Here is a 458,802-nt window from a genome sequence, read left to right as displayed (position 1 = left end):
GCACGCACTGTTTGAGTTCCACGCCGCGAAGGTCCTGTTGTTGTCAGCAACGCCCTACAAACCCTTCACACACGGCGACGACGACGAAGATCACTATCGCGACTTTCTCGCGACCGTGCGCTTTCTCGCCGGCCGGCGCGGCGGCGATGTCGACGAGGTGCAGATGGCGCTCGAGCGGTATCGGCATGCGATTACGCGCGGTGCGACTGGCACCGACGAAGCCGCGCGCATCCGCCAGTTGCTGTTGCCGCTCATGAGCCGCAGCGAGCGGCCGCGGTTGAGCAATAGCGACGACCTTGTGCGCGTCGTGCGACCGGATGTGCCGGTGCCGAGCACCGCCGAACTCCTCGACGCGGTGCAGTTGCACGAGCTCGCCGAGCTGTTGAAGTCGCCGCTGAGTCTCGAATACTGGAAGTCGATTCCGTACTTCGTGAACTTCATGGAGAACTATCGCATCGGAACCCGCCTGGCGGATGCGCGCGAGATGGATGCCGATGCCCTCGCTCGGTTGCTCTCGGCAACGCAATCGATCAGCTCGCATGATGTGCACGATCGGCGCGAGATCGGCTTTGGCAACGGAAAGCTCCACGCTCTGGCTGAGCGCACAATCGAGACAGGCATGTGGAAGCTGCTATGGATGCCGGCATCGATGCCCTACCTCAAACCAGGAGCCGTCTACTCGACGGTTGACGCTGGGCTGACAAAATGCGTGCTGTTTTCGTCGTGGAGTGCCACGCCGACGGCGGTGTCGTCGTTGCTGAGCCACGAGGCCGACCGCTTGGCGTACGCAAGCCATCACGCTGCGGCCGATGAGCGGGTGTCGTTGCGGCTCGCGTATCGCACGCTCGAAGATGGTCGGCCGGCCGCGATGTCGGTGCTGCCGTTGTTTTGGCCGCATGCCGAGCTCGCGAAGGTTGGGGATCACCGCGCGGTGCGGGCGCAGTCGGACCGCGCGCTCGACGCCGATGAACTGGTGTCTATCGTGGGTGAAGGGCTATTGGACGGCCGCCCCACGGAGCAGGCCTCGACCGCGTACTTCGCATACCCGGGCGTTCGACCGGGCGGCGTCAGCGATCGCGAGATGCGACGGGTGCAGCTGGGCGATGACGCGGATGCGCCGAGCGGTCTTGATGCGCATGCGCTCGAGGCCATGCGCATTGCCGATGCGCACCATGGCGACGTGTTGGCGCATCCAGAGCTGCCGCGGCTGGCGGCTTACGCGCCGGGCAACATAGCCTGGCGCGCGCTGCAAACGGTCAGCGGGGATGAGGTGGAGACGAGGGAGTTGTGGCTTGCCGCACGGCTCGTCGGCACGTCGATTCGAGCGCTGTTCAATCGTCCCGACACCATTGCACTGTTGTCGACGCTCTACGGCGAAGAGAAACCGTATTGGCAGCAGGTGCTCGACTACTGCGCTGACGGCAATCTGCAGGCCGTGCTCGACGAGTACGTATTTCAGCTCATGCTCGAATCGGGTGCCGGAGTACACGGGCGCCTTGACGGGGACGAGCTGCGCAAGGTCGCGGAGCGGATTGCTGATGCGCTGGGGCTCCGCGCTGCCAACTACGTGGCGCGCGACAACACGATTGACCGCGAGCAGATTCGTATGTCGGCGCGCTTCGCGGTTCGCTACGGCGCCGGTCGAGGTCAGAGTGCTGAGGATGCGGGAACGGCGCGAATGGCGTCGGTGCGCGCAGCGTTTAATAGCCCGTTTGCGCCGTTTGTACTCGCTTCGACGAGTGCGGGACAAGAAGGCATCGACTTTCACTGGTGGAGTCACGAGGTCGTGCACTGGGACTTGCCGTCGAATCCGGTCGACTTCGAGCAGCGCGAGGGGCGGGTGAACCGGTTCGCTGGTCATGCGATTCGCAAGAACATTGCCGCCACGCATGGCGAGTCCGTGTTGGGTGATGGGGATGCGCATCCCTGGTCGGCGGCGTTTGCCGCGGCCGAGCGCGACGACCACGGTCATGGCGAGTTTTCTCCGTGGTGGATTTATCCGGGGCCGGCTCGGGTGAACCGGGTATTGCTGTCGTATCCGTTCAGCGTGGATGCGGCGAAGTACGAGCGTTTGCGAGACGAGCTGACGCTGTATCGCTTGACGCTGGGGCAGCCGCGGCAGGGCGACATGGTGGAGATGCTCGCACGTCGCGGCGTTGATGGGGATGCGATTGCGGCGATTGATTTGCGGAGCCCGGTGCGGCGGGAGCAGTGATGTGCCTGCCGAGGCGTATCGACGAAATCGCAGGTAACAATCGCCCGATCAATCGACGCCCGTCCGTCGCCGCGCATCCTCTCCAGGCGTAGCCTGAGCCGCACATCGTCAGCACGCTAGAGGGGGAGCTACGTCATGATGAATAAGAAACACGCTCTGCCTACAGGTCTCGGACTCACCGTCGCGCTCGGGGTGACCGGCTGTCAGTCCGGCAGTGACAGTCAAATCGACGGTGAACCGGTTACCGATGCTGAAGCGACGCACGAAAACTGAGCCAACTGAGACGGGCGACTTGGGCAACACTGAAGAAACCGCCGCGCCATCAGCGACAACCGAACCAGGCGAGTCTGCTGACACCGGCGAGTTCGCGCCCGAGGACCTCAACGGCCGCTGGTGCGCTGCGCCCGATAGCCCGATAGCCCGATAGCCCGATAGCCCGATAGCCCGATAGCCCGATCGACGACGGCTGCATCACGGTGGAGTGGCCGAACCCGACCTTTCATTCAGGCGCGCAGGCGGTGACGCGCGAGGTCTTGAATGACAGCGCTGAAGGCTGTGTCGTGATCTCGCAGGGCGATGCGCCGTTCGGTGATTTCTGCGTGGCAGGAACCGAGCTGCCCGTGCCCGACGAAAACTTTACGGGCGCCGACTATCCCGATCAGGACCGCATTTGGAACTCGCAGACGGGGTGGATGTACGTGCGCGAGTGAATTGCGGTTGGATCATTGCTCGAAAAAGTCCTCGTCGACACGAACGATATTGACCGTGCTCTTCACCTGAACACCCACACCAAACCGGATCATGAGGCTTGTCAACCGCTGCCCGTCGATCAGGATGATTCGCGTGGGCACTGCGTCCGCATATTCCAACGCACCTCGGCTAAACCGGCCGGTAGTAATGAACACACCGCCGTCAGCTTTACCGCTCAGGGCGCCGACGAAGGCCTGGATCTCTGGCCGCTGAACCGAGTTGTCTGAGGAATAGCGTTTGGCCTGCACGTAAACACGGTTGAGTCCGAGGGTGTCTTGGTCGATGACCCCGTCGATGCCGCCGTCATTTGATTGACGTGTCACGGCAGCGCGCCCCTCGGTGCCGCCATAGCCCATGGCAACCAGAAGTTTTACCACCGCTTCCTCGAAGAAAGTGGGCGACTTGGACTGCAGGCGTGACAGCAAGTCAGCGGCAACTTCATCGCGGATTTGCTGGATACCTTGGTCGATAATCTCTTCTGGATCGACTGAGCTATCGAGCTCGGCATTTTCCGAAGCGTTCTTCGTCACGACGGTGGCCGAGGGAGTCCGACCGTTGTAGCCAGTTTCTTCGGTCACGATGTCTTTCGTTACGACCGCATGCTTGGCGAGAAGTGACCGGCCCAAATCAGTAATTTGATACCGCGCCCGTTGCGGACGTTCCAACGCGCCGGCGATAACCAAATGGGACATAGCCCAGCCGATTCGGTTCTCGAACATGGGCATCCCAGTTGCAAGTACGATGCTGCGGTCTTCCTGCGTCAGCCCCACAGAATCGGCTGCCTTCTCGACCAGCTCACGTCGGGTCAAAACTCCGCCATCGCGTAATACCCGAAGGATTGGGTCCAGGAATTCGTGCCACTTGCGCATCGTCATTGAAATGTTAGCCTTTCCGGCTTGTTGGAGCTGCGGCTAGATTAGCGAAGTTCAGGGTCTGGGCGCGTTCGACAGTCGTGAGCTTTAACCGCGGTCCACACATCACATGCCCACGAAACCCCCCACCTACCGTGTTTGATCGAAGTGGCAGACAACCTCTGCAACGACCACTCCTTGCTGGCCCCTCGCTTCCGAACCGTCCCACAACGACACTCTCGGTCACCCTTCTTGGACGATCGCGCATCCGGCCGTACCGCACTGGCGCGCGACCCTGGTTGTTGCTGCGTCAGCGCATCATACGCAGAAAGTACACCGACGTATGACGACAACGCCCGACCACCTCGCCGCCATCAGCGAGGCCGAGATCTCCCAGCTCCACGAGGGCGGCAAGCTCTCGGTTGAGCTGAAGCACCCGCTCGAGACGAAGCGCGATCTGTCGATCGCCGACACGCCCGGCGTCGCCCAGGTGAGCCGTGCCATCGCTGAAGACCCGGCAATCGCGAAGACGCACACATCGGCGTCGCGACTGGTTGCGGTCATCTCTGACGGCAGCTCCGTGCTGGGCCTCGGCAACATCGGCCCGAGCGACTCGCTGCCGGTCATGGAGGGCAAGAGCGCCCTGTTTAAGAACTTCGGCGGGCTCGACTCGATTCCGATCTTGCTCGACACCGGCGATGTTGACGAGATCGTCGACACTGTCGTGCGCATTGCCCCGAGCTTCGGCGCGGTCAACCTTGAGGACATCTCGGCGCCGCGATACTTCGAAATCGAGCAACGCCTCATTGAGGCGCTAGACATGTCGATCATGCACGATGACCAGCACGGCACGGCGGTCGTCGTACTCGCGGCGCTCATCAACGCCGTCAAGGTCGTGGGCAAACAGCTCGAGCAGCTCAAGGTCGTGATCTCGGGCGCGGCGGGCGTTGCCGTCACCGACATCCTGCATGCCGTGGGTGTGCGCGATGTCGTCGTGCTCGACTCGCGCGGCATCATCTCGACCGGGCGCGACAACCTCCCGCAGCACAAGGCGGAGCTCGCGATCCGCACCAACCCGCGCGGACTGCAGGGCGGCACGGCGGATGCGCTCGACGGCACCGATGCCCTCATCGGCCTCTCATCGGCCTCTCGTCGGGCAAGATCGAGCTCTAGATTGCCCGCACCATGACCGAGGGCGCGAGCGTCTTCGCCCTCTCGAACCCCGACCCCGGGATCACCCCGGTCGAGGCGAGTACCTTCGCCTCGACCGTCGCGACAGGGCGCAGCGACTACCGAACCAGATCAACAATGTGCTCGCGTTCCCTGGCATCTTCCGAGGTGACCTCGACTCGGGTGCGCGCCGCATCACCACTGAGATGAAGGTTGCGGCCGCCGAGGCAATCGCCGAGCTCGTGGGCGATGACCTCGCGGCTGACTACATCGTGCCGAGCCCACGGGATGCGCGGGTCGCGCCGGGCGTGGCGGATGCGGTCGCGCGGGTTGCGTCGCTCGTCGGCGTCGCGGACCAAAGCAAGACGCCAATCGCCGGTCACGGGCACTCGCTCGCGGCCGGCGATGCGCATCCGGTTGCCCGGGTACGTCAAGCCTGGCGCGACACAATGCCCGCATGACCACCCACTTCTACACGGCCACGAGTCTCGACGGTTTCATCGCGACGCCCGAGCACTCGCTCGACTGGTTGTTGAAGCAGGACTTCGACGAGCACGGGCCGATGACGTACCTCGAGTTCATCAAGGGCGTCGGTGCGATCGCGATGGGCTCCACGACCTACGAGTGGATGCTCGACCACGACGAAACGTGGTCGTACGAGCAGCCGACCTGGGTGTTCACGCACCGTGAGCTGCCGACGCCCGAGGGCGCCGACGTGCGCTTTACGCAGGCGAGCATCCCCGCCGTGCATGCCGAGATGACCGACACGGCGGGGCAACGCGACCTCTGGGTGGTCGGCGGCGGCGACCTTGCCGGGCAGTTCGCCGACGCGGGCCTGCTCGATGAGGTCTGGCTGCAATACGCGCCGGTAACCCTCGGCGCGGGCGCACCCGTGCTGCCGCGCGAGCTCGACCTCGAGCTGCTCGACTTCGCCCGCAACCGCGACTTTCTGTGCGGCCACTATCGGGTCATCAAGTAGGGACGACCCCGCATGGCGTGGAGCACGAAACAGCTCGCCGACCTCGCGGGCACCACCGTCAACACGGTGCGGCACTATCACCGGCTCGGCCTGCTCGCGGAGCCCGATCGGCTTGGTAATGGCTACAAGCAATACAACGTGCACCATCTCGTGCGGCTGCTGCGCATCCGCCGCCTCGCCGACCTCGGCGTGCCGCTCGGCGACGCGGCCGAGCTGCTCGAACAGGACGAGGCCTCGCCCGAGGCGCTCGAAGCTCTCGACCGCGAACTCGCGAAGCAGATCGAGCAACTCCAGCGCGCCCGCTCGGCGATCTCGGCGTTGCGGGCGGGCAACGCGCCGGCGCACATCCCCGAGGGATTCGAGTCGGTCGCGTCACGATTGTCAGAGGCCGATCGGTCGATCATTCAGATTTCGGCGCAGCTCTACGACGCCGAGGCGATGCGCGATCTCAGGGAGATGGTCGAGGCCGGTCGGGACAACGCCGAGTACGACGGGCTCGCCGAAGACGCCGACGAGGCGACCCGGCAGCGGCTCGCAGAAGAACTCGCGCCAGAGATGGCGGCGCAATTTACCGACTATCCGTGGCTCATCGATCAGGCGGCGCATCGGCCACGGGGAGAGCGCCTCACGCAAGAGACGTTCATTCGCGCCGCCCTCGCGCTCTACAACGACGCGCAGCGCGACGTGATCGGCCGGGCTGCCGTGATCGCGGTCGAACAGCTTGCGCGAGAAAAGGCCGAGCGAGACGGGGCTTGACTCTGTGCTAACAACATAGTTTCTACTCGTCTGCATGAACCCCGTCGCAGACCTCGTCGTCCGTTTCCAGGAGCTCGTCGCCCAGGTGCCCGAGCTCATCCAGCCGCTCATCGTCGCCGTTGCCGCGCTCGTGCCCTTCATCGAGGGCGAGGGCGCCGCCTCCATCGGCATCGTCGGCGGCATCCACCCCGCCTGGGCCGCGCTCGCCGGCATCATCGGCAACTTCGCGATCGTGACGCTCGTCGTGCTCATCACCTCGCGGGTGCGCGAGGGCGCGAAGGCCCGCAGCGCGCAGCGCCAGGCCGTTGCGGTCGGTGCGCCCGGCGTGCCGGCCACCGCGGCGGATGCGCCGGGCGGGTCCGCCGCCGAGCCCGAGTCGAAGGGGCGTCAGCGCTTCCGGATGTGGGTGAACCGCTTCGGCGTCCCCGGCGCGAGCCTGCTCGGACCGCTCGCGATTCCGACCCACTTCACCGCCGCGATGCTCGTCGGCATGGGCGCGAAGCGTGGCTGGGTGCTGCTCTGGCAGGGCATTGCGATCGTGCTCTGGACCGTCGCGCTCACGCTGCTCATTACCGGCGTCACGACCTTCGTGCTGCGGTAACGAGATTCAGCGCCCGCGCCGCCGAAGCTGCGAGAATGGCGGCATGACGCAGCAGCCTCAGAATGTTTCGACCCAGGCCCGTGGCGCGGCGGTGCTCGCGCACCTCTCGGCGCCGATCGCGGCGATCGTGTCGGCAGGTTGGCTCGCGATCGTCGGCCCGCTCGTCGTGTGGCTGTTCTCGCGCAACAACTCGCAGTTCGTGCGCATCGCCGCCGCCGGCGCGTTCAACTTTCAGATCTCGGCGTGGGTGATGTCGGTGCTCGGGTGGATCCTCTGCTTCACCGTGATCCTGCTGCCGATCGGCATCCTGCTCATCGTGCTCGGCAACCTGCTCACCTTCATCCTCGGCATCTGGGGCGCCGTACGCACCTCGGGCGGCTACCAGTACAAGTACCCCTGGCAGATCCCGATCCTGCACTAGACCTCGGCGCCGCCGGGTGGCCGCGCCTACTCGTGTAGCCCGCCGCCGAGCATCGAGACCGCCGCGGCCTGCGCGTCGCGGCCGCGATCGCCGCGGTGGGCGATGAGTTGATCGACGAGCTGCTCGGTGAGCAGCATGAGCGCGGCGCGCGAGGTGTGAATCAGTTCGTCTTGGAACGACTCGTTGATCGGCGGCACGACGAGCACGACGTCGGCCTCGTCGGCGAGCACCGAACGCGCGAACGAGGTGATCGCGAGCACCCGCGCGCCGCTCGCCTTCGCGGCCCGCATCGCCTCGAGCGTCGAGCGGTTCGCGCCCGAGCCCGAGAGTACGACGCAGACCGAGCCGGCGCCGAGGAGCCGCGCCGAGATCTGCTGCGACATCGAGTCCATGAGCATCTCGGCGGGGCGACCGGCCGAGTTGAGGCGCAGCACGAGGTCGAGGCCGAGCGACGACGAGAGCCCGTTCGCGATGACGAGCACGCGTTCGGCTTCGTCGAGCCCGCGCACGAACGCGCCCACCGACTCCTCGGTGAGCGCCGACACCGTGTGGCCGAGCCGCGCGCCGAAGCGCTGCACACCCGCGCGCACCGAGCCGACGAGCGTGCCGTCGCCAGCATCCTCACCCGCGGCGTCGCGCGCCGAGCCCTCGAGCGCGAGCTCCTGCGCAAGGGCGACGCGCAGCTGCGGATAGCCCTCGTAGCCGAGCGACTGCGCGGCGCGAATCACGGTCGTGCGGCCGACGCCCACCGCATCCGCGAGCTCCTGCGCGGTGCGCTCGACCGCGCCGCTGCGGTCGGCGACGATCGCCTCGGCGACCCGTCGCTCGCCAGGCTGCAGCGAGGGCGACAGCGACCCGATGCGCGCCGACGGCGGTGCGTCAGACGACCCTTGCCAGCTCACGTGACCGCGCTCCCTCCATGATGCGGCGGCGAATCGCGCCCGAGATCGCGTCGACGATCATCGTCGCGACAATCACGACGATCAGCAGCATGCCGACCGTGTCCCACTGCCGATAGTTCGTGTAATTCGAGAGCATACTGCCGATGCCGCCCGCGCCGACGAGGCCGAGCACGGCAGAGGTGCGGATGTTGATCTCGAAGCGGTAGAGCGCGAACGACATGAGCGCGGGGGCGACAGCGGGCCAGAGCGCCCAGCGGGTCACCTCGGCGGTCGAGCCGCCGGCCGCGCGCACCGCCTCGGATGCGCCCTCCTGCGCCGACTCGATCGTCTCGTAGACCCACTTGCCCTGCGTGCCGATGCCGGCGATGCCGAGCGCGAGCGCGCCGGTGAACGGCGTGAGGCCGGTGACGGTGAGCAGGATGATCGCGATGATCACCTCGGGCACGGCGCGGATGACGGCGAAGATCGCACGCAGCACGGCGCGCAGCCACGCCGGGCCGACGCCGCGCGCGGCGAGCATGCCAAGCGGCACCGACACGACGACGCAGAGGATCGCACCGAGCCAGGCCATCGAAATCGACCGCCACATTTCGGTGAGCGCGCGCGGCAGCTTCTCCCAGTTCGGCGACGAGAACATGAGCTGCAGGTAGTTCGCGACGCTCGCGGGGATCTCGGGCAGGTCGCTCCACTGAATCTGGAGGCCGGCCGCCGAAGCGAGGATGATGAGGCCAGCGACGATCGCGAACACCGTCGACCAGCGGCGCGGCGGGCGCTGGGGGAGCGCAAGCGCGGTCATGTGAGCCTCCTTCGCAGCGCGTTCGAGCAGAGCTCGATGAGCACGACGACAACAAGAATTTCGAGGATGATCACCGAGACGTCCTCATAGGCGTAGAAGCCGCGGCGCTCGTCGAGCAGGCGACCGATGCCGCCGGCGCCGACGATGCCGAGGATCGCCGAGATGCGCACGTTGAGCTCGAGCGTGTAGAGCCACTGGTTCGCGAACAGCGGCCAGGTCTGGGGCAGCGCCGTGACGCGGTTGATCTGCAGCTGGCTGCCCCCGGCGGCGCGGCCGGCCTCCATGTAGCCGTGGTCGGCCGAATCGATCGCCTCCGACACGAGCTTCACGACGATGCCGAGGTCGAACAGGAACAGTGTGAGCAGACCGGGCAGCGCGCCGACGCCGACCATCGCCACGAGCACGGTCGCGTAGACGAGGTCGGGCACCGAGCGCACGATGTTGATGATGGTGCGCACGACGCCGCGGCCGAACGAGTTCGGGTTCGTCGGCTTCGCGGCCCAGAGTGTGAGCGGCACCGAGACGATCGCGGCGACGAAGGCGCCGACGATCGCCATCTGCAGCGTTTCGAGCATCGGCTGCACCGTGCGCGGCAGGAACTCGAAGTTCGGCTGCAGCAGCTGCACAAGCTTGTCGGCGCCGTTGCGCCAGTTGCGCACGATCGCGCCGAGGTCGAGCTCGACGCCGCCGATGGCGGGGATGCACGTGGCGACAGTCATCGCGACGAGCGCGAGCACGATAAGCGCGGTGCGCACGCGGTTGCGCGGCCGCGGCGGCACCTGCAGCTCGCCCGAGCCGCCGCGCTCGGTCGCGCGCAGTGAGGTGTCGACGCTCATTCCGCCCGGCCCATCACGTCGCGAGCCTGAATCGGGCGTCCGTAGATCTCCTCGAAGTCGGCGTCGCTCGCGTCGCCGGCCGGGCCGTCATAGACGATCTCGCCCGCGCGCAGGCCGATCATGCGCGTCGTGTACTGGCGCGCGAGGTCCATGAGGTGGATGTTCACGAGCACGGTGAGGCCACGCTCGCGGTTGATGCGCCGCAGGTCACCCATGACCGCGTGCGCGGTGGGCGGGTCGAGGCTCGCGACCGGCTCGTCGGCGAGCATGACGCTCGGCTCTTGCGTGAGCGCCCGGGCGATCGCGACGCGCTGCTTCTGCCCGCCCGAGAGCGCGCCGCCGCGCGCCCAAACTTTTTCGAGCATCCCGACCGAGTCGAGCGCGCGCAGCGCGAGCTCGCGGTCCTCGGCCGAGGGGAGGCCGAGGAGGGTGCGCCAGCCCGGCGAGTGCGCGAAGCGGCCGACGAGCACGTTGTGGAATACGTCGGTGCGCTCGGCGAGGTTGAAGCCCTGGAAGATCATGCCGACATGGCCGCGCACCTCGCGCAGCGCGCGGCCGCGCAGGCCGGTCACGGTGTGCGGGCCGACCGTGACGGTGCCCGAGCTCGCTTCGACGAGCCCGTTGATCGTGCGGATCAGCGTCGACTTGCCCGAGCCCGAAAGCCCGACGATCGACACCATTTCGCCCGGCGCCACCCGCAGCGACACGTCGCGCAGCGCGCGGGTGCCGTTCGGGTAGGTGACCGAGACCTGGTCGAGTGCTACGTGCCACGACGTGGAGGCCGGGGCGAGCCCGGCCTCCACGCGGCCTGCATCAGTGTGCATGCGGATGTGCCCTAGGGGAGTTGGTGATTAGTTCTGGAACTTGGCGAGGATTTCGCCGTAGCGGTCGATCTGCTCCTGCTGCGTGTCAGCAGTCCAGTCCGACAGGCCCACGAGGTTGAACATGACGTCAGCAGCCTCGTCCGAGGAGTCGGCGTACTCGTCCATCGCGGTGGTGAGCTGGGCGACGAGGTCGTCGGGCAGCGACTGCGAGACGGCGACGCCGCCGTTCGGGATCTGCTCGGTGTAGCCGAAGGCGACGACCTTGTCCGAGACGTCCGGGGCCTCTTCGAGCACGGTCGAGCGAGCGTCCCAGAAACCGAAGCTCACCTCGGCGTCGTCGTTGTAGACCGCGAGTACCGCGTTGTTGTTGCCCTCGACCGGCACCTGCTGAATGCCGTTGTCGGTGTCGATGCCCGCATCCTGCATCGCGACGATCGGGTACTGGTAGCCGGCGGGCGAGGTCGCGGCCTGGAGCGCGACCTTCGTGCCGTCGTCGATCTTGCTCAGGGCGTCGAGGCCGAGCGGGCCCTGACCGGTCGCGTCGGCGCCGGCCTCCTCGATGCCGTTGCAGTACGACATTTCGACGTCGCTCGCGGCGTAGGTTGCCATGACGGGCTCGTCATCGCAGTACTTGTCGGGGTTGTTCGTGTAGGCGACCGACGAGTACGAGGTGGCGCCGAAGCGCACGTCGCGCAGGATGAGCTTCGCGTCGTACTGGTTGATCGCGTTGTAGAGCGAGCCGGCGTCGGTGATGACGACCTGGGCCTGGTCGGCGCCGAGTGCCTCGACGGTGGCGGCGTAGTCGGTGGCGACGACGCCGTTCACCTCGATGCCGAGCTCGTCCGAGAGGTACGTGGTGAGCGGGTCGAGCGCCTCGGCGAGGTCTTCACCCTCGGTCGAGGGCACGAGCGAGATGGTGATCGACTCGGGCCATTCGCTCGAGCCGGAGGTGGCCGAAGCGTCGGAGTCGCCGGCGGCACAGCCGGTGAGGGTAAGGGCGGCCACGGCGAGGAGGCTCGTGGCGGCAAGGGACTTGCGCATGCTCGGGGTTACCTTTCGATGCTGGTGGTGCGGTGGGGTGACGCGGGAGAGCTGGCCGCGGTTGCGGACCAGGCGAGAATGTCGGGCACGAGCTCGGCGAGCGTGCGGCCGCGCAGCGTGGGCTGCTCGGTCGAGCTCTCGGCCGTGGCGCCGACAAGAGCGGTGGTGGCGCCGAGGGCGGCGGCCGGGGCGAGGTCAAACTCGTAGATGTCGCCGATCGAGAGCACCGGGCCGGACTCGAGGGCGGCGCGGATGATCGGCTCGAGCCCGGTGGGCTTGCCGACCGTGAAGTGCCGCCCGGCGAACGACTCGGCGAGGCCCCAGGCTTCGAGCGCGCGGTCGATGCCATCGGCCGGCGCGTTGGTCGCGAGCACGAGGCGGATGCTCGGGTCGAGCCGCGCGACGAGCTCGGCGAGGCCGGGGGCCGGGGCGACGGGAGCCTCGTCGGTGCCGAGCTGGGTGCGGCTGTGCTGGTAGGCACGGCTCAGCGTGGCCTCGTCGACGCCGTCGGCGCGGGCGAGCGAGCCGACGACGTCGTAGCCGTCGCGGTACTCGGCGTTACCCGCGGCGTACTCGGTCAGGCCGGTCGCGACCCGGTCGAGGTAGGCATCACCAGCCGACTCCGCGGCCACGCGGGCGTAGGCCCACACGGGGCCGTCGCCGACGGCAACGGTGCCGTCGAAATCGAAGATGATGGTTGCGGTCACGGGCGCTCCTCGGTTGTGGACGTTGCGTCCAAGAGTGCGCCGCGTTGTGGACTAAAGGTCTACATCCAGGTGAACAGCGGGTGACGTTTTGGACGATTCGTCCGCGTTCCAGCGATATCGCGGATGCTCGACAAAGTCCGAGATCACCTCGCGAGGCTCGCCGGCGAGCGGAAACGCGGTGATCAGGCGGAGGCCGTCACCGTCGTCGATGCCGTAGATGAGGGCCGAGCTGGACGCTTCGTCGGCGCCCACGAGCACGACCCGCGCCGTCGCGTCGCCGAGCCGCACGTCGGCCGTGCCCCGCGCATCCGCCGGCGGGGCGAGCAGCTGCGGCCGGATGGCGTCGGTCACGCGCTCGAGCAAGGTGCGGTCACCGCCGAGGTGGAATGCGTCGGCGGGCAGGCCGAGTGCCTGCGCGAGGTGCCCGTCGGCCCAACGATCGCGCTTGAAGCCGTACGGGGTCGGCTCGTCCGAAAACCAATAGCCGTAGACGTGGAGCAGCCCGGCGTTACCGACGGGATAGTTCGCCTCGATGCCCGCCGCGTCGTGCAGGCGGGTGAACAGCTCGCGGTCGAGCACCGGCCCGCCCGTATTCTCGTCGATGATGGTCGAGTGGCCCCAGGCCGCGAACCGGCCGGCCGCGGCGTCCTCGCCAATGTCGGCGAGCACCCGCGGCAGCCACTCGGCGCGCTCGATCACGCGGCCTCCACGGCGACCGGGTCGCCGAGGTAGAGCAGCCGTGCGCGGTCGTCGCTCGCGAACTGCTGGCTCGGGCCGTGCTGCACCGTGACGAGGTCGCCGCCCTCGAGCCGAACGACGGTGCGGCGGTGCGCACCAAAGAAGCCGCTCGAGACGACCGTGACGGGCACGCCCTGCTCGGCCTCGCCGGCGTCGAGCCGCAACTGCTCGGGGCGAACGAACGCGTTCACCGCGTCGCCCTCCTGCGCATCCGAGCCCGGGAGCACCGGCAGCGAGGCGCCGGGCAGGCGTACCTCGCCGCCGAGGTACGTGCCGGGCAGGCGGTTCGAGTCGCCCACAAAGCTCGCGACGAACGGGGTAGCGGGGCGGCGGTAGAGCTCCTCGGGCGTGCCGAGCTGCTCGATGACGCCCGCGCGCATCACCGCGATGCGGTCGGCGACGGCGAGCGCCTCCTCCTGGTCGTGCGTCACGAAGATGGTCGTGATGCCGAGCTCGGTCTGGATCGCCTTGATCTCGTCGCGCAGGCGCACGCGCACCTTCGCATCGAGCGCCGAGAGCGGCTCGTCGAGCAACAGGGCGCGGGGCCGCGTGACGAGCGCGCGGGCGAGCGCGACGCGCTGCTGCTGGCCGCCCGAGAGCTGGTGGGCGAAGCGCTCCTTCGTCGCCGCGAGGCCGACGAGTTCGAGGGCTTCGTCGACGCGGCGCGCGCGCTCAGCCTTGCCGATCCGGCGCATCTCGAGGCCGAAGCTCACGTTCTGCGCGACGGTCATGTGGGGGAACAGCGAGTAGGCCTGGAACACGACCGACATGTCGCGGTGGTTCACGGGCACGGGTGCGACGTCGTCGCCGCCGACGAGGATGCTCCCGCCCGAGACCTGCTCGAGGCCGGCGAGGCAGCGCAGCATCGTCGTCTTGCCGCAGCCCGACGGGCCGAGCAGCGCCACAAACTCGCCGGGGCGAACGTCGAGGTCGATGCCGTGGAGCACGGTGGTGTCGCCGTACGCTTTCGTCACGCCGTCAAACACGATCGGCGTGCCGCGCTCGGTGGCAACGGTGGTGGCAGTGTCAGCCATTCGCGGCGACCTCCTTGTGCTTGCGCCGGCGTTCGCCGCGAGGGCGAATCGAGGCGAATACGAACAGTAGAACAAATACGACGATGAGGGAGCACAGCGAGGTGATCACGGCCGCCCACGGGTCGCTGCGCGAGACGTCGAGGAGCGCGACCTGCAGCGTCACGCGGTTGAGCAGCGACGAGACCGTGAACTCGCCGAGCACGACCGCGGCGGTGATGAGCGTCGCGCTCGTGAGCCCGCGGCGGATGCCCGGCACGATGATGCGCACGAGCACCGTGAACCAACTGGCGCCGAGGGTGCGCGCCGCCTCGGTGAGCGTCACCGCATCCATCCCCTGCAGCTCGGAGACGATGGCGCGGTAGGCGAATGGCAGCACGAGCACGCCGTAGGCCAGCGCGAGCGTCCAGATCTCGCCGCCGAGCACCTGCACGATGACGCGATAGAGCGGGGCGAGGCCGACGACGAGCACGATCGCGGGGATCGCGATGGGCATGATCGTGAGGAACTCGAAGGCGCGCGCCAGCCGCGGGAAGCGCAGGTGCACGAGCACGATCGTCGGCAAGAACAGCACCCAGACGATGATGATCGTGATGAGCGCGAGCAGCAGCGAGTTCGTGATGCCCTTCCAGAGGTTGCGGTACGAGCGCGCGTTCTCGGGGTCGAACAGGGCCTGCCAGTGCTCGAGGCTGTAGCCCGAGTCGCCGCGCAGCGTGAACTCGAGCATCGCGAGCAGCGGAATGACGAACAGGCCGCAGATGACGACGAGGATCGTGATGCGCAGCCAGGCTGGTGCGCGCCCCGACACGGTCGCGGCCGGCTGCCGCCGCTTCGTTGCGCCGCTCATCGCTGCCACCTCGCGGCTCGGCGCTGCAGCAGCGAGTAGGCGGCCATGACGACGACCATGACGATGATCATGCCGAGCGCGAGCGCGCCCGCGGTGTTCGCGCGCGAGGCCCCGGTCTCGGCGATGAGCGCGCCGCGAATCTGCAGCGGCACGATCTGCGCGCCCTGGCTGATGAGCGCGGCGGCGGTCGCGTACGACGAGAACGCGTTCGCGAAGAGCAGCAGCAGTGAGCCGAGGAACGACGGGGCGAGGATCGGCGCGGCGATGCGGCGCCAGTAGGTGAACGACGAGCCGCCGAGCGTCGCGGCGGCCTCCGCCCATTCGCGGCGCAGCCCCTCCATCGCGGGCAGGAAAACGATGACCATGAGCGGCACCTGGAAGTAGAGGTAGGGGAGGATCAGCCCGGGCAGCTGGTAGAGCCAGACGCCGTCGGCGTACAGGTCGATGTCGAGCGCATCGCGCAGCAGCACGGTCACGAGGCCCTGGATGCCGATGGTCGCGATGAACGCGAAGGCGAGCATGACACCGCCGAACTGCGCGAGCACGCTCGACGCGGCGTCGATGACGCGGCGCAGCACGCCGCCCGGCTTCGAGCCGGTGAGGGCGACGCAGAGCAGGGCGCCGAGCACCCCGCCGATGATCGCGGTGAGGCCGCTCACCCAGATCGAATTCCAGAACGAGCCGAGCACGACCGGGTCGCCGAGGTGCGCGACGTTCTCGAGCGTGAAGGTGCCGTCGGTGTCGACGAAACCGGTCGCGATTGCGAGCACGGTGGGCACGGCGAGAAACACGAGCACGTAGAGCGCGAACGGGGTGAGTCCGAGCCACTTCATGGCATCACCTCTGAGGGTCGAAAGCGGATGCGAAAGGGTCGCGCGGGGATGCGCGGGCATCGACGAAGCCGCAGGGTGCCTTTACGCGGGCACGCTGCGGCTTCGCCGACGGGGCAGAACTAACTGATGACCTTCGGCCACTCGGTCGCGAGCAGCTCGTTCGCGGCCTCGGTCTCCTCGGTCGTCGCGGTCACCTGCTCCTCGGGTAGGCCACCGGCGGCCTCGAGCGCGTCGGCGTCGACGGTGCCGGCCTCATCCATGGCCGCGAGGCGCACGGGGAAGGCGCCGGCCTCGAGGTAGAGGTTCTGCACCTCGTCCGAGAAGATCCACTCCATCCACAGGCGCGCGGCGGCGGGGTGCGGCGCATCCGCGTTGATCGCCTCGTTATAGTACGAGACGTAGGCGGTGCCGGGCAGAACCGCGTTCTCCCAGCTCGGGGTCTCGGCCTGCTGGCCGATGTTGTTGAACGACCAGTCGATCACGACCGGGGTCTCGCCCTGCGCGATGGTCGCGGGGGTCGGGTCGACGGTGAGGAAGTTGCCCGCGTCGTTGAGCTCCTGGAAGAAGTCGACGCCGGTCTGGAAGTCGTCGAGCGAGCCGCCCTGCTGCACGGTCGCCATGCCGACGCCCGCGAAGGCCGCGCCGGCCTCGGTCGGGTTGCCGTTGAGCGCCACCGAACCGGCGTACTCCGAGCCGAGGAGGTCATCGAGCGAGGTGGGCGCCTCGAATTTGTCCGAGTCGTAGCCGATCGACATGACGCCGGTGTAGTTGTTCACCCACAGGCCCGACTCTTCCTTGTTCTCGGCGGGAATGTCGTCCCACGTCTGCACCTGGTACGGCGCGAAGTAGTCGGTGCTCTCGAGCGCAACCGCGGTGCCGAGGTCGAAGACGTCGGGGGCGGTGTCCTGGCCCTTGAGGTTGTCGGCGGCCTGGATCTCCTCGGCGCTCGAGACGTCGGGCGAAGCCGAGTTGACGGTGATGCCGTATTTATCTTCGAAGCCCTGAATGATCGCGCCGTAGTTCGCCCAGGTCTCGGGCAGCGCGATGACGTTGAGCTCGCCCTCGGCCTGGGCCGCGGCGACGAGTTCGTCGAAGCTGCCGAAGTCGTCGGCGCTCGTGGCGGTGGCGGCGTCGACACCGTTCGCGGCGGTGCCCGCGGAATCACCGCCGCTGCATGCGGTCAGGCCGAACACGGCGACAAGGGCGGCAGCGGAGGCCGCGACGAGGGGGCGTCGTTTCACGATGTTTCCTTTGCATCTGCGGGAGGGAGCCGTGCCTCGCCGACCGACATCGGCCGTTGGCACCTGCGCGACCGTACGGCCGCTCTTCGACCGAACGGGCCCGATTCGGTGACGCCGAGTTGACCTGCCGGTGAACGCTCGGCGGTGCGACGCCGTTCGGTAACCCCCGCGTCGCCTGTACGCCACCGAGGCTGCGTAGCCTCGCGCGCATGTCACTTGAGCAGAACCTGCGCGACTCCGCGCCCGCGATCGCACCGCTCGGCGAGGAAGCCGAAAACTACTGGTTTCTCGCGGACCTCTACGACCGCATCCTCACCGGCGACCTGCTCGATCCCGAGGACGCGCAGGAGCTGCTCATCGAATACCTCGAGGACGAGGACGACGACGAACTGCCTGAGGAACTGGTCGCGGCGGTCGAGGCCGACGAGGACGCGATCACGCTCGAGCTCGTGCGCGTGATCTGGCAGTCGGCGGCCGAGGAGGCCGAGGGGTGGGTCGACGACCACACCGACACCGACCGCTTCTTCGACGCGCTCGACGAACTTGAGGATGAAGACATCGACGCGGGCGTCTTTACCGACCACGCATCGGTGCCGGCACGACCGGGGCAGCGTGGCGCGGTCGTGCTCTGGGTGAATTCCTGGGAGCAGTTCGACGCCGAGGAAGCGACCGACGCGCTACTCACCGTGACCGGTGCCGATGCGGGCATCGCCGACGAGGTGGCGGCCGCGCTGCGCAACGCCGGTCTCACCGTCGTTGACGTTGCCGCCGAGACCGTCACCGTCCGGCTGCAATGGCGTCATCACGTTGAGTCGTGGGACGACGCTTCCGGCGCGTCGGGCGCCCAGTAGCCCGCGCGCGCGGCCGGCGACGCCGACCGGCCTCGCGCCGGGTCGACTTTGGCAGCCCGTCGAGGCCGAGCATCCCGATCGCAAGCGCGATCGCGCCGTAGGTGAGCGCGTCGGCGAACGTGAGCGATTCGCCGAGCAGCGCGACTGAGACGACGACCAGCAGAACCGGCTCGAGGTAGCTGAGCATGCCGAACAGGCTCATGGGCAGCGCCCGCTGCGCGAGCGAGTAGGTCGCGAAACCGATCGCCGTGAGCACGCCGAGCAGCGCGACGCCGAGCCAGTTCGTCGGTGTTGCGGCCATCGCGGCGAGCGTGTGGGGCTGCACCACGAAGATCGCGGCGATCGGCAGCAGTGCCGTCATTTCGAGCGCGAGGGCGGCGGGCGAGTCGAGGTTGAAACGGCGGCGCAGCACGAAGTAGGCCGGGTAACCGAGGGCGACCGCGAATGTCGCCCACGAGATGCTCGCGCCGGTCGCGAGGGCGACGACGACGCCGGCGACGGCGAGGGCGACCGCGGCGATGCCGAAGCCACTCAGGCGCTCGCGGTAGAGCACGACGCCGAGCGCGACGAGCATGAGGGGCAGCAGGAAGTAGCCCATCGACACCGCGAGCGCGTTGCCGCTCGTCGGTGCCCACGCGAACAACCAGGTCTGCACGCCGAAGAGCAGGCCGTCGGTGACGAGCACGAGCGCGAGGGTCGGGCGCTGGCGGATGCGGCCGAGGATGCGCCGCATTTCGGGCCACTGTCGCAGCAGCGTGAGGATGAGCGCGAGGAACGGCAGCGCGGCGATGATGCGCCAGCCGAAGGCGGCGGAGGCGTCGAGGCCGTCGAGCAGGCTCGGGATGCCGAAGAGCGCGGCGAACGCGACCGAGGCGACGACCGAGGTGAGGATGCCTCGGGCATTCGCGGTGCGCGCGGGCGACGTCGCGGCCGGCTGGGCGGCGACGTCGGCGTTCGGGCGCTGGGGGAGCACCTGGATTGCGCCGGTGGTGGGCATGACGAGATCGTTCACGTCCACCACGCTAGGGCGGCGCACTGATAAGCAAAAGATGCAATACTTGCACGAATAGGTCTTGTTTTGCTTCACAATCGCTTGGAGGTGCCGCGTGAGCGAGATGAAGCGGTTGCGGATGCTGCTCGAGCTCGACCGGCTCGGCACGGTTTCGGCGGTGGCGAAGCTCCTCTCGTACAGCACGTCGGCGGTGTCGCAGCAGCTCGCGCAGCTCGAGCGCGACTTCGACGCGGCACTGCTCGAACCGGATGGGCGCCGGGTGCGGCTCACGGCGCAGGGCCAGGTGCTGCTCGGTCACGCGCGCCGAGTGCTGCGCGAATGGGAGGGCGCGCACTCGGCCGTGACGACCTCGCAGGATGAGGTGCGCGGGCACCTCTCGCTTGCCGCGTTCCAGAGCGCCTGCCTGACGATGGTGCCCGAGCTCGTGCGCGAGCTGCGGGAGCAGCATCCGTCGGCCGATGTCAGCGTGGTGCAGGCGGATGCCGACGTCTCGCGCGACCGGGTCGTGTCACGCGAGTTCGATCTCGCGATCGTCGAGCGCTACTCGGGGCAGACGTTCCCGCGCCGCGAAGACATTGTCGAGACGGTGCTGTTCGACGACCGCATGCTGCTCGTGGTGCCCGAGGGGCTCGAGCGCGACGTCGCGGGGCCTCGCGACGTCGCCGACCTCGACTGGGTCATGGAGCTGCCGGGCACGCCGACGCGTGACTGGGCGATGTCGCTGTGCCGGCGCGCGGGCTTCGAGCCGCGCATCCGCTTCGAGAGCTCCGACATGCTCGTGCACCAGAACCTCGCCCGCGAGGGTGTCGCGGTCGGGTTCCTGCCCGCGCTCATCCCGTCGCGGCTGCTCAGCGGCACGCGCTTCGTCGACCTCGGGCCGGCTGAGTCGCGCACGGTCTACACGGTGTCGCGGCGCAGCCTGCAGTCGACGCCGCTCATGATGGCCGTGCTCGGCCTGCTCGCGCGCCGCCCGGAGGCCGCCGTCAACGAACCGGCCGTGTAGCGGGCGCGTTGGCTACGCGAGCTTCACAACGGTGCGGCCGCGAACCTGACCCGCGAGGATCGCGTCGGCGACGTCGAAGGCACCCTCGAGGTTCGTTTCCTCGGTGAGCGAGTCGAGCAGCTCGAATGGCAGGTCGCTCGCGAGGCGGTCCCACGCCTGCTGCCGGAGGGTGCGCGACGCGGTGACCGAGTTGATGCCCGCGAGCGAGACGCCGCGGAGGATGAACGGCAGCACCGTTGTCGGCAGGTCGGTGCCCGCGGCGAGGCCGCAGGCCGTGACGGTGCCGTTGTCGAACGTCTGCGAGAGCATATTCGCGAGCATCGTCGAGCCGACGCAGTCGACGGCGCCGGCCCAGCGTCGCTTCTGCAGGGGCGCCCCGGACTCGACGAACTCGGCCCGGTCGAGCACCTCGGCCGCGCCGAGGGATGCGAGGAAGTCGCGCTGGGCGTCGGCGCGGCCGGTGATCGCGGTCACCTCGTAGCCGAGCTTCGCGAGGGTCGCGACGGCGACCGAGCCGACGCCGCCCGAGGCGCCGGTCACCGCGACGGGCCCCGAACTCGGGTCGAGGCCAGCGCGCTCGAGCGCGAGCACCGAGAGCATCGCGGTGAAGCCTGCCGTGCCGATCGCCGCCGCGCGCTTCGCGCTGAGCGACTCGGGTCGGCGCACGAGCGCCTCGCCGCTGACGCGGGCCCGCCCGCTCAAACCACCGTGCTTCGTCTCGCCGATGCCGTCGCCCGTGAGGATCACCTCGTCGCCCGGCTGGAACGCGAGATCGGCCGAGGAGACGACGCGGCCGACGAGGTCGATGCCGGGGATGAGCGGGGACGCCTTGACGATTCCGGGGCGGCCGGCGAGCGCCATGCCGTCCTTGTAATTGATGTCGGAGTACTCGACCTCGATGTCGATCGGCCGCTCACCGCCCGAGCCGGCGAGGAAGTCGTCGTCGAGCTCGCGCAGTGTGGCGGCGTGCTCGGTGATGCGACCCCGGTCGGTGGTCTGTTCGATAACGATGGCGCGAAAGCTCACGGGCAGCTCCTTTGGTGGCGGTGCGGTTCAGGATATGACGGGGCGTTGCGCGCCGACTGACCGCCGGGGAATAAAACCAAGCGACAGCCGTTGCCCTTGCCCGCGTGGAATTTCACGCCGAGGCGGGCCGGGCCCGCCGAACCAATCCTCGACTTTCAGGAGCACGATGACCCACAAGCTGTTCGAGCCACTCACGCTGCGCGGCGTGACCTTCCGCAACCGCATCTGGGTGCCGCCGATGTGTCAGTACGTTGTCGAGCAGCACGACGGCGTGCCCACCCCGTGGCACCTCGCGCACCTCGGCCAGTTCGCGATCGGTGGCGCTGGTGCAATCATCGTCGAGGCGACGGGCGTTGTGCCCGAGGGGCGCATCTCGCCGCGCGACCTCGGCCTGTGGAACGACGAACAGCGCGACGCGTTCGCCCCGATCGTTGACTTCGTGCACGCGCAGGGCGCCCAAATCGGCATTCAGCTCGCCCACGCGGGCCGCAAGGCGAGCACCTACGGCGAGTACGACGCCGAGGGCAAGACCGGCTCGCTCTCGCCGGAGGACGGCGCCTGGACGACGGTCGCCCCGTCGGCGGTCGCTTTCGACGGCCTTGCCACCCCCGAGGCACTCGACGAGGCCGGCCTCGCCGAGGTGAAGGCCGCGTTTGTCGCCGCGGCCCACCGCGCCCTCGATGCCGGCTTCGACTTCCTCGAACTCCACGCCGCCCACGGCTACCTGCTCCACTCGTTCATCTCGCCGCTGAGCAACCAGCGCACCGACGCCTACGGCGGCTCGCTCGAGAACCGCTCGCGCCTGCTGCTCGAAATCGTCGACGCCGTGCGCGCCGAGATCGCCGACACCGTGCCGCTGTTCGTGCGCCTCTCGGCCACCGACTGGACCGAGGGCGGCGTCACGATCGACGAGACCGTGCAGCTCGCGAGCTGGCTCAAGGAGCACGGCGTCGACCTCATCGACGTGTCGACCGGCGGCAACGTGCTCGCCGAGATCCCCGTCGGCCCCGGCTACCAGACGCCGTTCGCGAGCCGCGTGCGCGCCGAGGCGGGCATCCCGACCGGCGCGGTCGGAATCATCAACGACCCGCTGCAGGCCGAGCACGTGCTCGTCACTGGCCAGGCCGACGCCGTCCTCATCGGCCGCGAGCTGCTGCGCAACCCGCGCCTGCCCATTCAGGCGCAGGAGGCGCTGCGCTTCGACGCCGGGCTCGTGCCCGGGCCCTACCGACGCGCGCACCGCTAACGGAAAATCGCGGCATCGCCTCGGCTACGCTTGGCCACCACACCAGGCTAGGCGTGGCCGAGCGATACGCGCCGAGGGGGACGAACGCTCATGATCGAGTTTCGCCATGTCACGAAACGCTATGACGCGCAGGCGCCGGCGGTCGACGATTTCAGCCTGACGATCGACTCGCGCACGACGTGCGTGTTCGTCGGTTCCTCCGGCTGCGGCAAGACGACGCTGCTGCGAATGATCAACCGGATGGTCGAGCCGACCTCCGGCGAGGTCGAGATCGACGGCACGCCGGTGTCGCAGCTCGACCCGGTGAAGCTGCGCCGCAGCATCGGCTACGTCATGCAGAACTCCGGGCTCATGCCGCACTTCACGGTCGCCGACAACATCGCGACCGTGCCGCGGCTCGAGGGCGCGACGCGGCGGGCGGCGCGCAGCCGGGCGCTCGAACTCATGGACACGGTCGGGCTCGCCCCCGAACTCGCCGACCGGTACCCGAGCCAGCTCTCGGGCGGCCAGCAGCAGCGCGTCGGCGTGGCCCGCGGGCTCGCGGCCGACCCGAACATCCTGCTCATGGACGAACCGTTCGGCGCCGTCGACCCGATCGTGCGCGCCGAGCTGCAGCAGGAGCTCATTCGCCTCCAGCGTGAGCTCGACAAGACGGTCGTGTTCGTGACGCACGACATCGACGAGGCGTTCTTGCTCGGCGACCAGGTCGTCATGCTCCAGGCGGGCGCGCAGCAGCTCCAGGTCGGTAGCCCGAGCGAGATCATCGAGGCGCCGGCGAATGACTTCGTCGCCGCCATGATCGGCGCCGACCGCGGCAAGCGGGCCCTGCAGCTCAAGCAGACCCCGCGAGGCACGGTCGTGGTGGATGCGCAGGGGCGTACCCAGGGCGTGCTGCACGAGGAGTGACGTGAACTGGGTCGCGAACAACCTTGACCTCATCGGGCAGCTCACTTTCGTGCACGCACGACAAAGCCTCGTCGCGCTCGCGCTCGGATTCGTGCTGTCACTGCCCATCGGCTGGGCCGCGTGGCGCGTGAGGTGGCTGCGGGGCCTGCTCACGGGCGTCACCGGGCTGCTCTATACCGTGCCGTCGCTCGCGCTGCTCGTGATTCTGCCCGTCATCGCCGGCTATCCCGCGGCGAGCGAGGCGAACCTCGTCGTCGCGCTCACGCTCTACGCGCTCGCGATCCTCGTGCGCACGGTCGTTGACGCCCTCGACTCGGTCGACGGCGACGTGCGCCAGGCCGCGGATGCGCTCGGCTTCGGTGGCCTGCGGCGCTTCTTCGCGGTCGACCTGCGCCTCGCCGTGCCGGTGTTGCTCGCGGGCCTGCGCGTCACGGCCGTGAGCACGGTCGCGCTCGCGACGGTGGGCATCCTCGTCGGCGTCGAGAACCTCGGCTACCTGTTCACGAACGGCCTGCAGCGACGCATCATCGCCGAGGTGTTTGCCGGTGTGCTCGCCGTGGTGATCATCGCGCTCGTCATCGATCTCGCCCTGCAGCTGCTCGGGCGGGTGCTCACACCGTGGCTGCACGCGACGACCCGGCGCGCGCGGGTCGAGGGGAGGGCGGCATGAGCTATTTGCTGGATGCGCTCGCCTGGATCGTCGGCCCGGGCCAGTGGAGCGGCGACGCCACCCTGCTCGGGCTGCTCGGCGAGCATCTGCTCACCACCCTCGTGGCGGTGCTCGTCGGCGTCGCGATCGCGGTGCCACTGGGCTGGTGGATCGGCCACACCGGCCGCGGCCGCGAGATCGCCGTCGCCGTCACCGGCGCGGCCCGCGCGATTCCGTCGTTCGGTCTGCTCGTGCTGCTCGTGCTGCTGCTCGGCGTGACGCGTCGCCCCGAGGCAGCGCTCATCACCTTCGTCATCCTCGCGATTCCGTCGCTGCTCGCGGGCGCCTACTCTGGCATCGAGGCGATCGACCGGCGCGTCACCGACGCGGCCCGCGGCGTCGGCATGACCGAGTGGGAGGTATTCTGGCGCGTCGAGGTGCCCCTCGGCCTGCCGCTCCTGCTCGGCGGCCTGCGCACCGCGGTGCTCCAGGTCGTCGCCACCGTGACGATTGCCGCCTACCTCAACCTCGGCGGCCTCGGCCTGCCGATCATCACCGGCCTCAGCCTGCGTCGCTACGACGAGGTGCTCGGTGGGGCGCTGCTCGTCGTCGCGCTCGCCCTCGCGCTCGACCTGCTGCTCGGGCTGGCGCAGCGCGCATCCGTGCCGCGAGGAATACAACTTGCGGCGGCGCGCTAACTCGCGTGGCAGTGTCACGGGCTCCCGCTAGGCTTGGCGGGCAGGCTCACCGATGAGAGGACCACTCATGCAGCATCGTCGAATTCGCGCAGGAATCGGAGCCATCGCGGCGCTCGCGGTCGCGACCGCACTGGCCGGATGCGCGTCGGGAGACCCACTCGACACCCCGGCCGAGAGCGGCACGGCCGCCGCGGGCGACACGATCGTCGTCGGCTCGCAAACCTACTACTCGAACGAGATCATCGCCGAGATCTACGCGCAGGCGCTCGAGGCGAACGGCTTCACGGTCGACCGCAGCTTCAACTCGGGCCAGCGCGACGCCTACATGCCCGAGATCGAGAACGGCAACATCACGCTGTTCCCCGAGTACACCGGCAACCTGCTGCAGTACCTCGACCCCGAGGCGACCGAGCGCGAGAGCGAAGAGGTCTACACCGCGCTCGAGGCCGCGCTACCCGACGGGCTGCAGGTGCTCGACCAGGCCGAGGCCTCCGACCAGGACTCCTACACCGTCACGCAGGAGTTCGCGCAGGAGTACGAGCTCGAGTCGATCGCCGACCTCGCGGGTGTTGAAGAGCAGCTGACCCTCGGCGGCCCGCCCGAGCTGGCCGACCGCCCCTACGGACCCAAGGGCCTCGCCGAGACCTACGGCGTCGACGTCGAGTTCTCGGCGACCGGCGACACGACGGTCGAGGACCTCCTCGCCGGCACCGTCAACGTCGCGAACGTGTTCACCGCTGACCCGCGCATCGAAACTGACAGCCTCGTCGTGCTCGCCGACCCCGAGTCGCTGTTCCTCGCCTCGCAAGTCGTGCCAGTGGCGAGCGCTGAGCTCGACCCGGCGGCGGCCGACATCATCAACGAGGTGAGCGCGAAACTCACAGCCGAGGACCTCGTCGTGATGAACGTGCAGAGCACGGAAGACCAAGCCTCGACCCCTGACATCGCGAGCGAATGGCTCGAGCAGGCAGGTCTGAACGGTTAGCTCGATCTAACGCAGCTTCGAACGCGCCCGAGCGAATACTCGCCCGGGCGCGTCCGCGTTCATGGGTGCGACCCAACGAGGATGCGCGGTGGCCGTTGCGCCGCCGTCGAGCTGTTCTCGTATTCCGACCGCGAGGCGTCCATCCGCGCCCTCCACGGGGTGCAGACCTTGTTCATGGTGTCGGCCTCCGAGAGCGCCGATCGGCTCAACCAACACCGCGCGTTCATCAATGCCGCCGCCGAAGCCGGGGTCAACCACGTCGTCTACACATCGTTCGCGGCGGCCGCGCCCGACGCGACCTTCACTCTCGCGCGCGACCACTACGTCACCGAGGAGTACCTCAGGGCCTCGGGTATGGCGTGGACGATGCTGCGCGATAGCTTCTACCAAGACGTGATAGAACCGTTCTTCGGCGAGGACGGCGTCATTCGTGGACCGGCAGGAGACGGCTGGGTAGCCGTCGTCGCGCGCGGCGTATGGTGCACCCGAGTGGCAGGTCGACGCATGGGTGTCGACGTACACGGCGATTGCGAGCAACGTCATGGCCGAGGTGAGCGGCGACGTCGAGGCGATCACCGGCACGCCGCCAGGCTCGTTCGAAACTTATTTGCGCGAAACGACCTAGCTCGCCGCGCCGTCGCCCTCGGCCTGGGCGGCCCAGCCGAGGGCGACGAGCTCGCGCAGCACGTCGAGGTCGAGGTCTTTGAGCGAGTTGGCATAGACACAGCCAGCGCCGAGGGTGTGCTTGCCGAGCCGCTCGAGGGCCTCGGGTTGATGCGTGTAGCCCTGCAGTCCGTAGAACGTGAGCTTCGCCTTGCGCGGGCTGAAGCCGACCTTGAACCACGAGTTCGTGCCCATCGTGTTCGTGTAGTCGGTCTCGCCAAAGCCCACCATCGACGGGCCCCACATCACGGCGGGCTCGCCAGTGACGGCCTCGAACAGCTCGAGCAGCGTCGCGCCCTCATCTCGGCGGCGCGGCGTGGGCAGCGCCGCGATGAAGTCGCGCGGGTCAACGTCGGTCGGCTTCGTCTTGATCTCGCTCGCCATGACTCGGAGTCTACGGCCCCGCGTGGCGGCGCATAGCCGACACATAAGGGGCGCTTAATTGTCGGCAAACCGGGGCGCGAATGATGAGGTCATCGCAACCGACGAGAGGACGCCACCATGACCGGATTCCCCGATCCCGACGAGACACCCGAAGGCCCGAAGTACCAGGGCCGCAAGCTCGACCGCCCCGACGAGGAGGTCGTCGACCAGGGCGCCTCCTTCGACATCACGACGCTGCTGACGCGCCGTGGCGTGCTCGGAGTACTCGGCGTCGGTGCTGTCGGAACCTTCCTCGCCGCGTGCACCGCTGGCGCGACCGGCACGACGGCAACCCAGAGCGCCACCTCGAGCGCCTCCGCAAGTGCGTCCGCCACCGCTTCCGCGAGTGCCTCGGCGACCGCGACCGAAGCGTTGCCAGCGGGAGAGATTCCCGACGAGACCGCTGGCCCCTACCCGGGTGATGGGTCAAACGGCCCCGATGTGCTTGAGGAGTCGGGCATCGTGCGCAGCGACATTCGCTCAAGCATCGGTGCCGACGACCCGGTCGACGGCGTGCCGCTCGACTTCACGTTGCGCATCACCGACATGGCGAATGGCGACCGCGCGTTTGAGGGCGTCGCCGTCTACGCCTGGCACTGCAACGCCCTCGGCGAATACTCGCTCTACTCGAGCGGCGTCGAGGATGAGTCGTGGTTGCGCGGCGTGCAGGTCGCCGATGCGAACGGGCAGGTCACGTTCAAATCGATCGTGCCGGGCTGCTATTCGGGCCGTTGGCCGCACATCCACTTTGAGGTGTACCCCGACGTCTCGCAGATCAGCGACTCGACGAACGCGATCGCGACGTCGCAGATGGCCCTGCCGCAGTCGATGGTCGACCCGGTCTACGAGAGCAGCACGTACACGGGGTCGGCGAACAACCTCGCGCAGATCACGCTCGACAGCGACAACGTCTTCGGCGAAGACGGGGGCGCGCTCCAGCTCGCCACGGTCGCGGGCAACGAGACCGACGGTTACACCGCATCCCTCGTCGTGCGCGTCGACACGACGACCCAACCGACCGCGGGTGGCGGCGGTGGCGGGGGCGGCCGCCCGTAGCGTTTCGACAGACGCCTCGCGGGCGACGATACTTGGGTGATGGATCCGGATCTTGCCGTCGAACACGCAGCCCAGCTCTTCAAGGTGCTGGGGAGCACCTCCCGGCTGCGGCTCATGCGCGAGATCCGGCGCGATCCCGCCACGGTATCGGCGCTCGTCGAGGCGACTGGCATGTCGCAGCCGCTCGTCTCGCAGCACCTGCGGATGCTCCGCGAGGCCGAGCTCGTCAAGGCCGTACGGCACGGGCGCGAGATGTATTACGAGGTCGCCGACTCGCACGTCGTGCATTTGATTGAGGATGCGCTCGAGCACGTTGCCGAGGATGGTGCCGGTGACGCCGTAGGGTAGGTGCCGCAAGAAACCGGCTCAATCCGAAGGACCACCGTGGCGAGCATTAACTGGGGACGCATCGGCCGCATGGTCGTCGACACCGTCGTGAAGGCGGTCTCATCGACTTCGACGCAGGAGCGCACCTCGTCGCCCGCGAAGTCGAAGCGCCGCACCACGAGTGCGGGTACTCAGCAGGCCTCGTCGCCCAAGCCGAGTTCGAGCCGCGGCGGCGAACAACGCGGCTCCGACGACGAGTCGAGCCCCGGCCAGTACGGCCCGGGCCGCACCCGGGAGATCCGCGCGAACGAGGTGCGCGGCATCCAGACGAGCTATGCCCCCGACCGCGACGGCACGCCCGACCCGGGCGAGGTCGTGTGGACGTGGGTGCCCTACGTCGAGAACGACGGCCGCGGCAAGGACCGCCCCGTGCTCATCCTTGCGCGCATCGACGCGAACTCGGTGCTGGGCTGCTACCTCTCGACAAAGCAGCACAACGGCTACGTGTCGGTCGGCGCCGGCGACTGGGATTCGAGCGGGCGCGAGAGCTTCATGAACCCCGCGCGCCTGCTGCGCGTCACCGACGACGGGATGCGCCGCGAGGGCGCCGTCATGCCGCGCGGCTCGTTCGACCGTGCCATCGCCGAGCTTTCGGCCGAGTACGCCGAACTGTTCTAGGCCGAGGTGCGAGCGCGGGCGCGCCCGGCACGCCCGCGCCCGGAGCCTACGCGGCGTAGAGGCCGAGCAGGCGCTCGACCTCGGCGCGCACGACCTGGTTGCCCGCGGCAACGTATTTGCGCGGGTCGACGGCGTCGGGATTCGCGGTGAGGTACTCGCGCACGGCCGCGGTGAACTGCACGTTGAGGTGCGTCGAGACATTGATCTTCGTCATGCCCGCGCGGATCGCCGCGACCATGCCCGCATCCGAGACCCCCGAGGAGCCGTGGAGCACGAGCGGCACCGGCACCGTCGCGGCCATGCGCTCGATGAGCTCGAGGTCGAGGTCGGCGCTGCGCTCGGTCATCGCGTGCGACGAGCCCACCGCGACGGCGAGCAAGTCGACGCCGGTCTTCGCGACGAAGTCGGCCGCGTCGTCGGGGTCGGTACGTACGCCCGGCGCGTGCACGCCATCCTTGCCACCAACCTCGCCGAGTTCGGCCTCGACGGTGACGCCCGCGGCGTGGCAGAACTCGACGACCTCGATGGTCGTGGCGAGGTTCTGCTCGAACGGCAGGTGCGAGCCGTCGTACATGACCGAAGTGAAGCCGAGGTCGACGGCCTCGCGAATCAGCTCGACGTCGTCGGCGTGATCGAGGTGCACGATGGCCTCGATCTCTGCGGCCTTCGCAACCTCGATCGTCGCGCGGCCGATGGGGGCGAGGTGGCCGCCGTGGTATTTCACCGCGTTCTGGCTGACCTGCAGCACGACGGGGCGAGCGGCCGCGGCGGCGGCGTCGACGAGCACCTGCGCGGTCTCGAGCTGCACGACGTTGAAGGCACCGAGGCCTTTCCCTGCCTCGCGGCTCGCAGCGGCAACGGTGGTGAGATCGATGAGTGGCATGCGCCCTCCTCAGGTAGTTGGAATCGCAACTTTGAAAAGTGGTATCGCAAGTATCGCAGGTTGTGGCGCATTCAGGCAGAGCGAGTTTCCACGCGGCAGGCTAGAGACCCACCCAAGAACAGGAGCAACATGATTTTCATCGTGGTCAAGTACGACGTGCTGCCCGAGTACGCCGACACGTTTATCGAGCGCACGCGCGAATTCACCGAGGCGACGCGCGCCGAGCCGGGTAACAAGTGGTTCGAGTGGAGCCGCTCGATCGAGCGCGAGAACGAGTTCGTGCTCGTGGAAGCCTTCGACGACGACGCGGGTGCGGCCCACGTCGGCTCGGAGCACTTCGCGAAGGGCCTCGAGACGATGCGCCCGCTGCTCGCGTCGACGCCGCAGATCATCAGCCGCACGATCGACGGCGACGACTGGGATGCGATGGGCGAGCTGCAGATCGACTAGTTTCGCGACACCCGGATGCGTTCGCGCGATATCCAGCTCCCTCCGGCAGGGTTGCGCCATGGATATCCGCGAACGCATTCTCGCGTTGAACATTGCCGCGCGCATCGACAGGGACGTCGAGCCGCCACAACTGCGCATGAACTTCATGACCGACGGCGCTGACCCGCAGACGGTGTGGGGGTACGTCACCGAGCCCGAGTTGCTCGCGAGCTGGTCACCGAACGTGCCCGACCGGCCCCTCACCTCGGTCGGCCCGGCCGAGGCCCGCGAGAATCCCGAGGACGCCCCGTTCTCGGTCGAGGTGCTCGCCGTCGACCCCGGCAAGGAAGTGTCGCACCGCTGGGGCGACGACCTCATCACCTGGACCATCACGGGCGACCGCATCGACTGCGCGATGGTGCTCCACGACATCGACGCCGCGCCGATGTACGCCGCGGGCTGGCAGGTCTGCTTTGGCGTGCTCGCCGCCCTGCTCCAAGGCGAACAGCAGCCCCGCATCGTTGGTGAGGCAGCGTTCCGCTACGGCTGGCAGGAACTCAACGAGCGCTACGACGCCGAGTTCGCGCGCCCGTAGTATCGGAGCATGACCGCAGCCGCCCCGGCACCCACGCGCATCCTCGGCCTCGACTACGCTCGCGCGTTCGCGATCTTCGGGATGGTCGGCGCGCACCTCGGTAACGCGCCAGCGTTCGTGCTCACCGACCCGAGCACCTGGGACGGCATCATCCACGGCAACTCGTCGATCCTCTTCGGCCTGCTCGCCGGGGTGTCGATCGCGATCATGACCGGCGGCCCGCGCATCCCGCAGCCGCACGAGCTGCCGACGCTCCGGCTGGGCCTGCTCGGCCGCGGCGGCGTGATCTTCGCGATCGGCCTGCTGCTCGAGCTGCTCGGCACGTCGGTGGCGATCATCCTCACCTTCTACGGTCTGCTCTACCTGCTCGTGCTGCCCATGCTGCGGATGCGCCCAGCCGCGCTCGTCGCGCTCGCGGTCGGCATCGGCGTGGTCGGGCCGGCCGCGGTCTCGACGATCTACAGCCTCGGCTACCTCATCTACGCGCCCGGGTTCGACATGCTCTTCGGCGGCATGTATCCGCTCACCACCTGGTTCCCGTTGCTGCTGCTCGGCCTCGCGCTCGGGCGAGTCAACTTCACGAAGACGCTCAACGCCATCACAATGCTCGTGTTCGGCTTCGGCGTCTGGCTGCTCAGCCAGGGGCTCGGGATGCTCCTGACGCCGGTGATCGAGGACGTCGAGCTCACGACCGGCGGCACGACCGCGACGATGCTGCGCGCGCTCGCCGATATCACGCCGCACGGCGGCGGCACCCTCGAACTCGTCGGTTCGGGCGCGTTCGCGTTCGCGCTGCTCGGCTTCTGCCTGCTGATTCCGCGCGCCGCCGCGACCGTGCTGCGGCCGCTCTCGGCCGTCGGCGCGATGCCGCTCACAACCTACACCGGCCACCTCATCGCGCTTGCGCTCATCTGGCCGGGCGGCGAGCTGCCATACAGCAACGCCGTCTGGGGAATCACCGTCGTCACCATGCTCGTCGTGTGTCCGATCTGGCTGCGCTACGCGCGGCGCGGGCCGCTCGAGCAGGTCGCGGCGCATGTCGGGCTGCTCGCGGCCGGGCAGCGGCTCGTCGCGCGACCGGCGGTCGTGGCGGCCACGGAAACGCCAAGCGGCGGGGCGCCCTCCGAAGAGGATGCCCCGCCGCCAGTGCGGGAGTAGCCCGCGGGCTAGTAGCGCTTGCCGCCGCGCTTCTGGTTGCGGTCGCCGTAGCCGCCACGGTCGTCGCGGTCACGGTAGCCGCCACCGCGGCCGTTGCCGTTGTAGCCGCCACCACGACCGCCGCGGTACCAGCCGCGGTCATCGCCGTCGCGGTCGCCACGGTAGCCACCGCGGTCATCGCCGTCGCGGTTGCCACGGTAGCCACCGCGGCCCCCGCCACCGTAACCACCGCGACCGCCGCGGTCGTCGTCACGACGACGCTTTGCTGGGCCGTTGTCGGGGCGAATGTCGATGTTCTGACCGGCGACGCGGATGCCGCCGAGGCGGTTCAGGTCGTCGCGCGAGAGGTCGCGCGGCAGCTCGACGATGGTGAACGCCGGGTAGATGTTGATCGCGCCGATGTCGTCGCGGCCGATGCCGCCCTCGTTCGCGAGCGCGCCGACGATCTGGCGGGGCTCAACGCGATTGCGCTTGCCGACCTCGATGCGGTAGGCCTGCAGGTTGCCGTTCGACGCGCGGCGTTCGCGGCGGCCGCCGTCACGATTGTCGCGGCCGTTGTCGCGGCGGTCGCGCGAGAAGTCGGGCTGGTTTGCCATCGGGTCATTGTCGGGGTCGAGCAGCAGCGGGTCGTCGCCCTGGGCAACGACGGCGAGTGCGGCTGCGACGTCCGACTCCGGCACGTCGTGGTGACGCACGTAGTGGTCGATGATGTCGCGGAAGGCCTCGATGCGTGAGGTCTCCTCGAGTGCCGAAGTGATGGCCTCGTCGAAGCGGCTCAGGCGGGTCTCGTTGACGTCGGCGACCGAGGGCAGGCGCATCTGCTCCATCGGCTGGCGCGTGATGCGCTCGATGTGGTTGAGCAGGCGACGCTCGCGCGGGGTGACGAAGCTGATCGCGGCGCCGGTGCGGCCCGCGCGGCCGGTGCGGCCGATGCGGTGCACGTACGACTCGGGGTCGGTGGGAATGTCGAAGTTCACGACGTGTGTGATGCGCTCGACGTCGAGGCCGCGGGCGGCGACGTCGGTGGCGATGAGGATGTCGAGCTTGCCGGCCTTGAGGTCGCTCACGAGACGCTCGCGCTGGTTCTGCGCGATGTCGCCGTTGATGGCGCTGGCCGAGAGGCCTCGGGCGCGGAGCTTGTCGGCGAGCTGCTCGGTTTCGCTCTTCGTGCGCACGAAGATGATGAGGCCGTCGTACTCCTCGACCTCGAGGATGCGCGTGAGCGCGTCAACCTTCTGGTGGAAGGGCACGACGAGGTAGCGCTGCGAGATGTTCTTCGCGGTCGCGGTCTGCGACTTCACCGTGATCTCGGCGGCGTCGTTGAGGTACTGCTGCGAGATCCGGCGAATCTGCGGCGGCATGGTCGCCGAGAACAGGGCGACCTGCTTCTCCTTGGGCGTGTCGGCGAGGATCGTCTCGACGTCTTCCGCGAAGCCCATCTTCAGCATCTCGTCGGCCTCGTCGAGCACGAGGAACTTGATCTCGCTGAGGTCGAGGCTGCCGCGCTTGAGGTGGTCCATGATGCGGCCCGGGGTGCCGACGACGACGTCAACGCCGCGGCGCAGCGAGTTGAGCTGCGAACCGTAGGCGGCGCCACCGTAGATCGGCACCATGCGCACCTCGGGGAGCTTCGACGCGTAGCTCTCGAATGCCTCGGCCACCTGCAGCGCGAGCTCGCGGGTGGGGGAGAGCACGAGCGCCTGCGGCTTCTGCGCGCCGCCCTCGATGCGCGAGAGCACGGGCAGTGCGAACGCGGCGGTCTTACCCGTTCCGGTCTGGGCGAGGCCCACGACGTCGCGGCCCTCGAGCAACGTCGGGATGGTCGCGGCCTGGATCGGGCTCGGGGTCTCGTAGCCGATCTCAGTGACCGCCTCGAGCACCGGGGCGCTCAGGCCAAGCTCGGAAAAGCTCGGCGTGGTTGAGTTCGAGTCGTCGTCGGGGACGTCGGTCGTGGGGTGCGTCATAGTGGCGCCTTCCTTGGGTGCGTGCGCGTAGGGATGCGTAGAGACGAACACACAAGTGCAAGGGGGCAGTCGTCGAGTCGCATCCGGGCCTGATGGCCGGTCTGAGGAATGACCACCGGTGTGGTGATCGAACGGGTGACACCAGATCCGTGCGGCCGAGTTCCGGCGCAGCCTGGGCGTCAACCAGCCAAGCTTACCCCACGGGTGTGCGTGCGGTCGAGATGCAGCTTCCCGAGAAGAAATCCATGTCGCGGGAATAATCTCGCCGCGGACGAGTTCTACCTGGCATGCAAGTTCATGCAAATGCATGAGTCAATCGCGAATCCCAAGGAGTCACCATGCAGTTCGGCATCATGTCGGTCAGCGATGTCACCCGCAACCCCGTCACGGGCGAGACGCCGAGTGAGGCCGAGCGCATCAAGGGCATCATCGAGATCGCGAAGAAGACCGAGGAGGTCGGGCTCGACGTCTTCGCAGTGGGCGAGCACCACAACCCGCCCTTCTTCTCGTCGTCGCCCACGACGCTGCTTGCGGCCATCGCCGCCCAGACCGAGCGGCTCATCCTCACCACCTCGACGACGCTGATCACGACGAACGATCCCGTGCGCATCGCCGAGGAGTACGCGATGCTCCAGCACGTCGCCGACGGCCGCATGGACCTCATGCTCGGTCGCGGCAACACCGCGCCCGTCTACCCGTGGTTCGGGCAGGACATCCGCCAGGGCCTGCCGCTCGCCCTCGAGAACTACAACCTGCTCCACCGCCTCTGGCGCGAAGACGTCGTAAACTGGCAGGGCAAGTTCCGTACGCCCCTCAACGGCTTCACCTCGACGCCGCGCCCGCTCGACGACGTGCCGCCGTTCGTGTGGCACGGTTCGATCCGCACCCCCGAGATCGCCGAGCAGGCCGCGTTCTACGGCAACGGCTACTTCGCGAACTTCATCTTCTGGCCGCCGGAGCACTCGCTACGCCTCGCGAACTTCTACCGCGAGCGCTTTGAGCACTACGGCCACGGCACGAAGAAGGAAGCGATCGTCGGCCTCGGCGGCCAGGCGTACATCGCGAAGAAGTCGCAGGATGCCTACAGCGAGTTCCGCCCGTACTTCAACGAAGCGCCGGTGTATGGCAACGGCCCGTCGCTCGAGCAGTTCTCGCAGGCCACCCCGCTCGCGGTCGGCAGCGTGCAGGAGGTCATCGACAAGATCCTCGGCTTCCACGAGCTGTTCGGCGACTACCAGCGCCAACTGTTCCTGCAGGACCACGCGGGCCTGCCGCTAAACATGGTGCTCGACCAGATCGAGCTGCTCGGCACCGAGGTCGTGCCGGTCGTGCGCAAGGAACTCGAGGGTCGTCGCGACCCCGAGTCGGCGCCGGCCCCGACCCACGAGCTGCTCGTCGCGAAGAAGTACGGCGACGGCCCCGTGCGCCAACCCCGCCCCATGGCGAACCGCGGCGACAACGTCACGGGCGGCTCGCCCTACCTCGACACCGACGAGGTCACGGCGAAGCGCGAGGCGGAGGCGGCCGCAAAGTCGGGCGCCGAGGCCGGAGCCGACGCCTAGTTCGATGCCCGCGGAGAAATCCGGAATGCCGCAGCGCCGCCGCGCGTTGCATGAACCGAAGCACTTGGAGAGGAACGAGCACAGCGATGACTTCAGCATTCAGTGAGCCCACCGGCACAAACGAGGCGGAGGAGTTCCGCGTCGTCGTCGTGAACGCCGGCACCTCGAACCCGTCGTCGACGGCGATGCTCGCCGACCGCGTGGTTGAGGAACTCACGAACCGCGCCGACGCGAACGGCGCGAAGCTCACCGCAACGGTGATCGAGCTGCGCGACCTCGCGCAGGAGATCGCGAACGGGCTCGTCACCGGGCTCCGCGGCGAGGGCCTCGAGCGCGCGAGCCGACTCATCGTCGACGCCGATGCGCTCGTCGCCACGACCCCGGTCTACAAGGCCGAGGCCTCGGGCCTGTTCAGCGGCTTCTTCCAGGTGCTCGACCGCGACCTGCTCGTCGGCACGCCCGTCGTGCTCGGCGCGACCGCGGGCACGAGCCGCCACGCGCTCGTCATCGACGGCCAGATGCGCTCACAGTTCGCCTACCTGCGGTCGCTCGTCGCCCCGACGTCGCTGTTCGCGGCGACCGAGGACTGGAACGACCCGAACTTCGCGACGCGTATCCGCCGCGCCGCGGGGGAGCTGTGGCTCCTCATCGAGTCGCGGTTCGCGGCGCGCCTGCGCGCGACGAACTGGGACACCTACCAGCACGACTTCGGCAGCGCGAAGTCGTCGGGCGACAACGACGAGATCGACCTCTCGAGCGATCTCATGCGTCTGGCGACCGGCGGCAGCCTGGCCTAGGCCCCATCCCCACCACACACCGCGCCGTGTCACCGCCCCGAACGGGTGGTGCCACGGCGCGGTGGCGCGTTGAGTGGGTCTTCAGGCCACGGATGCTTCGGGTAGCGGCCGCGCATCTCTGCGCGCACCTGCGCGTACGGCCCCGACCAGAACGACGCGAGGTCGTCGGTGATCGCGAGCGGCCGTTGTGCGGGTGAGAGCAGGTGCAGCAGCACCGGCACGCGGCCGCCGACGAGACGCGGGGTGTCGAGCCAGCCGAAGCACTCCTGCAGTTTCACCGCGAGCACCGGCGGCCCGTCGGAGTCGTGCTCGGCGTACTGCACACGCACCATCGAACCGGTCGGTACTTCGACGCGCTCAGGCGCGAGCTCGGCGAGACGGGCGGCCTCTGGCCAGGGCAGCAGGCGCCGCAGCGGGTCGAGCAGGTCGATGGATGCGGCGGCCGAGCCGCGCGCGAGCAGGTCGAGTTCCGGCGCGAACCAGTCGTCGAGCCGGCCGAGCAGCGCGTCGTCGCGAACGTCCGGCCACGGCTCGCCGAGCGTGCGATGCAGCAGGGCAAGGCGACGGCGTAATTCGTCGGCGGCCGGCGACCAGCGCAGTAGCCCGAGCCCGACGCGTTCGAGCTCGCGCGCGACCGCATCCCTCGCCTCGTGCGGATTCGGCGTGTGCGGCGACGACGCGAGCAGAATCTCGCCGAGACGGGTCTCGCGGGTGGCCTTGACCCGACCATCCCGCCACTGCGTCACCGTTGTCGTGCGCACGAGCGGGCCGGCAAACTCGCGGGCCGACTCGGCATCGATCGGCACGGCGGCGCGGATCACGGCGCCCGAGGCGTCGGCCGTCGTCGCCCGGGCGGCCTCGGCGACCGCGAGCCAGTCGTGACCCGCGAGCGCGCTGCCACGCGGCAGTGCGGCGCCGGTACCTGAGGCGAGCTGGTAGCCGCCGCCGCGGGCACGGGCGAGCCGCTCGGGGTAGGCGAGGGCGATCACCTCGGCGAGCCCGGCGTCGTCGCCGACCGGCGCGGTGGCCGGGGCCTGCGGCACGAGCTCACGCAGACGGCGGGCGTCGTCGCGCCAGCGCTTCGCCGACGCATCCCGGCCATCCCGCAGCTGGCGCATGAGCGCCGCGAGGTCGCCGCCGGGCGCGCGTCGATCCGACTCGATGGCCGCGGCGTACTCGGCGGCTCGCGGCGCGCCGAGGCGGGGCGCCGCATCGAGCAGAGCCCGGGCGATCCGCGGATGTGCGGGGATGCTCGCGAGCTCGCGGCCGCGGGGCGTGAGCCCGGAGTCATCGAGCGCGCCGAGGTTGCGCAGCGTCGCCTGGGCTCGGCGCAGGGCCGCCTCGGGCGGTCGCTGCGGGAGGGGTAGCTGGCTCGCGTCGGGGTCGCCCCAGGCCGCGAGCGTGAGCGCGAACGGCGTGAGTTCGGCCGACGCGATCTCGGGCGTCGGCGCGGGCGCGAGCCGGGGCCAGTCGAGCTCGGCGTAGCAGCGCACGACGCGGCCTGGGCCGATGCGCGCGGCGCGGCCGGCGCGCTGCGTCGCGGCGGCCTGCGAGACTGACACCGTCACGAGCTGCGCCATGTCGCGGGCGAGGTCGATGCGTGGCTCGCGCGAGAGCCCGGCGTCGATGACGAGCCGAACGTCGGGTACCGTCAGCGAGGTTTCGGCGATCGCCGTCGCGACGATCGCGCGGCGCTCGCCGCTCGGGCGAAGCACGCGCTGCTGCTCCTCGAGCGAGAGCGATCCAGTGAGCGGCTCGGCGGTGACGCCGCGGGCGCGCAGGCCCTCGACGACCCGGTCGACCTCGCGCGCGCCGGGCAGAAACACGAGGGCGCTACCTTCGCCGGTCTCGGCGATCGCGTCGGCACTCACCCGCGTGACATGCGCCAGGAAGTCGCGCGTGACGCCGCGCTCGTCGAGGGCGCGCACGTCGCGTGGCGGCGGCGCCCAGCGCACCTCGAGCGGATGCGGTGCGACGTCGACCTCGCACGCGCGGGTGCCCGGCCCGAGCAGCTCCGTCCAGGCCGCGACGTCGAGCGTCGCCGACATCGCGACGAGCGTGAGGTCGTCGCGCAGCTGCCCGAGTTCACCGAGCATCCCGAGCGCGAGGTCGCTGTCGAGTGAGCGCTCGTGCACCTCGTCGAGGACGACGGCGTCGACGCCGGCGAGCTCAGGATCGGCGAGGAGCCGGCGCACGAGCAGGCCTGCCGTGACGAACTCGACGCGGGTATCGGCCGAAGTCCGCCGTTCGCCGCGCACCGAATAGCCCACCGCATCCCCGAGGCGCGTGCCGCTGAGCTGCGCGAGCCGACTCGCGGCGGCGCGGGTCGCGATGCGGCGCGGCTCGGTGACGATGACGCGGCCGCCGGCGAGTTCGGCGACCGCGGGTGGCACGACCGTCGTCTTGCCCGAGCCCGGTGGCGCGGCGACGACGGCCCGCGCGCCCGGCGCGGCGAGCGCATCGCGCAATTGGGGAAGCAGGGTGGCGGCGGGGAGGCCCCCGGCGATCCGCGTGAGGTCGAACATCCCTCCCAGTGTGCCGCATCGACCGACATCAATCTGCGGGGTGACGACGATACATCCTCTGCCCGTCGCCCGGCGAGCCGGTGGCGTGGGAGATTGGGAGCAACGATGCCCCTCCCCGGCAGCCGCATGCGCTGCCGCCTTTCGAAAGGACACCCGTGGACCTATTTACCGGAGCCCTCGGCCTGGTCATTCTGATCGTGGTGATCGTGATCGCGGTCATCGCGCTCATCGTGTTCATCATCATCTCGCGCACCTGGTACCGCACCGCCGCCGCCGACGAGGCCCTCGTCATCACCGGTAAGGCGAAGCGTGGCCAAGAGACCTCGAAGATCGAGGTGATCTCGGGTGGCGGCCTGTTCGTCAATCCGTTCACCCAGCGCTCCTCGAAGCTCTCGCTGCGCTCGCGCTCGATCGAAATCAAGCCGACGGCCCAGGCCGCGAACGGCGTCACCGTCGACGTTGAGGGCATCGCGCTCGTCAAGGTCGGCTCGGCGCCCGAGGCGATTCGTCGCGCCGCCGAGCGCTTCCTCTCGCAGGACCGCGCGATCGAGGCATTCACGACCGAGGTGCTTGAGGGTGCGCTGCGTGGCGTGGTCGCGACGCTCACCGTCGAGACGCTGATGAAGGACCGCAAGGCGCTCGCCGAGCAGATCGCCGAGGGCATCGAGGGTGACCTCGAGCGCCAGGGCCTCGTGCTCGACTCGTTCCAGATCCTCGGCATCACCGACCAGGGTGGCTACATCGAGGCGCTCGGTGCGCAGGAGCTTCGCCGCGTGCACCGCGAGGCCGAGACCGCGAAGATCGACGCCGAGCGCGCCGTCGCGAAGCGCCAGATCGAAACCGACACCGAAACGCTCTACGAGCGCACGGCGTTCCAGGAGTCGGAGGCGGCGTCGATGGCCAAGGTTGGCCGCGCGAACGCCGAGGCCGAGCAGGCCGAGGCGCTGCGCCGCGCCGAGCTGCAGCAGGCGGTGCTCGACCAGGAGGCTCAGAACAAGCAGTCGCAGCTCGACGCCGATGTGAAGAAGGTCGCCGACGCGAACCTCTACGACCAGGAGCGTCGCGCCGACGCGCAGGCCTACCAGCAGAACAAGGAGGCCGAGACGCGCAAGCTCGTGTCGGAGGCCGACGCCGCCGCCCGCACCACCGCCGCCCGCGGTGAGGCGACGGCCCGCACGACCGCGGCCGAGGCTGAGGCGACCGCTCGCCGCGCGAAGGCGGATGCGGATGCGCACGCGCGCCGCGTCGAGGCCGAGGCTGAGGCCGAGGCGATCCGCGCCGCCGGTGAGGCCGAGGCGGCCGCGCAGCTCGCGCTCGGTGAAGCGGTTGAGAAGCACGAGCAGGCGCTCGTCACGCAGCGACTCATCGACCAGCTCGTACCCATGGTGGCCGAGTTCGCGAAGGCGCAGCAGGCGATCGATGGCTACACCGTCATCACGACCGAGGGCGGCGCCGGTCACCAGGTCGCCGAGTCGGCGGCGACGATGCGCGCCCCGTTCGACGCGATCAAGAACGCGACCGGCATCGACCTCGGCGAGCTCATCCAATCGAGCGTGCAGGGCACGCGCACCGGCGCGGCGCTCGCCGACGGGATGCGCGGGACGGCTCCGGCGCAGGACGGCAACACCGCTGAGTAGTTCAACGAAGTGATAACGGCCCGCGCCAGATTCCCGCGCGGGCCGTTTTCTTCAGACAAGGCGCAAGCGGGCGGTGCTTGAATCGCGATATGACCACCTTGCACACCATTTCTCCCACGGGCCTCCGCGGTGGACCAACGCTGCTCCTCCTACACGGCTTCGGCGCGGATGAACGCGATCTGTTTGGACTCATCTCGCCGCTCGACGTGCCTCCGCATTGGGACATCCTGTCGATTCGAGCGCCACTGCCAGTGCCCGAAATGACCGGTGCGGCGTGGTTCCCGTTCGATCCGAAGACGAAGCGCGGCGGCGTCACCGAGGCCATCGATGCCCTCGACGACGAGGCGATCGAGAAATCGCTGCAGCTGCTGCTCAACACCCTCGATCAGAAGGTGCCGACGAGCAAGATCGTCCCGATCGGCTTCTCCCAGGGCGCCGTCATGGCAGCCGAACTGTTGCGGGCCCGCCCCGAGCGAGTGCCGGCGGCCGTGTTGCTGTCTGGCTTCGTGCTGCCGACCGAGAACAGTTCGGTCGAATCCGATGCGAAGCTCACCGAGCTCGAGCGCCAGGTGTTCTTTGCCTGGGGTGAGCAAGACGACTCGTCGATCTCGCGCGCCGCGTTCCAGCTCACCGAGGATTGGCTCAAGCGCCACACGAAGGCAGAGATTCACCGTTTCCCCGAGCTCGGTCACGAGATCTCGATGGACGAGCTGCGCGAGGTGCGCGACTTCCTCGAGCGGTTGCGCATCCGCTAGGCCGGTTCGATGATCAAGTCGGGACATGACTACGTGCGCGCAGCGCTTGCGCGCGGGCACGAGGCGCTGTGGTGGAAGTGCGCGGGGCTCGATGAGGCGGAGCTTCGTCGGCCGCGCACCGCGACGGGCACGAACCTGCTCGGCCTGGTGAAGCACGTCGCGATGATCGAGGGCGGCTACTTCGGCGCGGTGCTCGGCCGCGCCTGGCCGACGCCCGAAGAGCTCATCTCCGACGCTGACTGGGAGGTCGACCCGCAGGCCGACTGGTATGCCCGCGCGGACGAGTCGGCCGCGAGCATCCTCGATCTGTCGCATCGCGTCGCCGCCTTCGTCGATGCCGCCTTCGACGAACTCGAGCCGGATGCGCCGGGCGAGGTGCCGTGGTGGCCGCCCGAGCGCCGCGCGGTGACGTTCGAGGAGATCGCGCTGCACGTGCTCGTCGACCTCACCCGTCACGTTGGTCACGCGGACATCCTGCGCGAGGACGTCGACGGCGCCGTCGGTCTGCGCTCAAGCAACACCAACATCCCCGACGACTTCGACTGGGACGCCTACCGCGAAAAACTCGAACGCCTCGCAGAGGGCGCCGAGCGCACCTAGCCGCTCCGCGCCGCGACCGTGGCCGGCTTGCGCGGCCTCCGCGAACGCGCGAGTGCGTACACAAGATGCAGTTTTCTACGATCGCTGCAGTTACAACCGCATCCCTCGTAGAAAACCGCGTCGGGGGTGGGCGGATGCGTGGGGGCGGTGGGCCGGTGGGGCAGCTAGCTGGGGGAGTCGGCGTCGCGGAGGTCGAGGGTGCTGGAGCCGTCCTCGAGTTGGCGCACCTCGACGTGGGTGGGGATGCGCTCGTGCATTGAGGCGACGTGGCTGATGACGCCGACGGTGCGACCGGATGCCCGCAGATGGTCGAGCGTGCGCATCGCGACCTCGAGGGTATCGGCATCGAGCGAGCCGAAGCCCTCATCGATGAAGAGCGTGTCGAGCGCGATGCCGCCCGCCTGCGCCGAGACGACATCGGCGAGGCCGAGCGCGAGCGCGAGCGAGACGAGGAAGGTCTCGCCGCCCGACAGCGACTGCGGGCTGCGGTTGATCCCCGTGTAGATGTCGGCGACCTCGAGTCCGAGCCCCGATTGCGCGCCGCGGCGGGCGAGCGAGTCATCGCGCACGAGCGAGTACCGGTTCGAGGTGATCTCGCCGAGGCGCACGTTCGCCGCGATGATGATCTCTTCGAGGTGCGCCGCGAGGACATAGGCCTCGAGGTTGAGCTTGCGGTTGTTGTCGCCTCGCAGCTCACCCGCGAGCTGCTGACGCATGCGCGCCCGCGCGAGGGTGCGGTCGGCGCCGCGCAGGTGTGCGCGCCCCCGGGCAATGGCGGCGTCGATCGTCTGCCGCCGGGCCGTCGCCTCGCCGTGCGAACGCTGAGCCTCGCCGAGCGCGTCGGCCGCGCGCTGGGCCGCTTCGTTCGCTGGCGCAATATCGACCTGCTCGTCGGGAAGCCCCTGCAATTCGGGTTCGGCGAGCGTCGCGCGAGCGCCGTCGATGCCCGAGTCGTGGGCCCGCTTGCGCTCGGTTAGCTCGGCGCGGCGCGCGTCGCTGAGTGCCGCGGCCCGGGCGGCCGTCTCGTCGGCGAACTCGCTCGCCGAAAGCCGCTCAGCGGCACGCTCGGCCGCATCGCGTGCGGCCTCGCGGGCGGCCTCGGCGGAGCGCTGCGCCTCGATGACGGCGCCGAGCACGTCGGCCACGGACTCGACCATCTGCCGTCTGGCGCTCACCGTGTCGAACGTGCCGCGCAGTTCGCGCTGCTGTTCGGTGAGCGATGCGAGCTCGGTCGTCGCGGCGGTCGCCGCGGCGAGCTGCGTCTCGGCCAGCGTGGCGAGCTCGCGTTCGCGCTGCTCGTCTCGGGTATCGAGTGACCTGAGCTCCTCGGCAGCCTGACGGCTACGCGCGAGTTCGGTGGCCGCCGACTTGAGCTGCTTCGCGCGGGCGGTTGCGTCGCGGTGTCGCGTGGTGGCCTCATCAACGTCGAGGCCGGCCGCGGCTGCGGCGCGCTTGGCGAGCTCGGCCGCCACGGCGTCGTATGCGTCGCGCGCCTCGGCATCGGCCTGCTTCGCCGACTCGACGGCGGCCGAGGACGCCTCGAGGTCGGCGTCGGTGACCGGCTCGCCGGCCGCTTCGGCGGGGGAGGGATGCATCGTCGAGCCGCAGACCGCGCACGGTTCGCCCTCGACGAGTCGACCGGCGAGCTCGGCGGCGCTGCCCTCGAGGCGGCGGGTGATCAGTTCGCGGTCGGCGGCGGATGCGCGGGTCAGCGCATCGGCGGCCCGCTCGCGCCGCGCGAGGGCGGCGTCGCGGCGCGCGGCGAGGCCTGCGGCATCCTTCGCCGCGCGCAATTGCCCGGCGAGCGTCGCTACGAGCGCATTCGTCTCGTCGAGCTGCCCGGCCTTCGCGGTGAGCTCGGCGACGGTGCTGTCGAGTGCCCGAAGTTGCTCGGGTCGTTCGGCGCGGGCCCCGCGCAGCTGCTCAAGCTGTTCGCGCGTGGTAGCGAGCGCGGCGTCGGCGGCCCGCGCCACGCGCTCGGCTTGCGCGACCCGTTGGTCGACCGACTCACCCTCGCGGAGCGTGCCGAGGCGTTCCCGCAACTGCGAGAGCGCGGTCGTGCGCTCAGCGAGCTCGGTGCCGTCGATCAGGTCGCGCAGTTCGGCGGCGTCGGGCTGCGCGAGCCGGGCGTCGAGGGCGGCTGCGGCCGATTCGAGGGCGAGCGCGCTTGCATCGCGGGTGCGCTCGGCCCGCGCGCGGGCCTCGAGCACGGGCACGAGCGGCGAGGCGAGGCGGTCACGGCGTAGCGGTTCGGCGACCTCACGCGCGATGTCCTCGCGCTCGGCCTCGAGGCGTGCGAGCTGCGCTGCGGCGGACGCTCGCCGAAGTTGGCGCTCGTGTTGACGCTCGAGTTCGCGCAGACGCCGGGCTGCCTCGTCGTTCGCGCCGCGGGCCGACTCGAGGGTCGACGCGGCGGCGGTCACCGAGGCGGCGACCTCGGCGGCGAGCGAGGTCAGGGCCTCTTCGGTCACGGCGGTTTCGTCGTCGCCAAGGCCGAGCTCGCGCGCGACGCCCTGCAGATCGCGCTGCAGCCCCTGCCACTCCTGCGCGGCCTCGCGGGCACGCTCCTGCGCGAGCTCGCGGAGCTCTCGGTAGTGGTGGGTGCGGAAGAGCTTGCTCAGCAGCCGCTGGCGATCGCCCGAGTCGGCGTGCAGGAAGCGCTGGAAGTCGCTCTGCGCGAGCAGTACGACCTGAAAGAACTCGTCGCCGGTGAGCGGGAAGACCTGCGTGAGCTCGGCGGCCACCTCGCTCGCCTTCGTCGCGATGCCCTGCCAGTCGTCGGCTGCCGGGTCCCAGCGATCGAACTGCTGGGCCGCGCCCTGCACCGTGGTGCCCCCGGCGACGCGCTTCTTGCGGCGCTCGTACTCGGGCGAACGGGTGATGCGGTAGCGCTCGCCGCCGTGCTCGAACTCGAGTGTTACCTCGGTGGGGTCATCGAGCGAGGCGAAGGTGCTGCGCACCCGGCCCACCGAGCCGTCGTAGCGTGGCACGCTGCCATAGAGCGCGAACGCGATCGCGTCGAGCACGGTCGACTTCCCCGCGCCGGTCTTCCCGGTGATGAGAAACAGCCCGTCGGCGGCGAGGCTCGTGAAGTCGATCGCTTGCGCGTCGCGGTACGGGCCGAACCCGCGGAACTCGAGGTGGAGCATCCTCATCGCTGGGCCTCCTTCGCGCGTGCGGCGGCGAGCAACTCGTCGAGCTCGGTGAGCTCGGCCTCGGTCGCGGCCTCGCCGCGGATAAACTCGAAGAACGAGCGCAGGCGCTGCTCGTCGCTCGTCTGCTGCGCGAGCTGTTCGAGGTGCGACGGCGCGCCCTCGACCGGGGCGGGCGGGTCGTATTCGAGATGCACGGCGTGCGGGAAGCGGACGCGCAGGCGGCGCATCGCGTCGATCGGCCGGGCGACGTCGGTGAGCTGCGCCTGCACCCAGTCGCCGGTGACGCCGGCATGGGCATCGTCGGTGAGGAGCTCGTCGAGCTCGCCACGCAGCCGCGTCAGCGCGCGGGGCACGGGAAGCTCGAGCCACTGCGCGCCAGCGAAACCGTCGGCATCGAGGTCGACGAGCCACGCGCCGCGGGGTGCCCCGGCCTCGCTGAACGAGTAGTGCAGCGGTGCTCCCGAATAGCGGATGCGCTCGGTCACCTCGACGCGCGAGTGAATGTGCCCGAGGGCGACGTAGTCGAAGCCGTCGAACAGCGAGCTCGGTACGACGTCGATGCCACCGGCAGTGAGGTCGCGTTCGATGTCATCGCCCGGTGTGGTCTCGGGCACCCCCGACGCGAAACAGTGCGCGAGCACGAGGGTGCGCTTGCCCTCGTGTGCCGCCAGGTCGGCGCGCACGGCGTCGGTGGCCCAGCGCAGGGCATCTTCTTGCGTGCGCACCTCGTCGGCGCCGGGCAGATGCCGCACGAGCGCCGGTTCGAGGTAGGGAATGGGGTAGCAGCGCACTGGGCCGTGTTCGTCGCGCAGCTCAATGGGCGTGGCCGGCAGCGCGGGGTCGGCCGAAATGTGGATGTCGGCGAGCTTCGCCCAGGCCGACGGAAAGCGCAGGCGGGCTGCCGAGTCGTGGTTGCCGCTCGACACGACGACGGTCGCGCCAGCCGCGCGCAGGCGCTGCAGCGCCGCGGCCAAGAAATCAAAGGCGATCGCGGCCGGTGCCGCCGAGTCGAAGATGTCACCCGCGATGACGACCACGTCGACGCCGTGCTCGGGCACGAATTCGGTCAGCGCACCCAGCACCGCCTCGAGGTGGTCGAGGGTGGATTCGCCATGGAAGGTGCGGCCGATGTGCCAGTCAGACGTGTGCAGGATGCGCATGCACGCAGGCTAGCGCGAGCCTGCGACATCGATCTCGCGCACGCCAATGAGCCGCCGCGCCTGGGCAGTCACGAGCCAGACGAGCACGACGAACAGCACCGCATCCGTCGCAATATAGAAGTAGTGCGCGTACGAGCCGCCCTCGCCGCCGGCGAGCACCGCATCGGTGTGCGCCGCGAGCAGCGGGCGAATCACCGCGAACTTCAGCACGAGCAGCGCAAACGCGGCGCCGGCGAGGGTCCACGAGCGTAGTTCCGCGCGGCTGCGCCACAGGGCGACCGCGAGCACAAGCGCGAGGACGACCTCGGTGATGTTCATCGCGAGAAACACGAGCCGACCGATGCCGAGGCCGAGCGGAATCGTGATGCCGGGCGCCTGAAACTTCAGCGGCGCCTCGATGAGGTCAATAGCGATGATGAGGCCGAGCCAGACGGCCGGAAGAATGAGGCGCAGCGCCTGCCACACGCGAATCGACATGCCGTTAACTCTACGCTTTGTCGAGATCGTCCGGCCGCCGATCAGGTGCCCGGGGCCGTCACGAAGTCGATGAGTTCCTCGACCCGGCCGATCACCGACGGCTCGAGGTCGTTCCAGTTGCGCACCTGCCCGAGGATTCGCTGCCAGGCCCGCGCGATATCGGCCTGCTCCTCGTGTGGCCACCCGAGATGCGCGCAGATGCCGTGCTTCCATGACTGACCGCGGGGGATGTTCGGCCACTGCCGCATCCCGAGCCGCTCGGGGCGCACGGCCTGCCACACGTCGATATAGGGATGACCGATGACGAGCACCGAGTCGCGACCGAACTTCGCGGTGATGTCGGCCGCGATGCGCGACTCCTTCGAACGCTCGACGAGGTGGTCGAGCAGGATGCCCGCGCGGCGCGGTCCGCCCGGCGCGAACTCGCGCAGCACCTCCTCGAGATGGTCGGCGCCCTCGAGGTATTCGACCGTGACGCCCTCGATGCGCAGGTCGTGGCCCCACACCTTCTCGACGAGCTCGGCGTCGTGCCGACCCTCGACGAAGATGCGGCCGGCGCGGGCGACCCGGGCCCGGGCGCCCTCGACGTAAACCGAGCCGGAGGCGCTGCGGGTGGGCGTCTTCGGCGCGGCGGCGGCGAAGGTGAGCACCACCGCGCCGTCGTCGTCGAAGAACATTTCGTGCCGCGGAAACTTCTTGGTGGCGCCGTCGGCGTCGCGCAGCGTCACGGTCTCGCGATCGGCCGCGGCGAGCTGCCCGTAGAACTCTGTCACCGGATCCTCAAGCCACATGCCCTTGCGCGCGGTAACCTTACGGGGGCCTTTGGGCTTGCGCGATTCTCGTAGTTGCGCGATCGGATCGCTGTCATACCGCTCATCCATAGTGAGCGCGAGTTTACTGGGCCTGCGCCCATCATTCGTGATTTGGCGTGCGTTAAGCTAATTGCTCTCATCGAGCAGGAGGAATACATGTCGCAGAACGACGGGTGCGACCTGGAGCACCCCCGCGGTGACGACGCACCGCAAGGAGAGCAGTCGTCGACCATGTCGTTTACGGGTGACTTCAGCGCTCAGCTCGCCGCACTCATCGCCGGTGGTGTGAGCAAAGAGGAGATGGATTCGATCGGAGCCCTGCCTTCGGGCTCGGCGCTGCTGATCGTGCGCCGCGGCAGCAACGTTGGTGCCCGCTTCCTGCTCGACACCGACCTGCAGATCGCCGGCCGCCACCCGAATGCCGAGATCTTCCTCGACGACGTCACGGTGTCGCGCCGCCACGCGGAGTTCACGCGCACGGGCCGCACGTTCCAGGTGCGCGACCTCGGTTCGCTCAACGGCACCTATTACAACGGCGAGAGCATCAACCAGGCCCAGCTGACGAATGGTGGCGAGGTGCAGATCGGCAAGTACCGACTCACTTTCTACGCGTCGCCGCTCGACGTGCCGGGCACGCAGACGGCGCAGTAGTCGATGGCAGCGTCAACTGCGGCGGCCGCGTCGAGTGGCGCGACCCCGAAGCTGTCGATCGGGCAGGTATTGCAGCGCCTCGGCGCCGAGCACCCCGAACTCACCCCGTCGAAGATTCGATTCCTCGAAGAGCAGGGGCTCGTGCATCCTGCCCGCACCGAGAAGGGGTACCGCAAGTACTCCGACCAGGACGTGCAGCGAATCCGCGTCGTGCTCGCGCTGCAGCGCGACCACTATCTGCCGCTCAAGGTGATCGGCGAGTACCTCGACGCGGTCGACCGCGGCGAGAACCCGAAGGTGCCGGGCGCGACGTCGCCGGCACGAGCGAAGGGCGAGGCGGCCGCGTCGGCCGGCCTTGGCATCCTCGAAACCGGGCTCGAGCTGCGCCGGGATGAGCTCCTGCAGCGCTCCGGCGCGAGCCGCGACCTGCTCGAGGCCGCGCACACCGCCGGCCTCATCGCGCGGGCGATGCGCTACGGCGAAGACGAGCTCGTGTTGCTCACGACGCTCGTCGAACTCGACGGTTCGGGCATTCAGCCGCGCCACCTGCGTCCCTATCGTTCGGCGGCGCAGCACGACCTGGGCCTCGTCGAGCGTGCTATCACGCCGCTCAAGCGGGGCAAGGATGCGGAGGCCTCGGCCCGCGCGCAGGAAAAGGCCGACGAACTCGCGACCGCGCTCGAGCGGGTCCGCTCGGCGCTGCTGCGGCAGGGCCTGCGCGACCGTCGAGGCTAGCGCTGGGGCCGCGGGCCACGCCGCAGATTACGGTTTGGTCTCACCCTCAACTTGAAGTTGAGGGTTTCGGCGTGCCACTCCCGGTGACGTGGTTTTCTTTGACACGATCTCATCGTTGTAATTCGACCTCGATGAACGACGCCGGCTCGCCTACACTGAGGTGAGCCGACCTTCGAAATCGGATGCGTCGTGCGACGCTGCACCGGCGAGCCGCACCCACGAATCCGGTCCGAAGGACAAGACTGACTGCAACGCAACTGGGCGGAAAATCCGCACAAAGCAGACCGGCACGGTTCGGTTGGAAAGGGTAACGCCATGAGCGCACGCGAGGGTGCAGACGGACAGCCGCTGCACGGAGAGCTGCTGTTCACCGACGGTCTGCCCGACCTCGACCCGAACCTCGGGTACCGCGGCGCCGTCGCCGCGAAGGTGGCCGGCATCACCTACCGTCAGCTCGACTACTGGGCCCGCACGGAGCTCGTGCAGCCGACCATTCAGAACGCCGCCGGCTCGGGCTCGCAGCGTCTCTACTCGTTCCGCGACATCCTCGTGCTCAAGCTCGTGAAGCGCCTGCTCGAGACGGGCATCTCGCTGCAGCAGATTCGCATCGCCGTCGAGCAGCTGCACGACGCGGGCATCACCGACCTCGCCCAGACGACGCTCATGTCTGACGGTGCGAGCGTCTACCTCTGCACCTCGAACGACCAGGTCATCGACCTCGTCCAGCGCGGCCAGGGTGTCTTCGGCATCTTCGTCGGCCAGGTGCTGCGCGAGGTCGAGACGAACCTCGTCGACATCGAAACCGAGCGGGCCGAGCCCGAGGACGAGCTCGCCGCGCGCCGCAAGAAGCGCGTGAGCTAGCGTATCCAATTCACTGAGAAATCGCGGACTTGTACGAAAAGTTCGCGATTTTCTTGTTTGCTTGAACATATTCACGAAATGTTGTGTGTGGGCCGATCCGCACCTCCTGAGCACGCAAATTGCGCGCGTCGCCCGATAGTGTGAACACCACGACACAACAAAGTGCATAATCCACTTCCACACCCAAGGAAGAGTGAGGGTAAGCGTGTTCAAGAAAATTCTCGTCGCGAATCGCGGAGAAATCGCGATTCGTGGTTTCCGGGCCGCGGTCGAACTCGGGGCGAAAACCGTCGCCGTGTATCCGTTCGAAGACCGCAACTCGCTGCACCGGCTCAAGGCCGATGAAGCCTATGAGATTGGCTCGGAGGGCTCGCCCGTGCAGGCGTACCTCAATATCGACGAGATCATTCGGGTCGCGAAGCTTTCGGGTGCCGACGCCGTCTACCCGGGCTACGGCTTCCTCTCTGAGAACGCCGATTTCGCGAAGGCGTGCGCCGACAACGGCATCACCTTCATCGGTCCGCCGCAGACCGTGCTCGCCTCGGCGGGCAACAAGGTGCACGCGAAGCAGCAGGCGATCGGCGCCGGCGTGCCCGTGCTCCAGTCTTCCGAGCCGTCGACCGACGTCGACGCGCTCATCGCGGCCGCTGACGAGATCGGCTACCCGGTGTTTGCCAAGGCCGTCGCCGGCGGCGGCGGGCGAGGGATGCGTCGGGTCGAGCGACACGAAGACCTCCGCGGCGCGCTCGAGTCGGCCATGAACGAGGCGAAGAGCGCCTTCGGCGACGACACCATGTTCATCGAGCAGGCCGTGCTGCGTCCCCGGCACATCGAGGTGCAGATTCTCGCCGACTCGAGCGGCGATGCCGTCCACCTGTTCGAGCGCGACTGCTCGGTACAGCGTCGCCACCAGAAAGTCATCGAGATCGCGCCCGCGCCGAATCTCGACCAGTCGATCCGCGACGCGATCTACGCCGACGCGGTGAAGTTCGCGAAGTCGATCAACTATGTCAACGCGGGCACCGTCGAGTTCCTCATCGACACCGAGGGCGAGCGAGCCGGCCAGCATGTGTTCATTGAGATGAACCCGCGCATCCAGGTCGAGCACACGATCACCGAAGAGATCACCGACGTCGACCTCGTGCAGTCGCAGATGCGCATCGCGTCGGGGGAGTTGCTCGCGGACCTCGGCCTCGAGCAGGAAGCGATTGAACGCCGCGGCTACGCGATCCAGTGCCGCATCACGACGGAAGACCCGTCGCAGGACTTCCGCCCCGACTCGGGCACCATCACCGCCTACCGCTCGGCCGGCGGCTCGGGCATCCGCATCGACGGCGGCACCGTCGCGACCGGTGCCGAGGTGCTGCCTTACTTCGACTCGCTGCTGCTCAAGCTCATCGCTCACGGCAGCGACTTCCGCACCGCCGTGAGCCGGGCCCGGCGCGCGCTGAGCGAGTTCCGCATCCGCGGCATCGCGACGAACATTCCCTTTATTGAGGGTGTGCTCGGCGATGAGGCCTTCGTCGCCGGCGAAGTCTCGACCGATTTCATCGAGAAGCGACCCGAGCTGCTGCAGTACCGCAAGTCGGCGAACCGCGGCACGAAGATCCTCAACTGGCTCGCCGACGTCACGGTGAACAAGCCCAACGGCGAGCGGCCCGCGACGGTACAGCCGCGCCTCAAGCTGCCGGCCCTTGAACAGGCCGGCGAGCTCCGCGGCCAGCGCCAGCTGCTGCGCGAGCTTGGCCCGGCCGGATGGGCGGCGCAGCTGCGCGCCGACCCCCGCCTGCGCGTGACCGACACGACGTTCCGCGACGCGCACCAGTCGCTGCTCGCGACCCGCGTGCGCACGACCGACCTGCTCGAGGTCGCGCCGCACGTCGCGAACGAGTTGCCGGAGCTGCTCTCGATGGAAGCCTGGGGCGGCGCGACCTACGACGTCGCCCTCCGGTTCCTCGGGGAGGACCCGTGGGAGCGCCTCGCGCGCCTCAGCGCCGAACTGCCGAACATCCCGGTGCAGATGCTGCTGCGCGGCCGCAACACCGTCGGCTACACGCCCTACCCGACCGCGCTCACCGACGCGTTCGTGCGTGAGGCGACCGACACGGGCGTCGACATCTTCCGCATCTTCGACGCGCTCAACGACGTCGAGCAGATGCGCCCGGCGATCGACGCCGTGCTCGAGACCGGCAGCGCGGTCGCCGAGGTGGCCATGTGCTACACCGGCAATCTGCTTGACCCGGCCGAGGAGCTCTATACGCTCGACTACTACCTCGAGCTGGCCGAGCGCATCGTCGACGCGGGCGCGCACGTGCTCGCGATCAAGGACATGGCCGGGTTGCTGCGCCCCGCAGCGGCGACGAAGCTGGTCGCGGCGCTGCGCGAGCGCTTTGACCTGCCGGTGCACCTGCACACGCACGACACGGCTGGTGGCCAGCTCGCCACGCTCGTCGCCGCGAGCAACGCCGGGGTGGATGCGGTCGACGTCGCTGCCGCGCCGATGTCGGGCACGACGAGCCAGGTTTCGATGAGCGCGCTTGTCGCGGCGCTTGCGAACACCGAGCGCGACACCGGCTTCGACCTGCAGGCGGTCACCGACCTTGAGCCGTACTGGGAGGCCGTGCGCGCGATCTACCGCCCGTTCGAGTCCGGTCTGCCGTCGCCGACCGGTCGCGTCTACCGCCACGAGATTCCGGGCGGGCAGCTGTCGAACCTGCGCCAGCAGGCGATCGCGCTCGGCCTCGCGAACGACTTCGAGCGCATCGAAGACATGTACGCCGAGGCCGACCGAATCCTCGGCCGCCTGCCGAAGGTGACGCCGTCGTCGAAGGTCGTTGGTGACCTCGCGCTCCACCTCGTGGCCGTCAACGCCGACCCGAAGGACTTCGAGGAGCACCCCGAGAATTACGACATTCCCGCGTCGGTCACGGGCTTCCTTGCCGGCGAACTCGGCGACCTGCCGGGCGGCTGGCCCGAGCCCTTCCGCACGAAGGCACTGCGCGGTCAGCAGCCGAACATCGACGTGAAACCGCTCAGTGCGCAGGACGAGGCCGACCTCGCGGGCGACTCGGCAACTCGTCGGGCGACCCTGAACCGCCTGCTGTTCCCGCAGCCGACCGCGATCTTCGAAGACATCCGCGCGCTGTTCGGCGACCTGTCGAAGCTCGACACGCTTGACTACCTCTACGGGCTCGAGCCCGGCGAGGAGTACCGGGTGCCACTCGAGAAGGGCGTCGACCTATTCATCACGCTCGAGGCGATCGGTGAGCCGGACGAGTCGGGCACCCGCACCGTCATGGCCACGCTGAACGGCCAGCTGCGCCCCGTGCTCGTGCGCGACCGCAGCGTCAAGGTCGAGGAGATCGAGCGCGAGAAGGCCGACCCGAACAACGCGGGCCACGTCGCGGCGCCGTTCTCGGGCACCGTAACGGTGCGCGTCGAGGCGGGCCAGGAGGTCGCGCAGGGCGACCAGATCGCGACCATCGAGGCCATGAAGATGGAGGCGGCAATTACCGCGAGCGTCGCGGGTACGATTGAGCGGGTGGTGCTCCAGCAGGCATCGCAGTCGGTTGACAACGGCGATCTCGTTGCCGTCATCCGACCCGCAGACAGCAGCGGGCTGATCGGCGCCGAATAGCGCGCGCACGGCCATCCCCGCATGACGAAGGGATGGCCGTGCCCCAGACCGAGTACGAGGAGTTCGACCTCATCATCATCGGGGCCGGTTCGGGCAACACGATTCCCGGGCCGGACTTCGCTGATTGGCGCATCGCGATCGTCGACGACGGTCGCTGGTTCGGAGGCACGTGCCTCAACGCCGGCTGCATCCCGACGAAGATGTTCGTGCACCCGAGCGACGTCGCCCGCGAGGTGCGTCAGGGCGGCCACCTCGGCGTGCACGGCTCGGCCGAGCTCGACTGGGCCGCCGTGCGCGACCGCGTCTTCGGTCGCATCGACTCGATTTCGCAGGGCGGCGAGGCCTACCGCGATCACGGTGAGCCGAACATCTCGCTCGTGCGCGAGACCGTGCAGTTCACGGGGGAGCGTGAGCTCACAACAGTGAGCGGGCGACGCCTGCGCGGTGAGCGCATCGTCATCGCCGCCGGCTCGCGGCCGCGCGAGCTGCCTACCCTGCCGTTCGGCGACACCGTGATCTCGAGCGACGACGCGCTGCGGCTCGACGCGCTGCCCGCGAGCCTGGTTGTCATCGGCGGCGGTGCCGTCGCGTCGGAGTTCGCCGCGGTCTACTCGGCTTTTGGCGTCGAGGTCACACAACTCAACCGTTCGCCGCTGCTCCGCAGCGCCGACGCCGACGTCTCCGAGGCGTTCACCAAGCTCGCGGGCGAACAGTGGTCGGTGCGCACCGGCGTCACGGTCGCCGCAGCCGAGCACACCGAATCAGGCTGGCAACTCACGCTCGACGACGGGGGTGAGCTCACGGCAGAGCTCGTGCTCGTGGCCGCCGGGCGCATCGCGAACACCGACCGCCTCGGCGTCGACGTGGCCGGCTTCGACGTGCGCGACGACGGCACGCTCACGGTCGACCTACACCAGCGCGTGCTCCGCGGTGGCGGGCCCGTCGACGGCCTCTACGCCCTCGGCGACATCTCGTCGCCGCACCAGCTCAAGCACGTTGCGAACCAGGATGCGCGCATCGTCGCGGAAAACCTCCGCCGCGCGGCCCGCGGTGACGCACTCGCGGCAAACACGCTCGGCCCGGTGCCGTACGCGGTGTTCAGCGCCCCCGAGGTAGCCCACTTCGGGCTCACGCTCGCCGAAGCCAGCGAGCAGGGCATCGACGCGTTCGAGGTGCGCCACGACTACGGCTGGACCGCCTGGGGATGGGCGCTCGACGACGAGGTGAGTTTCCTCAAGATCGTCGTCGAACGCGTCACCGGCAAGCTGCTCGGCGCGCACATCATCGGCCCCGACGCGCCGATCCTCCTGCAGCCGCTGCTGCAGGCCGCGAGCTTCGACCAGAGCGTGCGCGGCCTCGCGCGCGGACAGTATTGGCCGCATCCGGCCGCCACTGAAATCATCGAGAACGCCCTACTGAAGGCGGAGGAGGAACTGCAAGCGTGACCATTCGCGACATCCGGTACTACGGCGACCCCGTGCTGCGCACGGAGGCCGACCCGATCACGAAGATCGACGACCGCATCCGCAGCCTCATCGCCGATCTCGTCGAGACGACCGATATGGATGGTCGCGCGGGCGTGGCCGCGCCACAGATCGGCGTGCCCCTGCGCGCGTTCAGTTACAACGTCGACGGCAAGGTCGGCTACGTCATCAACCCCGTGCTCGAAGAGGTGTCGGGCGAGCCGACCGAGATCGATGAGGGCTGCCTTTCGGTGCCCGGCCTCTGGTTCCCAACCAAGCGCTACCCGTACGCGCGCGTGCGCGGCATCGATCTCGAGGGCGAGGAAGTCGTGCTCGAAGGCACCGGCGTTATGGCGCAGATGCTGCAGCACGAGACCGATCACCTCAACGGCACCGTCTACGTCGACACGCTCGCGAAGGACCAGCGCAGGCTCGCCCTCCGGGAAATCCGCGAGAGCGACTGGTTCTAAGAACCAGCCGCTCTCGGCAGTGGGGCGCGGGCGCTAGAGCGTGGGCACCGACGAGGTCTTCGAGTAGATCTCGGCGATAACCGGCGCGATGCGTTCGAGCACGACGTTGCGCTTGATCGATAGCTTCGGCGTGAGCGTGCCGTCGTCGATGCTGAAGACATAGTCGAGGATGCGGAACTCGCGAATCGACTCGGCCCGCGACACGCGCGTGTTCGCGCGATCGATGACCGACTGCAAGTGCGCGCGCACCTTGTCGTTCTCGGCGGCCTCGGCGAGCGAGAGGTTCGGGTCGAGCCCCCGCGTTTCGAGCCACTTCGGCAGCATCTCGGGGTCGAGCGTTATCACGGCCGAGATGAACGGCTTCTGGTCACCCACGACGACGCACTCGCCGACGATCGTGTCGGCGCGGATCGGGTCTTCAAACGTCGCCGGCGCGACATTCTTGCCGCCCGCCGTCACGATGATGTCCTTCTTACGACCGGTGATCGTCAGGTAGCCGTCGGCGTCGAGGCGGCCGAGGTCGCCGGTGCGGAACCAGCCGTCCTCGGTGAAGGCATCGGCCGTTGCCTCGGGGTTGTTGAGGTACTCGCGGAACACGTCGACGCCCTTGACGAGAATCTCGTCGTCGTCATCGATGCGCACGCCGACGCCGGGCAGGGGCGGGCCGACGGTGCCGACCTTGAACGCGCCGGGCAGGTTCACCGACACGGGTGCCGTCGTCTCGGTGAGGCCATAGCCCTCAAGCACCTGCACGCCGAGCGCGCGGTAGAAGTGGCCGAGGAACAGGCCGAGCGGCGCCGAACCCGAGACGGCGTGCTCGACGCGGCCGCCGAGGGTCTCGCGCAGCTTCTTGAACACGAGCCGGTCGTAGATCATAAACTGCAGCTTGAGGCCGAGCGGCACCTTTTCTTCGTCGAGGGCCCGCGAGTATGCGACGCCGATCTTCACGGCGCGCTCGAAGATCTTGCGCTTGCCGCCCTCGGTCGCCTTCTGCAGGGCCGAGTTATAGACCTTCTCAAAAACGCGCGGCACCGCGAGCAGGAACGTCGGGCGGAACGAGCCGAGCGCCGGCACGAGCTGTGAGGTGTCGTGCTGGTGGCCCACCTTGACGCCCGTCGAGACGCAGAGAATCGAGATGAGCCGGGCGAACACGTGCGCGAGCGTGATAAACAGCAGGGTGGATGCGCCGGGCTTGCGCACGAGCGGCGACAGCGGCTCCTCGATGTTGCGCACGAGCTCGACGAAGTTCGCGTGCGTGAGCACGGTACCCTTCGGGCGGCCGGTCGAGCCGGAGGTGTAGATGATGGTCGCGACGTCGTCGGCCTTCGCCTGCGTGCGCGCCTGCTCGAGCTGCGCATCCGTGACCGATTTGCCGGCCTCGCGCAGCTGGTCGAGCGCGCCCTCGCTCATCGTCCAGCGCCACCGCACCTCGGGCCGGCCTTCGCCGATCTCGTCGTAGCGGCCGGCGAGCTTCTCGTCTTCGGCCAGAATGCCCTTGGCACCCGAGTCGGTGAGCATCCAGGCCACCTGCGAGGCCGAGCTTGTCTCGTAGACCGGCACCATCACCGCGCCGGCGGTCATGAGCGCGTAGTCGATGAGCGTCCACTCGTAGCTCGTGACGCAGAGGAAGGCGATGCGGTCGCCGGGCTGAACGCCAGCGGCGATGAACCCCTTGGCGATCGAGTTCACGTCGTCGACGAACTCGCGGGTGGAGATATCGCGCCAACCGTCACCCTTCGGTACTGAGAACAGTGCCGCATTGGGTCGCAGATCGAGCTGCTTGTGCAGCAGATCGGTGATGTTGAGATCGGGGTCAGCGGGCACGACCGGAGGAGTGATGCGTTCTCGCACCCCGCCTCCCTGTGCTCCCGACTTCGGGGTACCGGACATATGGGGTGGCTCCTCGTCGAGTTGTGGGTTGATTGCGCGTCATCTTTGGCGGTTGCTTCATTGCATCGGCCTCGTTGGGATCCTATGAGGATTCTCCGAGCGGGGCGCCCAGGTGGGTATGATTGCAGTCGCGCAATTGGAGGTATGGTCCCGCATGATTTATTGGCTGCTCAAGCACATTGTGGCTGGCCCCATCCTTCGGAGTCTTTTTGGACCGGAAGTTGTCGGGGCTGAACACCTCCCGCGGAAAAAGGGGGCAGTCATCTTTGCCTCGAATCACCTCTCGGTGATCGACTCCTTTTTGCTCCCGCTCGTACTGCGCCGCCGCATCTACTTTCTCGCCAAATCCGAGTACTTCACCGGCAAAGGCATCAAGGGCGCGTTCGTGCGCTGGTTCTTTAAGTCGACCGGCATGCTCTCGATCGACCGCTCGGGCGGCAAGGCCTCCGAAGCGTCGCTGCGCACGGGCCTCGAAGTGCTCAACCGCGGCGACTGGCTCGGCATCTACCCCGAGGGCACTCGCAGCCCCGACGCCCGCCTGTATCGCGGCCGCACCGGCATCGCGCGCATGATCCTCGAGTGCGAGCGCCCTGTGCAGGTGGTGCCCGTGGTGATGGTCGACGCCGAGAAGATCATGCCCCCTGGCGCCAAGCGCCCGCGGCCTGGCAAGGTCGGCATCCGCTTCGGCAAGCCCATCGAATTCTCGCGATATCAGGGTATGGAGCCGAACCGGTTTATCCTGCGCTCGATCACCGACGAAGTCATGAGCGAGATCGCCGCGCTGAGCGATCAGGAATATGTCGACGGCTATGCGTCGTCGTATAAGAACCGCGCAATCGCCGCCGCCTAGCCCTGGGGAATTCCGCCCGAACCCCACGCGTTGCCCGAGACAGACGGCATCTCCACACGTACCCGAGCCCCATTGAAGAAAGACACTTCCGCATGACCAACACGCCCACTCTGCAGCCGACCTCCTCGCCGTTGCCCGGACTTGAGGCGTGGCGCGAGCTGCCGATCAAGCAGCAGCCGACCTGGCCCGACCCCGCCGAGGCGACGCGCGTGTTCGACGACCTGTCGAAGCGTCCGCCGCTCGTGTTCGCGGGCGAGGTTGACCGCCTGCGCACCCGCCTCGCCGATGCCGCGGCCGGCAACGCCTTCGTGCTGCAGGGCGGCGACTGTGCCGAGACCTTCGTCGGCGCGACCGCCGACAAGATCCGCGCGCGCGTTTCGACGATCCTCCAGATGGCACTCGTGCTTACCTACGGCGCATCGATGCCGGTCGTGAAGATGGGCCGCATGGCCGGCCAGTTTGCGAAGCCGCGCTCGAGCGACACCGAGACGCGCGAGAATGTGACGCTGCCCGCCTACCGCGGCGACATCGTCAACGACTTCGCCTTCACCGAGGCGTCGCGCACGCCGAACCCGCAGCGCATGCTCGAGGGCTACCACGTCTCGTCGTCGACGCTCAATCTCATCCGCGCGTTCACCACCGGTGGCTTCGCCGACATGCGTGAGGTGCACGCGTGGAACCGCGGCTTCGCGCAGAACCCCGCGAACGCGAAGTACGACGCGATGGCCCGCGACATCGACCGCGCCCTGAAGTTCATGGCCGCCACCGGCACCGACTTCGAGACGATGAAGGAGGTCGAGTTCTACGTCGGCCACGAGGGCCTGCTGCTCGAGTACGAGCGCGCCCTCACCCGCATCGACTCGCGCACCGGCCTGCCGTACGACACCTCGGCGCATTTCATCTGGATCGGCGAGCGCACGCGCGACCTCGACGAGGCGCACATGGACTACTTCTCGCGGGTGCGCAACCCGATCGGCGTGAAGCTCGGCCCGTCGACGACGCCCGAGACGATGCACCGCATCATCGAGAAGCTCGACCCGAACCGCGAGCCCGGCCGCCTCACCTTCATCACCCGGATGGGCGCGGGCAAGATCCGCGACGTGCTGCCGGGCCTGCTCGAGGCCTCGAAGCAGGAGGAGTCGACTCCGCTGTGGATCACCGACCCGATGCACGGCAACGGCTTCACGAGTGAGCGCGGCTTCAAGACCCGCAACTTCGACGACATCGTCGACGAGGTCAAGGGCTTCTTCGAGTCGCACCAGCAGGCCGGCACGCACCCCGGCGGCATCCACGTTGAGCTCACCGGCGACGACGTGACCGAGTGCCTCGGCGGCTCGGAGCACATCGACGAGGACGCTCTGGCGACTCGCTACGAGTCGCTCTGCGACCCGCGCCTCAACCACATGCAGTCGCTCGAGCTCGCGTTCCTCGTGGCCGAGCTGCTGCAGCAGCGCTCGGTCTAACGACCGCAACGAACAAATCCCGCCCGAGGAACAACTCCGCGGGCGGGATTTCTCGTTGTGCTCTTGTTGCTCTTCCCCGTGACGTCGTGAACGGTGCGTGGCGAGTTCGCTGTCTCATCTGCTCAACGAGGCAAGGTGACCCAGCTGTCCCATAATTGGCGCAGAAGGGAGAGATACCCCCGTGCCAGATATGGGACAGCTGGGTCACGCGGCCATGCACGCGTCGTGAAGTGGCCGCGAACTTCGGTGCCAGTTGTCGCTGGCGGCGCCACTTCGTGCGATGAGGGTCCAAAGGAGCGGCGCAGGACGGGGTTCGTGGAACGGAGAAGCCCCCACCCGCCCCAGGCCTTCACAACGTGCCGGGGAAGTGCGCTAGAACTCGTAAGTGGCGGTGATCTTCACCGAGGAGCCGCGCTCGACTTCCTCGCCGCCGCCCGGCGTTTGCGACGACACCGTCGCGTCGTCGAGCAGCACCGAGGGGATGCTGTGGTCGACGGTGAAGCCCGCGCCCTCGAGCTCGGCAATCGCATCCTTCGCCGGCTTGCCAGTGACGTCGGGCACCTCGACGAGGTCGGGGCCGAGCGAGACGACGAGGTTTACCGTCGAGCCCGGCACCATCGGGTCGGCCGTGTTCTCCTGTGAGAGCACGACGCCCGCGGGCACCGTCGAGCTGTACTGCGAGTCGACCACGGCCGACGTGAGCCCCGCGTCGGCGAGCGCCTGTTCGGCCTCGCCCTGGCCCATGCCGGTCACCTCGGGCACCGAGCCGGCCGAGACGACGAGGCGAATGGTCTGCTGCTCTGCCATCTCCTGCGGCAGCGTCTCGCCGGTCTCGGTGGTGCCGCGGATGACGTGGTCGGCCTCGATCGAGCCGCTGAACTCGGTCACGTGCGTCTCGGCGTCGACGACGAAACCGGCGTCGGTGATCGCCTGCTCGGCGTCGGCGGTCGAGAGGCCCTCAAGGGCCGGAACGGTGAGGATGCGCGGCCCGGCCGAGACGACCAGGTCGATCGGGGAGTCGGGCGCGAGCTTGGTGTCGGGCTCGGGGCTCATGCTGATGACAGTGCCCTGGGGCACGTCGAGCGAGTTGTCCTCGGTGACCTCGCCAACGGTGAAGCCCGACGCGACGATGGTCGCCTCGGCGTCGGCCTGCGTCTTCGCCACGACATCGGGCGTCGAGCCGTACGAGCCGGGGCCGATGCCCTGGTACCAGCCAAGGCCCGCGGCGGCGAGCGCCATGAACAAGACGACAAAGAATGCGAGCACGCCAGCACGACGTTTCTGCCCATTGAGGCGCTGCAGGCGCCTGGCCGCGGGTGCACCACCCTCGACCGCCGGGGCCATCGCAGCGGCATCGACCGCCTCGACTGGTCCGGTTGGCTGCATGACCGAGTTCGGCATCGAGTCGTTGTCGGAGACAGCGAGCAGGTGGGCGTCATTCTCGGCAAAGTTCTGGATCGCCGTTTCGAGGGGCACGGTTGCCCCGCCGCCGGTCGCGATGTCGCGCTCGGCTTGCCGCAGCGCGGCGAGCATGGCGCCCGCATCGGCCGGGCGGTCCTCAGCGTCGCGCTCGGTGGCCCAGACGACGAGGTCGTCGAGCACTCCCGGCACGCTCGGCTGCGCCTCGCTCGGCGGCGGCACCGAGTCGTTCGCGTGGCGGTAGGCGATGTTCACCGGCTCGTCGCCGCGGTACGGCTGCTCGCCAACGAGCATCTCGTACATCATGATGCCGGCCGAGTAGATGTCGCTGCGCACGTCGGCGAGGCCCTTGGTGACGAGCTCGGGCGCGAGGTAGGCGATCGTGCCGAGCAGCACGGAACCCGACGCGGTGTTGTTCGTCACGGCCCGGGCGAGGCCGAAGTCCGAGAGCTTGATGCGGCCGTCGTCGGCGAGCAGCACGTTCTCGGGCTTGATGTCGCGGTGGATGATGCCCTGGCGGTGCGCGACCTGCAGGCCCGCGAGTACCGCATCCATAATGTCGATGGTCTGCTCGACCGTGAGTCGGTGGTGGTCGTGCAACAGGTCGCGCAGGGTGATGCCCGGCACGTACTCCATGACGATGTAGGCGAGGCCCTCGTCGTCGCCCTGGTCGTACACATTGACGAGGTTCGGATGCGCGAGGCGGGCCGCCGACTGCGCCTCGCGAATGAAGCGGTCGCGGAACGACTCGTCGGCCGCGAGGTGCTCGTGCATGATCTTGATCGCGACCCGGCGGTCGAGCCGGAGGTCGGTGGCGACGTACACCGTGGCCATGCCGCCCCGGGCGATGAGCGAGCGAACCTGATAGCGGCCGTCGACAAGACGGCCGATCACGGTGTCGGGATTCACAGGGCTCACGCTGGCAGGGTAGTCGGCCGCACCAAATTGCCGCGTGTGAAACTCCGCGGATGATGCATTTTGCCGCGCGGTGGCAGGGGAGTTGGAAAATCTGCAACCATGGAGGCGTGACCGATGTCAACACCGAATCCGTATACGCCGACCACGAGTGGATCTCGCTCAAAGACGCCGCCGGGCAGCTCGGAGTCTCCTCCGGCCGCCTCCACCGCCTGCTCGAGGAGCGCTACCTGCTGTCCGTGAAGTACAGCGGGGAAAAGCAACTGCCGCAGGCATTCATCCGGAACGGGGAGCCGCTCGCCGGCCTCCGCGGCACGCTCACGCTGCTGGCCGACCAGGGCATCGACGGTGACGAGGCCATGACCTGGCTGCTCAGCGAAGACGACAGCCTGGGCATGACGCCGGTAGCCGCGCTTGCCGAGGGCCGGAAGTCGTCGGTGCGCCGCTCGGTGCAGCTGTTCGCCGTCTAACGACTACGAGCTGCGCTTCGCCGTCTGCTGCGCGAGCTTGGTCAACGACGACTGAGTCTCGGGACTGAGCGGCGTCGCGTCGATGGCCGCGACCGCCTCGTCGAGCCAGGCCTGGATGCGCGCCTCGACGGCCTCGAGCGCGCCGCTCTCGGTGAGCGCCGCCTGCATCCGGGCAATCTCCTCGGCCGTGAGGTCGGGCTGCCCGAGACGGGCCGCGAAGAACTCGCGGGTCGTCGCGTCGCCGCGCGCCGCGACCTCGGCGATGAGCAGCGTGCGCTTGCCCTCACGCAGGTCGTCGCCCGCCGGCTTACCGGTCACGTCGGGATCGCCGAAGACGCCGAGCACGTCGTCGCGCACCTGGAACGCGAGTCCGAGCGGCAGGCCGATCGCGCTCGCCGAGGCGAGTTCGGCGACGGATGCGCCGGCAAAGCTCGCGCCGAGCCGGAGTGGCGACTCAACCGAGTACCGCGCGGACTTCGCCGTCGCGATCGCGATCGAGCGGTCGGCCCAGCGCTCGACCGGAACGACCGGCCACGCGAGCTCCTCGACGACATCGAGGTACTGGCCGGCGGTGACCTCGGTGCGCATCCGGCGGAACTCCGCGGCCGCGGTCTCGGCGCGATCGCGCCCCACGAGACCCCGGGCCAGGTCAAGCGCGTCGTTGCTCCACATGAGCAGCAGGTCGCCCGCGAGGATGGCAGCGGATGCGCCAAAGTGCTCGCGGTCGCCGGTCCAGCCCCGCTCTCGGTGCAGTGCCTCGAAGACTCGGTGGGTCGACGGGCGGCCGCGGCGAGTGTCGGAGCGGTCGAGCAAGTCGTCGTGCACGAGGGCCGCGGCGTGGAAGAGCTCGACGGCCACGCCGGCATGGACGAGGGCGTCGTCAGTGCTCGGCTCGGGGGAGGCCGCGGTGAGACCCGCGCCGGCCGCGACGAACTGGGCACGGGTGCGCTTGCCGCCGCTTGAAAACGTCTCGAGTTGGCCGAGCAGGGGAGCCAGGTCGTCGCTCAGCGCGACGAGGTCGGGGCGGTGCTGGGCGAAAACCGCGGCGAGTGCCTGATTGACGCGGTCCACGAAGAGCAAGCTTTCAGTCACTGTCTCATTCTATTCAGGGGGCGGCAGCGTAGAATGAAAGTTCAATCCGCCAGAAGGTGGGCGCCCGCCCAGGGACAGCGAGGGAATCATGGCACTCTCAGAACAAGAACAACGGTTGCTTGACGAGATGGAGCGCAGTCTCTATCAGCACGATGCAGATGTTGTGTCGACCGGTCGTCCCGCTGGCGCTGCCCTCACCGCACGTTCGATTACCATCTCGGTGCTCGCGCTCGCGGTCGGGCTCGCCGTCATCGTCGGCGCGATGGCGATCCAGCAGCCCTGGGCCGGCCTCATCGGCTTCGCAATCATGATCGGCGGCGTCTACTGGGCGTTTGCTTCGTCGGGTTCCTCGTCCACGGGCGAATCGACGAAGCTGCCTGGCACGCCGGGCCGACCGACTACCGACGCTGGCGTGAAGTCGCCCGACGGCCGCAGCTTCATGGATCGCATGGAGGACCGCTGGGACCGCCGACAGGACAACCAGGGCTAACCACTTCCCACCACCCCACTTCGCTCCCCGCGGGAGCTAAACGGGGCCAACCCACTCGGGTTGGCCCCGTTTTTCGTTTCCTCCGCTCCCGAGCGCTCCCAAAACAGGGCGAAAACGAGGGTTTTCCCTCCACCTCACTCCACTGGTCTACTCCCCAGTAGTTTCCACGGTTTTCTCAGGAATAAACGACGCAAATTGCCTCACTTTCCGTGACCCGTGGGGTGATGTGGAGTAAAGTGGTGCGAGATGGCATGAGGTGGTCTGAAGGTGGTGAACACCACCGCGAGCAGGAGGGGAGGGCGCACCGATGTTTCTCGGCACGTACTCACCGAAGCTCGACGAGAAGGGCCGCCTGATTCTGCCCGCGAAGTTTCGTGACCAGCTCTCCGAGGGGGTCGTGCTCACCCGTGGGCAGGAACGCTGCATCTATGTGTTCTCGAACGCTGAGTTCGAGGGCTTCCACGACCGCATCCGTCAGGCACCGGTGACGAGCAAGCAGGCGCGCGACTATCTGCGCCTCCTGCTCTCCGGCGCCCACGCCGAGACGCCCGACAAGCAGGGCCGCATCACGATCCCGCAGCAGCTTCGTCAGTACGCGGGCCTCGACCGCGAACTCGCCGTCATCGGCGCGGGCAGCCGCGCCGAAATCTGGGGTGCCGAGTCGTGGAACACCTACGTGGCCGCGAACGAAGCGGGATTCTCTGAGACCGCCGAGGAGGTGATCCCGGGCCTGTTCTAGCCCTGCCCCGTGGCCCCAGGTCGGTCACCCTGACGCACCTTCCCCGGCGTCAGGTTGAGTGACTCGGGACCCCGAGGCAGGGAGGAACCCTCCGGAACGATATGGACCGCGACCTCAGCTCCATTCACATCCCCGTCATGCGCGAACGGGTCGTCGAGATGGTCTCGCCCGCGCTCGCCGAGCCCGGCGCGATCTACGTCGACTGCACGCTCGGCATGGGCGGCCACGCCGAGGCGGTGCTACGGGCGAACCCGAACGCTCGCCTCGTCGGCATCGACCGCGACACGGCGGCCCTCGAAGTTGCGCGGACCCGCCTCGTCGAGTTTGCCGACCGCACGCACTTCGCGCACGCCGTCTACGACGAATTCGACGAGGTGCTCGACGATGCCGGCATCGACGAGGTCGACGCCGTGTTCTTCGACCTCGGCGTTTCTTCGCTGCAGCTCGACGAAGCCGAGCGCGGCTTCTCGTATATGCAGGACGCGGCGCTCGACATGCGCATGGACCAAACCCGCGGCGTCACGGCGGCTGACCTGATCGCCGAGCTCAGCGAGGCCGAGCTGCGTGAACTCTTCTACCGCTACGGCGACGAGAAGCTCGCACCCCGCTACGCCGGGGCAATCGTGCGTGCTCGTGCCGAGTCGCCGATTACGACCACGGGCCAGCTCGTCGACCTGCTTCAGCAGGCGACGCCGGCGGCGCGCAAGAACGCCGGGCACCCGGCAAAGCGCGTATTCCAGGCCCTGCGCGTCGAGGTAAACGGCGAACTTGACGCCCTCGAATCGGCGCTGCCGCAGGCGCTCGGGCGCGTGCGCATCGGCGGCCGAGTCGCCGTCGAGTCGTACCAGTCGCTCGAGGACCGCCTCGTGAAGCGACTATTCCAGCTGCGCAGCAAGACGGATGCGCCGCGCGGCCTGCCGATGACGCCCGAGCAGCTGCAGCCGGAGTTCCGGCTGCTCACCCGGGGCGCCGAACAAGCCCACGACGATGAAGCCCGCGAGAACCCGAGAGCCAAGCCGGTGCGCCTGCGCGCCGTTGAACGAATTCGGAGCCACACCGCATGACCGCAGCAACGTCACCCAGCAAACGGCCGCAGTCGACCCCGCGCCCGGCGCTTCGCCTGATCCCCGGTCTGCGCCGTCGCCCGAACATCTCGGGCCGAATGATCGTCATCGCGGTGATCGTGCTGCTCGCCGCCTTCGCGATTCAGCTCGCGCTGTCGATGGCGATCATCCAGGACGCCTACCGGGCCGACGACCTCGAAAGCCAGCAGCTCGAGCTCGAGCGCGAACACACGGCCGCGCTCGAGGCCTCCGACGCCGCATCCTCGCCTCAGCAGCTCGCGCAGCAGGCGACCGAACTCGGCATGGTGCCAAGCACGGGCAACTCGTACCTCGACCTCGCGTCGAACCAGATCGTTGACTCGGGCAGCGCGGCGCCGGCGCAGGCGAGCCCGATCGACCCCTCGCTCGTGCCGAACCAGGTGCTCGAGCCCGAGGAGTCGGCGAAGGATGCTGAGAACAGCGACGGCGCCGGAGCGTCAGACGCGAAGGCCGACGAACCTGCCGTACCTTCGGAGTTCGAACTCAGCTCGCCCTCGACGCACTAGCCAGTGCGGCCGCGGGCCGCTGGCCCACCGCGTGGAAGGAGCGTACGGATGGCCAAGACGCGTCGGCGTCGAACGGGCAGTCGTGCGACTCCCGTACTCGTAGTGATCGCGCTCGTCGTGATCGTGTTTGCGGGGCGGCTCGTGAGCCTGCAGGTCATCGACGCGAACGCGATCAACGCCGAGGCCGACGGTCGACGCGGGCAGACCTCGACGCTCTACGGCACGCGCGGCTCGATCACCGACGCGAACGGCACCATGCTCGCTTCGAGCGTCGACCGATTCGATATCACCCTGGCCCCCGTGAACATGCGCGACTTCAAGCGGCTCGACCCCGAAACGAACAAGTACGTCGACGTGACGGTGGAAGAGTCGCTCGAGAAGATCGCCGAGCTGACCGACCAGGACGCCTCCGACCTCGCGTCGTCCGTGGATGCCGTGCTCGCGGCGAACCCCGAAGCGGCCTTCGGCTACCTCGCGCAGGGGGTCACGCTCGAGCAGTACCAGGCGGTGCGCGACCTCGGCATTCCCTGGGTGTACTTCGAGCGGCACCCCGAGCGCACCTACCCGAACGGCGCGGTCGCCGGAAACCTCACGGGCTTCGTGGGCTCGGATGGCACACCGCTGGCCGGGCTCGAGTTGCAGTACGACCAGTGCCTGGCGGGGCAGAACGGCGAGGAGAGCTTCGAACGCTCGGCCGATGGCGTCGCGATTCCCGGCTCGGTTGTCACGCTGAGCGACCCCGTGCAGGGCGGCACGCTCAAGCTCAGCATCGACAGCGACACCCAGTGGCGCACGCAGCAGATCATCGCCGAGCAGGTCGAAAAGACCAACGCGCTCTACGGCACCATCACGGTCGTCAACGTGAAGACGGGCCAGCTCGTGGCGGCGGCCGAGTACCCGACGGTCGATCCCAATTCGCCGGGCGAGAGTGATACCGACGACCGCGGCGCGAGAACGTTCACGGCGCCGTACGAGCCGGGCTCGATCATGAAACCGATCACGGCCTCGATGCTCTACGACCAGGGCCTTGTCGACCCCGACGAGACGATCACGGTGCCTGACACGTGGGACCAAAAGGGTGCCGAGTTCGGTGACGATTCGCCGCACGATCCCGTCGAAATGAACATGAACGGGGTGCTCACCGAGTCGTCGAACGTCGGCACGGCCACGTTCGCCGACCGTCTGTCGCCGGAGGCCCGGCACGACTACCTGCTCAGCTACGGGCTCAACGAGCAGACCGGCGTGAACTTCCTCGGCGAGGAGTCGGGCATTGTGCGCCCCGCCGAGGAGTGGGACCCGCAAACGAACTACGCGACGACGTTCGGCCACGGCCTCACCGCGACGGTCGCCCAGATGGCGAGCGCCTACCAGGCCCTCGCGAATGGTGGCTCGCACATCCCGCTCCAGCTCGTGCTCGGCTGCACGCAGGAGGACGGCACGGTGACTGACCAGCCCGACACCATGCCGACGCAGGTCGTGTCGGCGGAGGCCGCGGAGCTCGCGCTCGAGGGCATGGAATCGGTGGCCCGCGAGGGCTGGCTCGCCGACCAGGTCGAGGTCCCCGGCTATCGCGTCGGCATCAAGACCGGTACCTCGGAACGTGTCGACGCCGACACCGGCACCTACATCGTGGGTTCGAACAACGTGTCGATGGCCGGGGTAGCCCCAATGGATGATCCGCAGTACGTGGTGCTGGTCACGCTGGCCGACCCGACTACCATCACTACCAGCGCTGCCACTGCGCCCGCATGGCAGTCGACCATGTCGTACGTGCTGTCGTCGAACAACGTCTCGCCGTCGCCGCAGCCGTACCCCGACATCAATATCGTCCACTAGCAGCAGGAAGACCTTGCCCACAGACAGTATTCGCCCCCACCATGCCGCGGCGCGCATTCTTTCCGAGATGTGCGCCGAGTTCGGGCTTAATGAACCCGAAGGATTCGATCTTGAGGCCATCGAGGTGACGGGCGTCAGCAGCGATCACCGCAGCGTTGAGGCGGGCGACGTCTTCGTCGCCATTCCGGGCGAGCGCACGCACGGCGCGGAGTTCCTCGACGAGGTGGTCGAGGCCGGAGTTGTGGCGGTGCTGACAGATCCGCTGGGCGCCGAACGGGCGGCCGAGCTCGACGTGCCCGTCATCGTCATCGACGAGCCGCGGCTCGCCCTCGGGCATGTCGCGAAGTGGGTGTACCGCACCGACCCCGAGGAGCCGCGGCTCTTTGGCGTCGCCGGCACGATCGGCAAGACGAGCGTGAGCTACCTGGTTGCCGACCTTTTCGGCCGCATCGGTGTCGCCAGCGGCCTGTCGACGTCGATCGCCCGCCGCGTCGACGAGCAGCGCGTCATCGCCACGCTCACGACCCCCGAGGCCGACGACCTGCATGCCCTCGTGGCGCGAATGCGCGAGGTCGCCGACCGCGTCGCCGCCATCGAGATCTCGGGTCACGCACTGAGCGGGCAGCGCCTCGCGGGCCTCGAGTTTGCCGTGGTTGGGCCCTTCACCTTTACCGGTACCGACGCGGAGGCCGCGGATTTCTTCGAGCTGCACCGACAGCTGCTCGACCCCGAGGTCGCCTCGACCGGGGTCATCAACGTCGACAGCCTGGTGGGCCGCGACCTCGTCGAGGCCGCGCGCATCCCGGTCGCAACGCTCAGCGCCGAGCCCGAATCAGGCGCCGACTGGCGGGTCGAGTGGCGCAGTGTCGACGGCGGCACCGAGTTCACGGTGCGCGGCCACGACGACCGCGTCGTCACGAGCCGCATCACTAAGCCCGGGCGCCTTGCGGCCGTCAACGCGGCCGCGGCCATCGTCATGATCGCCGAGGGTGGCTGGGCCACCGAGCAGATTCAGGACGCGCTCGACCGCACCGGCGGCTTCGACGTGCCAATTCCCGGCCGACTTGAGCGAGTGTGCGCCGGGGGAGACGGCCCAGAGGTGTTCGTCGACGTCGACGAGCGCCCCGAGGCGATTCGCGGCTCGCTCCAGGCCCTCAGCGAGGCGGGCGGCGACGCGCCGCACCTCGTCGTGCACCCGAGCGGCGCCGCCGCGATCGAGCGCTTCGCGCAGCTGCGTGAGCTCACCGCCAAGAAACCCATCGTCGTTACCGACGCGACGATCGACGGCGCGCCCGGGCTCCGGCTTGCGGCGGATGCGGCGGCCGCGCTCCAGCATGCGTCGCGTGACGCGGGCCGCGGCGGGCGCATCCTGTTCGTCGAGCCCCGCGCCGACGCGCTCCGCGAGCTCGACGAGGGCGAGGTGGTCGACCCGACCGTCGAGCTCGTGCGCGACGCGCTCGCCGACGCCGGCTGGTAGCCGAACTCCATCCATCCGCGCGCAACCGCGCGCATCCGACGACAAAGGCCCAAACCATGATTGCAATGACCCTCGCGGAAATCGCGGCCGCGACCTCCGGCACGCTGGTGCTGCGCGGCGACGCGACCGAGGCGACGACCGTGCGCGGCCTCAGTGACACCGATTCGCGCAAGATCACGCCCGGTGACATCTTCTTTGCGAAGCCGGGCGAGGTGACCGACGGCCACCTGTTTGCCCCCGCGGCCGTCGAGAACGGCGCGGCCCTGCTCATCGTCGAACGCGAGCTCGACCTCGACGTGCCGCAGGTCGTCGTGGCCGACACGGTGCTCGCGCTCGGGGCGCTGGCCACCGAGGTGGTCGCGCGAGTGCGCGCCCTCGGCCGCCTGCGCGTCGTCGCGGTCACGGGCTCGAATGGCAAGACGACGACGAAGAACCTATTGCGCGAGATCTTCGCGCGCCGCGGAAACGTGGTCGCGCCGATCGGCTCGTTCAACAACGAGGTCGGCGCGCCCACCACTTTCCTCCAGGTGACCGAAGAGACCGACTGGCTCGTCGCCGAGATGGGCGCGAGCGGCATCGGCCACATCAAACGGCTCGCGAAGATGGCACGGCCCGACGTGGGCATCGTGCTCATGGTGGGCCTCGCGCACGCGGGCGAATTTGGTGGCATCGACAACGTCGAACTGGCGAAGTCGGAGATGATCGAGGCGCTCGGCGCCGACGGGGTCGCCGTGCTCAACGCCGACGACCCGCGCGTCGCTCGCATGGCCGCGAAGGCGCCCGGCCGCGTGGTCTGGTTTGGCCGCGGCTCGAACGCCGAGGTGCACGCCGACGGCGTGAGCGTTGCCGGCGACGGCACCCGCTTCACGCTGCGCGCGCCGGGGGAGGAACCCGAGGAGATTCACTTCCCGGTCATCGGCGAACACCACGTCATGAACGCCCTCGCCGCGGCCGCCGCCGCGCACGTCGAGGGCGTGTCGGCCGCCGAAGTTGCCTCGGTGCTGCGCGAGGTGACGCGGGCCGAGCGCGGGCGCATGGAGGTGCTCACGCGCGAGCCGCTCACGGTGATCAACGACGCCTACAACGCGAACCCGAACTCGATGTCGGCCGCCTTGCGCACGCTCGCGCAAATCGCCGCCGAGGGGCAGCGCACCGTCGCGGTGCTCGGGCCGATGTCGGAGCTCGGCGAATACGCCGTGGCCGAGCACGACAAGCTCGGCGAACTCGCGGTGCGACTCAATATTGACCGAATCGTTGTAGTCGGGCGTGACGCCAGGCCGCTCTACCTCGCCGCGATCGCGCAGGGAAGCTGGAATAATGAGGCGTCGTTTACCGAAGATGCCGACGCCGCGTACGAACTACTGACGAGTGAATTGCGTGACGGCGACCTCGTGCTGGTGAAGTCATCCAATTCCGCAGGGCTCATGAAGCTCGCTGACCGACTCGGAGATTACGTGAAGGGACGTACCTCGTGATTGCAATCCTCATCGCCGGCGCGGTCGGGATGCTGTTCACGCTGACGCTGACGCCGGTGTTCATCCGGCTCTTCAACAAGCTTCGTTGGGGTCAGTACGTTCGCGAGGATGGTCCGAAGGAGCACTACGCGAAGCGCGGCACCCCGACTATGGGCGGCATCGTCTTCGTGCTCGCCACCGTAGTGGCGTACTTCTTCGCGGTGCTCGTCACCCAGACTCAGCCGACGGCCGCGGGCCTGCTCGTGCTGTTCATGATGGTCGGCCACGGGCTCGTCGGCTTCATCGACGACTTCCTCAAGGTGCGCAAGCACCAGTCGCTCGGCCTCGGTGGTTGGCAGAAGATCGCCGGTCAGGTCATCGTCGCGGCGCTGTTCGCCCTCATCGGCCTGCAGGTCACGAACGAACTTGGCGTGCCGCTCATCTCGAGCGAGGTGTCGGTGATTCGCGACACCGGCATCGACTTCATGGCGCTCGGCGTTGTCGCGGGCACGATCCTCGTCGTCATCTGGATCGTCGCGATCACGACCTCCGCCTCGAACGCCGTCAACGTCACCGACGGCCTCGACGGCCTCGCGACGGGGGCGTCGATCTGCGCGATCGGCACCTACGGCATCATCGGTTACTGGCAGTTCAACCAGCTCTGCGGCAGCGACCGCCTCTCGAACCAGGTCGCGGGCGCCTGTTACGAGGTCTACGCGCCGCTCGACATGACGATCGTCGCGGCAGCCATCGTCGGCGCCCTCATCGGCTTCCTCTGGTGGAACACCTCGCCAGCGAAGCTCTTCATGGGTGACACCGGCTCGCTCGCCCTTGGCGGCGCGCTCGCCGCATTCGCAATCATCACCCGCACCGAGCTCCTGCTCGTCATCATCGGCGGCCTCTTCGTCATCGACACCGGCTCGGTCATCGTGCAGCGCCTCTACTTCAAGGTCACTGGCGGCAAGCGCATCTTCCTCATGAGCCCCATCCATCACCACTACGAGCTCAAGGGCTGGGCCGAGCAGACCGTCGTCGTGCGGTTCTGGATCGTCGCGGGACTGTTCGCGGTCGCTGGTCTCGCGATCTTCTACGCCGAATGGTCCCTCGCGAGCGGGATGGTCGAATAGTGAGCGCACGCACTGACGCCCTGACCAGCTGGCACCACGACTGGAGCGGTCTCAAGGTCGCCGTGTTCGGCCTCGGTATGACCGGATTTGCCGTCGCCGACACGCTTGCCGAACTCGGCGCCGAGGTGCTCGTGATTGCGGGCAAACCCGACGAAGACCGCGAGCGCATCCTGCAGGTGCTGAACGTTCCCGTGGTGCTCGCGCCGCAGCAGGATGCGGTGCCGGCCGAACTCGTCGAGTTCGCGCCCGAGCTTGTGGTCACCTCGCCCGGCTATGCGCCGCACCACGCGCTGCTGCGCTGGGCCGAGGAACAGGGGCTGCCGGTGTGGGGCGACATCGAGCTCGCCTGGCGTCTGCGCGACAAGACCGGCACGCCCTCGCAGTGGTTGCTCGTGACTGGCACGAACGGGAAGACCACGACGACGCAGCTCACGGCGCACATGGTCGCCCGCGGCGGCGTGCGCGTCGCACCGGCCGGCAACATCGGCATTCCGGTGCTCGACGCGGTGCGCGACCCCGAAGGCTTCGAGGTGCTCGTCGTCGAAATCTCGAGCTACCAGCTGCATTACACGCACACGGTCTCGCCGTGGGCGGCCGTGGTGCTCAACATTGCTGAGGACCACCTCGACTGGCACGGCAGCTTCGACGCCTACCGCGCGGCCAAGGGACGCGCCTACGACCGTACGCAGCGGGCGTGCGTCTACAACCTCGCCGACCCCGAAACCGAGCGGCTCGTCGAGCAGGCCGACGTCGTCGACGGCGCCCGCGCGATCGGCTTCGGTGTCGACGTGCCCGCGCCGAGCAACTTCGGCGTGGTCGACGGGCTCCTCGTCGACCGAGCGTTCCTCGACGACCGTCGCAACTCGGCGCTCGAGCTCGCGACGCTCGACGACTTGCGCGCCCGCAACCTCGGCGCGCGTCACCTCGTCGAGGACGTGCTCGCGGCCGCCGCGCTCGCCCGGTCCTACGGCATCGAGCCCGCGGCGATTCGCGAGGCGATCACCACGTTCACCCCCGACCAGCACCGCAACGAACTCGTGCTCAACGAGGCGGGCGTCATGTGGGTCGACGACTCGAAGGCGACGAACACGCACGCGGCCGAGGCCTCGCTCTCGGCCTACCGCTCGGTGGTTTGGGTGGTCGGTGGCCTGCTGAAGGGCGTCGACATCTCGCCGCTCGTCGCCGCGCACGCTCCCCGCCTGCGCGCGGCCGTCATCATCGGCGTGGCCCGAGACGCGGTGCGCGAGGCGTTCGAGCAACACGCGCCCACCGTGCCGCTCATTGAGATCGACGTGCGCGAAACTAGTGAGGTCATGCCGGAGGTCGTTCGTCGCGCCGCCGAAGTGGCACAGGACGGCGACACCGTGCTCCTCGCACCGGCGGCCGCGTCAATGGATCAGTTCGACAGTTATGGCGACCGCGGCGACAAGTTCCGCGCGGCAGTAGAGCGCATCGCGCAGGGGGGAGCAGGCCAGGATGCCGCAACCCCAGGCGACGAAGCGTAACGCGACGGGGGCCGCGACGAGCGGTTCCGCCTATCGCATCAAGCTCTTCTCGAGCGAGCACCCCGCGAATCTCAACGCGACGCTGCTGTTCGGCATCGTCGCGGTGCTCGTCGCCTTCGGCCTCATCATGGTGCTGTCGAGCTCGGCCGTTGAGGAGTTCGCGGCCGGCAACACGTTCTCGACGAAGTTCCTCAAGCAACTCGTGTTCGCCGCGGTCGGCCTGCCGTTCATGTGGGTCGCTTCGCGCGTGCCGCTGCAGTTTTGGACGGGCTCGTTCGCGTGGCTTGCGCTCGGCTTCGCGGTCGTCATGCAGGCGCTCGTGTTCACCCCGCTCGGCACCGAAATCAACGGCAACCGCTCGTGGATCGACCTGGGCCCGACCACGGTGCAGCCAGCCGAGTTTGCCAAGGTGGCGCTTGTCATGTGGCTCGGCATGATCATCGCGCGCAAGGGCGACAAGCTCACCCAGCTGAAAGAGGTGGTCGTGCCGATCGGCCTGCCCGTCGGCGTCGTGATCCTGCTCGCGCTGCTCGGCAAAGACCTCGGCACCGTCATGGTGATCGGCGCGCTCGTGCTCGGCGCCCTCTGGTTCGGCGGCCTGCGCGCCCAATACATCGTCGGCGCAACGCTCATCGCCGTCGTGGGCGCCGTGACGATGGCCATCGTCTCGCCCAACCGCGTCGCCCGCATCACGAGCTTCTTCGACGGCTCGTGTGACTACGAGGGCCTGTGCTGGCAGACCTCGCACGGCTTCTTCGCGCTCGCGAGCGGCGGCATCTTCGGCGTCGGGCTCGGCAACTCGACGGCGAAGTGGTCGTGGCTGCCCGAAGCCGACAACGACTTCATCTTCGCGATCATCGGCGAGGAGTTCGGCCTCATCGGCGCCCTCGCGGTCATCATGCTGTTCGCGGCTCTCGCGGTCGTGCTCCTGCGCATCTGGCGCGAAACTGAGAACGTCGCGGGCCGCACGCTCGTCGGTGGCGTACTCGTGTGGTTCATCTTCCAGGCGTTCGTCAACATCGCAGTCGTGCTCGGGCTGCTGCCGGTGCTCGGCGTGCCCCTGCCGCTGCTGAGCTCCGGCGGCTCGGCGCTCATCACCTCGCTCTTCTCAGTCGGCCTCGTGTTGTCGGTCGCGAAGGACAACGCGAAGCGCCAGGCCGCGGCGAACCCCACTCCATCCTCCGGCTCCGCGAGCTCGCGGCCGTCGTCACGAAAGGCACCCAGGTCATGACCACGTACCTGCTTGCGGGCGGCGGCACCGCCGGCCACGTCAATCCGCTGCTCGCCACGGCCGACAGCATCCGCGCCGCGCATCCCGACGCGACCGTGCTCGTGCTCGGCACGAAAGAGGGTCTCGAGACGCGGCTCGTGCCCGAGCGCGGTTACGAGCTGCTCACGATCGACAAGGTACCGTTCCCACGCCGCATTAACGGGGCCGCGGTGAAGTTCCCGGCGCGATTCCAACGCGCCGTGCGCCAGGTGCGCGAGATCATCCGCACCCGCGGGGTGGATGTGGTGGTCGGTTTTGGCGGCTTCGCCTCGACGCCCGCATATGTCGCGGCCCGCAAACGCGTGCCAGTGATCGTGCACGAGGCGAATGCGATCCCCGGGCTTGCCAACCGCCTCGGGGCGAAGTGGGCGGCGGGCGTCGCGGTCGTGTTCCCGAACACCCCGCTCGTGGGCGCGAAGGCCCTCGGCATGCCGCTGCGGCACGAGATTGCCACGCTCGACCGCGAGGCGAGCCGCGACGAGGCGATCGACTACTTCGGCCTCGACGCTGGGCGGCGCACCCTCGTCGTGACGGGCGGTTCGCAGGGCGCGAAGCGCATCAACGAGACGATTCGCGAGCTCGGATCGAAGCTCGTGGGGGAGGCGCACGGCGACGAAAAGTGGCAGGTCGTGCACATTGTCGGCCGCCTCTCGCCGTTCGATGACCCGCAGCTGCCGCACTACCACGTGGTCGAGTACTGCGACCGCATGGAACTCGCCTTCGCAGCGGCCGACTTCATCGTCACCCGCGCCGGCTCCTCGACGGTCTCGGAGCTCTCGGCCGTGGGCCTGCCCGCGCTGTACGTGCCCTACGCGGTCGGCAACGGCGAACAGGCGAAAAACATCGCAACCCTGCTCGAGGCGAACGCCGCGATGGTGATCGCCGACGGCGAGTTTCTGCCGCCACGCGTGGAGGCCGAGCTGCTGCCCGTGTTGGCCGATGCGGCGCGGCGCACCGAGCTTGGACGGCGCGCCGGTGAGCTCGGCGCGCGCGATGCCGCCGAGCAGCTGCTCTCGATGATCGACGCCGCCGTCGCCGACGCGACGCGTGGCGCCCGGGCCTAATTCGGTCGAGCCGACTATCCTGAAACGCTGGCGGCGGCGCGATTCGAGCGTCGCCTTGAAGGAGAAGCACCGTGATTAGCCCCGACGCGAACGCCCAGATTCCCGAGGAGATTCGCCACGCCCACTTCATCGGCATCGGCGGCTCCGGTATGAGCGGCATCGCCAGGATGTTCCTGCAGCGCGGCGTCACCGTCTCGGGCTCCGACCGCTCGGCGAACGACTACACCGAGAAGCTCGCCCAGGCTGGCGCGACCGTGTCGATCGGGCACGACGCCGCGAACCTCGACGAATCGGTCGACACCGTCGTCGTCACCTCGGCGCTCTGGCCCGACAATCCGGAACTCGTGCTGGCACGCGAACGCGGCCTGAACATCCTGCACCGCTCGCAGGCCCTCGTCTGGCTGACGCGCGCGGCTCGCGTGGTCGCCGTCGCGGGTGCCCACGGCAAGACCACGTCGACCGGCATGATCGCGAGCGCCCTGCTCGAGCTCGGGGCCGACCCGAGCTTCGTCAACGGCGGCGTCATCAGCTCGCTCGGCACGAACGAGCACCCCGGCGCCGACCGAGAATTCATCGTCGAGGCCGACGAGTCCGACGGCTCGTTCCTCTTCTACGACACGTCGATCGCCCTCATCACCAACGTCGACAACGACCACCTCGACCACTACGGCACCGAGGAGGCCTTCGAGGCCGCGTTCGTGCAGTTCGCGAACCGCGCGAATGAGGCGGTCATCGTCTCGGGCGACGACCGGCTCGCCGTCGAGATCACCTCGATGCTCGACCACCCGCACGTCGTGCGCTTCGGCGAGGGCGAGGGCAACGACGTTCGCGTCACGAACATCACGACGGCCGACGGCGGGGTCGCATTCGACCTCACCGCCAACGAGATGATCGTGCCCGCGCAGCTCTCAGTGCCCGGTCGCCACAACGCGCTCAACGCCGCGGGCGCCGTTGCGGTGCTGCTGCACCTCGGCTTCACGCTCGAGGCGGCCGTCGCCTCACTGCGCGCCTTCGGCGGCACGAAGCGACGGTTCGACCTTCAGGGCGAGGTCGACGGCGTGCGCGTCTACGACGACTACGCGCACCACCCGGCCGAGGTCGAGGCGGCGCTCTCGGCCGCACGCACCGTCGTCGGCGAGGGCCGCATTATCGCGGTGCACCAGCCACACCTGTTCTCGCGGACGCAGGCCATGAGCGACGTCTTCGCCGAGGTGTACGAGCGACTCGCCGACCACACGATCGTGCTCGACGTCGACGGCGCCCGCGAAGACCCGGTGCCTGGCGTCACCGGCGCGCTCGTCTCCGAGGCGTTCACCGACGCGAGTCTCGTCGAGTACCAGCCCGACTGGGGCGACGCCGCGCAGGCCGTCGCCCGGGTCGCCGAGCCCGGCGACTATGTCATCACCCTCGGTTGCGGCAACGTGTACCGCATCGTGCCGCAGCTGCTCGACGCACTGCGCGAGCGCGACGCAGATGGAAGCGGGCGTGACTAGCGGAACGCCAGAAGAACGGCGCGGCGCGCGCCGTCGCGGGGGCATCGGCGCCGTGTGGCGCGCGAGCCTCGCGCGGCGGCGACACGACCGCGCCGAGGTGCGCCGCTTCACGCGCAAGCGTGCCGCTCGCCGCCGCGGCTGGATCATCGGCCTGGGCTCGTTCGCCCTGCTCATCGCGTTCGTGATCGTCGCCGTGTATACGCCACTCATGAGTGTGCGCACGATCGAGGTGGAGGGCACGTCGCGGCTCGACCCCGCCACGGTGCAGGAGGCGCTCGCACCCCTCGAGGGGCGGCCGCTCGCGCAGGTGTCGAACGCCGAAGTCGAGGCGCTGCTCGAGGAATTCGTGCTCGTGCAGAGCTACACCGTGCAGCGCACGCCGCCCTCGACGCTCGTGGTGCAGCTCGTCGAGCGCGAGCCGATCGGCCGGTACGAGCAGGATGCCGGTGAGGTCGTGGTCGACGCGGCTGGCGTCGTGCTCTGGCAGGTCGGCGGCGAGGACGCGCCCGAGGAAGAACTCACGCTGCCGGTGATGGATGCGGGCGCGCTCGGCTCCGAGGCCTTCCTCGCCGCTGGGCGCGTGTCGCTCGCGCTGCCGAGCGATTTTCGCGCGCAGGTCGCGAAGATCACCGCATCCTCGCCCGAAAACGTCGTACTGCACCTCACGAGCGGCGCGATCGTGACGTGGGGCAGCGCCGAGGACTCGCAGCGCAAGGCGCAGGTGCTCACGTCGTTGATCACGGCGACGCAGGACGTTGGCGTCTCGTCGTACGACGTTTCGAGCCCCGACACGCCGGTCACGCACTAGGCGGAAAGCTTCAACCCAGGGTTGAAGCGATTTGGGTCACCTCGGCAACACGCCCGGCACGCCTGGGGCGCGGGCGCAATCCTCGCTCCTAGGGTTGCTCTCGAAATCCCGCCCATCACGACCACGACAAAGGGGCCGCTCACGTGTCGAACACCAGTGCAGCAACGAACAACTACCTCGCCGTAATCAAGGTCGTCGGCGTTGGTGGCGGTGGCGTGAATGCCGTGAACCGAATGATCGACATCGGTCTGCGCGGCGTCGAGTTCATCGCAATCAACACTGACGCGCAGGCGCTGCTGATGTCGGACGCCGACGTCAAGCTCGACGTCGGCCGCGAACTTACGCGCGGTCTCGGCGCCGGCGCCGACCCCGAAATCGGCCGTCGCGCGGCCGAAGACCACGTTGAGGAGATCGAGGAGGCGCTCACCGGCGCCGACATGGTCTTCGTGACCGCGGGCGAGGGTGGCGGCACGGGCACCGGCGGTGCGCCCGTGGTCGCGCGCATCGCGAAGTCGCTCGGCGCGCTCACCATCGGTGTCGTCACGAAACCGTTCTCGTTCGAAGGCCGTCGCCGCGCAGACCAGGCCGAGCACGGCGTCGCTGCGCTCAAGGAGCAGGTCGACGCGCTCATCGTCGTGCCGAACGACCGCCTGCTCGCGATCAGCGACCGCGGCATCTCGATGCTCGAGGCGTTCGCCACGGCCGACCAGGTGCTCCTCGCCGGTGTGCAGGGCATCACCGACCTCATCACCAACCCGGGTGTGATTAACGTCGACTTCGCCGATGTGAAGTCGGTCATGCAGGGCGCCGGTTCGGCGCTCATGGGTATCGGCACCTCACGGGGCGCCGACCGCTCGGTGAAGGCCGCCGAACTCGCGGTCGCGTCGCCGCTGCTCGAGGCCTCGATTGAGGGCGCGCACGGCGTGCTGCTCTCGGTGCAGGGTGGTTCGAACCTCGGCATGTTCGAAGTCGCCGAGGCGGCGCAGCTCGTGCGTGACGCCGTGCACGAGGGTGCGAACATCATTCTCGGTACTGCGGTCGACGACACCCTCGGCGACGAGGTGCGCGTGACCGTCATTGCCGCGGGCTTCGACGGCGGTGAGCCCCGTCCGCTTGACGAGGCCGAGATCCCGAAGTCGGCGCCGAACCCGCTGCCCTCGCTCGAAGAGGCCACCGCGCGCAACCAGTCGGCGAAGCAGGAGGAGCCGCAGGCCCCGGCCTACGCCTCGACCAACACCTCGAACTCGGCCAACGCGGCAGGCTCGACCGAGCAGCCGGCCGAGCGCAAGCCCGCCGAAGAGGCGGCCCCGCGTCTCGGCGAGAGCCCCGCGTGGTCGACCGCTGAGGCGCCGACCATCTCGCCGCGCCAGACCGAGTCGCCCTATGCCGACGCCTCGTACGGCGAGGACGAGAACGACCTCGACATCCCCGACTTTCTGCGCTAGATCGTCGTGACCACTACGCCCGTTTCGCCCTCGTGGGGGAGCGACGCCGAACTCGCGCACCGTCTCGCGACGGTGCGCGAGCGCATTTCTGACGCCGCGTCGGCAGCCGGCCGCGCGGCCGAAGACATCACGCTCGTCGCCGTCACGAAGTTCCACGACCCCGAGATCGTGCGCGCCCTTGCCGAGCTCGGCGTGCGCGACTTCGGTGAGAACCGACACCCCGAGTCCCGGCTCAAGGCCGAGGTCGCCCACGAGGTGGCCGACGCCCGGCTGCACTTCATCGGCCAGCTGCAGCGCAACAAGGCCCGGCAGGTCGCGCGGTACGCCGACGTCATCGAATCGATCGACCGCGAAGACCTCGTTGATGCCCTCGCGAAGCTCGAAGACGTCACGGTTGACGTGACGATTCAACTGTCGATCGACGGTGACACGAGCCGCGGCGGCGTGCCGCTGCCCAACGCCGAGGCGCTCGCTGAGCGGATCCTCGCGACCCCGACGCTGCGGCTTCGCGGCGTGATGACGGTTGCTCCGATCGGCATGGAGCCCGAAGCCGCGTTCGCGCAGGCGCGCGAAATCTCCGAGCGCATCCGCACCCTCGCGCCCGACGCCGACTGGCTGTCGATGGGAATGTCCCACGACTTCCATTCAGCAATTTCACAGGGAGCAACACACCTGCGAATCGGCGAGGCAATCACCGGAAAACGGCCCGGCGCGCAATAACGTGGAGTAACACCAATCACAGGAGGCAACAATGGCTAACCCCCTTCGCAATGCCATGGTCTACCTCGGCCTCGCCGAGGAGCAGGAAGAGACCACCGCACCGACCGCATCCTCGCGTCCGGCACCGGCGCCGGCACCCGTGCAGACCGACCGCGTCGAGGCGGTGCAGGAGGAAGAGTTCTCGGCGCCCGTGACGCCGATCAAGCCGACGGTGACCCCCGCCCCGGCTCCGAAGCCCTCGACCACAGCAGTTGGAGAGATGAACGAAATCCTGACCGTCCACCCGAAGGCCTACGACAAGGACGCCCAGCTCATCGCCGAGAGCTTCCGCGATGGTGTGCCCGTCATCATGAACCTCTCGCAGATGACCGACGCCGACGCGCGTCGCATCATCGACTTCGCGTCGGGCCTGACGCAGGGGCTCAACGGTCGCATCGAACGCGTTACCAACCGCGTGTTCCTGCTCACCCCCGAGCACGTTAACGTGCACGGCGATGAGCAGCACGTGCGCAACGACGACCCGACCTTCTTCGCGTAGGCGGTCCGGCTTCGGCCTCCAGGTGTGATCACCTCGGCGGTGCACCGAATACGGTGCGCCGCCGATGGCTGTTTTCCGGGAGCCTGGCAGAATAACTAGGTGGTCGCTCGCTCGACCGATTGAATCTCAAAGAAAGCGCGCCCCCTTTGGCTCTCATTGGCACGATCCTGCTGATCGCCCTGCAGCTCTATAACTTCGTCATGTGGGCGCGGCTCATTCTCGATTGGGTCGTCGTGCTCGTGCCGAGTTTCCGACCGCGCGGCTTCGTGCTCTTGCTCGCCGAATTCGTGTACACGCTGACCGATCCGCCGCTGAAGTTCGTGCGCCGCTGGATCAAGCCGGTGCGTGTTGGCCCCGTCGCGCTCGACCTCGCGTGGATCGTCGTCATCATTGCGCTGAGCGTGCTGTCGATCGTCGTGCGGAGCATCTTCTTCTAAGACTCGCTCGCTATCGTGGACGGGTTCACCGCTATGGAATGTGACGAACGTGGCACAAGTACCGTAGTGTGATCGGTACCAAACTTCTTGTCGAAACGAAAGGGTCGGAAATGGCACTGACTCCGGAAGACGTGGTCAATAAGCGTTTTCAGCAGACGAAGTTCCGTGAGGGATACGACCAGGACGAAGTAGACGACTTCCTTGACGAGGTTGTCGTAGAACTGCGTCGCCTGATCGCCGAGAACGACGAACTCCGCACCGAAAACGAGCGACTGCAGTCGGAGGGTGCGTCCGCGCCCGCTGCGGCAGCGCAGACCCAGCCCGAAGCACCTGCCGAGCCCGAGGCCGAAGCGCCCGAGGCACCGGCCGAGCCCGAGGCACCCGCAGCCCCGGCGCCCGCAGCGCAGGTTGCGCCGGCCGCGACAGCTCCCGCCGCCGCAGTCGCGGGTGGCGAAGACGAAGCCGCCTCGAGCTCCTCGCTCCTCGCCCTCGCCCGTCGCCTGCACGACGAGCACGTTGCCGAAGGTACGCGCACCCGCGACCAGCTCATCAAGGAAGCCGAGACGAAGGCGTCGAAGCTCGTTGCCGACGCTGAGGCCGAGGCGCAGAAGCGCAAGAGCGACGCCGAGGCTGCCGCGAGCAAGCTCACGCAGGAGGCCGAGGCCGCCGCGACCAAGCGCACGCAGGAATCGCAGACCAACGCGAACCGCCTCGTGAGCGAGGCCGAGAACAAGGCGAAGACGCTGATCACGAACGCGGAGACCCGCGAGCGTGAGATCACGACGAACCTTGAGAACACGAAGACCCGACTCGAGGAGCGCATCGAAGAGCTGCGCGGCTTCGAGGCGAGCTACCGCACACAGCTGCGCAGCTACATCGAGGGTCAGCTCGAAGAGTTCACTGCTTCGAGCAACGAGTTCGACGGTGGCGAGGCGAAGAACTAACACCGCGTGAGCGACGCATCCCCCGAACGGCGAGTCCGGCCAGGAGTCCTTGCACTCCTGGCCGGCATCGCTGTTGTCTGGTTTTCCCTTGACCAATTCACGAAGCACCTCGTCGAAACGAATCTGACCGAGGGTGAAGTCGTGCCGGTGCTCGGCAACGTCTTGCAGTGGTACTTCGTGCGCAACCCCGGCGCGGCGTTCTCGATGATCGCCGACATGACCTGGATCCTCACGATCGTGGCCACCGCGGTGGTCGTCGTGATCGTGGTGCTGGCCCGGCGCATCCAGTCGAAGTGGTGGGCGCTCGTGTTCGGCCTCGTGCTCGGCGGCGCGCTCGGCAACCTGTTTGATCGCCTGTTTCGACCACCGTCGTTTGGCGAGGGGCACGTCGTCGACTTCATCTCGACGCCATGGATGATGCCGGCGATCTATAACGTCGCCGACATCGGCGTCGTCGTGGGCATGTGCCTGTTTGTGCTGCTCACGATTCTCGACGTCGGCCTCGACGGTCGCCGCCGCAAGCGGGGCGATGACGAGCCGGCCGATGACGCCGAGGCGACGCCCGACGAAAGCGCGCGGGCCTAGCCATGGAATCACGGATGCTGCCGGTACCCGACGGCCTCGACGGCGAGCGGGTGGATGCCGGAGTCTCGAAGCTCCTCGGCCTGAGCCGTTCGCGAGTGGCCGCGATCGCCGATGGGGGAACGGTTCGCCTTGACGGCCGCGTCGTCGGCAAGTCGGACCGCCTCCGGGCCGGCGCGATGCTCGACGTCGAGTGGGAGCCCGAGCGGCCCCTGGAGGTCGAGCCGATCGACGTGCCCGAGCTCGAGATCGTGCACGACGAGGCGAGCTTCGTCGTCGTCATGAAGCCGGTCGGCGTTGCCGCACATCCCTCGGTGGGGTGGACCGGCCCAACCGTGCTTGGCGCGCTCGCCGCTGCCGGCTTCCGCATTTCGACTTCGGGGCAGCCGGAGCGCCAGGGCATCGTGCACCGCCTCGACGTCGGCACGAGCGGCCTCATGGTCGTCGCGAAGACCGAGCGTGCCTACTCGGTGCTCAAGCAGGCTTTCCGCGATCGCACGGTCGACAAGACGTATCACGCGGTCGTGCAGGGTCTGCTCGACCCGCTCTCGGGCACGATTGACGCGCCGATCGGCCGGCATCCCGGCTCGAGCTGGAAGTTCGCGGTGGTCGCCGGCGGCAAGCCTTCGATCACCCACTACGAGACGCTCGAGGCGTTCCGTCGCGGCTCGCTCATCGAAGTGCACCTAGAGACCGGCCGCACCCACCAGATCCGCGTGCACATGTCGGCCCAGCACCACCCGTGCATGGGCGACCCGCTCTACGGCGGCGACCCGAAGCTCGCCGCGGCCCTCGGCCTCGAGCGGCAGTGGCTGCACGCCGTGAAGCTTGGTTTTGAGCATCCCGAGCGCGGCGGCTACGTTGAATTCAGCTCGGAGTATCCGGCCGATCTGCAACACGCCCTGGAACTCTTGCGGGCGGGTAAGCCCGAGTAGACTCGAGGCTTCGCGAGAGCTTGGAGGAACACACCGTGGCGGCAACAGACTCGTTCGTTCACCTGCACAATCACACCGAGTATTCGATGCTCGACGGTGCGGCGAAGATCGAGGACATGATCAAACGCGCGGCCGAACTCGGCATGCCGGCGATCGCGACCACTGACCACGGCAACATGTTCTCGGCGTACGAGTTCTTCCGTACCGCGAAGCGCTACGACATCAAGCCGATCATCGGCACCGAGGCGTACCTCACCCCGGGCACGCACCGCTCCGACCGCTCGCGCGTGCGCTGGGGCAACGGTGGCGGTGACGACGTCTCAGGTGGTGGCGCGTACACGCACATGACGATGCTGTCCGAGACCACCGAGGGCATGCACAACCTGTTCCGGCTCTCGTCCTACGCCTCCATCGAGGGGCAGTACTTCAAGCCGCGCATGGACCGCGAGCTGCTGCAGCGCTATGCGAAGGGCATCATTGCGACGACGGGCTGCCCTTCCGGCGAGGTGCAGACGCGCCTGCGGCTCGGGCAGTGGGATGCGGCGGTCGAGGCCGCGGGCGAGTTCCGCGACATCTTCGGCAAGGACAACTTCTTCCTCGAGTTCATGGACCACGGGGTTGGCGTTGAGCGCCGCGTGCGCGAGGACCTGCTGAAGCTGCGCGATCACCTGGGCCTGCCCATGGTGATCACGAACGACCTCCACTACACGCACAAGGAAGACGCCGTCGCGCACTCGGCGCTGCTCTGCGTGCAGTCGGGCGCGACGCTCGACGACCCGAATCGCTTCAAGTTTGATGGCGAGGGGTACTACCTCAAGACCGCCGAGGAGATGCGGCACCAGTTCCGCGAGTTCCCCGAGGGCTGCGACAACACCCTCCTCATCGCCGAGCGCTGCACCGCTGCGTTCGACGAAGAAGCGAACTACATGCCCGCCTTCCCGGTGCCCGAGGGGGAGACCGAGGCGACGTGGTTCGTGAAGGAGGTCGACCGTGGCCTGCACTACCGCTACGGCGACACGATCCCCGACGATGTGCGCAAGCAGGCCGACTACGAGATCGGCATCATCACCCAGATGGGCTTCCCCGGCTACTTCCTCGTCGTCGCCGACTACATCCAGTGGGCGAAGGAGAACGGCGTGCGCGTCGGCCCCGGTCGTGGTTCGGGCGCCGGCTCGATGTGCGCCTACGCGATGCGCATCACCGACCTCGACCCGCTGCAGCACGGCCTTATCTTCGAGCGCTTCCTCAACCCCGACCGCGTCTCGATGCCCGACTTCGATATCGACTTCGATGACCGCCGCCGCTCCGAGGTGATCCACTACGTCACCGAGAAGTACGGCGACGAGTACGTCGCGCAGATCGTCACGTACGGGACGATCAAGTCGAAGCAGGCGCTCAAGGACGCCTCGCGCGTGCTCGGCTACCCGTTCTCGGTGGGCGACCAGCTCACGAAGGCGATGCCCGAGGCGATCATGGGCAAGGACATCCCGCTCGCCGGTGTCTACGACACGGCGCACCCACGCTACAAGGAGGCGGGGGAGATGCGTGCCGTCATCGAATCGAACCCCGACTTCCAGAAGGCGTTCGAGACGGCGAAGGGCATTGAGGGCCTGAAGCGCCAGTGGGGCGTGCACGCGGCCGGCGTGATCATGTCCTCGCATCCGATCATCGACGTGATCCCGCTCATGAAGCGCGAGCAGGATGGCCAGATCGTCACGCAGTTCGACTACCCCTCGTGCGAGTCGCTCGGCCTGATCAAGATGGACTTCCTCGGACTGCGCAACCTCACGATCATCTCGGATGCGCTCGAGAACATCACGCAGAACCGCGGCGAGACGATCGACCTCGAGACGCTCGAGCTCACCGACAAGGCGACCTACGAGCTGCTGAGCCGCGGCGACACGCTCGGCGTGTTCCAGCTCGATGGCAACGGCCTGCGCTCGCTGCTGCGCCTCATGCGCCCCGACAACTTCGACGACGTCTCGGCGACGATCGCGCTCTACCGCCCCGGCCCCATGGGCGCGAATTCGCACACGAACTACGCGATGCGCAAGAACGGCCAGCAGCCGATCACGCCGATCCACCCCGAGCTCGAAGAGCCGCTCGCCGACATCCTCTCGGAGTCCTACGGCCTCATCATCTACCAGGAGCAGGTGATGGCGATCGCGCAGAAGGTCGCGGGCTACACCCTCGGCCAGGCCGACCTGCTGCGTCGCGCGATGGGTAAGAAGAAGAAGTCCGAGCTCGACAAGCAGTTCGCGATCTTCTCGGAGGGCATGAACAAGAGCGGCTTCTCGGACGCCGCCGTGCAGGCGCTCTGGGATATCCTGCTGCCGTTCTCGGACTACGCGTTCAACAAGGCCCACTCGGCCGCCTACGGCGTCATTTCGTACTGGACCGCATTTCTCAAGACCCACTACGCGCCCGAGTACATGGCCGGTCTGCTCACCTCGGTTGGCGACTCGCGCGACAAGCTCGCCGAGTACCTCAACGAGTGCCGCCGCATGCGCATCCAGGTGCTGCAGCCCGACGTGAACGAGTCGACCCTGCGCTTCCGCGCCGTCGGCCACGACATCCGCTTCGGCCTCGGCGCCGTGCGCAACGTGGGCGAGCAGGTCGTGGCCGAGATCATCAAGGCACGCGAGGAACAGGGCGACTTCACGTCGTTCCACGACTTCCTCAAGAAGGTGCCGATCTCGGTCGCGAACAAGCGCACCGTCGAGTCGCTCATCAAAGCCGGCGCGTTCGACACGATGGGCCCGACCCGCCGCGCGCTGCTCGAGATTCACGACGATGCGATCGACGCCGCCGTGAGCCGCAAGCGCAACGAGGCCCACGGTCAGGTCGACCTCTTCGCCGGGCTCATGGAGTTCGAGGAAGAGGAACAGGTGGTGCCCGAGCGCCCCGAGTTCACTCGCAAGGACAAGCTCGCCTTCGAGCGCGACATGCTCGGCCTCTACGTCTCCGACCACCCGCTCAAGGGCCTGGAGGTTGAGCTCTCGAAGCTCTCGGCCACGCCGATCCTCGACCTCGTCGGCGACACCGACGTGCGCGACGGCGAACAGGTGCAGATCGCCGGGCTCATCACGACGGTGCAGCACCGCGTGGCCCGCAATTCCGGTAACCCGTACGGGCTCGTATCGATCGAGGACTTCGGCGGCGAGATTACCATCATGTTCCTTGGCAAGACCTACCTCGAGTACCGCGATCAGCTCGAGAGCGACACGATCGCCGTGATTCGCGGCCGGGCGCAGCACCGCGACGATGGCATCAACATCACGGCGCAGGGCATCACGGTGCCGCACTTGTCGGTCGGCGACAACCCGCCGCTTACCCTGACGCTGCCCGACGTGCGCGCGACCGAGACGCTTGTGACCGAGCTCGACGAACTGCTGCGCCGTAATTCGGGCGAGTCCGAGGTGCGCCTGCACCTCGAGACCCAGCAATCGGTGCGCATGTTCGAGCTGCCGCACCGGGTGTCGCTCGGCTCGGCGATCTACTCGGAGCTCGCCGCGCTGCTCGGCCCCGGCTCGGTCAGCTAGTCGCGCAGTTCACTCGGTGCGGGGGACCCCGCGCGCGTCACTAGACTGGAGGTCACTATGATCCAGCTCATTGATCTGCGCGGTCGCGACCTTTCGGTCGCGCAGCTGCGCGCTGCCCTGCCCCGCCCCGAGGTCGACGTGAGCCGTGCGCTCGCCGGCGCGACCCAGCTCATCCAGGACGTGCGCGAGCATGGGGCGGATGCGCTGCGCGAGCAGGCCGAAAAGTTCGACGGGGTGCGCCCCGAGCACATCCGGGTGCCGCAGGCGGCGATCGACGAGGCCGTCGCGGGGCTGGATGCGCAGGTGCGGGCCGGACTCGACGAGATGATTCGCCGCGTGCGCCTCGGTTCGGCAGCCCAGGTGCCGCCGCCCGCCCGCACCGAACTCGCGAGCGGGGCGGTCGTCGAGCAGCGCTGGCAGCCGGTCGACCGCGTCGGGCTCTACGTGCCCGGCGGCAAGGCCGTGTACCCCTCGAGCGTCGTCATGAACGTCGTGCCCGCCCAGGCGGCCGGCGTGCCGTCGATTGCGCTCGCTTCGCCGGCGCAGGCCGAGTTCGGCGGACTGCCGCACCCGACCATCCTCGCGGCCGCGGGCATCCTCGGCGTCACCGAGGTCTACGCGATGGGTGGCGCGGGCGCGATCGGCGCGCTCGCCTACGGCGTTGCCGAGCTCGACCTTGAGCCGGTCAACGTCATCACCGGCCCGGGCAACGTCTGGGTCGCGGCCGCGAAGCGCGCCGTGAGCGCGCAAGTGGGCATCGATGCGGAGGCTGGCCCCACCGAGATCCTGATCATCGCCGACGAGACCGCGCGGCCGCAGCTCGTGGCCGCCGACCTGCTGAGCCAGGCCGAGCACGACGAGCTGGCTGCGGCCGTGCTCGTCACCGACAGCCAGGCTTTCGCCGACGCCGTCGCATCCGAACTCGAGGCGCTCGCGGCGGCGACCAGGCACGCCGAGCGCGTGCAGATCTCGCTTTCGGGCCAGCAGTCGGCGATCGTGCTCGTCGACGACATCGCCGCCGCCTGCGCCGTGTCGAACGTGTACGGCCCCGAGCACCTCGAGATCCACACCGCCGACGACGACGCGACGCTGCGTGGCATCACGAACGCCGGCGCGATCTTCCTCGGCCCTAACTCGCCCGTGCCGCTCGGCGACTACATCGCCGGATCGAATCACGTGCTGCCCACGGGTGGCCAGTCGGCACACTCGGCGGGGCTCGGCGCCTACACGTTCCTGCGCGCCCAGCAGATCATTCGCTACGACGCCGCGGCGCTCGCCGACGTGGCCGACCGCCTCAGCGCGGTGGCGCTCGCGGAGGATCTGCCGGCACACGCCGCGTCGGTCACCGCCCGCGCGACGACGGGGGAGTAGCGCCGTGCACTGTCCGTTCTGCCGCCACCCCGATTCGCGGGTCATCGACTCGCGCACAACCGACGACGGCTACGCGATCCGCCGGCGTCGTCAGTGCCCGAACTGCAATCGCCGCTTTTCGACGCTCGAGACCGCGAGCCTCAGCGTCATCAAGCGCTCCGGCGTGGCCGAGTCATTCTCGCGCGACAAGGTAATGTCGGGCGTGCGCAAGGCATGCCAGGGTCGACCCGTCACCGACGCCGACCTCGCGCAGCTTGCGCAGAAGGTCGAGGAGACGATTCGGCAGTCGGGCGCCTCGCAGGTCGAGGCGAACGAGATCGGCCTCGCGATCCTCCCGTTCCTGCGCGAGCTCGACGACATTGCCTACCTCCGCTTCGCGAGCGTCTATCAGGGCTTTGCCTCGCTGAGCGACTTCGAGCAGGCGATCGAACACCTCAAGCACGACGACATCGTGCCGAAGTACTCCGACGAGACCGTCGACGGCGAGCCGCTCGACCACTCCGAATAGCGAAGGAACCCCAGTGCTGCTGCAGCTCGCCCGGGCCGGTTACCGTGTCGTCTTCAATTGCGTGTTCCGGCGCATGGATGCCGAGAAGGCCCACCACGTCGGGGCCTCGGTGATTCGCTGGATCGGCTCGGTGCCGCCGCTCGCGGCCGTGCTCGGGCGCTTCACCCGGCCGGATGCGCGGCTGCGCACGAGCGCGCTCGGCCTCGAGTTTCCCTCGCCATTCGGCCTGGCCGCCGGTTTCGACAAGAACGCCGACATGGTCGACGGTCTCGCGGCGCTCGGCTTTGGCCACGTCGAGGTGGGCACCGTGACGCCGCTCGCGCAGCCGGGCAATCCGAAGCCGCGCATGTACCGGTTGCCGCGCGACCGCGGCCTCATCAACCGCATGGGTTTCAACAACGACGGCGCGGAGGGGGCCGCGGCCTCGCTGCGTGCGCGCCGCAACCGGAGTGCCATCGTCGGCGTGAACATTGGGAAGAACAAGCTGACGCGCGACGAGGATGCCGTCGCCGACTACGTTGCCGCGGCGAAGTCCGTGCGCGACGAGGCCGACTACCTCGTGATCAACGTGTCGTCGCCGAACACTCCTGGCCTGCGCGGCCTGCAGGAGCTCGATGCGCTCGAGCCGATCCTGCGCGAGACGCTGGACGCGGCCGAGGGGGTACCGCTGCTCGTGAAGATCGCGCCCGACCTCGAGAACGACGCGATTCAGCGCATCGGCGAACTCGTGCGCCGGGTCGGCCTTGCGGGCGTCGTCGCGACAAACACGACGATCTCGCGCGATGGGCTGCGGGCCTCGGCGCGCGTTGTCGAGGCGTACGGCGCTGGCGGACTCTCGGGCGCGCCGCTCGCGGGCCGCTCCCTCGAGGTGCTGCGGCTCGTGCGCGCGGCGCTCGGCGACGACCTCTGCGTCATCTCGGTCGGCGGCGTCACCGGCGCGGGCGACGTGCGCGCCCGGCTCGATGCCGGCGCCACGCTCGTGCAGGGGTACACGGCGTTCCTCTACGAGGGGCCGATGTGGGCCGCGGCGATTAACCGCGAGCTGACGCGCTAATGACTGTGCCGCCGCGTGGCCCCAACAGTTGTGGGCGGCGTGATGTGCGGTGCGGCATCCGCTGACTCGGTCGAGTGACCCTCGTTCACGTGGAGTGGCGCGCTCAGCGACAAGTGGCGCGATCCTGCTCGCGCCAGTTGTCGCTGAGCGCGCCATTGCCGTGGCTGCGGCGAGACGCAGGGCCTAGGTATTGGGGCGCTCGAACTGTGCGGCGTGCGCCGACCAGCCCGACTCGGTGGGCAGGGCTCGCAGCGCCGGGTTCTTTGCGGCGAGCAGCACAGAGGCCGCGCAGATGACCGTCGCGACGATGAGGGTGACGTCGCGGCCGACGAGCGACAGGCCGACCCCGGCGATGAGGGGCGCGAGGGGCATCGCACCCATGCCGAGTACGGCGGAGGCGCTGTTGGCGCGCCCGAGCATCGCGCTCGGGGTGGCCACCATGAAGTAGCCCATGAGGGCCGCGTTGACGGCGGGGATGCACACGACGGTGCCGGCCAGCACGAAGGCGAGCGCGAGCGGGTCGTGAACGGGGATCATGCCGAACACGCCGACTGCCGCCACGGCAAGGCCGCCGATGACCACGGTGCCGGCGCGCACGCGCGTGACGAGCAGTGGGGCGAGCATGGCACCGCCGAGCATCGCGAGGCCGGCGCCGGTCGTGAGGAAGCCGATCGTCACGGGTGAGTGGCCCTGCTGCTGCAGCGCGTACGTCACGGTGGTGAGGGCGCTGCTGAAGCCAAGATTGATGATCGTCGCGGCGAAGAGTGCCCCGCGCAGATCGGGCCGGGCGAACAGCCAGCGGAACCCCTCGGCGATCTCGCGGGCGGCGTTCGGCGCGGCGCCGGACTTCGTCTCGGTGGTCTCGGATGCTTCGGATGCTCCGGGCGCCTCGGCGGCCCGGGCCGCCCAGGCGAATTCGTCCGCAGCGCCGGTTGACGCCGTGGTGCGTCGATGCAGCAGCCAGGCGGTGGCCGCGGCCACGAGATGACACAGAGCCATTACCGCCCCGACCAGCCAGGCGCCGGCCGCGAGCAGGATGCCACCGAGGGGTCCGCCGGCGAGTTGCAGCACCGCATCCCGGCCCTGATTCGCCGCCTGCGCGCGGCCCATCGCGTCGTCGGGCACGAGCTCCTTGAGCGCGCTCTCGCCGGCAACATCGAAGAGGCCAGCACGCGCCGCGAGCAGGGTCTGCACGCCGAGTAGCGTGGCGAAGCTGAGGGCATCGGTGAGCGCGAGCGCGGTGAGGGCCACCGCCAGCACCACCCCGACGAGCGAGCCGGTGACCATGAGGGCGATGCGGGGGTGCCGGTCGGCGAGGACGCCGCCGAACACGGTCGTGACCGTGCGCACCGCCATGCCGACGGCGCCGATGACGCCGGCCTGGGCGGGGTCGTTGGTGACGAAGAGCGCAATGAGAGGTAGCGCGAACGCAAACAGTGCGCTCGCGAGTCCCTTGGCCGTATCGCTGACGAGCCACGCCGCGTACTGGCGGTTGCGAAGCAGGCTGTGCCGCGTCGTTGAGGTGCTCATGCCGTCGATGCTAGTTCCGCAAGAAATATTGCGCAATAGAAATTGCGCAATATTTGGTGTGGATAGAATCGGCCCATGGCAGACGAGCAGCAACGGTCAGCGCATCCGGGGGAGCGGCCCGCGACGACGGCAATGCTGAAGGCGTACGCGCATCCGCTGCGGCGCCGCATCGCGAGGGCCGTCGCGGCGCGAGGGTACGCGCGAGCGGCCGATCTGGCCGCCGACCTCGGGGTGCCCGCGAACAGTGTGAGCTTCCACCTGCGGGTACTCGCGAACGCGGGCATGCTCGAGGAGGACTCGGAACACGCGCGCGACAAGCGTGACCGCGTGTGGAAGACCGTCGACGGGGCGTGGACCGTCGGCTCGCCCGAGCATCCGGTCGATGACGAAGTGCTCGCGATGTCGGTCATGGGCGAGCTCGCCGAAGACCACCTCGCGCTGCTGAGGCGCGTCGTGGCGTGGGCGGGCGACTATGTCTCGGGCCGCGACGCCGCGCAGCACGGAACGTTTTCGCAGAGCAGTCTTCGGCTCAGCGAGGCGGAATTCCGCAGGCTCGAGGCGAGGATCCAGGAAGTCATCACCGAGGCCACGCACGCCCACGACCCGGCTGACCCCGACACTCGCTTCTGGAATCTCGACATCATCGGCGCTGACGACACGATCTGAGTCTTCGGCGCGCCAAAAAAACCGGGCCGCGCGGTGGCGACCCGGTCTCACGGAGGCGGCCCTAGCGGCCGGTGAACTCAATCTTGTCGAAGCGCTTCACCTGGGGCTTCGGCATGCGCAGCATGCGGATCTGCATGCTGCGGCCCATGGCCTGGAAGAGGAAGCCCTTCTCGGTCTTGTCGTCGCCGACGACCTCGCGCACCTTGCGGCGGATCATCGCACCGTAGAGCAGGCCCTCGGCGACACAGAGCGCGAGGTAAATCCAGATGAACATCATTGCCCACACGGCGGCGTTCGTCTGCGGAATGAACGTGGCGAAGATCACGAGGAACATGAGGGGAAGCAGCCACTCGCCGAGCGTGATGCGCGCGTCGATGAAGTCGCGCAGGTAGCGCTTCTGCGGGCCGCGCTCGTTCGGGCGCAAGTAGCGGTCGTCGCCGCGGGCCATGCCCTCGCGCGCCTTCTGCTGCTCGACCTGCATCTTGGCCCGCGACTGGCGCTTGGCCTCTTTGCGGTCTTCGGGCACGAGCGGGCGGAAGTTCGCCGCCTCGGCGTCCCTGCGGCGGGGCGTTGGTCCCTTCTTGCCCGAGGTCAGGCCGGCCTCGTCGCTCGACTCGGGGACGTTCTGCTCGCTCGCCGAATTCTTCGCCATGGTGTCCTTCTACGTTGACTGCGGTATCCGGCAATTCTAAGCGACGCGGATGCGGCGGGCGCAGGTCGCGCTCGATTCGCCCGCAACGTTCGCAGATAGCAAAGGGTGAGGTTGCGCGGCAACGGCAAATCGCGACTGTGACGGGGAATGACGACACGTGACGAATCGTGACGACGTTGATCGTGACGCTGCAAGACATTGGCTCACCGTTCACTAAGTTCGTGGGGGCTTTGGTGAACGCGCATACGTTTCCGAGGCAACCGATTCAACCCGCTCAAGGAGCTCTATGGCCTCGCGCATCCGCATCATTCCGATGCTCGCCGCTGCTGTGCTCGCGCTCACCGGCTGCGCGGCCAACACCACGACCACGGATACCGGCGATGCCACCACACCACAGGCGGGCGGCACACTGGTGTACGGGCTGCCCGACGACCTGGGCTGCATCGACCCGCAGCAGGTCTCGTCGAACGACGCGATCGTCATGAGCAAGCCGCTCGTGGCCTCACTCACGTGGCAGAACCCCGACACTGGCGAGATCGAGCCGTGGCTCGCGAGCTCGTGGGAAATCAACGACGAGTCGACCGAGTTCACGTTCCACCTCGCCGAGGGCGCGAGCTACTCGGATGGCACGCCGGTCGACGCGGCCTCGGTCAAGGCGAACTTCGACAGCATCACCGAAATGGGTGCCGTCGCGGTGCTCGGCGCGCGGTACACGGCCGGGCTCGAATCGGTCGAAACGCCCGACGACATGACGGTGCAGCTCACCTTCGCGTCGCCGCGCGGCGACTTCCTGCAGGCCTCGGCATCGCAGGGGCTCGGGATGATCTCGACCGAGTCGACGAAGAAGTCGCAAGCCGATCGCTGCGCCGGCGACTTCGCGGGCTCCGGCCCGTTCACCCTCGATCGCTACGAGCCCGACACGATTGCCGTGCTCAAGGGCCGCGAGGACTACGCCTGGGCGCCGCCGAGCGTCGAGAACCAGGGCGCGCCCTACCTCGACGAGCTCCGCTTCGCCGTGATTCCCGAGTCGTCGACGCTGACGGGCACGCTGCTGAGCAATCAGATTCAGGCGTCGAACAACATCTCGGCGCTCGACCAGGAGATCTTTGCCGAGCGCGGCTTCGAGCTCAACAACCGCGCGAACCCGGGCGAGGTCTACGGCTTCCTCGTGAACTTCGACAGCACCGTGGGCAAAGACCCGGCCGTGCGGCAGGCGCTCATGCACGCGATCGACCGCGACGCCGTGAACTCGCTGCTCACGCCGAACGACCGCCCTGCCACCTCGGTGCTCAGCGACACGACGCCGCTGTACACCGATGTCTCCGACGAGTTCGCGTACGACGTCGACCTCGCGAACCAGTTGCTCGACGAGGCCGGCTGGGAGCTCGGCTCCGACGGCGTGCGCGAGAAGGACGGCGAGCGCCTCAGCTTCACCCTTGATTACTGGCAGCCGACGAGCGACGCGCTCCAGCTGATTCAACAGCAGTTCAAGGACATCGGCGTCGACATGCAGCTCAAGCAGACCACCGTCGCGCAGCAGACCGGCACGATCGGTGACGGTTCGCGCTCCCTGTGGTGGGTCAACTCGACCCGGGCCGACCCGAGCGCGATGAGCAGCCTGATCGGCCCGAACGCGCTCTTCAACCAGAACCTCCCCGACACGAGCATCCACGAGGCGCTCCAGCGCATCGACGAGATCTCCGACCCCGAGCAGCGGCAGGAGGCCGTCGACGAGGCCGTCGCGCTCATCCTCGAGCAGGGCGCCGTGATTCCCGTCATGCAGCTCTCAACCACGATCGTGTCGTCGCCGACCACGCACGGCATCACGTTCGATGCCTCGAGCCGCGTCGACTTCGCAAGCGCCTGGACGGAGCAGTAACGATGGCGACCTACCTTCTTCGCCGCATCGGCTTCGGCGTGCTGATCATCTGGGCCGCGTTCACCGCCGCCTGGCTCATCCTCTTCTTCCTCCCCGGCGACGCGGTCGCGGCCGCGGGCGTGGATGCATCTGACCCGGCCGCGCTCGAAGCCCGCCGCGAGGCGCTCGGCCTGAATCGGCCCTGGTACGTGCAGTACTTCGCGGCGCTAATCGGCGCCGTGCGCGGCGACTTCGGCGTCACCGTGGGAACCGGCGAGCCGGTGTCGCAGATCATTGCGCGCGCCTTGCCGAATACCCTCGAGCTCGTCGGCGTCGCGCTCGTGTTCGCCCTCATCATCGGCCTCGTCGTCGGCATCGCCTCGGTGTACCCCCGCGCCGCCTGGCTGCGCGGGCTGCTCTCGGCGCTGCCGCCCATCGCGATCTCGCTGCCGTCGTTCTGGCTTGGCCTCCTGCTGCTGCAGGCGTTCTCGTTCGGGCTCGGCTGGTTCCCCGCCTACAACACCGGCACGTTCGCCTCGATCGTGTTGCCAGCGCTCGCGCTCGCGATCACGACCGGCGCGTACCTCGCGCAGGTGCTTGCGTCGAGCCTGCGCGTCGAAATGGCGAGCGCCTACGCCGAGCAGGTGCGGGCAAAGGGCGCCACGCGCCCCCGCATCGTTTTCGGCCACGCCCTGCGCGGCGCCGCGCTGCCATCGCTCAACATGGTCGGCATCCTCGTCGCGGGCATGCTCGGCGGCACGGTCGTGACCGAGACCGTGTTCTCGCGCAACGGCCTCGGCCGCGAGCTCATCGGCGCGGTCGAGAGCAGCGAGATCTCGGTCGTGCTCGCGATCGTCACGATCGCCGCCCTCGTCTTCGTCGTGATCAACCTCATCGTCGACCTGGTGACCCCGCTCATCGATCGCCGAATCGCCCTGACCGGAAAGGCGGCCGCATAGTGACCTCGCTCACCCAAGTCACCGGTGCCACCGGCTCGCGCCGCAAGGCCGGCCTCGCCGGCAACATCGGGCTCGGCGTCGCCGTGCTCGTCGTGCTCGTCGTCATCGCGTGGGCCATCTGGCCCGGCCTGTTCACCGCGACCGACCCGGCCGCGGTCGACACCGCCGACCGCCTCCAGTCGCCGTCCGGCGAGCACCCCTTCGGCACGAACCAGCTCGGACAGGACGTCTACGCGCGCACCGTCTACGCCGCGTCGGTCACGCTCTCGGCGGCGGCGCTCGCGGTGGGCCTCGGCTTCGTGGTCGGCTCGGTGCTCGGCCTGCTCGCGGGCTACCTGCGCGGTTGGGTCGACGAGGTCATCATGCGCATCGTCGACGTGTTCCTGTCGATTCCCGCGATCCTGCTGTCGATCGCGATCGTGGCCTCGCTCGGCTTCGGCATCGTCGAGATCGGTGTGGCTGTCGGAATCACTTCGATGGCGACATTCGCCCGCGTCATGCGCTCCTCGGTGCTGCAGAACGCGCAGGCGGTCTACGTCGAGGCGGCCCTCATGAGCGGTGCGCGCTGGTACACCGTGCTGTGGCGGCACATCCTGCCGAACTCGATCACGCCAGTGATCTCGCTCATCGCCCTCGAATTCGGCGTCGCGCTGCTCGCCATCTCGTCGCTGAGCTTCCTCGGCTTCGGCGCGCCGCCGGACGTGCCCGAATGGGGCGCCCTGATCTCGGCCGGCCGCGACTACATGGCGACCGCCTGGTGGCTGACGGTGCTGCCCGGCCTCGTGATCGCGATCGTTGTGCTCGCGACCTCCTATATCTCCAATCGAATCGCACGGGCAGGTAAGTGATGACGACCGAAGCACCCCAGCCGCTGCTGCGCGTACGCCAGCTCCACGTCGACTACCAGACTGACGGCGGCGACGTCGCCGGCGTGGCCGGCATCGACCTCGAGGTCAACCGCGGCGAGATCGTCGCGATCGTCGGCGAGTCGGGCTCGGGCAAGTCGACGCTCGCTCGCGCCGTGCTGCACCTGCTCGCGAGCAACGCCACGTCGCGTGCCGACGAACTCGCGTTCAACGGCCTCGACCTCACCGGTCTGAGCCGCAACGAGTGGCACCGCGTGCGCGGCGCCCAGCTCGCGCTCGTGCCGCAGGACCCGACGCTCTCGCTCGACCCGCTGTTGCCCGTCGGCCGACAGGTGGCCGAGACGCTGCGCATCCACGGCCTCGCCTCGCGGCGGGCTGCGCCGAAGCGTGCGATCGAGCTGCTGGCCGAGGCCGGCGTCGACCAGCCTGAGGTGCGCGCGAAGCAGCTGCCGTCGCAGCTCAGCGGCGGCCTGCGCCAGCGCGCGCTCATCGCGGCGGCGCTCGCGGGTGACCCCGAACTCCTCGTCGCTGACGAACCGACCTCGGCCCTCGACGTGACCGTGCAGCGGCAGATCCTCGACCGCCTCGAGCAGCTGCGCAGCGAGCGCGGCCTCGCGGTGTTACTGATCACTCACGACCTTGGCGTGGCCGCCGACCGTGCCGACCGCATTATCGTGATGCAGCGCGGCCAGGTCGTCGAGACCGGCAGCGCCGCCGAGGTGCTGCGCGCGCCGAAACACGAGTACACGAAGTCACTCGTTGCGGCGGCTCCGGGCCTCGGCCGCACGGTCGTGCGCGAACGGCACTTCGTCGACGCGAATGACGCGCCGCTGCTTGAGCTCCACGACGTACGCAAGACTTACCGCATCCGCCGCGGTGAGACCCTCGACGCGGTCAGCGGCGTGAACCTGCACATCCACAAGGGCGAGACGTACGCCCTCGTGGGCGAGTCGGGCTCGGGCAAGACGACGACGGCGCGAGTGGCCCTGCAGCTTGAGCCGGCGACCTCGGGCCGCGTCACGTTTGGGGGAGCGGACGTCACCGGTGCCCGCGGTGAGGCGGCCCGCGAGCTGCACCGCCGTTTCCAGCTCGTGCACCAGAGCCCCTTCGCCTCGCTCAACCCCTTGCGCACGATCGGCCAGACCATCGCCGAGCCGCTGCGCGAGTTCTCGGTCGTCGCGCCGAACCAGCGCGATGCGCGGGTCGCCGAGCTACTCGAGTCCGTCGCCCTGCCGCCGGAGTTCGCCTCGCGCCGACCCGAGCAGCTTTCGGGCGGCCAGCGCCAGCGCGTCGCGATCGCCCGTGCGCTTGCCTCCGAGCCAGAGTGCATCGTGCTCGACGAGGCGGTCTCGGCGCTCGACGTTTCGGTGCAGGCGCAGGTGCTCGACCTGCTCGCGCGCCTCCAGCGCGAGACCGGCGTCGCCTACCTGTTTATTACGCACGATTTAGGTGTCGTACGCGAACTCGCCGACCGAGTGGGAGTATTACGACAGGGCCAGATGGTCGAAACCGGGTACACCACCGAGGTGCTCGACCACCCGACCGAGGCGTACACGCGGGCACTCGTGCAGGCGATTCCGGGCAGCAATCTCAGCGTTGCCGGGGCCTCGCAGCCCGACGGCGCGAACGAATCGAACGACTAGGAGCATGACAGTGACGAGCAAGTTCTCGATCGGACTCGCGGCCAAGGGAGCCGGCTGGCATGCCGGCGCGGATGCGGTGGGCAGCTTCGCGCCGCAGGACCCGGCCGCCTGGGCCAAGCTCGCGCAGGCCGCCGACGAGGCCGGCATTGATGTGCTCACGATCGAAGATTCGCTGGCGCCGCTCGGCACCTCGGCGAGCTTCGACTCGTTCATGCTGACGAACTGGCTCGCCCCGCAGACGACGCGCATCGGTCTCGTGCCGACCGCCACGACGTCGCTGCTCGAACCGTTCCACACCGCGACCGCGGTCGCCACGCTCGACTACACCTCGGAGGGGCGCGCCGCAGTGCGCCTGCGCACCGGCGGTTTCGCCAGTGAGAGCGCCGCCGTGGGCCGCGAGGACACGCTCGGCAACATCCGCGAGGCCCGGGCCCTGCCCACCGAGGAGTTCGAACGACTCATCGCCGACCGCTTCGGCGAGGGTGTCGAGTTCGCGGAGGTCGTCCGCCTGCTGTGGGACTCGTGGGAGGACGACGCCGAGATCCGCGACCTCGCGACGAGCCGCTTCATCGACCGCGAGCGCATCCACAACCCCGAGTTCACGGGAAAGCACTTTTCGGTGTTCGGCGCCTCGATCACACCGCGCCCGCCGCAGGGGCAGCCGCCGGTGTTCTCGCTCGCGCACACCCACACGCCATACCGCTTCGCCGCGGTTACCGCCGACGTCGTGCTCATCACCCCCGAGACCGAGGGCACGCTCGAGGAGATTCGTGCGGCGCTCGCGGCCGGCGCGAGCGCCGTCGACCGCCAGGGCAGCCCCCTTAAGGTGTGGGTCGACTACAACATCCTCATCGCCGACGCCGACGACGCCGACGACGACGCCGCGGCGCGGCTCGCCGAACTCGACGCCGCGGGCGGCGAGTTCGTGAGCGACGCTGGGCTCATCGCCGGCACCGCCGAGCAGGTGGCTACGCGCATTCTCGAGCTGCGCGACACCGGCATCGACGGCATCCGCGTGCGCCCGCTGGTGACCGACCGCGACACCGAGGCCTTCATTTCGGAGGTGCTGCCGAAGCTGCGCGACGGCGGCGTCGAGGTTGCCGAGGGAGCGAACCTGCGCGAGCGGCTTGGGCTTGTCCCCGCCGCCAATCGTTTCGTTGCGACGCCGCCGTTCACCGCGAACGCCGCCTCCGTCACCGCTAGCACCGAGGAGATCTCCGCATGAGCGAGCAGCACCGTCAGATTCACTTCGCCGCGCACTTCCCGGGCGTCAACCAGCAGACCATCTGGAGCGACCCGAACGCGGGCAGCCAGATCGAGTTCGAGTCGTTCCGCCGCTTCGCGGAAATCGCCGAGCGCGGCGTCATGGACTACATCTTCCTCGCCGAGGGCCTGCGCCTGCGCGAGCGCAACGGCGAGATCCTCGACCTCGACGTGCTCGGCCGCCCCAACACGGTGTCGATCCTCTCGGCCCTCGCCGCGGTGACGAAGCACATCGGCCTCGTCGGCACGCTGACCACGACGTACAACGAGCCGGTCGACCTCGCGCGCCAGCTGCGCAGCCTCGACGTGCTCTCGAACGGGCGCGCGGGCTGGAACGTCGTCACGACGACGAACGCCTTCACCGGCGCAAACTTCCGCAAGGGCGACCACCTGCCGTACCCCGAGCGCTACCTGCGCGCGCAGGAAATGATCAGCGCGCTCGAGCAGCTCTGGGAGACCGAGCTCGGCGAGACCACGACGCTCGACAGCCGCTACTTCCAGGCGACCGCGACGCAGACGCTGCCCGCGAGCCCGCAGGGTCGACCGGTGCTCGTGCAGGCCGGCGCCTCGGGTGAGGGGCGCGACATCGCGGCCCGCAACGTCGACGTCGTGTTCTCGATGTTCGGCGAGTTCGCCGAGGGTCAGAAGTTCCGCACCGATCTCGACGAACGACTCGAGCACTTCGGCCGCAACGCCGAAGACCTCAAGATCCTGCCGGCGATCACGCTCGCGATCGGCGACACCGAGGCCGAGGCGCAGGAGCGCGCGCAGGCGATCCGTCACGCACAGGTGAGCGGCCCGAACGCGATCTACTTCATGGAGCAGATCTGGGGTCGCGAGCTGGGCGGTGTTGACCCCGACGGCCCGCTGCCCGACTTCGACCCCGTGCCGCCGACGCACGCGACCGGCCGTGTGCCGCACTACGGCGACGTCGAGGAGCGCACGGCGCTCGTGAACCAGTGGCGCGCTGAGTCGGAGGCCAAGGGGCTGAGCCTGCGTGACCTCGCGGTGCGCGAATATGGTCGCCCGAGCCTTGTCGGCACGCCCGAGCAGATCGCCGACGAGATCATTCGCCGGGTCGACGAGCGCGCCTGCGACGGCTTCACGCTCGTCGGTGACATCGTGCCCGATGGGCTCGCGGAGTTCGTTGACCGCGTCGTGCCGATCCTGCAGGAGCGGGGCGCCTACCGCACCGAATACCCTGAGAACGCAACGCTGCGCGAGCTGCTTGGCAGCGCGGCCGCACCCTCTGTGCCCCTGGAGACTCCGGAACGAGTATGAGCCGACACAATCGCGCGATCCGTCTCGTCGACCGAGACGCCCACCAGCCGACCCGCTGCATCACCTTCATCGGTGCCGGGCCGGCTGCGGCGGGCGTCGTCGAGCGCATCGCCGCGAACCAGGCCGAGATCGATGACCGGCCGCTGATCATCCACCTCGTCGACCCGTACCCGCCGGGGGCGGGGCGCATCTGGCGCGACCAGCAGTCGGGGCTGCTCAAGCTCAACTCGATGGCCGGCGACGTGACGATGTTCACCGACGACTCGAGCATTATCGACGGGCCGATCGATCCGGGCCCCGATCTCGCTACCTGGGCCGAGCTCGTGCGCACCCGCCGCATCACCGACGTCGAGATCGACATCGACCGTGACCCGGAGCTCGCGGCTGAGCTCGACGGGCTGCGGCCCGAGAGCTTCCCGACGCGTCGCCTGCACGAGCGCTACATGACGTGGTGCCTCGAGCGCAGCGCCGACCGCCTGCAGCCGGGCTCGAAGGTCATGTGGCACCGCGCAGGTGTCGTGAGCGTGAGCGACACCGAGAGCGGCGCGCAGGTCGTCGAGCTCGACTCGGGCGACGAGCTCACGACGGACCTCGTCATCTACAGCTTCGGCCACCTTGGCTCGCACGTGAGTGGCGAGGCGAAGTTCTTCACCGACTTCGCGCAGGCGAAAGAGGCTCGCTACTACGCGCCGGCGTTCACCGCCGACCTCGACTACAGCGACATCGCCCCCGGCGACGAGGTGCTCGTGCGCGGCCTCGGCCTCGCGGCGATCGACCTCGTGGTCATGCTCACCCTCGGCCGCGGCGGCGAGTTCGTGCGCGACCGCGGCGAGCTCCGATACGTGCCGAGCGGCCGCGAGCCGAAGCTGCTGCTCAGCTCGCGCCGTGGTGTGCCGTACCGTTCGAAGATCGCGGCCCCGCTTCGCGGCAGCCACTACGAACCGCGGTTCTTTACCCCCGAGATCGCGCAACAACTTGCCGACTCCGTCGCGGAACTGCACTTCTACCGCGACCTGTGGCCACACATCGAGCGCGAACTGCACTACGGGTACTACCTCGAGCTGTTCACCGGCTCACCCCGACGCGTCTCGCTGCCGTGGCCCGAGTTCCTCGAGGGCCTCGAGACGCTCGACCTCCACGGCGAGGCGTACCGGGCGCTCGTCGAGCGGGCGGTGCCGGATGCGGCCGACCACCTCGACGTGGATGCGCTCGACCGTCCCCTCGCCGGCGAGCGGTTCGAGAGCGCCGAGGAGCTGCAGGCGCGCGTGCGCGAACACATGCGCAACGACCTGCTGCGCCGTACCGACCACCGGTATTCCGAGAACACCGCCCTGTTCGTGGCGTTGTTCCGTGTCTACCTCGCGGTGGCCGAGCTCGCGACGGTGCGCAATTGGCAACCCGAGTCGTATCTCAATGACTTCCAGCGCCGGTGGTACAAGTTCTTTAGCTACATCGCGTCGGGCCCTCCCGGCGAGCGTATCGAACAGCTCATCGCGCTGAGCGCAGCCGGCGTCATCGAGTTCGCGGGTGCCGACGTGCACGTGCGCGCCGACGGCGAGACGGGGGAGTTTGTGGCGACGAGCCCGAGCGTGCCCGGCGAGCGTCGCAGTACCACGCTCATTGACGCCTGGCTGCCCGACCCGAGCATCCGGAACACCGACTCGGCCGTGCTGCGTGACCTCATCGACTCCGGCGCGGGCCGCGAGCAGGTCGTCGGCTCAACGCCGAGCGGTTACGTCGACGTGCGTCTGAGCGACGGCCGGCTCATCCGCGCCGGCGGCGGCGTGCATCCCCGCCGTTACGCCGTCGGGCCCGGCACGAGCACGCCGCAGGGCGGCGCATTTGCCCGACCCCACACGAACGCACTCTCGTTCCGCATCTGGGACAGGATCGCCCGGGCAATCCTCGGCGAGCTCGTCGAGATTCGGGGCGCGGGCGACCACTCGGCCGCGCACACCGGGGCATCTGACACCGAGCTCGAGCAGATCTTCGACGGGGCCGCGTACTTCCAGCCCGATACCGAGTCGACGCGCTAGCGCACGGCCTAGGCTGGGCGGCATGAGCAAATTCGATCCAGCCGAACTTGCCGAACAGCTGCGCGACCGCGTGCAGCTCGGCATGCCGAACACCATTGATCGCCTCGCGCGCCTCGTGCGCATCCCCTCGGTTTCGTGGGATGCGTTCGACCGCGAGCACGTGCAGGCGAGCGCCGAGCGCGTGCGCGAGCTCTTCGCGGGCACCGGCATGTTCGACGAGGTGGGCATCCACCAGTACGACATCGACGACGAGACGCCTGGACAGCCGGGCGTGATCGCGCGTCGCGAGGCGAGCGAGGGCTGGCCCACGGTGCTGCTCTATGCGCACCACGACGTGCAGCCCCCCGGTCGCGACAAGCTGTGGGACACCCCGGCGTACGAACCGACGCTCGTGGGGGAGCGGCTCTACGGTCGCGGGGCGAGCGACGACAAGGCGGGCGTGTTGCTGCACGTCGCCGCGCTCGAGACGCTGCACGACCTCTGGGAGGCCGCCGGCGAGCGTTTCCCGCTCGGCATCTCGGTATTTATCGAGGGTGAAGAAGAGAACGGTTCGGGCAGCTTCACGAAGTTTCTCGACGCCCACCGCGAGGCGCTCGGCGCCGACTACATCATCGTCGCTGACAGCGACAACGCGGCGATCGACGTGCCCGCCCTCACCGTGGCGCTGCGCGGTAACGTCACCTTCAACCTCACCGTGCGGACGCTCAGCCACGCCTCGCACTCGGGCATGTTCGGCGGCGCGGCACCGGATGCGATGCTCGCGGCCGTGCGCCTGCTCGACACACTCTGGAACGCCGACGGCTCGGTCGCGGTCGATGGCCTTGATAGCCACGACGCGGCTGTGCCCGATTTGCCGGCCTCGCAGCTCGTCGAGGAGGCTGGCGTGATCGGCGGCGAACTGCTCGGGAGCGGCCCCGTGCTCGCGCGCACCTGGTACCAGCCGTCGATCACGATCACCGGCATCGACGCCCCAGACGTCGCGAACGCCTCGAACACGCTGATTCCCGAGGTGCGCGTGCGCGTCTCGGCCCGAATTGCTCCGGGAACCGACGCCGAGGCGGCCGCCGAAGCGCTCCAGGCCCACTTGCGGGCCCACGCGCCGTTTGGCGCCGAGCTCGAGTTCGATTCGCTCAACACCGGTCGTCCGTTCCTCGTTGACATCGACGGAGACGGGGTCGAGCGGATGCGCGGGGCCATGGCCGAGTGCTGGGGCACCGAGGCGCAGCTGTCGGGCATCGGCGGTTCGATTCCGTTCATTGCCGACCTGGTCGACCGCTTTCCGGCGTCGCAGATTCTCGTGACGGGCGTCGAAGACCCGGCGACGCGCGCGCACTCGCCAAACGAGTCGCAGCACCTCGGCGTGCTCCACCGCGCGATCCTCACCGAGGCCTGGTTCCTTGCCGACCTCGCCGAGAATCCTCCGATTGGTGACGGATCGGCCGAGCGGGAATAGAATTTTTCGGAGCGACGTTCTGAACGTGAGAGCGCTGGCGCTGTGACGGCGCGGCGAGGGCAGGAGAAGACATGACACAGGTACTCGATGGCATCACCATCACCGAAAACACGCACGGCGTGACGCTGACGCAGGCCGCGGCCGACAAGGTGAAGTCGCTGCTCACGCAGGAGGGTCGCGATGACCTGCGCCTGCGCGTCGCGGTGCAGCCGGGCGGCTGTTCGGGCCTCATCTATCAGCTCTACTTTGACGAGCGCGAGATGGCGAACGACGCCTCGGTCGACTTCGACGGCGTCGAACTCATCGTCGATGAGATGAGCGCGCCCTACCTCGACGGCGCGTCGATCGACTTCGCCGACACGATCGAGAAGCAGGGGTTCTCGATCGACAACCCGAACGCGGGCGGCAGCTGTGCCTGCGGTGACTCGTTCCACTGAGTCTCCTGAGAACTGCATACGGCGGGTCCGCACCGATACCGGTGCGGACCCGCCGCTCGTTTCCCGGCAGACCCGTGTCTGGCCGCCCGCCCGTTGCGAAGGGTCTACACTGAGAGTTGTCTGTATGCATCTTCTCGAAAGGTCCAACGTGCGGAAGAACCACCGGAAAATCGCGGCATCACTGGCATTTGCTGCCCTCGCCTCGGTGACGCTGGCCGGATGTACTGCCCAGGAACTCAACGGCTATATGCCTGGCGAGCCGGGCACGAGCGACCTCGGCGACATGATCTCCACGTTCTGGGTGAACTCCTGGGTCGTGTTGCTCGCGTTGGGCATCTTCGTCTGGGGCCTCATCATCTGGGCGACTGTCGTCTACCGCCGTCGCAAGAACGAGACGGGCATGCCCCGCCAGATTCGCTACCACATGCCGATCGAAATGCTCTTTACGATCGTCCCGATCATCCTGGTGGCCGGCTTCTTCGCCTTCACCGCACGTGACCAGGCCATCGCCGAAGAGGTCTACACCGAGGGCGAAATGGACGTACACATTGAGGTGTACGGCAAGCAGTGGGCATGGGACTTCAACTACCTGCCTGTTGAGGGCTCGGAGTACGACGGCGACGTGTACTACCAAGGCGTCCAGGCCGAGGAGGTTCGCGATGAGAATGGCGACACGACCGGCGAGATCAACGAGGATGAGCTCCCCACGCTCTACCTGCCCGTTGGCGCGCAGGTGACGATTGACCTCAAGTCCCGCGACGTGGCGCACTCGTTCTGGGTGCCGGAGTTCCATTACAAGGAAGACACGATCCCGGGCAAGACCAACCACTTTTCGATGGTTGCCGAGCGCGAGGGTACCTACATCGGTAAGTGCGCCGAGCTGTGCGGTGAGTACCACTCGATGATGCTCTTCAAAGTCGAGGTTGTCTCACAGGCGGAGTACAACGAGTACATTCAGTCTCTGCGCGACGAGGGCAACACCGGCGCCGTCGGCGACGAGGCCAACCGCAATAACCAGAACCCTGGCACCAAGGTTCCGGTCATCGAGCACGACCAAGCTGAATAATTTCTAGGGCAGGGTGAAATGACTACTACGCAGAACAGACCCGCGGCCGCCCAGTCGCCGCGGGCCGCAGAGCCCGATCTGACCCCGAGCAAGGTGGGGAACAAGGGGAATGTCATCATCGACATTCTCACCACCACCGACCACAAGAAGATCGGGTACATGTACCTGGTCTCGTCCGTTGTGTGGTTCTGCATCGGTGGCGTGATGGCACTTCTCATCCGTGGGCAGCTGTTTGCCCCGGGCATGGAGATGATCGCCACGAAGGATCAGTACAACCAGCTGTTCACGATGCACGGCACGATCATGCTGCTGATGTTCGCAACCCCGCTGTTCTCGGGCTTTGCGAACGCGCTGCTCCCGCTACAGATCGGTACGGCCGATGTGGCGTTCCCGCGTCTCAACGCCTTCGCGTTCTGGCTGTACTCGTTCGGTGCGATTATCGCCGTGATGGGCTTCCTCACCCCGGGCGGTGCCGCCGCGTTCGGTTGGACGGCCTACACACCGCTCTCACTCACGACCTTCTCGCCGAGCGTCGGTGGCAGTCTCTGGCTTGCCGGCCTCGCGCTGACTGGCTACGGCACCATCTTCGGTGCGGTGAACTTCATCACGACGATTGTCACGATGCGTGCGCCGGGTATGACGATGTGGCGCATGCCGATCTTCACGTGGAACACCCTGATCACCTCGATCCTCGTGCTCTTCGCCTTCCCCGTGCTCACCGTCGCTTGGTTCGGTGTGCTGATGGACCGAGTATTTGGCACGCATATCTATGACGTCGATGCGGGAGGTGCGATCCTCTACCAGCATCTGTTCTGGTTCTTTGGCCACCCAGAGGTGTACGTCATCGCGCTGCCGTTCTTCGGCATCGTCTCGGAAATCTTCCCCGTGTTTAGCCGCAAGCCGATCTTCGGATACAAGACGCTTGTGCTTGCGACCATCTCGATCGCCGCGCTGTCGGCCTCGGTGTGGGCACACCACATGTACGTCACGGGCTCGGTGCTCCTACCGTTCTTCTCGCTGATGACCATGCTCATCGCGGTGCCGACCGGTGTGAAGATCTTCAACTGGCTCGGTACGATGTGGCGAGGTTCGATCACCTTCGAAACCCCGATGCTCTGGTCGCTCGGCTTCCTCGTCACGTTCCTCTTTGGCGGCCTCACCGGCGTGATCCTGGCGTCGCCCATGCTCGACTTCCACATCTCCGACACCTACTTTGTGGTCGCGCACTTCCACTACGTCATCTTCGGCACGGTCGTCTTCGCCATGTTTGCGGGCTTCTACTTCTGGTGGCCGAAGTGGACGGGCAAGATGCTCAATGAGGGTCTTGGCAAGGTGCATTTCTGGCTGCTGTTCATCGGCTTCCACCTCACGTTCCTCGTGCAGCACTGGCTCGGTGTCATCGGCATGCCCCGCCGCTACTACACGTACCAGGCAGAGGACAACTTCACGTGGGCCAACCAGGTCTCGACGATCGGCGCCATCGTGCTCGCGATCTCGATGATCCCGTTCTTCCTTAACGTGTACCTGACGCACCGCAATGGCAAGAAGGTCACGGTCAACGACCCATGGGGCTACGGTGGTTCGCTTGAGTGGGCGACCAGCTGCCCGCCGCCGCGTCACAACTTCACGGAGATCCCGCGCATCCGTTCGGAGCGTCCGGCGTTTGACCTCAACCACCCCGAGTACGCGGCGCCAGGCGCGCACCTGCCGTCCGACACCGTTGCGAGCGGAAAGGCGCACTAGTCCAAGATGAAAACCACACGCAATATCCTGTGGGGCCTGACTGCCTTCTACTTCGTCGTGTTCATCGGTTACACCGTGTGGACCGCGGTGATCGAGCAGGACGCCGAGTGGGTCGGTATCGTCGCGTTCGCGCTCATGGGTCTCTTCAGCGCGTTTATCGCGTGGTACCTGGGTCTCGAGAACAAGCCCTTCGCCCGTAACCTTCTGCCGGAGGACCGCGAAGAGGCCGAAATCAGCGAAGCCGACCCCGAACTGGGTGTGTTCGCGCCCCACTCGATTTGGCCAGTGATCCTCGCCGCGGCAATCGGGGCTGTGTTCGCGTCGATCTGCTTCGGCTGGTGGCCGGTATTCTGGTTCGCCCCCGTCGCGATTGTTGGTCTGCTCGGCTGGATGTTCGAGTTCTACCGCGGCAAGTACGCGCACTAGCGAGTTATTCAACGTGGCCCCGCAACTTCTAGTTGTGGGGCCACGTTTGTTTCAGCCGGATACTCGATAATCGGGTGATGGTCACCGCGAACGAGCTCGTCGAGCTGCGAATGATTGCCCAGGGCTTCGTCACGGCACCCTTCGAGACGCCGGCCGCCGCCGCGACCCACCTCTCGGCATCCCAGGGTCAGCACCTCGGCGGCGTCATTGCCTCCCTGGCGCTGCGCACGACGAGCGGGGCGCGCACCGATGTCGTCTCGGCCTTCGCTCGCGGCGAGATCGTGCGTGGATACCCGATGCGCGGAACGGTGTTTGCCGTTGCCGCGGACGACCTCGCGTGGCAGGTGGCGCTCACCGGACAGCGCCAACTCGCCTCCGCGAAGCGTCGGCGCATCGAGCACGGGCTCGACGAGCTGGTACCGCGGGCGGCCGAGATTGCACGGGCGACGATCGCGGCAGCGGACGAGGAGGCGATCAGTCGATCTGTGCTCGGCGAGGCCTGGGAGGCGGCCGGCATCCCGACCGATGCCGGCCGCCTCTATCACCTCGTCTTCACGCTGATGGCCCGGGGCGACGTCGCGTATGGGCCGCTGCAAGGCAGTGAGCACCTGCTCGTCGATGCGCACGAGTGGCTGCCCGCCGGCTCGACGCTCGGGGCGCGCTTCAACGGCGATGAGCGCGCCGCGCTCGAGCACTGGCTCCGCGCCTACCTGACCGGGCACGGCCCTGCCACGCTGCGGGACTTTGCGTGGTGGACGAAGCTGCCACTCGGGCGCATCCGGGCTGCCGCGGGGGAGGCGACCGCCGGGCTCGAAGCGTACGGCGAGCTCGAGGGCGAGACGCTCTGGGGTCGCGCGGGCCTGCGCGAGGAGCGCGAGCAGATCGGCGCCGAGGCCCTTGCTGTTGGCCGCCTACTGCCACCGTTCGACGAGTTAGTGCTCGGGTACCCCGACCGGCATTACATCGTGCCGGCGGAGCACCACGCGCGACTCGTGCCGGGCAACAACGGCGTGTTTCGACCGTCCGCGATCCGCCGCGGCGCAATTCTCGGCACCTGGAGCGCGAAGCCGCGCGCGGCCGGCCCGGAGTTCCTGCTGGAACCGTTCGCTGGGTCGGTGTCGAAGGCGGCGCAGGCCGAGTTTGTGCGCGCGTTCGCGAGCTATCCGCATCCAGAGAAGGATGCGGCGGGGGAGTAGCGCTCCGCCGCGCTAGTCGCCGTAGTGGTCGCGCACGATGTCGCCCGCAGCCACTGCGTCGCGGAAGCGGCGGATATTTCCGGGGTGAATCGCGACGAAGCTGAAGAGGATGCCGACGATGGCGGTCCACGCGAGGAGCGTCAGCACGTCGCCGGTCAGGGTCATGGGAATGAACCCGATGACGTATCCGCCGGCCATCGCGGCCGCGGCGTCGCCGGCCGACAGTCGGGTCACTCGGGCCTCGGTGAAGTCGTTCGTGCCGGGTACGAACGAGCGCATCACGACGTAGCCGAGCGCGTAGCCGATTGACACGAGCGCGCTGACAATGAGCCAGCTGCCAAAGAGCGCCGGAAAGCCACTCTCGGCGAGATTCTGCCGACCGGTCTCGGTGGCGTAACTAAAGAGGAAAAACGAAACACCCCAGGCGAGGAAGGTCGTGACTCCGATTGCAACCGCCGTCGGTCGCACCGGGCCGCGAATCGCCGAAGCAAACACGCGAACGTCGTCGTGCGCTGCGGCGCCCCCCGCCGGGGTGTTTCGCGGCATCGACTATTCGCCGAAGTTCGACTCGACGAGCGCGACGAGACCGTTCACAGCCGCCTCGGCCTCGGGGCCCTCGGCGACGAGCGAAAGCTCGGTGCCCTTGGTGGCGCCCATGGCCATGATGCCGAGCAGGCTCTTCGCGTCAACGCCGTTGACGGTGACCTTCGCATCGTGCTTCGAGGCCTCCTTGACGAATTCCGAGGCGGGGCGGGCGTGAAGGCCGGTTTCGTTGTTCAGGGTGACGCTGCGGCTGATCTGGTCAGACATGTTTACTCCTCGCGGTGATGCACTGGCGTGCGGCGGACGGCTTCTACCGTACTCAAACTTCGGTGTTGAACTTCTGGGACGCGGCCACGAAGCGGTCGAGCTGTTCGATGGCCTTACCGCTGTCGATCGCGGCGGCGGCGACCTCGATCTTCTCGACGAGGCGGTCACGAATCGGGCGTTCGATCGACTCGGGCGACTTCGCGAGGTCGAACGAGACGAGGCCGGCCGCCGAGTTGAGCAACACGATGTCGCGCACCGCGCCGCCGCGGTCGCCCCGCAGGGTCTCGCGGGCGATCTCGGCATTGAGTTCGGGCGTGCCGCCGAGCAGTTCCTCGAGGTCATAGGTGCCGAGGCCAACGTCGCGGGGGTGGAGGTCGTGCTCGGCGAGGTCGCCGCCCGACACCTCCCAGATGTGCGAGTAGCCGGTCACGGTGAGCTCGTCGAGGCCGTCGTCGCCCCGGAACACGAGCGCGGCTGCGCCGCGGGTGCGGAACACACCGACGATGACCGGGATCGACTCGCGGCGGGCAACACCGACGGCGGATGCTTCGGCGCGCGTCGGGTTTGAGAGCGGGCCGAGCGAATTGAACACGGTTGGCACGCCGAGTTCCTTGCGCACCTTGCCCGCGTAGCCGAAGCCAGGGTGGAACAGGGAAGCGTAGAGGAACGCCTGGCCGGTCTCCTCAAAGATCTGCTCGAGGGCCTCGGCGTCGGTGCTGTGCACCGCGCCGAGCGCCGTGAGCACGTCGGAGGCCCCCGACTTCGCTGAGGCAGCCCGGCCACCGTGCTTGAGCACGGGGGTGCCGGTGGCCGCGATCACGAACGACGACATCGTCGACACATTGACGGTGCCGATCATGTCGCCGCCGGTGCCAACGATGTCGACGCCCCAGGCTGGCAGTTTGGTCGGCACGGCCTTCGCGAGGATCGCATCCCGGAAGCCGATGACCTCTTCGACGGTCTCGCCCTTGGCACGCAGCGCGATGAGCCATGCGGCGAGTCGCGCGTCGGTCACGTTGCCAGCCATGACTTCCTCCATCGCCCAGGTGGCCTGGCGAACTGAGAGGTCCTCGCCGCGAAGCAGGGAATCAAGCATTTCGGGCCATGTTTGCAGCGATGTCATAACAAAAAGACTAGCGGTCGAAGAAATGTTGCCCCGCCTGTCAACTTTGCGAACCTGGGAAATCGGTCATAATGGTCATGTGACTTCTGCATCTCCCACTCCGACTGCACCGCGGGTCCATCGCCCCAATACTGTGGCGATTGGCACGATCGTCTGGCTTGGCTCTGAAGTAATGTTCTTCGCCGGCCTGTTCGCGATCTTCTTCACGCTTCAGGCTATGGCTCCGGCGCAGTTTGATGCCGGGCACGCCATGCTGAACATCCCCTTCGCCGTAGGCAACACCATCGTCCTCATCTCGAGCTCGTTCACCTGCCAGATCGGTGTTTCGCACGCCGAGGCGGGCCGTCGCAGCCGCAAGGACAACGGCGGTCGTTGGGCCACCATCGAGTGGTTCTACCTCAGCGCGATCCTCGGCTCGATCTTCATCGCGGGTCAGGTCTTCGAGTACGCCACGCTCGTCAGCGAGGGCTACGTGCTCAACCTGAACTCGTACACGAGCGCCTTCTTCATGGCGACGGGCTTCCACGGTCTGCACGTGACGGGCGGCATCTTCGCCTTCCTCATCGTGATCGTGCGCCTCTATGCCGTCCGCAAGATGGGCAAGCGCGAGATGCAGAGCGCCATGGCGATCTCCTACTACTGGCACTTCGTTGATGTCGTCTGGGTGGGTCTGTTCTTCGTCATCTACATCCTGCCGTTCATTCAGTAGCCGAGCCGAGGAGAAAGTTCGCTCATGTCTCTCACCACCACGAACCGCTCGGCTGCGAAGCGGAAGTCACGAGGGCGCGCACGTCGCAGCCCGCTCGCGACCGCGGCCCTGTTGGGAATCGGCCTGCTGCTGACGGGCGGCGCCTACGGTGCCATTGACACCGTCGTCGCCAACGCCGCTGAAGGCGGCAGCGAGGTCGACATGAACAGCGCGCAGACCATCGAGGCTGGCGAGACGCTGTTCAACTCGAACTGCGCCACCTGCCACGGTATGGATGCCGTCGGTACCACAGAGGGCCCGAGCCTCATCGGTGTCGGCGCCGCCTCAGTCGACTTCCAGGTCGGCACCGGTCGCATGCCGATGCAGAACAACGCGCCGCAGGCACCGGCCAAGCCCGTGCAGTTCACCGACGAAGAAACCGCGCAGCTCGCGGCCTACGTCGCGTCGCTCGCCCCCGGCCCCGCGATTCCCGACGAGCAGTACCTCCAGGGCGACGGTGACGCCGCCCACGGTGCCGAGCTCTTCCGGATCAACTGCGCCATGTGCCACAACGTCGCCGCTGGCGGCGGTGCGCTCACCGAGGGCAAGTTCGCGCCTGAGCTGCAGTCGGTTGCCCCCGAGCACATCTACGAGGCCATGGTTACCGGCCCGCAGAACATGCCGGTCTTCAGCGACACGAACCTCACCCCGCAGGACAAGGCCGACATCATCACGTCGATTCAATGGATGACGCAGAACACCTCGATGGTCGGCGGTTACAACCTCGGGTCGATCGGCCCCGTCGCGGAGGGTCTGTTCATCTGGATCTTCGGCCTCGGCGCTGCCACCGGCTTCGCCATCTGGATCACTTCGCGGCCTAACTAGTCGTTCGATTCGTCACGTTTTTACTCCTCCACACTCCAGAAAGGCATCACCATGGCTGAAGACGAACACGGCGGCGAGCTTCGCACCGCCAATTCGTCGGACCGTGAGGTCAGCTCTGGCACGCTCGTAGAGCCCGCCGAGCCGCTCGAGAATCCCGGTTTGCCGGCGCACCACCACAAGGTGACCGACACGGATTCCGCTAAGGAAAAGAACGCGGCGCGGGTCATCACGCTGCTGTTCTGGATCTCACTCGCGTTCACGATTTTTGCGGTGCTCGCCTACTTCATCTGGCCGATCGACCGTGAGGACATCACGAGCGTTCGCTGGAACAACATGTTCGTCGGCCTCGGCATTGCCTTCGGCATGCTCTCGATCGGCTTCGGCGCGGTCGCCTGGTCGAAGTACCTGATGAAGGACGAGGAGATGGCCGAGGCCCGTCACAAGACGGGGGGCTCGCCGGCGACCAACAAGCGCGTTGCCGAGATCTTCAAGCAGGCCGACGAGGAGTCGGGCTTCAGCCGTCGCAAGCTGCTGCGCAACTCACTCATTACCTCGGTTCTCGCACTGCCGCTGCCCGGCATCGTGATGCTGCGTGACTTCTACAACGCGAACAACCCGAAGCCCGTCGAGCTCATGCACGAGACGCTCTGGGACACGGGTGTGCGCCTCGTGCGCGACCCCACGGGCACGCCGATCAAGGCGTCCGAGGTCACCATCGGTTCGGCATTCCACGTCATCCCCGACGGCCTGCTCGAGGTCGAGCACGGCATGCTCAACGAGAAGGCGAAGGCGGTCGTGCTGCTCATGCGTTTGCCCGAGGAAAGCCTCAAGGAAGCCGAGGACCGCAAGGACTGGTCGTACCACGGCATCGTCGCGTACTCGAAGGTCTGCACCCACGTTGGTTGCCCGGTCGCGCTCTACGAGCAGCAGACCCACCACCTGCTGTGCCCCTGCCACCAGTCGCAGTTCGATGTGACTGACCACTGCCGCGTCATCTTCGGCCCGGCGGGCCGCCCGCTGCCGCAGCTGCCCATCACCGTTGACAGCGAGGGTTACCTGGTCGCCCAGAGTGACTTCCACGAGCCTGTCGGACCGACCTTCTGGGAGCGTCGCCATGACTACAACGTTTAAGGCACCTGCCGCCGAGACCGGCGCGGTCGCGAAGGCCGCCGTCTGGTTCGACGAGCGCACGAGCGTCTCGGGCGCCGTGAAGGAGCTCGGCCGCAAGATCTTCCCCGACCACTGGTCGTTCATGCTCGGTGAGGTCGCGCTCTACAGCTTTATCGCGATCCTCCTCTCGGGCACGTTCCTCACCTTCTTCTTCGACCCGTCGATGGCGCACGTCGAGTACGAAGGCTCGTACGTGCCACTGCAGGGCATGGGCATGTCGGCCGCCATGGCGTCGACGCTCGACATCTCCTTTGATGTCCGCGGTGGTCTGCTCATGCGCCAGGTGCACCACTGGGCGGCGCTGCTGTTCGTGGCGTCGATCATGCTGCACATGGCCCGCATCTACTTCACCGGTGCGTTCCGCAAGCCGCGTGAACTTAATTGGGTCATCGGCCTCGTGCTCTGGGTCATCGCAATGCTCGAGGGCTTCTCGGGCTACTCGCTGCCTGACGACCTGCTCTCGGGTAACGGTCTTCGCATCGTCGACGGCATGATTAAGGGCGTTCCAGTGCTCGGCACCTGGATCTCCTTCTGGCTGTTCGGCGGCGAGTTCCCTGGCGACGCGATCGTCGGCCGCCTCTACTCACTGCACATCATGCTGCTTCCCGCGGTGCTCATCGTGTTCCTCGTGCTGCACCTGCTGCTCATGGTCGTGAACAAGCACACGCAGTGGCCTGGCCCCGGTAAGACCGAGGGCAACGTCGTCGGCAATCCCGTGCTCCCGGTGTTCGCGGGCAAGGCCGTTGGCTTCATGTTCCTCGTGCTCGGCCTCATCTTCTTCATCGCGTCGACGTTCCAGATCAACCCGATTTGGAACTATGGCCCGTACGACCCGTCGCCGGTTTCGGCAGGTACGCAGCCTGACTGGTACATCGGCTTCGGTGACGGCATGCTGCGACTGATCCCGCCGGGCCTCGAGGTTCCGATCGGCACGAGCTACACGATCACGTTCGCGATCCTCATCCCGTTCGCGTTCATGGGTCTGTTCGTCATCGGCTTGTTCGTGTACCCGTTCATCGAGTCGTGGATCACGGGTGACAAGCGCGAGCACCACCTGCTCGACCGACCGCGCAACGTGCCTTTCCGCACGGCGCTCGGTGCCGCGTGGATCAGCTTCTACGCTACGATGTGGGCCGCGGCTTCGTCTGACCTCATCGCCACGCACTTCCACATGGCGATGGAACACGTCATCCACTTCCTGCAGTTCTGGTTGATCATCGGTACCTTCATCGTCTACTTCGTGGTGCATCGCGCGTGCATCGCGCTGCAGAAGGGCGACCGCAACCTCGCGCTGCACGGCCACGAGTCGGGCCGCGTCGTGCGCCTGCCGCACGGTGAATTCCAGGAAATCCACGTGCCGCTCACCGACGACGAGCAGTTCGAGATGCAGTACGACAACTTCGTGCCGGTGCAGCCCTACACGGATGCGAACGGCAAGAAGCAGGGCAAGCTGCGTGCGCGCCTGTCGCGCTGGTTCTTCGCCGACCGCATTGAGCCGGTCACGAAGGCCGAGATCGAGGCGAGCAAGCACCACCACGGCGAGCTGCACTAGCGCCGTTGAACGAGGGCGGGCCCGAAGCAATTGCTTCGGGCCCGCCCTCGTTTCCCAGGAGTTTCGACGCTCTCGAAATACTGCAGGGCATATACAGTAAAGTGAGTCGCAGAGTCCGCACGTGTGTGAACAAAGGAGTTGGCCAAGTGGCTGAGGCATACATCATTGATGGCGTCCGCACCCCGGTGGGGCGCTATGGCGGGGCGCTTGCCTCCGTGCGTCCCGACGACCTGGCGGCGCTGGTGATCGGCGAGGTCGTTCGCCGCAGCGGTATCGACGCCGGCTCAGTCGACGAGGTCGTGTTCGGCAACGCGAACGGCGCCGGCGAAGAGAACCGCAACGTCGCACGCATGGCTTGGTTGCTCGCCGGGTTGCCGCAGGAGGTGCCGGGGTTCACGATCAACCGGCTCTGCGCATCCGGCATGACCTCGATCGTCACCGCGTCGCAGATGGTGCGCTCGGGCGACGCCGACCTCGTCGTCGTGGGCGGCGTCGAGTCGATGACGCGTGCGCCCTGGGTTGTTGAGAAGCCGGGCAGCGCCTGGGCCAAGCCCGGGCAGAACTACGACACGTCGATCGGCTGGCGCTTCCCGAACCCCCGCTTCGTCGACGGCGAGCTCGCCCGCGACGGCAAGATGACCTTCTCCATGCCCGAGACCGGCGAAGAGGTCGCCGAGGTCTTCGGCATCAGCCGCGAGGATGCCGACGCCTTCGCCGTCCGCTCGCACGAGAACGCCTTCGCCGCGATCGAGGCCGGTCGCTTCGCCAACGAGATCGTGCCCGTCGAGGTGCGCGACCGCAAGGGCAACGTCACCGTCGTCGACACCGACGAGGGCCCCCGCGCCGGCACCACCATGGAGGTGCTCTCGCGCCTGCGCCCGGTTGTGAAGCCGGGCGGAGTGGTCACCGCCGGCAACTCCTCCTCGCTCAACGACGGCGCCTCGGCGCTGGTGATTGCCTCAGACCGCGCCATCGAGCGCTTCTGCCTGACGCCGCGGGCCCGCATCGCGGGTTCGGGCTCGGCGGGCGTGGCCCCCGAGATCATGGGCGTCGGCCCAGTGCCCGCGTCGCGCAAGGCGCTCGACCGCGCCGGCTGGGCCCTCGACTCGGTTGGTGCGATTGAGCTCAACGAGGCATTCGCGACGCAGTCGCTCGCGACCCTGCGCGAACTCGGCGCCGACCAGAACCTGGTGAACCGCAACGGCGGTGCGATCGCCCTCGGTCACCCGCTCGGGTCTTCCGGCGCCCGCATCACCGTGACCCTCATGAACCGCATGGAGCAGGAGGGGGTCGACCGGGGCCTCGCCACGATGTGCATTGGCGTTGGCCAGGGCACCGCCGTGCTGCTCGAGCGTCCGTAGCCGCCCGCCCCTCGCAGAACTGGAGCACCTCCATGACGACTCCCGACCTCGTCGCGCGCGCGGCAGGCTTCGAGCGCATCGGCGTCGCTGTCGCCGACGACCGCGTCACCGTCAGGCTTGACCACGCGTCGACCCGCAACGCAATCGACCAGCAGATGGTCGACGAACTTCACGTCGTGTGCGGCGAGCTTGAACGCGAGCCACGCATCCTCATCATCACCGGCGCGAACGGCATCTTCGCCTCGGGGGCCGACATCGCCCAGCTGCGCGAGCGCCGCCGCGACGACGCGCTCGCCGGCATTAACTCGACGATCTTCGACCGCATCGCCAGGCTGCCGATGCCGGTGATCGCCGCGATCGAGGGCTACGCGCTCGGTGGCGGGGCGGAGCTCGCCTACGCCGCCGACTTCCGCATCGCGACCCCGAACGTCAAGCTCGGCAACCCCGAGACGGCGCTCGGCATCATGGCCGCGGCCGGTGCCACCTGGCGGCTCAAGGAGCTGGTGGGGGAGCCGCTCGCCAAGGAGATCCTGCTCGCGGGTCGGCAACTCGGCGCGGACGAGGCGCTCGCGTGCCACCTCATCACCGAGGTGCACGAGGCCGAGGCCCTGCTCGACGGCGCGAACGCGCTGGCCGATCGCATCGCGAAGCAAGACCCGCTCGCGGTGCGCATCTCGAAGTCGGTCTTCCACCTGCCGCGCGAGGCGCACCCGGTCGTCGACACGCTCGCCCAGGGCATGCTGTTCGAGTCGCAGCAGAAGTTCGACCGCATGCAGGCCTTCCTTGACCGCCGCGAGGCGAAGCGCGCAGCCCGAGCCGCCGAGAACGAACGCCAGGAGAACAACTCATGACCACATCCGAACTTCCCGCCCGCGTCGGCGTGATCGGCGGGGGGCGCATGGGCGCCGGCATCGCCCACGCCTTCCTCATCAACGGCGCCGACGTCGTCGTGATCGAACGCGACGAGGCGGCCGCCGAAGCGGCGCACGGTCGCGTGACCGAGAGCGTCGCGAAGTCGATCCAGCGGGGCCTCGAGCTCGACGCCGACGCCGCGGCCGCCCGGCTGCGCACGACGGTCGACCACTCGGCCCTCGCTGACCGCGACCTCGTGGTCGAGGCGGTGTTTGAGGACTTCGCGGTGAAACGGGATGCGCTGCGCGCGGCCGAAGCGCAGCTGCGCCCCGACGCGACGCTCGCGTCGAACACCTCGTCGATCTCGCTCGACAGCCTCGCTGCCGAGCTCGAGCGCCCCGAGCAGTTCCTCGGCCTGCATTTCTTCAACCCGGTGCCCGCATCGACCCTGATCGAGGTCGTCATCGCGTCGGCCACGTCGGCGGCGCTGCGCGAGGCGGCGCCCGAGTGGGTGCGCGCGCTCGGCAAGGCGCCGGTGGTCGTGCAGGACTCGCCCGGTTTCGCCTCGTCGCGGCTCGGCGTCGCGATCGCGCTCGAGGCCATTCGCATGGTCGAGGAGGGCGTCGCGAGCGCCGAGGACATCGACGCCGCGATGGAGCTCGGGTACAAGCATCCGCAGGGGCCGCTCAAGACCACCGACATCGTCGGTCTCGACGTGCGCCTCGGCATCGCCGAGTACCTCGCCGAGCACCTCGGCGAGCGCTTCGAGCCGCCACAGTTGCTGCGCGACAAGGTCGCTCGCGGCGAACTTGGCCGCAAGAGCGGCCGCGGCTTTTACGACTGGAATTAGGCGCGCTGGCACCGTCGCCGACGCGGAGAGGACACTGCAACAATGACCCAGGTCAGCAATACGATCGACTTCGTGCCGAGTTTCGTGCGCGGCGAGTGGTGGACGCCGGCCGGCGACGCCGCCGGGCAGCTTGTGCGCGACGCGGCGACCGGCGACGTAATCGCCCAGGTGTCGACCGACGGCCTCGACCTCGCCGAGGTGGTGGACTACGCGCGCACGGTTGGGCGGGCCGAACTCGGCGCGCTCACGATCCACAAGCGCGCGATGATCCTCAAGCAGCTCGCGCTGTTGCTCACCGAGCGCAAGCCCGAGCTCTACGAGCTCTCGATGCGCAGCGGCTCGACCAAGGTCGACAACTTCATCGACATCGACGGCGGCATCGGCGTGCTCTTCACCATGAGCTCGAAGGCGCGCCGCGAGCTGCCGAACTCGAACGTCGTCATCGACGGGCAGCTCGAGCCGCTCTCGAAGGACGGCTCCTTCATCGGCGAGCACATCTACGCCCGCATGCCCGGCATCACCGCCGAGATCAACGCCTTCAACTTCCCCGTCTGGGGCATGCTCGAGAAGTTCGCCCCGGCGTTCATCGCGGGGGTGCCCTCGATCGTGAAGCCCGCAACGCCAACGGGGTACATCACTGAGGCGTGCGTGCGCATCATGGTCGAGTCGGGGCTGCTGCCCGATGGTGCGCTCCAGCTCGTGTCGGGCTCGGCCCGCGAGCTGCTTGACCACCTCGACTTCCGCGACTCGGTGGCGTTCACCGGCTCGAAGTCGACGGCCGACAAGCTGCGGCAGCACCCGAACGTCGCCGAGGGCGGCCTGCGCTTCAACGCCGAGGCCGACTCGCTCAACGCAGCGATCCTCGGCGACGATGCCACCGCCGACTCGCCCGAATTCGCGGCGTTTGTGCGGAGCGTCGTGACCGAGGTGCAGGCGAAGGCGGGGCAGAAGTGCACCGCGATCCGCCGCGTGATCGTGCCGAACGCGCTCGTCGAGCCGGTTATTGAGGCGATCGCGCAGCGCCTCGACGAGAAGGTGCGTGTGGGTGACCCGCGCGCCGAGGGCACGACGATGGGCGCGCTCGCATCGCTCGAGCAACTGCACGATGTGCGAGATGCCGTCGACCGGCTGATCACGGGCGGCGGCGAGGTGGTCTACGGCTCGAACGAGCGTGACGACGAGGCCACGACGGCCTTCATGTCTCCGGTCGTGCTGAAGTGGGACGACAACCGTGCGGAGGCGCTCCACGCCACCGAGGCCTTCGGGCCGGTGACCTCGGTCATGGGCTACGGCACGCTCGACGAGGCCGTCGAGCTCGCAGCGCTCGGCGCGGGCTCGCTCGTCGCGACGATCGCGACGAACGACCCCGATGTGGCGCGCACGCTCACGACCGGCATCGCCGGCTATCACGGTCGCGTGCACCTGCTCAACCGCACGACGGCGAAGACCTCGACCGGGCACGGCTCGCCGATGCCGCACCTCGTGCACGGTGGCCCCGGCCGCGCGGGCGGCGGCGAGGAGCTCGGCGGTGTGCGCTCGATCTTCCACTACATGCAGCGCAGCGCGATCCAGGGTTCCCCCGACCTGCTCACGGCGGTGACGGGCCAGTGGCACACCGGCGCGGCCCAGCAGCGCGTTGGCGCGGCGCGCTACGGTGGCACTCCCGAAGGCGAGAACGGCGCGGTGCACCCGTTCCGCAAGTCGGTCGAGACCCTCCGGCTCGGCGACGCGTTCGTGTCGGAGCTGCGTCAGGCCACGCTGCAGGAGATCACCGACTTCGCGAACACGACCGGCGACATCTTCTACGCGCACACGAACCCCGAGGCCGCCGAGGCGAATCCGTTCTTCCCCGGCATCGTCGCCCACGGCTACCTGCTCATCAGCTGGGCCGCCGGCCTCTTCGTCACGCCGGGCCGCAGCGCCGTCTACGCGAACTACGGCATGGAGCGCCTGCGCTTCATCACCCCGGTCGGCGTCGACGACTCGGTGCGCGTCGAGCTCACCGCGAAGCGCATCACCCCGCGCGAGACCGAGGATTACGCCGAAGTGGTGTGGGACGCGGTGCTGCGCAACCAAGACGACGAGCTCGTCGCGACCTACGACGTGCTCACGCTCGTCGCGAAGCGCGAGGAGCAGTCGCTCGGTTAGGCGGTCTTCACGAGGCCGTTAGCTTCGCGCGCGTAGGCCCTGGAAGACCAGTCGCACGACGAGGTCGCCCAGGGCCTGCCCGTCCAGGGGGCCGTCGGGGCGATACCACTCGGTGATCGAGTTGATCATGCCGAAGACGAGTCGCGTCGCCGCGCGCGGGTCGATGTCGGCGCGAATGTTTTCTTCGTCGGCGACGTCCTGCACGAGCTGGGCGACCGCGCGGTCGAAGTGGCGCCGGCGTTCGAGCACCCGCCGTTCGAGCTCGGTGTTGCCGCGCAGTCGCAGCAGCAGCGTCACCTCGGCAAGTTCGCCAGTCAGCACCGTGACGGTGCCGCGCATCACGTATTCGAGGCGGTCGACGACATCGCCGGTCGCGGCCTGCGGGTCATCGAGCACCGCCTCGAGCGCACCCATGGCGTGGTCGAGTGCGGCCGCGAGCAGCTCTTCTTTACTGCGTACGTGATGGTAGATCGCCGACTTCGAGACGCCGAGCTGGTCGGCGATCATGCCGATCGTGGTGGCCTCGTAGCCGTGCTCGTTGAACAGACGCACGGCCGCAGAGATGACGTCGTCGCGGTCGTTGCCGGGGCGGCCGCGGCGGGGCGCGTCGGGCTTGGTGCTGGGGATACTCATGTCTGGGGCAATCCTAGGCGGGGAACGAGGGCGGCGGGCAGATACGCAAACGGGACCCGCTGGTGTGGCGGGTCCCGGATGCGTCGGTCGCGCTAGCGCGTGAGCGGGCGGTAGTGGTCGGGCAGCTCCGACTGCGGTCGGTCGCGGTAATCGAAGATCCGCTTCGCCTTGCCCTCGGAACGGGCGACCGTGTTCGGGTCGACGACGTGGATGCGCACCGACGAGCCGATGCGGATCTTGATGTCGTGGCGCAGGTGCTCGCCGCAGGCCTGGGCCTCGGCCATCGTGTACTCGGGGCGGCGCTCGATCACGACCGTGAGCTCGTCCATCCGCTTCGGGCGCGTGAGCTCGAGGTGGTAGTAGGGGCTGAGCGCCTGCTGGCCGAGCGCGAGCTCCTCAATCTGCGACGGGAACATGTTCACGCCGCGCAGGATGATCATGTCGTCGGTGCGGGTCGCGACCTTCTTCATGCGGCGCATGTTCGGTCGGGCGTCGCCGGGCAGGAGCGTGGAGAGGTCCTTGGTGCGGTAGCGGATGATCGGCATGGCCTCCTTGGTGAGCGAGGTGAACACGAGCTCGCCGATCTCGCCGTCGGGCAGCACCTTCGTGAGGTCGTCCTTGTCGACGATCTCGGGGCGGAAGAGGTCCTCCCAGATCGTCGAGCCATCCTGGTGCTCGACCCACTCGCCCGCCATGCCGGGGCCCATGAGCTCAGACAGACCGTAGATGTCGATGGCCTTGAGGTCGAAGCCGCGCTCGATCTCGGCGCGCATCTGCTCGCTCCACGGCTCGGCGCCGAGGATCGCGATCTCGAGCGAGGTGTCGCGGGCGTCGAGGCCCTCCCTGTGCATCGCGTCGAGGATGGTGAGCAGGTACGAGGGCGTGCACATGATGATGCGCGGCTTGAAGTCCTGAATCATCTGGATCTGCCGGGAGGTCTGGCCGCCCGACATCGGCACGACCGTGAGGCCCGCCGCTTCGATGCCGGCGTGAGCCCCGAGGCCGCCGGTGAACAGGCCGTAGCCATAGGCGTTGTGGACGATGTCACCCTTGCGGGCACCGGCGAGCCGCATGACGCGGGCGACGGCGCGAGCCCAGCGGTCGAGGTCGCCCTCGGTGTAGCCGACCACGGTCGGGCGCCCGGTCGTGCCCGACGATGCGTGCACGCGGCGCACCTGCTCCATCGGCACGGCGAACGTGCCGAACGGGTAGTTCTCGCGGAGGTCTTCCTTCGTCGTGAAGGGGAACTTCGCGAGGTCGGCGAGCTCCTGCAGGTCGTCGGGCGTGACGCCAGCCTCGTCGAACTTCTTGCGGTACATCGGGACGTTCTCGTATGCGTGACGCACGGTCCACTTGAGGCGCTCAAGTTGCAGTGCTTCGAGCTCCTCACGGCTCAGCTGCTCTTCGGGGTCGAGCGTGTCGAGGTCAAATTTCTGGTCCACGGGAAATCGTTGCCTTCTCAGATCGATTGGTGGGGGAGTGGAGTCGCCGGCTACTCGGGCTTACGGATGGTCCGACAGCGGCCGCGGAAGAGGGCGATGCGTTGTGCCTCGGTGTCGTCGGGGCCCTGCGCGAAGATCTCGATATCGCAGATGCCGCTTCGGGCCTGGTGCTGCATCGCGGCGCGAGCGGTGAGGGTTTGCCCCTGCTTCGCCTGGCGGAGGAAGTTGATGTCGACTCCCTGCGCGACCGTGATGGTGCCGTCGTCCTCGGGTGGATTGCACGCAAGAGCGAACGCCGTGTCGGCGAACGCGAACACCATGCCGCCGTGGGCGATCCCAAAACCATTGAGCATCTCCTGGCGAAGCTCCATCGCGATTTCGACCCGGCCGGGCTCGTACGAGAGCACGCGAATGCCCATCCACTTGCTCGCAGAATCGTCCTGCAGGATGCGGTGGGAGGACGCGAGCTCGTCGAACGTCGGGGTGGATTCGACAGCGGAATTGCTGGTGGTCGGCGACGGTGCCTGGGACATGGGTTCACTCCTTCGTGAATTCCTGAACAGTCTTACAGAAAATTCGAAATGTCGCTGGGAGTCGGCTGCTTGACCTTTCGAGTGAAGGACATATACTGAACGCACGTTCTGTAATTGCTGACGTGTAGTCGCGTGCGCCCACGCGGCCACCGCCAAGTCGAAGGAGACAAACAGTGACGAACAATGTGACCGAGCTGCCCGGCCGCGATGACCTCGACCTCGAGCGGGCGCAGGCCTATTTTGACCAGCTCATCGCCGATGACTCGCGCGTCGAGCCGGCCGACTGGATGCCCGACGCCTATCGCAAGACCCTCACTCGCCAGATGGCGCAGCACGCGCACTCCGAGATCATCGGCATGCAGCCGGAGGCAAACTGGATCACCCGTGCCCCGTCGCTGAAGCGCAAGGCGATCCTCACCGCGAAGGTGCAGGACGAAGCTGGCCACGGTCTCTACCTCTACTCGGCGGCGGAAACGCTCGGCACCCCGCGCGATGTCATGACCGAACAGCTCATCTCGGGCAAAGCGAAGTATTCTTCGATCTTCAACTACCCGGCTCGCACCTGGGCGGACATGGGCGCGATCGGCTGGCTCGTTGACGGCGCCGCGATCTGCAACCAGGTGCCGCTGTGCCGCTGCTCGTACGGCCCGTACGGCCGGGCGATGGTGCGCATCTGCAAGGAAGAGTCGTTCCACCAGCGCCAGGGCTGGGAGATCCTCTACTCGCTCTCGAATGGCACGGCCGCGCAGAAGCAGATGGCGCAGGAGGCCGTGAACCGCCTCTATGGCCCCGCGCTGCAGATGTTCGGCCCGCCCGACGACCAGTCGCCGAACTCGCAGCAGTCAATGGACTGGAACATCAAGCGCTTCTCGAACGACGTACTGCGACAGCGTTTCGTTGACATGATCGTGCCGCAGGCCGAGGCGCTCGGCCTCACGCTGCCCGATCCCGACCTCAAGTGGAACGAAGAGCGCGGCCACTACGACTTCGGCGAGCTCGACTGGACCGAGTTCTTCGATGTCATCAAGGGTCACGGCCCGGCGAACGCGCAGCGCCTCGCCCGCCGCAAGGAGGCGCACGAGAACGGCGCCTGGGTGCGCGAGGCCGCCGCGGCCTACGCCGCGAAGCAGGCCGAAGCCGCCACCCGCGTGGCCTAGCCAGAATTTGTATCTCGTTGCGGTGCCGCACCGCAACGACTCGATGGAGAGTGTGAAATGTCCGAAACGACCGAATCCGTTCAGCCCGCGGGCCGCAACGAGTGGCCGCTGTGGGAAGTGTTCGTCCGTTCGTCGCGTGGCCTGAGCCACGTGCACGCCGGCTCGCTGCACGCGCCCGACGAACACATGGCCCTGCGCAACGCGCGCGACCTCTACACCCGCCGCAACGAGGGCGTTTCGCTCTGGGTGGTGCGCAGCACCGACATCACCGCGAGTGACCCCGACCACAAGGACTCCTACTTTGAGTCGTCGCAGGGCAAGAACTTTCGCCACGCGACCTACTACACAAAGTCCGAAGGGGTGAAGCACCTATGAGCGGCTCGGGCTTTGATTCCGCGACCCTCATCTCGGCCGGCTATGCGCTCACGAGCGAGGAGCTCATCCAGCGCGACGTCAAGGCGAGCGAAGATGTCGCGCAGTACGCGCTTCGCCTCGGCGACGATGCGCTGATCCTTGCGCAGCGCAACCTCTGGTGGGTCGCCCGCGCTCCCGAGCTCGAGGAGGACATCGCGCTGAGCAACATCGCGCTCGACCTGCTCGGTCACGCGCGCGTGCTGCTCACCTACGCCGGCAGTGCGTGGGGCAAGAGCGAGGATGATCTCGCCTACTTCCGCGAGGAAGAGGAGTTCCGCAGCCTCCACCTCGTCGAGCTCGAGAGCGAAGACTTCGGCCGCACGATCGCCCGCCAGCTGGTGTGGGCGCACTACGGCTTCGAACTGTTCACCCGCCTGTCGCAGTCGCAGGATGAGATTCTCGCGGCCATCGCGCAGAAGGCCGCGAAGGAGTACGACTACCACGTCGACCACGCCGAGCAGTGGACGCTGCGACTCGGCATCGGCACGGAGGAGGCGAACGCGCGCCTGCAGGCCGGGCTCGATCACATCGCGCCGTACCTCGACGAGCTGTTCGAAGACGAGGAGCTGCACGATCGCCTCGAGGGCATCGCGCCGCGACCGTCCGAGCTGCGCGAGCCCGTCATGTCGCGCGTGACCTCGGTTCTGGCCGAGGCCGGCCTGACGCTGCCCGAGGTGCCACAGGCACTCACCGGTGGCCGCCGCGGCGAGCACCGCGAGGCGCTCGGTTACCTCCTCGCCGAGATGCAGGTGCTTGCACGGAAGCACCCCGGCGCGAGCTGGTAGGTGCGGGCATGAACACTCAGGTGCATCCCCACACTTCGACGAGGCCGCTCGACGCGCGCGCGGGCGCCGTCTGGGACATCGCGGCGCAGGTCGCCGACCCCGAGATCCCGGTGCTCTCGATCGCCGATCTCGGGATCCTGCGCGACGCGCTCGTCGCCGACGACGGCACGGCCCAGGTCATCATCACGCCCACCTATTCGGGCTGCCCCGCGATGGGCACGATCAAGCAGGACCTCCTGCACGCGCTTGAGTCGGCGGGCTACGCCGACCCCGAGGTGGTGCTCGTGCTGGCGCCGGCCTGGAGCACTGACTGGATTACCGATGAAGGCAAGCGAAAGCTCGCCGAGTACGGCATCGCGCCGCCGTCGGGTCAGTCGGCCGTCGGCGCTCAGCGTGGCGCGACGCGGCTCTCGCTGTCGGTGCGCTGCCCTCGCTGCGGGTCGATCCAAACCAATGAACTCAGCCGCTTCGGCTCCACCTCCTGCAAGGCGCTCTACCAGTGCGCCGAATGCAAGGAGCCCTTCGATTACTTCAAGGTGCACTAATGACTGCTACGAATCTCAACAAATCCGACTCTTCGGCCGGCGAAGGCGCCGGCACGGGCAAGCGTCGCGCCAAGTTTCACCCGCTCGAGGTGTCGCAGGTTCGCAGGCTTACCGACAGCGCCGTCGAGGTGAGCTTCGCCGTGCCGGCCGAACTGCAGGCCGAGTACGACTACGTCGCGGGCCAGTACGTCGCCCTGCGCGCCGAGATCGACGGCACCGAGATCCGCCGCAGCTATTCGATCTGCGAGGCGCCCACGCCTGGCGTGCTCAAGGTGGGTATTAAGAAGGACCTCGGCGGCGTCTTCTCGACGTGGGCGAACGAGGAGCTCAAGGCGGGGGAGACGCTCGAGGTGATGAGCCCCCAGGGCGCCTTCATCTCGCAGCACCGCCTCACCGGTATGAACGATGCCGAGGCCGTTTCGGGCGAGGCGCTCGCGGCTGGGCGCACGCACTTCGTCGCGGCCGCGGCGGGCTCGGGCATCACACCGATCCTCGCGATTGCGAAGACGCTGCTCGCGCATCCCGAAACCACCCTCGACCTCATCTACGCGAACCGGGCGGCGAGCGAGGTGATGTTCCTCGAGGAACTCGCCGACCTGAAGGACCGCTACCCCTCGCGTCTCGCGATCCACCACGTCCTCTCGCGCGAGCAGCGCCAGGCGCCGATCTACTCGGGGCGTATCGACGCCGACCGACTCGAGCAGATCTTCACGCACCTCATCGACGTCGACAAAGTCGACGAGTGGTTCCTCTGCGGGCCGTTCGAGCTCGTGCAACTCATCCGGGATGAGCTCGAGGGTCGCAATGTGCCGGCCGCGAAGGTGCGCTTCGAGCTGTTCTCGACCGGTCAGCCGGGCGAGGGCGCGCAGGGCAGCGCCGGTCGACCGGTCGAGGTCGACCCCGAGGGCGAGAACTTCGAGATCAGCTTCCAGCTCGACGGCCTCACCGGCGACGTGAAGTCGCCGAAGTCGGCGCGCGAGACGGTGCTCAACGCGGCGCTGCGCGTGCGCGCCGACGTGCCCTTCGCCTGCGCCGGGGGCGTCTGTGGCACGTGCCGCGCCAAGGTCACCGAGGGCACCGTCGACATGGCCGAGAACTACGCGCTCGAGGCCGACGACGTCGAGCGCGGCTACGTGCTCACCTGCCAGTCGCGACCGACGAGCGATCGCGTCGCCGTGGACTTCGACGCCTAGGAGGCGAGCCGTGATTACGACCCTGACCACCGAGCGCGTGACCGAGATTGTCTTGGATGCGCCCGAGCGGCTCAATTCGCTCGGCTTCGGCGACCTCGTGGAGCTCGCGGCGGCGATCCGGACGGCGGCCTCGACCGTCGACTCGGGTGAGATCGGCGCGCTCGTGCTGCGCGGCGAGGGCCGCGCGTTCTGCGCCGGGCGCGACATCTCGGGCGTCGACCCGGCCGAAGACGACGTCATCGGCTACCTCGAGGGTGGCGTTGAGGCGGTCATGCGGGCGCTCAGCGAGTTTCCCGCCCCCACCTTCGCCGCGGTACAGGGTGCCTGCCTCGGCGTCGGGCTCGGGCTCGCGCTCGCGTGCGACGTCGTCTACGTCGCCGAGCGGGCGAAGCTCGGCTCGCCGTTCGCGAACCTCGGGGCGACGCTCGACTCGGGCGGGCATTGGCTGTTCACGGAGCGCCTAGGGCCGCACCGCACCCTCGACCTCATCTATACGGCCGAGTTCATGAGCGGTCGCGAGGCCGTCGAGCAGGGGCTGTTCAGTCGTTGGGTGGCCGACGACGAGCTGCTCGAGTTCACTCGGACGCGCGCCGCAAAGGCGGCGTCGGGGGCCCGGCTCGCGTTCAACGCATCGAAGGAGCTCGTGCAGCAGATCCGCGACCAGCGCGTCGGACTGTGGAAATCGATGTCGGCAGAAACCCACGCGCAGGCCGAGCTGTGCGCTACCGAGGACTACCGCGAGGGTTTCGCGTCGTTCCAGGAGAAACGCAGGCCCACCTTCACGGGCCGCTGACGAGCGCCGACTAGGCGGGCTCGCCCATCGCGCGGCCCACGTACGCAACCGTGCCCTCAAGCTTGGTGCCCGACGCATCCCGGCGGGCCACCGGTTCGGGGAGCTGGCGGATCGCGCCGTCCTTCGCGTTCGCGTGCGCGGGGCTGGGGCCGACCCAGCCGACCGCGAGGGCGGATTCGCCCCGCACGAAGCGCTGCGCGCGAACGCCGCCCGTGCCGCGGCCCTTTGCCGGGTATTCGGCGAGCGGCGTGAGCTTCGCGCTGCCCTCGACGTCGGCAAACAGCGCCTCGTCGCTCGGCGGCTCGGCGATGGTCACGACGACGGCATCGTCGCGCTGCGCCTCGGTCACGACCGAGAAACCAATGACGCGCGCGCCGTCGCTGAGGCGAACGCCGGCCATGCCGCCCGCGCCGATGCCCTGCGGGCGCACGTTCGAGGCCGCGAACCGCAGCAGCTGCGCATCCGAGGTGACGAACACGAGGTCGTCGGCGTCGTCGGCGCGCGCGGCGCCCACGACCTCGTCATCGCCCTTGAGCGCGATGGCCGAGAGCTCGTGCTGCTTGCCCCACTCCGCGGGGTTGACGCGCTTGACGACGCCGTTGCGGGTGCCGATCGCGAGCGGGGTCGACACGCTCAACGGCACGAGGCCCACGATGCGCTCGGTCTTGTCGGTGATGCCGAAGTAGTCACGGGCCACGACGCCGCCCGTGAGCAGCACCGAGCTGGCGGGCGCGGCGGGTAGCGACACGGCGGTCATGCGGTAGACAATGCCGCGGTTCGTCACGGCACCGATGTCGCTCAGCGTCGTGGTCGAGATCTCGGCGAGAATCGCGTCGTGCTTTGTGCGGCGTTTCGGGCGCACAAACGGCTCGTCCTCGGCCACGTTGACGCGCAGGATGCGTCCACTCGCTGAGAAGATGACTCGCGTCGGGTCGTCGCTCGACTGCAGCGACACCTCGCCTGACTTCGCGCTCTGCTTGGCCGCGCGAATCTCGGTGTCGTCGGCGATGAGCACGGTGCGGCGCGGGGTCGCAAACTGGTCGGACGTGTCGGCCAGCTCCTGGCTGACCGCCTGGCGCAGCAGCTGCTCGTCGGCGAGGAGCGCCTCGAGCTCGGCGATCTTGCGGCGCAGCTCGTCGGCCTCGGTCTCGAGTTCGATGCGGGAGAACTTCGTGAGGCGACGCAGGCGCAGCTCGAGGATGTACTCGGCCTGGCGCTCCGAGAGGTCAAAGACGAGCATGAGTCGGCTGCGCGCCGCCTCGGCATCGTCGGACGACCTGATGATCTCGATGACCTCGTCGATGTCGACGAGCGCGATGAGTAGGCCGTCGACGAGGTGCAGGCGGTCCTTGTGCTTGTTGAGGCGGAACTGGCTGCGGCGCCGCACGGCGCTGATGCGGTGCTTGAGATAGACGTCGAGCATCTCGCGCAGGCCGAGCGTCTTCGGCGCGGTGTCGACGATCGCGACGTTGTTGATGTGGAACGAGTCTTCGAGCGGCGTGTGCCGGTACAGCTGCTCGAGCACCGCCTCGGGCGCAAAGCCGGTCTTGAGCTCGATGACGAGCTTGAGGCCCGACTTGCGGTCGGTGAGGTCGGTCACCTGCGAGATGCCGGCGAGCTTCTTCGACTGCACGCCCTGCTTGATCTTCTCGATGACCTTCTCGGGGCCGACCAGGTAGGGCAGTTCGGTCACGACGATGCCGAGGCGGCGCGCCGTGACGTGCTCGATCGAGGCCGTCGCACGCATCGTGAACGAGCCGCGGCCGTTCGCGTAGGCGTCGCGCACGCCGTCGAGGCCGACGATGCGGGCGCCGCCCGGCAGGTCGGGGCCCGGCACATGCTCCATGAGTTCCTCGAGCGTGGCATCGGGATGCGCGAGCAGGTGCCGCGCGGCCGAGATCACCTCGCCGAGGTTGTGGGGCGCCATGTTCGTCGCCATGCCGACGGCGATGCCGGAGGCACCGTTGACGAGCAGGTTTGGCCACGCCGAGGGCAGCACCTCGGGCTGCTGCAGCGAGTTGTCGTAGTTCGGCACGAAGTCGACGACGTCTTCGTCGAGCGATTCGGTGAGGGCGAGTGCCGCGGCGGTGAGGCGGGCCTCCGTGTAACGGGGCGCCGCGGGGCCGTCATCGAGCGAGCCGAAGTTACCGTGGCCGTCGACGAGCGGCACTCGCTGCACGAAGGGCTGCGCGAGGCGCACGAGCGCGTCGTAGATCGCCGAGTCGCCGTGCGGGTGCAGCTTGCCCATGACGTCGCCGACGACGCGGGCCGACTTCACGTGCCCGCGGTCGGGCCGCAGGCCCATCTCGGTCATCTGGTAGAGGATGCGCCGCTGCACTGGCTTGAGGCCGTCGCGGGCGTCGGGCAGCGCGCGTGAGTAGATGACCGAGTAGGCGTACTCGAGGTACGATCCCTGCATCTCACTCGAGACGTCAACGTCTTCAATGCGTTCGCCGTTTGCGCCCGTCGCCATTAGTTGCATCCACCTGCCTTGTCGCACGCCAAAACGGCGTTCCGGCCGGGCATTGCGAGTGTGAAAAGATACTCAGATGCCGTTTACGTTAGTGGAATCACCGGGTGATCAGCCGCTCCTCGCCGACGTGTTGCCGGATTGCCTTGCCGCGATGGGCGCACCTTCGCCAGGCGCGAGCGGGCGGCTCGACTTGCCCGAGGTGCGTGGCGTCATCGTGATTCTCGTCGACGGGCTCGGCGCGCATCAGCTGCGCGCCCGCTCGGGACACGCGCGCACGATCACGCGCGCCTGGAACGACGGCACCGCCCAGAGCTTCCCCTCGACCACGGTCTCGGGCATCACGTCGCTCACGACCGCGAGCCGCGCCGGCGCGCACGGCATGGTCGCCTACTCGGTCTGGGACCGCGAGCAGCGAATGTACCTGAATCAGCTCTCGGGCTGGGGCGAACACATGCCGCCCGACACCTGGCAGCTGTGCGACACCATATTCGAGACGGTGCGTGGCGCCAGCCACGTGGTCGTCTCGGTCGAGGACTATCGCGACTCCGGGCTCACCCTCGCGAGCCTCCGCGGCGCCGACTACCTCGGGGCCGAGACCATGCTCGAGCGCAGCGAGGTCGCCGCACAGGCGGCGCGCGAGCTCGCGCATCCGCTCATTTACCTCTACCACGCCGAGCTCGACCAGACCGGCCATTCGCAGGGCTGGGAGTCGGATGCGTGGACGGCCCGACTCGAGGAGCTCGACGCCTCGATCGACCGCCTGCTCGAGCTCGTGCCGGACGACATCGGCATCCTGCTGCTCGCCGACCACGGCATGGTCGACATTCCCCGCGAACGACAGCGCGACATCGACGACGCCCTGCCGAGCGACGTGGTTGCCGTCGCGGGGGAGCCGCGGCTGCGGCACATCTACCTGCCCGATGACGCGACCGACCTCGATCGCGAGGTGCTCACGAGTCGCTTGCGTGCGGCCGAGGGCGACCTTGCCGTTGCGCTCACCCGCGACGAGGCCATCGCGCGTGGCTGGTACGGCGACGACGTCGACCCCGAGGTGTTCGACCGCATTGGTGACGTCGTGCTCGCTGCGGTCGGCGACGTCTCGTACTACGTGCGCCCCATGCCAGCCAGCATGCGTCAGATGATCGGCCAGCACGGCTCGATCACCCCGGAAGAGACGACGGTGCCGCTCGTGCGCCTCGGGGCGTTCGCGCGCTAGCGATCAACTCGAGCCGCGGCGATTAGTCGTCGGTGCGAGTGCCGAAGACGATTTCGTCCCACGTGGGCATCGCCGGGCGCGCGCCCGTGCGCTTGCGCGACTGCGACGGCGCCTGTTCGGCCTCGTCGACCGCGAGGTCGAGCTGGTTCGCGTCCTCCTCGGGGGCAACCGGATCGTGTTCGGGGTCGACCTCAGCCTCGGGCTTTGCCTGGGTCTCGTCGGGCTGCGCGCTCGCGGCCGCGAACGGCGTCACGCGTGCCTGTGGCTCGCTGGCGTCGGCCGGGCGGTCGATGACGAGCTCGTCGTCGTCCTGGTACTCGGCCATCTCGTCGTAGACGGTGTGCTGGCGCTCGCCGCGGCGGCGGCGCAGCTGCTCGAGCAGGTCGGCGGTCTCGTAGGTCGTGGCCGAGCTTGTGGCCTCGCTCGCCTCGGGTGCCGCGGGGGCATCCTTCTCGGCGACCGGAATCACGCCCTCGGGATGCTCGTGGGCGACGGCGCGCAGGTGCGGCCCGCGCATGCCCTGCACCTCGCCCTGCTGCGACAGCGTGACCGCCGCGGGGGAGTCGGGGCGCAGGGCGTGGCCCTTCGTGTCGAACTTCCACAGCGCGTGGCGCTCGACGTCGCCGGTGACGAAGTTGAGGCCGACGTGCCAGCCGGTCTCGGGGTCGCGCCAGGCATCCCAGCGCACCTGTCGGGCCTCGAGCTGCTCGAGGCGGGCGTCGATTGCGACGCCGAAGTTCGTGGCCTCGCTCGAGAGCGGGTCAACCTGCTGCTGCAGGCGCACCGGCACCCCTCGGGCCTGTTCGACGATGTAGCCGCGCTCTGCGATGATCGGCGCCTCGAAGCGCTCGACCGTCTCGCGGTCGGCGCCGGTCTCGGCGACGACCTCGTCGACCGTGTGGCCGGCGCGAATCAGCTGCTGGATCTCACGCGGCGGCACCTTCGGGCCGGCGCTGCGCACCTGGCGTTGCGGCCGGAGTGCGGCCTGCAGCGTGTCGTCGACACGAAGGCGGAATCGGTCACCGTTTTCGTTGGTGGCGAGAATCCAGCCGTCCTCGACGCTGACGAACCGCAGTTCCTGCATTTGAGCCTCCTCTATCGCCGAAAAGCTTCACAGATAAGCCCGAGAGAGTGCGGCAAATGGCGCGCGCGCCGCCGAAATATTCGCTCTCAGCGAGTTCCGCCCAAGGTCGCGTTGCGCGAGCGGCAAATGTCGTGCATAATTGCGCGCCAGCAGGGGTGTTTCCCTGCCACGTTCTTGAGCTATTGGATGGTAATGGCAACTGACTACGATGCCCCTCGTAAAACAGAAGAAGACACCGACTCGATCGAAGCGCTGAAGGAACGAGTTCCCGCCTCGGCTTCCGCGAATGTCGACATCGATCAGGGTGATGGTGTTCACGGGTTTGACCTGTCGGACAGCGATCTCAGCGACATTGAGCTCGAGACCGTCGTGATTCCGCCACAGGCCGACGAATTCACCTGCATGGAGTGTTTCCTTATCAAGCACCGCTCGCAGCTCTCGTCGCACTCGACGCAGGGCAACCCCGTCTGTAAGGACTGCGCCGGCTAACGCATCGCCCGCAGTTTCAGTGGCTCAGCTTCGCTTCGGCAGCTGAGCCACTGCCGTTTCCAGGGCCTTCGCGAGCTCCTGGGGGCGGCGGGTCGAGAACAGCCAGTAGGGGATCGGGTCGCGCTCGTCGGTGATCTCGACGCGCACGCTCGTGCGCACCCAGCCGCGCAGGCTCGTCCAGGCCCGCGCATCCAGCCCCGGCCCCGCCGCCTGACGGGCGGCCTGCACGGTTTCGTTCGCTGTGATCTGGCCGACATAGCGCAGCGGAATTTGGGCGGCGCCGACGCGCAGGGTCGAGTCGCTCACTTCGATGACGGGGGAGCCGCTCACGAGAAAGGCGACGTAGCCGCCGTAGAGGGCGACGCCGAGAATCACGCCAACGAGGGAGTTGATTGGCAGAAATACCACGATCATCGCCGGCACAATGAGTACCCCGGCGATGTACATCCAGAGGGACGGGGAGACTCGTTCGCGGTAATTCACTCTGCTATGCAATCACCGTCACCGCGTGGAATCCTGAGTTCTCGATGCTCGATTCATTAGAGCTTTCATCGGGTCGACTAGCCTACGTAGCGTGAGTGGCCACTACGACATCCCCTTTACCGGCACCCGGCCTTACCGGGCGAATCCGAACGACGCTGGCGCCGATCTGCTCTCCGCTGAGGAGCTCACGCTCCAGCCCGGTGAGCGAGCGCTGGTGGGCACCGGCACCGCGATTGCGCTGCCGAGCGGCACCGTCGGGCTCGTCGCGCCGCGCTCGGGTCTCGCCGCGAAGCACGGCATCACGATCGTGAATGCGCCGGGCGTGATTGACGCGGGATATCGTGGCGAGCTCAAGGTTTCGCTGCTGAACACGGATGCTCGCGAGCCGTACACGATCAACGTGGGCGACCGCATCGCCCAGCTATTGGTATTGCCGATTCCCGCCGTCGCGTTCTCGCAGGTGGATGCGTTGCCCGAGGGCGAGCGCGGGGAAGCAGGATTCGGCTCGAGCGGATACGCGCACGCCGCGACCGCGACGCACGCAGGAGAGGAGCCCGTGAATGGGTCTGTTTGACATGTTCCGCAAGCAGGAGGACGTGCCGAAGGCGGAGAAGCTCGTGGTCGAGGACGACGAGCTCGAGGTCGATGCCGAGGCCGACGAGGAGGAGCCCGAGGAGTTCGAGAAGGAGGCCCCGGCGGATCGTGCCGAGGAGGGACCCTTCGACGAGTCGGAGGCCGACGCCGCGACCAACCCGGGCGGCTACATCGACTTTGGTGCCCTGCGCATTCCTGCCCGCGAGGGGCTCGCGCTGCGCCTCGAATTTCTCGAGAAGACGCGCCGAGTCATCGCCGTCGCGCTCGACCTCAACGGCTCAACGCTGCAGGTGCAGGCGTTCGCTGCGCCGCGCTCGTCGGGCATCTGGGCGGATGTGCGCGGCAAGCTCAAGACGACGGTCGCGAAGCAGGGTGGCGAGGTGACCGAGGTTGAGTGCGAGCTCGGCACGGCGCTGCACACGTTCCTGCCTCAGGTGGCCAACCAGAAGGGCCAGGCGGTGCGCCGCGGCGCGTTCTTCTACGGTGTCGACGGGCCGCGGTGGTTCCTTCGCGGCGTCGTGAGCGGCGCCGCGACCCGCGACGACGAGAAGCTTGAGGAAATGCTCGCACTGTTCCGCGGCGTCATCGTGGTGCGCGGCGGTCGTGCCGCGCCGCCCCGCGACCTGCTTGAGCTCACGGTGCCGAAGGCGATGGCCGAACAGATGCAAAAACAGGCCGCCGCGCAGGCCGCGAAGCGCAAGCTGCAGGCGTAGCGAGGTTGTGACGAGATGAGCGACGAAGCGCGCGACGGCGACGCGACCGCCGAGGGTCCGGGCGGCGAAGAGCTCCAGCAGAAGCTTGGTGCGGCCGCGCGCAACTCGGCGCTTGGCCGCGTTGCTGAGACCGACTCGATGTCGGCGGCCCTGCTCACGGCGATGGGCGGATGGCGCGGGCTCGTCGAGGCGCTGCTGCCGGGCATCGCGTTCCTCGTGCTCTACGTGCTCACGAAGGACCTCTGGGTGTCGGTGGGCGTGCCCGCCGTGATCGGCCTCGCGTTCGTGATCGTGCGCCTCGTGCGGCGCGAGCCGGCCGCATCCGCCGTCGGTGGCCTACTCGGGCTCGTTGTCTCGGGCTTCCTCGCGCTGCGCAGCGGCGAGGGCACGCAGTACTTCGTCGTCGGCTTCTGGACCAACGGCGCCTACGCGGCCGGGCTCGTGCTGTCGATGCTCGTGCGCTGGCCCATCGTCGGCGTCATCTCGGGTTTCCTGTTTGGTGACGGCACGAAGTGGCGCTCCTCGAGGCGGCTCATGTGGTGGATGCAACTGGCCACCGGCGTCTGGGTCGCGTTCTTCCTCGCTCGCCTCGCGGTGCAGCTGCCGCTGTATTTTGCCGGCGCTGTCGAAGCCCTCGGTGTCGCCCGACTCGTCATGGGGGCACCCCTCTTTGCGCTCGTGATCGTGCTCACGGTGCTGTTCGTTCGCGCCGTATACCAAACGGCATCCGACCCCGCCAAGTCAGGCGAACCTAAGCAGAACCTGGCCGACGAATGAACTCGTCGCACCCCCAAATACGGTAAGATCTCTCTAAGTCGAGATATCTTCCGGCAAGTCAAAGATTAGGAGCATCGTGACTGCTATCAATAGTTTCGGCGCCAAAGACGTTCTGAACGTCGAGGGCACCGATTACGAGATTTTCCGCATCGACAAGGTTGCCGGCTACGAGAAGCTGCCCTTCAGCCTCAAGGTGCTGCTCGAGAACCTCCTTCGCACCGAAGATGGCGCGAACGTGACGGCGGAGCAGATCAAGGCCCTCGGCTCGTGGGATGCCTCGGCCGAGCCGAACACCGAGATCCAGTTCACCCCGGCCCGCGTGGTGATGCAGGACTTCACCGGCGTGCCCTGCATCGTCGACCTCGCCACCATGCGCGAGGCCGTGAAGGACCTCGGCGGCGACCCCGAAACGATCAACCCGCTCGCGCCCGCCGAGCTCGTGATCGACCATTCGGTCATCGCCGAGCTCTTCGGCAGCGACGACGCCTTCGAGCGCAACGTCGAGATCGAGTACCAGCGCAACGGCGAGCGCTACCAGTTCCTCCGCTGGGGCCAGGGCGCGTTCGACGACTTCATGGTCGTGCCTCCGGGGACCGGCATCGTGCACCAGGTGAACATCGAGTACCTGGCTCGCGTCGCCTTCGTGCGCGAGGTCAACGGCGTCAAGCAGGCCTACCCCGACACCCTCGTCGGCACCGACTCGCACACCACCATGGTGAACGGTCTCGGCGTGCTCGGCTGGGGCGTTGGCGGCATCGAGGCTGAGGCGGCCATGCTCGGCCAGCCCGTGTCGATGCTCATCCCCAAGGTCGTCGGCTTCAAGCTCAACGGCTCGATCCCCACCGGCGTGACCGCGACCGACGTCGTGCTCACGATCACCGACATGCTGCGCCAGCACGGCGTCGTTGGCAAGTTCGTCGAGTTCTACGGTGAGGGTGTCGGCCAGGTGCCGCTCGCGAACCGCGCCACCATCGGCAACATGTCGCCCGAGTTCGGTTCGACCGCCGCGGTCTTCCCGATCGACGACGAGACGCTGAACTACCTCCGCTTCACCGGCCGCTCGGAAGAGCAGGTCAAGCTCGTCGAGGCGTACGCCAAGGAGCAGACGCTCTGGCACGACGCCGCCAACGAGCCGAACTTCTCGGAGTACCTCGAGCTCGACCTCTCGACCGTCGTCGCGTCGATCGCCGGCCCCCGCCGCCCGCAGGACCGCATCGAGCTCGACAACGCGAAGACGCAGTTCGAAAGCGACCTAAACAACTACGCTTCGGAGGCTTCGAAGCCTGTCACCGTCACCAACAACGGCGCCGAGTTCGAGCTCGACCACGGCCACGTCGGCATCGCCGCGATCACCTCGTGCACGAACACCTCGAACCCCTCGGTCATGATGGCCGCGGGCATCCTCGCCCGCAACGCGGTCGAGAAGGGCCTGCAGTCGAAGCCGTGGGTGAAGACCACGCTCGCACCGGGTTCGAAGGTCGTCACGAACTACTACGACAAGTCGGGTCTCACGAAGTACCTCGACGACCTCGGGTTCTACCTCGTCGGCTATGGCTGCACCACCTGCATCGGTAACTCGGGCCCGCTCGACCAGCCGATCTCGGAGGCCATCAACGACAACGACCTCGCCATCACGGCAGTGCTGTCGGGTAACCGTAACTTCGAGGGTCGCATCAACCCCGACGTGAAGATGAACTACCTCGCGTCGCCGCCGCTCGTCGTGGCCTACGCCCTCGCCGGTTCGATGGACTTCGACTTCGAGAACCAGCCGCTCGGCCAGGACTCGGAGGGCAACGACGTCTTCCTCGCCGACATCTGGCCCGACGCGGCCGAGGTGCAGCAGGTCATCGACGAGTCGATCGACACCGACATGTACACGAACGAGTACGCCTCGGTCTTCGAGGGCGACGAGCGCTGGCGCTCGCTGCCGACCCCGGCCGGCTCGACGTTCGAGTGGGACTCGGAGTCGACCTACGTGCGCAAGCCGACCTACTTCGATGGCATGACCCTCGAGCTCACCCCGGTGGCCGACATCGCCGACGCCCGCGTGCTCGTCAAGCTCGGCGACTCGACCACGACCGACCACATCTCGCCCGCGGGTTCGATCCCGGCCGCGAGCCCGGCAGGTCAGTACCTTACCGAGCACGGTGTCGAGCGTCGTGACTTCAACTCGTACGGCTCGCGCCGCGGTAACCACGAGGTCATGATTCGCGGTACCTTCGCGAACATTCGCCTGAAGAACCAGCTCCTCGATGGCGTCGAGGGTGGCTACACCCGCGACTTCACGCAGGCCGACGGCCCGCAGTCGTTCATCTACGACGCGGCGCAGAACTACGCCGAGCAGGGCACCCCGCTCGTCGTGCTTGGCGGCAAGGAGTACGGCTCGGGCTCGTCGCGTGACTGGGCTGCCAAGGGCACGAGGCTGCTCGGCGTTCGCGCCGTCATCGTCGAGAGCTACGAGCGCATCCACCGCTCGAACCTCATCGGCATGGGCGTTGTGCCGCTGCAGTTCCCGGCTGGCGAGTCGGCCGCGTCGCTCGGCCTCGACGGCACCGAGTCGTTCTCGATCACGGGCCTCGAAGAGCTGAACAACGGCACCACCCCGAAGACGGTGCACGTCGTCGCGACCCCGACCGAGAACTCGGAGGCCGGTCGCGAGCCGGTCGAGTTCGACGCCGTCGTGCGCATCGACACGCCCGGTGAAGCCGACTACTACCGCAACGGCGGCATCCTGCAGTACGTGCTGCGCTCGCTCGTCGCGAACAAGTAGTTCTCCGCATACCGCGTCGGCGGGTAGCCTTAAGGGCTGCCCGCCGACGCGGTTTCCCACGCGCGGGCGGTAGAGTTACTGCTTACGTGAAGAAGGGAGTCCGAATGGCGGAGCAGCTCTTGCCATCGATCAAGGGGCCCCGAGATCTTGACCGTCTCTCGCAGGCGGAGCTCGAGCAACTGGCGGAAGAACTCCGCGCGTTCCTGATCGAGCACGTCAGTCGTACCGGCGGGCACCTTGGCCCGAACCTCGGCGTGGTCGAACTGACGCTCGCGATTCATCGCGTCTTCGACTCACCCAAGGATGCCGTGGTGTTCGACACGGGGCACCAGTCGTATGTGCACAAGCTGCTCACCGGGCGTCAGAACTTCGACGAGCTGCGTGAGCGCGGCGGCCTCGCCGGCTACCCGCAGCGCGCCGAGTCCGAGCACGACATCGTCGAGTCGTCGCACGCGTCGAGCTCGCTGAGCTGGGCCGACGGCATCTCCAGAGCCTGGCAGCTTACCGGTCAGGGCGAACGCGGGGTGGTCGCCGTCGTTGGCGACGGCGCGCTGACGGGCGGCATGACCTGGGAGGCGCTGAACAACATCAGCGACGACAACTCGCGCCGCCTCGTCATCGTCGTCAACGACAACGGCCGCTCCTACGCGCCAACGATCGGCGGCATGGCCCGCTTCCTCAACCGCGTGCGTACCGACCGCACCTACACGAGTCTCCAGAAGTCGTCCGACCGCGCCTTCTCGCGCTTCGGTGGGAAGTTCGGCCGCAGCGTCTACCGAGCGGTGCGCGGCGGCCTGCACGGCTTCCTCTCGCGCTTCACGAACAATGATTCGCTCTACTCGAACCTCGACATCAAGTACCTCGGCCCGATCGACGGCCACGACGAGCGCGCGGTCGAAGAAGCGCTGCGCCAGGCCCGCGACTACGGGCAGCCCGTGATCGTGCACGTCATCACTGAAAAGGGCCACGGCTTCAAGCCGGCTACCGACGACATGAACGATCAGTTCCATGCCGTCGGCCAAATCGACCCGATCACGGGCGAGCCGGTGGCCGAGTCAAGCGGGCAGTCGTGGACCGCGGTGTTCGGCGACGAACTGGTCAAGGTCGCCGACGAACGCGACGACGTCGTGGGCATCACCGCGGCAATGCTGCGCCCGGTCGGGCTCGAGCCGCTGGCGAAGAAGTACCCGAAGCGCGTGCACGACGTCGGCATTGCCGAGCAGCACGCAGTCACCTCGGCGGCCGGCATGGCGTTCGGCGGCCTGCACCCGGTCGTCGCGATCTACGCGACATTCATGAACCGGGCGTTTGATCAGGTGCTCATGGACGTTGGCCTGCACCACGCGCCGGTCACGTTCGTGCTCGATCGCGCTGGCGTCACCGGCCCGGACGGGCCGAGTCACCACGGCATGTGGGACTTGGCGTTGCTGCAGATCGTGCCGGGCATTCGGCTCGCCGCACCGCGCGACGCGACCCGACTGCGCGAGGAATTCCGCGAGGCGATCGCCATCGAAGACGGCCCGACCGTGCTGCGGTATTCGAAGGGCAAGGTGGGCGACGAGGTCGAGGCCGTGCGTCGGCTCGACGACGGCGTCGACGTGCTGCGCGTCGGCAGCCGGGCGGATGTGCTCATTGTCGCCGTCGGCCCGATGGCGAGCACCGCGATCGAGGTCGCGAAGCACGTCGAGGCGCAGGGCATCGGCGTCACCGTGGTCGACCCGCGCTGGGTCGTGCCCGTGCCCGAGAGCGTCATCGCACTCGCCGACGAGCACCGGCTCGTCATCACGCTCGAGGACGGCATTGTCGTCGGCGGCATCGGCACCCGCGTGCGCCAAGACCTCCGCGCGGCCGAGGTCGACACGACCGTGACCGAGCTGGGCCTGCCCGACGAGTTCCTCGACCACGCGAGCCGCGGTCAGATTCTCGAGGATGCGGGGCTCACACCCCAGCAGATTGCGCGCAACGTCGTGGCGCAGGTGCTCGGGTCACGCGTGCCGCACGCGCGACCCGAACGCGCCGGAACCGCCGCTACGCCGGAAAGTCTGCTTCCCCCTCGGCAAGCACCTCACCAGTAATCGTGAGCCGGGTGCCGACTGCGCGGATGCGCGCATCCGTGAGCTCGATGCCCGCGGGCAGCTGCTCGTTGATCGCGATGGTTTCGGGGATGCGCCCGTCGCGCAGCACGATGCGCTCGATGGCCTTGTAGGCGAGCGCGAGCACGGGGTTCTTGCTCGAGAACTTCACCTGCTTGATGTGCAGCACCATGTTGTCGTCGACGACCGCGTGGGCGTCAACGATGATGCTCGCGCGCACGATGCCGTAACCGCAGCGCATGGCGATGCGCACGTTCGCCTCGCGGTCGTTCGGGGTTTCGACTTCGGGCGTGAACTCGAGCAGCTTCACCTTCGCGTCGGCACGCTCGAGCACCTCGCGGGCGAGGGGTTCGAAGTCGCGCGTGTCGACCTCGAACTCGGCCGAGGCGTGGCCCGGCTTGCCGTCGGCCGACTTGAGGTGCTCGACCCAGAGGCCGCCCTTCGCGTCCTCGAGCCAGGCGTAGCGCACGTTTTCGGCCGAGCCGGTGGCCTTGAGCTCAAGCGGCCCGAGCTTGAGGGGCTGGGCCGAGAAGGATGCGGCATCGACCTGCACGACGGTGGGCACGAACGGCGTGGCGGGCTCGTCGGGCACCTCCTGCTCGCGCTCCTTCGCCTGCTCGGCGAGCTGGCGGGGGCTGAGCTGCGTGCCCGAGAGGTCGAGGGCGAGCCGCTCGATGTGCGTGCCCTCGTCGTGCACCTCGCTCGTCATGCCGATGGCGTCGACCTGCGCGCGGGTCAGCGCGCCATCCGCGGCGATGACGTCGCGCAGCAGGGCGTGCAGCGATTCCGAGTCGGTGGGGCGGCTGGCATCAATGAGGTATTCACGCATGCCTCGACGCTAGCCGACGGCGGTAGCCGCAAAACTGGGTCGGGAAACGAAGCGGGCCGACTCCCGCTGGGGGAGTCGGCCCGTTCTCGGATGCCGCTTAGCGCTCCGCCGCGCCGCGAATCGTCGGGGTGTGGAACGTGCCGCCGAACGCGCGCTCGCTGGCACCCACGCGGTCGAGGTACGGCGTGATGCCGCCATCGAGCAGCGGGAAGCCGGCGCCGAGGATGAGGCACAGGTCGATGTCTTCGGGGGCGGTGACGACGCCCTCGTCGAGCATGATCTTGATCTCCTCGGCGAGCCCGGTCTCGAGCCGCTCGCGCAGCTGCTCGGCGGTCATCGGAGTCTTGCCCTCGGTGCCGACGACCTTCTCAAACTCCTTCGTGTAGCCCTTCGCGCGGCCCTTGCCGTCGCGCTCGATGAGCTTCGCGCCCGAGTCGGCCAGCGCATCCAGGTTCTTCGACTCGAAGAAGCGGTCGGGGAACGGGGTGTGGTGCGAGGTGAGCACGTGCGCGCCGACCTTGAGGCCAACGAGCTCGAGCAGCTCGAACGGCGTCATCGGCAGACCGATGGGGTCGGAGGCGTGGTCGACAACCGCGATCGGGGTGCCGGTGTCGACGGCGTGCATGGCCTCGCCGAGCACCTTGGCGAGCACACGGTTCACCACGAAGCCCGGGCGGTCGGTGGTGATGACCGCGTTCTTCTTGAGGTTCTTCGCGACCTGCATCGCCGTCGCGAGGGTGGCCTCGTTCGTCTTCGCGGCGTTGACCACCTCGACGAGCGGCATGACCGCGACCGGGTTGAAGAAGTGGAAGCCGACGAGTCGCTCCGGGTGGCGGAGCTTCGAACCGATCTCGTCCACCGAGAGCGAGGAGGTGTTCGTCGCGAGAATCGCTTCTTCCGAGACGATGTTCTCGAGGTCGCCGAAGACCTCCTGCTTCACCGAAACCTCTTCGAACACGGCCTCGATCACCCAGTCGCAGTCGGCGAACTCGCTGCGGTCGGTCGTGCCCGTCACGAGGGCCGTGAGCCGGTTGAACTCATCGGAATCGAGCCGACCCTTGTCGCGCAGCTTCTCGAGCTCGGCATGCACGTTCGCGACGCCGCGGTCGACGCGCTCCTGGTCGAGGTCGGTCATGACGACGGGCACCTTGAGGCGGCGCACGAACAGCGTCGCAAACTGGCTGGCCATGAGGCCCGCGCCGACGATGCCGACCTTCGTGACCTTGCCGGCGAGTGCCTTGTCGGGGGCGCCCTCGGGGCGCTTCGCCCGGCGCTGCACAAGGTCGAAGCCATACATCGACGCCATGAACTGGTCGCCCGAGATGAGGTCGGCGAGGGCCTCGTTCTCGGCCTCGAAGCCGCGGGCGAGGTCGTTGTGCTTTGCGAGGGCGATGATGTCGAGGGCACGGTAGGGGGCCTTCGGCACGGTGCCGAGGCGCTCCTCAACCGACTTGCGCGCGATCTTCACCGCGATGTCCCACTTCGTGACGCGCTCGATCTTGCCGGGCTCGTTCGGGCACTTGACGGCCTCGCCGCCGAGCACCGCATCCGCGAACTTCAGCGAGTCTTCGAGGAAGTTGACCGGCGCGATGAGGCGGTCGACGAGGCCGAGCTCGAGGGCCTGCTTCGGCTTGAGCGTGCGGTTCATCTTGAGCGGGTTCTCGATGATGACCTTGAGGGCATTCTCGATGCCGATCAGGTTCGGCACGAGGGTGGCGCCACCCCAGCCGGGCACGAGGCCGAGGTAGACCTCGGGCAGGGCGATGGCCGGCGTGGAGGCGTCGATCGTGCGGTAGGTCGAGTGCAGCGCAACCTCGACGCCACCGCCGAGGGCGAGGCCGTTGACGAACGCAAAGCTCGGCACACCGAGGTCGCCGAGCAGGCCGAGCGCGTGGTGCCCGATCTCGCCCATGAGGCGCGCAACATCGCGGCTCGGGATGCGGTCGACGAGCGAGAGGTCGGCGCCGGCGGCGAAGCTGAAGCGCTTGCCGGTGATGGCGACGGCGTCGATCTCGCCGGCGGCGGCGCGGGCGCGCAGCGACTCAAGCGTCTCGCCGAGCGCGGCGAGCGTGTTCGGGCCGAGCGTGTTCGGGCGCTTGTAGTCCTTGTTGTTGTCGAGGGTGATGAGGGCGAGGGTGCGGCCGGATGCGAGGCGCACGTCGCGCACCTTCGCCTCGGTGATGACCTCGGCCTCGGCGGCCGGCTCGAGCAGCGCTGCGTACTTGCTGCGGTCAAACTTGGGGAACTTCACTTGTTCTGCCTACTTTCCTGCTCGCGCGTGCTTCTTGCCGTTCCAGGACGGGTTCTCCCAGATGATCGTGCCGCCCTGGCCGAGGCCGACGCAGAGCGCGGTGACGCCGTAACGCACCTCGGGGAACTGCTCGAACTGGTTCGCGAGCTGCATCATGAGGCGCACGCCGCTCGCCGCGAGCGGGTGGCCGAGGGCGATCGCGCCGCCGAATCGGTTGACCGCGGGGTCGTCGTCGGCGATGCCGAAGTGGTCGAGAAACGAGAGCACCTGCACTGCAAAGGCCTCGTTGAGCTCGAACAGGCCGATGTCGTCGATCTTGAGGCCGGCACGCTTGAGTGCCTTCTCGGTCGAGGGGATGGGGCCGAGGCCCATGACCTCGGGCTCGACGCCCGCGAACGCGAACGACACCATCTTCATGCGCGACTTGAGGCCGAACTCCTTGAGCGCGTCGTCCGACACGAGGATCGACGCGGTGGCGCCGTCGGTGAGGGGCGAGGCGTTACCGGCGGTGACGCGACCGTGCGGGCGGAACGGCGTCTTGAGGCCGGCGAGGCCCTCCATCGTCGTGTCGGGGCGGAGGTGCTCATCGCGGTCGGCGAGCCCCCAGCCGGACTCGCTCTCGATGGCGACGGGCACGAGGTCACGCGCAAAGTTGCCGTCCTGGTACGCCTTCGCGGCCTTCTGCTGCGAGGCGAGCGCGAAGCGGTCGGCGCGCTCCTTCGTGTACTGGGGGTAGCGGTCGTGCAGGCGCTCGGCCGTGTTACCCATGTTCAGCGCCTCGGCGTCGACGAGCTGCTCGGAGAGGAAGCGGGGGTTCGGGTCGACGCCCTGGCCCATCGGGTGGTGGCCCATGTGCTCGACGCCGCCGGCGATGACGACGTCGTTCTGGCCGAAGCCGATCGTCGAACCCATGAGGGCCGACGCGGTGAGGGCGCCCGCGCACATGCGCTCGATCGCGAGGCCGGGCACGTTGAGCGGCAGGCCCGCGAGAATCGCAGTGGTACGGCCGAGGGTGAGCCCCTGGTCGCCCTGCTGCGTCGTCGCCGCGATTGCGACGTCGTCATAGCGGTCGACCGGAATCTGCGGATTGCGGTCGATGAGGGCCTTCATCGCCTTCACCGCCAGATCGTCGGCACGAGTTCCCCAGTACATGCCCTTTTCGCCAGCGCGGCCAAACGGCGTGCGCGTGCCGTCAATGAAATGGACCTCTGATCCGGTCACTATTCCTCCTCGTGGTCCGCATCGTTACGGACCGTTGTGATCAGGGCGAGCCTACCGAGGAGAGATGTCGGAATCCGTAGCGTCTTGGGTGGCCTCGACAAACGACCTCGCGATAACGGGGGTCGTCATGTCGACCTGCCACTGTCGCGCGCCCAAATTTCTGAGTTCACTCCGAATTTCGGATTCGGTGTTGGCCGTGCCGTCCCAAGCGAGCTGCCGAAGCAGGGATGGGGTGAGCAGGTTCTCGGTCGGTAGATGGAGCTCTTCGGCGAGTTCCGCGACGGCGGGGCGCGCCGCGCTCACGCGGGCGAACGCCTCGGGGCGCTTCTGTTCCCACGCCTTGAGCGGGGGGAGCCGATTGGAATCCGGCGCGGCACGCTTCGGCGGCGCGGGATTCTCGCGGCCCGCCGCGACGGCGTCCCACCACCGATCGAGCTGCGAGCGGGACTGCTTGCCGGTGAAGTCGCTCATCGAGCCGAGCTGCCCCTTTGACCGGGGCTGGGCCTTCGCGACGGCGAGCACGGAGCGATCGGGAATGATGCGCCCGGGCGCCGTGTCGGTTTCGCGCGCGTAGGCGTCGCGGCTGAGCCAGAGCTCGCGGGCGATCGCGAGGGCGCGCGGCGAGCGCAGCTGGTGGACGCCCGAGAGCGAACGCCAGCGTTCCGGGTCGGCGTCGGGCTCGAGTGCGAGGTGCTTGACGGGGTTGAGCGGGCGCTGCAGTTCGTCCGCGAACTCCTCGCGCGCCCAATCATCCTTGCCCGCATCCGTCAGCCGCCTTGCCAGCTCATCCCGCACATCCACGAGGAGCTCGACGTCGAGCGCGGCGTACGCGAGCCACTCTTTCGGCAGCGGGCGCACCGACCAGTCATCGGCCGAGTGTGCCTTTGCGAGTTCGATGCCGAGCAGCTCTTGCACGACCGCGCCGAGCCCGACCCGGTCCATGCCGAGCAGCCGTGCGGCGAGCTCCGTGTCGAAGAGGTGGGTCGGGGTGAGGCCGATGTCGCGCATGCAGGGGAGATCCTGCGTCGCGGCGTGGAGGATCCACTCGTCGTCGGCGATGACCTCGGTCACCGACTTCAGCGAGCCGAACGGGATGGGGTCGATGAGCAGCGTGCCGGTGCCCCGGCGGAAGATCTGGATGAGGTAGGCGCGGTCAGAGTACCGGTAGCCCGAGGCGCGCTCGGTGTCGATCGCGATCGGTCCCGTGCCCTCCTCGAGCCGGCCGAGCGCGTCGCTCAGGGCGATGTGCGTGTCGATAACCTCGAGCCCGCCGCGCTCGAGGCGCTTGCCATCAACCGCGGCCATGTTCACGCGCCGCGTGCCGCAGGATCGCGACGTCCTGGGAATCGACCGGCGGCAGCCCCGCGAGCATGCACAGGAGCGTTGACCACGCCTCGACGTGCGCCGCGAGGTCGGAATTCTGCGGGGTCCACGAGGCGCGCATCTCGATTTGCGAGCCCTCGCCCTGCTCGGTGAGCTCGCCAAAGCCCTTCGAGTTCACCACCGTGACGGTGCCCGAGGGGAAGCGATAGTCGGCACCGTTCTCGTCGAGGGCGTCGACGAGCCACGACCAGGCGACCTCCGGCAGCATGGCGTCGCCGCCAATGTCGGTCTCGAGCGGGGCCTGCGCGAAGCACACGACGCGGAAGTCGCCGCGCCACGCATCCGGCTCGGAAGGGTCGTGCAGCAGGATGAAGCGGCCCGTGCCGAGCTGAGAGTCGCCCTCCAGGTTGCCGGGACTAACATCGGCTGCGAGCGCCAACGCGTGCGGTGCAAGACCCTCGGGTGATCGGATTTCCTGCACCCGTAAGTCGCTGCGAAACTCGACAGCTCGAATTGACTCGACTGCCATGTCGAACGCTACGGGCACCGGATGCAAGCTGACCACCACGCCTGAAGGTTAGGCCGGGTGGTGCGGCCTGTGAGCGGCGGCGCGCCGACTTGCCGCGAACGGAGGAAAATGACCGGACGACCCCTCAGGAACGCAACCGCGCTCGCGGCCGGTGCCACGGTGTTTTTCGGGTCGCTCGCCGCGACCGCCGCGACCATGCTCGCGCGCCAGGTGGTGAACCCGCCGCGGAGCACGCGTGGGCCGGTGCGGGTGATCAAGTGCGATCTGCACAACCCCGAGGCGACGGCGGGCACGATCACGCTTGAGCGCACCATCGAGTCGGAGACGGCGGGGGAGTACACCCTGCTGTGGGACTCGGCCCGGGGCCGAGCGCACCTCGGTGAGATCGTCACCGCCGACCTGCGCACCGTGACCCGGCGCTTCAGCGAGGCGATCGGCACGCCCATCGTGGGCATCCGCACGGTGCGGGTGGCGTCGGCACCGCAACGCGACATTCGCGACCTCGGCCTGCACTGGCGCGAGGTGGAGGTGCCGGGCGAGCTCGGCCCGATGCCCGCCTGGTTCGTGCCGGCCGACCGCGAGGGCAGCCACGACTGGGTGATTCACGTGCACGGGCGCGGCGCGGCGATGACCGAGCCGCTGCGCGCCGTGCCGCTCGTGCGGGCGCAGGGCTGGAACTCGCTCGTCGTGAGCTACCGCAACGACCTCGGCGTGCCTTCGCCGGCCGACGGCAAGTACGGGCTCGGTCTCACCGAATGGCACGACGTCGACGCCGCGCTCGAGTGGGCGAGCTCACGCGGCGCCGAGCGGATCGTGCTTACTGGTTGGTCGATGGGCGGCGGCATCGTCGGGCAGACCTACCTCAACTCGCGCTTCCGCAAACGCATCGTCGGCCTCATGCTCGAGTCGCCTGCCGTGAACTGGCACGACACGCTCGAGTACCAGGCGGCGCAGATGCGCGTGCCCGCGCCGGTCGCGAAGCTCGGCATGTGGCTGCTCAACTCCCCGCTGCACCGGGGTCTGCTCGGCACCGACGAGCCGATTGACCTCGCGCAGCTTGACCTCGTGGCGCGGGCTGACGAGTTCGAGGTGCCGATTTTGCTGTTGCACTCGACGGCCGACACCGTGGTGCCGGTCACCTCGAGCCAGCGTCTCGCGCAGGCGCGGCCCGACCTCGTCGATTACGTCGAGTTCACGCGGGCGCGGCACACGCGCCTCTGGAACGTCGACCGCGACAGTTGGGAGACCGCGGTGGACGAATGGTTCGCCGGGCTCAGCACGCAGCCCGGGGCCGACAGCCAGGCTCAGGCGTCGTCGCGCACCAGTCGCTGATAGAGGAAGCCGAACTCATCCTCGAGCAGCAGCTCGCGCCGAAAGGCCGAGTTGCGCGACGACGAGGGGAGCGCCGGCGAGGTGTCCGGGCCGAACACCGGCGCCTGCGTGAGGCACACCTCGTCGAGCAGCGCCGCGTCGAGGAACTGGCCGATCAGAGTCGTGCCGCCTTCGACGACAATCTGGCGCAGGCCGCGCCCGCGCAACTCCGCGAGCACCGCATCCAGCGGCACCCGGCCGCCCGAGGCGTCGAACTCGGCGAAGTTGGCCCCGGGCATGGTCTCGGCGGAGCGTTCACGCGCCGAGGCCGGCCCGCACACGAGCACCGAGGCCGCCGCATCCGCTTCGCTGATGCGGTGCCCGGTCAGATTGCCCGACTCCGAAATGATGCAGAGCCAGGTAGGGCGGGTCGCGGTGTGGCGCTCCTCGCGCACCGTGTTGGCGCCGACCACGACGACATCGCTCATCTCGCGGATGAGCCGCAGGATGCGCCGGTCGGCCCGGTTCGAGAGGCTGTCCGACGTGCCGTCTCCGCCGGTGATGCGGCCGTTGAGCGAGCCGAGCATGTTCATGCGCACCCAGTCGGGCCGCGGCGGCGCGTAATGCTCGCGCAGCCACGACTCGGCCGCGGCGATGCCGTCGCCGGTCAGGTCGAGCAGGTCGCCGGTGCCGCCGAGCTGGCGGAGCCAGCTCGGGTCGGGCATGCGGCTGAGATCAAACGGCTGCGAAGTGTCGGGCACGGCTTCCAAGCTACGCGCTCGCCGCCTCCCGCACCTGACGCTGCACGCGCCCGAGCATGCCGACCATGCCATTGAGGCGGAGCGGCGACACCTGCTTCGTGATGCCGAGCTCGAACGGGAAGTCGGCGGGGATGCCGAGCACCTCGTCGGTCGAGAGGCCGTCGATGCCCTGCACGAGCACCGAGGCGAAGCCGCGGGTCGTGGGCGCCTCAGCGGGGGCTTTTGCGAACAGGTGCACCGTGCCGTCGTCGACCTCGGTCGTGATGAAGACGGGCGACTGGCACTCGATGACGCGCTCGAACTCGACGTTCGCAAAGCGCTCGGGCACCTCGGGCAGCTCGTCGGAAAACTCGAGCAGCATCGTGAGGCGTTCGCGCTCGGGGATCGCGAGGAAGTCGTCGCGGATTTCCGCGAGCTGAGTAGGAATTGCAGACATGACGCCCCTAGCGAGTCGGCGCGGCGCCGGGCTCTTCGCCCACGACGATCGGGGCGCCGACGAGCGAGCCCCATTCGGTCCACGAGCCGTCGTAGTTGCGCACGGTGGGGAAGCCGAGGAGGTACTTCAGCACGAACCAGGTGTGGCTCGAGCGCTCGCCGATGCGGCAGTAGGCGATGACGTCGTCGCTGTCGCCGAGGCCGAGTTCGACGCGGTAGATCTGCTCGAGCTCCTCGCGCGACTTGAACGTCGCATCCTCGTTCGCGGCGCGTGCCCACGGCACCGAGTGGGCCGAGGGGATGTGCCCGCCGCGCAGCGCCGACTCCTGCGGGAAGTCGGGCATGTGTGTGCGCTCGCCCGTGTATTCGGGGAAGCTGCGGACGTCGATGAGCGGCTTGCCCTCGCCGAGATGGGCGACGACGTCGTCGCGGCGGGCGCGCAGGCCAGTCTCGTCGCGTTCGACGACGGGGTACGCGGCTGGCGTGCGCTCGGGCACCTCGCGGGTGAGCTCACGGCCTTCGGCCACCCACTTCTCGCGGCCGCCGTTGACGAGACGGATGTCCTCGTGGCCGAAGAGTTCGAACACCCACATGGCGTAGGCGGCCCACCAGTTTGAACGGTCGCCGTAGAGCACGATGGTCGTGTCGCGGGTGATACCGAGGCGGCCCATCAGCTCGGCGAAGCCCTCGCCGTCGACGTAGTCGCGCACGACGGGGTCGTTGAGGTCGGTGTGCCAGTCGACCTTGACCGCACCCGGAATGTGGCCGGTTTCGTAGAGCAGAACGTCTTCGTCAGATTCGACGACCACGAGGCCGTCGTCGTGGAGGTGCTCGGCCAACCACTCGGTCGAGACGAGACGGTGGGGCTGCGCGTACTGCGCGAATTCCTGGGATTCGTCGAAGACGACGGACATGACTACTCCTCGAATACTGCGGCGTTCGTACCTAGGTCAGCGTAGTCTTGACCCAGCTTATTCCTGCGCAAAAGGAGACCTCTGTGACCGTAGGCACCCTCGTACATCTCACCGAACAGGTTCCGCAGATGACGCCGGATGAGATGGTTCGGGCCCTGGTGCCGCCGCCGCAGTTCGCGCACGCGAGTTTCGACAACTATGTGCCCGACGAGTCGTACCCGTCGCAGATGCAGGCGGTCGAGATCGCGCGCGACTTCGCGAAGGCTGGGGGAAACCGCTCGAGCGGCCGCGGCTTCATGTCGAAGATGTTCAAGCGCGCGCCGAGTGTGAAGCCCGGCGTCTACCTCGATGGCGGCTTCGGCGTCGGCAAGACCCACCTGCTCGCCGCAACCTGGCACGCCTTTACCGGCCGCAAGTACTTCGGCACGTTCATTGAGTACACCTCGCTCGTCGGCGCGCTCGGCTATCAGAAGGCCGTCGAGGCCTTCACCGGGGCCAGCCTGCTCGCGATCGACGAGTTCGAGCTCGACGACCCGGGCGACACCATGGTCATGACCCGCTTCCTCGGCGCCCTCGTCGAAAAGGGCACCCATGTCATGGCGACCTCGAACACCCCGCCAAATGCGCTCGGCGAGGGGCGCTTCGCGGCACAGGACTTCCTTCGCGAGATCACGAAGCTGGCCGATGTCTTCAAGACGGTGCGCATCGACGGCGTCGACTACCGTCGTCGCGCCGTCGAGGGGCACGCGATCGTGAGTTCGCCGGCCGAGGTGCAGGATGCGGTGGATGCGCGCATCACCGCCGGCAAGACCGTCGCGCAGGACGACTTCCGCACCCTCATCGAGTTCCTCGCCACGGTGCATCCCTCGAAGTACGTGCGCCTCGTCGACGACATCAACCTGCTCGCCCTCACCGATGTGACCGAGCTCACCGACCAGTCCGAGGCGCTGCGCTTCGTGGCGTTCATCGACCGCGTCTACGACGCTGAGATCCCGATGGTCGCCTCCGGCGTGCCCCTCGACGCGATCTTTGGCGGCGGCATGGTCGATGGTGGGTACCGCAAGAAGTACCTCCGCTCGGTGTCGCGACTCATCGCATCCACCGGCGCCGCCAGCGCCTAGCGCGCCGCCGCACTCATTTCAGCCCGTAGCACCGGAAAATCCCCGGGTTACGGGCTGATTCTTTGCAATTTTGCGCAATCTTCAACAAGGTTGCACGCAAGTTAAAGTTTGTTGACAGTGCAAAGTTACTCAAAATATGCACGAGAAACGCCATTTATTTTTCGCGTTCGGTCTATTCTCAGGAACCACACACCAACGGTTTCGGGTCGAGCGGTTGACCAGCCGGGTGTGATTGAGAGGAGAACTTCAATGGATACAGGTGGTGCGGCCTGGCTCATTACTGCGACGGCGTTGGTGTTGTTCATGACACCGGGCCTCGCGCTGTTCTACGGTGGCCTCGTTCGCGAGAAGGGCGCCATCTCGATGATGATGATGTCCTTCGGCGCGCTCGCGCTGGTTGCTGTGCTCTGGGTGCTGTTCGGACACGCGATGATCTCGGTAGACGGCTCGTCCTTCTTCCAGTTCGCGGGGAACCCGTTCGCGGACTTCGGCATGGTGGCAGCCTCGGGCGATAACGAGACCATGATGGGCAGTGCCTACTCAGCAACATTCGCGATCATCACGGTGGCCCTCATCTCGGGCTCGATCGCGGATCGTGCACGCTTCGGCTCCTGGCTGCTGTTCGCGGGTATCTTCGCGACGCTCGTCTACTTCCCGGTTGCGGCCTGGGTGTGGGGCGGCGGCTGGATCTCGCAGCTCGGCACGGCCCTCGGCTTCGGCGACCTGGCGGTTATCGATTACGCCGGTGGCACCGCGGTGCACATCAACGCTGGTGCGGCTGCGCTTGCGTTGGCGCTCGTACTCGGACGCCGTCAGGGCTTCGGCAAGAGCCTCAACCAGCCCCACAACGTGCCCCTCGTGCTCGTCGGCACCGCAATCCTCTGGTTCGGCTGGTTCGGCTTCAACGTCGGTGCTGAAGGTACGGGCAACCTCGTTGACGGCATCCCCGGCCTGATCACGATCAACACGATCGTGGCTCCGGCTGCCGGTATCCTCGGCTGGCTCGCGATCGACCGACTTCGCGGCAAGAAGCCGACCGCGGTTGGCGCCGCCTCTGGTGTCATCGCTGGCCTCGTGGGTATCACCCCCGCGTGTGCCGACATTCTTCCCGGATGGGCTCTGCTCCTCGGCTTCGTGTGTGGTGTTGCCGCTGCGTACGCTTGCGACCTCAAGTGGGCCGCGAAGTACGATGACTCGCTTGACGTCGTGGGCATTCACCTGGTCGCGGGCCTCATCGGCTCGATCTGGCCCGGTCTGTTCGGAACTACCTCGGGACTGTTCATGGGCTTCGGTGTCCAGCAGCTGATCCTGCAGGTTGTCGCCTCTGTGGCGGTATTGATCTACTCGTTCGTGGTTGCGTATGTGGTGGGGATGGTCATTCAGAAGACCATCGGCTTCCGAATCACGAGCGAGGAGGAGCTCGCAGGTGTGGACGAAAGTGTCCACGGCGAACGCGCTTACCAGCGCACCGGCGAGCTCAACCAGGTTGGTGCGGCGTAGGCCACTGATCGTCCTACGACGAATGGATGGCGGTGCCGGAAGCACTCACTGCGGGCCAGCGTAATGCTGTGTGAGTGATCACGAAGCCGCCGACCACACCAACCACCAGGGCCCCGGAGTCATCGACTCCGGGGCCCTTATTAATTTCCCGCTGTGTGCGGTCTCTGAGCGGTCTCTACACGCGCTGTGGCCGCGCCCGGCCTCTCCTGCCGCGCGTGTAGTGGATGCCCGGTGGCCGTCCCTGCGTGCCCGTGCCGGCGCATCCGCCCTCGCGCCCGACTGCGCCCGGTTTGATGCAGTTTTCTACGTTCGCTGCAGTCGTAACTGCAGCGCCACTAGAAAACTGCATAAGAAAGAGGGCTGGCCACGCGAGCTTGTGCCACGTTCGATGCGGTTTTCTGCGTTCGATGCTGTTGCACCTGCAGCGCTGGTAGGAAACCGCATCTTTGCTCGCTGGCGTACGTATATCCGTGCTCCGACCCGTCCAGGATGCGCAGCGCGAGTCGGGGTTCGTGGCGCGAGTCGGGGTGTGATGCTCGCGTCGCGTGGGCTGGTCGAGTTGGATGCGCTGCTCGGGGCGGTCTTGAGACTCGGAAAGATAAGGAAGTCGGGGAAACGAATCAGGGCCTCCCGAGGGAGGCCCTGTGTGGTGGGTGATACTGGGATCGAACCAGTGACCCCTTCCGTGTGAAGGAAGTGCGCTACCGCTGCGCTAATCACCCGCAACGAGGGTCTATCTTGGCACATCCTGGCGACGCCGCGCAAACTCGATGGCCCGCGACACGCGGTTGAAAACAATTTTCCAGCCTCTGATCTGGTATTTTCTAATTCGTGGCAGTCTCGATTTGCATTGCGCGGAATGCTTGCATTAATGTAGTTCGAGTGCTGAGGCGCCGAAAGGAAGCCAAAGTCACGCGGATGTAGCGCAGTTGGTAGCGCATCACCTTGCCAAGGTGAGGGTCGCGAGTTCGAGTCTCGTCATCCGCTCGAGTGTGAACAAGACCACGTCTTGAGAGCACGGGCATAGACCCAGTACGGTGACGTGGCCGAGAGGCGAGGCAGCGGCCTGCAAAGCCGTTTACACGGGTTCGAATCCCGTCGTCACCTCGGTATCCTGTACAGGATGCGAAATGCGAGTCTCGCAAGAGATGAGCGCGATTGGCGCAGCGGTAGCGCGCTTCCCTGACACGGAAGAGGTCACTGGTTCGATCCCAGTATCGCGCACGAGATGAGGGCCCTACTTCGGTAGGGCCCTTTGTCGTTGGCCAGTGACCTCGCGCGATTTGGCGGAGCGGTGCTCCGCCTTTGAAAATCGCGCGCTGGTTCGATCCCGGTATCGCGCACGAGATGAGGGCCCTACTTCGGTAGGGCCCTTTGTCGTTGGGCTCGATAGGCTGCAGGCCGACGAAGAGGAGACCGGATGGCAGCGAAGCGAAGCGCGAAGATCACGGCGCCGATGATCGACGAACTGCGTCTGCCCGACCTTCTGGATGCGCGGAGCGGTGACGTCGTGGCCGGCGGTTTCTACGAGGCACGCCGTTATACCGAAGCCGACCTCGCGGGCCGGGATCTCTCGAGCGTGACGTTCAGCGAGTGCGAGTTTCTTGGACTCGACGCCCATGCGGCGCAGCTGCACGACGCGCGGATCGTCGAGACTCGACTCGAGCGAGTCAGCGCCCCCGAACTCAAGGCAACTGGCTCTGGCTGGCGTGATGTGCGCATCGAGAGCTCCCGGCTCGGCGCCGTCGATCTCTCCGAGGCTGACCTGCGCGCGGTGCAGCTCACCGCATCCAAAGTGTCGTTCGCGAACCTCCGTGCGGCGACCCTCCGCGACGTGCGGTTTGAGCACTGCGTCATTGAGGAGCTCGACCTGACCCAGGCGCGCGTGGATCGGGTTGCCTTCCTCGACTGCGCGGTGCGGACGCTGATCCTCGATCAGGCCAAACTGCAGCACCTTGACCTCCGCGGCGCAGAACTCGACAGAGTGCGCGGCCTTGCATCAATGCGTGGCGCGATCGTGACGTACCGCCAGGCGGCCGACCTCACCGAAACGTTTGCCGACCACCTCGGCATCACGATTGCCGACTGATCCAGCTAGCTAGCTGCGCGATGGCTGGGATGCGGTGGCGAGTGTCGCGAAGGCTTGGTCGAGAAGATCGCTGAGCGAGGCGCCCTCGTGCGCTGCCCAGGATGTCCAGCGGCGATCGAGCGCGGCGATCGTGGCGGCCGCGAGCACCTGTGCGGCAAAGTCGTCGTGCCCCGATGCAACCACTGCCGCAGCGAGCGATTCGATCTGCGGCGCGCGTGCGCGGCGCAGCTTCGCGCCGACGGCCGGCTGCGAGTGGATGAGCTGAAGCTGCGCACGCTGGCGCTCCGGCTGGTCTTCGGCAATTCGGAAAGCCGGCGTCACAGCCAACCGCAGCCGCGCCCACTCGGAGTCAGTGGCTGCGGTCTCAGCCTCGGCGTACGCGTCGGCAAACTGCGAGTCCGAGCCGGTCAGCGCGGTGACGATGATCTCGTCCTTCGAGGCGAGGTAGCGGAAGAACGTCGCGCGAGACACGCCAAGCGCCTTCGCCAGCGCATCCGTCGTGAACGCATCGTAGCCGTGCTCGCCTTTGCCGGCATGGGGGCCTCTTTCATGCAGACGATCCTCATGCCGATTCAGGGTGAGCTGCCTCGCCTGCTCAATGCGGACGCCTCGGAGACTGCCTGGGTGATCACCGTGACGCTGCTCGCCTCGTCGATCGCGGTGCCGATCGCGGGCCGGATGGGCGACATGTTCGGCAAGCGCAAGGTCGCGGCGGTGCTCATGGGCAGCCTCGTCGTCGGTTCGGTCGTGTGCGCGCTCTCGCCGACGCTGCCACCGATGATCGTGGGTCGCGCGCTGCAGGGCATGGGTGATGGGCTTCGCGCTGTTCTCGTCGTCGATCGCCTTCCCGCAGCTGCTTGAGACTCCGGTCGCGGCGGGCGGGCTCGGGCTCGACCTCTTGCCCGCGAGCCTCGTGCTCGTGCCGTCGGGTCTTGCGATGCTCGCGATGTCGCCGATCGCTGGCCGCATTGAGCGCTCCGTGGGCTCGAAGCCACTGCTCATTGCGGGCGCGATCGTGCTCACGGTGGCGTACCTCATTTGTGTGTTCGTACGGCTGCACGTCTGGACCATCGCGGTCGTGAACACCGTGATCGGTGTCGGCGTTGGTCTCGGCTACGCGTCGATGCCCGCGCTCATCATGGGTGCAGTGCCCCGCAACGAGACCGGCGCCGCCAACGGACTCAATACGCTCATGCGCTCGTTCGGCACCACCGTGGCCTCGGCCGTGGTGGGCGCGATCATCGCGGCCTCCGCCGGGGAAGACGTTACGAGCTCGTACTCACTCGTGTTCCTCCTCGGGCTCATCGCCGCGGCTGTGTGTGCGGCGATCGCGAGATTCATTCCCCGCCCGCGGGTCAACGACGAGGCCGCCGACGTGTTCGAGGCGGTGACGCCGACGTCGCAGGAGACGCTCGAGGACTCCCCGGCTCGATAGGATGGCCCGGTGAATCAGGTGAGTGGCAGCAGCATGCGTCGGGTCAAGGGAATCGCGCTCGCGGCGTCGGTCGGCGCGTTGCTGGCCGGATGCTCCGGCGGCGGCGAGTCGGCGCCCTCGGTGACCGGCGCCGCGACCGAATTCTCAACGGTCGAGGAACTGCGCGACGCGTACGTCGCCGCGGGCGGCACCTGCGAGGCCTGGGAGGAAATCGACCCGGGCGACTACGACGCCACGGCCGGCCGCTGCTCCGACAGCGTCGTCATGGCCGTCTACGCGAACCCTGACGAGCTCGCGGCCGCGGTCGACCGCTCGCAGAACCTCGCTGTGCAGACGCACCTGCTCGTCGGCGAGAACTGGCTCCTCAACGTCGACAACCCGCAGGACTTCGTCGAAGCTCTCGGCGGCACCACGGTCAGCTAGGGCATCCCGAACCGCCTAGAATCGTTCGATAGCCGACGCGTCGTGCGCCGGCAACCCAACCACCGCATCCGCGCAAGTAGGAGACGACGTGTCTGCACCAGACCTCAAGAACGCACCAGCACCCCTGCGACTCGAGGCCAGCACGACGACGACGGGCACTGAACTCTTCGCGGACGCCCCGAAGCAGCCCGCGATCGTCGCGATGCGCGTTGACGGCCAGCTGCTCGATCTCTTCCGCGAGGTCGAAGCAGGCCAGACCGCCGAGGCCGTGACCATCGACAGCGAAGATGGCCTGAACATCCTGCGCCACTCGGCCGCGCACGTCACCGCGCAGGCCGTGCAGAAGCTGCACCCTGATGCGAAGCTCGGCATCGGCCCGTTCATCACCGACGGCTACTACTACGACTTCGACGTCGAGGAGCCCTTCACCCCGGCTGACCTCAAGGCCGTCGAGAAGGAGATGCAGCGCATCGTCAAGCAGGGCCAGCGCTTCGCCCGCCGCGTCGTGAGCGACGAGGATGCGCGTGCCGAGCTCGCGAGCGAGCCCTACAAGCTCGAGCTCGTCGGCCTCAAGGGTGCCGCGGGCAGCGACGCCGGCGAGAACGTCGAGGTCGGCGCCGGCGAGCTCACGATCTACGACAACGTCGACCCGAAGTCGGGCGACACCGTCTGGTACGACCTCTGCCGCGGCCCGCACCTGCCGTCGACGAAGCTGATCGGCAATGGGTGGTCGCTCATGCGCAGCTCGGGTGCCTACTGGCGTGGCAGCGAGAAGAACCCGATGCTGCAGCGCATCTACGGCACCGCCTGGCCGACAAAAGACGAACTCGTCGCCTACAAGACTCGCATCGAAGAGGCGCAGAAGCGCGACCACCGCAAGCTCGGTGCCGAGCTCGACCTGTTCAGCTTCCCCGACGAAATCGGCTCGGGCCTCGCGGTGTTCCACCCGAAGGGCGGCATCATCCGCCACGAGATCGAGTCGTTCATGCGCGAGCAGCTGCTCAAGCATGAGTACGAACTCGTCAACTCGCCGCACATCACTAAGGGCGCGCTGTTCGAAACGAGCCAGCATCTCAACTGGTACAAGGACGGCATGTTCCCGGCGATGCACCTCGATGAGGTCACCGACGACGACGGCAACGTCACGAAGCAGGGCCAGGACTACTACCTGAAGCCCATGAATTGCCCCTTCCACAACCTCATCTTCCGTGCCCGCGCCCGCAGCTACCGCGAGCTGCCGCTGCGCCTCGCCGAGTTCGGTACGGTCTACCGCTACGAGAAGAGCGGCACGCTCTCGGGCCTGACCCGCGTGCGCGGCCTGACCCAGGACGACGCGCACATCTACGTGACGGATGAGCAGGTCAAGGGCGAGATTCAGCGCCAACTCGAGTTCGTGTTCGAGACCCTGCGCGCCTTCGGCCTCAACGACTTCTACCTCGAGCTCTCGACCCGCGACCCCGAAAAGTCGGTGGGCACCGACGAGCAGTGGGCCGTGGCCGAACAGACCCTGCGCGAGGTCGGCGAGGAGTCGGGCCTCGACCTCGTCGACGACCCGGCCGGCGCGGCGTTCTACGGCCCGAAGATCTCGGTGCAGGCGCGCGACGCGATCGGCCGCACCTGGCAGCTCTCGACGGTGCAACTCGACTTCAACCAGCCCGAGCTGTTCGAGCTCGAGTACGCAGCGGCCGACGGCACGCGCAAGCAGCCGGTGATGATTCACCGCGCCCTGCTCGGCTCGATCGAGCGCTTCTTCGCGATCATGCTCGAGCACTACGCCGGTGCCTTCCCGGTCTGGCTCGCGCCCGAGCAGGTCGTTGGTATTCCCGTCGCCGATGAGTACGCCGACTACCTCGGCGAGGTCATCTCGCGCCTGCGCCGCGAGGGCGTGCGCGCGCACCTCGACGACTCGGCCGACCGCATGCCGAAGAAGATCCGCACGCATACCAAGGCGAAGGTACCGTTCATGCTCATCGCGGGTGAGGACGACCGCCAGGCCGGCGCCGTCTCGTTCCGCTTCCGCGACGGCTCGCAGCGCAACGGCGTGCCCGTCGACGAGGCGATCGCGATCATCACCGGGGCCATCGGCGAGCACACGCTCGTGAACGCCGACACCGACCTGCAGGCGTAATGACGGGCGAGCGCGAACCCTACGAGCTGCAACCGGCCGACGATTTCGTCGGCGTGCCCGACGGCTTCGAGCGCACGTGGGTGCCGCACCGCATGGCGTACATCGACAACGGCGAGGAGCGGCGCAAGCCTGACCATGCCTGCGTCTTTTGCGCGGCGCCCGGCAAGAGCGACGAGGACGGGCTCATCGTCAAGCGGGGCGAGCTCTGCTACGTCGTGATGAACCTCTACCCGTACAACACGGGGCACCTGCTCATCTGCCCGTACCGCCACATCGCCACCTACGACCTCGCGACCGACGCCGAGGTGCTGGAGATGGCGCACCTCACGCAGCGGGCGATGAAGGTGCTGAAGTACCAGGGCGGTGTTGGCGGCTTCAACATCGGCATGAACCAGGGCGAGGTCGCCGGCGCCGGCATCGCGGGGCACCTGCACCAGCACATCGTGCCGCGCTGGCCGAACGACGCGAACTTCCTGCCGATCATCGGCCGCACGAAGCCGATGCCACGCCTGCTTGGCGAGCAACGAGCCGAGATCGCCGCGCTCTGGGACGCCGAATAATTCGACCACGGTCGCGCAGGTTGTTGTCTCCTGCGACGTTATGAGCGGCGTGGCGTCTGGTCGCACGTCCGTCTACGCATTACCGGGCGGGATTGAGGCGGCGCAGGAAGGTCGTGAGGAGAGTGGCAGCCTTCGCCGGCCCCAGACGTTCACAACGTCGCGCGGAACCTCAGCTAGAGCGCCGAGCGGAGGCGGGCGAGCCCCTCGGCGAGCTGCGCCTCCGAGAGGTGCGCGTAGCCGATGACGATGCTGCCCGAGGCGGATGCGCCGGGCACGTCGGTCGGCTCGCTCGCGTCGGGCGCGCTCGGCGCTCGCCAGTACTCCGCGCCGGGCGAGACACGCACGCCGGCTCGCTCGCAGGCCGCCATGAGCTCGGCCTCGTCGCGCTGCGTGTGGATCACGGCGTGAAGCCCACCGTCCATGGGGGAGACCTCCACCTGCGGCAGGTCGCCGAGGGCCGCGAGCACGGCGGCGCGGCGCTGCCGGTAGCTGCGGCGCATCCGGGCAGCGTGCCGGCCGAGCTCGCCCGAGGCGAGGTAGTCGGCGAGGGCAAGCTGGGTCACGGCCGACGCCGGGGTGCCGAGGTCGGCGCGGGTCGCGAGGAGGCGCTCGCGCAGCGGCGCCGGCGCGCAGAGCATGCCGATGCCGATCGTCGGGGCGACCGTCGACGAGAACGTGCCGAGGAGCGCGACGGTGCCGTCGTCGGTGCGGTCGAGCGCGGTGAGCGTCGGCAGCGGCTGGCCGACGTACCGCAGCTCAGAGTCGAAGTCGTCCTCGACGACGAGCACGCCCTCGGCGCGCGCCCATGCGAGCAGCTCGTGGCGTCGGGCGATCGGCAGCGAGCCACCGAACGGGTACTGGTGGCTCGGCGTGACGATCACGAGATCGGGCTTCGCGGCGCCGCGGGGGAGACGATCGGTGCGCAGGCCGTCGGGGTCGACCTCGAGCGGCACGAGCTCGCACCCGAGCCGCGCGAGCACGCGGCGCAGCGAGGGATAGCCGGGCGACTCGACGCCGACGCGCACCGGCGCGCTCGGCGCTCGCTCAGCGGCGAGGGTCTGCACGATGAGCGCGAGCCCCTCGCGGGCGCCGGCCGTGACGAGAAAGCTCGAGGCGTCGCGAGCGAGCCCGCGCATCCGCCGAAAGTGCTCGCTCACGGCGGCGAGGTACCGCGGGTCGCCCGCGAGCGGCAGCGTTGCGAGCTCGGCGTCGGCCGCGTTGCGCCACGCTCGACGCCAGGCCGGTGTGCGCAGGGCGCCGGTCGAGGGCTGACCGGGGAGGAGGTCGATGGGCGCGCGGCCCGGGTCGCTTGCGTGGCCAATCGCATCCGGAACGGAGGCTGCGCCTCCGGGGCGCTGGGTGGCCCCGCGGCGGTTCGGGTGCGTCTGCCCGAGCGCCGGATTCACGGTGGTGGCAGCGCCGGTCTGCGAGGTGAGGTAGCCCTCGGCTACGAGCTGCTCGAAGGCGGTCACGATCGTGCCGCGCGACACCCCGAGGCGCGCGGCCCACGCGCGCGACGAGGGCAGCGCATCCCCTGCGCGCAGCACCCCGCGGTCGATGAGCGCCCGCACCGAGCCCGCGAGCTGCTGCGGCAGTGGCAGCGGATGCGTGCGGTCGAGCGAGACGGAAAGCTCGGCGATTTCGGGGGAGCGCATGGCTCGAGTCTGCCGAAGTGGTCTAACAAAGTCCAGTGATAGTGGATCTTTCAATAGGCCAATCGATCTCGCAGGATGGAGGCCATGACCACTTCAGCAACCACCCCCACCATCGCCAGCCCGAGCACCGACCGCGTGAAGCGCGGCCTCGCCGAGATGCTCAAGGGCGGCGTGATCATGGACGTCGTGACGCCCGAGCAGGCCCGCATCGCTGAGGATGCCGGAGCCGTCGCCGTCATGGCCCTCGAGCGCGTTCCCGCCGACATTCGCGCGCAGGGCGGCGTCGCCCGCATGAGCGACCCCGACCTGATCGACGCGATCATCGCCGAGGTGTCGATCCCCGTCATGGCGAAGGCCCGCATCGGCCATTTCGTCGAGGCACAGGTGCTCCAGTCGCTCAAGGTCGACTACATCGACGAGTCGGAGGTGCTCTCGCCCGCCGACTACGTGAACCACATCGACAAGTGGCAGTTTGACGTGCCGTTCGTGTGTGGCGCGACGAACCTCGGCGAGGCCCTGCGCCGCATCAACGAGGGTGCCGCGATGATCCGCTCGAAGGGCGAGGCCGGCACCGGCGACGTCTCGGAGGCGATGAAGCACATCCGCAAGATCAGCTCCGAGATCCGCGCCCTCTCGTCGCTCTCGAAGGACGAACTCTACGTCGCCGCGAAGGAACTCCAGGCGCCGTACGCGCTCGTTGAGGAGGTCGCGTCGACCGGCAAGCTGCCCGTCGTGATGTTCGTCGCTGGCGGCGTCGCGACCCCCGCCGACGCGGCGATGATGATGCAGCTCGGCGCCGACGGCGTGTTTGTCGGCTCGGGCATCTTCAAGTCGGGCAACCCCGAGGCCCGCGCCGCGGCGATCGTCAAGGCGACGACGCTCTACGACAACGCCGACGTCATCGCCGATGTCTCGCGTGGCCTCGGCGAGGCGATGGTCGGCATCAACGTGGCCGACCTCGCGCAGCCGCACCGCCTCGCTGAGCGCGGCTGGTGAGCCCCGCGCCGATCATCGGCGTCCTCGCCCTTCAGGGTGACGTGCGCGAGCACGTGCGGATGCTCGAGCAGCTCGGCGCGCGGGTGCGGCTTGTGCGCACCCCGGCCGAGCTCGCCGAGGTCGACGCGCTCGTGCTGCCGGGCGGCGAGTCGAGTGCAATCGACAAGCTCTCGCGCATCTTCGAGGTGGCCGAGCCGATTCGCGCCCGCATCGCCGAGGGGATGCCCGTGCTCGGCACCTGCGCGGGCCTGATTCTGCTCGCCGACCGCATCACCGACGCGGCCCCCGGGCAGCAGACGTTCGGTGGCCTCGACGTCACCGTGCAGCGCAACGCCTTCGGCTCGCAGCTCGACTCGTTCGAGGCCGAAGTCGCGTCGCCGATCGAGGGTGAGGGGCCGGCGACGGTCGCCTTCATTCGCGCGCCGATCGTCGTCGAGGTCGGCGAGCGGGCCGAGGCACTTGCTAGCGTTACGGGCGATCGGGTCGTCGCGGTGCGGCAGGGCAATCTGCTTGGCATCTCGTTCCACCCGGAGGTGACCGGCGACACGAGCTGGCACCGCCACTTCCTCGAACTCGTCGAGGAGGCCCGCTAACCGAGCCCGAGGAGCCGCGCGTGACGCCGACGATTGACACCACGTTCACCCAGATTCGTGACCTCGTGAGCGCGTCGCCCACCGCGTTCCACGCCGCTGAGGAGGTGGCCCGGCAGCTCACGCTCGCCGGGTTCACCCGCCTCGAGGAGACGGACGAGTGGCACCTCGGTGCCGGCGGCTACGTGGTGGTGCGCGACGGTGCGGTCATCGCGTGGGTGCTCCCCGAGCACGGGGCGGCGGCCGCGCCCGTGCACCTCGTCGGCGCGCACACCGACTCGCCGGGCTTCCGGCTCAAGCCGACCCCCGCATCCGCACGCGAGGGCTGGCAGACCGTCGGGGTCGAGGTTTACGGCGGGCCGCTGCTCAACTCGTGGCTCGACCGCGACCTCCGCGTCGGCGCCCGGCTCGCGCTTGCCGACGGCAGCACCGCGCTCGCGCACACCGCCGACGCCGTGGCGCGCATCCCGCAGCTCGCCGTGCACCTTGACCGCGGCGTGAATGCCGACGGCGTGAAGCTCGACCGCCAGCAGCACACCCGGCCGATCGTCGGCCTCGAGACCGCCGGCCAGCTCGTCGACGCGCTCGCCGCCGCGGCGAAGGTCGATCCCGCCGACGTCGTCGCCCTCGACGGCTTCGTCGTCGATGCGCAGGCGCCCGCCCGCATCGGCCTCGAGGCGAACCTGCTCGCGTCGGGCCGGCTCGACAACCTCGTGAGCGTGCACGCCGGGCTGCGCGCGCTCATGTCGGCCACCAACCCACAGGGCGCGATTCCGATGCTCGCCGCGTTCGACCACGAAGAGGTCGGCTCGGCATCGCGCACGGGCGCGGCCGGGCCGTTCCTCGAGGACGTGCTCGCGCGCATCCGTGCCGGGCTCGGCGCCGAGCTCGAGACCGTGAAGCGCGCCAATGCCGCGAGCTGGAGCATCTCGAGCGACGTCGGTCATGCCGTGCACCCGAACTACCCGAGCCACCACGACGACGAGGTTCGGCCGCACGCCGGCCGCGGGCCGATCCTCAAGATCAACGCCGACCAGCGGTACACAACGGATGCGGCGGGCGAGGCGCTCTGGCACGGCCTCTCCCAGCGCGCCGGGGTGCCGGTGCAGCGTTTCGTCTCGCGCAACTCGATTCCCTCGGGCTCGACGATCGGCCCGATCTCGGCGACCCGGCTCGGCTTCCGCACCGTCGATGTCGGCATCCCGATCCTCTCGATGCACTCGGCCCGCGAGCTCGCCTCGCTCGAAGATGTGCTCGGCCTCGAGCGCGTGCTGCGCGAGTTCCTGGGTCAGTCGTAAGCGGAGGCCGGTCGCGGCCCGCTAAAATAAAGCGTTCAGCAAGCGCAATCGATTCAGGGGGAACCAATGTCGGGTCACTCCAAGTGGGCAACTACCAAGCACAAGAAGGCCGTTATCGACGCCAAGCGCGCGAAGGCCTTCGCCAAGTACATCAAGGTGATCGAGGTTGCCGCACGTGCTGGCGGCCCCGACCCTGACGGCAACCCGGCGCTCGCCGACGCGATCCAGCGAGCGAAGAAGATCTCGGTGCCGAACGACAACATCGACCGCGCCGTCAAGCGCGGCGGTGGCCTCACCGGCGAGGCGGTCTCGTACGACAGCATCATGTACGAGGCCTACGCCCAGGGTGGCGTCGCCATGCTCATCGAGTGTCTGACCGACAACCGCAACCGCGCGGCCGCTGAGACCCGCCTCGCGGTGACGCGTTCGGGCGGCACCATGGCCGACCCCGGCTCGGTCGCCTTCAACTTCGAGCGCAAGGGCGTCATCGAGGTCGCGCAGGCGTCGGGCGAGCCGAGCGAAGACGACATCCTCCTCGCCGGCCTTGATGCCGGTCTCGAAGAGGTTATTGACCACGGCGAGGCCTTCGAGCTGCGCACCGAGGCCACCGACCTCGTCGCCGTGCGCACTGCGCTGCAGGAGGCCGGCATCGACTACGAATCGGCCGAGGCCGAGTTCGTCGCGAACGTGCTCGTGCCGGTCGACCTCGAGACCGCCAAGAAGGTGCTCGGCGTGATCGACGCGGTGGAAGACCTCGACGACGTGCAGAACGTCTATACGAACATGGAGATTCCGGCCGACGTGCAGGAGCAGCTCGACGCCGAATAGCGGCGAGCGAACCCGCGTGACTCAGCGCATCCTCGGCATCGATCCCGGCCTCACTCGTTGTGGGGCCGGGATCGTCGACGTTGGCCAGGCGCGCCGGGTCGACCTCGTGCACGTCGAGGTCATTCGCACGCCCACTGATGCCGAGTTGCAGCCGCGGCTCGGGCTCATCGGCGTCGCCGTCGAGCGGCTGCTCGACGAATACCAGCCCGACGCGGTGTCGATCGAGCGCGTTTTCGCCGAGCAGCGCAACCTCAACACCGTCATGGGCGTGGCGCAGGTGACCGGCATCGTGATCCGCGAGGCGCACCGCCGCGGCATCGACGCCGAGCTGCACACCCCCTCCGAGGTCAAGGCCGCGGTGTCGGGCTACGGCAACGCCGACAAGGCGCAGGTGCAGCGCATGGTGCAGCGCATCCTTCGCCTCGACGCCCCGCCGAAGCCCGCCGACGCGGCGGACGCGCTCGCGCTCGCCATCTGCGCCGCCTGGCAGTCGCCGCTCGCTCGCGTGCGCCCCGAGCAGCGCACCCACGGCTCGGGGCTCGGCCAGGCGAAGCCAGTCAGTGGTTCGACGCCCGCGCAGGAAGCATGGCTCGCCGCCGAGCGTGCCGCGAATTCGGGCCGCCGCCGCCTACGCTGAATTAGTGATTTCTCAGCTCACCGGAACGGTGTCCTACGTCGGCGCCACGCGCGCCATCATTACGGTCAGCGGTGTCGGTTTCGATGTGCTCGTCACCGCGACGCACGCGCTTGAGCTGCGCGTCGGCGCCGAGATCACGCTGAGCTGCGCCCTCATTGTGCGGGAGGATTCGCTCACGCTCTACGGCTTCCGAGATGCGCGCGAGCGCGAGGTGTTCGGGCTGCTCACGTCGGTCACGGGCGTCGGCCCGAAGTCGGCGATGGGCGTGCTCGCCCAGCTGCGCCCCGACGAACTCGCGACGGCGGTCGAGAATGAAGACCTCGCGGCCTTCAAGAAGGTCTCGGGCGTTGGCCCGAAGACGGCGAAACTCATTACGGTGCAGCTCAAGGGCAAGCTTGCCGGCGCCACCGCGGCAGGGAACGCCGGGGGAGCGACGGTGTCTGGCTCGACCCGCGACGACGTGGTCGAGGCGCTCGTCGGTCTCGGCACACCGCAGAAGCAGGCGCAGGAGGCCGTCGAACGCGCCAGCGAGGGCGCCGCGGCCGGAGCTGACGTGCCCACGCTGCTGCGCGCGGCGTTGCAACAGCTCGGGGGTGCCCGATGACCCAGGGCCCACTCGACGCGCAGCGGAACGACGGCGAACTCGAGTTCGAGTCGACGCTGCGCCCGCGGCTGCTCGACGAATTCATCGGCCAGGAGAAGGTGCGCGAGCAACTGCACCTGCTGTTGCGGGCGGCCGAGCTGCAGCAGCGCACGCCCGACCACATCCTGCTCGCCGGCCCTCCCGGGCTCGGCAAGACCACCCTCGCGATGATCGTCGGTCAGGAGACCGGGCAGGCACTCCGGCTCACCTCGGGGCCCGCCCTGCAGAACGCGGGAGACCTCGCGGCTGTGCTCTCGAGCATGGTGCCGGGCGAGGTGCTGTTCATCGACGAGATTCACCGCATGGCCCGCACGGCCGAGGAAATGCTCTACCTCGCGATGGAGGACTTCCGCATCGACATCATGGTCGGCAAGGGGGCGGGCGCACAGTCGGTGCCGCTCGAACTCGCGCCGTTTACCGTCGTCGGTGCCACGACTCGCTCGGGCCTGCTGCCGGCGCCGCTGCGCGACCGTTTCGGCTTCACGGCCCACCTCGAGTTCTACGCCGACAACGAGCTCGAGCGCGTGCTGACCCGCACCGCACGCCTGCTCGACCTCGATGCACAACCCGGTGCGCTCGACGTGCTCGCGTCGCGCTCGAGGGGCACGCCCCGCATCGCGAACCGGCTGCTGCGGCGCGTGCGCGACTACGCGCTCGTGCATGACCGGCCGATCGACGACGTCGCCGTGGGCGAGGCGCTCGCCCTCTACGACGTCGACGACCTTGGTCTTGACCGGCTCGACCGCGCGGTGCTTGACACGCTCATCCGGCGCTTCGAGGGCGGGCCCGTTGGTGTGCGCACGCTCGCCGTCACGGTGGGCGAGGAGGCCGACACCGTCGAGGCAGTCGTCGAGCCATTCCTCGTGCGTACCGGGCTGATCGCGCGTACCCAGCGCGGCCGCATTGCAACACCTGCAGCCTACGAGCACCTTGGCGTACGGCCTGGTGCCCTATAATCGTCACGTTTATCGAGCTTTCGGCTCGCTGCGCGATCCCTCACCCCACACGAACACTTCTGGAGTCACTTTATGGATCTCATGCTCGTCCTTCCCCTGCTGCTGCTCGTCGTCATGATGGTCTTCATGTGGCGGAGCAACAAGAAGCGGCAGGCGCAGCAGCAGGAGATGCGTCAGCAGCTCGTGCCCGGCACCGAGGTCATGACCCAGGCCGGCATCTACGGCACCATCGTCGACATGGATGAAGCCAACAACGTCGTCACCATCGAGAGCGGCCCGGGCACCCAGCTGCGCGTGCACTCGGCGACCATTGTCAACGTCGTCACGCCGACCGTGCCGGATGACGCTTCGTCGCTCACCGGTGAGGAGTCGACCGACGACCTCAGCGAGCAGCTCGACGCCGAGACCGACTCGACCCTCGACACCGAGGTCGACACCACGCTCGAGGCCGACTCGCCGTACGACGCCGACGCCGACTCGACCGACGATGACGGCCGTTCGAAGCTCTAACCACGACATTCAGCGCCGCGTCCGCGGCGTGAAAGGCACGATTCTTGGCAACCTCGAAACGATCCTCGCAGGCGGTGCGGGGAGCGAAATCCACCCTGCTCTGGTTCGGCATCATTCTCATCGTGCTGGGAGGCCTCAACTGGGCCTCCGTCGCGTTCCAGAATGGGCAGTGGACCCCGAAGCTCGCCCTTGACCTTGAGGGTGGCACCCAGGTGGTGCTCGCGGCGCAGCTCCAGGAGGGTGCCGCCGCGCCCTCGGGCGACCAGATGGCGCAGGCCGCGTCGATCATTCGACAGCGCGTGGATGCCTCGGGCATCTCCGAGGCCGAGGTAACGACCCAGGGTGGCACGAACATCGTCGTGTCGGTTCCCGGTGAGCTCGACGCGGAGACGCAGAACCGCATCGAGTCGAGCGCCAAGCTCGAGTTCCGCCCCGTGCTCTACACGGACTCGGCGTCGAACGTGCAGGTCGTCAAGCCCGAAGACTTCGGTATGGAGAGCTTCAACGCGACCCCGACCGTCGAACCGACCGATGGCTCCGACGTCGCCCAGCTCACTGACCAGCTCTTCGCCGACTTCCTCGCGTTCGACTGCGCCGACGTCATGAGCGACCCCGAGGTCGCCGACCCCGAAGAACCGATGATCGCCTGTGACGAGAGCGGCACCGAGAAGTTCGTGCTCGGCCCCGTCGAGATCTCGGGCGAGCACATCAGCGACGCCACCTCGAGCATGGTCACGAACCAGCAGGGTGTCGCGACCGGCCAGTGGGGCGTCAACCTGCAGTTCGACGCCACCGGCACCGCCGAGTTCCGCGCCGTGACCGAGCGCCTGGTCGCGATCGGCGCGACCCCCGACCCGACCACGGGCATGGCCGACACCACCCGCTCTCGCTTCGCGGTCACGCTCGATGGCAACGTCATCGTCGCGCCGACCGCAAACGCCGTCATCACCGACGGCAAGGCGCAGATCACGGGTAGCTTCACCGAGCAGTCGTCGAAGGACCTCGCCGACCAGTTGAAGTTCGGTGCGCTGCCGTTCAGCTTCCAGACGCAGTCGACCCAGACCATCTCGGCGACGCTGGGTACCTGGCAGCTCCAGGCCGGCCTCATCGCCGGCGCGATCGGTCTGCTGCTCGTGCTGCTCTATTCGCTGCTGCAGTACCGCCTGCTCGGCCTCGTGACGATGGCCTCGCTCGCGTCGCTCGCGGTCGTGGCGTACCTCGTCGTGACACTGCTGTCGAACCAGGAGGGCTACCGCCTGTCGCTCGCCGGCGTCGCGGGCCTCATCATCGCGATCGGTATTACCGCCGACTCGTTCATCGTCTACTTCGAACGCATCAAGGATGAACTGCGCGAGGGCCGCTCGCTGCCCGCAGCGGTCGAGCGCGGCTGGTCGCGCGCGATCCGCACCATCCTCGCCTCGGATGCGGTGAACCTGCTCGTCGCGATCGTGCTGTTCTTCGTCGCGGTCGGCAACGTGCGCGGCTTCGCCATCACGCTCGGCATCACCACGCTCATCGACCTCTTCGTCGTGACTCTGTTCACGCATCCGCTCATGCGCCTGCTCGCGACCACGAAGTTCTTCGGTGGCGGACACCCGGCCTCGGGTCTCGACCCGCGCGCCCTGGGCGCCGTGTACCGCGGCCGCGGCGAGTTCCGCCGTTCGAGCCAGGCAAAGAAGACGAAGGTTCAGGCTTCCGCGAAGGAAGCCGAGCGCCGCCAGTCGCTGGCGGAGCGCAAGGCCGCCGAGGCCGCCGCGAAGGGGGAGAAGTAATGAAGCGCTTCACGCAGTGGGGTAACGACCTCTACACCGGCGAGACCTCGATCGGCTTCGTTCGTCGCCGCAACACCTGGTTCATCGTAGCGATCGTGCTGATCTGCCTTTCGGTGGCGGCGCCGTTCCTGCGGGGCGGCTTCAACTTCGGCATCGAGTTCACCGGCGGCTCCGAGTTCCAGGTGAGCGCCCCGACGAGCCAGGACCAAACGCTCGCGACCGACGATGCCGCCGCCTACAGCGAAACGCCCGCGCGCGTGCAGCAGCTCGGCGACGGCTCGATCCGCGTGCAGACCGACACCCTCACCCAGGAGCAGAACAACGCGCTCCGCGCCGACCTCGCCGAGTCGTACGGCACCACGATCGAGAACGTCGCCGTGTCGACGATCGGCCCGTCGTGGGGCGCCGACATCACGCGCCAGATGGTCATCGGCATCATCGTGTTCCTCGTGCTCGCATCGGCGCTCATGTCGTTCTACTTCCGCACCTGGAAGATGGCCGTGGCCGCGATTCTCGCGCTGTTCCACGACCTCATCGTGACGGCGGGTGTCTACGCGCTCACGGGTGTTGAGATCACGCCGGCGGCGGTCATCGGCTTCCTGACGATTCTCGGCTATTCGCTCTACGACACGGTCGTGGTGTTCGACAAGGTGCGCGAGAACACGGCGAACTACGGGCCGGGCAGCGCCCGCACGTTCGCAGAGTCGGTGAACCTCGCGATCAACCAGACCCTCGTGCGCTCGATCAACACCTCGGTCGTCGCGCTCCTGCCGGTCATGGCGATTCTGTTCATCGGGGCGTTCATCATGGGTGCCGGCACGCTTCGCGACATTTCGCTCGCGCTGTTCATCGGCATCTTCGTCGGGGCACTCTCGACGATCTTCCTCGCCGGCCCGCTCTACTCGGCTGTGCGTGCGCGCGAGCCGAAGATTCGCGAGACCGACGCCGAGATTCTGCGCCGCCGCGACGCGGGCATCGAGCCCGACGCGGAGCCCGAGGAGGACGGGGACGCCGACGGCGAACCGGCCCGCCCCGAGCGCGAGAACGACGGCGCGCAGGTATAAACTCGCAATTCTAGGTACCTCGCGGCTGCGGGGTGGTGAGGAAAGGCGGGCGGGATGAGCGAAGCGAGTTCGCTGTCGATGCGTCGGCTGGTGCCGAGGATCTTTACGAAGTCGGCGTCAGCGCCCGCGATTGAGCGGCTCGTGCGCCTCTTGCGGGGCCACGACTCGCGGGCCGACATCGGCCTCGTGCAGCGGGCCTACGAGGTCGCCGTGCGCTTCCACGAGGGCCAGTTCCGCCGCAGCGGCGAGCCGTACATCACCCACCCAATCGCCGTCGCCGAGATCCTCGCCGGGCTCGGCATTGGTCCCGTCACGATTGCCGCGGCGCTCCTGCACGACACCGTGGAGGACACGGACTACTCGCTCGACCAGCTCCGCGAGGAGTTCGGCGACGAGATCGCGATGCTTGTCGACGGTGTCACGAAGCTTGACAAGGTCACCTACGGCGACGCCGCGCAGGCCGAGACGGTGCGCAAGATGATCGTCGCGATGTCGAAGGACATCCGCGTGCTCGTCATCAAGCTCGCCGACCGGCTGCACAACGCCCGCACGTGGGGCTTCATGCCGCCCGAGAAGGCGCAGAAGAAGGCCACCGAGACTCTCGAGATCTACGCGCCGCTCGCGCATCGCATGGGTATTCAGGCGATGAAGAACGAGCTCGAGGAGCTCTCGTTCGCGGTGTTGCACCCGAAAATCTACTCCGAGATCGAACACCTCGTGAAAGACCGCCAGCCGCAGCGGCAGCGCTATCTCGATCGGGTGATGAAGGAAATCCGCGGCGACCTGCGCGACATGCGCGTGCGTGGCGAGGTGAACGGGCGCCCGAAGGAGCTCTACTCGATCTACCAGAAGATGGTGGTACGCGGTCGCGACTTCGACGAAATCTACGACCTCGTCGCGATCCGCATCATCGTCGACACGGTGCGCGACTGCTACGCAGTACTCGGCGCAATTCACGCCCGCTGGACGCCGATGCCCGGCCGGTTCAAGGACTACATCGCGACACCGAAGTTCAACCTGTACCAGTCGCTGCACACAACGGTGATCGGGCCGGACGGCAAGGCCGTCGAGATTCAGATTCGTACCCACGAGATGCACCAGCGCGCCGAGTTCGGTGTCGCGGCGCACTGGCTCTACAAGCAGAACATGCAGACTGGCCAGTCGACGCGCGGCTCGGGCGTGACGAGCGAGATGGCCTGGCTCGAGCGCATCAACGACTGGCAGCAAGAGACGAGCGACTCTGACGAGTTCCTCGACTCGCTCCGCTTCGAGATTGGCGCGAAAGAGGTCTACGTCTTCACGCCGCAGGGCAAGGTCATCGGCCTGCCGCAATCGGCGACCCCGGTCGACTTCGCGTACGCGATTCACACCGATGTTGGCCACCGCACTATGGGGGCCAAGGTGAACAGTCGCCTCGTGCCGCTCGAGACGAAGCTGCAAAACGGCGACACCGTCGAGATCTTCACCTCGAAGAACCCGGATGCGGGGCCCAAGCAGGACTGGCTCGGCTTCGTCGCGTCGCCCCGGGCCCGCAACAAGATTCGCCAGTGGTTCTCGAAGGAACGCCGCGACGAGGCGATCGAGCTCGGTAAAGAGCAGGTCGCCAAGGAGATGCGCAAGGTCAACATGCCGATGACCCGCGACATCGTGCAGGAGGCCTTTGAGACGGTCGCCTCGACCCTGCGGTACGTCGACGTCTCGGGGCTCTACGCCGCCGTCGGCGAGGGCCACGTGTCGGCGAAGTCGGTCATCGAGAAGATCCAGAACGAGCTCAGTGCCGATCAGGACGTCGACGAGGAGCTCGGCGACCGCCACATCACGGGCAGCCCGATCAGCCAGCCATCGGTGAGTGATTCTGGTGTGCTCGTGCGAGGCTCACCCGACATCCTCGTCAAGGTCGCGAAGTGTTGCACGCCCGTGCCCGGCGACGAGATCGTCGGCTTCATCACGCGTGGCCAGGGCGTTTCGGTGCACCGCACCGACTGCCGTAACGTCACCTCGCTCGAGCTGCAGCCAGAGCGCATGATCGACGTCGAATGGGCGGCGAGCTCGAAGGCCGTGTTCCTCGTGAACATTCAGGTCGAGGCACTCGACCGGGGCGGCCTGCTCAGCGACATCAGCCGCGTGCTCTCGGAGCACCACGTGAACATCCTGTCGGCGACGGTGCACACGTCACGCGACCGGTTGGCGATCTCGAAGTTCTCGTTCCAGATGGGTGACACGACGCATCTCGACCGTCTGCTCGGGGCCGTGCGACACATCGATGGCATCTACGACGTCTATCGCGTGCACAACGGGTAGCCCGGCGATCAGCTCGAGCGCTTCGGCGAACGCCCCGGCCTCGAGGGCGTCGAGGATTGTGCGCGCCGGGCTCGTGATCGTGAGCTCTGCGAGCCGGCGCACGTCGTGTGGCGAGTAGGCGCCGTAGCGGGGCGCGACGCCGGGGAGGTCGAGGGTCGAGCGCCAGCTGCGCCGTGTGACTTCGACCACGCCGGGCGCCTGGCCGCCGAGGTAGACCCAGCGCGCGGCGGCGCCGCTCACGACGCGGCCCTCGTGGCGCACCGGCCAGAGGCTGCGGGCGCGGTCACGGAGCGTCGGTGGCTCGTCGAGCGGCAGGTAGAACTCGAAGCCTGGGATGCCGTGGCGTGAGATTTCGCCCGCGCGCCACATGTGCTGCAGCTCGGTCGGCGTGAACTCGTCGAGTTCAGCGGGGGAGATCGTTTCCATGTCGGCATCCTGCCGGAAAACGGCGGTGCCGGGCTGCGTTATCCACAGCCCGGCACAGCGGCGTTGAGGGAGGAGCTTAACCCTCGATGGCGCGCAGCCACGCCTGGCGGGCGGCGAGCGCCTCCTCGGCTTCCTTGAGGCGCTTCGGGTTGCCCGACTCCTTCGCGGCAGCCACGTCGGCCTCGAGCTTCGCGATCGCGTCGTGGAGCTGCGAGGTCATGCCCGACTGGCGGGCCTGCTTTTCGGGGTTCGAGTTCGCCCAGTGGTCGTCATCAAGCTTGCGCACGTGCGCCTCGATGCGGCGCAGCTGTTCCTCGACGTCGCGGAAGCGGTCGCGCGGCACGCGGCCGACCGCATCCCAGCGGTCCTGCACGTGGTTGAGTCGCTCGCGCGCCTGGCGGCGGTCGGTGATGTCGAGAATCGGCTTTGCGTCGTCGAGGATCGCGAGCTTGAGCGTCAGGTTCTCCTGATACTCGGCGTCGTCCTGCGCATCGACCTCGGCCTTCGCCTGGTAGAGCACGTCGCCGGCAGCCTTGAACTTCGCCCAGAGGGCGTCATCGTGCTTGCGGCCGGCACGGCCCACGGTCTTCCACTCGTCGAGCAGGCGGCGGTACTCCGGCACGCCGTCGGCACCCTTCGGCGCGAGTGCCTCGGCGCGGGAGATGATGTCCTGCTTCGCGTCGCGCGCGGCACGGTGCTCGCTGTCGAGGTGCGCGAAGAACTTTCGGCGCTCGGTGTCGAGGGTGGTGCGGGCCACGCGGAAGCGCTTCCAGAGGGCGTTCGCGTCGGCCTTCGGCAGGCGCGGGCCGGTCTTCTGGTGGTCCTGCCACTTCGCGAACAGCTCCTCGACCTTCGCCGAGGTCTGCTTCCACTGAATCGAGCTCGGGTCTTGCGCGGCGAGCGTCTCGGCCTCGACGACGATCGACTCGCGGTAGGTCATCGCCTCGCTCACGGCCTCGCGGTGCTCTTCCTGCTGCTTCTCGCCGAGCTCGGCAACCTCGCCGCCGAGGGCGTCGAGGCGGGTGCGCAGCGCAGCGAAGTCGCCGACGGCGCTCGCGCCATCGAGTTGACCGCGCAGCGCCTTCACCGAGCGGGCGATGTCGTTCGGGTTCGCGCCGGCCTTCGAACGCTGCTCGAGCAGCGACACTTGGGCGGCGAGGTCGTCGAACTTGCGCACGAAGTAGTCGAGTGCTTCCTGCGGGGTGCCGTCGGGGTACTGACCCACCTGGCGTTCCTGTCCGTCCTCGGTTACGAAAACCGTCCCGTCGGCTTCTACTCGGCCAAATGGGTGCTCGGGCAGTCCAGTCATGTTGGGGAATTCCTTGATCGTCATCGATGGAATGGAGACTCAAAAGAGTCTTGGCGGTACGGCAATGCTATTGCATGGCGGTGGGCGGGCCTGACCCCGCGTTGTTGGCTATTCGACGGTGATGTCGGTGATGACGGCGGGCGCGAGGGGCGTGCCGTCGCCGGTCGAGCCGCTCGCGGGGTCGACGCCCTCGTCGACGATCTGCGCCTGCAGCTCGTCGAGGCCGCTCGTGACCTGGCCGATTACCGAATAGCCGGGGGCGGGCAGCTCGGTGTCTTCGTAGACGATAAAGAACTGCGAGCCCATCGAATCCTCGGCCTGGCCGCGGGCCATCGCGATGGTGCCGGCGGGGTAGACGCCGTCCTCAGGCACGTTCTCAAGCGGTCCGAACTGGTAGCCGGGGCCGCCGGTGCCGTCGCCGCTCGGGTCGCCGCACTGGAGCACGTAGAGGCCCTCGGTGGTGAGGCGGTGGCAGGCGGTCTCGTCGTAGAAGTCCTTCTGCACGAGGTCGACGAGGTTCGCGGTCGCCTGCGGTGCGTTGACACCGTCGAGGGTGATGCCGAGCTCGAAGGCGCCGTCGTTGAAGTCGATCGTGCCGGTCCACTCGCGGTCCTCGGCGATCGACGCGTCGGGCACCGCAGCTTCCGGCGCCGCGGTTTCGGCCGGCGCGGTCGTCTCGGCGGCCGGCGAGGCGGCGAATCCGCCGGTTGTGGTGAACGCGACCTGCCCACCGACGGCGACGAGGGCGGCGACGACCAGGGCGATGATGCCCTTGCGGTTGTCGGTGCGGCGACGGTCAGTCTGCACGTCATGCACGACAACTCGTGCCTCGTGCTCGCGCTGACGGCGACGCAATTCCTTCGCGTTCTCTGCCACGGTTCTCCTTCGGCTGGGCATTCGACCCATGCAGCTTACTAACATTACTGAGGATGACTGGTCAGGTGACGCTTGGAGGCGACGGTGTCGCGCCGCTTGCCGCGCGCATGCGGCCGCGCGATCTCGATGAGGTAGTGGGGCAGGAGCACCTGTTGCGGCCTGGATCCCCGCTGCGACGGCTCGCGAGCGCGGACGCGGCGGACAACGCCGGTACCTCGGTGATTCTGTGGGGCCCGCCCGGCACGGGCAAGACGACGATCGCGCAGGCGCTGGCGAACAGCGGCGGCCGGCGGTTCGTCCAGCTTTCGGCGATTTCGGCGGGGGTGAAGGACGTTCGGGCGGTGATGGACGAGGCCCTGCGCCAGCGTGACTTCTACGACGAGGGCACCGTGTTGTTTCTCGACGAGATTCACCGCTTTACGAAGGCGCAGCAGGATGCGCTGCTGCCGGGCGTCGAACAGGGTTGGGTCACGCTCGTGGCCGCGACCACCGAGAACCCCTCGTTTTCGGTCATCTCGCCCCTGCTCTCGCGCTCGCTGCTGCTCACCCTGCGTTCGCTCGACGACGCCGACCTCGCGGGGCTGCTCGATCGCGCCGTCAGCGACAAGCGCGGCCTCGACGGTGCCGTCGGCCTCGACGAGGATGCTCGCGCCGCGATTGTACGCATGGCGAGCGGCGATGCGCGCCGCGCGCTGACGACGCTGGAAGCCGCGGCCGCCGGCGCGCAAGCGGCCGAGCATCCCAGCATCACCGCCGAGGACGTCGAGAGCGCGAGCGACCAGGCGTTGCTGCGCTACGACAAACAGGGCGACGAGCACTACGACGTCATCTCGGCATTCATCAAGTCGATTCGCGGCTCTGACCCGGATGCGGCGCTGCACTACCTCGCGCGCATGATCGTCGCGGGGGAGGACCCGCGCTTTATTGCCCGGCGCCTCATGATCTCGGCCTCGGAGGACATCGGCATGGCCGACCCACAGGCGATGGTGGTGGCCGAGGCGGTGGCGAGCACGGTCGCGCTCATCGGCATGCCGGAGGGGCAGATTCCGCTTGCGAACGCGACCGTCTACCTCGCGACCGCGCCGAAGTCGAACGCCTCGTACACCGGCATCGGCGCCGCGATCGCCGACGTCAAGGCAGGCAACGCGGGCCGCGTGCCGATGCACCTGCGCGACGCGCACTACCCGGGCGCGAAGCGGCTCGGCCACGGCAAGGGCTATGCGTATCCGCACGACGACCCCATCGGTGTCGTCGAACAGCAATACCTGCCCGACACACTGCGCGACCGCGTCTACTACTCGCCGACCGAGCACGGGTGGGAGCGAGAAATCTCGCAGCGTCTTGAGAAGCTGCGGCGCATCACCCGCGGCGACGCCGGCTGAGCCCGTGCCGTGGTAAGCTAGTGCGGTTCATTTGACGCCTCGTCCACAGGGAGAGGCGGAGAGCACTATTTGTCTGCACGCTCACGCGTGTCATGCGAACATCAGAAAGGAAGACTTCGTGTCGAAGAAGTCGCGTACCCGTTCGAAGGTGCGTCTGTCGCGCGCCCTCGGCGTTGCACTTACCCCGAAGGCCGCCCGCCTCATGGAGAAGCGTCCCTACGCTCCCGGTGAGCACGGCCGCACCCGTCGCAAGACCGACAGCGACTACGCCGTCCGTCTGCGCGAGAAGCAGCGTCTGCGCGCCCAGTATGGCCTGCGCGAGAAGCAGCTGCAGATCGTCTTCTCGGAGGCCCGCCGCACCGCTGGCCTGACCGGTGAGAACCTTGTCGAGCTGCTCGAGCAGCGTCTCGACGCCCTCGTTGTGCGTGCCGGCTTCGCCCGCACCACCGCGCAGGCGCGTCAGCTCGTCGTGCACCGCCACATCCTCGTTGACGGCAAGATCGTCGACCGCCCCTCGTTCCGCGTGCAGCCGGGCCAGACCATTGGTGTCAAGTCGCGCTCGGAAGACCTTGAGATCTTCCAGGTTGCCGCCGCCGGTGGCCACGCCGAGGTGCTCCCGGCCGTTCCGGGTTACCTCGAGGTGCAGCTCGACAAGCTCCAGGCGAAGCTCGTGCGTCGCCCGAAGCGCGACGAGGTGCCCATCACCTGTGACGTCCAGCTCGTCGTTGAGTACTACTCGGGCCGCTAAGCGTCCCGAGCGGTCCTCGACCGCCCGCTAGCATAGAGAGCGGATCGCCCACCGGCGATCCGCTCTCGTCATTTCAGGTTCAGGAGAATTTCCCTATGTCAGGTGGTGACATCGCCGGGCTGATCGCTGCGGGCGCGTTCCTGCTGCTCGTGGTGCTGCTTGCAGTGCCGATCATCAAGCTCGGCCGAGTGCTCGACGAAGTTCGCCGCGGCGTCGGTGACTCGGTCGACAGCATCACCCCGACGCTGGTCGAGACGCAAGAGACCATGCGCGAGACGAACCGTCAGCTCGCGAAGGTCGACGCGATCACCGAACAGGTGCACGAGACCACCAGCAATGTGAACTCGCTTGTCGCGCTGACCGCCGCCACGGTCGGTGGCCCGCTGATCAAGCTCGCGGGCTTCTCCGCCGCCGCCGCGGCCGGGTTCCGCGCGCTGAAGCCGCAGCGCGGCTCGCGCAAGAAGTAGTCACTTTCCTCCGTCGTCCCTTCTAGGAGCTCATCGCACTATGCGTAACGTCGTTCGTTCCGTCGCACTCGTCGTCGGAGGCGTCGCCGCTGGCTTCGCCCTTGCCCACTTCATGAACTCGACGCCCCGTGGGCGGGCCGCGTTTGCCGCGGTGAACGAGTTCACCGCCGACTTCACCGAGGCGGTTAAGCAGGGCTACGAGGCCCGCACCGAAGCCATCTACGCCGCTATCGAAGCCAACGAAAAGTAAGAGTCCCGCACAGCCATGCTCACCGCCGAAATCAAGCGCCGCTTCCTCTCCTACTTCGAGGAGCGCGGCCACACCGTCGTTCCCTCCGCCTCGCTCGTGAGCGACGACCCGACGGTCATGTTCACGATCGCCGGCATGGTGCCGTTCATTCCGTACATGACTGGCATGGTGCCCGCGCCGTACCCGCGCGCGACGAGCGTGCAGAAGTGCATCCGCACGAACGACATCGAAGAGGTCGGCAAGACGCCGCGCCACGGCACCTTCTTCCAGATGGGTGGCAACTTCTCGTTCGGCGACTACTTCAAGCGTGAGGCGATCGAGTTCGCCTACACCCTCCTCACGAAGCCCCAGGACGAGGGCGGCTTCGGCTTCAACCACGAAGACCTCTGGGTCACCGTGTACAAGAAGGACGACGAGGCATACAACGCGTGGCTCGAGCTCTCGGAGATCCCGGCCGAACGCATCCAGCGCCTCGGCGAGGACACGAACTACTGGTCGGCCGGTAAGCCCGGCGGCCCCGCCGGCCCCGACTCGGAGATCTTCTTCGACCGCGGCCCGGCCTACGGCGTCGACGGCGGCCCCGCGACCGACGACGACCGCTACGTCGAGATCTGGAACCTCGTGTTCATGCAGTACGAGCGCGGCGCCGACAACGGCGACGGCACGTTCGAGCTGCTCGGCGACCTGCCGCAGCGCAACATCGACACCGGCATCGGCATCGAGCGCATCGCGTTCCTGCTGCAGGGCGTCGACAACATGTACGAGACCGACCAGGTGCGGCCCGTGCTCGACCGCGCGAGCGAACTCGCGGGCCGGGCCTACGGCGCGAACCACGAGGACGATGTGCGCCTGCGCGTCGTCGCCGACCACGTGCGTTCGTCGCTCATGCTCATCAGCGACGGCGTGCAGCCGAGCAACGAGGGTCGCGGGTACATCCTGCGCCGCCTGCTGCGCCGAGTCGTGCGCAACATGCGCCTCCTCGGCGTCGAAGGCGCCACCTTCCCCGAGCTGTTCCCGGTGTCGATGCGCGCCATGCGCGACGCCTACCCCGAGGTCGAGGCCGACTTCGACCGCATCAGCCGCATCGCCTACGGCGAAGAGGTCACGTTCCTGCGCACGCTCGCGCAGGGCAACACGATCTTCGACGAGGCCGTGGCCAAGGCGAGCGCGGCCGGTTCGTCGGTGCTCGACGGCGAGACCGCCTTCAAGCTGCACGACACGTTCGGCTTCCCGATCGACCTCACGCTCGAGATGGCCGAAGAGTCGGGCCTGCGCGTGAACCGCGACAAGTTCGACGAGCTCATGCGCGCGCAGGTTGAGCGCGCGAAGGCGGATGCGCGGGCCCGCCGCTCGGCGCTCGCCGACCTCAGCGTCTACAGCGACTTCCGCGCGCTCGGCGAGACCGCGTTTGTCGGCTACGACCAGCTCGAGACCGAATCCGAGGTACTCGGCATCATCGTCGACGGCGCGAGCGTGCAGGAGGCCGCCGCGGGCCAGACCGCTGAGCTCATCCTCGGCGAGACGACGCTCTACGCCGAGGCCGGTGGTCAGGACGCCGACCAGGGCTGGCTGCGCTCGCCCTCGGGCGGCTTCACCTCGCGGGTGCTCGACGTGCAGAAGCCCGTGCCGGGCCTCATCGCGCACACCGTTGAGGTCACGCAGGGCACGATCGGCGTCGGCGAGCGCGTCGAATCGGTCGTCGACGCGGTCTACCGCCGCCAGGCCTCCGAGGCGCACACCGCGACCCACCTCATCCACGCCGCCCTGCGCGACACGCTCGGTGGGGATGCGCACCAGACGGGCTCGTACAACAAGGCCGGCTACATGCGCCTCGACTTCGCGTGGAACGACGCGCTCTCGGGCGAGACCCGCAGCGAGATCGAAGAGATCGCGAACGGCGCCGTGCGCCGCGACTACGAGGTCATCACCCGCGAGATGGCCCTCGACGAGGCGAAGGAGCTCGGCGCCCGCGCCCTCTTCGGCGAGAAGTACGGCGCCCGCGTGCGCATGGTCGAGATCGGTGGCGCCTGGTCGCGCGAGCTCTGCGGTGGCACGCACGTCGACACCTCGGCCCAGGTGGGCATCGTCAACCTGATCGGCGAGTCGAGCGTTGGCGCGACGAACCGCCGCGTCGAGGCGCTCGTCGGCCGCAACGCCTTCGCCGAGTTCGCGACCGAGCGCGCGCTCGTTCGCGAGCTCTCGAGCGGCCTGCGCGTGCCGCGCGACCAGGTGACGAGCCGCGTCAACGACCTGCTCGCCGACCTCAAGCAGGCGCAGAAGCGCATTGCCGAGCTCGAGGCGCAGCAACTGCGCGCGCGCATCCCCGAACTGCTCGGTAGCGGCAGCCGCGTGGGCGACGTGACCTTCATCGGCGCCTGGATCGGCGCCGTGGGCAGCGCCGACGACGTGCGCACCCTCGCGCTGGAGCTGCGCGAGCGCGCCGGCAGCGAGGCTGCCGTGGTGGCGCTCGTCGGCCAGGCCGGCGAGAAGCCCTCGGTCGTCGTGGCCACGAACCAGGCCGCGCGCGACGCCGGCGCGAACGCGGGCGCGCTCGTCAAGGTCGCCTCGGGTGCGCTCGGCGGCGGCGGTGGCGGCAAGCCCGACGTCGCCCAGGGCGGCGGCCAGGACGCGTCGAAGCACGAGGACGCGCTCGCCGCGATCCGCACGGCGCTGCAGGCAAACTAGTGCGCCGCGGCGTTCGCTTCGCCGTCGACGTCGGCAAGGCCCGCATCGGGGTCGCTCGCAGCGACCCCGATGGGCTGCTTGCCGTGCCCGTCGAAACGGTCAAGCGCGACCTCGAGGGCGACACGCACATCCGCCGGCTCGCCGAACTCGTCGACGAGTATTCGGTGATGGAGGTCATCGTCGGCCACCCGCTCAACCTGCGAGGCGAGTCGACGCCCTCGACCGAGGACGCAATCGGCGTCGCGGGCGAGCTCGCCGCCGCGATTTCGGCACCCGTGCGGCTGCTCGACGAGCGACTCACGACGGTGTCGGCGGCGAAGCAATTCCGCGCGAGTGGCAAGCAGGCGTCGCGCTCACGTGACCAAATCGACCAGGCGGCGGCAGTAGTACTGTTGCAAGACGCACTTGACCGGGAGCGCTCGAGCGGCATGCCGCCCGGCGCCGCACTCGACTAATCCGCGAGGAGCCTCGTGACCAACGAAGATCACCAGCAGTCTGCAGATGATCAGCAGCCGATCACACGACGTGAGGCCCGTGAGCGCGAGCGCGAACGGCTCGCCCGCGAACTGAAGGCGCAAAATACCGGGCCGCTCGACGTCTCGGAGGTCGCAGCACCGGCGGCCGCGCCCGGCGAGCCCGCGGGCGAAGCCGCCGCTGCGGCGCCGCGCACGCGCTCCGAGGAGGCCGACCACGACCCGGTGGCAGAGATCTTCAGCGCGACGATCGACGAGAGCTCCTCGAAGCGGCGCGGCCGTGGCCGTCGCCGCCGGGGGCGCGGCTGGATCGCGATGCTCGTGGCGCTGCTCGTGCTCGTTGGCGGGGCGTTCTGGGGCTGGCAGCTCGTCGGCGACCGCATCCTCGGCATGTTTGGCATCTACAACGACGACTTCGAGGGCACGGGCAACGGCACCGAGGTCGACTTCAGTATTCTCGAGGGCGACACCGGCACGACGATCGCGACCCGGCTTGAAGAGCAGGGCGTGATCAAGGAGCCGAGCGCGTTCATCCGCGAGGTCACCTCGCAGGCCGAGGAACCGCAGTTCTACCCGGGCACCTACGCGCTCGAGGAGGAAATGAGCGCGGCCTCGGCACTCGAGGTGCTGACCGACGACACCGCGCGCATCGAGAACACCGTGACGATCCCCGAGGGCACGGTCGCGTCGGATGTCTACACCCTCGTTGAATCAAACGTGGGCATCTCGGTCGACGATCTTCAGGCCGCCGCCGCTGACCCCCAGTCGTTCGGCCTGCCCGACGAGGCCGAGAGCATGGAGGGGTTCCTGTTCCCCGCCACCTACACGTTCGAGCCCAGCGTCGACGCGACGACGGTGCTGCAGACGATGGTCGACCGCACCTACCAGTCGCTTGACGCGGCCGGCGTGCCCGACGATCAGGTGTGGGACATCATCCGCATGGCCTCGCTCGTTGAGAAGGAGGCGCGCATCACCGAGGACTTCTACAAGGTCGCGCGTGTCTTCTACAACCGCCTCGACATCGACATGCCGCTGCAGTCGGACGCGACGGTGACCTACGGCACCGGCGAGTACGACCGCGCCGCCACGACCGACGACGAGCGCAACGATGAGGACAACCCGTACAACACGTACGTGCACACCGGCATGATTCCGGGGCCGATCTCGAACCCCGGCGACACCGCGATCGACGCGGCGATGAACCCGGCTGACGGGCCCTGGCTCTACTTCGTCACGGTCAACCTCGAGACGGGCGAGACAGTGTTCTCGGAGACCTACGAGGAGCACCAGCAGGCGGTCGACCAGTGGCTCGCCTGGATGGAAGAGCACCCGGACTACGGATAGGCCGCAATGACGAACGAACGCTACCCCGAGGTTCCCGAGGGCTTTAGCGAGGGCGAGCCGCCTCGCGGCATCGGCTCGCAGCGGCTCGCGGTGCTCGGCGACCCCGTCGGCCACTCGCGCTCGCCGCAGCTGCAGCTCGCCGCCTACCGCGCGCTTGGTCGGCGCTGGGAGTACTCGCGCTGGCGCATCCCGGCCGGCGGGCTCGCCGCCGCGCTCGGCGCGCGCGGCCAGGGCTGGCGCGGCTTCTCGGTGACGGCGCCGCTCAAGGCCGAGGCGCTCGCGTTCGCGAGCGAGGTGAGCCCGGATGCGCGACGCAGCGGCGCGGTGAACACGCTCGTCTTTGACTCGCTCGAGCCGGGCGCCCCCGCGCGGGGCGAGAACACCGATATTCCGGGCATCGTCCGTGCCTTTGGCGAGCGGGGCCTCGAGCGGATCGAGGGCGTCGCGCAGGTGCTCGGGGCGGGGGAGACCGCGGCGAGCGTCGCGATTGCCGCCCAGCGACTCGGGGCCTCGCGGGTTGAGATCTTCGCTCGGCGCCCGGAGCGGGCCGAGGCCCTCGCGGAGCGCCTCGGCGATGGCGTAGCAGGCCTGTCGCTCGCCGACTGGCGGCCCGGCGACGACGTCGCATTTGTCGGCGACACCGTGCCGGGTGGCTATGTGCCAACGACCGACCCCGGCCGCGTGCCGGCGGGTGCCGCGCTGCTCTCGGCGGCCTACCATCCCTGGCCGACGCCGCTCGCCGAGCTGTGGCTGGGCGCCGAGGCACCCGTGGTCACCGGCCTCGATATGCTGCTCCACCAGGCGGTGCTGCAGGTGCGGCTGTTCGGCGGCAGCGCGATCGACGAGTCGCTGCCGAACGAGGCCGATGTCGTCGAGGCAATGCGCGCCGCGCTGTCGTGAGACAATGGCGGAATGCTTCGTTGGCTGACCGCGGGGGAGTCACACGGCCCCGAACTGCTCGCTGTTCTTGAGGGACTGCCCGCTGGCGTCCCCATTTCCAAGGCGGAGGTGCAGGCCGACCTCGCGCGCCGCAAACTCGGCTATGGCCGCGGCGGCCGCATGAAGTTTGAAGCCGACGAGCTCACCCTCTCGTCGGGCGTTCGCCATGGTGTGACGATCGGCTCGCCCCTCGGCATTCGCATTCAGAACACCGAGTGGCCGAAGTGGACCGAGGTCATGAGCCCCGAGCCGGTTGGGCCCGAGGTGTTCGAAACGGGCCGCGGCACGCGCCTCACGCGCCCGCGCCCGGGCCACGCCGACCTCGTCGGCATGCAGAAGTACGGCTTCGAGGAGTCGCGGCCCGCGCTTGAGCGCGCGAGCGCCCGCGAGACCGCGGCCCGCGTGGCGCTCGGCGCCGTCGCGAAGAAGTTCCTCGCAGAACTCGGCATCGGCACCGTCAGCCACACCGTCTCGATCGGCGAGGTTGCCCTGCCCGACGACGCCCCCCGACCGCTGCCCGACGACGTCGAGCGGCTCGATGCCGACCCGGTGCGCTGCATCGACGAGGCGACGAGCGCTGCGATGGTGGCGCGCATCGACGAGATTCGGCACACCGGCGACACCATCGGCGGCCTCACTGAGGTGCTCGTCTACGGCCTGCCGCCGGGGCTCGGGTCGTACGTGCACTGGGACCGCCGGCTCGACAGCCGCCTCGCCGGAGCGCTCATGAGCATCCAGGCGATCAAGTCGGTCGAGGTGGGCGACGGCATCGAGACGACTCGCCGGCCCGGCACCGCGGCCCACGACCCGCTCTACGCGGTCGCGGGTGAGATCCACCGCGCCTCCGACCGTGCCGGCGGCATCGAGGGCGGCATGACTACGGGCGGCGTGCTGCGCGTGCGCGTCGGCATGAAGCCGATCGCGACCGTGCCCCGCGCCCTGCACACGGTCGACGTCGCGACCGGCCAGAACGCGACCGCGCATCACCAGCGTTCCGACGTCACCGCGGTGCCGGCCTCGGGCGTCGTGGCGGAGGCGATGACGGCGCTCGTGCTCGCGAATGCCGTCGTCGAGAAGTTCGGCGGCGACTCGCTCGAGGAGGTACGCCGCAACCTCGGCAGCTACCTCGCCGCGATTCCCGAGCACCTGCACACGAACCCGGAGCTCGTCGACCCCGATTCGGTCGACAAGGAGGTCGACGAGACGCCGATGGGCGACTCGCGCAGCGAGTGGCGCGTATGAGCCTCGTGTTCATCGGGCCGCCTGCGGCCGGTAAGACCCGCGTCGGCAAGCGACTTTCCCGCAAGCTCGGGGCGACCTACGCCGACACCGACAAGCTGATCGCGCGCGAGCACGGCGCGATCGCCCAGTTCATTCCCAAGCACGGCGAGCAGGAGTTCCGCCGCATCGAGCGCAACACGGTGCACGCGGCACTCGCCGCCTACGAGGTTGTCTCCCTCGGCGGCGGAGCGATCCTCAACGAGGACACCCAGGCCCAGCTCGCGAGCGGCGATCACACCGTCGTGCTGCTCGTCGCCTCACCCGAGGCGATCAGCGAGCGCATCAGCGGCAAGACCAACCGGCCGCTGCTCAATGGCATCGACTCGTGGATCGAGACCTACGAGGCACGCCGCGAAATCTACGAGCGGCTCGCGCACCTCACGGTCGACACGAGTTTTCGCCCCATGTGGCAGGTGTCGAACGAGGTGCACCGCTACCTCAAGCGCATCGGCTCGCCGCTCGTGCGCTCTTCCAGCCCCGCACAAGCCGACAACTAGGAGAATTCGTGACCAACGACATCACCACGCTTGAGGTCGAAGGCCCGCACGGGCCGGTGCTCGTCGGGCGAGGACTGATCGCGAATCTTGACCAGCACCTGCCGAAGGTGCTCGGCGACAGCGCCGAACAGGTGTTCATCATTCACCAGCCGTCGCTCGGCGCGATCGCCGAACGCCTGCGGATGCAGCTCACCCCGCACTTCCGACGCGTGCTCATGGCCGAGATTCCGGATGCGGAGGACGCGAAGCGTGCGCAGGTCGCCGAATGGCTGTGGCAGCTGCTCGGCCAGAGCGACTTCACCCGCACCGACGCGATCATCGGCCTCGGCGGCGGCGCGACGACCGACCTCGCCGGCTGGGTCGCTGCGTCATGGCTGCGCGGCGTGCGTGTCGTGCAGGTCCCGACCACGGTGCTCGGCATGGTTGACGCCTCGATCGGCGGCAAGACCGGCATCAACACGAATGAGGGCAAGAACATGGTGGGCGCGTTCCACCCGCCGGCCGGTGTCGTCGCCGACCTCGACGTGCTCGAGCAACTGCCCCGCAACGAGCTCGTCACGGGCTTCACCGAGGCGGTCAAGGTGGGCTTCATCCACGCCCCCGAGATCCTCGACCTCATCGAGGCCGACCCCGAACGCGCGACCGACCCGACGAGCGACGAGTTCCGGCGCATCCTCGAACTGTCGATCCAGTACAAGCTCGAGGTAACCGCTGCCGATCTCCGCGAGAGCGGCGGCCGCGAGATGCTCAACTACGGCCACACCCTCGGCCACGCCATCGAGCACACCGAGCGCTACCAGTGGCGCCACGGCGCCGCCGTCGCGATCGGTATGCACTACGCGGCCGAGCTCGCCCGGCTGTCGGGTCGACTCAGCGACGCGGCCGCCGACCGGCACCTGCGCATCCTCAAATTGCTGGGGCTGCCGACCGGTTATCCGGCCGACCGCTGGGCGACGCTGCTCTCGGTCATGCACCGCGACAAGAAGGCGCGAGGCAAGCTGCTGCGCTTCGTCGTGCTCGATGACATCGGCCACCCCACGATCATGACCGCGCCCGACGAGAGCCTGCTCTTTGCGGCCTACCAGGAGATCGCCTCCTAAGCGCTCGGGGCGCATCCGGGCGGCGAACGGCCGCCGGTACGGGCGCGCTATGCTAGAGCGTCGAAAATTTGAAAGGAAACTCAGATGGCAACCACCGCTGATATCAAGAACGGCATCGTGCTGATCATCGACGGTCAGCTCTGGCAGGTAATCGAGTTCCAGCACGTCAAGCCCGGCAAGGGTGGCGCCTTCGTGCGCACGAAGCTGAAGAACATCGTCCAGGGCAAGACGGTCGACCGCACGTTCAACGCCGGCTCGAAGATCGAGACCGCGGTCGTCGACCGTCGCGACTTCCAGTACCTCTACCAGGACGGCGACGGCTTCGTCTTCATGGACCAGGCCGACTACGACCAGCTCACCGTCTCGTCGACGATCGTCGGCGACGGCGCGAAGTTCCTGCTCGAGCAGCAGGAAGTGCAGATCGCTATGTACCAGGGCGAGCCGCTCTACATCGAGATGCCGGCCTCGGTCGTGCTCGAGATCACCTACACCGAGCCCGGCCTGCAGGGCGACCGCTCGAACGCCGGCACGAAGCCCGCGACCGTCGAGACCGGCGCCGAGATCCAGGTGCCGCTGTTCGTGAACCAGGGCACTCGCGTCAAGGTTGACACCCGCACGGGTGACTACCTGGGCCGCGTGAACGACTAGTGAGCGCCCGCACCAAGGCCCGCAAGCGGGCCATGGACATGCTGTTCGTCGCCGATGTGATGGAGCGCGAGCTGCGCGACGTCCTCGCCGAGGAGCAGGCGAAGGCGCTGCACCAGCCCGAGCGCGAGGCGTCGTGGCGCTATGCGCGCGAGATCATCGCGGGCTATCTCGAGCACGAGCACGACATCGACACGCGCATCGAGGCGACGGCCAATGGCTGGACCCTCGAGCGCATGCCGAGTGTTGACGCGGCGATTCTGCGCATCGGTGTGTGGGAGATCGTCTACAACGCCGAGGTGCCGGCCGAGGTGGCCATTAACGAGGCGATCACCGCGGCAGGGGAATACTCGACCGACGATTCCTCGCGGTTCATTAGTGGCGTGCTCGGCACCATCGCCGACGGCAACGCGACCGCGTAGCCAGCGCATCCCATCGACGCGCCGTGCGTCCGAGTCTGACTCGGGGCACGGCGCGTTCGCATTCGGGGTAGGATGGTCGCCGGTAGATCGTCCTTTAATGAGCCGTCCAGAGAGGCGGAGAAGGGGGTCGAACGTGACGGAACGCGAAGTGCTCCAGTCCGACGACGTCGAACGTGTCCTGAAACGAATTTCACACGAGATCCTTGAAGCCAACGCTGGCGGCGAGGAAGTCATTCTCCTTGGCATTCCGACTCGCGGCGTCCCGCTCGCCCGCCGTCTCGGCGAGCTGATCGCGCGCATTGAGCACCGCGAGGGCTCGCTCGACGAGTTCGTCGGCGAACTTGACATCACGCCGTACCGCGACGACCTTCGCCGCCGCCCGCTCACCGAGTCGCACCCGACGCGCATCCCGCTCAGCGGCATCGACGGCAAGATCGTCGTGCTCGTCGATGACGTGCTGTTCTCTGGCCGCACCGTGCGCGCCGCGCTCGACGCTCTCAACGACCTCGGTCGCCCGCGGGTGGTGCAGCTCGCCGTGCTCGTCGACCGTGGCCACCGCGAGTTGCCGATTCGCGCCGACTTTGTCGGCCGCAACCTGCCGTCGTCGCGCAGCGAGCGTATCTCGGTCGAGCTGCGCGAAATCGACGGCGCCGACCGCGTCGTCATCACCGATGGGGGTCGCGCGTGAAGCACCTCATTTCGACCCGCGACCTGAGCCGCGACGATGCGCTGCTGCTGCTCGACACGGCCGCCGACATGGCCGCGACCCAGCGCCGCGAGGTGAAGAAGCTGCCGGCCCTGCGCGGCATCACCGTGGTCAATCTGTTCTATGAAGACTCGACGCGCACCCGCATCTCGTTCGAGGCGGCCGAGAAGCGACTCAGCGCCGACGTCATCAACTTCGCCGCGAAGGGCTCGAGCGTCTCGAAGGGTGAGTCGCTCAAGGACACCGCGCAGACGCTGCACGCGATCGGCGCCGACGCCGTCGTGATCCGCCACCCCTCCTCGGGCGCGCCGCAGTTGCTTGCCGACCGCGACTGGATCGACGCGCCCGTGCTCAACGCCGGCGACGGCATGCACGAGCACCCCACCCAGGCGCTGCTCGACGCCTACACGCTGCGCGAGCGCCTGCACGGCGACGCGGCGCGGGGGCATGACCTCGACGGCGTCCACGTCGTCATCGTCGGCGACATCCTGCACTCCCGCGTGGCGCGTTCGAACGTCTGGCTACTCACGACGCTTGGCGCCAAGGTCACGCTCGTCGCCCCGCCGACGCTGCTGCCTTCGGACACTTCGCACTGGCCGGCCGAGGTGAGCTACGACCTCGACGCCGTGCTCGCGACCCGCCCCGACGCGGTGATGCTGCTGCGCATCCAGGGCGAGCGGATGCGCGACGCCTACTTCCCGCACACGCGCGAGTACGCTCGGATGTGGGGCCTGAGCGCCGCCCGCTTCGAGCGTCTTGGCAGCGACACGCTGATCATGCACCCGGGCCCCATGAACCGCGGCCTCGAGATCTCGTCGGCCGCCGCGGATTCGCCGCAGTCGACGGTGCTCGCGCAGGTCGCGAACGGCGTGAGCGTGCGAATGGCCGCGCTGTACCTACTTTGCTCCGGAGTCCGAGAGGCTGGCGACAAATGATCCTTCTGCTGACGGGGGCGCAGCCCTATGGCGAGCAGGCCCGCGACGTGCTCATCGTCGACGGCGTGATCCGCGAGGTGGCCGAGCCCGGCACGATTTCTGCACCCGAAGGGGCCGAGACGATCGACCTCAGCGGCCAGGTGCTGCTGCCCGGCCTCGTCGACCTGCACGTGCACCTGCGCGAGCCCGGCTTCGAATCCTCTGAGACCGTCGCAACCGGCTCACGCGCCGCGGCGAAGGGCGGCTTCACGACGATCTTCGCGATGGCGAACACCGCGCCGGTGCAGGACACGGCGGGCGTCGTCGAGGCGGTCTGGGCGCTCGGCCGCGACGCCGGGCTTGCCGACGTGCGGCCCATCGGCGCGGTCACGGTCGGCCGCGCCGGCGAGCAACTCGCCGAGCTCGGCTCGATGGCGGCATCCCGCGCCGGCGTGCGCGTGTTCTCGGACGACGGCGACTGCGTTTTCGACCCGCTGATCATGCGCCGCGCGCTCGAGTACGTGCGCGCCTTCGACGGCGTCGTCGCGCAGCATGCGCAGGAGCCGAAGCTTACGGTCGGCGCGCAGATGAACGAGGGCGCGGTCTCGGCCGAGCTCGGTCTCGGCGGCTGGCCCGCCGTCGCCGAGTCGTCGATCATCGCGCGCGACGCCCTGCTCGCGGAGCAGACCGGTTCGCGCGTGCACGTCTGCCACGTCTCGACCGAGGCGGCGATCGAGGTCGTGCGGTGGGCGAAGGCTCGCGGCATCGACATCACCGCCGAGGTGACCCCGCACCACCTCATCCTTACGGAGGAGCGCGTGCGCGGCTTCGACGCCCGCTTCAAGGTGAACCCGCCGCTGCGCACCGACGCTGACGTTGAGGCGCTGCGCGCGGCGCTCGCCGACGGCACGATCGACGCCGTCGCGACCGACCACGCCCCGCATCCGCGCGATGCGAAGGAGCGCGAGTGGGACTTCGCGGCGATGGGTATGGTCGGCCTCGAGTCGGCCCTGCGCGTCGTGTACGCCACCATGGTCGAGCCCGGCAACATCTCGTGGCGCGACGTCGCGCGCATCATGAGCGAGGCGCCCGCCCGCATCGGCCGGGCCGACGACGCCGGCCGCCCGATCGCCGTCGGCGAGCCCGCGAACCTCACCGCGTTCGACCCGTCGGCCGGGGGAACGTTCACCGAGGCCGACCTCGCGGGCAAGTCCACCAACTCACCGTTCCTCGGCATGGAATTGCCGGGCGCGGTCACCACCACGATCTTCCGCGGCGTCCCCACGCTGCGCGAGGGCAACGTCGTTATTCCGGGGGAGGAGTCCTAATGCCCGGTCCGATCATCGCTACCCTGTGCATCCTTGCCGTCTGCGCCATCATCTTTGGCGCGATGGCGCTCGGTTGGCGACGACGTCAGCGATCGCAGGCGACGCTCGGCACCCCGGATGCGCTGCCCGAGGGCCTCGGCGAGCCCCGCTTCGCCGTTGACGACGCCCACTACGTTGCGACCTCGACGACTGGCAATGCGCTCGACCGCATCGCGGTGCGCCCGCTCGCATACCGCGGCCGCGCCACCGTCGAGGTGCACTCGGGCGGCCTCGCGGTCGGCATCGCCGGCGAGGACGCGTTCTTCATTCCCGTCGACAAGCTCGAGACCGTCGCGGTCGCGCAGGCGACGATCGACCGCGCCGTCGAGCGCGATGGCCTGATCGTCGTGCGCTGGCTGCTCGACCCGGAGCACTCGGTCGAGACGTACCTGCGCGTCGTCAACCCCGAGCACCGCGACGAACTCATCGCCCGTATCGGCGACCTCATTGAACCCGCACCCACCACCCAGGAGACCGCATGATCACCACCGAACCTGCCGTACTCGTTCTTGAAGACGGCGCCCGTTACGAGGGCCTGGCCTACGGTGCACGGGGCGCACGACTCGGCGAGCTCGTGTTTACGACCGGCATGACCGGTTACCAGGAGACCCTCACCGACCCGAGCTACGCGGGGCAGATCGTCGTGCAGACGGCGCCGCACATCGGCAACACCGGCGTGAACCCCACCGACATGGAGTCCGACCGCTACTGGGTAGAGGGCTACGTCGTGCGCGACCCGAGCCGCGTCGTCTCGAACTGGCGCGCGACGGGCGACCTCGAGGCCGCGCTCGACGAGCAGGGCATCGTTGGCATCGCCGAGGTCGACACGCGCGCTCTGACGCGACGCATCCGCAGCGAGGGCGCGATGCGCTCGGGCATCTTCTCGGGCGACGCCTACCACGACTCGGCGGAGGCACAACTCGAGCAGGTGCGCGCCCAGCCGTCGATGGCCGGCCAGTACCTCTCCGACAAGGTGACGACCGAGGCCGCCTACCTCAGCGCGCACACGAACGACGGCGATGCGCTCGGCACAGTCGCACTGCTCGACCTCGGCATCAAGCTCGCGACCATTCGCAACCTCAACGCCGCCGGCTTCGACGTGCACGTGCTGCCGGCGAACGTCACGGCCGACGACGTGCGCGCGCTCGGCGTCGACGCACTGTTCTACTCGAACGGCCCCGGCGACCCCGAGGCGAACCAGCAGCAGGTCGAGCTGCTCGCGGAGCTTCTGCGCGACGGCCTGCCCTTCATGGGCATCTGCTTCGGCAACCAGCTGCTCGGCCGCGCCCTCGGCTTCGGCACCTACAAGCTGCCGTTCGGCCACCGCGGCATCAACCAGCCGGTGCTCGACACCGAGACCGGCCGCGTCGAGATCACGGCGCAGAACCATGGCTTCGCGGTCGACATTCCGATCGGCGAGCCCGTCGAGTCACCCGCCGGCTTCGGCCGCGTCGAGGTGAGCCACATCGGCCTCAACGACCAGGTCGTCGAAGGCCTGCGCTGCCTCGACATCCCCGCCTTCTCGGTGCAGTTCCACCCCGAGGCCGCGAGCGGTCCGCACGACGCGGCCGCCCTCTTCCTCCGCTTCCGAGACCTCGTGCTCGGCAACACGACCCCCGCGACGAACAACTAGGAGCCGACGAATACATGCCAAAGCGCACCGACATTAATAGCGTCCTCGTCATCGGTTCCGGCCCGATCGTCATCGGCATCGCAGCGGAGTTCGACTACTCCGGCACCCAGGCCTGCCGCGTGCTGCGCGAGGACGGCATCCGCGTCATCCTCGTGAACTCGAACCCGGCGACGATCATGACCGACCCGGACTTCGCCGACGCGACGTACATCGAGCCGATCACCCCCGAGGCGATCGAGAAGATCATCATCAAGGAGCGTCCCGACGCGATCCTGCCGACGCTCGGCGGCCAGACGGCACTCAACGCGGCGATGCAACTCGACGAGCTCGGCATCCTCGCGAAGCACGGCGTCGAGCTCATCGGCGCGAAGGTCGACGCGATCCGTCGCGGCGAGGACCGCCAGATCTTCAAGGAACTCGTCATCGAGGCGGGCGCCGATGTTGCCCGCTCGCACATCGCACACACCATCGACGAGGCGAAGACGGCCGCGGCCGATCTCGGCTACCCGCTCGTGGTGCGCCCCTCGTTCACGATGGGCGGCCTCGGCTCGGGCTTCGCCCACACCGAGGAGGAGCTCGTGCGCATCGTCGGCGAGGGCCTGCTTGCCTCGCCGACCACCGAGGTGCTGCTCGAGGAGTCGATCCTCGGGTGGAAGGAGTATGAGCTCGAGCTCATGCGCGACAACTTCGACAACACCGTCGTCATCTGCTCGATCGAGAACTTCGACCCGGTCGGCGTGCACACTGGTGACTCGATCACGGTCGCGCCCGCGCTGACCCTCACCGACGTCGAGTTCCAGAACCTCCGCGACATCGGCATCGACATCATCCGTCGCGTCGGCGTCGACACCGGTGGCTGCAACATCCAGTTCGCGATCGACCCCGCGACCGGCCGCATCATCGTCATCGAGATGAACCCGCGAGTCTCGCGCTCGTCGGCGCTCGCCTCGAAGGCCACGGGCTTCCCGATCGCGAAAATCGCCGCGAAGCTCGCGATCGGCTACCGCCTCGACGAGATTCCGAACGACATCACCCGCGTCACGCCGGCGAGCTTCGAACCCACGCTCGACTACGTCGTCGTGAAGGTGCCGCGCTTCAACTTCGAGAAGTTCCCGGCCGCCGACCCGCTGCTCACGACGACCATGAAGTCGGTGGGCGAGGCGATGGCGATTGGCCGCAACTTCACGACGGCGCTGCAGAAGGCGCTGCGCTCGCTCGAGAAGCGCGACTCGTCGTTCACCTGGGCCGACGACCCGCGCAGCGTCGAGGAGCTGCTCGAGAGCATCGCGACGCCGACCGACGGCCGCATCGTCGACCTGCAGATCGCCATGGCGAAGGGCGCGACGCCGCAGCAGATCTTCGACGCGACGAAGATCGACCCCTGGTTCATCGACCAGATCGCGCTCATCAACGAGGTCGCCGACCACGTGCGGCAGGCCGAGGGCCTGGATTCGCCGACGCTCAAGCTCGCGAAGCGTCACGGCTTCTCGGATGCTCAGCTCGCGCAGCTGCGCGAGCTCGGCGAGGGCGAGGTGCGCGCGATCCGCCGCAACGCCGGCGTCGTACCCGTCTACAAGACGGTCGACACCTGCGCGGGCGAGTTCCCGGCGTTCACGCCGTACCACTACTCGAGCTATGACAGCGAGACCGAGGTTTCCTTGAGCGACCGCAAGAAGGTCATCATTCTCGGTTCTGGCCCGAACCGCATCGGTCAGGGCATTGAATTCGACTACTCGTGCGTGCACGCGAGCTTCGCGCTCTCGGACGCCGGGTACGAGACCATCATGGTGAACTGCAACCCCGAGACGGTCTCGACCGACTACGACACTTCCGACCGCCTCTACTTCGAGCCACTCACGCTTGAGGACGTGCTCGAGATCGTTGACGCCGAGCGCGCGAGCGGCGAGCTGCTCGGCGTGATCGTGCAGCTTGGCGGCCAGACGGCCCTCGGCCTGGCGAAGGGCCTCGAGGCCGCGGGCGTGCCGATCCTCGGCACCGACCCCTCGGCGATCGACCTCGCGGAAGAGCGCGGCCTGTTCTCGGAGATCCTCGACAACGCGGGGCTTGCGGCCCCCGCAAATGGCACCGCCGTCGACGCGGCCACCGCGCACGAGGTCGCCGAGTCGATCGGCTACCCGGTACTGCTTCGCCCGAGCTTCGTGCTCGGCGGCCGCGGCATGGAGATCATCTACGACTCGGCGCAGCTCGACGACTACTTCGTGCGCACCGCGAACCAGGTCATCATCTCGAAGTCGCACCCGTTGCTCGTCGACCGATTCCTCGACGACGCCACCGAGATCGACGTCGACGCGCTGTACGACGGCACCGAGCTCTACATCGGCGGCATCATGGAGCACATCGAAGAGGCCGGCATCCACTCGGGCGACTCGGCCTGCACGCTGCCCGCGATCACGCTGTCGAACCGCGTGCTCGAGGAGGTGCGCGACGCGACCCTGAAGATCGCCGAGGGCATCGGCGTCAAGGGCCTGCTCAACGTGCAGTTCGCGATCAGCGCCGGCCGCCTCTACGTCATCGAGGCGAACCCGCGCGCATCCCGCACCGTGCCGTTCGTGTCGAAAGCGCTCGGCGTGCAGCTCGCGAAGGCGGCAAGCCGCGTCATGGTGGGCGACTCGATCGCGCAGCTGCGCGGCGAGGGCATGCTCGCGGCTGAGGGCGACGGCACGATCCAGCCGATGGACGCGCCCGTCGCCGTCAAGGAGGCCGTGCTGCCGTTCAAGCGCTTCCGCACCCGCGACGGCAGCATCGTCGACGCGCTGCTCTCGCCCGAGATGCGCTCGACCGGTGAGGTCATGGGCATCGACAACGACTTCCCGCGCGCCTTTGCGAAAAGCCAGATCGCGGCGTACGGCGGTCTACCCGAATCGGGCAAGCTGTTCGTGTCGGTGAACGACCGCGACAAGCGGTCGATCGTCGCGCCGATCATGCGTCTCGTCGACCTCGGCTACGAGCTCTACGCCACCGAGGGCACGGCCCGCGTGCTCGCGCGTCACGGCGTGCACGCCGAGCTCGTCGGTAAGTTCACCGCCGACGAGCACTCGACGATGCCGACGGAGCGCCCGAACATCGTTGACATGATTCACGCTGGCGAGATCGATATGGTCATCAACACGCCTTCGGGGGGAGCCTCCCGGGGCGACGGTTACGAGATCCGGACCGCCGCGGTCTCGGCCGACCTGCCCATCTTCACCACGATGTCGGAGCTGCAAGCCGCGGTCGCGAGCTTCCAGGCGCTGCGTGACGGCTACGACGTGACCCCGCTGCAGGACTACAACGCACGTAGGAAGGCACTCTCGTGAGCGACACCACCCAGCCGGCCGTGCCGGCATCGACCGGCCCCTCGTTCGGCGAACGCCTCGCCGAGACGATGGATCGCTACGGTCGGCTCTGCGTCGGCATCGACCCGCACACGCACCTGTTGCAGAAGTGGGACCTGCCGGTGAGCGCGGTCGGCGCGCACGAGTTCGGCCTGCGCATCATCGAGAAGCTCGCGGGCCGCGTCGGCATCGTGAAGCCGCAGGTGGCGTTTTACGAGCGCTTCGGCGCGAGCGGCTATCGCGTGCTCGAGGACATCTTCGAGGCGGCGCGCCAGGCCGGCCTGATCGTGATCGCCGACGTGAAGCGCGGCGACGTGGGCACGACGCTCGAGGCATACTCGGAGGCCTGGCTCACGCCGGGCATGCCGCTCGAGGCCGACGCCATGACGATCAACCCGTACCAGGGTTTCGACACATTCCGGAAGCCACTCGAGATGACCGAGCAGTACGGCAAGGGCGTGTTCGTGCTGGCCGCGACATCGAACCCCGAGTCGGCCTCGGTGCAGACCGCCCGCCGCGTCCGCGGATCGCAGGAAGGCCGCTCGGTCGCGGGCGGCATCGCCGCGCGCGCGGCCCTCTGGAACCGCGAGCACTCGGCCGGGCGTTCCAAGGGCTCGGTCGGCGTCGTGCTCGGCGCGACCGTCGACATGCAACTGCTCGATATCGACGTTGACGACCTGGCGACCGAGCCGGACACCCCCATCCTCGCTCCGGGCTTCGGCGCCCAGGGTGCGGCGTTCGAAGACGTCACGAAGATTTTCGGGAAGTCGGCCAAGAATGTCATAGTTACTTCATCGCGCTCGATGCTCGACGGCGGCCTCGCCGGTCTGGATGACGCGATTACCTCGAAACTCGACACCCTGAAGAACGCCTTCGCCGTATGACTCTGACTCCGCCTCCCGTTGACCGCACCGCAGCCTCGAAAGCGGCGGTCGCCGCCCGGCGCGCCCGTGCCGAGGTCAAGAATCGCATCTCGTCGGGCGCCGCGCGCCCCATCGACGTGCTCGATGCCGCGGTCGATCGGGAGCATCCGGCGTCGACGCTGCGGATCACGCAGTTTCTGCGATCGATTCCGCACATCGGCGTGACGAAGACCGAGCGGATTCTCGGCGAGCTGCAGATTGCCCCGGTCAAGCGGCTCGGCGGCCTCGGTCGCAACCAGCGCGAGCGGCTGCGCGACTGGCTCGGCGAATGGGAGCGATCGAGCGGCGCGACCCCGCGCGTCGTCGTGCTCGCGGGGCCCACCGCGGTGGGCAAGGGCACGGTCTCGCGATATATCCGCGAGCACTATCCCGACGTGCACATCTCAGTGTCGGCCACGACCCGAAATCCGCGACCCGGCGAGGTCGAGGGGCGCGACTACTACTTCGTCGACGACGCCGAGTTCGACCGCATGATCGAATCGGGGGAGATGCTCGAGTACGCGACCGTGCACAACTCGTACCGCTACGGCACGCCGGCCGCGCCGATCCGCCGCGAGCTCGAGGCCGCGCATCCGGTCTTGCTGGAAATCGACCTTCAGGGCGCGCGACAGGTGAAAGCTGCGATGCCAGAGGCTAGACTGGTGTTTTTGTTGCCCCCGTCATGGGATGAGCTGGTTCGCCGACTCATCGGACGCGGCACGGAAACGCCCGAGGAGCAGCAGCGCCGGCTCGAGACCGCGAAGGTGGAACTGGCCGCGCAGCACGAGTTTGACGCCCGAGTCGTCAACGAAACCGTTCCGAGGGCCGCCGGCGAAGTCGTCCGTCTCATGGGATTCGACGTTCCCCGAGACGACGCAAGCTGACGCACGAAGCCGACTGAATACAAGGAAGCACCATGATTGACAAGCCCAAGGGCATCATCGACCCGCCGCTCGACGACCTGCTCGAGCGCGTCGACAACAAGTACCAGCTCGTGATCTTCGCCTCGAAGCGCGCTCGTCAGATCAACGACTACTACACCGACCTGCAGGACGGCGCGATCTACGAGAACGTCGGCCCGCTCGTCGACTCGGCCGTCGACGACAAGCCCCTGTCGATCGCCCTGCGCGAGATCAACCAGAACAAGCTCGTCATGCGCGAGCCCCAGGCAGCGCCCGAGATTGTGCTGCCCGGTGACGACGACATCATCGATTTCGGTGACGACGACGTCACCCCCGCCGAGACCGAATAGCCTCAGGCGCACCGCGACGATGACGACAGCGAACGAGCACGACGCCGCCAGCTGGCGCATCGTCGTTGGTGTTTCCGGCGGCATTGCCGCCTACAAGGCCGTTTCGGTCATTCGGCAGCTCGTGCTGCTCGGCCACCACGTCGAGGTGATCGCCACCCCGGCGGCACTCGAGTTTGTCGGCGCGCCGACGTTCGAGGCGATCAGCCGCAACCCCCTGCGCCGCGACGTGTTCGAGAACGTGCACGCGGTGCAGCACGTGGCGGTCGGCCAGCACGCCGACGTCGTGGCGGTCGTGCCCGCGACGGCGAACACGCTCGCGCGCATGGCTGCCGGCCTCGCCGACGACCTGCTGACGAACACGATCCTCGCGACGGGAGCACCCGTCGTCGTCGCGCCGGCGATGCACAGCGAGATGTGGCAGCATCCGGCCACGCAGGCGAACGTGCACCGCCTTGACGAACGCGGGGTCACCATCGTCGGCCCCGAGTCGGGGCGCCTCACCGGCACCGACGAGGGCCCAGGCCGACTCGCCGAGCCCGAAGACATCGTGGCGGCGATTCTCGCCGCTGCCCGCACCGCCGAGCGCGAGCGCGCTGCGGCCCAACAAGGGCGCGACCTCGCGGGCATCCGGATGCTCGTGACGGCCGGCGGCACCCGCGAGGCTATCGACCCGGTCAGGTATCTCGGCAACCGCTCCTCGGGCAAGCAGGGGGTCGCGCTCGCCGCCCGTGCCGCCGCGCGGGGCGCCGAAGTGACGCTCATCGCCGCGAACGTTGAGGTCGCCGTGCCGGACGACGTGCAGCTCGTGCGCATCTCGAGCGCCGAGCAGCTCGCCGCCGCGGCAACCGAGCTCGCGCCGAAGCAAGACGTCATCATCATGGCCGCAGCGGTCGCCGACTTCCGGCCCGATCGCGTCTCGAACGACAAGATCAAGAAGGAGTCGACGGACGACACCCTGACACTCACCTTCACGAAGAACCCAGACATTCTGCGCAACCTCGTCGAGGTACGACCCGAGGGGCAGCTCATCGTCGGCTTCGCCGCCGAGACCGAGGCCGACGACGTCGCCCGGCTCGAACTCGCGCGCGCCAAGGTGAAGCGCAAGGGCAGCGATCTGCTCGTGCTGAACAGGGTCGGCTGGGACCACACCTTCGGCCGCGAGGAGACCGAGATACAGGTGCTCAACCTCGCCGGTGACGTGCTTGCTGAGGACGTCGGCGACAAGCTGTCGGTGGCCGACACTATCCTGGACGTCGTCGTGGCCGAACGCAGCGACGACACCGCGAACTAGCGTTCGCACTTCACACAAGTCCTCCCACGCGGCGCCTGCCGCCGCGCACTCCTAGGGAAAGTGAGCCAATTATGTCCAATCTCCGCCTCTTCACCTCCGAATCGGTCACCGAGGGCCACCCCGACAAGATCTGCGACCAGATCTCCGACCGAATCCTCGACAACCTCCTCGCACAAGACCCCTCGGCGCGCGTCGCCGTCGAGACGCTCGTCACGACCGGTCAGGTGCACGTGGCCGGCGAGGTGCGCACCTCGGGCTACGCCGACATCGCGGGCATCGTGCGCAAGACCATCACCGAGATCGGCTTCACCTCGAGCGACTACGGCTTCGACGGCAACCTCTGCGGCGTCTCGGTGTCGATCGGCGAGCAGTCGATTGAGATCTCGAGCGGCGTCGAGCAGTCGCTCGAACACCGCGAGGGCTCGAGCGACGACGCGATCTCGCTGCTCGGCGCAGGCGACCAGGGCATCATGTTCGGCTACGCGAGCAACGAGACGCCCGACATGCTGCCGCTGCCGATCTGGCTCGCGCACCGCCTCGCAGAGCGACTCACCGAGGTACGCAAGAACGGCGTGCTCGGTCACCTGCGCCCCGACGGTAAGACTCAGGTCACGATCGGCTACGACGACGCGCACCAGCCCCGCAGCGTCGAGACCATCGTCATCTCGACCCAGCACGACGCCGACGTCACGCTCGAGCAGCTCAAGACCGACGTCGTGCGCGAGGTCGTCACGCCCGTGCTTGCGCGCGTGAGCGAACTCGACACCTCGCGCCTGCGCATCCTCATCAACCCTGCCGGCAACTTCGTGCTCGGCGGCCCGGCGGCCGACGCCGGCCTCACCGGCCGCAAGATCATCGTCGACACCTACGGCGGCATGGCCCGCCACGGTGGCGGCGCGTTCAGCGGCAAGGACCCCTCGAAGGTCGACCGCTCGGCCGCGTACGCCATGCGCTGGGTCGCGAAGAACGTCGTCGCGGCGGGCCTCGCCGACCGCGCCGAGTTCCAGGTCGCCTACGCGATCGGCACGGCCGAGCCGGTGGGCCTCTACTGCGAGACGTTCGGCACCGAGAAGGTCTCGAACGAGTCGATTCTCGAGGCCGTGCGCCGGGTCTTCGACCTCCGCCCCGCCGCGATCATCCGCGACCTTGAGCTGCACCGGCCCATCTACGCGAAGACGGCCGCCTACGGCCACTTCGGCCGCGACCTGCCCGAGTTCACGTGGGAGCACACCGACCGCGCCGAGGCGCTGCGCGAGGCCGCCGGCCTCGAATGAGCCACGCCGTCGCTCGGGTCGTGCTCGAGTCGCCGCTGCCGCAGCTCGACCGAGTCTTTGAGTATGAGATCCCGGCCGAGCTGGGCGGGCAGCTCGGCGAAGGGATGCGCGTCAAGGTGCCGCTGCGCACCGGCGGCCGCGTCGTGGGCGGCTACGTAGTCGAGCTCACCGACGAACCCGAGTACACGGGCCGGCTCGCCAAGGTCGACCAGCTCGTGTCGGGCGCGCGAGTGCTGCCACCCGAGCTCGCACGCCTCGCCCGGGCCGTCGCCGACCGGCAGGCCGGCACGATGTCTGATGTGCTGCGCCTCGCGATCCCGGCGCGGTCAGCGCGGCTCGAGGCGCGCTGGCTCGACGACGAAACGGGGGAGCGCGCCGCCCGTGCCGCCGAGGCCACGCCGCCGAGCCTGAGCGCTGCCACCTCGCTCGAAGCGAGCTACGGCCAAGACTTCCTCGACGCGCTGCGCGGCGAGACACCGGTGCGGTGGTCGCTCCGAGTCCCCGTCGGGGTTGCGGGCGTGACCCCGCGTGCGTTGCGCACACTCGTCGAGGCAGCGGCCGAACTCGTGGCGACGGGGCGCTCGGCGATCGTGCTCGTGCCCGACTACCGCGACCTCGACCTCGCGATTGCGGCGGCCGAGGAGCTGCTGCCGGCCGTCGCGGTGCGCCGCTTTGATTCGCGGCTCAAACCCATGCCGCGCTACGAACAGTTTCTGCGCGCGCTCGAGCCGGTGCCGCAGCTCATCATCGGCACCCGAGCGGCCGTGTACGCGCCCGCGCACCGCCTCGGCGGCATCCTCATGTGGGACGACGACGACGAATCGTTCCGCGAGCCGCACGCGCCGTACGCCCACGCCCGCGAGGTGGCGCTCATGCGCGCTCAGCAGCAGGGCTGCTCGGTGATCCTCGCCGGTCACGCACCCTCGCTCGAGGCGACGCGCCTGCTGGCGACCGGGTGGCTGCACGAGGCCCGACCTCTGCGCCCCCAGCGGCCGAAGATCATCCCGGCCGCCGCGACGCTCGGTGACGAGTCGGCGCAGCGCGAGGCGCGCATCCCCTCTTCGGCCTGGCGCGCCGCGCGCGACGGGCTCGACCACGGGCCGGTGCTCGTGCAGGTCGGCCGAGCCGGGTACCGCCCATATCTCGCGTGCGCGAGCTGCCGCACGCCGGCCTCGTGTACGTTCTGCGGCGGCCGGCTGCAGCAGCACGGCCCGGGCAGCGTGCCGTCGTGCGCCGTCTGCGGGCGGCCCCACGCTGACTGGCGGTGCCGCGAGTGCGGCGACGCAAAACTTCGCGCCGGCGGCATCGGCCATCAACGCACCGCGGAGGAGCTCGGCCGCGCGTTCCCCGGCGCCCGCGTCGTGCTCGCCGACGGCGAGGAACGCCTCGTCGCCGTCGACGCGGCGCCGCAGCTCGTCGTGGCGACGCGCGGAGCCGAGCCCGTGCCCGAGGGTGGCTACCAGGCCGTGCTCCTGCTCGACGTCGAGGGTGCGCTCGCCCGAGAGTCGCTCGGCGCGACCGAGGCGGCGATGCGCGCGTGGTCGAACGCGGCGGCGCTCGTCGCCGACGACGGTGCCGTGATTCTCGCCGGGCAGCCGTCGCCGCCGCTCATCGCCCTGCGCGACTGGCAGCAGGCACAGTGGGCGAGCGCCGAACTCGCCGAGCGTCGAGAGCTGCTCTTTCCTCCGGCGGTGCGGGTCGGGGTGATCACCGGCAGCGAGCTCGAGGTCGACGCCGCGGTGCGGCGCCTCACCGACCTCGACGGCATCGAGGTGCAGGTGCTCGGCCCGGTGCCCGACCCCGAACAGCACGACCGATCGCGGGCCGTCATTCGCTTCAGCTACCGCGACGGGGCGAACGTCGCGGCCGCGTTGAAGTCGGAGCTCGTTGCCCAGGCCTCGGCGGGTCGTCGCCGCGCCGGCGGGCGGGGCGCACACGCATCGACGCTGCGCGTGCAGCTCGATGCCCCCGACGTCTTCTAGTCAGTAGCATCGTTTCAGGAGGTTTCATGCGAATCGCATTTGCCGGAACACCGCAGGCCGCGGTGCCGACGCTCGAGGCGCTCGTCGCCGCCGGGCACGACGTCGTCGCCGTGCTCACCCGTGAGGATGCCCCGATCGGGCGCAAGCGCGTGCTCACGCCCTCGCCCGTCGCGGCCCGGGCCGAGGAACTCGGGCTGCACGTCGTGCGGGCGAACCGGGTGACCGACGAGGCCACCGCCGAGCTGCTTGACCGCGGCTTCGACCTCGGAGTGGTCGTGGCCTACGGCGGGATCCTGCGCAGCCCGCTGCTCGACACGCCCCGCCACGGCTGGATCAATCTGCACTTCTCGCAGCTGCCGCTCTGGCGCGGGGCCGCGCCCGTGCAGCGGGCGATCATGGCCGGCGACGCGGCGAGCGGCATCGCGGTGTTCCAGCTCGAGGCCGGCCTCGATACGGGGCCGACGTTCGTGAACCGCTCGGTCGAGATCGGTGCGCACGAAACCGCGGGTGAGTTGCTCGAGCGGCTCGCCGAGCTGGGGGCGCCCGACGTCGTGGCGACGGTCGCCGAGATCGGGGCGGGCACTGCTGAGGCGACACCCCAGAGCGGGCATGCGACCACGGCCGCCAAGCTCACGGTGCGCGACGGATTCGTTGACTGGCAGCGAAGCGCGGCCGAGATCGACGCCCTGGTGCGGGGCGTCACGCCCGAGCCGGGCGCGGCGAGCGAACGCGACGGGCAGCGCATCAAGCTGCTGCGCGGCGCCGTAGCCGAGACCACGCACGCGGCTGGCGCACCCGGCGAGGTGAGCGAGCGCGAGGGCCGCATCGTCGTCGCGGCGGGCGAGGGCAGCTACGAACTGCTTGAGGTGCAGCCCGCCGGCAAGAAGCCGATGTCGGCCGCCGACTGGTGGCGGGGCCAGCGCGGCGCCGCGGTGCGCCTCGGATGAGCCGTTCGCGAACCCCGCGCGAGGTCGCGCTCGACGTGCTCATCGCGGTGATGGAGGACGACGCCTACGCGAACCTGCTGCTGCCGAAGCGGCTCGAGTCGGCCGACCTCCACGGCACCGACGCCGCCTTCGCGACCCAGCTGACGCACGGCACGCTGCGCGCGCTCGGCTTCTACGACTGGATCATCGGCGAGGTGTCGGGCCGCCCGCTGCGCAAGATCGACGCCATCGCCCTCGCCTCCCTCCGACTCGGTGCCCACCAGCTGCTCGACACGCGCGTGGCGACCCACGCGGCGGTCAACGAGACCGTGAGCATCGTGCGTCGGCGCGCGGGCCGCGGCCCGGCGGGCTTCGTGAACGCGAACCTGCGCGGCATCGCCCGGCGCAACCGGGCGGAGTGGCTCGCCGAGATTGACGCGAAGGTGCAGGATGCGCGCGAGCGGCTCGCGATCACGCACGCACATCCGCGGTGGATTGTTGACGCCTTCGCCGCGGCGCTCGAGCGAGAGGGCCGGGCGAGCGAACTCACCGCGCTGCTCGAGGCCGACAACGCGGCGCCGCACGTGCAGCTCGCGGCCTTGCCTGGGCGCTCCGACAGGGCGACGCTCGTGGCTGCGTCCGAGCGGCTTCGCGAGCTACCGGCGGCACCCACGGCGCTCGAACTCGCAGCGGGCGACCCCTCGAGGCTCGATGCCGTGCGGGAGCACCGGGCGCGGGTGCAGGACGCCGGTTCGCAGCTCGTCGCGCTCGCGCTGACCCGGGCCGAGCCGCTCGCCGCGGGGGAGCGGCTGCTCGATCTCTGCGCCGGGCCGGGCGGAAAATCGGCGCTCATCGCGGCCGAGGCGCTCGTCGCCGGGGCCGAATTCTCGGCGAATGAGGTGACGCCGGCCCGCGCCGGGCTCGTGCGTCAGGCGCTCGAGCCGCTCGGGCAGTTCGAGGTCACCGAACTCGACGGCCGCGAGTTCGCCGAGCGAGCGGGTCGCTACGAGCGCATCCTCGTCGACGCGCCGTGCACCGGCCTCGGCGCCCTGCGCCGCCGGCCCGAGGCGCGCTGGCGCAAGGCCGAGCAGGATGTTCGCGACCTCGCCAAGTTGCAGGGCGAACTGCTCGCCGCGGCGCTGCGCGCGACCGTGCCCGACGGGCTGCTCGCGTACGTGACCTGCTCGCCGCATCCGGCCGAGACGACCGAGATCGTGTCGGCCGCAATCGCCTCCGGCGCCGCCACCGCGCTCGACACGCGCGCGATCTGCAGCGAGCTCGCGCCCGAGCTCGACCTCGCCGAGATCCGTGTGGGCGACGGCACAGCGGTGCAGCTCTGGCCACAACGCCACGGCACCGACGCGATGTTCCTCGCGCTGCTGCGCACCCCGAACGAAGAGGAGTCCCCTCGTGACTGACGTCCGCATTAACCCGTCGATCCTTGCCGCCGACTTCGCGAACTTCGCCGGCGAACTCGACCGCATCCGCACCGCCGACGCGGCGCACGTCGACATCATGGACAACCATTTCGTGCCGAACCTCACGTTCGGCCAGCCGATGGTGGAGCGTCTCCAGCAGATCTCGCCGATCCCGCTCGACCTGCACCTCATGATTGAAGACCCTGACCGCTGGGCGCCGCAGTTCGCCGAGCTCGGCGTGTTCTCGGTGACGTTCCATCTCGAGGCCGCGACCGCGCCCGTCACCCTCGCCCGGGCCATCCGTGCGCGGGGCGCGCGGGCCGGAGTCGCGCTGCGACCGGGCACGCCGCTGTCACAGATCGAGGAGCTGCTCGAGCACTTCGATCAGCTGCTGATTATGACGGTCGAGCCGGGCTTCGGCGGGCAGTCGTTCATGCCCGAGACCATGCCGAAGCTGCGCCAGGCTCGCGAGTGGGCCCGAGCCCATGACTCCGAAATCTGGCTGCAGGTCGACGGCGGCATCTCGGCCGACACGATCGAGCTCGCCGCCGAGGCGGGCGCCGACACTTTCGTGGCAGGCTCGGCGGTTTTCCGCGGCGAACCGGCCGACGAAATTGCCCGCCTGCGCGAGCTCGCGAGCGGGCACGTGCACGCCGCCGACACCACGACGCACTAGGGTGGAGCCGTGAAGAGCTTTGAAGACCTGTTTGCCGAATTGAGCGAAAAAGCCGCCACGCGTCCCGAGGGTTCGGGCACGGTTGCGGAGCTGGATCGCGGGGTCCATTTCATCGGCAAGAAGCTCGTCGAAGAGGCCGCCGAAACCTGGATGGCGGCCGAATACGAATCCGACGCCGAGTGCCAGGCGGAGATGTCCCAGCTCATCTATCACCTGCAGGTGATGATGATCGCCAAGGGCTACTCGCTCGAAGACATTTACCAGCACCTCTAGGAGACCCCCACACATGCTTCGCATTGCTGTGCCCAACAAGGGCATGCTCGCGGCAACCGCCAACGAGATGCTCATCGAGGCGGGCTACCGCGGCCGCCGTGGCGACCGCGAACTCGTCGCCTTTGACCCCGTCAACGAGGTCGAATTCTTCTACATCCGGCCGCGCGACATCGCGACCTACGTCGGCGAGGGCGTGCTTGACGCCGGCATCACCGGCCGCGACCTGCTGCTCGACTCCGAGTCGAAGGCGAGCGAGATTCGCGCGCTCGACTTCGGCGGTTCGACCTTCCGCTTCGCCGCGAAGCCCGGCGAGTTCTCGGAGCTCGCCGACCTCAACGGCAAGCGCGTCGCGACGAGCTTCGTCGGTCTGCTCGGCGCCTACTTCGCCAAGCACGGCGTCGACGCCGAGCTCGTGAAGCTCGACGGCGCCGTCGAATCCTCGATCCAGCTCGGCGTCGCCGATGCGGTCGCCGACGTCGTCTCCACGGGTACGACGCTGCGCCAGGCCGGGCTCGAGATCTTCGGCCCCGTCATTCTCGAATCGACGGCGGTGCTCATCTCGACGCCCGCCAAGGTCGAGCACACGCGCACGCTCATCAAGCGGCTCGAGGGCGTCCTCGTCGCGCGCCGGTACTCGATCATGGACTACGACATCCCCGCCGAGAAACTGCAGGCGGCCATGTCGATCACGCCGGGATTCCAGTCGCCGACGGTCTCGCCGCTGCACGACGAGACCTGGTTCGCGGTGCGCTCGCTCGTGCCGAACCGCGAGCTCAACCAGGTGATGGACGAGCTCTCCGACGTTGGCGCCCGCGCGATCCTCGTGACCGCGCTCCAGGCCGCACGGATGTAGCCATGACGAGTTCCATCACCGACTCGCTCGCGGTGCGGGTGATCCCGTGCCTTGACGTGGCCGACGGCCGCGTGGTCAAGGGCGTGAACTTCCGGGGCCTCCGCGACGCGGGCGACCCCGTTGAACTCGCCATTGCCTACGCGCAGCAGGGCGCCGACGAAATCACCTTCCTCGACGTCACCGCGACGAACGAGAACCGGGCGACCACGTTCGACCTCGTCACCCGCACGGCCGAGAACATCTTTATTCCCCTCACCGTCGGGGGCGGCGTGCGCAGCGTAGAGAATGTCACGCAGCTGCTCGCCTCGGGGGCCGACAAGGTCGGCGTGAACTCGGCCGCGATCGCGCGACCGGGCCTGATCGACGAGATCGCCGCGAAGTTTGGGGCGCAGGTGCTCGTGCTCTCGCTCGACATTCGCCGCAGCGACTCGACCGCCTCGGGCTTCGTCGTCACGACGCACGGGGGCCGCACCGACACCGGAATCGACGCGTTTGCCTGGGCGCGCGAGGCCTGCGAGCGCGGGGCTGGCGAGCTCCTCGTCAATTCGATGGACGCCGACGGTACCAAGGAGGGCTTCGACCTCGAGCTGATCGAGCGGATGCGCGAACTTGCGACCGTGCCGGTCATCGCCTCGGGTGGTGCGGGCAAGGTCGACGACTTCGCGCCGGCGGTCGCCGCGGGCGCCGACGCGGTGCTCGCGGCGAGCGTGTTCCACTATGGCGAGATCACGATCCCCGAGGTCAAGCGGGCCCTGCGCGACTCGGGTGCGGTGGTGCGCGATGCCTGAGCGGACCGACCTCACGCCCGAGCAGATCGAGCAGGTTATTGCCCAGGTGCAGTTTGCTGAGAACGGCCTCGTGCCCGCCATCGCCCAGCAGTGGGACACCGGCGAGGTGCTCATGATGGCGTGGATGAATGCGGAGTCGATTCGCCGCACCCTCACCGAGCGACGGGCTGTCTACTGGTCGCGCTCGCGCAACGAGCTCTGGCGCAAGGGCGACACCTCTGGTCACACGCAGGCCGTGAAGTCGTTCGCGGTCGACTGCGATGCCGACACCGTGCTGCTGCGCGTGCACCAGGAGGGGGCCGCCTGCCACCTCGGCACACGCACCTGCTGGGATTCCGACCCGAACGCGGTGCAGTTCTCGTGAGCCCCCGCCTGAGCAAACGGCTGAGCCTCCTCGGCCCAGTCGTGTTCGCGGCGCTCGCGATGATCGCGTGGACGCAGCCGTGGGCGCACCTCGTGCTCGATGTCGAGGGCACCGCGTCTGACATCACCGCCAGCGGCAGCGATGCCTCCCTGCCGGTTATGGCACTATCACTCGCAGCACTCGCCTGCACTGCCGCGATGGCGATGGCGCAGCGCAGCTGGCGCCTCATTCTCTCGATCCTGCTCGTCCTGCTCGGCGCCGGCATTGCGGTCACGGCGAGCCTCGCATACGGCGACCCCGCCGCGGGCCTGCTTGCGCCGGTCGGTGAGGCGACCGCGATCGGCGGCGAGAACGCGATTCGCCAGGTCATTGCGACCGGTGACGTGAGCGGAACGGCGTGGCCGCTCATCGCCGCGATCGGCGGCGTCGGGGTGGCCCTGGCCGGGGCCTTCGCGGCGATGACCTCGGGCACGTGGCCGAGCGGCGGGCGTCGATTCGACCGGGATGCGAGCAGCGAGCAGGAGGCCGACGAGGCGGTCGGTGACACGCGCGTGAGCCAGTGGGACGCGCTCTCGGCGGGTGACGACCCAACCGACGAGGAAACCTCCACTCGCCAGGTAGACTGATCAGGTATCTGGCAGCGACACAAGGAGTCAAGGGATGTCGAACGAGGACGTCGTTTTCTCGAAGTACCACGTCGAAGACGAAGGCAACTCGGTTGCGGGCTGGACGGGCTTCACCCTGATCTGCCTCGGGTTCCTCATTGGAACCGTCGGTCTCTTCCTCGACATCGACATCATTCTCTGGATCGGCGTTGCGCTGATCCCGATCGGTGCGCTCGCCTGGGTGATCATGCAGGCCGCAGGCCTCGGGCCCAAGGAACACCACTAAGCCATGATGCTCGACGACCTTCTTGCGGGGTCGCTCGAGGACGCCGCGCGCCGTCGCGCCGAAGTGCCAACTGCTGAGGTCGAGCGTCTTGCGCTCGCTCAGCCACCCGCGCTCGACGCGGTCGCTGCGCTGTCCCCGCGCGAGACCGTCAACATCATCGCCGAGGTGAAGCGCGCGAGCCCCTCGCGCGGCGCCCTGGCGGGCATCCCCGACCCCGCCGACCTCGCTCGTCGCTACGAGCGCGGGGGAGCCGCGGCCATCAGCGTGCTCACCGAGGAGCGCAAGTTCCTCGGCTCGCTCGAGGACCTCCGCGCCGTGCGCGCGGCCGTCGACATTCCGGTGCTCCGCAAGGAGTTCATCGGCGAGGAGTACCAGCTGCTCGAGGCCCGCGCGGCCGGCGCCGACCTCATCCTGCTTATCGTGGCGAGCCTCGACCAGCCCACGCTCGTGCGCCTCAAGACCTTTGCCGAAGACCTCGGCATGACGGCGCTCATCGAGGCTCACACCCGCGACGAGTTCGATCGCGGGCTCGAAGCCGACGCCAGGGTACTCGGGGTGAACGCGCGCGACCTCAAGACGTTCGAAATGCATCCCGAGCTCTTCGGCGAACTCGCCCCGAGCTACCCCGAGGGCGTCATCAAGGTCGCCGAATCGGCCGTCCTCCGGCCCGAGCACGTGCGCGCCTATCGCGACGCGGGGGCCGACGCCGTGCTCATCGGCGAAGCGCTCGTGACGGGTGACGATCCAGAAACCACTATCAAGGAATACCTACAGGCATAACGTGACTCAGTACCGGAACGCGCAGGGACCATACTTCGGCGAGTTCGGCGGACGCTTCGTCCCCGAAAGCCTCATCGCCGCGCTCGATGAGCTCGACCGTGAGTGGACGGCCGGCAAGAATGATCCAGAGTTCTGGGGCGAGTTTCAACGACTTCTCCGCGACTACGCCGGGCGGCCGTCGCTCCTGACCGAGGCGCCGACGTTCGCGAAGTCGGCGGGCGGGGCGCGCATCCTGCTCAAGCGCGAGGATCTCAACCACACCGGCTCGCACAAGATCAACAATGTGCTCGGCCAGGCCCTGCTGACGAAGCGCCTCGGCAAGACGCGCATCATCGCCGAGACCGGCGCGGGTCAGCACGGCGTGGCCACCGCGACGGCGGCGGCGCTGTTCGGCCTCGACTGCACCATTTACATGGGCAAGGTCGACACCGAGCGGCAGGCCCTCAACGTCGCGCGCATGCGCCTGCTCGGCGCCGAGGTGATCGCGGTGGCCTCGGGCTCGCAGACGCTCAAGGACGCGATCAACGAGGCCTTCCGCGACTGGGTTGCGAACGTCGAGACCACGAACTACATCTTCGGCACGGCGGCCGGGCCCCACCCGTTCCCCGCGCTCGTGCGTGACACACAGCAGGTGATCAGCATTGAGGCGCGCCAGCAGTGCCTCGACCAGACTGGCGCGCTGCCGGATGCCGTGGTCGCCTGCGTGGGCGGCGGCTCGAACGCGATCGGCATGTTCGAGGCCTTCCTCGACGACGAATCGGTCGCGCTGCACGGCATCGAGGCGGCCGGCGAGGGCGAAGACACACCGCGCACCGCTGCCACGATCGGCACCGGCCGCACGGGCGTGCTTCACGGCGCCAAGACGCTGCTCATGCAGGACGATGACGGCCAGACAATCGAGTCACACTCGATCTCGGCCGGCCTCGACTACCCGGGCGTGGGCCCCGCGCACTCGTGGCTCGCCAAGACGGGTCGCGTGACGTACTCGGGCGCAACCGACACCGAGGCGATGGAAGCGATGCGCCTGCTCTCGCGCACCGAGGGCATCATTCCGGCGATCGAGTCGGCGCACGCGCTCGCCGGCGCGATCAAGATCGGGCAGCAGCTTGGCCCGTCGGCGACGATCATCGTGTCGCTCTCTGGCCGCGGCGACAAAGACATGGAGACGGCAATGAACTACTTCGAGCTCAGCGACGCGAGCCGCGTGATCGGAGGCGACAAGTGAGCACGTCGCAGGTCGAGCGGGCCATTGACACCGCCCGCGCCGAGCGCCGCGGTGCCTTCATCGGTTACCTTCCCGCCGGCTTCTCGAACCTCGACGCTTCCGTCGACGCCGCCATCGCGCTGTCGCGCGCGGGCGCCGACGTCATCGAGTTCGGCGTTCCCTACTCCGACCCGGTGATGGACGGCCCCGTGATTCAGGCTGCCTGCCAGCAGGCCCTCGCCTCGGGCTTCCGCGTGAGCGACCTGTTCCGCGCAATCGAGCGCGTGCGCGCCGAGGTCGACACGCCCATCCTCGTGATGAGCTACATCAACCTCATGCTGCAGCACGGCATCGACGCGTTCGCGGCCGACCTCGCTTCGGCGGGCGGCGCGGGCGCGATCACCCCCGACCTGATTCCCGACGAGGCCGACGAGTGGCTCGCGGCGGCGAGCGCGCACGACCTCGACCGGGTGTTCCTCGCGGCGCCGACGTCGAGCGATGAGCGCCTCGAGAAGATCATCGCCTCGTCGCGCGGCTTCGTCTACACCGTCTCGACGATGGGCATCACCGGTGCCCGCGCCGACGTTGACAACGCGGCGCGTGTGCTCGCCGACCGGCTCCACCAGGCGGGCTGCGAGCGCGCCTGCGTCGGCATCGGCATCTCGACCGGCGAGCAGGTCCGCGACGTGCTCAGCTACGCCGAGGGTGCAATCGTCGGCTCGGCGCTCGTGCGCTCGCTCGGCGAGGGCCTCGACTCGCTCACCGAAACCGCACGCTCACTCGCCCAGGGAACGGAGCGCTAGTGCCCGCCCTGACCTCGATTCCATCGCCGCCCGCGCAGTGGGCGAGCTTCTCCATCGGCCCGTTCACGCTGCACGTCTACGCCCTCGTCATCGTGCTCGGCATCGTCTTTGCCGTGTGGTGGACGAACCGGCGCATGACCGCGCGCGGCGGCGAGCCGTGGATCATCATCGACATCGCGGTGCCCGCGGTGATCCTCGGCCTGCTCGGTGCCCGGCTCTACCACGTCGCCACGCACCCGGCCGACTACTTCTACGAGGGCGCCGACTGGTGGCGCGTGTTCGCCATCTGGGAGGGCGGCAACGCCATCATCGGTGGCCTCATCGGCGGCGCGATCGGCGCGTACATCGTCTGCCGCATGCGCGGCATCCGCTTCCTCAGCTTCGCGGATGCGGTGGCGCCGGCGCTACTCGCGGCGCAGGCCATCGGCCGCATCGGCAACTGGTTTAACCACGAGCTGTTTGGCTGGCCGACCGACCTGCCCTGGGGCCTCGAGATTCCGCAGCCGAACGCGGCGATCCCCGAAGGACTGCCCGCCGGTACGCTGTTCCACCCGACCTTCCTCTACGAGATGCTCTGGAACCTCGTCGGCATCGGCGTGATCCTCGTGCTTGAGCGGATGTTCCGGATGCGCTGGGGCAAGACGGTCGCGATCTACTTCATCTGGTACGGCGTTGGCCGCATGATGATCGAGTCGATCCGCGTCGACTACTCCGAGGTCATCCTCGGTCTGCGCTCGAACGTGTTCGGCGCGCTCGTACTCGCGTTGATCGGTGTCGTGCTCTTCATCGTGCAGACGCGCCGATACCGCACCGACGAGAAGTCGATCTACGTCGACGACCATGTCTGGAGCGAAGACGACGACGCCGAGACGCCCGCCGCCGAGGAATCTCCCGTGGCGGTCACGGCCGGCGTCAACGAAGCTGTAACCACCACCGACAAGAATGGCTCCGACGAGTCGAAGTAATCGACTCGTTCTCGCGAACTACGAAGAGGTCAACATGACACGACGCGCGAAAATTGTCGCGACGCTAGGCCCGGCGGTGTCCTCACCGGAGGGCATCCGAAGCCTGCTGACGGCCGGCGTCAACGTGACGCGATTCAACCTCAGCCACGGCGACCACGAGGTGCACACGACCAACTACGGCTACGTGCGCGACGCATCCGAAGAACTTGGCCTGCCGGCGGCGGTGCTCGTCGACCTGCAGGGCCCAAAGATCCGCCTCGGCAAGTTCGAGGCCGGCCCCTACCAGCTCGAAAAGGGCGACACGTTCAAGATCACGGTCGACGACATCGTCGGCAACCAGCAGATCGTCAGCACGACCTTCAAGGGCCTGACCGGCGACGTGCGCCCCGGTGACCCGATTCTCATCGATGACGGCCGCGTCGCACTGCGCGCGACCGAGGTGACCGACACGACCGTCACCGCGGTCGTCGAGGTTGGCGGCCCCGTCTCGAACAACAAGGGAATCAACCTGCCCGGCGTCGCGGTCAACGTGCCCGCGCTGAGTGAGAAAGACGAAGACGACCTCCGCTGGGGTCTGCGCATCGGCGCCGACATCATCGCGCTCTCGTTCGTTCGTGGCCCCGAGGACATCACTCGGGTGCACGAGATCATGGACGAGGAGGGCGTTCGCCTGCCCGTCATCGCGAAGGTCGAGAAGCCCCAGGCGGTCGACCGCCTCGCCGACATCGTCGACGCCTTCGACGGCATCATGGTGGCCCGCGGCGACCTCGGCGTCGAGCTGCCCCTCGAACAGGTACCGATCGTGCAGAAGCGCGCGATCGAGCTCGCCCGTCGACGCGCCAAACCGGTCATTGTCGCAACGCAGATGCTCGAGTCGATGATTTCAAGCCCGCGCCCGACGCGCGCCGAGGCTTCGGACTGCGCCAACGCGGTGCTCGATGGCGCCGACGCGCTCATGCTCTCGGGCGAGACGAGTGTCGGTGAGTACCCGATCATCACGGTGGAGACGATGGCGCGCATCATCGAATCGACCGAAGAGCACGGCCTGAGCATGATTCCGCCGCTCGGCACGCAGCCCTTCACCCAGGGCGGCGTCATCACGCTCGCGGCGACCGAGGTCGGCGAGTTCCTCGGCGCGAAGTACTACTGCGTGTTCACTGAGTCGGGCGACTCGGTGCGCCGCCTGTCGCGGCTGCGCCCGCAGATTCCGATGCTCGGCTTCACTCCGAGCGAGGCGATTCGTCGCCGCATGAACCTCTACTGGGGCGTCGACGGCATCATCGTCGAGCGCAAGAAGCACACCGATGAGCTGTTCCTGCAGGTCGACGAGTACCTCATCTCGACCGGCAAGGCGCAGCGCGGCGACAAGGTGATCGTCATCGCCGGTTCCCCTCCCGGAGTTCCCGGGTCGACGAACGACCTGCGCGTGCACCGCGTGGGCGACGCCCTCGACGCGGTGGCGCCGGCCTACGAGGGGCGCCACTCGCGCAAGGAGTAACTGTTCGCGCCTTCGAAGAGGGCCGCCACGATCTGCTGATCGTGGCGGCCCTTTTCGTGCGTGGGGGAACCGTTAGAGCACGCGGCGGCGCAGGATGGTCCAGAGGAACACCGTGCCGCCGACGAACTCAATGAGAATCGAGACAACGCCCTGCGCGTAGAACACGTGGTTCATGATGAAGTACGCGCTCGTGAGCACGAGGAACGCGAAGGTGATCGCGAGCGGGAACACGAAGCGGTGATCCGAGGTGTTCGCGAATTGGTAGGCGAGCGTCGCGACGAGGAAACCGAGGAAGGTCATGGGGCCGACGAGCGCCGTCGAAACCGCCATGAGCAGCGTCACGAGCGTCAGCGTCGTCATGAGCTCGCGGGTGTGGTTCAGGCCGAGGCCGGTGGCGATGTCCTTGCCGAGCGCCATGACGTTGAGTCGGCGCGAACGCAGGTAGAGCAGCGCCGCGACGACGATGACGATGGGAATCGCGACCGGTAGGTACTCCTCGCGTGCGTTGTTCACCGAGCCAAAGAGTCGAGCGGTGAGCAGGTCGAACTCGCTCGGGCTCAGCATGCGCTGCATGAAGCTCGAGACGCTGCCGAGGCCAGTGCCGATCACGATGCCCACGAGCAGCATGATCTGGAGGTTCGCGAAGCGGCCCGACAATAGCCAGCCGTAGAGGAGCGCCGCGAGGGCGACCATGACGACGACCTGCGCGAGGAACTGCCCGATGCCCGAGAACGCAGTGAGCCCGGCCGAGCCGAGAAAGAACATCACGCCGGTCTGGATCGCGACGTAGAGCGACTCGAAGCCCATGATGCCGGGGGTGATGATGCGGTTGTTCGTGATGGTCTGGAAGGCGACCGTCGCGGTCGCGTGACAGACGGCGATGATGAGCATGACGAGCACGCTGCTCGCGCGGCGCCGGGCGATCACCCAGAACGGGTCGGAGCCGAACGCGACGGGGATGTTGTAGGTGAGCAGGCCGATCGCGAACAGCACGGCGAGCGAGACGCAGATGCCGAGCGTGAGCCAGTAGCGGCGGCGCGCGCGGGGACTCTGAAAGGCGACGGAGCCGCTGCGCTGCCGGGGCAGGGTGGGGGATGCGGTGGTGCTAGCCATAGCGTCGCTTTCGCAGCAGCAGGAGCACGAACGCAATCGAGCCGAGCACGCCGAGGATCAGCGAGACGGGCACCTCGAACGGCATGATGATCGTGCGACTCACGATGTCGCAGAGCGTGACGGTCGCGATGCCGAGCAGGAACACCCACGGGAGGTTGCTGCGCAGGTTGTCACCGCGAAACATCGAGACGATGTTCGGCACGATCAGCCCGAGGAACGGCAGGTTACCGACCACGACCGTGACGACGCCGGTCGCGACCGCGACGAGCGAGGTGCCGATGAGCATCATCCGGTTGTAGTTGAGGCCGACGTTCGTCGCGATCTCCTCGCCAAGGCCCGCCACAGTGAGCCGGTCGGCGAGCACGAACACGGCGACGAGCACGATCGCGACGATCCAGAGCACCTCGTACTGCCCGCGCAGGATCGGCGCGAAGCTGCCCGCGAACCAGATGCCGAGCTGTTGCAGCATGTTTGTCTGCAGCGCGAAAAAGGTCGAGATCGAGCTCACGACCGCGCCGAGCATGATGCCGACGATGGGAACGATGAGGGATGAGCGCAGCGAGACGCGGCGCAGGAAGGCGAAGAAGATGGTCGTGCCGATGAACGCGGCGATGATCGCGCCGACCATGCGGCCGAGGAGGCTCGCGGTCGGGAAGAAGATCATCACGGCGAGCAGGCCGAGGCCGGCCCACTCGGTCGTGCCGGTCGTGGTCGGTTCGACGAAGCGGTTCTGCGTGAGCAGTTGCATCACGAGCCCGCAGATCGCCATGGCCGCGCCCGCGAGCACGAGCGCGAGGGTGCGCGGCACCCGCGTGATCCAAAACATGTCTGGCGACCCCTCGCCGTGGCCGTCCAGGGTGTACACGCCAGTAAACAGCGAGACGCCAAGGAGGGCGATCACGGCAAGTGTCGCCAGACACAGCTTCCAGTCAAGACGGTCGCGGCGCGCAGGAGCGGCCGCGACCGTCGAGGTCGAACTGGGGTTGGTCATGAAGGGAGGGAGTACCTTACGCCGCGGCGTCGAACGCGTCGGCGAGCTGGTTCAGGTACTCGGTGTACGTCTGAATGCCCTCGTTGGTGTAGGTGTCGGCCGGCATCACAACGATCTGGTCGTTCTGCACCGCGGGCACCTGCTGCAGGGCCTCGGATGCGGCGATGAGGTCGGCGCCGGGCTGGTAGCCCTCTTCGTCGGCGGCGACGGCCGCATCGCGGTCCATTACGAGAATCCAGTCGGGGTTCGATTCGGCGATGGCCTCGACCGAGACCTCGTCGCCCTCGTGGTCGTCGCTCGCGCCCTCGACGACGAGCGCCGGGGTGAAGTTGAACCAGTCGAACACGACGCCGAGGGTGCGGCCGACGTGCGGCGCGAGGTAGCCGATCTGGCCGCCTGAGGTGTTGACCGCCATGACGGTCGCGTCGGCCGGGGTCGCCTCAGCGACGCGGTCGTAGGCGGCGTCGAACTCGTCGTTCAGCGCGCTGGCCTCGTCCTGCTTGCCGAACAGCTCGCCGAGCACGGTGGTCTGGCGCTTGAGCTCTTCGGCGAAGTCCTCGCCCTCGCGGGGCTCGAGGTTGATGATCGTCGCGTCGGGCACGAGCTCCGCGATCTCGTCCTCGTAGTCGGTGAAGCGCTGGCCCATGATCACGAGGTCGGGCTCGACGGCGGCGATGGCCTCGAGGTTCGGCTCGCGGTGGTTACCAATGTTCACGATCGACTCGTCCGACTTGTAGTCGATGGTCTCGGGCATGAGGTCGAGCGGAGCCGCGGCGAGCTCGACGCCCCACGACTGCAGTGTCTCGAACGTGCGGTTGTCGAGGGCGACGATCGACTGCGCCGGCATCTCGACCGTCTGCGTGCCGTTGTTGTCTTCAACGGTGATGGTGCCTTCGGCACCCGCGGCTGAGGTCGCGTCGGTGTCGGCGGCGCCCGTGCTGCAGGCGGCGAGGGTGAGGGATGCGGCAATCGCGCTAACGAGGCCGAGCAAACGCAGTCGAGGGGTTCGCATAGGTACGAGCTTCTTTCGTATCGATGGCGCGAGGCAGGGGAGGCCCCGCGGGAGAAGTTCCGCAGGTTAGGCTAACCTAAAGACATGTTGTGCTCAACTTGTGAGTTGGGTGACAGCCGGCCGTGTTTACTCGATGCAACAACCCCGGAGGCCCCTGCGTGATCACCCTGGATTCCGTCGCGAAACGATATGGCGACCACGTGGTCGTCGACGACGTTTCTCTCACGATTCCCGCGGGTGGCATCACCTCGATCATTGGGCCGAACGGCGCCGGTAAGTCGACGTTACTCGGACTCATGAGCCGCATCGAACCGCTCGAGAGCGGCATCGTCACGGTCGACGGGCTCGACGTGAGCGCCACGAAATCCTCCGTGCTCGCGAAGCGACTCGCGATCCTGCGGCAGGAGAATCACCTCGTGGTGCGGCTCACGGTGCGCGAGCTGGTCGCGTTCGGTCGCTTCCCGCACTCGCAGGGTCGGCTCACCGCCGAGGATGAGCGGCACATCGACGCCGCGCTCGACTTTCTCGGGCTCGCCGATTTGCAGGCTCGCTTTATCGACGAGCTCTCGGGCGGCCAGCGGCAACGCGCCTACGTCGCGATGGTGATCTGCCAGGACACCGATTACGTGCTGCTCGACGAGCCGCTGAACAATCTCGACATGCGGCACAGCGTGAACATGATGCAGCACCTGAGCCGCATCGCGACCGAGCTCGGCAAGACGATCGTCATCGTGATTCACGACATCAACTTCGCCTCGGTGTACTCCGACAACATCGTCGGTATGCGCGACGGCGAGGTCATCGCGCAGGGTGCGCCCGAACTCATCATGAACTCGGGCATTCTGAGCCAGATCTATGACATGCACATTCCGATTCACGAGATCGGGCGGCACAAGCTGGCGACCTATTACTGGGCGTCCGAGACGGTCGCCTCGTAGTGTGCCGGCTGGGGGACTCGAACCCCCACGCCCTCTCGGACAGCGCATTTTGAGTGCGCCGCGTCTACCGTTCCGCCAAGCCGGCCTGCTTGCCTCGACCACAGTAGCGTAATCTGGGAATGTGACTGAGAACACAACCGCTTCCGCACCCCGCCGAGTCGTCGTCGCTGAAGACGAATCGCTCATCCGCCTCGACATCGTTGAAACGCTTCGCGATAACGGTTTTGACGTCGTCGGCGAGGCCGGCGACGGCGAGACCGCAGTTGCGCTTGCCAAAGAGCTCCGCCCCGATCTCGTCGTGATGGACGTGAAGATGCCGAAACTCGACGGCATCTCGGCCGCGGAGCAGCTTTCGGAAGACAACGTCGCGCCCGTCGTGCTCCTCACCGCGTTCAGCCAGAAGGAGCTCGTCGAGCGGGCCACCGAGGCCGGCGCGCTTGCCTACGTCGTGAAGCCGTTCAACCAGAACGACCTCCTGCCGGCCATCGAGATCGCGCTCGCCCGCCACCAGCAGATCGTCGCCCTCGAGCGCGAGGTCGCCGATCTCGCCGAGCGGTTCGAGACCCGCAAGCTGGTGGACCGCGCGAAGGGCCTCCTCACCGACAAGATGGGCCTCAGTGAGCCCGAGGCCTTCCGCTGGATCCAGAAGGCGTCGATGAACCGTCGCCTCACCATGCAGGAAGTCGCGCAGGCTGTCGTCGAGCAGCTCGCGCCGAAGAAGAAGTAGCCGCTATCGACGGGTGCGCAGCATGTTCGTGATGCGCACCGTCGAGCACCGGCGCCCGTTGGTGTCGGTGATGACGATCTCATGCACGGTCGTGCTGCCGCCGAGGTGAATCGCGCGGCATTCGCCCGTCACCCAGCCCGAGGTTGCCGAGCCCGTGTGCGTCGCGTTGATGTCGACGCCCACGGCATAGCGGCCCTCGCCCGCGTGCAGCGAGGCGGCGACCGAGCCGAGACTCTCGCCGAGCACGCAGTTCGCGCCGCCGTGCAGCAGACCGAACGGTTGCGTGTTCGGCGCCACCGGCATGACCGCGATCGAGTGCTCGGGCGAAAGCTGCACCATGAGCATTCCCATGGCCGCGCCGAGCGCGCCAACACCCCGACCGCCCGTCACGGTGAGCTGGTCAGGAATCTCGAAGCCGTTGATGACGGGCTCGGGTACCGGGGCGAGGTGCACAACTGGCTGAGACTCGGGCATCGCAATCTTTCGTCGACGTAGGCTGGTTGCGTGACTGCAACTCAGCCAAAGCCTACGCTCATGGTCATCGACGGCCACTCGCTCGCCTTCCGCGCCTTTTTCGCGCTGCCGGTCGAGAGTTTCGTCAACTCCGAGGGGCAGCACACGAATGCCGTCCACGGCTTCATCTCGATGCTGCTCTCGCTGCTGCGCGACCACAATCCGAGCCACATCGCCGTCGCCTTCGACGCGGGCTCGAAGTCGTTCCGCAACCGCGAGTATGAGGACTACAAGGGTGGCCGCGACGAGACGCCGCCCGAGTTCCGCGGCCAGATCGGTCTGCTCAAGGAGGCGCTCACGGCGATGGGCATCGACTGGCTCGAGAAGGACGACTTCGAGGCCGACGACATCCTCGCCACGCTCTCGCACCAGGGCGAGGAGCAGCAGTTCGACGTGCTCGTCGTGTCGGGCGACCGCGACGCGATTCAGCTCGTGAACGAGCGGACGACGCTGCTCTACCCCTCGGTGCAGGGTGTCTCGAAGCTCACCCATTACACGCCCGAGAAGGTGCTCGAGAAGTACGGCGTGCTGCCGCACCAGTACTCCGACCTCGCGGCCATGGTCGGTGAGAAGGCCGACAACCTGCCCGGCATCCCGAAGGTCGGCCCGAAGACGGCCGCGAAGTGGATCAACCAATTCGGCTCGCTCGAGGCGATTCTCGAGCACGACGACGAGCTCACCGGCAAGGTCGGCGAGTCGTTCCGCGAGCACCGCGAGAACGCGATCCGCAACCGCAAGCTCAACGAACTGCTGCGCGACGTCGAGCTCGACCTCAAGCCGGACGACCTCGACATTCACCCCATCGACGTGGATGCGGTGCGCGACGTCTTCACCCGACTCCAGTTCCGCACGCTGCAGGACCGCGTGTTGAAGCTCGCCGCCGAGCGCGACGGCGCGGTCGCGACGAACGACGACAGCACCGCGCTCGACGGCGTCGAGGTGCGCGAACAGCTCGCGGGCGAGGAACTTGCGGCGTGGCTCGGGGATGCGGGAGAGCAGCCCCTCGGGCTGGTGCTGCGCATCGGCGAGTCGGGCCAGGTCGATGCGGCGCTGGCGACCGAGAAGTCGGCCGTGTCGGTAAACGACGTCGCGGCGAACGAACCGCTCGCCGCCTGGCTCGCGAGCGACGCCGCGAAGTGGATGTTCGACGCCAAGCCGACGCTGAAGCACGCCCGCGCCGCCGGGGTCGAGCTCGTCGGGCCGATTCTCGACGGTCAGCTCGCGGCATTCCTCGTGAACCCACTGAGCCCGCCGAAGCGTCTGTCGGAGCTCGTACAGCAGTACCTCGGCGAGACAATGCCCGAGAGCGACCCGAATCAGCTCCTCGAGGTCGAGGACGAGCAAGGCACCGGCTTCGCGGCCGAGGCCTGGTACGCGCTGCGGGCCGGGCTCGCGGCGCAGGCCCGCCTGCCCGAGCCGACGGTGCCGGTCTTCACCGACATCGAGTCGCCGCTCGAACTCGTGCTCGCGAACATGGAGTTCACGGGCATCCACATTGATGTGCCGCTGCTCGAGCAGCTCTCGGCCGAGCAGGGCGAGAAGGTCGCGCAGTACGCGCAGGAGGCCTTCGCGGCGATCGACGGTGAAGAGATCAACCTCGGCTCGCCGAAGCAGCTGCAGACCGTGCTGTTCGAGAAGCTCGACATGCCGAAGACTCGCCGCACCAAGACTGGCTACTCGACCGACGCGCAGTCGCTCGAGGAGCTCGAGGCGAAGGCACCGCATCCGTTCCTCGGCGCGCTCCGGCACCACCGCGACGCGACGAAGCTCAAGCAGATCATCGACGGGCTCATCCGCGCGGTCGGCAACGACACGCGCATCCACACCACCTACCTGCAGACGGGCTCGTCCACGGGGCGCCTCGCCTCGACCGACCCGAACCTCCAGAACATCCCGATTCGCTCGGCCGAGGGCCAGCGCATCCGCGGCGCCTTCACCTGCGACGAGCGCTTCGAAGGGCTGCTCACCGCCGACTACTCGCAGATCGAGATGCGCATCATGGCGCACCTCTCGGGCGACGACGCGCTCATCGCCGCGTTCAACTCGGGCGAGGACACGCACCGCTTCGTCGGTTCGCAGGTGTTCGGCGTCGACCCGAGCGAGGTGACGCCGACCATGCGCAGCAAGGTCAAGGCGATGTCGTACGGCCTCGTCTACGGTCTCAGCGCGTTCGGCCTGTCGAAGCAGCTCGGCATCGAGGTCGCCGAGGCGCGCGAGCTCATGAACGGCTACTTCGAGCGGTTCGGTAAGGTGCGCGACTACCTGCGCGAGTCGGTCGAGCAGGCGCGCAGCACCGGCTACACCGAGACCATCTTCGGCCGCCGCCGACCGTTCCCCGACCTCAACTCGACGAACCGCCTCGCGCGGCAGAACGCCGAGCGGGCGGCGCTCAACGCGCCGATCCAGGGGTCGGCGGCCGACATCATCAAGCTCGCGATGCTGCGGGTGGACGCGCGGATGCGCGCCGAGCAGCTCGAGTCGCGTCTGCTGCTGCAGGTGCACGATGAGCTCGTGTTCGAGGTCGCGGCGGGCGAGGAGGCGGCGCTCGAGGCACTCGCGCGCGAGGAGATGGCGAGCGCCGCGACGCTGAGCGTGCCGCTCGACGTCTCAGTCGGTCGCGGCGGGAACTGGGAGACCGCGGGCCACTAGCGTGCGGGAGTTTGCGAGCGGCATCGGCCTCTTCTTTCGGGGCGTCGGGTTCTGGGCCCGGCGCCCGAAGCTCATGGCCATCGGCGCGGTGCCTGCCCTCATCACGACGGTGCTCTACGGAGTTGCGCTCGTGTGGCTGTTCAGCAGCGTCGACGAGTTCGCGGTGGGGCTCACGCCGTTCGCCGAGTCGTGGGTCGAGCCGTGGCAGACCATCGTGCGGGTCGCCGTCGCGGGCGCGCTGCTCGTCGCCGGCTTCGCGGCCACCGTGTTCACGTTCGCCGCGGTCACCCTGACGATCGCGGCGCCCTTCATCGACAACATCCAAGAGCGCGTCGACCGCGAGCTCGGCGGCGTCGACCCCATCGACGAGGGCTTTTGGCTCTCGGTGCGTCGGGGCATCGGCGACGGCCTGCGGCTGTTCGGTATGGGCCTGTTTGCCGCCCTGATCGTGTTCGTCTGCGGCCTGCTGCCGCTCGTGGGCTCGCTCATTGGCTGGCTGCTCGGTGCCTACTTCGCGGGGCGCGCGTTCGCCGTCGACCTCACCGGCACGCCCGGTGATGCCAGGGGCATTCCGCTCACGGCGCGGCGGCAGTTGCTCGCCTCGAATCGCGCGAAGTCGCTCGGCTTCGGGGTTGCGGTGTACCTCTCGTTTCTCATTCCGCTCGGCGCCGTCGTCGGCACGCCCGCGGCGGCGGTCGGCGGCACGCTGTTGCTGCGCGAACTCCACGGCGAGCCCACGGAGCCGCGTCGGTAGGGTAGCGGCATGACGCACCGCGAGCCCACCGAAATTGATGCCCTTGCCGAACGCTTCGTCGACGCGACGACCGCCCTCCAGCCGGAGTCGCGCGTGTACCGGGGGAGTGCGGGAGACAAGACCGAGTACCAGGACTACTCGCCGAACGGTGTCGCTGCCCTGGGCGAGCTCTACGCCGCGACGCGCCGCGAGCTCGCCGACCTCGAGGCGGTGGACGACGTCGACGTCGTTACGAAGCTCGACCTCGACCGCGTGCTCGAACTCGGCGACCAGCGCATCAACGCGGGCTGGTACCAGCGTGACCTCAACAATCTCGCGAGCCCGCTGCAGGAGATCCGCGACATCTTCGACCTGATGCCCACCGACAGCGACGACGACTGGCACGACATCGCCGGCCGCATGGCCAACGTCGGCGGTGCCGTCGACGGGTACATCGCCTCCCTTCGCGAGGGGCTACGGCGGGGCAACACGCCGGCGGCCCGCCAGGTGGAGATCGGCGCGCGCCAGCTCGACGAGTTCGTTGCCGGCGCCGGGTTCTTCCACGATCTCGCCGGCCGGGGCGCCGCGGCGTCGGGCGTTAACGCGGGCGCGCTCACCGCGGGTGCCGAGGCAGCTACGGAGTCGTTCGCGCGCCTGCGGGGCTTCCTCAGCGACGAGCTCGCGCCCGAGGCTCGCACCGACGACGCGGTCGGCCGCGACCTGTATGAGCTCGCGTCGCGTGAGTTCCTCGGCGCACGCATCGACCTTGACGAGTACTACGAGTGGGGCATCGAGGAGCTCGAGCGGATGCGCGTCGAGCAGGAGGCGATCGCCCGCGAGATTCTCCCTGGCGCCACTGTCGCCGAGGCGATCGCGCACCTCGAGGAGCGCGCCGAGCACCGCCTCAATGGCACCGACGAACTGCAGCGGTGGATGCAGCGCACCGCCGATGAGGCCGTCGCCGCGCTGAACGGCACCCACTTCGACATTCCCGAGCCGGTGCAGCGCATCGAGTGCGTGATCGCGCCGACCCAGACGGGTGGCATCTACTACACCGGCCCGAGCGACGATTTCTCGCGGGCGGGGCGGATGTGGTGGTCGGTGCCCGAGGGCGTCACCGAGTTCGACACCTGGCGCGAGCTCACGACCGTGTACCACGAGGGTGTGCCGGGCCACCACCTGCAGATCGGCCAGGCCGTGTACCTGCGCGACTCGCTCAACTCGTGGCGGCGCGAGGCCTGGACGAGCGGGCATGGCGAGGGCTGGGCGCTCTACGCCGAGCAGCTCATGGACCAGCTCGGCTACCTCACGACCCCGGCCGACCGGCTCGGCATGCTCGATGGCCAGCGGATGCGCGCGGCCCGCGTCGTGCTCGACATCGGCGTGCACCTCGGCAAGCAGATGCCCGGCGGCGGCGCCTGGACGTTCGAGTCGGCCCTGCAGTTCATGAGCACGAATGTGAACATGACCGCGCCGTTCGTGAAGTTCGAGGTCGAGCGTTACTTCGGCTGGCCCGGGCAGGCGCCCGCGTACAAGATCGGCCAGCGGGTCTGGGAGGACCTCCGCGACGAAATCGCGCAGCTCGAGGGCGACCGCTTCGACCTCAAGGAGTTCCACCGGCGGGCGCTCGGCATCGGCGGCTGTGGCCTCGACACGCTCCGTACCGCGGTGCGGCGGCTCTACACGGACGGTGCTTCGCGATGACGCTCGTCCCGCCGGCGCGTGACGCCAGCTTTCTCGCCGCGGCCGCCGCGTTCGTCGAGCTGGTCGATCGCGTGCCAGCGGGCATGCTCGCCGAGCCCGCGCTCGGCAGCTGGACCCTCCGCGACCTCATCGGCCACACAACACGAGCCCTCCGCACGGTTGCCATCTATCTCGGCCGCCCGGCCGATCGCATCGAGCGCGCTGACGCGATCGAGTACTTCGACGCGTGCCGCGACCCCGCGAACGCGCCGGTGGTCGCGGCGCGCGGCGTCGCCTCCGGCCGCGAGCTCGGCGACGACGTTCCGGCCGGCGTGCGACTCGCGTTCGACGACGCGGTCACCGCCCTTGGCCGCGTGCGCGACACCGACCCGGTCATCGAAACCGCCGCGGGCGGGATGCGATTGCATGCCTACCTGCCCACGCGCACCTTCGAACTCGTCGTGCACTCGAGCGACATCGCGCAGGCCGCCGGGGTGAGCTACGAGCCGCCCGCCGTGGCGCTCGCCGAGGCGACCGAGCTCGTCCGCGGACTCGCCCTCGCGCAGGGGCACGGGCTCGGGCTGGTTCGACGCCTCACTGGCCGAGAGTCCGGCGCCGAGCTGCCGGGCTCCGTGCTGTAGCCACCGCCGCGGCGAAGCCTCAGAACGACGCCAGGCGGCTGGCGTATGCTCGCAGCACCGTGACAAGGAGGTCAGGGTGAGTTTGCAACTGTCCTACATGGGCGAGGTCATCGCGGCGTCGCGAGACCGTTCGGTGCGTGCGCTCGGTTCGCCCGACAACGCGGTGCCGCGCGCGGCCATCGCGCTCGACGACGTGCGCGAATGGCGCGGCGAGACCCCGCTCGCGCGCTACCTGCCCATGGTTACCGAACTGCTCGGCGAACCCCTGCGCGAGAGCGGGCTCGTGGTGGCGCTCGGCGACGCGGCCGGCCGCCTGCTCTGGGTCGACGGCGATCCTCGGATGCGCGGCGCCGTCGCCGACATGGGTTTCGTTCCCGGCGCCGACTGGTCGGAGGACACCGTGGGCACGAGCGCGCCCGGCACGGCGCTCATCGCCAACCGCGCCGTGCTCGTGGCCGGCGACGAGCACTTCGCGCCGACCGTGCATCCGTTCAGCTGCACCGCCGTGCCCGTGCACAACCTCGCGACCGGCGAGGTGCTCGGCGTGCTCGACATCACGGGTGGTGCCGCCGCCGTGAGCTCGGCGAGCCTCGCCATGCTGCGGGCCACCGCGCGGGCGATCGAAACCGAAGAGCAGCTGCGCCACTTCCGCACCGGCATGCGCGTGGCACCCACGCAGACCGCGCCGTCCAGGCCGTGCCTGCGGCTGCTCGGGCGCGACGTTGCCCGCCTCGAGTCGCCCGAGACGGCGCCGGTCGAACTGAGCCGCCGCCATTCCGAGTTGCTTGCCCTGCTCGCTGCGCACCCCGAGGGCCTGCGCAGCGGCCAGCTGGCCGATCTCATGCACGAGCAGGGCATCCCCGCCGTCACGCTCCGTGCCGAACTCGTACGGTTGCGGCAGGTGCTCGGCACCGCGCTGCCGGGGGTTCAGCTTGAGTCTCGCCCCTACCGGCTTTCGGTGCCGCTCGCCACCGATGCGGGCCAGGTGCTCGACGCCGTCGACCGGGGCGCGCACCGCCAGGCCCTGCGCGACTACCGCGGCGCCGTGCTGCCAACTTCCGATGCGCCCGGCATCGTCGCGCTGCGCGAACGCACGCGCGCAATCCTGCGCGAAGCGCTGCTCGAATTCGCGAGCGCCGACGCGCTGCTCGCTTGGCTCGAGGTGCCCGGCAACGAGGACGACGCCGACGTTCAGCTCGAACTGCTGCGCCTGCTGCCGCCCCGATCGCCGAAGCGGGCCGCCCTCGTCGCGCAGCTCGGCACGCTCTAAGGGGCATGCAACTCGACTGCAACCTTCCCATAGCTACGGTCGAGAGACGTGCATCACAGATGTACGAATCGGAGATCCACGACAACGAAGTCAAGGAGCATCATGACCGTATATGCGAACCCCGGCACCCAAGGCGCCGTGATGGAGTACCGCAGCCGTTACGAGCACTACATCGGGGGTGAGTGGGTGGCCCCCGTCAAGGGGGAGTACTTCGAGAACGTCTCGCCCGTCACCGGCCAGGTGTTCTGCGAGGTCGGCCGCGGCACCGCGGAAGATATCGAGGCAGCCCTTGACGCCGCCCACGCCGCGAAGGAGGCCTGGGGCAAGACCTCGGTCGCCGAGCGCTCGCTCGTGCTCAACCGCATCGCCGATCGCATCGAGGAGAACCTCGAGAAGATCGCCGTCGCCGAGACTTGGGACAACGGCAAGCCGGTGCGCGAGACGCTCGCCGCCGACATCCCCCTCGCCGTCGATCACTTCCGCTACTTCGCCGGCGTGATTCGAGCGCAGGAGGGCACCCTCTCGCAGCTCGACGACAACACGACGGCCTACCATTTCCACGAGCCCCTCGGCGTCGTCGGCCAGATCATTCCCTGGAACTTCCCCCTGCTCATGGCGACCTGGAAGTTGGCGCCTGCGCTCGCGGCTGGTAACTGCGTCGTACTCAAGCCCGCCGAGCAGACGCCGGCCTCGATCCTTTACCTGTTCGAGCTCATCGGCGACCTGCTCCCCGCCGGCGTCGTGAACATCGTCAACGGCTTCGGCGTTGAGGCCGGCAAGCCGCTCGCGTCGAACCCCCGCATCTCGAAGATCGCCTTCACCGGCGAGACCACGACCGGTCGCCTGATCATGCAGTACGCATCGCAGAACATCATTCCGGTCACCCTCGAGCTCGGTGGCAAATCGCCGAACCTGTTCTTTGAAGACGTCATGCAGCAGGACGACGCGTACTTCGACAAGGCCCAGGAGGGCTTCACCCTCTTCGCACTGAACCAGGGTGAGGTCTGCACGTGCCCGTCGCGCGCGCTCATCCAGGAGTCGATCTACGACAACTTCCTCGATGTCGTCACCGAGCGCACGCGCAAGATCGTGCAGGGCAACCCGCTCGACACCGACACGCAGATCGGCGCGCAGGCATCGAACGACCAGCTCGAGAAGATCCTGAGCTACATCGACATCGGCAAGCAGGAGGGGGCCAAGGTTCGCATCGGTGGCGAGCGCGCCGACCTCGGCGGCGACCTCGCGGGCGGTTACTACGTCAACCCGACGATCTTCGAGGGCGACAACTCGATGCGCATCTTCCAGGAGGAGATCTTCGGCCCCGTCGTCGCGGTGACGAAGTTCTCCGACTTCGACGACGGCATCCGCATCGCCAACGACACGCTCTACGGTCTCGGCGCCGGCGTCTGGTCGCGCTACCAGAACACCGCCTACCGCGCCGGCCGCGCGATTCAGGCCGGTCGCGTCTGGGTGAACCAGTACCACGCGTACCCCGCTCACTCGGCATTCGGTGGCTACAAGTCCTCGGGCATTGGCCGCGAGAACCACCTGATGATGCTCGAGCACTACCAGAACACTAAGAACCTGCTCGTGAGCTATGACGAAAACAAGCTTGGTTTCTTCTAAGCCGACCGAACCCCTCGACCCGATCATTCGCTGACCGTTCAAAGGAGAACCTGTAGATGAGCACCCAGATTAAGGCCGCCGTTGTTACGGCGTTCCAGCAGCCCCTGTCCGTCGAGACCAACTACGAACTGCCCGAGCCCGGGCCGAACCAGGCACTCGTGAAGCTGGTCACCTCGGGCGTCTGTCATACCGACCTCCACGCCGCCGAGGGTGACTGGCCGGTGAAGCCGAGCCCGCCGTTCGTGCCGGGTCACGAGGGCGTCGGCGAGGTCGTCGCCGTCGGCCCGGGCGTCACCGACGTCAAGGTCGGCGACATCGTCGGTAACGCCTGGCTCTGGAGCGCATGCGGTGCCTGTGAGTACTGCGAGACGGGTTGGGAGACCCTGTGCGAGCAGCAGAGCAATGGTGGCTATTCAGTCGACGGCTCGTTCGGCGATCACATGATCGTTGACACGCGCTACGCCGCCCGCATCCCCGACGGCGCCGACCCGGTCGAGGTCGCGCCCGTGCTCTGCGCCGGTGTGACGGTGCTCAAGGCGCTTAAGCGTACTGAGGCCCGCCCCGGGCAGTGGGTGGCCATCACCGGTATCGGTGGCCTCGGCCACATCGCCATTCAGTACGCGAAGGCGCTCGGCCTGCGGGTCGCGGCCGTTGACATTGCGGACGAGAAGCTCGAGCTCGCGCGCAAGCACGGTGCCGAGATCACCGTGAACGCGAAGAACGAGGACCCGATCGAGGCAATCCAGAAGGCGACGGGCGGTGTGCATGGCGTGGTCGTGACCGCCGTGCATCCCGCGGCCTTCGGCCAGGCGATTGGCTTCGCGCGTCGCGGCGGCACGATCGTGTTCGTCGGTCTGCCCGCCGGTGACTTCCCGGCTCCGATCTTCGACGTCGTGCTCAAGGGGCTGACAATTCGCGGTTCGATCGTGGGCACGCGCCGCGACCTGAAGGAGGCCCTCGAGTTCTACGCGCGAGGGCTCATCCACCCGACGGTGGCCACCCGGCCGCTCGAGGAGATCAACGAGGTCTTTGACGAGATGCGTCAGGGCAAGATTGATGGCCGTGTGGTCATCGACTACCGCTAGATTGGTTTGAGAGCGGGCGGGGAGGCGGCCGTGGGTCGCCTCCCCGCCCCGTCACCAGTTCAGGGAGGACGAAATGTCCAAGATCAACGAAGAAGTTGTCATCAGCCCGTCTATCGAAGCTCGCCCGGTGATCGCGGGCGAGACCCGGTCGAGGGTCGGGCTTTCTCAGGCGGCCGTGGAGCTGCTGCAGGAGCTGGCCGAGCGTAACGGCCCGCTCATGTTCCACCAGTCCGGTGGTTGCTGCGATGGTTCAGCCCCGATGTGCTACCCAGCCGGCGACTTTCTCACCGGCGATGCCGACGTGCTGCTCGGGGTGTTTGAGCTCCCGAACCGCTCGGGCGATGGTGCCAGCGAGCTCGAATTCTGGATGTCGAAGGAACAGTTTGAATACTGGCGGCACACCCGCTTGCTCGTCGATGCGGTGCCCGGCCGCGGCGCCGGTTTTTCGCTCGAAGGGCCGACCGGAAAACGCTTCCTGATACGGTCGACCTTGCTCGACTCCTAGGTGATTTCGTAGTTCGTACCAAATTGGAATTCCGGCGAATTCTCAGGTAGGCTTGTAGAGCACTTTTGTGCGTCTACACCTATCCGTTTCCCATTCGGCACAGGACGGCGGCGCGAGCTGCCGGCGTCGAATTGGGCCGACACAATTATCCAGCTGGAGTACCAACTACATGACGAACACCACGACCGAATCGGCTAATTCGCAGATCGCCGTCAACGACATCGGCACTGCTGAGGACTTCCTCGCCGCGGTCGAAGAGACGATGAAGTACTTCAACGACGGTGACCTCATCACCGGTACCGTCGTTCGAATCGACCGCGACGAGGTACTCCTCGACGTTGGTTACAAGACCGAGGGCGTCATCCCCTCGCGTGAACTCTCGATCAAGCACGACGTCGACCCCAACGAGGTTGTTGAGCTCGGCGACGAGATCGAAGCACTTGTCATCCAGAAGGAAGACAAGGAAGGTCGCCTCCTTCTCTCGAAGAAGCGCGCGCAGTACGAGCGCGCCTGGGGCGATGTCGAGAAGATCAAGGAAGACGACGGCGTCGTCACCGGTACCGTCATCGAGGTCGTCAAGGGTGGCCTCATCGTCGACATCGGGCTCCGCGGCTTCCTCCCCGCTTCGCTCATCGAGCTGCGTCGCGTTCGCGACCTCACCCCGTACCTGGGCCAGGAAATCGAGGCGAAGATCCTCGAGCTCGACAAGAACCGCAACAACGTCGTGCTTTCGCGCCGTGCGCTGCTCGAGCAGACTCAGTCGGAGACCCGCGCCAACTTCCTCAACCAGCTCCAGAAGGGCCAGGTTCGCAAGGGTGTTGTCTCGTCGATCGTCAACTTCGGCGCGTTCGTCGACCTCGGCGGCGTTGACGGCCTCGTGCACGTCTCGGAGCTCAGCTGGAAGCACATCGACCACGCTTCGGAGGTCGTCGAGGTTGGCCAGGAAGTCACCGTCGAGGTGCTCGAGGTCGACATGGACCGCGAGCGCGTTTCGCTCTCGCTGAAGGCGACGCAGGAAGACCCGTGGCAGGTGCTCGCTCGCACCCACGCGATCGGTCAGATCGTGCTCGGCAAGGTCACCAAGCTCGTTCCGTTCGGTGCGTTCGTTCGCGTTGCCGACGGCATCGAGGGCCTCGTGCACATCTCGGAGCTGTCGAACCACCACATCGAGACAGCCGACCAGGTCGTCTCGGTTGGCAAGGAGCTCTTCGTCAAGATCATCGACATCGACCTCGAGCGTCGCCGCATCTCGCTGTCGCTCAAGCAGGCGAACGAGGGCGTTGACCCCGAGGGCACCGACTTCGACCCCGCCACCTACGGCATGCTCGCCGAGTACGACGAGCAGGGCAACTACAAGTACCCCGAAGGCTTCAACCCCGACACCAACGAGTGGATCGAGGGCTTCGAGGCACAGCGCGAGGCCTGGGAGCAGGAGTACGCGCTCGCTCAGTCGCGTTGGGAAGCGCACAAGGAGCAGGTCCGCGGCGCGATCGAGGCCGAGGCGAACGCCCCCGAGGCTGCCGAGCAGGGCGGTTCGTCCTTCTCGAGCGAGTCGGACGACGCGTTCGGCACCCTCGCCGACGACGCTTCGCTCGCAGCGCTTCGCGAGAAGCTCTCGGGTAACTAGTTCCCGGTAGCAAACGGCCCGGCTCGATTCGTTCGAGCCGGGCCGTTGCTCTTTGGATTGGAGGCGGGTGAATCCCGCCCGCGGGGGAGCACGGCGTCAGTCGGCAGCCTCGGCGGCGCGCGCCTTGCGTCGCGCGAGCATCCCGCGGAGCCGCCGGGTGAGCGCCGCCGCCATGATGAACAGGCCGGCGAGCAACACGAGTACGAGCACCGGGGCGAGCACGGCGCTGGCCACTAGGCCGAAGCTCATCGCATCCTCGCCGGTGCTCAGCAGCGGGGCGGCCGCGCCCACCGTGACGGCGTTGACCGCTGCCCGGGTCGAGGCCTTGGCGAGGTGCGTGACGAGGGCGATGATCGCCCCGAGCGAGATCGCCACCCACACGTGCGCCGAAAAGAACTGCGACGGCTCGTCGAGCGTCACGGTCTGGGCGGAGGTGCCGGCACCGAACACGATGCCGCCGGATGCGGGGCGAACCACCGTCTGGACGATGTCGTTCACCGTGTCGATCGCCGGAATCTTGTCGGCGACGATGTCGAGCACGGTGAGCACGCCGACCACGATGAGCGCAATATCGCTCGACAGCCAGTCCCATCCCGCGGGCAGGGCCACGAGGTCGGTGAAGCGATCGAGCAGCCCGATGATGAGCATCGGGAGGAAGGCCCCGAGCCCGGCCGCCGCGGCGAGCCCCGTTCCGGTGAGTAGTTCCAGCAATTGAACCTCCTGTGGCAGTAGTCTGACAGAACGGGAGTCACCGTTGATTCGAGGAGGTAGCGACATGACCACCATCGCGCTCACCGGCGGCATCGCCTCCGGCAAGACGACCATCTCCAATCGGCTGCGCGAGCTCGGCGCCGTCATCATCGACGCCGACGAGATCGCACGCGAGATCGTCGAGCCGGGTCAGCCCGTCCTCGCCGCGATCGCGAAGCAGTTCGGCGAAGGAGTCCTCGAAGCCGACGGCTCTCTGAACCGGGCCGCGCTCGCTGAAATCGTGTTCGCCGACGAGGACGCCCGCCGGGCACTCAACGACATCACGCATCCCGAGATTCGACGCATCACTGAGGAGCGCATCGAGACCGAGCGCGCGGCCGACCCCTCGACCATCTTCGTGCACGACATTCCGCTGCTCGCGGAGACGCGATCGAACTACGACTACGACGAGATCTGGGTGGCCGACGCACCCGCCGAAGTGCGCGTCAACCGACTTATCGCCGACCGCGGTATGACCCGCGAGGAGGCGCTCGCGCGTATCGACGCGCAGGCGAGCGACGAGGAACGGCGGCGGATCGCCGACGTGGTGCTCGACACGACGCGTCCCATCTCCGACACCATCGAGCTCGTCGACGAGCTGTATTCGCGACTGCGCATCACCGATCGCCTCGACGACGATGAGATCAGTTACGACGGCATGCCGGTGACGACGCCGCGCGAGGAGCGTGTCAGCGACGACTAACGTCGACCCAGCTCGGTTCGAGCTCGGTCGGCTCGGCCTCGCCCGAGGTGATCGAGGCGAGGCGAGTGAGGAACGGCTCACGCGCATCCGGCTGGTCGGGCACCGCGAGCCGGAGGGTCGCGCTGGCGGGCCCGTACTCGGTGCCGAGCACCTCGACTCCCGCGGCCCGCAGCTCGTTTTCCCAGCGGCCGACCTGCGCGATGGGCGCCTCGACGGCGTAACGCGCGAGGCGCTCACGCGTCAGAAACTTCGCCGCGGCGAGCGTCTGCGACACAGTGTCGGAGTAGGCGCGCACGAGGCCGCCGGCGCCGAGCAAGACGCCGCCGAAGTAGCGCACCACGACGACGATGATGTCGGAGAGATCGGGGCTCGCTGCGCCCGGACGCACAAACTTCGTCAGGGCGTCGAGCATGGGCACGCCCGCGGTGCCGCTCGGCTCGCCGTCGTCGTTCGACCGTTGGATGCGGCGCTCGGGTCCGAGCGTGAACGCCGTGCAGTGGTGTCGGGCGAGCCGGTGTTCGGCGCGAATGAGCTCGATGTAGTCGCGGGCCTCGGCCTCGCTCGTGACGCGCTCGGCATACCCGAGAAAACGAGACCGCTTGATCTCGAGTTCGTGCTCGGCACTTGACGCCAGCACACCGTATCGAGAGTCATCCGCCACGATTCGTAGTTTAATCGCTCGGATCAGGCCTTCAGCGGAGCCCCTGCGTGCCTGGACGCGCTCCGCGCCTCGTGTCGGTGGCTCGTCGTAGGGTTGAAGGCATGGAACCCACACGAAGCGTGCGCCCGTTCGAAGTGGTGAGCGAGTATCAGCCGGCCGGCGATCAGCCGCAGGCAATTTCCGAACTCGCGAGTCGCATCAACGCCGGCGAGACCGACGTCGTGCTGCTCGGCGCCACGGGTACCGGTAAGTCCGCCACCACGGCCTGGCTCATCGAACAGGTGCAGCGGCCGACACTCGTGATGGCGCACAACAAGACGCTGGCGGCGCAGCTCGCGAACGAATTTCGCCAGCTGCTGCCCAACAACGCGGTCGAGTACTTCGTCTCGTACTACGACTACTACCAGCCGGAGGCCTACGTACCGCAGACCGACACCTTCATTGAGAAGGACAGCTCGATCAACGACGAGGTCGAGCGCCTGCGCCACTCGGCAACGAACTCGCTACTGTCGCGGCGCGACGTCGTCGTGGTCTCGACCGTGTCGTGCATCTACGGCCTCGGCAAACCCGAGGAGTACTACAGCCAGATGGCGGCCGTGCACGTCGGCGACGTGATCGCGCGCGACGACCTCATCCGCCAATTCATCTCAATGCAGTACACGCGCAATGACGTGGCCTTCCAGCGCGGCACGTTCCGCGTGCGCGGCGACACGATCGAGATCATCCCGGTGTACGAAGAGCTCGCGGTGCGCATCGAGATGTTTGGTGACGAGGTCGACGCGATCTCGATGCTGAACCCACTGACCGGCAACGTCGTGCGGCAGACCGATTCGGTGAGCATCTTCCCGGGCTCGCACTATGCGGCGAGCGAGAACGTCATGCACCGGGCGATGGACGGCATTCGTGACGAGCTGAAGTGGCGCCTCGACGAGCTCAACTCGCAGAACAAACTGCTCGAGGCCCAGCGCCTTGAGATGCGCACATCGTTCGACCTCGAGATGATGGAGCAGATCGGCTTCACCTCGGGCATCGAGAACTATTCGATGCACATCGACGGCCGACAGCCGGGCGAGCCGCCGCACTGCCTGCTTGACTACTTCCCCGACGACTTCCTGCTCGTCATCGACGAGTCGCACGTCACGGTGCCACAGATCGGGGCCATGTATGAGGGCGATGCCTCGCGCAAGCGCACGCTCGTCGACTACGGTTTCCGCCTGCCCTCCGCGCTCGACAACCGGCCGCTGCGCTGGGACGAGTTCAAGGAGCGCGTCGGCCAGACGGTGTACCTCTCGGCCACGCCGGGTAAGTACGAGCTCGCGCAGGCTGACGGCGTCGTCGAGCAGATCATTCGCCCCACCGGCCTCCTCGACCCGAAGATCGTCGTGAAGCCGAGCGAGGGGCAGATCGACGACCTGCTCGAGACGATTCGGGAGCGCATCGAGCGCAACGAGCGCGTGCTCGTCACGACGCTGACGAAGCGCATGGCCGAAGAGCTCACCGACTTCCTCGGCGAGCACGGGGTGCGGGTGCGGTACCTCCACTCCGACGTCGACACCCTGAAGCGCGTCGAGTTGCTCAGCGAGCTGCGAGCGGGCGCGTACGACGTGCTCGTCGGCATCAACCTGCTGCGAGAGGGCCTCGACCTGCCCGAGGTGTCGCTCGTTGCGATCCTCGACGCCGACAAGGAGGGCTTCCTGCGCTCCGCGACTTCGCTCATCCAGACGATCGGCCGCGCGGCCCGCAACGTTTCGGGCGAGGTGCACATGTATGCCGACAAGGAGACCGAGGCGATGCGCTTCGCGATCGAAGAGACCGAGCGGCGGCGCGAGCGGCAGATCGCCTACAACACCGAGCACGGCATCGACCCGCAGCCGTTGCGCAAGAAGATCAACGACATCACCGCGGTGCTCATGCGCGAGGGGCAAGACACGCAGGAGCTCCTCGGCGACCGCGCGACCGACCCGCGACGCAAGGCGCCGCCGAACCTGCGGCACGAGGGCATCGCCGCCGAGGGAGCCGACCAACTCGAACAGATGATTGCCGACCTCAACGAGCAGATGCTCGCGGCCGCGGGCGAACTCAAGTTCGAGCTCGCGGCGCGGCTGCGCGACGAGCTGTCGGAGCTGAAGAAGGACCTCCGCAACATGGAGCGAGCGGGGCACGCGTAGTGCCGGCGCAGCACAGGTTCTTTCGCCAGTTCGACACCTCCGCGCTTGCCGGGCGCGGGGGATCCGTCCGCGAGGCCTTTCGATCGGCCAAGGCGACCGCCATCGTTGTCTTGGTGTTCGGCGTCATCATTGGCGCGATCACGCTCTTCGCGCTCATCAGCGGCATTACGCAGCTCATCACCGGCGTTGACCGAACCGGTGCCGCGACGCCGACCGCCGAGCGGCTCACCGCGGTGCCAAGCTTGATCTTCTCGCTCGTGTTGTTCGGTGCCGCGGTGTTCTTCATCGTCAGGTTCTTCCGCGATGCCTTCCGCAGGCAGCGGATGGCCGAGTTCGCCCGACATAACGGGCTCGAGTTCGTTGGTTACCGCTCCGGCGCGCACCTGCGCGGCGTTGGCTTCCAGGCACCCGGTGACGGTCGGTGGCATTCGCACGTGGTTCGCGGCGTCGCCCAGGGGCATGCGTTCGAGCTCGGCGACTTCGAGGTCGCCGAGGAAGAGCGTTCCGGCAAGGGGCGCAAGCGGACAGTGACGGTTGCTCGCTTCGCCTATCTCGCCGTTGGTATGCCATTGAGGGTGCCGCACACGTTCTTCGACGCGACGCAGAACGGCAAGTGGCGACGGTTCACCGGTGAGCTGGTGCGCTGGGATCTCGAAGGCCACTTCCCGACGCAGTTCCGCACGTTCACCGAGCGGGGTCGCGAGCGCGAGATGCTCGAGGTGATCTCGCCGGACATCATGCAGGTGTTCTCTGACCATGGGCTCGACCACGACATCGAGTTGAACGGCGCGCAGCTCGTGCTCATGCACCCGGGTACGAGCGTCGCGTCGCGGCCCGGGCTGGATGCGCTGCTGGCTCGGGGGAGCACGATCACCGCCGAGCTCGATTCGCGCATTCCTGCGTGGCATAGGGGATAATTGGCCAGATGAGCGAGCAGACGAGCAAACGACTTCGCGAGCGGCGAGCCGCCCGCCCGCAGGTTCGCCCCACCGCCGAAGGCTGGATTCAGCCCATGGGCGCCGACGGTCGACCCCAGCTGCAGTTCGCCGCCAAGCAGCGGCGCACGCAGCCGCCCGTGCACCTCGCCGATCTGACGATGGCCGAGCGGCAAGAGCGGCTCAAGGAACTCGGACACCCGGCGTTCCGCGCGAAACAGCTTTCGACGCACTACTTCCAGCACCACACGGCGAGCGCCGACGAGATGACCGACCTGCCCTCCGCATCCCGCGCGCAGCTCGTCGCCGAGACCATGCCGCCGCTGCTCACCGAGGTGCGGCGTCTGCGCACCGACAACGGCGACACCATCAAGTTCCTCTGGAAGTGCTTCGACGGCGTGCTCGTCGAGTCGGTGCTCATGCGCTACCCGGGGCGCATCACGCTCTGCGTCTCGTCGCAGGCGGGTTGCGGCATGAACTGCCCCTTCTGCGCGACCGGCCAGAATGGTCTGACGCGGAACCTTTCGACGGCCGAGATCGTTGACCAGATCGTGCAGGCGAACCGGGCGATCGCGGCTGGCGAGCTCGGCGGCACCCGACCCGACGGTGTGCCCGAGCGCGTGCACAACATCGTGTTTATGGGCATGGGTGAACCGCTCGCCAACTACAAGCGCCTCATGAACGCCGTGCACCGCATGGTCGACCCGGCGCCCGAGGGCCTCGGCATGTCGGCCCGAGGCATCACCGTTTCGACGGTCGGCCTCGTGCCGGCGATCCGCAAGCTCAGCGACGAGGAGCTGCCGCTCACCTTCGCGCTCTCGCTGCACGCGCCCGACGACGAGCTTCGCGACGACCTGATTCCGGTGAACAGCCGCTGGAAGGTCGACGAGGCGCTCGACGCCGCGCGCGAGTACTTCGACAAGACAGGCCGCCGCGTGTCGATCGAGTACGCGCTCATCAAGGACATGAACGACCACGCCTGGCGCGCCGACCTGCTCGCCGACAAACTCAACGAGCGCGGGCGTGGTTGGGTGCACGTCAATCCGATTCCGCTCAATCCGACGCCGGGGTCGATCTGGACTTCGTCGGAGCCCGACGTGGCCGCCGAATTCGTCGAGCGGCTGCGGGCAAAGGGCATCCCCACGACCATGCGCGACACCCGCGGCAAAGAGATCGACGGGGCCTGCGGGCAGCTCGCGGCGGCGAACGACTAACTACTGCGCCGCCAGCGAATCCAGCGAACCATGTCGCTGGCGGGACGTACTCTTGTCGGGTGCCGAAATTATCTGCGAAGACTAGTCAGCTCACCTCGCTGCGCGTGCAGCACGCACGCGTGCACAACCTCAAAAACGTCGATGTCGAGGTGCCGAGAGACAGCTTGGTCGTGTTTACCGGGCTCTCGGGCTCGGGCAAGTCGTCGCTCGCGTTCGACACCATCTTTGCCGAGGGCCAGCGCCGCTACGTCGAATCGCTGTCGTCGTACGCCCGCATGTTCCTCGGGCAGGTCGACCGCCCCGACGTCGACTTCATCGAGGGGCTGAGCCCTGCGGTCTCGATCGACCAGAAGTCGACGAACCGCAACCCCCGTTCGACCGTCGGCACGATCACCGAAATCTACGACTACATGCGCCTGCTGTGGGCGCGCATCGGCATCGCACACTGCCCCGAGTGTGGTGAGCGCATCCAGGCCTCGACGGTGCAGCAGATCGCCGACACGCTCATGGAGGTGCCCGCCGGCACGCGCTATCAGGTGCTCGCGCCCGTCGTGCAGCAGAAGAAGGGCGAGTTCGCCGACCTGCTGCAGTCGCTGTCGCAGCAGGGCTTCGTGCGTGCCATGGTCGACGGCGAGCGCGTGCAGCTCGCGAGCCCGCCGACGCTCAAGAAGTCGTACAAGCACGACATCTCGGTGATCGTCGACCGCCTCGTCGCGAGCGACGACCTGCTCGGCCGCCTCACCGACTCGCTCGAGACCGCGCTCCGCCTCGCGCAGGGTCGCGTGACGATCCAGTACGTCGACGCCGAGGGCGAGGATGCCGAGGAATCGTTCTCTGAGAACCTCGCGTGCCCGAACGGGCACGCCCTCGCGCTGTCGGAGATCGAGCCGCGCACCTTCTCGTTCAACGCGCCGTTCGGTGCGTGCCCCGCCTGCGACGGCCTCGGCATCCGCATGGCGGTCGACGAAGACTTGATGATCGGCGACCCCGACGCGTCGATCGCCGACGGGGCCATCCTCCCGTGGTCGTCGCAGGGCAAGTCGCTCTACCAGTACTACGAGCGCCTGCTCTTCGGTGTGGCCGAGGAGATCGGCTTCGACCTCAACACGCCCTGGCGCAAGCTGCCGAAGGACGTGCAGCAGACGCTGCTGCACGGCAAGGACTTCAAGGTGCGGGTGAAGTACCGCAACCGGTTTGGCCGCCAGGTCACGTATTCCTCTGGCTTCGAGGGCGTGATCCCGTACATCGAGCGGCAGTTCGCCGAGGCTGAGTCCGACGCGAAGCGCGACCGCTGGTCGCAGTATCTGCGCGAGGTGCCGTGCCCGGCCTGTGACGGCGCGCGACTTCGCCCCGAGGTGCTCGCGGTCACGGTCGCCGGCAAGTCCATCGCCGACGCGACGTTCATGTCGCTCGACAACGCCCTCGACTTCTTCACGAACCTCGATCTCACGGAGCGCGAGGCGAAGGTCGGGGCGCAGGTGCTGCGCGAACTCCGCTCGCGACTCGAGTTCCTCACCGAGGTGGGGCTCACCTACCTCAACCTTGCGCGCTCGGCGGGCAGCCTTTCGGGCGGCGAGGCCCAGCGCATCCGCCTCGCCACGCAGATCGGTGCCGGCCTCACCGGTGTGCTCTACGTGCTCGACGAGCCGTCGATCGGCCTGCACCAGCGTGACAACCGCCGCCTCATCGAGACGCTCGAGAAGCTGCGCGACCTCGGCAACACGCTCATCGTTGTCGAACACGACGAAGACACCATCCGCACGGCCGACTGGATTGTTGACATCGGGCCGGGCGCGGGGGAGTACGGCGGCGAGGTCGTGCACTCGGGCAGCTACGAGGGCCTCATCAAGAACCGCGAGTCGATCACGGGCGACTACCTCGCCGGCCGGCGCGAGATCACCACGCCGTCGAAGCGACGCAAACTCGACAAGAAGCGCAAGCTCACGGTCGTCGGTGCTCGGGCGAACAATCTGCAGAACGTCACGGTCGACTTCCCGCTCGGCGTGCTCACCGCCGTGACGGGCATCTCGGGCTCGGGCAAGTCCTCCTTGGTCAACGACGTGCTCGAGAAGGTGCTTGCGAACAAGCTCAACGGTGCCCGGCAGGTGCCCGGCAAGCACACTCGCGTCAACGGCGTCGACCAGCTCGACAAGGTCGTGCACGTCGACCAGGCGCCGATCGGCCGCACGCCGCGGTCGAACCCGGCCACCTACACGGGCGTGTTCGACCGCATCCGCAATCTCTTTGCCGAGACGCCCGAGGCGAAAGTGCGCGGCTACCAGGCGGGTCGGTTCTCGTTTAACGTCAAGGGCGGCCGCTGCGAGGCCTGCCACGGTGATGGCACGCTGAAGATCGAGATGAACTTCCTCCCCGACGTCTACGTGCAGTGCGAAACGTGCCACGGCAAGCGCTACAACCGCGAGACGCTGCAGGTGCTCTACAAGGGCAAGAACATCGCCGAGGTCCTCGAGATGCCCATCTCGGAGGCGGCGGAGTTCTTCGCGCCGATCAGCGCGATTCACCGCTACCTGCAGACGCTCGTCGACGTGGGGCTCGGCTACGTTCGCCTCGGCCAGGCCGCCACGACGCTCTCGGGCGGCGAGGCGCAGCGCGTCAAGCTCGCCACCGAGCTGCAGAAGCGCTCGAACGGCCGCACCGTCTACGTGCTCGACGAGCCGACCACCGGCCTCCACTTCGAGGACGTCCGCAAGCTGCTCATCGTGCTCCAGAGCTTGGTCGACAAGGGCAACACGGTGATCGTCATCGAGCACAACCTCGACGTCATCAAGAGCGCCGACTGGGTCATCGACATGGGCCCCGAGGGTGGCGCCGGCGGTGGCACGGTCGTGGCCGAGGGCACGCCTGAGAAGGTGGCGACGGTCGAGGCGAGCGCGACGGGTGAGTTCCTCGCCGACATCCTTGGCGTCGCGCGAAGCTCGTGAGCACCTACCTCGAGTGGCGCCCGAAGCCAGCGGACATCCCCGATAAACCGGGGGTGTACCGCTGGCTCGACGCGTCGGGCCGCATTCTTTACGTCGGCAAGGCGAAGCGACTGCGCCAGCGCCTCGCGAACTACTTTGCGGCGCTCGAGACGCTGCCGGAGCGCACGCGACGCATGGTCACGACCGCGGCGACGGTGCGCTGGACTGTCGTGCAGAACGAGATCGAGGCGCTGCAGCTCGAATACAACCTGATTCAGGAGTACTCGCCGCCGTTCAACGTGCGGTTGAAGGACGACAAGTCGTACCCGTTCATGGCAATCACGCTCGCCGACGAGGCGCCTCGTGTCATGGTGACGCGAAACCCCCACATCAGGGGCGCCCGCTATTTCGGCCCGTACCCGAAGGTCTGGGCGGTGAACGAGGCCATCGACCTCATGATTCGGGTGCTGCCGATCCGTACCTGCAACGACACGAACTACCGCCGGGCGATGCAAACGGGCAAGCCGTGCTTCGCGGGCCAGATCGGCCGCTGCGGCGGTCCATGCTCGCAGCGGGTGTCGGTCGAGGAGCACCGGGTTCGCGTCGACGAGTTCGTGCGCATCATGGAAACCTACGACCGGTCGATCCTCGACGACCTGACGGCCCAGATGCAGCTCGCGGCCACCGAGATGCGCTACGAGGATGCGGCCACGATTCGCGACCGCATCAGCGCGTTCGAGGCGGTGCTCGCGAAGTCGGCCGTCGTGCTGCCCGACAGCGCCGACGCTGACGTCTATGGCCTCGCGGAGGATGAGCTCGCCGCTTCGGTGCAGCTGTTCTCGGTGCGCCGGGGCCGCATCCGCGGTGTGCGCGGCTGGGTGCTCGACAAGGAGCTCGATGTCGACACCGCCACGCTCATGCAGCAGGTCCTGCAGGACGTCTACGGGGCGCAGGAGCAGCATCCGGCCCGCGAGGTGATCGTGCCCACGCTGCCCGACGACCACGTGGCGCTCGAGGAAGTGCTGACCAAGGTGCGCGGCGCGCGCGTGCAGCTGCGCACCGCCCAGCGCGGGGTGAAAGCCGAGCTGCTGAAGACCGCCCAGTTCAACGCCGCGGAAGCGCTGAAGCAGTACAAGCTCAAGCGCACCGCCGACTTTGTCTCGCGCACCGACGCGCTGAACGACCTGCGCGAGGCGCTCGGCATGGCCGAGGCGCCGCTGCGCATCGAGTGCTATGACGTCTCGCACCTGCAGGGCACGGGCGTCGTGGCGTCGATGGTCGTGTTCGAGGACGGCCTGCCGAAGAAGCGCGACTACCGGCGCTTCAACATCGCGAACACCACCGACGACACCGACTCGATCTATCAGGTGCTCACCCGCCGCTTGGCCTACCTCGACACCGACGAGGCGCCGAAAGAGGGAGACAAGTTTGCCTACCGGCCGCAACTGCTGCTCATCGACGGCGGCCAGCCCCAGGTCGCGGCGGCACAGCGGGCGCTTGACGATGCGGGGGTGGGGGAGATCACCATCACCGGCATCGCGAAGCGGCTTGAGGAGCTCTGGCTGCCCGACGACGACTTCCCGGTGATCCTTCCGCGCTCCTCCGAGGCGCTGTTTCTCGTGCAGCGACTCCGCGACGAGGCCCACCGTTTCGCCATCACGGCGCAGCGCAAGTCGCGCAGCCGCGACATCCGTTCGCAGCTGGCCGATGTGCCGGGACTCGGCCCCGCGCGCATCCGGGAGTTGCTCAAACACTTCGGTTCGGTGAAGCGACTGCGGGCGGCCGGCGAGGACGAATTGCTCGAGGTGTCGGGCATCGGCAAGGCAACCGCGGCGGCGATCCGCACTGCGCTGTCAGCCGGGAACTCAGGCGGGGGTCGCTAGGCTAGTTGCCGACGGGGGCGCCGTGGTAGCCGTCTTGCGAGCAAGGAGCACAGCGTGACTTTTGGTGGAGCTGAAGGAACTGGGATGACCGTGCCAGGCGCGCAGGAGCGCCAGGAGATCACCATCGTCACCGGCATGTCCGGGGCGGGGCGCTCGACCGCGCTCAAGGGCTTTGAAGACCTGGGCTGGTTCGCCGTCGATAACCTGCCGCCGCAGATGATTCGCCCCCTCATCGAGGTGGCCGCCAAGGCGCGCGACTCGCTGCCCAAGCTGACGGTCGCGGTCGACATTCGTGGTGGCCGGCTCATCGACGAGTTTGAGGACTTCGCGGCCGAGCTGCGCAAGACGCACGAGGTGCACGTGCTGTTCCTCGACGCGACCGACGACACGCTCGTGCGCCGCTACGAGTCGTCGCGCCGCCCGCACCCGCTGCAAGAAGACGGCGACACGATCCTCGATGCGATTCACCGCGAACGAACCCGCCTGCGCGAGATTCGCAGCATGTCGGACATCGTCATCGACACCTCCGAACTCAACGTGCACGAGCTCGCGCGCCGCATCAGCGAGCGCTTCGGGGCACCCGATCAAGACAAGATTCGCCTGACGGTGATGAGCTTCGGTTTCAAGTACGGGTTGCCGGTCGACGCCGACCTCGTGCTCGACATGCGCTTTCTGCCGAACCCGTTCTGGGTGGCCGAGCTGCGGCCCTACAACGGTCGCGACAAGCGGGTCTCGGAGTACGTGCTCGAGCAGCCGGGCGCGAAGGAGTTTGCTGAGAATTTCCTCGCCATGATCGACCCGGTGCTGTCGGGTTACGCTCGCGAAAACAAGCGCCACGCGATGATCGCGGTTGGCTGCACCGGCGGCAAGCACCGCTCGGTCGCGATGACCGAGTACCTTGCGTCGAAGCTGCGGGCGCGCCGCGACGTCGCGGTATCAGTGAAGCACCGCGACCTCGGTCGCGAGTGAGCCGAGGGGTAAGATTGGTTTTTTCGCAGTGAAAGGATTCCTACGTGACGTTGACCGAGAAAGTGAAGCGGGAACTCAACGGAGTTAACCCAGGATCGAACCTGGCACGAGCTGCCCAGATTTCGAGCATCCTTCGCTTTGCCGGTGCGCTGCAGATGATCTCTGGGCGCTATGTCATCGAGGCCGAACTCGACACCGAGACCCTCGCGAAGCGGCTCGCCCACGAGCTGGCTGCCATCTACGGCGTTCGCCCGCGCATCGCGCGCAGCGCTGGTGGGGCTGCGAACGACCCGCACACCTACCTGGTGCGCGTGCTCGACCAGGGCGAGACCCTCGCCCGGCAAACCGGCCTCATGGATGCCCGTGGCCGCATCGTGCGCGGGCTGCCGAATCGCCTCACGCTCGGTACCGCCGATGTACTGGCCGGAATCTGGCGAGGGGCGTTCATCGCCGCCGGATCGCTGACCGACCCGGGCCGCTCGGCGTCGCTCGAGATTGTCTGCGCCAACCGCGAGACCGCCATGGCGCTCGTCGGCGCGGCCGGCCGCCTCGGCATTGCCGCGAAGCAGCGCGAGGTGCGCGGGGTGAACCGCGTCGTGATTCGCGACGCCGAGGCGATCAATCAGACGCTCTCGGTCATGGGGGCAAAGCGCGTGCTGCAGGAGTGGGAGGCGCTCCGCCAGCGCCGCGAGACCCGCGCCACCGCGAACCGACTCGTGAACTTCGACGACGCGAACCTTCGCCGCTCGGCGCAGGCCGCGGTCGCCGCGTGCGCCCGCGTTGAACGGGCCTTCGAGATTCTCGGCGACCAGGTGCCCGATCACCTTCGCCAGGCCGGGGAGCTCCGGCTTGCGTTCCGCGAGGCCTCACTCGACGAGCTCGGGCAGCGCGCAGATCCGCCCATGACGAAGGATGCGGTGGCTGGCCGTGTTCGCCGGCTGCTTGCCCTGGCCGACCGCGAGGCGTCGCAGCAAGGCATTCCAGACACCTCGGCGAGCGTGCCCGAGGGCGAGCTGCTCGACTGACGCGCCACGGCGCCGATTCTGGGAGGCACGCTCACCCAAAATGGGTAACGTTGAGTCGATGGAATTCCGCAGATTTCCGTCTCCATCGCGCACCTATTGAAGGAGCAACCGTGACAAAGATCGCCATTAATGGTTTCGGCCGCATCGGACGCAGCTACGCTCGCGCCCTGCTGGACAACAGTCACCCAAATCTTGAGCTCGTCGCGATTAACGACCTCACCGACAATGCGACACTCGCACACCTGCTGAAGTACGACTCGACCTCGGGCGTGCTGAAGAACGACGTGACCCACGATGAGGGCAGCATCTCGGTCGACGGTCATAAGATCCACGCCCTCGCCGAGGCTGACCCCGCGAAGCTGCCCTGGGGGGAGCTGGGCGTCGAGCTCGTGCTGGAGTGCACGGGTCGCTTCAATGACCCGGCGAAGGCACACGCACACATCGATGCCGGCGCCAAGAAGGTATTGCTTTCTGCCCCGGCCAAGGGCGACGCTCCGACCTATGTGTTCGGCGTGAACCACACCGACTACAACCCTGAGACCGAGCACGTCATCTCGAACGCGTCGTGCACGACGAACTGCCTCGCACCGCTCGCAAAGGTGCTCAACGACAAGTTCGGCATCGTGTCGGGCCTCATGACCACGGTGCACGCTTACACGGCCGACCAGCGTCTGCAGGACTCGCCGCACTCTGACCTCCGCCGTGCCCGCGCCGCCGCGCTGAGCATTATCCCGACCTCGACCGGCGCAGCGAAGGCCATCGGTCTCGTCATGCCCGAGCTCAAGGGCAAGCTCGACGGTTTCGCCCTGCGCGTGCCCGTCGAGACCGGCTCGATCACCGACCTCACGGTGAAGCTCGACCGCGAGGTCACGGTCGACGAGGTCAACGCGGCGTTCAAGGAAGCAGCCGAGGGCGACTTCAAGGGCATCCTCAAGTACAACGAGGACCCGATCGTGTCGCGCGACATCATCGGCGAGAACCACTCGTCGATCTACGACGCGCCCCTCACCAAGGTGATCGGCGACCTCGTCAAGGTGTCGAGCTGGTACGACAACGAGTGGGGCTACACCGAGCGCCTCGTCGACTTCTCGTCGTACGTCGCCGAGCACCTGTAACCGCAGCATCCACCACGCACACTGAGGGAGACCACTATGCCTCTGCGCACACTCGAATCGCTCGGCGATCTCGCGGGCAAGCGCGTCCTCGTCCGTTGCGATCTCAACGTCCCACTGCGAGACGGCGAGATCACTGACGACGGTCGCGTCCGGGCGTCACTGCCCACGATCCAACGACTCACCGAGCAGGGCGCGAAGGTCATAGTGATCTCGCACCTCGGCCGCCCGAAGGGCGAGCCGGACCCGCAGTTCTCTCTCGCGCCGGCCGCGGCCCGCCTCGCGAAGCTCCTCGACCAGGATGTTCCGCTGGCCGCCGACACCGTGGGCGAGAGCGCCGCCGCGCTCGTCTCCGAGCTTGAGGATGGCGGCGTCGTCGTGCTCGAAAACCTCCGCTTCAACGAGGGCGAAACGAGCAAGGACGACGCTGTGCGACGGGCCTTCGCCGAGCAGCTTGCGGCGCTGGGCGACGCGTTCGTCTCCGACGGCTTCGGTGTCGTGCACCGCAAGCAGGCATCGGTCTACGAGCTGGCCGAGCTGCTGCCTTCGGCGGCCGGTCTGCTCGTCGAGAACGAGGTCGAGAAGCTCAGCCGCGTGATCAACGACCCTGAGCGCCCGTTCACCGTGGTGCTCGGCGGCTCAAAGGTCTCCGACAAGCTCGGCGTCATCGAGAACCTCCTGCCGCGCGTTGACCGCCTCGTCATCGGTGGCGGCATGCTGTTCACCTTCCTCGCGGCGCAGGGCCACTCGATCGGCAAGTCGCTGCTCGAGTCCGAGCAGGTCGACACCGTGCGCGGTTACCTCGAACAGGCCGCGGAGCGCGGCGTCGAACTGCTGCTGCCGAGCGACATCGTCGTGGCCGCGGCCTTCGCCGCCGACGCGGAACACGAGGTCGTTGCGGCGACTGAGATCGAATCTTCGAAGTTTGGCGGCGACGGAATCGGCCTCGACATCGGACCCGACTCGGCGCGCGCCTACGCCGAGGCGATCCGCACGTCGAAGACCGTGTTCTGGAACGGTCCGATGGGCGTGTTCGAGTTCCCGGCCTTCGCCGACGGCACGCAGCAGGTGGCCCAGGCACTGACCGAGGTCGATGGCCTCTCGGTGGTCGGCGGCGGCGACTCGGCGGCGGCGATCCGCACGCTGGGCTTCGCCGACGACGAGTTCGGTCACGTCTCGACGGGTGGCGGCGCGAGCCTCGAGCTCATCGAGGGCAAGCGTCTGCCCGGTCTGGAGGTGCTCGGGTGGTAGCCAATCGCACCCCCCTCATGGCGGGCAACTGGAAGATGAACATGACGCACCTCCAGGCGATCGCCTTCGTGCAGAAGCTCGCCTGGACGCTCAAGGACGCCGACCACGACTATGAGCAGGTCGAGGTCGCGGTCTTCCCACCGTTCACCGCCCTGCGCAGCGTGCAGACGCTCGTCGACACCGACAAGCTCAAGCTCGTCTACGGTGGCCAGGACCTCTCGCAACACGATTCGGGCGCCTACACGGGCGACATCTCAGGCGAGTTCCTCGCGGCCCTCGGTGCGAAGTACGCACTCGTCGGCCACTCCGAGCGCCGCACGATCCACGGTGAAGACGACGCCGTGTGTCAGGCGAAGGTGCAGGCCGCGCTGAAGCACGGCCTCGTGCCGGTGCTCTGCGTCGGCGAGACGCTCGAGCAGCGCGAGGCGACCGACACCCCGTGGGACGTCCCCGTTGCCCAGCTGCGCGCGGGCCTGGCTGAGCTGCCGAATGGCGCCGAGATCGTCCTCGCATACGAGCCCGTCTGGGCGATCGGCACCGGCAAGGTGGCGACCGCGGAACAGGCCCAGGAGGTCTGCGCCGCGCTGCGTGCGGCACTCGTCGAGGAGCTGGGCGAGGAACGCGCGGCGGCCACGCGCATCCTCTACGGCGGATCTGTGAAGCCGGACAACGTCGCGAGCATCATGCGCGAGCCCGACATCGATGGCGCCCTCGTCGGCGGCGCGAGCCTGAAGATCGACGACTTTGCGTCGATCGTGCGGTATCGCAACCACGTCGGCATCTAATCAGACGTCGTCGCCTATACTCGGACGGGGCCTTTATCGGCTCCGTCCGAGTTTTTATTGTTGTCGAGAGGACACCGTGGACATTCTGCTGGTCATTTTGCAGGTGGTGCTCGCGATCACGAGCGTGCTGCTCATCCTGTTCATCCTGCTGCACCGAGGCAAGGGTGGCGGACTCAGCGATATGTTTGGCGGCGGCGTGACCACGAGCGCTCAGTCCTCCGGTGTGGCCGAGAAGAACCTCAATCGCCTCACCGTTTGGACCATGGTGATCTGGGTCCTCGCGATTGTCGTGATCGGTATCTTGACGAAGTTCGTCACGCCTGTCGCGTAGCGGCGGCGTCGGCGTAAACGCGCACCTCGTGGCGCGCGCGTACGCGTGACACCGGCGACTCTTCGGCGCTTGCATTGCCCGTCCGGGCGAGTGCGAGCGCCGAGTGCTTTTCCGCACCGGTCGCAAACACCCAGCAGCGGGCCGCGGCGTCGAGCATCCGGTAGGTGAGCGTCACGCGCATAGGCGGCGGCTTGGGCGAGTCGTCGACGGCTACCGCGAGGGCCGACGTCTCGGCCGGGAGTCGGCCGGGGAAAAGGGACGCGGTGTGTCCGTCTGGCCCCATGCCGAGCAGCGCGAGGTCGAGGCTGGGCACGCCGTTCGACTCGCGAACGGGAACGTGGCGAATCAGTCGCTGTTCGTACTCGGCCGCCGCCTCGGTGAGCGACATGCCAAGGTCGCGGGCCGCCGCGATGTGGAGCTGGCTGGCCGGGAAGTCAATGGCGTGCCGCATTGCCGCGACCACCGGGGTCGCGTTGCGCTCGTCGGTGCCGCGGTCGACAAACCGCTCGTCGACGAACCAAACGTGCACGTGCGACCAGTCGAGGCCCCGCGCGTTGCCAAGTTCGACCATCGCCGGCACGACGACGGTGGCGAGCGAGCCGCCCGACACCGCGAGGTTCGCCGCGCCGTGCTCGGCGATCGCCCCCGCGAGCACGTCGATCACATCGCTCGCGAGGGTCTTCGTCAGCTCGGCGGCATCGGCGCCCACGATGAGCTCGGCGTCAGGCAACGAGGTGCTCATTGTTCCTGCTCCACGAGGTCTTGGTTCGACTCTGCGATCTCGGGTACGCCCTCAAGGAGAACGGCCGCGTAGATCGGATCGGCGGCGAAGGAACGAAGCTCCTCGTTGAGCACCGAGAAGCGGTTGCGGATCGCCAGTGGCACGATCTGGTCGGGCTGGTCGGGCTGGCTCAGGATCGAGGTGTCTTTTGCTGTGCGCCGTAGCTCGATTACCCCGTCGTGGCGGAAGAGCCGGACGCCGCGAAGGTTTCCAGCGAGCTCATCGTCGGAGAACTGCAGCGTGACCGGAACCTGGAGGAAGTGGCCCAGCCAGCCCGCCATGAGCAGCGTGCTCGTCGTGAGCTTGCGGTAGATCACCTCGGCGCCCGTGATCGGGTCGTAGGGCGGCTGGTCGAGCACGGAGGCGAGCTGGGCACGCCAGCGTGTGATGCGGGCCCAGGCGAGGTTCGTGTCGCCGCTCTCGTAGCCCTCGGCGAGCTGTTCGAGGGTGCCGAAGGGCTCCGACACGTTGAAACTGTCGACGATGCGCAGCTGCGCGAGTTCGCCGAGCGAGTTCTGGGCCGGATGCGTCTCGGAGCAGTCGGGCCACCACGTCACGACTGGCGTGTCGGGGAGCAGCAGGGGCTGGATGAGCGACGCCGGGTCCTCAGAAGCCGGGCCGGAGGCGTGGAGCACCACGACCTCGCTCGCGCCGGCGTCGGAGCCGACGCGGATCTCCGCGTCGAGCTGCGCACCGTCGCCGTCGGGGTAGGTGTGCACCACGATGACGCGCATCGGGTGTTCGCCGGAGGCCTCGTTGGCCGCCTCGATCGCGTCCTCGTTCACGTCCGACGTGGCGACGACGATGAGCGTGAGCACGCGGCCGAGGGCGATCGCGCCGCCCTCCTCGCGCATCCGGATGAGTTCGCGAGCGATCGCCGAGGAATTCGTGTCGTCGAGCGTGACGATCATGGGCGCCTCCAGGTTCGGTTGTCGCGCGCGAGCAGTTCGGTGGCGGATGCGGGGCCCCAGGAGCCGGGCGCGTAGAGCTCTGGCGCGCCGAGCGTCGACCAGTACTCCTCGACCGGGTCGAGGATCTGCCACGACAGCTCGACCTCCTCGTGGCGGGGGAAAAGCGGCGGGTCGCCGAGCAGGACGTCGAGGATGAGGCGCTCGTAAGCCTCGGGGCTCGACTCGGTGAACGCGTGACCGTAGCCCATGTCCATCGTGACGTCGCGCACGCGCAGGCCCGAGCCCGGCACCTTCGAGCCGAAGCGCATCGTGACACCCTCATCCGGCTGCACGCGGATCACGAGCGCGTTCGGGCCGAGCGAGACGCGGTCGGTGGGTGAGAACAGGTAGCCCGGCGCATCCTTGAACGTCACCGCGATTTCGGTGACGCGACGGCCGAGTCGCTTGCCGGTCCGCAGGTAGAACGGCACGCCGAGCCAGCGGCGGGTGTCGATCTTGAGGCGCAGCGCGGCAAAGGTCTCGGTCGTCGATTCGGCGTTCATGCCGTCCTCGTCGCGGAACGCCGGCACGTAGAGGCCACCCTGCCAACCGGCCGAGTACTGGCCGCGGGCGGTGCTCTTCGAGAGGTCGTGGCCGAGGTGTACGGCCGACAGCACCTTCTCTTTTTCGTTGCGCAGGTGGTTTGCCGCGAAGCTCAGCGGCTCTTCCATCGCGGTGAGGGCGAGCAACTGCAGCAGGTGGTTCTGAATCACGTCGCGCGCCGCACCAACGCCGTCGTAGTACCCGGCGCGGCCGGACACGCCGATGTCCTCGGCCATCGTGATCTGCACGTGGTCGACCCAGTTTGAGTTCCACAGCGGCTCGAACATCGTGTTCGCGAAGCGCAGCGCGAGGATGTTCTGCACCGTCTCCTTACCGAGGTAGTGGTCGATGCGGAAGATCGAGTCGCTCGGGAACACGCCCTCGACGATGCCGTTGAGCTCGCGAGCCGACTCGAGGTCGTGGCCGAACGGCTTCTCGATGATCACGCGGCGCCACGAACCGCGCGGCGCCTCGGTGAGTTCGGATGCGCGCAGCTGCCCGGTCACCTCGGCGAACGACCGCGGCGGGATCGAGAGATAGAACGCGTAGTTGCCGCGGGTGCCGCGCTCGAGGTCGAGCCTGGCGAGCGTGTCGCGCAGGCGCGTGAACGCCTCCGCGTCGTTGAACTCGCCGGTGACAAAGCGCAGGCCCTTCGCGAGCTGCAGCCAGACGTCCTCGTTCCACTCGGTGCGGGCGTGGTTCACGACGCTCTCGCGCATGAACTCGCGGAATTGGTCGTCGCTCCACTCGCGGCGGCCGAAGCCGACGATGCCGAACGAGGGCGAGAGCAGACCGCGGTTCGCGAGGTCGTACACCGCGGGCAGCAGCTTCTTGCGGCTCAGGTCACCCGTGACGCCGAAGAACACGAGGTTACTCGGACCGGAAATTCGGTCGAGTCGCCGTTCGCCGACTGGGCGCAGCGGATTTGCTGGTGCGGTGAAGGAGGTGGGCACGATCTAGATGTCTCCGAGGAGTCCGAGGAGTTGCTGCACGCCGCCACGAGCGTCGGTCAGATTGAGGCGCAGCACTGGCATACCGTGGTCCTCCAGCACCGACGCATCGCCTGCGGCCTGCGCGTGGATGAGTTCGCCGAAGCTAAACGGGCGGTCGGGGATCGCGAACTGCGTCGCCGAGTCGGTCGTGATCTGCAGGAACACGCCGACGCGCGGGCCGCCCTTGTGGAACTGGCCGGTCGAGTGGAGGAAGCGCGGGCCCCAGCCGAAAGTCACCGGGCGGCGAGCCCGGTGCGCCACGGCGTCGCGGATCTGCGCGAGGTCGGCGAGGCCGAGCCGGTCGGCATAGGCCTGGATCGCGACATAGCCGCACTCGGGCAGCTGCGCGAGCAGGGCCTCGATCGAGCCGAGCACGGTGGTCTGGCCATCGGTGAGATCGGCCGAGCCGCGCACCTCGATGACACCCTCCGAGAACGCGGGGTCGACCGGGGCGGGCGTGGCGTCGAGGAGCGCTCGGGCCGCGGCCTTCGCCGACTCGACGTCAGGCTGGTCGAACGGGTTGATGCCGAGGAGCTGACCGGCGACCGCGACCGCGACCTCCCAGAGGAGCATCTGCTCGGCGAGCGAACCCGAGACGTTAATCTCGTCGCCGAGCGCGGGCTCGGAAGCGGCATCCGCCACGAGGCGAACCACCTGCAGGTCGGGAATCGGCAGGCCAACCTCGGGGGCGCCCTGATGGAGCACGACGGGCAGCAGGCCCTTGCCCTCCTTACCGGTCGACTCGGCGATGAGCTGCTCGGCCCAGTCGCCGAAGCCGACGATGTCGGTGCCCTGCTCGACGACGCCGATGTAGGTCTTCACCGGCTCGGCACCGGCGAGGGCCGCGCCGAGCACGAGGCCCGGGTTCTGCGGCGAGTCGGTCTCGAGGTCGTCCTTCACGGTGGTGACGGGCGCGAGGAACGCGTCGAGGTCGAGCCCCGCCAGACCCGCGGGCACGAGGCCGAACGCGGTCATGGCCGAGAAGCGGCCGCCGACGGAGGGGTCGGCGAGGAAGACGCGGTAGCCGGCCTCCTTCGACGCGGCCTCGAGCGGCGAGCCCGGGTCGGTCACGATGAAGATGCGTTCGGTCGGGTCGATGCCCGCCGAGGTGAACGCCGTGACAAACGCCCGGCGCTGCGAGTCGGTCTCGAGCGTCGAACCCGACTTCGACGAGACGACGACAGCGGTGCGTTCGAGGTCGGTGTCGACCGACGCGGCCAGCTGCTCGGGGTCGGTCGAGTCGAGCACGACGAGCGGGATGCCCGCGGTGCGGGTCATGACCTCGGGCGCGAGCGAGGAGCCGCCCATGCCGCAGAGCACGATGCGGTCGACGCCCTTGCTGTTGAGTTCTTCGCGCAGCTGCACGATCTCGGGCACGAGCGGCGCCGAGACCTCGGCGGCCTCGACCCAGCCGAGGCGCTTCGACGACTCATCCTCGGCCGCGGCACCCCAGAGGGTGTGGTCCTTCGCGAACAGGCGACTCGCAAACTTCGAGTCGACGAGCGCCTCGAGGTGGCGCTGCACCGCTTCGGTGGCTGCGCCGGACGTAGATACCTTGATGCTCATGGGGTGCTCCTTCGCGGCGGGCTACTTGCTCTGTTCGAGCTGCTCGGTGACGGTGTCCTGGAGCTGCGACCAGGACACCTTGAACTTGTCGACGCCCTCGACCTCAAGCAGGTCAACGACCTCGGTGTAGGAGATGCCGAGGTCATCGATGGCGTCGAGCAGCGTGTTGGACTCGTGGTACGTGTCGGTGACCGTGTCGCCACGAATCTCGCCGTGGTCGGCGAGCGCGTCGAGGGTCGCCTCCGGCATGGTGTTGACCGTCTGGCCAGCGACGAGCTCGGTCACGTAGAGCGTGTCGGGCAGCGAGGGGTCCTTGACACCCGTCGATGCCCACAACGGACGCTGCGCATGTGCGCCCTCGTCGAGGAGCAGCTTGGCGCGCTCCGAGGCAAACGACTCCTCGAAGACCTGGTAGGCGAGGCGAGCGTTCGCGACGCCGGCCTTGCCCTTGAGGTCGGTGGCCTCGGGGGTGCCGAGGGCGTCGAGGCGCTTGTCGATCTCAACGTCGACGCGGCTCACGAAGAACGACGCGACCGAGCGGATGCTCGACAGGTCGATGCCGTTCGCCCGTGCCTGCTCGAGGCCGGTGAGGTACGCGTTGATGACCTCGCGGTAGCGGGGGAGAGAGAAGATCAGCGTGACGTTGACCGAGATGCCGTTCGCGATCGCCTCGGTGATGGCCGGGAGGCCCTCCTTGGTGGCGGGAATCTTGATCATCACGTTCTTGCGGTCGACGAGCTCCCAGAGCTGCTTCGCCTCGGCGATCGTGGCGTCGGTGTCGTTCGCGAGTAGCGGCGAAACCTCGATCGAGACGCGGCCGTCCTGCCCATCCGTCGCGTCGGCGAGCGGCGCGAAGAGGTCGCACGCGTTGCGCACATCGGTCGTTGTGATGACGGTGATCGCCTCGTCGGTGGTGGCGCCACGCTCGGCGAGCTCCTTCACCTGCGGGGCGTACGACTCGCCGTTCTTGAGTGCCGCAGCGAAGATCGAGGGGTTCGTGGTGACGCCGACGATGTTGCGCTCGTCGATGAGGCCCTGGAGCGAGCCCGACTCGAGGCGGTCGCGCGAGAGGTCGTCGAGCCAGATGCTGACGCCCTGGTCGGAGAGCTGCTGGGTGTTGGGGTTCTGCATGAGGTCCCTTTCAGAAGATCCGGAAGTTAGTTGGCCGCGAGCGAGTCGTGGGCGGCCTCGACGACGGCCTCGGTCGTGATGCCGTAGCGGCGAAGCAGCTCGCTGCCGTCGGCGGATGCACCGAAGGTTTCGACCGAAACCGAGCGACCGCGGGTGCCGAGGAAAGGCGCCCAGGTGAGGGCGAGGCCGGCCTCGACGCTGACGCGCGCGGTGACGTCGGCCGGGAGCACTGCGTTGCGGTACTCCTCGGGCTGTGCCTTGAACCACTCCTGCGACGGCATGGCGACCACGCGGGTCGGCGTGCCCTCGTCTTCGAGCACGGCACGAGCATCCAGCGCGAGCGAGACCTCCGAGCCGGTGGCGATGAGGATCAGCTCTGGGGCGCCGTTGCGGGCCTCGGCGAGGACGTACCCGCCCTTGGCGAGGTTGCTTGCCGCGGCGAGCGTGTCGCCGCTCGCGTCGCCGTCGCCGCGCTCGAGCACGGGGAGGTCTTGGCGCGAGAGCACGAGACCGATCGGGCCCTCGTGCTGCCGCAGCGTGGCGAGCCACGCCTGCGCGGTCTCGGCGCCGTCGCTCGGGCGGATGATGTTGAGGTTCGGGATCGCACGCAGTGCGGTGAGCGACTCGACCGGCTGGTGGGTCGGGCCGTCGCCGCCGAGGGCGATCGAGTCGTGCGTCCAGACATAGATCGCGGGGATGTTCATGAGTGCGGCGAGGCGCACCGAGGGGCGCATGTAGTCGCTGAACATGAGGAACGTGCCGCCGAAGGCCCGCGTCTTGCCGTGCAGCACGATGCCGTTGAGGATCGCCGCCATCGCGTGCTCGCGAATGCCGAAGTGGAGGACGCGCCCGAAGGGCTCGGCGGTCCAGCTCGACGTCGAGTGCTCGGCGGGTGCGAACGACTTCGCGCCGTCAATCGTCGTGTTGTTTGAGCCAGCGAGGTCGGCCGAGCCACCCCAGAGCTCCGGCAGCAGCGGCGCGAGGGCGTTGATCGTCTTGCCCGAAGCCTTGCGGGTCGAAACTTTGGCCGTGCCGGTGAAGTCGGGCAGCGCATCCTCGATGCCCTCGGGCAGCTCGCCGGCCTGGAGGCGGTCGAGCAGTGCCTTGCGCTCGGGCTCGCGCTCGGCCCAGGCGTCGAAGTCGGCCTGCCACGCGGCCCGCACCTCACGCATCCGCTCGCCGAGCTTGCGGGTGTGCGCGAGCACCTCGTCCTCGACCTGGAAGGTCGCGTCGGGGTCGAAGCCGAGGAGTTCCTTGGTCGCGCGGATCTCGTCGGCGCCGAGCGCCGAGCCGTGAGATGCGCCGGTGTTCTGCGCGTGCGGTGCGGGGAAGGCGATGTGGTTCTTCAGGATGATCAGGGTCGGGCGGCCGAGCTCGCCCTGCGCCGTCTCGATCGCGTCGGCGAGGTCGCCGATGTCTTCGGTGACCTTGCCGTCTTCGCCGAGCCAGTTCACCTCGAGCACCTGCCAGCCGTACGACTCGTAGCGCTCGGCGACGTCTTCGGTGAAGGCGATGTCGGTGTCGTCCTCGATCGAGATCTGGTTCGCGTCGTAGATGACGACGAGGCGTCCGAGCTCCTGGTGGCCCGCGAGCGACGATGCCTCAGAGGTGATGCCCTCCTGCAGGTCGCCGTCGCCGGCGATCACGTAGGTGAAGTGGTCGAAGGGGCTCGCGCCGTCCTCGGCCTCGGGGTCGAACAGGCCGCGCTCGTAGCGTTGCGCGTAGGCGAAGCCCACCGCGGTGGCGAGGCCCTGGCCGAGCGGACCGGTGGTCATCTCGACGTGCGCCAGGTGGCCGTATTCGGGGTGGCCCGCGAGCGGTGAGCCCCACTGGCGCAGGTGCTTGAAGTCGTCGAGCTCGACGCCGAAGCCGCCGAGGAAGAGCTGGGTGTATTGCGTGAGGCCAGCGTGGCCGTTCGACAGGATGAAGCGGTCGCGGCCAAGCCATTCCTGGTCAGCCGGGTCGTGCCGCATGATGTGCTGATAGAGGAGGGTCGCCACCGGAGCCAAGCTCATCGGGGTGCCGGGGTGGCCGCCACCCGCATTCTCGACGGCGTCAGCCGCCAAGAGTCGAGCGGTGTCCGCAGCACGCTGGTCGAGGTCGGTCCAATTGACGTTGGGCACAGGTGTCCTCCAGAAAGCAATAACGAGGTCAAGGCACGCCGAACGGCGATGTGTCCACACTAGCGCCGCGCGATCGCGCGAAACCTTAGTTGTGTCCTCGAAGTGTGGCGCCCAACGGGTAGACTTGCAGCTACTGAGCAAGTAAAGGGCAGGTATCTGTGACAACCGATCGATTGACAGGCATGTCAAGCGCAGTTTCAGCAGCCGGTGACGGCGCGTCGAAGGCCACATCGATTGGGTTCAAGCGCAAACTCGCCGCGTACGTCGCGCTCACGAAGCCGCGCATCATCGAGTTGCTGCTCATCACGACGCTGCCGACCATGCTGCTCGCGGCCCGGGGCATCCCTTCGGTCTGGCTGATGCTCGGCGTGCTTGTTGGTGGCGCGCTGTCCGCTGGCAGCGCAAACGCGTTCAACTGCTACTTCGATCGCGACATCGACCGCGTCATGAAGCGCACGGCGAAGCGTCCACTCGTCACGGGCGAGCTCTCCGATCGCGAGGCGCTCGTCTTCGCCTGGGTGCTCGGCGTCGTCTCGACTGCAGTGCTGTGGCTCGTCGCCAACCCGCTCACAGCCGGGCTTTCGGTCGGCGCCATCCTGCTCTATGTCGTGCTCTACACGCTCATCTTGAAGCGCCGCACCGACCAGAACATCGTCTGGGGCGGCGTTGCCGGCTGCATGCCGGTGCTCATCGGCTGGGCGTCGGTCACCAACTCGCTGAGCTGGGAGCCGCTGCTGCTGTTCCTGCTCATCTTCCTCTGGACTCCGGCGCACTACTGGCCGCTCTCGGTGAAGTACGCGGCCGATTACGACCGCGCCGACGTGCCGATGCTCTCGGTCACCGAGGGCGAGGGCTCGGTCGCGCTGCAGTCGGTCATCTACGCGTGGGCCACGGTCGTCGGCAGCCTGCTGCTCGTTCCCGTCGCGCCGATGGGTTGGATCTACACGATCGCCGCCCTCGCCGCCGGCGCCTGGTTCGTCGTTGAGGCGCACCGCGTCTACAGCCACGTCGTGCGCCAGACGGGGCTCGCGCAGCCGATGCGCGTGTTCCACCTGTCGATCCTCTACCTGACCGTGGTCTTCCTCGCGGTCGGCGTCGACGCCCTCGTTTACCTGCCGCTGGTTCCGTAGCCGCGCATCCGGCCACTTGGTCGTCTGGCCGTCCGGCCGTCTCGTGTGACCGTCGTCGCGGTTTTCTACGTTCGCCGCGGTTTTCTACGCGCGATGCAGTTTTCTAGATTCGCTGCACTTGCAGCCGCATCGATTGTAGAAATTCGCATCGATGCTAGAAAACTGCGTCGGGGCAGGGCGGATGCGCCCCTCGCTACTTCGCGCGGCGGGCGTTCACGAGGTTGATGGTGAGCACCGCGATGACGACGACCGCGAGGATCATGTGGGTGCCGACCGACCAGACCGGCAATCCAGCGCGCGACTGATAGACGCCGAAGGCGATCTGCACGAGTACGAGGATGAGCAGGGTCCAGCTCGACGCCTTGGTGCGCGCGAGCTTGCTGCGCAGCACGAACACCATCATCACGACGAGGGCCGCGGCGAGCGCGTAGGCCGGCCACGAGTGCACGTGCTGCATGACCACCGGGTCGAGGCCGTTACGGGCGGCGATCGAGTCACCGGCGTGCGGTCCGGCGCCAGTGGTGAGGACGCCAACAACTTCGGTGATCCACGTCAGCACCGTGACGACAATGATGCTGACCCACAGGCCGCGCGGGGCGCCGGGGGAATCCGCCGCGGGCACCGGCTCGGCGTAGCGAACTCGCTGCAGCAGCAGCGCGGCGATGGCGACGATGGCCGCCGAGAAGAGGAAGTGCACGCCGACGATGCGTGGGTCGAGGTGGAAGATAACGGTGATGCCGCCGATGATCGCCTGCACGATGATGAGCACGCCGATGAGCAAAGCCGGGATGCGCAGCCCGAGCTGCTTCGGGGCGTTCCGCACGGCAAGGTAGGTCAGCAGCGCGACAAACACGAGCACGCCGGTCAGCGTGCGGTTGCCGAACTCGATCACGCCATGAATGCCCATCTCCTGCGTCGGCACGAGCGACTCGGTCGTGCACAGCGGCCACGTCGGGCAGCCGAGGCCCGAGCCCGTCAGCCGAACGAGGCCGCCGGTGCCGACGATGAGGATGTTCACGACAAGGTTCGCCCAGGCGAGCCACCGAGTCCACGATGTAACCGAGTCCGGCAGCAGGAACGATAGAAACGAATCCGGCGGCAGGAATTTGGACCGTGGCACAGGGGCACCTCTCAGTTTGTGGCGAACACGCCCGAGAACCATGGGTGGTGGCTTAGACTCGAGGATGGTGTTCACTTCGCGCGATCTTGGCCTCCCGGAGAACCCACGGGAAGGAATCGGCGCTGGAATTTGTTTCATTCTATGCGGGTCCCCACGATCCAGGCGCGAATGTGAACCGATGACGACAAGAAAGAGGTAGGGATGTCTGATCTGCTCATCGACCGCCCCGAACTGAATGACCTTGGTCAGTATGAGTTTGGCTGGCACGACCCTGACGTAGCCGGGTCTTCAGCGAAACGTGGGCTGAGCGAAGACGTAGTGCGCGACATCTCGCGCATCAAGAACGAGCCAGAATGGATGCTCGAGCGTCGTCTCAAGGGCCTGCAAATGTTCGGCCGCAAGCCGATGCCGACGTGGGGTGCCGACCTCAGCGGAATCGACTTCGACAACATCAAGTACTTCGTGCGCGCGTCGGAGGCGCAGGCCCAGACGTGGGAAGACCTGCCCGAAGACATCCGCAACACGTACGAGCGTCTCGGCATCCCCGAGGCCGAGCGCCAGCGCCTCGTTGCGGGCGTCGCGGCACAGTACGAGTCTGAGGTGGTCTACCACCAGATCAACGAGGAACTCGAGCGCCAGGGTGTCATCTTCATGGACACCGACACCGCGCTGCGCGAGCACCCGGAGTTCTTCGAGGAGTACTTCGGCACGGTGATCCCCGCCGGCGACAACAAGTTCGGTGCGCTGAACACCGCCGTGTGGTCGGGTGGCTCGTTCGTGTACGTGCCGAAGGGCGTGCACGTCGAGATTCCGCTGCAGGCCTACTTCCGCATCAACACCGAGAACATGGGCCAGTTCGAGCGCACGCTGATCATCGCGGATGAGGGCAGCTACGTGCACTACATCGAGGGCTGCACAGCCCCGATCTACAAGAGCGACTCGCTGCACTCGGCCGTCGTCGAGATCATCGCGAAGAAGAACGCGCGCGTTCGCTACACGACGATCCAGAACTGGTCGAACAACGTGTACAACCTCGTGACCAAGCGCGCCGTCGCTGAAGAGGGCGCGACCATGGAATGGGTCGATGGCAACATCGGCTCCAAGGTCACCATGAAGTACCCGTCGATCTACCTGACGGGCGAGCACGCCAAGGGCGAGACCCTCTCGGTCGCGTTCGCGGGCCCCGGTCAGCACCAGGATGCGGGCGCCAAGATGATCCACATGGCGCCGCACACGCAGTCGTCGATCGTCTCCAAGTCGATCGCCCGCGGCGGTGGCCGTGCGGGCTACCGCGGCGAGGTTCGCATCGCCGAGAACGCGCACAACTCGGCCAACTCGGTCGTGTGTGACGCCCTGCTCGTCGACAACATCTCCCGCTCCGACACCTACCCCGCCATCGACATCCGCGTTGACGACGTGCAGCTCGGGCACGAGGCCACGGTCACGAAGGTGTCGGCGGAGCAGCTCTTCTACCTCATGAGCCGCGGCCTCGAAGAGACCGAGGCCATGGCCATGATCGTGCGCGGCTTTATCGAGCCGATCGCGCGCGAGCTGCCGATGGAGTACGCGCTCGAGCTGAACAAGCTCATCGAAATGAATATGGAAGGATCGGTCGGCTAACCACCATGACGATCACTGAGACTCCGCGCCTGCCCGAGAGCGCCGGAAAGTTCGTCCCTGTCCAGACGCGTTCGGAGCGACCCGCTTCGTTCGCGCCCGAGGACTTCCCCCAGCCGAACGGTCGCGAAGTTGACTGGAAGTACGCGCCGATCAAGAAGCTCGCGCCGCTGTTCGAGGATGCTGCTGGCGACCGCAGCGTCACGGTCGAAGTTTCCGGCCCGAGCGAGGTGCGCACCGGCACTCTCGCCCCCGGCGAGGCGCCCCGTGGCACCGGGTTCACGCCCGAGGGCCGCGCCGAGGCCATTGCGTCGAAGTATGCGACCGCGACGCACGTCGTGATCCCCGCCGACGCTTCCCTCGATGCGCCCGTCTACGTGCGCGTGACCGGCGCTGGCGCGCAGACCCGCGACCTCGTGCACCTCGTGCTCCAGGCCGAGCCGAACTCGACTGCCACGATCGTGGTCGAGCACACCGGTTCGGCGCTCGTGAGTGAGAACGTCGAGATCCTCGTCGAAGACGGCGCGAACCTCGACGTCATCGCCATCCACGAATGGGACGACGACGCCGTGCACACCGGCGCCCACCAGGCCGCCATCGGCAAGGATGCGTCGCTCAAGCACACGCTCGTCACCTTCGGTGGCGACGTCGTGCGCGTGAACCCGTCGCTGCACCTCAACGGAACCGGCGCCGAGGGCATCGCGAAGGGCCTCTACTTCTCGGATGCGGGACAGCACTTCGAGCACCAGGTCTACATCGACCACGCCGGCGAGCGCACCACGAGCGACGTGAACTACAAGGGCGCCCTGCAGGGCGACGGTGCTCGCGCCGTCTGGATCGGCGACGTGCTGATCCGCCCGACCGCGGTCGGCACCCAGAGCTACGAGCAGAACCGCAACCTCGTGCTTTCGAACGGCGCGCGCGCCGACTCGATCCCGAACCTTGAGATCGAGACGGGCGACATCGAGGGTGCAGGCCACGCGTCGGCGACCGGCCGCTTCGAGCAGGAACAGCTGTTCTACCTCATGGCCCGCGGCATCGACGAGCTCACCGCCCGTCGTCTCGTCGTGCACGGCTTCCTGAACGAGATCGTGCAGTCGATCAGCGTGCCCGAGGTGCAGGAGCGCATGCGCGAAACCCTCGAGCGTGAACTGGAGGCGAGCACCGAAGCGATGATGGCGGCGAGCGCCGTATGAGCTTCGAACGAGTCTGCGGCGTCGACGACGTCCAGGTCGACTCGCCGATGCGCGTCGAACTCGCCGACCAGGTGATCGCGCTCGTGCGCGACTCGGCCGGCGACGTCTTCGCAATTGGCGACCGCTGCACCCACGGCGACATCTCGCTCTCGGAGGGATTCGTCGAAGACGGCACCCTCGAGTGCTGGGCGCACGGCTCGCAATTCTCGCTCTGCACCGGGTGGCCGAAGTCGCTGCCCGCGTTTGAACCAGTCCCGGTCTTCGCCGTCAAGGTCGAAGACGACGCAATCTTCATTGACCCGACTCCGATCTACAAGGAGAACAACTAGCAATGTCCGTTCTTGAAATCAGCAACCTTCACGTCCAGGTCGAGACCGACCAGGGCCCCAAGGAGATCCTCAAGGGTGTCGACCTCACCCTGAGCTCCGACGAGATCCACGCCATTATGGGCCCCAACGGCTCGGGCAAGTCGACCCTCGCATCGTCGATCGCCGGCCACCCCGCCTACGAGGTGACCGAGGGCTCGGTCAAGCTCGACGGCGAAGAGGTGCTCGAGATGTCGGTCGACGAGCGCGCGAAGGCTGGCCTGTTCCTCGCGATGCAGTACCCGGTCGAGATCCCGGGCGTCACGCTCTCGAACTTCCTCCGCACCGCGAAGACCGCGATCGACGGCGAAGCGCCCGCGATCCGTGGCTGGCTCAAGGAGGTCCGCGGTTCGATGGACAACCTCCGCATGGGCAACGAGTTTCTTGAGCGCAACGTGAACGAGGGCTTCTCGGGTGGCGAGAAGAAGCGCGCCGAGATTCTCCAGCTTGAGCTGCTCAAGCCGAAGTTCGCCGTGCTCGACGAGACCGACTCGGGCCTCGACGTCGATGCGCTGCGCATCGTCTCGGAGGGCGTCAACCGCGTCAAGGGCGACACCGGCATGGGTGTCCTGCTCATCACGCATTACACGCGTATCCTTCGATACATCAAGCCCGACTTCGTGCACGTGTTCGTCGACGGTCGTGTGGCCGACGAGGGCGGCGCCGAGCTCGCTGAGAAGCTCGAGAACGAGGGTTACGACAGCTACCTGCAGGCCGCGCAGGCCTAACTACCTGGAGGAGGGCCACCATGGCACTCGTTTCACTCGAAGCCGCGCGCTACGACGAAATCGAAGAGGCGCTCAAGGAGGTCGTTGACCCCGAGCTCGGCGTCAACATCGTCGACCTCGGCCTGATCTACGGGCTCGACTGGGAAGACGAACTCGACGCCCTCGTGATCTCGATGACGCTCACCTCGGCCGGCTGCCCGCTGACCGACGTGATCGAAGACGAGACCGCGAAGGCACTCGACGGTCACGCCGAGCGGTTCAAGATCAACTGGGTCTGGATGCCGCCTTGGGGTCCGGAAAAGATTACCGACGACGGTCGCGAAATGATGCGGGCCCTCGGGTTCAACATCTAGCGAAACGCGATCGAGCGGGGCTCGGCACTTCGGTGCCGGGCCCCGCTTGCGTTAGTCGAGCCCGCGCGCGCGGAGCGCGTCGGTGAGCTCATCCGCGTGCTGCAGCGTGAGCACGAGCAGCGGGAAGAGGATGCGCACGGACGTGCCGCGGCGGCCGCGTGCGATGAGCGCCTCCCGCAGTTGCGTGGCGAGCGCGGCGATGAGCGGCACCGTCGAAATGGTGAGCGAGAGCAGGAGCGCGATGCGATCGGGCCGCACGCCGAGGGGCCGCAGGGGGCGAAGCGCGGCCTCGAGGGTGTCGAGCAGCTCGGTCATGCGGGTCGTGCTCGTAACGAGTCCCGCGAGGGCGACCACGATCACCACCCTCGAGGTATTCGTGAGGGCGAGCTGCCAGGGCAGGAAGATGAGCTGCGGCACGAGCATGATCACGAGGAGCCACCGCAGGCCCCACAATTGGCGCCACAGTTCGGCGACACCCACGCTCGCCAGGAAGGCGGCGATCGTGAGCGCGGCGGCCCCCGTAAGCACCGGCCACTCGCCGCCCCACACCGACAGCACGAGCGTTGCGAGCACGAGGCCGAGCAGCTTGCTCCAGGCCGGCGCGCGATGCAGCAGGCTCGTGCCGGGAACATAGAGCGAGATCACGCGACGCTCGCCCGGTAGCGCGCGACGATGTCGGCGGGCCGACCGACTGCCGTGACCCGCGCATCCTGCACCCACACGGCCACATCGCAGCGCTCGGCCAACTCGAGATCGTGCGTGACGAGCACGAGCTGATGGGGGAGCGCGCGGTCGAGCAGCAGCTCGGCGATGCGCGATCGATTGCGGAGGTCGAGCAGCGCCGTCGGCTCGTCGGCTATGACGAGCCCGGGTTCGACCGCGAGCACTGCGGCGACGGCGAGGAGCTGCTGCTGCCCGCTCGAGAGCGAGTGGGCGGGCACATCCGCGAGCGCGCTCAGCCCGACCGAGCCAAGCGTGGCCTCAACCTTGGCGGCGATCTCGGCGCGCGAAAGCTTGCGGCCGCGAAACGAGAAGGCGAGATCCTCGCGGACCGTCGGCATGATCACCTGCGCCGACGGGTTCGGGAAGACGAAGCCGGTTTGCGAGCGAACCTTCGCGCCCTCACGCGCCGGATTCCGGCCGTGCACCCGCACCTCTCCGCTTGTCGCGGTGACGAGCCCGTTGAGCAGTCGCGCGAGCGTCGACTTGCCCGAGCCGTTCTCGCCGACGACGGCGATTCGGTGCTCGTCGAGCGTCAGGGTGACATCGTCGAGCGCGACGCGGCCCTCTCGAACGACGCGAACTCGATCGAAGCTGAGCTCCCGATCGGTCACGCGTCGTCTCGCTGCGGCCACGCGAACGCACGCGGGTAGGCCCGCCAGAGGGCCATGGTGACGACGGTGGCGATCGCGACCTTGATGAGGTCGCCCGGTACGAAGATGAGGCTCGAGAGCACGGTCTCCCACAGCCCGAGGCCGGTGATGAGTGACTGCAGCGGAATACCGACGGCGTAGACGGCGAGCATGCCGCCGACGAGTGAGCCGAGCGCGACGCGCCACCACTGCGGCTTCGATGCGCCGGCCCGCACGATGACGCCGACGAGGAACGCGCCGACGACCCAACCGAGCAGGTAGCCAACCGACGGTGCCACGAACACCCCGAGACCTCCGCGGCCGCCCGCGAGCAGCGGCAGGCCGAGCGCGACGAGCGCAAGCACCGTCAGCACGCTCGCGGCGCCCCGCCATGACCCCAGCACGGCGCCGGCCAGCATGACGCCCAGGGTCTGCGCCGTGATCGGCACCGCCCCGCCGAGCATGATCGTGCCGGGCAAGCCGAGCACCGCGATGAGGGCCGCGACGACGGCAATCCTCGCGAGGTCGGCGGTGGTAGTGGCGGGCTGCCGCACTGCAACTTCGGTCATGTTGGTCCTTGTCGATCGCGTCCTGAACGGTGTTCAGGCTATACGATAGTGGGGATGAGCACGAACGCAACTTCTGAGTCGTCGCGCGCCCGAAACTCGCGCGACGACGTGGTGTCGACGGCGATGCGGATGCTCGCGAGCGGCGGCCTGCCCGCGTTCAGCATGCGCGCGCTCGCCCGCGAGCTCGAGGTGCAGCCGAGCGCGCTGTACTGGCACTTCGCCGACAAGCAGTCGCTGCTCGCGGCGATCGCCGACGAGATTGTCGCGTCGATGCCGGAGCGAGCCGCGGGGGAGACACTGGCGGAGTCGGCTGCGGCGCTCCGGGATGCGCTGCTCGCGCACATGGACGGCGCGGAAATCCTGCTCTCGTCGATCTCGCTCGGCCTCGCTGATGACGCGGCGCTCGTGCGCCTGCAGCTCGCGGGCGAGGATGCGGGTCTCGAACGGGCGCGCGCTCAGTCGCTCGCTGGGGCCACGCTGCACTTTGTGCTCGGCCACGTGTCGCACGAGCAGCAGCGCGCGCAGGCCCTGGCTGCAGGCGTCGAGGTGCGGGCGCATCCGCACGCCGCCGACGACGCGAGCTTCGAGGCTGGCCTCGCGCTGCTTGAGCCCGGAACGGAGCGATAGGCCGTGCGCACTGGATTACTCCTCCTGCTCGTATCGACGTTCTCGGTGCAGTTCGGCTCGGCCTTTGCCAGCATGCTCATCGAGTCGTCAGATCCCGCAACCGCCAACCTGTTTCGCGCCCTCATCGCGGCCGTCGCGATGGGCCTCATCGTCCGGCCCAAGCCGTGGCAATGGACCTGGGCGCAACTTCGCCCCGCGCTGCTGCTCGGCGCTGTGCTCTTTGGCATGACCTCGACGTTCTACCTCTCGATCGAGCGCCTGCCGATCGGCGTCGCGGTGTCCGTCGAGTTTCTCGGCCCGCTGCTGCTCTCGGCACTGCTGTCGCGGCGCGCGTGGGACTTTGTGTGGATCGGCGTTGCCCTCGGCGGCATTGCGATCATGGGCATCGAAGCCGCGCTGGCGGCCGACCACCTCGACCCATGGGGCATCGCACTCGCCGCGACGGCGGGCGTCTTTTGGGCGCTCTACATTCTCGCCGCGGCGCGCGTGGGCGAGGTCACTGATGGGCAGGGCGGCCTGGCGGTCGCGTTCGCGGTGACCGCGCTGCTCGCCCTGCCGTTTGGCGTCGGCAGCCTCGCGACCGTCGCGAGCAATGTGCAGCTGCTCGGGCTCGCGCTGCTGGTCGGCGTGCTCGCGGCGATCATTCCTTACACCTTCGAGTTCCTCGCCCTGAAACGGGTGCCGAAGCGCGTGTTCGGCGTGCTCATGAGCGTTGAGCCGGCGATCGCGACCTTCACCGGCTGGCTCATCCTCGACCAGACCGCGAGCGTCTGGCGGCTCTGCGCGATTGCGCTCGTGGTGATCGCGAGCGTGGGAATCACGATGGGGGCGCGTAAGATCGTTGAGGTTGACCTGCCGGCGAGCGATCTTCACACGGGAACGATCGAGCTTCCCATCGCCCCGGCGCAGGTCGACGAACAACACTTGCCGAAGCGAAATGAGGATGCCGAGTAGTGCTTGCCGTTCAGGATCTCGAGATCACCGTGGGGGCGCGGACGCTCATGAGCGACGTCAATTTCCGCGTGCAGCCGGGCGACAAGATCGGTCTCGTCGGGCGCAACGGTGCTGGCAAGACAACCCTCACGAAGGTGCTTGCGGGGTGGACGTTGCCGAGCGACGGCAAGGTTGACCGCTCCGGCGAGCTCGGCTATCTGCCGCAGGACCCGCGCGCGGGCGACCCGACTCAGCTGGCGCGCAATCGCATCCTGGATGCCCGCGGGCTCGGCTCGGTGCGCCAGCGCCTCGCCGAGGCCGCGACCGCGATGGCTGAGGCGGCGACCGACGCCGAGCGCGACAAGGCGATGCGTCGCTACTCACGCCTCGACGACGAATTCGTAACGCTCGGTGGCTACGCGGCCGAGAGCGAGGCTGCGGCGATCGCCTCGAATCTCAACCTGCCCGACCGCATCCTCGACCAGCAACTTGACACGCTTTCGGGTGGCCAGCGCCGACGCATCGAACTCGCGCGCATTCTCTTTTCTGACGCCGAGACGATGATTCTCGACGAGCCCACGAACCACCTCGACCTCGATTCGGTCGTCTGGCTGCGCGACTTCCTCAAGACCTACCGCGGCGGGCTCATCGTGATCTCGCACGACGTCGAGCTCGTCGGCGAGACGGTGAACCGCGTGTTCTACCTCGACGCGAACCGCCAGATGATCGACATCTACAACATGGGCTGGAAGCAATATCTACGCCAGCGCGAGGCCGACGAGGAGCGTCGTAAGAAGGAGCGCGCGAACATCGAGAAGAAGGCGTCCGTGCTGCAGCAGCAGGCCGCCCGCTTCGGTGCGAAGGCGACGAAGGCCGCCGCGGCGCACCAGATGCAGCGTCGCGCCGAACGGATGCTCGGCTCGCTCGAAGAGGTGCGCCAGGTCGATCGCGTGGCCAAGCTGCGCTTCCCGACGCCCGCGCCCGTCGGCAAGACGCCGATCAAGGCCGAGGGGCTCTCGAAGTCGTACGGCTCGCTCGAGATCTTCACCGGAGTGGACCTGGCGATCGACCGCGGCTCCCGCGTCGTCGTGCTCGGCCTCAACGGTGCCGGTAAGACGACGCTGCTGCGCATCCTCGCTGGCGTCGACCCGGCCGACACCGGCGAGATCATCGCCGGCCACGGCCTGCGGGTCGGCTACTACGCGCAGGAGCACGAGACGCTCGACGTCGAACGCTCGGTGCTGCAGAACATGGTGTCGGTGTCGCAGCACCTCACCGAAACCGAGGCGCGCAAGGTGCTCGGTTCGTTCCTGTTCTCGGGTGACGACGTGCACAAGCCCGCCGGCGTACTCTCGGGTGGTGAGAAGACCCGGCTTGCCCTTGCCATGCTCGTGGTCTCGAGTGCCAACGTGCTGCTGCTCGACGAGCCGACAAACAACCTCGACCCGGCCTCGCGCGAGCAGATTCTCGACGCGCTCGCGCACTACGAGGGCTCGGTCGTGCTCGTGTCGCACGATGAGGGCGCCGTCGAGGCGCTCAGCCCTGAGCGTGTGCTCATCATGCCGGAGGCGATCGAAGACCACTGGACCCCGGAGTACTTCGAGCTCATCGAGATGAACTAGGCGCTGCCGAGTCGTCGAGCAGTTCGTCCTCGATCTCGGCGTCGGTCTTTCGGCCGCGGTTGCGGCGCCGCTCCTCGGCGCGCGCACTGGCGGCGAGCACGCGGGGGTCGTCCTCATTGCGTTCCTTGAACTCCTCGCGCAGCCCGTAGATGAGGCCGACCGCGGCGATCACGGCGAAGATGATCCACTGGAACGCGTAGCTGAGGTGGTTGCCCTCGGTGAGTTCGGGCTTCGGTGTGAGCTCGCCCGTTTCCGCGTCGACCGACTCGCTGCGCAGCAGCCCGTAGGCACCGGTGTAGGTGCGATCGGTGCCGAGCTCCTCGGCGAAGGTGGGGAGATAGATGGTCGCGATCTGCCCGGCTGGCGCGGTGCGGCCGGGAATCTCGCGCTCCCCGGGCTTCAGCCGAGCCGTCACGGTGAGTTCGCCCGACGGCGCCTCGGGCACGGAATCGGGGGAGTCTTGCTCGTTGCCGGTGGGGATCCAACCACGATTAACGATGAAGACCTCGCCCGAAGTCGTTTCGAATGGCGTGAGGATCTCAAAGCCAGGCTGCCCGTCGAAGGGGCGGGCGCGGGCGAGCAGCTGGTCTTCGGTGAGGTAGTGCCCGGTCATTTCGACGACCGTCCACTCCTGATTCGGGTCGTAGGCGTCGAGCGTCGGCAGCACCTCGTCGAGGGGTTGGGGGTCGGCGTCGAAGTGCGCGGTGACGAGCTCGTTCTCGGCGACCTTCTCGTCGCGGCGTTCGAACTGCCAGTGCGAGAGGAAACCGCAGGCGATGGCGAACACGACGAGCAGAATGAAATAGCTGAGCCAGCGCCGGCTCAGCAAAAACTTCCATCCCTGCCGCGTGTTCGAATTCGAGGGTCGAGTGCCGGTTTGGGTCACTCGATGGGCTCCTCATTCACGGGGTCGTCGATGCGCGCGAGGCGCACGGGGAAGCGACGCGACTCGAGGAATCCGAGCAGGAAATCGAGGTGTTCGTCGCAGGCAAGCCAGATCTTCACGCGGTCGGCATCGTGAATGCGCGGGTTGCGCCACTCGATGCGGTGCACCGCCTGCGCCTCGCACTGAGCGCGGGAGCACTGGGGTCGTTCATCCTTCGACGCGAGGAAGCCACGAAGGCGGCTGCGCAGGTCAAACTCACCGCCGCTCATTCCGCCTCCTTTGCCGAACGGAGAATAATCGCCCCCGCATCAGGCGATTCTACCGCTCGCTGCCGCCGGGCGCGAACATGGTTCGCGAGCGCGACGGCGATCATTGGCAGGAAGATCGCGCCGAGCGCGAGCACCCAGAGCATCGGGCCCCGCACGACGATCATGAGTAAGAAGCAGGCCGTGCGAATCGCCATGGTGAGCATGTACTGGCGCAGGCGCGCCTTGCGCTCTTCTTCCTCACTCATCGTCATCGAGGTGACGTTGGTGACTTTGGCGTTCATGGTTCCCAAGATTCGTATCGCAGTGGCTGCTCCAAGCGTACCCCCGCGGCGAACGTAGGATGGGGCAACGGGGCGTGTCTGTGACGCCGATATTCCGAAACATTTCTGAGGAGCAAAATGACGACCCAGCGCACCGTTCTCGTGACCGGCGGAAACCGCGGCATCGGCCGTGCGATCGCCGAGGAGTTTCTTGCCGCCGGGCACAGGGTCGCCGTGACGTCGCGCTCCGGCGAGGGTGGGCCCGAGGGCGCGCTCACCGTGGCCGCCGACGTGACCGATGCGGCCTCGATTGACGAGGCCTTCACGAAGGTCGAGGCCGAGTACGGCCCCGTCGAGGTGCTCGTTGCCAACGCTGGCATCACCAAGGACACCCTGCTGCTGCGCATGAGCGAGGACGACTTCGCCGACGTCATCGACACGAACCTCACGGGTGCCTTCCGGGTCATCAAGCGCGCGACGAAGGGGCTGCTGCGTGCGAAGTGGGGGCGCGTCGTGCTCATCTCATCGGTCGTCGGCCTCTACGGCTCACCCGGCCAGATCAACTACGCGGCCTCGAAGTCGGGTCTCGTCGGCATCGCCCGATCGCTCACCCGCGAGCTTGGCAGCCGCGGCATCACCGCAAACGTCGTGGCCCCCGGCTTCATCGAGACCGAGATGACGGCGGTGCTGCCCGAGGCAACGCAGAAACAGTACCTCTCGACGATCCCCGCGGGCCGATTCGGCGAGGTGAGCGAAATCGCGAAGACCGTGCGGTGGCTCGCGGGCGACGACGCCGGTTACATTTCCGGCGCCGTGATTCCCGTCGACGGCGGTCTCGGTATGGGCCACTAGGCCCGGGCGCAGCTCAGCCGCGCAGGCCCAGCAGCGACAGCAGCTGGGTCATGTCGCGGCTGGGCAGCGACACCGCCGCCTCCTGGCGCACGATCGGCTTCGCGTCAAACGCGACCGAGAGGCCCGCGATCTCCATCATGCCGAGGTCGTTCGCACCGTCGCCGACGGTGATCACTCGGTCGATCGGCACGTCGAGCGACTGCGCCCAGCTGCGCACCGTGTGCTGTTTCGACTGGCGGCCGATGATCGTGCCCGACACCTCACCCGTGAGCTCGCCCTCCTCGGTGACCTCGAAGCGGTTTGCCCGCCATAGATCGAGGTCGAGCTCCTCGGCTAAGGGGTCGAGCACCTCGTGGAAGCCGCCCGAGACGGCGCCGACGCGACCGCCTGCCGCGTGGATGGCTGAGATGGTCTCGGGTACGCCCCGGGTGACCCGGATGCGCTCCCGCACCCGCGAGATCTGGTCGAGCGAGATGCCGCGCAGCAGGGCGACGCGTTCGCGCAGGCTGCCGTCGAAATCGAGCTCGCCGCGCATGGCGCGCTCGGTGACCTCGGCCACCTGCTCGCGCACCTGCGCGTAGTCGGCGATGAGTTCGATGACCTCATCCTCGATCAGCGTCGAATCCACGTCGAAGACGACGAGGAAGCGGGCGCCCGCGGTGACGCGGCCCGAGCCGTGGACGGGGGTGAGGGTGAGGTCGGAGATGCTCATCGTTCGACGATACCGTTCTTCGGCACGACGGTCAGGCCGGACTCGGTGACGGTGAATCCGCGGGCGCGGTCGTGTTCGCGGTCGATACCGATCGTTGCGCCGGCCCGCACGACCACGTTCTTGTCGAGGATCGCGGAGCGCACCTGCGCACCCGGCTCGATGGTGACGCGGTCGAAGGTGATCGAATCGACGACGAGCGCACCCGACTGCACCTTGGTCCAGGCGCCGAGCACCGAGCGCTCGACGTGCGCGCCCGAGATGACCGAGCCGAGCGAGATGATCGAGTCGATCATCGTGCCGGTTGAGCCCCGCGCATCCCGCACGAACTTCGCCGGCGGCGAGTTGAGCGTCTGGGAGATGATCGGCCATTCCTCGTTGTAGAGGTTGAAGACCGGCAGCGTCTGGATGAGATCCATGTGCGCGTCATAGAAGGAGTCGATGGTACCGACGTCGCGCCAGTAGTCGCGGTCGCGCGGGGTCGAGCCCGGCACGTCGTTCCGGATGAAGTCGTAGACGCCGCAATCGTTCTGCGCGACGAAGGCGGGGATGATGTCGCCGCCCATGTCGTGCTTCGAGGCGTCGAGGTTCGCGTCAGACATGACGGCCTCGACAAGCTTGTCGGCGTCGAACACGTAGTTGCCCATCGACGCGAGGATCTCCCCGGGGCTGTCGGGAAGGCCGTTCGTCGATTCCGGCTTCTCGAGGAACTCGCGGATGTGGGCGGGGTTGTCGGGGTCGACATCGATCACGCCGAAGGCGGAGGACATTTCGATGGGCTGGCGGATGGCGGCCACGGTGGCTCCGAGGCCCGACTCGATGTGCTGGTCGATCATCTGCGAGAAGTCCATGCGGTACACGTGGTCGGCGCCGACGACGACGACGATGTCGGGCTTCTCATCCTGGATCAGGTTGAGCGACTGATAAATGGCGTCGGCCGAGCCCGAGAACCAGTGCTTTCCTCGGCGCTGCTGCGCGGGAACACTCGAGACATACGAGCCGAGGATCGCGGGCAGGCGCCAGGTTTGCGACATGTGGCGGTCAAGCGAATGCGACTTGTACTGCGTCAGCACCACGATCTGTTGCAGCCCGGAATTCACCAGGTTGGAGATGGCGAAGTCGATGAGTCGATACTGTCCGGCGAACGGCACCGCTGGCTTGGCGCGGTCGGCCGTGAGCGGCATCAACCGCTTGCCTTCGCCACCAGCGAGCACAATTCCGAATACTTTTTTCTGCCCCTTTGCCATGTTTCACACTCTAGGGCGAACAGATTAATGAAGTTGTACCTTTCGCTATCTAATGTGTAACCATGCGCGTCGATGTCATCACTCGTGAATACCCACCGCACGTCTACGGCGGAGCGGGGGTGCACGTCACCGAGCTCGTCCGAGCCATGCGAACGGACGCCGATGTCCGCGTCCGCTGCTTCGGCGAGCCGGTCGAGGAGCCGGGCACGACCGGATACGAGGTACCCGTCGACCTCGCGAAGGCGAACGCCGCGCTCGGCTTCCTCGCGGGTGACCTGCGCATCGCGAACGACACCGAGGGCGCCGACGTCGTGCACTCGCACACCTGGTACGCGAACCAAGCTGGCAATATCGCGAAGCTGCTCCACGGCATCCCGCACGTCATCTCGGCACACTCGCTCGAGCCCCTTCGGCCGTGGAAGGCAGAACAGCTCGGTGGAGGCTACCGCCTCTCGAGTTGGATGGAGCGCGACGCGTATGCGAATGCCGACCGCATCATTGCGGTATCGAACGGGATGCGCGCGGACATTCTCCGCAGTTACCCGCAGCTCGACCCCGAAAAGGTCGTCACCATCTACAACGGCATCGACACGGAGCAGTGGCAGCCGGTTCACGATGAGGCGGTCGTGCGCGAGCTCGGCGTCGACCCCGACGCGCCAACGCTGATCTTTGTCGGCCGCATCACCCGGCAGAAGGGTCTGCCGTACCTGCTGCGGGCGATTCGCGAGCTGCCCGCCGAGGTGCAGGTGGTGCTCTGCGCCGGCGCACCCGACACGCCGGATATCGAGCGCGAAGTTCGTGACCTGGTAGGTGAGCTGCAGACTGAGCGCACGGGTGTCCACTGGATCGAAGAGCACCTGCCGCGCCCGAAGCTGCAGGCCCTGCTCACCTCGGCCGACGTGTTCGTGTGCCCCTCGATCTACGAGCCGCTCGGCATCGTCAATCTCGAGGCGATGGCCTGCGGCACCGCGGTCGTCGGCTCGGGTACCGGCGGCATCCCCGAGGTCGTCCAGCACGGCGTGACCGGCACGATCGTGCCGATCGATCAGGAGCAGGACGGCACCGGCACACCGAAGGACGCCGAAAAGTATGTCGCCGACCTCGCCGCGGCTCTCACCGAACTCCTCGGCAACCCCGAACTCGCCAAGCAGTATGGCGAAGCCGGCCGCGAGCGTGTCGAGCGCGAATTTACCTGGACGCAGATTGGTGCGCAGACACTCGAGCTGTACCGCAGCATCCTGGCTGACTGAGCCGATACGCTGAATGTCATGACCGACGTCGTGAAATTCGAGAACGTCCGCGTGCGCCGCGGTGGCCGCAACATCCTAGATATCGCCGAATGGCGCGTCGGTGAAACCGACCGATGGGTGGTGCTCGGCCCGAACGGCGCCGGCAAGTCGACGCTGCTCGGCCTCGCCTCGTCGAACCTGCACCCCACGACGGGCACCGTCGAGGTGCTGGGGGAGCGGCTTGGTCGCACCGACGTGTTCGAGCTGCGCCCGCGCATCGGCATTGCCGGCTCGGAGATGGCGAAGCGCATCCCCGACAACGAGACCGTGCGCAACGCGGTCATGACGGCCATCTACGCCGTGACCGGCCGCTGGAACGAGCAGTATGACGAGATCGACGACGCGCAGGCGAACGACGTGCTCGCGCAGTGGCAGCTCGAGGAGCTTGCCGACCGCGAGTTCGGCACGTTGTCGGATGGCGAGCGCAAGCGCACGCTGATTGCGCGCGCCGTCATGAGCGACCCTGAGCTGCTGCTGCTCGACGAGCCGAGCGCGGCGCTCGACCTCGGCGCGCGCGAGCGCCTGCTCGCCTCGCTCTCGGAGTATGCCCAGAGCGAGTTCGCGCCGGCGATCATCATGGTCACGCACCACGTCGAGGAGATCCCCACTGGCGTGACGCACGCGCTGCTGCTGCGCGACGGCGGCATCGTCGCGGCTGGGCCGATCGCCGAGACCCTGACCTCGGCGAATCTTGAAGCGACGTTCGGCCTCCCGCTCGAACTTGAGCAGCAACACGGCCGATTTAACGCGCGCGCCATCGCGTAATCTGCGAACTGCATGCTAGGCTTGCTGCTTGGCTTGCCCGCCCTGTCGGTTGCGGGCACTTAATCTTGCATATCCACTTGTCGAAGAAGGAAACGCGATGAAGACAGACATCCACCCGGACTACCACTACGTGGTGTTCAACGACCTCGCTTCGGGTGAGAAGTTCATCACCCGCTCGACGGTGACCAGCGAAAAGACCATCGAGTGGGAAGACGGCAACACCTACCCGGTCGTTGACGTCGAAATCTCGAGCGCCTCGCACCCGTTCTACACCGGTAAGCAGCGCATCATGGACTCGGCCGGTCGCGTCGAGAAGTTCAAGAGCCGCTACGCCAAGTTCGGCAAGAAGGCCTAAGGCCCGACGCCAACTGGCAACGAGGCGGATGCTCCTTTCGGAGCATCCGCCTCGTTCGCGTTTCCGTTTCGCGTTATGCCCGCACGGGCCAGCCGCGATCGGCCGTGAAGTTCGGGTCGCGCTGGCGGCGCATGTACGACTCGAAGTCGGCAGCCTGTTCGTCGTGCCAGCGCACCTGCGCGTCGAAGAGTTCGGCCAGGGGCACATCCACCTCCTGCGGGAACTTGCGGGCGATCGCGATCGCGACCCGGCCCGCGGCCACCGCGTCGGCCGACGCGTCGTGCGCGTCGAACAGCTCGACGCCATAAGCTTCAGCGGTGGTGCCGAGCTTGCGACCGCCCTTGCGGTAGCGATCGACCTGCTTGTCGATAATGAGGGGGTCGACGACGACCTTGCCGAGGTCGGGCATCGCGAGCTGATGGCGGGCGCACTCGGCGGCGAGCAGTGAGAGGTCGTACGGCGCGTTGTAGACGACGAGTGGGATGTTGTTGCGCACGATCCACTCGAGCGACGCGATGATCTTCTGCAGCACCTCGGGCGCCGGCTCGCCTTCGGCCTGCGCCATCTCGGTCGTGATGCCGTGCACGGCCACCGCTGGCTCCGGAATCTCGACGCCGGGGTTCGCGAGCCAGTCGGTGCCCCGCTCGAGCTCGCCCTCGGCGTCGAGCATGCCAACGAAGGCGGTCACGATTCGCGCCTCGAGTGGGTTCGTTCCGGTGGTCTCGGTATCGAACACGGCGACGCGATTCGTCCAGCTCATGGTGCCTCGGCTTCAGATCGGAGGGATGTGGGTCGCCTACACTCTTCCACGATGCGGCCGAATAACCCCCTGGAATACAAGCTTGAGCAGATCCGAACTCGCCGGATCGATGTCGATGTTGCGGGCACCCGCACCGCCGTCTGGTTGTACGGACCCCCCGACGCCGACGACACGGTCGTGCTCGTGCACGGCTTTCGCGGCACCCACCACGGCTTGCTCAACCTCGTGGCGCTGCTGCCGGACGTGCGGTTCATCGCGCCCGATCTTCCGGGGTTTGGCGAATCGAGGGAGTTCGAGGGCGAGCACACGCTCGACGCCTACGCGGCGTGGCTCGCCGAGTTCCTCGAGGTCGTCGACGCCGAGTCACGCGCCGTGATGCTCGGGCACTCGTTTGGCTCGATGGTCGTCGCCCGTGACGTGGCCGGGCTCGGCGACCGTCGCATCGTGCTCGTGAACCCGATCTCGGAAAACGCGCTCTCGGGGCCCGAGCGCATCCCCACCGCCGTCGCCGTGGGCTACTACCGACTCGGCGCCGCGTTGCCCGACGCCGCGGGCAACGTGCTGCTCAAGTCGCCGCTCATCACGCGCGTGATGAGCGAGGTGATGGCCGTGACGCGGTCGCGAGCCCTGCGCACCTGGATTCACGACGAACACGAGCGACACTTCTCTGACTTCACGAGCCGAAGGGCTCTGCTCGAGGCCTTCCGTGCCTCGGTGAGCGACGACGTGCTGAGCCACGCTGCGGAGTTCCCCAAGGGCGTGCATCTCGTCGTCGGCGAGTGCGACCGCATCGCGCCACTAGCCGGAAGCGAGCGGCTCCACGAGGCGATGCCGGGCTCGACCCTGCACGTCATCGAGGGCGTCGGCCACCTTGTTCACTACGAAACTCCAACCGCGCTCGCGCGGATCCTCGCCGGCTTCCTTGCCGAGAAAGGTGCCCAGCATGCCTGAGTCCACCCTGTCGTTGCCCGAACGTATCGCCATCGTCGGCGGCCACGGCAAGATTGCGCTGGCCCTCGCCGAGCTGCTCGTCGCCGATGGCGTCGAGGTGCGGTCGCTCGTGCGCAACGCTGACCACGCGGCCGAGCTCGAGGCGCTTGGAGCGATCCCGGTCGTGTGCGACATCGAGTCGGCATCGGCGAACGAGCTCGCCGACGCGTTTGGCCACTCGGATGCGGTGGTGTTTGCCGCGGGCGCGGGCCCCGGCTCGGGCGCCGAGCGGAAGTGGACCGTCGACCGGGACGGGTCGATCAAATCGGCCGAGGCGGCGATTCTCGCGGGCGCCATGCGCTTCGTGCAGATCAGCTTCATCGGCGCCGAGCAGCCGAGCCAGACCGACGACGAGGTGTTCGCCGCGTACTGGGACGCGAAGCGGGAGGCCGACGAGGCGCTTCGCCGCGTTGCGCTCGACTGGACCATCGTGAAGCCCGGTGGCCTCACCGACGACCCGGCGACGGGCCGGGGCCTCGTCTCATTCGCGCCGATCGAACGCGGCGTGACGACGCGACGGGCCGATGTCGCGGCGTTCATTCGCCTCGCCCTCGCCGACAGCCGCACGGTGTGGAAGGACATCTGCCTCGCCGAGGGCGACGCCCCGCTTGCCGATGCAATCGACGCGGCCGTCGCGGCGGCTACTCCGCAGGCCTAGCGACTCCGAGCAGCTCCGCGACGCGCTCGAGCACCGCCGAGGTGCTGCCGTCGACGCGGAACTGGGCCAGTGCATCCACGGGCGTCGCGCCGCGATTCACGAGCATGACGGGCTTGCCCTGGCGGCGGGCGCGGTGCACCATCTTGACTCCCGTGTTCACGACGAGCGAGGTGCCGACCACGAGCAACGCGTCGGCCTGGTTCATGAGGTGCGTCGCCGCGTGGTTGTTCTCGGCGCTGACGAAGTTGCCGAACATGACGACATCGGGCGCCATCGCCCCGCCACACTCAAGGCAGCGCGGTAGGACGAAGGTGTCGACGAGCTCGTCGGCGATCGCGGCGTCGCCGTCGGGCCCCTCCGTGACGCGCTCGTCGGCGAGCCACGGGTTCTCGGCGCGGATGCGCGAGAGCAGCGAGTCGGCGGTCTCGACATGGCCGTGGGGCAGGCAGTGCACCGTGCGCAGATGCCCGTGCAGCTCGATCACGTTCTTGGAACCGGCGCGCCGGTGGAGGCTGTCGACGTTCTGCGTCGCGAGGCCGACGACGAAGCCGCCGGCCTCGAGCGCCGCGAGCGCGAGGTGACCGGCGTTCGGTTTGAAGCGACCCATCCGCTGCCAGCCCTGCGCCGCGCCCGACCAGTAGCGCCGCTGGGCCGCCTCGGATTCGAGGAACTGCTGCCAGGTCATCGGGTTTCGCTTCGGCGCGCCGGGGGAGCGATAGTCAGGGATGCCCGAGTCGGTTGAGATGCCAGCGCCCGTGAGCACGGCGGCGGGCTGCGTCGCGAGCACCTCCGCGATCTCTTCGGCGCCGGCGGCCTCATAGGGTGCGATCACCGGACACCGCCGCGGTCGCTCGACGCCTCTGCCCGCGGAAAGTGGCAAACTTGCTCGGTGCGCATTCTCCCCATCACTTCTCTCGAACATCCGGAACTGCAAGATTATTCGCGTCTCACTGATGTTGCCCTGCGCCGCAAGCTCGAGCCTGCCGGTGGGCTGTACATGGCGGAGTCGGAGAAGGTCGTGGCGCGCGCGATCGCAGCCGGCCACGTGCCGCGGTCGATGCTCTTGCAGGAGAAGTTTCTGCCGCAGGCGGAGCGCCTGCTCATCGATCACCCTGATACGCCCGTGTTCGTCGGCAGCGAGGAGCTGCTCGAGCAATTGACGGGCTATCGGATGCACCGGGGCGTGCTGGCCGCCATGCACCGGCCGGAGCTGCCGTCGGCGGCATCGGTGCTTGCGAACGCCAAGACGGTGCTCGTGCTCGAAGACATCGTCGACCACACGAACGTGGGCGCCGCGTTTCGGAACGCGGCCGGCCTTGGCGCCGATGCGGTGCTCGTAACCGAGCGCTGCGCCGACCCGCTCTACCGGCGCAGCGTGCGCGTGTCGATGGGCACCGTGCTGCAGGTGCCGTGGACACGGTTGCCGAGCTGGCAGGAGAGTCGCGAGCTGTTTCACGAGCACAGTTTCGAGGTCGCCGGCCTGGCGCTCGACGAGCACGCCGTGCCGCTGCAGGACTATGCGCGGCAGCGGCCCGAGCGCGTCGCACTGCTGCTTGGCACGGAGGGCGACGGACTCACTCGGCGCGCCCTCGAGGCGGCCGACCGCACCGTGATCATCCCGATGCTGCACGGCGTCGACTCGCTCAACGTCGCCGCGACGAGCGCCGTTGCGCTCTACGCGTTACTGAACAACTAAGCCATGTCGGAGGTGAGTCGTATGGTGGATCAGATGTCTGAATCACAGCGTGCTGGAGCACAGGTGGGCCTGTATGCGGCTGAGCACCTGTCGCCGTCGTACCCGCAGCGCGCGCCCTGGGGCACGGCGGGCAACCTGCGTGCCTGGCAGCAGGAAGCGCTGGAGACCTACTTCGAGAAGCAACCGAAGGACTTCCTCGCGTCGGCAACGCCGGGCGCAGGCAAGACGACCTTCGCGCTCCGCCTCGCGGCCGAGCTGCTGCACGCGGGCACCGTCAACCGCATCATCGTCGTCGCCCCGACCGACCACCTGAAGACGCAGTGGGCCGCGTCGGCGGCACGAGCGGGTATTCGCCTCGACCCGAAGTTTTCGAACAACCAGCGCACTTACTCGCGCGAATACCACGGCATCGCGGTCACCTACGCGCAGGTGTCGATGAAGCCGTACGTGCACGAGTATCTCTGCTCGTCGGCGCGCACACTCGTGATTCTCGACGAGGTACACCACGGCGGCGACAATCTGTCGTGGGGTGACGGCCTGCGTGATGCCTTCGAACACGCCGAGCGGCGCCTCTCGCTGACGGGAACGCCGTTCCGCTCCGACACCGCGCCGATTCCGTTCGTGCGCTATGTGCGCGACGACGACGGCATCCGCGTCTCGAAGGCCGACTACACCTACGGCTACGGCCGGGCCCTGCGTGACGGCGTCGTGCGTCCAGTGCTGTTCATGACTTACGCCGGCAGCATGCGCTGGCGTGACACCTCGGGCGAGGAGATGTCGGCCGGGCTCGCCGACGACAACACGAAGGACATCGTCTCGCAGGCCTGGCGCACGGCCCTCGACCCCGAGGGTGACTGGATGCAGCAGGTGCTCAAGGCGGCCGACCAGCGGCTTAGCGAGGTCCGGCTCGAGGTGCCCGACGCCGGCGGGCTCGTCATCGCGACCGACCACCAGGCGGCCCGAGGTTACGCGGCGCTGCTCGAGCACATCACCGGCCAGAAGCCCGCGGTCATCCTGAGTGACGACCCGGGCGCATCCGCTCGCATCGAGTCGTTTTCTGACTCGGACGAGCGCTGGATGGTCGCCGTGCGCATGGTGTCGGAGGGCGTCGATGTGCCCCGGCTGTCGGTCGGTGTCTATGCGACGAGCTCGTCGACGCCGCTGTTCTTCGCGCAGGCCATTGGCCGCTTCGTGCGCGCCCGGCGCCGCGGCGAGACCGCGAGCGTGTTCATCCCCTCGGTGCCGAAGCTCGCGTCGCTCGCCGAAGCGCTCGAGCTCGAGCGCGACCACGCGCTCGACCGGCGCGACGGCAATGGCGATTCCGAGGTCGACGGCATGACCGAGGAGGAACGCGAGCTCGCAGCGGCCGAGGCCGAAGATCGCGCGAGCGAGGAGCTCACCAAGTACAAGTTCACGGCGATCTCGTCGGAGGCGCAGTTTGAGCGCGTCGTCTACGACGGCGGCGACTACGGCTACAGCGCCGAGGTGGGGTCGCTCGAGGAACTCGAGTACCTCGGGCTGCCGGGCATCCTCAACCACGACGAGGTCGCCCAGGTGCTCGAGTCGCGCGCGCAGAAGCAGACGCGCATTCAGGATGCGCGGGCCCGCAATGAGGTGCACGACGGTCACCAGACCGTGCAGCCGCTGCACCGCAGCCTCAAGGAGCAACGCACGCTGCTTAACTCGCTCGTCGGGCTCTATGCCCGGCAATCACACATGCCGCACGGCAAGGTGCACGGAGAGCTGCGGCGCATCTGCGGTGGCCCGGCCGTGGGCCAGGCCACCTCGCACCAGATTCAGCAGCGCATTAATGAGCTGCGTCGTCGCCTGCACTAGCGCGGCGCTGGCGCGCCTGCTTGCGGAGCTTGTAGACGACGTAGAGCGCAATGAGGATGAGTACGACCGCGATGACGATGTACTGGAACCAGCCGGCCGCCTCTTCGAGGATGTGCCAGTTGTTGCCGAGCAGGTAGCCGCCGTAGACGAAGATCGTGTTCCAGATGGCCGAGCCGAGCAGCGTGAAGATGCCGAAGCGCCACCACGACATGCGCTCGACGCCCGCCGGCAGCGAGATGAGTGAGCGGAAGATTGGGATCATGCGGCCAAAGAAGACGGTCCAGTAGCCGTACTTGTTGAACCACTTGATTGTCGCGTCGATCTCGTCGCGGTCGACGAGGGGCAGGTACGAGAGCAGCTTCACGGTGCGGTCGTGGCCGAGCCACGCGCCGAGCCCGTAGAGGCAGTAGGCACCCACGACCGAGCCGACCGTGGCCCAGATGAGGGCCTCGACCCAGGTGAAGGTGCCGTCGGCCGAGGCGGCGCTAAAGCCGGCGAGCGGCAGAATCACCTCGGACGGGATGGGTGGGAAGAGATTCTCGGCGAGCACGAGCAGCCCGACGCCAAAGGCACCGAGGAAGTTCATGACGGCGACGGCCCAGTCGCCGATCACGCCGAAGGCGCTGCCGGAGTCTGTAGCGGCCTGTTGCAATGGGAAAAGTAGATCGGGTCGCACCCGCCCAGCCTACTTGAGGCGGGCAAGCGCGACCCGAGGGGAGCCGGACTAGGCGCCCTCGCTCTGGCCGATGTTGAACATCCAGGAGATGCCGAACTTGTCGATCAGAGCGCCGTAGAGGTCGCCCCAGACCTGACGTTCGAGCGGCATGATCACGTTGCCGCCCTCGGCAAGTCCGTCGAAGTAGCCGCGGATGCGGTCCTCTTCGTCGCCCATGAGCGCCAGGTTGATGTTGTTGCCGGGCTGGAACTCATACGGCGCCATGCCCTCGAGGTGGTCGGCGGCGAAGAGCTGGATGAGGTCGGTCACCTCGAGGCTCGAGTGCATCACCTTGTCGGCGTGCTCGCTGTCGGCGGGTACTGCGTTGAACTCGCCGAAGGTCGAGAGGCGGGGTTCGACGCCGAACACCTGCCCGTAGAACTCCATAACCTCGCGCGTGTTGCCGGGGAAGTTGAGGTAGGGGTGAAGACCAGTAGCCATGACTTGCTCCTTGGTAATGCGGCCCGCGCTGGTCGACGGGCACTGGCATGAGCGTAGAAAGTGGCACTGAACTCGGGCTGTGTCTCGGCCCGTGGCTTGAACGTTTAGGCCTGTCGCACCGTCTCGCCTGGCTTGAGTGGTCGAACTCGGATGGCCGACAGAGTCTCGTTGTACGACACGTTCGAGTTTGCGCGCCAGTCGTCGCGCAGCAGCCGGTTCCAGAGCGTGTCGCGGTTGAAATCGGTGGCGTTGCCCTTGGGGTAGATGAACCACACGGCGCGCAGCGGTGCGAGTGCCTGGATGTGCTGGTCGAGCGCGGCGTCGACGTCGGCGAGGGAGTTGGTGAAGAGCACCGCCACGTCGGCGTCGGCGAGGTCGGTGGCCTCGATCGTGTCGGCGGTGAGCTCCGGCGGGTGCGGCTGCGTCTCGGGCCAGACCCAGAGGCGGGTGCCTGGCTTGAGTTGCAGTTTCTTTTGGAGGGCGGCGTGGTCGGCTGTGGTGCTCATTTCGCTCCATCGCGTTGTGAGTGGGATTGCTGGGTTCAACCGTAGGCTGTTGGTGTTTTGTCCTGCCAATGCCGATTCCGGGGGGGGGGGGGGGCGGAGCACATGGCGAGCGAAGTTCAAGAGCAACTCAAGACGCTGAGGGAAGGCACCCTGCCCGAGTTCCTCGCCTGGCTTGGTCCGGACGACGCGAAGTCGTGGCGAAGCCATGGCCGCACGACTACGAGCCGGAGGCGGTCCTTGCTGCGCGGCTGATCGAGCATTGAGCGGATGTGAACCGCGTCTCGCCTCGGTTCGGCTCGCCCCTGGCCCTGCTTGCGGCGACGTTCAAGTATTCGGACGAGACGCTCCAGCCGTTCTACTCGGCGCTGATCGAGCTGTATGCCCAGCTGCTCGACTACTGGGCCAGAACGAGCAGCTGAGGAGGCCACACCATGTCCGAAGCGATGAGCGCTGTGATCTGAGCGCGAACAAACACATCGTGATCGCGGAGCAGCGTCACGGCCTGCTGGCGCTGGAGGATGCGGCCGTCCTACTCACCGTCGTGGGGCCGCACCCTAGAGCTCTCTGCGGCGGATCGTTTCGAAGCCGCTGCCGGAGCGGCCGGCGAGTCGTCGCTGCAGAGAGCCTGCGATCCGGGTGGCCTGGAGCTTTGCGCGGTCGGCGATCGGCCCGCTGAACTGGGCGTCGAGGTTACTAGTCCAGATGTCGAGCCAGCGTTCGAAGTGTTCCGAGCCGAGCGGATGCTTGGTGTGCAGCGCAAAGTGGAGTTGGAGCGCGTTGCGACGATACTTGCCGGCATTCCACAGCACCGTCTCCCAGAAGTCGGACATGATCGGCAAGTGGTGGCCGAGGTCGAGCTTGGCCACGTCAGTGAAGATCGGGCCGATCAAAGGATCCTCGAACGCCGACAAGTAGAAGGTAGATACCAACTGCTCAACGTCAGCGCGGTCTGAGAGATCGTGCATGCGGCAGCCTCCTCGCCGGAATTGGAAGAATTGATTGACGTTCAATTCTAGGCTGAGCACCAACGCGAAAGGCCCCTGACCGGATTGAATTCCAGGTCAGGGGCCTTATCGTTACTGTGCGCGAGGGGGGACTTGAACCCCCACGACCTAATACGGTCACTAGCACCTCAAGCTAGCGCGTCTACCAATTCCGCCACCCGCGCGGGTGTTTTGTGCTCGTGGGCACGAATGACTACTTTACTGCTTCATTCGGTGCAGCGCAAATCGGCCCAGTTGAGCAACCGATCTGCTCACTTTGTCGCGTGCAGACGGAGTCCCGCCGCGCTAGAAGGGCGCGGGGTCGTTGATCGCGTCATAGCTCTGGTCGTCGACGGGTTTGAAGATCGGTCCGACTGGTCTTGGTTCGACGGTGACCCATTCGCCGCGTGGGGTTCGCCACCTGACTTTGCCATTGCCGAGTTGTTCGCATTCCCACGGACGCTGATGTTTGAGGGTGTGGTGTTTTGGGCAGAGGTGTCCCAGGTTTTCGACGTCGGTGTTGCCGCCCGCGGCCCAGGGTTTCGTGTGATCTAACTCGCTTTGATGGGCGGGTCTGCGGCAGCTCGGGAATAAACACACTTGGTCCCTGGCTTGCAGGAATCTGCGCATCGATGGGGTCGGGGTGCGGGAATCAACCGTTACGACGTGCCCGGTGATGGGGTCGGTGAGGATTCGTTGGAAGCATTTCGCCTTTGAGGCCATGTCGCGGGCCTCGGTCATGCTGACCGGCATCATCCCGTTCAGTGTCGCGACATCACGCGGTGCGTCCGGGTTGAGCAAGTTCAGGACCGGGATCACGATGCTCACCGTCGCGGTCACGCGCGAGTGGCCCTTGGCGTCGTACTCGCGCATGCTCTGCGGCGTCGTGGTGAGGAAGGTCTCGACGAACAGGTCGGCCATCAACTGGCGCACCGTGCGTGGGTCTTCGATGAACTCGGCATCTGCAGGGGAGAGCGCTTCCCCGCGTGCTTGTGCGTCGCGGACGCGGCACCGGTGTTCGTCGGCCTCGTTCACGTGCTCCTCACGGAGCGCTTTGGCTTGCTGCTGCATGAGGTCGTACATCGCGTGGGCCTGCAGCGTTGGGATGTCGGCGGTGATGCGCGACATGCCGAAGTCGCGGTCTTCGATCGTGACGTGGCGTGCTTGGTATTCGTGCTCGAACGCGGCCTCAAACTCCTCGGCCCCGAGTTCGGCGGCGAGCTTGCGCGCGAAGGCGTCGGTCGCGGCGACGGTCTCGCCCTTCGCAAATTCGAGCACCTTGGTCGCGTACTCATCGCGGCGCCCGTCGGGCACGATCCCCGCGTGGCGGAGGAGCGCGCGGGCATGCCGCATGGTGACTTCGGCCTCGCGGAGCGGGTCGAGCCACCCGACGAAGTCGGTGCCGAGGCGGTGCGCGTCATATGCGCGGTTGAGGAGTGCGGTGTCGGATTCGTTCGTGTGGATCCCGAACTCGGCCACGATCGACCGCAGGTTCAACCGCAGCAGATCGTCGGGGCTCGCGACCGAAGAACGTTCCTGAAGTTGCGTGTAGGTGCGGTGCTCGGTGACGGTGTAGGCCTGCGCGAGGCCCATCATCTTCATGAACGCGCCGACTTGTTCGAGTTTCGCCCCGTTGAGCACCATGCCTTCGATCGCGGCGAGCGCGTCGTTGAGTCCGTCGGTTTCGGGTGGCGGGGTGGTGCCGTCTGGCCGGTGCTTCGGTGCGCGACGGCTCGGCTTGTCGGGCGCTGCGTTTGGGCTGGGTGGAGGGCTGGTGCCGTCTGGCCGGTGCTTCGGTGCGCGACGAATCGGCTCATCAGCATCAGGGTTGGAGTTCGGTGGGGGAGTCGTTGCGGTCATCGGGCGTCACCTCCTCGAAGGTGCGTCAATGGGGGAACCGTCGTAGCAAATATATACGCATGTAGGCAAAATTGAAAGCGAACATACGTTCTAATGTTGCCGGCGTCGATGTTCGAGGTTTCGAGCATCCACGGGCCGGTTTTCGACCTAGGTTCACTCTCGCACGAGCCCCCGACATCAACGGGCCGTTTGAGTGACTCGCGTGGTGACGATTGGTGCTCGGGCTACTTCGTCGGCCTCGACCTAGGTCGCGTTGCTCAATGGAGTACTGATCGCGATCTTGCCGTGGACGTGGCGGCTGCGCTGGTGTGAGATCGCGTGATGGAACTGGTCGAGGGTGTACGTTGCGGCGACGGGGCTGCGCAAGGGCTTGGCAGAGATCAATTCCAGGACTCGGTCGAGCGCATCGGGAGCTGCGTTGACACCATTGACCTGAACGACGCCGACGGGCGCATCTTGCACCTCGATGGTGACCACGCGGTGTGGCGGGACGCCCGAACGGATCGCAATCTGAGCCGTCCGTCCCCGCGATGCCCAGCACCCCAGCCTTGAGTTTGGAAACTGTCGGCGGTTGGCGGTGCAGGCTCGGGTGGTTTTCATCGAGGACGATCGAGGTCGCAACGGCGATGCTGATGCGGACCTCCGTTGCCAGTAATGGTCGCGTCTCGATGCGCGCGAGTCTCAGGTGATTGGTGTCACCGAACTGATCCAGAACTAGCGCAGAACCCATGACTTGCCCGACGCTGCTCCTCGCGCGCCTGTTCCGCTGGCTTACGAACGACTGACTTCCCAGCCGCACCGTCAAACAGCGTCAAGCGCGCCCCGCTCTCGTATCCACCGGCTTAGGCTTGATTTCATGACTGAGGAACACCCGCTTACTTCCGATCCGACCGTCAGCCTCACGCGCGAGCTCATCCGTATTGACACGCAGAACTGGGGCAATGGCAAGAGCTCGGGGGAGCGGGAGGCCGCGGAGTACCTCGCTGAGCGCCTCCGCGCGCTGAACACCGAGCCGGTGTTGTTCGAGTCTGAGACGAACCGCACGAGCGTCGTGGCGCGCATCCCTGGCCGAAACCCGGACAAGCCCGCGCTCGTCGTGCACGGCCACACCGACGTGGTGCCGGCCGACGCCTCCAACTGGAGCGTCGACCCGTTCGCTGCCGAGGTGCGAGATGGCTGCATCTGGGGGCGTGGCGCCGTCGACATGAAGAACATGGACGCCATGATCGTCACGGCACTCGACAACATCATCGCTTCGGGCGAGTTGCCCGAGCGCGAACTCATCGTCGCGTTCTTTGCCGACGAGGAAGACGGCGGCAAGCTCGGCGCCCACTGGGCGGTCGACAACAAGCCCGAGCTCTTCGCGGGTGCGACCGAAGCGATCAGCGAGGTCGGCGGCTACTCAATCAACATCGACGGTCAGCGCGCCTACCTCCTGCAGACCGGCGAAAAGGCCATGATCTGGTTGCGCCTGCGTGCGCGCCGCCCCTCCGGCCACGGCTCGAAGGTCGTGCCGACGAGCGACAACTCGATTTCCGAGCTCGCCCGTGCCATCGTGCGCCTCACCGAGCACGAGTGGCCGGTGCAGCTCAACGAGACTTCGACCGAGATGATTGACGCGCTGTGCGAGCTCACCGGCGCGGATGCAGAACAGGTTTCGCCAGATGAACTCGCCCTCCGCGGTGGCTTCGCGGCGGCCTGGCTGCGCGCATCCCTGCGCACCACCGCGAACCCGACCATGCTCGATGGCGGCTACAAGCACAACGTGATTCCCGAGACGGCGTCAGTTGCGATTGACGTGCGCCCACTGCCGGGCGAAGAGGATGCGGTGCTCGAGCAGATCCGCGAGATCGTCGGCGACGGCATCGACGTCGAGATTGACTGGCAGGCGATCGGCGCCCAGGCGCCCTCGACGGGCCCGCTCGTGGACGCGAGCCTCGCATCCCTGCGCGAGTACGACCCCGAGGCGAAGATCATCCCGTACCTGCTGCCCGCCGGTACCGACAACAAATCGCTCGCGCGCCTCGGCATCAACGGCTACGGCTTCGCCCCGCTGCAGCTTCCGGCTGAACTCAACTTCCCGGCCATGTTCCACGGCGTTGACGAGCGAGTGCCGCTCGAGTCGCTCGTGTTCGGCCGCCAGGTGCTCGAACACTTCTTGCGCACCTACTAGCCGCCGCGCGTCTCCCACAGCTTCTCGGGGAGCCTGGGCGTAAGATCAACGGCTGGCATTAGGCGACCGAAAGGATCAACGCACATGGGCTGGTTGGAGGCGATCGTTCTCGCCATCGTGCAGGGGCTCACTGAGTTTCTGCCGATCTCCTCGAGCGCGCACATCCGCGTTGCGGGGCTCGCGATGGGCATGGACGACCCGGGAGCGACCTTCACCGCCATCATCCAGATCGGCACCGAGCTCGCGGTCGTCGTCTACTTCTGGCGCGACATCGTGCGCATCATCACGAAGTGGGTGCAATCGCTCACCGGCAAAGTGCCGCGCAACGACCCCGACGCGCGCATGGGCTGGCTGATCATCATCGGCTCGGTGCCGATCGTGCTGCTCGGCGTGCTGCTGCAGGACCTCATCCGAAGCCAGTTCCGCTCGCTGTGGATCATCGCGATCTCGCTCATCGTCTTCGGCATCATCCTCGGCCTCGCCGACGTGCTCTCGCGCCGCGCGAAGACGCTCGAGCACCTCAACTGGAAAGACGGCCTGCTCTACGGCCTCGCGCAGGCGCTCGCGCTGATCCCCGGCGTCTCGCGCTCGGGCGGCACCATCACAGCCGGTCGCCTCATGGGCTACGACCGCCCTTCGGCCGCGCGCTATGCGTTCCTGCTCGCGATCCCGGCGGTGCTCGGCTCGGGCGGCTACGAGCTGCTCGGTGCGCTCACCGAAGACCAGACCACCGGCGCGCCGCTCAACTGGGGCGCGACGCTGCTCGCGACCGTCATCTCGTTCGTCGTTGGCTGGGTCGTCATCAAGTTCCTCATGAAGTGGGTCGAGACCCGCAGCTTCATGCCGTTCGTCATCTACCGCATCGCGCTCGGCACGCTGCTCATCATCCTGCTCATCACCGGCGTCGTCGACCCGCTGGCCGGAAGCGCGTAACCCGCCGCACCCCGGTAGACTGTCGGGGTGAAGCGAATCGACTCTTGGCCGCGTCCTGCAGTTCCACAGCTGGAAGGCGAGGCGGCCCCGGTTCGGCTGTTCGACACGGCCGCTGAGGCCGTGCTCCCGCTCGAGGCGGATGCGGATGGTCGCGTGCGCCTCTACGTCTGCGGCATCACGCCCTACGACGCGACGCACCTCGGCCACGCGGCCACCTACCTCGCGTTCGACACGCTCATCCGCGCCCTCTCGCAGGCGGGCGTCGAGGTCGAGTACGCGCAGAACGTCACCGACGTCGACGACCCGCTGCTCGAGCGGGCGGCGAAGACCGGCGTTCACTGGGAAGACCTCGCTGAGTCGCAGACCGACCTCTTCCGCGGCGACATGGCCGCGCTGCGGGTGATTCCACCGAACGCCTACGTGCGGGTCAAGGACGTCGTCGACGAGATTGCGGATGCGGTTGACCGGCTGGTCGCGGACGGCTTCGGTTACGCCGTGCCCACCGACGACGCCGAGGGCGAGGACATCTACTTCGACGTCGCGGCGGTGCAGGCGACGGGCCGGTACGGGCTCGGCGAGATGAGCCACTTCTCGCCCGACAAGCTTGCGAGCGCGTTCGTCGAATTCGGCGGCGACCCCGATCGCCCCGGCAAGCGCTCGCCGTTCGACCCGCTGCTCTGGCGCGCTCACCGCGAGGGCGAGCCGAGCTGGGACGCCGGGGTCGGCCCGGGCCGCCCGGGGTGGCACGTCGAGTGCGCCGTCATCGCCACGCGCGAACTCGGGCCCCAAGTGACCGTGCAGGCGGGCGGTCGCGACCTGCGCTTCCCGCACCACGAGATGACCTGCGCCCACGCCACGGCGCTCACAGGCGAACCCTTCGCGCGCCACTTCGCGCACGCTGGCCTTGTGGCCTACGAGGGAACGAAGATGTCGAAGTCGCTCGGCAACCTCGTGCTCGTCTCAAAGCTCACGCAGGCGGGCCACGACGCGGCCGCGGTGCGTCTCACCGTGCTCGGGCACCACTACCGCAGTGACTGGGAGTGGTACGCCGGCGAGCTCGACGACAACGAAGCTCGTCTCGCGCGCTGGCGCGAGGCCGCGCACCGTGCAACGGCGGGTGGCACCGAAACCGTCGCCGAGATGCGCGCGCGCATCGCTGACGACCTCGACACGGCCGGCGCCATCGCCGCCGTCGACGCCTGGGCAAGCACGGCCAACCCCGGCACCGAGGTCGTCACGGCCGTCGACGCACTGCTCGGCATCGACCTGCTCGCGAGCTAGGCCCGTCAGCTCGGCGACCGGCTGCTCGCCGGCGCGAGCCGCATCCGCCTACTTCGTGTCGCTGTCGCTGTCGCTGTCGTTGTCGGCGTCGTCGCCCTCGCCCTCGCGGTCTTCGGACGAGTCGGCGACGTCGCTTTCGTCACTGGCCGAGGTCGAGTCGCCGGTGTTCGGTCGGGGAAGCGAGCCACTGTCACTGCGCGTCGCGTGCCCTCCGGCCCGGTTCTGCGTGTCGCGCCCGTCGGCGAGGAAGCGTTCGAACTCGGCGGCGATGGCGTCGCCGGTTGCCTCCTCGGAGTCGACCACGTCGCGGGTCTGCTCGAGGTACTCCACGTAGCCGCGCAGCTCGTCGTCGGCCTCGACCGCCTCCGAGACGCGCTCTTCCCACGTGGTGGCTTCCTCGCGCAGGTGGTCTGACTTCAGCTCCACCTTGAGCAGCTTCGCGAGCTCGTTCACGAGCGACAGCGTCGCCTTCGGGTTCGGCAGCTCGGGGGTCTGCGCGTAGTGGGGTACCGACGCCCACATCGAGACGATCTGAATGCCAGCGCCGTGTGCTTCCTCGGCGATGGCCGAAAGCACCCCGGTCGGGCCCTCGTAGGCCGACGCCTCGATTCCGAGCTCGTGCTGCGGGCCCTCGTCGTCGCTGCTCAGCGACACCTGGATGTCGCGCGTGTGCGGCGCGTCGGCAAGCAGCGCGCCAACGAGCACAATGCTCGAGATGTCGATGCGCTCACTCGCTGCGACGACCTCGCTCGCGTAGCGGCGCCACCGGAAGTTCGGCTCGACGCCGGTCAGCGTGTAGATGCGGCCGCCGCGCACGGGCCCGGCGAGGGTCGCGCCAGGCCAGCGAATCACCTTGCGCCCATCGCCCGCGAACTCGACGCGCGGGCGCGCCACGCTGTAGTCGAAGAAGTCCTCCGACTCGAAGCGCTCGACGAGCAGGTCGATGTTGAGCTGCTCCTGGAGTTCCGTCGCCGCCGAGCTCGCCGCCTCACCGGCGTCGTTCCAGCCCTGCAGCGCGACCACGAGGGTGTTGCCGGCTGCAAAGGGGGTGTGCGAGTCGAAGTTCGGCAGGGGAAGCTGTGAGGTCACGCGGTTTCTCCGTAGGAAATGGGGTTCTCCCTAGCCTACGACGTTGCGATAGCGGTCGCCGGTAGGATGGTCTCCTATGAGCGAGCGCGCACCCGCAGCCGTCCTCTGGGACATGGATGGCACGCTTGCCGACACCGAACCGCATTGGATTCGGGCGCAGTCGGCGCTGTTGACACGTCGAGGTCTGCCCGAACTGACCCGGCAGCAAGAGATCGACCTGGTCGGGGCATCCTCGGAACAGGTCGTGACGCTCTTCCAATCGCTCGGCGTCATCGACGACTTCGAAGAGATCGTCGACGAGGTGTTCGCCGATGTCTGCGACAGCGTCGCCGACAACATCCAATGGCGCCCGGGCGCCGTCGAACTGCTCGCGGATCTCAACCGACATGGCGTGCGGACCGCGCTCGTCACCAATTCGAATCGCGCGCTGGCGGATGCGGTGCTCCGGCACCTGCCCGGCTGCGAGTTCACGCTGACGGTCACGAGCTCGGACGTGCGACCCGGTAAGCCGGAACCCGACCCCTTCTATTACGCGGCTGAGAAGCTTGGCGTCGCCGCCACCGACTGCGTCGTCATCGAGGACTCGATGAACGGCATCCGTGGCGCGCTCGCCGCTGATTGCGTCACCATCGCGGTGCCGCACGGCGTCGAGATTCCGCCGAGCCCCGAGTACATCCTGCGCGAGAGCCTCGTCGGGCTCGATTGGCCGCAGGTTCGCGCGCTCTACACCACCTTCCGAACACGAGGAGTCCCCACCGAATGATCCAGTCGCCCCCGTCCGGCCCCTTCCGCGCCGGCGAACGCGTGCAGCTCACCGATCCAAAGGGTCGCCTGACGACCACCTGGCTCACCGAGGGCGGACAGGTCCACTCGCAGTACGGCACGATCGACCACGCTGCGATCATCGGAATTCCCGACGGCTCGGTGGTCACCTCGACCGGTGGCATGGAATACCTCGCGCTGCGGCCGCTGCTCACCGACGTGATCATGTCGATGCCGCGCGGCGCCGCGATTATCTATCCGAAGGACTCCGCGATGATCCTCGCGAAGGCCGATATCCGCCCGGGCGCGCGCGTGGTCGAGGCCGGCGTCGGCTCGGGCGCACTGTCGCTCTGGCTGCTGCGGATGCTCGCGGGGCAGGGCGAGCTCGTGAGCTTCGAGCGTCGTGAGGAGTTCGCGGAGGTTGCCCGCGGCAACGTCGCCAGCGTCTACGGCGGCGAGCCCGAGAACTGGCGCATCGCGATCGGCGACCTGCAGGATGCGCTGCCGCGCGAGTTCGAGCCCGGCACCGTCGACCGGGTGATCCTCGACATGCTCGCGCCGTGGGAGTGCCTGCCCGCGGTCGCGGAGGCGATGATTCCCGGTGGCGTGCTGGTTTGCTATGTCGCCACCGCGACGCAGCTGTCGCGCGTCGCCGAGGCGATCCGCGAACACGGCGGCTTCACCGAGCCCGAGGCAGACGAGACGATGGTGCGCGGCTGGCACGTCGAGGGGCTCGCCGTGCGCCCAGACCACCGCATGGTGGCGCACACCGGTTTCCTCCTCACCGCACGCCGGCTTGCCCCGGGCACCACGCTGCCCGAGAAGCGCAAGACCTCGAAGGTGGCGGGCACCGACGCCGACCGCGAGGCGTGGACGCCGAGCGACCCCGAGGCCTGGACCGAGGCGACCGTTGGCGAGCGCACCGTGAGCGACAAGGTGCTTCGCAAGCGCGGCCGCGATGCCCAGCGCGGCGCCGCGCACGCGACCCGCGATTCGCAAGAGATAATTGACCCAACTGCCACGGAAGGACAGGACTCCCTGTGATTGCTCGCCGCCGCCCCACCCGCGCTCTGCTCGCGGGCGTCACCATCTTTGCCGGCACCGTGCTCGCTGGTTGCGCGCAGGTTCCGGCCAGCGAGAACGTGAGCGCGTGCGAGCCCGCCGACACCGTGCAGACGCAGCGCGAGGGCGGCGGAAGCGGCCCGGTCATCAACGGAGACGGCGTCGCTGAGTTCACCTTCGCGATCACGACGACCGATGGCACCGAGATCTACCCAGAGACCTCGCTGCAGCAGGATGCGCAGGGCAACCCCGCGCCGGTCAACGTCGGGATCCTCGACGACTACGGCATGGTGGGCATCAAGGACGCCCTCCAGTGCGCGCAGGGCGGCGAAACGATCACCGCGACGATGCAGATGCAGCAGATCTTCTCGCCCGAGCAGTTCCAGCTGACCGAGGCCCAGATGCAGGAGGAGGCCACGGTCACCCTGAAGGTGAACCGCGTCTACCACTCGGCAGCGACCGGCAGCATCGCGCCCCAACACAACGGCATCCCGGCCGTCGTCACGGCGCCCGACGGCACGCCCGGCGTGACCATGCCGAGCGAGGCCGCGCCGAGCGAACTGCGCAGCGCGACGACGATCCAGGGCAACGGGCCGAAGCTCGCCGCGGGCGACACGGTCACCATGAACTTCTCGGCGTTCGAATGGACGTCGGGTTCGACCATCAGCACGACGTGGGGCAGCCAGGGGCCGATCCAGACCACGGTCGGCGATACCGACGACGGCATGTTCGGTGCGACGGCGGAGCTGCAGGGCATCGAGGTCGGTTCGCAGCGCGTCGTCGTGCTGCCGGCGTCGACCGTCGCGGCCTACACCGCCGACGGGCAGCTGCCCGTCGGAAGCGGCGACGCGATCGTCGTGGTCATGGACGTGCTCGGTTCCACCCCGGCAGCGCAGTAATGCGCCGGCCCATCCGCACCCTCTCGCTCGCCGTCGTCGTCGCGCTCGGCCTCACCGGCTGTGCCGGCGCATCCGACCCGACGCCGAGCGAGTCTGCCTCGAGCGACTCGGCCGCGCCCGTGACGGTCGTCGACGGCGGCGACCGCCTCGACGGTGTCGAGGTATCGGGCGAGACCGGGCAAGAGCCCGTCGTCTCCATCACAGCACCGGCCGAGCTGACCGGCGACGAGACCGATATTCAGCGGACCGTGGTGACCGAGGGCGACGGCGCGCCGCTCACCGCCGACGATACCGTCGTGGTCGTCGTCGGCAGCTACTACGCCGAGGACGGCGACGCCCTCAGCGCGTATGGCTCGCTCGGCCCCGCGACGCAACTGTCAAACACCGAGCTGCCGGCCTTTGTCGAGCCGCTCTTCGTCGGCGTCAAGGCGGGCTCGCGAGTCGTCGCATCCGTGCCCATCAGCCTCGTCGCGGGCGAGGGCAACTCGGGCGACCCCGTGCTCATGGTGGCCGACGTCGTCAAGGTGACGCCCGGCGCATCCGCCACCGGCACGCCGACCGGCGAGACCTTCGACTACGCCGACGTCTCCGACGGCGAGGGCGAACCCGACGTCACCATCAACACCGACGCCGAAGACCCGAGCGAGCAGCAGACCGCGGTCATCCTGCAGGGCGACGGCGAGACCGTGGCCGACGGCGACACGGTGATCGTGCAGTACTCGGGCTACCTGCTCAGCGATGGCTCGATGTTCGATACGAGCTGGGAGACCGGCTTGCCGCCCGCGTTCCCGACCTCGATGGTCGTGGCGGGCTTCCGGGATGCGCTGGTCGGCCAGCAGGTCGGCTCGCGCGTCGTCACGGTGTTCCCGTCCGACCTCGGCTACGGTGACGAAACATACGGTCCGATTCCCGGTGGCAGCACGCTCGTGTTCGTCGCCGACATCATTGCCCTGGTGTGAAAATGGCAGCTCCGCTGAAACCCCACCACGCTCGACAGATCCACCTGCTGCTCGCGCTGATGAGCAGCACGCGGCCGCTGACGAGCGACGAGTTGTTCGGGCTTGTGCCCGATTATCGAGCGCAGCTCGAGCGCAACGGCGGTGAGCGCAGCGACGCGCTCGAGAAGAAGCTCGAGCGAGATCGTGCTGACCTCCACGAGAGTGGCTTCCACATCGTCACCGTCCCCGACCCGGAGGCACCCGGCGACCGTGCTCAGTGGCGCTACCAGCTTGAGAGCAGCACCGAGTCGGTCGGCGTCGTGGGGCTCGATGCCCAGGAGACCCTGCTCATCGACTCGGCGACGAAAGTCTGGCTCGACCGCAGCCTCGACGAGGATGCCCGGCGCAGCTACCTCAAGCTCCTGCCGAGCGGCGAGAGCGGCGCCGAGTCGACCGCCTCACAACCCACGGCGAAGGTCTCGACGCACCCCGTGTTCGCCCAGCTGCGTTCGGCGATCGCTGGCCGCAAGCGCATCGGTTTCGACTACGTCAACCAGGACAGCCGTGACCCCTGGCCGCGCACCGTGGATCCGCTGCGGCTCATCGTGAAGTCGGGTCGATGGCTGCTGCACGCTTGGGACGTCGAGCGCGACGCCCACCGCACCTATCTCGTCAACCGCATCGTCTCGGAGATTCGCATCGAGGGTGTGGCCGACCCCGCCCACACCGCCGAACCCGGGCTCGAGGCGAAGCTCGACGCGCTCGCCGCCGCACACCCCGTGCGCGTCCGCGCGCGAGCTGGCACTGAGGCCGAAGCGCGGATGCGCGGCCGCGGCACCGAGCTCGGCCGCACCGACGAATGGGTGTCGTTCGAGGTCTTCGACTGGGACCACGGGGTGTTGACCGATGAATTCGCGGGGCTTGCCCACTTGCTCGTCGTCGAGTCGCCAGAGTCGACCCGAGAGGGCGTGGAGGATCGCCTCCAGCGCGCCCTTGAGCTGCATGAGGGGGCAGCAGTATGACCGCGGCCGCGAAAGCCACCGATGTGCTCCTGATCTCGTCGCTCGTCGACTGGCTCCGCAAGCATCCCTACGGCGTCGACCTCGGCGAGCTCGCCGCGACGTTTTCGCAGACGCCGGCCAACATGCGTGCCGTGATCGACTACGTCTGGTCGCTCGAACTGTATGACAGCGACGGTCAGGTCGATCCGTCCCGCATGTTTGACTTCGACGCGGACGGGCTCGAGGCCGATGAACCGTGGGTCAAGCTCACGAATGTGCCCGTCGAGGGTGCCCCGAAGAGCTTCGATGCCGACGAACTCGCCCTCGTGCTCACCGGACTCGACGTGCTGCGCGAGTCCGCGACGAGCAGCGAAGCAAACCGCATCGACGAACTTCAGGTGAAGCTCCGCGGCGCCACGACAACCGAGGCCCCGGCCAACAAGGACCCGCGGCTTGCGCTCATCCGCCAGGCCATCGATTCGGGCCGGCAGCTGCGCTTGCGCTACAGCGGGGAGGCCTCGTCGGCACCCGAGGAACGCACAGTGGACCCGCTCCGGCTTGAGTCGCGCAGCGGTCTCATCTACCTCAACGCGTATTGCCACCTTCGGCAGGCGCTGCGTTGGTTCCGCAGCGACCGCATCTTCGACCTCGAGGTGCTCGACACCGCGGCCGAGCCGCACACTCCGGCGCAACGTAACCGCGCGTTACAGGTCACGGGCAAATCGCTGCTGACTGTCAGCGTCGCGATTCGCGCCGGCGCGGTCGCGGCGATCAGGCCCTATTTCGGCACCGCCAAGGTGCCCAAGATCGGCCCCGATGGTTGGATTCGCGCGGATCTTCGGCTACGCAGCCCCGAAGTCGCCGCGCGACTCGCGGCCGAGCACGCCGGCGGATTTGTCGTCACGGGGCCGCCCGAGGTTCGCGAACTCGTCGCCGAGTGGCTTCGCGGCGCCCTGATCGCCGCGGGTGATCAGGCTGACAACGTAAGCTAGCTCACTATGCCGTGGTGGTCGTGGGTAGTGATTTGGGTAGGGCTCGTCGCCCTACTCATTGGTGTGCTCGCGGTCGGTGCGATTTGGCTCTTCCGGAAGGCGCGCGCCGCGTTTCATGAGCTTGACCGCCTCGAACTCGTGCAGCAGGAGGCGGCCCGCCTGGCGGAGGAAGCCGTGAGCCTGCGCGAGCACGAAGCGCTCGCCGCACGACAGCCGATTGCATTCGGCCGGCACAGCGACGAGGTCCGCGAACACCACGAACAGCAACGGGAACTGCGCCGAGCGCGTGCGCTCGAGCGACGGGAGGAGCGAGTCGCCCGCGGCCGCGCCCTCACCCACGCCGACCCCCTGCAGTACGCCCACCTGATTCACCACCCCAAGAAGGGATAGCCCCTATGCCAAACCTCTCCGGATGGCACCTGGTCATCATCCTGGTCATCATCCTGCTGCTCTTCGGCGCACCGCGCCTGCCGAAGCTTGCCCGCAGCCTGGGCGAGTCGATGCGAATCTTCCGTGGTGAAGTGCGCACGATGAACGACGAAGACAAGGACTCGAAGGCCAAGAACGCCGAGACGCCGGCCGCCGACGCGCAGTCCGGCACCGTCGACAACACGAGTCAGGCGCCGCGCACCGACGACACCGACACTACGGGCGGGTCGCCAAGATAACCCATGACCGCTCCGCAAAAACAAAAGCGGAAGCGGGAGAAGTACTCGCGGAAGGTGAATCCGCAGGGCCGCATGCGCCTTGCGGACCACCTGATCGAGTTTCGAAATCGCTTCCTCATCTCTGCCGTCGCCATCATCGTGGCGATGGTTGGCGGTTTCCTGCTCACCGACGCCGCCTTCGAGGTGCTGCGCCAGCCGATTGATGCCCTGAACGAATCGCGCGGCGGGGGAGTGTCGATCAACTTCGGCAATGTCACCACCGCGTTCGACCTGCGCCTGCAGATGGCGTTGACGCTCGGCGTCGTCATCGCCTCGCCCGTGTGGCTCTATCAGGCCTGGATGTTCCTCATGCCGGGCCTGCGCAAGGGCGAGCGCAAGTACGTGCTCGGGTTCCTCGGCGCGGCGATCCCGCTGTTTCTCGGGGGCGTCGTGCTCGGCATCATCATCATGCCCCGCATCATCGAGGTCATGGCGACGTTCGCCCCGACCGAAGACACGATCTGGTACGACGCGAAGACCTACTACTCGTTCGTGCTCACGCTCTGCCTCGCCGTGGGCATCGCGTTCGTCGTGCCGGTGGTGCTCGTCATGCTCAACTTCGCGGGCGTGCTCGAGGGCCGCGCGATCCTCAAGGCCTGGCGAGTGGCCGTGCTGATCTGCGCGCTCTTCGGCGCGATTGCAACGCCGGCCGCCGACGTGCTCTCGATGTTCCTGCTCATGGTGCCGATGATCGTGCTCTACTTCCTCGCGGTCGGCATCTCGATATTGAACGATCGTCGGCGTCGTAAGCGGGATGCTGTGGAAGCGACGGCTACGCTGGAGGCATGACCGATTCGAGCCCTGCCGAGCGGTACGCCCGCGCAACCGCGCGAGCCGCGCATCCGAATCTCGAGCTCTTTCGAGACCTGCAGCGGTTTGATCTCGACGCGTTCCAGCTCTCGGCGTGCGAGGCTCTCGACCGGGGCAACTCGGTGCTTGTCGCCGCGCCGACCGGCGCCGGCAAGACCGTGGTCGCCGAGTTCGCGGTGTTTCTCGCGATGCGTGACCCCAACGCGAAGATCTTTTACACGACGCCGATTAAGGCGCTCTCGAACCAGAAGTTTCAGGAGCTCGTCGCCGATTACGGCGCGAGCGAGGTCGGCCTGCTGACGGGTGACGTCAACATCAACTCGCGTGCCCGCATCGTGGTGATGACTACCGAGGTACTGCGCAACATGATCTACGCGGGCAGTGAGCTGCTCGATGACCTCGCGTTCGTCGTGATGGACGAGGTGCACTACCTCGCCGACCGCTTCCGCGGCGCGGTGTGGGAAGAGGTGATCATTCACCTGCCCAGCGAGGTGCGCATGATCTCGCTGTCGGCCACGGTCTCGAACGCCGAGGAGTTCGGCGACTGGTTGCAGGCCGTGCGCGGCGACACCGAGGTGATTGTGTCGGAGGTGCGGCCGACGCCGCTCTATCAGCACGTGCTCGTGGGGTCGAGGTTATTCGACCTCTTCCGCACGAAGAACGATCGCATCACCGACCAGGTCAACCCCGAGCTCGTCCGCGTGACCCAGGGGGAGCGTCAGGGCCGCGGCGGGCGCGGGAAGGGTGGCCGCGGGCCGCGGAACGTGCGGGTCGATCGCGGTGCCGTCGTCGACATGCTCGACGAGGCCGCGCTGCTGCCCGCGATCTTCTTCATCTTCTCGCGCGCGGGCTGCGACGACGCGGTCAACCAAGTGACTGGCTGGGGCATCAACCTCAACACCCGCGCCGAGCGCGAGGAGATTCGCGAGATCGTTGAGGAACGCACGCGCAACATGCTCGACGAAGACCTCGCCGTGCTTGGGTTTTGGAAGTGGCGCGACGGGCTCGAACGCGGTGTCGCCGCGCACCACGCTGGATTGCTGCCGGCGTGGAAGGAGATTGTCGAGGAGCTGTTCCAGCGCCGCCTGCTGAAAGTGGTCTTCGCGACTGAGACGCTCGCACTCGGCATCAACATGCCCGCGCGCACCGTCGTGCTCGAGCGGCTCGAGAAGTTCAACGGCGTTTCGCGTGTGCCGATCACGCCGGGGGAGTACACGCAGCTCACCGGCCGCGCTGGGCGCCGCGGCATCGACCACGAGGGCCATGCTGTGGTGCTCTGGCGCGATGGCGTGCAGCCGGAGGCGATCGCGGCCCTCGCATCCCGCCGCTCGTATCCGCTCAACTCGTCGTTCCGCCCGACCTACAACATGACCGTGAACCTGCTCGACCGCTTCGGCCGCGAGCGCACGCGCCAGCTGCTCGAAACCTCGTTCGCGCAGTTCCAAGCAGACCGCTCGGTCGTCGATATCGCGCGCACCGTGCGGCAGCAGCGCGAGGCGCTCGAGGGCTACCTCGAGGCGATGCACTGCGACAAGGGCGACTTTCTTGAGTACTCGTCGCTGCGTAGACAGCTCAGCGACGTTGAGAAGCAGAAGATTCATGCGCAGGACCCGGGCAGCCACGGGGCACGCGAGGAGCGTCGGAAGCGACTCGATGAGCTCCGCAAGGAACTCCAGCAACACCCCTGCCACGACTGCCGCGAGCGAGAGGACCACGCGCGCTGGGCCGAGCGTTACTGGCGCCTCGAGCGCGAGACCGACCGCCTCGTGCGCGACATCGAACACCGCACCGGTGCGGTCGCCCGCACCTTCGATCGCCTCACCGAGCTGCTGCTGCACCGCGGCTACCTGCGCGCGGGGGAGGGCGATCAGCTCGAGGTGACCGGCAGCGGCCGCACGCTGCAGCGCATCTACGGCGAGCGCGACCTGCTCACGGCCGAGTGTCTGCGCCGCGAGGTCTGGCTCGGTCTCGACCCGGCCCAGCTCGCCGCGATGGCGAGTTGCCTTACCTACGAACCGCGCCGAGAAGAAGAGAACCCGCAGATGGGTCGCATGCCGAAGGGCGAGTTCCGCCCCGCGCTGGAGCGGATGCAGGAGCTCTGGATCGAACTCGACGAGCTCGAAGAGCTGCACCACGTGCCGCGCACGTCAGAACTCTCGACGGGCCTCGCGCCCGCGATGTACCGCTGGGCGAGTGGCGTGCCGCTCGACCGCGTGCTCGAGCGCACCGATCTCGCCGCGGGTGACTTCGTGCGGCAGGTGCGTCAGGTGCTCGACGTGCTCGACCAGATCGGCAAGGCGGCCGGCGGTCGCATCGCGACGAACGCCGATCAAGCCCGCCAGCTCATCCACCGCGGAATCGTCGCCTACTCGGGCAACGAGTCGTGAGGCCCGCAGCTCCCCAGCCGCTCCCGTTCATCGCCGCGCTCGCCGCAATGTTCGCGGGCGCGTTCGCGCTGACACTCTCGTTCCCCGAGCGCGCCTGGTGGTGGGCCGCGCCGATCGGCGTGGCGTTGAACTTGCTCGCGATCCGCGGGCAACGCCCGGGCATCGCGGCGTACCTGGGTTTCCTCGGCGGCCTCGCGTTCTACCTCATGCACGTCTCGTGGACGTCGCTGTTCCTCGGGCCCGTGCCGTGGGCCGCGCTCTCGGCGCTCATGGCGCTGTGGTGGATGCTCGGGTCGATCGCGATCGCCGTCGCGTACCGGCGCCTTCCGCTGCATAGCGGCCGCACGCGGTCGCTTGGCGCGCTACCCGTTGCCGTGGCGAGCCTGTGGACCCTGCGCGAGACACTCGCGTCGAACGTGCCGTATGGCGGCTTCGCGTGGGGCCGGATCGCGCAATCGCAGTCGAACTCGCCCCTGCTCGAGCTGGTGTCGTGGGTCGGCTTCGCCGGCGTCGCGTTTCTCGTCGTGTGGTTCGTCGCGTTCACGATCGAGGTCGTCTTGCTCCCGCGGGATGCGCAGCTTGCGCCGCGCCCGAAGGCCGGGCACGCGCTTCGGCGCGCGGCCCAGTTCACCGGCGTGGCCGCGGCGGGGGCCGCGCTGCTGGTGTGGCCGCTGTGGCCGACGCAGCAAGGCGAGACCGTGCGCATCCTTGCCGTGCAGGGCGACACACCCGGCGCGAGCTACTTCATTCCCTCCGACCCGGGCGAAATCCTCGAGTCGCACGCCCAGGTGACGCTCGATGCCCTCGAGGAGGCGGGCGACGTCGATCTCGTGCTCTGGCCCGAGGGGTCGGTGGACGTGAGCCCGCTGCTGAACTCGTATTCGGCCGAGCTCATCAGTTATATCGAGTCGCGCGCCGGGGCGCCCGTGCTCATGAATACCGTGACGATGACCGGTGACTGGGATGACCCCGACACCGAGTATTTCAACTCGCAGATCGTCTGGCAGCACGGCGAGGCGGGGGAGCAGTACGACAAGGCGCACCCGATTCCGTTCGGGGAGTATGTACCCGATCGGGAATTCTATGAGGCGCTCGCGCCCGATCTCATCGGGCTGATTCAGCGCGAGTACACGCCTGGCACGCGATCGAACGTGCTCGACATCGACGGCACGAACTACGGCGTGTTCATCTGCTACGACATCGTCGACGACCACCTCGCGCGCGCGGCCGTCGAGGGTGACGCTGGCGTGCTGCTCGCGCCCACGAACAACGCCGACTTCGGGTACAGCGAGGAGTCGGCGCAGCAGCTGGCGACGGCGCGCCTGCGCGCGGTCGAGTCGGGTCGCCCGCTCGTGCAGGCGTCGACTGTTGGTTGGAGCGCCGCCTTCGAGGCCGATGGAACGCAAATCGCCGGGCTCGAATGGTACGAGCCCGGCGCATTTGTGGCCGAGGTGACGACGGGCACGGGGGAGACCCCGGCCATCGCCTTCGGTGACGCGATCGATGTGCTGGCCAGCGGTGTCGGCCTCGCGATCGTGATCGCGGCGCCGCGGCGGCGAGACTAGCGCTCGCCCGCGGCGCCTGTGGTCGCTACTTTTTCTTCTTGCTCGCGGCCGGCTTCTTCTTCTTGGCTTCCTTCGCGGCGGCTTCCTTTTCGGCGGCCGTCTGCGCCTTCGCGCGACCCTCGATCTCGATCTCGGGAGCGTTCGCAGCGTTCTGCGGCAGGCCAGCAGTGGGCTCGCGACGGGCGGTGTTCGTGCCGCGGCGCTCACGCAGGTAGTCGAGACGAATCTGCAGCACCTCTTCGAGGTCCTCAACGGTGCGGCGCTCGAGCAGCATGTCCCAGTGGGTGCGCTGGGCCTTCGCCTCGGGCGCCTCGTAGGGAACGATGTCGCCCTCGGTGTCGAGCAGGCGGCCCTCGACGCCGGTCTTCGGCGACGGCCACACCTGCGGTGCCTCGGCGTCGGCGGCAAAGGTCACCACAAAGCGCTCGCCGTCCTCGGTCTGATACGTGCGAAGCTGGTGATCGACGAGCACCACGCCCTCGTCACTTTGCAGGCTCTGCGCACCAAGGCGCATCCCTCGCAGGCTACGATCTGCCATTGGGTTCCTTTCGTGGTCTTCGACTGGCGTGAGCGCGCAACGCGCACACGCCAAATCTCTATTCTGCCAGGTATTCCCTGAGCACGCGCATCCCAATATCGGATCGGTCGGTCACGATGCCGTCAACGCCCCGTCGCAGCAGTTCGAGCTGCTCGGTGGGGTCGTTGATCGTCCACACGTGCACCTCGCGCACGTGCCGGTGCCACCAGGCGAGGCGCGGGGGAGTCACGAGGTCGATTCCCGCTGCGTGCCAGGGGAGTTGCACCGCATCGACCGGTGCGAGCGCTCTCGATAGCAACGCCCGAGAGCGCAGGCTTATTCCAGTGAGGGCGAGCGCGACTCGCTCGGTCGGCGCGCCCTGTGTGGCCGCGGGCGCAAGCGAGCGGAGCATCCTCGCCGTGCGCTCGTGAAATGAGGTGAGCAGCACCCGGTCGAAGGCTCCGGCGGCGTTCACGGCTCGAATCACGGAACGCGCGGCGGTCGGCGTCTTCACGTCGATGTTGAAGTGGAGCCGGGGGAGTTCCGCGAGTGTTGTGGCGAGGGTTGGGATGCGGTGGCCGTTGACCGTCCGCTCGTCGAGCTGCGCTGCGGTCAGGTTGTCAACCGCGGTGTCGTCGCCGTTCCAGCGGGCGATCGTCGGGTCGTGCCAGAGGACGGCGATGCCGTCTGAGGTGACGTGGGCATCGGTCTCGATGTGGGTGACGCCCACGGCCGCGGCCGCCTCGAATGCCGCGATGGTGTTCTCGGGGGCGTCGAGCGCGAGCCCGCGATGGGCAAGGATGCGGGGGCCGGGCGGAGCAAAGTACGTCACCCCACTAGAATTGCCTGCATGGTTGACTCATCGCTGAATCCGTTTGCGCCCGGTTCACTCGCCGGTAAGCGCGTGCTCGTCACTGGCTCGTCCCGTGGCGTGGGTGCCGACACGATCCGCTACTTCGCCGAGGCCGGCGCCAAGGTTGTCGTGAACTACCGCAACAAGGCTGCTCGCGCCGACAAGCTTGTCAAGGAGATCGAGGAGGCCGGCGGCACCGCGATCGCCGTCGCTGCCGACCTCACCGACGACGCGAGCCTCGCGGCCATGATGGCGACGATCGGCGAGGCCTACGGTGGCCTCGACGTGCTCGTGCTCAACGCATCCGGCGGTATGGAGACGAACCTCGGCGAGAACTATGCGCTGCGCCTCAACCGCGACGCGCAGGTGAACACGCTCAACGCCGCGCGCACGCTGCTCGGCGCCGGGTCGCGCGTGGTCTTCGTTACGAGCCACCAGGCCCACTTCATCCGCACGACCGAGACGATGCCGGAGTACGAGGCCGTCGCGCAGTCGAAGCGCGCGGGGGAGGACGCCCTGCTCGAGCTCGCGCCCTCGCTTGAAGCCGATGGAATCGGGTTCGTCGTGGTTTCGGGCGACATGATCGAGGGCACGATTACCGCAACGCTGCTCAACCGACTCAACCCGGGCGCCATCGAGGCGCGCCGCGAAGAGGCAGGCAAGCTCTACAACGTGGCCGAGTTTGCGGCCGAGGTTGCTGCCGCTGCGTTCGAGCCGGTTCCTGCTGACCACCTTCGCCTCGTCGGCGACGTGTCGAGCTTCGGCGTCGAGTAACAACGCAACTGGTTACTTTTCTGCGAGGTGCTTGTCGAGTTCGGCAAGCACCTCGCGCCATCCTTCGCGGGCTTCCTGCAGGATGATGCCCGAGGTCGGGCTGTCCGAGCCTTCCTCGATGATGCGCAGGCGTGACTTGTGCTTGAGCTGGCTGAAGATCAGCGTGAGTCGGGTGTCGAGGTCACGCGGCTGCGCGTTCACGTCGATCACGAGTTGCGCGTAGGGGTCGACGCTGATGACCTTGCCGGTGAGCATCCGGTCGCGCTTCTTCTTCGGCCGTGGCGTGGTGAGCTTGAGCTCGCCGCCCTTACGCGCTTCGATGTGGCCTCCGTCGGGCCACCACGTTGCGAACTCCCGGCGATCGACGAGCGCATCCCAGACGCGTTCGACGGGAGCCGTGAAGCGCACCGAAATGTCGAGCGAAGGCGTGTACCCCACGCAGTCCTCCTGATAAGCAGAGCGCCCTTGATTCGGTGGAACCAAGGGCGCACGTGCGGCTGTTATGAAGTTGTTACTTTCGGCCGTGGCCGACGATCTGCCAGGGGATGAAGAACGCGAGGCTGTTGAGCAGCACGCCGAGAATGAAGACGAGCAGCGACAGCGTGTCGGTCGGCATCTGGAACGCGAGGCCGTAGCACCAGAGACCCGCAATGAATACGAGGATGCTGAAGATGGCGATGAGCGCGTTCACTGCGTTTCTCCCTGAGGTTGGCGAGCTAGAAGGGCCGGAGCCACTGCGTCCAATAGTACGCGATGCCTGAGGTTCCTCGGTGCATCGTGATGAGCGTGGCGATATCCGATAATGCACATTATGTCATTATCGCAGAGTTGCCCCCCAGTCGGCCGGCTCAGCGACTACGGCAGGAAGAACTGCGCTACTCCCCACGTTGCGAGGCCGCACACGATGGCAAAGCTGAGGTTCCAGAGGAACGCCGGCACGCGCGTCAGCTGCGCGAGCACGCCAGGGTCGCTGCTCGGACTCGGCTGCGTCACGACGGCGCCGAGGTGTCGCCAAGCACCAACGACCAGCACGATGGCGATTCCGATGAGCACGAGCGCCTGAATCTCGTCGTAACGCCACCACCACAGTGCCGCAAAACCCGCGAGCGAAATCAGCGTGACGCCTGCGGTCAGCCAGGATCGCACCCGAATCATCGCGATGACGAGCAGCAGCATGAGCAGCGTCACCGTCGGAGCGGCCCAGCCGCGACCCGCGAACCACGCGAGGGCCGCGCCGAGAATCGCCGGCGCCGGGTAGCCCGCCCAGGTCGTCGCTACCCTGCCGAATCCCCTGGCCTTCCCCTGCGTCACCGCCGCGCCCGACATGTCGCCGCGCAGCACGAAGCCGTTGAACTTGCGGCCGACCATCACCCCGACGAACGCGTGCCCGAGCTCGTGCACGAGCGTCACGCCGAGGCGCACCCGTAGCCAGGTCAATGGCACAGCGCAGGCGATGAGTGCTGCAGCGAGCACCCACCACAGCACGGTCGCATCGATGCTCGGAGCGGTCTCGGGCGGCACAATTCGCGAAACAATTGCGTCAAGCCACGGCAGATCTTCCATGTCGGCAATTATGGTCAGGCAGGTGACAATTCTCGTAGACCCCGCGCGCTGGCCAGCCCACGGCGTGCTTTGGGCACACCTCGTATCCGACCACTCCCTCGCCGAACTGCATGCGTTCGCCCACTGCCAGCGGCTCGCGCGCCGGCGCTTCGATCTCGACCACTACGACGTGCGCGAAGACGAACTGCCCGGGCTGGTGGCGGCCGGCGCGGTCGCCGTGACCGGACACGAACTCGCGCGCCGCCTCGAGGCCTCCGGGCTGCGCATCCCCCGGGCCCGGCGGGATGCGGAACGGGCACCCGCGCGGCTGGCTGAATTGCGCGCGTGGTGGACAGAGCTGGGCGACGACTCCCCCGTCTGGGCGGATGCTGGCGAGCGGCTCCTCGCGCGTTGGCAGGAGCCGCACCGTGGCTATCACGACGCCGAGCACCTCCACGACGTGCTCATGCACCTCGACCTGCTTTGGGCATCCGGCAGCGAGGCGCCGCGGGTGGCGCTGCTCGCCGCCTGGTATCACGACGCGGTGTATGAGGGCGCGCCGGGTGCGGATGAACGGGCGTCGGCCGAACTGGCACACGACGAGTTGCTTGCCTTGGGTGAGTCCCGCGCGGTGGCCGGGCAGGTTGCTCGGCTGATTCTCAGCACCGATCCGAGGGCCGAGGCTGACGCGGTGCTCGAGCCCGGCGACATGGCTGCGGCGGGGCTGCTCGCCGACGCAGATCTCGCGATTCTCGCGGCACCGGATGCCCGGTATCGCGCGTATGTCGAGGGCGTGCGCCGCGAGTACACGCACGTGCCGCCGCGCGATTTCGTTGAGGGCCGGCTGCGCATTTTGCAGGACTTTTTGGCGCGCCGGGAACTTTTTCGCACCTCGACCGCATCCAAGCTCTGGGATCAGCGTGCTCGCATGAACCTCACCACTGAAATTCGAGAACTTTCCGCAGAACGCTCAGCCTTGCGGTGATTGGATTCCTTCATGTCCGAAGAACAGCCCGGAGCCAAGCAGCACGGCGAAATGCCACCCCTTCCGCCGCTCGGCACCCCCGATACCCCAGGCACCGCAACCTCGAGCACTGACTCAGGCGCGGGCTACTCCCCCCGCAGCGACTCCCCCGCGGCCAGCCCGCAGGACGCGGCGACGACGCAGTTTGGGCAGCCGACGCAGGCACCCGCCGAGCCTGCGCCGACGACGCAGGTGAACTACGGCATCCCCCTGGCCCCGGGCCAGCAGGCAGCGACGCCACATCAGGCTGACGCGCCGACCCAGCAGTTCTCGAGCGCCCCGACCCAGCAGTTTGGTGGCCAATCGGCCCAGCAGTTCACGGGCGGCCAGACGCTCGCCGCGACCATGCATCCGGAATACGGGCCGCAGGGCACAACCGACGACGCGGCGGCGAAGCCCACGAAGAAGCGTGGATTGAGCACCGGCGGCGTCATCGGCATTGCTGCGGCCACCGCGCTGATCGTTGGCGCGGGCAGCGCCGTGGGCACGTGGGCGCTGCTGCCGGCGGGCGGCGGCATCAACACCTCATCGTCGGGCACGGTCGTGCAGGCCGACGCGAACGACACGAACTGGACCGCCGTGGCGGGCGAACTCGAGAACTCGGTCGTCTCGATTCAGGTGCAGACCTCGCAGGGCACGAGTCAGGGTTCGGGCGTCGTCTGGGACGGCGAGGGCCATGTCGTCACAAACAACCACGTCGTCGAAGGTGCCTCCGGCGACAGCGCGGTGACGGTGACGATCGGCAACCACGGCTACCAGGCGACCGTGGTCGGCACCGACCCGGCCACCGACCTCGCGGTGATTCAAGTCACCGATGTCCCCGACACCCTCGTGCCGATCACCGTCGGCGACTCGACCGCGCTCGAGGTCGGCGACGGTGTCATGGCGATCGGCTCGCCGCTCGGGCTCTCGGGTTCGTACACGACGGGCATCGTCTCGGCGCTGAACCGCCCGGTGAACACCGGCGAGGTCAGCGGCAACGCGGTGGTGACGAACGCGATCCAGACCTCGGCCGCGCTCAACCCCGGCAACTCGGGTGGCGCGCTCGTCGACGCCACCGGTCAGCTCGTCGGCATCAACTCGTCGATCGCGACCCTCGGCGCCGACTCATCCGGCACATCCGGCAGCATCGGCATCGGCTTTGCGATTCCGACTGTGCTCGTGCAGAACGTCGCGCAGCAGCTCATCGAGACCGGCGAGGTTGAGCACGCGTGGCTCGGCACAGCGAACAGCGACGGCCAGGCCGAGCTCGACGGCAGCACAGTTCTCGGCGCCGAGGTGCAGGAAGTCACCGCCGACGGCCCCTCTGACGACGCGGGCGTGAAGAAGGGCGACCTCATCATCGCCGTGAACGGCCAGGACATCTCGAGTTCGTCGAGCCTCGTCGGCACCGTGCGCACGCTCAAGGCGGGCGACACCGCGACACTCACGATCATCCGAGACGGAAAGCAGACCGAGATCGACGTGACCCTCGGCGTCTCCCCCACCCTGAACGGCTAATTCGCACGGTCACTCCGTCTGTCGTCCCGGCAGTCGCGCGCCCCCATCGGTGCGGTTTTCTAGAAAAGCAACGGTTCTCACCGCAGCGCTCCTAGAAAACCGCATCAGGAGTGTCGGTCGGGCAACCGGATGCGCGGTGCGAGCTACGCGTCGATGAGCTCGGGAACGACGTGCTCGGCACCGTCGACGATGAACTCGCGACGCGGGGCGACTTCGTTGCCCATGAGCACCTCGAAGATCTGCTCCGCCTCGGCCGCATCCTTGAGGTTCATGCGGCGAAGCAGGCGGTGTTCCGGGTTCATGGTCGTGTCCCAGAGCTGGTCTTCGTCCATCTCGCCGAGGCCCTTGTAACGCTGAATCGGGTCCTGATACTTCTTGCCCGAGCGCTCAAGCTTCTTGAGCAGCGCCTGCAGTTCCTTCTCGCTGTAGGTGTAGATCGTCTCGTTCGGCTTCTTGCCGGCGTTCATGACGACCACCCGGTGCAGCGGCGGCACGGCGGCGTACACGCGACCGGCCTCGAGCATCGGGCGCATGTAGCGGAAGAACAGCGTGAGCAGCAGCGTGCGGATGTGCGCGCCGTCCACGTCGGCGTCGGACATGATGATGACCTTGCCGTACCGCGCCTGGTCGAGATCGAATGAGCGCCCCGAGCCCGCGCCGAGCACCTGAATGATGTTCGCGCACTCGGCGTTCTTGAGCATGTCGGCGAGCGACGCCTTTTGCACATTGAGGATCTTGCCGCGAATCGGGAACAGCGCCTGGTACTCGGAGTCGCGGGCCGGCTTCGCCGTGCCGAGCGCCGAGTCACCCTCGACGATGAACAGCTCCGAGCGCTCGACCTCGTTGATGCGGCAGTCGACGAGCTTCGCGGGCAGCGAAGAGTTCTCAAGCGCCGTCTTGCGGCGCTGCGTCTCCTTGTGCGCGCGGGCCGCGATGCGGCTCTTCATCTCGGTGACGATCTTCTCGAGCAGCATCGACGACTCGGTCTTGTCCTGTCGCTTCGTCGAGCCGAAACGCTCCTTCATGCCGTCGACGATCGTCTTCTGCACGATGTTGCGCGCCTGCGGGGTGCCGAGCACCTCCTTGGTCTGGCCCTCGAACTGTGGCTCGGGGATGCGCACGGTCACGACCGCGGTCAGGCCGGCAAGGATGTCGTCCTTGTCGAGCTTGTCGTTGCCGACCTTGAGTTTGCGCGCGTTCTTCGTCACCTCGTCGCGCACGACCTTGAGCAGGCCCGCCTCGAAGCCGGTGACGTGGGAGCCGCCCTTCGGCGTCGCGATGATGTTGACGAAGCTGCGCTCGACGGTGTCGTAGCCGGCGCCCCAGCGCAGGGCGAGGTCGACCTCCATCCGGCGCTCGACTTCGCGCGAAACCATGTGGCCGGTCTTATCGTCGAGCACGGGCACGGTCTCGCGGTAGTGCCCCTCCCCCTGCATCCGCCAAATGTCAGTGAGGGCCGCGTCGGGCGCGAGGTATTCAACGAACTCCGAAATGCCACCGTCGTACTTGAACGACTCCTGCTCGGTCGCCTGCGGATCGCGCTCGTCAGAGAGGCTGATCTCGAGGCCGGGCACGAGAAACGCGGTCTGCCGGGCGCGGTCGCGCAGCTGCTCAAGCTGGAATGCGGCGTCGCGCACAAACACTTGCGGGTCGGCCCAGTACCGCACGCGGGTGCCGGTGACGTTCTTGCCCACCTTGCCGACGACTCGCAGCTCGGCGTGCCCGGGCTGCTCGGTGAACGCAGCGTCGGGCGAGGGCTCGCCCGAGTCGGCGAACACACCGGCGTGACCCCGCTGGAAGCTCATCGCGTAGGTCTTGCCGCCGCGGTCGACCTCGACGTCGAGGCGGCTCGACAGCGCGTTGACGACGGATGCACCAACGCCGTGCAGACCACCGGCCGCGCCGTAGTTGCTCGAGCCGAACTTGCCGCCGGCGTGGAGCTTGGTATAGACCACCTGCACGCCCGACCAGCCGGTGCGCGGCTCGATATCGATCGGCACACCGCGACCCTCGTCGCGCACCTCGACCGAACCATCCTGGTGGAGGACGATGTCGATCTTCGCGCCATGGCCGCCGAGCGCCTCGTCGACCGAGTTGTCAATGATCTCCCAGAGGCAGTGCATGAGCCCACGCGAGTCGGTCGACCCGATATACATACCGGGACGCTTCCGCACCGCCTCGAGCCCCTCGAGTACCTGCAGATCTTCAGCCGAATACGCCTGCGCCATGACCGAAACCTCCTAATCCAAGCCTGAATCCTATCGACTGCCGGGCCGTCAGACGGCGAGGCACACCGCTGCCGCGGTAGCATCGAAGCCACTGTGTCGCCGACGGAAGAGGATTTTGTGCCTGGTGCATCCGCGAACAAGCTGCGTATGAACTATCTCGTGGGGCGGGTGAAGGCACTCAACCTGCCGCGCGTGTGGCAACTCGCCGGTGACATCTCGAAGAACTTCCGCAAGCCCCGCCTCGGCGTCGCCCTCGACATGTTCTGGTCGGCCGCGAAGTACGAGTGCGCGTTCCAGGACTACCAGGACTGGGACTTCGCGATCCTCTCGAAGGCCGAGCGCGCGACGTTCATGACGCATCCGAAGTCCGACCACTACGCGCGGCGCTTCAACACCGACAAGCAGGCGAACCTGCGACTGTCCGACAAGTCAAACTTCAACGTCGAGTTCGACGATCTGCTCGGCCGCGAGTGGCTCGACGTACGCACGGCCAGCGACGAACAGCTCGCCGACTTCGTGCAGCGTCACCCCAACCTCATGGCCAAGGTGCCCGACTCGCTCGGTGGCAAGGGCATTGAGCGTGTGCGCCCCGCCGACATCGGCACCGACCTCGCGCGCTTCCGCAAGATCCGCATGAGCAACCGCCAGTTCCTGCTCGAGGAATTCCTCGTGCAGCACCCGCACCTGGCGGCGCTGAACGAGTCGAGCGTGAACACCATGCGCATCGTCACGTTCAACCGCGGCGACCGCGTGGACGTCATCGCCGTCGCGCTGCGCATCGGTGCGGGCGGCGACGTCGACAACTTCTCGGGTGGTGGCATGTACACCATGCTCGACGAGGCCGGCATCGCGCAGTGCCCCGCCTTCGACGACAACAACGCGATCCACTCGATCCACCCGCTCAGCGGCGTGCCCATCGTCGGCTTCGAGGTGCCGCACTTCGAGCGCGCGCTCGAACTCGTGGTGGCAGCCGCCCGCCGCATCCCGGAGGTGCCCTACGTCGGTTGGGACGTCGCGATCTCGCCGGATCGTCCCGTACTCATCGAGGGCAACTACAACACCGGTGTCTTCCAAGCGAAGCCCTCGGTGTCGGGCGTGCGACGGGGGCTGCTCCCCCGCTACCGCGCGGTTATCGGCGAATAATCCCCATCGGGGTCGACTGGTGACCCTGACCCAGCGGGTTGTCACTGAGGATGCGCACGAACGTCTCGTTCTGCTCGCGGTCGAGCGTCGTGCCGAGGATGTTGCCGCCGATGTCATTGATGTCGACGACGAGCACGTCAACCTTGTTGCCGAGGAGGATCTTGATGTCGCGGGCCACGCGCATCGGCTCCTTCGGGCCAAGGACGACCGACTCGTTGTACGGCGGAATCGTGTTCTTGGTCGGGCCGTCGATGGCGCGCGCCTTCTCTCCGGCCACTCGGTAGAAGTCGCCCGAACGACCGAACGCCTTCGTCACCGCGGCGACGCCCGACGCGAGCAGGATGCGCGGGGTACCGCACTCGCGCAGCGCCATCTCCATGGTCTCGGGCATGCCGAGGCCGATGCCGTAGGGCGTCTTAGTGACGTACTTGGCGAGGAAGTTCGCGAGCGGGCGTGGCTTGATGTCGCCCGTGAGCATCGAGCGACCCTGCGTGATTGCGACGATCTTCTCGGTGATGAACAGCACGTCGCCGTCCTGCACCTCGTCGGCCGCGTACGTGCGCACGACCTCGTGGAGGTCGTCACCCGGCATGACGACGCGAGTCTTGATCGGGATGCGGTGGTACTCGGTGCCGTCGACCGTCGAGGTCAGGGCCTTACCTTCATTTGCCTGCATACGCGTCTCCTTACTCGAGGTAGTCGCGCAGCGACTGCGAACGCGACGGGTGGCGGAGCTTCGCCATGGTCTTGGACTCGATCTGGCGGATGCGCTCGCGCGTCACGCCGAAGGTCTCGCCGATCTGGTCGAGCGTCTTTGGCATGCCGTCACCGAGGCCGAAGCGCATGCGGATCACGCCCGCCTCGCGTTCCGAGAGCGAGTCAAGCAGTGACTCGAGCTGGCGCTGCAGCATCGTGAAGCTCACGGCGTCGGCTGGCACGACCGCCTCGGTGTCCTCGATAAGGTCACCGAATTCCGAGTCGCCATCCTCGCCGAGGGGCGTGTGCAGCGAGATCGGCTCGCGACCGTACTTCTGCACCTCGACGACCTTCTCGGGCGTCATGTCGAGCTCATGCGCGAGCTCTTCCGGCGTGGGTTCGCGACCGAGATCCTGCAGCATCTGGCGCTGCACGCGGGCGAGCTTGTTGATGACCTCGACCATGTGCACCGGGATGCGGATGGTGCGGGCCTGGTCGGCCATCGCGCGCGTGATGGCCTGACGGATCCACCAGGTCGCGTAGGTCGAGAACTTGAAGCCCTTCGTGTAGTCGAATTTTTCGACCGCGCGGATGAGGCCCAGGTTGCCCTCCTGGATGAGGTCGAGGAACTGCATGCCGCGGCCCGTGTACCGCTTCGCGAGCGAGACGACGAGACGAAGGTTTGCGCCGAGCAGGTGGCTCTTCGCGCGCTTGCCGTCACGGACGATCCACTTGAGCTCGCGCTTGAGCTTGGCCTCGATGTCGGGCTGGCGAAGGAGCTTGTCCTCGGCGTAGAGGCCCGCCTCGATGCGCATGGCGAGGTCGACCTCTTCGGCGGCGTCGAGCAGCGGCACCTTACCGATCTGCTTGAGGTAGTCCTTCACCGGGTCGGCGGTTGCACCGGTGATCGTGCCCGAGTACACCGGGGTGTCGTCATCGTCGGTGTTCTTGAGCACGAGGGCGCCGGCGGCCTTCACCGCGGATTCCGCCTTGATGGCGTCCTCCTCCGGGTCCTCGCTCTTGTCGTCGCGCTTGCCGAGGTCCGGGTCTTCGTCCTTCTCGGCGTGCTCTTCGTCGTCGGTCGACGTCTCGATGTCCTTCTCGTCGACTTCGTGGTCTTCGTCGAGGTCGACGACGATGTGCTCGTCACCGTCGTCGGGCGTTGCCTTCTTCGTGGTCGTCTTCTTCGCCGCCGCCTTCTTTGGTGCGGCGGTCGACGCCGGGGCGCCGCCCTCGTGTGACAGGATCGCCCCAACGAGGTCGTCCTTCTTTAGCGTCGAGGCGCCAGTCAGGCCAATTTCCTTCGCGATCGCTCGCAGGTCGGCGACCTTGAGCGCGGAAAGCTCTTCCTTCGAACGTGCGGCCGTCACGTTCGGCGTTGCTCCTGCTGCCATTACGGACCCCCTCAAGTGGTGCGGGCAAAACGAATGCCCAAGTCAAGTCCCGCCGAGGCGGAATAGATTGGGGCAGATAGTAAATGGTACACGCGAGGAGCCCGAACTATTCCCGAGTGTCGCCTCGCCGGCGCATCCGACGGGCCAGCGCGCGCCAGAGTGGCGCCACCACGACGCCCTCTTCGGCTGCCATTCGGTTGCGGGTTTGGTTGCGCACGTGGAGCAGCGCGGCGATGCCGAGCACCGTTAATACGGGGAAAGTCCACATCGCGACGCGGAAAGCGTCCCACGTCGGCTCGGCTCCTCCGGTGACTGCGTCGATGCCGAGGCCGATGGTCAGGAACGCGATTGCGCTAGCGGTGAACCCGCCGACGTTGACGATGCCGGAGGCCGAACCGTAGCTCGAGGAGGGGTTGAAGGTTCGGGCAAAGTCGAAGCCGATGTTCGAGCCGGTGGTTGCGCCGCCCGTGACGACGAGCACAATGACGTAATACCAGAGCGGCGGCTGACCCGGCCACAGCAGCAGGATCGACCAGAAAATCGCGCTCGTGATCGCGATGCCGATGACGAGGTTCGAACGCCGCAAGGGGAACCGCGCGGTGAGCAGTCCAATGAGTGGGCCAACGAACATGCCGACCACGACCGGCAAGATGAGCAACGCCGAAGCGAGCTGAGGCGCGTAGCCAAGCCCTTGCACCATGAGCGGGTAACCCCAGAGCAGGCCGAAGACGTTGCCGGGGAACTGGGTCGTGAAGTGCGACCAGAATCCAAGGCGCGTTCCGGGTCGGCTGAACGCCGCGCCGAGCGTGCTGAAGGCGCCCGAGAGCGACATGGGCTGGCCGCCGAAGCGCGAGCCAGGCACATCCTTCAATCCAGCGATCGCTGCGACGACGAGGATGACCGAGAGGGATGCGGTGGTGAGGAACGCGACCGTCCACTCGCTCAGGTGGAGCAGGGTCGAGAACGGCACCGCCGAGATGAACTGGCCGAGCTGGCCGAGGTTGCCGAACCACTGCTGCATGACCGGTACTTTGCGCGGTCGGAACCAGGCCGAGATGATGCGCAGGCCACTCACGAAGGTTGCCGCGTCGCCGAGGCCGACGAGGATGCGCCCGACGACGGCCACCTCGATCGTCGGCGCGACGGCAACGATGATCTGGCCGACGGCCATGAGGGCAGCGCCGGTGATGATGAGGCGCGAGGGACCAAAACGGTCGAGGAGCATGCCGACGGGAATCTGCGCGGCCGCGTACACGACCACCTGCATGACCGCGAGCGTCGACAGCGCGGTGGCCGACGCGTCGAAGCGGTCAATCGCGTCGACACCGGCGACGCCGAGCGAGCTGCGCTGGGTGACCGCGACGATGTACGCAACGAGCGCGAGGGTGAAGATGATGCCCGGAAGGCGAGGTGGGATGAGGCTGAGCGACTGGGTGTTTGGGGTGTCCGTGGACATTACTTTTCGTTGGGCTTCCGGCGCGCCGACAGGTAGCGCTCGAGTTCGGTGGCGATGTCGTCGGCGCTCGGCATTTCGCCGTCGGCGTCGGCAAATGGATTCTCACGAGGCGTGCCGCGGACCACGCCGTCGTACTGGGTTTCGAGTGCCTGGATGAGGCGCTGCATTTCTTCGTTTTCGGCGATCTGCGCGTCGACGTCGGTGCGGAACACGCGATCGCGCTCGCGCAGCTGCTCGGTGTCGATGATCACGCCCGCGGCACTGCCGATGCCCTCCAGCAGCTTCATGGCGCCGGCGGGCACGCTCGAATCGGCGAGGTAGTGCGGTACGAGCACGACAAGGTCGACCACGGGCTCATCGCTCGCCGTGAGCTCGAATTCGAGCTCGTGGAGGGCGTGTGCCGGCGCCTCGACGTTCGTCTGCCAGACCGAATTGTTCTCGATGAACTCGTCGCGATTGCCCGTGACCGCGAGTCGCGCGGGCCGCGTGTGTGGCACGGGCATGGGGATCGAGTGGGCCCACGTGGTGCTCGAGACGGCGAAGTGGGCGTGCAGGCGCAGCAGGTCTCCCGTGAACTGGTCCCAGCGGAAGTCGGGCTCGAACCCGCTCAGCAGCAAGAACGGCTGCCCGAGCGAGTCGTTGAGCAGTCGCAGGTCGAGTCGCGGCACGCGATACTCGCTGACCCGGTTCGACTCGAGTTTCACGACGGGGCGACGCGCCCGGTAGTCGAGCAGCAGGTCGGCGTCGAACGACGCGACGATTCGCCCCTCGTCCTGCGAGAGCAGCGCCTCGATTCCCTGGCGCACCGTCTGCCCCGCATCCCGGTATCCCGAGAGCAACGCCACGAGCGGCAGGCCGGGAGGAACCTCATGCCATGCCTCGCCAGGACGGTACATCGAGGGGTCAGAGAGCATGGCGTCAATGCTACGCCCTCCCCCAGTTTGCTCGGCGTAGGCTCGAAACTATGACGTCTGCTGAAATTCGCATTGATCTCGAGCCCTATTCCTCCGATGTCGTCACCGTGATTCCGGTGCGCAAGGGCGATGTCCCGGAGCCGCTGACCTCCGCAGATCTTGGGCTCGACGCCGACCGCCTCGAGCAGCTCGGCGTAACCGGCGCAACCGGCCAGAGCACGCGTATCCTGGTCGCCACCGACGAGGAAGACGGCGAGGCCGCCGCCCTGCTCATCGGCATCGGCACCAGCCGCGACGAGGAGGCCCTGCGTCGCGCCGCCGGCGCCGCCGCGCGCACCCTCGGCAAGGCAGCGGGCGTGGTCTACGACCTCGTCGAACCGACGGATGCTGAGCTTGAGGCGCTGCTCACGGGTCACGTGCTCGGCGGCTATCGCTACGACCGCTTCAAGTCGACCAGCGAAGAGGTCACCGACTCGCAGCAGGTCAACGCCACCGGCGCGACCGAGTCAATCGAACGGCGCGTGACCTCGATCACCGACGCCGTCGTGCTCACCCGAGACCTCGTCAACACTCCCCCGAGCGCCCTCGTGCCCGAAGACTTCGCCGACGCCGTCGTCGACGTGTTCGACGACGACAGCGTCTCGGTCGAGGTTTGGGACGAGCAACGCCTTATCGACGAGGGCTGCGGCGGCGTGCTCGGCGTGGGCGCAGGTTCGGTGAATGCGCCGCGCATCGTGCACCTCGAGTACGAGCCCGAAAACGCCGTGGCGCACGTCGCGCTTGTCGGCAAGGGCATCACCTTCGACTCGGGCGGGCTCTCCATCAAGCCAGCAGCGTCGATGGTGGGCATGAAGTTCGACATGGGTGGTGCGGCCTCGGTCGTTGGCACGATTCGCGCCGCGGCGTCGCTCGGCCTGCCCGTGCACGTGAGTGGCTGGTGCATGCTCGCCGAGAACATGCCGTCGGGCAGCGCGATCAAGCCGGACGACGTGCTCACGACTCACTCGGGCGTTACGGTCGAGGTCACGAACACGGATGCGGAGGGTCGCCTCGTGCTCAGCGACGGGCTCTCGCTCGCCTCGGAACAGCAGCCCGACCTCATCGTCGACATCGCGACGCTCACGGGTGCACAGGTGGTGGCACTCGGTGACCGCACCACCGGCCTCCTCGGGAACGAAGAGGACTGGCGCGACCGCGCCCTCGCCGCCAGCAAGACGGTCGGCGAACCGCTCTGGGCCATGCCCATCCCGGAGGAATTCGACGAGAAGCTCGAGTCGAACATCGCCGATATCGTCAACTCGAAGCCGGGCGATCGCTCGGGAGGGATGCTGTTCGCCGGCGCCTTCCTGCAGCGCTTCATCGGCATCGATGACGAGGGCAACGACATCCCCTGGCTGCACTTCGACATTGCTGGCCCAGCCGAGACGAAGGCCCCCTACGGATATGTCGCGAAGGGTGCCACGGGAGTGCCAGTGCGCACCCTTGTCGAACTGCTGTCGACGTTGAATTAGTCGCTAACCAGCGGGTGTACGCTGGAAAAGGTTGTGTCTGCAAGATCCCTGTAGGCCTGTCCAGATCTCGTGCTGGGATCCCCATCCAAACTTCAAAGGAGCTTTCCGAGTGGCCGATCACAATTTCGACCTCGTAGTCCTTGGTGGCGGTAGCGCAGGCTACGCCGCCGCTATTCGTGCCAAGCAGCTGGGTCAGACGGTTGCCCTCGTCGAGAAGGACAAGCTCGGCGGCACGTGCCTCCACCGCGGCTGTGTGCCGACCAAGGCCATGCTCCACGCGGGTGAGGTTGCCGACGCGGTTGAGGATGGTGCCCGACTCGGTGTCAACCTCAAGCTCGAGGGCATCGACGCTGGCAAGATCGCCGCTTTCCGTGACGGCATCGTTTCGGGCAAGTTCAAGGGCCTGCAGGGCCTGCTCAAGGCGAAGAAGATCGACGTGTTCGCGGGCGAGGGTCGCCTCGTCGACGCGAAGACCGTGCAGGTCGGCGACGACAAGCTCATCGCCAAGAACGTCGTGATCGCGACCGGCTCGTACTCGAAGAGCATCCCCGGTCTCGAGATCACCGGCAACGTCATCACGAGCGACCAGGCGCTGCAGATGGACTGGGTTCCCCAGCGCGCGGTCGTGCTCGGCGGTGGCGTAATTGGCCTCGAGTTCGCGAGCCTGTGGCGTGCGCTCGGCGCCGAGGTCACGATCATCGAGGGCCTGCCCCACCTCGCTCCGGCAGAGGACGAGGCGATCTCGAAGGCGCTCGAGCGCGCCTACAAGAAGCGCGGCATCAACTTCCAGCTCAGCACCAAGTTTGAGTCGGTCACGCAGGACGAGTACGGCGTGCACGTCAAGACCGACAAGGGTGGCGAGACCATCGACGGTGACGTGCTGCTCGTCGCGATTGGCCGTGGCCCCGTTACGCAGAACATCGGCCTCGAAGAGGTTGGCGTCGAGACCGACCGCGGCTTCGTGCTCGTCAACGACAAGCTCGAGACCAATGTCGCCGGCGTCTACGCCATCGGCGACATCACCCCCGGGCTCCAGCTCGCGCACCGCAGCTACCAGCACGGCATCTTCGTCGCCGAGCAGATCGCGGGCCAGAGCCCGGTGCTCGTCGAAGACAAGAACATCCCCAAGGTCACCTACTGCGAGCCGCAGGTCGCCTCGGTTGGCCTCTCGGAGAAGAAGGCCGCTGAAGAGTACGGCGCTGACAACATCACCGCGTACGAGTACAACCTCGCGGGCAACGCGAAGAGCTCGATCCTCGGCACCGCTGGTTTCGTCAAGGCGATCCGAGTGAACGACGGCCCCGTCGTCGGCATTCACATGATCGGTGCCCGCGTCGGTGAGCTCGTCGGTGAGGCCCAGCTCATCGTCAACTGGGACGCCTACCCCGAGGACGTCGCTCAGCTCGTCCACGCGCACCCGACCCAGGGTGAGACCATCGGCGAAGCGATGATGGCCCTCGCCGGTCGCCCGCTGCACGCGATCTAGTCACACGAGTCGAATCACTTTTAGGAGAAGTAATGAGCCAGGATGTAACGCTTCCCGCCCTCGGTGAGAGCGTCACTGAAGGTACGGTCACTCGGTGGCTGAAGCAGGTTGGCGAGACCGTCGAGGTCGACGAGGCGCTGCTCGAGGTGTCGACCGACAAGGTTGACACTGAGGTACCGTCGCCGTTCGCCGGCACGGTGCAGGAGATCCTCGTCCAGGAGGACGAGACCGTCGAGGTTGGTGCCGTGCTCGCACGCATCGGCGACGGCGCAGCCGCCGAGGCACCCGCCGAAGCTCCCGCCCCCGCGGCAGAGGAAGCCCCGGCCGCGGAGGCCGCTCCTGTCGAAGAAGCTCCGGCTCCCGCCGAGGCTGAGGCCCCCGCGGCTGCCCCGGCAGCAGGTGGCGCTGGCCAGGACGTGACGCTTCCCGCCCTCGGTGAGAGCGTCACTGAAGGTACGGTCACTCGGTGGCTGAAGCAGGTTGGCGAGACCGTTGAGGTCGACGAGGCGCTGCTCGAGGTGTCGACCGACAAGGTTGACACTGAGGTTCCGTCGCCGTTCGCCGGCACGGTGCAGGAGATCCTCGTCCAGGAGGATGAGACCGTCGAGGTTGGTGCCGTGCTCGCACGCATCGGCGACGGCGCAGCCGCCGAAGCTCCCGCCCCCGCCGCAGCACCCGCGGCCGAGGCGCCCAAGGCTGAGGCACCGAAGCCCGCCGCTGCCCCGGCAGCGCCCGCGGCACCCGCCGCCCCTGCCGCTCCCGCCGCGACGGCCGCTCCCGCTGCTGCTGCTCCGGCAGCCCCCGCCGCGCCGAAGGCCCCCGCTGCCCCGCAGCGCCCCGAGACGAAGAGCGACCCTCGCTACGTGACGCCGATCGTGCGCAAGCTCGCGGCGGAGCACGGTGTCGACCTCACCCAGATCACGGGTTCGGGCGTCGGCGGCCGCATCCGCAAGGAAGACGTGCTCGAGGCCGCGAAGTCGCAGGCGCCCGCTGCTGCTGCCGCTCCGGCCGCATCGGCTGGCGTGCCCACCGAGGCGACGCCGCACGAGGTTTCGCCGCTGCGCGGTACCAGCGCGAAGATGACGCGCCTGCGCAAGGTGGTTTCGCAGCGCGCCGTTGAGTCGATGACCACGACTGCACAGCTCACCACTGTGATCGAGGTCGACGTCACCCGTGTCGCGAACCTCCGCGCGGCGAAGAAGAACGAGTTCCTCGAGAAGACCGGTTCGAAGCTCTCCTTCCTGCCGTTCTTCACGCTCGCGGCGATCGAGGCACTGCAGACGTACCCGATCATCAACTCGACCGTGCAGGGCGACGAGATCGTCTACCCCGAAAGCGAGAACGTGTCGATCGCGGTCGACACCGAGCGCGGTCTACTCACCCCGGTGATCAAGAACGCTGGCGGCCTGAACATCGCCGAGCTCGCGAAGTCGATCGACGACCTCGCGACCCGCACGCGCGACAACAAGCTGCTCCCCGACGAGCTCGCTGGCGGCACCTTCACGGTGACGAACACCGGCTCGCGTGGCGCGCTGTTCGACACCCCGGTCGTCTTCCTTCCGCAGGAGGCCATCCTCGGCACCGGCGCGGTCGTGAAGCGCCCGACGGTCGTGAAGACGGCCGACGGCACCGAGAGCATCGCGATCCGTTCGATGGTCTACCTCGCCCTGAGCTACGACCACCGCATCATTGACGGCGCCGACGCGGCCCGTTACCTGACGCAGGTCAAGCAGCGCCTCGAAGAGGGTGCGTTCGAGGGCAACCTCGGCATCTAGTCGCGGCCTTCTGAACGGGCGGGTGTGCAGCAAGATGGCTGCACACCCGCCCGTTTGCTTTCCGCGCAAGCCGCTCAACTGCGCCTAGAGGAGCGGCGAAACGAGTGCGACGGCGCTGCCGGCGCCAACCAGACCGAGCCAGACGGCGGGCCGAATCCCGCTCGCGCGTATGGCGACAAGGCGCCATGCGAGCGCGACCGAGGTGAACGGGCCGCCTCGTTGGCGGAGGACCTGAGCCTCGAGGAGCGGCTCGTCGTCCCCCGAATCGGTCGGCCCGAGCGATGGCTTCGCGGTTCGCCGCTGCGGATGCGCGGGCCCAGGAGGACGGGCGCTGGCAGATTCGGCTCCGGCTCCGACTCCGGATCCAACACCGACCGCGGCACGGGCACCGACGGCCATGACGGTGACCGGGGCCGGCGTCGACCAGCTAAACAGTGCATCCACCAGACGCGGAATCGGGTCGGCCACCGGTGCCCCCTGAGCGAGGGCGGTGACGAGCTCCCGCACCTGCCCGCTCGCCTCGACTGTCGAGTGGGCGAGGAGCGCATCGCAGAGCCGCCCGAGGCCCCGCAGCTCGTCTTGAAGCGCGAGGTCGCGGCGCATCCCGCTCAGCTCGCCGAGGTCGATGCTCGACGACCACTGCTCTACCCAGGGCTTGCCGAGGGCATCGACCCGACAGGCCGAGAGTGTGAGGGCGCCGTGGGTAAAGCCGCGGCGATGCGCCTGCGAGATCGACTCGAGTACCGGCACCGCCAGGGTGACCACGGCGCCTGGTGGCAACTTCGCCTCACGCGCGACGAGGCTCGCGAGGCTCGAGTCCTGCACCAGGTCCCCCACCGTGAGCCGTCGCTGACCGTCGCTGAGCAGCTCGAAGTAGGGCCGTACGAAGTCGCCACCGTGACGGTGCCGGATGCGCGCGTCTCGGCTCAGCCGTGCCGCCGCCGCTTCGTCGGTCGCGATATTGAGCCGCCTGTGGACGAGGGGTTCCGGTTGCTCGACCGAGAATCCGGCCCAGTGGGTGCTCGAGGCGGGGCCTTCGGGTGCGCGCTGGGCTACGGCCACGAAGCTAAGTACCCCGGGGATTTCCTGAGGCAAGGGACGAACCAGCCGCCATCCCGCCACGATGGAGCCAACGGCGGGTTCGGTCTCGGACTCGGGACGATGTTGTGGGCGCATGCCGGGCATTGTGCGACACGACTTTGCCGGACACCCCGGTGGTCAAGGGAAATTGTGGATAACGTTCGCCGGATCGAATCCTGTGGATGGCCCAGGGCGGGTATCCTAGGTGAACTATGGCTAAATCCTCTGAATCGAGCACCAAGGAGCCCGGTCGCTTCCGTCAAATCATCGACGTTGTGAAGATGACGGCGAAGTACGACAAGCCCGGCGTCGCACTGATGATTACTGCGGCGGTGCTGCCGATTCTCGCGGCGTTCTTCCTGTGCTTTTTCATGTACCGCACCAACTGGATCATGTGGGTCATCTTCATGATCCTTGGCGTGCTGTTCGGCCTCATGCTGTTTATGTTCGTGCTGAACAACCGCGCCGAGAAGGTGGCGTACTCGCAGCTTGAAGGTCGCCAGGGCGCAACCGGCGCCGTGCTGCAGTCGAGCCTGCGCGGCACTTGGCGCACGAGTGACATGCCGGTGGCGTTCAACCCTCGCACCCAGGACGTCATCTTCCGCGCGGTCGGTAAGCCCGGCGTGATCCTGTTCACCGAGGCCGACAACGCCGCGTCGAAGAAGCTGCTCGCCGACGAGCGCCGCAAGGTGCAGCGCGTCGTTCCGACCGTCACCGTGCACCACATTCTCGTGGGCAAGGGCGGCGTCTCGCTCGGCAAGCTGAAGCGCGAAGTCAAGCGCCTGCCAAACAAGCTCCGTCGCGACGAGATTCTCGCCGTGGATGCTCGCCTGCAGTCGCTCTCGAAGTCCGAGCTGCCGATTCCGAAGGGCATGGACCCCTCGAAGATTCGTCCTTCGCGGTCGCAGATGCGCTAAGACCGCACGTAGCGGCGCAGCACGAGTCCAGTCAGGACATCGTGCATGCCACGACCGTCCACATCTGCAACGAGCGGAGGCAGGACGAGCATCACCAGCACCTGACGTACAAGCGGGCGCCACCAACCCGGGGTGGCGCCCGCGACTGTATTCAGGCGCATGCCACACAGCAGGTGTCCAAGCGAGCCACCGAGCAGGGCGATGCCGAGCCAAGACAGCCCGATGAAGATGCCCATGATGGCGACGGGGTTGTAATCGAACGCGAAGTAGGCGATCGCCACCGCGACGCCCCAGTCGATCGCGAGTCCGGCCAGTCGGCGGCCGAAGCCCGCCATCGAGCCCGGGCCTGCTTTGGGGAGGCCGAGTCGCTCCCCCTGATAGTGGCGGTCGGGTTCGGCGTTCGGGGAGGAATTTCGTGGCACAACTCAATCCTATCGATCCGTCTCCGACGGTTTTTGCGGGAAGGCGCGACAGCCGCACAGCCGATGCCGCGTAGTATGAAACCTGCCCGCTGACCCTTGTTAACCTCCCGAGATGGAGCGATATGTTCAAAACACCGTCCGAAGTGCTGGAATTCATTAAGGAGCAGGGCGTCGCGTTCCTCGACATCCGCTTCACCGATCTGCCCGGTGTGCAGCAGCACTTCAACATTCCAGCGAGCACCGTTGACGAAGACTTCTTCACCAATGGTCAGCTGTTCGACGGCTCCTCGATTCAGGGCTTCGCCTCGATCAACGAGTCGGACATGCAGCTCATCCCCGACGTGACGACCGCGTACCTTGACCCGTTCCGTGCCGAGCCAACGCTCGTCATGATCTTCGACATCTACAACCCGCGCACGGGCGAGATCTACGCTCGTGACCCGCGCCAGACCGCGAAGAAGGCCGAGAAGTACCTCGCGTCGACCGGCATCGCTGACACCGCATTCTTCGCACCGGAGGCCGAGTTCTACATCTTCGACGACGTGCGTCACGAAGTGCAGCCGAACCGCAGCTTCTACCAGGTCGACTCGATCGAGGGTGCCTGGAACACCGCGCGTGAGGAAGAGGGAGGGAACCTCGGCAACAAGACCGGCTACAAGGGTGGCTACTTCCCCGTTTCGCCAGTCGACAAGACGGCCGACCTCCGCGACGCGATCACCCTCGAGCTGATCAACGCTGGCCTCGAGGTCGAGCGCGCGCACCACGAGGTGGGCACCGGCGGCCAGCAGGAGATCAACTACAAGTTCAACACGCTCGTCCACGCGGCCGACGACATCCTCAAGTTCAAGTACCTCGTCAAGGGCGTCGCGAACGACTGGGGCCACGTGGCCACCTTCATGCCGAAGCCCCTCTTCGGCGACAACGGCTCGGGCATGCACACCCACCAGTCGCTGTGGAAGGACGGCTCGCCACTGTTCTACGACGAGGCCGGTTACGGCTCACTGTCGGACACCGCGCGCTGGTACATCGGCGGCATCCTCAAGCACGCCAACGCCCTCGCCGCATTCACCAACCCGAGCGCGAACTCCTACCACCGCCTGGTGAAGGGGTACGAGGCGCCGATCAACCTCGTCTACTCGGCAGGTAACCGCTCGGCGGCCATCCGCATCCCGATCACCGGCACCAACCCGAAGGCGAAGCGAATCGAGTTCCGCGCGCCCGACGCGTCGTCGAACCCGTACCTCGCGTTCGCCGCGCAGCTCATGGCGGGCCTCGACGGTATCCAGAACCGCATCGAGCCGCACGAGCCGATCGACAAGGACCTCTACGAGCTCCCGCCGGAGGAAGCCAAGAACATCCCGCAGCTGTCGACCTCGCTGGTCGAGTCGCTGCGCGCGCTCGAGGCCGACCACGAGTTCCTGCTCAAGGGCAACGTGTTCGATGAGGACCTCATCCGCACCTGGATTGACTACAAGTTCGAGACCGAGGTCGCTCCCCTCGCGGCGCGTCCTCACCCGTACGAGTTCGACCTGACCTTCGGCTGCTAGTCGCGGGTTGAAGTTGGCGGGGTGGGCACGCGGTGCCCGCCCCGCCATTTTTTGTGCGCCGCGTGGCAGCGCGTAATATCGGCAGTATGAGCAGCCTGAACGGCCACGAGGCCGAGCGAGACGAACCTCACCAGATCGCCGGCCTGGCACAGCGCCTCAACTGGCTGCGCGCCGGGGTCCTCGGTGCCAACGACGGCATCGTGTCCACGGCTGCCGTCGTGGTCGGCGTCGCGGGTGCGACGAACAGCTTCACGCCGATTTTGCTCGCAGGCTCGGCGGCCGTCGTCGGTGGCGCGATTTCCATGGCGCTCGGCGAGTACGTCTCCGTGTCGAGCCAGCGCGACAGCGAGCGCGCCCTCATCGAGAAGGAGCGGGAGGAGCTCCGCGTCGACCCCGAGGGTGAGCTTGAGGAGCTCGTCGGACTCTACGAGGCGGAGGGGCTCTCGCGCGGCACCGCGGAGGTGGTGGCGAAGGAACTCACTGAGAAGCATGCGCTCAAGGCGCACCTGTCGATGGAACTCAATATTGACGAGGAAGACGTCGTGAACCCGTGGCAGGCGGCGGTCGCCTCCGCGCTCTCGTTCTTCGTCGGCGCGATCCTGCCGATGCTCACGATCCTCTTCCTCCCGACCACGCTGAACATCCCCGTCACCTTCATCGCGACCATCATCGCGCTGGCGGTGACCGGCTACGTCGCGGCGTGGATCGGCGGCGCGAGCAGGTGGCCCGCCGTCGCCCGCACCTGTATCGGCGGCGCGATTGCCCTCGCCGCCACCTTCATCGTCGGCATGCTCTTCGGCAGCTCGGTGGCCTAGCCGCTTCGGGTTGCCTGTGAAGTCGACCGCGTGACGGCTGTCTTGGAGCTGTCTTAGACGCGGCCCGAAATGCTGTGCCTATGGCAACAGCAACTGTCCCTGTCACGGACGCCCTTGACCCCCGCATCCCGCCCGTTCGCCGCGCTGAGTCCCGTCGGCAGCGGCGCGAGCTCTGGCACATCGCCGCTGTCGCGATCGTGTGGGGCACGTCACTCGTCATCGTCGCCATTTGGCTCGGCGGGGGCGGCGCGCAAGCGGTGCTCGGCCCGGCGCCGGATGCCTTGAACTCGCTCGGCCGACTCGCGGGCCTCGTCGCTGCCAACCTGATGCTCTACCAGGTGCTGCTCATGGCCCGGGTGCCCGTCTTCGAGCGGGGGTTCGGGCGGGCCGGGATCACCCGCCTCCACCGCGCCGCGGGCTTCTGGTCGTTCTGGCTCATGCTGCTCCACATCGCGTTGCTCGTGGTCGGCTACGCGCTGGGCGCCACCGTCTCGCCCCTCTCGCAGCTCCTGGAGTTCGTCGTGGCCTATCCGTGGATGTGGCTCGCCGGTATCGGCACGCTGCTGCTCATCCTCGTCGTCGCGACGTCGATCCGGGCCGCGCGTCGCCGCGGTAGCTATGAGCGCTGGTATCTCATCCACCTGCTCGCGTACGTTGGCGTGTTCACGGCCGTGCCGCACATGCTCGCGAACGGTGTCGACTTCACGAGTTCGGCGGCCGCGGCGATCTACTGGTGGGGACTGTGGATTGCCACCGTGGCGGCGGTGCTGGTGTTTCGCGTGGCCGCGCCGGTCGTCCGCTCCGCGCAGCATCGGCTCCGCGTGGTGGCGGTCGAGCCCGACGGTGTCGGCGGAGTCGCGGTCCGAATGCGCGGCCAGCACTTGCACCGCCTTGGCACCGAGGCGGGGCAGTTCTTTCACTGGCGGTTCCTCCACGGTCGCGAGGTACTCGAATCGCATCCGTACTCCCTGGCGGCAGCGCCGAGCGCTAACGAGTTCACCATCGCGGTCAAGGTGGTCGGCGACGGTACGGCGAGGGTTGCGAGCCTGCCCGTCGGCACCCGCGTCGCCTTCGAGGGGCCGTTCGGTACGATGACCGGCGCCGCCCGGCAGGGCCACGCCCTGCTCATGTTTGGCGCGGGGGCGGGGGTCGCGCCGCTGATCGCGCTGCTGGAATCCGAACCCTATGTCGCGGGCGATGCCGTCTTGGTCACGCGCGACCACTCCCCCGCGAGCAGGATGCGCAGCGGCCAGATTGGGCGCCTGGTCACAACCCGCAAGGTACGGCACTTCACGCTCGACGGCCCGCGGGCGCGACGGGGCGCGAGCTGGCTGCCCACCGGGCACGAGAACTGGGACGGCGCGGCCGCCATCCGGGCGCTGGCCCAGGGCATCGCGCTCGACGATGCAGACGTGTTTCTGTGCGGCCCCGACCCCTGGGTGCGGGCACTCGAACGCGACCTAGCCCGGGCGGGCGTCGCCCGCGATCGCATCCACTCCGAATCGTTTGCCCACTGAAAGCCGCCCCATGAAACGCATCGCCTACACCATGTTTTCGCTGCTGAGCGGCATTACCCTGCTGGTCAGTTTTCGCGCCTCGCTGGACACCGCGCCGAGCACCGAGGCGGCGGGCGCGGCGCCGCAGGCATCGGCCGCCGCCGAGCCAGCCAACCCGGAGCCAGCCGTTCCGGAGCCAGTTGCGCCCGAAGCGACCACGAGCGCGTCGCCCCCGGCGACCTCGTCGAGCTCGACGCAAGACGGCACCTACCGCGGTGACGTCTTGTCAACCCGCTACGGCACCGTGGAGGTCGACATCACCGTCTCGAACGGCCAGATCACCAACGTGGATGTGCCGCATTACCCCGACAGCAACCCGCGCGACCAGGCCATCAATTCCCGAGCCATCCCCCAGCTCGTCTCCGAAACGTTGGCGGCCCAGGGCGCGCAGATTGATCTCGTCTCGGGGGCGACGTACACCAGCGACGGCTACGTTCAATCGCTACAGGCCGCGCTCGATCAGGCCCAGCTGTGAGCGGCACCACGGTGCGACGCACCTGGACGGAACCGGTCATGGGCACCCAGGTGAGCATCGTCGCCGTCGGCGACCGGAGCGAAGATGCCGGGGTCACCGCCGCGGTCCGTCACGCCCTCGCCGAGCTGCACGAGCTGGACGCCCTGTTCTCGACGTTCCGGCCGGACTCCGCGGTGTCGCGCATCCGTGCGGGAACGCTCGACCTGGCCGAGGCCGACCCGCGCGTGCGGGAGGTGGCGCGAGCCTGCCGAGCGGCCGAGCTCGCGACGGGCGATCGTTTCAGCCCGGAGTGGCGCGGTGGCTTCGACCCCACGGGCTACGTGAAGGGCTGGGCGGTCGACCGGGTCATGGGTCGCCACTTGGCACCCCTGCTGCGGGGCGATTCTCTGGTCGGCATCGCGATCAACCTCGGCGGCGACCTCCTTGCCCGCACCGTCGCCCGGGCGGCCTGGCGCTGGCGCATCGGCATCGCGCATCCCGACTGTGCGGGAGACCTGCTCGCCACGCTCGAGGTGAGTAATGGCGCGGTCGCGACCTCCGGCACCGCGGAGCGCGGTGCGCACATCATCGACCCGCGCTCGGGTGCGCCGGCCACCCAGGTGCGCAGCGCGACCATCGTCGCCGACCGCTTGGCCGTGGCGGACGTCTGGGCGACGGCCTCGGTGGTCGCCGGCACGGATCGGAGCTGGCTCGGCCGGGCACCGATCCACAGCGGGCTCCTGCTCGACGCCGACGGCGAAACGCATCAACTAGTCGCGGGCATCGAGCTCTCGCCGGTGGGGGACGATGCGACCCCGCTGCTTACGCGCTTGCCGTAGGCAGACGGAGCAGCAGCGTCGTGCCATGCGGCGTGCTCGCCTCAACGGCGACCTCGCCGTCATAGCGCTCGGCAGCGTCGCGCACGATCGCCAGGCCCAGGCCGAAGCTGCGCGGCCGGCCGGTTTCGGCGCCGCGGGCGAAGCGATCGAAGATCCGGTCGAGGTGCTCCCCCGGGATCCCCGGGCCGGTGTCGCCCACGCGGATCTCGATCGAGCGCCCGAAGCGGCTCGTCGACAGGGAGACAGTGCCGCCGGCGGGCGTGTGCTGCACGGCATTGTCGAGCAACGCCACGCACAGGCGCGACAACGTGACGGCCGGAATCGCCGCGCTCGCCCCCGCGGGTGCGGCAGCCACGACGAGTTCGACGTGCGCTGCCTCGGCGAGGGGCGCGATGGTGGCGCGCGCCGCGGCGACGGCCACGTCGACGTCGGCCACGGGCACCGCCTGCTCGCCCTCGGCGACCAGCAGCATGTCGGTGAGCACGGCATCCAGCGTGTCCGCGTCGTGCCGCAGCTCCGCGATCGTGTCGTCGATGGCCTTGCCCTGGCGGTGGCGGCGCTCGAGAATCTGGATGCGCGCATTCACGGCGGCGAGGGGCGTGCGCAATTCGTGGCTCGCGTCCGAGACGAACGAGTGCTGCATCCGCAGCGCCTCGGTCAGCGGCGCCACCGCGGCCCGGGCGGCAGCCCAGGCGATGAGGGCGAGCAGGACCACCGAGGCGAGGCCGAGCGTGAGCAGCCAGGGCAAGATGTGGTTAACCTCGACGACGAGCCGGTCTACCTCGCCGCCGTGCGCACCGGGCACGTTCTCAACGTGGCTGCTGTGCCGGATCACCACGAGTTGCACCAGCAGCACGAGCACGATGATCACCGCCGACGCGCCGCCGACGAGGAGGCCGACGCCGAGCGAGGCGCGGCGAGCTCGCGCGCGATCCGCCCCCGACGTCATGAGGCACCCGCTCGATAGCCACGACCGCGCACCGTCTCGATGATGTGTGGATCGGTCTTGCGCCGGATGTAGTGCACGTAGGTATCCACGTTGGAGAGCGACTCCCCCGCGTCAAAGACCTCGCGGAGGATGGCCGGACGGTCGAAAACGTGTTCGGGACTGGCGCTGAGCAGCGAAAGCAGGCGGAACTCGGTGTCGGTGAGCGCGACGCGTTCGCCACCCGGGCCGAACAGCACGGCCGCATCCGTGACGAACGTCCAGTCGCCGAGAACGCGTCGCTTTCCCTCGATGCTGAACCCGCGGCGGAGCGCGCGCAGTCGGGCGAGCAACTCGTCAAAGTCGACGGGCTTGACGAGGTAGTCGTTGGCTCCCGCGTCGAGCCCCTCGACCCGCTCGCGCACGGCGCCGAGCGCCGTGAGGAGCAGAATCGGCGTGGCGATGTGCGCGGTCCGAATCGCGCGCACCAGCTCAATGCCGTCGAGGCTCGGCAGGCGGCGGTCGATCGCCATGACGTCGAAGCGCTCGTGCAGGGCTGCGTCGAGCGCCCGCTGGCCGTCGGCGAAGTGCGCGACCTCGTAGGCCTCCCGCAGCACCTCACACGTCATCGCGGCGAGCGCGGGGTCGTCCTCGACATAGAGAACGCGCGCGACCGGCGGCATCCGATTCGATGGCATGGGCAGCTCTAGTCGCCGTAGAAGACGCGCTCGAACACGCCGCGCGCCCGCCGGGTCGCGTTGAGGTAGTCGTTCTCGAGCTCGACGCCGCTCCCCGGCTCGTAGCCGAGCAGTCGGGCGACGCCCTCGAGGGCGACCGGGTCACCCGGCAGCACGTCGGACTGCGAGTTCGAGTACAGCAGCACGCCCGAGCGCACCCGGCTCGCGAGATGCCAGGCCGCCCGCAGGGTCACCGCGTCCTGATGGTTGATGATGCCGTGCTCGCTCGCGACCTGCAGCGCTGAGAGGGTCGAGGTCGTGCGCAGCTCCGGAATGTCGTGGCCGCGGTCGAGCTGCACCGTCTGCACGAGCCACTCGACGTCGCTGAGCGAGCCGCGGCCGAGCTTGAGGTGGCGTTTCGGGTCCACGCCCCGAGGCAGCCGTTCGTCCTCCATCCGCGCTTTGATGCGGCGGATCTCAATGAGTTCCTTCGACGCGAGCCCCGACGAACGGTAGCGAGTGGCGTCGGCAATCTCGGTAAAGCCCGCAATGAGACTGTCGTCGCCGGCGACTCCGCGGGCGCGAAGCAGCGCCTGGGCCTCCCAGCCGAGCGACCACTTCGAGTAATAGTTCTGATACGCAGTGAGCGACCGAACGAGCTCGCCGCTCTTGCCCTCAGGTCGGAGATCCGCATCCAGGTCGATGGGCAGGCGGGCGTCCTCGAGGAGCTCCTGCACGCGACGCACGAGGGTGCGCGCGGCTCCGGCGGGGTTGTCCCCCGCGAAGCCGTCGGTGCCATACACATAGAGCACATCGAGGTCGCTGCCGAAGCCAAGTTCGGCACCGCCGAATCGCCCCATACCAATGACCGCAAACGGCGGGTAGTGTCGCTCGTCGATCTGACGTGCTGCGGCGAGCGCCCCGCCGATCGCGAACTCGCCGATCACGGTGAGGCCCTCAGCAATTTCGTCGACCGTGTCGACGCTGAGCACGGCGGCGAGGGCGAGGCGCAGCATTTCACGCCGCCGCAGGCCTCGCAGGATGCGCCCGAGCCGCACGTCATCGTTATGACGCTTCAGCGCGCCGACGAACTCCGCCTGGAGGTCTTCGAGCGAGCGTGGCTTGAGCTGCGCATCCGAATCGAGCCACTTCACCGCCTCGGGGAAGAGTTCGAGGAACGTGGCGCAGAACGCGCTGTTGGCGAGTACTTCGCAGAGCCGGCGGGCAGCAAGGTTTGAGTCACGCAGCAGCCGCAAGTACCACGAGGCCTCGCCGTTCTGCTCGGACAGCTTGCGGAACGCCAGTAGACCTTGGTCGGGGTTCGTTCCCTCAGCGAGCCACTCCAGCAGCACCGGCAGCAGGTTGCGCTGCATCGTCGCACGCCGAGACACGCCCTGCGTGAGGGCTTGGATGTGCCCGAGCGCACCCCGCGGGTCGCGGTAGCCGATCGCACGCAGGCGCACGAGCACGCGGTCGTCGGCGAGATGGAACTGGTCGGCGCTGAGGTGAGCCGCGGCGGTCACGAGGGGCCTGAAGAAGAGCTTCTCGTGCAACTGTCGCACCCGCCGGCGAACCTCCTCGAGTTCGCGCTTGAGCACCTCGACGCTGCCGATGCGCGAGCCGCGCGCGAGAGCCCGCAGCGCGGCCGGATCGTCAGGCACAAGGTGAGTGCGCTTGAGGTCGCGCAGCTGCACACGATGTTCGAGGAGGCGCAGGAAGCGGTAGTCGTTCGCGAACTGGGCGGCATCGTCACGACCGATGTGGCCCTCGGCCGTGAGCGCGTTGATGGCGTCGAGGGTGCTCCGCACTCGCAGGTGTTCGTCGACCTGTCCGTGCACGATCTGCAACAGCTGCACCGGGAACTCGACGTCGCGGAGGCCACCCGGTCCGAGCTTGAGTTCGCGCTGCACCTCAGAGCGCGGGATGTGGTCAATGACGCGCTTGCGCATGCGCTGGACGCCGAGCACGAAGTTGTCGCGGTCGCCCGCGTTCCACACGAGGGGCGCCACGGCATCGACGAAGCGCTCGCCCAGGTCGAGGTCGCCCGCGATGGGGCGAGCCTTGAGCAAGGCCATGAACTCCCAGTTCTCGGCCCACCGATGGTAATAGTTCAGGTAGCTGTCGAGCGTGCGCACGAGCGCGCCGTCTTTACCCTCGGGGCGAAGGTTCGCGTCGACCTCCCAAAGCGGTGGCTCGACGGCGTAGTCCATCAGGATGTGCATCATCGTCGAGGCCAGCCGGGTGGCGATCTCGATCGCCCTCGGCACCGAGAGCTCGCTGTCGGCGGCCGGCTCGGCGACGAACATGACGTCGATATCGGAGATGTAGTTGAGCTCGCGCGCGCCGCACTTGCCCATGCCGATGACGGCGAGGCGCACGTTGTCGACCTCTTCGGCGGGGAAGCGACCGAAACCGCTCGGCGGTGCACTGAGCTCGTCTCGCGCGAGCATCAGGGCCACGTCGATGGTGACCGATGCGAGGTCGGCGAGCGCTTCGCCGATGCGATGCAGCGATACCGCCGGCTGCGGGAGTCGCAAATCGTAGAGGGCGATCTTCGCAAGCTCGACGCGGTAGCGCAAGCGCAGCCGCGCGGTCGCGTCTTCACCCTCGAAGCCCGCCACCGCATCAAGCATGCGGGTGCGCATCCCCGAGGTTGACGGCAGTTCGTGTGACTCGGCATGCACCTCGTCAACGACGTCGGGGTGTCGGCGCACGAGTTCGACGAGGCGGCTTGAGCTCGCGAACAGCGAGATCACCGAGCGCAGCTTGGTGAGGTCATCCCGCCAGGCCGCGGCGAGCTCGGGCTGATGCTCGAACAGCGAAATGAGCTCGCGCAACGCGACCTCGGGCTCGGGATCGAACGGCTCGAAGAGCGACAGCACGACCGTGTCGCCGAGGTCGAGCACACCGCCGAGCTCGGTGAGCATCTCGGCGGCGCCCTGTGAATCTCGGAAACCCGCCCGCAGAATTCGGGTGCGAATGCCCTCGCGCATGCTCTAGAGCCCGAGCCCCTCGCGGAGCTCGTAGTCGGTGACCTGCCGACGGAAGGCCTTCCACTCGTTGCGCTTGTTCTCGAGGAAGAACTCGAACAACTGCTCGCCCAGGGTGTTCGCGACGAGCTCGGACTGCTCGGCAATGAGGAGCGCCTCATCGAGGTCGTGGGGCAGGTCGTCGTACCCGAGCACGTGGCGTTCACGCATCGAAAGGTCGCGCAGGTCGCCGTCGATCTCCTCCGGCACCTCGTACTCTCCCTCGATGCCGCGCAAACCGGCTTCGATGAGCACGGCGAACGAGAGGTAGGGATTCGCGGAGGAGTCGATGGCGCGGTACTCGACCCGTGCCGAGCGAGACTTGTTCGGCTTGTAGGTCGGCACCCGCACGAGCGCCGACGAGTTGTTGTGTCCCCAGCAAACGTAGCTCGGCGCCTCGTCGCCGCCCCAGAGCCGCTTGTAGGAATTGACCGACTGGTTCGTCACGGCGGCGATTTCGCGTGCGTGGCGAAGGAGGCCGGCGATGAAGTGGCGGCCGGTCTTCGAGAGCTGGTGTTGCGCGCCGGGCTCGTAAAACGCGTTCGTCTCGCCCTCGAACAGCGAGATGTGGGTGTGCATGCCCGAGCCAGGCCAGTCGATCGACGGCTTCGGCATGAAGGTCGCGTGCACGCCGTGCTCGGCGGCGACCTCGTGCACGACGGTGCGGAAGGTCATGAGGTTGTCGGCCATCGTGAGCGCGTCGGCGTAGCGTAGGTCGATCTCGTTCTGCCCCGGTCCACCTTCGTGGTGGCTGAACTCGACAGCGATCCCGAGTTCCTCAAGCAGCCGCACCGTGCGGGCGCGGAACGCGTGCGTGATGCCACCCGAGATGTTGTCGAAATAGCCGGCGCTATCGATCGGCTGCACGCCATTCGGCCCGACGCCGATCTCTTTGAGCACGTAGAACTCGACCTCGGGATGCACGTAGCAGTCGAACCCAAGGGAAGCGGCTCGCTCGAGCGTGCGGCGGAGTACATTGCGTGGATCACTGAGCGCGGGCTGGCCGTCGGGCGTCGTCAGATCGCAGAACATGCGGGCGCTGCGCTCGACGCCGTGCCAGCTGAGTTGCTGGAAGGTCGAAGGGTCGGGCTGCAGGAGCATGTCTGACTCGGTGCGCCGCGTCAGCCCCTCAATCGTCGAGCCGTCGAAGCCGACCCCCTCGGCGAAGGCACCCTCGACCTCGGCCGGCGTTAGCGCGACCGACTTCAATGTTCCCAACACATCCGTAAACCACAGCCGCACGAACCTGATGTCGTTGTCGTCGATGGTCTGGAGCACGTAATCCTGCTGCTGGCTCATACTCACGAGCATAGAGACCGCGGGCCGAATACGAGCGGGATAGGATGGCCACCATGTCGGAGCAGACCCCAGTGAAGCGTGTTCGAACCCGTCATTTTGCGAAGGCGAAGGCGGATGGTCTCAAGATCACCGGTCTCACCGCGTACGACGCCCCCTCAGCCACGGTGTTCGACCGTGCGGGAGTTGACCTCCTGCTCGTTGGAGACTCGGCCGCGAACGTGATCCTCGGCTACGACTCGACCCTGCCCATTACGGTCGACGAGCTCATCACGATGACCCGCTCGGTGACGCGGGCGACGCAGCGCGCCTTCGTCGTCGCTGACATGCCGTTCGGCAGCTACGAGGAGTCGACTGAGCACGCCCTCCAGACCGCCGTGCGGTTCATGAAGGAAGCCGGTGCCCACGGCGTCAAGCTCGAGGGCGGCGTGCGCATGCGCAAGCAGATTCGCCGCATCACCGAGGCCGGTATCCCGGTGCTCGGCCACATCGGCTTCACTCCGCAGTCGGAGCACAATCTCGGCGGCCACGTGATTCAGGGTCGCGGCGACGCCGAGCAGCAGTTGCTCGACGACGCCCTCGCGGTGCAGGAGGCGGGCGCCTTCGCCGTCGTGATCGAGATGGTGCCGACCGACGTGGCTGGCCGCGTGACGCGCGCACTCGACATCCCGACGATCAGCGTCGGCGGTGGCGTCGAGTGCGACGGCCAGATGATGGTCTGGACCGACGCGTTCGGTTACACGACGGGCCGGAGCCCGAAGTTCGTGCGCAAGTACGCGAACCTCGCTGAGCAGCTCGAGCAGGCGGTCGGCAACTTCATCAACGATGTGCACGACCAGAGTTACCCGAGCGCCGACGAGAGCTACTAACTGGCGCGGAACGCGGCGTTAGTCCTCGTCTTCGCGAGCATCCTCTTCGGCCCACTTGCGGGCGTTCTCAGCGAGCTTGTCGTTTGCGTGGGCCGCGTCCTCGCGGGTGGGGAAGGGACCGAGTCGTTCGGATGAGATCGACTGCTTGCCCTCCTCGACTTCGCCGGTGCGGGTGTTGAACCAGAATTCGGGCTGTTGTTCCGTCATAGACTCGACGATATGCCGAAAAACTCTGAAACCGGTCTGTTGATCCCCGGAACCGTTACGCCCGAACGCAAGGTTCCCGCGAGCATCCCGCGTCCTGAGTACGTCGGCAAGAAGACGGCCAACGAGCCCGACGGCACGGGCGACCTCTACACCGAGGAAGAGATCGACCGCGTGCGCAAGGCCTCGCGGATCGCGGCCGCGGCGCTGGAGTACCTCGAGCCCTTCGTTGTGCCGGGTACCACCCACGAGCGCCTCGACGAACTCGCCCACGACTTCCTCGTGCGCCACAACGCGTACCCGTCGACGCTTGGCTACCGTGGCTTCATGAAGTCGATCTGCACCTCGCTCAATGAATGCATCTGCCACGGCATCCCCGACGACACCGTGCTCGAAGACGGCGACATTCTCAACATCGACATCACCGCGTATGTCGAGGGCATGCACGGCGACACCAACCGCATGTACCTCGTTGGCGACGTCGACGACGAGTCGCGCCTGCTTGTCGAGCGCACGTACGAGGCCACCATGCGTGGCATCAAGGCGGCGAAGCCGGGCCGCGAGGTCAATGTGATCGGTCGAGTCATCGAAAAGTACGCGAACCGCTTCGGCTATGAGTCGGTACGCGACTACACGGGCCACGGCGTGGGCCGCTCGTTCCACTCCGGCCTGATCATCCCCCACTACGACACCGACCGCTTCACCGATGTGATTCAGGCGGGCATGATTTTCACCGTCGAGCCGATGCTCGTGACGGGCTCGCAGGACTGGGAGCAGTGGGACGACGACTGGACGGTCGTCACGCGCGATGGATCGCGGTGCGCGCAATTCGAGCACACCATCGTGGTGCGCGAAGACGGCCCGGAAATTCTCACGCTGCCACCGTCGCAACTCTAAGAAATACGGCTTTCGCGTCGAGTTCTCTGCGTAGGCTATTCCCCATGGCAAAGAAGCACGCGCCGGTCGCGATCGGCATTGACATTGGCGGCACTGGGATCAAGGGTGGGCTCGTCAACCTCAATAAGGGCAAGCTCGTTGGCGAGCGACAGAAGGTCAAGACCCCGGAGGGCGCCCCGATCGACGCCGTGCTGTCGGCCGTCGCGGAACTGCGCGACAAGATTCTCGCGCAGGACGAGGCGAAGGGCGGCGACTACCCCATCGGCATGTGCATGCCGTCGGTCGTGCGCCGCGGCGTTGCGTACTCGGCCGCGAACATCGCCGACGAGTGGATTGGCTTCGACGCGGCGGCCGCGTTCTCGGAACACCTCGGCCAGCCGGTGTCGCTCGTCAACGACGCGGATGCGGCGGGCTACGGCGAAGCAAAGTTTGGCCACGCGAAGGACCCTCGTGGCTCGCTGCTCGTGATCACTCTCGGCACGGGCATCGGCTCGGCGCTCATTCACAACGGCAAACTCGTGCCGAACACCGAGCTCGGTCACCTCTCGGTGGGCGACCACGACGACTACGAGAAGTACGCCTCGGCGAAGGTGCGCGAGCGCGAAGACGTGCCACTCGAGGAGTGGGCGACCGAGCGGCTTACACCGTACTTTGCGAAGCTCGAGCAGCTATTCTCGCCCGATTTGTTCATCGTCTCGGGCGGAATCTCGAAGCAGGCGGCCGACTTCCTGCCGCACATCGCGATCCAGACGCGCATCGACGCAGCCGAACTGACGAACAACGCGGGCATTGTTGGCGCCGCGCTGCTCGCGCAAGAGGGCTGGGATTAGCCAAGAGGATGAGTGGGTCGGCCGGTACGCCGGGTTCTGTGAGGAGCGAACTCCCCGACGGCCATCTATCTCGGCGCCGCGTTACCGCGGCGCTCTAGCAGCACACCCGGAAACTCGGCGAGCCGCGTCGACGTTTCCTGTTGGCCTTGCTCCGGACGAGGTTTACCGTGCGGGGAACGTCACCGCTCCCCCGGTGGGCTCTTACCCCACCCTTTCACCCTTACCCTTGCGGGCGGTTTGCTTTCTGTGGCACTGTCTCGCGGGTTACCCCGGGTGGGCGTTACCCACCGTCCTGCTCTGTGGAGCCCGGACGTTCCTCGGACCGCATGATGCGGCACGTGACCGTCTGGCCGGCCCACTCATCCGACGATTCTACCGCGGGCCAAGCGGGTCAGAACAACGAGTCGCCCGCGAGCGGGTTCGGCCCCTGGTAATCGGCCGGGTGATCCATCGCGACGTTCGCCGCCGCATCCGCCCGTGAGTTCTGCGCGCGGGGCACCCACTTGAAGTTCACCGGTCGCGTGCCGATGAGGTCGCGGGCGATGGCGGCGAGCTTCTGCATGTCGGGGTGCTTGATCTTCCAACGGCCCGACATCTGTTCGACGACGAGCTTCGAGTCCATGCGCACCTCGAGTCGCGCCTCCGGGTCGATGCGGTAAGCGGCTTCGAGCCCGAGTACGAGCCCGGTGTACTCGGCAACGTTGTTCGTGCAGACGCCGAGCGAACGCGGGATGGTTTCGAGGATCTCGCCGGTGTCGGCGTCGATGATGACCGAGCCCGAACCCGCCGGCCCAGGGTTGCCGCGGGAGCCACCGTCGGCCTCAACGATGAGGTTGCGCGCCATCAGACGTCCGACCGTTCGGTGCGCACGAGAATCGCGCCCGTCATCGGGCAGAACAGCACCTCGTCGGCGGCCGCACGACGCACGTTCGCCATGTCGACGACCTCGAGCGTCTCATTCGACGCCATCGACACGTTGCCCACGAGTTCGGCCGCGCCGATGCCAACCTTGCCGCGCACGTCCTCGTAGAGGGCGACGAGCTCGGCAGGGATGCCGTCGAGCAGCAGGCGGCGGGCCGTGCCCAGTTCCTTCGCCTCGGCCTGCAGGTTCACGCGCGCGAGGTCGCGGCGTTCGAGCAGGTCGCTCGCCTCCGCCTCGAGGGTGCGCATCTCGTCGTGCCGGGCATCGTAGGTCGCGGTGAGGCTCTCGACCTGCTCTTCGAGCTCGAGCTGCTCGCCCTCAAGGCGATCGCGACGGCGCTTGAGCGCGGCGATCTCGGTCTCGAACGCGGTGATTTCCTTGCTCGTCGCCGCCTTCTCGAGGCGGGCCTCGTCGGCGTGCTGGCGCTGCACAACGGTCTGCACGTCGGACTCGACGCGGCGCAACTGTGCCTGCGCATCCTCGAGGTCGCCGAGCGCCTGGGCCGCGGCGGCCCGGCGCTCGCGGCGCTCGGCCTCGATCTTCTCCAGGCTGAGCTGTTCGGGAATGTGCTTTGCGGTGTGCTGGAGCCGGCCACGTTTGGCATCAAGATTGGCCAATTCGAGCAGGCGCAGCTGGTGCTGTTGTGAGGCCTTCATAGTTCTCTATTCTCCCTGACTCGAGGCTGGCTTCGTGCCCTGCGGAATCTGCCACGTCCAGGGGTCGGTGTTGCGGGTCGAAACGCGCACCTCAAGCTCGGGGTGGGCGGCGCGCAGCCGTTCGGCGAGGCCGCCGAGCCAGAGCCACTCGCTCGCGAAGTGCGCGACATCGACGAGCGCGGGGCCGCCGCCGACGAACGCCTGTTCGCGGGCCTCGGAGGCCGGGTGATGGCGAAGGTCAGAGGTGAGATAGACGTCGGCGCTGGTGACGAGCGGATGCGCGAGCAGGCTGTCGCCCGCGCCCGAGCAGCACGCGACGCGGCGCACCGGCTGCTCAGGGTCGCCGGCGACGCGGACTCCCCCGGCCGTGGGCGGCATGACGTCGGCGACTCTTTCGGCGAAGTCGCGCAGCGAGATGGGTTCGGCGAACTCGCCGACGAGGCCGATGCCGCGCTCTGGGCGGTTCGCGAGGGGCTCGATCGGCTGGCGGCCATCGGCGTTGACGCCGAGACGATCAAAGATGGTGCCGGTCGGGCCGGTCTCGACGACATCGGCGTTCGTGTGCGCGGTGTGGAGCGCGCATCCGCCACGGATGAGCCTCGCAAGCAGCGCGCCCTTGTAGCGGTCCTCGCGCAGGCTCGTGATACCGCGCAGCACCAGCGGGTGGTGCGTCACGAGCAGCTGCGCGCCAAATTCGAGCGCTTCATCGACCGTTGCGGCGACCGGGTCGACAGCGAGCAGCACTCGCGTCACCTCGGCGCCGGGGTCACCTGCGGCGGGACCCACCGCATCCCAGGGCTCTGCGTCGGTCTCGGGAAACAGCGCGTCAAGGGTGGACTGCAATTGGCGCAAGCTCGTCATGTGTCGAGCGTAGCGTCGGCGGTCGCGGCGAGTACGCTGGCGACATGGGAATCCCGCAACGCCTGCTCGGTGAAAATGAGCACGTCGTCTTCCATCTTCGGACCCACATTAAGCGCATCCTCGGCTGGCTACTCCTGGGCCTGCTCGTGTTGGTGGCAGCGATCGTCGGCACCGTGCTCCTGCCTGCGGAAGCGCAGCCGATTGGCAGCTACATCATTTGGGGCGTTTGCGTTGTCGTGCTGATTCCCGTTGCGCTCGTGCCTTGGCTCAAGTGGTTGACCACGACCTACTCGATCACTGACCGTCGAGTGATCACTCGCACCGGTATTTTCAACAAGCGGGGCCACGACATCCCCTTGCGGAGCATCTCGAACGTCGCGTACGAGCGGTCGTTCATCGACCGCATTTTCCGCTGTGGCACGCTCGTGCTCGAGACTTCGGCCGACAATCCCCTTCGGCTCGATGACATCCCGAACATCGAGCACGTGCACGTACGCATGACCGAGCTACTGCACCGCATCGGCCAGGGCGAATAGACGTGACGCAGGCCAATTTGGCGACGCCGGCACACGTTGTCGCCCCCACCCCGGCCGAACTTGCGGCCGCGCTGCGCCAGGTGCGGAGCATCCCCGACTATCCCGAACCGGGTGTGCTGTTTCGCGATGTGTTGCCGCTGTTCGCGCAACCACACGCGTTCGACGTGGTGCTGCGCGCGCTCGTGGCACCGTTCAACGGAACCTATGACGTCGTCGCCGGTGTCGAGGCTCGCGGCTTCCTGATCGCCGGAGCAGTCGCCGCCCGAGTCGGCTGCGGCCTCGTGCCGATTCGCAAGGCCGGCAAGCTGCCAAAGCCCGCCGCATCCCGCTCGTACGACCTCGAGTACGGCTCAGCCACGATCGAAATGCAGCGTGATGTCGCGCCGGGCACGCGCATCCTGATTCTGGATGACGTGCTCGCCACCGGAGGTACGCTCGCGGCAAGCTGCGCGCTCGTGCGTGATCTCGGGTACGAGGTCGCAGGTGTCGGCGCGTTGATCGAGCTGGCCGAGCTTGCGGGTCGGCCGCGGCTCGAGGGCGAGTCGCTGCACAGCGTCGAGGTCTTTTAGCCGACTTTTGCGGTGGTTGGCGGGCAGCGTGCGAGTATGTACAGAGGATGACGGGACGTCGCACACTCTGAACACCAGCGGAAAAGCACTTTCGACGACGTTTGTGAGCCGCAACACATCGTGGCGTTCCCCCGATCTCACGGGAGAGATCCGCCATGACGGACCGCACTGCGCCCACCGCCGTGCTCGCACGGGAGCCGGCCGCGTCATGACCGATGAATATCGTTTTTAAACGTACAAATGTGGCCAAACCTCCATTAGAGTTCTGCCAATCCGTGTGTTCGCGGAGACGTTCCTGACTCCCAGAGTCCCTGTTTAAAGGATCCGCCAATGACCGCTGTTCACCAACAAGGAACCTTGCGTCGCAACCTGGGGATGTGGGCCATCGTCGGCCTCGGCCTCGGATATATGACCCCCACTGTTGTATTCGACACCTTCGGTATCGTGTCGGAAATTACCGACGGCACCGTGCCAATGGCCTATCTTGTCGCACTGATTGTGATGGTCTTTACCGCCATCAGTTATGGCAAAATGGCCGGTGCCATCCCCAGCGCTGGCTCGGCGTACACCTACGTTCGTGAATCGATGCATCCGAACCTGGGCTTTATGGTCGGGTGGACTTCGTTGCTCGATTACCTGCTGCTGCCGATGGTAAATGCCCTGATTATTCGGCTCTACATGGAACAGATGTTCCCGACGGTGCCCGCCTGGATTTGGGTCGTGCTCTATTGCATCGGTGTCACTGCGCTCGTCGCCACGAGCATGCGCGGTACCTCAAACTTCAACGCGCTGCTGCTGATTTTTGCGGTCATTGTCATTCTTGTCTTCATCGGCCTGGTCATTCAGCAGGTGCTCGCTGGCGAGGGTATGGGCACGCTCGTCAGCAGCCGCCCGTTTGTGCACGAGGGACTCGATTCGCAATCGCTGCTCATGGCGGCGACGGTCGTCTGCTTTAGCTTCATTGGCTTCGACGCGATCACGATGTACGCCGAGGAGGCGCGCGATTCGAAGACGATGCCGCGAGCAATTCTGCTCACCGTGATTCTGGGCGGTGCAATCTTCTTCGTCGCGAGCTACTTCGCTCAGCTGCGATTCCCCGACAACACCCCGTTCGGGGAGTTCACCGATGACCCGCTCCCCCAGATCGGTCTGATCATCGGCGGGCAGGTCTTCCAGGTCATCTTCGTCGCCGCGGGCTTCACGGCGACGCTCGCGTCTGGCCTCGCTTCGCACGCCTCGGTGTCGCGCATGTTGCTCGTCATGGGCCGCAACAACGTCTTCCCGCGCAAGTGGTTCGGTCGCATCAACGCGAAGAGCCACACGCCCGTGTTCAACGTCGTGTTGGTCGGTATCGTCTCGCTGTTGGCCATTGAGTTCTCACTCGAACTCATCTCGGCCTTCATCAACTTCGGCGCGCTCATCGCCTTTAGCTTTGTGAACGCTTCGGTGATCGCCTACTTCGCTTGGCGAAAGGGCCTGCGCAAGACGCCGGGCGACATCTTCAAGTACATCGTGATGCCGGGAATCGGCCTTGCGCTGACCGTGCTGCTCTGGTTGAACCTGCACATTGAGGCGCTGATCGGCGGCGGTATCTGGCTCGCGCTGGGCCTGATCTACCTCGCGGTGATCACGGGCGGCTTCCGCAAGAAGGTCGTCGGCTTCGACGAGGCCCAGCCCGTCACCGGCTTCAACAAGATCCCCGAGGGAGTCGGCGACGACGACGGCGAGCTCGAGCCCGTCAACGACCGTAACTAGCCCAATCTCGCAAGTTCGACGTCGAGTGCCTGAGCAAAGGCCTCGACGTCGAACTCTGTGATAGTTGTGGGCGGCTTGAACTTCAGTACGTTCTGGCGTTCGCTCGCGGGCTGCACGATCATGCCGTGGCGCAGCATCCGTTCGCAGAGCCGCGCAGTCTCTTCGGTCGCGGGTTCGCGGGTTTCGCGGTCGCGCACAAGCTCGACGCCCTGGTAGAGGCCACTGCCGTGCACCTCGCCGATCCACGCGTGACGCGTCTGGAGGTCGCGCATGAGCTCCGTAAACCGAGTTCCGACGCGCGCGGCTCGCTCCATCACGCGCTCCTTGTCGACGAGGTCGAGCACCGTCGCTCCGACCGCGCTGCTGAGCGGGCTGCCCGCGGCGGAGGAGAAGAACATCCCCTCGTCGGCGAGCGCGTCGAGCAGCTCGCGGCGGGTAATGACCGCGCCGAGAGGGAAACCGTTGCCGGCGGCCTTCGCGACGGTGATGATGTCAGGGCGCGCTCCGGCGAGTTCGGCACCCCAGAAGTGGCTGCCGAGGCGGCCGTAGCCGACCTGCACCTCGTCGGCGATCGCGACGCCGCCGTGCTCGCGAATGGCCGCGAAGGCGCGGCGGAGGTAGCCCTCGGGCGGAATCACGCCGCCCGCATTGCCGAGCACTGACTCGGTGATGAACGCCGCGATGGGCTCGGGGGCGTTGCCAAGCAGCCGTTCTATTTCGGTGAGATAGCCGTCGGCGGCACCCTCACCGCGGTGCGAGCCGCGGTAGGCATTCGGCGCCTCGACGAGGTGCACCCAGTCGGGCCGAGAGTCCTCGGCCGCCGGATTGTCGAAGGTCGACGTGCTGATCGCGTCTGAGGCCAGCGTCCAGCCGTGATAAGCCTCGCGCGGCACGATGACGCCGCGTCGCTTCGTGAACACCCTCGCCATGCGCAGCGCGAGATCGACCGCTTCGGACCCGCTGTTCACGGGCACCGCCACGTCGAATTCGCCCGGCCAGGCACGGTTCGCGCGTTCGACGAGCCGCTCGGCGAAGTCGGCATAGGCGCCGTAGAGGAACCTCGAGTTCGTGTTGAGAGTTTCGAGGGCCCGCGCGGCGACCTCGGTGATGCGCGGGTGGCTGTGCCCGAGCTCGGCCACGTTATTCACGAGGTCGAGGAGCGGCCGCGCCGTGTGGTCGATGAGGTAGCTCCCCCAGCCCCGCACAATCACGGGCGGTTCGTCCCAGAACCGCTCGCTTGCGCGGCCGAGGGCGAGGGCACGGCGGCGGCGTTCCTGCCGCAACTGGCGAACCGGACTCGGGGCCGCGGCAATGCCCAGGAGGGCGGATGGGTCTGGCCGCAGCGCTGCGCGTTCGCCGGCATTGTCGGTGCTCGCCCAGTCGATCGTCGCGTCGTCTCGGCCGTTGATGAGCTGGACGCGCACGCGGGGCGTTCCATCGATCTCGGTGGCGAGGGCGCCGAGCGCGGCACCGGCCGCCACCGAGCCGGCGACGGCGCCGTGGACGCCGCGGAACCGGGCGCGGATCACGCCGTCGCTGAGGTCGATCGTCTCGGCGTCGAGCACGTCGACGACGCCGGCGAATGGCGCGAACACCGTAGCGCTCGTTGCGGCAATGACCTCGACGAAGAGCGCGCAGTTCTCGGGTGCCTCGGGCGCGGGGGCCGATGCAACGTCGAGTCGCCATTCGGCATAGCGCGTCGCGACGAGTTCGGCCGTCTCGAGCGACGCTTCGAGCTCGCGGTCAACGGTGCCTGAGACGAGCCACGCGCCCCGGTCGAAGACGGGTGCTTCGGCATTCAACGCGACCACGCGCATCCGCTCGACGCCGACGAACACCGGTGCGTACTCGAGCTCAGCGCGGTGCGGCCGCCCGAGCGCGAGCCGGAACTGCGCCTCGGCCACCTCGAGGGGGGTGGCGAGCGCCGTCTCGAGCACGCGCCACTCGGATTCCATGCGCGCGCTGGCGTACTCGTTTCCCTCGTCGATGCGCAGCTGGTTTTCGCCGCTCACCACGAGTACGGCGCCCCGCAAAATGACAAGCGGCCAGAGGGCGTGGAGCTCGGCATCGGTCACGTCGCGGTGCCGCGCATATTCGTTGAGCGCGGCGACGGCGTGCGCGAACGAGCCGGTGCGTTGCAGCACTGAGGCGATTGCCACGGCGAGTTCGGCGATGCGCCAGCCGTCGCCGACGTCACCGAAGTCGATGATGCCCGGGCCGGTGTCGGTGCCAACCACGTTGTCGTCGGTGAGGTCGCCGTGGATCGGCTGCACCGGCAGTTGCCCCGCCACGTCTTCGAGCACGGGCGACACCAGAGTCATGGCCTCGTTGATTGTCGCGCGGTGCGCCTCGTCGCGTACGTCGCCGATCAGTTCGGCCACCACCTCGAGTCCTCGCCGCAGGTCCCACTGAATCTCGTGCGCACAACCCGGATGCTCGAGCTCGACCAGGGCTGCCGCCACGCGCCCGGCCGCCTCGCCGAGCACCCGCGCCTCGAGTTCGCCGAAGGCATCGTGCTCCGCGAGCGTGCCTCCGGCGAGGTAAGTCATGAGACGCACGTGCGCGCCCTGGGCTGGGCCGTCAGTGAGCTGCGTCGCGGTGCGGCCCTCGCGGCTGAGCAGCAACTGAGGCACCTCGAGGCCAGCCGCGGCAACCTGGCCGATCGCGAGTTCCTGGGCTGCGAGCTGCTCGGGCGTCGTGGCGGGATGGTCGACCTTGAGGACGCACTTGGTGCCATCGCTCTGGGCAACGAGGTAGTTGCGATCCTGCTGGCTGCCGAGCTCGTCGAGCCGGCCGTCGAGTCCGTAAATGTCCCTGAGCAGTGCGCGTGCCGCGTCGGCGTCAATGGCTGGCCGGGCGCGTTCCCAGGGGGATGTAGGCATAGCTGGATGCTACTCATCAGAGCCGAGAAGACTTCGGCGTGGTATGGGGCCGGCTAGTTCGCGGCGGGTTCGGCGAGCTGGGCAAGTCGTTGGAGGCCTTCGTGGCTCGGGCTGCCGGGTTCGGCGAGCTGGGCAAGTCGTTGGAGGCCTTCGTGGCTCGGGCTGCCGGGTTCGGCGGTCCACACGACCAGCGACTGCTCGGCGTCGTCGGCCTTGACGAGCGTGTCCCAGTCGAGCACGAGCTCCCCCACCTCGGGGTGGATGAGCGTCTTGCGCCCGGTCGAGAGCGTCGCGACGCTTCGTGCGGCCCACCAGTTGCTGAACTGCGGATCCTGCATCGAGAGCTCGCCGACGAGCTTTGCGAGGCGCGGATCTTCCGGCTACCGCGCGGCCTCCATCCGCAATTGCGAGACCGCCGTGACGGCGACCGAGTCCCAGTCGGCGTAGAGGGCGCGCATCGCGGGATGCGTGAAGAGGAGTCGAATGTAGTTGCGCTGGGATTCGGGGATTTCCGAGTAGTCGACCATCATCCGTGCCACGAGGCGGTTCCAACCCAGCACGTCCATCCGTCGCCCCATGACGATGGCGGGCACCGTCGAGAGGTCGTCGAGCACGCGCCGGAGCTGCGGCTGCACCTTCTGCGCCGTTCGCCGTGGCGTCGTCGCGGGGCGAGAGACGGCCTCGGTGGGCACGCAGAAATGTGCCGAGCTCGTTCATTTTCGCTGTTCCACGCATGCCGAGATTCTCCCACTCGGGCCGCGGTTATGCGGGGGACAAAAGTGTCCCAGGAACGCTTCCTCCGCTTGTTGGCGTGCGGCGCACTCACCACGATTGGAGCTATCAAGAGAGCACGAGAACGGAGCATCCTCATGACTGCACTTACCGATACATACAAGCTGCGCAACGGCCTCGAGATTCCCAAGCTGGGTCTCGGCACCTGGTTCATCGACGACGACAAGGCGGCGCAGGCCGTTCGCGACGCGGTCGAGATCGGCTACCGCAACATCGACACCGCCCAGGCCTACGGCAACGAGCACGGCGTCGGCGAGGGCGTGCGCACCGCCGGCGTCGAACGCGGCGTGCTGTTCGTCTCGACGAAGCTCGCCGCCGAAATCAAGGACTACGGCGAGGCGATCGCCGCGATCGACGGCTCGCTGCGTGCCCTTGGTCTCGACTACATCGACCTCATGCTGATCCACAGCCCGCAGCCGTGGGCCGACTTCCGCGGCGGGGACTACTCGGAGGGCAACCTCGCCGCATGGCGGGCGCTCGAGGAGGCACACGCGGCCGGCAAGCTTCGCGCGATTGGCGTCTCGAACTTCCTCGAGGCAGACCTCGAGAACATCCTCGCCGGTGGCACGGTCGTGCCGCACGTGAACCAGGTGCTTACCCACGTCGGCAACACCCCGACTGAGCTCATCGAGTACTGCCAGGCGAAGGGCATCGTCATCGAGGCCTACTCCCCCATCGCCCACGGCAAGATGCTCGGCAACGCAAACGTCGCCGAGGTCGCCGAACGGTACGGCGTCACGGTGCCGCAGCTCTGCATCCGATACACCCTGCAGCTCGACACGGTATCGCTGCCGAAGACCGCGAACCCCGAACACATGCGCTCGAACGCGGAGGTCGACTTCGTGATCTCGGACGACGACATGGCAATGCTTCGCTCGCTCTCGGAGCTCGACTACGGCGAGCACAGCGGATTCCCCGTCTACAGCGGCAAGTAGCCGCCAAACAACTCAGATGTCGATTCGTTGCCCGTCACGGTGGATGAGCTTATCCCCCTCGTACGGGCTGTGGCCCGCTCCACCACGCGGCCCCTCATCCTCGCAGACCTTCCGTTCGGAAGGGCGCGGCGAAGCCGCCGACCGCCTGGTCGAGACGGCACGCGAATTCGAGCGCGCGGGTGCGCCTGGCCTGCTCATCGAGATGGTGCCCGCCGAAGTTGGCGCGCGCATTACCGAGGCCGTGCGCATCCCGACCGTCGGGATCGCCGCCGGCAACGGATGCGACGCGCAGGTGCTCGTCTGGCAAGACACGGCGGGCCTGCGCACGGGCCGCATGCCGCGCTTCGTGAAGCAGTACGCCGACCTCAACGGGGCGCTGCTCGATGCGGCACGATCGTTCGCCGGCGACGTCGAAACCGGCGAGTTCCCGGCGGCGGAGCATTCGTTGTGAGCTCGCGCTAGGCCCACGTCAAAGTCATCGCGCCCCGCGAGGCGTATTGGAGGGAGAAATGGTCCTAGGCTGCGCTGCGAAGAGGCGTGATAGCCGTCGAACTGTGCGCCCGCCTACTTGGTATCGGCGTGCAGGAAGGCCTCGACGAGGTCCTGCGCCGCCGCTGACTCCAGGTGCGGGCAGTGCAGCTGACCGGGAATGAGCTGCAACTCGGCATGCGGGATGCGCTGGGCAAGTTCGCGCGCGCTCGCGGCCTGGGTTACCGGGTCGTCCGCGCCGTGCAGCACGAGCGTCGGCGCCGCGATGCGCTGTAGATCATCCCACGCGTCATGGCCGCGGCTGGCCTCGAAGTGCGCCCGGCGCACCGAAATGCTCGAGTCGCGAGCGAAGAAATCGTCGACCACGTCGGGGAAGCTACCGCGGAACGGCTCGGTGAAGAAGAACGGTGCCATCCGCCCGGCATCGCCCGAGGCAAGCGCGCGGTTCGCGGCCGGGTCACGTTCGGCATAGAGTCGGTCGCCACCCGTGGTGCTTGCGAGTACCAGTCTGTCGACACGCCCGGGGTGATCGATCGCGAGCCATTGCGCGACCCTGCCGCCCATCGAATGTCCATAGACATCCGCTCGCTCGACGCCGACGGCGTCAAGGACGGCGAGGGCATCGAGCGCGAACGAGCGAGTCGTGTACCGCCCCCGGTCTCCCATAGTGCTGCGGCCGACGCCGCGGTGGTCATAGAGCACCACGCGGTGGCGTTCCGCGAGTGTTGGCACGACGTGCAACCAGCCTCGATGGGTGCTGCCCTGGCCCGAGAGAAGCAAGAGCGCGGGGCCCTCGCCGTGACTCGTCCAAGACACCTCGGCACCATCGTCGGTGGGGGCAAAGCCTTCGCGGTGGTGGGTCGTCATGGAGCTACCTCGGTGCGAATCGTGGCGGAAATGAAGAGAAGCAAGGCCGCGGATGCCACGGCCTTGCTTCTCAATTTCTTACGTGGGCCCGGAGGGACTCGAACCCCCGACCCTCTGGGTGTAAACCAGATGCTCTAACCAACTGAGCTACAGGCCCGCAGCGAACAACTATAGCGGCTACTCGGCGCCCGCCCATTCAATGCCCCGCAAGTGATCGTGCAGCTCGCGCGACTCCCCCGCGGACGTGCCGGCGACGAGCACGCGAGTGCCGTCGGCGCGAATTGCCCAGCTGCGCCGCAGCGCCGTGCCCGCGTGTTCGTCGAACGAGCCTAGGATCGACGCCAACGATCCGTGCGGCCAGTGATCCGACACGCCGATAATTCGACCGGATGCATCTTCCGCAGCCAGCCACGCAGCCAGCGTCGCGGGGCTATCGCACGACACAGCATAGACCTGCACACCCAACTGTTCTGCCCGAACGGCAAGTTCGCCGAGCTCACGAATCTCGCCCGAGCACAACGGCGTGAAGGCTCCAGGAACGAAGACGAGCAGGCGCGGCGAGCCCGGGCCGAGCACGGTCACACGGTCACCGCGATGCGTCGGTGCGGTGACCGGCTGGTCGCCGGAAACAGTATGAGTCGGTTCCACGCACTACAGCGTGGCAGCACATACTGCACGTGATCTGAACTGGACGAATCATCAACCAAGCGCACAAATTCATTGTCGGAAGTCGCTAGGCTGTTGTGGTGGCGCAACATCGCAACCCGATGCGGCGTCTAGCACCGCGCTTCCTGACAACGAAAGAGGTCAACGTGGCACTCCACATCTCCGACCCGTATTCCGAGGACTACGTCGACACCGACCCGCAGGAAACTGCGGAATGGAAAGAATCTCTCGACGCGGTAATTGGCGAACGGGGCCATCAGCGTGCCCGCGAGGTCATGCTGGCGCTGCTCCAGCGCTCGCGCGAACAGCACCTGGGCGTGCCGATGCACCCGGTGACGGACTACATCAACACGATCGCGCCGGAAGATGAGCCGGAGTTCCCCGGTGACGAGTCGATCGAGCGCACCTACCGCCGCTGGATTCGCTGGAACGCGGCCATCACGGTGCAGAATTCGCAGAAGGCGCACATCGGCGTCGGCGGCCACATCTCGTCCTACGCGGCGCAGTCGACTCTCTACGAGGTCGGCCTCAACCACTTCTTCAAGAGCTACGACCACCCGGCCGGCCCCGACCAGGTCTACTTCCAGGGTCACGCTGCGCCCGGTAACTACGCGCGCGCCTACCTCGAGGGTCGCCTCACTGAAGACAACCTCAACAGCTTCCGTCAGGAGGCCTCGAAGGCCCCGAACGGCCTGAGCTCGTATCCGCACCCGCGCCTCATGCCGGACTTCTGGCAGTTCCCGACCGTGTCGATGGGTCTTGGCCCGATGAACGCGATCTGGCAGGCGCAGTACAACAAGTACCTCACCAACCGCGGCATCAAGGACGCCTCGGGGTCGCACGTGTGGGCGTTCCTCGGCGACGGCGAGATGGATGAGCCGGAGTCGCGCGGCCAGCTGCAGATCGCGGCCAACTACGAGCTCGACAACCTCACCTTCGTCGTGAACTGCAACCTGCAGCGTCTCGACGGCCCGGTGCGCGGTAACGGCAAGATCGTGCAGGAGCTCGAGTCGTTCTTCCGCGGCGCTGGCTGGAACGTCATCAAGGTCGTCTGGGGCCGTGAGTGGGACGACCTGCTCGCCCGCGACAGCGAGGGTGCGCTCCTGCGCCTCATGAACGAAACCCCCGACGGTGACTTCCAAACCTACAAGGCTGAGTCGGGCAAGTACGTGCGCGACAACTTCTTTGGCCGCGACCCCGAAGCCCTCAAGCTTGTCGAGAACCTCAGCGACGACGACATTTGGGGCCTCAAGCGCGGTGGTCACGACTACCGCAAGGTCTACGCCGCGTACAAGGCCGCGCTCGAGCACAAGGGCCAGCCGACGGTCATCCTCGCGCACACCGTCAAGGGCTACGGTCTCGGCACGCACTTCGAGGGCCGCAACGCGACCCACCAGATGAAGAAGCTCACGCTCGAAGACCTGAAGAAGTTCCGCGACACGCTGCAGATCCCGATCGCCGACAAGGACCTCGAGGCTGACCTCTACAGCATCCCCTACTACAAGCCGGATGACTCCGACCCGGCCCTGCAGTACATGCTCGAGCGACGCCGCGAGCTCGGTGGCTTCGTGCCCGAGCGTCGCTCGAAGTACACGCAGATCGACCTCCCCGAGGAGAAGACCTACGCGATCGCGAAGAAGGGCTCGGGCAACCAGCCCGTCGCGACGACGATGGGCTTCGTGCGCCTGCTCAAGGACCTCATGCGTTCGGGCGAGTTCGGCAAGCGCATCGTGCCGATCATTCCCGACGAGGCCCGTACCTTCGGTCTCGACGCGTTCTTCCCGACCGCGAAGATCTACAACCCGCACGGCCAGCAATACACCGCGGTCGACCGCGAACTGCTGCTCGCCTACCGCGAGTCGCCGCAGGGTCAGCTCATGCACGTCGGCATTAACGAGGCCGGTGCGGTCGCGTCGATGACCGCCGTCGGCACCTCGCACTCGGTGCACGGTGAACTCATGGTGCCGATGTACATCTTCTACTCGATGTTCGGCTTCCAGCGCACGGGCGACGGTTTCTGGGCAGCAGGCGACTCGCTCGCTCGCGGCTTCATTCTCGGCGCCACGGCGGGCCGCACCACCCTCACGGGTGAGGGCCTGCAGCACATGGATGGCCACTCGCACATCATCGCGAGCACCAACCCTGCCGTCGTGTCGTACGACCCCGCCTACGTCTACGAGATCGGTCACATCATGCGTGCCGGTATCGAGCGCATGTACGGCGGAAACCACCCGGACCCCGACGTCATGTACTACATCACGATGTACAACGAGCCGATGGCGCAGCCGGCGGAGCCCGAACACCTCGACGTCGAGGGCGTCGTGAAGGGCATCTATTACCTGCGCGCTCCCGAGCTCGAGCAGGGCCCGCAGGCCCAGCTCCTCGCCTCGGGCGTGGCCGTGCCTTGGGCGCTCCACGCGCAGCAGATCCTCGCCGAGGAGTGGGGCGTCCGCGCCCACGTCTGGTCAGTCACCAGCTGGCAGGAGCTGCGCCGCGACGGTCTCGAGGCAAACGAGCACAACTGGACCAAGCCGTCCGAGGAAGCTCGCGTCCCGTACCTCCGCGACAAGCTACAGAGCTCCGAGGGTGTCTTCCTCGGCGTGAGCGACTTCAACCACCAGCTGCCTGACATGGTGCGCGAGTTCGTCCCCGGTGACTACGCGACGCTCGGAGCCGACGGCTTCGGTATCTCGGACACCCGTGCTGCCGCCCGTCGCTTCTACAAGATCGATGCACACTCGATCGTGGTCCGCACGCTCTCGGAGCTCGCTCGCCGCGGCGAGGTTGACGCGAACGTCGTGCAGACGGCCATCGACCGCTACGACCTCAATAACCCGGCGGCCGGCGAGTCCGGCTCGGCGGGTGGCGAAGCCTAGGAAGCACACCCGCGCCTCATGACGCCGAACTACGACAAAGATCGCGAGATCGCCTGGCTGCGCAGCATCACCGGTGACCTTGCCACCACGGTGCTGCGCCGGATGGAGCTCACGCTCCCCTGGTTCTCTGACATGCCGCCCGGCCGCCGTAGCGCGGTCGGCATGGTGGCGCAGTCGGGCATCTCCGCGATCGTGTCGTGGTTCGAGGACGATGGCGGAGCGCCGTGGGTCGCGCGGGACGTGTTCGACACGGCCCCGCGCGAGCTCCTGCGCTCGGTGAGCCTGCAACAGACGCTGCAGCTCATCCACGTCGTCGTCGACGTTTTTGAGGAGCGAGTTGCCAACGCCTCACCCCAGATCCGCGAGGGCGTGTTGCGGTATTCGCGCGACATGGCCTTCGCAGCGGCCGAGGTCTATGCCCGTGCCGCCGAACAGCGTGGCTTGTGGGATGCGCGCCTCGAGGCGCTCGTTGTCGACTCGATCCTCACGGGGGAGCACGACTCCGAGCTGCCGAGCCGCATCGCCGCCCTCGGCTGGAGCGGCCATGGTGAGGTGGCCGTGCTAGTCGGCACGACCCCGAAGGTGCTCGAGGTCGACCAATTGCGTCGCACGGCGCGGCACAACCAGACCGACCTCCTCGTTGGTGTGCAGGGCAACCGCCTCGTGCTTGTCATTGGTCGGGCGAAGCCGAGCGACGAGTTCGAGGAGCCGCCGATCAGCTTCCTCGAGATTTCGCAGTTGCTCGAAGGTGGGTTCGGCGAGGGCCGGCTCGTGCTTGGTCCCGAGGTGCCCAACGTGGTCAAGGCCGCGATGAGCGCCCGCGCCGCGCTTGCCGCCTTCTCGGTGGCCGGCGCGTACCGACGTAGTGAGCGGCCCATCCTCGCCGACGATCTGTTGCCCGAGCGCGCCCTCGCGGGCGACCCGCTTGCGCGGCAAGCACTCGTGCAGCGCGTCTACCTACCGCTGGCCGACCACCAGTCCGACCTCCTCACGACTCTCTGGTGCTATCTCGACAACGGTCGATCGCTCGAGGCCACCGCCCGCGAGCTGTTCGTGCATCCGAACACCGTGCGCTACCGCCTCAAGCGCATTAGCGAGGTCATTGGCTGGGACGCGACCGGCGCACGCGAGGCCGTGATCCTCCAATCTGCCCTGATCCTCGGCCGTATCGCCGATTCAAACTCTAATGACGGGCGCGCCACCCCGAAGCCGACAAAGCGTTCCCGCTAGCGTGGTCCGCAGCCACTTCCCGCATTCGAATACCCGAAGAAACGCAGATATATGACCATCATCACCTTCCCCGGTCAGGGGTCGCAGAAGCCGGGCTTCCTCAGTCCCTGGCTTGCGACGCCCGAACGCCGAGACACGCTCGCCCAGCTCAGCGACGCGGTCGGCGTTGACCTCGTTCGCCACGGCACCGAGTCTGACGCTGAGACGATCCGCGACACCGCGATCGCGCAGCCGCTCATCGTCGCGGCCGGCATCCTGACCTGGGATGCCCTGGTGGCGTCGGGTGCCGATCTCTCGGGCGTCGAGGTGGCTGGCCACTCGGTGGGCGAGATCGCCGCAGCGTACGCCGCCGGGGTGTTCGACGCCGCAACCGCCCTCGCGTTCGTTTCGCGTCGCGCGACGCTCATGGCCGAGGACGCCGCGAAGCAGACGACCGGCATGTCGGCCGTGCTCGGCGGCGCCGAGGACGAGGTGCTGGCTCGCCTCGCCGAGCTCGAGCTCGAGCCCGCGAACTTCAACGGCGCCGGGCAGATCGTTGCCGCGGGCGACCCGGATGCGCTCGAGCAGCTGCGCGCCGAGCCCGCGAAGGGCACGCGCGTGATTCCGCTCAAGGTCGCCGGTGCGTTCCACACGCGGTATATGGCCGATGCGCACGAGCAGCTCGCGGCGTCGGCCAGCGAGTTCTCGGTGCGCGACCCGAAGCTGGGCCTCTACACGAACTTCGACGGCTCGCGCGTTGATTCGGGCAGCCGCTACCTCGAGCTGCTTATCGACCAGGTGCACCGCCCCGTGCACTGGGATGCCTGCATGGCAGCATTCATTGACGCCGGGCACGTGACGCTCGTCGAGGCCGCGCCCGCCGGCACGCTCGTCGGCCTTGCGAAGCGTGGCATGAAGGGTACGACCGGCATTGCCGTCAACGTTCCCGAAGACATCGATGCGGTGGTCGCCGCACTGGCCGAAGAGGATGCAGCATGAGCCCGAAACTCCGTCAGGCAACTGGCCCTCAGTTCACCCGAATCCACAGCATCGGTGCGTACCGCGGCGAGCTGACGGTCACGAACGACGACATCGCTGGTCCGATCAACTCTTCTGATGAGTGGATCCGTCAGCGCACCGGCATCATCTCGCGCCAGCGCGCGAGCGACGACGTTGACGTCATCGACATGGGCGTCAGCGCGGGACGAGAGGCGATCGAAAAAGCAGGCATCGAGCCGAGCAGGATTGGTGCCGTCATCGTCGCCACCATTACCAACGTCATGCAGACGCCCGCGGCCGCCACGCGCATCGCCGATGGCCTCGGTGCCACGCCAGCCGCGGCCTACGACGTTTCGGCCGGTTGCGCCGGGTACTGCTACGCGGTCACCCAGGCCGATGCGCTCATCCGTGCCGGTGTGGCCGAGTACGTGCTCGTCGTGGGTGCCGAGAAGCTCTCCGACGTCATCTCCCCCACCGACCGGTCCATTTCGTTCCTGCTCGGCGACGGCGCCGGCGCGGCCCTCATCGGCCCCGCCGACGAGCCTGGCATCGCCGAGTCGGTCATCGGCTCCGACGGCAGCAAGTGGGACGCCGTCTCGATGAGTAGCCCCCTGCAGGACTACCGCCGCGGCGAGGCCGAGTGGCCGACCCTGCGCCAGGACGGCAAGGCCGTGTTCCGCTGGGCCGTGTGGGAGATGGCCAAGGCCGCACGTGAGGCACTCGACCGCGCCGGCATCACGGTCGACGACCTCGCCGCGTTCATTCCGCACCAGGCCAACATGCGCATCATCGACGAGTTCGCGAAGCAGCTCGGCGTGCCCGAGACCGTGGCGATTGCCCGTGACATCGAGACGATGGGCAACACCTCGGCCGCCTCAATCCCGCTCGCGACGCACCGCCTGCTTGAGGAGCACCCCGAGCTTTCGGGCGGCCTCGCGCTGCAGATTGGCTTCGGCGCCGGCCTCGCGTACGCGGCGCAGGTCGTTCGCCTGCCATAGCTGGCCCCAAGCTCACCCAGACCCCTATTCCGCCCAACCACCCATAACAAGGAGAAACACCATGGCACTTTCGAACGAAGAGATCCTGGCCGGCCTCGCCGAGCTCGTGAACGAAGAGACGGGCATCGCGGCTGACACCGTGACCGGCGACAAGTCGTTCACCGACGACCTCGACATCGACTCGATCTCGATGATGACCATCGTGGTCAACGCCGAGTCGAAGTTCGACGTGGAGATTCCCGACGCCGAGGTTGAGAACCTCAAGACCGTGCAGGACGCGGTCGACTTCATCGCCAAGGCCCAGGAGGCCTAGCGAGCCCGTGGTGGCCGCCTCAACTTCGCGCGGCCACCACGGTTCGTTCCACCCCACTGGCCCTGTCCCCTCGAGGAAAAGCTACGTTCATGACGAAAAAGATCGTGATCACGGGTATCGGTGCGTTCACGCCGCTGGCGACGGATGCACCTGGCACCTGGGAGGCACTGCTGCGCGGCGAGTCCGGCGCACGCACATTGCCCGCCGAGACCACGCAGAAGTACGAGATCGACCTGCCGGTGACGTTCGCCGCGACGGTCAAGGAGTCTCCGAATGAGATCCTTGGTCGCGTGCAGGCCAAGCGGCTTGACCCGTCGAGCCAATACGCGCTCATTGCGGGCCGTGAGGCCTTCGCCGACGCGGGTCTCGAGAAGGGTGCGATCGAGCCGGAGCGGCTCCTCGTCGACTGGGCAACCGGCATCGGTGGTGTCTGGACCCTGCTCGACGCCTGGGACACCCTGCGCGAGCGCGGTGCCCGCCGCGTGCTCCCCCTGACCGTTCCCATGCTCATGCCGAACGGACCCGGGGCCGCGATCGGTATGGATCTCGAAGCCCGCGCAGGCATCCGCACCGTCGTGTCAGCCTGTGCCTCGAGCACCGAGTCGGTCATCAACGCGTATGACCACCTGCAGGCCGGGCTTGCCGATGTGGTCATCGCCGGCGGTTCGGAGGCGGCGGTGCACCCGCTGCCGATCGCCGCGTTCGCCGCAATGCAGGCCCTCTCGAAGCGCAATGACGACCCGGAGCATGCCTCGCGGCCGTACGACCGCGACCGCGACGGCTTTGTGCTCGGCGAGGGCGCGGCCGCGCTCGTGCTCGAGACCGAAGAGCACGCGCTCGCCCGTGGCGCCAAGATCTACGCCGAGGTGGCGGGCGGCGGCGTGACCGCCGACGCCTACCACATCACCGCGCCCGAGCCCGAGGGTGAGGGTGCTGCCCGAGCCGTCGAAGAGGCGCTCAAGATTGCCGGCGCCTCGCCCGAGGAGGTCGTGCACATCAACGCACACGCCACCTCGACCCCCGTCGGCGACATCGCCGAGTACAACGCGTTCAAGCGAGTGCTGGGCGACCACATCCACTCGGTGCCGGTTTCGGCGACGAAGGGTTCGACCGGTCACCTGCTCGGTGGCGCTGGCGCGATCGAGGCGATGTTCACGGCGCTCGCGCTGCACAACAACGTGCTGCCCCCGACCATCAACATCGAGAACCTTGACGAGGAGATCCCGCTCGACGTGGTGACCTCGGCTCGGGAGGTTGAGATCGCCCCCGGCGCGCTCGCTATCTCGACTTCGTTCGGTTTCGGCGGCCACAACGCTGTGCTCGCGCTGCGCAAGTACGCGTAACGCGGTACAGCAACAATGGCCGGGGCCCAAATGGGCCCCGGCCATTGTTGTCTCGGCGGGTGCGAGGCAGCGCTCGCCCCTAGTCGACGCGTCCGCTGAACGAGGCGATCGCCCCGATGACGCGAAGCACCTGCCCGATGATCGAGAGCACCTCCATCACAATGACGATGCCCTCCATCGTGGTGCTGACGGCCTCGAGGTTCTGCGCGCGGATACCCGCGGCGTCGAAGTGCGCAAACTCATTCGCCCATTGACGTTCCTGACCGAACAGCACAGCGTACGGCAGCAGCTCTTCGGTGAGGATGATCTGGTCGAGCTGGAACTGTTCGGCCGCGCTACGTGCCTGTGGCACGGCCTGAAGGCCGAGCGCGCGACCCGCGGGCGTGAGCGTGCCCGCCGGATCGCGGAGCGCCGTCTGCGGGGTCTGCGTGAACCGGAGTCGCTCCTGTTCGCCAAGGCGAACGTATTCGCGAAGCCCCGAAAGTCTGGTGCGGAGTTCTTTGCCGGCGTCGGTAAAGCGAAGAATGGGCGGGGCGGCAAGAAAAAGAATGAAGAAATAGCCGACGAGGAATAGCGGCGCGACAATCACAAACCACCAGGCGCCATTCAAGATGGCTCCAAAAATGAGCAGGGCGAGCACGGCGAAGCTGACTAGGAATAGCAGCGAGAGCGTGCCGAGGAAGAAGCCATTTTGCGTGCGCTTCGCGAGCCCCGCATCCTTGAGCGCCTGGCGCGCATTGTCGAAGTAGTGTGCGAGCTGGCGGCGCTGATACCGACGGTCGGCGCCCCTACCCTTGAGGAAATAGATGTCGGGGAGCTGCTCGCCGCTGCTGGCGGCGATGCCAATTTCGGCGAGACCCTCGCCGTAGCGACGCTGTTGACGAGGGGTCGGGCGCGTCGGCCGAAAGCAGTCGAGCAGCATCCGCTCTTGCGTCGTGAGGCCCTTGCCGAGCACTGCCTCGAGCGCGACTGGGCCCCTGTCGCCGCTCGGCGCGAGCACTCGCACTCGCCCCTTAACGGCGAGGCCGACGATCGCGGCGCCAATCAGGCGACGATCGGCACGCGTGAGGAGGCCGTGCGTGATGACGTCGCCTTCGGGCGGCACATACTCGGCGATGCGGTACTTGGGAAGCCCGGAAGCCGCCGCGCGCGACCACAGGGCGAGGCCGAGCATGACCACTCCCCACGCGATGAGGATGGTCAGGTAGCCGAAGACAGCGCTGGAATCCACCCGCCGATGTTAGCCGACGCGGTGCATCCAGACGACCGGGCTCTCGTCACCAGCGGTGCGGAAGGGCTCGAGTTCGTCGTCCCAGGCCTGGCCGAGCGCGAGCGAGAGTTCGCGGTGCAGCTCGGTCGCGTTGCCGCCTGCGATCTCCATCGCGTAGCGAATGCGGTCTTCCGGCACGACCATGTTGCCCGACATGTCGACCTGCGCGAAGAAGATGCCGAGGCCGGGCGTATGCATCCAGCGGCCGCCGTCGTTGTTCGCGCTCGGGTCCTCGGTCACCTCGAACCGCAGATGCTCCCACCCGCGCAGCTGCGACGCGATTGCCGCGGCAGTACCGGGCGTACCGCGCCACGCAAACTCCGCGCGAACCGAGCCCGGAATCACCGGCTGTGGAATCCACGGCAAGTTAGTGGGCTCGCCGATCGCCCGGCCAAGCCCCCACTCAACGTGTTGGCAAAGCGCGCGCGGTGCGGAGTGTACGTAGAGCACACCCTGAGTTGTTGGTGCAGCCATGTTGTCCTCCTGTTTCACGTGTGGTGCGTCTTCCCCTACGACCATTCGTGACTCAGGCATGCTGCCCGCCGATATTCAATTCGACTGTCGTCACAGGAATTATGCCCGACTTTATCGGGGAATTACAACCCTGTGATTTAGCCGCACGGCGTGTTGGAACCCGATTATCCGGGGAATCGAACGAGCCCCATTTCTGCGGGCGAACGAAGCAGTTCGTGGTTCGGCACAACGCGCACCGTGTAGCCGAATTCGCCGGTTTCGTTTGTGCGAACCGCGACCTCGTAGCGGCCCTCGCCGAGCGGCACCATCGGAATCCGCACCGGGTTGTCGAGCTCGCCAAACTCGCCAACGCGGCCGGCAACGCCCTCCACCAGGACATCCTCGGGCGACAGCGAGCCGAGGTCGACGCGCGCCGAGATGCGCGCATCCTCGCCGGCGGTAGGGTTGCCGACCTCGTTGCGCACCTCGGTCACCGCGACGCCGTTCCAACCGGCGATGACGCGCTGCTGCCAGTCGGCGAAGCCACGGCAGCGGTCGAGGTCAGCGGCGATGCGGGCGGTGCGGCCGGCCGGCAGGTAGAGCTGCTCGACGTAGTCGCGCACCATGCGCTCGGCGGCCACCTTCGGGCCGACCTGCGACATCGAGCGGCGAACCTTGTCGACCCAGGCCTGGGGGATGCCCTGGGCGTCGCGGTCGTAGAACAGCGGCACGATCTCGTGTTCGAGGATGTCGTAGAGTGCCTGGGCTTCCCACGCGTCGCGTTGGTGCGCATCCGCGTTCGACACGGTTGGGATCGTCCAGCCAAGCTCGTCGTCGGCGATCTCGTCCCACCAGCCGTCCGAGATCGACATGGTGAGACAGCCGTTCATGACCGCCTTCATGCCCGAGGTGCCCGAGGCCTCCTGCGGGCGGATCGGGTTGTTCAGCCAGATGTCCGAGCCCGCGACGAGGAACTTGCCGAGCGAGATGTTGTAGTCGGGAATGAATACGATGCGGTCGCGCACGCCCGCGTCGTCGGCGAACTGCACGAGCTGCTGCAGGAGCTGCTTGCCGCCCATGTCGGCTGGGTGCGCCTTGCCCGCGATGACGAACTGCACGGGGCGTTCCTCGTTGAGCAGGATGTGGCGGAGTCGCTCGGGCTGCTGCAGCATGAGTGTGAGGCGCTTGTACGTCGAGACTCGACGGGCGAAGCCGATCGTGAGCGCATCCGGGTTGAGGATGTTCTTGGTCCAGCCGAGCTCGGCCTCCTGCGCGCCGCGCTCCTCCCACGACTCGAGTGAGAGTCCACGCGCGCGCTCGACGAGCTCGCGACGGAGTTCGTTGCGGATGCGCCAGAGCTCGGCCGAGCCCACCGCATCCGCGTTCTGCCATCGATCGGCCGTCGCGACATCGCGCCCGCCGGCCATCGAGTTGATGACCGACTTGATCGGGCCGCGAGTCCAGGTCGGCACGTGCACGCCGTTCGTGATCGAGGTGATGGGCACCTCGGCGACGTCGAAGTTCGGGTAGAGGTCCTTGAACATCTCGCGTGAGACGGCGCCGTGCAACTTCGCGACGCCGTTCGCGTACTGCGCGAGACGCAGGCCGAGGTGCGCCATGTTGAAGCGCTGCGGGTCGTCCTCGCCGCCGAGCTCGAGCACTCGGGCGACGGGCACGCCGGCCGCGAGACGCGAGGTGCCGTCGGCCTGCGGCTGCAGGTAGCGCTGGGCGAGGTGCATGTCAAAGCGGTCGATGCCCGCGGGCACCGGCGTGTGGGTCGTGAAGAGCGTGGATGCGCGCACGGTCGCGAGGGCGGTCTCGAACGACTCCCCCGCCGAGATGAGCTGGCCGATGCGCTCGATGCCGAGGAAGCCGGCGTGGCCCTCGTTCATGTGGAACACGTCGGGCTGCGCGAGACCGCTGACCTCGCAGAAGCGCTGCACTGCGCGCACACCCCCAACGCCGAGCACGAGCTCCTGCTTGATGCGGTGCTCGGCGTCGCCGCCGTAGAGACGGTCGGTGATGACCCGGTAGTCCTCGGGGTTCTCGGGCAGGTTCGTGTCGAGCAGCAGCAGCGTGATGCGGCCGATCGCGGCCCGCCAGACGATGGCGCGCACCTCGCGCTCATCCGGGAAATTCACCGAGATGCGCAGCTGCTCGCCCGTCTCGTCGAGCACCGGCGTGACCGCGAGGTCGGCCGGGTTGTGGCGCTCGTAGCCTTCCTGCTGCCAGCCCTCGCGGCTCAGCGACTGGCTGAAGTAGCCGTAGGTGTAGAGCAGGCCGATGCCGATAAGCGGCACGCCGAGGTCGGAGGCCGACTTGAGATGGTCGCCGGCGAGGACGCCGAGGCCGCCCGAGTAGATCGGCAGCGACTGGTGCACGCCGAACTCCATCGAGAAGTAGGCGATGCTCGTCGCCGCGTCCTCGCTGCCACGAGTGGTGCGCTCGAACCAGCGCTCGACGCCGAGGTAGCCGTCGAGCTCGTCAATCTCGAACTGCAGGCGCTGGAGGAAGTCGGCGTCGGCCTCGAGCCCGGCCACGCGCTCGGCCGAGAGGCGCTGGAGCAGCGTGATGGGGTTGTGGCCGGTTGCGCTCCACAGCTGCGGGTCGATCGACTTGAACAACTGGTGAGTCTGCTCGCGCCACGACCAGCGGAGGTTCATCGCCAACGTGCGCAGCGGCTGCAGCTTTTCGGGGAGGACGGGGGCAACGGTGAGCGTATCGAAGGCCTTCACGCATCTGAGCGTAGCCAGTTGCGGGTGAACGCGAAGCGAATCTTCGCGAATGCAAACAATCGGCAGATCGTCGCTAGAATTGCTCAGGTTGCGGGGCGATAGCTCAGCTGGTTAGAGCAGTGGACTCATAATCCATCGGTCACGGGTTCAAGTCCCGTTCGCCCCACCAAATTCCCGCGCGGTTACGTGTGTCTTGAATCACGTCAAGAGCATCGCAACCTTTACTTACTCTCACTCTTAATTAAGGTTACTGCGTAACATTAATTATACGGCAGGGTTGGTAAAGGTTGTGATCCGAGCCACGACGCGAAAGGTTGACGACATGGGTCTCGACGAGGCCTCGCCGATGGCGACCGGGCGGTATCGAGGCGATGCGCCTAGCGCCGACGCTCGGCTGATGAAGGCGGTTATCCCCGAGGCGGACAACTCGGGCGCTGCCTGGCCTGCCGCCACGACTGAACCGGTTCCTTGGGATCACGACCCAAGCGACCTCAGCTGGAACAGATCGCACCGAGCATCGAGAGAGCCGTTTGCTGCGAGCGTGCCTCCCCGTATCGCCGGCCTTACACCCAATTTGCCCGACACCGTTCGAGTCGAGGCGAGTGATGCATATGCCGCTCTCACCCGGTTCGACGCCGAAGTCGGCACCCTTCACGCACCATTCGCGTCCATTCTCTTACGCGCGGAAAGCTCGGCGAGTTCCGAAGTCGAACAGCTCACTGCGAGTGCGAAGCAAGTTGCGCTTGCCCATCTGGGCGAGGCTCGATCCGCGAACGCGCAACTCGTCGTTGCGAATACGAGTGCGATGGAAACGGCAGTTTCGCTGGCCGACGAACTCGACGCCGCGGCCGTGATCGCTATGCACCGGGTCATGCTCGAACGACGTGATCCTGAAATCGTCGGACAGTTCCGCAACGTGCCAGTGTGGGTTGGGGGCTCAACTCCACACACAGCTGCCCACGTGGGTCCGGTGCCTGGCCGGGTACCAGAGCTCATGGAGGACCTGCTTACGTTTGCGCGACGAGATGACCTTGACGTGCTGCCGCAGATCGCCATTGCGCATGCCCAATTCGAGACCATCCACCCGTTCCCCGACGGCAATGGTCGCACCGGTCGCGCACTTGCACACGCGATGTTGCGCTCGAGTGGCACAACACAGCAGGTCACCGTGCCGATCTCTGCTGGCCTCCTCTCTGAGCCGGAGGACTACTTCCGAGCGCTCACGTCGTACCGAGAAGGCGATGTGGTGCCGATTGTTCGAGTCTTCACCGCGTCTTCGTTCGCAGCGATCGCGAATGCAAAGCGGCTCGTGGATGACCTCGGTGAGGTTCGGGCGAATTGGGAGGCAGTGCTTGATGCGCGTCGTGGTTCTACCGCGCGTCGAGCTCTTGACGTCTTGATCGAGCAGCCAGTGGTCACCGTGCAGTACCTTGCAAGCCGCCTCGGTGTAAGCAATGTTGCGGCAAATAGTGCGCTCCCCCACCTCGAGGCGGCTGGCGTCGTACGGCGGAGGGATGAGGGCAGGCGAAACCGGCATTGGCAGGCCGACGGAGTGCTCGACGCCCTGGACGCGTTCGCGGCGCGTGCACGTCGCGCGACTTTCTAGAAGAATCGACGATCGCGCTGTAGGGGCTTCGACAGCGCGAACGACTCAGGCTACGGCCGCACCTGCCCGTTGCCCTCGACAATCCACTTCGTGGTGGTGAGCTCGGCGAGGCCCATGGGACCGCGCGCGTGCAACTTCTGCGTCGAGATGCCGAGCTCGGCGCCGAGGCCAAACTCCGCGCCGTCGGTAAAGCGCGACGAGGCGTTGACCATCACGACGGCCGCGTCGACCTCGTCGGTGAACTGGTTCGCGGCCGCGAGCGACTCGGTGACGATCACCTCGGTGTGACCCGTCGTGTAGCGGCGGATGTGTTCAATCGCGGTGTCGATCGACGGCACAACCTTCGCCGCGATGTCGAGCGAAAGGTACTCGGTCTCCCAGTCGGCGTCGGTCGCCGCCGTAGTGGTCGAGTTTGCCGAGAGTTGCTGGGTGACGTCGTCGGCGTGCACGATCACTCCCTGCTCGGTAAGCGCAGCGGTGACGAGCGGCACGAACTTGTCGGCGATGCCCTCGTGCACGAGCAGCGTTTCAACCGCATTGCAGACGCCGACGCGCTGTGTCTTCGCGTTGAGGATGATCGGCAGGGCCTTCTCGATGTCGGCCGACTCGTCGACGTAGATGTGCACATTTCCGGTTCCGGTCTCGATGACTGGCACCTTCGACTCGAGCACGACGGTCTGGATGAGCGCGGCACCGCCGCGGGGCACGAGCAGGTCGACGAGGCCCCGCGCCTGCATCAGCGCGACGCCGCCCTCGCGGCCGTATTCGTCGATGGTCTGCACGAGGTCGGCCGAGTAGCCCTCGGCGACGAGCGCATCCTGCATCACCTGCACGATGGCGCGGTTCGTCGACAGCGCGGCCGAGCCGCCGCGCAGAATCACGGCATTCCCCGACTTCAGGGCCAGGCCAGCCGCATCCACCGTTACGTTCGGGCGAGCCTCGTAGATCATGCCCACGACGCCCATTGGCACGCGAAGCTGGCGCAGGCGCAGGCCGTTCTCGAGGGTCGAACCGCGCACGACCTCGCCGACCGGGTCGGGCAGGTCAGCGACGTCGCGCAGCGCCTCCGCGATGGTCGCGACGCGTTCCTTGGTGAGCTGAAGGCGGTCGAGCAGGCCATCGCTCATGCCACGTTCGCGACCACGCGCCATGTCATCGTCGTTCGCGGCAACAATCTCGGTCGCCGCCGACTCGAGCGCCGACGCGATCGAGAGCAGCATGTCGTTCTTCGAGCCGCTCGATGCGCGCGACAGCTGAATCGACGCGGTCTTGGCGCGCTGAGCGATCTCGCGCACCGCGCGCACCGTGTCAGCGTTGATCGTGGAGGCAGCCGTTTCGGTCATACCCACCAGTCTAGATCGCGCCGAGCATCCCTAGTCGAGCACCGGAATGCCCGACTCCGTCACGCGGCCCGTGACGATGTCGGTCACGGTCGGGCTCACGAGCGTGAGCTCGTCGCGGTGCACCACCGAGCGCACGAAGTCGTCGCCGAGGCTCGCCCGCATCTCGTCGGTGCTGCGGCCGAGCATCTGCGGCAGTTCACTCGAGTCGAAGTTCGAGATGCCATGGGCAATCGCCTCGCCGGCCTCATTCACGATCTCGACCGGGTCGCCCGCGGCAAACTCGCCGTGCACCGAACGGATACCGGCGGCGAGCAGGGATGCGCCCCGGTCGCGCAGGGCGCGCTCGGCGCCCGCGTCGACGACGAGCCGGCCGTACATCTGCGCAGCGTGCTCGAGCCAGACCTTGCGGCGGCGCGATCGACCGGAGGTCGGCACGAACCAGGTACCCACATCCATGCCCTCGAACGCGGCGCGAACGTTCGGCGCGCTCGTGAGCATGACGGGGATGCCGGTGGTGGTCGCCATCTCGGCCGACTGGAGTTTCGTCACCATGCCGCCCGTGCCGAACGCCGAACCACGGCCGGTCACTTCGACCCCGGCAACATCATCCATGCGCTCGACCGTCGCGATGCGGCGGGCGCCCGGCTGCTTCGGGGGCGCGTCATAGAGCCCGTTGACGTCGGTGAGCAGGATGAGCGCATCGGCTTGTACGAGCTGGGCGACCAGCGCCGCGAGTCGGTCGTTGTCACCGAAGCGCAGCTCGCTCGTGGCGAGCGCGTCGTTCTCATTGACGACGGGCACCGCGCCGAGCTCAAGCAGGCGCTCGAAGGCCTGCGCGACGTGCTGATAGCGGTCTCGCCGCAGGGTATCAGCAGCGGTCATGAGAACCTGCCCAACCGTGATCTCGTACGCGCTGAAGGCATCCGTGTACTGCGCCATGAGCACGCTCTGTCCCACGGCCGCGGCGGCCTGGGCGCCCGCGACGTCGCTCGGCCGCACGTCATAGCCGAGTGGCATGAACCCGGCGGCGATCGCACCCGAGCTCACGAGCACGACCTGCTTGCCCGCGAGCGACTGCTCGGCGAGCACGTCGACAAGCTTCCGCAGCGCGGGAACATTGAGGCGACCATCCGCTCGCGTGAGCGACGACGAGCCGATCTTGACGACCACCCGCCCTGCGTTCGGAAGTTGGCTGCGATCGACGATGGGCGATGTCATAACTCTATTGTGCCGTGCGCAGTCCGCCGAGCATCACTGATTGCAGCACATGTTGTTGCGAGGTGACGCCGCGGCATCGCGCTCCGGCGCTCATCGCCGCCCCTGCCTGAGGCGCGAGCGGCGTTGCGTCCGTGGCGAGCGAGGCAAAATCGGCAGGCGCACCGAAACGATTCGATGTACCTCGGTATTGTCAGCTGCGGCAACTGTTCGAATTGTTGCAGCCAATGAAAGGAACATGATGATTGTCGCGTTTTCGGTAGCGCCGTCCGGTACGGGCCGGGCGGATGGTTCCGTGCATGATGCCGTCGCCGCGGCCGTCACGGTGGTTCGTGACTCCGGTCTGCCGAACAGGACGAGCAGCATGTTCACCGAGATCGAAGGCACTTGGGACGAAGTCTTCGACGTTGTGCGGCGCGCGACCGAGGCGGTCGCGCCATTCGGCTCACGCGTGTCGCTGGTGATCAAGGCGGACATCCGGCCCGGCTATACGGGAGAGCTCGAGGGAAAGCTCGAGCGCTTAGAACAAGCGATCGAGCAGTCTTCTGCTGCGCCAGGGAACTGACGCCTCGTCCAGCCGCCGATGAGTAGTGCAAACGCGCGAGCCGGGTCACACGATTCTGATCAAGCTGAGCGGCCGAGTTCGATGAGGGGTTCTAAACTGAAGACGCGAGGAGGCATCCAGGTGAGATCCTCGCTTGTCCCCTCGTATTTCACTGTGCGGACACCCCGCTCATCGATTGATATGAGAAGGCATACACAAGATGGACTCTATTAAGGTCGCACTCGTCACCGGCGCCGGTCAGGGTATTGGTCGCGGAATCGCGCTGCAGCTTGCTTCCGACGGTTACGACATCGCCGTCGCGGATCTCGCGTTCCAGGAGGAAAAGGCCCGCCTCGTCGTCAAAGAGATCGAAGCCCTCGGACGCAAGGCGATCTTCGTCGCCACGGACGTTTCGAAGAAGGACGACATCGTCGCCGCGGTCGACGCTGCGGCAGAGCAGCTCGGAAGCTTCGATGTGATCGTCAACAATGCCGGTATCGCGCAGGTCAAGCCGATCGAGGAGATCTCCGAGGAAGATCTGAACAAGATCTTCTCGATCAACGTCAACAGCGTCGTGTTTGGCATTCAGGCTGCCGCTGCCAAGTTCGCCGAGCTCGACAAGAAGGGCAAGATCGTCTCCGCCGCGTCGATCGCCGCCGTCAAAGGCTTCCCGATCCTTGGCGCCTACTCCGCGTCAAAGTTCGCGGTTCGCGGCATCACGCAGGTGGCGGCGCAGGAACTGGCGCCGCGCGGCATCACCGTCAATGCCTACGCTCCGGGCATCGTTGGCACCGGTATGTGGGACTTGATCGACGAAAGGCTCTCTGAGATCAACGGCAAGCCTCGTGGTGAGAACCTCAAGGAGAACGTCGAGTCGATCATGCTCGGACGCATCGAGACACCCGAGGACGTTGCCGGCGTCGTGTCGTTCTTCGCCAGCCCGAAGGCCGACTACGTCACCGGTCAGGTGCTGCTCGTCGATGGCGGGATGCTCTACAACTAAGCCCTCGAACGGTCGGCGCGACGAGCCCGACCGAAGACGCAGTCGATCCGGGTATGTGCCCGGCTCGACTGTGTCTGTCGTGTGATCGGTCAGTATTCCGGCAGGTGTTTGCGCCAGCTGAAGGTGATCACGCCCACGCTCAGCAATGCGATCACCGCGCCCGTGAGGAACATCTCGGTGTAGTTCAGCCAGGCCCCGAGCACCGAGAGGATCATCGGGATGAAGAACCCGAGATACGTCAGCGAATAGAACACCGCGGTCAGTCCTGCCAGATCGTCTGGTCCGGCGATCCGCTGAATTTCCCGGAGGCCACCCACCAGGAGTAGACCATAGGCCGAGCCGAGCACGGCCGCCGCCGCGAATGCCCAGGGCAGCGAATCGAGCCCCGCCGCCCCGGCCGCGAGGAGCATCCCCGGCACGGTCACCACGAGCGCGACGCCGATGCCGCGGGCCGATTGCGGCGAGTCAATCACTGATGCCAACCTCTGCACTGCGACTCCACATCCGAGGGCGACAACGCAGAGCAAGCCGGACATGCCGATCTCGAACCCCGGTGCCTGCGACATCATGAGTCCCGGCAGGATCGCATAGGCGCTCGCGGCAGTTCCGAACACCCATGGCGCCATTGGTGCCACGACCAAGAGGAACCGGCGATGCTTGGCCGAGGGAATCTCGAGGTCCTTGAGCAGCGGAGTGTCGCTGTGTGATCGCGCGCGGGACTCGGGTGCGCCCAACAACACGAAGAACGAGGCGAGTGTGATGCCGATGTGGACCAGATAGGGCAGCGCGGTCGGGATCGGGCCGAACTGAGCCAATGCCGCGGCGATTCCAGCTCCGAGCCCGAAACCGGTCGTCAGCGCAAGCGCCGCACGGGCCGCACCCTGGCCCTCGCGGGCGCTGGCGTCAAAGGGTGCCTGGGACAACTCCTTTAGCCAACTCGTCCCAACTGCCATGACCAGACCGAGCGCTACACCAGAGCACACGCGCCCGAGGAATAATAACGGCGCACCAGAAGTACCGACGGCCAGCAGCGAACTCCCGAGGATCGCGATGAGCGGTGCCGGTACGAACAAGGGTCGCCGTCCGAAGCGGTCCGAGAGCGGGCCCCCCAGCAGCAGCGCCGGAACGATGCCGATGACATAGGCCCCCAACAGGATGTTCACGGTGAGGGAGTCCATGTGGTTCAGGTGCCGGTACATGACCAACAGCGGAGTGAACTCGTTCCCTCCCCATGCAACAGCGAACAAACCAAAGCTGACGCGCTTCCACGGGGCGATGCCTCGGCGGGATCGACTTGGCGCCGGGGCTGCGGCGATCCTCACGAGAGATCGCTTCCGTGTGAGGCCGAACCGGCAGGATTCAGCAGGAGCAGCTGGCGGTGCGTTCCGCGGACGTGCGCGTCGAGAGTGGCAGCGAATTCATCGGGGTCGCCCAGGGTAATCAGCTCGGTCAATCGTTCATGCTCGGCAATGACCGTGGCGGCAATATCATCTCGCCGCCACAGTGATCGCGCCGTCATGCGCTGCTGACGGTCGCGCAAGGTGGCGAAGAAGTCAGTGAGCAGAGCGTTGCCGCCCGCCTTCACGATCAGCCAGTGGAAGGCGGCGTCCGCGGCGGTGAATGCGCCGAGGTCGCCGCTCTCGTGCGCGATCCGTTGCAATTCAATCTGCTCGAGCAACTCGCTACGCAGGTTCGCAAGGAGTGCGCCATTGCTCTCGAAACGGCGAACCGCAGTGGCTTCGATAAGCGCACGAGCTTCGAGAATGTCTTCTAGTTCGTGCGGATGGACTTCGATCACGAGCGCACCCCGCTTCGGGTACAGGCGCATCCACCCCTCTGTCTGCAGGCGGAGGAAGGCCTCGCGGATCGGCGTCCGGCTCAGGCCGAGCTGCTCCGCGATCGCGCCCTCGCTGACCATCGTGCCGCCGGGGAGTTCCCCGTCGAGGATTGCCGCCTTCAGGTGGACGTAGGCCGCATTCGCTGCGGACTGGACATTCTTCGCTGCCGTCTTCGATTCGTGCACAACATAGATACTAGTTGTATTTATCGGGTGCGGCAAAGTTCAAGAGCGTGGGCGAGGGCATTGCGCCCTAGCTGTACTTCCCCGTGACGTTGTGAACGCGTGCTGAGGGGGCTTGGCCGCCGATCCCGATGTGGGGTCGGTGGTGATTGTAGTGATGCAGCCAGGCCTCGTAAGCCGCGGTGCGCTCGGCCTCATTCGCGTAGGGCTTCGCGTAGGCCCATTCCGTCGCGAGGGTGCGGTTGAAGCGCTCGACCTTGCCGTTGGTCTGGGGCCGGTAGGGACGGGTCCATCTGTGTTGCACCGTGTCGCCCGACGCGTCAGCGAACGCGTGGGAGCGGTAGCAGGACCCGTTATCCGTCATCACCGCGGTGACCGTCACACCAAGCCCCGCGAAGAACGCGTTCGCGCGGGTCCAGAACCCCGCGGCGGCCTCCTTGCGCTCGTCATCGAGGATCTCCGAGTACGCGACCCGTGAGTGGTCGTCAACGGCGTGGTGCAGATACCGGTAGCCGCGCGAGCCGGCCGCGCCGGCTCGTGCCGCGTTGTCGCGGACAACAGCCGCGGCGCGGGCCTGTGCGGATCCGCGCCCGTGGGCGCGCCACCCGCCACCATCAGGGATCCTGCCTTGTTTCTTGATATCGACGTGAACGAGCTGGCCCGGGGCGGCGAACCCGTACCGGGTCCGCTTCGGCTTACGCACCGCCAGTCCGGTGGCGTGGTCGAGGTTCGCGAGTTTGGGCATGTCGTAGCGGGCGAGGACCCGCCCGACCGTGGAGCGGTGTAGCTGGAGGTGGTACGCGATCCGGTGCGGGCCCCACCGACGGGTGAACCGCAGGGCGACGATCCGGTGCTCGGTTTTGGTCGGCAGCCGGTCGGTGACGTGGTCGGCTTTGAGCTGCGGTCGGTGAGTGGTTCCCCGGCCCGATACTGGTCGACCCACCGTTTCGCGGTCGCTGGTGAGCATTGGAACCGTTCCTCGGCGCGTCGGAGCGACCAACCCTGGTCAATGACGAGCGCAACCAGGCGACGACGCCCTTCTGGAGTCAACGGCGCGTTAGCGTGGGACATAGAACACGTCCGTGGTCAGGATGGTGAGTGTGGTTACCCACATCCTGCCCGGAGGTCTTCGCTACCTCAGCCGTTCACAACCTGCCGGGGAAGTACAGCTAGCTCACGGCGCGTGCCTCGAGCCAAGCAACTTTTCGCGCACCACGATCCACCCATCAACACGGTGGGGTGCATCTCGGCGCAGCTGCAGCAGCACCAGAACGAGCTAGCGCTTCGGCAAGCCGTCGAGCGAGTGGTCCTGCTCATTGACCGAATCACGACCAACCGACTGCACCGACTCGCCGCGATAGAGGCGCTCGAATAGCTCCATCGTCGTGTCAATGTCGTGCGCCTGGACGTTCATGAGCCCGCCCTGACCGAGCGCCTCGCGCTGGGCGCGCGGGAGGTCGAGCACGCGCTGGAGTTTCTCGCGAGCATCCTCGACGTTGCCGGGCTCGAACAGCAAGCCGGTTTCGCCATCGTGGACGAGGTGCGGCAATGCCATCGAGTTTGCCGCGACGACGGGCAGGCCGGAGGCCATGGCCTCCATCGTCGCAATCGACTGCAATTCCGCAATCGACGCGATCGCAAACACCGTCGCCTCGGTGTAGATCTTGCGGAGCTCTTGGTCGGTCACATAGCCGTGGAACTTCGAGCGCTCGGCTACGCCGAGCTCGTTCGCGAGCCGCTGCAACTGCTGGAGCTGGTCACCGGTGCCCACGACGTCGAAGAAGAGATCGTCACCCTCGAGCTTCGCGAACGCCCGCAGCAGTACGTCGATCTGCTTTTCGCCGGTGACCCGACCCACGAAGAGAATGCGTCGAGGCGACTTCGCTTGAAACTTCGGTGTGTAGTTGCTGGTGCGCAGACCGCAGGAAATCGCGAGCACGTCATGGAGGTTTCCGTTCTGCTCAAGGAAGTCGGCGGCGCGGCGCGTGGGCGTCGTCAGCGCGGCCGTCTCGGCAAACGTCTTGTGCGCATCGCGCCACCAGATGCCCGAGGCCCAGCCCTGCAGGAACTTCGGAATCTGGGTGTGCTCGAGCATGTTCTCGAGCATGAGGTGGTTCGTGCCGATGATGCGGATGCCGCGGGAAGCGCCCTCGCGTACGGCCGCGCGGCCGAGCACGACGGCCGACTGGTAGTGGATGACGTCGGGCTGAACGCGGTCGAGTACCTCACGCATGTGTGCCCGAGCGCGCCACGGCTTCACATAGCGCAGCCAGTCGTGCGGCCACCAGCGGTCGCTCGGCAGGCGGTGCACCGTGATGCGCTGCCCGTCGTACTCCTCGTACCAGGTGCCGTGTCGCTTCGACGCGGCCGGAGTCACGACGTGAACATCAAGTCCGCGTGCCGCCATGCCACTCGCGAGGTTCTGCGTGAACGTTGCCGCGCCATTGACGTTGGGCGGAAACGTATCGGCGGCGATCAACAGTCGAAGCGGCGAAGTCATGAAGTCCTTTGTCATCCAACACATGCACGCACTGGCGCTCGTGGGGCATCCGGCGCAGGCTGAGAGTCGATTCTAATTGCCACGGCCGAGCGCGTGGTTGCGCACCGCCGAAACCTCGTCATCCGATTGGGACAGCTGCAGCAACAGCACGCCGACGATCGCGAGGGCACCCAGCGCGACGAACAGGATGTTCACGAGCAGGCTCGCGCCCTCGGTTTCGCGGAGCACGACGATGCCGATCGTCACCGCCACGAGCGGGTCGATTACCGTGAGGCCCGCGATGACGAGGTCGGCCGAGCTCGAGGCATACGCCGTCTGGACGAAATAGCCGCCGACGAGCAGCGAGATAATGACGCCGGCGAGGCACGCGAGGAAGTACCAGCCGTAGTCGCCCTGCTGCCAGCGCGCAAGCACGACCTTCGCGAGGGTGACGAGAAAGCCGTACATGACGCCGCCCGCGACGACGTAAAACAGGCTGCGCCACTTTGTGCGGCGCACGAACGCGAAGAGCACGCCGAGCAGCGCGACGAGCCCGGCGAGGATGCAGAGCACGATGATGAGCTGTGGCTCGGTGATCTCCTTGTCGACCGCGACCGACGAGGCGACGGCGACGAAGCCACCGACGCCGGTGACGCAGAGCGTGATCGACAGCGCCTTGCGCCGGCCGACCGGCATGCCGCTCTGCTTGGCCGTGATGATCGCCGTGAGCACGAGCGAAATGACGCCGATGGGCTGCACGAGCACGAGCGGCGAGAACAGCAGTGCGCTGAGCTGACACGCGACCGCGATGCCGAGCAGCAGGGTGCCCGAAAGCCAGGTCTTCGACTTGAGCAGCCGCAGGAAGCTGCCGAGGCCGAGCCCCTCGCCGCCATCGCCGTTGCCCGCCGCATCCGCTCGCGCCACGCCGCGATGCTGCAGCATCGCGCTCACCGACATGAGCACGGCGCCGAGGATCGCGAGTGGAATGCCCAGGTACTGCACCCGCCAGAGTCTACGGCCGTTCGGGAAACCCCCGGCCGATACACTCCAGACATGAGCGTCCTTCCCATTCGCATCTACGGAGATGCGGTGCTGCACACCCCTGCCGAGACCGTCGACGAGATCACCGACGAGATACGCGAGCTTGTCGCCGACATGTACGAAACGATGGCTGCCGCGCCCGGCGTCGGGCTCGCCGCCCCGCAGGTGGGCGTCGGTAAGCGGATGTTCGTGTACGGCTGGGAGGACGAGCACGGCACCGAGCACCGCGGTGTCGCAATCAACCCGCGGCTCTGGCAGGCGCCCCTCGTGCCCGAGAGCTTTGCGGAGCTCGAGGAAGACGAGGAGGAGGGCTGCCTCTCGGTGCCCGGCGAGCGCTTCGAGCTGCGCCGCTCCCCCGCGGTGCTGCTCGAGGCGACCGACCTCGAGGGCAAGCCCTACGAGCTGCGTGCCGAAGGCTGGCTCGCCCGTATCCTGCAGCACGAATACGACCACCTCGACGGCGTGATCTACGTCGACCGCCTCGCGGTACCCAGCCACAAGCAGGCCTTCAAGATCATGCGCAAGCGCGGCTGGAACGTGCCCGGCAAGTCGTGGCTGCCCGGCGAAGAGAAGCTCGAAGGCTAGCGACGTGACGCAGCCGGCGCTCGAGCGCAAACTCGGCCTCTTCGGGGCGATGAGCATCGGCCTCGCGGCCATGATCGGCGCCGGCATCTTTAGCGTCTTCGGCCCGGCCGCCCGGGTTGCCGGCGAGTGGCTATTGCTCGGCCTCGCGCTCGCGCTGCTCGTCGCCACCTGCAACGCCACCTCGACGGCGCAACTTTCGGCGAAGTACCCGACCTCGGGCGGCACCTACCACTTCGGCAATCAGGAGCTCGGCGCGTGGCCCGGATTCATCGCCGGCTGGGGGTTCGTCATCGGCAAGACCGCCTCGGCCGCGGCGATGGCACTGACGCTCGGCGCCTACCTGGTGCCCGATCCGTTCTGGCAGCGCGCGATCGCCCTCGTTGCCGTCGCCATCGTGGTGCTGCTCAACCTTGTCGGCATCACGCGCACCGCCCGTGCCGCCGCGGGCATCGTGTCGCTCGTGGCGCTCGGCCTCGCGGTCACCCTGATCGTCGCGTGGACGACCACGCCGACCTCCGACGCGACCTTCGTCCTCATCCCCGACGCCTCGGTCTACGGCGTGCTGCAGTCGGCCGGCCTCATGTTCTTCGCCTTCGCTGGCTACGCGCGCATCGCCACGCTCGGTGAGGAGGTGCGCGACCCGACGCGGGTCATCCCCCGCGCCATCATCACGACGCTCGCGCTCGTGGCCGCGCTCTACGTGACGGTGGCGATCACGCTGCTCGTGCAGCTGGGCCCGCTGCGTCTCGCCGCCTCGGATGCGCCGCTCGTCGACGTCGTGTCGGGTGCGCCGGGCATCGGCGTCGTTGTCGTGATTACTGCCGCGCTTGCCTGCCTCGGCGCGCTCCTGGCGGGCATCGCGGGCATCACCCGCACGGGCCTCGCGATGGCGCGCAATCGCGACCTGCCTGCGGTACTGTCGCGCATCTCCCCCAGCCACAACGTGCCGGCGCTGCTCACCATCGTCGTCGGCGTCGCGGTCGTCGTGCTGATTATCGTCGGCGACATTCGCGACGTTATCGGATTCTCGAGCGTCGGCGTGCTCGTGTACTACCTCGTCGCGAATCTCGCGGCGCTCCACCAGCGCGGCGAGGACCGCCGGTACCCGAAGTGGATGCAGGTGCTCGGCGCGGCGCTCTGCGCCGTGCTCGTCGTCACGCTGCCCGTGTGGTCGGTCGTTGGTGGTCTCTCCGTGCTCGTGATCGGTATCGTCGGCCGGCTCCTCGTTCGCCGGGGTAAGGCCGCGGCGTAGCGGCAAACACTGACCTGACCAGGGAAAAGAAAAGTGCCCTCCGCGCGAGGCGGAGGGCAGAAGCTCCCCGAGTTGGACTCGAACCAACAACCTGCCGGTTAACAGCCGGCTGCTCTGCCAATTGAGCTATCGGGGATGACAACTCGAACAGCCTAACATCACCTGACGCGCAATGTGAAATCGACCGCCGAGTCGCTGCGATACCCATCCGAGAATCCTCGGATGCGCAACCGAGCAGGCCGGTTAGTACCCCTTGACAGGGTCTGCCAGCCCCACGAACTCGCCAGTTGAGAGGAAGCCGCGCACGTTGTCGTCGATGCGTCGCAGCAGCAGCGGCAGCGTCATCTCTGGCGTGTCGGCCGAGTGCGGCGTGATGAGGCAGCGGTCGTTCGACCAGAGCGGGTGCCCCTCGGGCAGCGGCTCAGGGTCGGTCACGTCGAGGCCTGCTCCGTAGATCTCCTCGGCGTTCAGCGCTGACTCAAGGGCGTCCGTATCGACGAGTGGGCCGCGGCCGATATTCACGAGCACGGCCGTCGCCTTCATGGCCCGCAGGCGCCCGGCGTTGATGAGGTGGTAGGTCTCGTCGGTCGAGGCGGCCGCGAGCACGACCACGTCGGCTTCCGGCAGCACGGTGTCGAACTCATCGCTCGTCACGGTGCGATCGGCGCCCTCAAGCGGCGTCGCGCTGCGGCGGACAACCGTCGTGGTGACGCCGAAGGGGCGCAACAGACTGAGCAGCTCGGCGGCAATGCCGCCAGCACCCAGAATGACGACGTGATTGCCGTAGAGCGAGCGACCCAGCGACGGCCCCCACTTGGTAGCGCGGGACCGCAGCGCGAGGCTGCGCTGCGCCGCGAGCGTCAACGCCAGCGCGTGCTCGGCCACCGGCTGTGCATACGAGCCCTTTGCGGAGGTCACCACGAGGCCGCGCTCGGCGTAGGGTGCGAGGCGCTTCGCGTACGCGTCGATCCCCGCGTAGGGCAGCTGCACCCAACCGATGTTGGGGTAGGCGTCGAGTGCCTCGAACAGCGGCTCGATGTCGTGGTACGACGTGTAGATGAGCCCACGCGTGGCCTCCGAAAGCTCCGTGACCTCTCCCCCGGCATCCAGCACCGCCTGCGTCTGCGCTCGGCCAGATCCGGCTGGCAGCACCGTGATCTTGCCGGGATTGGGGCGCGCGTCGCCCTCGAGCTTTGTGGCCGGAGCGCTGAGCACCTCGCGGTGGTGGAATGCGGTCAATTCGTGGTCTCCTCATCGTTGGTGTGGAATCGAGCGAACTCGGGGCGATCCTCGAGCAGACGGTCGCGCTCCGCAGCGGCCACCGCGTCGGGTTCGTCGTCGCGGAACAGGCCGCCGGCCACGCGCTCGGCCGCGGCGACGAGGTCGCGGTCGACGAGGCCGGGAAGCGGCGCCCGGGCGAACTCGCGGGCATCGCGCATCCGCTGCAGATACGGATCGAACGGGTCGCGCAGCACCTCGTCGATCTTGCCGCGCGCGAGCACGGTGCCGCGGTCGGTGATGACCACGTTGCTCGTGAGCCGCTCGACCGTCGCGAGGTCATTGCTGATGACCAGCATCGAGAGCGTGCGGCCACGGTTGAGCCGCTCAAGCAGCTCGAACAGCGCCGGGCGCGCGATGACGTCGACGCCCTGCGCCGGCTCGTCGACGATGAGCAGGCGCGGCTCGACGATGAGGGCGCGCGCGAAGGCGACGCGCTGTCGCTGACCGCGCGAGAGCTCGAACGGGAAGCGGTTGAGCACACCGAGTTCGAGGTCGACCGCGTCGATGAGCAGGGCGGCCGCCTTACCGAGCGAGCGCTTGTCAAAGTGGCGGTCGCGGCTCAGCACCGGCTCGGCGATGTTCTCGGCTACCGTGAGGTCGTTGCGCATCGTCTGGCCCGAGTTCGGGGCGAGGTAGCCGACCGTCAGCGGCAGGCGGCGCAAATCGGCCCGGGTGGGCTTGCGCAAATTCACGCCATCAACGTGTAGCTCGCCGCCCGAGATCCAGGGCCACGGATGCGGTGCCCCGCGCAGCAGCCCGCGGCCAGAAAGCACGCGGCCGAGCGACGTCTTGCCGCTGCCCGCAGAACCGACGACGCCGAGGATCTCGCCCTCGCGCAACTCGATGTTCACGCCCGAAAGGACTCGGGCCTCAGCGTCGCCAATGCGCGGACCGTACGAAATCGACAGATCTCGGGCACTAATGACGCTGCTCATGCCACGAGCCTAGCGGGCTCGGGCTTAGGCCTCGACGGACTCGCGCAGCTCGCGCTTGCGGCGCTCGACCTCAACGAGCCGTTCGCTGAGCTCACGGTGCCCGAGGGGGTCCGTCTCGATGTCAGTGCGCTTCAGCTCGCCGAGCAGCTCGGCCTTGCGGCGAAGCAGGTCGCGCTCGATGAGCGCCGCGGTGACCGACCGCACGTACGCGGCCACCTGTTCGGGGCCGGGCCCGGCGGGCAGCGGCGCCATCGATAGGTCGGTGACCAGCGGCACGAACGACGACGGTACCTCCTCGTGCACCTCGGGCAACCACTGCGGCGTGCCGAGGGTGCCGCGCGTCGCCACGATCGCGTTGCGCACGGTGTCGAGCGACGCATCCGAGAAGCTGGCGGCGAGCACGCCGTCGAGCTGCACCTCTGACAGCATCTTCGGGTATTGCAGGACGGCGCTGAGGGCGTCGCGCTCGAGCCGGGTGATCGGGTCGTTCGGCAGATCGCGCATGCGCACGATCGGCATCGCGTAGGTGTTGTCGGCGATTCCGCTCGGATCACCATGGGGGTCGCTCGGCGCGTTCGCCGCCTGCTCGTGTCGACGCACCTCGCGTTGTACCTGCTCGAGGTCCATGCCGAGCCAGCCCGAGAGCTGGCGCACGTACTCGGGGCGCAGGGCGCGGTCGCGGATGCTCGCGATGATCGGCGCGGCCTCGCGCAGGGCCGCCACGCGACCCTCGGCATTGCGCAGGTTGTGGCGCTTGATCTGCTCGCGCACGACGAACTCATACATCGGAACGGCGTGGTCGATGAGCGACACGATCGCCGCGTCGCCGTGCTTCAGACGCAGGTCGCACGGGTCGAGGCCCTCGTGCGTCGTGTCGACCGCGACGAAGGTCTGCGCGACGAAGCGGTTCTCCTCCGCGAACGCGCGCATGGCGGCCTTGCGGCCAGCCTCGTCAGGGTCGAAGTTGAAGATGACGCGGCCGCGATTCGACTCGTCGTCCATGATGCGCCGCAAAATTTTGATGTGGTCGACGCCGAAGGCCGTGCCACAGGTGGCGACAGCGGTGGTCACGCCCGCGAGGTGGGCAGCCATGACGTCGGTGTAGCCCTCGACCACGACCACCTTGTGGCCGCGCGAGATGTCGCGCTTCGCGAGATCGAGCCCGTAGAGCACGCGCGACTTGTGGTAGATCTCGGTCTCGGGCGTGTTCAGATACTTCGGGCCCTTGTCGTCGTCGAAGAGCTTGCGCGCGCCGAAACCGACGGTCTGCCCGGAGGTGTCGCGGATCGGCCAGACGAGGCGGCCGCGGAAGCGGTCGTAGCTCGAGCCGCGATCGTTCGTCGACACGAGCCCGGCGTCCTGCAACTCCTGCGTCGAGTAGCCCTTCGTGCGCAGGTGCTTCGAGAGCGCATCCCATGATTTCGGGGCGTAACCGACGCCGAAGTGCGCAGCGGCCTGCGGGTCAAACCCGCGACCGCCGAGGAAGTCGCGGCCGATCTGTGCGTCGGCGGTGGCGAGTTGCGCCTGGAAGAACTTCTCGGCCTCGGCGTTCACCTGCAGCAGGCGCACGCGGTTGCTGTGATCTGGGGCCTCACCGCCGTCCTCGTAGGTGAGCTGGTACCCGAGGCGCCCCGCGAGCCGCTCGACGGCCTCGACGAAGCTGATGTGGTCCATCTTCTGCAGGAACGAGAAGACATCGCCCGACTCCCCGCAGCCGAAGCAGTGGTAGAAACCGAGTTGCGGGCGGACGTGAAACGACGGCGTGCGCTCGTCGTGGAACGGGCACAGGCCCTTGCGCGAGCCGACACCCGCCGACTTCAGCGTGACGTAGTCGCCGACGACGTCGTCGATATTCGTGCGCGCTCGTACCTCGTCAATGTCAGTTCGTCGGATGCGCGCCATGGCACCGATTCTAGGCGCTGGCCACGCCGACGGTGGCGACGTTCGCATGCAGCGCAAGCGCCGACTGATCAGTGAGCGAGGCGACCTGATCGATGATGACGCGGCGGCGGGCCGCGTCGTCGTCGGCCTCGTCGAAGAGGTCGGCGAACTCGCGCTCGAGGTGCAGCGTGCCGGTCGCCCAGAGCGCCTCGAGCAGCTCGGTGAGCAGCTCGCGCTGGCGGGCGTAGACCGGCTGGCGCGTCGGCAGGCTCATGACAAAACCGGCGACGCTGCCCTTGAGCAGCGCGATCTCGGCCTCGATCTCGCGCGGCACGATCACCTCGGCGCCGAAGCGAATCAGTAGGCTCTCGCTGCCGTAGGCCGCGAGCGTCGCCTCGATCGATGCCTTCGCAAAGCGGCCGATGAGCTGCGAGGTGAGGTTCTTGAGCGCCGCCCGGTCGCGGGCCGACGCGGAATAGTCGTGCACCCACCACGGCAGCGCGAGCAGTCGATCGAAGGCTGCGCCGAGCTCATCCTCGCCGAACTTGCGGCCCGACCACTCGACGGCGTTAAAGAGAATCGCCTCGCGGTTCTCGGCATCCTCGAGCTCGGGTAGCGGCAGGAAGCCCTCGACCACCGCATCCTCGAGGTCATGCACCGAGTAGGCAATGTCGTCGCTCAGGTCCATGACCTGCGCTTCGATGCACTTGCGCCCGGTCGGCGCGCCGGCCCGCAGCCAGTCGAACACCGGCCGATCGTCCTCGTACACGCCGAACTTGCGGGTGCCGAGCGCGAGTCCCGTCTCGCGATCCCACGGGTACTTGCATGCCGCGTCGAGGGATGCGCGGGTCAGGTTGAGACCGCATGCCCGCCCCTCGTCGTCGAACACCTTCGGCTCGAGTCTCGACACGAGCCGAAGCGTCTGCGCGTTGCCCTCGAAGCCGCCGATGTCGGCCGACCAGTCGTTGAGCGCCCGTTCGCCGTTGTGGCCGAAGGGCGGGTGACCGATGTCGTGCGCGAGACACGCGGTGTCAACGATGTCGGGGTCGAGCGCGAGCGAGCCCGCGATCTCGCGGCCGACCTGGGCGACCTCGAGCGAGTGCGTAAGACGGTTACGCGCAAAGTCGGCGCCTGTCGTCGGCGAGAGCACCTGGGTCTTCAGGGCGAGGCGACGCAGGCCCGACGAGTGCAGCAGCCGTGCCCGGTCGCGGGCGAAGGATGAGCGGCGACGGTTCTCGTGAAACTCCGGCAGAAACCGGGCTGCGTCGTCGGGCGAGTAGTGGCTCGCGGGGCCGTTCAGGCCGGGTGCGCGCATCCCCTAGCCTCCCGAGACGTCGAGCTCGGCCGCGGCGATGTCGGCGCTTTCGGAGGCAAGCAGGCTGCGCGAGTCGAGCCAGCCCTGCGGCAGCACGGCGCGCTTCGGGCTGCCCGAGCGACCGCGGGGGCCTTCTGCGCCCGCACCCGGCCAGGGCGCATCCTCAAGCCCGTCGGCAAGTGACCGCAGCTCGTCGAGCGAGTCAATGAGGGCGAAGCGCTTACGCAGCTCGCCACCGACGGGATAGCCCTTGAAGTACCAGGCGACGTGCTTGCGGAAGTCGCGGCAGCCGTGCGCCTCGTCGCCGAAGAAGTCGACGAGGAGTTCGGCGTGACGCACCATCGCCTGGCCGACCTCGCGCAGGCCGGGCTGGATGCGCCGCTCGCTGCCCGAGAAGGCGGCCTCGAGATCGCCGAAGAGCCACGGGCGGCCGAGCACGCCTCGCCCGACCACGACGCCGTCGCAGCCAGTCTCGGCCATCATCCGCGGTCCGTCCTCGCCCTCGAACACGTCGCCGTTGCCGAGGATCGGAATCGACGAGATCGTTTCTTTGAGCGTGCGGATTGCGTGCCAGTCGGCCGTGCCGGAATACTGCTGCTCGAGCGTGCGCGCGTGCAGCGTGATCGCCGCGACACCTGCCTGCTCGGCGATCTTCGCCGCCTCGAGGTAGGTCAGGTGGTCGTCGTTGATGCCCTTGCGGATCTTGATCGTGAGGGGCACGCCGCCGGCGCGTCGCACCGCCGTGGCGCAGATCGCCTCGAAGAGATCGGACTTCCAGGGCAGTGCCGAGCCGCCGCCGCGGCGCGTGACCTTCGGCACGGGGCAGCCAAAGTTGAGGTCGATGTGGTCGGCGCGATCCTCGTCGACGAGCAGGCCGACCGCGTCACCGACCGTGTTCGGGTCGACGCCGTAGAGCTGTATCGACCGAATGTCTTCCGATGGGTGGTGGTGGATGAGCCGCATCGTCGATTCGTTGCGTTCCACGAGCGCGCGGGTTGTCACCATCTCGGTGACATAGAGGCCGGCGCCGTATTCACGGCAGAGCCGGCGGAACGCCTCGTTCGTCACTCCGGCCATCGGCGCGAGCACGACTGGCGAGGCGACCTCGAGGTCGCCAATCTTCAGCGCGGGAGAGTGCGAGAGAGTTGCAGTCGGCATAACCGAACTATTCTCGCACCCCGCGCGGGGATTGGCGACCCCGAACCGCGGTTAGGCGCCGCGCAGGCGCTCCGCGACGTAGCCGTAGAGGCGGTCGACGCTCACGCGCTCCTGCGTCATGGTGTCGCGGTCGCGCACCGTCACGGCGTTATCGTCGAGCGAGTCGAAATCGACCGTGATGCAGAGCGGGGTACCGATCTCGTCCTGACGACGGTACCGGCGGCCGATCTGGCCCGCGTCGTCGTAGTCGATGTTCCAACGACCCCCGGCACGCAGCTCGTCCGCGACGCGCTTCGAGAGAGGCGCGAGCTCCTCCTTCTTCGACAGCGGCAGCACGGCGGCCTTGACGGGAGCCAGCCGCGGGTCGAGGCGAAGCACGGTGCGGGTGTCAACGCCACCCTTCGCATTGGGCGCCTCGTCCTCCTCGTACGCGTCGACGAGGAACGCCATGAGTGAGCGGGTGAGACCGAACGACGGCTCGATCACGTATGGCGTGTAGTGCTCGCCAGCGGCCTGGTCGAAAAACTGCAGCGCCGTGCCCGAGGCATCGGTGTGCGACTTGAGGTCGAAGTCGGTGCGGTTCGCCACACCCATGAGTTCACCCCAGGCGCTGCCGGTGAAGCCGAACTCGTACTCGAAGTCGATCGTGCGGTCGGAGTAGTGTGCGCGCTCTCCGTCGGGCACGTCGAACTGGCGCATGTGCTCGGGGTTGATGCCGAGGTCGACGAACCAGTTCCAGCAGGCCTCGACCCACTCGTCGAAGTGCTGCGATGCATCCGCCGGCGGCACGAAGTACTCGATCTCCATCTGCTCGAACTCGCGGGTGCGGAAGATGAAGTTCCCGGGCGTGATCTCGTTGCGGAACGACTTGCCGACCTGACCGATGCCGAACGGCGGCTTCTTGCGCGCGGTCGTGACGACATTGTTGAAGTTGACGAAGATGCCCTGCGCCGTCTCGGGGCGCAGGTAGTGCAGGCCCTCTTCGTTGTCGACAGCGCCGAGGTAGGTCTTCATGAGGCCCGAGAAGTTCTGGGGCTCGGTCCACTGACCCTTGGTGCCGCACTCGGGGCAGACGATCTCGTCCATGCCCGTCGCCTCGCGGCCCTTCTTCGCTTCGAAGGCTTCGAGCAGGTGATCCTGGCGCTGGCGCTTGTGGCAATTCGTGCACTCAATCAGCGGGTCGGTGAAGGTCGCGACGTGGCCCGAGGCCTCCCACACGCGCTTCGGCAGAATGACGGCCGAGTCGAGGCCGACCATGTCGGCGCGGCCGCGTACGAAGTACTGCCACCACTGCTGCTTGATGTTCTCCTTGAGTTCGACGCCGAGGGGGCCGTAGTCCCATGCCGAGCGCGAACCTCCATAGATTTCACCCGCCTGGTACACGAAGCCGCGTCGCTTGGCGAGCGCGATGACCTGGTCGAGCTTGGAGGCTGCCATCTGTTGAACACTCCTGATGGTGGGCGGGCGCTGGCGCGGGGCCAGCGAGAATCAGCTTCCCATCTTAGCCGTGTGCCGAGCGAGCACCTCGGTCGCCTCCTGACGCGCCGGGGTATCGGTGTCGAGGTGCGCGAGTTGCTCGGGAATCGGGCGTCCCTTCGCCTTGGTCGCCTGCGCCCACAGTCGGCCGGCGCGGTACGACGAGCGCACGAGCGGTCCGGCCATGACGCCCACGAAACCGAGCTCGCGGGCTACGTCGGAGAGCTCGATGAATTCCTCCGGCTTCACCCAGCGGTCGATCGGGTGGTGCAGCTTGCTCGGGCGCAGGTACTGCGTGAGCGTGAGGATGTCGACGTCGTGGTCGCGCAGGTCGCGCATCGTCGCCTCGATCTCGTCGCGGGTCTCCCCCATGCCGAGAATGAGGTTCGACTTCGTGACCATGCCGAGCTCGCTCGCCCGCGAGAGCATCCGCAGCGATCGGTCGTAGCGGAACCCGGGGCGGATCTCCTTGAAGATGCACGGCACCGTCTCGATGTTGTGGGCGAAGACCTCGGGCTGGGCCTCGCAGACCGCCACGATCGCATCGTCGCCTCCGCGGAAGTCGTCGACGAGCAACTCGACGCCGGTGCCCGGGTTGAGGGCGTGAATCTGTCGCGCGGTCTCGGCGAACAGCCAGGATGCGCCGTCCGGCAGATCGTCACGCGCGACACCCGTGACGGTCGCGTAGCGCAGACCGAGCTCGCGCACCGATTCGGCCACGCGGAGCGGCTCCTCGCGGTCGTAGCCGAGCGGTTTGCCCGTCGCGATCATGCAGAAGTCGCAGCGGCGCGTGCACTGATCGCCGCCGATGAGGAACGTCGCCTCGCGGTCCTCCCAGCACTCGTAGATGTTCGGGCAGCCGGCCTCCTCACACACCGTGTGCAGGTTGCTTTGGCGCGCGAGGCGCTTGACGTCCTGATACTGCTCGTTCGCGGTCGCACGCGTGCGAATCCACTCGGGCTTGGTCTCAATCGGGGTCTCGGCGTTACGCGCCTCGACGCGCAGCAACTTTCGCCCTTCGGGTGCGAGCGTGTTCATACGGTCACCTCCACGGGTGCCTGGAAGCGGACAAGTTGACGGTCAAGGTGCGGGTGCAGCACGTCGGCGACCTCGGCGAGGCTCGCGTCGACGCCGAGCTCGGCGAGCGAAGTGACGCCGGCGTCGCGGATGCCGCACGGCACGATGCGGTCGAAGTCGTGCAGCTCGGGATGCACGTTGAGCGCTAGGCCGTGCATGGTCGCGTGCTTCGAGAAACGCACGCCAATGGCGCAGAGCTTCCGGTCGGGCGCACCGTCGCGCACGATCCACACGCCGGTGCGGCCGTCGACGCGTTGGCTCTGCACACCAAGTTCGGCGACGGCACCCATCACCGCGGCTTCGAGAGCGCGCACGTAGGCGACGACATCCTGGCGGCCGCGGATGAGCACGATCGGATACGCGACGAGCTGCCCCGGGCCGTGGTAGGTCACCGACCCGCCGCGGTCGATGCGCACGATCGGCACATCCTCGTTCGGAATGTCGGCGTCGGCGGTGCGCGACCCGGCGGTGGAGACGGGCTCGAACTCGGAGTAGATCACCGTGTCGGCGTGGTTGCCCGCGGCGACCTCAGCATGGATGCGCCGCTGCGTCGCGTCGACATCGAGGTATTTCGAACGGCCTGATTCAAAGAGGCGTAGTTGTTGCACGCCGTCCAGTAAAGCAGATTGTCGGCACTACGGCGTTTGCGTGACGCCCTGTGGCGCGTCGACCGCGCCACCGAAGCGGCGGTCGCGCGAGATGTAGAGGCCGATGGCGCGCCAGAGGTCTTCCCGCGTGAAGTCGGGCCAGAGCGTGTCGAGGAAGACCATCTCGGCATACGCCGACTCCCAGAGCAGGAAGTTCGAAGTGCGCTGCTCGCCCGACGAACGCACGAAGAGATCGACGTCAGGTAGCTGCGGTTGGTAGAGGTGCGCGGCGATGTGCGACTCGCGGATGCGCTCGGGCTTGAGCTTGCCCGCCGCGACGTCGCGCGCGATCGCTTGCACCGCATCCCGCAGCTCGACCCGGCCGCCGTAGTTGACGCACATGTTCAGCGTCATGCCGGTGTTGTGGCGGGTGAGTTCCTCAGCGGCGAGGAGGTCCTTGATCACCGATTTCCAGAGGCGGGTGCGGTTGCCCGACCACACGACCTTGACGCCCCACTCGTGTAGCTGGTCGCGTTGCCGGTGCAGCACCTCGCGGTTGAAGCCCATGAGGAATCGCACCTCGGCGGCCGAGCGGGCCCAATTCTCGGTCGAGAATGCATAGACCGAGAGGTGCTTCACTCCGGCCTGGATCGCGCCCGCGACGACGTCGAGCAGCGCCGCCTCGCCGGCGCGGTGCCCCTCGGTGCGGGGAAGCCCCCGCTGGTTCGCCCAGCGACCGTTTCCGTCCATGACGACGGCGACGTGTGCCGGCACGGCTGCGGCTGGGAACGACGGTGGAGTGAGTCCCGTCCAGTCCAGGGGCTTGAACGTGCGGGTCTCGGGCGTAGTCATACCGTTTAGGGTACGCCGGGCCCGGAGCGATCCTGGTCGTGCACCGTCATCGACCGCAGCCCGCGTTCGAGGTGGAATTGCGCGTAGGCGCTCACGATGCGGTGGGCCGCCGCGCGCGTGCCGTCGTCGGTCGCCTCGGCGACGCCCCAATTGCCCGCGAGCAAGGCCCAGAGCAGGCGCATGGTGTCGACGTCGGCGTACATGACGGCCCCGGTCGAGCGGGCATCGTCGTCACAGACGGCGCCGCCGGCGGTGAGCGAGATACGTGAGTGCGGCCCGGCTTTGCCACACCGAGCGCAATCGGTGAACGTCGGCCGCCAGCCGGCCAGCGCGAGCGACCGAAGCAGGTACGCATCGAGTACGAGCCCGGCCGGATGCTCGCGCCGCGCCAGGTACCGCAGCGAGCCGACGAGCTGGGCGAACTGGAGCGGCGCCGGCTCGGCCTCGAGGATGCGGTCGGCCGCCTCGAGGATCGCGGCCGACATCGTGTACACGTCGAAGTCGTCGACCATCTTCGCCGCGAAGCTGTGCACCGTCACGGCTTGGGTGAGCGTGTCGAGCCCGGCGGGCCCGTGGCCGCGCGTGTAGAACTGCGCGTCGATGACGTTGCCCGCCTCGACGCGGGCGCCGAACTTCGAGGCTGTGCGGCGCACGCCCCGGGCGACAGCACTGATCTTGCCGTGCTGTCGCCCGAAACAGGTGAGGATGCGGTCGGCCTCGCCGAGCGGACGGCCGCGAAGAATCACGACCTCGTCGGTATAGTTCGGCATCCTCAGCCCTCGAGTTACTGCTTTGCGTTGCGCACCGCGCGGTTCACGCTCGACACGATCGCCTTGAGCGAGGCGTTCGAGATGTCGGGGTCGATGCCGACGCCCCACAGGCGCTGGCCATTGACCTCGAGCTCGACGTAGGCCGCCGCGAGGGCGTCGCCCGACGCTGACAGCGTGTGCTCGACGTAGTCGTAGAGCTTGACTTCGTAGCCGCGGTCTTCGAGCACGTTGAGGAACGCGTTGATCGGTCCGTTGCCGGTGCTCTCGATCGTGAGCTCTTCGTCTTCGCGACGCAACTTCACGGTGATGGCAGTCGTGCCGTCCATTTCGGTCGCGGTGCGAACGCCGAAGATTTCGAGTCGGCCCCACTTCTCGGCGGCCTCCGTTGCCGGCAGGTACTCGTCGACGAAGATCTGCCAGATGTCGTCGGGCGCGACCTCGCCACCCTCGGTATCGGTGCGCTGCTGCACCGTCGCCGAGAACTCGATCTGCAGCCGGCGCGGCAGCTCGAGGTTGTGGTGCTCCTTGAGCAGGTAGGCCACGCCACCCTTGCCCGACTGCGAGTTGACGCGAATCACGGCCTCGTAGGTGCGGCCGAGGTCACGCGGGTCGACCGGCAGGTACGGCACGGCCCACTCGAGCTCGTCGACCGGCACGCCGGTTTCGTCCGACTTCGCCGCCATCGCCTCGAAGCCCTTCTTGATCGCGTCCTGGTGCGAGCCCGAGAACGCGGTGTAGACGAGGTCGCCGCCCCACGGGTGGCGCTCCCCCACGCGCAGTTGGTTGCAGTATTCGACGGTGCGGCGAATCTCGTCAATGTTCGAGAAGTCGATCTCGGGGTCGACACCCTGCGTGAACAGGTTGACGCCGAGGGTAACGAGGTCGACGTTACCGGTGCGCTCGCCATTGCCGAACAGGCAGCCCTCGATGCGGTCGGCGCCGGCCTGGTAGCCGAGTTCGGCCGCGGCGACCGCGGTGCCGCGGTCGTTGTGCGGGTGCAGCGAGAGAATCACCGATTCGCGGCGGTCGAGATTGCGATGCATGAACTCGATCGAGTCGGCGTAGACGTTCGGAGTCGACATCTCGACGGTCGCGGGCAGGTTGATGATGATCGGACGCTCGGGCGTCGCGTCGAGCTCCTCAATGATCGCGTTGCTCACCTCGAGCGCGTAGTCGAGCTCGGTGCCGGTGTAACTCTCGGGAGAGTACTCGTAGAAGATCTCGGTGCCTTCGGCGATCGACTCGAAGCGCTTACACATGCGTGCGCCCTCGAGCGCGATCTGCTTCACGCCTTCGCGGTCTTCGCGGAACACGACCTCGCGCTGCAGCACGCTTGTCGAGTTGTAGAGGTGCACGATCGCGCGCTTCGCACCGCGCAGCGACTCGTAGGTGCGCTTGACGAGGTGCTCGCGCGCCTGGGTCAGCACCTGGATGGTGACGTCGTCGGGAATGTGGTTCTCGTCGATGAGGCGACGCACGAAGTCGAAGTCAGTCTGGCTCGCCGAGGGGAACCCGACCTCGATCTCCTTGTAGCCGAGGCGCACAAGCAGGTCGAACATGACGAGCTTGCGCTCGGGCGACATCGGGTCGATCAGGGCCTGGTTGCCGTCGCGGAGGTCGACGGCGCACCAGCGCGGCGCCTTCGTGATGACTTGGTCGGGCCAGGTGCGGTCGGGCAGGGTGACACCAAACTGGGTGGCGTACGAGACGTACCGGTGGGTGGGCATTTTGGACGGCTGCTGCAGATTGCGCATGTGCGAACTTTCTTCTGAAGATTCTTGGCCTAAGCCATGCTTCAACTCCGCGGCAGGGAAGGCTTAGTTGCTAAGCCCCGCCGCGGCACAGAAGAAGGAGGGTGCCGTACGAATGCATGCGTTTAGCCTAGCACCGCCGAAATCGACGCTTGTCGAGCTACCGAACGTTGCGGCCGAGCAGCCGCTGCACGCGGAGGGTGCCGCGCAGGTCGTTCGTGATGCGGCCGCCCTCGATCACGACGACGTGATTCGCGCGGGTGGCCAGGTCGACGTCGCCGGTGGCGTGGACGATGCCGATGCCGTGTTCGCTCGCGACGGCGCGCAACAGCGATACGAGCAGGTGCCGCTCGCGCTCCGGCAGGTTTGCGTAGGGATCGTCCGCGGCGATGATGGCTGGCCTGGCCGCAACGGCCCTGCCGATGGCGACGCGGTACTGCAGCGACAGCGGTAGCTCCGAGACGATCGCGCTGCCGGCGTTCATGAAGCCGAGTGAATCACGCAGCTGCTGCACCTCTTGCTGCCCGAGGGCGCCACGGTGATTCGGCAGCAGCCCCTGGCGCAGGTGTTCGTCAAGCGTGCGCCCGGGCGTGATGACCGGGTCGCGCAGCAGCACGCCGACTCGCTCCGGGTCAGCGATGGGCTCTTGCCCCGGTGCCGGAACGAACCGCCGCCCCTCGATCACGCTGAAGCCCGACTCAACGGGCTCAAAGCCGAGGGCCGCGCGCAGCACGGCACCGCCCGAGCCATCGGGCGAGAGCAGCGCCGTAGTCTCGCCACGACGGGCAACAAAGCTGACTCGGTGCAGGGGCGCGTTGCCGGTGCGGTGAAGGCCGAACACTTCCATCCCGTACGCACCGGGGGCGTGTTGCCCGGCTGCGAATTTGGGTTGGGCGTTCATGCGTCTAACGTTACGACCAGGCTCGGCATGATTCGTCAGCGACACATCCGAACGGGCGTCATACGGAGGGATGACTCTGTGGCCGAGGCGCAATTTAGAGCAGCCCGTGCTCGTACGCGTAGACGACCAGCTGCACGCGGTCGCGCAGGCCGAGCTTCGCGAGGATGCGCGAAATGTGCGTCTTGACGGTCGCCTCCGAGAGGAACTCCTGGGTGGCGATTTCGCCGTTCGACATGCCCTTGGCCGCGAGGAAGAACATCTCGCGTTCGCGCTCGGTGAGCGCCTCGAACTCCTCCGGCTCGCCCTCGAGTCGGTTCGGCGATTGAGAGAAGCGGCGGATGAGGTCGGCGGTCGCCTGCGCCGCGAACACCTCGGAGCCGCCGTGCACGGTGCGGATCGCGGCGAGGAGGAACTCGGGGTCGGCGTCCTTGAGCACGAAGCCCGAAGCACCGGCGGCGACCGCGCGAGCCACGGCCTTGTCGAGGTCGAAGGTGGTGAGGATGAGGATGCGGCTTTCGAGCCCACGGGCAACGATCTGCTGGGTTGCCTCGAGCCCGTCCATGTTCGGCATGCGCACGTCCATGAGAATCACGTCGGGTTTGACCGACATCGCGAGACGCACGGCCTCGGCGCCGTCGGATGCCTCGGCGACGTAGGCCATGTCGTCCTGCGAGTCGACCAGCATGCGGATTCCGCCGCGGAAGAGCTGCTGGTCGTCAACGAGCGCGACGCGGATCGGTCCGCCGGGCTGGGGAGATTCGTTCATGGCACCAGATTACGTTGTGCCGTTCGCATCCTCGTTCTGCAGGTTCGGCAAGCCCGGAGTTGCTGCGGCGCGCGAGCGATCCGCATAGGGTACCGTCGCGGTCACCACCCAGTCATCGCCCTGTGGCCCGGCGGTGACGGTGCCCCCGACGACGGCGAGCCGTTCGCGCATCCCGACGAGCCCGTGGCGCGAACCTCTCTGGAATTTCGGCTTGCGCGAGACTCGGTTGCGCACGGTGATCTCGAACTGCTCGCCCCACAGCGTCTGCAGTCGAGTCGGGAATCTCCCGTCGCCGTACTTCAGGGCGTTCGTGAGCGACTCCTGCACGAGCCGGTAGATGGCGACCTCGGCGTTCGCGCCCACGGGGTGCCGCTCCCCCTGCACGTTCGTCTGCAGATTAAGGCCCGCGGCGCGGATGCGGCCGATGAGCGGCGTGAGGTCGTCGAGCGTCTTTCGCTCAGTTTCGGCCTGCGTGTGCCGCAGCTGCGAGAGCAGGCCGCGCACGTCGAGCAGCGCGTCGCGGGCGGTCTCGGAAATGGTCGCGAGCACCGGTTCAACCGCCTGCGGTGAGCTCTTCATGAGATATCGGCCTCCGTCGGCCTGCGCGACCACTACGGCCAGCGAGTGCGCGACAACGTCGTGCATGTCGCGGGCGATCTGGCTGCGCTCCTGTTCGACCACCAGCTGTTCTTGCGCACGCTGATATTCGAGCTCGGCGATCTGTGCCGAGTGCGCCGAGCGGCTCGTCGAGATCTGCATGCGCTGCAGGGCGCCGGCGACCCAACTGATCATCGCGAAGAGTGTGAGCGGCACGGCGACGATCGAGAAGTTCACGATGATGCGGTCGAGGCTGACGATACCGTCGCCCGCGAAGATCGTGATGAACGGCATGTCTTGCGGGAACGTCGCGATGTACGCCGATTGCACCACGGGGTACACCACGCTCGCGACGGCCGTGAGGTAGAACAACGCGCGCGAGCCCCAGACGGCACCCGTGTAGAGCACGATGAGGATCGCGATTTCCATGCCGTGCGGCCGAAGGCCGAGCAGCAGCTTGATGCAGAAGCCGATCGTGACGAGCACGAATGAGCTCCACGGCGAGACGCGACGGATGACGCAGGCGGCGGTGAACAGCAGCCACACCGGCACCGAGGCCCAATTAAAGAAGTAGCTCCAGTCGGCCCGGGTCGTGAACGGGAATCCGATCGTCAGCATCATGCCGATGCCGAAGATGCTGTCGACGAGCCACCGGTGCTGCCCGTTGTGGCCTACCGTTTGCCGCAGCCAGGCCGGCAGCGGCGAGTTGGCGCGCCGCCGCGGCTGCGGCGGTACGTCAGAAGCCGAGACGGCCGAGCTGCTTTGGGTCACGCTGCCAATCTTTCGCCACCTTGACGTGCAGCGTCAATTTCACCTTGCCGGGTGAGATGGCGCTGATCTGCTTTGCGGCGTGCTGGCGCACCATCTTGAGTCGCTGGGCGCCCTTGCCGATGACGATGCCCTTCTGGCTGTCGCGCTCGACAATGACATTCGCGAAAATCTCGCGGCCGCCGTCCTCATCGTCGAGGATGTCTTCGATCTGCACCGCGATCGAGTGCGGCAATTCGTCGTGCACGCCCTCGAGGGCGGCCTCGCGAATCAGCTCCTCGACGCGCTGCGAGTAGCGCTCCTCGGTGATCATGTCGGCTGGGTACAGAGCCTCTGACTCGGGCATGAGCGCGATGAGCTCGTCGACGAGGGGTTCGAGGTTGATGTCGTCGAGCGACGACACCGGAATGATCGCATCCCACTCACGCAGCTCGGCGAGCGCGAGCAGCTGCTCGGCGACTTTGGCCTTTGATACGAGCTCCACCTTGGTGACGAGGGCCACCTTCTTCGCCCGCTTCGCTTTGTCGACCCACTCGTTGATGAAGCGGTCACCCGGGCCGAGTTCCTCATCGGCGGGCACGCAGAAGCCGACGACATCGACCTCGGCAAGCGTCTCCTCGACAACATCGTTGAGCCGCTGGCCGAGTAGGGTGCGCGGACGGTGGACACCGGGCGTGTCAACGATGACGAGCTGGCCGTGGTCGCGGTGCACGACGCCGCGCACCGCGCGCCGGGTGGTCTGCGGCTTCGACGAGGTGATGACGATCTTCTCGCCCACGAGCGCATTGGTCAAGGTCGATTTGCCCACATTCGGGCGCCCGATGAACGTGACGAATCCGGCCCGGTACTCGCTCATGCTGCTTCCTCTTCTTTGTTCGTGTGCTGGGGTGCGAGCACTCGCACCTGAATGCGCGTGACGCGGTGGCGACGCCCGACTCGGTCGGCGAGGAGCGCCAACCCCTCGATTTCCGCGTGATCGCCGAGCTGCGGAATTCTGCCTAGCGCAGTGGTGAGCAGGCCGCCTACCGAGTCCACGTCTTCGTGTTCAAGGTCGATGTCGAGGAGTTCCCCGAGATCGGTAATGTTCATGCGCGACGAGACTACGAGCGTACCGTCATCGAGCCGCTCGAACTCGTCACCGCCGCGGTCGAACTCGTCGCTAATCTCGCCGACGAGCTCCTCGATGAGGTCTTCGAGCGTCACGAGGCCAGCGATGCCGCCGTACTCGTCGACGACCATGGCGAAGTGCGTCGAATCCCGCTGCATCCGGCGCAACAGCGTGTCGGCGGCGAGCGACTCGGGCACGAACACGGCGGGCCGCGCGAGCGAGGCAACCTCGAGCGTGGATTCGGGATGCTCGAGCAGGTGCCGCGCGAGGTCCTTCTGGTAGGCGATGCCCCGGATGTCATCGCTATCGCGGCCGACAATGGGCGCGCGCGAGATCCCGACCTCGAGCAACGAGCGCAGGCCTTCGTGCACGGTGTCGGCGGCGTCGACCGTGAGCATGTCGGTACGCGCAACCATCACCTCGCGCACGAGGCGGTCCGAGAAATCGAACACCGAGTGGATGAGCTCGCGATCGTCTTCGTCGAGCACCTCCTGCTCGGTCGCGGCGTCGACCATCGAAAGCAGCTGCTCCTCGCTCGAGACGGTGGCGTGTCGGTGCTTCTGCGAGGGGGTCACGATGTCGCCGAGCGCGCCGAGCAGATCACTGATCGGGCCGAAGACGATTCGACCACCGCGCGCGAGCCAACCGAGCAACCGCAGCGTGTCGCGCGGATGCGTGCGACCGATCGTGCGCGGCGTCGATCCGGTGAAGAGCACGTGCACCGCGAGCATGATCAGCGACGCGAAGAGAAACGCGAGCCACGGCTGAGCCACGAACGTGGCGAACCAGACCGAGATGAGCACGGTCGCCAGCGTTTCGGCGCCGATACGGGCGAAGCCGACCGCTTCGCGGTGACCCGACATGTTGTCGCCGATGCGCCGCAGCGTTTCCGGCGAGCCCGCCGCCTCGGCCTCATCCACGACATCGGCGCGCGAGAGCACTGCGATGGCCGACTCGACGGCCGCCAGCAGGGCAGCGCCGACGATGAGGAGGATGGTGATGAGGACGACGAGCGGCCCGCTCACTTACTTACGACCCCGCTGCTTCTTGCGTTCCTGCGCCGCGAAGCCGGCGAGGATCTCGTCCTGCAGGCCGAACATGCGCTTGTGTTCCTCGGGCTCGGCGTGGTCGAACCCGAGCAGGTGAAGGATGCCGTGGGCGACGAGGAAACGAATCTCGTCCATGGTTGAGTGCCGGTTGGTGAGCGCCTGGGCGGCCGCCACTTCGGGGCAGACGACGATGTCGCCGAGCAGGCCCGGGGGCGTCTGGCGTTCAATCGAACCGGGGCGCAGCTCATCCATGGGGAAGCTGAGCACGTCGGTCGGACCGGGCTCGTCCATCCACTGCACATGGAGCTCTTCCATCACCGCGACGTCGGCGAATACGATGCTGAGCTCCGCATCCGGATGCACGTGCAGATAGTCGAGCGCGAACGTCGCGAGGCCGAGCACCGACGACTCGTCGACCTCGGCGCCGGATTCGTTGTTGATTTCAATGCTCATCGGCTCTGCTCCTGGCGGCTCGTGTATTCGTCATAGGCGTCGACGATCTTGGCGACGAGGCTGTGGCGCACGACGTCGTCGCTCGTCAGCTCGGCAAAGTGGATGTCGGGGATGTCGCGCAACACGCGAGACGCGTGCCGAAGGCCGGAGTTGCCGCCGGGCAGATCGACCTGGGTGACGTCGCCCGTCACCACGAGCTTCGAGCCGAAGCCCAGGCGGGTGAGGAACATCTTCATCTGTTCCTGCGTCGTGTTTTGCGCCTCGTCGAGAATCACGTAGGCATCGTTGAGCGTGCGGCCGCGCATGTAGGCCAACGGTGCCACCTCGACGACGTTCTGGCTCATCAGCTTGACGACAAGATCGGGGTCGAGCATGTCGCCGAGGGCGTCAAACAGCGGTCGCAGGTAGGGGTCGATCTTGTCGTTGAGCGTGCCCGGCAGAAAGCCGAGGCGCTCCCCCGCCTCGACGGCGGGTCGCGTGAGCACGATCTTGTTGATCTCGTTGCGCTGCAGGGCCTGCACGGCCTTCGCCATCGCGAGATACGTCTTGCCGGTTCCGGCGGGGCCGATGCCAAACGTGACGGTGTTGACGTCGATGGCGTCGACGTAGCGCTTCTGCCCGAGCGTCTTGGGGCGCACCGCGCGGCCTCGCGCGTTGACGATGGCCTCACCGAATATCTGCGTCGGCGAGGGTCCTGCGCCGTTCGACAGCAGTTGCTTCGAGCGTGCGACCTCGTCGGGCGCGAGCACCGCGCCCGAGCCGGCGAGCGACGCCATCTCGCGCACGAGTCGCTCGGCGAGCTCGACGTCGTCGACGTCGCCACGCAGGTGCACCTCGTTGCCGCGCACGAGCACCGTGACGTTTGGATGCTCTGCCTCGATGGTGCTCAGGAGGCGGTCGCCCGGCCCCAGCAGGTGCAGCATCGACGCACCCTCGATGACGACCGTTCGCTCAGTCTGCTGCAAGTGAGCCTTCCTCCAACCCGCCCGCGAGGACGTGCGCGTGTACGTGGAATACCGTCTGGCCGGCGTTCGCGCCGGTGTTGAACACGAGGCGGAAATCGCCGTCGCCGTGTTCGCCCGCGAGGCGCTTCGCCGTCGCGACGACGTGCGCGAGCAGCTCCGGGTCGCCGGCGGCGAGTTCGGTGACGTCGCGGTACTGCGGGTCCTTCGGCACAACCAGCAAGTGCACCGGCGCCTTCGGGTTGATGTCGGTGAATGCGATAACGCGATCGTCTTCAGCAACGATCTCGGCGGGAATCTCGCGATTGATGATCCGGGTGAAAATGCTCTCGGCCATGCGGGTGAGTCTAGTCGCCTACCAGCGCCCGAGCTTGGTGAACAGCGCGGCGAGGGCGGCCGGGCCCGCGGTCGACGTACGCAGCACATTGGCGCCGAGCCGGCGGCGTTCGGCGCCCGCCTCGGTGAGCAGCGCGAACTCGCGTTCGTCGATGCCGCCTTCGGGACCCACCACGAGGGCGAGGTCGCGCGCATCCGGCTCGAGCTCGCTTAGGGGCGCCTCGGCGATGGGGTCGAGTAGCACGAGGCGAATCGTGCCCGCGAGGTGCGCGAGCTGCTTGGTCGTGACGGGCACCTCGACGAGCGGCACGCGTGCGCGTACCGCCTGCTTGCTCGCCTCGCGGGCGATCGTCTGCCAGCGCTCGCGTTGCTTCGCGACCTTGTCGCCGCGCCACGTCGAGACCGAACGCTGCGCCTGCCAGGGAATCACGCCGTCGATGCCGAGTTCGACGGATGCCTGCAGCGCCATCTCGTCGCGGCCGCCCTTGGCGAGGGCTTGCACGAGCAGGATGCGCGGGCTCGGCTCGGCTGCCACGGTCGCGTCGGCAAGTGCCCGCGCGGTGAACTCTGCGTTGCCGACTTCGCTCGCCTCGGCGGTGACGCTGCCGCCCTCGCCGTCGAGGAGCGCAAGTTGCTCCCCGACCCGCAGTCGCGCCACGCTCACTGCGTGCCGAGCCTCGGGGCCGGTCACGGTGATGAGGTCACCCGCGCGCACGGCTACGAGGTCAGCCGCGAAGTAGGCGTGCGCCACTAGCGGCCGAACTTTCCGCGCAGCTTCGAGAACAGCCCGGGCTGGTCCTTGATCAGGCCTGGCGTAAGCGGGTGCTTGTCACGCTCGGCGAACTGCTTGAGCAGATCCTTCTGCTTGTGGTCGAGCTTCGTCGGCGTGCGCACCTGCAGCGTCACGTCGAGATCACCGCGAATGGGGCTGCGCAGGCGGGTCACGCCACGGCCGCGCACGGTGAGCACGTCGCCCGACTGCGCGCCCGCCGGGATCTCCAGCTCGATGTCGCCGTCAACGCCCGGCAGCGTCGTCGTGGTGCCGAACACGGCGTCGACCATCGAAACCTCGATGGTGGCCAGCAAGTTGTCGCCGTCGCGGGTGAAGGTCTCGTCCTCGCGCACGCGAATCTCGAGATAGATGTCGCCGTAGGCACCGCCGGCGGCGCCGGCCTCGCCCTGGCCCGGCAGGTGCAGGCGCAGGCCGGTGTCGACACCTGCGGGAATGTCGACCGGCAGGGTCACCTGCGAACGCACGCGGCCCTGGCCGTGGCAGGTGTCGCAGGGGTGTTCGATGACGGTGCCGTAACCCTGGCACACGCCGCAGGGGCTGGAGGTGACGACCGGGCCGAGCACGGAGCGCACCTGGCGAGTGACCTCGCCCGCGCCGCCACAGGTCGAGCAGGTCGTCGGGCTCGTGCCCGGCGCGCAGCAGCTGCCCTCACAGGTCTCGCAGCGCACGGCGGTCGCGATCTCGATGTCGCGATGCGTGCCGAAGATCACCTCGGCGAGGTCGAGGTCGACGCGCACCAGCGCATCCTGCCCCCGCTGCGCGCGTGAACGCGGGCCGCGGCGCGAACCCTGGCCCCCGAAGAACGCGTCGAAGATGTCGCCAAATCCGAAGCCGCCACCGGCGCCACCGGCATCGCCGAGGTCGTACTGCTGCCGCCGTTGCGGGTCAGAGAGCGTGTCGTAGGCAGCGGTAACGTCTTTGAACTTCTCGGCCGCCTCGGGCGATGGGTTGACGTCGGGGTGCAACTGACGGGCCAGCTTGCGGTACGCCTTCTTGATCTCTTCGGGGCTTGCCTCGCGGCTCACACCGAGTGTCTCGTAGTGGTCTGCCAAGACCTCTGCCTCCTGAGTGGATGAAATGAAGTGGTTCGAGCCGAAATCAGCTCGGAGTGTCGAAGCTGCGCGAGAGGTATCGCGCGACCGCGCGAACGGCGGCGATGTTGCGCTGATAGTCCATGCGCGTCGGACCGAGGATACCGACTCGGGCGTCGCCGTCGGGGGTATAGCCGGTGGCGAGGATGCTCGTCTCCTCAAGCGCCGAGTTGAGGTTCTCGTGGCCGATCGACACCGCGACGCCTCGTTCGTCGAGATCGAGCTCGCCGACGAGCCGCAGCAAGACTACCTGCTCTTCGATCGCCTCGAGCACGGGGAAGATCGACGAAAAATCGTGCTCAGTCAGCGCGAGATTCGCCGCGCCGGCGATGATCAGCTTGTCGTCGCGGTTGGCAAACACCTGCTGCACGAGCGACTGCAGCACGCGGTCGGCGACGCCGCCAAGGTCGTCACCGTCGTGCAGTTCGCGCAGCTCGGCCGCGGCGTCCTCGAGCCGCTTGCCGACGAGGCGTTCGTTTACGAGGTCGCGCAGCGCGAGGAATTCCTCGTCGCCGGTGTCGCGCTCGAGGTCGACGATGCGCTGTTCGACGCGGCCGGTGTCGGTGATGAGCACCACGAGCACGCGGCGCACCGAGAGCGACACGAGTTCGATGCGGTGGATGTGTGCGTCGAGCAGCGAGGGCAGGTGGCCGATCGCGACGGTGCCGGTGAGCTGCGCGAGCGTGCGCACCGAACGCGTGAGCAATTCCTCGGGTTCGAGCGAGCCCTCCATGAACTGCTCGATCGCCCGGCGCTGCGCCGTGGTGAGGGGGCGCACATCGGCGAGGCGATCGACGAACACGCGGTACCCCTTGTCGGTGGGCACGCGGCCCGACGAGGTGTGGGGTGCGGCGATGAGATCGGCCTCTTCGAGGGCGGCCATGTCGTTGCGAATCGTCGCAGCAGACACGCCAAACTGATAGCGCTCCACCAACCGTTTCGACCCGACGGGCTCGTGCGTGGCGACGTAGTCGCCGATGATGGCGCGCAACACCTCAAGACTGCGTTCGCTCACCATAGCGACCAGTTTACTTCGGCTTAGGCGAGCGCTCGGGCAACCACGTCGGCGAGCAGCCGACCGCGAACGGTAAGTTGCAGGGTTCCGCGGATCGCCGCAGCACCGTCGACGAGGCCATCGGCGATGAGTTCCGCGACCCCGCGCCGATCGCGCAGCTCGGCGAGCGGCAGCCCCTCGACGAGGCGGGAGCGCAGCAGTACGCGCTCGGCGTAGCGCTGCTCGTCGTCAAGCACCTCCCGAGCGGCGGCGGGCGAATCGCCCTGCGCGAGCCGCTGCGCGTAGGCAGCGGGGTGCTTCACGTTCCAGAACCTCGTGCCGTTGATGTGGCTATGCGCCCCCGGGCCAAAGCCCCACCAGTCGGTGTCGTGCCAGTACGCGAGATTGTGGCGCGAGGGATGCTCGCCGTCGAGCGACCAGTTCGAGATCTCGTACCAGCGGTACCCGGCCTTGGCGAAGGCCGCGTCGGCGTACTCGTACATCTCGGCCTGCAGGTCGTCGTCGACCTCGGCGACCTCGCCGCGGCGAATCTGGCGCGCGAGCGCGGTGCCCGGTTCGACGATGAGGGCGTACGCCGAGATATGTGTCGGCGCGAGCGCGAGCGCGGCGTCTACCGAGCGACGCCAATCGTCGAGCGACTCCCCCGGCGTGCCGTAGATGAGGTCGACGGAGGCGTCGAGGCCGACCGCCTTCGCGGCAGCGACCACGTCGGGCACGCGGAGCGGGTCGTGGGTGCGGTCGAGCGTGCGAAGCACGTGCGGCACCGCCGACTGCATGCCGAAGCTCACGCGAGTAAAGCCGCCCTCGACGAGCTCACGGAGGTATTGCTCATCGACCGAGTCGGGGTTCGCCTCAGTCGTGATCTCGGCGTCGTCGACGATGCCAAACGTGTCGCGCAGCGTCGCGAGCGTGCGTACGAGGTCGGCCGCCGGCAACAGCGTGGGCGTCCCGCCGCCGAAGAACACCGTGCTGAGCGGCTCCCGATGCCCGGCGTCGTCGAGCACACCCCGGGCCAGCGCGACTTCCTGGGCTACCGCATCCGCGTAGCTCGACTGGCTCACGCCGCGCAGCTCGGTCGCGGTGTAGGTGTTGAAGTCGCAGTAGCCGCAGCGCACCCGGCAGAACGGGATGTGCACATACGCCCCGAACTGCCTGCCAGTGAGCCCCTGGGCGGCAGCCTCGGGCAGCGCGCCGTTCTGAGGAACCGGGTCGCCGTCGGGCAGCGCGCTAGGGGGCAACGCGACCGTTTGCCTGGAACACCTCGGCGGTCACGGGCATGTGCTGCGACCAGAGGTCTTCCATCTTCTCGGCGCACATCTCGATCTCGCGCTGTGGGAACGACGGGAAGGTCGAGCCCTCGGCCTTGCGGCGCAGCGAGAGGAAGTTCATGAGCGAGCGGGCGTTCATCGTCACGTACATCGACGAGTAGATGTTGAGCGGCAGCACCGTGCGCGCGACCTCGCGGGCGACGCCGGCGTCGAGCATCCGTTGGTAGCTCGCGTACGCCGCCTCGGACTGCGTGCGCACCTCGGTCTGCACGAGGTCGACCTGCTCAGCGCTGCCGGGGAAGAACTCGTACTTGCCGGGGCGGCCCTCCTGGCGGAGGTTGCGCTCGGCCGCGGGCACGTAGAAGACTGGGCGGAGCTCGCGGTAGCGGCCCGACTCCTCGTTATAGCTCGCCATGCGGTGACGCTGGAACTCGCGGAAGACGAAGAGCGGCGCCTGCACGTAGAACGTGAGCGAGTTGTGCTCGAACGGGGTGCCATGGCGATCGCGCATAAGGTAGTTGATGAGACCGCGGTCGCGCTTCGCGAGTTCGGCGGTGTCACCGGTTGCCGAGTCGAGGCTCTGTTCACCCACGGTCGAGACGCGGGCTGCGAACAGCACATCACGGTCGGTGGCCTGGGCCCGGACGAGTTCGACGGTTACGTCGCTACGGAATTCGATCTCACCACTCACACGCTCAATCCTAACTGTCGCGCGCCCTCGGAAAGTTCGGCCGGCGCGCTCGGAGACGAGTTAGGCAGCGCGCTCGAGCTCGATCGCGCGCCGAAGCGCCTGACGAGCGCGCGGCGTGTCGCCCGAAGCCCGATACGCGAGGCCGAGCAGCACCCAGTTGCGCCAATCACCGGGGTTCGCCTCGACCCGGTCTTTCCACGACTCGAACTCGGCGTCGGCCGCGGCGCGGTCGGGTCGCCCACTTTTCTGTCGGGGCAGGTTGTCCTCGGGCAGTTCGCCGGCCTCGGCCATCCGGTCGATGAGGCGGTTCGATTGCAGCACGAAGCGCAAGTCGCGCATGACGAACAGCACGCCGACGATCGGAAACACGATGAGCGCGAAGCCCATGACGATGCCGATGACCTCGCCGCTCGTGACGAGGCCCCAAACAATGCCGGCGATGGCGAACAGGTAGATCGCCATGAGCGCGAGCAGCACGTAGACGCCGATCTGCGCCCCGCTGAACCGCCGCATCCGCTAGCCCCCCAGCCCGAGCAGGGCGTCGAGGCCGACGGTCAGGCCACGCTGCGTTGACGCCTGCTGCAGCGCCAGGGTGATGCCGTGCACGTATGCGCGGTTGCTCAGCGTCTCGTGGCGGATGTTCACGAGTTCTCCCTCACCACCGAAGATGACCTGCTGGTCGGCTACGACGCCGCGCAGGCGCAGGGCGTGGATGGGGATGCCCGCGACGATCTCGCCTCGCGCGCGCTGATCGGTATTCGGCGACGAGACCTCGCTGCCCCTGGCATGCGCAATCGCCTCGGCGGTGCGCACCGCGGTGCCCGACGGCGAGTCGACCTTGCGGTCGTGGTGCGCCTCGAGGATCTCGATCGAGTCGTAGAACTTGCCCGCGATCGACGCGAGGTGCGTCGAGAGCACCGAGCCGACCGAGAAGTTCGGCACGACGAGCACGCCGCGCTCGGCGGGAATCGTCGACTCGAGCTCAGCGAGGCGGTCTTGGCCCCAGCCGCTCGTGCCGACGATGACGTTGAGCCCGTGCTCGAGCGCGAAGCGCGTGGCTCGCTCCGAGACGTCGAAATGCGTCACGTCGATGAGCACGTCGGCGCCGAGCATCTCATCGAGCGCCGACGACGAGTCGAGGGCGGCGTGCACCTCGAAGCCGTCGAGGTCGTCGACGAGGCCGCGAATGAGCGTGCCCATGCGGCCGGTGGCCCCGCTAATGGCGACGGAAACTGTCATGTGTGAGGTACTCCTGGGGTTGCTAGATGGCCGGAGTCCACGTCATGCCGGTGCGCATTTCGCGCGGCAGGTGTGCCGTGGAGCCAAAGAGGGTGAGTTCGCTTGGCCGCGTCGAGCGCAGGCGCAGCACCGTGAGGGCGGTGTTACCGCTGCCGAGGGTGAGCCAGCGCCACTCGGGCATGCCGAGCGCGTGCGCGACCAGGTAGCCGATGACGAAGTTATGGGTGACGAGGAGGGTGTGCACGTCTTCCCGCGGTCGGGTCAGGAACGTTGAGACGGCGTCTTGCATCTGCGCCTGGCCCGCCTCGATGTCCTCCTCGTCGACGCCTGAGAAAAACGCGTCGTAGCTGTCCGGGGCGTCCTTCGACGACGACGGGATGCAGTCGAAGAGCAGATTGGTCTGCTCGACCGGAGGGCCTTGTACGTAGTTGCCGAGGATGCTCGCGGTCTCGAGCGCGCGATCGAGTGGCGAGGTGAACGCCTGGTCGAAGGGCACGTCGGCGAGTCGCTTGCCGAGCGCGTGCGCCTGCTGGCGGCCACGTTCCGAGAGCGGGCCGTCGGTGATGCCGAACTCGGCGTCGCGAACCTCTCCGTGCCGCACGAGGTAGAGAAAGTGGCTCATGCGAGGGCCTCCAGCTCGGCCCGTGCCTCGTCGGTCACGGGCCCGATGGTTTCGATGGTCATTTCGCCCTGCAACATGCCCGCGACCTCCTGCACCTGCTCGCGCGTGACCTCGCCGAGTCGGGTGACGGAGGCATCGAGATCGAGGAATTCTCCGAGCGCCAGTTCGGCGCGGGCGAGGCGGTTCATGCGCGAGTGCATCGACTCGAGGGCGAGCGCTCCCCCGCCTGCGGCCGACGTCTTGGCGTCGGCAAGCTCGGACTCGGTCACGCCCTCTTGTGCGACGCGATCGAGCTCATCCCGAATCACGCGCACCGCTTCCGCCACCTTGTCGGGCAGGCACGCGGCGTTGACGCCCGTGACGCCGGCGTCGGCGTGGCTCGCGGCGAACGAGAAGACCGAATACACGAGCCCGCGGCGCTCGCGCACCTCGTGGAACAGGCGCGACGACATGCCGCCACCGAGGATGTGGTGCAGCAGCCCGAAGCCGTGCCGCCGGTCGTCACCCGAGATAAGCCCCGGGGTGGCGAGGATCAGGTTGGTCTGCTCGAGGGGGCGCTCAATGCTCTCGATCGCGCGGTGGCGCGTCAGCTCGCCCGAGGGCTCGGCCGACCGGCGGGCCACGGGCGACGCTGTCAGGTCCAAATCCCAGCCCCCGGCGCGCAGGCCCTGCTCGAGCCGCTGCAGCGAGGCGTCGTGGTCGACGCGGCCCGCGATCGCGACGACGAGGGTGTCGGGTCGGTAGTTGCGACGGTAGAAGTCCCAGACCTCGTCTCGCGTCGCCGACTCGATGCTCTCGGGTGTGCCGGCGATCGGTCGGGCGAGCTCGTGGTTGCCGAAGAAGTTGCCGTAGAAGCGCTCCCAGAGCACGTCGTCGGGGTCGTCCGCGCTCATCGCGATCTCTTCGAGGATCACGCCGCGCTCGAGCTCAAACTCGTCTTTGTCGAGTAGCGAACCGGTCAGCATGTCGCTCAGCACGTCGATCGCCATGCCGAGGTCCTCCGCACGCACACGGGCGTGGTAGACGGTCTGCTCGCGCGACGTGGCCGCGTTGAAGTCGCCGCCGACGCGCTCGAACTCGAGCGCAATGGTGCGGGCGTCGCGGCTCGGCGTGCCCTTGAACAGCAAGTGCTCGAGGAAGTGGCTCGAACCATACTCGCGGTCGCGTTCGTCGCGTGAGCCGAGCGGAACGTAGCAGCCAATCGACACGGATGCGGCGCCTGGCACATCCTCGGTAATGAGTCGCACGCCGCTTGGCAGCACCGTCCGCTGAAGCCTGGCTGCTCCGGCGACCTCTTCGTCGAGGTGAGTCGTATTGAGTGGCAGCAAGATGGGTGCAGACATATCGGCTCGAGTTTAGCCGAATAGAGAAAGCGGCCCGTGCGATGCACGGGCCGCTTTACTCAGCCAGGTGTGGTTACTCGGCGTCGGTCGACTCGGCCTCAGCCTCGTCGGCGCCTTCGCCCTCCTCGAGCACCGGCTCGAGCGAGAGCTTGCCGCGGTCGTCCACCTTCGTGATCTTCACGAGCAGCTTCTGACCGACCGAGAGCACGTCCTCGACATTCTCGACCCGCTTGCCGCCGACGAGCTTGCGCACCTCAGAGATGTGCAGCAGGCCGTCCTTGCCCGGCAGGAGCGAGACGAACGCGCCGAAGCTCGCGAGCTTGACGACGGTACCGAGGTACTGCTCGCCGACCTCGGGCACCTGCGGGTTCGCGATCGCGTTGACCTGCGCACGGGCAGCTTCGGCCGAGGGGCCGTCGGTCGCACCGATGAACACGGTTCCGTCGTCCTCAATCGAGATGTCGGCGCCGGTGTCTTCCTGGATCTGGTTGATGACCTTGCCCTTGGGGCCGATGACCTCACCGATCTTGTCAACGGGGATTTTGACCGAGATGATGCGCGGCGCGGTGGCTGCCATCTCATCGGGCTCCGAGATCACGGCGGTGATCGCCTCGTTGAGGATCTTGATGCGGGCATCGTGCGCCTGCTGCAGCGCCGCGTCGAGCACCTCCGAGGGGATGCCGTCGAGCTTGGTATCGAGCTGCAGCGCGGTGACGAACTCCGAGGTACCGGCAACCTTGAAGTCCATGTCGCCGAGGGCGTCCTCGGCGCCAAGGATGTCGGTGAGCGCCTGGTACTTCATCTCGCCGTCGACCTCAGCCGACACGAGTCCCATGGCGATGCCCGCGACGGGCGCGCGCAGCGGCACACCGGCGTTGAGCAGCGAGAGCGTCGAAGCGCACACCGAACCCATCGAGGTCGAGCCGTTCGAGCCGAGCGCCTCCGACACCTGACGGATCGCGTAGGGGAATTCCTCGCGCGTGGGCAGCACGGCAAGAAGCGCCTTCTCGGCGAGGTTGCCGTGGCCGATCTCGCGACGCTTCGGCGAGCCAACGCGGCCGGTCTCACCGGTCGAGTACGGCGGGAAGTTGTAGTGGTGCATGTAGCGCTTCGACTCAACCGGGCTGAGCGAGTCGATCTGCTGCTCCATCTTGAGCATGTTCAGCGTGGTCACGCCGAGAATCTGCGTCTCGCCACGCTGGAAGATGGCCGAGCCGTGCACGCGCGGCACAACCTCAACCTCGGCGTCGAGCTGACGGATGTCGGCGACGCCGCGGCCGTCGATGCGCTGTCCGTCGGTGAGGATGCGACCGCGAACGACGTCCTTCGTGACCGACTTGTAGGCGGCCGAAACCTGGCCAAGCGCCGAGTCCTCGAGCTCGCCCGCCTCAACCTTGGCAGCAACGGCTTCGGTCACGCGAGCCTTGAGGGCGTCGTCGGCGTTCTGGCGCTCGATCTTGTCGGCGATCTGGTAGACCTTGCCGAGCTCGTCCTTCGCCTCGGCCTCGACGAGCGCGCGCACGGGCTCGGTGTAGGCCGGAAAGACCGGGTATTCCTTGATCTCCTTGTTCACCTGGTCGGCAACGGACTGCTGTGCCTTGATGAGCTGGGTGATGAAGGGCTTTGATGCCTCGAGGCCGCCAGCAACGACCGCCTCGTCGGGCTTCTGGGCGCCGTTCTGGATGAGCTCCCAGGCGTTGTCGGGCGCCTGCGCCTCGACCATCATCACGGCGATGTCTTCGGTGCCGTCGGCGTTCGTCACGAGGCGACCGGCAACGGTCAGCTCGAAGACGGCCTGCTCCTGCTGCGAGTACTTCGGGAACGCGACCCACTGGCCGTCGATGAGCACAATGCGCACGGCGCCGATCGGGCCCGAGAACGGCACGCCCGAGATCTGCGACGACATCGATGCCGCGTTGACGGCGAGCACGTCGTAGGTCTCGTCGGGGGCGATCGACAGCACGGTCACGACGATCTGCACCTCGTTGCGGAGGCCGTCGACGAACGACGGGCGCATCGGGCGGTCGATGAGACGGCACGCGAGGATCGCCTCGGTCGAAGGACGGCCCTCGCGGCGGAAGAACGAGCCGGGAATCGCGCCCTTGGCGTACGAGCGCTCCTCAACGTCAACCGTGAGGGGGAAGAAGTCGAAGTGCTCCTTCGGGTGCTTCGAGATGCTCGTCGCGCTGAGCAGCATGGTTTCGTCGTCGAGGTAGGCGACTGCCGAGCCCTGTGACTGCTGCGCGAGGCGGCCCGTCTCAAAGCGGACGGTGCGGGTGCCGAACTTACCGTTGTCGATAACGGTTTCGGCGAACTTGATTTCGGGACCCTCCAAAGGTCTCCTCCTTAGTGTCGCTCGCACGCACACAACACCTGACGAGACTCCCTCGGCTGACCATCAGTAATTGCGCTCCGGCGTCGCGCCTGAGGCGCGTCCGGCTCGCCACCACCGATAATCAGCAATGCTGAGTCGCGTGCGAATTTGTACGAACTCCCCCAGCCTAGCAGCGAGGGGCGCGGAAACTTCGAACGCCACCCCACCATCGCGATCGGCGAATTGGCGGGGTGGCGTCGAGGCTGAGGAAGCCTAGAGGGCGGCGTCGAGCGCTGCCTTGAGGTCTGCGATGAGGTCTTCGGCCGGCTCGATGCCGACCGAGAACCGCAGCAGGCCTGGCGTGATGCCGGCGGCGTCCTGTGCCTCGGGCGTCATCGACGCGTGGGTCATGGTTGCCGGATGCGCAACAAGCGACTCCGTGCCACCGAGTGATTCGGCGAGCGAGAAGAGTTCGACGGCCTCGACAAAGCGACGCGCAGCATCCTCGCCGCCGACCAGGTCGATCGAGAACATCGCGCCGAAGCCCGCCTGCTGGCGCTTTGCGAGATCGTGACCGGGGTGCTCGGCGAGGCCCGGGAAGTTGAGCTGCTGCACGGCGGGGTGGTCTTTGATCGCGTCGACCACCGCGATCGTGTTTTCCTGGTGGCGGGCGAACCGCACCTCGAGGGTGCGCAGACCACGAATGACGAGGTAGGAGTCGGCGGGGCTTGCGGTGACACCGAGCACATTGCCCCACCAGTCGAAGCGCTCTGCCAGCTCGGCGGTGCGGCCGATGACGGCGCCCTGCACGACGTCGGAGTGACCGTTGAGGTACTTGGTGACGGAGTGCACAACCACGTCTGCACCGAGCTCAAAAGGCTTTTGCGCGAGCGGCGTGAGGAAAGTGTTGTCGACCGCGACGAGCGCGCCGGCGTCGTGAGCGGCCGCCGAGATGGCCTCGACGTCGGTCACGCGCAGGAGCGGGTTTGACGGGGTCTCGAGCCAGACGAGCTTCGGCTGGAGCTGCGCCACGCGCGCCTTCGCCGCCTCAACGTCGGTGAAGTCGACGGGCTCAAAGCGATAGAGGCCCTTCGCGCCGAGCTGCTCAAACAGGCGCCAGGTGCCGCCGTAACAGTCGTGGGGGTAAGCCACAACGTCGCCCGGCTGCAGCAGCGCAACGGTGACGAGCGTCACGGCACCCATGCCGGTGGCAACAACCGTCGCGCCGGCGCCGCCCTCGAGCTCGGCGAGCGCTTCGCCGAGCACGGCGCGCGTCGGGTTTCCGGAGCGGGTGTAATCGAACCGTCGCGGCTCGCCGAACTTCGCGAAGGTGTAGTTCGAGGAAAGGTACAGCGGCGGGACAACCGCGCCCTGCGCGGTGTCGGTCTCAATGCCTGCGCGGGTTGCGCGGGTGAGGCTCGAAAACTCAGTCATGATGCTCCTGGAAAACGGTCGTTGCTGCCCGTAACCCTAGCTACGAGCAGCAACTGTCGCCGACTTCGTTCGACGCATTCCGTCACACGACGGGAAACTGTTCCGGGCGCTCACCATCGTCGTAGACCACCCGCGGCGAACCGACGATTTTCGGGTCGGGCCCGACAGCGACCGCCTTGTCTTTGTTCGGATAGTCGAACTGGTTCAGCACATAGCGCATCGCCTCGAGCCGCGCGCGCTTCTTATCGTTCGACTTCACGACGGTCCACGGCGACTCCGCGGTGTCGGTGTAGAAGAACATCGCTTCCTTGGCGGCGGTGTACTCGTCCCACTTGTCGAGCGACGCGAGGTCGGTCGGCGAGAGCTTCCACTGGCGTACCGGGTCATCCCGACGAGCGGCGAAGCGCGCGAGCTGCTCGGCACGCCCCACCGAGAACCAGAACTTGATGACGTGAATGCCGGAGTTCACGAGCATCCGTTCAAACTCGGGCGCTGATCGCGTGAACTCGAGGTACTGGGTCGGGGTGCAGTAGCCCATGACCCGCTCAACCCCGGCACGGTTGTACCAAGACCGGTCGAAGAGCACGATTTCTCCCGCGGAGGGCAGGTGCTCGACGTAGCGCTGAAAGTACCACTGCGTGGCTTCCTTCTCGGTCGGCTTCTCAAGCGCGACTGTGCGGGCACCGCGCGGGTTGAGGTGCTCCATGAAACGCTTGATCGCGCCGCCCTTGCCGGCGGCGTCGCGGCCCTCAAAGATGATGACGACCTTCGCGCCCGACTCCTTCACCCAGGTCTGCAACTTGAGCAGTTCGATCTGCAGCAAGCGCTTCTGCCGCTCGTACACGGCACGCGTGAGCTTGCGGCTGTACGGGTAGCCCTGCTTCCAGGCGTCGACATTGCCGGGCTGGCGGCCGGCAAGCTCGGCGAGCTCGTCGACCTCGGGCGTCGTGTCGGGCACTCCCGCGCGATTGAGCCGGTAGGTGCTCGCGTCGTCGGCTTTGCTCGCCTTCGTGGTTTCGGACATAGCTACTCCCCTGGTGCGGTGCCGGTGCGGCGATGGTTACTGAGACAACTGTGCCCCACGCCGAAGACGTGGGGCACAGCAGTAGCACAAAGCTTGGGTTCCTGAACCTAGCGGCGCAGGCCCAGGCGCTGGATGAGCGCACGGTAACGCTCGATGTCGACGTCGGTGAGGTACTTGAGCAGACGACGACGCTGACCAACCAGCAGGAGGAGGCCACGACGCGAGTGGTAGTCGTGCTTGTGCTCCTTGAGGTGCTCGGTGAGCTCGTTGATGCGGGCGCTCAGCAGCGCAACCTGCACCTCGGGGCTTCCGGTGTCACCCTCGTGGGTGGCGTACTCGGCGATAATCGACTGCTTCTTTTCTGCGTTCAGCGCCATTGGCGGTGAGCCCCTTTCGTTCGCTGCGCGGCGTCGAGGGAAGGACTCCCACGACTCTCTTTGTCCGCGGCCGATTTCACGGCAACCTCAGAATGTTAGCACGGAAGGGCGTTACTTGGCGCCGAGCAGGTCGATGATGAAGATGAGGGTGCGACCCGAAAGGGGGTGGCCCTGGCCCGCCTCGCCGTACGCGAGTGCCGGGGGCACCGTGAGCTTGCGGCGGCCGCCGACCTTCATGCCGGGGATGCCGAGCTGCCAGCCCTTGACCAGCATCGCGAGCGGGAACTCGACCGACTGGCCGCGCGACCACGACGAGTCGAACTCGTCGCCCGACTCGTAGTCGACGCCGAGGTAGTGCACATTGACGGTGCCGCCGGCCTGCGCCTCGGCGCCCTCGCCAACGACGACGTCTTCGATGACGAGTTCGGTCGGGGCCGGACCGTCGGGGAATTCAACTTCGGGCTTTGTGAGTTCAGTCATGCCTTCGATCGAACCATATCTTGCAGGTCTTTTCTGTCACGTCGGGTGACCGCGAGCAGAGACTTTTCGATGGCTCGGCGATGCGGGTCGCGCTTGTCGATCGACGCGTGCTCGCGCGCGAACGCGAGCCTGGTCGCATCCTCGACGAAGTTCTTCATGGCGCGCCCCTGCTCGGGCGACTGTTCCCGCGCCCAGTGAATCGCCTTGCGGCGCAGCTGCCAGTTCGTGATCATCTCGACCTCGGCCGTCGTGAACCACCCCGCTCGGCGATACTCGTCGAGCCGATTGCGGATGATCTGGCGGTCGCGATGCTGGAGTTGCATGAGCAGCCAGCCGAAGGCGAGGAAGAGCGGAAGCTGAAAGAGCCCGTAGGAGATGATCCAGGCGAACGGGTTCTGCGCATCCACGCCGATGAGCGGCAGCAGATAGATGCTCGCGCCGTTCCAGAAGGCGTGGAGGCCCACGGCCATGACGAGGCCCAGCACGCCGGCGATGCCGAACTGCAGGGGTTTGCGCTGCTGCGCCGCCCAGCCGAGTGCGAGCCCGATCACGCCGGTAAACATCACGTGCGCGAATGGCGAGAGGATGCCGCGCACCACGAGCAGCCACACGAACTCGAGCCCGGTCGAGCCCGACGAAGCGAAGTAGACGATGTTCTCGGTGAACGCGAAGCCAGCGCCGATGACCGCCGCATAGACGAAGCCGTCGAGTGGCCCGTTGACCTCCCGCCACGCGATGATGAGGAGCACCGCGACGCCGACGCCCTTCACGAGTTCCTCGACGAACGGGCCCTGCAGCAGAATCGACCAGGCGGCGAGGCCAACCGAGTCTCGGGCGTAGGTGTTCGTCACCTCGAGCAGGAAGTTGCCGACCGTGAGCGTGCCGAGGATCGACGCGCCGGCTCCGTAAACAAAGCAGAGGACGAGCAGGATCGTCGGCTCGGGCTCCCAGCGGTCGAGGAAGTGTACGGCTAGCAGCACGAGCGTGAGCGGAATGAGGGCGGGGATCGCCATGACGATCGCGTCGAGCTGCCAGTTGACGAGCAGCCACCCGACGGCGATGAGGCCGAGTGTGAGGACGATCGACAGCACGATCATCCAGATGAATGGCCCCCGCCGATCACGGGGAAGCCGAAGAGGAACTTTGGTCGTTCCCTCAGCGAGCTCGGGCACCTCGTTCGTTGGCATCCGCCCAGCGTAGTTGCTTCAGCGCCAGGTAGATTGAGTGCCATGAAGCGAGCCATGTTTCTTCTCGGAACCGCAGTCGGATTTGTATTCGGTGCCCGGGCCGGTCGCGCCCGTTACGAGCAGATCAGAGCGGCCGCGGCGAGTGTTGCCGAATCCGAGGCAGCGAAAAAGACGACCGAGGCTGCGCAGCAGGGCCTCGACTCTGCCGTGGATGCGCTGCACCGCGTAGGCAATCGCGTGACCGAGACCTCGCGCGAGATTCCGTCACGCCTCGTGCACACGACCGAATCGCTCCGCCAGGAGCTCAACGAGGCAAACGAGCGCAACCGTCAGCGCCAGACCGAGACGATCGTGACGGCCGCCGACCTTCGCGACGAGGCGCTCGACGACCTCAGCGATAACGACGACGACGCCATGCTCGATGAGCATGGCGCCGACGATCGCAATCTGAACGAGTAACCCGAGCTACACGAGTTCGTGCATCGGCCCGGCGAGTTCCTTCGGGTCAAGCGAGTCGATGCGACGCTCCTGCTCGAGGATCTCAGCCTCGGTCAGCGAGCCAACCGAAGTCGGCTCCGGGAAGCGACCCGCAAGGGCCTCGGGGTGGAGCAGCTCGATCACGCGCTCGCGCTCGAGCAGACCGGCCTCGACGACCAGGTCGACGACCTTAGCGTTGGTGGCCAGCGCCTTCTTCGCGATCTTCGACGCCTCGGCGTAGCCGATGACGGGATTGAGCGCCGTGATGAGGCCGACCGACGCCGCGACCTGCGCCTCGGTCTTCTCCTGGTTGGCGGTGATGCCCGTGATGCAGTTCACGCGCAGGGTGCGCATGGCGCGACGCAGCCAGACCGAGTTCTGCATGAGCGTGTGCATCATGACCGGCTCGAAGGCGTTGAGCTGCAGCTGGCCCGCCTCGGAAGCGAACGCGACCGTGACATCGGAGCCGGCGATGACAAAGGCCACCTGGCTGACGGCCTCGGGGATGACGGGGTTGACCTTGCCAGGCATGATCGACGAGCCGGCCTGGCGAGCAGGCAGGTTGATCTCGCCGAGGCCGGCCTGCGGGCCCGAGGAGAGCAGGCGCAGGTCGTTGCAGATCTTCGAGAGCTTCATGGCGGCACGCTTCATCACGCTTGAGAGCGACATGAACACGCCAGTGTCGCTGGTCGCCTCGATGAGGTCGGTCGCGGTGACAAGCTCCTCGTAACCGGTGATCTCGCGCAGGTGGCGCATGATCGCCGCCGGGTACTCGGCGGGCGCGTTGATGCGTGTGCCGATGGCCGTGGCGCCGAGGTTGAGCTCAAGCAGCAGCGGCTCGACGTCTTCGAGGCGCTGGATGTCCTCGCCGAGCGTGGTGGCAAAGCCGTGGAACTCCTGGCCGAGCGTCATCGGCACGGCGTCCTGCAACTGCGTACGGCCGACCTTGAGCACCTCCTTGAACTCGAACGCCTTCTTCATGATGGCGTCCTGGAGGAGCTTGTACTCGGCGATGAGGTTCTGAGTCGAGTGGACGAGACCGAGCTTGACCGCTGAGGGGTAGGTGTCGTTGGTCGACTGCGACGCGTTCACGTGGTCGTTCGGCGAGATGTACGCGTAGTCACCGAACTCGCGGCCCGCGAGCTCGAGCGCACGGTTCGCGATGACCTCGTTCGCGTTCATGTTCGAGCTCGTGCCCGCGCCGCCCTGAATCACGCCGACGACGAACTGATCGTGCAGCTGGCCGTCGATGATGTCCTGGCAGGCCTGCTCGATATAGCCCGCTCGCTCGGCGTCGAGCAGACCGATCTCCTGATTCGCGCGCGCGGCGGCCAGTTTCACCTGCGCGAATGCGACCAGGAAGTCCGGGTACACACTGATCTGACGTCGCGCGATGTCGAAGTTCTCGACCGCACGCGCGGTATTGACGCCCCAATAGGCGTTCGCAGGAATCTTGATTTCACCAATCGAGTCGCGTTCAATGCGGAACTGATCAGACGTTGACAATGTCATCCACCTTCGTTGCGTTTGGCTCCGATGCCTCGGCTACCAGCATAATGTGAAAGACGTTCGTTTTTGCAACCCCGCTACGCGTCGGCTCCATTCTGGTAGATCCGAAGGCGCTCCAGCAGCAGGTTGACGATCGCGTCCACCTGAATGTCGTCGCTCGAGACCTCGCCGATGTCGGTGCCCTCGAGCGCGCGCGAGGCGAGGCCCTGCTTCGCGTCGATGAGCTCTGCCACGTGCGAGTCGACCGTCTGCGACGCGATGATGCGCCAAGCCGTCACCGGGATGTCCTGGCCGATGCGGTGCACGCGGTCGATCGCCTGGGTCTGCTCCGCGGCGGTCCAGCTGAGCTCGGCGAGCACAACATCGCTCGCGACCTGCAGGTTGATGCCGACGCCGGCGGCCATGAGCGAACACACGATGACCTTGACCTCGGGATCATGCTGGAACGCGTCGATGGCGCGGTCTCGTTGCGCCGCGGTCTGGTCGCCACGGATGTGCACCGCGCGCAGGCCCTCGGCCTCGAATACTTCCTCGGCCCGGTCCATCGCCTCGATGTGCTTCGCGAAGAACACGACCTTGCCGACCGAGTGCGCGAGCTGCGCCGTGTACTCGGCCGCGAGCCGCGACTTGGCGATACCGATGCGGTGCAGCATCGCGAAGATCGAGTCGCCGGCGCTCGCGGCCTTCGACTCCTCGACCTCCTGCCGGGCGAGCATTCGAAGACGGTTTTCATCGATCGTCGTCTGCGGCAGGTCGGCCGCGCTGAGCATCCGCGAGTAGCGGGCCAGGAGGCGGTCGACGAGCAGTCGCTCAGCGCGTCGAATCGACGCGCCCTCGTCGGTGTCGAGCTCGACCGGCATGTCGACGACCCGCTTGGCGGGCAGCGACTTCGCGACGTCGACCTTGCGGCGACGCACGATGCCAAGGTCGATGACGGCGCGACGGGCGGCCGCTGCGAAGCCGGCGTCGCTCGGCACGAGGCCAGTTTTGTCGAGGGCGTCGAGCAGCACAGGAGCGGGGCGATCGCCGTCTAGCCAGCCGAGCAGCTGCCAGATTGCACGGAAGTCGTCGACGTCGTTGATGAGCGGGGTGCCCGTCAGCGCCATCATGAGCGGGTCGACGCCCGGCACACGGCTGCGAATGCTGCGGGCCAGCTGCAGCACGAGCCGGCTTCGCTGCGAGGTTGGGTTCTTGATGAAGTGCGCCTCGTCGACCACCATGCCCTTGAGGCCGATGCGCTGCAGCCAGCCAATGTGACGGTCGAGGATCTCGTAGTTGACGATGAACACGTCACTGAAGGCGTCGATGTCGTTGCCGTCACCGCTGATGATGGTGGCGCGGCGGGTTGGCGTCCACCGCGCGACCTCCTGCGCCCAGTTCGTCTTCACCACGTTCGGTACGACGCAGAGCAGCGGATACGCGCCGGCCACCGACGCTGACAATACTGCCTGGGCAGTCTTGCCGAGGCCCGGCTCATCGGCGAGCAGCACCGAACGCTGCCCCTGACGAACCGCCTCGATCAGCTGTGCCTGGTGCGGCATGAGTTCGAGCGACGGGGGCGACACGCGGTCGAAGCGCGGCGGATCCGGTAGCTCCATCGACGCGGCACCGCCACCGGCGCCGGTCGCGAAGGCCTTGAGTAGCGGGCCGAGCAGCTCCCAGTTGGCAAGCCGCGTGTAGTGGTGGCTCGGTGGCCGAATCTGCGTGAGATCCGGCGAGAGGAACGGGTTCGAACGCACGCGCGCCTTAACGCTGGGGGGCATCACCTGACGCTCGCGAATGCTCTCGGGCAGCAGCATCGTCTGCGCCTCGGGTGCCATCTCTTCTTCTTCGTCGACCACCATGTCGACGCCGCCGGCAAAGAGCATTTGCTTGCGCAGCTCGCGAGCCTGGGGCGTCGTCGGCGCGTCTTCCTTGAGCAGGTTGAGCAGCGTCGTGTCTCGAGCTGCAGTCTTCGCGAGAATCGCGCCGAGGCCGTCGAGGCGCTTGAGCGACTCGTTGCGCTCCCCCGCCGGCACCGACGTGTCGGTCTTGAGGCGGGCGCGTTCCTCGCGCACGAGGAGGCCAACAACTTGGAACCTCGTGCGCATCGAGGGTGAGATACGTCCCCGCATTGCCGCAGCCTCGACCTCGCGGGCCGCCTTGGCCAGCTGCGGAATCACGCCGGTGTTATCGCCTTTGGAACGGCGGCGCCGGGTGGACTGCGTGCTCATGTGCGTGTGCGATTTCGGCGACATGCGCCTCCTTCAACAGGTGAAACCGCGGGCCGAAAACCTGCGACTCGCGGGTGACTTCAGAACGTCGGGGGCCGTGCGGCGGAACATACAGAGATCCGGGAACGCAGGGCGTCGGAACCATCTTACCCGAATCACCGCGCGCTCACGGAGCCAGACAACGCAGGTGCCATAATTGCCAATGTGACACCCGATTCAGCATCCGAGCAGCCCTTGTCCAACGCGTCTTTCTCGCGCCCGGCCTCGCGAACCTCGGGTGACTGGAGCGCGCACATCGCGACCACGCTCGACCGCCTCGCCGACACGCTCGACCGCCTCGACGACGAGCAGTGGGAAGCCCCGAGCATGTGCAGCGAGTGGCGCGTGCGCGATGTCGCCGGCCACCTCATCTGGCGGCTCGGCCTGAACAGCTCCGACATGGTCGGCTCAGCGTTCGCGAGCATCGGTCGCAAGGGGTTCAACTTCAATCGCATCGTCGCCCAGCTCGCCCGCGATGAGGCCGCGGCGCCGACGCCCGTGCTCGTCGAGCAGCTGCGTGAGATCGCGAGCAGCAAGCTCGCGGGAGATCACCGCAACGGCATCATCGAGCTCACCGAGGCGGTGGTGCACGCCTACGACGTGACCGAGGCCCTCGGTCTGCAGCTGCGGCTCAGCCCGCGCTCGACCGGCTCGGTCGCGCTCGCACGCACCAAGATGCCTTTCGGTGGCAAGGCCGTCAAGCTCGCGAGCAAGCGCTCGCTTCGGGCGACGGATGCGCGCTGGCAGATCGGTTCCGGCCCGACGCTCGATGCGACCGCCGGCGAGATCATCATGCACCTCTTCGACCGACGCCGCCTCGCCGCTAGCTGAGCAGCTCGCGGGTGCGGGCGACGTCGTCGCCGAGGCTCGCGATCAGCGCCTCGAGCGAGTCGAACTTCAGCATCGGGCGGATGAAGTCGACGAACTCGACCGTGACGGACTTGCCGTAGAGGTCGAGCGTCGCGTCGAGCACGTACGCCTCGATCTGCTTCTGCGGAACGCCCTCGAAGGTGGGGTTGTTGCCGATCGAGATGGCCGCGGGCAGTCGCTCCCCGTCGACGAGCAGCCAACCGGCGTAGACGCCGTCGGCGGGCACATAGCCCTCGAGCGTTTCGGGGCCGAGGTTCGCCGTCGGGAAACCGAGTTCGCGCCCACGCTTCGCGCCGTGCACGACGACGCCGCGCACGCGATGGTTCCGGTCGAGCGCCGTCGCGGCACCGCGCACATCCCCCTCCTCGAGCAGCTCGCGGATCCTCGTGGAGGACGCCCGATGCGTGCCGTCGTCGGAGGTGTCGTCGATGACGATGGTGTCAAAGCCGAGCTCGCTACCCCGCTCGCGCAGATAGGCGACGTCGCCCGCGCCCTTGAAACCGAAACGGAAGTCGTTGCCGAGCACGACCGCGCGCATCCCAAGCTGTTCGATGAGGAAATTCTCAACGAAGTCCGCGGGGCTCATCTGCGAGAACTCGCGAGTGAACGGCACGACCACGGTAGCGTCGACCCCGGAGTCGGCGAGCAACTCTTCCTTCTGCAGCAACGACACCACGGGCTTGGGGGCTCGCTCGGGGGCGAACAGCGCCGCCGGGTGTCGGTCGAACGTGACGACGACGCTCGTGAGGCCGCGGGCCAGCGACTCCTCGCGCACGCAGGCGATGAGGTCGCGGTGGCCGCAGTGAAGGCCATCGAACTTGCCGATCGTGACCACGCTCGGCCGAAGCGGCGCGGGGAAGCTTGCGGGGTCGTTGACGAGAATCACGCGGTCACCCCCGCGACGAATCCGGCCGGCTCAGCCCGTTCGGCGCGCGAGCGTGTCTCGAGCACGGAGAAACCAGCGAGAGGAAGCACGAGAGGAATATACAGGTAGCCACGTCCAAAGCCGCTCCAGACCGTTGCGGCGGGAAACAATTCGGGGTCGAGGCCGGAAAGCACGCCGACCGTGATGACTCCCACGAACTCGAAGCCGAGGGCGATCCACGCGAGTCGGCGCCAGACCGCGCTGCGGCCGGCGAGGGCGAGCGCGATGCCCGCGAGGAGGTAGACGACCGCGGCGATGGCGCTCAGCGTGTACGCGAGCGGCGCGACATCGAATTCGCGAATGATCTGGAAGGTGCTCCGGCCGGTTGCCGCGAGAAAGAGCACGACGTAGACGGCGACGAGGATCCGTGACTTGCCCATCAGCCCACCCAAATGGTTTGCATCCGGATCACCATAACCCCGACGGCGAACGCGGCCACCGCGAGTACGGCGTTCGACCAGCGCACGCGTTCGATGATCGCCCAGAGTCCGGCTAGTGGCGGCAGCAGTAGCGCCGCGATGAGGTACATCCAGAACTCGAGGCCGTCGCCGCGGATCGGGTTGCCGGCCGCCGGTGCGATGAGCACGGCGACCAGTTGGACGATGAGGAGCACCTCGACGAGGGCTAGTGAGCCGACCGTGAGATCGCCCGGCTTGCGGTCGGCGATCGCCATGACGAGGCACAGGATGCCCGCGGCGATCGCCACCGCGAACTGGGCCCACGAGAACCACTCGATCATGCGCCGCTCACGCTCCGCTGCGGCATGTTCATCAGAATCTTGCTCTCGCCGTCGCGGATCTTGATGAGGCCGATGAGGTCGCCTTCGGCGTCGAGCGCCGCGATCGGCCCGTCGATCGATTCGGTGCCGGCCGGTGCGGCAATGCGGCGGCCGTTGCGCAGCGCGCTCGCTTGTGCCCCGTCGGCGACAAACGAGGGGAATCTAGTCGTCGCCACCTTGGCAGGCGAAACGAGCCGGCTCTCGAGTTGCTCGTCACTCACCGTCGTCGCGTTGGCAACTCGGAAGTCTCCGACCTCGAGTCGATTGAGCGCGGTCAGATGGGCGCCAACCCCGAGGTCATTGCCGAGGTCGCGCGCGATCGCCCGAACATAGGTTCCCGAGGAGCAACCGACCCGCAGGCGCACGTCGAGCACCGGCTGCGTCGTGCCGTCGGCGAGCCCGAGTTCGCGGAACTCGGTGCCGAGCACGTGCAGCTCTTGGATGGTGACGGTGCGTGCCGCGAGCTCGACCTCCTCGCCGTCGCGCACTCGCTTGTAGCTGCGCACGCCGTTGACCTTGATCGCGCTCACCGCGCTCGGCACCTGCTGAATCTCGCCGCGCAGCTTCTCGAGGGCTGTCTCGAGGCGGTCGTGGGTGATGGCCCGGAGCTGTTCGGGTGCGGCGAGGCTCGTGACCTCACCGTCGGCGTCCTCGGTGTTCGTCGCGATGCCGAACCTGGCGGTCGCCTCGTACACCTTGTCTTCTCCGACCAGGTACGTGAGCAGCCGGGTGGCGTCGCCCACCCCGAGCAGCATGAGCCCCGTCGCCATCGGGTCGAGGGTGCCGGCGTGGCCGACCTTACGGGTGCCGAGCGCGCGCCGCGTCTGGGCGACGAGGTCGTGGCTCGTGATACCCGACGGCTTGTCGAGCAGCAGCAGGCCGTGCGGGCCTTCGGAACGTGGAGACATCCGTACGATTCTATGCCCGCGCGTCGCTAGGCTGAGTCGATGCGAGTTTCAGTGATCGGCGTCGGCGCGGTTGGCGGAACGCTCGCGGCGCTCCTGGCCCGCGCCGGCCACGAGGTGCATGCCGTGGCGCGCGGCTCAACGCTCGCCGCGGTACGCGAGCACGGCATCCGGCTGCGCGGGGTGCACGGGACGTTCTCGGCGCCGGTCAGCGCGAGCGGGCGGGTCGCGAAGGACTCCGACGTCGTGCTGCTGGCCGTGCGCACTTACCAGACGGCCGCCGCCGTGGAGCAGCAAACGACGGCGATCGGTACGACGCCCTTGGTCGTCGCGCAGAACGGCGTCCGCGGACCGGAAGAGGTGGCCCGGCTGCTCGGCCGAGTCGAAGGCGTCTACGGACTCGTTTCGACGTTCCCCGCCACGAATCTGGGTGACGCCGAAATTCATATGACCGGCCCCGGCAAGCTGACCGTCGCGGCCATGGACCCCGGCGGATACGCGGACGCACGCGAGCTTGCCGCGGCGTTCAGCACCGCCCTGCCCGCGGCCGCCTCCGACAACCTGGACGGGTTGCTCTGGATGAAGCTCCTACTGAATCAGGTCAATGCGCTGCCCGCGATCACGGGCCTCAGCGTGCAATGGGTCAGCGCGCATCCCCTGCTCGCGCCCATCCTCGCGGTGTCGCTCGAGGAACTCCTCGCCGTCGCCGACGCGCGGCGCATCCGCCTCTCGCGCGTCGCCGGCATGCATCCGCACTTCGCCAATCTCGTGCGCGACGGCTTCGCGCTCGACGTGGTGCGCGGCAAGCTCGGCCGAATGTTCGGCACAACCCCGAACCCTGCCTCGACCCTCCAGTCCATTCGGCGCGGCCAGCCCACCGAGATCGACGCCCTGAACGGCGAGGTCGTGCGCAGCGCGGCGGAGATCGGCCTGGCCGCTCCCCTGAACGAGCGCCTCACCCGGCTCGTGCACGACGTTTCGGCGACGGGACGCTTCCTGCCGCCCCGTGAGCTCGCGCGCAGGGTGACGGCATGACCTCGAAGGATGCGCTGGTCGGCACGGTCATCGACTGGTACGACCGCACGGCCCGCGATTTCCCTTGGCGCGAGCCCGACTGCAGCCCGTGGGGCATTCTCGTGAGCGAGGTCATGAGCCAGCAGACGCAGATGTCTCGGGTGCTGCCGAAGTGGCTCGAGTTCATGGCGAAGTGGCCGACGCCCGCCGACCTTGCCGCGGCGAGCGACGCCGACGTGATTCGGGCGTGGGACCGACTCGGTTACCCGCGCCGGGCAGTTGCCCTGCGCCGCTGCGCGCAGGCGATCGTCGTCGACCACGGTGGCGAAGTACCCCGCAGCAGGGATGCGCTGCTCACGCTGCCGGGCATCGGCCCGTACACCTCGGCTGCGGTCGCGTCGTTTGCCTACGGCGAAGTCGTGCCGGTCGTCGACACGAACGTGCGGCGCGTGCTCGCGCGCACGCTCCACGGCCAGCAGCACGCGTGGCTGCCGAATCATCGACGCGACGACGCCGAGATGCTCGAGGTGCTCCCGAGCGAGGCCGAAGCGGCAGCCTCGTGGAACGCCGGCTCGATGGAGCTTGGCGCGGTGATCTGTGTCGCCCGCGCGCCAGCGTGCGAGGCGTGCCCGGTCGCAGAGCTGTGCGAGTGGCACCTAGCAGGCAACCCGGAGATGCCGGCGCCGGGCCGCGCGCAGGCGAAGTTTGCGGGCTCGGACCGCGAACTGCGGGGCCGCATCATGCGCCTCCTGCGAGAGCGCGACGAGGGAGTGGTCGAGGAGGCGCTCCCCCAAGAGCTCGGCGCCCTCGACACCGAGTTCTCGGAACGCGTCACCCGCCTCGCGGATGCGCTGGTGCGCGACCAACTAGCAGTGCGGGAGGACGAATTCCTTCGCCTCCCGCACTGATTGATGGAGCTTATTCCTGCTCGTCGTCAGAGTCGCGATAGGGGTTTGATTCTCCCGCGAATCCCTTGCCGTCGCGTTCGGACGCGAGTCGCGCATCCTCTTCGCGAGCCCGCGCCAGCAGGTCGTCAATACGACCCGCGTTGTCGGGCAGGGCATCGAGCACGAACTCAATCGACGGCGTAAGCCGCACGTTGAGGTTGCGGCCCACTTCGGAGCGAATCATGCCCGTCGCGCTTTTCAGCGCGGCGGCCGACTCGACCCGCTCCTCGTCGGTGCCGTACACCGTGTAGAAGATGGTCGCGTGCTGCAGATCACCCGTGACTCGCACGTCGGTGATGGTGACGAAGCCGAGACGGGGGTCTTTGACTCCCCGTTCGAGGGTCTTCGCCACCAGCACCTTGATGCGGTCGGCCAGGCGTGCTGCCCGGGCGTTGTCAGTCACGGGGCTTCTCCACCATTTCCGTGGTCTCGATCTCGTCACCGATCTGGATGTCGTTGAACTTGCCGAGGCCGATACCGCACTCGAAGCCGTCACGAACCTCGGTCACGTCGTCCTTGAAGCGGCGCAGCGACTCGATGGCAAGGCCATCGCCAACGACAACGCCGTTGCGGATGACGCGAGCCTTCGCGTTGCGGGTAATCGTGCCCGACTGCACGAGGCAGCCGGCGATGTTGCCGAACTTCGACGAGCGGAAGATCTCGCGGATCTCCGCCACGCCCGACTGGACTTCCTCGTACTCCGGCTCGAGCATGCCCTTGAGCGAACGCTCGACCGAATCGATCGCGTCGTAAATGACCGAGTAGAAGCGGATGTCCACGCCCTCGCGAACCGCGGCAGCACGTGCCTTCTGGTCGGGACGAACGTTGAAGCCGATGATCACGGCGCTGTCGATGGTCGCCAGGTTGACGTCCGACTCGCTGATCGCACCAACACCGCGGTGAATGATGCGCAGCTGCACCGAGTCGTCGACCTCGATCTTGAGCAGGGAGTCCTCGAGCGCCTCGACGGCACCGGAGACGTCACCCTTGATGATGAGGTTGAGCGACTGCACCTTGCCCTCTTCGAGCGCGCGGGTGAAGTCCTCGAGCGACATGCGCTTGCGAGCCTTCGCGAGCTGCGCGTTGCGTTCGACCGCTTCGCGCTTCTCGGCAATCTGACGGGCTGTACGGTCGTCCTCGGTGACGAGGAACGTGTCGCCGGCGCGAGGCACCGAGCTCAGACCCTGCACCTGCACGGGACGCGACGGGTAGGCGGCCTCGACCGCTTCGCCGTTCTCGTCAAGCATCGCGCGGACACGACCGTACGCCGTACCGGCAACGATCGAGTCGCCGACCCGGAGGGTACCCGACTGGATGAGCACGGTCGCGACCGCACCCCGGCCCTTGTCGAGCTTCGCCTCGATCGCCGTTCCGCGGGCGTCCTTGTTCGGGTTCGCACGCAGGTCGAGCTCGGCGTCGGCGGTGAGAAGCACGGCGTCAATGACCTCGCGCACACCCTCACCGGTCTTCGCCGAAACGTTAACGAACATAGTGTCGCCACCGTATTCCTCAGCGATGAGCTCGTACTCGGTCAGCTGGGCGCGCACCTTGTCGGGGTTCGCACCCTCGGCGTCGATCTTGTTGACCGCGACCACGATGGGCACGCCCGCCGCCTTCGCGTGGTTCAGCGCCTCAATCGTCTGCGGCATGATGCCGTCGTCGGCCGCGACCACGAGGATCGCAACGTCGGTGACGTTCGCACCACGGGCACGCATGGCGGTGAAGGCCTCGTGACCCGGGGTGTCGATGAAGGTGATCGCGCGCTTGACGCCCTCGTGCTCGCCCCACACCTGGTAGGCACCAATGTGCTGGGTGATGCCGCCGGCCTCGCCAGCCTGAACGTCGCTGCGACGGATCGCGTCGAGCAGTCGAGTCTTACCGTGGTCGACGTGACCCATCACGGTCACGACCGGCGGACGGATCTCGAGGTCCTCGTCGGTCTCCGCCTCCTCTTCGCCCTCGAGGTCAATGTCGAAGGTTTCGAGCAGCTCGCGGTCTTCGTCCTCGGGCGACACGATCTCGATCTTGTAGCCGAGCTCTTCGCCGAGCACCTCGAAGGTGCCCTCGTCGAGCGACTCCGTCGCGGTCGCCATCTCACCGAGGTGGAACAGCACCGTTACGAGATCACCGGGCGACGCATCAATCTTGTCGGCAAAGTCCGAGATCGATGCGCCGCGACGCAGCCGGATGCGCGTCTCGCCATCACCGCGGGGAACCTTCACGCCGCCAATCGACGGCGCCTCCCGCATCTCAAATTCTGCCCGCTTCGTCCGCTTCGACTTACGTGCCTTCGACTTACCGCCGCCGCGACCAAAGGCACCAGCGGTGCCACCGCGACCGCGGCCACCGGGGCCCGGACGTCCGCCGCCGCCACCGGGGCGAGGCGCACCAAATCCGCCGCCGCCGGCGCCGCCGGGACGACCGCCACCACCGCCAGCGCCGCCGCGACCGCGGCCGCCGCCGGCGTTCTGGGGTCGCTCACCGGGCAGCACGCGGGGCTGACCCGGACGCGCCGGACCAGCGGGACCACGACCGCCAACGGAACCCGGCTTCGGGGCACCAGGACGGGGGCCACCGGGGCGCGGTGCGCCACCCTGACCCTGCTTGGGGCTGAAGGGGTTGTTACCGGGGCGCGGGCGTGCGCCCATGCCCTGCGACGAGGCGTAGGGGTTGTTGCCCGGGCGCGGGCCGCGGGGACGCGGGATGTTGTTGCCATCAGCGCCGCCGGGCTTCGGAGCGCCAGGCTTCGGCGCAGCCGCACCGGGCTTGGCCGCGGCCGACTGCCCAGGCTTGGCGCCGCCCTGGGCGGGCTTGGCCTGTGCCTCGCCGGGCTTCGGAGTCGGCGTCGGCGCGACCGCCGAGCGAGCGGCCGGCTTCGGGGCGGCGGCCTCAGCGGGCTTGTTCGCGGCCGGCTTCGGGGCCGACTGCTGACGGTTATCTACCTTTGGCGCTGCCTTCGCTGCGCCGGGCTTTGCTGCGCCGGGCTTCGGAGCGGCCGAACGAGCGCCGGGCTTCGGAGCGCCGGGCTTCGGTGCACCCGTCGCAGGCTTCGGGGCTGCAGGGGCTGCTGCTGCAGCCGGCTTCGGCGCCTCGGCAGCACTGTCGGCGCCGCCCTGTTCGGCGCGGCGCTTCAGTTCGTCTCGCAGGCGACGAGCCACGGGAGGCTCGACACTCGAGGACGCAGTCTTTACGAACTCGCCCATTTCCTGCAGGGTCGCGAGTGCGACCTTAGATTCGACGCCCATCTCGGCGGCGATCTCATGTACGCGTGGTTTTGCCACAGTTCTCCTCATCAGGGTCTGCCCCTGACGGGAGCAGACCAATTAACGGTTGTGCCTCATCGCGAGCCACTCATGATTGGTCCATAGTCCGATCAACAACCTTTGCTGGTAGTGCAGTTAGGTACGAACGAAGGGCGCTGTCATCCAGCTCCCCGGCGCGCAGCGCGCGTCGGAACTGCTTTCGGTCGATCGCGTGAGTTACGCAGTCAACACGAGGATGTAACCACGCGCCTCGGCCGGGCAGTGTCCGGTTCCAGTCGAGCTGGAGCCTTCCAGATACCTCGACAACTCTGATGAGTTGTTCTTGTGAGGCGCGCACGCGACATCCAATGCACGTTCGCACTGCATCCATACTACTCCCCCGTCGGCGCACGCGCCGCTACGACTCGTCGGGGTCTTCCATAACGCTGTCGGGCTGGATATCGATCCGGGCGCCGGTGAGGCGCGCGGCGAGGCGGGCGTTCTGCCCCTCCTTGCCGATCGCGAGTGACAGCTGGAAGTCGGGAACGAGCACGCGCACGGCCTTCGTCTTCGGATCGAGCACGAACGAGCTCGACACCTTGGCGGGGCTCAGGGCGTTGGCTACGAAGTCGGCGAGGTTGTTCGAGTAGTCGACGATGTCGATCTTCTCGTCGTCGAGTTCATTCGTCACGGCGCGTACGCGAGCACCGAGCGGGCCGATGCAAGCGCCCTTCGCGTTGAAGCCCGGCTCGGTCGCGCGCACGGCGACCTTCGAGCGGTGGCCCGCCTCGCGAGCGACCGCAACGATGTCGACCATGCCGTTGGCGATCTCGGGAACCTCGTTCGCGAACAGCTTGCGCACGAGCTGCGGGTGGGTGCGCGAGACGGTAATGCGCGCGCTGCGGGTGCCGCGACCCACGCGCTCGACTCGCTCGACCTTCGTCACGAAGACGCGGATGCGGCGGCCGTGGCGGTAGTCCTCGCCCGGTACCTGCTCCTCGGGCGGCATGATCGCCTCGACGCCCGGGGAGATCTCGATGCGCACCATCTTCGGGTCGTCACCCTGCTGGATCACGCCGTTGACGATGTCGCCCTCGCGACCACGGAACTCGCCGAGCACCTTGTCGGTGTCGATGTTGCGCATCCGCTGCGTAATGACCTGCTTCGCCGCGGCTGCCGCGATGCGGCCGAAGTCTTCTGCCGGCAGAAGCGCCTCGCCGATCACCTCGCCCTCTTCGTTGTACTGCGGTTCAACGATGGTGACCTCGCCGGTGCGGCGGTCGAGGTTGACGCGCGAGCCCTCCGGCGGCGTGGCCTTGCCGACCTCGGCGGTCGTGTGCTTTACGTAGGCGGCGAAGATGGCCTGCTCGAGGATCTCGACGAGTTCGTCGAAGGGGATTTCCCGTTCCCGCTCGAGTGTTCTCAGCACTGCAGGATCGATCTTCATGGGCTCTCCTCCGTATTCAGATTTCGGTGCCGGCCTCGCGCCGGAAACGATTATCTTACCGCACGGGCCGCGAGCAGCGCAGGAATTGCCTCGCCGATCGGGACCTGGGTGCGTTCGTTGCTGCGACGGTTCCAGAGTTCAACGATGCCCTCGGCCGCCGTCTTGCCCGCGATGAGGATCCAGGGAATACCGATGAGCTCGGCGTCGCCGAACTTCACGCCGGGCGATTCCTTCGGACGGTCGTCGAAGAGCACCTCGAGCCCCTCGGCCTCAGCACCCTCGGCGAGCTGCGTGGCGACCTGCAGGGGCGCCTCGCCCTTGCCCGTGGCGATCACGTGGACGTCGAAGGGTGCGAGCTCCTCGGGCCAGATCAGGCCTCGGTCGTCGTGGTTCTGCTCGGCTACGAGGGCGAGGTTTCGGGTCACGCCGATGCCGTAAGAACCCATGGTCACGACAACCTGCTTGCCGTTGGGGTCGAGCACCTTGGCGCCGAGCGCCTCGGCGTACTTGCGGCCGAGCTGGAAGACGTGGCCAATCTCGGTGCCGCGCTCCGCGGTGATCGGGCCGAGCCCGCCGGGGGCCGGGTCGCCGTCGCGCACCTCGGCGGCCTCGACGCGGCCGTCGGCCACGAAGTCGCGGCCGAACACGAGGTGCCGCACGTGCTGCTCATTCACGTTCGCTCCGGTGACCCAGGTCGAGCCGTCGCCGATGCGGGTGTCGAGGAAGTACGGGATGCCGGAGATCGATTCCTCGCCGAGGAACTGCTTGCCGTCCTTCCACGGGCCGATGTAACCACGAATGAGTTCGGGATGCGCCTTGAGGTCGTCCTCGGTCGCGGCCTCGACCTCGCGGGGTGCGAAAGCGATCTCGAGCCGCTTCATGTCGACCGCGCGGTCGCCCTGCAGTCCAACAATCGCGAGCTCGCGCTTGCCCTCGTGGTCGGTGAGCGCCACCACGAGGTTCTTCAATGTGGCGTCGCCGGTGATGTTTTCCATTTCGCAGATCGCGTCGATCGTGCCCGCGTTCGGGGTGTCGAACACCTCGACGGCCGGGTCGCCCGACGCGTCGCGAGGCTCGGCCGGGGTCGCCGTGTAGGCCTCCACGTTCGCCGCGTAGCTGCCGTCGGCCGTGCGCACGAAGGTGTCCTCACCGATCTCGGTCGGGTGCAGGAACTCCTCCGACTTCGAACCGCCCATGGCGCCCGAGTCGGCGGCGACGATGACGTAGTCGAGTCCGAGCCGGCGGAAGATGCGCTCGTACGCGTCGCGCTGCGCCTGGTAGCTCGCCTCGAGGCCCTCGTCGTTCCAGTCGAACGAGTAGGCGTCCTTCATCGTGAACTCGCGGCCGCGCAGGATGCCGGCGCGAGGGCGGGCCTCGTCGCGGTACTTGTCCTGAATCTGGTAGATCGTGATCGGGAGGTCCTTGTACGACGAGAAGAGGTCCTTCACCGCGAGGGTAAACGCCTCCTCGTGCGTCGGCGCGAGCACCATCTCGGCGTCCTTGCGGTCGCGGAGGTGGAACATCCCGTCGCCGTAGTCCTCGACGCGACCGGTCGCCTCGTAGAACTCCTGCGGCAGCAGTGCCGGGAAGAGCATCTCCTGCGCGCCGGCTGCCGTGAGTTCCTCGCGGACGATCGCCTCAACGCGCCGGCGAACTCGCAGCCCGATCGGCAGCCAGGCGAAAATGCCTGGCGCCTGGCGTCGGATGTACCCGGCGCGAACGAGTAGGCGGTGGCTGGCGACCTCGGCGTCGGCCGGGTTGTCGCGGAGCGTGCGAAGGAAGTAGTTCGACAGGCGTTGGATCACGTCGGCCATCGTACCCCGCGTTACCACGGTTGATCGGGCTGGCTCTGCCCATAACCGCCCTCTTCGTCCTCGACGTCGTTCTGGCGATCCTGCTGATTGTCGCCGAGCCCGTTCTCGAGCTCGTCGAGCGCATCCGGATCGGGCTGCGATTCGCTGCCGCCGTCGCTCTCGCCACCGGGGCTGTCCGACCCGTCGCCCCCATCATCCTGCGGCTGCTCGTCCTGCTGCTGCAGTTCTTCGAGCTTCTCGGTGATGCGGGCGTCGCTGTCGGTGATCGAGCGGTTCGAGGTCGAGAACTCGCAACTTGCGTCGGCCTCCTCGAGCACCGTCAGCGCCTCCTGATACTTCGCGACGGCCGTCTGCACGTCCTCCGCCTCGAGGGCGAGGTCGCCCTCCCGCTCGATCGCGATCGCGAGGTTCGCACGGATCGGGCACTGCTCCGCCGGGCTCGCCAGGTCGAGCGCAGAGTGGAATTGCTCCTGTGCCTCGGCCAGCGCATCCAGCCGCAGGTAGTTCGTGCCCATGTTGTAGAACGGCTTCCACGGCTCGACGACGTTCACGAACTTGAGCTGGCCCGAAGTGTTCAACGAGCCCTCGTACTCGGTCTGCGAGTACTGACTGAGTGCGGTCTGCGCAATGACGTGTTGCGAGATGAGCTTCGCCGACACCAGCAACAGGGCGATGGCGAGCGGCAGGCTCCAGAGCATGAGGCGGCGACGAAGGTGCCGACGCCGGCGCGCCTTGGCGATCGCCGGGTCCTGCACCTTGGCCTTGCGCTTGTGACGCACCGTGCGGTCGCTCACGAAATCGCTCTTGTCCTCACTCATACGTCGTCACCCGCCTCGCGTGCATCCTCTCGCCGTTCCTGGTCGGTGAGTGCGTCGCGCACCTCTCGGCCCGCCCGCACAAGCAGGAAGCTCTCGATGAGCAGCCAGCCGACAATGACCATCGCGAATACCCAGTAGATCGGGAAGCTCATGCGATTGGCGGTGTCGGGCGCCAGGGTGCCGCGTCGCACATCGACGTCCGCCGCCTCCGGCTCGGAGGACGCGTCGCGGTGCTGATAGCTCACGCGCAGCTGCTGCGCGATGCTGTCGAGGGTGTCCTCGTCAATCTTCGAGATGCCTGGCTCGTAGCTGCCGGAGTCGTAGATGTAGTCGGCGTAGTCACGGGCGTAGGTGTCGTACGCGCGCACTTTCGCGCCGGCCTTCGTGCCGTATCCGAGCACGCTCCCGCCCTGCACGAGGCCCGCTGACTCCGAGAAGTCTTCCTCCTCGCCGTTGAGCGTGTCCTCCCCATCGCCCAGGTAGTAGACGAGCCGCGCACGCTCGCCCTCGGGGTCGGCCTCGACCGCATCCCGTAGTACCTCGTGCAGGAGATCGGCCGCGACCGTGGGCGAGGAGCCCATTGCGTAGTAGCCGTCCTCCGGCGTGAGGAGATCGACCGCCTCCTGCAGCGCGGTGGCATCGGTGGTGAAGGGCAAGCGCTGCGACGCGACCGAGTTGAAGGTGATCATGGCGTAGCGCGCCCCCGGGTGATCCGCGGCGAGCTGCTTGATGTCTTCCTTCATGCCCTCGAGTCGCACGGCTTCGCCGCCCCAGTCTTCGGCCCCGACCGACGCCGAGGTATCGACGACAAACACAACGTCGACCGCATCGTTCGCGACGTTCGCCGAGTAGGTACCGATTCCGGGACGTGCGAGCGCCGCGACGAGCGCGAGCACCATCACCAGGCGCCCGAGCCACATGAGCCGGGCCCGGGCGGATGCGCGAATCGCCGCGTAGACGACGTAGCCGACGAGCAGCACCGCGACCACCACGAGCAGCCATGGCTCGAGCATGGGATTCCAGGTCATATCCGGAGCCTCCTCGCGCAGACGAGGAACACCGGCACGCCGATGAGCAGCCCCCAGAGCCAGAATTCGGGGCGGTCGATGACATAGAGCTGCGGCGCGCCCTGAATCTTGCTCGTCTGTTCGCTCGTGATCGTGTCGACGATCTCATCGACCGAGTCTTCAGCGGTGAGTGGGAAGTAAGGGAATTCGTACTGGCTCATGACGCCCTCGTACTCGGCCGCGAAGGCGTCGCGGTACTCGTTCGCGTCGAGGCCGAACACCGTGATGAAGTTGTCGCGGGCGTAGGCCGCGGCCTGGTCGAGTGAGACGGTCGGCGCGCCGTTCACGACGTTGTCGGTGGCGAGGATGATCGACCTCGAGCGTCCATCGTCGACAGGTGGCTCCTCGGAGGACGGCTCGGCGCCGGGGAACTGCATGACGCAGGAGGCGAGGCCGTCGCCGACGAGCGACGCGCCGGGGCGCGTGAGCGTGCCGCTCGTGTACACGGCCGAACCGGTGCCCGACTTCATCGCGTCGCGCACGGTCTTGAGTTGATCTTCGACGAACGCGTAGTCGTCGGTCAACGGGAACACGGGCACGGCCGAGGAGTTCCAGAGCACGAGCGACATGCGCTCGCCCTCGAAGCCGGGCAGCATCTCGAGGTAGCGGTCGATCACGTCGGCGTCGTATTCGGTCATCGAGCCCGAGACGTCGAGGCAGAGCACGATGTCGCGGTTGTATTTCTCGGGCGTCTCCACCCGGGTGTAGACCCAGCGTGCGGCCGCCACGGTGCCCGTGGCCAACACAAGGGCGAGCACGACCGCCGTCACGCCGATGAACAGGCCCGAACGCGCGAGTGCCTTCCGATAACCGGGCAACTCAGTGACGCGCCAAGAGTTCGCAATCGCTCGCCCGCCGGCGCGGTGCCGGCCGAGCCACCACCCCGCGGCAATGGCAGCGACGAGCGTCACGATGACGACGATGGGCAACCACCAGAACGCTAGTTCCATCCCGAAATCACCGCCCTCGCGTCTCGGGTCGCCGCGGCGACGTCGCGCTGCGCCTCGGGCGCGAAGATGCCCGGGTAAAGCTGCGCCACCGTCCGCGTGGTGCCGTGCAGCTGCGTACGGGACAGGTCAGCCAGCGTCATGTGGTCGGCGGGCACGCCGGTCGCGTCGGCCACGAACTCGCGGATCGTCGCGCTGAGCTGCTCATATGCGGATCGGTCGTCGAGTTCACCCGCACGCGCCCGCCGCTCGATGTCGTCGACCCGCCAGAATGCCTCGATGCGGGCCGCGTCCACGTCAACCTCCGCCTCCGGCTCGGGCGCGGTATCTTCCCCACGATCGCGGGTGAAGACCCAGACGAGCAGGTAGTAGAGCGCGATGACGGCCACAAGGGCGATGCCCAGCCAGAGCCAGAAGGGGCTGTAGCCGACGAGCGGAAGCACCTCGCCGGGCAGCTCGGGTGGAGTGGTGGCGCTGGCGAAGTTAGATGCGGGCATGCTGCCTCACTCGCAGGAGTTCGAGCAGGGCGGGCACCGTCGCGTCGACGCTCTCGATGCGGGTATGTGAAACGCCCCGCCGTTCGAGTTCGGTGCGCAGTTCGCGGGCGCGTTCCGCCATCGCGATGTCGAGCTCGCGGCGCAGTTTCGGCGAGCGCGCGAGCGTGCGTGGCATTTCCCAACCGTCGTCGACGTCAAAGCTCGGGGCCTCGCCGCCGTGCCCAATCGGGTCGCCGTCGCCGACCTCGAGCCACACGAGCTGGTGCGCGGCAGACAGCGCGCCGAGCTGCTCGCGGAGCCGCGCATCCAGGGGCAACTCATCGGCGATGACGACCACGAACATCCGCTGCTTGAGCGTGACGCGGGCGCGGTCGAGCAGGCCGAGCACGTCGCTGCGGGCACCATCGATGGCGATCGGCTCGCTCGCGGCCCGAAGGCCTCGCTCGAGCGCGCCCTCGGTGGCACGGAACGGCAGCTGGTGCACGCCGTCGGCGTTGCCGCTAATGAAGGCGACCTCGTCGCCGTGACGCTGCGCGATGTAGCCGAGCGCGCCGGCCGCCATCACCGCGATGTCGCGCTTCGAATCGCCGGCGGTTGAGCCGGTGGCCATGTTGCGACCCGAATCCATGACGAAGCAGACCCGGTTGCGCCGCTCATCGGCCCAGCGCCGCACGAGCGTCGTGCCCGAGCGAGCCGAGGCGTTCCAATCGATGTCGGCCACCTCGTCGCCCGGCTCGTACTCGCGCAGATCGTCAAAGTCCATGCTGCGGCCACGATGCATCGCGGCGTACTGGCCCTCGAGCAGGTGCGTGGCGCGTCGACGAGACCGCAGAAACAGCTTCGTCTTGACGCGCGTGAGCAGTGCCTCCTCGGTCACGGCGTGCGAACCGCCTGCAGGATCGCGTCGATGACCTGCTCGGGCCGAACGCCGGTGGCCTCGGCCTCGAAGCCGAGCAGCACGCGGTGGCGCAGGATGCGGTACGCGAGCGAGCGCACATCCTCGGGAATCACGTGGTCGCGGCCCTGCAGCAGCGCGACCGCGCGGGCGCCCGCGGTGAAGTTGATCGACGCGCGGGGCGAGACACCCGCCTCGACGAGGCGAGCAATGTCGGGGTCGAGGTACTGGTCGACGTGCCGGGTGACGTAGGCGATCGACACGATGTACTCGGTGATCGCTGGGTCGATGTAGACGCGGCGGGTGAGTTCCTGCAGCTGCAGGATTTCTTCGAGCGATGCCACGGGCTCGGGGTGGTCAAGGAACACTCCCGCATCGATGCGGCGCAGCACCTCGGCCTCTTCGTGCGGCTGCGGGTAGTCGAGCACATCCTTGAGCATGAAGCGGTCGAGCTGTGCCTCGGCGAGCACGTACGTGCCCTCCTGCTCGATGGGGTTCTGCGTCGCGATCACGAGGAACGGGTCGGGCAGCGGGTAGCGCTTGCCGCCGATCGTCGTCTGGCGCTCCTGCATCGCCTCGAGCATGGCTGACTGGGTCTTGGCGCTCGAGCGATTGATCTCGTCGAGCAGCACGACGTTCGCGTGCACCGGGCCGAGCCGGGTCTCGAAGCGCGCCTCGACCGCGTCGTAGACCTGCGTGCCGATGATATCGCTCGGCAGCAGGTCGGGCGTGCACTGGATGCGCCGGAACTGGCCGTCGAGCGCCGCCGCGAGCGTCTCGGCCGCCGTGGTCTTCGCGAGGCCGGGCACCGATTCGAGCAGCACGTGGCCTCCCGTGAGCAGGCCGATGAGCAGCGTCTGCCGGAGCCGATCCTGCCCCACCACCCGACTTTCAAGTGCGGTGCCGATCCTGCCGGTGAGGTCGTACGCTCTTGCGAGGTCGTCGTGGGTGATGCGGGAGGCAGTCATGCCAGCCATCGTACGCAGCCCGCGCTCGCGACTGCGTCAGACCGAAGTCGGCCCCAGAACAGAACTAGGCGATGACTTCGGGCGTGCCCTGCACATCCGACGGCATTTCGGCCGCGATGCGCTCGGCTTCCTGAATCAGCGTCTCGACGATCTGATCTTCCTGCACGGTCTTGATGACCTCGCCCTTGACGAAGATCTGGCCCTTGCCGTTGCCGCTCGCGACGCCGAGGTCGGCCTCGCGGGCCTCGCCCGGGCCGTTGACGACGCAGCCCATGACCGCGACGCGGATCGGCACCGTGAGGTGCTTGAGGCCCTCCTGCACCGAGTCGGCGAGGGTGTAGACGTCGACCTGGGCGCGGCCGCACGACGGGCACGAGACGATTTCGAGGCGGCGTTCGCGCAGGTTGAGCGACTGCAGGATCTGCAGGCCGACTTTGACCTCTTCGACCGGGGGCGCCGAGAGCGATACGCGAATCGTGTCGCCGATGCCGTCGGACAGCAGCGAGCCGAAGGCGACGGCCGACTTGATGGTGCCCTGGAAGGCGGGCCCAGCCTCGGTAACGCCGAGGTGCAGCGGCCAGTCGCCGCGCTCGGAGAGCATGCGGTAGGCCCGCACCATGACTACCGGGTCGTTGTGCTTCACCGAGATACCGAAGTCGTGGAAGTCGTGCTCCTCGAACAGGCTCGCTTCCCACACCGCCGACTCGACGAGCGCCTCGGCGGTGGGCTTGCCGTACTTTTGCAGCAGCGAGGGCTCGAGCGAACCGGCGTTCACGCCGATGCGCAGCGCAACACCGGCATCCTTCGCCGCCTTCGCAATGTCGCCGACCTTGTCGTCGAACTTACGGATGTTGCCCGGGTTGACGCGCACGCCGGCGCAGCCAGCATCGATGGCCTGGAACACGTAGTTCGGCTGGAAGTGAATGTCGGCGATGACCGGAATCTGGCTCTTCTTCGCGATGATCGGCAGCGCCTCGGCGTCGTCGCGGCTCGGCACGGCCACGCGCACGATGTCGCAGCCGGATGCGGTGAGCTCGGCGATCTGCTGCAGCGTCGCGTTGATGTCGGTCGTCGGCGTCGTGGTCATCGACTGCACCGAAATCGGCGCGTCGCCGCCCACGAACGTCGAGCCGAGCTTGACCTTGCGAGTCTTGCGGCGCGGGGTGATGACGGAGGGGACGCTGGGAAGTCCGAGATTTACTGCAGGCACGCCCTCAGTTTACGCGGAGGCACCTGCACCCGCCGTATTCCCGATTGCTCTGTCAGCGATCACGCCTGTCGTTAGGGCGAAGAGAACAGGCTGATCGGGTTCACGATGTCGGTGAAGATGAACAGCGCGCCAATGAGGATGAGGATGGTCGCCATCACCATCGTGACGGGCAGCAGCTTTGCGGCGTCGAACGGGCCGGGGTCGGGCTTGCCGCGCACGCGAGCCCACCAGCGGCGCAGGCCATCCCAGAGCGCCGCCGCGATGTGTCCGCCGTCGAGCGGCGGCAGCGGCACGAGGTTGAGCACGCCGAGCATGACGTTGAGCGAGCCGACGATCGAGAGCACCGTCGCGACGCGGTCGAGCACGGGCGTGTCTTCCATCGACACGACCTCGCCCGTGATGCGGCCGACCCCGACCACGCTCATCGGCCCGTAGGGGTCGCGCTCGGCGCCGAGAAAGCCGGCCTGGAACATCTGCACGACGCGCTCGGGCATCGTCACGATGACGTTCGCGACGCTCGTGAGGTTGTCCCAGTACATCTCCCCCACGAACGTGAGGTCCTGCTGCTCGCGCGCGCTGACGGCCGTGAAGCCGACGAAGCCGACCGTCTCGGTGAGGGCGTTGCCGTTCTCGTCCTCGACCACCTGACCGGTCTGCGGGTCGGTGACGTAGATCTCGTTCGGCCGCGGCGTCACGGTGAGATCGAGCGTCTCGTCCCCGCGCTCGACCGTGAGGGTGAGTGGCACATCCGCCGAGACACGGATCGTGCTCTGCAGCTCATCCCAGCCGCTCAGCGGCGAGCCGTTCAGCGAGGTGATGGTGTCGCCCGGCAGCAACCCGGCTGCGGCACCCGGCGAGGGTTCGTCGCACTCGTCGGTCGAGGCCTCGCTGCCAGCGGGCACGACGCACTCGTAGACGTCGCCGACCGTCGTCGTCGGCTGATAGACGCCGAAGCCGACCGCGACAATCGAGAAGATCATGGCCGCGAGCACGAAGTTCATGATCGGGCCGCCGAACATGATCAGCAGGCGCTTCCAGACCGGCAGGCGGTAGAAGGTGCGGTCGTCCTCGCCGACCATGATGGTCTCGGCGCTCGCCTCACGGCCGTCCTGAATGAGCCGGCTGAACATACCCGTGCCGGCAGCCTTCGCCTTGTCGCCGGGCTCGGGCGGGTACATGCCGATCATCGAGATGTAACCGCCAAGCGGCAGCAGCTTGAAGCCATACTCGGTTTCGCCGCGCTTGAACGACCAGATCGTCGGGCCGAAGCCGATCATGTACTGCGGCACGCGCACGTTGAAGCGCTTCGCGAAGAACAGGTGCCCCAACTCGTGCAAAGCGATGGAAATCCCGAGCCCGAGCACGGCCGCGAGAATGCCAACGACGAAGAGCACGATTCCAGTCACGAGCGGCAAGCCTAGCGCCGCAGGCTTGGGAGCCGGCCTAGGCGCGGTGGAGGATGCGCTGCTTCGCCGCCTCGCGCGCCCAGCTTTCCGCTCGGTCGAGCATCTCGCGCGTCACCGGTCCGGTGTCGGCGGCAAAGCCGTCGACCACCTCGCTCACCGTGTCGACGATGCCGAGGAACGACAGCGCGCCATCGTGGAAGGCGTCGACCGCAACCTCATTGGCGGCGTTGAATACGGCGGGATGCGCGCCGCCGGCCTCGCCGACGCGTCGCGCGAGCCGTAGCGCCGGGAAGTTCCCGTGGTCGGGCGCCGAAAACGACCAGGTCTGTTCGAAGTCCGGCTCACCCCAGCGAATCGGTGCGACCGCGCCGGGCACGCGGTGCGGCCAGTCGAGCGCAAGGGCGATGGGGAGCCGCATGTCGGGGTTCGACACCTGCGCGATGGTCGCCCCGTCGCTGAACTCGACCATCGAGTGCACCATCGACGTCGGGTGAATCACTACGTCGATGCGCTCGAACGGCACGTCGAACAGCAGGTTCGCTTCAATCATCTCGAGGCCCTTGTTCACGAGGGTGGCCGAGTTCGTGGTGACGACGCGGCCCATGTCCCAGGTGGGGTGCGCGAGCGCGTCGGCCGGGGTGACCGCCTCGAGCTCGGCGCGGTTGCGCCCACGGAACGGGCCCCCGGACGCCGTGAGCACGAGCCGCGACACCTCGCCGCGCGTGCCGCCGGCGAGGCACTGGGCGATCGCAGAGTGTTCTGAGTCGACGGGCACGATCTGACCAGGGCGGGCAATCTGGCGCACCAGCGGCGCCCCGACGATGAGCGACTCCTTGTTTGCGAGCGCCAGCGTGGTGCCAGTCTCGAGGGCGGCAAGGGTCGGGCCGAGCCCGACCGAGCCGGTGATGCCGTTCACGATGACGTCGGCCGCAACGTCTCGCACGAGCCGCTCCGCGTCGGCCGCGCCGAGCGCGGTCGCCGAGCTTTGGATCCCAAACTCTGCCGCCTGCGCGGCGAGCTGCTCGCGATTGCGACCGGCGCTGAGCCCGACCACCTTGAACCGGTCTGGATTCGCGCGAACGATGTCGAGGGTCTGGGTGCCGATGGACCCGGTCGAGCCGAGCACGAGGATGCGTCTGAGATCAGGCATAGTCCCCAAGGTAGACCGTCACGCTCCTCGCCTTGTGCGTAACATGGCCAGGTTGGAGCGATACAGCAGACGCGAGAGGTGCAGCGATGACGACGGCTACGTTCACGGGAGATAGCGCAGCCGAATTGGCGGTGGTCTCGCGCAATGGCTTTGTCGAGTCCCGCCACCTCGGCAGCGCGGTCGTCGTCGGCCGCGAGGGCGAACTGCTCTACGAACTCGGCAGCCCCTCCTCCCCCGTGTTTGCGCGCTCGACCCTCAAGGCCCTGCAGACGCTCGCCTCGCTCGAGGCCGGCGCCGAGCTCGACGGCGAGCACCTCGCGATCGCCTGCGCGAGCCATATCGGCACGCCCGGGCACGTGGCCCTGGTGCGGGATGTGCTCGGCCGCGCCGCGCTCGACGAGCGGGCACTGCAGTGCCCGCCGGCCTGGCCGCTCGACCGCGCGAGCCGCGACTCGCTCATCCGTTCCGGCGAAGCCTCGGCCTCGGTTTACATGGAATGCTCCGGCAAGCACGCCGGTTTCCTCGCGGCCTGCCGCGCCGCCGAGTGGCCCGTCGAGACCTACCTGCAGCCCGACCACCCGCTGCAGCAGCTCGTGGCACAGACCGTTGCGCGGTTCTCGGGCGAGCAGATCCGCGCCACCGGCGTTGACGGCTGCGGTGCCCCCGTGTTCGCCATTTCGCTCACGGGCCTGGCCCGGGCAATGTCGCGGTTCGCGACGGCTCAGTCGAGCTCGCCCTTTGCCATCTTCCGTAACGCCGCCAAGATCTGGCGCGCGCAGCTCGAGCATCCGTGGACGATCCAGGGCGCAGGTCGCGCCGACTCGGTCGTCATGGAGCAGCTCGGCGTGTTCGCCAAATCGGGCGCCGAGGGCCTCCAGGTGCTCGTCGCACCCGACGGCACCTCCGTCGCGGTGAAGATGCTCGATGGTTCCAACCGTGCCGGCATGCTCGTCGCGCTGCAGCTGCTGCTCGCTGCTGGCAGCATCGACGCGGAGGGCGCGCAGCGGGTGCTGCCCGCCCTGCGACTCGAGGTGCTCGGCGGCGGGCAGCCCGTCGGCAGCATCATGCTCGGCAAGGACGTTCCCACCACGTTCTAGGCGCTGGCTCACGTTGCTGCCATCGCCTCGATTGCGATCGGCACGCCGTCACGCACCTGAAGCCGACGCACCGTTCCCTGCGGGGTGCGCAGGAATCCCCGCGAACCGAGGTCGCGCACTGCCGGCGGCAACGGGTCGGCTCGGAAGAGGCTGCGCCACTCGCCGGGGGTGATGCCGATGAGGGCGACGTCGCGGTGTTCGGCGACCCGGGCGATGGCCCCGTACGCGCCCAGCCACTGCTCGACGTCGCCGAGGTAGTGAGCGTCGCCGAGGCCGTGCTCGCGCAGCGTTGCCGCGCTCGGCGGCGGAAGCACCGTGGCCCCGCTTCGCTCAAGCGCCTGCGCGATCGGCGCGCCGCGGCGGGCGACGAGAGCGACTCCCCCGCCTGCCGCAGAGAACGGCAACCATCGGAGTTGCGCTGGTTCTTCGACCGGCGTCGGCTGGCCCACTGCGACCTGTACGAGGTCACGGCCGAGCCGCCCCCGGCCGGGTGCCCAGTTTGGTTGCCAGTCAGCCGGTTCGCCGCCCTGCAGAATCCAGTCGTTGCGCGTTGCGTGCGTGAGCCGCAACGTCTGATCGCACTGCTGTTGGATGCGCAATAGCTGGCCCCCGCACCGCCGTGCCGATACGACAACGCTCGTTGCCCGCTCCGACGCGTGCCGGAGGAACGTGTGCAGCCGATCAAGCAGCGCCGCCCGGTGTTCGTCGCCGAGTCGTTGTTCGATTGCGTCAAGGTCATCGATGACGACGAGCCGGTGCCGCGGCGCAACTTCCGGGGCCGCCGAGAGCCGCTCGATGGCGTCCCACGCTCCCTCCGCGTCGCGCGGCACCCGTACGACCTCCCAGCCCGTCCCGCGTGCGGCCTCGGCAAGCGTGTCGATGGTCGTGGTCCGGCCACAACCGCCGGCCCCGAGCACGAACAATTGTTGGCCGGCACGCAATGATGCCGCGCGACGCGCCTGCTGCGAAGGCAGATCGACTTCGCCGAAGACGAGCTCGTCGGTGCCCGCCGAGGGCAAGTCGCTGGCTGCCAGGACGTTCGGCAGCGGCGGATGCCAGAGCGCGCGGGGTGCGGCGCCGCCGGCGCGACGGAGCCGTGCTCGCTCGTGGCGAGCTATTCGCTCAATGAGCGGCTGGCCGGCTCTCGCAACTTGCACGAGCGAGTTGACCCCGCCGATGCGCAACCAGGCGCGTCCGCGCTGCGCCGCCGGGATCTTAATCGCGTCGGTAGTGCCGAGGAGGGTCTGCGAGTCGCTGGTCTGCTCGACGCGCAAGCAAATTCGGAGTGAGCAATTCGCGAGGAGTTCCTCCCGAAACGTGCCGGTGGGTCGCTGAGTGCACATGACGAGGTGAATGCCGAGGCTTCTGCCGCGTGCCGCCACGTCGGCGATCAACTCCTGGAGTTGTGGATGCGCGCCGACGAGCGCCTGAAACTCGTCAATAAACACCACGAGTCGAGTCATTCCGGCAACACCGTCGGGAGCCAGATCGCGCAGCCCGTGATCACGCAGCCATTGCTCGCGCCGGCGAAGCTCGGCGCGCAAGCTCTCGCTCACACGCAGCGCATCGTCACCGTCGAGGTCGGTCACGATGCCCGCGCAATGCGGCAGCGAGGCGAGCGCGTCGAAGGTGGCGCCGCCTTTGAAGTCGAGGCAGAGCATCGTCAGCTCGGAGCTCGTGTGGTGCTTGGCGAGGGCCACCGCCCACGCCACAAGCAACTCGCTCTTGCCGCTGCCGGTCGTGCCGCCGATGACCGCGTGGGGTCCGTCGCTGATCAAATCGACGCTGCGTGCGCCCGCCGCATCCAGCAGGAATGCTGCGGAGCCGGGCCTGGCTGCCGCGACGGCGAGGTCGTCGAGCCGGCAGTCGTTGGGCAGGAGCTGCTCTGCCCGTCGGCGGGCATCTTGTGCCGCTACTACCGTCGGAAGCCACGCCCGAAGCTGGGGCGCGCCAAGTTGGGCCGGCACGATGCGGGTCACGACACCGGAGGCATCAACGAGTGTCGCTGAGCCGTCAGCTTCGAGTTGCAGCTGAGCTCGGTCATCCACGTCGCGCGGCACATGCGTAGCAAGAATCAGGTCGGCCTCGGCGCAGGCGTCGAGGTGGACACCGGCCGTAAGCAGCTCCGCCCGCAACTGCCCGAGAGCGCTACCCGCCACCGCAAGCCGTGCCGACGGGTCGGTCGCCAAAAGCCCCACCACGACGGCCCTCGCGAGGGCGATGAGCCCTGGTGCCTCCCCCGAAACCACGACGCACCGAGTTTCGAGGGTGACCGGCATGCCCGCAGTCGTCGAGACCCGCGACGCGAGTTCGGCATTCACGCCGCTCGTGCGCAATTCGCCCCGAATAGAAGTGGTGCCGAGGGCGACCGCGGTGCCGTTGACGCGCGCGCCGCGCACGATGTCTTCCGCGATGGGAGTCGCGATGCGGGCCCGCATGCGAATGCGGTCATGGGCGGCGCGAGCCTGGGCCAGGCACTCCTCAACCTCGCGCTCATACTCTTTGAATGCGCGGCGATAGCGTCGGCGACCACCAACCCGCTGGTCGATGACGTTCGCGATGCCGAGCACTGGCCCGAACACCGCGAAGATGAGTACGTAGGGGCTCTGCAACACGGCGAAGAGCACCCCGGCGATGATTACCGGAGCGATCACCATGACGTAAGGGAAGCCATTTGGCCGATCGAGCTTCGGGCGTTCGGGCAGCGCCAGCGCAGCTTCCTGCTGCTCGGCCGGCGTCTCGGCCACCTGCGAGAGCAGTGACATCCGGCCGCCTAATCCTCGGCGACAGCGCTGCGCGTCGGCCCCGCACAACCGGAGCCAACGACCCATCCGGGCACGTACCCCTGGTCGACGCGCTCGAGCACCTCGGCAGCCAGCGCATGATGGCCCGCCCGCAGCGCCCTGCGCGCATACTCGCTCGCAATGGAGGCACGCCCGGCGAGACAGTTCAGCCACGAAAGCGCGGCCAACGCTCCGCGGGCCTCGCGTTCGCTGACGTGGCTCGCGATGGTCCGCAGCGCGCTGATCGCCCGCTCCACCCGTGGCAGGTCAGCGGGGATGAAGTCGGCAAACACCTCCGTGAGGCCCGTCAGCTCTGACTCAGGCATGTTCTCCGCGAGGTCGAGCCAGATTGCTTCGACGCGCTCGCTGATGTCGCTACCCAGCGCACCGTTTGCCACGATGAGTTCGAGGGTGCGGAGGCGACGCAGGCCGCGGCTGACGAGCGCCACGAGAATAGGCTCGTACTCGGGGTCGAGCCACCGTGCACCGTCAAGGAACAAGTTCCAGGCGCAGAGCACCTCGTCGTCGGTGATCTCAGCAAGGTGGGCGTGCTCGGCCAGGAGCTCGTCAACCCGGGTTCTCGCAGCGGCCGGGGCAGGAGCGATCTCGATCGCCTCGGCGACATCAGCGGGGATGGCTGGCGCGAGCGCAGACACGACCTCATCGCGTGGCCCGCCGCGGGAGCCCCAATACTCAGACCAGGCGTCGCTCGCGACGCAGGCCCCGCCCACTACGTGGAGGCCGAGCCGCTTCGAGCGCCGAGCGAGCGTCTCGAGTTCGAGGGTGTACGGCGCAATATTGCCGGCGTGGGCCTTCTCAGTGAAGACAGCGAAGAATAGCCGCTCGACGTCGCCCAGTCGGAGCACATGCTCAAGAACGGCATGGCCAAATCCCTCGGCGTCATCGCCAGCTGGCTGCGGCAAATCGACACGGATCATGGCGCTGCTCGGGCCGCCGCTGAAGGGGATGACGACAAGGGATTCGTTCGGCGTGAAGCCGAGCACTTCGGGGATGGTGCGAAGAACTTCGTGGATGGAGGTGAGGATGCGTGGAGAGGTCATGCCGCACAAACTAGGAGGGCCCGCCAGCTGCACGCTGACGGGCCCGAGCAATCCGTGGATTACTTCGCGGGTGCGCGATCTGTGGAAAACTCCCCCGATCGCGAACCTTGACGGTTCCTAGGAGTTATTGCGGTCGTAGCCGCCGCCGTAAGGGTTCTCGTTCGAGCCGCCATACGGGTTATCGGTGGCGCCGTTCGAGCCGGTCGTGCCAGCCGAACCGGCCTGGCCCGGAGTATCGGGCTGCTGACCGTACTGGTTCTGCTGACTACCCTGGTTGGGCTGCTGCCCATACGGGTTCTGCTGCTGACCGCCCTGGCCGGGCTGCTGACCGTAGGGGTTCTGCTGGGCGGGCTGCTGGCCGTACTGGTTCGGCTGCTGCCCGTAGCCGGGCTGCTGACCGTACTGTCCTGGCTGCTGGCCGAACTGTTGCGGCTGCTGGCCATAGCCCTGCTGCTGAGGCTGCGCCGGGTATGCGCCAGGCTGCTGGGCATATCCACCAGGCTGCTGGTACCCGGTGGTCGAGTACGGCTGAACGCCCTGGTTAGCGCCCGCCGCCGATGCGCCCGCAAGCTTGCCGTCGGGCAGGCCACGCCACTTCGAGCTGTCGAACGCCACGATGCCGAGCCACACGATGGGCAGGAAGATCCAGAGGACCACCCACGCGCCTTCCTTGTTGAAGCCGATGCCGATCCGGTAGACCGAGATCGCGACAAACACCACGGCGGCGATGGCCGCGAGCTGCCCCAGGAACGGAATCCAGGTGACAAGGAACGCCAAGGAGATCCATCCCGGGTTGCCGCCCGCTTCGAGCAGCACCCACTGGTTGTAGACGGGCACCCAGGCCTTCCAGCCCTCAATGTTCATCTTCTCGAACACCTTCATGAGGAAGAAGGCAACGAGTGCGTAAGCAAGCAACCCAACGACGAGACCGCCGATGATCGCCCCCGCGCTGATCGACGCGGCAAAGCTGTAGTCGTACATGGATTCGCTCCTAGTGTGCGCAACGAGAGATACGTCAAGACACTAGCGTGGCGACATGGCCCACAGGGCGCCAAGCCGCAAAGTCACAACTCGAGTACGACGGCCTCTCCCTCAGCGGACGATATCGACGACACCATCGGCGCGCCGCTCCCAGCTCGCGAACGAGCCGAGCGCAGCCATTACCTCGGCGAGCGAGGCAGGCTCGGGCTCGCCGGCGAACCGTTCGGCCATTGCCCGGATGAGCAGCCCCTTGTTCTGCTTGTTGAAGTGGTTGAGCGAGCGGGTCGACCCGTCGTCGAGCCGCTCCTTCACATCGCCCCAGGCGTGATCGGTGCCGTGGTCAATGGCCCCGAGGCCGACGTAGCCCTTCGAGCGGAGGTCGAGGATGGGCCCCCGGTGCGCCCGCAGCGCGGTGGCGATGTGCGTGCGCCAACGCTGCTTCAGCGGCGCGCCAGGCAGCTTGGAGTCGTATGACAGCCGGTAGGCCGCAATCGGGTCGCTGGCCATAACGAGACCGTACAGCGCGGAGTGGATGGCAACGTGACGGTCAACCCAGGCGCGGGCCTCGGGAGTCAGCGTGGCCGCGTCGATCGCGTCGTAGAGCACGCCCGTGTACCGCTCGATCGCGGGCTTGCGTGGCGCATCCTCGAGGGCGCGATTGCGCTCGAGCTCGACCTCGGCCAATTTCGGCGAGATCTTCAGCGCCATTCGTGCCGCGTCGGGTGCGCCGTGCGCGAGCTGCACGAGGCTCTCGCGCACGTTTGCCCGCACGGGGTCGAGCTCGGGCCAGTGGAGTTTCTTGCTGAGACGGCGATTGCCGCCGTCCGATTTTGTTTCGGACGGCGGCAATAGCACGAGAAATGACGAGGTCACTCGGTAATGGAGGCCTCACCGGCGACGACGGTCACCACGTTGTTCGCCACCGAAAGGAAGCCATCCGCGGCGTGTGCGTGGATCTGCTTGCCCTCGGCGGTGCTCACGCGCACCTTGCCATCGGCAAGGATCGCGAGCACCGGGGTGTGGTCGACACGGATGCCGATCTCACCTTCGACGGTGCGGGCGATGACCTGGCTCGCCTGGCCTTCCCACACGGTGGCCGTTGCCGAAACGACGGTCACGTGCAGCTGGTTTGCGGAGTTGACCATGCGCTAGTTCATTTCCTTCTGCATCTGGGCCCACTTCTCTTCCACGTCGGAGATCGCGCCGACGTTGAAGAACGCCTGCTCGGCAACGTGGTCGAAGTCGCCGCGGACGATGGCGTCGAAGCCCTCGACCGAGTCCTTGATGCTCACAGTCGAACCCTCGACACCGGTGAAGCGAATCGCGGTGTAGGTGTTCTGCGAGAGGAACTGCTGGATGCGGCGGGCGCGCGACACGGTGATCTTGTCTTCTTCAGAGAGCTCGTCAACACCGAGGATCGCGATGATCTCCTGGAGTTCCTTGTTCTTCTGCAGAATCTGCTTCACCGCGGTCGCGACGCGGTAGTGGTCGTCGCCAACGTACTGCGGGTCGAGGATGCGGCTGGTCGAGGCCAGCGGGTCGACGGCCGGGTAGAGACCACGCGAGGCAATTGCACGCGAAAGCTCAGTGGTGGCGTCGAGGTGCGCAAACGTCGTCGCGGGGGCGGGGTCGGTGTAGTCGTCCGCAGGCACGTAAATGGCCTGGAGCGACGTAATCGAGTGACCACGCGTCGAGGTGATGCGCTCCTGCAGCAGACCCATCTCGTCCGCCAGGTTGGGCTGGTAGCCCACGGCCGAAGGCATACGGCCCAGCAGGGTCGACACCTCCGAACCAGCCTGGGTGAAGCGGAAGATGTTGTCGATGAACAGGAGGACGTCCTGGTTCTGCACGTCGCGGAAGTACTCGGCCATGGTGAGGCCGGTCAGCGCGATGCGCAGACGGGTCCCCGGCGGCTCGTCCATCTGACCGAACACAAGGGCGGTCTTGTCGAGCACGCCCATGTCTTCCATCTCGTAGATGAGGTCGTTGCCCTCACGGGTACGCTCACCGACGCCGGCGAACACCGACACACCACCGTGGTCCTGCGCAACACGGGTGATCATCTCCTGGATGAGCACCGTCTTGCCAACACCGGCACCACCGAAGAGGCCGATCTTGCCACCCTGCACGTACGGGGTGAGGAGGTCGATGACCTTGATGCCGGTCTCGAAGATCTCGGTCTTCGACTCGAGCTGGTCGAATGCCGGCGGCTCGCGGTGGATCGGCCAGCGCTCGGTGATCTCGTAGGGCTCGTTGATCATCGAGTCGTTGAGCACGTCGCCGGTCACGTTGAAGACCTTGCCCTTGGTCACGTCGCCGACGGGGACCGTGATGGGCCCGCCGGTGTCAGTGACTTCCTGGCCACGGACGAGGCCGTCAGTCGGCTTCATCGCAATGGCGCGGACCAGGTCATCGCCGAGGTGCTGGGCAACCTCGAGCGTGAGCTCGAAGCTCTCGTCGCCCATGCTGACCTGCGTCTTCAGGGCGTTGTAAATGCCGGGCATCGCGTCGTGCGGGAACTCGATGTCGACCACCGGGCCCGTAATTCGAGCGATGCGACCGACGCCCGCGGCCGCTGGGGCCGAGGACTGTTCGAACGTCGCGTTCGTCGTCATTTGAGGTGTCCTTTTCTTCGTGTTCAGCGCGGGTTAGGAAGCGAGCGCGTCCGCGCCGCTCACGATTTCGCTAATCTGCTGCGTAATTTCGGCCTGGCGCGCGTTGTTGGCAAGCCGGGTGTAATCACGCACCAATTCTTGGGCGTTGTCGGATGCTGCCTTCATTGCCCGCTGGCGTGCGGCCTGCTCGCTCGCCGCGGAGTGCAGCATGGCGTTAAACAGGCGTGCCTCGATGTAGACCGGCAGCAGCGCGTCAAGCACAGAGGCCGGATCGGGCTCGAAGTCGTAGAGCGGGAAGAGGTCTTCCATGCCCGACTCGCCGGCCTCGCCCTCAACAACCTCGAGCGGCAGCAGGCGAACCGTGGTCGGGTCCTGGGTCACCATGCTGACGAACCGGTTGTAGATGACGTGGATTTCCTGCACGCCGCCGGTGCTGTGGTGGTCAGTGAAGCGCTCGACGAGCGCCTTGCCGATCTCCTTGGCGGTGCCGAAAACCGGCTGCTCGGTCGAGCCGGTCCACTCCTGCTCGAACGTGCGGCTGCGGAAGGTGAAGTAGCCGACCGCCTTGCGGCCGACAAGGTAGAACACGACTTCCTTGCCCTGCTCGCGCAGCATGGTCGCCAGCTCTTCGGATTCCTTCAGCACACCCGACGAGAACGCGCCGTTGAGGCCGCGGTCACTCGTAAACACGACGATCGCAGCACGCTTGACCTCATCATGCTCGTTGAGCAGGACGTGGTCGATGTCGGCGTAGGTCGCGGCGGCCGAAACCGCCTGCGTCACGGCCCGGGCGTACGGGTTGGACTCTTCCATCCGACGACGAGCCTTGGTGATGCGCGAAGTCGCGATCAACTCCATGGCACTGGTGACCTTCTGCATCGTCTGAGCCGACTTAATGCGGGCTCGGTACTCGCGAAGCTGTGCTCCCATGGTTCTCCTCTCGCTCCCGTCGCCGACTACTTGCGCTTACCGCGGACGATCTGCTCCTGGTTCACGTCCTCGGCTTCCGCTGCGTCGAATTCTTCGTGGCCGGGCTTACCGATGCCCGTGCCGTCAGAGCTACGGAAGCTCGCGGTGAAGTCGTCGATGCCCTTGTCCATCGCCGCGATCGTCTCGTCCTCGAGCTTGCCCGAGTTGCGCAGACGGTCGAGTACGTCGGTGTTTCGCTTGAGGTAGTCGAGCAACTCCTGCTCGAAGCGCAGCACGTCAGAAACCTCGATCTTGTCGAGCTTGCCGTTGGTACCGGCCCAGATCGAGACGACCTGCTCTTCGATCGGGTACGGGCTGTACTGGCCCTGACGGAGCAGCTCGGTGAGGCGCGCACCGCGGTCGAGCTGACGCTTGGTGGCGTCGTCGAGGTCGGATGCGAACATCGAGAAGGCCGCGAGGTCGCGGTACTGCGCGAGGTCGATCTTGAGCGTGCCCGAAACCTTCTTGATGTGCTTGCGCTGTGCCGCACCACCGACTCGCGAAACCGAGATACCGACGTCGACCGCCGGGCGCTGGTTCGCAAGGAAGAGGTCGGACTGGAGGAAGATCTGGCCGTCGGTGATCGAGATCACGTTGGTGGGGATGTACGCACCAACGTCGTTCGCCTTGGTCTCGATGATCGGAAGACCGGTCATCGAACCTGCACCGAGCTCGTCCGAGAGCTTCGCGCAACGCTCGAGGAGGCGTGAGTGCAGGTAGAAGACGTCACCGGGGTACGCCTCGCGGCCCGGCGGGCGACGCAGCAGCAGCGAAACGGCACGGTAGGCCTCGGCCTGCTTTGACAGGTCGTCGAACACGATGAGCACGTGCTTGCCGCCGTACATCCAGTGCTGGCCAATGGCCGAGCCGGTGTACGCCGAGAGGTACTTGAAGCCAGCGGGGTCAGAGGCAGGCGAGGCCACGATGGTGGTGTACTCGAGCGCACCGGCCTCTTCGAGGGCGCCGCGCACCGAAGCGATGGTCGAGCCCTTCTGACCGATGGCGACGTAGATGCAGCGAACCTGCTTCGAGGGGTCGCCGGTCTCCCAGTTCGCCTTCTGGTTGATGATCGCGTCGATCGCAATGGCGGTCTTACCCGTCTGGCGGTCACCGATGATCAGCTGACGCTGACCGCGACCGATCGGGATCATCGCGTCGATCGACTTAATGCCGGTCTCGAGCGGCTCCTCAACCGACTGACGCGCCATGACGCCGGGCGCCTGGAGCTCGAGGGCGCGGCGGCCCTCAATGCCGGTGATCTCGCCGAGACCATCGAGGGGTGCGCCGAGCGGGTCGACGACGCGGCCGAGGTAGCCCTCGCCGACCGGAACCGAGAGGACCTCGCCGGTGCGGGTGACTTCCATACCCTCGACGATGCCGCCGAACGGACCGAGGACGATCGCGCCGATCTGGTCTTCTTCAAGGTTCTGGGCGAGGCCGAGCGTGCCGTCCGCGAAACGCAGCAGCTCGTTGGCCATGGTCGAGGGCAGACCCTCGATGCGGGCGATACCATCGGCCGCCGAAATGACGGTTCCGACTTCGGTAGCCTCGGCGCCCTGGGGACGGTAGGAGTTCGCAAAGTCGCTGAGCGCGCTGCGGATCTCCTCCGGGTTAATCGTAAGTTCTGACATGTTCTTCCCTTGTCGTTGGGGCGTCGCCCCGCGTTCGATGCGCTGCTAGGCGAGCTGCAGGCGAAGATTCTTCAGGCGTGCTGCGGCGGTGTCGTCGATGACTTCGTCACCGAACTCCACACGCATACCGCCCACTACCGAGGGGTCGATGACCTGGTTGACGGCCACGTCGTGGCCGAAGCGCTTCGTGAGCGCGACGCGAAGGCGATCCAGCTGTGCCTCGGGCAGTGCCCGAGCGACCGTGACAATCGCGACCTGCCGACCGGCCTGGTCCGCTACGCTCTCGCGTGCGGTCGCGGCAAGGCGACGGATGCGCTGAGAGCTCGGGAGCGTCAGCAGCGATCGCAGGATGTCGAGGGTCTCGGCACTGAGGCTGCGGGCGAACAGTCGTTCCACCAGCGCCACCTTGCTCTGACCAGCCGCGAGCCGGGAGCCAAATGCAAGCTCGAGTTCGCCGTTCGACGAGATCGTCTCAAGGAACTGGTCGAGCTCGGCGCCAATGCGCTCGTGTGCGCCGCTCACCTGGGCGATGGCGCGAACGCCGGCGTCCTGGATCGCCTGCACAAGCTGCAGCTCCGACTGCCACTTCTGACCGACGGCAGCGTCGAGAACGTTGCTCGCGCCGATGCCGATCCGCTCGCCAAACACGCGTCGTGCCAGCGAGCGCTTGGCCGCCGCGTCAGCACTACGGTCAACCAGCGCCACGGCCAGCTGCTTGTTCGAAGCGAGCGTTTCCGCCACATCGAACAGCTTGCGTGCCGAGTCAGCGTCCGCAGCGGTGAGCGTGTCGACCTCGCGCTTGACGGCTTCGAGGGCGTGCTTGGTTGCAGTGCGCATTAGCGGTTCGTCCCAGCCTTCTCGTCGAGGTCAGTGAGGAAGCGATCGACGTATGCCGCGGAGCGCTGGTCGTCGGAGAGGTTCTCTCCGACCACGCCCGAAGCGAGGTCGATCGCGAGGGTGCCGACTTCCTGGCGCAGCGAAACGATGGCCGACTGGCGCTCCGCTTCGATCTGCTCCTTCGCCGACTTCGTCATGCGGTCGAGCTCGTTCTGAGTCTCCTGCTTCTTCTCGGCCTTGATCGATTCGCCTTCGGCGCGTGCCTTTTCGCGAATCTCAGCGGCCTCGGTGCGGGCGTCAGCCAGCAGCTTCTCGTACTCGTCACGACGAGCGTCAGCCTCAGCCTGAACGGCGGCGGCCTTTTCGATGCCGCCTTCGATCTTGGCGGCCCGCTCCTCGAGCATCTTGTTCAGCTGCGGAAGGACGAACTTCCAGAAGAACAGCAGGAGCACCACGAGCACGACAAGCGACCAAAAGATGTCGTAAGTGGCAGGGATCAGCAGGCTGGGGTCCCAGCCGAACGAGTTCCCGCCACCGACCTGCGCGAGGGCAGGTCCGTAGTTCATGATGCCCATATTGGAAGTGCCTTACTAGCCGAAGATGAACGGGGTTGCGATGCCGATGAAGGCGAGCACCTCGGTGAATGCGATACCGAGGAACATGGTGGTCTGCAGGCGACCGGCCATCTCAGGCTGGCGAGCCATGGCCTCAACGGTCTTGCCGGCGACGATACCGATACCGATACCAGGGCCGATTGCGGCGAGGCCATAGCCGACGGTCGCAATGTTGCCCGAAATCTCGGCGAGCGTGGTGTTGTCCACAGGGGTTTCCTTCCGGTTGGAAAATCGCGCCAGGTTGGAGCGATCAGTCGGTATTCAGTTGAGATTCATTGGGGAATCGTTCGCGCGATGCGCTAGCCGGGCGGCTAGTGCTCCTTGGCGACCGAAAGCTGGATGTAGCTCGTGGTGAGCAGAGCGAACACGTACGCCTGCAGCACGGCCACAAGAAGCTCGACGAGCGTCATGAAGAAGCCGCCAAACAGGGTGAGGATGCCCATCGTGCTCCAGGCGTTCATCAGACCCACGAAGAACGCGGTCGCCGAGAAGCAGAGCACGAGCAGCAGGTGGCCGACCATGAGGTTGAGCATGAGTCGCAGTGCGAGCGAGATGGGGCGCACGACGAAGGTGTTCACAAGCTCGATGGGGGTGAGCAGGATGTACAGCGGCCACGGCACACCCGAGGGGAAGAGCGCGTTCTTGAAGAACGTCCCCGCGCCCGCTTCGCGAATACCCGCGTAGATGAAGGCCACGTACGTGCAGACTGCGAGCACCAAGGGCATGCCAATCAGCGCGTTGCCCGAGATATTGAGCAGCGGAATCACACCGGTGACGTTCATGAACAGCACGCCGAAGAAGACGGTCAGGATGTACGGGAGGTACTTCTTGCCGATGCGCTCGCCCAGCATGTCGAACACGACGCCGTCGCGGATCATGCCAACGCCCATTTCGACGAGCGACTGGAGCTTCGTCGGCACGATCTTGGGCCGGCGCAAGGCGATCCAGAGCAGCAGCAGCAGGATTGCGACAGCGATCAGACGAACGAGGATGACCCGGCTAATCTCGAACGGAGTCCCGTCAAACAGAAGTGCGGGAGGGAAGAGCTCCTCGTCGATGTTCGGCGCGTGGAATCCTCCGTCGCCGGAGGCCAACGAGATTCCCGTCATCAGGTTCAAGGCCGAAGCGTACAGAGGGGTCTCCTGTCTCGTTGCACGACTCAAGAATCGCGGTCGTGCGGCGGTTGACGGCTATGTCTTCGACGCTGTGCCAGGTGAACGGCCACGGGCGTTTTTCGACTTAATTACTGTAGCAACAATTCACAGCCCACACACTCACGCCGGGGCGGATTCCGGAAATAAATCTACGACTTGTCGTCATTTTCGCCCGGCAGGGCGACGTCGCTCACATACGGCTGACGGCTGCGCTGCACCACGATGATGTCGATCGCGAGCTGACCGACCATCGCGGCCATCATCGTCGACCAGAGCATCCAGTCGTGAGTGAAGTCGAACGCCTTCACGATGGCGAGCACGCCGAGGAACGCGATGAACTTGAGGATCCACATGCCGAGGATCACGGCGATGAAGAACATCGGGTCAAATCGGGCGGCGAGGATGATCGAGAGCACCGTGAGCCCCGTGAACAGCAGGGTGACTCCGGCGGCGACGAGCGCCGACCAAACTCCGGGCCAGTCCGCGACGAAGTAGCCGATCACTCCCCCAACCACGGCAATCGCCAGGGTCAGCAGCAGCGACCACTTCAGCACGCGTCGCATTACGGGCACGCTGGTGGGGGTGTTCGTCGAGGAGCTCATGAGTTTCCTTTGTCGTCGTTCGGCAAGGAGCGGGTGGGAATGAGATTGCGCAGGCGGTCTTTGAGCGCAACCGGGGCTGGGTCGGCGGCGCGGTCGCGGTCGGACTGCGTGCCGCCGAGTTCGTCGAGCGGATCGTGGGCGTCGTCATCGAGCTCGGGCGAGCGCTGCGCCTCGACCTCGAGTCGCTTGCGAAGCGACATCGGCGACACCGTGAGGATGGTGCAGACGATCATGCCGAGCACGAGGAAGACGCCCGAGATCCAGATGGGCTGCACGAGGAACGCGAGCAGAGCGGCGACGCCGACCACCGTGGCCCAGGCGTAGAAGATCAGCACCGCGCGGCGTTGCGTGTGACCCATGTCAAGCAACCGGTGGTGCAGGTGCTTGCGGTCGGCCGAGAACGGCGACTTGCCCGCGCTGAGGCGGCGCACCACCGCAAGAATGAAGTCGACAAGCGGCACCACGAGCACCGCGAACGGCAACAGCAGCGGCAGGAACGCCGGCATGAGGGCATCACGGCTGATGAGGCTCGGGTCGATCTCGCCCGTCACTGCGATGGTGGAAGCGGCCATGAGCAGACCGATGAGCAGCGCACCACCGTCGCCCATAAACATCTTCGATGGGTTCCAGTTCCAGGGCAGGAACCCGAGGCATACGCCCACGACAAGCGCCGACAGCAGCGCAGCAAGGGTGAATCGGCTCGACGAGAGCGATTCGGTGAGGAAGTAGCTGTAGAGCAGGAACACGCCGCCCGAGATGATCGCCACGCCCGCGACAAGGCCATCAAGGCCGTCAATGAAGTTCACGGCGTTCATCACGAGCACGACCGCGAGCACCGTCGCGAGCACCGACATCCACTGGGACGCGACTGTCACGCCCCCGATGGGCAGCGACGTGATCGCAACCCCAGAAAATGCGAGGATCAGCCCGGCAACAATCTGTGCCGCAAGCTTGATCATCCAATCGAGGTCGACGATGTCGTCGATCACACCGACGATCACGATGAGCGTCGCGGCGCCAATCAGGCCCCAGATCCTCGTCGGGTTCGCAAACACCAGCTGGAACCAACTGATCTGCGTCGCTATCGCGAGCGTCGCGAGAAACGCGAAGTACATCGCCACGCCGCCGAGCCGCGGCTTTGGTGTGCTGTGTACGTCACGCTCGCGCACCGCCGGGTACCAGCGATAGCGCATCGCCACGCGGTACACCAGCCAGGAAGCAAGGAAGGCCAACGCCGCGGCGATCAGGATGACCCTTGCGTAAAAGAGCACCTAGACGAGGGTCCCTCGATCGGGCTCGAGCTGGTCGCCGAGCACCTCCGCGATTTCGGCGCGCGAGAGCGCACCCGCCCGAACGATGCGGGCCGGCAGCGGCTCCGCCGCGGTGAGGCCCGTGGCGTCGATGATGGTCGAAGCCGCTCCTCCCACCACGCCGGCGTCGAGGAAGATCTGCACGTCGTCGCCGAGCTGGGCCACCGCATCCTGCACGTTGGCGGGCGCCGGCTGGCCGTGCTTGTTCGCTGACGACACGGCGAGCGGCCCGGTCTCTTTGAGCAACTCGAGCGCGAACTCGTTGTTCGGGATGCGGAGGGCGACGGTGCCGTGCGTCTCGCCGAGGTCCCACTGCAGGCTCGGCTGCGCCGGCAGAATCACGGTGAGCGGACCCGGCCAGTGCTGCTCGACGAGCGTGCGGATGACGGCGGGCACCTCGCTCGCCAGCGCGTCGATGGCGGGGGCACCGGCGACGAGCACCGGCGGCGGCGAGGTGCGGTCGCGCCCCTTGGCTGCAAGGAGCTTGGCGACGGCGGACGCGTCGAAGGCATTGGCCGCAATGCCGTACACCGTGTCGGTGGGCATCACGATGACGTCGCCGCGCCCGAGCGCGCCGCGTGCCTCGCGCATTCCGGCGAGGAGTTGCTGCGGCTGGGCGAGGTCATATACATCTGGCATAACGACTCCCAGTCTAGTCGGGGCGACGTGCGAACGTATGGCGATCGCGCTCGGCGAGGTCTTGGATCGTGTGCGCGTCGACCAGCCCGCGGGTTTCGAAGAGTTGCCGAATCGCCGCACCCTGGTCTTCCGTATGCTCAACGGCCACGAATCCGCCTGGTCGGAGCCGGACGGCGGCGACCTCGGCGATGCGTCGAATCTCGTCGAGGCCATCGGAACCAGAAAAGAGCGCCGTCTCCGGGTCGAACAGGCGCACCTCGGGGTCGCGCGGAATCTCCCGCGCCGGGACATAGGGCGGGTTCGAGACGAGCGCCGCGAAGTCGCCGTCAATGCGGTCGAGCGAAGCCCGCCAGTCGCCGAAGCGGGGCGCGATGCCGGGCGCGAGCGCCACAATATTGCGACGCAACCAGGGCCAGGTATAGGGCGAGGCCTCGAACGCATACACAGCACGTTCGGGCACACGGAGCGCCAGCGCGATCGCAATCGCACCCGAGCCCGAGCCGAGGTCGGCCACGGGGCCCGCCGGCGCGCCCTCAAGTTCCTCGGCCGCGCGCTCGACAAGCACCTCGGTTTCGGGGCGGGGTACGAAGACCCCGGGGCCAACGGCGAGCTCGAGCTCGAGAAACGGCGCGCTGCCCACGAGGTGCTGCAGTGGCTCGCGCCGGGCACGACGCTCGGCAAGCGAGAGGATGCGCTGAGCTTCGCTGGCGTCGACGCATTTGCCGAGCAGCCTGGCCAGTTCGACGTCGCCGAGCGACCGACCAAGGCCCGCCGCCACGAGCAACGCGGCATCGCGAGCCGTCAACTGCGATCGCGTCAGCCGCCGGGCTACCGACGCGAGTAGTTCATCCATGCGCACCCGTTCACTGTAGGCGGCGTCACAAGGTGACGGATCGTGACGCGCTTCCAGGCGTGGCACACGCAGTGCTGATTGGATAACTGCCGTACGGCCCGCCGGGTGTAGTGCCCGGCTTCCACACTCTGAGAGGCAGTCTTCACATGGCCAAGATTTACAACGACGTCACCGAAGTCATTGGCGGCACTCCCCTGGTTCGGCTCAACCGCATCAATGACTCCGACGCCAATGTCTACGCGAAGCTCGAGTTCAACAACCCGACCGCGAGCGTGAAGGACCGCCTCGGCTGGGGCATCGTGCGTGCGGCCGAGCGCAGCGGCGCCCTCCAGCCGGGTGGCACCATCATCGAGGGCACCTCGGGCAACACCGGAATCGCGCTCGCCGCCGTTGGCGCGGCGCGCGGCTACAAGGTCGTCATCGCGATGCCCGAGACGATGTCGCTCGAGCGCCGTCAGCTCATGCGCGCGTTCGGCGCCGAACTCGTGCTCACCCCCGGCCCCGAGGGCATGCGCGGCGCGGTCGCGAAGGCACAGGAACTGCAGGAGAACACGCCGAATTCGATCCTCGCGAGCCAGTTCGAGAACGAGGCGAACGTCGAGATCCACCGCGAGACCACGGCCGAAGAGGTCTGGAACGACACCGATGGCGACATCGACATCTTCGTCGCGGGCATCGGCACCGGTGGAACCATCACGGGTGTGGGCCAGGTGCTCAAGGAGCGCAAGCCCGAGGTGAAGATCGTCGCCGTTGAGCCGAAGGACTCGCCGCTGCTCACCGAAGGCAAGGCCGGCCCCCACAAGATCCAGGGCCTTGGCGCCAACTTCATCCCCGAGATCCTCGACCAGTCGGTCATCGACGAGGTGATCGACACGACGCTCGAGGACTCGATCGCGACCTCACGTGAGCTCACGCGGTCGGAGGGCCTCTTCGCGGGCATCTCGTCGGGGGCGAATGTCTGGGCCGCACTCCAGGTCGCGCGCCGCCCCGAGAACGCGGGCAAGAACATCGTCGTGATCGTCTGCGACACTGGTGAGCGCTATCTCTCGAGCGTGCTGTTCGACGACCTCCGCGAGGGCAACTAACTCGTCACCGCAGTGTGAACGGCGGGGTGGCGCGCAACTGCGCGTGCCCCGCCGATTGCATGCCCAACGGATGTGGAAAAATAGCAGCCATGGTTCGACTTCCCGGTGACGAGTTCTTCCGAGGTGTGCGCGAGGACATCACCGCCGCCCAACACGGCGATCCCGCGGCCCGCTCGCGCGCATCCGTCGCGACGATCTATTCGGGGCTCCATGCCGTCTGGGCGTATCGCGTCGCGCATCGCTTCTGGGTCACTGGCACGCCTGGCAAAAAGTACCTCGCCCGCGCGATCTCGCAGTTCGCGCGCTTCGCGACCGGCATCGAGATTCATCCAGGCGCCACTATCGGCCGCCGCCTATTTATTGACCACGGCATGGGCGTCGTCATCGGCGAGACCGCCGTGGTTGGCGACGACGTAAAGATCTACCACGGCGTTACGCTTGGCGGTGTGTCGAGCAAGCGCATCAAACGCCACCCGACCATCGGCGACCGAGTCATGATCGGCGCGGGAGCTAAGCTGCTCGGCCCGATCGAGATCGGTAGCGACACCAAGATTGGCGCCAACTCTGTCGTAACGCGGTCGGCGCAGCCGGGGTCGGTGCTCACCGGAATCCCCGCCCGCAACCGACCGCAGTCACGAATCGCCCTGCACGAAGCTGGCGACTGGGTTATTTAGCGACTACTCGCTGCCGAGCGCCGCGAGTCGTGCCTCTTCGTCAGCCGCAATGGCCGACTCGATCACGGGGCCGAGTGCCCCGCCGAGCACCTGGTCAAGGTTGTACGCCTTGTACCCCGTGCGGTGATCGGCGATGCGGTTCTCGGGGAAGTTGTACGTACGGATGCGCTCGGAGCGGTCCATCGTACGAATCTGCGAGTGACGCGCATCCGCCTCGGCCGCCGCCTGCTCCTCCTGCTGGCGAGCGAGGAGGCGCGCCTGCAGCACGCGCATGGCGGCCGCGCGGTTCTGGATCTGCGACTTCTCGTTCTGCATCGACACGACGATGCCCGTGGGCACGTGCGTGATGCGCACCGCGGAGTCGGTGGTGTTCACCGACTGGCCGCCGGGGCCGGAGGATCGGTACACGTCGATCTTGAGGTCGTTCTGGTCGATCTGCACCTCTTCGGGCTCGTCTACCTCCGGGAAGACGAGCACGCCGGTGGTCGAGGTGTGGATGCGCCCCTGCGACTCGGTCGCCGGCACGCGCTGCACGCGGTGCACGCCTCCCTCGTACTTGAGCGACGCCCACACGCCCTCTGCGGGGTCATTCGACGACGACTTGATTGCCACCTGGACGTCCTTGTAGCCGCCCAGGTCGCTCGTCGTGGAGTCGAGCATCTCGACCTTCCAGCCCCGCTGTTCGGCGTAGTGGCTGTACATGCGCAGCAGATCGGCGGCAAACAGCGCCGATTCCTCGCCGCCCTCGCCGCCCTTGATCTCCATGATCACGTCGCGACCGTCATCGGGGTCACGCGGGATGAGCAGGCGGCGCAGCTTCTCGGACTGTTCGGCGACGCGGGCGCGAGTGGTCTCGGCCTCTTCGGCGAACAGCTCGTCTTCCTTCGCCAGCTCGACGGCAGCTTCGAGGTCGCCCTCGAGGGCCGCGAGCTTGTCGTCGGCGGCGATGATCTGGGAGAGCTCGGCGTACCGGCGGTTCACCTTCTTGGCACGCGCCGGGTTCGAGTGCAGCTCCGGCTCGGCCAGCTGGTTCTGCAGATCGGTGTGCTCGGCACGCAGGGTCGCAAGCGACTCCGCGAACTCGTCGCGCCGGCTCATCGGGCGGTCACCGGGCTAATCGGGTTCGCGCGCACCGAGGCGAGGAACTCCTCGTTGGTGGTCGTCTGGCTGATGCGCTCGAGCACGGCCTCGAGCGACACCTGCGCGTCGCCACCGAGGGCGCGGCGAATCGCCCACGTCGCCTCGAGCTCGTCGGCGTCGAGCAGCTGGTCTTCGTGCAGCGTCGACGACTGCTGAATGTCGAGGGCCGGGAAGATGCGCTTGTTCGCGATCTCGCGCGACAGGCGCAGCTCCATGTTGCCGGTGCCGGCGAACTCCTCAAGAATCACCTCATCGGTGCGCGAGCCGGTCTCGACCATCGCCGTGGCGAGGATCGTGAGCGAGCCGCCGTTCTCGACGTTGCGGGCAGCACCGAAGAAGCGCTTGGGCGGGTAGAGCGCGGATGCGTCGACGCCGCCGGCGATGATTCGGCCGGTTGCCGGCGCGGTCAGGTTGTAGGCGCGGCCGAGCTGCGTGATCGAGTCGAGCAGCACGACGACGTCGAGGCCGAGCTCAACGAGGCGCTTCGCGCGCTCGATCGCGAGCTCCGCGATCGTCGTGTGGTTCTCGGCAGGCATGTCAAACGTCGACGAGATGACCTCGCCGTGAATGGTGCGCTCGAGGCGAGTGACTTCCTCAGGGCGCTCGTCAACCAGCACGAGCATGAGATGAGTGTCGGGGCTGTTCTGGGCAATCGCGTTCGCGATGCGCTCGAGCATGATCGACTTGCCCGACTTCGGCGGGGCGACGATGAGGCCACGGGTGCCCTTACCGATCGGCGCGAAGAGGTCGATCATCCGCTGCGCGGCGTGACCACCCGAGGTCTCGAGGGTGATGCGCTCCTCCGGGTAGAGGGCGGTCAGCTTCTCGAAGTCGGCGCGTTCACGTGCCGGGTCTGGCTGCTCGCCGTTGACCGTGTCGATCTTGACGAGGGCGTTGTACTTCTGGCGGCCCGACTGGTACTCCCCCTCGCGCGGCTGGCGAATGGCGCCGACAATGGCGTCGCCCTTGCGGAGGTTGTACTTCTTGACCTGGCCGAGCGAGACGTAGACGTCGTTGCTGCCGGCAAGGTAGCCACTCGTGCGCACGAAAGCGTAGTTGTCGAGCACATCGAGGATGCCCGCGATCGGCAGCAGCACGTCGTCGGGTGCGATCTCGGGGTCGACATCGTCACGATTGCGCTTGCGCTTGCGGTCGGCGTTGGTGTTGCCGCCCTGGCTGTTCTGGTTCGCCTGGTTGCTCTTCGCGTTCTGGCCGGAGTCGTTGTTGCCGGACTGCTTGCCCGACTCCTGCTTCGCGTCATCACCCTGGCGGTTGTTGCGGTTACGGTTGCGGTTGCGCTTGCGGCCGTGCCCCTCATTCTGCTGCTCGTCCTCGGCCGAGTCGGCCTCATCGTCGCGCGCCGGGGGCAGCACGATGTCGTCGAGCGTCATCGGCGAGTCGCCCTTTGCTGCGCCATCGTTTGCGGGCGCCTTGCGCTCGTTCTGCTTCGGCTCGGCCTGCTGTGCCTCGCCCGAGATGCTCGCGCGGCGGTTGCGGCGGCCGCGGCCCTCGGCGGGTTTGGTCTGCTCGGTCGCCGGCTGGGCGGGCGCCTCGGGAGCGGTCTCGGTCGCGGGGGCGCTCTCGGGCTCGGGAGCGGCCTCGGCCTCGGGTGCCTGCTCGACGGCCGCAGCATCGGCGGGTGCCGCGTCCTTGGCCGGCTCGGCCACGGCGTTCGGCTCGGTCGCGGGAGCTGTCACGGCCTCGGCCGGCGCGCCGGCCTGGGTGGCGTCGGCGGTCTCGCCCGCCTGCGCCTGCTGGATCGCGTCGATCAGCACGCTCTTGCGCATGCGTGCGGCGCCCTTGATCCCGTGCTGGGCCGCGAGGGCCTGCAGGTCGGCGACGCGCATCTGTTCGAGCGGACGCGACTCATTCGGAGTCGTGGAATCGGTCATGAAGTTCTGTTCCTTGCGGTGACGCACCCCGCGCGTATGCGGGGCGCTGGGAAATCGACCCTGGTGAGAAAGCTCACCGGTCGAGAGAAATGGCGAAGCGGGATGCCGATCGCAAGAAGTGCGACCGTGTTAGCCGAGCGGCGCTGATGCCGCCTGGCCCGCAGCCGCATCAACTGTAGCACCCTGAACGTCAACGGCGGTCATGAGCGCCCGCCAGCTTGTGTCGGTTCGGGCGGCAGCGATTTCGGCGGCGCGCAGTCGCGCACCCGGGTCGTCGCAGAGCACGAGCACGCTCGGGCCCGCACCCGACACCACCGCGGCCAGGCCCTCCTCGCGCAGCGCGTCGATGAGCGCCTTCGTCTTCGGCATCGCCGCGGCGCGGTAAGTCTGGTGCAGGCGGTCCTCGGTCGCGTCGAACAGCAGCTCGGGGCTCTGAATCATCGCGGCGACCATGAGCGCCGAACGCGAAAGATTAAAGATCGCGTCGGCATGCGGCACGTGCTCGGGCTGAAGCGAACGCGCGACCTTCGTCGACATCGTCTCGTCGGGCACGAGCACGAGCACCGAGACGCCGCGGTGCACCGCGAGCTGCTTCGAGTGCGCGTGCTCGTTGGCGTCCATCCACGCGATCGTGAGCCCACCGAACAGACAGGGCGCGACGTTGTCGGGGTGACCCTCGAGATCGGTCGCGAGCCAGAGCATTTCCTCGGCCGTTACGGTGCGCTGGTCAGAGATGAGGCCTGCTGCCGCGAGCACACCCGACACAATGGCCGCGCCGGACGAACCGAGCCCCCGCCCGTGCGGAATCGAGTTCACGGCGCGCAGGCGAATGCCGGGCATCTCGAAGCCGAGCTTTTCAAACGCATGCTGCATCGCGCGAATTACGAGGTGCCGCTCGTCACGTGGCACCGCGTCGGCCCCCACGCCCGAAAGCTCGAACTCGTACCGGCCCGGCGCGAGCGCCTCGACCTCGAGCTCGTCGTAGATCGCGAGGGCCAGGCCGAGGGTGTCGAAGCCTGGGCCGAGGTTGGCGCTCGTGGCGGGAACGCGAACGTGGGCTCTTGCGCCCTCCGTCACGCGGCTCATTCGGCGCCGCCTTCGACTCGCAGCACACCGGCGATGCGGGTGACCACGTCGAGCTCGCCGAGCGACTCGACGAGGCGCTGCAGCGCACCGTCGGTGGCGAGGTGCGTCACGATGACGATGGTGGCGGCCTTGTCGTCGTCAGTGCGGACCTGCTCGAGCGTCGACACCGAAACGTGGTGTTCGGCGAAGGTGCGGGCGACCTCAGCGAGCACGCCGGGCGCATCCGTCACGTCGAGCGCGATGTGGTAGCGGGTGCGAATCTCGCCGGAGTCGAGCACGGTGAGGTTGGCGTCCATCGACTCGCCGAGGCCGGGGCCGCCGAGCACGTGGCGGCGGGCGGCCGACACGAGGTCGCCGAGCACAGCGGATGCGGTCTGGATGCCGCCGGCGCCCGCGCCGTAGAACATGAGCGGGCCAGCGGCGGCCGCCTCAACGAACACGGCGTTGTTGCCACCGTGCACCGAGGCGAGCGGGTGCGCGTCGGGCACGAGGGCGGGGTACACGCGGGCCGAAATTGCCTCGGTGCCGTCGTTGCCGGGCACGCGCTCGCAGATCGCGAGCAGCTTGACGACGAAGCCGGCCCGCTTCGCATCCTCAATCTGTTCAATCGTGACCTGCGTGATGCCCTCGCGGTGCACCTGCTCGAGCGGCACCTCGGTGTGGAAGGCGATCGACGCGAGAATGGCGGCCTTCTGCTGGGCGTCGTAGCCCTCAATGTCGGCGGTCGGGTCGGCCTCGGCGTAGCCGAGCTCGGTGGCGATGCGCAGCGACTCCTCGAAGGTGTCGCCCTTCGAGTACATGCGGTCGAGGATGTAGTTGGTCGTGCCGTTGACGATGCCGAGGATGCGCTCGATGCGGTCGCCCGCGAGATTCTCACGCAGGGGACGGATGATCGGGATCGCGCCCGCGACGGCAGCCTCGTAGTGCAGCTGGGCGCCGACCCGCTCGGCGATGGCGAAGAGCTCGGGGCCGTGGCTCGCGAGGAGGGCCTTGTTCGCCGTGACGACGTCGGCGCCCGACTCGAGCGCCTGGGTGATGAGCTCGCGGGCGGGCGAGATGCCGCCCATGAGCTCGATGACGAAGTCGGCCTGGAGAATAAGGTTCTCGGCGTCGGTGGTGAGCAGTTCGCGCGGCAGCTCGACATCCCGCTTCGAGTCGAGGTTGCGCACGGCAATCCCCACGAGTTCGAGATTCGCGCCGGCACGGCGCGAAAACTCTTCGCCCTCTTCGAGCAGGAGTCGGCCCACCTGGCTTCCGACTGAGCCGGCTCCGAGGAGCGCGACTTTCACGGTGCGCTGTTCGTTCACGAGCTCGCCTTTCCATTCCATGCGGCGTCGTAGGCCAGCAGGTCTTCGATGGTCACACGTCGCACGAGAACCCGTGCGACCCCGTCGCGCACCGCCGCAATTGCCGGGCGCTCCAGGTAGTTGTAGTTGCTCGCCATTGACCAGCCATAGGCGCCGGTCGCGGGCACGGCGAGCAGATCCCCCACGGTGACATCACCGGGGAGGTAGTCATGGTTCACCACGATATCGCCCGACTCGCAGTGCTTGCCGACGACGCGCACGAGCCGAGGTGCCGCATCCGAAACCCGATTCGCGAGGCGCACGCAGTAGTCGGCGCCGTAGAGGGCGGGGCGGATGTTATCGCTCATGCCGCCGTCGACCGCGATGTAGTCGCGCTCGCCGCCCGACTCCCCCGGTACCGTGACGGTCTTCGTCGAGCCAACGGTGTAAAGCGTCACGCCCGCGGGCCCGACGATCGACCGGCCGGGCTCGAACACGAAGCGGGGCACGCTGCTCGCGGTCTCTTCGCACACGCGCTGCACCTCGGCGGCGATGCCGCGGGCCAGTTCGCGAATGTCGGGTGCCTGGTCGCTCGGCAGGTAGTTGATGCCGAAGCCACCGCCGAGGTTCACCTCGGGCACCGGGCCGTCGGCGAGCAGCTGGGCGCGCAGCATCATCAGCCGAGCGGCGGCAGCGCCGAAGCCCTCCGACTCGTAGATC

Annotated in this window: 429 protein-coding genes, 10 tRNA genes, 1 other RNA gene and 5 pseudogenes (2 of these 445 only partly in view); 251 read left to right on the top strand and 194 right to left on the bottom strand. The window is 67.5% G+C overall.

The window, feature by feature from the left end:
- Both M3M28_RS07725 and M3M28_RS07720 read left to right on the top strand, forming a co-directional pair.
- Positions 1-2,215: the 3' portion of a helicase-related protein gene (locus M3M28_RS07725; RefSeq protein WP_249385922.1), read on the top strand. The gene continues 902 nt to the left of window position 1, outside the view; 2,215 of the gene's 3,117 nt are visible here — the last part of the coding sequence; its start codon lies beyond the left edge, outside the window; it ends in the stop codon at positions 2,213-2,215.
- Positions 2,216-2,691: 476 nt separating this feature from the next.
- Complete coding sequence (locus M3M28_RS07720; RefSeq protein ID WP_249385921.1) at positions 2,692-2,925, top strand: hypothetical protein; 234 nt, start codon at positions 2,692-2,694, stop codon at positions 2,923-2,925.
- A gap of 12 nt (positions 2,926-2,937) precedes the next feature.
- Here the strand turns inward: M3M28_RS07720 and M3M28_RS07715 are convergent, their stop codons facing one another.
- Entirely contained in the window at positions 2,938-3,840 is a 903-nt protein-coding gene (locus M3M28_RS07715) for a restriction endonuclease (protein WP_249385920.1), read from the bottom strand.
- Between the two features lie 319 nt (positions 3,841-4,159).
- Here M3M28_RS07715 and M3M28_RS07710 point away from each other — a divergent pair.
- From M3M28_RS07710 to M3M28_RS07690, 5 genes and pseudogenes are all read left to right on the top strand, one after another.
- Positions 4,160-5,327 (top strand): annotated as a pseudogene (locus tag M3M28_RS07710) (NAD(P)-dependent malic enzyme); the annotation flags it as partial.
- 116 nt (positions 5,328-5,443) lie between these two features.
- Positions 5,444-5,965, top strand: a complete 522-nt coding sequence (locus tag M3M28_RS07705; RefSeq protein ID WP_249385919.1) for a dihydrofolate reductase family protein — start codon at positions 5,444-5,446, stop codon at positions 5,963-5,965.
- 12 nt (positions 5,966-5,977) lie between these two features.
- Complete coding sequence (locus M3M28_RS07700; protein WP_249385918.1) at positions 5,978-6,721, top strand: MerR family transcriptional regulator; 744 nt, start codon at positions 5,978-5,980, stop codon at positions 6,719-6,721.
- Positions 6,722-6,755: 34 nt separating this feature from the next.
- The gene (locus tag M3M28_RS07695) at positions 6,756-7,322 is read left to right on the top strand and encodes a small multidrug efflux protein (protein ID WP_249385917.1); all 567 of its coding nucleotides are present in this window, start codon (positions 6,756-6,758) and stop codon (positions 7,320-7,322) included.
- Between the two features lie 43 nt (positions 7,323-7,365).
- Complete coding sequence (locus M3M28_RS07690; protein ID WP_249385916.1) at positions 7,366-7,743, top strand: DUF4870 domain-containing protein; 378 nt, start codon at positions 7,366-7,368, stop codon at positions 7,741-7,743.
- A 26-nt stretch (positions 7,744-7,769) separates the two neighbouring features.
- Here M3M28_RS07690 and M3M28_RS07685 read toward each other — a convergent pair whose 3' ends face one another.
- The 11 genes from M3M28_RS07685 to M3M28_RS07635 form a co-directional block, all read right to left on the bottom strand.
- Positions 7,770-8,645: a MurR/RpiR family transcriptional regulator gene (locus tag M3M28_RS07685; protein ID WP_249385915.1), complete on the bottom strand. Its 876-nt coding sequence runs from the start codon at positions 8,643-8,645 to the stop codon at positions 7,770-7,772.
- Entirely contained in the window at positions 8,623-9,441 is an 819-nt protein-coding gene (phnE, locus tag M3M28_RS07680; protein WP_249385914.1) for a phosphonate ABC transporter, permease protein PhnE, read from the bottom strand. The genes M3M28_RS07685 and phnE (M3M28_RS07680) overlap by 23 nt, the downstream gene beginning before the upstream one ends.
- A complete protein-coding gene (phnE, locus tag M3M28_RS07675) occupies positions 9,438-10,277 on the bottom strand; it encodes a phosphonate ABC transporter, permease protein PhnE (protein WP_249385913.1) in 840 nt (279 codons plus the stop codon). Before phnE (M3M28_RS07675) ends, phnE (M3M28_RS07680) begins: the two co-directional genes overlap by 4 nt.
- On the bottom strand, positions 10,274-11,101 hold the full coding sequence (gene phnC, locus M3M28_RS07670; protein ID WP_249385912.1) for a phosphonate ABC transporter ATP-binding protein: 828 nt from the start codon (positions 11,099-11,101) through the stop codon (positions 10,274-10,276). Before phnC ends, phnE (M3M28_RS07675) begins: the two co-directional genes overlap by 4 nt.
- Before the next feature lie 27 nt (positions 11,102-11,128).
- Positions 11,129-12,142, bottom strand: a complete 1,014-nt coding sequence (gene phnD, locus M3M28_RS07665; protein WP_249385911.1) for a phosphate/phosphite/phosphonate ABC transporter substrate-binding protein — start codon at positions 12,140-12,142, stop codon at positions 11,129-11,131.
- A gap of 8 nt (positions 12,143-12,150) precedes the next feature.
- Entirely contained in the window at positions 12,151-12,849 is a 699-nt protein-coding gene (locus tag M3M28_RS07660) for an HAD family hydrolase (protein ID WP_249385910.1), read from the bottom strand.
- 51 nt (positions 12,850-12,900) lie between these two features.
- Entirely contained in the window at positions 12,901-13,548 is a 648-nt protein-coding gene (locus M3M28_RS07655) for an amino acid deaminase (protein WP_249385909.1), read from the bottom strand.
- Positions 13,545-14,621 (bottom strand): ABC transporter ATP-binding protein, encoded by a 1,077-nt coding sequence (locus M3M28_RS07650; protein ID WP_249385908.1) that lies wholly within the window; start codon positions 14,619-14,621, stop codon positions 13,545-13,547. Before M3M28_RS07650 ends, M3M28_RS07655 begins: the two co-directional genes overlap by 4 nt.
- Positions 14,614-15,465, bottom strand: coding sequence for an ABC transporter permease (locus M3M28_RS07645; protein WP_249385907.1), 852 nt, complete (start codon positions 15,463-15,465; stop codon positions 14,614-14,616). Before M3M28_RS07645 ends, M3M28_RS07650 begins: the two co-directional genes overlap by 8 nt.
- The gene (locus M3M28_RS07640) at positions 15,462-16,298 is read right to left on the bottom strand and encodes an ABC transporter permease (protein WP_249385906.1); all 837 of its coding nucleotides are present in this window, start codon (positions 16,296-16,298) and stop codon (positions 15,462-15,464) included. Before M3M28_RS07640 ends, M3M28_RS07645 begins: the two co-directional genes overlap by 4 nt.
- Before the next feature lie 119 nt (positions 16,299-16,417).
- Complete coding sequence (locus tag M3M28_RS07635; protein WP_431193835.1) at positions 16,418-17,539, bottom strand: ABC transporter substrate-binding protein; 1,122 nt, start codon at positions 17,537-17,539, stop codon at positions 16,418-16,420.
- 209 nt (positions 17,540-17,748) lie between these two features.
- On the opposite strand from M3M28_RS07635, the gene M3M28_RS07630 reads away from it, so the two are divergent.
- Positions 17,749-18,390, top strand: coding sequence for a hypothetical protein (locus M3M28_RS07630; protein ID WP_249385905.1), 642 nt, complete (start codon positions 17,749-17,751; stop codon positions 18,388-18,390).
- Here the strand turns inward: M3M28_RS07630 and rarD are convergent.
- Positions 18,317-19,402: an EamA family transporter RarD gene (gene rarD / locus M3M28_RS07625; RefSeq protein WP_249385904.1), complete on the bottom strand. Its 1,086-nt coding sequence runs from the start codon at positions 19,400-19,402 to the stop codon at positions 18,317-18,319. The two genes, M3M28_RS07630 and rarD, sit on opposite strands and share 74 nt — an antisense overlap.
- Before the next feature lie 103 nt (positions 19,403-19,505).
- Here rarD and M3M28_RS07620 point away from each other — a divergent pair, with 103 nt between their 5' ends.
- Complete coding sequence (locus M3M28_RS07620) at positions 19,506-20,405, top strand: LysR family transcriptional regulator (RefSeq protein ID WP_249388019.1); 900 nt, start codon at positions 19,506-19,508, stop codon at positions 20,403-20,405.
- Between the two features lie 12 nt (positions 20,406-20,417).
- On the opposite strand, the gene M3M28_RS07615 is transcribed toward M3M28_RS07620, so the two are convergent.
- A complete protein-coding gene (locus tag M3M28_RS07615; RefSeq protein ID WP_249385903.1) occupies positions 20,418-21,431 on the bottom strand; it encodes an MDR family oxidoreductase in 1,014 nt (337 codons plus the stop codon).
- Positions 21,432-21,597: 166 nt separating this feature from the next.
- Between M3M28_RS07615 and M3M28_RS07610 the strand changes: the two genes are divergently transcribed.
- The 6 genes and pseudogenes from M3M28_RS07610 to M3M28_RS12785 all read left to right on the top strand — a co-directional run.
- Positions 21,598-22,677, top strand: a complete 1,080-nt coding sequence (locus tag M3M28_RS07610; RefSeq protein ID WP_249385902.1) for an NADH:flavin oxidoreductase/NADH oxidase — start codon at positions 21,598-21,600, stop codon at positions 22,675-22,677.
- Between the two features lie 90 nt (positions 22,678-22,767).
- Positions 22,768-23,583: an ABC transporter ATP-binding protein gene (locus tag M3M28_RS07605; RefSeq protein ID WP_249385901.1), complete on the top strand. Its 816-nt coding sequence runs from the start codon at positions 22,768-22,770 to the stop codon at positions 23,581-23,583.
- Between the two features lies 1 nt (position 23,584).
- Positions 23,585-24,253 carry an ABC transporter permease gene (locus M3M28_RS07600; protein WP_249385900.1) on the top strand — a complete coding sequence of 223 codons (669 nt, stop codon included), beginning with the start codon at positions 23,585-23,587 and terminating at the stop codon, positions 24,251-24,253.
- On the top strand, positions 24,250-24,930 hold the full coding sequence (locus M3M28_RS07595) for an ABC transporter permease (RefSeq protein WP_249385899.1): 681 nt from the start codon (positions 24,250-24,252) through the stop codon (positions 24,928-24,930). Before M3M28_RS07600 ends, M3M28_RS07595 begins: the two co-directional genes overlap by 4 nt.
- Positions 24,931-24,997: 67 nt before the next feature.
- Entirely contained in the window at positions 24,998-25,915 is a 918-nt protein-coding gene (locus tag M3M28_RS07590; protein WP_249385898.1) for an ABC transporter substrate-binding protein, read from the top strand.
- A gap of 81 nt (positions 25,916-25,996) precedes the next feature.
- Positions 25,997-26,248 (top strand): annotated as a pseudogene (locus tag M3M28_RS12785) (NmrA family NAD(P)-binding protein); the annotation flags it as partial.
- 288 nt (positions 26,249-26,536) lie between these two features.
- Here the strand turns inward: M3M28_RS12785 and M3M28_RS07580 are convergent.
- Positions 26,537-26,962 carry a DUF1801 domain-containing protein gene (locus M3M28_RS07580; protein ID WP_249385897.1) on the bottom strand — a complete coding sequence of 142 codons (426 nt, stop codon included), beginning with the start codon at positions 26,960-26,962 and terminating at the stop codon, positions 26,537-26,539.
- A 117-nt stretch (positions 26,963-27,079) separates the two neighbouring features.
- Here M3M28_RS07580 and M3M28_RS07575 point away from each other — a divergent pair, with 117 nt between their 5' ends.
- The 3 genes from M3M28_RS07575 to M3M28_RS07565 are packed head-to-tail and all read left to right on the top strand — an operon-like array spanning position 27,080 to position 29,062.
- Entirely contained in the window at positions 27,080-28,057 is a 978-nt protein-coding gene (locus M3M28_RS07575) for an intradiol ring-cleavage dioxygenase (RefSeq protein WP_249385896.1), read from the top strand.
- A 39-nt stretch (positions 28,058-28,096) separates the two neighbouring features.
- Positions 28,097-28,405, top strand: a complete 309-nt coding sequence (locus M3M28_RS07570; RefSeq protein WP_249385895.1) for an ArsR/SmtB family transcription factor — start codon at positions 28,097-28,099, stop codon at positions 28,403-28,405.
- 36 nt (positions 28,406-28,441) lie between these two features.
- Positions 28,442-29,062 (top strand): hypothetical protein, encoded by a 621-nt coding sequence (locus M3M28_RS07565; RefSeq protein ID WP_249385894.1) that lies wholly within the window; start codon positions 28,442-28,444, stop codon positions 29,060-29,062.
- A 46-nt stretch (positions 29,063-29,108) separates the two neighbouring features.
- Here M3M28_RS07565 and M3M28_RS07560 read toward each other — a convergent pair whose 3' ends face one another.
- Positions 29,109-29,945, bottom strand: coding sequence for a class II fructose-bisphosphate aldolase (locus tag M3M28_RS07560; protein WP_249385893.1), 837 nt, complete (start codon positions 29,943-29,945; stop codon positions 29,109-29,111).
- A 129-nt stretch (positions 29,946-30,074) separates the two neighbouring features.
- Here M3M28_RS07560 and M3M28_RS07555 point away from each other — a divergent pair, with 129 nt between their 5' ends.
- From M3M28_RS07555 to M3M28_RS07545, 3 genes are read left to right on the top strand one after another with little or no spacing between them, the layout of a single operon-like run.
- Complete coding sequence (locus M3M28_RS07555) at positions 30,075-30,395, top strand: putative quinol monooxygenase (RefSeq protein WP_249385892.1); 321 nt, start codon at positions 30,075-30,077, stop codon at positions 30,393-30,395.
- A gap of 58 nt (positions 30,396-30,453) precedes the next feature.
- A complete protein-coding gene (locus M3M28_RS07550; protein WP_249385891.1) occupies positions 30,454-30,969 on the top strand; it encodes an SRPBCC domain-containing protein in 516 nt (171 codons plus the stop codon).
- A 9-nt stretch (positions 30,970-30,978) separates the two neighbouring features.
- Positions 30,979-32,127 carry a DUF418 domain-containing protein gene (locus tag M3M28_RS07545; RefSeq protein ID WP_249385890.1) on the top strand — a complete coding sequence of 383 codons (1,149 nt, stop codon included), beginning with the start codon at positions 30,979-30,981 and terminating at the stop codon, positions 32,125-32,127.
- A gap of 8 nt (positions 32,128-32,135) precedes the next feature.
- On the opposite strand, the gene M3M28_RS07540 is transcribed toward M3M28_RS07545, so the two are convergent.
- Positions 32,136-34,091 (bottom strand): DEAD/DEAH box helicase, encoded by a 1,956-nt coding sequence (locus tag M3M28_RS07540; protein ID WP_249385889.1) that lies wholly within the window; start codon positions 34,089-34,091, stop codon positions 32,136-32,138.
- Between the two features lie 338 nt (positions 34,092-34,429).
- On the opposite strand from M3M28_RS07540, the gene M3M28_RS07535 reads away from it, so the two are divergent.
- Both M3M28_RS07535 and M3M28_RS07530 read left to right on the top strand, forming a co-directional pair.
- Positions 34,430-35,653 (top strand): CE1758 family FMN-dependent luciferase-like monooxygenase, encoded by a 1,224-nt coding sequence (locus M3M28_RS07535; protein WP_249385888.1) that lies wholly within the window; start codon positions 34,430-34,432, stop codon positions 35,651-35,653.
- A gap of 86 nt (positions 35,654-35,739) precedes the next feature.
- Positions 35,740-36,450, top strand: coding sequence for a CE1759 family FMN reductase (locus M3M28_RS07530; protein ID WP_249385887.1), 711 nt, complete (start codon positions 35,740-35,742; stop codon positions 36,448-36,450).
- A gap of 29 nt (positions 36,451-36,479) precedes the next feature.
- Here the strand turns inward: M3M28_RS07530 and hrpB are convergent, their stop codons facing one another.
- Positions 36,480-38,975, bottom strand: coding sequence for an ATP-dependent helicase HrpB (gene hrpB / locus M3M28_RS07525; RefSeq protein WP_249385886.1), 2,496 nt, complete (start codon positions 38,973-38,975; stop codon positions 36,480-36,482).
- A gap of 155 nt (positions 38,976-39,130) precedes the next feature.
- Between hrpB and M3M28_RS07520 the strand changes: the two genes are divergently transcribed.
- The 3 genes from M3M28_RS07520 (at position 39,131) to M3M28_RS07510 (ending at position 41,967) form a co-directional block, all read left to right on the top strand.
- Positions 39,131-40,612 (top strand): SPFH domain-containing protein, encoded by a 1,482-nt coding sequence (locus tag M3M28_RS07520; RefSeq protein WP_249385885.1) that lies wholly within the window; start codon positions 39,131-39,133, stop codon positions 40,610-40,612.
- Positions 40,613-40,701: 89 nt separating this feature from the next.
- On the top strand, positions 40,702-41,367 hold the full coding sequence (locus M3M28_RS07515; RefSeq protein WP_249385884.1) for an alpha/beta hydrolase: 666 nt from the start codon (positions 40,702-40,704) through the stop codon (positions 41,365-41,367).
- Between the two features lie 9 nt (positions 41,368-41,376).
- A complete protein-coding gene (locus M3M28_RS07510; protein WP_249385883.1) occupies positions 41,377-41,967 on the top strand; it encodes a DinB family protein in 591 nt (196 codons plus the stop codon).
- A gap of 164 nt (positions 41,968-42,131) precedes the next feature.
- Here the strand turns inward: M3M28_RS07510 and M3M28_RS07505 are convergent, their stop codons facing one another.
- The 4 genes from M3M28_RS07505 to M3M28_RS07490 are packed head-to-tail and all read right to left on the bottom strand — an operon-like array spanning position 42,132 to position 47,640.
- Positions 42,132-45,122, bottom strand: a complete 2,991-nt coding sequence (locus tag M3M28_RS07505) for an AAA family ATPase (RefSeq protein WP_249385882.1) — start codon at positions 45,120-45,122, stop codon at positions 42,132-42,134.
- Positions 45,119-46,282: an exonuclease SbcCD subunit D gene (locus M3M28_RS07500; protein ID WP_249385881.1), complete on the bottom strand. Its 1,164-nt coding sequence runs from the start codon at positions 46,280-46,282 to the stop codon at positions 45,119-45,121. The genes M3M28_RS07505 and M3M28_RS07500 overlap by 4 nt, the downstream gene beginning before the upstream one ends.
- 9 nt (positions 46,283-46,291) lie before the next feature.
- Complete coding sequence (locus tag M3M28_RS07495) at positions 46,292-46,759, bottom strand: hypothetical protein (protein WP_249385880.1); 468 nt, start codon at positions 46,757-46,759, stop codon at positions 46,292-46,294.
- 41 nt (positions 46,760-46,800) lie between these two features.
- Positions 46,801-47,640, bottom strand: coding sequence for a DUF3097 family protein (locus M3M28_RS07490; RefSeq protein WP_249385879.1), 840 nt, complete (start codon positions 47,638-47,640; stop codon positions 46,801-46,803).
- An 87-nt stretch (positions 47,641-47,727) separates the two neighbouring features.
- Between M3M28_RS07490 and M3M28_RS07485 the strand changes: the two genes are divergently transcribed.
- The 6 genes from M3M28_RS07485 to def (M3M28_RS07460) all read left to right on the top strand — a co-directional run bounded on the left by M3M28_RS07485 (position 47,728) and on the right by def (M3M28_RS07460) (position 55,388).
- A complete protein-coding gene (locus M3M28_RS07485) occupies positions 47,728-48,222 on the top strand; it encodes an FHA domain-containing protein (protein ID WP_249385878.1) in 495 nt (164 codons plus the stop codon).
- A 3-nt stretch (positions 48,223-48,225) separates the two neighbouring features.
- On the top strand, positions 48,226-48,957 hold the full coding sequence (gene ftsR / locus M3M28_RS07480; RefSeq protein WP_249385877.1) for a transcriptional regulator FtsR: 732 nt from the start codon (positions 48,226-48,228) through the stop codon (positions 48,955-48,957).
- Between the two features lie 315 nt (positions 48,958-49,272).
- Complete coding sequence (locus tag M3M28_RS07475) at positions 49,273-49,818, top strand: MerR family transcriptional regulator (protein WP_125105735.1); 546 nt, start codon at positions 49,273-49,275, stop codon at positions 49,816-49,818.
- 205 nt (positions 49,819-50,023) lie between these two features.
- On the top strand, positions 50,024-53,455 hold the full coding sequence (locus M3M28_RS07470; RefSeq protein WP_249385876.1) for a pyruvate carboxylase: 3,432 nt from the start codon (positions 50,024-50,026) through the stop codon (positions 53,453-53,455).
- 38 nt (positions 53,456-53,493) lie between these two features.
- Positions 53,494-54,900, top strand: coding sequence for a mycothione reductase (locus M3M28_RS07465; RefSeq protein ID WP_249385875.1), 1,407 nt, complete (start codon positions 53,494-53,496; stop codon positions 54,898-54,900).
- A complete protein-coding gene (gene def, locus M3M28_RS07460) occupies positions 54,897-55,388 on the top strand; it encodes a peptide deformylase (protein WP_249385874.1) in 492 nt (163 codons plus the stop codon). Before M3M28_RS07465 ends, def (M3M28_RS07460) begins: the two co-directional genes overlap by 4 nt.
- Positions 55,389-55,421: 33 nt before the next feature.
- On the opposite strand, the gene M3M28_RS07455 is transcribed toward def (M3M28_RS07460), so the two are convergent.
- Positions 55,422-57,278, bottom strand: coding sequence for an AMP-dependent synthetase/ligase (locus tag M3M28_RS07455; protein WP_431193834.1), 1,857 nt, complete (start codon positions 57,276-57,278; stop codon positions 55,422-55,424).
- Between the two features lie 154 nt (positions 57,279-57,432).
- Here M3M28_RS07455 and M3M28_RS07450 point away from each other — a divergent pair, with 154 nt between their 5' ends.
- Positions 57,433-58,128, top strand: a complete 696-nt coding sequence (locus M3M28_RS07450) for a lysophospholipid acyltransferase family protein (protein ID WP_249388018.1) — start codon at positions 57,433-57,435, stop codon at positions 58,126-58,128.
- A gap of 92 nt (positions 58,129-58,220) precedes the next feature.
- Positions 58,221-59,591 carry a class II 3-deoxy-7-phosphoheptulonate synthase gene (locus M3M28_RS07445; RefSeq protein ID WP_249385872.1) on the top strand — a complete coding sequence of 457 codons (1,371 nt, stop codon included), beginning with the start codon at positions 58,221-58,223 and terminating at the stop codon, positions 59,589-59,591.
- 372 nt (positions 59,592-59,963) lie between these two features.
- Here the strand turns inward: M3M28_RS07445 and pknB are convergent, their stop codons facing one another.
- Entirely contained in the window at positions 59,964-61,844 is a 1,881-nt protein-coding gene (gene pknB / locus M3M28_RS07440; RefSeq protein ID WP_431193868.1) for a Stk1 family PASTA domain-containing Ser/Thr kinase, read from the bottom strand.
- A gap of 191 nt (positions 61,845-62,035) precedes the next feature.
- Between pknB and M3M28_RS07435 the strand changes: the two genes are divergently transcribed.
- Positions 62,036-62,395, top strand: a complete 360-nt coding sequence (locus tag M3M28_RS07435; RefSeq protein WP_249385870.1) for an Rv2175c family DNA-binding protein — start codon at positions 62,036-62,038, stop codon at positions 62,393-62,395.
- 3 nt (positions 62,396-62,398) lie between these two features.
- On the opposite strand, the gene M3M28_RS07430 is transcribed toward M3M28_RS07435, so the two are convergent.
- On the bottom strand, positions 62,399-63,487 hold the full coding sequence (locus M3M28_RS07430; protein ID WP_249385869.1) for a polyprenyl synthetase family protein: 1,089 nt from the start codon (positions 63,485-63,487) through the stop codon (positions 62,399-62,401).
- 88 nt (positions 63,488-63,575) lie between these two features.
- Between M3M28_RS07430 and M3M28_RS07425 the strand changes: the two genes are divergently transcribed.
- The 24 genes from M3M28_RS07425 (at position 63,576) to M3M28_RS07310 (ending at position 90,435) form a co-directional block, all read left to right on the top strand.
- Complete coding sequence (locus tag M3M28_RS07425; protein ID WP_249385868.1) at positions 63,576-63,977, top strand: DUF3040 domain-containing protein; 402 nt, start codon at positions 63,576-63,578, stop codon at positions 63,975-63,977.
- Positions 63,978-64,284: 307 nt separating this feature from the next.
- Positions 64,285-64,716 (top strand): division/cell wall cluster transcriptional repressor MraZ, encoded by a 432-nt coding sequence (mraZ, locus tag M3M28_RS07420; RefSeq protein WP_249385867.1) that lies wholly within the window; start codon positions 64,285-64,287, stop codon positions 64,714-64,716.
- Positions 64,717-64,817: 101 nt separating this feature from the next.
- Complete coding sequence (rsmH, locus tag M3M28_RS07415; protein ID WP_249385866.1) at positions 64,818-65,780, top strand: 16S rRNA (cytosine(1402)-N(4))-methyltransferase RsmH; 963 nt, start codon at positions 64,818-64,820, stop codon at positions 65,778-65,780.
- A complete protein-coding gene (locus tag M3M28_RS07410) occupies positions 65,777-66,325 on the top strand; it encodes a hypothetical protein (RefSeq protein ID WP_249385865.1) in 549 nt (182 codons plus the stop codon). The genes rsmH and M3M28_RS07410 overlap by 4 nt, the downstream gene beginning before the upstream one ends.
- Positions 66,326-66,373: 48 nt before the next feature.
- On the top strand, positions 66,374-68,161 hold the full coding sequence (locus M3M28_RS07405) for a peptidoglycan D,D-transpeptidase FtsI family protein (protein ID WP_249385864.1): 1,788 nt from the start codon (positions 66,374-66,376) through the stop codon (positions 68,159-68,161).
- Positions 68,162-68,174: 13 nt separating this feature from the next.
- On the top strand, positions 68,175-69,638 hold the full coding sequence (locus M3M28_RS07400; protein ID WP_249385863.1) for a Mur ligase family protein: 1,464 nt from the start codon (positions 68,175-68,177) through the stop codon (positions 69,636-69,638).
- 56 nt (positions 69,639-69,694) lie between these two features.
- On the top strand, positions 69,695-71,113 hold the full coding sequence (locus M3M28_RS07395; RefSeq protein ID WP_249385862.1) for a UDP-N-acetylmuramoyl-tripeptide--D-alanyl-D-alanine ligase: 1,419 nt from the start codon (positions 69,695-69,697) through the stop codon (positions 71,111-71,113).
- Complete coding sequence (gene mraY, locus M3M28_RS07390; protein WP_249385861.1) at positions 71,110-72,219, top strand: phospho-N-acetylmuramoyl-pentapeptide-transferase; 1,110 nt, start codon at positions 71,110-71,112, stop codon at positions 72,217-72,219. The genes M3M28_RS07395 and mraY overlap by 4 nt, the downstream gene beginning before the upstream one ends.
- Positions 72,189-73,724 carry a UDP-N-acetylmuramoyl-L-alanine--D-glutamate ligase gene (gene murD, locus M3M28_RS07385; protein WP_431193833.1) on the top strand — a complete coding sequence of 512 codons (1,536 nt, stop codon included), beginning with the start codon at positions 72,189-72,191 and terminating at the stop codon, positions 73,722-73,724. Before mraY ends, murD begins: the two co-directional genes overlap by 31 nt.
- Entirely contained in the window at positions 73,696-74,955 is a 1,260-nt protein-coding gene (ftsW, locus tag M3M28_RS07380) for a putative lipid II flippase FtsW (RefSeq protein WP_249385859.1), read from the top strand. Before murD ends, ftsW begins: the two co-directional genes overlap by 29 nt.
- Positions 74,952-76,058, top strand: a complete 1,107-nt coding sequence (locus M3M28_RS07375) for a UDP-N-acetylglucosamine--N-acetylmuramyl-(pentapeptide) pyrophosphoryl-undecaprenol N-acetylglucosamine transferase (RefSeq protein ID WP_249385858.1) — start codon at positions 74,952-74,954, stop codon at positions 76,056-76,058. Before ftsW ends, M3M28_RS07375 begins: the two co-directional genes overlap by 4 nt.
- 71 nt (positions 76,059-76,129) lie before the next feature.
- Positions 76,130-77,551 (top strand): UDP-N-acetylmuramate--L-alanine ligase, encoded by a 1,422-nt coding sequence (gene murC, locus M3M28_RS07370; RefSeq protein ID WP_249385857.1) that lies wholly within the window; start codon positions 76,130-76,132, stop codon positions 77,549-77,551.
- On the top strand, positions 77,544-78,359 hold the full coding sequence (locus M3M28_RS07365) for an FtsQ-type POTRA domain-containing protein (protein WP_249385856.1): 816 nt from the start codon (positions 77,544-77,546) through the stop codon (positions 78,357-78,359). Before murC ends, M3M28_RS07365 begins: the two co-directional genes overlap by 8 nt.
- Positions 78,360-78,502: 143 nt before the next feature.
- Complete coding sequence (gene ftsZ, locus M3M28_RS07360) at positions 78,503-79,804, top strand: cell division protein FtsZ (protein WP_249385855.1); 1,302 nt, start codon at positions 78,503-78,505, stop codon at positions 79,802-79,804.
- Between the two features lie 6 nt (positions 79,805-79,810).
- Complete coding sequence (locus M3M28_RS07355) at positions 79,811-80,524, top strand: YggS family pyridoxal phosphate-dependent enzyme (protein WP_249385854.1); 714 nt, start codon at positions 79,811-79,813, stop codon at positions 80,522-80,524.
- A gap of 31 nt (positions 80,525-80,555) precedes the next feature.
- On the top strand, positions 80,556-81,062 hold the full coding sequence (locus M3M28_RS07350) for a cell division protein SepF (RefSeq protein ID WP_249385853.1): 507 nt from the start codon (positions 80,556-80,558) through the stop codon (positions 81,060-81,062).
- 146 nt (positions 81,063-81,208) lie between these two features.
- Complete coding sequence (locus M3M28_RS07345) at positions 81,209-81,499, top strand: YggT family protein (protein WP_125105760.1); 291 nt, start codon at positions 81,209-81,211, stop codon at positions 81,497-81,499.
- 110 nt (positions 81,500-81,609) lie between these two features.
- Positions 81,610-82,443, top strand: a complete 834-nt coding sequence (locus M3M28_RS07340) for a DivIVA domain-containing protein (RefSeq protein ID WP_249385852.1) — start codon at positions 81,610-81,612, stop codon at positions 82,441-82,443.
- Positions 82,444-82,449: 6 nt separating this feature from the next.
- Complete coding sequence (gene lspA / locus M3M28_RS07335; RefSeq protein WP_249385851.1) at positions 82,450-83,028, top strand: signal peptidase II; 579 nt, start codon at positions 82,450-82,452, stop codon at positions 83,026-83,028.
- Between the two features lie 2 nt (positions 83,029-83,030).
- Positions 83,031-83,960, top strand: a complete 930-nt coding sequence (locus M3M28_RS07330; protein WP_249385850.1) for an RluA family pseudouridine synthase — start codon at positions 83,031-83,033, stop codon at positions 83,958-83,960.
- Between the two features lie 86 nt (positions 83,961-84,046).
- Positions 84,047-87,502, top strand: a complete 3,456-nt coding sequence (gene dnaE / locus M3M28_RS07325) for a DNA polymerase III subunit alpha (protein ID WP_249388017.1) — start codon at positions 84,047-84,049, stop codon at positions 87,500-87,502.
- A 57-nt stretch (positions 87,503-87,559) separates the two neighbouring features.
- Positions 87,560-88,873: a histidinol dehydrogenase gene (gene hisD, locus M3M28_RS07320; protein ID WP_249385849.1), complete on the top strand. Its 1,314-nt coding sequence runs from the start codon at positions 87,560-87,562 to the stop codon at positions 88,871-88,873.
- Positions 88,874-88,877: 4 nt separating this feature from the next.
- Entirely contained in the window at positions 88,878-89,381 is a 504-nt protein-coding gene (gene nrdR, locus M3M28_RS07315; protein WP_249385848.1) for a transcriptional regulator NrdR, read from the top strand.
- 73 nt (positions 89,382-89,454) lie between these two features.
- Positions 89,455-90,435 carry a quinone-dependent dihydroorotate dehydrogenase gene (locus M3M28_RS07310; protein WP_249388016.1) on the top strand — a complete coding sequence of 327 codons (981 nt, stop codon included), beginning with the start codon at positions 89,455-89,457 and terminating at the stop codon, positions 90,433-90,435.
- Between the two features lie 183 nt (positions 90,436-90,618).
- Here the strand turns inward: M3M28_RS07310 and M3M28_RS07305 are convergent, their stop codons facing one another.
- Positions 90,619-91,965 carry an MFS transporter gene (locus M3M28_RS07305; RefSeq protein WP_249385847.1) on the bottom strand — a complete coding sequence of 449 codons (1,347 nt, stop codon included), beginning with the start codon at positions 91,963-91,965 and terminating at the stop codon, positions 90,619-90,621.
- A 75-nt stretch (positions 91,966-92,040) separates the two neighbouring features.
- Between M3M28_RS07305 and M3M28_RS07300 the strand changes: the two genes are divergently transcribed.
- Positions 92,041-92,631, top strand: coding sequence for a helix-turn-helix domain-containing protein (locus M3M28_RS07300; RefSeq protein ID WP_249385846.1), 591 nt, complete (start codon positions 92,041-92,043; stop codon positions 92,629-92,631).
- A gap of 61 nt (positions 92,632-92,692) precedes the next feature.
- Here the strand turns inward: M3M28_RS07300 and M3M28_RS07295 are convergent, their stop codons facing one another.
- Positions 92,693-93,283, bottom strand: coding sequence for a DUF3043 domain-containing protein (locus tag M3M28_RS07295; protein WP_249385845.1), 591 nt, complete (start codon positions 93,281-93,283; stop codon positions 92,693-92,695).
- A 286-nt stretch (positions 93,284-93,569) separates the two neighbouring features.
- Between M3M28_RS07295 and M3M28_RS07290 the strand changes: the two genes are divergently transcribed.
- The 13 genes from M3M28_RS07290 (at position 93,570) to M3M28_RS07230 (ending at position 109,510) form a co-directional block, all read left to right on the top strand.
- Positions 93,570-95,162, top strand: coding sequence for an ABC transporter substrate-binding protein (locus M3M28_RS07290; RefSeq protein ID WP_249385844.1), 1,593 nt, complete (start codon positions 93,570-93,572; stop codon positions 95,160-95,162).
- A gap of 2 nt (positions 95,163-95,164) precedes the next feature.
- On the top strand, positions 95,165-96,100 hold the full coding sequence (locus tag M3M28_RS07285; RefSeq protein ID WP_249385843.1) for an ABC transporter permease: 936 nt from the start codon (positions 95,165-95,167) through the stop codon (positions 96,098-96,100).
- A complete protein-coding gene (locus M3M28_RS07280; protein ID WP_249385842.1) occupies positions 96,100-96,948 on the top strand; it encodes an ABC transporter permease in 849 nt (282 codons plus the stop codon). Before M3M28_RS07285 ends, M3M28_RS07280 begins: the two co-directional genes overlap by 1 nt.
- Positions 96,948-98,609: a dipeptide ABC transporter ATP-binding protein gene (locus M3M28_RS07275; protein ID WP_249385841.1), complete on the top strand. Its 1,662-nt coding sequence runs from the start codon at positions 96,948-96,950 to the stop codon at positions 98,607-98,609. Before M3M28_RS07280 ends, M3M28_RS07275 begins: the two co-directional genes overlap by 1 nt.
- Positions 98,610-98,619: 10 nt before the next feature.
- Positions 98,620-99,834, top strand: coding sequence for an LLM class flavin-dependent oxidoreductase (locus tag M3M28_RS07270; RefSeq protein WP_249385840.1), 1,215 nt, complete (start codon positions 98,620-98,622; stop codon positions 99,832-99,834).
- The gene (locus tag M3M28_RS07265; protein WP_249385839.1) at positions 99,831-101,153 is read left to right on the top strand and encodes an NtaA/DmoA family FMN-dependent monooxygenase; all 1,323 of its coding nucleotides are present in this window, start codon (positions 99,831-99,833) and stop codon (positions 101,151-101,153) included. The genes M3M28_RS07270 and M3M28_RS07265 overlap by 4 nt, the downstream gene beginning before the upstream one ends.
- Positions 101,150-103,189, top strand: coding sequence for an FAD/NAD(P)-binding protein (locus tag M3M28_RS07260; RefSeq protein WP_249385838.1), 2,040 nt, complete (start codon positions 101,150-101,152; stop codon positions 103,187-103,189). Before M3M28_RS07265 ends, M3M28_RS07260 begins: the two co-directional genes overlap by 4 nt.
- Before the next feature lie 22 nt (positions 103,190-103,211).
- Entirely contained in the window at positions 103,212-104,642 is a 1,431-nt protein-coding gene (locus tag M3M28_RS07255; protein WP_249385837.1) for a dipeptidase, read from the top strand.
- A 71-nt stretch (positions 104,643-104,713) separates the two neighbouring features.
- Positions 104,714-105,079 carry a HesB/IscA family protein gene (locus tag M3M28_RS07250; RefSeq protein ID WP_249385836.1) on the top strand — a complete coding sequence of 122 codons (366 nt, stop codon included), beginning with the start codon at positions 104,714-104,716 and terminating at the stop codon, positions 105,077-105,079.
- A 148-nt stretch (positions 105,080-105,227) separates the two neighbouring features.
- A complete protein-coding gene (gene ctaC / locus M3M28_RS07245; protein WP_249385835.1) occupies positions 105,228-106,145 on the top strand; it encodes an aa3-type cytochrome oxidase subunit II in 918 nt (305 codons plus the stop codon).
- Positions 106,146-106,163: 18 nt separating this feature from the next.
- Positions 106,164-107,888, top strand: a complete 1,725-nt coding sequence (gene ctaD / locus M3M28_RS07240) for an aa3-type cytochrome oxidase subunit I (RefSeq protein ID WP_249385834.1) — start codon at positions 106,164-106,166, stop codon at positions 107,886-107,888.
- A gap of 6 nt (positions 107,889-107,894) precedes the next feature.
- Positions 107,895-108,314, top strand: a complete 420-nt coding sequence (gene ctaF / locus M3M28_RS07235; protein ID WP_249385833.1) for an aa3-type cytochrome oxidase subunit IV — start codon at positions 107,895-107,897, stop codon at positions 108,312-108,314.
- Positions 108,315-108,391: 77 nt separating this feature from the next.
- The gene (locus tag M3M28_RS07230; RefSeq protein WP_249385832.1) at positions 108,392-109,510 is read left to right on the top strand and encodes a winged helix DNA-binding domain-containing protein; all 1,119 of its coding nucleotides are present in this window, start codon (positions 108,392-108,394) and stop codon (positions 109,508-109,510) included.
- A 12-nt stretch (positions 109,511-109,522) separates the two neighbouring features.
- On the opposite strand, the gene M3M28_RS07225 is transcribed toward M3M28_RS07230, so the two are convergent.
- From M3M28_RS07225 to trpD, 3 genes are read right to left on the bottom strand one after another with little or no spacing between them, the layout of a single operon-like run.
- A complete protein-coding gene (locus M3M28_RS07225; protein WP_249385831.1) occupies positions 109,523-110,056 on the bottom strand; it encodes a hypothetical protein in 534 nt (177 codons plus the stop codon).
- Between the two features lie 3 nt (positions 110,057-110,059).
- Positions 110,060-110,320 (bottom strand): HPr family phosphocarrier protein, encoded by a 261-nt coding sequence (locus M3M28_RS07220; protein ID WP_249385830.1) that lies wholly within the window; start codon positions 110,318-110,320, stop codon positions 110,060-110,062.
- Between the two features lie 52 nt (positions 110,321-110,372).
- A complete protein-coding gene (trpD, locus tag M3M28_RS07215) occupies positions 110,373-111,443 on the bottom strand; it encodes an anthranilate phosphoribosyltransferase (protein ID WP_249385829.1) in 1,071 nt (356 codons plus the stop codon).
- A gap of 25 nt (positions 111,444-111,468) precedes the next feature.
- On the opposite strand from trpD, the gene ctaE reads away from it, so the two are divergent.
- The 8 genes from ctaE (at position 111,469) to paaZ (ending at position 120,949) form a co-directional block, all read left to right on the top strand.
- Positions 111,469-112,152, top strand: coding sequence for an aa3-type cytochrome oxidase subunit III (gene ctaE / locus M3M28_RS07210; protein WP_431193832.1), 684 nt, complete (start codon positions 111,469-111,471; stop codon positions 112,150-112,152).
- Between the two features lie 24 nt (positions 112,153-112,176).
- Positions 112,177-113,016 carry a cytochrome bc1 complex diheme cytochrome c subunit gene (gene qcrC, locus M3M28_RS07205; protein WP_249385827.1) on the top strand — a complete coding sequence of 280 codons (840 nt, stop codon included), beginning with the start codon at positions 112,177-112,179 and terminating at the stop codon, positions 113,014-113,016.
- A 51-nt stretch (positions 113,017-113,067) separates the two neighbouring features.
- A complete protein-coding gene (gene qcrA / locus M3M28_RS07200) occupies positions 113,068-114,147 on the top strand; it encodes a cytochrome bc1 complex Rieske iron-sulfur subunit (RefSeq protein ID WP_249385826.1) in 1,080 nt (359 codons plus the stop codon).
- Entirely contained in the window at positions 114,131-115,738 is a 1,608-nt protein-coding gene (gene qcrB, locus M3M28_RS07195) for a cytochrome bc1 complex cytochrome b subunit (RefSeq protein ID WP_249385825.1), read from the top strand. Before qcrA ends, qcrB begins: the two co-directional genes overlap by 17 nt.
- 146 nt (positions 115,739-115,884) lie before the next feature.
- Positions 115,885-117,099: a thiolase family protein gene (locus M3M28_RS07190; protein ID WP_249385824.1), complete on the top strand. Its 1,215-nt coding sequence runs from the start codon at positions 115,885-115,887 to the stop codon at positions 117,097-117,099.
- A 32-nt stretch (positions 117,100-117,131) separates the two neighbouring features.
- Entirely contained in the window at positions 117,132-117,950 is an 819-nt protein-coding gene (locus M3M28_RS07185; RefSeq protein ID WP_249385823.1) for an enoyl-CoA hydratase/isomerase family protein, read from the top strand.
- Positions 117,947-118,801: a 3-hydroxyacyl-CoA dehydrogenase family protein gene (locus M3M28_RS07180; RefSeq protein ID WP_249385822.1), complete on the top strand. Its 855-nt coding sequence runs from the start codon at positions 117,947-117,949 to the stop codon at positions 118,799-118,801. The genes M3M28_RS07185 and M3M28_RS07180 overlap by 4 nt, the downstream gene beginning before the upstream one ends.
- A 42-nt stretch (positions 118,802-118,843) precedes the next feature.
- On the top strand, positions 118,844-120,949 hold the full coding sequence (paaZ, locus tag M3M28_RS07175) for a phenylacetic acid degradation bifunctional protein PaaZ (RefSeq protein ID WP_249385821.1): 2,106 nt from the start codon (positions 118,844-118,846) through the stop codon (positions 120,947-120,949).
- Between the two features lie 18 nt (positions 120,950-120,967).
- On the opposite strand, the gene M3M28_RS07170 is transcribed toward paaZ, so the two are convergent.
- The 3 genes from M3M28_RS07170 to M3M28_RS07160 all read right to left on the bottom strand — a co-directional run bounded on the left by M3M28_RS07170 (position 120,968) and on the right by M3M28_RS07160 (position 123,557).
- Positions 120,968-121,582 carry a TetR/AcrR family transcriptional regulator gene (locus M3M28_RS07170; RefSeq protein WP_249385820.1) on the bottom strand — a complete coding sequence of 205 codons (615 nt, stop codon included), beginning with the start codon at positions 121,580-121,582 and terminating at the stop codon, positions 120,968-120,970.
- A 92-nt stretch (positions 121,583-121,674) separates the two neighbouring features.
- Entirely contained in the window at positions 121,675-123,024 is a 1,350-nt protein-coding gene (paaK, locus tag M3M28_RS07165; RefSeq protein ID WP_249385819.1) for a phenylacetate--CoA ligase PaaK, read from the bottom strand.
- A gap of 50 nt (positions 123,025-123,074) precedes the next feature.
- Entirely contained in the window at positions 123,075-123,557 is a 483-nt protein-coding gene (locus tag M3M28_RS07160; protein ID WP_249385818.1) for a PaaI family thioesterase, read from the bottom strand.
- 173 nt (positions 123,558-123,730) lie between these two features.
- On the opposite strand from M3M28_RS07160, the gene paaA reads away from it, so the two are divergent.
- The 6 genes from paaA to M3M28_RS07130 are packed head-to-tail and all read left to right on the top strand — an operon-like array spanning position 123,731 to position 128,444.
- Complete coding sequence (gene paaA, locus M3M28_RS07155) at positions 123,731-124,714, top strand: 1,2-phenylacetyl-CoA epoxidase subunit PaaA (RefSeq protein ID WP_431193831.1); 984 nt, start codon at positions 123,731-123,733, stop codon at positions 124,712-124,714.
- Between the two features lie 57 nt (positions 124,715-124,771).
- Positions 124,772-125,089: a 1,2-phenylacetyl-CoA epoxidase subunit PaaB gene (gene paaB / locus M3M28_RS07150; protein WP_193127771.1), complete on the top strand. Its 318-nt coding sequence runs from the start codon at positions 124,772-124,774 to the stop codon at positions 125,087-125,089.
- A complete protein-coding gene (gene paaC, locus M3M28_RS07145; RefSeq protein WP_249385817.1) occupies positions 125,086-125,913 on the top strand; it encodes a 1,2-phenylacetyl-CoA epoxidase subunit PaaC in 828 nt (275 codons plus the stop codon). The genes paaB and paaC overlap by 4 nt, the downstream gene beginning before the upstream one ends.
- 8 nt (positions 125,914-125,921) lie before the next feature.
- Complete coding sequence (gene paaD / locus M3M28_RS07140; protein WP_249385816.1) at positions 125,922-126,458, top strand: 1,2-phenylacetyl-CoA epoxidase subunit PaaD; 537 nt, start codon at positions 125,922-125,924, stop codon at positions 126,456-126,458.
- Positions 126,458-127,651 (top strand): 1,2-phenylacetyl-CoA epoxidase subunit PaaE, encoded by a 1,194-nt coding sequence (gene paaE / locus M3M28_RS07135; protein WP_249385815.1) that lies wholly within the window; start codon positions 126,458-126,460, stop codon positions 127,649-127,651. The genes paaD and paaE overlap by 1 nt, the downstream gene beginning before the upstream one ends.
- A gap of 10 nt (positions 127,652-127,661) precedes the next feature.
- Positions 127,662-128,444: an enoyl-CoA hydratase/isomerase family protein gene (locus M3M28_RS07130; protein WP_431193830.1), complete on the top strand. Its 783-nt coding sequence runs from the start codon at positions 127,662-127,664 to the stop codon at positions 128,442-128,444.
- 10 nt (positions 128,445-128,454) lie between these two features.
- Here M3M28_RS07130 and M3M28_RS07125 read toward each other — a convergent pair whose 3' ends face one another.
- The gene (locus M3M28_RS07125; protein WP_249385814.1) at positions 128,455-130,917 is read right to left on the bottom strand and encodes a DNA gyrase/topoisomerase IV subunit A; all 2,463 of its coding nucleotides are present in this window, start codon (positions 130,915-130,917) and stop codon (positions 128,455-128,457) included.
- Positions 130,918-130,993: 76 nt separating this feature from the next.
- Between M3M28_RS07125 and M3M28_RS07120 the strand changes: the two genes are divergently transcribed.
- Positions 130,994-132,133, top strand: coding sequence for an alkaline phosphatase family protein (locus tag M3M28_RS07120; RefSeq protein ID WP_249385813.1), 1,140 nt, complete (start codon positions 130,994-130,996; stop codon positions 132,131-132,133).
- 22 nt (positions 132,134-132,155) lie between these two features.
- Here M3M28_RS07120 and sepH read toward each other — a convergent pair whose 3' ends face one another.
- The gene (sepH, locus tag M3M28_RS07115; RefSeq protein WP_249385812.1) at positions 132,156-133,217 is read right to left on the bottom strand and encodes a septation protein SepH; all 1,062 of its coding nucleotides are present in this window, start codon (positions 133,215-133,217) and stop codon (positions 132,156-132,158) included.
- A 192-nt stretch (positions 133,218-133,409) separates the two neighbouring features.
- Here sepH and M3M28_RS07110 point away from each other — a divergent pair, with 192 nt between their 5' ends.
- Positions 133,410-133,706, top strand: coding sequence for a DUF4193 domain-containing protein (locus tag M3M28_RS07110; RefSeq protein WP_125105800.1), 297 nt, complete (start codon positions 133,410-133,412; stop codon positions 133,704-133,706).
- A 24-nt stretch (positions 133,707-133,730) separates the two neighbouring features.
- On the opposite strand, the gene M3M28_RS07105 is transcribed toward M3M28_RS07110, so the two are convergent.
- On the bottom strand, positions 133,731-134,189 hold the full coding sequence (locus tag M3M28_RS07105) for a DUF3093 domain-containing protein (protein ID WP_249385811.1): 459 nt from the start codon (positions 134,187-134,189) through the stop codon (positions 133,731-133,733).
- Between the two features lie 91 nt (positions 134,190-134,280).
- Between M3M28_RS07105 and dut the strand changes: the two genes are divergently transcribed.
- From dut to dxs, 5 genes are all read left to right on the top strand, one after another.
- On the top strand, positions 134,281-134,763 hold the full coding sequence (dut, locus tag M3M28_RS07100) for a dUTP diphosphatase (protein WP_249385810.1): 483 nt from the start codon (positions 134,281-134,283) through the stop codon (positions 134,761-134,763).
- Positions 134,750-135,496 (top strand): DUF3710 domain-containing protein, encoded by a 747-nt coding sequence (locus M3M28_RS07095; protein ID WP_249385809.1) that lies wholly within the window; start codon positions 134,750-134,752, stop codon positions 135,494-135,496. Before dut ends, M3M28_RS07095 begins: the two co-directional genes overlap by 14 nt.
- 15 nt (positions 135,497-135,511) lie before the next feature.
- Complete coding sequence (locus M3M28_RS07090; RefSeq protein WP_249385808.1) at positions 135,512-136,273, top strand: DUF3159 domain-containing protein; 762 nt, start codon at positions 135,512-135,514, stop codon at positions 136,271-136,273.
- 76 nt (positions 136,274-136,349) lie between these two features.
- On the top strand, positions 136,350-139,043 hold the full coding sequence (gene acnA / locus M3M28_RS07085; RefSeq protein ID WP_431193829.1) for an aconitate hydratase AcnA: 2,694 nt from the start codon (positions 136,350-136,352) through the stop codon (positions 139,041-139,043).
- 104 nt (positions 139,044-139,147) lie between these two features.
- The gene (gene dxs, locus M3M28_RS07080; protein ID WP_249385807.1) at positions 139,148-141,118 is read left to right on the top strand and encodes a 1-deoxy-D-xylulose-5-phosphate synthase; all 1,971 of its coding nucleotides are present in this window, start codon (positions 139,148-139,150) and stop codon (positions 141,116-141,118) included.
- Here dxs and M3M28_RS07075 read toward each other — a convergent pair.
- The 5 genes from M3M28_RS07075 to M3M28_RS07055 form a co-directional block, all read right to left on the bottom strand.
- Positions 141,072-141,965, bottom strand: coding sequence for a hypothetical protein (locus tag M3M28_RS07075; RefSeq protein WP_249385806.1), 894 nt, complete (start codon positions 141,963-141,965; stop codon positions 141,072-141,074). The genes dxs and M3M28_RS07075 overlap by 47 nt on opposite strands.
- A 97-nt stretch (positions 141,966-142,062) precedes the next feature.
- On the bottom strand, positions 142,063-144,216 hold the full coding sequence (locus M3M28_RS07070) for a 3-hydroxyacyl-CoA dehydrogenase NAD-binding domain-containing protein (RefSeq protein ID WP_249385805.1): 2,154 nt from the start codon (positions 144,214-144,216) through the stop codon (positions 142,063-142,065).
- A gap of 9 nt (positions 144,217-144,225) precedes the next feature.
- Positions 144,226-145,368, bottom strand: a complete 1,143-nt coding sequence (locus tag M3M28_RS07065; protein WP_431193867.1) for a thiolase family protein — start codon at positions 145,366-145,368, stop codon at positions 144,226-144,228.
- Positions 145,369-145,488: 120 nt separating this feature from the next.
- The gene (locus M3M28_RS07060; protein ID WP_249385804.1) at positions 145,489-146,742 is read right to left on the bottom strand and encodes a ribonuclease D; all 1,254 of its coding nucleotides are present in this window, start codon (positions 146,740-146,742) and stop codon (positions 145,489-145,491) included.
- A complete protein-coding gene (locus M3M28_RS07055) occupies positions 146,729-147,289 on the bottom strand; it encodes a DUF3000 domain-containing protein (RefSeq protein ID WP_249385803.1) in 561 nt (186 codons plus the stop codon). The genes M3M28_RS07060 and M3M28_RS07055 overlap by 14 nt, the downstream gene beginning before the upstream one ends.
- Before the next feature lie 108 nt (positions 147,290-147,397).
- On the opposite strand from M3M28_RS07055, the gene M3M28_RS07050 reads away from it, so the two are divergent.
- On the top strand, positions 147,398-148,621 hold the full coding sequence (locus tag M3M28_RS07050; protein WP_249385802.1) for an alpha/beta hydrolase family protein: 1,224 nt from the start codon (positions 147,398-147,400) through the stop codon (positions 148,619-148,621).
- Here the strand turns inward: M3M28_RS07050 and M3M28_RS07045 are convergent.
- The 3 genes from M3M28_RS07045 to M3M28_RS07035 are packed head-to-tail and all read right to left on the bottom strand — an operon-like array spanning position 148,594 to position 150,710.
- Positions 148,594-149,361 carry a dihydrofolate reductase family protein gene (locus tag M3M28_RS07045; RefSeq protein ID WP_249385801.1) on the bottom strand — a complete coding sequence of 256 codons (768 nt, stop codon included), beginning with the start codon at positions 149,359-149,361 and terminating at the stop codon, positions 148,594-148,596. The genes M3M28_RS07050 and M3M28_RS07045 overlap by 28 nt on opposite strands.
- Positions 149,362-149,371: 10 nt before the next feature.
- Positions 149,372-149,797, bottom strand: coding sequence for a SufE family protein (locus M3M28_RS07040; protein WP_249385800.1), 426 nt, complete (start codon positions 149,795-149,797; stop codon positions 149,372-149,374).
- Between the two features lie 7 nt (positions 149,798-149,804).
- A complete protein-coding gene (locus M3M28_RS07035; RefSeq protein WP_249385799.1) occupies positions 149,805-150,710 on the bottom strand; it encodes a sulfurtransferase in 906 nt (301 codons plus the stop codon).
- Between the two features lie 128 nt (positions 150,711-150,838).
- Between M3M28_RS07035 and zapE the strand changes: the two genes are divergently transcribed.
- Both zapE and M3M28_RS07025 read left to right on the top strand, forming a co-directional pair.
- The gene (zapE, locus tag M3M28_RS07030; RefSeq protein WP_249388011.1) at positions 150,839-151,831 is read left to right on the top strand and encodes a cell division protein ZapE; all 993 of its coding nucleotides are present in this window, start codon (positions 150,839-150,841) and stop codon (positions 151,829-151,831) included.
- 249 nt (positions 151,832-152,080) lie between these two features.
- Entirely contained in the window at positions 152,081-153,331 is a 1,251-nt protein-coding gene (locus M3M28_RS07025) for an ammonium transporter (protein WP_249385798.1), read from the top strand.
- Between the two features lie 647 nt (positions 153,332-153,978).
- On the opposite strand, the gene M3M28_RS07020 is transcribed toward M3M28_RS07025, so the two are convergent.
- Positions 153,979-154,053 (bottom strand) — tRNA-Val (locus M3M28_RS07020).
- A gap of 192 nt (positions 154,054-154,245) precedes the next feature.
- On the opposite strand from M3M28_RS07020, the gene M3M28_RS07015 reads away from it, so the two are divergent.
- The 5 genes from M3M28_RS07015 (at position 154,246) to M3M28_RS06995 (ending at position 155,420) form a co-directional block, all read left to right on the top strand.
- Positions 154,246-154,318, top strand: a tRNA-Gly gene (locus tag M3M28_RS07015).
- A gap of 49 nt (positions 154,319-154,367) precedes the next feature.
- Positions 154,368-154,438: transfer RNA gene (locus M3M28_RS07010), tRNA-Cys, on the top strand.
- Between the two features lie 45 nt (positions 154,439-154,483).
- Positions 154,484-154,555: transfer RNA gene (locus M3M28_RS07005), tRNA-Val, on the top strand.
- 52 nt (positions 154,556-154,607) lie between these two features.
- A tRNA-OTHER gene (locus tag M3M28_RS07000) sits at positions 154,608-154,674 on the top strand.
- Positions 154,675-154,751: 77 nt separating this feature from the next.
- Positions 154,752-155,420 (top strand): pentapeptide repeat-containing protein, encoded by a 669-nt coding sequence (locus tag M3M28_RS06995; protein ID WP_249385797.1) that lies wholly within the window; start codon positions 154,752-154,754, stop codon positions 155,418-155,420.
- A 9-nt stretch (positions 155,421-155,429) separates the two neighbouring features.
- Here M3M28_RS06995 and M3M28_RS06990 read toward each other — a convergent pair whose 3' ends face one another.
- Complete coding sequence (locus tag M3M28_RS06990) at positions 155,430-155,909, bottom strand: TetR/AcrR family transcriptional regulator (RefSeq protein ID WP_249388010.1); 480 nt, start codon at positions 155,907-155,909, stop codon at positions 155,430-155,432.
- Between the two features lie 45 nt (positions 155,910-155,954).
- Between M3M28_RS06990 and M3M28_RS06985 the strand changes: the two genes are divergently transcribed.
- From M3M28_RS06985 to M3M28_RS06965, 5 genes are all read left to right on the top strand, one after another.
- Positions 155,955-156,281 (top strand): MFS transporter, encoded by a 327-nt coding sequence (locus M3M28_RS06985; protein ID WP_249388009.1) that lies wholly within the window; start codon positions 155,955-155,957, stop codon positions 156,279-156,281.
- On the top strand, positions 156,232-156,855 hold the full coding sequence (locus M3M28_RS06980) for an MFS transporter (protein WP_249385796.1): 624 nt from the start codon (positions 156,232-156,234) through the stop codon (positions 156,853-156,855). Before M3M28_RS06985 ends, M3M28_RS06980 begins: the two co-directional genes overlap by 50 nt.
- 9 nt (positions 156,856-156,864) lie before the next feature.
- Complete coding sequence (locus M3M28_RS06975; protein ID WP_249385795.1) at positions 156,865-157,278, top strand: hypothetical protein; 414 nt, start codon at positions 156,865-156,867, stop codon at positions 157,276-157,278.
- A 202-nt stretch (positions 157,279-157,480) separates the two neighbouring features.
- Complete coding sequence (thrS, locus tag M3M28_RS06970; protein ID WP_249388008.1) at positions 157,481-159,406, top strand: threonine--tRNA ligase; 1,926 nt, start codon at positions 157,481-157,483, stop codon at positions 159,404-159,406.
- A complete protein-coding gene (locus M3M28_RS06965; protein ID WP_249385794.1) occupies positions 159,406-159,966 on the top strand; it encodes an HIT family protein in 561 nt (186 codons plus the stop codon). The genes thrS and M3M28_RS06965 overlap by 1 nt, the downstream gene beginning before the upstream one ends.
- 173 nt (positions 159,967-160,139) lie before the next feature.
- Here the strand turns inward: M3M28_RS06965 and pdxR are convergent, their stop codons facing one another.
- Positions 160,140-161,621: a MocR-like pyridoxine biosynthesis transcription factor PdxR gene (gene pdxR / locus M3M28_RS06960; RefSeq protein WP_249385793.1), complete on the bottom strand. Its 1,482-nt coding sequence runs from the start codon at positions 161,619-161,621 to the stop codon at positions 160,140-160,142.
- Positions 161,622-161,705: 84 nt separating this feature from the next.
- On the opposite strand from pdxR, the gene pdxS reads away from it, so the two are divergent.
- The 11 genes from pdxS (at position 161,706) to M3M28_RS06905 (ending at position 173,216) form a co-directional block, all read left to right on the top strand.
- Positions 161,706-162,617, top strand: coding sequence for a pyridoxal 5'-phosphate synthase lyase subunit PdxS (gene pdxS / locus M3M28_RS06955; protein WP_283255696.1), 912 nt, complete (start codon positions 161,706-161,708; stop codon positions 162,615-162,617).
- Positions 162,618-162,676: 59 nt separating this feature from the next.
- Entirely contained in the window at positions 162,677-163,210 is a 534-nt protein-coding gene (gene pdxT, locus M3M28_RS06950; protein ID WP_249388006.1) for a pyridoxal 5'-phosphate synthase glutaminase subunit PdxT, read from the top strand.
- A gap of 20 nt (positions 163,211-163,230) precedes the next feature.
- A complete protein-coding gene (locus tag M3M28_RS06945) occupies positions 163,231-164,505 on the top strand; it encodes a M18 family aminopeptidase (protein WP_249385792.1) in 1,275 nt (424 codons plus the stop codon).
- 66 nt (positions 164,506-164,571) lie between these two features.
- Entirely contained in the window at positions 164,572-165,333 is a 762-nt protein-coding gene (locus tag M3M28_RS06940) for a YebC/PmpR family DNA-binding transcriptional regulator (RefSeq protein ID WP_249385791.1), read from the top strand.
- A 16-nt stretch (positions 165,334-165,349) separates the two neighbouring features.
- The gene (ruvC, locus tag M3M28_RS06935; protein ID WP_249385790.1) at positions 165,350-165,970 is read left to right on the top strand and encodes a crossover junction endodeoxyribonuclease RuvC; all 621 of its coding nucleotides are present in this window, start codon (positions 165,350-165,352) and stop codon (positions 165,968-165,970) included.
- 4 nt (positions 165,971-165,974) lie between these two features.
- On the top strand, positions 165,975-166,574 hold the full coding sequence (gene ruvA, locus M3M28_RS06930; protein WP_249385789.1) for a Holliday junction branch migration protein RuvA: 600 nt from the start codon (positions 165,975-165,977) through the stop codon (positions 166,572-166,574).
- Positions 166,571-167,569, top strand: a complete 999-nt coding sequence (gene ruvB, locus M3M28_RS06925) for a Holliday junction branch migration DNA helicase RuvB (RefSeq protein ID WP_249385788.1) — start codon at positions 166,571-166,573, stop codon at positions 167,567-167,569. The genes ruvA and ruvB overlap by 4 nt, the downstream gene beginning before the upstream one ends.
- A gap of 81 nt (positions 167,570-167,650) precedes the next feature.
- A complete protein-coding gene (yajC, locus tag M3M28_RS06920) occupies positions 167,651-168,079 on the top strand; it encodes a preprotein translocase subunit YajC (RefSeq protein WP_249385787.1) in 429 nt (142 codons plus the stop codon).
- A 44-nt stretch (positions 168,080-168,123) separates the two neighbouring features.
- Entirely contained in the window at positions 168,124-169,851 is a 1,728-nt protein-coding gene (gene secD / locus M3M28_RS06915; RefSeq protein WP_249385786.1) for a protein translocase subunit SecD, read from the top strand.
- Positions 169,851-170,915, top strand: a complete 1,065-nt coding sequence (gene secF, locus M3M28_RS06910; protein ID WP_249385785.1) for a protein translocase subunit SecF — start codon at positions 169,851-169,853, stop codon at positions 170,913-170,915. The genes secD and secF overlap by 1 nt, the downstream gene beginning before the upstream one ends.
- Positions 170,916-170,969: 54 nt before the next feature.
- Positions 170,970-173,216, top strand: coding sequence for a RelA/SpoT family protein (locus M3M28_RS06905; protein WP_283255695.1), 2,247 nt, complete (start codon positions 170,970-170,972; stop codon positions 173,214-173,216).
- Between the two features lie 502 nt (positions 173,217-173,718).
- Here the strand turns inward: M3M28_RS06905 and M3M28_RS06900 are convergent.
- Both M3M28_RS06900 and M3M28_RS06895 read right to left on the bottom strand, forming a co-directional pair.
- The gene (locus M3M28_RS06900; RefSeq protein ID WP_249388004.1) at positions 173,719-174,951 is read right to left on the bottom strand and encodes a DUF349 domain-containing protein; all 1,233 of its coding nucleotides are present in this window, start codon (positions 174,949-174,951) and stop codon (positions 173,719-173,721) included.
- A gap of 108 nt (positions 174,952-175,059) precedes the next feature.
- A complete protein-coding gene (locus tag M3M28_RS06895; protein WP_249385784.1) occupies positions 175,060-175,827 on the bottom strand; it encodes a peptidylprolyl isomerase in 768 nt (255 codons plus the stop codon).
- 53 nt (positions 175,828-175,880) lie between these two features.
- Here M3M28_RS06895 and M3M28_RS06890 point away from each other — a divergent pair, with 53 nt between their 5' ends.
- From M3M28_RS06890 to pyk, 39 genes are all read left to right on the top strand, one after another.
- The gene (locus M3M28_RS06890; protein WP_249385783.1) at positions 175,881-177,209 is read left to right on the top strand and encodes a replication-associated recombination protein A; all 1,329 of its coding nucleotides are present in this window, start codon (positions 175,881-175,883) and stop codon (positions 177,207-177,209) included.
- 118 nt (positions 177,210-177,327) lie between these two features.
- Complete coding sequence (gene rpsD / locus M3M28_RS06885) at positions 177,328-177,957, top strand: 30S ribosomal protein S4 (protein ID WP_249385782.1); 630 nt, start codon at positions 177,328-177,330, stop codon at positions 177,955-177,957.
- 95 nt (positions 177,958-178,052) lie between these two features.
- Positions 178,053-178,424 carry a DUF948 domain-containing protein gene (locus tag M3M28_RS06880; RefSeq protein WP_193127788.1) on the top strand — a complete coding sequence of 124 codons (372 nt, stop codon included), beginning with the start codon at positions 178,053-178,055 and terminating at the stop codon, positions 178,422-178,424.
- A gap of 40 nt (positions 178,425-178,464) precedes the next feature.
- The gene (locus tag M3M28_RS06875) at positions 178,465-178,674 is read left to right on the top strand and encodes a Na+ dependent nucleoside transporter N-terminal domain-containing protein (RefSeq protein ID WP_193127789.1); all 210 of its coding nucleotides are present in this window, start codon (positions 178,465-178,467) and stop codon (positions 178,672-178,674) included.
- 15 nt (positions 178,675-178,689) lie between these two features.
- Complete coding sequence (alaS, locus tag M3M28_RS06870) at positions 178,690-181,359, top strand: alanine--tRNA ligase (protein ID WP_249385781.1); 2,670 nt, start codon at positions 178,690-178,692, stop codon at positions 181,357-181,359.
- On the top strand, positions 181,359-181,814 hold the full coding sequence (ruvX, locus tag M3M28_RS06865; RefSeq protein WP_249385780.1) for a Holliday junction resolvase RuvX: 456 nt from the start codon (positions 181,359-181,361) through the stop codon (positions 181,812-181,814). Before alaS ends, ruvX begins: the two co-directional genes overlap by 1 nt.
- 15 nt (positions 181,815-181,829) lie before the next feature.
- On the top strand, positions 181,830-183,176 hold the full coding sequence (gene mltG, locus M3M28_RS06860) for an endolytic transglycosylase MltG (RefSeq protein ID WP_249385779.1): 1,347 nt from the start codon (positions 181,830-181,832) through the stop codon (positions 183,174-183,176).
- A 6-nt stretch (positions 183,177-183,182) separates the two neighbouring features.
- Positions 183,183-184,076, top strand: coding sequence for a shikimate dehydrogenase family protein (locus M3M28_RS06855; RefSeq protein ID WP_249385778.1), 894 nt, complete (start codon positions 183,183-183,185; stop codon positions 184,074-184,076).
- 12 nt (positions 184,077-184,088) lie between these two features.
- On the top strand, positions 184,089-185,357 hold the full coding sequence (aroC, locus tag M3M28_RS06850; RefSeq protein WP_249385777.1) for a chorismate synthase: 1,269 nt from the start codon (positions 184,089-184,091) through the stop codon (positions 185,355-185,357).
- Positions 185,354-185,893 carry a shikimate kinase gene (locus M3M28_RS06845; RefSeq protein WP_249385776.1) on the top strand — a complete coding sequence of 180 codons (540 nt, stop codon included), beginning with the start codon at positions 185,354-185,356 and terminating at the stop codon, positions 185,891-185,893. Before aroC ends, M3M28_RS06845 begins: the two co-directional genes overlap by 4 nt.
- A gap of 8 nt (positions 185,894-185,901) precedes the next feature.
- A complete protein-coding gene (gene aroB, locus M3M28_RS06840; protein WP_249385775.1) occupies positions 185,902-186,993 on the top strand; it encodes a 3-dehydroquinate synthase in 1,092 nt (363 codons plus the stop codon).
- Between the two features lie 84 nt (positions 186,994-187,077).
- Positions 187,078-187,641: an elongation factor P gene (efp, locus tag M3M28_RS06835; RefSeq protein ID WP_249385774.1), complete on the top strand. Its 564-nt coding sequence runs from the start codon at positions 187,078-187,080 to the stop codon at positions 187,639-187,641.
- Positions 187,641-188,060, top strand: coding sequence for a transcription antitermination factor NusB (nusB, locus tag M3M28_RS06830; RefSeq protein ID WP_249385773.1), 420 nt, complete (start codon positions 187,641-187,643; stop codon positions 188,058-188,060). Before efp ends, nusB begins: the two co-directional genes overlap by 1 nt.
- 133 nt (positions 188,061-188,193) lie before the next feature.
- Entirely contained in the window at positions 188,194-188,748 is a 555-nt protein-coding gene (gene pyrR, locus M3M28_RS06825; protein WP_249385772.1) for a bifunctional pyr operon transcriptional regulator/uracil phosphoribosyltransferase PyrR, read from the top strand.
- Positions 188,745-189,701, top strand: a complete 957-nt coding sequence (locus M3M28_RS06820) for an aspartate carbamoyltransferase catalytic subunit (protein ID WP_249385771.1) — start codon at positions 188,745-188,747, stop codon at positions 189,699-189,701. The genes pyrR and M3M28_RS06820 overlap by 4 nt, the downstream gene beginning before the upstream one ends.
- Positions 189,698-191,008 (top strand): dihydroorotase, encoded by a 1,311-nt coding sequence (locus M3M28_RS06815; protein ID WP_249385770.1) that lies wholly within the window; start codon positions 189,698-189,700, stop codon positions 191,006-191,008. The genes M3M28_RS06820 and M3M28_RS06815 overlap by 4 nt, the downstream gene beginning before the upstream one ends.
- The gene (locus tag M3M28_RS06810; protein ID WP_249385769.1) at positions 191,008-191,529 is read left to right on the top strand and encodes a PH-like domain-containing protein; all 522 of its coding nucleotides are present in this window, start codon (positions 191,008-191,010) and stop codon (positions 191,527-191,529) included. Before M3M28_RS06815 ends, M3M28_RS06810 begins: the two co-directional genes overlap by 1 nt.
- Positions 191,526-192,680: a glutamine-hydrolyzing carbamoyl-phosphate synthase small subunit gene (gene carA / locus M3M28_RS06805; protein ID WP_249385768.1), complete on the top strand. Its 1,155-nt coding sequence runs from the start codon at positions 191,526-191,528 to the stop codon at positions 192,678-192,680. Before M3M28_RS06810 ends, carA begins: the two co-directional genes overlap by 4 nt.
- A 14-nt stretch (positions 192,681-192,694) precedes the next feature.
- Entirely contained in the window at positions 192,695-195,997 is a 3,303-nt protein-coding gene (gene carB, locus M3M28_RS06800) for a carbamoyl-phosphate synthase large subunit (protein ID WP_249385767.1), read from the top strand.
- Positions 195,994-196,899, top strand: coding sequence for an orotidine-5'-phosphate decarboxylase (gene pyrF / locus M3M28_RS06795; protein ID WP_249385766.1), 906 nt, complete (start codon positions 195,994-195,996; stop codon positions 196,897-196,899). Before carB ends, pyrF begins: the two co-directional genes overlap by 4 nt.
- On the top strand, positions 196,896-197,801 hold the full coding sequence (gene gmk / locus M3M28_RS06790; RefSeq protein WP_249385765.1) for a guanylate kinase: 906 nt from the start codon (positions 196,896-196,898) through the stop codon (positions 197,799-197,801). The genes pyrF and gmk overlap by 4 nt, the downstream gene beginning before the upstream one ends.
- 32 nt (positions 197,802-197,833) lie before the next feature.
- Positions 197,834-198,169 carry a DNA-directed RNA polymerase subunit omega gene (gene rpoZ / locus M3M28_RS06785; protein WP_249385764.1) on the top strand — a complete coding sequence of 112 codons (336 nt, stop codon included), beginning with the start codon at positions 197,834-197,836 and terminating at the stop codon, positions 198,167-198,169.
- A 19-nt stretch (positions 198,170-198,188) separates the two neighbouring features.
- The gene (coaBC, locus tag M3M28_RS06780; protein WP_249385763.1) at positions 198,189-199,460 is read left to right on the top strand and encodes a bifunctional phosphopantothenoylcysteine decarboxylase/phosphopantothenate--cysteine ligase CoaBC; all 1,272 of its coding nucleotides are present in this window, start codon (positions 198,189-198,191) and stop codon (positions 199,458-199,460) included.
- A 71-nt stretch (positions 199,461-199,531) separates the two neighbouring features.
- The gene (metK, locus tag M3M28_RS06775) at positions 199,532-200,734 is read left to right on the top strand and encodes a methionine adenosyltransferase (RefSeq protein WP_249385762.1); all 1,203 of its coding nucleotides are present in this window, start codon (positions 199,532-199,534) and stop codon (positions 200,732-200,734) included.
- Positions 200,731-202,716, top strand: coding sequence for a primosomal protein N' family DNA-binding protein (locus M3M28_RS06770; RefSeq protein WP_249385761.1), 1,986 nt, complete (start codon positions 200,731-200,733; stop codon positions 202,714-202,716). Before metK ends, M3M28_RS06770 begins: the two co-directional genes overlap by 4 nt.
- Before the next feature lie 26 nt (positions 202,717-202,742).
- A complete protein-coding gene (fmt, locus tag M3M28_RS06765) occupies positions 202,743-203,663 on the top strand; it encodes a methionyl-tRNA formyltransferase (protein WP_249385760.1) in 921 nt (306 codons plus the stop codon).
- On the top strand, positions 203,660-205,060 hold the full coding sequence (locus tag M3M28_RS06760; protein WP_249385759.1) for a transcription antitermination factor NusB: 1,401 nt from the start codon (positions 203,660-203,662) through the stop codon (positions 205,058-205,060). The genes fmt and M3M28_RS06760 overlap by 4 nt, the downstream gene beginning before the upstream one ends.
- Positions 205,053-205,736 carry a ribulose-phosphate 3-epimerase gene (gene rpe, locus M3M28_RS06755; protein ID WP_249385758.1) on the top strand — a complete coding sequence of 228 codons (684 nt, stop codon included), beginning with the start codon at positions 205,053-205,055 and terminating at the stop codon, positions 205,734-205,736. Before M3M28_RS06760 ends, rpe begins: the two co-directional genes overlap by 8 nt.
- Positions 205,737-205,745: 9 nt before the next feature.
- The gene (locus tag M3M28_RS06750) at positions 205,746-206,009 is read left to right on the top strand and encodes a phosphoribosyl-ATP diphosphatase (protein WP_249385757.1); all 264 of its coding nucleotides are present in this window, start codon (positions 205,746-205,748) and stop codon (positions 206,007-206,009) included.
- Positions 206,010-206,022: 13 nt separating this feature from the next.
- Positions 206,023-206,862, top strand: a complete 840-nt coding sequence (gene hisG, locus M3M28_RS06745) for an ATP phosphoribosyltransferase (protein WP_249385756.1) — start codon at positions 206,023-206,025, stop codon at positions 206,860-206,862.
- Positions 206,863-206,864: 2 nt separating this feature from the next.
- Positions 206,865-207,650 (top strand): imidazole glycerol phosphate synthase subunit HisF, encoded by a 786-nt coding sequence (gene hisF / locus M3M28_RS06740; protein ID WP_249385755.1) that lies wholly within the window; start codon positions 206,865-206,867, stop codon positions 207,648-207,650.
- The gene (hisI, locus tag M3M28_RS06735) at positions 207,643-208,014 is read left to right on the top strand and encodes a phosphoribosyl-AMP cyclohydrolase (protein WP_249385754.1); all 372 of its coding nucleotides are present in this window, start codon (positions 207,643-207,645) and stop codon (positions 208,012-208,014) included. The genes hisF and hisI overlap by 8 nt, the downstream gene beginning before the upstream one ends.
- Positions 208,011-208,640 (top strand): Trp biosynthesis-associated membrane protein, encoded by a 630-nt coding sequence (locus M3M28_RS06730; RefSeq protein WP_249385753.1) that lies wholly within the window; start codon positions 208,011-208,013, stop codon positions 208,638-208,640. Before hisI ends, M3M28_RS06730 begins: the two co-directional genes overlap by 4 nt.
- A gap of 34 nt (positions 208,641-208,674) precedes the next feature.
- A complete protein-coding gene (locus M3M28_RS06725) occupies positions 208,675-208,905 on the top strand; it encodes an HGxxPAAW family protein (protein WP_249385752.1) in 231 nt (76 codons plus the stop codon).
- Between the two features lie 6 nt (positions 208,906-208,911).
- Positions 208,912-209,685, top strand: a complete 774-nt coding sequence (trpC, locus tag M3M28_RS06720; protein ID WP_249388003.1) for an indole-3-glycerol phosphate synthase TrpC — start codon at positions 208,912-208,914, stop codon at positions 209,683-209,685.
- A 1-nt stretch (position 209,686) separates the two neighbouring features.
- Positions 209,687-210,910, top strand: a complete 1,224-nt coding sequence (gene trpB / locus M3M28_RS06715) for a tryptophan synthase subunit beta (protein ID WP_249385751.1) — start codon at positions 209,687-209,689, stop codon at positions 210,908-210,910.
- Complete coding sequence (gene trpA, locus M3M28_RS06710; protein ID WP_249385750.1) at positions 210,907-211,692, top strand: tryptophan synthase subunit alpha; 786 nt, start codon at positions 210,907-210,909, stop codon at positions 211,690-211,692. Before trpB ends, trpA begins: the two co-directional genes overlap by 4 nt.
- Positions 211,692-212,657: a prolipoprotein diacylglyceryl transferase gene (lgt, locus tag M3M28_RS06705; protein WP_249385749.1), complete on the top strand. Its 966-nt coding sequence runs from the start codon at positions 211,692-211,694 to the stop codon at positions 212,655-212,657. The genes trpA and lgt overlap by 1 nt, the downstream gene beginning before the upstream one ends.
- Before the next feature lie 34 nt (positions 212,658-212,691).
- Positions 212,692-214,155, top strand: a complete 1,464-nt coding sequence (gene pyk, locus M3M28_RS06700) for a pyruvate kinase (RefSeq protein WP_249385748.1) — start codon at positions 212,692-212,694, stop codon at positions 214,153-214,155.
- A gap of 72 nt (positions 214,156-214,227) precedes the next feature.
- Here the strand turns inward: pyk and M3M28_RS06695 are convergent, their stop codons facing one another.
- Genes M3M28_RS06695 through M3M28_RS06685 form a run of 3 tightly spaced genes read right to left on the bottom strand, consistent with a single transcriptional unit; the run spans position 214,228 to position 217,271 of the window.
- A complete protein-coding gene (locus M3M28_RS06695) occupies positions 214,228-215,268 on the bottom strand; it encodes an iron chelate uptake ABC transporter family permease subunit (RefSeq protein WP_249385747.1) in 1,041 nt (346 codons plus the stop codon).
- Positions 215,261-216,259 carry an ABC transporter permease gene (locus M3M28_RS06690; protein WP_249385746.1) on the bottom strand — a complete coding sequence of 333 codons (999 nt, stop codon included), beginning with the start codon at positions 216,257-216,259 and terminating at the stop codon, positions 215,261-215,263. The genes M3M28_RS06695 and M3M28_RS06690 overlap by 8 nt, the downstream gene beginning before the upstream one ends.
- Positions 216,260-216,275: 16 nt before the next feature.
- Positions 216,276-217,271 carry a siderophore ABC transporter substrate-binding protein gene (locus tag M3M28_RS06685; protein WP_249385745.1) on the bottom strand — a complete coding sequence of 332 codons (996 nt, stop codon included), beginning with the start codon at positions 217,269-217,271 and terminating at the stop codon, positions 216,276-216,278.
- 158 nt (positions 217,272-217,429) lie between these two features.
- Here M3M28_RS06685 and M3M28_RS06680 point away from each other — a divergent pair, with 158 nt between their 5' ends.
- Positions 217,430-218,209 (top strand): iron ABC transporter ATP-binding protein, encoded by a 780-nt coding sequence (locus M3M28_RS06680; RefSeq protein WP_249385744.1) that lies wholly within the window; start codon positions 217,430-217,432, stop codon positions 218,207-218,209.
- Positions 218,210-218,211: 2 nt separating this feature from the next.
- Here the strand turns inward: M3M28_RS06680 and M3M28_RS06675 are convergent.
- Positions 218,212-218,294: transfer RNA gene (locus M3M28_RS06675), tRNA-Leu, on the bottom strand.
- A 36-nt stretch (positions 218,295-218,330) separates the two neighbouring features.
- On the opposite strand from M3M28_RS06675, the gene M3M28_RS06670 reads away from it, so the two are divergent.
- On the top strand, positions 218,331-218,936 hold the full coding sequence (locus tag M3M28_RS06670) for an ANTAR domain-containing response regulator (protein ID WP_249385743.1): 606 nt from the start codon (positions 218,331-218,333) through the stop codon (positions 218,934-218,936).
- A 3-nt stretch (positions 218,937-218,939) separates the two neighbouring features.
- On the opposite strand, the gene M3M28_RS06665 is transcribed toward M3M28_RS06670, so the two are convergent.
- Positions 218,940-219,410, bottom strand: coding sequence for a PaaI family thioesterase (locus tag M3M28_RS06665; protein ID WP_249385742.1), 471 nt, complete (start codon positions 219,408-219,410; stop codon positions 218,940-218,942).
- A 60-nt stretch (positions 219,411-219,470) separates the two neighbouring features.
- On the opposite strand from M3M28_RS06665, the gene polA reads away from it, so the two are divergent.
- From polA to rpsA, 9 genes are all read left to right on the top strand, one after another.
- Positions 219,471-222,098, top strand: coding sequence for a DNA polymerase I (polA, locus tag M3M28_RS06660; protein ID WP_249388002.1), 2,628 nt, complete (start codon positions 219,471-219,473; stop codon positions 222,096-222,098).
- 1 nt (position 222,099) lies between these two features.
- Positions 222,100-222,852: an EI24 domain-containing protein gene (locus tag M3M28_RS06655; RefSeq protein WP_249385741.1), complete on the top strand. Its 753-nt coding sequence runs from the start codon at positions 222,100-222,102 to the stop codon at positions 222,850-222,852.
- Between the two features lie 9 nt (positions 222,853-222,861).
- Positions 222,862-224,535 (top strand): DUF885 domain-containing protein, encoded by a 1,674-nt coding sequence (locus M3M28_RS06650; protein ID WP_249385740.1) that lies wholly within the window; start codon positions 222,862-222,864, stop codon positions 224,533-224,535.
- Entirely contained in the window at positions 224,532-225,155 is a 624-nt protein-coding gene (locus tag M3M28_RS06645; protein ID WP_249385739.1) for a maleylpyruvate isomerase N-terminal domain-containing protein, read from the top strand. The genes M3M28_RS06650 and M3M28_RS06645 overlap by 4 nt, the downstream gene beginning before the upstream one ends.
- A gap of 76 nt (positions 225,156-225,231) precedes the next feature.
- Positions 225,232-226,425, top strand: a complete 1,194-nt coding sequence (locus M3M28_RS06640) for a GAF domain-containing protein (RefSeq protein WP_249385738.1) — start codon at positions 225,232-225,234, stop codon at positions 226,423-226,425.
- A 102-nt stretch (positions 226,426-226,527) separates the two neighbouring features.
- On the top strand, positions 226,528-228,051 hold the full coding sequence (gene exaC, locus M3M28_RS06635) for an acetaldehyde dehydrogenase ExaC (protein WP_249385737.1): 1,524 nt from the start codon (positions 226,528-226,530) through the stop codon (positions 228,049-228,051).
- Between the two features lie 56 nt (positions 228,052-228,107).
- Positions 228,108-229,136: an alcohol dehydrogenase AdhP gene (adhP, locus tag M3M28_RS06630; RefSeq protein WP_249385736.1), complete on the top strand. Its 1,029-nt coding sequence runs from the start codon at positions 228,108-228,110 to the stop codon at positions 229,134-229,136.
- A gap of 73 nt (positions 229,137-229,209) precedes the next feature.
- Positions 229,210-229,641: a DUF779 domain-containing protein gene (locus M3M28_RS06625; RefSeq protein WP_249385735.1), complete on the top strand. Its 432-nt coding sequence runs from the start codon at positions 229,210-229,212 to the stop codon at positions 229,639-229,641.
- A gap of 169 nt (positions 229,642-229,810) precedes the next feature.
- Complete coding sequence (gene rpsA / locus M3M28_RS06620) at positions 229,811-231,268, top strand: 30S ribosomal protein S1 (protein WP_249385734.1); 1,458 nt, start codon at positions 229,811-229,813, stop codon at positions 231,266-231,268.
- 96 nt (positions 231,269-231,364) lie between these two features.
- On the opposite strand, the gene M3M28_RS06615 is transcribed toward rpsA, so the two are convergent.
- Positions 231,365-231,979 carry a DUF4126 domain-containing protein gene (locus M3M28_RS06615; protein ID WP_249385733.1) on the bottom strand — a complete coding sequence of 205 codons (615 nt, stop codon included), beginning with the start codon at positions 231,977-231,979 and terminating at the stop codon, positions 231,365-231,367.
- 64 nt (positions 231,980-232,043) lie between these two features.
- Between M3M28_RS06615 and coaE the strand changes: the two genes are divergently transcribed.
- Complete coding sequence (gene coaE, locus M3M28_RS06610) at positions 232,044-232,721, top strand: dephospho-CoA kinase (protein WP_249385732.1); 678 nt, start codon at positions 232,044-232,046, stop codon at positions 232,719-232,721.
- Here the strand turns inward: coaE and M3M28_RS06605 are convergent.
- A complete protein-coding gene (locus tag M3M28_RS06605; protein WP_349305323.1) occupies positions 232,708-233,382 on the bottom strand; it encodes an IMPACT family protein in 675 nt (224 codons plus the stop codon). The two genes, coaE and M3M28_RS06605, sit on opposite strands and share 14 nt — an antisense overlap.
- 101 nt (positions 233,383-233,483) lie before the next feature.
- On the opposite strand from M3M28_RS06605, the gene uvrB reads away from it, so the two are divergent.
- The 11 genes from uvrB (at position 233,484) to secG (ending at position 247,976) form a co-directional block, all read left to right on the top strand.
- A complete protein-coding gene (gene uvrB, locus M3M28_RS06600; RefSeq protein ID WP_249385731.1) occupies positions 233,484-235,550 on the top strand; it encodes an excinuclease ABC subunit UvrB in 2,067 nt (688 codons plus the stop codon).
- 113 nt (positions 235,551-235,663) lie between these two features.
- Positions 235,664-236,467, top strand: a complete 804-nt coding sequence (locus M3M28_RS06595; RefSeq protein WP_249385730.1) for a hypothetical protein — start codon at positions 235,664-235,666, stop codon at positions 236,465-236,467.
- A gap of 8 nt (positions 236,468-236,475) precedes the next feature.
- A complete protein-coding gene (gene rlmN, locus M3M28_RS06590; protein ID WP_249385729.1) occupies positions 236,476-237,699 on the top strand; it encodes a dual-specificity RNA methyltransferase RlmN in 1,224 nt (407 codons plus the stop codon).
- Between the two features lie 59 nt (positions 237,700-237,758).
- Complete coding sequence (gene uvrA, locus M3M28_RS06585) at positions 237,759-240,641, top strand: excinuclease ABC subunit UvrA (RefSeq protein WP_249385728.1); 2,883 nt, start codon at positions 237,759-237,761, stop codon at positions 240,639-240,641.
- On the top strand, positions 240,638-242,503 hold the full coding sequence (uvrC, locus tag M3M28_RS06580; protein ID WP_249385727.1) for an excinuclease ABC subunit UvrC: 1,866 nt from the start codon (positions 240,638-240,640) through the stop codon (positions 242,501-242,503). The genes uvrA and uvrC overlap by 4 nt, the downstream gene beginning before the upstream one ends.
- An 84-nt stretch (positions 242,504-242,587) precedes the next feature.
- The gene (rapZ, locus tag M3M28_RS06575) at positions 242,588-243,472 is read left to right on the top strand and encodes an RNase adapter RapZ (protein WP_249385726.1); all 885 of its coding nucleotides are present in this window, start codon (positions 242,588-242,590) and stop codon (positions 243,470-243,472) included.
- Positions 243,473-243,516: 44 nt separating this feature from the next.
- Complete coding sequence (whiA, locus tag M3M28_RS06570; RefSeq protein ID WP_249385725.1) at positions 243,517-244,497, top strand: DNA-binding protein WhiA; 981 nt, start codon at positions 243,517-243,519, stop codon at positions 244,495-244,497.
- A gap of 110 nt (positions 244,498-244,607) precedes the next feature.
- Positions 244,608-245,612 carry a type I glyceraldehyde-3-phosphate dehydrogenase gene (gap, locus tag M3M28_RS06565; RefSeq protein ID WP_249385724.1) on the top strand — a complete coding sequence of 335 codons (1,005 nt, stop codon included), beginning with the start codon at positions 244,608-244,610 and terminating at the stop codon, positions 245,610-245,612.
- Positions 245,613-245,648: 36 nt separating this feature from the next.
- Complete coding sequence (locus tag M3M28_RS06560) at positions 245,649-246,860, top strand: phosphoglycerate kinase (RefSeq protein WP_249385723.1); 1,212 nt, start codon at positions 245,649-245,651, stop codon at positions 246,858-246,860.
- 17 nt (positions 246,861-246,877) lie between these two features.
- Positions 246,878-247,645: a triose-phosphate isomerase gene (gene tpiA / locus M3M28_RS06555; protein WP_249388000.1), complete on the top strand. Its 768-nt coding sequence runs from the start codon at positions 246,878-246,880 to the stop codon at positions 247,643-247,645.
- 76 nt (positions 247,646-247,721) lie between these two features.
- Positions 247,722-247,976: a preprotein translocase subunit SecG gene (secG, locus tag M3M28_RS06550; protein WP_249385722.1), complete on the top strand. Its 255-nt coding sequence runs from the start codon at positions 247,722-247,724 to the stop codon at positions 247,974-247,976.
- Here the strand turns inward: secG and pgl are convergent.
- Genes pgl through tkt form a run of 6 tightly spaced genes read right to left on the bottom strand, consistent with a single transcriptional unit; the run spans position 247,960 to position 256,062 of the window.
- Positions 247,960-248,718, bottom strand: a complete 759-nt coding sequence (pgl, locus tag M3M28_RS06545; protein WP_249385721.1) for a 6-phosphogluconolactonase — start codon at positions 248,716-248,718, stop codon at positions 247,960-247,962. The two genes, secG and pgl, sit on opposite strands and share 17 nt — an antisense overlap.
- Complete coding sequence (locus tag M3M28_RS06540) at positions 248,715-249,668, bottom strand: glucose-6-phosphate dehydrogenase assembly protein OpcA (RefSeq protein ID WP_249385720.1); 954 nt, start codon at positions 249,666-249,668, stop codon at positions 248,715-248,717. The genes pgl and M3M28_RS06540 overlap by 4 nt, the downstream gene beginning before the upstream one ends.
- Positions 249,665-251,203: a glucose-6-phosphate dehydrogenase gene (zwf, locus tag M3M28_RS06535; protein WP_249385719.1), complete on the bottom strand. Its 1,539-nt coding sequence runs from the start codon at positions 251,201-251,203 to the stop codon at positions 249,665-249,667. Before zwf ends, M3M28_RS06540 begins: the two co-directional genes overlap by 4 nt.
- Before the next feature lie 3 nt (positions 251,204-251,206).
- Positions 251,207-252,808: a glucose-6-phosphate isomerase gene (locus M3M28_RS06530; protein ID WP_249385718.1), complete on the bottom strand. Its 1,602-nt coding sequence runs from the start codon at positions 252,806-252,808 to the stop codon at positions 251,207-251,209.
- Positions 252,809-252,829: 21 nt separating this feature from the next.
- The gene (gene tal / locus M3M28_RS06525) at positions 252,830-253,939 is read right to left on the bottom strand and encodes a transaldolase (protein ID WP_249385717.1); all 1,110 of its coding nucleotides are present in this window, start codon (positions 253,937-253,939) and stop codon (positions 252,830-252,832) included.
- A gap of 26 nt (positions 253,940-253,965) precedes the next feature.
- On the bottom strand, positions 253,966-256,062 hold the full coding sequence (gene tkt / locus M3M28_RS06520) for a transketolase (protein ID WP_249385716.1): 2,097 nt from the start codon (positions 256,060-256,062) through the stop codon (positions 253,966-253,968).
- Between the two features lie 182 nt (positions 256,063-256,244).
- Between tkt and M3M28_RS06515 the strand changes: the two genes are divergently transcribed.
- Positions 256,245-257,192 carry a heme o synthase gene (locus M3M28_RS06515; protein ID WP_249385715.1) on the top strand — a complete coding sequence of 316 codons (948 nt, stop codon included), beginning with the start codon at positions 256,245-256,247 and terminating at the stop codon, positions 257,190-257,192.
- A gap of 193 nt (positions 257,193-257,385) precedes the next feature.
- On the opposite strand, the gene M3M28_RS06510 is transcribed toward M3M28_RS06515, so the two are convergent.
- The gene (locus M3M28_RS06510) at positions 257,386-258,312 is read right to left on the bottom strand and encodes a COX15/CtaA family protein (protein WP_249385714.1); all 927 of its coding nucleotides are present in this window, start codon (positions 258,310-258,312) and stop codon (positions 257,386-257,388) included.
- A 201-nt stretch (positions 258,313-258,513) separates the two neighbouring features.
- On the opposite strand from M3M28_RS06510, the gene sufB reads away from it, so the two are divergent.
- From sufB to M3M28_RS06485, 5 genes are read left to right on the top strand one after another with little or no spacing between them, the layout of a single operon-like run.
- Complete coding sequence (gene sufB / locus M3M28_RS06505; protein WP_249385713.1) at positions 258,514-259,932, top strand: Fe-S cluster assembly protein SufB; 1,419 nt, start codon at positions 258,514-258,516, stop codon at positions 259,930-259,932.
- A gap of 5 nt (positions 259,933-259,937) precedes the next feature.
- The gene (gene sufD, locus M3M28_RS06500) at positions 259,938-261,125 is read left to right on the top strand and encodes a Fe-S cluster assembly protein SufD (protein ID WP_249385712.1); all 1,188 of its coding nucleotides are present in this window, start codon (positions 259,938-259,940) and stop codon (positions 261,123-261,125) included.
- The gene (locus tag M3M28_RS06495) at positions 261,122-261,454 is read left to right on the top strand and encodes a non-heme iron oxygenase ferredoxin subunit (protein WP_125105907.1); all 333 of its coding nucleotides are present in this window, start codon (positions 261,122-261,124) and stop codon (positions 261,452-261,454) included. The genes sufD and M3M28_RS06495 overlap by 4 nt, the downstream gene beginning before the upstream one ends.
- A 2-nt stretch (positions 261,455-261,456) precedes the next feature.
- Positions 261,457-262,218, top strand: a complete 762-nt coding sequence (gene sufC, locus M3M28_RS06490; protein ID WP_249385711.1) for a Fe-S cluster assembly ATPase SufC — start codon at positions 261,457-261,459, stop codon at positions 262,216-262,218.
- Positions 262,219-262,238: 20 nt separating this feature from the next.
- Positions 262,239-262,571, top strand: coding sequence for a metal-sulfur cluster assembly factor (locus tag M3M28_RS06485; protein WP_249385710.1), 333 nt, complete (start codon positions 262,239-262,241; stop codon positions 262,569-262,571).
- 51 nt (positions 262,572-262,622) lie between these two features.
- Here M3M28_RS06485 and M3M28_RS06480 read toward each other — a convergent pair whose 3' ends face one another.
- The 3 genes from M3M28_RS06480 to M3M28_RS06470 are packed head-to-tail and all read right to left on the bottom strand — an operon-like array spanning position 262,623 to position 264,492.
- Complete coding sequence (locus M3M28_RS06480) at positions 262,623-263,216, bottom strand: energy-coupling factor transporter transmembrane component T family protein (RefSeq protein WP_249385709.1); 594 nt, start codon at positions 263,214-263,216, stop codon at positions 262,623-262,625.
- Positions 263,213-263,905: an energy-coupling factor ABC transporter ATP-binding protein gene (locus M3M28_RS06475; protein ID WP_249385708.1), complete on the bottom strand. Its 693-nt coding sequence runs from the start codon at positions 263,903-263,905 to the stop codon at positions 263,213-263,215. Before M3M28_RS06475 ends, M3M28_RS06480 begins: the two co-directional genes overlap by 4 nt.
- Entirely contained in the window at positions 263,902-264,492 is a 591-nt protein-coding gene (locus M3M28_RS06470; protein ID WP_249385707.1) for a biotin transporter BioY, read from the bottom strand. Before M3M28_RS06470 ends, M3M28_RS06475 begins: the two co-directional genes overlap by 4 nt.
- Positions 264,493-264,546: 54 nt before the next feature.
- On the opposite strand from M3M28_RS06470, the gene M3M28_RS06465 reads away from it, so the two are divergent.
- From M3M28_RS06465 to M3M28_RS06455, 3 genes are read left to right on the top strand one after another with little or no spacing between them, the layout of a single operon-like run.
- A complete protein-coding gene (locus M3M28_RS06465) occupies positions 264,547-265,119 on the top strand; it encodes a TetR family transcriptional regulator (protein ID WP_249385706.1) in 573 nt (190 codons plus the stop codon).
- Positions 265,120-265,122: 3 nt separating this feature from the next.
- Positions 265,123-266,073, top strand: coding sequence for an EamA family transporter (locus M3M28_RS06460; RefSeq protein WP_249385705.1), 951 nt, complete (start codon positions 265,123-265,125; stop codon positions 266,071-266,073).
- Complete coding sequence (locus tag M3M28_RS06455) at positions 266,073-267,674, top strand: ABC-F family ATP-binding cassette domain-containing protein (RefSeq protein WP_249385704.1); 1,602 nt, start codon at positions 266,073-266,075, stop codon at positions 267,672-267,674. Before M3M28_RS06460 ends, M3M28_RS06455 begins: the two co-directional genes overlap by 1 nt.
- Here M3M28_RS06455 and M3M28_RS06450 read toward each other — a convergent pair.
- Genes M3M28_RS06450 through M3M28_RS06440 form a run of 3 tightly spaced genes read right to left on the bottom strand, consistent with a single transcriptional unit; the run spans position 267,658 to position 269,110 of the window.
- Complete coding sequence (locus M3M28_RS06450; protein ID WP_249385703.1) at positions 267,658-268,560, bottom strand: SURF1 family cytochrome oxidase biogenesis protein; 903 nt, start codon at positions 268,558-268,560, stop codon at positions 267,658-267,660. The two genes, M3M28_RS06455 and M3M28_RS06450, sit on opposite strands and share 17 nt — an antisense overlap.
- Positions 268,557-268,829 carry an acetone carboxylase gene (locus M3M28_RS06445; protein ID WP_249385702.1) on the bottom strand — a complete coding sequence of 91 codons (273 nt, stop codon included), beginning with the start codon at positions 268,827-268,829 and terminating at the stop codon, positions 268,557-268,559. Before M3M28_RS06445 ends, M3M28_RS06450 begins: the two co-directional genes overlap by 4 nt.
- Complete coding sequence (locus M3M28_RS06440) at positions 268,826-269,110, bottom strand: YwiC-like family protein (RefSeq protein WP_249385701.1); 285 nt, start codon at positions 269,108-269,110, stop codon at positions 268,826-268,828. The genes M3M28_RS06445 and M3M28_RS06440 overlap by 4 nt, the downstream gene beginning before the upstream one ends.
- A 117-nt stretch (positions 269,111-269,227) precedes the next feature.
- Here M3M28_RS06440 and M3M28_RS06435 point away from each other — a divergent pair, with 117 nt between their 5' ends.
- Positions 269,228-269,941 carry a beta-ketoacyl-ACP reductase gene (locus M3M28_RS06435; RefSeq protein ID WP_249385700.1) on the top strand — a complete coding sequence of 238 codons (714 nt, stop codon included), beginning with the start codon at positions 269,228-269,230 and terminating at the stop codon, positions 269,939-269,941.
- A gap of 13 nt (positions 269,942-269,954) precedes the next feature.
- Here the strand turns inward: M3M28_RS06435 and serB are convergent, their stop codons facing one another.
- Both serB and glgC read right to left on the bottom strand, forming a co-directional pair.
- Entirely contained in the window at positions 269,955-270,653 is a 699-nt protein-coding gene (gene serB / locus M3M28_RS06430; RefSeq protein WP_249385699.1) for a phosphoserine phosphatase SerB, read from the bottom strand.
- Positions 270,650-271,897, bottom strand: a complete 1,248-nt coding sequence (glgC, locus tag M3M28_RS06425; RefSeq protein WP_249385698.1) for a glucose-1-phosphate adenylyltransferase — start codon at positions 271,895-271,897, stop codon at positions 270,650-270,652. The genes serB and glgC overlap by 4 nt, the downstream gene beginning before the upstream one ends.
- 62 nt (positions 271,898-271,959) lie before the next feature.
- Between glgC and glgA the strand changes: the two genes are divergently transcribed.
- From glgA to M3M28_RS06410, 3 genes are all read left to right on the top strand, one after another.
- Positions 271,960-273,147, top strand: coding sequence for a glycogen synthase (gene glgA, locus M3M28_RS06420; RefSeq protein WP_249385697.1), 1,188 nt, complete (start codon positions 271,960-271,962; stop codon positions 273,145-273,147).
- Positions 273,148-273,165: 18 nt separating this feature from the next.
- Positions 273,166-273,951: an ABC transporter ATP-binding protein gene (locus M3M28_RS06415; RefSeq protein ID WP_249385696.1), complete on the top strand. Its 786-nt coding sequence runs from the start codon at positions 273,166-273,168 to the stop codon at positions 273,949-273,951.
- 97 nt (positions 273,952-274,048) lie between these two features.
- Positions 274,049-274,306, top strand: coding sequence for a type B 50S ribosomal protein L31 (locus M3M28_RS06410; protein WP_249385695.1), 258 nt, complete (start codon positions 274,049-274,051; stop codon positions 274,304-274,306).
- Positions 274,307-274,379: 73 nt separating this feature from the next.
- Here the strand turns inward: M3M28_RS06410 and M3M28_RS06405 are convergent, their stop codons facing one another.
- A complete protein-coding gene (locus M3M28_RS06405) occupies positions 274,380-275,066 on the bottom strand; it encodes a 3'-5' exonuclease (RefSeq protein ID WP_249385694.1) in 687 nt (228 codons plus the stop codon).
- A gap of 51 nt (positions 275,067-275,117) precedes the next feature.
- On the opposite strand from M3M28_RS06405, the gene M3M28_RS06400 reads away from it, so the two are divergent.
- Positions 275,118-276,017: an alpha/beta fold hydrolase gene (locus tag M3M28_RS06400; protein WP_249385693.1), complete on the top strand. Its 900-nt coding sequence runs from the start codon at positions 275,118-275,120 to the stop codon at positions 276,015-276,017.
- Positions 276,010-276,714, top strand: coding sequence for an NAD(P)H-binding protein (locus tag M3M28_RS06395; protein ID WP_249385692.1), 705 nt, complete (start codon positions 276,010-276,012; stop codon positions 276,712-276,714). The genes M3M28_RS06400 and M3M28_RS06395 overlap by 8 nt, the downstream gene beginning before the upstream one ends.
- On the opposite strand, the gene M3M28_RS06390 is transcribed toward M3M28_RS06395, so the two are convergent.
- Positions 276,698-277,546 carry a Sir2 family NAD-dependent protein deacetylase gene (locus tag M3M28_RS06390; RefSeq protein WP_249385691.1) on the bottom strand — a complete coding sequence of 283 codons (849 nt, stop codon included), beginning with the start codon at positions 277,544-277,546 and terminating at the stop codon, positions 276,698-276,700. The two genes, M3M28_RS06395 and M3M28_RS06390, sit on opposite strands and share 17 nt — an antisense overlap.
- 57 nt (positions 277,547-277,603) lie before the next feature.
- Here M3M28_RS06390 and M3M28_RS06385 point away from each other — a divergent pair, with 57 nt between their 5' ends.
- Positions 277,604-278,410 carry a TrmH family RNA methyltransferase gene (locus tag M3M28_RS06385; protein WP_249385690.1) on the top strand — a complete coding sequence of 269 codons (807 nt, stop codon included), beginning with the start codon at positions 277,604-277,606 and terminating at the stop codon, positions 278,408-278,410.
- A 33-nt stretch (positions 278,411-278,443) separates the two neighbouring features.
- Positions 278,444-280,246 (top strand): DEAD/DEAH box helicase, encoded by a 1,803-nt coding sequence (locus M3M28_RS06380; protein WP_249385689.1) that lies wholly within the window; start codon positions 278,444-278,446, stop codon positions 280,244-280,246.
- Here the strand turns inward: M3M28_RS06380 and M3M28_RS06375 are convergent.
- From M3M28_RS06375 to M3M28_RS06365, 3 genes are all read right to left on the bottom strand, one after another.
- The gene (locus tag M3M28_RS06375; RefSeq protein WP_249385688.1) at positions 280,218-280,898 is read right to left on the bottom strand and encodes a DedA family protein; all 681 of its coding nucleotides are present in this window, start codon (positions 280,896-280,898) and stop codon (positions 280,218-280,220) included. The two genes, M3M28_RS06380 and M3M28_RS06375, sit on opposite strands and share 29 nt — an antisense overlap.
- Before the next feature lie 72 nt (positions 280,899-280,970).
- Positions 280,971-281,402 (bottom strand): VOC family protein, encoded by a 432-nt coding sequence (locus tag M3M28_RS06370; RefSeq protein WP_249385687.1) that lies wholly within the window; start codon positions 281,400-281,402, stop codon positions 280,971-280,973.
- Between the two features lie 104 nt (positions 281,403-281,506).
- Positions 281,507-281,908 carry a hypothetical protein gene (locus tag M3M28_RS06365; RefSeq protein ID WP_249385686.1) on the bottom strand — a complete coding sequence of 134 codons (402 nt, stop codon included), beginning with the start codon at positions 281,906-281,908 and terminating at the stop codon, positions 281,507-281,509.
- A gap of 269 nt (positions 281,909-282,177) precedes the next feature.
- Here M3M28_RS06365 and M3M28_RS06360 point away from each other — a divergent pair, with 269 nt between their 5' ends.
- Entirely contained in the window at positions 282,178-282,327 is a 150-nt protein-coding gene (locus M3M28_RS06360; RefSeq protein ID WP_249385685.1) for a hypothetical protein, read from the top strand.
- A gap of 135 nt (positions 282,328-282,462) precedes the next feature.
- Here M3M28_RS06360 and M3M28_RS06355 read toward each other — a convergent pair whose 3' ends face one another.
- The 4 genes from M3M28_RS06355 to M3M28_RS06340 form a co-directional block, all read right to left on the bottom strand.
- Positions 282,463-282,873: a group III truncated hemoglobin gene (locus M3M28_RS06355; protein WP_249385684.1), complete on the bottom strand. Its 411-nt coding sequence runs from the start codon at positions 282,871-282,873 to the stop codon at positions 282,463-282,465.
- 117 nt (positions 282,874-282,990) lie between these two features.
- A tRNA-Leu gene (locus M3M28_RS06350) sits at positions 282,991-283,076 on the bottom strand.
- 121 nt (positions 283,077-283,197) lie between these two features.
- The gene (locus M3M28_RS06345) at positions 283,198-284,751 is read right to left on the bottom strand and encodes an HNH endonuclease signature motif containing protein (protein ID WP_249385683.1); all 1,554 of its coding nucleotides are present in this window, start codon (positions 284,749-284,751) and stop codon (positions 283,198-283,200) included.
- 243 nt (positions 284,752-284,994) lie between these two features.
- Complete coding sequence (locus M3M28_RS06340) at positions 284,995-285,228, bottom strand: zinc-binding dehydrogenase (RefSeq protein WP_249385682.1); 234 nt, start codon at positions 285,226-285,228, stop codon at positions 284,995-284,997.
- A gap of 379 nt (positions 285,229-285,607) precedes the next feature.
- Between M3M28_RS06340 and M3M28_RS06335 the strand changes: the two genes are divergently transcribed.
- From M3M28_RS06335 to mshC, 3 genes are all read left to right on the top strand, one after another.
- Entirely contained in the window at positions 285,608-286,924 is a 1,317-nt protein-coding gene (locus M3M28_RS06335; protein WP_249385681.1) for a M20/M25/M40 family metallo-hydrolase, read from the top strand.
- An 84-nt stretch (positions 286,925-287,008) separates the two neighbouring features.
- On the top strand, positions 287,009-287,857 hold the full coding sequence (locus M3M28_RS06330) for an undecaprenyl-diphosphate phosphatase (RefSeq protein ID WP_249385680.1): 849 nt from the start codon (positions 287,009-287,011) through the stop codon (positions 287,855-287,857).
- A gap of 36 nt (positions 287,858-287,893) precedes the next feature.
- Entirely contained in the window at positions 287,894-289,138 is a 1,245-nt protein-coding gene (gene mshC / locus M3M28_RS06325) for a cysteine--1-D-myo-inosityl 2-amino-2-deoxy-alpha-D-glucopyranoside ligase (RefSeq protein WP_249387999.1), read from the top strand.
- 48 nt (positions 289,139-289,186) lie between these two features.
- Here the strand turns inward: mshC and M3M28_RS06320 are convergent, their stop codons facing one another.
- Positions 289,187-290,227, bottom strand: a complete 1,041-nt coding sequence (locus M3M28_RS06320) for a proteasome assembly chaperone family protein (RefSeq protein WP_249385679.1) — start codon at positions 290,225-290,227, stop codon at positions 289,187-289,189.
- 76 nt (positions 290,228-290,303) lie between these two features.
- Between M3M28_RS06320 and M3M28_RS06315 the strand changes: the two genes are divergently transcribed.
- From M3M28_RS06315 to M3M28_RS06290, 6 genes are read left to right on the top strand one after another with little or no spacing between them, the layout of a single operon-like run.
- Entirely contained in the window at positions 290,304-290,990 is a 687-nt protein-coding gene (locus M3M28_RS06315) for an HAD family hydrolase (protein ID WP_249387955.1), read from the top strand.
- Complete coding sequence (locus M3M28_RS06310) at positions 290,987-292,033, top strand: tRNA (adenine-N1)-methyltransferase (protein ID WP_249387954.1); 1,047 nt, start codon at positions 290,987-290,989, stop codon at positions 292,031-292,033. Before M3M28_RS06315 ends, M3M28_RS06310 begins: the two co-directional genes overlap by 4 nt.
- Positions 292,030-292,950 (top strand): FKBP-type peptidyl-prolyl cis-trans isomerase, encoded by a 921-nt coding sequence (locus M3M28_RS06305; RefSeq protein WP_249387953.1) that lies wholly within the window; start codon positions 292,030-292,032, stop codon positions 292,948-292,950. The genes M3M28_RS06310 and M3M28_RS06305 overlap by 4 nt, the downstream gene beginning before the upstream one ends.
- Positions 292,950-293,909 carry an FKBP-type peptidyl-prolyl cis-trans isomerase gene (locus M3M28_RS06300; RefSeq protein WP_249387952.1) on the top strand — a complete coding sequence of 320 codons (960 nt, stop codon included), beginning with the start codon at positions 292,950-292,952 and terminating at the stop codon, positions 293,907-293,909. The genes M3M28_RS06305 and M3M28_RS06300 overlap by 1 nt, the downstream gene beginning before the upstream one ends.
- Before the next feature lie 2 nt (positions 293,910-293,911).
- Positions 293,912-294,910 carry a helix-turn-helix transcriptional regulator gene (locus M3M28_RS06295; protein ID WP_249387951.1) on the top strand — a complete coding sequence of 333 codons (999 nt, stop codon included), beginning with the start codon at positions 293,912-293,914 and terminating at the stop codon, positions 294,908-294,910.
- Complete coding sequence (locus M3M28_RS06290) at positions 294,907-295,881, top strand: helix-turn-helix transcriptional regulator (protein ID WP_249387950.1); 975 nt, start codon at positions 294,907-294,909, stop codon at positions 295,879-295,881. The genes M3M28_RS06295 and M3M28_RS06290 overlap by 4 nt, the downstream gene beginning before the upstream one ends.
- A 51-nt stretch (positions 295,882-295,932) precedes the next feature.
- Here the strand turns inward: M3M28_RS06290 and M3M28_RS06285 are convergent, their stop codons facing one another.
- A complete protein-coding gene (locus M3M28_RS06285; RefSeq protein ID WP_249387949.1) occupies positions 295,933-296,256 on the bottom strand; it encodes a hypothetical protein in 324 nt (107 codons plus the stop codon).
- A 20-nt stretch (positions 296,257-296,276) separates the two neighbouring features.
- On the opposite strand from M3M28_RS06285, the gene tatA reads away from it, so the two are divergent.
- The 4 genes from tatA to lnt all read left to right on the top strand — a co-directional run bounded on the left by tatA (position 296,277) and on the right by lnt (position 301,350).
- Positions 296,277-296,549, top strand: a complete 273-nt coding sequence (gene tatA, locus M3M28_RS06280; protein WP_249387948.1) for a Sec-independent protein translocase subunit TatA — start codon at positions 296,277-296,279, stop codon at positions 296,547-296,549.
- A 72-nt stretch (positions 296,550-296,621) separates the two neighbouring features.
- Positions 296,622-297,377 carry a twin-arginine translocase subunit TatC gene (gene tatC / locus M3M28_RS06275; RefSeq protein WP_249387947.1) on the top strand — a complete coding sequence of 252 codons (756 nt, stop codon included), beginning with the start codon at positions 296,622-296,624 and terminating at the stop codon, positions 297,375-297,377.
- Entirely contained in the window at positions 297,374-299,785 is a 2,412-nt protein-coding gene (locus M3M28_RS06270; RefSeq protein WP_249387946.1) for a DEAD/DEAH box helicase, read from the top strand. Before tatC ends, M3M28_RS06270 begins: the two co-directional genes overlap by 4 nt.
- Positions 299,782-301,350, top strand: coding sequence for an apolipoprotein N-acyltransferase (lnt, locus tag M3M28_RS06265; protein WP_249387945.1), 1,569 nt, complete (start codon positions 299,782-299,784; stop codon positions 301,348-301,350). Before M3M28_RS06270 ends, lnt begins: the two co-directional genes overlap by 4 nt.
- Positions 301,351-301,543: 193 nt before the next feature.
- Here lnt and M3M28_RS06260 read toward each other — a convergent pair.
- Both M3M28_RS06260 and M3M28_RS06255 read right to left on the bottom strand, forming a co-directional pair.
- A pseudogene (locus tag M3M28_RS06260) lies at positions 301,544-301,888 on the bottom strand (RNA polymerase-binding protein RbpA); the annotation flags it as partial.
- A 58-nt stretch (positions 301,889-301,946) separates the two neighbouring features.
- A complete protein-coding gene (locus M3M28_RS06255; protein WP_249387944.1) occupies positions 301,947-302,699 on the bottom strand; it encodes a glycerophosphodiester phosphodiesterase family protein in 753 nt (250 codons plus the stop codon).
- 18 nt (positions 302,700-302,717) lie between these two features.
- Between M3M28_RS06255 and M3M28_RS06250 the strand changes: the two genes are divergently transcribed.
- Positions 302,718-303,494 carry an SDR family oxidoreductase gene (locus tag M3M28_RS06250; RefSeq protein ID WP_249387943.1) on the top strand — a complete coding sequence of 259 codons (777 nt, stop codon included), beginning with the start codon at positions 302,718-302,720 and terminating at the stop codon, positions 303,492-303,494.
- A gap of 12 nt (positions 303,495-303,506) precedes the next feature.
- Here the strand turns inward: M3M28_RS06250 and M3M28_RS06245 are convergent, their stop codons facing one another.
- From M3M28_RS06245 to M3M28_RS06235, 3 genes are all read right to left on the bottom strand, one after another.
- Positions 303,507-303,932, bottom strand: a complete 426-nt coding sequence (locus M3M28_RS06245; RefSeq protein ID WP_249387942.1) for an SRPBCC family protein — start codon at positions 303,930-303,932, stop codon at positions 303,507-303,509.
- A 73-nt stretch (positions 303,933-304,005) separates the two neighbouring features.
- A complete protein-coding gene (locus M3M28_RS06240; RefSeq protein WP_249387941.1) occupies positions 304,006-304,185 on the bottom strand; it encodes a hypothetical protein in 180 nt (59 codons plus the stop codon).
- 164 nt (positions 304,186-304,349) lie between these two features.
- Positions 304,350-305,057, bottom strand: coding sequence for a M50 family metallopeptidase (locus tag M3M28_RS06235; RefSeq protein WP_249387940.1), 708 nt, complete (start codon positions 305,055-305,057; stop codon positions 304,350-304,352).
- A gap of 22 nt (positions 305,058-305,079) precedes the next feature.
- Here M3M28_RS06235 and M3M28_RS06230 point away from each other — a divergent pair, with 22 nt between their 5' ends.
- A complete protein-coding gene (locus M3M28_RS06230; protein ID WP_249387939.1) occupies positions 305,080-306,021 on the top strand; it encodes a DUF4031 domain-containing protein in 942 nt (313 codons plus the stop codon).
- 12 nt (positions 306,022-306,033) lie between these two features.
- Positions 306,034-307,560: a S1C family serine protease gene (locus M3M28_RS06225; protein WP_249387938.1), complete on the top strand. Its 1,527-nt coding sequence runs from the start codon at positions 306,034-306,036 to the stop codon at positions 307,558-307,560.
- Between the two features lie 143 nt (positions 307,561-307,703).
- On the opposite strand, the gene M3M28_RS06220 is transcribed toward M3M28_RS06225, so the two are convergent.
- Positions 307,704-309,788 (bottom strand): DNA gyrase/topoisomerase IV subunit B, encoded by a 2,085-nt coding sequence (locus tag M3M28_RS06220; RefSeq protein ID WP_249387937.1) that lies wholly within the window; start codon positions 309,786-309,788, stop codon positions 307,704-307,706.
- Positions 309,789-309,905: 117 nt separating this feature from the next.
- On the opposite strand from M3M28_RS06220, the gene M3M28_RS06215 reads away from it, so the two are divergent.
- Entirely contained in the window at positions 309,906-310,931 is a 1,026-nt protein-coding gene (locus M3M28_RS06215) for a sugar-transfer associated ATP-grasp domain-containing protein (RefSeq protein ID WP_249387936.1), read from the top strand.
- Here M3M28_RS06215 and M3M28_RS06210 read toward each other — a convergent pair.
- From M3M28_RS06210 to M3M28_RS06195, 4 genes are all read right to left on the bottom strand, one after another.
- Positions 310,918-311,607 carry a coenzyme F420-0:L-glutamate ligase gene (locus tag M3M28_RS06210; RefSeq protein WP_249387935.1) on the bottom strand — a complete coding sequence of 230 codons (690 nt, stop codon included), beginning with the start codon at positions 311,605-311,607 and terminating at the stop codon, positions 310,918-310,920. The genes M3M28_RS06215 and M3M28_RS06210 overlap by 14 nt on opposite strands.
- Before the next feature lie 10 nt (positions 311,608-311,617).
- Positions 311,618-313,021: an RNA polymerase sigma factor gene (locus M3M28_RS06205; protein WP_249387934.1), complete on the bottom strand. Its 1,404-nt coding sequence runs from the start codon at positions 313,019-313,021 to the stop codon at positions 311,618-311,620.
- 106 nt (positions 313,022-313,127) lie between these two features.
- Complete coding sequence (locus tag M3M28_RS06200; protein WP_249387933.1) at positions 313,128-314,477, bottom strand: MFS transporter; 1,350 nt, start codon at positions 314,475-314,477, stop codon at positions 313,128-313,130.
- The gene (locus M3M28_RS06195; RefSeq protein ID WP_249387932.1) at positions 314,477-315,391 is read right to left on the bottom strand and encodes a PAC2 family protein; all 915 of its coding nucleotides are present in this window, start codon (positions 315,389-315,391) and stop codon (positions 314,477-314,479) included. Before M3M28_RS06195 ends, M3M28_RS06200 begins: the two co-directional genes overlap by 1 nt.
- Before the next feature lie 50 nt (positions 315,392-315,441).
- Here M3M28_RS06195 and M3M28_RS06190 point away from each other — a divergent pair, with 50 nt between their 5' ends.
- The 3 genes from M3M28_RS06190 to sucB all read left to right on the top strand — a co-directional run bounded on the left by M3M28_RS06190 (position 315,442) and on the right by sucB (position 320,163).
- Positions 315,442-316,902 carry a leucyl aminopeptidase gene (locus M3M28_RS06190; protein WP_249387931.1) on the top strand — a complete coding sequence of 487 codons (1,461 nt, stop codon included), beginning with the start codon at positions 315,442-315,444 and terminating at the stop codon, positions 316,900-316,902.
- 109 nt (positions 316,903-317,011) lie between these two features.
- Complete coding sequence (gene lpdA / locus M3M28_RS06185) at positions 317,012-318,388, top strand: dihydrolipoyl dehydrogenase (RefSeq protein WP_249387930.1); 1,377 nt, start codon at positions 317,012-317,014, stop codon at positions 318,386-318,388.
- A gap of 32 nt (positions 318,389-318,420) precedes the next feature.
- Positions 318,421-320,163, top strand: a complete 1,743-nt coding sequence (gene sucB, locus M3M28_RS06180; protein ID WP_249387929.1) for a 2-oxoglutarate dehydrogenase, E2 component, dihydrolipoamide succinyltransferase — start codon at positions 318,421-318,423, stop codon at positions 320,161-320,163.
- An 84-nt stretch (positions 320,164-320,247) separates the two neighbouring features.
- Here the strand turns inward: sucB and M3M28_RS06175 are convergent, their stop codons facing one another.
- Entirely contained in the window at positions 320,248-321,225 is a 978-nt protein-coding gene (locus M3M28_RS06175; RefSeq protein WP_249387928.1) for a hypothetical protein, read from the bottom strand.
- Between the two features lie 230 nt (positions 321,226-321,455).
- On the opposite strand from M3M28_RS06175, the gene M3M28_RS06170 reads away from it, so the two are divergent.
- Positions 321,456-322,160, top strand: a complete 705-nt coding sequence (locus M3M28_RS06170; protein WP_249387927.1) for a DUF4191 domain-containing protein — start codon at positions 321,456-321,458, stop codon at positions 322,158-322,160.
- Here M3M28_RS06170 and M3M28_RS06165 read toward each other — a convergent pair.
- Positions 322,157-322,582, bottom strand: a complete 426-nt coding sequence (locus M3M28_RS06165; protein ID WP_249387926.1) for an RDD family protein — start codon at positions 322,580-322,582, stop codon at positions 322,157-322,159. The genes M3M28_RS06170 and M3M28_RS06165 overlap by 4 nt on opposite strands.
- 122 nt (positions 322,583-322,704) lie before the next feature.
- Here M3M28_RS06165 and glnA point away from each other — a divergent pair, with 122 nt between their 5' ends.
- The 5 genes from glnA (at position 322,705) to M3M28_RS06140 (ending at position 327,793) form a co-directional block, all read left to right on the top strand.
- Entirely contained in the window at positions 322,705-324,129 is a 1,425-nt protein-coding gene (gene glnA, locus M3M28_RS06160) for a type I glutamate--ammonia ligase (protein ID WP_249387925.1), read from the top strand.
- Between the two features lie 86 nt (positions 324,130-324,215).
- The gene (locus M3M28_RS06155) at positions 324,216-324,944 is read left to right on the top strand and encodes a VIT1/CCC1 transporter family protein (protein ID WP_249387924.1); all 729 of its coding nucleotides are present in this window, start codon (positions 324,216-324,218) and stop codon (positions 324,942-324,944) included.
- Between the two features lie 80 nt (positions 324,945-325,024).
- Positions 325,025-326,461 (top strand): ferredoxin reductase family protein, encoded by a 1,437-nt coding sequence (locus M3M28_RS06150; protein ID WP_249387923.1) that lies wholly within the window; start codon positions 325,025-325,027, stop codon positions 326,459-326,461.
- Between the two features lie 10 nt (positions 326,462-326,471).
- Positions 326,472-326,975 carry an FMN-binding protein gene (locus M3M28_RS06145; protein WP_249387922.1) on the top strand — a complete coding sequence of 168 codons (504 nt, stop codon included), beginning with the start codon at positions 326,472-326,474 and terminating at the stop codon, positions 326,973-326,975.
- Positions 326,972-327,793 carry an FAD:protein FMN transferase gene (locus M3M28_RS06140; protein ID WP_249387921.1) on the top strand — a complete coding sequence of 274 codons (822 nt, stop codon included), beginning with the start codon at positions 326,972-326,974 and terminating at the stop codon, positions 327,791-327,793. The genes M3M28_RS06145 and M3M28_RS06140 overlap by 4 nt, the downstream gene beginning before the upstream one ends.
- Here M3M28_RS06140 and M3M28_RS06135 read toward each other — a convergent pair.
- From M3M28_RS06135 to M3M28_RS06120, 4 genes are read right to left on the bottom strand one after another with little or no spacing between them, the layout of a single operon-like run.
- A complete protein-coding gene (locus tag M3M28_RS06135) occupies positions 327,777-328,742 on the bottom strand; it encodes a sensor histidine kinase (protein WP_249387920.1) in 966 nt (321 codons plus the stop codon). The two genes, M3M28_RS06140 and M3M28_RS06135, sit on opposite strands and share 17 nt — an antisense overlap.
- Positions 328,739-329,416, bottom strand: coding sequence for a response regulator transcription factor (locus M3M28_RS06130; RefSeq protein WP_249387919.1), 678 nt, complete (start codon positions 329,414-329,416; stop codon positions 328,739-328,741). Before M3M28_RS06130 ends, M3M28_RS06135 begins: the two co-directional genes overlap by 4 nt.
- An 8-nt stretch (positions 329,417-329,424) precedes the next feature.
- Positions 329,425-332,388, bottom strand: a complete 2,964-nt coding sequence (locus tag M3M28_RS06125) for a bifunctional [glutamine synthetase] adenylyltransferase/[glutamine synthetase]-adenylyl-L-tyrosine phosphorylase (protein ID WP_249387918.1) — start codon at positions 332,386-332,388, stop codon at positions 329,425-329,427.
- Between the two features lie 3 nt (positions 332,389-332,391).
- Positions 332,392-333,723: a glutamine synthetase family protein gene (locus M3M28_RS06120; RefSeq protein ID WP_249387917.1), complete on the bottom strand. Its 1,332-nt coding sequence runs from the start codon at positions 333,721-333,723 to the stop codon at positions 332,392-332,394.
- A gap of 53 nt (positions 333,724-333,776) precedes the next feature.
- Between M3M28_RS06120 and panB the strand changes: the two genes are divergently transcribed.
- Entirely contained in the window at positions 333,777-334,589 is an 813-nt protein-coding gene (gene panB, locus M3M28_RS06115; RefSeq protein WP_249387916.1) for a 3-methyl-2-oxobutanoate hydroxymethyltransferase, read from the top strand.
- Between the two features lie 18 nt (positions 334,590-334,607).
- Here panB and M3M28_RS06110 read toward each other — a convergent pair whose 3' ends face one another.
- Positions 334,608-334,796: an SPOR domain-containing protein gene (locus M3M28_RS06110; RefSeq protein ID WP_125105981.1), complete on the bottom strand. Its 189-nt coding sequence runs from the start codon at positions 334,794-334,796 to the stop codon at positions 334,608-334,610.
- 12 nt (positions 334,797-334,808) lie between these two features.
- Between M3M28_RS06110 and map the strand changes: the two genes are divergently transcribed.
- Entirely contained in the window at positions 334,809-335,690 is an 882-nt protein-coding gene (map, locus tag M3M28_RS06105) for a type I methionyl aminopeptidase (RefSeq protein ID WP_249387915.1), read from the top strand.
- A 44-nt stretch (positions 335,691-335,734) separates the two neighbouring features.
- Positions 335,735-336,520, top strand: coding sequence for a polyphosphate--glucose phosphotransferase (ppgK, locus tag M3M28_RS06100; protein ID WP_249387914.1), 786 nt, complete (start codon positions 335,735-335,737; stop codon positions 336,518-336,520).
- A gap of 9 nt (positions 336,521-336,529) precedes the next feature.
- Here the strand turns inward: ppgK and rnpB are convergent.
- The 4 genes from rnpB to M3M28_RS06080 all read right to left on the bottom strand — a co-directional run bounded on the left by rnpB (position 336,530) and on the right by M3M28_RS06080 (position 338,959).
- Positions 336,530-336,878: RNase P RNA component class A (gene rnpB, locus M3M28_RS06095), an RNA gene on the bottom strand.
- A gap of 33 nt (positions 336,879-336,911) precedes the next feature.
- The gene (locus tag M3M28_RS06090) at positions 336,912-337,364 is read right to left on the bottom strand and encodes a reverse transcriptase-like protein (RefSeq protein ID WP_249387913.1); all 453 of its coding nucleotides are present in this window, start codon (positions 337,362-337,364) and stop codon (positions 336,912-336,914) included.
- Positions 337,364-338,098 (bottom strand): zinc ribbon domain-containing protein, encoded by a 735-nt coding sequence (locus M3M28_RS06085; RefSeq protein WP_249387912.1) that lies wholly within the window; start codon positions 338,096-338,098, stop codon positions 337,364-337,366. The genes M3M28_RS06090 and M3M28_RS06085 overlap by 1 nt, the downstream gene beginning before the upstream one ends.
- A 6-nt stretch (positions 338,099-338,104) precedes the next feature.
- Positions 338,105-338,959, bottom strand: a complete 855-nt coding sequence (locus tag M3M28_RS06080) for a Nif3-like dinuclear metal center hexameric protein (protein WP_249387911.1) — start codon at positions 338,957-338,959, stop codon at positions 338,105-338,107.
- A gap of 44 nt (positions 338,960-339,003) precedes the next feature.
- Here M3M28_RS06080 and M3M28_RS06075 point away from each other — a divergent pair, with 44 nt between their 5' ends.
- The 3 genes from M3M28_RS06075 to M3M28_RS06065 all read left to right on the top strand — a co-directional run bounded on the left by M3M28_RS06075 (position 339,004) and on the right by M3M28_RS06065 (position 341,819).
- Positions 339,004-339,495, top strand: a complete 492-nt coding sequence (locus M3M28_RS06075; RefSeq protein ID WP_249387910.1) for a PH domain-containing protein — start codon at positions 339,004-339,006, stop codon at positions 339,493-339,495.
- A gap of 2 nt (positions 339,496-339,497) precedes the next feature.
- Positions 339,498-340,064 (top strand): adenine phosphoribosyltransferase, encoded by a 567-nt coding sequence (locus tag M3M28_RS06070; RefSeq protein ID WP_431193864.1) that lies wholly within the window; start codon positions 339,498-339,500, stop codon positions 340,062-340,064.
- A gap of 330 nt (positions 340,065-340,394) precedes the next feature.
- Complete coding sequence (locus M3M28_RS06065) at positions 340,395-341,819, top strand: APC family permease (protein ID WP_431193863.1); 1,425 nt, start codon at positions 340,395-340,397, stop codon at positions 341,817-341,819.
- On the opposite strand, the gene M3M28_RS06060 is transcribed toward M3M28_RS06065, so the two are convergent.
- On the bottom strand, positions 341,816-344,701 hold the full coding sequence (locus M3M28_RS06060; RefSeq protein ID WP_249387909.1) for an aminotransferase: 2,886 nt from the start codon (positions 344,699-344,701) through the stop codon (positions 341,816-341,818). The genes M3M28_RS06065 and M3M28_RS06060 overlap by 4 nt on opposite strands.
- A 53-nt stretch (positions 344,702-344,754) precedes the next feature.
- A pseudogene (locus tag M3M28_RS06055) lies at positions 344,755-345,279 on the bottom strand (MmyB family transcriptional regulator).
- A gap of 291 nt (positions 345,280-345,570) precedes the next feature.
- On the opposite strand from M3M28_RS06055, the gene M3M28_RS06050 reads away from it, so the two are divergent.
- Positions 345,571-346,428 (top strand): aldo/keto reductase, encoded by an 858-nt coding sequence (locus tag M3M28_RS06050; protein WP_249387908.1) that lies wholly within the window; start codon positions 345,571-345,573, stop codon positions 346,426-346,428.
- A 43-nt stretch (positions 346,429-346,471) separates the two neighbouring features.
- The gene (locus tag M3M28_RS06045) at positions 346,472-346,879 is read left to right on the top strand and encodes a 3-methyl-2-oxobutanoate hydroxymethyltransferase (protein ID WP_349305347.1); all 408 of its coding nucleotides are present in this window, start codon (positions 346,472-346,474) and stop codon (positions 346,877-346,879) included.
- Positions 346,880-346,992: 113 nt separating this feature from the next.
- Here the strand turns inward: M3M28_RS06045 and M3M28_RS06040 are convergent, their stop codons facing one another.
- The 3 genes from M3M28_RS06040 to M3M28_RS06030 form a co-directional block, all read right to left on the bottom strand.
- Complete coding sequence (locus tag M3M28_RS06040; protein ID WP_249387907.1) at positions 346,993-347,784, bottom strand: alpha/beta fold hydrolase; 792 nt, start codon at positions 347,782-347,784, stop codon at positions 346,993-346,995.
- Positions 347,785-347,867: 83 nt separating this feature from the next.
- A tRNA-Val gene (locus M3M28_RS06035) sits at positions 347,868-347,941 on the bottom strand.
- A gap of 20 nt (positions 347,942-347,961) precedes the next feature.
- Positions 347,962-348,366, bottom strand: coding sequence for a redoxin domain-containing protein (locus M3M28_RS06030; protein ID WP_249387906.1), 405 nt, complete (start codon positions 348,364-348,366; stop codon positions 347,962-347,964).
- 230 nt (positions 348,367-348,596) lie between these two features.
- On the opposite strand from M3M28_RS06030, the gene aceE reads away from it, so the two are divergent.
- The 6 genes from aceE to M3M28_RS06000 all read left to right on the top strand — a co-directional run bounded on the left by aceE (position 348,597) and on the right by M3M28_RS06000 (position 356,188).
- Positions 348,597-351,326: a pyruvate dehydrogenase (acetyl-transferring), homodimeric type gene (gene aceE, locus M3M28_RS06025; protein ID WP_249387905.1), complete on the top strand. Its 2,730-nt coding sequence runs from the start codon at positions 348,597-348,599 to the stop codon at positions 351,324-351,326.
- An 18-nt stretch (positions 351,327-351,344) separates the two neighbouring features.
- On the top strand, positions 351,345-352,556 hold the full coding sequence (locus M3M28_RS06020; RefSeq protein WP_249387904.1) for a PucR family transcriptional regulator: 1,212 nt from the start codon (positions 351,345-351,347) through the stop codon (positions 352,554-352,556).
- A gap of 51 nt (positions 352,557-352,607) precedes the next feature.
- Complete coding sequence (locus M3M28_RS06015) at positions 352,608-353,534, top strand: ACP S-malonyltransferase (RefSeq protein WP_249387903.1); 927 nt, start codon at positions 352,608-352,610, stop codon at positions 353,532-353,534.
- Positions 353,531-354,532: a beta-ketoacyl-ACP synthase III gene (locus tag M3M28_RS06010; RefSeq protein WP_249387902.1), complete on the top strand. Its 1,002-nt coding sequence runs from the start codon at positions 353,531-353,533 to the stop codon at positions 354,530-354,532. The genes M3M28_RS06015 and M3M28_RS06010 overlap by 4 nt, the downstream gene beginning before the upstream one ends.
- A 61-nt stretch (positions 354,533-354,593) precedes the next feature.
- Complete coding sequence (locus M3M28_RS06005) at positions 354,594-354,845, top strand: acyl carrier protein (protein ID WP_249387901.1); 252 nt, start codon at positions 354,594-354,596, stop codon at positions 354,843-354,845.
- Between the two features lie 89 nt (positions 354,846-354,934).
- Positions 354,935-356,188 (top strand): beta-ketoacyl-[acyl-carrier-protein] synthase family protein, encoded by a 1,254-nt coding sequence (locus tag M3M28_RS06000; RefSeq protein WP_249387900.1) that lies wholly within the window; start codon positions 354,935-354,937, stop codon positions 356,186-356,188.
- Between the two features lie 79 nt (positions 356,189-356,267).
- Here M3M28_RS06000 and M3M28_RS05995 read toward each other — a convergent pair whose 3' ends face one another.
- From M3M28_RS05995 to glgP, 3 genes are all read right to left on the bottom strand, one after another.
- Positions 356,268-357,419, bottom strand: a complete 1,152-nt coding sequence (locus tag M3M28_RS05995; RefSeq protein WP_249387899.1) for a DUF2207 family protein — start codon at positions 357,417-357,419, stop codon at positions 356,268-356,270.
- A 9-nt stretch (positions 357,420-357,428) separates the two neighbouring features.
- Complete coding sequence (locus tag M3M28_RS05990; RefSeq protein ID WP_249387898.1) at positions 357,429-357,932, bottom strand: DUF3145 domain-containing protein; 504 nt, start codon at positions 357,930-357,932, stop codon at positions 357,429-357,431.
- Between the two features lie 164 nt (positions 357,933-358,096).
- Positions 358,097-360,646: an alpha-glucan family phosphorylase gene (gene glgP, locus M3M28_RS05985; protein WP_249387897.1), complete on the bottom strand. Its 2,550-nt coding sequence runs from the start codon at positions 360,644-360,646 to the stop codon at positions 358,097-358,099.
- A gap of 92 nt (positions 360,647-360,738) precedes the next feature.
- On the opposite strand from glgP, the gene M3M28_RS05980 reads away from it, so the two are divergent.
- Together M3M28_RS05980 and M3M28_RS05975 are read left to right on the top strand one after the other, a co-directional pair.
- Positions 360,739-360,815, top strand: a tRNA-Ile gene (locus M3M28_RS05980).
- A gap of 153 nt (positions 360,816-360,968) precedes the next feature.
- A complete protein-coding gene (locus tag M3M28_RS05975) occupies positions 360,969-362,252 on the top strand; it encodes a Fic family protein (RefSeq protein WP_249387896.1) in 1,284 nt (427 codons plus the stop codon).
- Between the two features lie 50 nt (positions 362,253-362,302).
- On the opposite strand, the gene M3M28_RS05970 is transcribed toward M3M28_RS05975, so the two are convergent.
- Both M3M28_RS05970 and proB read right to left on the bottom strand, forming a co-directional pair.
- On the bottom strand, positions 362,303-363,595 hold the full coding sequence (locus tag M3M28_RS05970; RefSeq protein ID WP_249387895.1) for a glutamate-5-semialdehyde dehydrogenase: 1,293 nt from the start codon (positions 363,593-363,595) through the stop codon (positions 362,303-362,305).
- Positions 363,596-363,625: 30 nt separating this feature from the next.
- Positions 363,626-364,813: a glutamate 5-kinase gene (gene proB / locus M3M28_RS05965; protein ID WP_249387894.1), complete on the bottom strand. Its 1,188-nt coding sequence runs from the start codon at positions 364,811-364,813 to the stop codon at positions 363,626-363,628.
- A 238-nt stretch (positions 364,814-365,051) separates the two neighbouring features.
- Here proB and M3M28_RS05960 point away from each other — a divergent pair, with 238 nt between their 5' ends.
- A complete protein-coding gene (locus tag M3M28_RS05960) occupies positions 365,052-365,375 on the top strand; it encodes a thiamine-binding protein (protein WP_249387996.1) in 324 nt (107 codons plus the stop codon).
- A 199-nt stretch (positions 365,376-365,574) separates the two neighbouring features.
- Complete coding sequence (locus tag M3M28_RS05955) at positions 365,575-366,357, top strand: acetoin reductase (protein WP_249387893.1); 783 nt, start codon at positions 365,575-365,577, stop codon at positions 366,355-366,357.
- Between the two features lie 89 nt (positions 366,358-366,446).
- On the opposite strand, the gene M3M28_RS05950 is transcribed toward M3M28_RS05955, so the two are convergent.
- From M3M28_RS05950 to M3M28_RS05930, 5 genes and pseudogenes are all read right to left on the bottom strand, one after another.
- Positions 366,447-367,556 carry an MFS transporter gene (locus tag M3M28_RS05950; RefSeq protein ID WP_249387892.1) on the bottom strand — a complete coding sequence of 370 codons (1,110 nt, stop codon included), beginning with the start codon at positions 367,554-367,556 and terminating at the stop codon, positions 366,447-366,449.
- A gap of 119 nt (positions 367,557-367,675) precedes the next feature.
- The gene (locus M3M28_RS05945) at positions 367,676-368,380 is read right to left on the bottom strand and encodes a GntR family transcriptional regulator (RefSeq protein ID WP_249387891.1); all 705 of its coding nucleotides are present in this window, start codon (positions 368,378-368,380) and stop codon (positions 367,676-367,678) included.
- A gap of 67 nt (positions 368,381-368,447) precedes the next feature.
- Positions 368,448-369,448, bottom strand: a pseudogene (locus tag M3M28_RS05940) (IS481 family transposase).
- A 205-nt stretch (positions 369,449-369,653) separates the two neighbouring features.
- Positions 369,654-370,877: a glycosyltransferase gene (locus tag M3M28_RS05935; RefSeq protein WP_249387890.1), complete on the bottom strand. Its 1,224-nt coding sequence runs from the start codon at positions 370,875-370,877 to the stop codon at positions 369,654-369,656.
- A 72-nt stretch (positions 370,878-370,949) separates the two neighbouring features.
- On the bottom strand, positions 370,950-371,858 hold the full coding sequence (locus tag M3M28_RS05930; RefSeq protein ID WP_249387889.1) for a DMT family transporter: 909 nt from the start codon (positions 371,856-371,858) through the stop codon (positions 370,950-370,952).
- 51 nt (positions 371,859-371,909) lie between these two features.
- Here M3M28_RS05930 and def (M3M28_RS05925) point away from each other — a divergent pair, with 51 nt between their 5' ends.
- Together def (M3M28_RS05925) and M3M28_RS05920 are read left to right on the top strand one after the other, a co-directional pair.
- The gene (gene def, locus M3M28_RS05925; RefSeq protein WP_249387888.1) at positions 371,910-372,482 is read left to right on the top strand and encodes a peptide deformylase; all 573 of its coding nucleotides are present in this window, start codon (positions 371,910-371,912) and stop codon (positions 372,480-372,482) included.
- Between the two features lie 4 nt (positions 372,483-372,486).
- Positions 372,487-373,734 (top strand): APC family permease, encoded by a 1,248-nt coding sequence (locus M3M28_RS05920; protein WP_249387887.1) that lies wholly within the window; start codon positions 372,487-372,489, stop codon positions 373,732-373,734.
- Between the two features lie 63 nt (positions 373,735-373,797).
- Here the strand turns inward: M3M28_RS05920 and M3M28_RS05915 are convergent.
- The 35 genes from M3M28_RS05915 to M3M28_RS05745 all read right to left on the bottom strand — a co-directional run bounded on the left by M3M28_RS05915 (position 373,798) and on the right by M3M28_RS05745 (position 408,635).
- Positions 373,798-373,870, bottom strand: a tRNA-Asn gene (locus M3M28_RS05915).
- Positions 373,871-373,977: 107 nt separating this feature from the next.
- A complete protein-coding gene (locus M3M28_RS05910) occupies positions 373,978-374,973 on the bottom strand; it encodes a D-isomer specific 2-hydroxyacid dehydrogenase family protein (RefSeq protein WP_249387886.1) in 996 nt (331 codons plus the stop codon).
- Positions 374,970-375,950: an ATP-binding cassette domain-containing protein gene (locus tag M3M28_RS05905; protein WP_249387885.1), complete on the bottom strand. Its 981-nt coding sequence runs from the start codon at positions 375,948-375,950 to the stop codon at positions 374,970-374,972. The genes M3M28_RS05910 and M3M28_RS05905 overlap by 4 nt, the downstream gene beginning before the upstream one ends.
- Before the next feature lie 24 nt (positions 375,951-375,974).
- A complete protein-coding gene (gene dnaG / locus M3M28_RS05900) occupies positions 375,975-377,852 on the bottom strand; it encodes a DNA primase (RefSeq protein WP_249387884.1) in 1,878 nt (625 codons plus the stop codon).
- A gap of 10 nt (positions 377,853-377,862) precedes the next feature.
- A complete protein-coding gene (locus tag M3M28_RS05895) occupies positions 377,863-379,146 on the bottom strand; it encodes a deoxyguanosinetriphosphate triphosphohydrolase (protein WP_249387883.1) in 1,284 nt (427 codons plus the stop codon).
- Between the two features lie 3 nt (positions 379,147-379,149).
- Positions 379,150-380,304, bottom strand: a complete 1,155-nt coding sequence (gene dusB / locus M3M28_RS05890) for a tRNA dihydrouridine synthase DusB (RefSeq protein ID WP_249387882.1) — start codon at positions 380,302-380,304, stop codon at positions 379,150-379,152.
- A gap of 51 nt (positions 380,305-380,355) precedes the next feature.
- Complete coding sequence (locus tag M3M28_RS05885) at positions 380,356-381,741, bottom strand: glycine--tRNA ligase (RefSeq protein ID WP_249387881.1); 1,386 nt, start codon at positions 381,739-381,741, stop codon at positions 380,356-380,358.
- A 51-nt stretch (positions 381,742-381,792) separates the two neighbouring features.
- Positions 381,793-382,818 (bottom strand): lipoyl synthase, encoded by a 1,026-nt coding sequence (gene lipA, locus M3M28_RS05880; protein WP_249387880.1) that lies wholly within the window; start codon positions 382,816-382,818, stop codon positions 381,793-381,795.
- Complete coding sequence (gene lipB, locus M3M28_RS05875) at positions 382,815-383,465, bottom strand: lipoyl(octanoyl) transferase LipB (RefSeq protein WP_249387879.1); 651 nt, start codon at positions 383,463-383,465, stop codon at positions 382,815-382,817. Before lipB ends, lipA begins: the two co-directional genes overlap by 4 nt.
- 27 nt (positions 383,466-383,492) lie before the next feature.
- Positions 383,493-384,296, bottom strand: coding sequence for an isoprenyl transferase (locus M3M28_RS05870; RefSeq protein ID WP_249387878.1), 804 nt, complete (start codon positions 384,294-384,296; stop codon positions 383,493-383,495).
- Positions 384,297-384,301: 5 nt separating this feature from the next.
- Positions 384,302-385,066, bottom strand: a complete 765-nt coding sequence (recO, locus tag M3M28_RS05865; RefSeq protein ID WP_249387877.1) for a DNA repair protein RecO — start codon at positions 385,064-385,066, stop codon at positions 384,302-384,304.
- A 14-nt stretch (positions 385,067-385,080) separates the two neighbouring features.
- On the bottom strand, positions 385,081-386,820 hold the full coding sequence (gene leuA, locus M3M28_RS05860) for a 2-isopropylmalate synthase (RefSeq protein WP_249387876.1): 1,740 nt from the start codon (positions 386,818-386,820) through the stop codon (positions 385,081-385,083).
- Between the two features lie 157 nt (positions 386,821-386,977).
- Entirely contained in the window at positions 386,978-387,718 is a 741-nt protein-coding gene (locus M3M28_RS05855; RefSeq protein ID WP_249387875.1) for an ATP-binding cassette domain-containing protein, read from the bottom strand.
- Positions 387,719-387,812: 94 nt separating this feature from the next.
- Positions 387,813-388,484: a response regulator gene (locus M3M28_RS05850; protein WP_249387874.1), complete on the bottom strand. Its 672-nt coding sequence runs from the start codon at positions 388,482-388,484 to the stop codon at positions 387,813-387,815.
- A gap of 9 nt (positions 388,485-388,493) precedes the next feature.
- On the bottom strand, positions 388,494-389,852 hold the full coding sequence (locus tag M3M28_RS05845) for a sensor histidine kinase (protein WP_249387873.1): 1,359 nt from the start codon (positions 389,850-389,852) through the stop codon (positions 388,494-388,496).
- The gene (era, locus tag M3M28_RS05840; protein ID WP_249387872.1) at positions 389,818-390,705 is read right to left on the bottom strand and encodes a GTPase Era; all 888 of its coding nucleotides are present in this window, start codon (positions 390,703-390,705) and stop codon (positions 389,818-389,820) included. The genes M3M28_RS05845 and era overlap by 35 nt, the downstream gene beginning before the upstream one ends.
- On the bottom strand, positions 390,702-391,982 hold the full coding sequence (locus M3M28_RS05835; protein WP_249387871.1) for a hemolysin family protein: 1,281 nt from the start codon (positions 391,980-391,982) through the stop codon (positions 390,702-390,704). Before M3M28_RS05835 ends, era begins: the two co-directional genes overlap by 4 nt.
- Positions 391,983-392,459: an rRNA maturation RNase YbeY gene (ybeY, locus tag M3M28_RS05830; protein ID WP_249387870.1), complete on the bottom strand. Its 477-nt coding sequence runs from the start codon at positions 392,457-392,459 to the stop codon at positions 391,983-391,985.
- Positions 392,456-393,382: a PhoH family protein gene (locus M3M28_RS05825; RefSeq protein WP_249387995.1), complete on the bottom strand. Its 927-nt coding sequence runs from the start codon at positions 393,380-393,382 to the stop codon at positions 392,456-392,458. The genes ybeY and M3M28_RS05825 overlap by 4 nt, the downstream gene beginning before the upstream one ends.
- A 28-nt stretch (positions 393,383-393,410) precedes the next feature.
- Positions 393,411-393,758: a histidine triad nucleotide-binding protein gene (locus M3M28_RS05820; protein ID WP_249387869.1), complete on the bottom strand. Its 348-nt coding sequence runs from the start codon at positions 393,756-393,758 to the stop codon at positions 393,411-393,413.
- A gap of 18 nt (positions 393,759-393,776) precedes the next feature.
- The gene (locus M3M28_RS05815) at positions 393,777-394,508 is read right to left on the bottom strand and encodes a 16S rRNA (uracil(1498)-N(3))-methyltransferase (protein ID WP_249387868.1); all 732 of its coding nucleotides are present in this window, start codon (positions 394,506-394,508) and stop codon (positions 393,777-393,779) included.
- Complete coding sequence (gene dnaJ / locus M3M28_RS05810) at positions 394,508-395,602, bottom strand: molecular chaperone DnaJ (RefSeq protein WP_249387867.1); 1,095 nt, start codon at positions 395,600-395,602, stop codon at positions 394,508-394,510. The genes M3M28_RS05815 and dnaJ overlap by 1 nt, the downstream gene beginning before the upstream one ends.
- A gap of 46 nt (positions 395,603-395,648) precedes the next feature.
- Positions 395,649-396,659, bottom strand: a complete 1,011-nt coding sequence (gene hrcA, locus M3M28_RS05805) for a heat-inducible transcriptional repressor HrcA (RefSeq protein WP_249387866.1) — start codon at positions 396,657-396,659, stop codon at positions 395,649-395,651.
- A 20-nt stretch (positions 396,660-396,679) separates the two neighbouring features.
- Positions 396,680-397,894: a radical SAM family heme chaperone HemW gene (gene hemW, locus M3M28_RS05800; protein WP_249387865.1), complete on the bottom strand. Its 1,215-nt coding sequence runs from the start codon at positions 397,892-397,894 to the stop codon at positions 396,680-396,682.
- A complete protein-coding gene (thyX, locus tag M3M28_RS05795) occupies positions 397,884-398,615 on the bottom strand; it encodes an FAD-dependent thymidylate synthase (RefSeq protein ID WP_249387864.1) in 732 nt (243 codons plus the stop codon). The genes hemW and thyX overlap by 11 nt, the downstream gene beginning before the upstream one ends.
- Before the next feature lie 60 nt (positions 398,616-398,675).
- On the bottom strand, positions 398,676-399,128 hold the full coding sequence (locus M3M28_RS05790) for a tetratricopeptide repeat protein (RefSeq protein ID WP_249387863.1): 453 nt from the start codon (positions 399,126-399,128) through the stop codon (positions 398,676-398,678).
- Positions 399,129-399,131: 3 nt separating this feature from the next.
- The gene (dapB, locus tag M3M28_RS05785) at positions 399,132-399,854 is read right to left on the bottom strand and encodes a 4-hydroxy-tetrahydrodipicolinate reductase (RefSeq protein ID WP_249387862.1); all 723 of its coding nucleotides are present in this window, start codon (positions 399,852-399,854) and stop codon (positions 399,132-399,134) included.
- Positions 399,855-399,876: 22 nt separating this feature from the next.
- Positions 399,877-400,476 carry a histidine phosphatase family protein gene (locus M3M28_RS05780; RefSeq protein ID WP_249387861.1) on the bottom strand — a complete coding sequence of 200 codons (600 nt, stop codon included), beginning with the start codon at positions 400,474-400,476 and terminating at the stop codon, positions 399,877-399,879.
- Positions 400,473-401,819 (bottom strand): M16 family metallopeptidase, encoded by a 1,347-nt coding sequence (locus M3M28_RS05775; RefSeq protein WP_249387860.1) that lies wholly within the window; start codon positions 401,817-401,819, stop codon positions 400,473-400,475. The genes M3M28_RS05780 and M3M28_RS05775 overlap by 4 nt, the downstream gene beginning before the upstream one ends.
- 73 nt (positions 401,820-401,892) lie before the next feature.
- A complete protein-coding gene (locus M3M28_RS05770) occupies positions 401,893-404,154 on the bottom strand; it encodes a polyribonucleotide nucleotidyltransferase (RefSeq protein ID WP_249387859.1) in 2,262 nt (753 codons plus the stop codon).
- Between the two features lie 252 nt (positions 404,155-404,406).
- On the bottom strand, positions 404,407-405,567 hold the full coding sequence (gene metB / locus M3M28_RS05765) for a cystathionine gamma-synthase (RefSeq protein WP_249387858.1): 1,161 nt from the start codon (positions 405,565-405,567) through the stop codon (positions 404,407-404,409).
- A gap of 82 nt (positions 405,568-405,649) precedes the next feature.
- A complete protein-coding gene (gene ppk2, locus M3M28_RS05760; protein WP_249387857.1) occupies positions 405,650-406,591 on the bottom strand; it encodes a polyphosphate kinase 2 in 942 nt (313 codons plus the stop codon).
- 107 nt (positions 406,592-406,698) lie between these two features.
- On the bottom strand, positions 406,699-406,968 hold the full coding sequence (gene rpsO / locus M3M28_RS05755) for a 30S ribosomal protein S15 (RefSeq protein ID WP_249387856.1): 270 nt from the start codon (positions 406,966-406,968) through the stop codon (positions 406,699-406,701).
- 111 nt (positions 406,969-407,079) lie between these two features.
- The gene (locus M3M28_RS05750; protein ID WP_249387855.1) at positions 407,080-407,448 is read right to left on the bottom strand and encodes an FKBP-type peptidyl-prolyl cis-trans isomerase; all 369 of its coding nucleotides are present in this window, start codon (positions 407,446-407,448) and stop codon (positions 407,080-407,082) included.
- Positions 407,445-408,635 (bottom strand): PrsW family intramembrane metalloprotease, encoded by a 1,191-nt coding sequence (locus M3M28_RS05745; protein ID WP_249387854.1) that lies wholly within the window; start codon positions 408,633-408,635, stop codon positions 407,445-407,447. Before M3M28_RS05745 ends, M3M28_RS05750 begins: the two co-directional genes overlap by 4 nt.
- A 54-nt stretch (positions 408,636-408,689) precedes the next feature.
- Between M3M28_RS05745 and M3M28_RS05740 the strand changes: the two genes are divergently transcribed.
- On the top strand, positions 408,690-409,094 hold the full coding sequence (locus tag M3M28_RS05740) for a hypothetical protein (RefSeq protein WP_249387853.1): 405 nt from the start codon (positions 408,690-408,692) through the stop codon (positions 409,092-409,094).
- 6 nt (positions 409,095-409,100) lie between these two features.
- Here M3M28_RS05740 and M3M28_RS05735 read toward each other — a convergent pair whose 3' ends face one another.
- Both M3M28_RS05735 and M3M28_RS05730 read right to left on the bottom strand, forming a co-directional pair.
- Positions 409,101-410,624 (bottom strand): aspartate ammonia-lyase, encoded by a 1,524-nt coding sequence (locus M3M28_RS05735; RefSeq protein WP_249387852.1) that lies wholly within the window; start codon positions 410,622-410,624, stop codon positions 409,101-409,103.
- Positions 410,625-410,698: 74 nt separating this feature from the next.
- The gene (locus tag M3M28_RS05730; protein WP_431193862.1) at positions 410,699-412,858 is read right to left on the bottom strand and encodes a DEAD/DEAH box helicase; all 2,160 of its coding nucleotides are present in this window, start codon (positions 412,856-412,858) and stop codon (positions 410,699-410,701) included.
- 210 nt (positions 412,859-413,068) lie between these two features.
- Between M3M28_RS05730 and M3M28_RS05725 the strand changes: the two genes are divergently transcribed.
- Positions 413,069-413,704: a maleylpyruvate isomerase family mycothiol-dependent enzyme gene (locus M3M28_RS05725; RefSeq protein ID WP_249387851.1), complete on the top strand. Its 636-nt coding sequence runs from the start codon at positions 413,069-413,071 to the stop codon at positions 413,702-413,704.
- On the opposite strand, the gene M3M28_RS05720 is transcribed toward M3M28_RS05725, so the two are convergent.
- The 4 genes from M3M28_RS05720 to truB are packed head-to-tail and all read right to left on the bottom strand — an operon-like array spanning position 413,697 to position 416,354.
- The gene (locus M3M28_RS05720) at positions 413,697-414,629 is read right to left on the bottom strand and encodes a bifunctional riboflavin kinase/FAD synthetase (RefSeq protein ID WP_249387850.1); all 933 of its coding nucleotides are present in this window, start codon (positions 414,627-414,629) and stop codon (positions 413,697-413,699) included. The two genes, M3M28_RS05725 and M3M28_RS05720, sit on opposite strands and share 8 nt — an antisense overlap.
- A complete protein-coding gene (locus tag M3M28_RS05715; protein ID WP_249387849.1) occupies positions 414,626-415,048 on the bottom strand; it encodes a hypothetical protein in 423 nt (140 codons plus the stop codon). Before M3M28_RS05715 ends, M3M28_RS05720 begins: the two co-directional genes overlap by 4 nt.
- Complete coding sequence (locus M3M28_RS05710) at positions 415,048-415,407, bottom strand: hypothetical protein (protein ID WP_249387848.1); 360 nt, start codon at positions 415,405-415,407, stop codon at positions 415,048-415,050. Before M3M28_RS05710 ends, M3M28_RS05715 begins: the two co-directional genes overlap by 1 nt.
- Positions 415,404-416,354, bottom strand: coding sequence for a tRNA pseudouridine(55) synthase TruB (gene truB, locus M3M28_RS05705; protein ID WP_249387847.1), 951 nt, complete (start codon positions 416,352-416,354; stop codon positions 415,404-415,406). Before truB ends, M3M28_RS05710 begins: the two co-directional genes overlap by 4 nt.
- A 39-nt stretch (positions 416,355-416,393) precedes the next feature.
- Between truB and M3M28_RS05700 the strand changes: the two genes are divergently transcribed.
- Complete coding sequence (locus M3M28_RS05700; protein WP_249387846.1) at positions 416,394-417,386, top strand: ketopantoate reductase family protein; 993 nt, start codon at positions 416,394-416,396, stop codon at positions 417,384-417,386.
- Positions 417,383-418,273 carry an HhH-GPD family protein gene (locus M3M28_RS05695; protein WP_249387845.1) on the top strand — a complete coding sequence of 297 codons (891 nt, stop codon included), beginning with the start codon at positions 417,383-417,385 and terminating at the stop codon, positions 418,271-418,273. The genes M3M28_RS05700 and M3M28_RS05695 overlap by 4 nt, the downstream gene beginning before the upstream one ends.
- A gap of 10 nt (positions 418,274-418,283) precedes the next feature.
- Here the strand turns inward: M3M28_RS05695 and rbfA are convergent, their stop codons facing one another.
- The 14 genes from rbfA to M3M28_RS05625 form a co-directional block, all read right to left on the bottom strand.
- Entirely contained in the window at positions 418,284-418,715 is a 432-nt protein-coding gene (gene rbfA, locus M3M28_RS05690) for a 30S ribosome-binding factor RbfA (protein WP_249387844.1), read from the bottom strand.
- Positions 418,708-421,593, bottom strand: coding sequence for a translation initiation factor IF-2 (gene infB, locus M3M28_RS05685; RefSeq protein WP_249387843.1), 2,886 nt, complete (start codon positions 421,591-421,593; stop codon positions 418,708-418,710). Before infB ends, rbfA begins: the two co-directional genes overlap by 8 nt.
- 70 nt (positions 421,594-421,663) lie before the next feature.
- Positions 421,664-421,945: a YlxR family protein gene (locus M3M28_RS05680; protein ID WP_249387842.1), complete on the bottom strand. Its 282-nt coding sequence runs from the start codon at positions 421,943-421,945 to the stop codon at positions 421,664-421,666.
- 27 nt (positions 421,946-421,972) lie between these two features.
- Complete coding sequence (gene nusA, locus M3M28_RS05675) at positions 421,973-423,001, bottom strand: transcription termination factor NusA (protein ID WP_249387841.1); 1,029 nt, start codon at positions 422,999-423,001, stop codon at positions 421,973-421,975.
- Positions 423,002-423,051: 50 nt separating this feature from the next.
- The gene (locus M3M28_RS05670; protein WP_249387840.1) at positions 423,052-424,815 is read right to left on the bottom strand and encodes a proline--tRNA ligase; all 1,764 of its coding nucleotides are present in this window, start codon (positions 424,813-424,815) and stop codon (positions 423,052-423,054) included.
- Between the two features lie 11 nt (positions 424,816-424,826).
- Positions 424,827-425,633 (bottom strand): hypothetical protein, encoded by an 807-nt coding sequence (locus tag M3M28_RS05665; protein ID WP_249387839.1) that lies wholly within the window; start codon positions 425,631-425,633, stop codon positions 424,827-424,829.
- Positions 425,630-426,661, bottom strand: a complete 1,032-nt coding sequence (locus M3M28_RS05660; protein WP_249387838.1) for a vWA domain-containing protein — start codon at positions 426,659-426,661, stop codon at positions 425,630-425,632. The genes M3M28_RS05665 and M3M28_RS05660 overlap by 4 nt, the downstream gene beginning before the upstream one ends.
- Positions 426,658-427,650, bottom strand: coding sequence for a VWA domain-containing protein (locus M3M28_RS05655; protein WP_249387837.1), 993 nt, complete (start codon positions 427,648-427,650; stop codon positions 426,658-426,660). Before M3M28_RS05655 ends, M3M28_RS05660 begins: the two co-directional genes overlap by 4 nt.
- Entirely contained in the window at positions 427,641-428,144 is a 504-nt protein-coding gene (locus tag M3M28_RS05650; RefSeq protein WP_249387836.1) for a hypothetical protein, read from the bottom strand. Before M3M28_RS05650 ends, M3M28_RS05655 begins: the two co-directional genes overlap by 10 nt.
- Positions 428,131-429,021, bottom strand: coding sequence for a DUF58 domain-containing protein (locus M3M28_RS05645; RefSeq protein ID WP_249387835.1), 891 nt, complete (start codon positions 429,019-429,021; stop codon positions 428,131-428,133). The genes M3M28_RS05650 and M3M28_RS05645 overlap by 14 nt, the downstream gene beginning before the upstream one ends.
- A complete protein-coding gene (locus M3M28_RS05640; protein WP_249387834.1) occupies positions 429,018-430,016 on the bottom strand; it encodes an AAA family ATPase in 999 nt (332 codons plus the stop codon). The genes M3M28_RS05645 and M3M28_RS05640 overlap by 4 nt, the downstream gene beginning before the upstream one ends.
- Before the next feature lie 55 nt (positions 430,017-430,071).
- Positions 430,072-431,217: a flavodoxin-dependent (E)-4-hydroxy-3-methylbut-2-enyl-diphosphate synthase gene (gene ispG / locus M3M28_RS05635; RefSeq protein ID WP_249387833.1), complete on the bottom strand. Its 1,146-nt coding sequence runs from the start codon at positions 431,215-431,217 to the stop codon at positions 430,072-430,074.
- A gap of 71 nt (positions 431,218-431,288) precedes the next feature.
- Positions 431,289-432,623, bottom strand: a complete 1,335-nt coding sequence (locus M3M28_RS05630) for a M50 family metallopeptidase (protein WP_249387832.1) — start codon at positions 432,621-432,623, stop codon at positions 431,289-431,291.
- Positions 432,624-432,660: 37 nt separating this feature from the next.
- Complete coding sequence (locus tag M3M28_RS05625; RefSeq protein ID WP_249387831.1) at positions 432,661-433,773, bottom strand: 1-deoxy-D-xylulose-5-phosphate reductoisomerase; 1,113 nt, start codon at positions 433,771-433,773, stop codon at positions 432,661-432,663.
- Positions 433,774-433,859: 86 nt separating this feature from the next.
- On the opposite strand from M3M28_RS05625, the gene M3M28_RS05620 reads away from it, so the two are divergent.
- Entirely contained in the window at positions 433,860-434,870 is a 1,011-nt protein-coding gene (locus tag M3M28_RS05620) for an asparaginase (protein ID WP_249387830.1), read from the top strand.
- An 8-nt stretch (positions 434,871-434,878) separates the two neighbouring features.
- On the opposite strand, the gene M3M28_RS05615 is transcribed toward M3M28_RS05620, so the two are convergent.
- The 16 genes from M3M28_RS05615 to prmC all read right to left on the bottom strand — a co-directional run bounded on the left by M3M28_RS05615 (position 434,879) and on the right by prmC (position 450,919).
- Complete coding sequence (locus M3M28_RS05615) at positions 434,879-437,635, bottom strand: FtsK/SpoIIIE domain-containing protein (RefSeq protein ID WP_249387829.1); 2,757 nt, start codon at positions 437,633-437,635, stop codon at positions 434,879-434,881.
- An 8-nt stretch (positions 437,636-437,643) separates the two neighbouring features.
- Positions 437,644-438,714: a DUF4192 family protein gene (locus tag M3M28_RS05610; RefSeq protein WP_249387828.1), complete on the bottom strand. Its 1,071-nt coding sequence runs from the start codon at positions 438,712-438,714 to the stop codon at positions 437,644-437,646.
- A 117-nt stretch (positions 438,715-438,831) separates the two neighbouring features.
- Complete coding sequence (locus M3M28_RS05605) at positions 438,832-439,695, bottom strand: DUF5684 domain-containing protein (protein ID WP_249387827.1); 864 nt, start codon at positions 439,693-439,695, stop codon at positions 438,832-438,834.
- 111 nt (positions 439,696-439,806) lie between these two features.
- Complete coding sequence (locus M3M28_RS05600; protein ID WP_249387826.1) at positions 439,807-440,568, bottom strand: YaaA family protein; 762 nt, start codon at positions 440,566-440,568, stop codon at positions 439,807-439,809.
- Positions 440,565-440,840: a F0F1 ATP synthase subunit epsilon gene (locus tag M3M28_RS05595; RefSeq protein ID WP_249387825.1), complete on the bottom strand. Its 276-nt coding sequence runs from the start codon at positions 440,838-440,840 to the stop codon at positions 440,565-440,567. The genes M3M28_RS05600 and M3M28_RS05595 overlap by 4 nt, the downstream gene beginning before the upstream one ends.
- A gap of 3 nt (positions 440,841-440,843) precedes the next feature.
- Positions 440,844-442,310 carry a F0F1 ATP synthase subunit beta gene (atpD, locus tag M3M28_RS05590; RefSeq protein WP_249387824.1) on the bottom strand — a complete coding sequence of 489 codons (1,467 nt, stop codon included), beginning with the start codon at positions 442,308-442,310 and terminating at the stop codon, positions 440,844-440,846.
- A gap of 33 nt (positions 442,311-442,343) precedes the next feature.
- Positions 442,344-443,240 carry a F0F1 ATP synthase subunit gamma gene (locus tag M3M28_RS05585; protein ID WP_249387823.1) on the bottom strand — a complete coding sequence of 299 codons (897 nt, stop codon included), beginning with the start codon at positions 443,238-443,240 and terminating at the stop codon, positions 442,344-442,346.
- Positions 443,241-443,266: 26 nt separating this feature from the next.
- Positions 443,267-444,910 (bottom strand): F0F1 ATP synthase subunit alpha, encoded by a 1,644-nt coding sequence (gene atpA, locus M3M28_RS05580; protein ID WP_249387822.1) that lies wholly within the window; start codon positions 444,908-444,910, stop codon positions 443,267-443,269.
- 45 nt (positions 444,911-444,955) lie between these two features.
- Entirely contained in the window at positions 444,956-445,747 is a 792-nt protein-coding gene (locus M3M28_RS05575) for a F0F1 ATP synthase subunit delta (RefSeq protein WP_249387821.1), read from the bottom strand.
- Entirely contained in the window at positions 445,747-446,313 is a 567-nt protein-coding gene (locus M3M28_RS05570) for a F0F1 ATP synthase subunit B (RefSeq protein WP_249387820.1), read from the bottom strand. Before M3M28_RS05570 ends, M3M28_RS05575 begins: the two co-directional genes overlap by 1 nt.
- Positions 446,314-446,337: 24 nt before the next feature.
- A complete protein-coding gene (gene atpE / locus M3M28_RS05565) occupies positions 446,338-446,568 on the bottom strand; it encodes an ATP synthase F0 subunit C (RefSeq protein ID WP_249387819.1) in 231 nt (76 codons plus the stop codon).
- Between the two features lie 104 nt (positions 446,569-446,672).
- The gene (gene atpB, locus M3M28_RS05560; protein ID WP_249387993.1) at positions 446,673-447,470 is read right to left on the bottom strand and encodes a F0F1 ATP synthase subunit A; all 798 of its coding nucleotides are present in this window, start codon (positions 447,468-447,470) and stop codon (positions 446,673-446,675) included.
- 194 nt (positions 447,471-447,664) lie between these two features.
- Entirely contained in the window at positions 447,665-448,117 is a 453-nt protein-coding gene (locus tag M3M28_RS05555; RefSeq protein ID WP_249387818.1) for a hypothetical protein, read from the bottom strand.
- On the bottom strand, positions 448,114-449,388 hold the full coding sequence (locus tag M3M28_RS05550) for an MraY family glycosyltransferase (RefSeq protein WP_249387817.1): 1,275 nt from the start codon (positions 449,386-449,388) through the stop codon (positions 448,114-448,116). The genes M3M28_RS05555 and M3M28_RS05550 overlap by 4 nt, the downstream gene beginning before the upstream one ends.
- Positions 449,389-450,066 (bottom strand): L-threonylcarbamoyladenylate synthase, encoded by a 678-nt coding sequence (locus M3M28_RS05545; RefSeq protein ID WP_249387816.1) that lies wholly within the window; start codon positions 450,064-450,066, stop codon positions 449,389-449,391. It lies immediately after the preceding gene.
- Between the two features lie 13 nt (positions 450,067-450,079).
- The gene (gene prmC / locus M3M28_RS05540; protein ID WP_249387815.1) at positions 450,080-450,919 is read right to left on the bottom strand and encodes a peptide chain release factor N(5)-glutamine methyltransferase; all 840 of its coding nucleotides are present in this window, start codon (positions 450,917-450,919) and stop codon (positions 450,080-450,082) included.
- Between the two features lie 146 nt (positions 450,920-451,065).
- On the opposite strand from prmC, the gene cysK reads away from it, so the two are divergent.
- Positions 451,066-452,004: a cysteine synthase A gene (gene cysK, locus M3M28_RS05535; protein WP_249387814.1), complete on the top strand. Its 939-nt coding sequence runs from the start codon at positions 451,066-451,068 to the stop codon at positions 452,002-452,004.
- Between the two features lie 89 nt (positions 452,005-452,093).
- A complete protein-coding gene (gene cysE, locus M3M28_RS05530) occupies positions 452,094-452,678 on the top strand; it encodes a serine O-acetyltransferase (protein WP_249387813.1) in 585 nt (194 codons plus the stop codon).
- A 3-nt stretch (positions 452,679-452,681) separates the two neighbouring features.
- Here the strand turns inward: cysE and prfA are convergent, their stop codons facing one another.
- The 5 genes from prfA to lysA all read right to left on the bottom strand — a co-directional run.
- Positions 452,682-453,776, bottom strand: a complete 1,095-nt coding sequence (gene prfA / locus M3M28_RS05525) for a peptide chain release factor 1 (protein WP_249387812.1) — start codon at positions 453,774-453,776, stop codon at positions 452,682-452,684.
- Positions 453,773-455,710 carry a transcription termination factor Rho gene (rho, locus tag M3M28_RS05520; protein WP_249387811.1) on the bottom strand — a complete coding sequence of 646 codons (1,938 nt, stop codon included), beginning with the start codon at positions 455,708-455,710 and terminating at the stop codon, positions 453,773-453,775. The genes prfA and rho overlap by 4 nt, the downstream gene beginning before the upstream one ends.
- 129 nt (positions 455,711-455,839) lie before the next feature.
- Complete coding sequence (gene thrB / locus M3M28_RS05515; RefSeq protein ID WP_249387810.1) at positions 455,840-456,796, bottom strand: homoserine kinase; 957 nt, start codon at positions 456,794-456,796, stop codon at positions 455,840-455,842.
- Positions 456,793-458,124 carry a homoserine dehydrogenase gene (locus tag M3M28_RS05510; RefSeq protein WP_431193861.1) on the bottom strand — a complete coding sequence of 444 codons (1,332 nt, stop codon included), beginning with the start codon at positions 458,122-458,124 and terminating at the stop codon, positions 456,793-456,795. The genes thrB and M3M28_RS05510 overlap by 4 nt, the downstream gene beginning before the upstream one ends.
- Positions 458,100-458,802: the end of a diaminopimelate decarboxylase gene (lysA, locus tag M3M28_RS05505; protein ID WP_249387808.1), read on the bottom strand. It continues 713 nt past the right edge of the window; the window shows 703 of its 1,416 coding nt (coding positions 714-1,416); the start codon falls outside the window, past its right edge — the gene reads right to left on this strand; it ends in the stop codon at positions 458,100-458,102. The genes M3M28_RS05510 and lysA overlap by 25 nt, the downstream gene beginning before the upstream one ends.

The sequence above is a fragment of the Gulosibacter sediminis genome, from assembly GCF_023370115.1.
GTDB lineage: Bacteria > Actinomycetota > Actinomycetes > Actinomycetales > Microbacteriaceae > Gulosibacter > Gulosibacter sediminis_A.
This window is presented reverse-complemented; position numbering and strand designations above follow the sequence as displayed.

Bases quoted from the DNA above. Each gene is read 5' to 3' on its own strand.
- M3M28_RS07715 (WP_249385920.1), bottom strand. From the start codon at position 3,840: ATGACGATGCGCAAGTGGCACGAATTCCTGGACCCAATCCTTCGGGTA.
- M3M28_RS07705 (WP_249385919.1), top strand. From the start codon at position 5,444: ATGACCACCCACTTCTACACGGCCACGAGTCTCGACGGTTTCATCGCG.
- M3M28_RS07700 (WP_249385918.1), top strand. From the start codon at position 5,978: ATGGCGTGGAGCACGAAACAGCTCGCCGACCTCGCGGGCACCACCGTC.
- M3M28_RS07695 (WP_249385917.1), top strand. From the start codon at position 6,756: ATGAACCCCGTCGCAGACCTCGTCGTCCGTTTCCAGGAGCTCGTCGCC.
- M3M28_RS07690 (WP_249385916.1), top strand. From the start codon at position 7,366: ATGACGCAGCAGCCTCAGAATGTTTCGACCCAGGCCCGTGGCGCGGCG.
- phnE (WP_249385914.1), bottom strand. From the start codon at position 9,441: ATGACCGCGCTTGCGCTCCCCCAGCGCCCGCCGCGCCGCTGGTCGACG.
- phnE (WP_249385913.1), bottom strand. From the start codon at position 10,277: ATGAGCGTCGACACCTCACTGCGCGCGACCGAGCGCGGCGGCTCGGGC.
- phnC (WP_249385912.1), bottom strand. From the start codon at position 11,101: ATGCACACTGATGCAGGCCGCGTGGAGGCCGGGCTCGCCCCGGCCTCC.
- phnD (WP_249385911.1), bottom strand. From the start codon at position 12,142: ATGCGCAAGTCCCTTGCCGCCACGAGCCTCCTCGCCGTGGCCGCCCTT.
- M3M28_RS07650 (WP_249385908.1), bottom strand. From the start codon at position 14,621: ATGGCTGACACTGCCACCACCGTTGCCACCGAGCGCGGCACGCCGATC.
- M3M28_RS07645 (WP_249385907.1), bottom strand. From the start codon at position 15,465: ATGAGCGGCGCAACGAAGCGGCGGCAGCCGGCCGCGACCGTGTCGGGG.
- M3M28_RS07640 (WP_249385906.1), bottom strand. From the start codon at position 16,298: ATGAAGTGGCTCGGACTCACCCCGTTCGCGCTCTACGTGCTCGTGTTT.
- M3M28_RS07630 (WP_249385905.1), top strand. From the start codon at position 17,749: ATGTCACTTGAGCAGAACCTGCGCGACTCCGCGCCCGCGATCGCACCG.
- M3M28_RS07620 (WP_249388019.1), top strand. From the start codon at position 19,506: ATGAAGCGGTTGCGGATGCTGCTCGAGCTCGACCGGCTCGGCACGGTT.
- M3M28_RS07610 (WP_249385902.1), top strand. From the start codon at position 21,598: ATGACCCACAAGCTGTTCGAGCCACTCACGCTGCGCGGCGTGACCTTC.
- M3M28_RS07605 (WP_249385901.1), top strand. From the start codon at position 22,768: ATGATCGAGTTTCGCCATGTCACGAAACGCTATGACGCGCAGGCGCCG.
- M3M28_RS07595 (WP_249385899.1), top strand. From the start codon at position 24,250: ATGAGCTATTTGCTGGATGCGCTCGCCTGGATCGTCGGCCCGGGCCAG.
- M3M28_RS07590 (WP_249385898.1), top strand. From the start codon at position 24,998: ATGCAGCATCGTCGAATTCGCGCAGGAATCGGAGCCATCGCGGCGCTC.
- M3M28_RS07580 (WP_249385897.1), bottom strand. From the start codon at position 26,962: ATGGCGAGCGAGATCAAGACGAAGCCGACCGACGTTGACCCGCGCGAC.
- M3M28_RS07575 (WP_249385896.1), top strand. From the start codon at position 27,080: ATGACCGGATTCCCCGATCCCGACGAGACACCCGAAGGCCCGAAGTAC.
- M3M28_RS07570 (WP_249385895.1), top strand. From the start codon at position 28,097: ATGGATCCGGATCTTGCCGTCGAACACGCAGCCCAGCTCTTCAAGGTG.
- M3M28_RS07560 (WP_249385893.1), bottom strand. From the start codon at position 29,945: ATGCCACTCATCGATCTCACCACCGTTGCCGCTGCGAGCCGCGAGGCA.
- M3M28_RS07555 (WP_249385892.1), top strand. From the start codon at position 30,075: ATGATTTTCATCGTGGTCAAGTACGACGTGCTGCCCGAGTACGCCGAC.
- M3M28_RS07550 (WP_249385891.1), top strand. From the start codon at position 30,454: ATGGATATCCGCGAACGCATTCTCGCGTTGAACATTGCCGCGCGCATC.
- M3M28_RS07545 (WP_249385890.1), top strand. From the start codon at position 30,979: ATGACCGCAGCCGCCCCGGCACCCACGCGCATCCTCGGCCTCGACTAC.
- M3M28_RS07540 (WP_249385889.1), bottom strand. From the start codon at position 34,091: ATGACGCACCCCACGACCGACGTCCCCGACGACGACTCGAACTCAACC.
- M3M28_RS07535 (WP_249385888.1), top strand. From the start codon at position 34,430: ATGCAGTTCGGCATCATGTCGGTCAGCGATGTCACCCGCAACCCCGTC.
- M3M28_RS07530 (WP_249385887.1), top strand. From the start codon at position 35,740: ATGACTTCAGCATTCAGTGAGCCCACCGGCACAAACGAGGCGGAGGAG.
- hrpB (WP_249385886.1), bottom strand. From the start codon at position 38,975: ATGTTCGACCTCACGCGGATCGCCGGGGGCCTCCCCGCCGCCACCCTG.
- M3M28_RS07515 (WP_249385884.1), top strand. From the start codon at position 40,702: ATGACCACCTTGCACACCATTTCTCCCACGGGCCTCCGCGGTGGACCA.
- M3M28_RS07510 (WP_249385883.1), top strand. From the start codon at position 41,377: ATGATCAAGTCGGGACATGACTACGTGCGCGCAGCGCTTGCGCGCGGG.
- M3M28_RS07505 (WP_249385882.1), bottom strand. From the start codon at position 45,122: ATGAGGATGCTCCACCTCGAGTTCCGCGGGTTCGGCCCGTACCGCGAC.
- M3M28_RS07500 (WP_249385881.1), bottom strand. From the start codon at position 46,282: ATGCGCATCCTGCACACGTCTGACTGGCACATCGGCCGCACCTTCCAT.
- M3M28_RS07495 (WP_249385880.1), bottom strand. From the start codon at position 46,759: ATGTCGATTCGCGTGTGGCAGGCGCTGCGCCTCATTCTTCCGGCCGTC.
- M3M28_RS07490 (WP_249385879.1), bottom strand. From the start codon at position 47,640: ATGGATGAGCGGTATGACAGCGATCCGATCGCGCAACTACGAGAATCG.
- M3M28_RS07485 (WP_249385878.1), top strand. From the start codon at position 47,728: ATGTCGCAGAACGACGGGTGCGACCTGGAGCACCCCCGCGGTGACGAC.
- ftsR (WP_249385877.1), top strand. From the start codon at position 48,226: ATGGCAGCGTCAACTGCGGCGGCCGCGTCGAGTGGCGCGACCCCGAAG.
- M3M28_RS07475 (WP_125105735.1), top strand. From the start codon at position 49,273: ATGAGCGCACGCGAGGGTGCAGACGGACAGCCGCTGCACGGAGAGCTG.
- M3M28_RS07455 (WP_431193834.1), bottom strand. From the start codon at position 57,278: ATGTCCGGTACCCCGAAGTCGGGAGCACAGGGAGGCGGGGTGCGAGAA.
- M3M28_RS07450 (WP_249388018.1), top strand. From the start codon at position 57,433: ATGATTTATTGGCTGCTCAAGCACATTGTGGCTGGCCCCATCCTTCGG.
- M3M28_RS07445 (WP_249385872.1), top strand. From the start codon at position 58,221: ATGACCAACACGCCCACTCTGCAGCCGACCTCCTCGCCGTTGCCCGGA.
- pknB (WP_431193868.1), bottom strand. From the start codon at position 61,844: ATGGCCACGGTGTACGTCGCCACCGACCTCCGGCTCGACCGCCGGGTC.
- M3M28_RS07425 (WP_249385868.1), top strand. From the start codon at position 63,576: ATGGCACTCTCAGAACAAGAACAACGGTTGCTTGACGAGATGGAGCGC.
- mraZ (WP_249385867.1), top strand. From the start codon at position 64,285: ATGTTTCTCGGCACGTACTCACCGAAGCTCGACGAGAAGGGCCGCCTG.
- rsmH (WP_249385866.1), top strand. From the start codon at position 64,818: ATGGACCGCGACCTCAGCTCCATTCACATCCCCGTCATGCGCGAACGG.
- M3M28_RS07410 (WP_249385865.1), top strand. From the start codon at position 65,777: ATGACCGCAGCAACGTCACCCAGCAAACGGCCGCAGTCGACCCCGCGC.
- M3M28_RS07405 (WP_249385864.1), top strand. From the start codon at position 66,374: ATGGCCAAGACGCGTCGGCGTCGAACGGGCAGTCGTGCGACTCCCGTA.
- M3M28_RS07395 (WP_249385862.1), top strand. From the start codon at position 69,695: ATGATTGCAATGACCCTCGCGGAAATCGCGGCCGCGACCTCCGGCACG.
- murD (WP_431193833.1), top strand. From the start codon at position 72,189: ATGGTCCCTCGCGAGCGGGATGGTCGAATAGTGAGCGCACGCACTGAC.
- ftsW (WP_249385859.1), top strand. From the start codon at position 73,696: ATGCCGCAACCCCAGGCGACGAAGCGTAACGCGACGGGGGCCGCGACG.
- M3M28_RS07375 (WP_249385858.1), top strand. From the start codon at position 74,952: ATGACCACGTACCTGCTTGCGGGCGGCGGCACCGCCGGCCACGTCAAT.
- M3M28_RS07350 (WP_249385853.1), top strand. From the start codon at position 80,556: ATGGCTAACCCCCTTCGCAATGCCATGGTCTACCTCGGCCTCGCCGAG.
- M3M28_RS07340 (WP_249385852.1), top strand. From the start codon at position 81,610: ATGGCACTGACTCCGGAAGACGTGGTCAATAAGCGTTTTCAGCAGACG.
- M3M28_RS07330 (WP_249385850.1), top strand. From the start codon at position 83,031: ATGGAATCACGGATGCTGCCGGTACCCGACGGCCTCGACGGCGAGCGG.
- dnaE (WP_249388017.1), top strand. From the start codon at position 84,047: ATGCTCGACGGTGCGGCGAAGATCGAGGACATGATCAAACGCGCGGCC.
- hisD (WP_249385849.1), top strand. From the start codon at position 87,560: ATGATCCAGCTCATTGATCTGCGCGGTCGCGACCTTTCGGTCGCGCAG.
- M3M28_RS07310 (WP_249388016.1), top strand. From the start codon at position 89,455: ATGGATGCCGAGAAGGCCCACCACGTCGGGGCCTCGGTGATTCGCTGG.
- M3M28_RS07305 (WP_249385847.1), bottom strand. From the start codon at position 91,965: ATGAGCACCTCAACGACGCGGCACAGCCTGCTTCGCAACCGCCAGTAC.
- M3M28_RS07300 (WP_249385846.1), top strand. From the start codon at position 92,041: ATGGCAGACGAGCAGCAACGGTCAGCGCATCCGGGGGAGCGGCCCGCG.
- M3M28_RS07295 (WP_249385845.1), bottom strand. From the start codon at position 93,283: ATGGCGAAGAATTCGGCGAGCGAGCAGAACGTCCCCGAGTCGAGCGAC.
- M3M28_RS07290 (WP_249385844.1), top strand. From the start codon at position 93,570: ATGGCCTCGCGCATCCGCATCATTCCGATGCTCGCCGCTGCTGTGCTC.
- M3M28_RS07285 (WP_249385843.1), top strand. From the start codon at position 95,165: ATGGCGACCTACCTTCTTCGCCGCATCGGCTTCGGCGTGCTGATCATC.
- M3M28_RS07275 (WP_249385841.1), top strand. From the start codon at position 96,948: ATGACGACCGAAGCACCCCAGCCGCTGCTGCGCGTACGCCAGCTCCAC.
- M3M28_RS07265 (WP_249385839.1), top strand. From the start codon at position 99,831: ATGAGCGAGCAGCACCGTCAGATTCACTTCGCCGCGCACTTCCCGGGC.
- M3M28_RS07260 (WP_249385838.1), top strand. From the start codon at position 101,150: ATGAGCCGACACAATCGCGCGATCCGTCTCGTCGACCGAGACGCCCAC.
- M3M28_RS07255 (WP_249385837.1), top strand. From the start codon at position 103,212: ATGAGCAAATTCGATCCAGCCGAACTTGCCGAACAGCTGCGCGACCGC.
- M3M28_RS07250 (WP_249385836.1), top strand. From the start codon at position 104,714: ATGACACAGGTACTCGATGGCATCACCATCACCGAAAACACGCACGGC.
- ctaD (WP_249385834.1), top strand. From the start codon at position 106,164: ATGACTACTACGCAGAACAGACCCGCGGCCGCCCAGTCGCCGCGGGCC.
- ctaF (WP_249385833.1), top strand. From the start codon at position 107,895: ATGAAAACCACACGCAATATCCTGTGGGGCCTGACTGCCTTCTACTTC.
- M3M28_RS07230 (WP_249385832.1), top strand. From the start codon at position 108,392: ATGGTCACCGCGAACGAGCTCGTCGAGCTGCGAATGATTGCCCAGGGC.
- M3M28_RS07225 (WP_249385831.1), bottom strand. From the start codon at position 110,056: ATGCCGCGAAACACCCCGGCGGGGGGCGCCGCAGCGCACGACGACGTT.
- M3M28_RS07220 (WP_249385830.1), bottom strand. From the start codon at position 110,320: ATGTCTGACCAGATCAGCCGCAGCGTCACCCTGAACAACGAAACCGGC.
- trpD (WP_249385829.1), bottom strand. From the start codon at position 111,443: ATGACATCGCTGCAAACATGGCCCGAAATGCTTGATTCCCTGCTTCGC.
- ctaE (WP_431193832.1), top strand. From the start codon at position 111,469: ATGTTGCCCCGCCTGTCAACTTTGCGAACCTGGGAAATCGGTCATAAT.
- qcrC (WP_249385827.1), top strand. From the start codon at position 112,177: ATGTCTCTCACCACCACGAACCGCTCGGCTGCGAAGCGGAAGTCACGA.
- qcrA (WP_249385826.1), top strand. From the start codon at position 113,068: ATGGCTGAAGACGAACACGGCGGCGAGCTTCGCACCGCCAATTCGTCG.
- qcrB (WP_249385825.1), top strand. From the start codon at position 114,131: ATGACTACAACGTTTAAGGCACCTGCCGCCGAGACCGGCGCGGTCGCG.
- M3M28_RS07185 (WP_249385823.1), top strand. From the start codon at position 117,132: ATGACGACTCCCGACCTCGTCGCGCGCGCGGCAGGCTTCGAGCGCATC.
- M3M28_RS07180 (WP_249385822.1), top strand. From the start codon at position 117,947: ATGACCACATCCGAACTTCCCGCCCGCGTCGGCGTGATCGGCGGGGGG.
- paaZ (WP_249385821.1), top strand. From the start codon at position 118,844: ATGACCCAGGTCAGCAATACGATCGACTTCGTGCCGAGTTTCGTGCGC.
- M3M28_RS07170 (WP_249385820.1), bottom strand. From the start codon at position 121,582: ATGAGTATCCCCAGCACCAAGCCCGACGCGCCCCGCCGCGGCCGCCCC.
- M3M28_RS07160 (WP_249385818.1), bottom strand. From the start codon at position 123,557: ATGTCCCAGGCACCGTCGCCGACCACCAGCAATTCCGCTGTCGAATCC.
- paaB (WP_193127771.1), top strand. From the start codon at position 124,772: ATGTCCGAAACGACCGAATCCGTTCAGCCCGCGGGCCGCAACGAGTGG.
- paaC (WP_249385817.1), top strand. From the start codon at position 125,086: ATGAGCGGCTCGGGCTTTGATTCCGCGACCCTCATCTCGGCCGGCTAT.
- paaD (WP_249385816.1), top strand. From the start codon at position 125,922: ATGAACACTCAGGTGCATCCCCACACTTCGACGAGGCCGCTCGACGCG.
- paaE (WP_249385815.1), top strand. From the start codon at position 126,458: ATGACTGCTACGAATCTCAACAAATCCGACTCTTCGGCCGGCGAAGGC.
- M3M28_RS07125 (WP_249385814.1), bottom strand. From the start codon at position 130,917: ATGGCGACGGGCGCAAACGGCGAACGCATTGAAGACGTTGACGTCTCG.
- M3M28_RS07120 (WP_249385813.1), top strand. From the start codon at position 130,994: ATGCCGTTTACGTTAGTGGAATCACCGGGTGATCAGCCGCTCCTCGCC.
- sepH (WP_249385812.1), bottom strand. From the start codon at position 133,217: ATGCAGGAACTGCGGTTCGTCAGCGTCGAGGACGGCTGGATTCTCGCC.
- M3M28_RS07110 (WP_125105800.1), top strand. From the start codon at position 133,410: ATGGCAACTGACTACGATGCCCCTCGTAAAACAGAAGAAGACACCGAC.
- M3M28_RS07095 (WP_249385809.1), top strand. From the start codon at position 134,750: ATGGGTCTGTTTGACATGTTCCGCAAGCAGGAGGACGTGCCGAAGGCG.
- M3M28_RS07090 (WP_249385808.1), top strand. From the start codon at position 135,512: ATGAGCGACGAAGCGCGCGACGGCGACGCGACCGCCGAGGGTCCGGGC.
- dxs (WP_249385807.1), top strand. From the start codon at position 139,148: ATGGCGGAGCAGCTCTTGCCATCGATCAAGGGGCCCCGAGATCTTGAC.
- M3M28_RS07075 (WP_249385806.1), bottom strand. From the start codon at position 141,965: ATGCGTGAATACCTCATTGATGCCAGCCGCCCCACCGACTCGGAATCG.
- M3M28_RS07065 (WP_431193867.1), bottom strand. From the start codon at position 145,368: ATGTACTGGGGAACTCGTGCCGACGATCTGGCGGTGAAGGCGATGAAG.
- M3M28_RS07060 (WP_249385804.1), bottom strand. From the start codon at position 146,742: ATGGCCGCGGTTGATGGCAAGCGCCTCGAGCGCGGCGGGCTCGAGGTT.
- M3M28_RS07055 (WP_249385803.1), bottom strand. From the start codon at position 147,289: ATGGCAGTCGAGTCAATTCGAGCTGTCGAGTTTCGCAGCGACTTACGG.
- M3M28_RS07050 (WP_249385802.1), top strand. From the start codon at position 147,398: ATGACCGGACGACCCCTCAGGAACGCAACCGCGCTCGCGGCCGGTGCC.
- M3M28_RS07040 (WP_249385800.1), bottom strand. From the start codon at position 149,797: ATGTCTGCAATTCCTACTCAGCTCGCGGAAATCCGCGACGACTTCCTC.
- M3M28_RS07035 (WP_249385799.1), bottom strand. From the start codon at position 150,710: ATGTCCGTCGTCTTCGACGAATCCCAGGAATTCGCGCAGTACGCGCAG.
- zapE (WP_249388011.1), top strand. From the start codon at position 150,839: ATGACGCCGGATGAGATGGTTCGGGCCCTGGTGCCGCCGCCGCAGTTC.
- M3M28_RS07025 (WP_249385798.1), top strand. From the start codon at position 152,081: ATGGATACAGGTGGTGCGGCCTGGCTCATTACTGCGACGGCGTTGGTG.
- M3M28_RS06995 (WP_249385797.1), top strand. From the start codon at position 154,752: ATGGCAGCGAAGCGAAGCGCGAAGATCACGGCGCCGATGATCGACGAA.
- M3M28_RS06985 (WP_249388009.1), top strand. From the start codon at position 155,955: ATGGGGGCCTCTTTCATGCAGACGATCCTCATGCCGATTCAGGGTGAG.
- M3M28_RS06980 (WP_249385796.1), top strand. From the start codon at position 156,232: ATGGGCTTCGCGCTGTTCTCGTCGTCGATCGCCTTCCCGCAGCTGCTT.
- thrS (WP_249388008.1), top strand. From the start codon at position 157,481: ATGCGCGTTGACGGCCAGCTGCTCGATCTCTTCCGCGAGGTCGAAGCA.
- M3M28_RS06965 (WP_249385794.1), top strand. From the start codon at position 159,406: ATGACGGGCGAGCGCGAACCCTACGAGCTGCAACCGGCCGACGATTTC.
- pdxR (WP_249385793.1), bottom strand. From the start codon at position 161,621: ATGCGCTCCCCCGAAATCGCCGAGCTTTCCGTCTCGCTCGACCGCACG.
- pdxS (WP_283255696.1), top strand. From the start codon at position 161,706: ATGACCACTTCAGCAACCACCCCCACCATCGCCAGCCCGAGCACCGAC.
- pdxT (WP_249388006.1), top strand. From the start codon at position 162,677: ATGCTCGAGCAGCTCGGCGCGCGGGTGCGGCTTGTGCGCACCCCGGCC.
- M3M28_RS06940 (WP_249385791.1), top strand. From the start codon at position 164,572: ATGTCGGGTCACTCCAAGTGGGCAACTACCAAGCACAAGAAGGCCGTT.
- ruvB (WP_249385788.1), top strand. From the start codon at position 166,571: ATGACCCAGGGCCCACTCGACGCGCAGCGGAACGACGGCGAACTCGAG.
- yajC (WP_249385787.1), top strand. From the start codon at position 167,651: ATGCTCGTCCTTCCCCTGCTGCTGCTCGTCGTCATGATGGTCTTCATG.
- secF (WP_249385785.1), top strand. From the start codon at position 169,851: ATGAAGCGCTTCACGCAGTGGGGTAACGACCTCTACACCGGCGAGACC.
- M3M28_RS06905 (WP_283255695.1), top strand. From the start codon at position 170,970: ATGAGCGAAGCGAGTTCGCTGTCGATGCGTCGGCTGGTGCCGAGGATC.
- M3M28_RS06900 (WP_249388004.1), bottom strand. From the start codon at position 174,951: ATGACTGGACTGCCCGAGCACCCATTTGGCCGAGTAGAAGCCGACGGG.
- M3M28_RS06890 (WP_249385783.1), top strand. From the start codon at position 175,881: ATGACTGGTCAGGTGACGCTTGGAGGCGACGGTGTCGCGCCGCTTGCC.
- M3M28_RS06880 (WP_193127788.1), top strand. From the start codon at position 178,053: ATGTCAGGTGGTGACATCGCCGGGCTGATCGCTGCGGGCGCGTTCCTG.
- M3M28_RS06875 (WP_193127789.1), top strand. From the start codon at position 178,465: ATGCGTAACGTCGTTCGTTCCGTCGCACTCGTCGTCGGAGGCGTCGCC.
- alaS (WP_249385781.1), top strand. From the start codon at position 178,690: ATGCTCACCGCCGAAATCAAGCGCCGCTTCCTCTCCTACTTCGAGGAG.
- M3M28_RS06855 (WP_249385778.1), top strand. From the start codon at position 183,183: ATGACGAACGAACGCTACCCCGAGGTTCCCGAGGGCTTTAGCGAGGGC.
- aroC (WP_249385777.1), top strand. From the start codon at position 184,089: ATGCTTCGTTGGCTGACCGCGGGGGAGTCACACGGCCCCGAACTGCTC.
- M3M28_RS06845 (WP_249385776.1), top strand. From the start codon at position 185,354: ATGAGCCTCGTGTTCATCGGGCCGCCTGCGGCCGGTAAGACCCGCGTC.
- efp (WP_249385774.1), top strand. From the start codon at position 187,078: ATGGCAACCACCGCTGATATCAAGAACGGCATCGTGCTGATCATCGAC.
- M3M28_RS06815 (WP_249385770.1), top strand. From the start codon at position 189,698: ATGATCCTTCTGCTGACGGGGGCGCAGCCCTATGGCGAGCAGGCCCGC.
- M3M28_RS06810 (WP_249385769.1), top strand. From the start codon at position 191,008: ATGCCCGGTCCGATCATCGCTACCCTGTGCATCCTTGCCGTCTGCGCC.
- carA (WP_249385768.1), top strand. From the start codon at position 191,526: ATGATCACCACCGAACCTGCCGTACTCGTTCTTGAAGACGGCGCCCGT.
- carB (WP_249385767.1), top strand. From the start codon at position 192,695: ATGCCAAAGCGCACCGACATTAATAGCGTCCTCGTCATCGGTTCCGGC.
- gmk (WP_249385765.1), top strand. From the start codon at position 196,896: ATGACTCTGACTCCGCCTCCCGTTGACCGCACCGCAGCCTCGAAAGCG.
- rpoZ (WP_249385764.1), top strand. From the start codon at position 197,834: ATGATTGACAAGCCCAAGGGCATCATCGACCCGCCGCTCGACGACCTG.
- coaBC (WP_249385763.1), top strand. From the start codon at position 198,189: ATGACGACAGCGAACGAGCACGACGCCGCCAGCTGGCGCATCGTCGTT.
- metK (WP_249385762.1), top strand. From the start codon at position 199,532: ATGTCCAATCTCCGCCTCTTCACCTCCGAATCGGTCACCGAGGGCCAC.
- M3M28_RS06770 (WP_249385761.1), top strand. From the start codon at position 200,731: ATGAGCCACGCCGTCGCTCGGGTCGTGCTCGAGTCGCCGCTGCCGCAG.
- fmt (WP_249385760.1), top strand. From the start codon at position 202,743: ATGCGAATCGCATTTGCCGGAACACCGCAGGCCGCGGTGCCGACGCTC.
- M3M28_RS06760 (WP_249385759.1), top strand. From the start codon at position 203,660: ATGAGCCGTTCGCGAACCCCGCGCGAGGTCGCGCTCGACGTGCTCATC.
- hisG (WP_249385756.1), top strand. From the start codon at position 206,023: ATGCTTCGCATTGCTGTGCCCAACAAGGGCATGCTCGCGGCAACCGCC.
- hisF (WP_249385755.1), top strand. From the start codon at position 206,865: ATGACGAGTTCCATCACCGACTCGCTCGCGGTGCGGGTGATCCCGTGC.
- hisI (WP_249385754.1), top strand. From the start codon at position 207,643: ATGCCTGAGCGGACCGACCTCACGCCCGAGCAGATCGAGCAGGTTATT.
- M3M28_RS06725 (WP_249385752.1), top strand. From the start codon at position 208,675: ATGTCGAACGAGGACGTCGTTTTCTCGAAGTACCACGTCGAAGACGAA.
- trpC (WP_249388003.1), top strand. From the start codon at position 208,912: ATGCTCGACGACCTTCTTGCGGGGTCGCTCGAGGACGCCGCGCGCCGT.
- pyk (WP_249385748.1), top strand. From the start codon at position 212,692: ATGACACGACGCGCGAAAATTGTCGCGACGCTAGGCCCGGCGGTGTCC.
- M3M28_RS06695 (WP_249385747.1), bottom strand. From the start codon at position 215,268: ATGGCTAGCACCACCGCATCCCCCACCCTGCCCCGGCAGCGCAGCGGC.
- M3M28_RS06690 (WP_249385746.1), bottom strand. From the start codon at position 216,259: ATGACCAACCCCAGTTCGACCTCGACGGTCGCGGCCGCTCCTGCGCGC.
- M3M28_RS06685 (WP_249385745.1), bottom strand. From the start codon at position 217,271: ATGCGAACCCCTCGACTGCGTTTGCTCGGCCTCGTTAGCGCGATTGCC.
- M3M28_RS06665 (WP_249385742.1), bottom strand. From the start codon at position 219,410: ATGCCCGAGTCTCAGCCAGTTGTGCACCTCGCCCCGGTACCCGAGCCC.
- polA (WP_249388002.1), top strand. From the start codon at position 219,471: ATGGTCATCGACGGCCACTCGCTCGCCTTCCGCGCCTTTTTCGCGCTG.
- M3M28_RS06650 (WP_249385740.1), top strand. From the start codon at position 222,862: ATGACGCACCGCGAGCCCACCGAAATTGATGCCCTTGCCGAACGCTTC.
- M3M28_RS06645 (WP_249385739.1), top strand. From the start codon at position 224,532: ATGACGCTCGTCCCGCCGGCGCGTGACGCCAGCTTTCTCGCCGCGGCC.
- exaC (WP_249385737.1), top strand. From the start codon at position 226,528: ATGACCGTATATGCGAACCCCGGCACCCAAGGCGCCGTGATGGAGTAC.
- adhP (WP_249385736.1), top strand. From the start codon at position 228,108: ATGAGCACCCAGATTAAGGCCGCCGTTGTTACGGCGTTCCAGCAGCCC.
- M3M28_RS06625 (WP_249385735.1), top strand. From the start codon at position 229,210: ATGTCCAAGATCAACGAAGAAGTTGTCATCAGCCCGTCTATCGAAGCT.
- rpsA (WP_249385734.1), top strand. From the start codon at position 229,811: ATGACGAACACCACGACCGAATCGGCTAATTCGCAGATCGCCGTCAAC.
- coaE (WP_249385732.1), top strand. From the start codon at position 232,044: ATGACCACCATCGCGCTCACCGGCGGCATCGCCTCCGGCAAGACGACC.
- uvrB (WP_249385731.1), top strand. From the start codon at position 233,484: ATGGAACCCACACGAAGCGTGCGCCCGTTCGAAGTGGTGAGCGAGTAT.
- rlmN (WP_249385729.1), top strand. From the start codon at position 236,476: ATGAGCGAGCAGACGAGCAAACGACTTCGCGAGCGGCGAGCCGCCCGC.
- rapZ (WP_249385726.1), top strand. From the start codon at position 242,588: ATGACCGTGCCAGGCGCGCAGGAGCGCCAGGAGATCACCATCGTCACC.
- M3M28_RS06560 (WP_249385723.1), top strand. From the start codon at position 245,649: ATGCCTCTGCGCACACTCGAATCGCTCGGCGATCTCGCGGGCAAGCGC.
- tpiA (WP_249388000.1), top strand. From the start codon at position 246,878: ATGGCGGGCAACTGGAAGATGAACATGACGCACCTCCAGGCGATCGCC.
- pgl (WP_249385721.1), bottom strand. From the start codon at position 248,718: ATGAGCACCTCGTTGCCTGACGCCGAGCTCATCGTGGGCGCCGATGCC.
- M3M28_RS06540 (WP_249385720.1), bottom strand. From the start codon at position 249,668: ATGATCGTCACGCTCGACGACACGAATTCCTCGGCGATCGCTCGCGAA.
- M3M28_RS06530 (WP_249385718.1), bottom strand. From the start codon at position 252,808: ATGAGCATCAAGGTATCTACGTCCGGCGCAGCCACCGAAGCGGTGCAG.
- tal (WP_249385717.1), bottom strand. From the start codon at position 253,939: ATGCAGAACCCCAACACCCAGCAGCTCTCCGACCAGGGCGTCAGCATC.
- M3M28_RS06515 (WP_249385715.1), top strand. From the start codon at position 256,245: ATGTCAAGCGCAGTTTCAGCAGCCGGTGACGGCGCGTCGAAGGCCACA.
- sufB (WP_249385713.1), top strand. From the start codon at position 258,514: ATGTCTGATCTGCTCATCGACCGCCCCGAACTGAATGACCTTGGTCAG.
- sufD (WP_249385712.1), top strand. From the start codon at position 259,938: ATGACGATCACTGAGACTCCGCGCCTGCCCGAGAGCGCCGGAAAGTTC.
- M3M28_RS06495 (WP_125105907.1), top strand. From the start codon at position 261,122: ATGAGCTTCGAACGAGTCTGCGGCGTCGACGACGTCCAGGTCGACTCG.
- sufC (WP_249385711.1), top strand. From the start codon at position 261,457: ATGTCCGTTCTTGAAATCAGCAACCTTCACGTCCAGGTCGAGACCGAC.
- M3M28_RS06485 (WP_249385710.1), top strand. From the start codon at position 262,239: ATGGCACTCGTTTCACTCGAAGCCGCGCGCTACGACGAAATCGAAGAG.
- M3M28_RS06470 (WP_249385707.1), bottom strand. From the start codon at position 264,492: ATGACCGAAGTTGCAGTGCGGCAGCCCGCCACTACCACCGCCGACCTC.
- M3M28_RS06465 (WP_249385706.1), top strand. From the start codon at position 264,547: ATGAGCACGAACGCAACTTCTGAGTCGTCGCGCGCCCGAAACTCGCGC.
- M3M28_RS06445 (WP_249385702.1), bottom strand. From the start codon at position 268,829: ATGAGCGGCGGTGAGTTTGACCTGCGCAGCCGCCTTCGTGGCTTCCTC.
- M3M28_RS06440 (WP_249385701.1), bottom strand. From the start codon at position 269,110: ATGAACGCCAAAGTCACCAACGTCACCTCGATGACGATGAGTGAGGAA.
- M3M28_RS06435 (WP_249385700.1), top strand. From the start codon at position 269,228: ATGACGACCCAGCGCACCGTTCTCGTGACCGGCGGAAACCGCGGCATC.
- serB (WP_249385699.1), bottom strand. From the start codon at position 270,653: ATGAGCATCTCCGACCTCACCCTCACCCCCGTCCACGGCTCGGGCCGC.
- glgC (WP_249385698.1), bottom strand. From the start codon at position 271,897: ATGGCAAAGGGGCAGAAAAAAGTATTCGGAATTGTGCTCGCTGGTGGC.
- glgA (WP_249385697.1), top strand. From the start codon at position 271,960: ATGCGCGTCGATGTCATCACTCGTGAATACCCACCGCACGTCTACGGC.
- M3M28_RS06415 (WP_249385696.1), top strand. From the start codon at position 273,166: ATGACCGACGTCGTGAAATTCGAGAACGTCCGCGTGCGCCGCGGTGGC.
- M3M28_RS06410 (WP_249385695.1), top strand. From the start codon at position 274,049: ATGAAGACAGACATCCACCCGGACTACCACTACGTGGTGTTCAACGAC.
- M3M28_RS06405 (WP_249385694.1), bottom strand. From the start codon at position 275,066: ATGAGCTGGACGAATCGCGTCGCCGTGTTCGATACCGAGACCACCGGA.
- M3M28_RS06400 (WP_249385693.1), top strand. From the start codon at position 275,118: ATGCGGCCGAATAACCCCCTGGAATACAAGCTTGAGCAGATCCGAACT.
- M3M28_RS06395 (WP_249385692.1), top strand. From the start codon at position 276,010: ATGCCTGAGTCCACCCTGTCGTTGCCCGAACGTATCGCCATCGTCGGC.
- M3M28_RS06380 (WP_249385689.1), top strand. From the start codon at position 278,444: ATGTCTGAATCACAGCGTGCTGGAGCACAGGTGGGCCTGTATGCGGCT.
- M3M28_RS06370 (WP_249385687.1), bottom strand. From the start codon at position 281,402: ATGGCTACTGGTCTTCACCCCTACCTCAACTTCCCCGGCAACACGCGC.
- M3M28_RS06365 (WP_249385686.1), bottom strand. From the start codon at position 281,908: ATGAGCACCACAGCCGACCACGCCGCCCTCCAAAAGAAACTGCAACTC.
- M3M28_RS06355 (WP_249385684.1), bottom strand. From the start codon at position 282,873: ATGCACGATCTCTCAGACCGCGCTGACGTTGAGCAGTTGGTATCTACC.
- M3M28_RS06345 (WP_249385683.1), bottom strand. From the start codon at position 284,751: ATGACCGCAACGACTCCCCCACCGAACTCCAACCCTGATGCTGATGAG.
- M3M28_RS06335 (WP_249385681.1), top strand. From the start codon at position 285,608: ATGACTGAGGAACACCCGCTTACTTCCGATCCGACCGTCAGCCTCACG.
- M3M28_RS06330 (WP_249385680.1), top strand. From the start codon at position 287,009: ATGGGCTGGTTGGAGGCGATCGTTCTCGCCATCGTGCAGGGGCTCACT.
- M3M28_RS06315 (WP_249387955.1), top strand. From the start codon at position 290,304: ATGAGCGAGCGCGCACCCGCAGCCGTCCTCTGGGACATGGATGGCACG.
- M3M28_RS06310 (WP_249387954.1), top strand. From the start codon at position 290,987: ATGATCCAGTCGCCCCCGTCCGGCCCCTTCCGCGCCGGCGAACGCGTG.
- M3M28_RS06300 (WP_249387952.1), top strand. From the start codon at position 292,950: ATGCGCCGGCCCATCCGCACCCTCTCGCTCGCCGTCGTCGTCGCGCTC.
- M3M28_RS06295 (WP_249387951.1), top strand. From the start codon at position 293,912: ATGGCAGCTCCGCTGAAACCCCACCACGCTCGACAGATCCACCTGCTG.
- M3M28_RS06290 (WP_249387950.1), top strand. From the start codon at position 294,907: ATGACCGCGGCCGCGAAAGCCACCGATGTGCTCCTGATCTCGTCGCTC.
- tatA (WP_249387948.1), top strand. From the start codon at position 296,277: ATGCCAAACCTCTCCGGATGGCACCTGGTCATCATCCTGGTCATCATC.
- tatC (WP_249387947.1), top strand. From the start codon at position 296,622: ATGCGCCTTGCGGACCACCTGATCGAGTTTCGAAATCGCTTCCTCATC.
- M3M28_RS06270 (WP_249387946.1), top strand. From the start codon at position 297,374: ATGACCGATTCGAGCCCTGCCGAGCGGTACGCCCGCGCAACCGCGCGA.
- M3M28_RS06250 (WP_249387943.1), top strand. From the start codon at position 302,718: ATGGTTGACTCATCGCTGAATCCGTTTGCGCCCGGTTCACTCGCCGGT.
- M3M28_RS06235 (WP_249387940.1), bottom strand. From the start codon at position 305,057: ATGGAAGATCTGCCGTGGCTTGACGCAATTGTTTCGCGAATTGTGCCG.
- M3M28_RS06225 (WP_249387938.1), top strand. From the start codon at position 306,034: ATGTCCGAAGAACAGCCCGGAGCCAAGCAGCACGGCGAAATGCCACCC.
- M3M28_RS06220 (WP_249387937.1), bottom strand. From the start codon at position 309,788: ATGGCGCAGGCGTATTCGGCTGAAGATCTGCAGGTACTCGAGGGGCTC.
- M3M28_RS06210 (WP_249387935.1), bottom strand. From the start codon at position 311,607: ATGCAGGCAAATGAAGGTAAGGCCCTGACCTCGACGGTCGACGGCACC.
- M3M28_RS06205 (WP_249387934.1), bottom strand. From the start codon at position 313,021: ATGGCAGCAGGAGCAACGCCGAACGTGACGGCCGCACGTTCGAAGGAA.
- M3M28_RS06200 (WP_249387933.1), bottom strand. From the start codon at position 314,477: ATGTCCACGGACACCCCAAACACCCAGTCGCTCAGCCTCATCCCACCT.
- M3M28_RS06195 (WP_249387932.1), bottom strand. From the start codon at position 315,391: ATGCTCTCTGACCCCTCGATGTACCGTCCTGGCGAGGCATGGCATGAG.
- M3M28_RS06190 (WP_249387931.1), top strand. From the start codon at position 315,442: ATGACGTCTGCTGAAATTCGCATTGATCTCGAGCCCTATTCCTCCGAT.
- sucB (WP_249387929.1), top strand. From the start codon at position 318,421: ATGAGCCAGGATGTAACGCTTCCCGCCCTCGGTGAGAGCGTCACTGAA.
- M3M28_RS06170 (WP_249387927.1), top strand. From the start codon at position 321,456: ATGGCTAAATCCTCTGAATCGAGCACCAAGGAGCCCGGTCGCTTCCGT.
- glnA (WP_249387925.1), top strand. From the start codon at position 322,705: ATGTTCAAAACACCGTCCGAAGTGCTGGAATTCATTAAGGAGCAGGGC.
- M3M28_RS06155 (WP_249387924.1), top strand. From the start codon at position 324,216: ATGAGCAGCCTGAACGGCCACGAGGCCGAGCGAGACGAACCTCACCAG.
- M3M28_RS06150 (WP_249387923.1), top strand. From the start codon at position 325,025: ATGGCAACAGCAACTGTCCCTGTCACGGACGCCCTTGACCCCCGCATC.
- M3M28_RS06145 (WP_249387922.1), top strand. From the start codon at position 326,472: ATGAAACGCATCGCCTACACCATGTTTTCGCTGCTGAGCGGCATTACC.
- M3M28_RS06135 (WP_249387920.1), bottom strand. From the start codon at position 328,742: ATGACGTCGGGGGCGGATCGCGCGCGAGCTCGCCGCGCCTCGCTCGGC.
- M3M28_RS06130 (WP_249387919.1), bottom strand. From the start codon at position 329,416: ATGCCATCGAATCGGATGCCGCCGGTCGCGCGCGTTCTCTATGTCGAG.
- M3M28_RS06125 (WP_249387918.1), bottom strand. From the start codon at position 332,388: ATGCGCGAGGGCATTCGCACCCGAATTCTGCGGGCGGGTTTCCGAGAT.
- M3M28_RS06120 (WP_249387917.1), bottom strand. From the start codon at position 333,723: ATGAGCCAGCAGCAGGATTACGTGCTCCAGACCATCGACGACAACGAC.
- panB (WP_249387916.1), top strand. From the start codon at position 333,777: ATGTCGGAGCAGACCCCAGTGAAGCGTGTTCGAACCCGTCATTTTGCG.
- M3M28_RS06110 (WP_125105981.1), bottom strand. From the start codon at position 334,796: ATGACGGAACAACAGCCCGAATTCTGGTTCAACACCCGCACCGGCGAA.
- map (WP_249387915.1), top strand. From the start codon at position 334,809: ATGCCGAAAAACTCTGAAACCGGTCTGTTGATCCCCGGAACCGTTACG.
- ppgK (WP_249387914.1), top strand. From the start codon at position 335,735: ATGGCAAAGAAGCACGCGCCGGTCGCGATCGGCATTGACATTGGCGGC.
- M3M28_RS06090 (WP_249387913.1), bottom strand. From the start codon at position 337,364: ATGGCGCGCAACCTCATCGTTGAGGCCGACGGTGGCTCCCGCGGCAAC.
- M3M28_RS06085 (WP_249387912.1), bottom strand. From the start codon at position 338,098: ATGAAGGCCTCACAACAGCACCAGCTGCGCCTGCTCGAATTGGCCAAT.
- M3M28_RS06080 (WP_249387911.1), bottom strand. From the start codon at position 338,959: ATGACGAGCTTGCGCCAATTGCAGTCCACCCTTGACGCGCTGTTTCCC.
- M3M28_RS06075 (WP_249387910.1), top strand. From the start codon at position 339,004: ATGGGAATCCCGCAACGCCTGCTCGGTGAAAATGAGCACGTCGTCTTC.
- M3M28_RS06065 (WP_431193863.1), top strand. From the start codon at position 340,395: ATGACCGCTGTTCACCAACAAGGAACCTTGCGTCGCAACCTGGGGATG.
- M3M28_RS06060 (WP_249387909.1), bottom strand. From the start codon at position 344,701: ATGCCTACATCCCCCTGGGAACGCGCCCGGCCAGCCATTGACGCCGAC.
- M3M28_RS06050 (WP_249387908.1), top strand. From the start codon at position 345,571: ATGACTGCACTTACCGATACATACAAGCTGCGCAACGGCCTCGAGATT.
- M3M28_RS06045 (WP_349305347.1), top strand. From the start codon at position 346,472: ATGAGCTTATCCCCCTCGTACGGGCTGTGGCCCGCTCCACCACGCGGC.
- M3M28_RS06040 (WP_249387907.1), bottom strand. From the start codon at position 347,784: ATGACGACCCACCACCGCGAAGGCTTTGCCCCCACCGACGATGGTGCC.
- M3M28_RS06020 (WP_249387904.1), top strand. From the start codon at position 351,345: ATGACGCCGAACTACGACAAAGATCGCGAGATCGCCTGGCTGCGCAGC.
- M3M28_RS06015 (WP_249387903.1), top strand. From the start codon at position 352,608: ATGACCATCATCACCTTCCCCGGTCAGGGGTCGCAGAAGCCGGGCTTC.
- M3M28_RS06010 (WP_249387902.1), top strand. From the start codon at position 353,531: ATGAGCCCGAAACTCCGTCAGGCAACTGGCCCTCAGTTCACCCGAATC.
- M3M28_RS06005 (WP_249387901.1), top strand. From the start codon at position 354,594: ATGGCACTTTCGAACGAAGAGATCCTGGCCGGCCTCGCCGAGCTCGTG.
- M3M28_RS06000 (WP_249387900.1), top strand. From the start codon at position 354,935: ATGACGAAAAAGATCGTGATCACGGGTATCGGTGCGTTCACGCCGCTG.
- M3M28_RS05990 (WP_249387898.1), bottom strand. From the start codon at position 357,932: ATGGCTGCACCAACAACTCAGGGTGTGCTCTACGTACACTCCGCACCG.
- M3M28_RS05975 (WP_249387896.1), top strand. From the start codon at position 360,969: ATGGGTCTCGACGAGGCCTCGCCGATGGCGACCGGGCGGTATCGAGGC.
- M3M28_RS05970 (WP_249387895.1), bottom strand. From the start codon at position 363,595: ATGACCGAAACGGCTGCCTCCACGATCAACGCTGACACGGTGCGCGCG.
- proB (WP_249387894.1), bottom strand. From the start codon at position 364,813: ATGACATCGCCCATCGTCGATCGCAGCCAACTTCCGAACGCAGGGCGG.
- M3M28_RS05960 (WP_249387996.1), top strand. From the start codon at position 365,052: ATGATTGTCGCGTTTTCGGTAGCGCCGTCCGGTACGGGCCGGGCGGAT.
- M3M28_RS05955 (WP_249387893.1), top strand. From the start codon at position 365,575: ATGGACTCTATTAAGGTCGCACTCGTCACCGGCGCCGGTCAGGGTATT.
- M3M28_RS05950 (WP_249387892.1), bottom strand. From the start codon at position 367,556: ATGTACCGGCACCTGAACCACATGGACTCCCTCACCGTGAACATCCTG.
- M3M28_RS05935 (WP_249387890.1), bottom strand. From the start codon at position 370,877: ATGACTTCGCCGCTTCGACTGTTGATCGCCGCCGATACGTTTCCGCCC.
- def (WP_249387888.1), top strand. From the start codon at position 371,910: ATGAGCGTCCTTCCCATTCGCATCTACGGAGATGCGGTGCTGCACACC.
- M3M28_RS05905 (WP_249387885.1), bottom strand. From the start codon at position 375,950: ATGAGCAGCGTCATTAGTGCCCGAGATCTGTCGATTTCGTACGGTCCG.
- dnaG (WP_249387884.1), bottom strand. From the start codon at position 377,852: ATGGCGCGCATCCGACGAACTGACATTGACGAGGTACGAGCGCGCACG.
- M3M28_RS05895 (WP_249387883.1), bottom strand. From the start codon at position 379,146: ATGCGCGCACCCGGCCTGAACGGCCCCGCGAGCCACTACTCGCCCGAC.
- dusB (WP_249387882.1), bottom strand. From the start codon at position 380,304: ATGCCGACTGCAACTCTCTCGCACTCTCCCGCGCTGAAGATTGGCGAC.
- M3M28_RS05885 (WP_249387881.1), bottom strand. From the start codon at position 381,741: ATGGCAGCCTCCAAGCTCGACCAGGTCATCGCGCTCGCCAAGCGACGC.
- lipA (WP_249387880.1), bottom strand. From the start codon at position 382,818: ATGAACACGCTCGCACCCGAAGGGCGAAAGTTGCTGCGCGTCGAGGCG.
- M3M28_RS05870 (WP_249387878.1), bottom strand. From the start codon at position 384,296: ATGACTACGCCCGAGACCCGCACGTTCAAGCCCCTGGACTGGACGGGA.
- recO (WP_249387877.1), bottom strand. From the start codon at position 385,066: ATGCCGAACTATACCGACGAGGTCGTGATTCTTCGCGGCCGTCCGCTC.
- leuA (WP_249387876.1), bottom strand. From the start codon at position 386,820: ATGCGCAATCTGCAGCAGCCGTCCAAAATGCCCACCCACCGGTACGTC.
- M3M28_RS05855 (WP_249387875.1), bottom strand. From the start codon at position 387,718: ATGAACGCCCAACCCAAATTCGCAGCCGGGCAACACGCCCCCGGTGCG.
- M3M28_RS05850 (WP_249387874.1), bottom strand. From the start codon at position 388,484: ATGAACGAATCTCCCCAGCCCGGCGGACCGATCCGCGTCGCGCTCGTT.
- era (WP_249387872.1), bottom strand. From the start codon at position 390,705: ATGAGCGAGTACCGGGCCGGATTCGTCACGTTCATCGGGCGCCCGAAT.
- ybeY (WP_249387870.1), bottom strand. From the start codon at position 392,459: ATGAGCATTGAAATCAACAACGAATCCGGCGCCGAGGTCGACGAGTCG.
- M3M28_RS05825 (WP_249387995.1), bottom strand. From the start codon at position 393,382: ATGCTGCACCTGCTGGGGCCGGGCGACCGCCTCCTGAGCACCATCGAG.
- M3M28_RS05820 (WP_249387869.1), bottom strand. From the start codon at position 393,758: ATGGCCGAGAGCATTTTCACCCGGATCATCAATCGCGAGATTCCCGCC.
- hrcA (WP_249387866.1), bottom strand. From the start codon at position 396,659: ATGGTGAGCGAACGCAGTCTTGAGGTGTTGCGCGCCATCATCGGCGAC.
- M3M28_RS05790 (WP_249387863.1), bottom strand. From the start codon at position 399,128: ATGCGGCGGTTCAGCGGGGCGCAGATCGGCGTCTACGTGCTGCTCGCG.
- dapB (WP_249387862.1), bottom strand. From the start codon at position 399,854: ATGACAGTTTCCGTCGCCATTAGCGGGGCCACCGGCCGCATGGGCACG.
- M3M28_RS05780 (WP_249387861.1), bottom strand. From the start codon at position 400,476: ATGAGCCACTTTCTCTACCTCGTGCGGCACGGAGAGGTTCGCGACGCC.
- M3M28_RS05775 (WP_249387860.1), bottom strand. From the start codon at position 401,819: ATGTCTGCACCCATCTTGCTGCCACTCAATACGACTCACCTCGACGAA.
- metB (WP_249387858.1), bottom strand. From the start codon at position 405,567: ATGACTGAGTTTTCGAGCCTCACCCGCGCAACCCGCGCAGGCATTGAG.
- ppk2 (WP_249387857.1), bottom strand. From the start codon at position 406,591: ATGTCCGAAACCACGAAGGCGAGCAAAGCCGACGACGCGAGCACCTAC.
- rpsO (WP_249387856.1), bottom strand. From the start codon at position 406,968: ATGGCGCTGAACGCAGAAAAGAAGCAGTCGATTATCGCCGAGTACGCC.
- M3M28_RS05750 (WP_249387855.1), bottom strand. From the start codon at position 407,448: ATGACTGAACTCACAAAGCCCGAAGTTGAATTCCCCGACGGTCCGGCC.
- M3M28_RS05745 (WP_249387854.1), bottom strand. From the start codon at position 408,635: ATGCCAACGAACGAGGTGCCCGAGCTCGCTGAGGGAACGACCAAAGTT.
- M3M28_RS05740 (WP_249387853.1), top strand. From the start codon at position 408,690: ATGTTTCTTCTCGGAACCGCAGTCGGATTTGTATTCGGTGCCCGGGCC.
- M3M28_RS05735 (WP_249387852.1), bottom strand. From the start codon at position 410,624: ATGACATTGTCAACGTCTGATCAGTTCCGCATTGAACGCGACTCGATT.
- M3M28_RS05730 (WP_431193862.1), bottom strand. From the start codon at position 412,858: ATGTCGCCGAAATCGCACACGCACATGAGCACGCAGTCCACCCGGCGC.
- M3M28_RS05715 (WP_249387849.1), bottom strand. From the start codon at position 415,048: ATGGGCAAGTCACGGATCCTCGTCGCCGTCTACGTCGTGCTCTTTCTC.
- M3M28_RS05710 (WP_249387848.1), bottom strand. From the start codon at position 415,407: ATGATCGAGTGGTTCTCGTGGGCCCAGTTCGCGGTGGCGATCGCCGCG.
- truB (WP_249387847.1), bottom strand. From the start codon at position 416,354: ATGTCTCCACGTTCCGAAGGCCCGCACGGCCTGCTGCTGCTCGACAAG.
- M3M28_RS05700 (WP_249387846.1), top strand. From the start codon at position 416,394: ATGCGAGTTTCAGTGATCGGCGTCGGCGCGGTTGGCGGAACGCTCGCG.
- M3M28_RS05695 (WP_249387845.1), top strand. From the start codon at position 417,383: ATGACCTCGAAGGATGCGCTGGTCGGCACGGTCATCGACTGGTACGAC.
- M3M28_RS05680 (WP_249387842.1), bottom strand. From the start codon at position 421,945: ATGGATGCAGTGCGAACGTGCATTGGATGTCGCGTGCGCGCCTCACAA.
- nusA (WP_249387841.1), bottom strand. From the start codon at position 423,001: ATGAAGATCGATCCTGCAGTGCTGAGAACACTCGAGCGGGAACGGGAA.
- M3M28_RS05670 (WP_249387840.1), bottom strand. From the start codon at position 424,815: ATGGCCGACGTGATCCAACGCCTGTCGAACTACTTCCTTCGCACGCTC.
- M3M28_RS05665 (WP_249387839.1), bottom strand. From the start codon at position 425,633: ATGAGTGAGGACAAGAGCGATTTCGTGAGCGACCGCACGGTGCGTCAC.
- M3M28_RS05660 (WP_249387838.1), bottom strand. From the start codon at position 426,661: ATGACCTGGAATCCCATGCTCGAGCCATGGCTGCTCGTGGTGGTCGCG.
- M3M28_RS05655 (WP_249387837.1), bottom strand. From the start codon at position 427,650: ATGGAACTAGCGTTCTGGTGGTTGCCCATCGTCGTCATCGTGACGCTC.
- M3M28_RS05650 (WP_249387836.1), bottom strand. From the start codon at position 428,144: ATGCCCGCATCTAACTTCGCCAGCGCCACCACTCCACCCGAGCTGCCC.
- M3M28_RS05640 (WP_249387834.1), bottom strand. From the start codon at position 430,016: ATGGCTGGCATGACTGCCTCCCGCATCACCCACGACGACCTCGCAAGA.
- M3M28_RS05625 (WP_249387831.1), bottom strand. From the start codon at position 433,773: ATGCCTGATCTCAGACGCATCCTCGTGCTCGGCTCGACCGGGTCCATC.
- M3M28_RS05620 (WP_249387830.1), top strand. From the start codon at position 433,860: ATGACGACGGCTACGTTCACGGGAGATAGCGCAGCCGAATTGGCGGTG.
- M3M28_RS05615 (WP_249387829.1), bottom strand. From the start codon at position 437,635: ATGTCACTGCTCTCGCAGGTGGCCGAGACGCCGGCCGAGCAGCAGGAA.
- M3M28_RS05610 (WP_249387828.1), bottom strand. From the start codon at position 438,714: ATGACCTCTCCACGCATCCTCACCTCCATCCACGAAGTTCTTCGCACC.
- M3M28_RS05605 (WP_249387827.1), bottom strand. From the start codon at position 439,695: ATGTACGACTACAGCTTTGCCGCGTCGATCAGCGCGGGGGCGATCATC.
- M3M28_RS05595 (WP_249387825.1), bottom strand. From the start codon at position 440,840: ATGGTCAACTCCGCAAACCAGCTGCACGTGACCGTCGTTTCGGCAACG.
- atpD (WP_249387824.1), bottom strand. From the start codon at position 442,310: ATGACGACGAACGCGACGTTCGAACAGTCCTCGGCCCCAGCGGCCGCG.
- M3M28_RS05585 (WP_249387823.1), bottom strand. From the start codon at position 443,240: ATGGGAGCACAGCTTCGCGAGTACCGAGCCCGCATTAAGTCGGCTCAG.
- atpA (WP_249387822.1), bottom strand. From the start codon at position 444,910: ATGTCAGAACTTACGATTAACCCGGAGGAGATCCGCAGCGCGCTCAGC.
- M3M28_RS05575 (WP_249387821.1), bottom strand. From the start codon at position 445,747: ATGCGCACTGCAACCAAGCACGCCCTCGAAGCCGTCAAGCGCGAGGTC.
- M3M28_RS05570 (WP_249387820.1), bottom strand. From the start codon at position 446,313: ATGAACTACGGACCTGCCCTCGCGCAGGTCGGTGGCGGGAACTCGTTC.
- atpB (WP_249387993.1), bottom strand. From the start codon at position 447,470: ATGACGGGAATCTCGTTGGCCTCCGGCGACGGAGGATTCCACGCGCCG.
- M3M28_RS05555 (WP_249387818.1), bottom strand. From the start codon at position 448,117: ATGAGCTCCTCGACGAACACCCCCACCAGCGTGCCCGTAATGCGACGC.
- M3M28_RS05545 (WP_249387816.1), bottom strand. From the start codon at position 450,066: ATGCCAGATGTATATGACCTCGCCCAGCCGCAGCAACTCCTCGCCGGA.
- prmC (WP_249387815.1), bottom strand. From the start codon at position 450,919: ATGGATGAACTACTCGCGTCGGTAGCCCGGCGGCTGACGCGATCGCAG.
- cysK (WP_249387814.1), top strand. From the start codon at position 451,066: ATGGCCAAGATTTACAACGACGTCACCGAAGTCATTGGCGGCACTCCC.
- cysE (WP_249387813.1), top strand. From the start codon at position 452,094: ATGGTTCGACTTCCCGGTGACGAGTTCTTCCGAGGTGTGCGCGAGGAC.
- prfA (WP_249387812.1), bottom strand. From the start codon at position 453,776: ATGAGCCGGCGCGACGAGTTCGCGGAGTCGCTTGCGACCCTGCGTGCC.
- rho (WP_249387811.1), bottom strand. From the start codon at position 455,710: ATGACCGATTCCACGACTCCGAATGAGTCGCGTCCGCTCGAACAGATG.
- thrB (WP_249387810.1), bottom strand. From the start codon at position 456,796: ATGAGCCGCGTGACGGAGGGCGCAAGAGCCCACGTTCGCGTTCCCGCC.
- M3M28_RS05510 (WP_431193861.1), bottom strand. From the start codon at position 458,124: ATGGAATGGAAAGGCGAGCTCGTGAACGAACAGCGCACCGTGAAAGTC.